Here is a 461,373-nt window from a genome sequence, read left to right as displayed (position 1 = left end):
ACCGCCGACGGCGCTGCGCAGTCGGTGGCCACGCGCAAAGCGTCGCAGTTGACCATCGAGGCACTGGCGGCGGCCTTGCCTGAGCTGCTTGGCGGTTCGGCTGACCTGACCGGTTCGAATCTGACCGATTGGCCTGCCTCGGTGGCAGTACGTGTCGACGAGCGTGGTATGCACGGCGGCAACTATCTGCATTTCGGCGTGCGTGAGTTCGGCATGAGCGCGCTGATGAATGGCGTGGCGCTGCATCGCGGTTATCTGCCGTTCGGCGGTACCTTCCTCACGTTCTCCGACTACGCGCGCAACGCGCTGCGTATGGCGGCGTTGATGAAGACACGTGCGATCTTCGTGTTCACGCATGATTCGATTGGTCTCGGCGAAGACGGGCCGACGCATCAGGCAGTCGAACACGCCGCGAGCTTACGGCTCGTGCCGGGGCTCGACGTCTGGCGGCCTTGCGATACGGTCGAGACCGCGCAGGCGTGGGTCAGCGCGGTCGAGCGGCAAGGGCCGTCGTGTTTGCTATTGAGCCGTCAGACGCTGCCGTTCGTCACGCGCAGCGAGGCGCAGCTCGATGCCGTCTCACGCGGCGGGTATGTGCTGCGCGATTGGGACGATAGCGGTGACGACAGCAATGCGAGCGATTCAGACAAGCGTGTGGTGCTGATCGCAACCGGCTCCGAAGTGGCGCTTGCATTGGCCGCACTCGAGCCGCTCGCGCAAAAGGGTATTCGGGCGCGCGTGGTTTCGATGCCGTGCACGAACGCGTTCGACCGGCAGCCGCTCGCTTGGCGAGACGCGGTGCTGCCGCCCGGCGTGCCGCGTGTGGCCGTCGAAGCCGGTGTGACGGCGATTTGGCGGCAGTACGTCGGGCTCGAAGGCGCGGTGGTCGGCATCGATACATTCGGCGAATCCGCCCCGGCGCCGGCGCTGTTCGCGCATTTCAACTTGACGGCGCAAGCCGTCGTTGATGCGGCTAGCCGCGTCGCGCGCGTCGAGCATTAGTTGCTGCGCCCATCATTTTCGATCGATAAGGAGGCCGTCATGGCATTCATCGCATTGCGCCAGTTGCTGGACCACGCGGCCGAGCACGGCTACGGCGTTCCCGCATTCAACGTCAACAACATGGAGCAGATTCACGCGATCATGCAGGCAGCCGAGGCCACGCAAAGCCCGGTGATCCTGCAGGCGTCGGCCGGTGCGCGCAAGTATGCGGGCGAGCCGTATCTGCGGCATCTCGTGCTCGCGGCCTTGGAGGCGCATCCTGACATCCCGGTCGTACTGCATCAGGACCATGGAGCGAGCCCCGCGGTATGCCAGCAGGCGATTCGCTCGGGGTTCACTTCGGTGATGATGGACGGCTCGCTGATGCCCGATCAGAAGACGCCCGCCAGTTATGCCTACAACGTCGAGGTGAGCCGGCGCGTGGTGGATGCGGCGCATGCGGTGGGCGTGTCGGTGGAAGGCGAGCTCGGCTGCCTTGGCTCGCTCGAAACCGGGCAGGCGGGCGACGAGGACGGCGTAGGCGCCGAAGGCACCTTGTCGCACGACGAGTTGCTGACCGACCCCGACGAGGCGCGGGCGTTTGTCGAAGCCACCGGCGTCGATGCATTGGCGATTGCCATCGGCACGTCCCACGGAGCGTACAAGTTCACGCGCGAGCCGACCGGCGATATCCTCGCCATCGATCGTATCGCCGCGATCCACGAGTGCGTGCCGAACACGCATCTGGTCATGCATGGTTCGTCGTCGGTGCCGCAGCAGTGGCTTGACATCATTCGCGAATATGGCGGCGATATGCCGACGACGTTCGGCGTGCCTGTCGAAGAAATCCGCCGTGGGATTGCGCACGGCGTGCGCAAGATCAACATCGATACGGACATCCGGCTCGCGATGACAGGCGCGATGCGCAAATCGTTCGCGCTTTCGCGTTCGGAATTCGATCCGCGTGCGGCGTTGAAAGCGGCGACGGCCGCGGCAAAGAGCGTGTGCATCGAGCGTTTTGAGGCGTTTGGCTGCGCAGGGCATGCTGCGCGCATCAAGCCGATGTCGCTCGACGCGATGGCTGTGCGCTATCACTGACTGCCTGCCGCGGCGCAAGGTTTGCCGTTTTCGGCGTCGGGCGGCCCGAATACGCGGACTGCCGCGGCGGCAGCCCTACGGGGCTGCCAATTTACTTGTGTGGTTGCGCTTCGCGCGCGGGTCATGGGGATGTTCGGCTGCGACTGTGGCTGCGGTTGCGCCGCCGTCGTTCGATGACCCACGCGGCGAATGCGGATGCCGCCAAGGAGATCAGAAAGCTGGCGAGCAGCAGCATTGCAAACAACACGCTCTCGTCCTGTTCACCGCCTACCGAGCCCAGCGTGCGGAAAATTGGTGAGAAGACATCCCAACCCGAGCCGTGTTCGAACCAGGCAGCGAGCCATGGGGTGGCGGTGATGCCGAGGTAGAGGAGGAATGTCAGGACCAGTGCGGCGCCGAAGACGATCAGCTTTCTCATTGCACTGTCACCGTTCCGTAATAGTCGGTTGCCGTGCCGGGAATTCGGTTCTTCGCCTGTTTGCGAAGATAGGTGGCCAGCTTGTTGAACTGGTCGACGTTTAGCAGCGTAATACATCCGTCGCTGCGGCCGAACCGGCCAACCGGATGAAGCCGGAAACTTCCGCGTTGAATGCCGTTTATTAAAATGTAGTCGTCGATTACATCGTCATTGCGATATAAGGCAAACCATGATCACTTTGCTCCGTGCCTCCGAGCTCGCGTGACGGCGCCGAACACGAACCATGTAAGCGCGAACGACAGAACGAACGACACGACCAACAACGCATTGACGACGACATCGCCTTCGCCCTCGACACCGATCACGCCAAAGAAGTTGAGCAGCGGATCGAACGCATCCCATCCGTGACCGTTCGCCATCCAATGCCCGAACCACGGACTGCGGCCGATCGCGATGGCTATGGGAAACGCGAGCACGAGCGCCGCGATCAACGAGACGAGAAATCGTTTCATTCGACGACCACCTTTCCGTAATAGAGAAGCTCCGTACCCGGGATTTTCTCCGTCTTCTGCGAGTGCAGGAAGGCTCGCAATTGCTCAAACTGCGTCGGATGCGTGAGGGTGATGCAGCCGTCGCTTTCGCCAAACCGGCCGACCGGGTGAATACGGAAATTCCCGCGAATTACGCCCTTCACGTTCATGTAGTCGCCGATTGGCGGGGTCGTGCTGTATAGCGAAAACCACTCGCGCCGATGCGTGTTCGTGACGAGGTCGTGAATCGCATCCTCGATCTCGGGGTAACGTCCGCCGGTCTGGCGATCGATGATGTAGTAGGTGCCGGCCGGGATTGGGCCTTTCTTCGCGACTGCCGTCGCGGCCGGGTCGTTCACGTATTGGTCTTTTCCGGAAAACGCCGGAATGCTGCCCAGTCCAGGGCATTGTAGAAACGAGTTTTGTTTCTTGTTGAGCGTGTAGAGGCAGGTGATCGGCATTTTTATTCCATGCTTTGATTTACCGGGACTGCGGCGACCGGCCTGTCGCCAGCGCCGATCATAACCGATACACCTCTGTCGGCGCTTCACCTCTTTGCAGCGCGCTTACATCGACCAGATCTCTCATGCTGCCATCTGATGCTCATAGTACGGCCGCTCTCGCGAATCGAGAGTCGCGTATTGCGGGTCGAGTTCGCCGGCGTCCGGATTCAACTAAGCGCCGATTTGTGCAGGTTGGATCGGAATGATGCAGCGATTTCGATGAGCCATCGCCCGCGGCTGTCGATATACCGACGATGAATTGGTTGGCGTATGTGCGTCTCCCGATTACGCGCTTTAGATCGAATTCGAAGGATCGAAAACGAAAGGGTGTGCCAGCGACCGGCGAGCGATGCAAGGCAAATTACCCAGATGTCCAAGCCAAACCGAGACATGAGCGGCCGACCACACTACCAGCTGAACCTTCTCAGCAATGCATACCCGACTTGCCGATCTTCTGCGCGCAATGTCGCAACTGCCCCGCGAAATGCTTGGTCAGCTTCAATGCGATGGCTCGGGGGCAAGCGCTCGAAATTCGCGACGATCCGATCGAGCGCTTGCGACTGTTCGGTTTCCCGTAATTCGTGTACCTCGTGAATCAGCGCATACAGGAGACTACCCGCGCTGTCGTCAGGCAACTGACCCACCCAACCGATTACTCTATCAAATGCCGCAGACCGTGCATCTGGAAGGAGATTTCGAATCGAGCCACATAAGCCGTCTAACGGCCGCGGCCAACCAGCTTCCTCTCCAGTCAGCAGCCTGGTTGCATCAAACAGGCAGTCAAAGGCATCGCCACGCGCTACGTCCGGCAGGTACTTTATTTTGAAGCTAAGTCTCCATAGTAAGTGCCTCGTGGCAAGGCCGATCATCGGATCGGCGAGCGTTCTGAAAGCCGCCAATCGTTCGCCTGGAGGAAGGTACTCCAGCCTGCGTTCCAGAGCGGAGATCGGCGCGCGGCGCTCCGAAGCAGACAATTGCGCGACCTTATGAACCACGCGGCCGAAGACTTCCGATCTCTTGCTTTCGGGTACCGTCGAGAGATTTGTAGCGACGGTGGCCAATACGCGAGACGCGAGCGTGCCGGGCAGCCCGTTTGTCATTTCGATAATGCTTACTGTTGCCGCCAGGCGGTCCGATCTCAGCAGCTTCGGCAGCCGTACGGCAAGCTCAACCGCAACCTCCGCACGATGTTCGGGAGGAAGCGCCGCAACTGCGGGGCGCAAACATTGAAAGACGGCCGACGCATATTTGGGTGGCTTGTCGCATTGACGAGCTAGCGCGATCAGCACTTGAGCCTTTTGATCGCCCGACAACTGCTCGGCTTGGCCAATCACGCTTTCGACAGCCAGCACGCGTTCGTCTTGCTCGAGCTTGCCCACCTGTTCGGCCAGCGCCTCGAGCGTCCCGATCCGGTCAGTTGGGCTCAGCTCCGCCACGGCGCGAGACACGCTTTCGAAAGAAGCTTTCCGCGTGCCGATCGGCAACTTCTGGATTTGTCTCACCAAGCCCTCTAGTAACGGTGCACCCTGCAGAGCAGGGAGCCGCCGAATTTCAGCGAGAAGTTCATTGAACGCTGCAGTTCGCGTGTTCTCGCGCAAAGCACCGACTTGCGGGACCAAGCGTTCGAGCGGCTGTGGACGCAGTTCTGCATTTAGTTGCCGGATCCCGTCGAGCACTCCGTCGAATTCGATCGACGCACGTTCTTTAGTCTGTCGACCGAGATTGTTGGCATGCATCTTCAACCGCGTGGCCTGCTGAGCGGCGGACAACTGCCTTGGGTCCTCGCTGCCGGCGCGAAACTGATGTGATCGGGCCCTGACCGTCCGGGCACGTTGAAGCGAGTCGAGCACGGCCGAGGCGTCAGCTTGCTTTGGCGCGCGATGGACTACCTGCTCGGCGGGAGTATCGACGCTCTGTGCTCTAGATGTGGAATCGGCTGGCCTCTGGCTGCCAATTGGTGACGAAGAAGACATGGTGGACTCGCTGATCGACACGACCGGGGAATGAGCTCATCGTAAAGGAGCACACAAACAACGAAATCCCGTAAACGAAAGCACCGACGAGCCCGGGAACTGCTGAGTCTGCCGCCGGAGCGTTACAAGACGGCCCAGCGTTCCATGACCCTCAGCGCGGTCACCGCTGCTTTGGGGAACGTCCGTCTTGGGCCACACGCGGAACGTAACGCGCTCCGCCGAGCCAATTGCGCCAGTCGCGTCGGAGAAAAATAGTTAACACCGCCATGTGGTTGACGGCGAAGGGGTTATGCAGTTCTAACGGTTAGCACGGTTCCCAAAGCGTTGTAGGTGCCCGGAGATTTCCGGTCGTAGAATGCCGGCTTGCCGGTGGGCCGACACTGGTAGTGCATCGGCTTGACGATGCGTTCGCCGTCTTCCATGACCAGCACCGGCGCATAGTGCCCCGGGAAAATTCGCCCGTCGCGCGCTTTTGGCTCGGTGCGCCGAAGATCGTCCAAACGCCGCAGACGGGCATCAACCTTGTCCGTCGCGATGCGCTTGCTTTCGGCTGCGGCCAACCAGCCTCGCTTGGCATCGAGGTCTCGGTGAACAGCGTCCAGAGAACGGGGGCAAGGTGGGCTGATGGCCAATCGAACTCAGGCCCTGATCAGCCCGGAAAATCGCTGCCCGCAGAGATGGAATTGTTGGGCGCCGAACGTAACGCGACTTCAATGTCGTGCGAAACGAAAATCTCCCCAGTAACATCCCTCGTGTGCTGAGGTGAAGTTCCTGCAGACACGTGAAGCGGTGCAAAGACGATACAAGGCAACGCTAGCGTTTTCGACGTGCAACGTGGCATCTGTACTCCGCGTTAGACAAGGAGGAGAGTCCAACCGATATTCTCAATTTTGAGACCTTGCGGGTAGTTACTGCCTTTCCGACTCTGTTGCCCATCATCTGTTCGATGACATTGCGCGCACGACGTTTCGATGCCGGCCGGGCGTTGATCGTCGCCCTGAGCATCAAAAAATGAAGAAAATATCCCTCGCACTTATTTTGGCTCCGCTTTTTTTTGTATCGCTCGCCGTTTGCTCAGCGAGCATGGAGGGTGACAGAGTCGCCCTCGTTAGTGATTTCGCGCTCGAGGAGAGTTCTTACACAGATCCATTGTTTATTAGATCTACGAACACCGGAGAATTTGTAGTAGGAGGTCGCCTCAATGATGGTGGATTCGCTTGGGCAACGCGTTTGAAAGGGTCCGGTGCAGTTCAATGGCGATACACCATGACCGCTGCGGACCCGGCGTATAGGGCGCAATTTCCATACTTTACGGGAGCGGTGCCGCTGGCGGATGCGGCCACTTTGCTTTGCGGAATGATCGACTCAGGCAGGAACGGCAGTCGTGATGTCAAAGGGTTGATTGTGCGACTAGACCGCAATGGTAAGCAGCTAAGTGAGCAATATATTTCGCCCAATCTTCCAGAATATGAATTTGCGCACACCATATATTTAGATCAATGCATTAATTGGAATGGTGGTGTGGCATTGATTGGGCGATTCTCAACTACAGATTACCATGGGATTCGTGCGAATTTTCATTGGATTGTAAGAATGTCGTCAAGTGGGGATGTTCGATGGAATAAGCTAATTCCTATGAGCGATGATGTGGAGCGCAGCCAAGCACGCACGACGATAAATGGAAGACTGCTAATATTTACGGGAGAGGTGATCTCGATCGATCCGCAAGGCGAGTTGAAGGCGCGATCTGTACCCGTTGGTCGCTTACGGCTTGTCCGGCCAACTGATGAGCGATCAAACATCCAACTCCTTAATTGCTATGGTGGCGATAATCGAGGCCGGCTAGTTGAGCTTAATGATGATCTACGCATAGAAACGGATCGCAGACTCCAGTTTCCAGATGGCTACGTATGCGGGCCGCCCCAATATTCCAGCCAGACATACGGCTTGCCAGACGGCTCTATCGTCGTTTTCGGCTATCGCTACGAAAACCGACGCCGAGTTCCCGGTATTGTGAAATGGACGCTCCCGGAGAACAATCCACAGGCGCAGATTTTTCCGCTGCGGAATTCACCTTGGTTTTCCGCTGCGTCATCAACTAATGAGCCCGGTATTTATATTACTGTGCGTGTGGCAGGAGCACCTACGATGTTTCCGTTTCACCCGGAGAGGTCTGTGCATGTGACGCTGTTCGATGTGAACAACCATTAATACTTGACGGAAGAGAAGATGGACGAGTTCTTTTCGTCATTTCCTCGTTTCCCTTTCCAGCATTGCGGCGCGCGATACATCGGAACGGATCACTTCTTCATCGTCGTTCCCGGCGCGCAATAGGCGCCCAAATCAGCTTCCTCGCGCTCGACGGCGTAGCCCCAATCGAGCTGCTGATCCTGATTGAACCCTTGCCGAGCTGCCATGCAATTTCAGCGCGCGCTAACTGAACACCCATATAAAACGCGTGCCCGGCATAGTCACCGAATGCGAGGTGCGGATAGAGCGCAAACGGATCGGCATTGCGCCAATGTCCGTCGCGGTTGTTTTCTCATCGTACGGTGCAGAGATGGCACCGGGCGAGATCAAACGCCGGTCCCCTCCGCCTCCGGCCAAAGCCGCGGGAAAAGCCACCGAAAAAGCGATAACGGTATCGCCAGTGCCACTGGCCCACGGGGACTGGGCGAGTTCAAGACGCCGATCTTGAAGAGATCGGCGAGCACTCTATCAGCTGTGCGCGCCGCGAGCCCTGTCATCGCCTTGAAACGCGACCGGTCGAGCGAGTCGACTGTAGCAAGATAGGAGAGTGGCATGGCTGCTTCTATCCGCAAAAACCGGGTGTCCTCGTCCTGGCCGAGCGCTGCAAGCATTTGTGTTAGACGCGTTTCGAACGCATGGAGATCGAGCATGCTGCCCATGAACCGGATTTGATCGAGGCAAATTCCAAGGAAGTATTCGATGAACTCGATCAAGCCGCGCTCAGTCAGGTTGCCGCGGCCATCGAGGTCACCGTGACGCGGCTGATCCGCCGCAATCAGTCGCTCATAGTATTGCGACTGCGACCGAGCCAGCCCACGCATAGGTGACCACAGCCCGTGAGTCAGCCCGAGTGCGCTGAGTCCAATATGTGTGTGCAACCGTGCGCTGCGACCGTTTCCGTCAAGGAACGGGTGAATCCAGGCGAGACGGTGATGTGCCGCGGCAAGTGCGATAAGCGCCGTTTCGCCGGCGTGGGCATATCGATATCCTTCATGCCACTTCTGCATGAACTCCGGAATGCTGGCGGGATCGGGAGGGACGTGACGGTGCACACGTCCACCGCGGGTGCGCCATTCGCCGGGCGTTACCACCGCAGTCTCGCCATCTTCCCCCTGCTGTGCCAGATCTTCGGGCAGAAGTTGGGCGTGCAGATGTCGGTGAATTTCTCGCACCGTTTCCGGCGTAAAAAAGCGCGCGGAATCGAACGACGTCCAGACCGTCTCGCTCCAGCGCTCAGTGTCGATATGCGCGATGGCGATGCGCTGGCGGCGTGCTTCGTCCGGACTGCCCGAAAAGTCTTGCCGCATAGCCCGCTCGATCAGTAGCGGCTCGGTATGTTGGCCCTCGATCTTGTTCGTGTAGTAGGAATTCATCGGCCGAAGTGCTTCGCGCAGCAGTGCGCGCAACCGTGGCATGCCGTGGGCCGCCAGGCCGCCAGCGCCAGCAATGACTTCGGCCGCGAGTAACCGCAGGTCGTCGAGCTTGTGTTCGCCATGGCACCATGGGCAGCATCTGATGCGGGCTGTCGTAATGGTATGAACCGGCGGTTTCACTCATGAGCACGATGGGCTGGACACGATGTGGCGAGTCCTGTGGCGACTATTTTGGCGAGAATGGAAGCCAATTGTACAACAAAAAATCCTTTGTTTTCAGCGGAGTGTGAAATTCGATAGAGGATTGTGGCGAGTCTAGTGGCGACTAACCTGGCATGATTCCTTGCTCCAAACCCCTCACTTCTTCATCGTTGCCCCGGGCGCACACCACACGCCGAAATCCTCCGCAGCCCGCTCCACCGCGCAGCCCCAATCGAGCGCCTCATCCTGGTTGAACCGCTTGCCCAACTGCCAAGCAATCTCCGCGCGCGCCAGCTGCACGCCCATATAAAACGCATGGCCGGCATCCGTCCCAAAATCGAGCTCAGGATAAAGCGCGAACGGATCGACACCGCGCCAATGACCGGCGCGGTTATAAACATGTAAGCCGTCCTCGGCCACCTGCACGCGGAAGTTGGGATCCCGCACGCCTTGTGCGAGTTCGTCGATCTCGGTAGCGCTATACGGAAAAGGACGCTTCTCATGAACCGTCGCCAGTTCGCCGCCCATCCCCTTTGGCAATACCTGCGCCTCGCGCGCCGCATACATGACACGCCGGGCAACATCGGCTTCACACACTGCGCGGCGCGCATGACGGCTCACCGAGGTCGTCAGAATCGCCGACACATGTAGCTCCGCAGCCATGCCAAGCAACACCGCATTGATCCCGCTCGTATCGGCTTCCGTCAATTCGGTCACATTGCCGACACCCATCATCATCGATACATCGGGATAACGCTCGCGCAAGCCGACATAACGCGCGATCGAAGTAGCCAGCCCGAACGGAAGAGGATCGAGAATCGGATCGGCGAGAAACGCCCGCCCGCGTGCGCGCATCGCATCGATGGCCGTGTCGAGCGATGCCATGTCGCCTGGCTCGCGTGCGACGATGATCGGTGTCGATGCCACCTGATCGGCGACCCAAAGCGTATCGATGTTCAGGCTCATCAGATAATCGGCACCCGCACGTCCCCCGCGCAAGAGCTCCTCGGTCCGCATTGAATCGACGCTGACGCGAAACCCTTCGTGCTTCAATGCGAGAACCGCGTCTTCGAGATGAGGGAACGCCGTTTCGGGCAGGCAGCCGACATCGATGACATCGGCGCCTTGCGCGGCATACTCGCGCGCCCGCGCGACAATACCCTCGATGTCGAGCCGCGGCGCATCCACGATTTCCGCAAAGATGTCCGTGTCGTAGCGCGACAGATCGACCGGCTTGGCCTCGCGTCCGAAGAACTGCGGCAGGTCCTTGACTTCCTCGGGCCCGCGCTCGACCGGCACGCCGTAATGCGCCGACAACGCATCGAGGTCGCCACGGCAACGCCCCGGCACGATCACGCGCTGCGCGGCGACAGGCGAGGGCAGTCGCCGCCGAATCATATCGGCCGTCATCAGCGCGGCGACTTGCAAGCCGAGCTCGCGAATCTCCCACGAAAACGCGGTGGGCGCCATGCCTTGCAGCACGCGCAGCAAGCTGGGTTCAGCGAGACGGCCGGTCAGGAAGAGGATGTGGTCCATGCGAGGTCGAGCGTCGCCAGTCGGTCGTCGAGTGCCGCCTTGAGATCGTCGAGCGACGAAACGAGCGTCGTGTGCTCGAAGCGCGCAAGGCGAGCCACGTTCTCGAGCTCGATTGCGCGCGGCCGCAACTCGACCCATTCGTCCGGGCTTTGCGTGATCACCGTGGGCTCGGTGTCGCACGCAAAGACGATGCCGGGGATGCATTGCTTGCCCGCCTGCGCATACATGTTGGTCGGCAGGGTATCGGAAATGCCGAACGCGCATTTGGCGACGGTGTTACTCGTGGCCGGTGCGATGACGACGGTGTGATACATGCCGTGATACAGCATGCCGACCGGCACGCCGCTCGCACTGTTGTCGCGAATCACGCGAAAGTGTTCGCGCAGGCGCGCGAGCGGCCAACCATAAAGCGGCAGCACTTCTTCGCCGGCGCGGGACAACAATAGATCGGTGCGCGGCAGTTGCAGCGCAAGCGCGATCGACTCCTCGATCAGATGGCCGGAGCCGGTCACGCACCAGGCGAAGCGCGCATCAGGCTTGAAATCGGTGAGTTGGCGGGCGGGCTCGACACTCATGCGTCAAGCGCAATCGGGGCGCCGTCATGCGACAAGCGAATATGCAGACGATGCATCTTTCGATACAGCGTGTTGCGGCTGATGCCAAGCGCCTTCGCGACGTTGCTCACGTTCCAGCGATGCTCGTCGAGCATCGACAGCACGGTTTCGCGTTCGTTGAGCTGAATCGCGTTGAGCGATGCGATGTCGGCGTCATCCGTTAAATGCGGCAACTCGGGCGACACTGCGGCACGCGTGGCCGCTGAGGCTGAGGCTGAGGCCGGCGCCGCGGCACTTGTGCTCGGGGCGCTCGCCGGCTGACCTTGCAACACTTCCGAGGGCAGATGCGCGCACTGGATCGGCTGGCCGTCCGACAGCGCAAGCGCCATTTGCAGCACGTGACGCAACTGGCGGATGTTACCGGGCCACGTGTAGTTCAGCAGCACACGCTGCGCGTCGACGGTGAGCTCGGGCGGATCGTCGGTCTCCGTTTCGAGCAGGTGATGAATGAGCGGCAGTTTGTCGATGCGCTCCGCGAGCGACGGCAAGTTGATTTCGATGCCTTTGAGCCGGTAGTAAAGATCTTCGCGAAACTGCCCGCTTTGCACGAGCTCGAGCAAATTCCGGTGGCTCGCACTGATCAACTGGAAATCGACCTTGACGATGGTTTCGGCGCCCAGCGGCGTCACCTCGTGTTCTTCGATCACGCGCAGCAGACGCGCTTGCAACGCGAGCGGCATGTCGCCGATCTCGTCGAGAAACAGCGTGCCGCCGTTGGCCTGCACGATCTTGCCGCGTCGGCCTTCACGCTGAGCGCCGGTGAACGCGCCGGCACGATAGCCGAACAGTTCGCTTTCGATCAGGTTCTCCGGCAGCGACGCACAGTTCACCGGCACGAACGGGCCGGTGGCAAGCGGGCTGATGCTGTGCAGCGCCTGTGCGAACACCTCTTTGCCGGAGCCGGTTTGGCCGCGCACCACAATCGGGATCTTGCGCTGGATCACGCGGGCGGCCAGTTGAATTTGCGAGGCCATACGCGGGTCGCCGAATTCGAGATGCGAAAGCTTGTCGAGGCGGCTCGGCGCGGGGGCCGTGTCGCGTGCTGCCGGCCGGCGCGTAGCGGGTTCGGGCGCGAGGACGCTGGTGCCGCTGCCGGTACTGCTGCGCGCGGTGCTGCTGCTTTGCGGCGTTTGCGCGACGAGGAAAAAGCGGTTCGTGCCGCTCGCGCTGTAAACGGTGATCGGGTGAAACGAGCCGCGGATGCTGCGCGCGATCATGTCGTCGATCGACGCGTTAAAGGCCTCGTCGATGCGCTTGCCGCGCAACTCGTCGAATGTGCGGCAGCCGAGCTGGAACGCGGCACTGCGGTTCGCGGCGAGAATCATTCCCGCGTCGTCGACGGCGAGCTTGCCGCCATGCAATGTGCCGACGAATTCGGGCCTGCTGTGAAACTGGATCATATTCACATGGCGAAAGCGCGCACTCAGCAACCGGTTTTCAATCATCTGCCGGGACATGCCCACCAGCACGAGCGAATGCTGCTGCAATAGCCGCGAGCGGCTCGTGACATCGAGCACGCCGGCAATCTCGCCGCGATCGTCAAAGATCGGCGCGGCGGAGCAGGTGAGCGACGTATAGCGCGCATAGAAATGTTCGTGCTGGCAGACGGCGATGCAGTCGCGTTCCGCGATACAGGTGCCCATGCCGTTGGTGCCGGCTTCGCGCTCGCTCCAGACCGCGCCGATGCGAAAGCCGTCCGCGGCCACCGTTTCCGCGAATGGCACCGACGATACTTGATGAACGATAACGCCATCCGAATCGACGAGCACGACGGCCAGTTCGGGGTCCGCGAGTTGCTGATACAGCGTGGTCATCTCGAGCTTGGCGCAGGCAATCAAATCACCCACTGCCTCGCGCCGCGTCGTGAGCTCGTAATCGGTCAGTATCGGCGGCGTGACGAAGCGGCCCGGGTCGAGTTTGAAGTCGTTGACGCAGCGCGTCCACGATTGAGCCACGGATTCGCTCGTCGGCCGGGACGGCAGATGATGATTGACGACGTTTAACACTTCACGGACATGCGAGCTGCTGTCAGCGAGCAATGACATGGGGTTTGTCTCCATGGCGTGCAGGTCGCGCGACGTGCTGGCCGCTGCGATTGCCGCTCTAATTAACGTTGCCCCTTTCACGCCGCGAATTCTTGCGTTCACGTGCGCTGCGGCTAATTCACCGGTTGGACCATTTTGGTCACCGCACCATCGATGTGGGAAAACTCTACCCTTGATGGCGCTTGCGTTCAATAAGGAGTCGCATTATGTAGGTATATCTGTGCGCGGTTCTTGCTTTACTTTCGGAAAGTGCCAAACGTCAGCGCCGCCCGCGCTCATTGCTGCGGCCCTGGTACAGCTTGTTGCGTGCGAGTGTGCACTGCCCTCGCTTTCTTTCTCTTCGGGCCGCATGGCGGCGGAGTTCATCATGGATCGTATCGACACCATCAGCCTTGCCCCGCTTCGCGCCGAACCCAGCGTCTTCGGGGAGGCTGCAAGTGCGCGGCCGGCTGTCGGGGAAGCGCTCGATATCGTTTTCATCGAAGATTTCGTTGGCGAAACGGTGATCGGTATCGACAGCAGCGAGCAGCATGTTCCGCAGCCGTTGCGTATGAATTTGACGATCGGTGTGCCCGCGTTGCGGGCTTGCACCACCGATCGAATCGAAGATACGATCAACTACGCCGCGGTGCGTGCGGCGCTTCACGCGCTACTGGCTTCGCACGGCGTCAGGCTGCTGGAGGCACTCGCGGAGACAGTCGCGCAACTGCTGATTCGCGATTTCGGCGCCTATTGGGTGCGCGTGTCGATCGCGAAGCCGGGCAAATTCGACGACGTGAAAGCGGTGGGTGTCGTCATCGAGCGGCGCCGCGGCGCATATCGCAGCGCAGAGCCCACATGGGCATCGCTCGGTGCCGGGTTGATTCCGATTCCACGTTAAGCACCGACGGCGGATGCTGCGATTACTTCTTTGTCGTGGTCGTATCGCTTGTCAAGCCGCATGTGCGATAGGCGTTCGTCTGCAACGTTCGAAACGACTTCGTCTGCTGCTTGGCGTGATCCACTCTGAACTCCGCACCGCCTTGTCCGCCGAGCGATGCGTACTTGGCGAAGGTCGATTGATCGACGAATTCGTCGTAGGGAAGCACGGCGGCCATTTTGTCGACTACGCATGAGCATTTGTAGACGTTCGCGAAATCGTGACCGTTATCGTCCATGCAGCTCAACACGTATTCGACGCGCCCCTGCGTGGGGTAGTCATAACCACCACCACTATCACCGGACGCGGATCCTGCGCCGCCCGCCGCCCACACCTCGCTCGCCAATGCCGGCGCCAGCGCAAGTGCGGCGCCGGCAAGCATCATGCGACATCTCGTTGTCATGCTGGTCGCCTCTCTTCAAACGTCTGCTGGCGTCAAACGATACACGCTTCGGCACGCTTCGCGCACCTATTGTCGACAAATACCGCGCGCGGTCCTGATACGAGGCCCGTGCGCGGCACAGGCACTATCCTCAGTTCGGTGCGAACGGATGGGCGGCCGTGGCCTTTTTCTCCACGACTTCGGCCGCGCTCGGCCAGCCGGCTACCGCGCGCTGAATGGCTTCCCGGGTGGCCTTGTAGTTGAATTCCTGAATCTTCTTGTCGTCGTCGGCTTCCCAGTGAATGAAGACGCCCACGCAGACGAACAGATCATCGGCTTCGTCTTTCGGAATGGTGCCGTCTTCGACGCTATCGGCCACCGCGAGCGCAACGCCGTGCTGCGCCGGCCCGAACATCTGCACAGCCTGTTTCGCGCCCTTGATCGTGACCTTGTTGAACATCACCGTGTTCGGTTTTGTCGCGAGGTTCGGTGCAACGACGGCAAGCAGTGACGTGAAGCCGTCCTTGTTGTTGGTGAGCGCATTGCAAAATGCGGTCTCGGCGGCGGAGCCTCGCGGCCCCATGAGCAAATCGATATGCGCGACCTCGTTGCCGTCTCCGACAAGCGATTCTCCTACCAGGACGCGATTAATCTTGGCCATGCTGTTCCTCCGATGGGTGGATATGGACTTTCTGATGGGCGCCCTCATGAGAAGCGTGCGGCGCGCCATTCACGCGAGGGCGCATGCTGGGCGCGCGGTGGGTAACCGATGCACGGTGGCCCTACCTAACAGGTTTCATGCCAGTTGGCCGCGGGTTGGCTCAGCGGGGGCGGTGCTTGCCATCGAGGCTAAGCGCGACGAAGAGCGTGGCAACCGTCAGGTCCGCGCTGGTACCGGGGTTCAGTCCGTCGCGCTTGAGCCGTGCGTCCCATTGCGCGAGCGTGGCGTGGGACTCGTCGGGTGAAGTCGTCATGCAATCGCGCCAGGCGGCGTGCGTTTGGCGTGCCGCGGCAGTGACACTCTGCGCCAGCGCAGCGCCGTGTTTGCGCACAATGTGCGAATCGAGCCAGCCCGTTAAAAACGCGAAATACACCTCGAGCGTGGCGATCTCGCGTCCGCGCGGCGATGTCGTGGCTGCGGCGGCGGTAAGGCCGGCTTCGAAGATGTCGGCAAACCCTGTCGCGTATTGGCGCGCAATGCTGTCGCGCTCGGCTGCCAGCTGCATCGCCGCACGCAGGCCCATCGTTGGCGGCGCGTGAACCGACTGTTCGGGCGCGTCGCCGAGCCCACCCGGGTTCGCGAGCGCAATGGCGCGAAAGGCTGAGCGGGCGTCGTCGATGTCGAGCGTTGCCAACACCTGCTCGGTGGCTGCGCGCCACGTGCTTGCATCCGGTGCGGCGCCGCAATGCTCTAATGCGGCAGCAAGTGGCGCGACAAGCAGCACGATGCCGAGATTCGTGTTGCAGTCCACGGCGGCCCGCGTTGCTGTCACGGCGTCGAAGATTCGCGTGCCGACGCGCGCGCCGTGCCTGAAAAGCGGCGCGGCGGCCGCCTCGGCGCTCGCCACGAATTGCGCGGCCACCATGCCGTGTCCGGCACTGGCGATACTGACATTGCCCGGTTTGGCCACCTCGATATCGAGCCGGCAGGCGGTGATAAACGCGTTGCGCGCGTCGGCAATCCGCGCGTCGACGGCGTTCGTCGCGTTCTCACGCATGGCGTTTGGGCAGCGCGACGACGCTCGCGCCATCGTGCGCATTGTCGGCGTGCGCCGCGGCCAGCTTGCGATCGAGCAAATCGTCGGCGAGCGCGGCGGCGATGTCGATTGCCGTGACGGACTGCAGCCCCCGCCACGCCGCCACGCCGTTCACTTCGAGCACGAGCGGGCGGCTTGCGTCGTCGGGGTTGGGAATCAGATCGACGCCGGCATAGTCGAGTTCGAGCGCCTGCGTGGCGCGCACGGCGGTTTGCGCGAGCGATGCACCGAGTTCGGCATCTTCGCAGCGAGCGCCTTGCGCAAAGTTGTGAATCCACCCTTTGCCGCCGACGCGCCGCATCGCCGCCACGGCGCGCCCGCCGATCACGAGCACGCGCCAGTCGAACCCGGGCCGACCGCCTTCGATATAGCGCTGCAAGTAGGCGACTTGACGATAAGCCGCGAGCGGCGGCAAAGCGGCGTGGCCCGGCGCGCCGGTAGCGCGTCGTGCGGCGCCAAGCCGCTTGAGTCCGTGGCCTTGCGAGCCAAAGAGCGGCTTGAGCACGAGTGCGCGCTGGGCCGCCGTTTCCCGCATCAGAAGGCGCTGGGCGAAAGCCGTCGATTCGGTGGCCCAGGTGGGCGGCGTCTGCACCCCATGCCGGTGCAGCAGAAAGCTCGTCATCGACTTGTCGACGCTGCGCTCGATGGCGCGCGCGTCGTTATAGACGGGCACGCCGAGCGAGCGCAGCGCATGCAGAATGCCGAGGCGCAGCGTCACCTGCTCGAAGGTGCCCCCGGCGATGCCGCGCACGAACACCGCGTCGGGCAGCCCGTGCCCGAAACCCGGAATGGCGAGCCCGTGCGGCATCCAGGTGGTATCGATGCGGCAATCGGCAAGGTCTACGCAGCGCGCCTCGGCGCCGCGCGCACGAAACGCTTTCTTGAGCCGGCCGGTATGCCAGCCTATCTCGTCGGTCATGATCGCGATCCGCACGCCGTGGTGAGTGGCGCGCTGGGCGGGAAGGGCTGCGCGCTCGCTCGTCATGTTCGACCGGCCGTGCCGCTCCACTGTTGGTTGAGCAGAGCGGCATTGACGCCGCCGCCATGCCAGGTGGCGCCGCTTTCGAGGCTGCTGACCCAGACTTCGGCTGGGGCGAACAGCGCGGGATCGATTTGATAGAAGTCGTAATTGAATGATGTGAAGATGTCGGCGAACGGGCGTCCATAATCGCGCGAGTTCGACGCCGGCAACTCGGCGGCGAGCCGTTTGGCCACGTCGTCATGCCGGACCGTGAGGTGAACGCGCCCGCCATAAAGAATCGCGTCGTTGGTGCGGCCCATTGCCTGAATGCCGTCGGGCGCGGGCGGCGGCAGCGGGGCGCAGCCGGTGCCTTCCACCACTTCGTCTAGTTCCACGCCGAGCACGTGGGTCTTGTGCAGCGCCACTTCAACGACGCGCGCGACAACCTGCACCGTACCGGCCAGCGCATGTGTCGGCGTGACGACGATGGTCAATTGCTCGGGGGCGAGCGCGCAGTCGTTGAGTACCTTGTCGATGACGACTTGCGGCGGCAGCCGATCCACTTCGAGCACGAGTACGCCGCGCGTGTGCCGATCGCGATAGCCCAATTCGGCGAAGAGCGGCTCCTTGCCGGCGAGCGCGCGGGCCGGCCCCGAGCCGAGCGAGAAAAAGCGCTTGCCGCCCGTTTGCTCCTTGGTCGCGGACAAGCTCCAGCCCGCGTATTGGCTGGCCAGGCAAGCTAGCACGGGCGCCGAAGTCTGCACGTCGATCATCGTCGGCCAAAGCGGCGCGGCCTCGAAGTTCGAGCGCACGGCAACGCGGCCGAGCCCGCCCATGCAAATGCGCGCGACGAGCGCGCCCGCTTCGATGCTGCCGGGCGCGACGACGCCGGCATCGACGAGCACTGTGCCGCCTTCGGTGCGCGTGACGTCGACGGCGAATTGCGCGGCATCGTCGACGAGCCGTGTGACGAGGCGCTCGCTCAGGGCGTTGACGCTGAGCTGCCGGGGGACCGGCTCAGGCGTGGTAAGCGGTTCGGACATAGTCGAGGCCACGATAGAGGGTTTCGATTCGTTCGACGAGACGCTCGCGTTGGCGATCGAGCGCACGGCGCACGGCGTGAGGCGTCGGCGCGGTGGCGACGACGGTGCATAGCGGCTGCCCAGCAGCAATATGCACGCCCGGCATCGGCACATCGCGGCAGCCCGGGTCAGCATGGCAGGCGTCGCTGAACGCGCTCGAACAAACGAACGCGTGCGGCGCAAATACGACTTGCTGCCCTGCACAGCTGGCGCTGGCGCTGGCGCTTGGTGTGCGTGTGCTGGGCATGCGCTCGCGTGTGCAGGCGTCGATATGGCAGGCGAGCAATCCGAGCGGCCAATGCTGTGGCTGCGCGGCCTCGTAAAGCGCCATCGTGGCCGAAGGCCTTGCGTTGATCTCGAGCAGTGAGAACGCGTCGCCATCGAGCAGGAAATCGCAGCTATTGATCCCGGTCAACCCGGCATTCCGGCTGATTGCGCAGATGGCCTCGTGCAGGCGCGCGACAACGCCGGCAGGCGGCGCGATGGGCCCAATGGCGCCGGTATGCACGAACCGATGCGTGCCGATCGCAGTACGCGTTTGCTCGGCAAAACCGACGATTGCGACCGCGTGCGGCGAGGCCACGAAGAGCGCCGAGCACGAACGGCCGCCCGCTTCGCGTTGAAAATAGCCACGGGCGATGTCGTGCGCACCGGCCGCGTCGGCGGCCACGATATGCGTGCCGCCGCAGCCGTCAGCGCGCTTGAAGAGCCACCCGGCGAGACTCGACGGACGCACGAACGAAACATCCGGATGAGCGATGCCGAGTGCATCGAGCAGCGCGAAAAAGCGGCGTGGCTCGCGCACGGCCGAGCACGCCTGCGCACCGTTGCCGATCAGCGGCGGTAGCCCGCGTGTTTCGCTCAATTCGTCGATAAGCGGTTCCGTGCCGCTGCCGGCAACCCAGCCGATCACGCGCGGCAGCCGCGCGATGCGACGCAACGCGTCGACGACTCGCGCGCGGTCGATGGCGAGTCCCGCGCCGGCCACGTCGAACCAAAGCGCGGACGCCGCTCGCGTGTCGCGATCGCCGAAGATATCGAGCGCTGCCACGCGCAGCCCGGCCCGGTTGGCCGACTGTGCGAGCATGCGTGCCGACAGGCCGACAACGGCGACGAGCGGCGCGGAGCAAACAGGCGAAAGCGAAGCCATGACGCTGCGTTCAGCCGAGTCCGGCGGCCACGGCGCGGGCTTCGTCGAACGCTTGCGGAAAGCCGAGATAGACAGGCTTGCTGCTTGTGCGCATCTGGACGAACAGGCGATGCTCGACTTGATACTTGACGTTGCCGATCGCGAGCGCGCCGATGCCAAGCGGGCTTGCGTCGCCGTTCGGGCCGATCGGCTTGCCGTCGTTCATCACGTTGACGCCGGCGATGCCTTCGGGCGGCACCGCGTTGACGTCGGCCGCGATCAGCAGCCGCCGCGCGTGGGCCAGGTCAATGGCGCTCGCCACCTGCACGCCGGCCGTGGCGCAGGCCATCAGAATCTCGGTATCGGCGAGCGCCGCCCGCAGTGCATCCGGCGAGGCCGTGCTGACAGCCGTCGTGGCGATGCCGAAACGCTGGTTGACTTCGTGGCTGACCTCTTGAGCGCGCGCCAACGTGCCGTGGCTTGCAATCGTGACATCGGCGCCCAGCGAGGCCGCCATCGCAGCGGCGATCCGGCCCACGGCGCCTGTGCCGCCGAGGATCAACACGCGCTTGCCGCCGAGCTCCATTTCGTGCGTGCGCTTCAAATGCCGCTCGACAAGCGCGACGAGTGCAGCCGCCGTCGTATAAGAGCCGCTCGGGTCAGCAAACACAGACACCTCGAACGGCGGCACCATCGCTTTGCGCGCCGTCTCGAGCATGTCGGCGGCGAGCATCACATCGCGCCCGCCGATGAAGATGCCCGTGCGCGAGACGCCTTTCGGCCCGCGCGAAAAGATCGCATCCTGCGTGAGGTTCGTGACCATGCCGGCATCCACGCCGCAATACGGAACGATGATCTGGTAGCCCGCATCGGCCGCCATATTGACGTCGAACGGGCTCATTTGCGGCGTGGCCGTGAGCATATGCAGGATATACGGCCTTTCAGTGGCTTCTGACATGGCAGGCGACTCGTATCGTGGGCAAAGTTAGGCGCGGCATGCGTGCGCTCGGTGTTTGGGGGGCTTACGCGGCATCGATGCGCGTCTCGTGCGCACCGGCTAGACGAATGACCGCGCCGCGATTGCGCGAGCTGACGATCGTGCATTCGATATGGGGTTTGCCGGCTGCGGCGGCGCGCGCCACCGCGAGAGCCTCGTGTGCGTCGCGCTCGCTGGGCAGGAACGCAAAGCCGGTCGGCCCCCACGACGTCTGTCCGATGCCGGCGAGCCGTTGTGCCGCCACTGCGCACAACGCGGCTTCGACATCGGCGCTGGCGAATACGCCGCCTTGCACCGGCGCGAAATACTCGCCGATGGTTTGCTGCATGTCGGTGATGCCGCGGGCGAACGTGTCGAACTCGCCGTCGGCGGCGCCGGGCAGAATTCTCATCAAGGCTAGATGGCACAGATGCGCGGCGAGCGCCTGCGGAAAGGGTTCGAGCGCGGCAAGACCGCGCCGTTCGGCGTCGCCCGAAAGCCCTTCGCGTGACGTGTCGGATACGAGCAGCACGCGCCAGGCATCGGGAAACGACTGCCGCGCGATTAGCGGCGGTGCACCACGCGTCGCCGTATGCCGGCTCGCGCCGCAATCGAGCAGCAGCCCGCCTGAATCGAAGCCGAGCATGCCGATGCCCGAGCGGCCGCCGCGTCCGAGCAGCACCGCCAGTTCCGCCGTCGACGCGGCCTTGCCGGCGAGCCGCACATAGGCCGTGCCGATCGCCAGCGCGAGCTGGGTGCCCGAGCCGAGCCCGCTATGCGCACGCGGCGTGCGTAATACGTCGAGCTTGATGCGCGTCGGACCATAAGCGGCATGAAGGCGCACCAGATAGTCGGCCGCGCGTGCACGGTCGCTATCGCTCAACGCCCCTTCGATCGAATCGGTGTCGGCCACGCGTGCTTCGAGTTGCGTTTCGGCACCGTCGATCACGAGCCCGAGACTGCCGAACGCGCGTCCCAGCGATGCACTCGGATCGAGAAAGCCGAGATGGAGCCGGGCGGGCGCGTCGACGGTCACCGTACTGCGCGGGGAAGAGCGGCGAAAGTGCAGCGGCATCGCTAGAGTCCTCGTATGGGCGAGCTGGCCGGGCCTCGATGGGCCGGGGCCTCGATTGGCCGGGCCTCGATGCGAACGCAACGCGAACGTTCAGCGGCGTGTGCTGTCAATCCGCGTGCATCGGGCTCGGCGATGCCAAGCAGGACGCGTACCAAGGGCCTTCCGCCTTGGCGCAGCAAGCGAAGACGGGCGCCGCCCGCGTGTACCGCAAGTCAGGCCGCGGCGCAGTTTTTCAGCGCTTTGTGCCGCGCGAGACGCACTGTGTCACAACTCGCGGTGCGTCTTGCGCCGGCCTGACGGGCTCCCGGCTGCACCGCCTGGCTGCCTCGCGGCCTCACCCCTTCGCCGCGTCGTACTTGATGTAGCGAAAGCGCTGGTCGTCGGACGGCGTGCCTTCGAGCGGCCCGCCCTCGCGCGCGGGTTGCCACTGAATGACTTCCTCGATCTTCGTCGCCAGTGCGAAATCTTTGTCGGAGATGCCTTTGGCGCTATGCGTCATCAGTTTCACGATCACGAATGCATACGAGACGGTGAGGTCGGGGTGATGCCATGCGGCCTCGGCGAGGTGCCCGATCGTGTTGACGACCATCAGCGTGCCTTTCCAGCTTTCGGTTTTATATTTGCGGCGCAGCCAGCCGTCTTCGAGATACCAGTGTTCGAGCGGGCCAACGAGACGGGCGCGGACCTCGTCGTCCGAATAGACCTTCTCGGCTTGAGTCATGGTGGTTGTCTCCGGTCTGCAAACAGGAATGAACGCACAGCTGCAATCGCTGTGCACTGTGAACAGCCCCTAGCCTATCGCGGAATTGACACAGTATGTCTCGCGCCACGCGCAGCGTCCCGCACGAATCGTTGCGCGGCCGCGGGCAAGCCGATGCCGAACGGCTGGCAGCGGCTATCCGCCACCGTGCTTACATGTGCGTTGAAAGGTTACCCCAAAGGGCTGAGCGGCTGATTGGCGTGTTTGCCGAGAAGCCCGATGTTGGCGTCGGCATAGATTATGCGTTCCCCCTCGCACGCCTTGAAGCCCGCCGTCGAGCGGGATAAGAGCGTAGATCGTTACCCGCATTCGAGATGGCGCGCCCGGTGCGATGAGGTAGCGTGGGTCATTCGTGAGTTGAACGGCAAGACAATTCTGGAGGAGACATGAACTTACGCACCATGGTTCTTGGGCTCGCGATCCTCGCATCTGCGGGCTTTACGACACTCGCGGCGCAAGCGGATTCCGGGCTTGATTCGGCAATGAAAAACAATGCGAATTGGGCTTCGCAAGCAGGGGACTACGCGAATCACCGTTACAGTACGCTCAAGCAGATCAATGCGAGTAACGTCGGCAAACTGCAGGTGGCATGGACGATGTCCACCGGCGTGCTGCGCGGTCACGAAGGCTCGCCGCTCGTCATCGGCGACACGATGTACATGCATACGCCGTTCCCCAACAATGTGACGGCCATCAGTCTCAAGGATCAGACTTTCCTCTGGCAGTATCAGCCGAAGCAAGAAGATCAGGTCGTGTCGGTGATGTGTTGCGACACGGTCAATCGGGGCCTCGCTTATGGCGACGGCAAGATTTTTCTGCAGCAAGCTGATACCACGCTCGTGGCACTCGATGCCAAAAAAGGCGATGTCGTCTGGACCGCGAAAAATGGCGATCCGAAAAAGGGCGAGACTAATACGAACGCGCCTCACGTATTCGGCGACAAGGTGCTGACCGGCATCTCGGGCGGCGAGTTCGGTGTGCGCGGGCGCATCATCGCGTATGACATCAAGACGGGCAAGCCTGCGTGGACGGCGTTCAGTGTGGGTCCCGACAACGAAATTCTGTTTAACCCGGACAAGACGATGACGTGGACCGACGGCAAGATGATGCCCGTTGGCAAAGATTCGTCGATCAAGACTTGGAAGGGCGACCAATGGAAGCTCGGCGGCGGCACCACGTGGGGCTGGTACGCGTGGGACCCGAAGCTCAACCTTGTCTACTATGGCTCGGGTAACCCCGGCACATGGAACCCGACGCAACGTCCGGGCGACAACAAATGGTCGATGACGATCTTCGCGCGCGATCTGAACACGGGTGAAGCGAAGTGGGTCTATCAGATGACGCCGCATGACGAGTGGGACTACGACGGCGTGAATGAAATGATCCTGTCGGATCTGAACATCAACGGCAAGAAAGTGCCGACGGTCGTGCACTTCGACCGCAACGGCTTCGCCTATACGCTCAATCGTGCCACTGGCGAGCTGCTCGTCGCGCAGAAGTACGATCCGGCCGTCAACTGGGCTGATCGCGTCGATATGAAGAGCGGCCTGCCGATTCGCAATGTGGCTTACTCCACGCAAGCCGCAGGTGCGGATCACAACGTGAAGAGCATTTGCCCGTCGGCACTCGGCTCGAAAGACGAACAACCGGCCTCGTTCGATCCGACCTCCGGTCTCTTCCTCGTCCCGACCAACCACGTTTGCATGGACTACGAGCCGTTCGAAGTCGACTACACGGCCGGTCAGCCGTATGTCGGCGCCACGTTGTCGATGTATCCCGGCCCGAAGGCCCCGGGCGTCGGCGGCGCGAATGGCGGCAAGATGGTTGAGAACGCGATGGGTAACTTCATCGCGTGGGACGCGGCGAAAGGCAAGATCGCCTGGTCGAAGCCGGAGAAGTTCTCGGTGTGGTCCGGCGCATTGGCCACGGCCGGCAACATCGCTTTCTACGGCACGCTCGAAGGCTACCTGAAGGCCGTCGACATCAAGACGGGCAAGGAGCTTTGGAAGTTCAAGACCCCTTCCGGCATCATCGGCAACGTGTTTACCTATCAGTACAACGGCAAGCAATACGTCGGCGTGTACTCGGGTATCGGCGGCTGGGCTGGTATTGGCCTCGCTGCGGGCTTGAAGAAGTCGACTGAAGGCCTGGGCGCGGTGGGCGGTTATCGCGAGCTTGCCAAGTACACGGCACTCGGCGGCACGCTGTTCATCTTCGCATTGCCGAGCTGAGGTGCGGCAAGTAATTAGTTAGGAGTCCGTAATAAGCCGCGTGCCACCGATCAGCGCCGCAAGCGGGCGACGGGACACGCGGCGACTTGATGCAAACACGTAATACGTATCGATTTTCACTCGCCCGCGACAAGGGCACGCCAACGCAGCGTGCCCGGGGCATCACTATGTCGAAGGAGACGTTGTATGAAAGGCCGCTCTATCTTGTTGCTGACGACAATCACCGCCGTGGTCCTCGCATTGCCTGTCGTCTATGCGCAGAACAAGCCCGCGCTGGCGCAGCAAGTGGCGTACAAGGTGGTCGACGGCAACAAGGTCGACGACAACACGCTGCAAGGCTGGAAAACGTGGCGTGCGCTCGACTGCGAACGTTGTCACGGCGCGCAGCAGCAGGGGCTCGTCGGCCCGTCGCTCGTCGATGCGCTCAAACAGATCGACAAAGACGAATTCAAGCGGACCGTGTTTGGCGGCCGGATCGGCAAGGGTATGCCGGACTTCAGCGCGAGCCCGAGAATGCAGAAGCATTGGGAGGATTTGTACGCTTACCTGAAAGGGCGTTCGGACGGCAATATCAAGCCGGGCGATCTGAGCCCGATGGCCGGAAATTGAATTGACCCGTACGCCGCGAGTTTCCCGGAGGTCATCGATGCGTGATAGCAAACGGTTGTCCGCGCATATTGCGCTTTCACTTATTGCATGTTGCTGCGCGGCGCTCGCAAGCGCCGCGGTGCATGCGGACGGTGCCGCGCTTCCCAATAACGACGGAGCGGACGGCGTGCTCAGAGTCTGTGCCGATCCGCACAACATGCCGCTGTCGAACGACAAGGGCGAAGGCTACGAGAACAAGATCGCCGAGCAAATGGCGCACGATTTCGGCTACAAGGTCGAGTACACCTATTTTCCGCAGCGCATCGGTTTCGTGCGTCACACGCTGCGCGAGAAAGAGGCCAGCAGCGAGCGCTTTAAATGCGATTTGATCGTAGGCGTGCCGAAGGGATACGACCTGACTTCGACCACCCATGCGTATCTGCACTCGACCTATGCGATGGTGCTGCCGAACAAACCCGAGTTCGCCACTGTCAAGACGCCCGATGATTTGTTGAAGCTGCCGCCCGCCGAACTGAAGAAGCTGCGCTTCGGCATCTTTGCGCAAACACCGGCAGTCGATTGGCTGCTTGCACACGGTCTGATCGACCAGGCCATGTCGTATCAGGTGCAAAGCGGCGATCCGCAAGCGTACCCTGGAGAAATGATCGAACACGATCTTGCCAGCGGCAATGTCGATGTCGCATTCGTCTGGGGGCCGATTGCGGGGTATTTCGCGAAACGCTCGGGCGATGCGGTGAAGATCGTACCGTTCCCGCCGCAAAAGGGCATTCGGTTCGACTACCAGATTTCGATGGGCGTGCGCCACGGCGAGAAAGCCTGGCATGACAAAGTCGACCAGTGGATCTCGACGAACCAGGACAAGATCGATCAGATTCTGACGAGCTACAGCGTGCCGTTGCTCAAGCCAGTCGATGCCGAGGTGCCTAAGCAGACGGGTAGCGCGCAATGAGTCGAATGCGCGCTATGCGCCATATGGCGTTGCATGCTGGTGCGCTCGTTTGCTCATGCAGCCTTGGTCTTGGTATCGGTGTCGGCCTCGCGCTAAGCGTATCAACCGGTGCGCACGCCGCGTCGGCGGCCAGTACCGCAGGCGCTGCCGGGGCGGCCGAGCCCAAGCCCTCGAGCGAGATCACGCCGGCCGAGCACCTGATTTTTACCTCGGAGCATTTGCATGGCGTTGCTGCGCAGACCGAGCTCGACTATGCGATGACTGCCGCGGGCGAGAAGGCCGCGGCCCCCGATATCGTGCGCGTGCTCGTCACGAGCCAGGGCAATGCGAACGGCGATGCGCGCGTGTCCGATCACAGCGGGGAGGTCACGTTGCCGCCGACGGGCCTGCCGTGCAATCCGGCGATCATCTATTTTCTGGAACGCGATATTGCGGAGATGGAGGCACTGACCGGCGGCCAGCGGCGCTATTTCCAAAAGCGCGTGCGATTGGCGCTGGCGCAAGGGCCGAGCATCGTATCGACCACGGTACAGATTGGCGGCAAACCGGTTGCCGTGCGGCAGATCGTCATTCAGCCGTACTTGCACGACCCGAACGCCGAGCGCTTCACGCGCTATATCGGCAAGCGTTATACGTTCGACGTCGCCGATACCTTGCCGGGCAAAGTCGCGCTGATTCGCACGGAAATACCCGGATCGAACAACGATTTTACCCATCCGGTGGCGTCCGTTACGCTGACTTTCCAGGCCGCGGTGCACACGTTGCCGCAGCCCGGACCCACCCATCCTGCGAAGCCCTCCGACGCACCACGCGCCAGCCGTTAGCGCGCAGCGGTGCGGTGGGATGACGCTGAACGACCAAGCCGCTACCGTGAATTTCATTCGCTCGCTGACGTTGCGTCAGTTGCAAATCTTCATCGTCGCGAGCCGCCATGCAAGCTTTGCGCGTGCGGCCGAGGAGCTGCACTTGACGCAGCCCGCGATCTCGATGCAAATCCGCCAACTCGAAGATGCGATCGGCTTGGCGCTGTTCGAGCGCGTCGCGCGCCGGCTCGCGCTAACGGAAGCGGGCGAGCGCCTCACGCATCACGCGAGCCGCATTCTCGGCGAAATCAAGGACGCCGAGGATGCCATGATGTCGCTGCAATTGGCGGACAGCGGCTCGATTACCGTGGGCATCGTCAGTTCGGCGACGTATTTCGCACCGAAACTGCTGGCACTTTACTCGCATCAGTATCCGAAGGTCGACGTGCATTTTTCGGTGGGCAACCGCGAGTCGCTGCTGCGCTTGTTGCAGGATAACGCGATCGATCTCGCGTTGATGGGCCGGCCTCCAGCCGAACTCGATACCACGATCGAGCCGCTCGCCTATCATCCGCAGGTTGTGATCGCGCCGGTTACGCATCCGCTCGTTGGCGCGCGGCGCATCGATTTGCACGAACTGCGTGGCGAAACGTTCTTGCTGCGCGAAGCAGGCTCCGGCACCCGCACGGCGGCCGAGGAAATGTTCAAGCAGCATCTGTTCAAGCCGGCGAAGGTGGTCACGCTTGGCAGTAACGAGACCATCAAGCAGGCTGTGATCGCCGGCATGGGCGTGAGCCTGATTTCGCTGCACACGCTGCACCTCGAACTGCGCGCCGGCGAGCTTGCGCTGCTCGACGTGAATGGCACGCCGATCGAGCGGACTTGGCAGATCGTTCATATGCGGACCAAGCAGCTCTCGCCGACTTGCGCGCTGTTCCGGCGTTTTTTGCTCGAACATACCGCGCCTCATCTCGATCGCGAGTACAGCCAATACATCGCCACGGGAAAACGCGAAGACCTCGCTGCGCGCTGAGGGCTGAACGCTGCTTCGCGTGACAAAGCGCGTCTCGCTCGCGCTGCGCTAGACTGTGCACCTCGTCACCTCCGTCAGCGTTTTTCCCGCGTGCGCCATGGACCAGCCGAACCAGCCGATACTGCCGATCACGTACGACCAAATCGATCAATGGATTGCCTCGCTGCAGCCCGTGCTGGCGCGCGAGGGTTTTGCTTGCGTAGTGGGTATTTTGCGCGGCGGCACGCTGCCCGCCACGCTGGTTTCGCATGCCACCGGCGTCGTGCCCGCGTTCTTGCGCTATCAGCGTGCGACACGCACGGTTAGTTGGGACGCGTCGATTCCGTTGCCGGCCAAGGGCAGCAAAGTGCTGCTCTGCGAGGACTTCGCGGGCAGCGGCCACACGTTGGCCGACTGCGTTGCGTATTTGCGCGAGCATGGCCTGGTCGTCAAGACGTTGACGGTGGTTTTCGACGATCTGAGCCGTAGCCGCCCCGATTACGGCATCGACTGCTGCGGCTATCGTCCGTTGCTGCCGTGGGAGCGGCATGTCCATACGCAAGAGCACCAGGCTCGATGGCGCTCCACTCAGGCGGGCTCGCTTGGCCCCGTCGGCGAAGATCACGAGTTCGCCGTGTATGCGATCGATCTCGACGGCATATTGCTGCCCGATGTGCCGCCGCACCGCTACGAGGCGGACCTCGAAGCCGCGCTCAAGGAGCGCGACTTGCTCGCGCCGTATCAGCATCTGCCCGATGTCGACTTTGCGCGCACGAAGGCGATCGTCACAGGCCGGCCGGAAATCGACCGTCCTCGCACGAGCGATTGGCTGCGCCGCCACGGCTACGGCGGCCTGTGCCTGATGATGCGCGACCCCGCCACGCATGGCGAGCTACCCGAGCAGGTCGCGGCGCACAAGGCGCAAGCCGCCGTTACGCTGGCCTGCACGCATTTCATCGAGAGCGACCCTGTGCAGGCGATTTTCATCGCGCAACACGCGCCGCAGCTGCGCGTCGTCTGGTGGGATGCCGCGCGCCGTGCGGGCAAGCTCATTGCCTCGCACGCATGGCAGACGCTCAGCACTGACCAGCACTAAGGGCTGAGCGGCCCCCGGTGCGGCCGGCTATTCCTTCTTGCGCGCCGGCCCGGTGCGCACGGCGACCGTCAAGCGGCGATTGAGGTCACCCGGCGTCGGCTTTATCTGCTGCCACAAATTGGCGCGATTTACGCCTCTGCGGTTGAATGCGCTAGCGAGTACCTCGGTGATGAAGTACTCCTTCGGCGTGTGCAGCGTGGTAAAGGCCACCGTCGGGACAGGCTGAAACTCGATTTCTTTGATGTCATATTGGGCGATCGCTGCGGCGATCATCTCCGACCATATCCCCACACTATTCAGATCGGGCGGGTTCGTGATGTCGACGACGACCGCACGCTTGTTCGTCATGTCGACGTCCACGGTCATCGAAGAATACAGAGGCTTTCGCGTCTTGACCTTGATCTCGTGAGCGGTGCCGGTCGTATCGGATTTCGGTTCGACGCTTGCAACAACGCCGCGCGTGAGCCGTGGCGCCACCTTGCCGGAAAGCGGTCGCAAACGTGGCTGCTTTGGGTGCGGCTCCAGCGGATTGACGCGAAGCCGGTCCCATTGAGTCGGCTTTTCGAGCGTCCATGCGTTACCGGGAATGATCTCCTTCGGGTCGCCTGCGCTGCGAGCGCCGGCGGCCTTCTGAAAGAAGGTGCTGATGATGAGGCGTAACGCGCTTTCGTTGTCGGTCGACTCGAAACGACCCGTCCCGCGTTCATTGGCTGCCCGGACGGTGACGACCTGTCTGCCGTTCGCGCGCAATTGCTCAGCGGCGGGTGCAATGGCGTTGATTTGCTGATTATTGCCGGCCACGAGCAGCGGCCCCTGGTAAGCGAGATCGTCCGCGTCGCGCAGTACCGGCTCGTCACGTTGGGCGACGACGGCCGCTGCGATCGCATCGTCGGGGTGCGCCGCGAGCAGGTCCATGACGAGCGGGCCACCGGCCACCATCATGCGTGTGCCGTCGAGGAGCCGGATCGGGTCATCATCTCGGGCGCTCGGCGTGCGCAGCGCCTCGATGTGTCGGTGCAACTGCGCTACGGCGTCTTCCCGGCGCTGCCGTGTCGACGTCGAGTCGTCGCCCTCGCCAGCACCATCGAGATGCGGGACAAGCACCGCCACACCACAGCGTTCGACGAGGCGCTGCATCCAGCCGGGATGGAAGGTCGCACCCCTGCCGTCGAGCCAGACGAGCACTGGTAGCGGCCCGGTCATGGTCTTACGCGCCTTCGCCGATGGCAGCAGAAGCCGGCCGATGTCCGGGCCAGCGAAGGCCACTCGGCCGTCAGGATCCGGATAGCTGACGCGCCAGGTTTCGACCGCAGTCTCGTCGGTGGGCTGCAGGAGTTCGTACGTGCTGCTCGTTTTTTGCGTCTTTACCACCCGCTCGACGTCTACCCGTGCCACCGAGGGGCCGCGCGATGGCGATACGATCGGGAGCACGAACGTATCGCCGAGGGAAACGGGCCGGCCCAGATGAGTGGGGTCGCCATAGCCTCGAAAACTATTTGACGCATAGGGTCCCGCGTACGGGTTATTAAGCCGGATGGACTTGCCGCCGGTAATCAGTGACGGTATGCCCGTCGCAGGAACGAGGAGCGTCGAGCCGTCGTCGCGCGTCACACGACCGACAGTCGTGCTTTGGTATTGAAGCAGGAGTTTCGCCGGTTCCGGTGTCTCGTCGTTGCTCGCCGGCACGAACCATGAAGCATGCGCTTGCCGTTCGCCGGGCAACAAAACGGACAGACCAAAGCCCGGCTGTTCCGGCGACGCATAGAGCTGATCGATGCGCAGCAATGCGTCCGGGTCGAGCGGTTCATAGCGGGCGTCAGGGGCGGGCGCATCGGGGGTGTTCCGGTCGTCGTCGGGGTACTGGTTCCAACGCAAACGCGCGTGCGCCACATCAGGCCCGACGAGGCAACGGCGCTCACCCGTGCTCGGATCGATTTCCCATATTTCGTCGGATTGACCTTCGCGTCTACGCACAGCGAGCAGCGACCCCTGCTCGGTCCAAAGCAAGGACCGGCCTCGCTGGGCACCTTCAAGGCTTGGAATGAACGTGCCGTCGCCATGATTGGTCGTCTGTGTCCAGTCCGCATCGTTTTCGCGCACCAGCAGCCGTGGCTGATCGGGATGGTCCACATCGACGACGTAGATCTCCGTCACGGGCAGGTCGGTGTCTTCGTCGACGCTCCTCGACGTGACGATAAAGTGCTTTCCATCGGGCGACCAGGGTCCGAGTTGACGATCACCTTTCTGACTGAACGGCTCGATCGCGATTTCGTCGCCGACGAAGAAATCGTGGAGCGTAACGACGCCGCGGTGGTCCACAGTGCTGCCCCATCCGCTGCCGCTCGGCTCGCATTCGGCATGAACGACGCTTGACGGACGTATGGTGACCGGGGTGGCGTCGGTGGGATCGAGATGGCCAGCGTAGTTCTCGAACGCATGCACCTGACGCAGGCCGTACTTGTCGCGCATCAGCGCCAGCAGCGTCGGCGGCCCGTCCTCCGATACACATACCGAACCGATCGGGATGATTGCATTGTTCGCCATCTCGTCCCGCGTTTGGGCGAAGGCTCTCGGCGGTGCCATGCCTTCGAGGTTGATCGAGTCGGGCAGCGAGAGCAGATCGACCAGCTGTTGACGGATTTCCGGCAAGCGTTTTTCGAAGTCGGCCGATTTCTGCAAGACCGACATCACGACGACGGCGGGTACATGATCGTCGGTCGTGGAGGTGTCGAGCGCGAGAGATTCAAGCTCCGCATTGGGATCGAGAATGCGCATGATCGCGCGCATCAGATGCGGTGGCACGTTTGCGCCAGGCAACGCCGCGCCATAGCCTTTCCAAAAACCCGTTACTGCCTCGTTCACGCCGATTAGTACTCCGCCGGGCTTGAGCATGCGCATTTTTGTGATCAACGTCGCGGCGAAGCGCGTCGCGCTATCGGTATACGAGCAGCTCCCGTAGAAATCGGTCGCGATATCGAGCGATTCGAAGAGTTCCTCCGGTGGAGCGAAGACGTCGAGCGGCTTCCACTCGATCGGGGCCGGCTGGCCGTTCACGCCGGCTTGATCGATATCGGTCAACTCCACGCCGAGGATCTTTGCGTAGAGCAAGCTGCGGTCCTTTTTGGCTTGCTCCTTTTCGAGCGCCAGCAGCTTCGTTTTGTCGCCTGCGAGCAGCGCCTCACGGATCGCCCGCGCTCGCGCGCCGCGCGGGAAAGCGGCGTAGATATACCGCAGCGCGGGGACGCATCGCGGGAGGGGAGCGAACCGGTCAACTGGAAAACGTAAATGCAGTAGACGGGCGCTCGCAGCCGGTCCGATCAAATGAGGTCTTTCAGCCGATGCCATGCCATCGCAAGCACCAGCATCGGTGTTCTGAGCAGCGTTCCGCCGGGGAAGTCGCGGTGGGAGACGCGAGCGAACAGATCGAGGCGAGTCCCTTGACCGTTGATCGCTTCCGCAATCAGGGCTCCCGCCAGCGCCGTCGTGTTCAGCCCGTGGCCGGAAAAGCCTTGCGCAAAGTAAACGGTATTGCCGAGCCTGCCGAAATGCGGTGCCCGGCTCATGGTGATATCGACGAAGCCGCCCCATGCATAGTCGATCTTCGCATCGGCGAGTTGCGGGAACGTGATCAACATGTCGCGGCGCATGGCTTGTGCGAGATTGCGGGGCATGCGCGTCGAATAGCTGACTTTGCCGCCCCATAGCAGCCGACTGTCGACCGATGGGCGGAAGTAGTCGAGCACGAAGCGGCTGTCGCACACGGCGGCAAGCGCTGGCATCAGCGCTTGCACGCGTGCTTCGCCTAGCGGCTCCGTTGCAACGATGTAGGTGCCGACCGACATGATCTTGCGAGCGAGCGCAGGCGCCAGTTCACCGATGTAAGCATTGCACGCGAGCACGACGAACGAGGCGCGCACGCCGCCGCGGGCGGTCGATACATAGTGCCGCTTGCTGCCTGTACTTGTGGCCGTGCGCGTGATGGCGGTGGCGCAACTGTCCTCGAAAATGCGCACACCGGTTTCGCAAGCCGCACGCGCGAGACCCAATGTGTAATTAAGCGGATGCAGATGACCACTGTCACGGTCGTAGAGTCCACCAAGGTAGCGCGACGATTGAAGAAAACGCGGCAGCTCGCTGGCATCGACATAGCTGAGTCGCGCACCGTCCGAGCGGGCAGCGGCCTCGTCGCGCAGCCGTTGCAGTGCGTCGGCGTGGCGCGGCCGGTTCGCCACGGTGAGATAGCCGGGCCGGTAATCGCAATCGATGCGATGTTTGTCGATACGCTGCTTTACCAGCTCAAGAGCTTGATGTCCCATGCTGGTGACTCGTCGCACGTCGTCAGCGCCGAGCGACTTGTCGAACGTGTCGACGCCGCAGGCGAAGCCGCTGATCAATTGGCCGCCGTTGCGGCCACTCGCGGCCCAGCCGACCCTCGACGCCTCGAGCACCGCTACCGACCATCCGCGCTCGGCGAGTTCAAGCGCGGCCGTCAGGCCCGTGAGCCCCGCGCCGATCACACAGACGTCGGCGTCGAGCGTCTCGTCGAGCGAAGGATGGCGCGTATTGTCGTTTGCGGTGGCGGCGTAATACGACGTGGCATGAGGTTGATTCGAACAGGTTTGCGTGGAACGATTTTGATTCATCAGCGTGCGCTTAGCCCTTATACAAGCCGGAGCGCGCGCGCGGTCGCGTCGAGGGCTGTTTTCGCTTTGTCGATGATCTCGTCGATCTCCTGCCGCGTGATGACAAGCGGGGGCGACAGCAGCATTCGGTCGCCGCTTGCCCGCATGATCAGATTGGCGTTGAAGCAGAAGTCCCTACACAGCGCGCCGACGTCCGCACCGTTGGCAAAGCGTTTGCGCGAGGCGGGTTCTTCGGCTAATTGCAACGCGGCGACGAGCCCCGCGCCATCGACCTCGCCGATGATCGGATGGTTGCCGAACGTCTCGCGCAGGCACGCTTGAAAGTAAGGGCCGGTATCGTGCTTGACGCGCTCCACGATTTTCTCATCGCGAAGCAGCGCCAGATTTGCGACGGCGACGGCCGCGGCAACCGGATGGCCGGAGTAGGTGAGGCCATGATTGAACTCGCCGTGATCGATGATTGCCCGTGCTATCCGGTCATGCAGCGCCACGGCGCCCATCGGCACATAGCCGCTCGTCAGCCCTTTAGCGAGCGTCATCAGATCGGGTTCGAAGCCGAAGTGCTGATGCGCGAACCATTCGCCTGTGCGGCCGAACCCGCCGATGACTTCATCGGCAACGAGCAGAACGTCGTATTTGCGGCAGATGCGCTGGATTTCGGGCCAGTAGGTCGACGGTGGAAAGATCACGCCGCCGGCCCCTTGAAACGGCTCGCCGATGAAAGCGGCCACGTTGTGCGCGCCGAGTTCGAGAATTTTTGCTTCGAGCTGCTGCGCACGCGCGAGGCCAAAGGCTTCCGGCGAAAGCGTGCCTTCGCCATAAAAATACGGTTGATCGATATGCACGATATGCTCGACGTGCGAGGGCATCTGCGCATGCATGTAGTCCATGCCGCCCAACGTAGCGCCTGCAATCGTCGACCCGTGATAGCTGTTTTTACGCGAGATCACATACTTCTTCTGTGGCTGGCCTTGCGTAGCCCAATAGTGATAGACGATGCGCAATACCGTATCGTTGCCTTCCGAGCCGCTGTTGCAATAGAAAAAGTGATTGAACGGCGCAGGCGCGAGTTTGGCGAGCAGGGCCGACAGCTCGACCACCGGCGGATGCGTCGTTTTGAAGAAAGTATTGTAGTAGGGCAGTTCTAACATTTGCCGGTACGCTGCATCGGCGAGTTCGCGGCGTCCGTAGCCGACGTTGACGCACCATAAGCCCGCCATGCCGTCGATGATTTGATGGCCGTCGGAGTCCCATAGATAAACGCCTTTCGCTTTGACGATGACGCGGCTGCCCATGCGGTTGAGGGTGCCCATATCCGAGAACGGATGCAGATGATGCGCCGCATCGAGCGCTCGGTATTCGGCGGTGCTGCGGTGGCTCATATCGCCTCCAATCAGGTTACTCGCTAGCGGGAACGTGCGTGAATTCGCGGCACACATGTCACTTGTTTCACACATGCAGCAGCAAATGCCGGCGTTCCCATGAACTGATGACGCGAAAGAACGCGTCGTATTCGGTTTCCTTCAGCGCGAGGTACGCCTTGACGAACGCCTCGCCGAACATGCCGCCGAGCGGCTCGCAGGCGCCCATCAGCGTGAGCCCTTCTTCCAGATTGCGCGGCAGTTGATAGGGCAGTTGATAGCCGTCGCTTGCGAGCGGCTCGGTCGGGCTCAACTCTTGGGCCATGCCGAGATAGCCGGCCGCGAGCGTCGCGGCGATGGCGAGATACGGGTTGCAGTCCACGCCGGGAATGCGGTTTTCGATGCGACGTGCGGCGGGCGACGAGTGCGGAATACGAAATCCGACGGTGCGGTTGTCATAGCCCCATTGCACGTTGATCGGCGCGGCCATGAAGCGCGAGAGGCGCCGATACGAATTGATGTACGGTGCAAAAATCGGCATCAACGCGGGCGTATATTTTTGTAGGCCCGCAAGGTAGCTATAAAACCGCGCGGTCGGTTCGCCGTCGCTGCCGGTGAAGAGATTGCGTCCGGTCTCCTCATCGAGGATGCTTTGATGCACGTGCATGGCCGAGCCCGGCTCGCCTTCCATCGGCTTGGCCATGAAAGTGGCATACATGTGATGACGCAACGCGGCCTCGCGCACCGTGCGTTTGAACAGAAAAACGCGGTCGGCCAAATTAAGCGGATCGCCATGCAGAAAATTGATTTCCATTTGCGCGGCGCCGACTTCATGGATCAACGTATCGACTTCGAGCTCTTGAATGTCGCAATATTCGTAGATGTCTTCGAATAGCGGATCGAATTCGTTGACCGCTTCGATCGAATACGCCTGCCGTCCCGTTTCGGCACGCCCCGTGCGCCCGACAGGCGGGCGCAGCGGCAAGTCCGGGTCTTTATTCATGTCGACAAGATAAAACTCGAGCTCGGGCGCGACAACGGGCTTCCAGCCCTTGGCCGCGTACAACTCGAGCACGCGCCGCAATACACGTCGCGGCGAGATCTCCACCGGCGTGCCGTCGAAGTGCACACAATCGTGGATGACCTGAGCGGTCGGGTCGACGGCCCAAGGGATGATGCGGATCGTCGATGGGTCGGGCACGCAGACCATGTCGGGATCGGTCACACCGGTGAGGCCGCCTTCGGGGTACTCACCCGTGACCGTCTGGATCATGACCGCTTGCGGCAAGCGCATGTTTTCGCCCGCTTCGAACTTGCTGCGCGGAATGATCTTCCCGCGCGCGATGCCGGCCATGTCAGGGATGATGGCTTCGATCTCGGTGATGCGATGCTTTCTGAGGAATTCGTCGATGACTTGCATGATCGTTCTCTGTTGTGTTCGGCGGTGCTCTGTAATCTCGGGTCTTGCGGTAGTCGGTGTGGGTTGAACTCAGCCGCATGCAGCGGCGCTTGCACCCGCATGCATATGTGCGCGGCAGGCTGCGCCGAAGGCCTGGAAAATAGCGCTTGAAAGCGGGTCGGCGGCATGTTTCCATTCGGGGTGCCACTGCACACCGAGTGCGAACGCACTTGCATCGGCTACCCGCGCCGCCTCGATCAGGCCGTCGGGCGCATAAGCTTCGGCTATCAGTCCCGCGCCGAGCTGCGCCACACCTTGTGCATGCAGCGAATTCACGCGCGCTTCATGCGCACCGTTCGCCAGCTGTTCGAGCAGCCCGCCCGACACGAGCCGAACGCAGTGCGACGGCCCGTACTGCGCATCGAGCGGTGCGTCTTCGTTCTCGCGGTGATCGTCATAGCCTGCGACCGCGTGCACGTTCTGATGCAGCGTGCCGCCGAAGACGACGTTCATTTCCTGAAAGCCGCGGCAGATGCCGAGCACCGGCAGGCCTGCGTCGATCGCGGCGCGCATCAGCGGCAACGTCGTTGCATCGCGAGCTGGGTCGTGTTGCGTGCCCGGCACGCTCGCCGCGCCGCGGTAGCGATGCGGTTCGATATTCGAATAGCTGCCGGTAAACACGAGGCCATCGACGCACTCGACGAGCGCCTCGTTGATCTGCCGCGCACCGAGCGCCGGCACGATGACGACGAGCGCATCGCATCCGTCGATCACAGCGCCGAGATATTTGTCGATGGTCGCATGAGCCGGATGCCGGCCTATCATGATCGAGTCGGCTGTCACGCCAACCAATGGTTTGTCTCTGATAGTTTTCGTCATCTTCGAAAAGCAAACGATAGAAACGAACAAAATTTAGAAGGGCAGACTGTCAGGCCGTTATCAGTAACCGGTGCCGCGTGTGGCGAAAAGCCAGACGCTTGGCGCATTGGCGGGCGCAACGAGGCCCGCCGCGTGCGAATGCACGCGAACGTCGGACGATGGGCGCAGCGGTGAATAGCGGGTCGGTGAGAGGTGCTACGGCAGCAGCGACGCGGCGTCGTCGGTGTGGACGGCGATGAATGCGCGCGCGGAGGTGGCGTTGTGACGCCGAACGCAACGGCACGAAATAGTCGTGAAGACGGACAGGAAACGGCTGAACGCAAGCTTGCCGTTGCTGCCGTCGGCGGTGGGGCACGCAGCGCGGAGATACCTCGCAAGCTGAGCACGATCCCATCTAACCAAAGGGCCTCGGACTCTCACGATGACACTCGATTGGGCGACGTTAGGGGCATTGAGCGCATTGCTTCATCGAATGTCGCCGCGTTCAACGAAGCGAAGCGAAGTCTCGGCCTGTGTCGATTGCAGCGAGGGCTACATTGCCGCAATACGCGGCTTAAAACACGCTATAAAAGTATGCTTAAGCAAAATATTGGCAAAGACCTTTGATCAGCATATACGACCCACAGTCGCCGTCAAGCGATTGCTATATCTAATAGCTTGCACTGCACAAAATTCCTTTCGGGAACGACGATGACAGAAATGATGCTGAACGATTGGCAAAACGAAGCGGCGAAGCTAGTCATTGAACAAGTGCGCGGCAATCCTCCCCGTTCCAGGGGGAGGAAGGATGGCGCGGACGGCCCTAGCCGTCCTTCCAGGGCGCTCAGTGCGGCGTTCGCTGTTGCTCGATGTACTGGCGTATCACTGAGATAGGCGCCCCGCCGCAGCTACCGGCGAAATAGGACGGGGACCAAAGCGCACCGCCCCATTGTTTTTTGCGAATGCTCGGGTAGTTCTTCTTGCAGATCATGGGACTGGAGACGCCCTTTAGGCTATTCACAAGTGCCGAAACCGCGACTTTGGGCGGATAGTTCACCAGAAGGTGTACGTGGTCGTCCTCGCCGTCGAACTCCACCAGTTCAGCCTCGAAGTCGGCACACACGCTGGCGAACACGACGTGCAGATCGTCGATGATCTCTTTTGTGAACACGCCACGCCGGTACTTGGTTACGAAGACCAAATGTGCGTGGATCAAGAAAACGCAGTGGCGCCCGCGTCGAATGTCGTTGTCGATGGTCATAGACCAAAGTATACTCTGACCTATGGAACGACTCCAAGCCTTCAAATTCGTACTCATGCCGACCGGCGAACAAGCGCGTAAGATGCGCCAGTTCGCGGGCGCATGCCGGTTCGTCTATAACAAGGCGCTGGCGTTGCAGAAGGAAAACCACGCGGCGGGCGGGAAGTTCGTCGGAAAGTTCGCGATTGGCAAGCACCTGACGGCGTGGCGCAACAGCGCTGATACGCCGTGGCTCGCTGAAGCGCCGCGCCATGCGCTTATGATGGCGACGCAGGATTGCGATCGCGCATTCCAAAACTTCTTTGCCAAGCGTGCAGAGTTCCCGCGTTTCAAGCGCAAGGGCGAGCACGACGGCTTCCAATTCCCCGACAAGAATCAGATTGCGCTCGATAGCGGCAATGGCCGCATCAAGGTTCCGAAACTCGGCTGGCTGCGTTACCGACATAGCCGCGATGTACTCGGCGAAGTGCGCAGCGCGAGCGTATCGCTGCGCGCGGGCAAGTGGTACGTCTCGATCCTGACGAAGCGCGAAGTCGAGCAACCGGTTCCGCACGGCCCGGCGGTTGGTATCGACGTCGGCGTGACCCGCCTCGCAACGCTGAGCGACGGCACGTATATCGTGCCGCTGGCGAGCTTCAAAAAGCACGAACAGCGCCCCGCGAAGTATCAGCGGCGCATGGCCCGCAAGGTCAAAGGTTCGTCGAACTGGAAAAAGTCGAAGGCCCGCGTTCAGCGCATCCATGCGCACATCGCGAACGCGCGCAACGACTTCCTGCACAAAGCATCGAACACGATCAGCAAAAACCACGCAATGATCGCCGTCGAGGATTTGCAGGTGCGCAATATGAGCAAATCGGCAGCCGGTGCGGCCGACGCGCAGGGGTGCAATGTCCGCGCGAAGTCCGGGCTCAATAAGTCGATTCTCGACCAAGGCTGGTTCGAGTTTCGCCGCCAGTTGGAGTACAAGACGGCGTGGCGCGGCGGCTTTTTCGTCGCCGTCCCGCCGCAGAACACAAGCCGCACGTGCCCGTCATGCGGCCATATTTCAGCGGAAAACCGCAAGACACAAGCGCTTTTTGCGTGCGTGCGCTGCGGCCACGAAGCAAACGCCGATCACGTCGGCGCGATCAATGTTTTAGAGCGCGGACAGCGCTTGTTAGCCTGTGGAGAGACGGTGCAGTCAGGCCGCTCGAAGAAGCAGGAACCCGCCGATGTGACTCAGGCCATCGCGGCCTAAGCGCAGTAGGAATCCGCGTCCCTCAGGGCGGGGAGGATGTCAAAAGTACACGGAACTCAAATCGACGCTCGTGCGGCTGCGTTAATCCCGCCGATTCGCGGGTGAAAATGTGGGCCATAACTACCAAAAGGAGCAAGGCTATGAAGCCGTCTCTCGCGCTCGCGAGCCACCGGGAAGCGATTCGGCGAGTGGTCGCATCTCATCTGCAGCTAATGTCCGCGTATTTGGCTGAGTTGTTCATGGCGGCGACTCCGAGGATAGCGATCTCGACATTCTGATTGACCCGACGCGGAAACGACACTGCTCGACATCGGTGCAATCCGGCACGAGTTGCTTCAGCTACTGGGTGTGCCGGTGGATGTGCTTACGCCGAATGCGCTGCCGGAAAAATTTCGCGCTGCCGTACTTGCCGAAGCGGTGCCGGGATGAGTAGTGACCAAGAGCGATTGTAAGGACTGCTAACGATAGCGAGCATGGGCTCGCGGCAATGCCGTGGACTTCGAATCTCACGACGGCGCATCAAGTCGCCCGCAGGCTCCGCGCTCATGCGGCTGCGTTAGCCCGAGTTAACCGGCTTTTTTCAACTGAAAGATTCGCACCGCATCGGCGAGCGTTTGCGATTGCTCCTGCAACGAGCCGGCCGCAGCGGATGCCTGCTCCACGAGCGCCGCATTTTGCTGCGTTGCGTTGTCGATGTGGGCGATCTCGACGTGAATCTGCTCGATGCCGCTGTGTTGTGCGGCACTAGCTGTGCTGATCTCGCCCATGATCGTCGCTGCTTGCTTTACGCTCGTCACGATTTCCTGCATCGTGCGGCCGGCCACGTCGACGAGCCGAACGCCGGCTTCGATTCGCTCGACCGATTTGCTGATCAGCTCGTTGATTTCCTTGGCCGCCGTCGCGCTGCGCTGTGCGAGCGCACGCACTTCGGTTGCCACCACCGCGAACCCGCGGCCTTGTTCGCCGGCGCGCGCCGCCTCGACGGCGGCATTCAATGCAAGGATGTTGGTCTGAAACGCGATGCTGTCGATGACGCTGATGATGTCGCCGATCTTCGTGGCGCTCGCGTTGATGTCGCTCATCGTCGCGACGACTTCGTTCATCGTGCGTCCGCCTTCCGTTGCAACGGTGCTTGCTTGCGCCACGAACTCGTTGGCCTGCTTCGCGTGCTCGGCGTTGTCCTTCACTGCGCTTGTCAGTGCCGCGACCGAATGCGCGGTGCGTTGCAGGCTCAATGCCTGCTGCTCGGTACGCGAGCTGAGGTCGTTGTTGCCGGCGGCGATTTCATATGATGCCTGCGCGACCGCTTCTGCCGACTGGCGAACCTCGGCGATGGTCGTCTGCAACTTCTTGCGCATCTGATTGAGCTCGTAATTGAGCCAGGAGATTTCATCGCGCCCGGGCGATTCGATCTTGGTGGCGAGGTCGCCGCCCGCGATGCGCCCAACCGTTGCCACCACCTTTTCGACCGGTACGCGAATGCTGCGGCGAATGCCCCAGCCGAGCAGCATGCCGACGGCGACGGCTACCGCTGTTGCCGTCGCTACGATCGGCACGAATGTCCGCGCAGCACCGCCCGCGTCGGCCGACGCGGTCTGAATGGCCCAGATTGTGGTGCCGCTGATGCACAACACGAGTGCGATCATCAGCGTGAAGCCTGCCGCGATACGAGTCGTCAGGCGGTAATTCGATAGTTTGATCATCGTTGCCTCGATGCATTGGCACGGTTGCCGTTGCTCGTATTTACGGCCGGTGGGGGGAGGGCGGCGTACGGGGGTTTACGCTTGGCAAGCAACAGAGTTGCTGCGATTTTCGACGCCGGGGATAAGCAATCGTTTAGGTATCCTGATCAATCCGCTGCCGCCGTCATTTTTGTCCGGTGCACAATGCCACGGGCGGCTCGCGCGTCGCGCTGTCCGTATCAGCCGTTCCAGCCAGTCATTTCCTGTTCGATTTCCGCTCGCTTGTCGCGTCAGGCTGGGCTCGGATGACCAGGGCTTTGTCAGACCCGATAGTGCCGGGCGTCAACCCATAAGGGGGGAGCCATGTCCAGTTCGCCTTCGACGCCAGACGCCGTGCCGCACCCCGCTGTTGCGCCGGCCACGCAGGACGACAGCCGTCTTTACAACGACGATCTCGCACCCGTGCCGCACGACAAGCGCACATGGACGGGCTACAGCATCTTCGCCATGTGGATGTCGGATGTCCACAGTGTGGGTGGTTACACGTTTGCGGCCAGTCTTTTCCTGCTCGGCATCTCTGGGTGGCAGGTATTGGCGTCGCTTACCGTTGGCATTTTGGCGGTGTACGTGCTGATGAATTGGGTCGGAAAGCCGAGCTACGTGCATGGCATTCCGTTTCCAGTCGCCGCGCGCGTCAGCATGGGCGTCATGGGGGCGAACCTTGCCGCCGTTATTCGCGGCGTGGTCGGCATCGTTTGGTATGGCGTGCAGACCTATTTCGCCTCGAAAGCCGTCGCGACGCTGCTCCTGCTTGCCGTGCCGTCCGCAGCCGCGTTGCAGCAGACAAGCTTTTTGCATCTCGACGGCCTTGGGTGGGTCTCGTTTCTCTTCATGTGGCTGTTCCAGCTCGTCATCTTTCAGCGAGGCATGGAGGCCATCCGCAAATTCATCGATTTTTGCGGGCCGGCAGTGTATGTGGTGATGTTTGCGCTGACGGCATGGATCGTTTCGCAAACCGGTCTGTCCAGCCTAAGCCTGACGTTGGGCGATAAGCCGCTATCGGGTGCGGCGCAGTTTATCGGTATGGGCAATGCGGTATTGCTCGTCGTAAGCTACTTCGCCGCATTGCTGCTCAATTTCGGTGACTTTTCGCGCTTCGCCAAAAGCGAGCGGCAGATGCGGGTGGGCAATTTCCTCGGGTTGCCGGTCAACTTCATTGTCTTTGCCATCGTGACCGTTATCGTGACGTCGGGAAGCGCGAAGGTGTTCGGGCAGATGATCATGGACCCGGTGGCTATCGTGGCGCGGCTCGACAATAAGGTCGCCGTGGTAATCGGCAGTCTTACGTTCATCGTCGCAACGATGGGCATTAATATCGTCGCCAACTTTGTCTCGCCGGCTTACGACATCGCCAATCTTTTTCCGAAGCATGTCGATTTCAAACGAGGCGGACTGATTGCGTCGATTCTCGCCGTGCTTGTATGCCCGTGGATCTTCGTCGACAGCCCGAAAGCGATCACGATTTTTGTCAGCGTGTTCGGCGCGGTACTGGCGCCGCTTTACGGTGTGATGATGGCCGACTTCTATTTGATCAAGAAGCAGCAAGTCGATGCCGCGCAGCTTTACACGATGTCACCGACTGGGCAGTTTCACTATGACGGCGGATGGAACCGGGTTGGACTGACAGCACTGGGCCTCGCCGGTGCGATCTCGATCGGCTGGGAAATCTGTACGCAGCTGTTGCACGTGCTGCCCGAGAACAACCTGGGCTGGGTCATCGGCGCGCTCGCGGGTTGCGTGCTCTATGTTGCGATGATGCGGGCGGCGCATCGCCGGTAATACCCGAATGCGGCACCAATGGCTTTAGCAATTAACGGCCGGCAATAACAGAAGATATTGCCGGCTGTTTTTCGTTGGCGACATCAAGAAGCTTCAGCAAGCAGATGCTGCGCCTGCGTATCGGTCAACTGACCATACGCCCGCGCGTCGTTCACTGCTTTGGTGAATGCATCGATGACATTGGACACATAGACGGCATCGTTCTGATTGGACGCGTTTGTCAGTGCCTGCGGTCCGGTGAGGCCATCGTCTGTGCGCGCCTCAAGTAACGCGAACAGTTCGTCGTTCGTCAGCGCACCGGCCGCGTGTTGGTTCCGGAACATCTGACAAAGTGCAGCCACCGTCTTGGCTTCGCCGCCGAGTAGTGCCGCATGCAGCGCGGGTTTGCCAACAGATCTGGGCCCCTCCATCAGCGTGAACACCTGCTCGTTCGTCAGTGCGCCGAGTGACCAGAGGCGTCCGATCAACGCGTCATAACGATGGACCGATGCTGCGCTAACGTGACTGATAACGTTGACGACACTCGATTGTCGTTCAGCCTTCGGCGCGAGAAATATATCGAAAACCTGCTGATTCGTCAGGCCGCCCGCGGTAACTGCTCCGAAGATGATGTCGCCCATTGCTTCAGTCCAATCCGGCCCTTCCGTTAATGTCGTGTGCACCAGCGAAAATTCATCGTAGCCCGCGGCTAGCTTTTTTACGAGCTGGTCCGCTGTGAGTCGTCCCGCCGCCCTCGCACGCAGCACCATTTCGCCGAGCAACTGAAACGCATCGAGCTTCCCGAACAAACGCGCCGCTTTGAATCCCGAGCCCATGGATTTCGCGCGTGCATCGAGCAGGTCGTCGGTCTGCTCACTGGTGAGTGCACCGACCGCATAGAGGCGATCGAACATTTCGCCGAAGGCGCGGACAACGTCCGTATCGGCACGCCGAATCGCCATCGCGAACGCCGACTCGGCATTCGTGCGGCCTGCACCGGCGATTTCGAAGACCTGTTTATCGGTCAAGTCGCCCGCCGTGAACGTTTCGGCGAGCACTTCGCCGAGTGCACGGATCGCATTCGCATCATTGACGTGGACCGCCCACCGCAGACCGGGCCACGCACGAGTTTGCCGGCCCAACAACACGCTGGCCTTTTGCTGCCGGGTACGGCAAGCGGCAAGTCTTGCGCGCAGCGCTGCTGCCGTCACATGGCCCGACCTGAACAACAGACCGGTGGAGTCGGCGCTGGCAAGCTCCGCGTCAGACAGGAACTCGCGCAATACACGCGAGGCGGGCTTGTGTTCGAACACGCGTTCCGACATCGGCCGCGTGTAAAAGTCCGCCGGCACGGTCACAAACTGCGAGATCTGTCGCCTACTGGATGCACCGAAATAGAGTGAGACATTGGAGTCGGTCAGGAATGTGCCTGCGCTCCAGCGCTCGACTTCGTTGAGGCTGTCCTCGACGATGCGTGCCCGGTTCAATGTGTTGTTCGGGTCATAGAGCGTCGCCGTATAGCGCTTTCCACGGGCGTCTCGGGTCACCAGCAGTTCGACTGCCATTGCGTGGGTTTTCGTGACCAAAATGCATTGCTTGCGTGCCCCGACTTTCAGACGATCGAATTCATCGCGAAAAAACTTGCCCCACTGCTCGAGTCCGACGTGCGCCTCCTCAGGGCTATGACGCAATATTTCGTCAAAGCGCTGATCGGTGTGCACGCTGACCGACTGCTCGATTTTCGCCTCGTCCGAACGCTGTTGTGCCCACCAGTCGACAAAGCGCTCGGTCGTGCGCCGAGCCCGATGAGCCTGTATCTTATGCACCCAATCTGTCGCTAGGTGGCGGCACACGATCTCGTCGCCGGTTCCGTCGAACCTTGCCTTCGCGTTCAGCATCTTTCGATAATTGATTGAGCCGTTGACTCCGGCCGCGAAATAAAGATGACCGACACCAGCCCCTTCGCGTATCACGTGGCTCGTGCTCAAGTCGCGATACCGGACACTCAGCGCATGCGTACCCCTGCCATACACACGAGCCGTGTGCGGAACGTCCGCTATGGCGACCGCCTTTCCGCTTACGTGCAGTTCCTCGAGCGTCGGATTACTCACCTTCACTACCACGCCTCGAAAATTAGGCACATCTAGACGTTTCAAGTTCGGCAATGTCGAGACCCATTGAGGAATCGACCATAGGTCGGACGGCAAACGCACCGCCGTGATGTCGTCACGCGTCGCGCTGGTGACGTCGGGGGGCGTGGCGTTCGAGCGTGCAAAGTAATGCGTCAAGTCGAGTATGCGTCCGTCCGCGCTGAGATGCGACGGTGCCGGACCGGGGTCGCGCCGCGGCGGCGGCAGCCTAAGCGCCAGCGCTACCATGTCGGTGGTCCTATCGAAATCCGTGAGCGACAGGAGTTTGTCGATCTGGCCTGCGAGCGCCGACAGGCCGCCCGGCGGCAGGTCGGATATGCCTGGCGTCTTATCGGGCACAGGCGGCTCGATGGGACTTTCGGCGTTTGGTTCGTCGCTGCGGCGTGTGCGCGGACGAAGCGAACCGCTGGGAGCGGGAGCAGGGCCACTTGGCGAATCGGCCGGTGTCGTCTGTCCTGCCGATTTCGCGTCGGCATGCTCGTCGTCGGCGCCTGCCCGCGTCGCCCGAGGCGTGAGCCCTGCGAGCGGCCCGCGCGTAGTGTTGCGCGCGGTGGAATGAGCGGCTTCCGCGGCAGTGGCTGAGGGACCTTTCGCGGCCGGTGGCGTCGCCGACTCCGGCCGACCGAATTGGGGGCCGTGGACAGGTGGTAGCGGCATGACGCTCCGATTCCCCGCTGAGATTAACCGGACGACAATACGCCAGGCAAACCATCAGCGCCCTGTTGCACGCGAGCACCGAGCCGGCAAAACGAACGTGCTCGCGATAAGAATCGCCCGCTCTCGATCGTTACCATTTGCTCCTCGGTAAGCCGGCTCCTCCCCGTGACTTCGATTGCTCCGTTGAAAGGCAGAGCAGGTTGCAGCTACTCAGCGCAAAAAAGCAATCTGCGCGGCGCGATTGCCTTTTCCGACGAAGCGAGCCGCCAAGCCCATTTGCGGGGCCCCGTCGCGCAAGCCCCGATCGCAAACCCTGCCAAGCAAAGCCACATAAACAACGTTGACGCCATCAAGAAGCTTCAGCAAGCAGATGCTGCACCTGCGCATCGGTCAACTGGCTTTGCACCCGCGCGCCGTTCACTGCTTTGGTGAATGCATCGATGACATCAGACACATTGACGGCATCGTTCTGATTGGACGCGTTTTTCAATTCCTGCAGCCCGGTGAGGCCATCGTCCGTACGCGCCTCAAGTAACGCGAACAGCTCGTCGTTCGTGAGCGCGCCCGCCGCGTGATGGTGACGAAACATCTGACAAAGCGCAGCCACCGCATCGGCTTCGCCGCCGAGCAGCGCCACATGCAGCGCGGATCTGCCAATAGATCTGGGCCCCTCCATCAGCATGAACACCTGCTTGTTCGTCAGTGCGCCGAGTGACCAGAGGCGTCCAATCAGCACGTCATAACGATGGACCGATGCTGCGTCGACGTAACGGATTTCGTCGGCGATACTCGATTGGCTTTCATCCGTCGGCGCGAGAAATACATCGAGAACCTGTTGGTTTGTCAGCCCGCCCGCAGCGGCTGCACCGACAATGATGTTGCCCACTGCTTCAGTCCAATCCGGCTCAAGACTCAACGCCGCGTGCACCAGCGATGCCCCACAGTCGGGCGAGGCCAGCTTTTTTGCGAGCTGCTCCGCGGTGAGTCGTCCCGCCGCCCTCGCACGCAGCACCATTTCGCCGAGCAACCGGAACACATCGAGCCTGCCGTACAAAAGCGCCCCGCTGAATCCCGAGCCCATGGATTTTGTGCGTGCCTCAAGCAAGTCGTCGGTCTGCTCACGGGTTAGCGCGCCGACCGCATAGAGGCGATCGAACATTTCGCCGTAGGCGCGAACAACGTCCGCGTCGGCATAACAAATCGCCGTCGCGAACGCCGATTCGCCATTCGTTCGGCGTGCAGCGGCGATTTCGAAAACCTGTGTATCGGTCAAGTCGCCCGCTGTAAACGCTTCGGCGAGCACTTCGCCGAGTGCACGGATCGCATTCGCATCATTGAAGCGGACCGCCCACCGCAGACCCTGCCACCCACCAGTTTGCCGGCCCGACAATACGCTGGCCTTTTGCTGCCGAGTACGGCAAGCGGCAAGTCTTGCGCGGAGCGCTGCTGCCGTCACATGACCCGACTCGAACAACAGACTGGTCGAGTCGGCGCTGGCAAGCTCCGCGTCAGATAAGAACTCGCGCAATACGCGCGAGGCGGGCTCGTGTTCGAACACGCGTTCCGACATCGGCCGCGTGTGAAAATCCGCCGGCACGGTCACAAACTGCGAGATCTTGCGCCTGCTGGACGCGCCGAAATAGGCTGAGACATTGGAATCCGTCAGGAACGTACGTGCGCTCCAACGCTCGATTTCGTCGAGACTGTCTTCGACGATGCGTGCCCGGTTCAATGTGTTGTTCGGGTCATAGAACGTCACGGTATAGCGCTTTCCAACGGCGTCACGCGTCACCAGCAGTTCGATTGCCATCACGTGGGTTTTGGTGACCACCATGCACTGCTTGCGTGTCCCGACTTTCAGACGATCGAATTCATCGCGAAGAAACTTGCCCCACTGTTCGAGTCCGACGTGCGCCTCCTCAGGGCTATGACGCAATATTTCGTCAAAGCGCTGATCGGTGTGCACGCTTACCGACTGCTCGATTTTCGCCTCGTCCGAACGTTGTTGTGCCCACCAGTCGGCAAAACGCTCGGTCGTGCGCCGAGCCCGATGAGCCTGTATCTTGTGCACCCAATCTGTCGATAGATGGCGGCACACAATCTTCTTGCCGGTTCCATCGAACCTTGCTTTCGCGTTCAGCCTCTTTTGATAATTGATTGGGCTGTTGACTCTGCCCGCGAAATAAAGATGGCCGATGCCGGCCCCTTCGCGCATCACGCGGCCTGTGCTCAAATCGCGATACAAGACCCTTAAGTCGTACGCACCGCGGCCATACACGCGAACCGTGTGTGGAACATCCACTGTGGCGACTGCCTTTCCGCTTACGTGCAGTTCCTCGAGCGCCGGATTGCTTACCTTCGCCACCACGCCTCGAAAATCAGGCACATCGAGACGTTTCAAGTTTGGCAATGTCGAGAGCCATTGAGGAATCGACAACAGGTTGGGCGGCAAACGCACCGCCGTGATGCCGTCGAGCGTCGCTCTGGTGATGTCGCGGGGCGTGACGTTCGAGAGTGCAAAGTAATGCGTCAAGTCGAGCGTGCGTCCGTCTGCACCTCTGAGCGCCGACAGGTTGCCCGGGGGCAGGTCGGATATGCCTGGCGTTTTATCGAGCGCAGGCGGCTCGCTGGGACTTTCGGCGCTCGATTCGTCGCTGCGGCGTGCGCGTGTGCGTGGACGAAACGAGCCGATGGGCGCGACACCACTTCGTGAATCGACCGTTGTCGTCTGTCCTGCCGATTTCGCGTCGGCATGCTTGTCGGGTGCACTCGTCCGCGTCGCCCGAGGCGTGAGCCCTGCGAGCGGCCCGCGCGTAGTGTTGGGTGTGGTGGAATGAGCGGGTTCCGCGGCAGTGGCTGAAGGACCTGTCAGGGCCGGCGGCATCGCCGACTCTGGTTGACCGAATTGTGGTCCGTCGACAGGTGGTAGCGGCATGACGTTCCGATTCCCGCTGAGAATGACCGGACGACAATACGCCGGGGCAAACGATCATCTCACTGCTGCACGCGAGCATTTAGCCGGTAAAACGAACGTGCTCGCGATGAGAATCATCCGCTCTCGATCGTGACCATCGGTCACTCGAGTACCTTCGGGATCTATGCGGAGCGCGCGCAGTGCATCTATTGCGGACGACGGACACAAGCGTCGACCGGATCGCCGAAATGGTCGGATACTCAGATGGCGCAACGTTACGCACGCATTTACGCAAGCGCCTGGGCGCCGGCGTGAAGGCCTTACGCGGCTAGATGCGCCCATCGGAAAGTCATGACGCGCTACGATAGCGAAACCATCGATCGGCTGACCACCTGCCCAAAGGAGGAAACATGGCAATCATGCGAGAGTGGCGCGCGGAAATTCGCCGCGCCTTAAAGCACGACTACGTCGAGTACGTCACCGCAACCGGGCTAGCCGGATACAGGCGCGCAGAAGGAAATTTGGGGGCGGCGATAGCGGTGCGGGATTTGGACGCCGATCGATCGGAGATCGTCACGCTCAGTTGGTGGACAGATGAAGCTTCCATCAAAGCCTTTGCGGGCGAGGATATTTCGCGCGCGCGGTATTACCCGGAAGACGATCAGTACTTGCTCACTCGTCCGGAAACCGTCCAGCACTACGAGTCGACGGACCCATGCCAGCGGTCCGAGAACCCGTAGTTTATAAGGGCCGGCTGCGAGTTCCTATATGCGAGGGATGGCGGTACGCTAGCCCCGCAAAAACCCCACCACCGCGTCGACGAATTCTCGCGGCAGCTCGACATTCGATAGATGCACGGTTGGCAGTACCACGAGCTGCGCATTCGGAATAGTCGCGGCAATTTGTTCGCTGTGGCTCGCTGCCGTAACGGTATCGTCGCGTCCCGCAATGACAAGCGTCGGGCGCTCGATCAGCGCAATGGTCCTGCGCAAGTCGGCATCGCGCACGGCAGCATACGCACCCGCGAGGCCCTGCCGATCCATCCCAAGCAGCATCGCACGAAACGTGTCGACCACCGGCACGCGGTCGCGCAACATCGCCTCCGGAAACCAGTTGCGCAGAAACATCTCGGCCGTCTCGGACATATCGGTCGCTTGCAGCACCGCTTGAATACGCTGGTCGAAGTCCTTGGCCGGGCCGAGATATGCCGACGTGTTGCTCAGAATCAGCCGATCAATGTGTTCAGGCGCGTGAATGCCGAGCCATTGACCGACGAAGCCGCCCAGCGAAAGCCCGAGAAAATGCGCTTGCTCGATGCCGAGTGCATCGAGCAACTCGACAACGTCCCTACCGAGCCGAGCGATCGAATAAGCGCCGGGCGGCGCATCCGACGCGCCGTGCCCGCGCATGTCATAGCGCAGCACTCGAAAGTGTTTGGCAAGTTCCGGCACCTCACCGTCCCACATTTCGAGTGTCGTGCCGATCGAATTGGACAGCACGAGCGTGGGCAAGTGTGCCGCGCCGTCGAAACGGTAGGCGACGCGTGCGCCATCTCCCAGCATCAGAAAGGAACGTTCTTGCATGATCTTCGGCCTCGCAGATTAACGCGGCAAAGCGCCGCAGAAAAAATCGTAGTTGCCACCGATCTAAAAAGATATTACAAAGTTTGGACTATCTTTGTAATGTCAAAAACGCCGTGCTTGAATGCATCCAAAAAAATGAACGACTTCACGCTGCATGACCTGCAATGCTTCGACGCGGTAGTTCGCGCCGGGGGCTTTCAAGCAGCCGCCGCCGAGCTTCATCGCTCCCATCCTGCCGTGTTTGCCGCCGTTGCCCGGCTCGAACGTCAGCTAGGCTTGTACCTGCTCGACCGCAGCGGGTACCGCGTCCGCCTGACGCCGGAAGGACGTGCGTTGCTTCGTCGTTCGCAGCCGCTGCTGAGGGAGTCTGAAGCACTGCGCGCGCATGCGGCGCAACTCGCGATGGGCGAGGAGAGTGAACTCGATGTGGTGATCGGCGATATCTGCCCGCGAGAGCAAACGCTTGCCCTGCTGAGCCGCTTTTTTGCGACCTGCCCGGGTACGCGGCTGAATCTGCATTTCGAAACCGTTGGCGGCCCTGTCGAACGGCTGCTGGATGGCGAGGCGGATCTGATATTTCATCGCGTCGACAAAACAGACGCGCGCCTCGACTGGATCGACTTGTGCAAGGTGAAATTCGTGCCCGTCGCCGCACCGGGCCTCATCGAGGAGCCTGTATCGCGAACGCTTCGGCCCGAGCAACTACGGGATCTGACGCAATGCGTGATGCGCGATACCGCGCGACATACCCCTATGCTGGATTACTTCGTGATCGATGGTGCACGCCAGTGCACCGTTGCCGATCAATCAATGAAAAAGGAAATCATCTTGCAAGGCCTCGGCTGGGGGCATCTGCCAACGTTTCTGATCGAAACGGAGTTGCGTGACGGCCGGCTGCGCTCGATTGCCGGCCGCTATTTACCGGGCAGCATCGAGGACATGGTGGCAGCGCGCCGGCAGGATCGACCGCATGGCCCGGTCGCGCAACGCTTGTGGCGCTATTTGCGCGAACAGGCAGGGCCTTGGCGGAAAACCCTCGCGGCGACGAAACGGCGGCCTTTACGAAAGCGATTGTAGTGCCGGCGCATCGGGCAAAAACGCCGCGATGTTTCGCATCGCCCGGGCTACGTATTCCTCTTTTTCGCCTACCGGCGCGACGTAATGGAGTGCGCTTTGGGCCGCCTCGATACCTTCCAAACGCGCGATGATCCACGCCGCAAGATAGTGTGATGCAAGGCATCCGCCCGCGGTGGCGATATTGCCGTTGGCAAAAAACGGCTGATTCAAGACCTCTACACCGGCTTCCTGCACCCACGGCTTCGTCGTCAGATCGGTACATGCCGGCACGCCATCGAGCAGACCGAGCTTTGCCAGAACGAGCGTGCCGGAGCATTGAGCCGCCAGCAACTGCCTCGACGGGTCTAGCTGCAGTTGCGCCATCAACGCCGGGTCGGCGACGACCTCGCGCGTTTGCATGCCGCTGCCCACGATGACCGCGTCGGCAGCGCTTGCTTCGCGCAGGGATATTTGCGATTCGAGCACGAGGCCGTTCATCGAGCGGACTCGCTCAATCGGGCTTGCGATCGACACGCGCCAGTTCGGCTTCTTGATCCGATTGAGGATGCCGAATGCGATCAGCGAGTCAAGTTCGTTAAAGCCTTCAAAAGTGAGGATGGCGATATGCATGGCGAGGCCCGCTTTCTGTGTAAATTCGGTAAAAAGTACTCGGCCCGCGCTACGGCATTACGGAGTTACGCCGTTGCGCCGTGTCCGGGCCGCATCAGTACTTTAATCGAATCCAGCGAGTTGGCTACTTTGATTGCTTCCTCCCATTCCTCGAGTGCGAAGCCATGCGTCACGATGCCTTTCGACGTTACGAGCCCACGCGCGAGCAGATCGATGGCGATGGGGTAGCAATACGGCCCGAGATGCGCGCCGCGAACATCGAGTTCCTTACGATCGCCGATGATCGACCAATCGACACTCGCCTGAGCACCGAACACCGAGAATTCGACGAAGCGCCCGAGCTTGCGGATCAAATCAAGCCCTTGCGTAACGCCCGAAGGCGAACCGGTCGTTTCGATGTAAACATCGCACCCATATTGATCGGTGAGCGAGCGAATGACGGCGAGCGCATCGTCCTGCTTCGGATTGATCGTGACATCGGCGCCGTATTCACGCGCGAGTGCCAAGCGCTCTTCGACAAGATCGATGACGACGAGTTTTTTCGGCGTTTTCAGATGGGCAACTTGCGTCATCATCAACCCAAGCGGCCCGGCTCCTGCGATGACGACCACATCGTCGAGTTGAATGTCGCCGCGGTTCACGGTGTGGATCGCGCAGGCAAGCGGCTCGATGATCGCTGCATCCTCGATCGAAATGCCGTCGGGAATCTTGTGCACGATGGCGGTTGGCGGGATGCGCATGTATTCGGCCATGCCGCCGTCCGCCACCTCACGCTGAAAGCCGAAGATGTTATGCACCTCGCACATCCAGTATTGGCCCGACTTGCAGTAGCGGCACTTGCCGCACGGCACGATTTGTTCGGCGATGACCCGTTCGCCTACGCGCACACCAAAATGCTCCGCGGCGCCGTCACCGAGTTCCTCCACATAGCCAAAGAATTCGTGCCCGGGAATGACGGGGGCCTTGACCCAAGGGCTTGGCCCTCCCCAAAACATTTTCGCGCCCGTATAGCACTTGCAGTCACTCGCGCATACACCGCATGCGGCAATGCGGATGACGAGTTCATTGCGGCCGGCCTTTGGCCGCGCGACGCGTTCGACGCGATAATCAAGCGGCGCATGACAGACGATGGCTGTCATCGCAGCGGTTTCGTTGGGTGCGCTCATGGTGTTCTCGCTGATGGCAACGTTGATTAGGTTAGGGCTGAAATGATTAGGAGTCCGAAGCAAGTCGAGACGGCAGGCAGGAATGAATACCTACTCGAGGACGATCTGCACTTTCACATCGGTCGGCTTGCCGCTCGCCGCTTCCTCGAACGCCTTGACGCCTTCGGCGAACGCGAACGAGCGCGAGATGAAAGGCTTGACGTCGAGGCGCCCCGAGGCAATCAGTTGGATCGCGCGCGGGAACATGTTCGCGTATCGAAATACCGATTCGATCCGCGCTTCCTTGATTTGCAGCGCGACCACATCGAGCGGCACCGCTTTTTGCGGCATGCCGACAAGGACGAGTGTGCCGCCGGGGCAGAGCAGGTCGACTGCGCCCTCGAACGCTTTTTCGCTGCCGCTCGCTTCGAACACGATGTTCGCCCCCCAGCCTTCGGTCAACTCCGCGACGACGTCCTGCACGCGCGTGGTGCGAATGTCGACGCAGGTCACGCCCGTCGTCGCGCGGATCAGCGCGAGCTTTTCCGGTACGAGATCGCAAACGATCGCGCGGCTGCAGCCGCTTGCGAGTGCCGCGAGCGCGCACATCATTCCGATCGTGCCGGCGCCCAGTACGACGGCGACGTCGCCGGGCTTGATCGCGGCTTTTTTCGCGGCCTGCAGCCCAATCGACAGCGGCTCGACAATCGCACCCTCGGCGAAGCTGACGTTATCAGGCAGCTTGTGCGTGAATGCGGCAGGATGCACGACGTAGGGCGTCAGGCATCCATGCACGGGCGGCGTCGCCCAAAACCGCACCGATGGGTCGAGGTTGTAGATACCCTCGCGCGTTGCGCGCGATTGCATATCCGGCACGCCCGGCTCCATCGCAACGCGGTCGCCGATATGCAGATGCCGCACCGCTTCGCCGACTTCGACGATCGTGCCCGAAGCCTCATGCCCGAGCACCATCGGCTCGTTGACCACGAATGGGCCAATCCGCCCGTGCTGGTAGTAGTGGATGTCGCTGCCGCAGATGCCGACCGTATGAATCCGAATGCGCACGTCATGGGCCCCGAGCGTTTGCGGCAGCGTGAACGGGCGCAGGCGGATGCGGCCCGCTTCCTCGAGAACAAGTGCTTCCATGGTCGTCCCTTCCATCATGTTTTGGTCACGCTGATCGAATCGGCGGTGAATCGGGTTATCCGGCAAGAAACCCGCCGTCGACGGCGAGGCTCGCGCCGGTGATCATTGCCGAATCAGCACCCAACAAATAGGCGATCGTTCGCGCGACTTCCTCGGGCTGCACGAATCGATTGAGCGGAATACGTGCGAGCATCGGTCTTGCTTTGGACGGGTCGCTCCACGCTTTTTCTGCCATCGGTGTGAGTGTGACCACCGGGTTGACCGCGTTCGCACGAATGCCGTGCGCGCCGAGCTCGACGGCCATCACGCGCGTCAAGCCGTCCAGCGCGGCCTTCGACGCACAATACGAAGCGTGCAGCGGCAAGCCGATTGCAGCGGAGATGCTCGACACATTGACGATCGCGCCCGCCACGCCGCGCTCGATCATGCTGCGGGCCGAAACCTGCGCGACGATCATGGCCGCGCGCACGTTGACGGCCATCGTCGTATCGAATGCTTCGACTGTTGTGTCGAGAAACGGCTGCAATTGCACGATGCCTGCGTTGTTCACGAGCAGATCGACCGGCTGAGCAGCCTCTGCCATCTTGCGGGTCGCATGCGGATCGGCAAGATCGACGCACAACGTCTCACAGCCGATTTCCTCCGCGAGCATATCGAGATCGCGCTGCGTGCGGCTTGCGGCAATCACACGTGCACCGCGCGCAGCCATCACGCGCGCCGTCGCGTGGCCGATACCTTTGCCGGCACCGGTGATCAGCACCGTCTTGCCGGCGAATTCGCCGTGCCCAGCCAACGTATTCGACGCTGTCATTGCGATGTCCTCAAGGCTCGTCACACAGCCGGCGTGCGGTGTCTTCGTCCGTCACGAGCACGGAAACATAGCCGCCGCGCAGCGCTGCGCGCGTGACGAAAAATTTCTTCGCTCCACCCGAGACAAGCACGACGCGCTTGATCTGATGCAGATCGTCGAGTGCAACAGCGACAGTACGGCGATTGAGCGGGTGATCGATCAGCTTGCCGTCTTCGTCCATGAAATGGCCGAGCATGTCGCCGACGGCGCCCGCTTTGCGCAGTGTGCGCAGATCGTCGGGGTTGTTGATGCCGTATGTAATGACGAGCGATTCCGTTAAATCGCCGGCGGTCAACAGTGCGAGATCGGCGCTGCGGGCCAACTCATACGTCTCGCGCACGGTCCCCTCTTGCAAGATCACGTCGCGTGCTTTCTGGCTGCTGACGTAGATCGGTGCGGCGAACAAGTAGCCGTCCGCATGACAGAGGTTGGCGAAGTCGGAGACGATGTCGAACGTGTTGATGCTTGGGCAATGTGAAAGGCCGCCTTGCAGCGAAACTGCGGAGATCGCACCATACGAGCGCTGCGGCAACGCACGCAGCACCGCGCGGATCGTGCGCCCCCAGCCCAGCCCGACCGTGTAGCCGGGCTCGATCTGTTTCGAAAAATACGCAGCGGCGCCGATGCCGAGGGCCGCCATGTTTGCCTCGGGCGTGACGCCTGCCGGCACGACGACGGCCTCGGACAAGCCGAAACGCGCGGTTAGCGCTTCTTCGAGCGCGATGCATGGCGCGATGCGGCTGTTGATCGTGATCTGAACGAGCCCGGACTCGCGGCTTGCCGCGAGCAGCCGGTTCACGCGGACCCGATTGCTGCCGATGCGCTGTGCGATTTCCTGCTGAGTCAGGTTGCCGACGTAGTAGTGCCATGCGACGCGTGCTTGCAGCTCCTCTTCGGCATCGATCGACTCGTCTTGTTCGACCGAAGGCGTGCTGCTCGCGCTCACTTGACGGCTCCCATCGTAAGACCTTGCACGAGCCGGCCCGACACGAGCAGCGCGAACACCACCATCGGCAGCACGATCAACGTGCCGGTCGCCATGATTTCTCCCCACGGCAACTCATAGCCGCTCATGTAGCTCGTGGCCGCAACGGGCGAGGTGATCGCATCAGACCGTGTCAGCACGAGCGCATAGAGCAAATCGTTCCACGAAAAGATGAATGCGAAGATGGCCGACACCACGATGCCGGGCATCGCGAGCGGCAGGTTGATTCGCCAGAAGACGCGCCATGGCGACGCGCCGTCGAGCCGCGCCGCTTCATCGAGCTCAACGGGGATGTTGCGAAACTGGTCGGTGCAAATCCAGACGACGATCGGCAGCGAGAACGTCAGATAAAGAAGGATCAGCACGATATGCGTATCGACGAGATCGAGCTTCGTTGCGATCAGGAAGAACGGCACCGCCAACACGACCGGGCTCACCATTCGGTTCGAGATGAACCAGAACCAGAGGTCTTCCTTGCCGCGGAACTCATAGCGCGCAAGCGCATAGGCTGCGGGCGTGCCGAGCAAAATGGCGAGCGCCGTGGTACTGCTCGCGATGATCAGCGAGTTGACGAGACTGCCTGCCACGTCGTGCTGAAAGAGCGCGTCGATGTAGTGCGACAGCGTGGGGGTGAAGAGCCAGCGCGGCGGGTACGCGAGCGCGTCGGCTTGGCTCTTCAAGCTCGTCGTCACCATCCAGTAGAACGGAAACACCGACGATACGAAAACGATTAGCAGACCTAAGCAATGGGCGAGCGTAGCGCGCTGCCGTGCGACGCGGGCGCGGCGCGAACGTAATGTTGTGCCGCCGGCCGCGAGCGTCGTCGATGATGTCGATGTGTTCATGCGGCTTCCCGATAAACGAAACGGATATACAGACGCGACAAGACGATTGTCAGTATCAGCAGCAAGACGGCCTGTGCCGATGCCATGCCCTGATCGAAGAGCCGAAAGCCGATGCGCTGGATATAGACGCTGATGAATTCCGTCGCCGAGCCTGGGCCGCCGCGCGTCATCGTGAAGACGGCATCGAACATCTTCAGCATGTCGGCCGAGCGCAGGATCATGATGGCCGTGAGGCCAGGCAGCAGGTACGGGCGCTGAAGATGCCAGAGGATCATCATCCACTTGGGCGTTTCGAGCCGCGCCGCTTCCTCGGCCTCCTTCGGCACCATCGCGAGCCCGGCAAGGAAGATGAGGGCGCAAAACGGTGTCCATTGCCACACATCCATGATCATCACGGAGACGTAAGCAAGCGTCGGATCGGCGAGCCAGTCGAGTGGCGCGATGCCGACAAGGCCAAGCAGATAGTTGGCGACACCGAACTGGCGGTTGAACACGAGGCGTCCGATCAGACCGACTACCGCGTATGTCGTCGCCATCGGAATGACGAGGCTCACACGCGCGGCGGCCCGCATCCATGCCAGCCCGGTGCGATGCAACATCAGCGCGGCGAAAAGACCGAGCGCAACTTCGATCGGCAGCGTGAGGCAAAGAAACAGCACGGTGCGGCCCAATGCTTGCCAGAACGACGGGTCGGCAAGCGTTGCCAGATAGTTGTCGAACCCGACGAACGGCGTGCCGGATTCGACATCGGCTAGCTTGACCTGATGAAACGAGTTGTAAAACGCGACCAATAACGGATAAACGCCAATGACGGCAAGCGCGAAGATCGCGGGAAACAAAAACCAAAATGCGGGCGCGCGCAGTAACAGACCCGCGCGCGCCGTCACGCGCGCGAGCCCGGGCCTCGCGCCTGCCGCTGGTGGCATCGAGCTATTCATCGTTGCGCGTCTCCAGTTTCCGATTGCTTCACTTGAGCAAAGCCTTCTTGCCGTCGTAATAGCCCGCCTTGCTCAGGATGGCTTCGGTTTTATCGCCGATGGTCTTCGCTCCGTCCTTGACCGACACTTGGCCCAACATCATCTTGGTGCCCCATTCGGCGATGATCTCGGAGATGGCAGGCCACTCAGGAAAGCGCGGGCGATAGTCGGGCACGCCGCCTTGCCATGATTCCACCATCGGTTTCACGAACGGGTATTTGGCCTGCACGGCGGCGTCTTGATAGACGGCTGTACGAGCGGGCACGCCGCCCGCTTCCAAATACGGTTTGGCCATTTGCTCGGACGTGATCCATTGAATAAACAGCCACGCAGCCGCTTGTTTCTTTGCATTCGATTTCGCGTTGACGGCAAGCGAGAACCCGCCCAGCGCAGGCTTGAGACCTGCCGAGCCACGCGGCTCCGTTGAAATTGCAAGACAGTTGCCGATCTTCGACTTCGATGGGTCGGTCAGCGTCGGATAGAACGCCGACCATTCGGTAATCATCGCAACTTGCCCTTGCGCGAGCGCGTTGACCGCCTCGGCGTGATCGAAATCGACGATGCCAGGCGGCATGTACTTCATCAACGCTTGCCTGTATTCGAGCCCTGCTTGCGATTGTGGCGACATCAAATTGGACTTGAACTTCGCATCGAGCAGCGAGCCGCCGTTTGGCCAGAGCACGCGCATGAAGCTGTCGGCGGACTGCGTTTCACCGCGGCGCGACTGCAGCGCGAACGCGTATTGATTCTTCTCTTTGTTCGTCAGCTTCGGCGCATAGACTTTGAGCAGATCGTCCCAAGTCTTGGGCGGCTCGTTGAAGCCCGCATCTTTGAGCATGCACTTGTTGTAGAACATCAGGCCCGAGTAGTTATCGAACGGCAGGCCGTAGGTCACCTTGTCCCAAGTGCCGAACGAATCGAGCAGAATCGGGAAGAAGCCCTTGAGGTTCAGGTTCGGATCGGCAAGCTTCGGATCGTCCGTGAATTTCTTGATCGGCACGAGCCACTTGTTGCTCGCGAATTCGCCGATCCACACCACGTCGACGAGCACCACGTCTTGCGCACCGCCGCTGGCGAAATTCAGCACCTCGCGTTCGCGCGTGCTTTCGTACGGGATCGTATCGAACTTGATCTTGATGCCGGTTTCTTTTTCGAACTGCGGAATCAATTTGGCCGCGGCCTTGTAGCCGGGACGGTCGAGAAAGATCGCATTGATCGTCGTACCCGAGTACGGCGCGGCCGCCTCCTTCAACGTCCATGCGTAGGTGTTAGCCGCGGCGAAGAGCGATGCGGTTGCCATCAACAACGTCAAAGCCTTCGGCTGAAGGAAGCGTTTTTTCATTGCCTGTCTCCTATGTAGAGCGGTTTGTTTTTGATCGACCGTACCCTGGGGAAGAGGGTTTTCACGGTTTCCGTTTCACTTGTAATTTCAGTTTTACAAATGTATATTGGGCCCCACGCTGCTTGTCAAGCGGAAATTGATTAGGAGTCCTTGATGCACTGCGGCGATGCCGCGGTGCGGCCGATCACAGCATGCAGCAGACATGCAGGAGACATGCATGAGCGCAGTACATTTGCAGCAGATCCGCAAGACCTTCGCCGGCACCGAAGTACTCAAGGGTGTGGACATCGGCGTAGCGGATCACGAATTCCTCGTTTTTGTCGGCCCGTCGGGTTGTGGCAAGTCAACGCTGCTACGCACCATCGCGGGACTGGAGCGTGTCGATTCCGGTCGCGTACAGATCGGCGATGAAGACGTGACCGACCTCGAGCCTTCACAGCGCGGCGTCGCGATGGTGTTTCAGTCCTATGCGCTTTATCCGCATATGTCGGTGCACGAGAACATCGCGTTCGGGCTGCGCATGCTGAAACTGCCGAATGATGAGATCGAACGCCGTGTGCGCCGTGCGGCCGATATCCTGCAGATCGGCCAGTTGCTCGAGCGGCGCCCGCGCGCGTTATCGGGCGGGCAGCGGCAGCGTGTGGCCATTGGTCGCGCCATCGTGCGCGAGCCGAAGGTGTTCCTGTTCGACGAGCCGCTATCGAATCTCGATGCGGCGCTGCGCGTGCAGATGCGGCTCGAATTGATCAAACTGCACAAGCAGTTGAATGCGACGATGATCTACGTGACGCACGACCAGACCGAAGCGATGACGATGGCCGATCGAATCGTCGTGCTCAATCATGGCAAGGTCGAGCAGATCGGCTCGCCGCTCGAACTCTATCGCCAGCCGTGTAACCGTTTTGTCGCGGGCTTTATCGGTTCGCCGAAGATGAACTTCATCGATGTGCCGGTGCTGAGCGTCGACGCGCGCAGCCTGAGCGTCGAGCTTCCGGGCGGCGCGTCGCTTGCGTTGCCGTTCGATGCGCGCGCGATCACAGCGGGAGGCACGCTTACGCTTGGCATTCGTCCGGAGCACCTGATGGAAGAGGGCGGAGCTGAAGCCGAGGGCGCATTGATCGGCGAGGTGATGGTCATCGAGCACCTGGGCGGCGAAACGCTGTTGCATCTGCGTTTGCCGGACGACCGGACGGTTCAGCTCAAAGGCTCGGGCGAGTCGAAGGCGGCGGAAGGCCAGCGTATCGCGGCCGGCTTTAACGTCAGGCATGTGCATTTGTTTGCCGACGATGGCCGCGCATTGCAAAGCACGCGGCCGGTCGCCGAAACGGCCGCGGCATAAACGGCTGCCGGCGGCGACACCGGCGTTCGATCACTATGCTTCCTACGTTAGTTCATATAGTTAGGACTCCTTATCTAAAAGACCGCGTTGTGCCCCAAGCTTCAGCAATATTGATGCGGTGAATGCGGCGCATTCACGTTCCTATGTCGACGGGGGCGCGCGACGCGGTTAGTTTCCTTCCATAACGAAGGCCACACAGGCCGACATGAAAGGAGACACGTCAATGCAGCAATCCCCGGTATCCGTTATCGACGTCCGAGCCTGGCTCGACGAGCGCCCGTTCTCGTTGTTTCAATGGCGAATCCTTTTCCTGTGCTTTTGCATCGTCGCCGTGGATGGTTTCGATACGGCGTGCGTGGGGTTCATTGCCCCCGTTCTCATGCGTGACTGGCACGTCGGCCCGCAGATTCTCGGCGTGTTGTTCGGTGCTGGACTCGGCGGCTTGATGATCGGCGCGTTGCTGCTCGGGCCCCTCGCTGACCGCATCGGGCGTAGAAAGACGCTGATCATCACGGTCGGCTTCTTCGGCATAGCCAGCCTTGCCACCGCTTTCGCTCCGAGCGTGTCGGTGCTCGTTGCGCTGCGCTTTGCCACCGGGCTTGGGCTCGGCGCCGCGATGCCGAACGCTATCGCGCTGACGTCAGAATACTGTCCCGAGCGCCGCCGGGCATTTTTGACGACCGTCATGTTTTGCGGATTTACGATCGGCTCGGGGTTGGGTGGTATGGCCGCAGCGCAGCTGATTCCTGACTACGGGTGGCGCGGCGTGTTCGTCTTTGGCGGCGTGGCACCGCTCGCTGTCGTAGCCGCGATGGTGGCATGGCTGCCCGAATCGGTCCGCTACCTGGTCGTCAGCGGCGCAGATCCGAAAAAAGTCCGCGCGTTGCTCAATCGTATTGCTCCGCTGCCGATTGAAGCGGACACACGCTTCGTGCTGCACGAGGTAAAGACCGCAGGATCACCCGTAAAGCAGCTATTCGCCGAGCCTTTTCGTGCCGGAACGCTGCTCTTGTGGTGCGTCTTCTTCATGAGCCTTCTCATCGTCTACCTGATGACCAACTGGCTGCCGATGCTCATTCATGCGTCGGGCCTGTCTCTGGTCGCCGCATCCAGAATCGCCGTTCTCTATCAGGTCGGCGGCACCCTTGGCGCACTGGTTATTGGCCGGCTCATGGATAGATTTTCCGCCACTGTGGTGCTCGCCTTCGCCTATGCATTCGGCGCCGTCTTTCTAGGGTTCACAGGCTTTGCGCACGGCGCCGCGCTCGGCCTGGCGATAACCGGTATCGGCTTTTGCATTAGCGGTTCGCAAATCGGCGCGAACGCATTCGCCGCGCGTTACTACCCCACAGGCAGTCGCGTAACCGGCCTCAGTTGGGCACTGGGCATCGGCCGCCTCGGCTCCGTATGCGGTGCGTTCTTCGGCGGCGCATTACTCGCGGCCAATATCCGCCTGCCGGCGCTGTTCCTGATCGTTGCCGCCCCGGCGGCCATCGCGGCGGCCGCCATCTACCTGTGCGGTCTGCAAGCGCGGCGCCGCGCGGCACGGATAGCCCCTGCGGCACTGGTCCCCGTCGATGTGTCGTGAGGGCCGCGCCGTCGGCGCTTGGCCTTCATCCACACCATACGCATTCCCAAGAGAAACGGCCGAGCGGTTTGCAATTCATCGTGCGTCGCAGACCGCCATCGGCCGCCAACCCTAAGCAGTCCTAACGAAATTGCGGAGACACTTGATGAAGAAGCAACTCGCCGCTTGCGGCCTCGCAGTCGCGGCCACCGCCTCGCACGCCCAGAGCAGCGTGACGCTCTACGGCATCATCGATATCGGACTGACATACACGAACAACGCACAAACGGGGGTGACGGGCGGTGCGCCGCGCGGAGGTTCACAGTTCGCGATTTCCGATGCGCATACGACGGGGCTCTCGGGAAGCCGATGGGGATTGCGGGGCGCAGAGGATCTCGGTGGCGGTCTCCGCGCCATCTTCGTCCTCGAAAACGGATTTATGACGAATAGCGGCGCCTTCGCGCAAGGCGGCGCTGAGTTCGGCAGGCAGGCATACGTGGGCCTGGTGTCAACGAATGTCGGCACTGTCACGCTCGGGCGCCAATACGATCCCTTGGTCGAATCGGTACAGCCATTCGGCGCCTCGGGTGCGTGGGGCGGCTACATGTCGTCGCACCTGAACGACGTCGACAATCTCAGCAACACGAATCGGATCAATAACTCGATCAAGTTCACTACGCCGACTTTTCATGGGCTCCGCGCGGGCGCCCTGTATAGCTTCGGCGGCGTCGCGGGCAACCAGAGCCAGAACCAGATCTGGTCGGTGGGCGCGAGCTACAGCAGTGACACGTTTGCGACCGGCATCGGCTATCTGAACGCGCGCAATCCGAACGTCTCGTTCTACGGCAACACGCCGAACAAGGGCCTGGCGTCGGCAAACAACTTGGGATCGTTCGGATCAGCGACGACGCCCGAGTCGTCACCGGCGATTGCGGGATACGCATCCGCCCATACGACGGAGATATTTGGCGGCGGCGCGTCCTATACGCTCGGCGCGGCAACGGTGTCGGCTGTCGTGACGAACACGCGGTTCGACTCGCTGGGCTCTTCCTCGGGTCCGAATCCGCGCGGCTACACAGGCCGCGCAGCCTTCACGAGCGCTGAACTGGGCGTGCGATATCGATGGACGCCCTCGTTGCTGACCGGCGTTGCCTTCGACTACACGAGGCGCAATTCTGTCAACGGAGACGGCGGCGCAAAGTATCTGCAACTCGATCTCGGCGCTATCTATAGCCTTTCGAAGCGAACGGATCTTTACGCGCTCGCCGTGCTCCAGCGTGCCACGGGACGCGATTCGCTGGGGCAGCCCGCTGTGGCTAACGTCAGCGGCTTCACGCCTTCTTCGACTGACAAGCAGATCGGCATGCGTATCGGCATACGCCATAAATTCTAAGGTTCCAAGCGACGCGAATTGCCCGCCTGCCGAACCGGCCGCGGGCGATCCAACTGTCAAAGCGCCGGTAGAACTCGATCGTTATGCTCCGACGAAATCGGGCTGCCGGTTCGGTTGTGCGGCGTCGAACGCCGGATGCGCCATGGCATGGCGATAGACGGCAAGACTCAACGGATAGTGACCTAGCTCGCACCCCATCCGCTGCGCGTTCGCCATTTGCGGCACGAGGCAGCAATCGGCGAGCGTCGGCGTGTCGCCAAAGCACCATGGCCCGTCGCGGTGTTTCGCCAGCATCCGTTCGACGGCGCTCATCCCCTCGGCGATCCAATGCTTGTACCAGGTGCCCTTTTGGTCGGGCGTAACGTGGAGCACCGTGTCGAGGTACTTGAGAATGCGCAAATTGTTGACCGGATGGATGTCGCACGCGATCAAATATGACAACTCGAGGACGCGCGCGCGCCGCGTTGTCTCGACCGGGATCAGGCGAGGCTCGGGGTAACGCGCATCGAGATAGTCGAGGATATCCAGCGATTGGCCGAGGGCGAGTTCGCCGTCGACCAGTGCGGGGACGCTCGCCGACGCACTGATTCGCTCGACGTATTCCGCCTCGCGATGCTCGCCGTTGCGAATGTTCACGGAAACGTAATCGAAAGGCACCCCTTTGAGTGCGAGCGCAATTCTTACCCGATACGAGGCCGAGCTATTGAAGAAGCTATGAAGATCCATGCGGACTCCGGCTCAGACGACGCGCACGTTCAGCTTGCCAAGACGTTCGACGCCGACGGTCATCAAATCTCCTTTGACCACTGCACCTACGCCTTCCGGTGTTCCCGTATAGATAAGATCGCCAGGCTCGAGACGGAAGAACTTCGAGAGATCGGCGACCGTCTCGGCAACGGACCAGATCAAGTGCGAGACGTCACTTTTCTGCTTCGGAATGTCGTTCACGTCCAGCCACAATTCACCGCGCTCGAAATGCCCGACCTCGCTCGCGACGTGAATCGGACCGATCGGCGCCGAACGATCGAAGGCCTTGCCGATTTCCCACGGCCGTCCCATTTCGCGCATCTTCATTTGCAGGTCGCGGCGCGTCATGTCGAGTCCCACGGCATAACCCCAGACATGATCGAGCGCATCGGCAGGCGCGATATCCGAGCCGCCCTTGCCGATCGCGGCTACCAGCTCGGCTTCGAAGTGATAGTTGATTGTCTGCGCGGGATACGGCAACTCGAGCGTGTCCTCATAGGCGACGGGTACCACCGCATCGGCGGGCTTGCAAAAAAAGAACGGCGGCTCGCGATCGGGATCAAAGCCCATCTCGCGTGCGTGAGCAGCGTAGTTTCGACCCACACAGTAAACGCGCCGGACGGCGAACTTGTCCTGAGTGCCGACGACGGGGACGGCGACGACCGGTTCGGGAGGAAAGACGAATGACATAACGGTAGGTCTCGATGTTTGAGTGAGGAGATTGGGATGGCTGACGCTATATGCGTTCTTCACGTAGCAGGTTGAGCGCGGACAACACGGGCCGGTCCGAGTAACTGAACAGCACGCAGTCCGTGGAAGCGGCGAGACTAACTGGCCGCCATGCAGGAACGACGAACACGTCGTGCGGTTCGAACGCGAACGACGTGTCGCCGATCAAAGCACTGCCATGCCCTTGCACGACACAGAAAACGGTCGCATCCGTGCTGCGATACGTTCTGCCGGAGAAGCCGGTGGGCAAAAACTGCATGAAGGCAGCGATGGTGGGCATTGGCCATCCGCCCGTCGCCGGATTGACGTAGCGCAGCTTCACGCCGTCCCATTCGTCGAGCTCGCCGTTCCTGTAAAGCACGTCGAGCGCTTCCCGGCTTCGTTCGTAGGGATAGCTGAAGATCGGAGAAGTCGGATCGGTGACTCGATGACGAACCGGCAACATGTTGTGGCCGAAACGCGCGAAGCTGTTGCCCTCTGGGCGCGAGATCGGTTGAGTCGACTCCGGATAATTTTCCGCGAACCCCGCGTTGAGGCTCGCAATCAACGGAATATCGAGTCCATCGAGCCAGATGACGGGTTCCCCGCCCTCGTCCAGCGAAGGGTTACCGTGATCGTGCCAGGTCCAAGTTGGCGTGATGATGAAATCGCCCGGGCGCATGGTGGTGCGCTCGCCGTTGACAGCGGTCCATGCACCGCTGCCTTCCACGATGAATCGCAGCGCGGATTGCGTGTGCCGGTGGCTCGGCGCAATCTCTCCCGGCAAGATGAGCTGCAGACCGGCGTAAAGCGTCGACGTGATGCTCGCTTTTCCGGGCAACCCAGGGTTTTCCAGAACGAGCACGCGCCGGACCGCTTCTTCGGCGCTGATCACGGCGCCCGCCTCGATGACAAGGTCGCGAATCTGCGAATATTTCCAGATCGCCGCGACGGCTTGCGGCTGAGGCACCCGCGGCACGAGGTGGTGCAGCGATTCCCACAGCGCAGAGAGCCGCTGCGCTCGAAGTTTGTCGTAGTAGGTCGAGCGTGCTTCGCGCGTCGAATCCATCGTCATCGGCGTCTCCTTTGGTTCATCAATGCTCAGATCTCGACGTACACGCTTCCATCTTCAATCTTGATGGGATAGGTGCGGATATCGGCAGCGAGGGGCTCACACAGCGCCTTTCCGCTACGAACGTCGAAGCGGCCCTGGTGCAAAGGACATTCGATTTCGTGCCCCTCGAGGAATCCGTCGCACAGCCGCGCGTGACCATGCGTGCAAAGGTTGTCAGTTGCATACACTTCTCCGTCCACGCCATAGAGGGCGAGTTCGCGCCCGGCGGCTTCGACGGCCACCACATCGGCGCTCGGCACCGCCGCCCAATCGATGACCTTTGTCCACTGCTTTGACATGATTGACCTCAAATCGGGTAAATGAGCGAGTTAGCGATCATCTCGCTGTCGAACACGCACAGACGCGACTCGAACTTCAAGCCGTCTTTCGTGCGGCGAATCGTATCGATGTATCGGCCGACGTTGAAGACCGTCGACATCTCATCGGGCTTGGTACGGAACACGGCATAGTTCGCCTGCGCCTCGATGCGCTCGTCATCGGCGTGGTGAATGCGCGGCACGCCCACGACATGCCGTTGGTAGTAGGGGTCGTGGAAGATCGTCTCGGTCATGCCGTAGACGCGGTCCTTCAACATGCCCTTGCTTTCGAACGAAAGCGTCGCGAGGGGAAGTCCGCGATCGTAGTTCTCGCGCGGCTGGACCTTGTAGACGCACTGGTCGGTAAAGAATTCGGGCCACTTGTCCCACTCGTTGTTATTCACGACAGCCGCGTAGTCCGCATAGAGCGCGAGGAGTTGCTGGTAGGTATCGAAATCGAGCATGTCAGATCTCCATGACGCGTCGCCAGTAGTCGTACATTCCGCGAATCAGTGTCTCGGTCACCATGTGATCGGTGTCGCCAATCTCGCGCCCTCCAAGTTCCGCGATCGTTTGATGAAACGGCTTTTGCTCGAACCCTTCCTGAGAGAATTCGATGACTTCGCCGTCGTCCGCGGAGACGAAGCCCGCAGGCCCGAACAAGTTCGCTTGGCGCAACCGGCGGCGCGTCATGTCCTCGTTGTCTTCTTCGAAGCCGAAGTGCGTCCAGACGAAATCGAACGAGCCCTCTCCATTGGGCTGAATGTGCCGCGTCGACACGGAATTCACCTGTTGCTGGATGATGACGCTCGGGAAGACGGTCATCATGACCGCCGTGGGCGTACCCCACCAGGGCTCATGGGCCACATCGAGAAAGCGGTTGTCGTTCAGCGTCATCTGATCCTTGAAGCTCGATACGCCGCTCGTTACTTCTCCCTTGCCGCCGGAGCCGCGCGTGGAAATCATCGCGGCATGCCTAAAATGCTCGTCCATCCTCAACTCGGACTTGTTGTCGGCACGCCAAAGGCCGAACGTGACGAACCACGTATGGAGCAGGCCCGGATGGTACGGATCCTTGATGTTTTCCTGCATCAGCTTCCAGTTGCCGGGAATACGCTGACGGTTGTACCCGAGGATCGTCAGCTTGCGCCCGTCGAATACGCGGTCGAAGTAGCGCAGTATGGTCGGGCCGAGGAACGCTTCGAGTGACGGAAGATCATGATCGAACGACGCGAAGATGACGCCGTTTCGCGTCGCCACATTGAGCTTCGTGAGCCCGTTCTCCTTCGGGTCGAAATCCGCGGGCATGCCGCCGTTGATCTTGCCGTCGAGCTTGACGCCGCGCCGGAACGGAACGCCGACGAGGTTGCCATTCAGGTCGTAATTCCATTGATGGTAGGGGCAGGTGAAGTCCTTACGGTTGCCGAACTTCTCCCTGCAAAAGCGAACGCCGCGATGCGCGCAGACATTTTCGACGACGCTGATGTCGCCGTCCTGCGTGCGCGCAACGATGATGGAGCGCTCGCCAACGGCCGTCCGCTTGAAGTCCCCCGCATTTGGAATCTCGGCTTCGAGGCCGACATAGCACCAATGGCCCGAATAAAAGAAGCGCTCGAGCTCGCGACGGTAGATGTCGGCATCGGTATATGCCCAAAACGGAATTCGACTTGAGCCTGCTCGCTTCCATTGCGGCGTTGTAAAAGCAATCGGAGCGTCGTTCATGCGCTGTCTCCTGAGTGTGCGGTAGCTGTTTCGAAAAGCTCGGGGATACGGTCAAACGCCGCTCGCATAAAACGCATCGGCGTAGATGTGCTCGTTGACGACGCCTTTTTGCCGAAGCAGGATCGAAGCGGCGTCTACCATGACCGGCGCGCCGGCTAGATAGGCCCTCCAGCCCTTGAGATTCGACCAGTCCGCGCCGACGGCCTCCGTCACCACACCCCTGCGGTACTTTTCTGACGTGTCCCACGAAGCCACGACGACGTGCGCGGTCAAGTGCGGAAGCCGCTCCTGCAGTTCGTCGAGCCAATGCGTGCCGTAGACGTCGAGCGGCGAGCGCACGCCGAAATACACATGCACGGGAGTGGCCATGCCTGCTTCGGCCATGCCGCGCAAAATCGAAAGGATGGGCGCCAAGCCAGTCCCGCCGGCAATGCATACGACCGGATCGGTCGTCTTGCGACGCAGGTAAGCGGTGCCGAGCGGGCCGCTTAGACGTACGGCGTCGCCCAACTTGAGGTGATTCGCCACATAAGAGGTCACACGCCCGTCCGGCACCAGGCGGATATGAAACTCCACTTCGTTCGGATTCTGGGTGACGGCCATTGAATACGGCCGGATATGCTGCGGCGTGAACTGCAACGTCGCATACTGGCCCGGCGAAAATTCAAACGGCTTCGACAATGCGAGACGAACGCGCTTGATGTCATGCGTCACGTCTTCGATGCCTATGACGGTCGTCTTGATGATCTTCGCAGGATGCACGACGATCTCGTCGACTTCGGGGAGTTCGATCGTGCAGTCCTCGACGATCGTCGTCTGACAGGCCAGCACCGATTGGCCCGTCGCCGCCGGAGCGTTTGTCTCGGGAGACCCCGTCACGAGCACGTTGCCGGAAACAACGCGGCAACGGCAGGTGCCGCAGCGGCCGGCCATGCAACTGTATGAAACGGGGATCTCGTGCGTGCGCAGCACGTCGAGCAGGTTTTCGCCGGCGCGCGCATTGAGCGTGCGCTGCAACGGCAAAATCGAAACATCCATGGCGCCAGTGTCTCCGAGGCTGGTCAATTCACGACGTCATGATGCCGCCGGCTGCACTATTGATAAATAGAAACTGCTTGATAATCCACATCATCGATAGTGATAATGCGGGCACAGAAACGCGAAGCTCGCGAGGCCGGCCAGGAGGAAGACAAGGAAATGGAGCTTCAGGACATCGATCTGAATCTGCTCGTGGTATTCAACGAGCTGCTTCGCCAGCGGCGCGTGTCGACCGTTGCCACTACGCTAGGCATCTCGCAGCCGGCGATCAGCAACGCGCTGAACCGATTGCGCAAGTTGCTCGGGGATGAGCTTTTTCTTCGGACATCCAAGGGCATGATGCCGACGCCGTTTGCCGAATCGCTTGCCGAGCCGATCGGCTACGCGCTAGGCGCGATTTACAACACGCTCAATGCGACGTCGAGTTTCGAGCCGGCCGTGAGCAATCGGTCGTTTACGGTTGCCATGACCGATATCGGCGAGATCTACTTTTTGCCGGCTCTCATGAAACGGCTGGCCGAGGCTTCACCCGGGGTCACGATCAGCACGGTGCGCAATCAGGCCGATGCGCTGTGCGATGCCATGGAGACAGGCCAGGTCGATCTCGCCATCGGCTTTTTGCCGGACCTGAAGACTGGCTTCTTCCAGCGCCGATTGTTCAAACAGAGATACGTGTGTTTGTTTCGCAAGGGGCACCCGCTCGCGAAGGGGGGGATGACCATGAAGGCGTTTCTCGAAGCGGAGCACGTTTCGATCGTCGCCGAGGGGACGGGGCACGGGATGGTCGATACCGCGATCCAGCGCGCCGGCGTGCCGCGTCGCGTTCGTCTGCGGGTGCCGCACTTCGTCGCCGTCGGCCATATTCTTCAGACGACCGATCTGATCGCGGTGGTTCCCCAGGCCTACGCTGAGCGCACGCTTACGCCCTTCGATCTCGATAGCGCATCGTGCCCGGTCAAGATCCCCGATATCACGATCAATGTGCTCTGGCACGCGAGGAATCATCGCGAGCCCAGCAATCAATGGCTCAGGCAACTGGTGTTCGAGGAGTTTTCGCAGTGACGGACTGTTGTGACACAGTAAGGATAGTTCGGTGTCCTTAAGGTAAGCGCGCCTTGATGACCTCGACGCCGCGCAAGCCCCAATAGACGCGGTGTGCACGGATCAATCCATCGACGACTTCCATCGTTTCGACGAAATCCATTTGATCGCCATCGGGCGTGGCGCGCGGATATTCCCACATCAGCAAGGTGCCGTTAGTGAAGTAGCCGATGCGGTGGAACGTGCGCTTGCGGGGTTTGCGCGGCGCCGCTTTTTCCAGCACTTCACGAATTGCCTCGCGTCCTTTCGCGACGCCGTTCTTTGTACCCAGAATGTATGGAACGAGCGGACTTTCCAGCACGGCGTCTGGTGCGTAAAGCTCGATCATCGCGTCGAGCTCGTCATTCGACCAGGTACGGTCCCACTCCCGATAAATGCGTTCGACTGCCCGAGCCTCGTCCGGCGTGACAGGTTGAGCGCTCAGGTTCTCACTCATCGCCATCAAATTTCTCCTTCGGCATGCTTTCAACATGCATTCAGCCGGCCGCGGCCGCCCACCTCGACGCCCGATGCACGGGCATGAGCGTGATGCAGCAAGGTGCATACCTTGCGCCTGGTCGCGGTAGATGGACTGCGCGCAAATGCGGTGCGAATGATCGGTACCGCGCTTAACAGCCTGCACAAGCGCGGTAGCCTGGACCTCTTGCGCGAAAACGCCGCGGGGTGCGGTGCGCTTTTCACTGATGGATCAGACATGAACCTATTCGATCAGCGGCTGATCGAAGCGATGAGTCGCACCGCCATTCACGCGCCGTCGGTAACACATGCCGTCGAAGCGGTTTCGAGGATGTACCTGTTCAAGGGAACGATACTGGTCGCCTTGTTGTGGGTCATCTGGTTTCGGCACGAATTCGGGGAGGCGTTCGGACACAAACCGGGCCGTCTCGATCCGGCGAGCGCCGAGCTCGCGGCCATACGAAGGCGCGAGCGCGAACTCGTCGTCGTTGCAATTGTCGGCGGGTTCATTGCGTTCGCAGCGGGGCGATTGTTGGCGCACTATCTGCCGTTTCGCCTGCGGCCGGTCTATGAGCCGCAATTAAAGGGCATTTATCCGACGACGGCCGTCGACGGGTTGTTGCCGCGCACCTGGAGCGCGTTTCCAAGCGATCATGCGATGCTCTGGGGCGCCATCGCGATGACGATCTTTTTCGCTTCGCGATGGCTCGGCATCTACGCATTGATTCACACAGTCGTGCTGATCGGCTTGCCGCGCATTTATCTCGGGTTGCATTATCCGAGCGACGTGTTGGCGGGCGGTGTGCTCGGTATCGCCATTGCTTGCGTGATGTGTATAGATCCGATTCGAGTGCGTGTGGCGAAACCGGTGTTGTTCGTCGCAGAGCGATGGCCAGGACCTTTTTACGGGGTGTCGTTCGTCTTGAGCTTTGCGCTTGCCTCGCAGTTCGATGAATTTCGCATCTTGGCGCATAGCGCGGCCGTGGCGATGTAGGACGATCAACGGCGCGAACATTCAACGCATACCGAACTCATACCCAACCGGCTTTCTTCAGCTTTCGATAAAGCAGCACGCACCCGGCGACGGTTAGCGCGAGCGTCGCTGGATAACCCCATGCCCATTTCAATTCGGGCATGCTCTGAAAATTCATGCCGTACAGGCTGAACACGACGGTCGGCACAGCGAGCACCGCACCCCAGCCGGCCAGTTGCTTGACGATCTCGTTTTGCCGAACCGAGACGAGAGCGAGATTCACGTGCATCGCATTCGTCAGCATTTCGCGCAGGTCGTCCGACGCCTCGATGATGCGATGTGCATGGTCCTGCACGTCCCGCAGGTAAGCGCGCAACTCTTTCGGAACGACATCTTCATGAAACCGGATCAGTTGATTGCTGATATCGCTCACCGGCTCCGCGGCATTTCTGAGCGCCATCAGATCGCGGCGAAGCGCGTACGATTCGGCGAGGGCGGCTTCATCGAAATCGGCTTTGAACATTTGTGCCTCGATACGATCGAACTGCGCTTCGTAGCTGCTCATGATCGGCTGGTAATTGTCGACGATGAAATCGAGCACCGCGTAGAGCGCGAACCCGGGCCCTTTCGCGAGCAATGCGGGACTGCTTTCCACGCGCGTGCGCACTTCCGTATAGCTCGACGAGGCGCCATGGCGAACCGTCACCAGGAAGTTTCGCCCGACGAACAGATGGGTCTCGCCGTAATGCACTTCGCCGTCGATCAACTGCGCGGTCTTCACGACGATGAACATCGAATCGCCATAGACTTCGAGCTTTGGCCGTTGATGGGCCTTGAGCGCATCTTCGATCGCGAGGTCGTGCAAATGAAATTTCTGCTGAATCTTGCGCAGTAAGGCTTCATCGGGCTGGCGCACGCCAACCCAAACAAAGGTATCGGGCTCCTGAGCGGCTTCGTGGATGTCTTCGACGTTCACGTCGCGCAGGTACTTGCCGGCTCGGTAAGCCACGCTCTTGACGATCATCTCCATGCTGTTCTCCGTTGCAAAGCCGAATCGGATCAGATCGGACTTGATGAAAGAAGATACAACAATGCAGACAAGAGCGAACGGAACGAACGCGCGAGGCGTTCAGCTTAATGAAGTCTGATGCTGGCCTTGAGCGTGTCGGATGGCCGCATACCGAAGAGCCGTCGATAGTCGGTCGCGAATTGACTCAAATGCCAGAACCCCCAGGCTGCGGCGATGTCCTGTACCGTTCGCACGCCCCGCACTTCGACTGGTTCGCGCGCCGCGTTCGACAGCGAGCGTCGGACGCCATTGAGCCGAATCATCCGCAAGTACGCGGCCGGCGACATGCCAAGCGCGTCCTGAAAGCAGTATTGAAGTGTGCGGCGGCTCACATGCAGCCGTTCGCACAGTTCGGGCACCGAGACGGGCCGCTCCCGGTTCGCGAGCACGTAATCGCGCGCTTGCGAGACCACAGCCTGGCGGCGGCAGGGGGTGCCCGTTGCGTTCGCTCGCTGCGGATGGTCTACCGCGCACAGGTCGAAGAGCCCCGCAAGTATTGAGGACTCCAAATGATTGCGAGCGGCGCCGGAAAGGACGATGCGCGTGACGCAATCGCATTCATGATCGAGAAGCGGACGTAGCAGCGCAGATAAACGGGCTTTGCGCGCAGCGCCGGTATCGATCACTTCGGTAGCGGGCGCGCGTTCGGTCAACTCCAGATGTTCGACGCGCACCGCATACTCGCGCAAGACATCGCCTTTGACCACAATGCCAAAAAACTCGTAGCACGCCGGCGTCAACAACTCGAATTCGAGTGAGCCGGGTCGGAAGGCGACTGCATCGCGACCGATCGTTTGCCCATCGATCCGTCCGACACCATCACAGCGCTGCGGCACACCGAACCAGTAAGCATCCGAATCGATCTCGCATGTTTGCCGCAAGGCGTGGCTCGTAACCTCTCGAAACACGGTCATGTGATCGAGAAACAGTTCGGCGAGGGTTCCGGTAAATCGGCCTGCGCCGAGTTGGTCGTAGCTCTGCCGCCAGCCATGCAGGTTGCGCGCCTGCTCATCAGCGTCATGTGCGATGGCCACGCGAACGTCGGGTTGCTCAGGCAGGGCTTCGCCGAAAGGGGCAGGGCGGGAAGATTCGTTCGTCATGGCCAGCTCGGCAGAAAAGGGCGCGCTCGGAAGTTCGCGATGCGTTGACGCAATTACTGTGCCGGTTGCGGCGACGCACGGCGGCGAAGGCCTATTTCATCGGCATCATCAGCGCTTTGACGGCGCATGGCAAGCAGGAGCCGCTGCGCTTACGAGAACGTGACGCGTCGATCTATGCGCCGAAGCCGTGCGGCACGCACCGTGACGTATCACGCGTCGTCTGCGGCCGCGAGTCTGGGGGCACTGTCGTCTTTTAGCGCGACGCCGGTGAGGCCCAGGCGGCGCGCCTGCGTGAGCAGATAAAGAAGCTTATGCGCGGCGTGCGCATAAGCGAGCCCCTCGGGCCGTACGTTAGAGATGCAGTTGCGCTGCGCATCGCTTCTGCCGATGCGCGGCTCAAACGTCAGATAAATACCGAGACTGTCGGGCGAGCTGAGCCCCGGACGCTCGCCGATTAGCATCGCCACAAAACGCGCGCCGAGCGCTTGGCCGATTTCGTCGCCGAGCGCCACCCGGGCTTGCCGCGCGACGACCACCGGGCCCACGTTCCATTGCGCAAGCTGTGGCCGCAGCGCGAGCAGCAATGGAACGGCTTGTTTGGCTGCGGCGAAGGCCGATAATCCGTCGGCAATCACGAAGACGATATCAGGGCTCTGTGCATCGATGCTCGCAAGCGCGCTGCGGCTCTCATCCGACAGCCGGCGTCCGAGATCCGGCCGGCGCAGATACTGTGCGCGGTCGGACGCGGCGCTATGAACATCGATCGACGCAAAGCCTTGCGCGCGTAACTGCTGATGCAATGCATCAGCGTCGAGCGGTTGATGCACGGCGTCGCGCGCTTGCGCGTGAGCGAGCTTGAACGCCAGCAACGGCTCGGTCGGTACGCTGTTACCAGCGCGGCCGAGCGCGATGCGCGCCTGCGTGAAGCGGCGCAACGCTTGCCACGGATTGTCGTCGATGAACTCGCGCATCAGTTGTTCATCCATTCGCGGGCGCCCTCGAGCAGCGGCTGCCGCATCGTGGCCGGGAGCAGAGCACCGCGTGCGTCGACGATCTGCATCGACTGCAGCCATGCTTCGAACTCGGGGGCGCGGCGCAGGCCCAGCACTTCGCGTACGTAGAGTGCGTCGTGAAACGACGTGCTTTGATAGTTGAGCATGACGTCGTCAGCGCCGGGAATGCCCATGATGAAATTGACGCCGGCGACCCCGAGCAGCGTGAGCAGGTTGTCCATGTCGTCCTGATCGGCTTCTGCGTGGTTGGTGTAGCAGATATCGCAACCCATCGGCACGCCGAGCAGCTTGCCGCAAAAGTGATCTTCGAGGCCCGCGCGCGTGATCTGCTTGCCGTCGTAAAGATACTCGGGGCCGATGAAGCCGACGACCGTATTCGTCAAGAGCGGCTCGAAGCGGCGTGCCACCGCGTAGGCTCGCGCCTCGCAGGTCTGCTGGTCGATGCCATGATGTGCGTTCGCCGAGAGCGCGCTGCCTTGACCCGTTTCGAAGTACATCACATTGTTGCCTACGGTGCCACGCTGCAACGAAAGCGCCGCTTGATGCGCTTCGTCGAGCAGCGCAAGCGAAACGCCGAAACTCGTGTTGGCCTTTTCCGTACCCGCGATCGACTGAAACACCAAGTCGACCGGCGCGCCTTTTTCGATCGCGGCAATGGTATTCGTGACGTGCGTCAGCACACACGATTGCGTTGGCACGTCATAGCGGACGCGAAATTCGTCGATCATCGAGAGCAGCGTGACGATGGCTTGCAAATTGTCAGTCGCGGGATTGATGCCGATTACGGCGTCGCCGCAGCCGTAGAGCAGCCCGTCCAGCATCGATGCGGCGATGCCTTTGACGTCGTCGGTTGGATGATTCGGCTGGAGCCGCACCGACATGCGTCCCGGCAACCCGATGGTATTGCGAAAGCGCGTGACGACAGGACGCTTGCGGGCTACGGCGATCAGGTCTTGGTTGCGCATCAGCTTCGACACCGCGGCGACCATCTCGGGCGTGAGGCCCGCGGTAATGCGCGTGAGCGCGTCGCTATGTGCGGCGTGCGAGAGCAGCCAATTGCGGAAGTCGCCGACGCTCAGATGAGCAATTTCGGCGAACGCGTCCGCGTCATGGCTGTCGATGATCAGCCGCGTGACTTCATCGCTTTCATACGGAATGACCGCTTCGTCGAGAAACGTGCGTAGCGGCAGGCGAGCGAGCGTCATTTGGGCGGCTACCCGCTCTTGCTCGCTCGATGCCGCAATGCCCGCGAGTTGATCGCCCGCGCGCAGCGGGCTCGCCTTGGCCAGCAGCGTCGCGAGATCGGCGAAGCGGTAGGTGCTAACGCCGATTGTCTCCGCGTAGTTCATTCGTTTACCTCCACTGCATCGCATTCACTCTTCGAGCAACGCATCGGATGGGGCCAGTTCGCGCTGGTGGCCTGTCATCAGAAAGTAGATATAGCCCAAACCGACGAATACTGCGAATACCGCGGCCACCTCCCGGTTGAAATAAATCATTGTCGCAAGGCAAACGAATGCGGAAACGAGCGCGAACGCGGGAAAGTACGGAAAGAGCGGTGCACGAAACGGGCGTTCCATCTGCGGCTCGGTACGGCGCAGCTTGAACAGCGCCAGCATGCTGATGATGTACATCAGAATCGCGCCGAAGACCGACATCGTCACGATATTCGCGGTCAGGGTTTGGCCGGCGAACTGAACCAGTTCGTCGCTGTAGATGGCGGCAATGCCGATTACCCCGCCAGCGAGGATGGCACGATGCGGTGTTTTGAAGCGGGGATGAACCTTGGCGAGCCATTCGGGCAGATACCCTGCGCGAGCAAGCGCGAAGATTTGACGAGAATATCCCAGGATAATCCCATGGAACGACGCGACGAGCCCGAACAGCCCGAGCCATACGAGCATATGCATCCAGCCGCTATGTTCGCCCACGATGTATTTCATTGCTTGCGGTAATGGGTCGTTGATGTTCGCGAGCTTCGTCCAGTCGCCGGCGCCGCCTGCGAATACCATCACGCCGATGGCGAGCGCAACGAGCGTCAGGATGCCGGTCACGTAGGCGATTGGCACAGACCGCTTCGGGTTCTTTGCCTCTTCGGCGGCCATGGCTACGCCTTCGATTGCGAGGAAGAACCAGATCGCGAATGGAATGGCCGTAAAGATGCCGTGAACCGAGCCGAGCGTGAAATGATCGGCACCGGACCAGCCGCCTTTGGCGAAGTTCGACCATTGAAAGCCGGGCGACACGACGCCCATGAAAACAAGCAGTTCAAAAATCGCCAGTAGTGTGACGAACAATTCGAATGCCGCGGCGATCTGCACACCTGCGATGTTCAGCGCCATGAACAGCAGATACGCGCCCATGGCCGCGTGTTTCGGTTCGAGCCCGGGGAATTGCACATGCAAATAGGCGCCGATGGCGAGTGCGATGGCGGGCGGTGCAAAAACGAATTCGACCAGCGTTGCAACGCCGGCCAGGTAGCCGCCTACCGGGCCGAATGCATGACGTGCGTAGGCGAACGGGCCGCCTGCATGCGGAATCGATGTCGTGAGTTCGGTGAAGCTGAAGATAAACGTCGTGTACATCGCAGCGATGAAGATTGCGGTGACCACGAAGCCGAGTGTGCCGGCGCTGGCCCAGCCATAGCTCCAGCCGAAATATTCGCCGGAGATCACGAGTCCGACCGCGATGCCCCAGAGCTGCCACGTTCCCAGTGTTTGCTTCAATTCGTGGTGCGTGACCGAGCCTGTCGCCGCTGCTTGCCGGTTGTTCGTTGTGCTATCCATCGGAATCTCCGTGGTTTCGTCGCGCGCCGCCGCCCGAACGGGAATGTCGCTCGATGGTAGTGGGCCATAAACCAGGGCGTTATCGAAAATCGGCAAAAGTCGCCGGCGTGGCAGCTTTTTCGCCCGTGCAGGCGGTGCTTCGTGCCAGAGGCGTTGCGGCAGGCTTCGCCTTGGTAAAAGCTCAGTTCTCAATTGCTCATTCGATTAGCCATGTCCATGAATACTCCGGCGGTTGGTGGTAGCAGCGGTTCCGTTCCGTCCAATCAACCGCCGACGCCGCCCGAGCCGGGGATGCCAACGCCCGCTGGCACGCCGAGCGGGTCCGCGGCGCATCCCCAAATTGGTGGCTTGTCAGCGCGTGCGGCTGGCGCGGCCCCGACTCGCCGCGCGCCGGTGGTGTTTGCGAGCGCGAAAAGCCGCATCGCTGCTGCCAATAGACTGATACCCGTCGAGGGGCTGTCGGAACAACTCGATTGGGATGAGACCGAACCGTCGGGCTGGCTGATGCCCGTGTCCGCCCGACAACTTCGCGTGCGGGCGCCGGAGGGTTACAACAGTGTGGTGGGTAAAACAACGGACATGGGCCGCCTGCTGGATGCGCGTGGCAAAGTCCTGTCAGTACCCGAAGCAATTTTGCTGTCGTTCCTGCCTGGTGAGGAGTCCATACCTTTTTATCTCGCTATCGAAGGCGCTGAGCGCGGTGGGTCCGACTCTGTTGGCCAGCAATGGGCTACGTTATCGGGATGCGAGGTGCTCGTGCAGCCCATGGTGCGCCGAAGCGACGACGACCCGACTCTCCTGCACGGACGCGGCCCGATCTATCGGTTCACGCCGGGTGAGCTGCCGGAAATGCCCGCAGGGCTCGAAATGCAAGACGGTAAGCTAGTTTTAATCGACGACCGTGATTGCGCGCGCTTAGTGCCGCCTTCGCGGTACCTGCAGTACCTGCGGGAACGCGTCACCACGCAAGCGGATGGCACCGCTTTCGATCTGGCCGGGAAGTGGACCGCGAAGATTTATTTCCCGGGTGTCGATGCTGAGAGCCAGATCGAGCATGGCTCGACCGTGCTTGCGCGTCTGGAGCGTGAAGGCTTTCCTGTCGTGCAACACTTTGGCGAGCCGATCCTTACGCCGGTAGGGATGGTCATGCAGTGTTTCGATCAGTTCGTGGTCAGCGACCACGACATATTGACCCGGACCAGTTTGGAGCGCGAGGCGCAAGGCTGGCTTCCACTAAATGGGTATTTCACGATAAACCACGCGCGTGCGTGGATGTTCAACGAGAAAACAATCGAGGATCTCGACGCGATTCAGTCACTGCTCGTGAAGCGGCGCCCGTTTCATAAGGACCGCGGTTTCTACAATCCCAAGATCGTGTTCGACCGCGATGGCCGCGCACGTTTTGCACCTCCTGCGGAAGATTTCTTTCTCGATCTCAAGATGCCGACGCCCTCGCAATGGCATGCACAAACGAAGCAGGTCGTGAAAGAACTGAGGAAAATTGCAGCCACCAATGTGGCGGCGCAACGCTCGTCGGCGCAGGCGTCGAGGCCCGGTAAAAATGCTTAATAGTCCTAACCATCAGCACACGCCAAGCGAGGTGGCTGCGCCGGAGTGAGCGATGTCGATGCTTGCGCACAACGCATGGATTAACGTTGCAAGCGTGCTTGCATGCTTGCGCGCGCCGCCGCACACGCCGCGAGACGTCAGATCGTCGCGCACGGCAGGGCCGCTTTTTCGCCCGCACATGCCGTGCTTCGCGCCGGATGCGGCGCGAAGGGCTCCGCCTTGGTAAAAGCTCAGTTCCCAATTGCTCATTCGATTTGCCATGCCCATGAATACTCCGCCGGTGGGTGGTAGCAGCGGTTCCGTTCCGCCCAATCAACATCCGGTGCCGCAGGAGCCGGGGACGTCGACGCCCCCTGGCGCACCGAGCGGGTTCGCGGCGCATCCTCGATTTGGTGGCTTGCCCGAACGTGCTGCCGGCGCGGAGCCGACTCGCCGCCCGCCAGCGTCGGCGGTCTTTGCGAGCTCCAAAGGCCGCACGGCTGCTGCCAATAGACCGATACCCGTCGAGGGTCTGCCAGACCAACGCGAATGGGATGAGGTCGAACCGTCGGGCTGGCTGATGCCCGTCCCCGTCCAACAATCGCGCGTGGTGGCGCCGCCGGGTTACACCAGTGTGGTGGGCGAAACGACCGACACAGGCCATCTGCTGGATGCGCGTGGCAAGCCCCTGTCAGTACCCGAAGCAATTTTGCTGTCCCTCGCACCTGGTGATGAGTCCTTACCTTTTTATCTCGCCGTCGAAGGCGCTGAGCGCGGTGGGTCTGCATCTGTCGGCCAGCAATGGGCTACGTTAGCGGGGTGCGAGGTGCTCGTGCAGCAGCCCTTTGTGAAGCGAAGCGACGTTGACCGGACCCTCGTGCACGGAAGCGGCCAGATCTATCGTTTTACGCCGGGTGAGCTGCCGGAACTGCCCGCAGGGCTCGAGATGCAAGACGGTAAGCTCGTTTTAATTGACGACCGTAATCGCGTGCGCGTAGTGCCGCCATTGCGGTACCTGCGGGAACGCGTCACCACCCAATCGAATGGCGTTGCTTTCGACCTCGCAGGGAAGTGGACCGCCAAGATTTATTTCCCAGAATTCAATGTGGATAGCCAGATCGCGCATGGCAAGACCGTGCTCGCGCTTCTCGAGAGTGAGGGCTTTCCCGTCGTGCAACACCTTGGGGAGGCGATCCTTACGCCGGCGGGGCTGGTCATGCAGTGTTTCGATCAGTTCGTGGTTAGCGATACCGACATATTGACCCGGACCCTTTCGGAGAGCGAGGCACAAGGCAGGCTTCCAATAGATGGGCTTTTCACGATCCGCCACGAGCGTGCGTGGATGTTCAACGAGAAAACAATCGAGGATCTCGACCGGATTCACTCACTGCTCATGGAGCAGCGCCCGTTTCATAGGGACCACAATTTCTACGGTCCAGAGATCGTGTTCGACCGTGATGGCCGCTTGCGTTTTGCACCTCCTGCGGAAGACGTCGCTTCCGATCTTGAGAGGCCGACGCCCCCGGAATGGCATGCACAAACGAAGAAGGTCTTGAAAGAACTGAGGAAAATTGCAGTCACCAATGTGGCTGCGCAACACTTGTCGCCTCAGGCGTCGGGGCCGGATAAAAATGCTGAGTAGTCCTAATCACAGTAGCTATCATGCCTACACCTGTTTCAGGCCCGGGCGAGCCGATTGAGCCGCAGGCGAACGAGTCAGCGCAGCCAACGGAGCGAGACTCGGCGCCGCCGCCTGCTGCGTCGACTCCCTCTGTGCCCCATCCAACGCTCGCCGGACTCCGAAAGCTTCCGGCGGGTCAAGCGAATGCCGCGATCGCAAGACTTCGGGATGCGCTCGCGAAGCTTCCGGCCAAGCCACAAGGGGCGTCGGTACAGCGATTCGTGCGGGAGCACGAGCCTGCAATGCGAGCAAGCGATAGGCCCTACGACCCCCCTTATGCGAATCCGAGTCCCGGGCACTACACCATCATCGATTCGGCGCGCGGCGTGAATATCCAGCTAGCCGTCGGCAATCCGGACCCTGCGGCGACGGAGCAGGACAGCATTACGGTGACTGAGATCTTTCGCGACGAAGGAATGGAAAAGGGCAGCGGCGTCGCGCTGGTCCTCTCGTTGCTCGATCGTTTCGGCGTTCAGTTGCGCCCCGGTGGTGTCTTGGTACTCGAGAATATCCAGACGACGCACACACTTGAAGTGTTCGCAAGCGATGTCGCCGCCGGTAACATCTCAGGCATCACGGATGCGACGCGCGCACTCGAGACCCTGCACGGCAAAGTGGGTGCTGCGATTGTGCGTGGTCAGCACCTCGAGGTAGAGCGATTCGAGTGGCACATGCCCGCCAACACCGGCCGTGTCAGCATGCACGTCGTTACGCGTGCCGCCGAACCTCCTGCGTCTTACGAACAGCAATCGTAACGTTCAAGTCAAATAAACCCGGCGCCGCCGTTGACCGCAAGCGTCTGCCCGGTGATGAACGCGTTGCAAACCACCATTAGCACCACGTCCGCCACTTCTTTCGCTTCGCCCAATCGGCCGACCGGTAGCCGCGCCGCAACGTTCGATTGCTTGAGCGGCCCGGCCATTTCGGTATCGATCGGGCCCGGCGCAACCGCGTTGACTGTAATGCCTTCGCGCGCCAGCCGCGCGGCATATCCACGCGTCAACCCTTCGAGCCCGGCTTTCGACGCGTTGTAATGCACCCCAACGAGCCCGGGGCCGCGTGCGGCAACCGACGAGATGTTGACGATGCGGCCCCAATGCTTGGCGCGCATAGCGGGAATGACGGCTTGCGTGCATAGAAACGCGGACTTCAGATTGATGGTCAGCGTGCGATCGAATTCTTCCTCGGTCAGCGCATCGATATCGACAATCGTCGCTGTGCCCGCATTGTTGACGAGCACGTCGATGGCACCGAGACGCGTTTGAACTTCGGCAACGAGCGCTTGAACATCGGCCTGCTTCGACACGTCTGCGCGCACCGAAATTGCACGACCGCCGGCGCGTTCGATTTGGTCCACCACCTGCGCCGCATCCTCTTCGCGTTGTCGGTAGTTGACAGCTACCGCAGCGCCCGCTGTGGCCAGCGCGAGCGCAATCGCGCGGCCGATTCCACGCGAGCCGCCGGTGACCAGCGCAACGCGCTGCTTCAGTTCGATTTCGTGTGTGGACATGACGGGTCCTTTCAGCGTTCGGTTCAGCGAGTTTATGCCGTCACGCGGCATGCTGTTACGCGGCGGGCGCGCAACGAATGTGCCAGCGGGCAGGTCGCGGCAGGCTGCTATCATTTGCGCCGCACGATGAAAAAACGCCTGCATGAACGAACCTCGATCCCGACATCTCTCCCCCCGCTATCGTCCCGACATTGACGGATTACGCGCCGTAGCCGTGTTCGGCGTCATGCTTGCGCATGCCGGTTTCTCTGCCTTTGCAGGCGGTTTTACCGGTGTGGACGTGTTCTTTACCATTTCGGGTTTTGTTGTTGCCACGTCGATTCTTGGCGACCTGCGCACTAACACTTTCTCATTCCGCGGGTTTTATGCACGACGAGCAAAGCGGCTTGCGCCAGCGCTTTACGTGGTGCTCGCTGCAACGTTCGTCTTTAGCTTACTTTTTTCGTTTCCGGACGACTCGTTTCATTTGGCGAAGAACATCCTTGCTGTCGCCACGATGACATCGAATATTTATTTGTCGAAGCAAACCGGATACTTCGATGTGAAGGCGGTCGATCAACCTTTATTGCACACGTGGTCGTTGTCGGTCGAGGAGCAATTCTATGTCGTCTTGCCGTTGTTGCTGTTCTGGCTGCATCGGAAGGCGCAACGCTGGATGCTGCCGGCGCTGACGCTGTTGGCAGCCGCGTCTTTCCTGTGGGCAATCGGCGCTGCAGTCCACGCGACGCCGGGCGCCTATTACTTCGCGCAGTACCGCGCGTTCGAGTTTGTCGTCGGGACGCTGCTCGCGATTCAGGAGTATAAGAAGGAGCCTGGCAAGTCCCCGATATTCGACCTCGTGTTCGTCACAGGCATCGCCCTGGTTTTATTCGGAATGTCCGGGTTCAGCGCTACCGCGCAATTTCCTGGCGTCGGCGCCATCGTGCCTTGTGGCGGCGCGCTGTTGATCATTTATGCTGGCCGCCGTTCTGTGACGCTCGATCGCGTCCTTTCAAACAACGGAGCAGTGTTTATCGGCCGGATTTCCTACCCGCTGTATCTTTGGCATTGGCCCGTCTATTTCGCGCTGCGCAGGTTTGAGCTTGCGTCGGCAACCGGGTATGCCGTCGCAATAGTGTTCACGTTGGCGCTGTCTATCGTGACGTTTGCCTACATTGAGCGTCCAGCACGGCGAGTGGGCGGCAAGCGCGCACTGCTCGGTTTTCTGATGCTGCCGCTGGTTGCGTCCGGGGCGCTTGCGGGCACCGGAAAACTGACGAACGGGTTCCTGTTCGCGTATCCGACAAAGATACAGGGCGATGTGCGTTGGTCGGGCGAGGCGCTGTTCGACATGCCGCGCGGAAAGAAGTGCTGGTCGCAAGTTGGGGTGACCGATGAAGCGACGTGCACGCTCGGCGACGTAACCGCGAAAGATAAAGCCATCTTGTGGGGCGATTCGCATGCGTACCACCTCATTTACTTTTTCGATCAGTTGGGTCGGGCAAAACGCGTTGCGATTCATGACGTCGCGCTGACCCTGTGCCCGCCCATCGAGAACGAGCCAGCGAAGCCCGGAGAGATGTCTTATCTGGCGGACCACCTGAAGTGCGTCGAACACGACAAGGCTGTCACGCGCTACGTGATGTCGCGACCAGACATCAAGACGGTCTTTATGGCCGCTGCATGGCAAAACTATTTGAACCTTTCAACGGACTTGAACGCCGGCCCGAGCGGTCATGGGTTTCTACCCGGTCAGTTCGAACGCGAACTGCGGGACACTATCGTCAAACTGACAGCCGTCGGTAAGCACGTTGTCCTGATCGACGATGTGCCGATGATTCCGAAGGATCTGATCAATTGCAACTTCAATAACGATCTTTTTTTCGTTATTAATCAGCACGTTTGTCAGTTCGACGCCTCGATAGCGCGCGAACAGCATGCGCCGATCAAGGCGATACTGCAGCGTCTGCAAGACGATAATCGTGGGGTGAGTGTCATGCATACATATGACGTACCTTGCACGGCGTCGGTTTGTTCTCTCGATTTCAATGGCCTACCGATCTACCGCTTTGACGATTATCATCATCTGAGTGTTGCCGGCAGCTCGCTGTTATTTCCGAAATATCTGCAGCGACATCCTCGAGAATTGGACGCTATCCTGACTCGATAAATGCGGGCAAAAGGAGGGGCTATGGGAGAAGGCGAGATGCGGCTCGACGGTGTGCATCACGTCGCCATCATTTGCTCGGACTACGACCGCTCGCGCCGGTTTTATACCGAAACGCTCGGGCTGCCTGTCATTCGCGAGACGTGGCGCGCAGAGCGTCGCTCGTGGAAGCTCGATTTGGCGGTTGGCGCGCACTGTCAAATCGAGTTGTTTTCATTTCCCGATGCACCACCGAGGCCTTCGTACCCGGAAGCACAAGGTCTGCGGCACCTCGCATTCGCCACGGGGGCGTTGGAGCAATGTATCGCTGCCTTGCGCCGATCGGGCGTGAGGGTCGAACCGGTGCGGCTCGATGCACTCACCGGCAAACGGTTCGTATTTTTTAGCGATCCCGACGGTTTGCCGCTCGAACTCTACGAGGAAACGGACGCGCGTTGAGGCTTGCGAGGCCGGGTGCTCTTTTAGATGCTCAACTCGAAACGCCGCTTGGCTGCGTCGGGGGCGCGGGGTTCGGACTTGGCTCGTCGGCGGGTTGCGGCTCGGGCGTGCCGATATCGGGCACGTCCTCGGGCTTGCCGGGGCTCGGCGCGTCAGGGATGACAGGCTGATCGGGAATCGGTGGGTGCGATAACGTATAGGACATGAGCGACGCCTCCTGCACTCAGCGCGGCGCGGTTGTGCCGCTTGCTCAACGACCGTATCAGCATTGCGCGTTCCTGCTTTGTCGAAGACCGCATTTGCGCTGCACCACGGCGCCGCCTGCTATCAGTCCGTTTGGAACTGCCTGATCCACCTTCTGGCAACGTCAGCCTGGCGTGTCGGCATGGCCGCGGCAACGTTGCTTAGCGCAATCACCGCGTTTCCGCGATCTTCCTCGTCGTCCGACAGATGAGCGAGATAGGGTTCAACCCGATCGAAGGCAGCGGGCGCTGCGTCCTTAGGTAAAGCCATTGTGATCGGCACAAGCAGCGCCGACGCCACCCGAGCGGCATCGGGTGGGGACAGTTGGTCCAGGTGCTCAGCGATCTTGTCGAACTTTTGCTGCGCGAGCGCTCCCTTAAAAGATGGGATCGCTTTGCTCAGTTCGAAGGATGCGTCGGCCAAGTCGTCAGGATGCCAACGCGTGACGGTGGTCAGTGCCTTGTCGAACGCTGCTGCTCGCACGCCGAGCGGCATATACCGGACCTTTGCCGTCAGTTCCACGAGCGCATCGCCGTCGGAGGCGGGCATATCGGCAATGGCCTGAAACGCTAGCCACTGTTGCCGTTCGCTAACTGACAACAGGTATTCCGCGAGCACAGTCAATGGTTCCGGCCGATGCTGTTCCTGCAATTTGACGACGAGTTCACATACGGTGAAAAAAGTGGCGTCGCTCGCTTCGCTTTGGCCAAGCCACCGCCGGGCTTGAGCGAGAAAATCAATCAACTTTGGAATCGCGTTGCCGTCCATCTGGGCGCATTGATCTGTCAGCCGCTTAAACAACGCGAGCCGCTGCGGCTCAAGTGACTGGTCCTCCCCGAGGTACGCCATCTGCTGGGCGACGGCCTCAAGCACGGCGACACGGTACGAAACGGGGAGATGAGTCGCCTGCGTCACGACACGGTCGAGAACGGCGAACGCTGTTTTTTCCTCATCAGCGCTGCCACACTGCAGCGCTATCTTTGTCAGCAATGCGGCATTGTGCGCTGGCGGGAGGTCGTGGGCCTGCCCCAGGAGGTCGTCCAGGTCGCTCAGGAGTTGCGCTTGCGGCAAATCCCAAAGCGGAGTAACGGCGTCCATCAGGCCTCCATACTTGGGCTCGGGCGATGGAGCGCGACCGATCTGAGGAGGCTTGCCGAACGGCACCTGTCGGGTTAATGCGTCAGCGGCACCATAGCGCGCCGCGGGTTGTATGATGGCGCGGCGAGGCGCCCGTGACCCCTGCAACCCCTCGAGCGCTGCTCCGGCTGCTGGAGCTTGCGTCGGCTCTACGGTGGCCTCTTCCGCTTCGCGGGTGGGATCGGCCGGTGGTGTCGCGTCGTTCGGCGTGCCACGCCTGCCGATAGGGGACGACGAAGAAGTAGACATTGTCGTGTTCTCGCAAAGAGGTCGAATGCGCGCAAGGTTAACGCCTTGCAGGCTTTCGATCTGGGGCGAGGCCGAATTGATGCGCAATGGAGCGAATAAACGTCAGGCGCCGCTAGCGGCGCCGACACTCGATACGACCCACCACTCGCGAGGGCGTTTTTCATGCGGCATATCAACGAAATATGACCGCCGTGTCCGAATGTCCAATGTCCCATTCGCGCAACGACGAAAGCGCGGTACTACGACGACGATAAATAAACGTTAGGAGGAATGGCACTTACTTAAGCCCGTGGCGCGTGCCCATATTTTCGGACGTGCTCGCGTGCGATGTGACGAGGCTGTTTCAGCCATGGGTAAGACTTCGCGTGCAGGAGCGTTGTTGTGATCACGCGCACGGCGCCTCATCCAGCGCATCCCGTGAAGCGCTAGAAGAAGCGGCGAAAGAGCCGCTCTGTAAGCTGTTGAACTTCGTCGGGAGGTGGGTGAAGCTGCGCCGCCGTCGGTCTTGAAGCGGCGGCCTGCGCGCTATTGTCGCGGTCGGCTGCGGTGAATCACCGTTGTATCGGCTCGATAAGCATCGACCACAGATACTCAGCCGCCCCAGTGTCAGACAGCTTCTCGGAAACTCCTCTGGCCATGCTCATCATCGGCTTCAGATAAAGTGTCTGTCTATCTTCTGTGAGCGTGAGCGCCTCGTTGTAGCTGTTCGCGTGCGAGGAAATCTGGTTCGAATACGTTATCTCGCGACTGCTGTGTCCGCCGAAGGCGCCGCCGTGCGTAACGGTGCACTGCGACACGCTCTTTCCGTCCTTATAGATGCTCGCGGTGAAGCGGCGCGCATCGATGCGCGAAAAGCGTCCTTGGAACTGGCCGTGCCGCTTCTCCAGCTCCTGGAGCGAACCCTCGAAGAAGCGGGCGATGAAGTCGAATGTCTCCGAAACGAACGTGTCCTTGTCGAGGTCCGAGAACTCATGCTTGACGCGAAGGTTGCTCGACCGCGGCAGTTGCATGACCGCGGAAGGCTCGACTGCTGCGGGCCGGGGCACCGAGTTCCTCGCTGCCGATGCCGCGCCCCCCTTGGGTGCGGCCGACGAGGCTGTCGCAGCCACGGCTTTACGAATCGACTTCGCAATGTCGGCGAACGCCTCGTCCTGGTTGGACCAGGACGTTACCGGCCGACCGTCCGTCGGGACCGCATTCAGTTTGCCGAACGGAGCACTGTGCCAGTCACATGCCCGCAGGATGACGGGGATGACGCGCGCCTCGCCAGCTTTATGCCGCTCCAAGGCACGCGTCATCTCGGTCGCAAAGCAATATTCTGACGCGATGAAGTTTGCGCTGACCAGCAGCAAGATGATGTCGGCCTTCTCGAGTTGCTCATCGATACTGTCGTCGAGGTTGTCGCCCGCGACGATGCGCCTATCGTGCCACGCCGAAATCAGGCCCTCGCGTTTCATAAGCGACAGGTGGATTTCGAGCTGGTCGCGCAGCGACTCGTCTACATGCGTGTATGAAAAGAAAACCGATGCCATCTCGTGTCCGGCCGAAGAATTCAGGTCATTTGTTGCAGCCGCAAAAGCCACTGTCACGATAGCACCGGGCGTGGCGTCCGCGCGACCGCGTGTAGCCGAATGAGGTGTCTGTCAGCACGACCATCATCAGTAGCTGACTAGGTCAAGTTCCCGGATGCGAATCGCCATTGCTGTCGGTGACATACCGAACTCTTCCACGAGCGATTTAAAGTAGTTGCCGATACCGAATTTCCGCGCGTTTGCCACTGCACGCGGGAACTCGAGTGAGCCGGTTTTCGACCGTAGAGGTCCTGAGCGCCATTGCCTGCGATAGCGAACGCAACGCGGTCGTCGAGATGAAGAATCTCGCAGCCGAATCGTTCTTGAAACGCGCGTCTGACCAACTTTTCTGGAGCGAGGACGCACGCGGCAAAGTGATTGGCTTCCCGCTCACGGCGGTCTGAAACAGGACCGTCGCCAAGGAGAGGGCGGTCACGATAAAGCGAGAGACCCGGGTGGAGCACGATATGTCCCAGTTCATGTGCCCCAGTGAAACGCTGAACCTCATAAGGAAGGTTGCCGGCGATACGAATTGATGAACGTTGGACATCGACTAAGCCTGCGACTTGATACTGTGCTTCGCCAACGCCATGCACGCCCAGCGAACCTGCCGCAACTTCGTATTCGACTCCATGGACCGTTGCCGCATGGTCCGGCCGGAAAAGCTGGAGCAGATGGGGGATAGTGTTGTGGGTGGTCCCAGCACGCTGCCAGATTTCATACTGGAAGCGTCGAACTTCAGCCGCGATGGCCATTTTGTCGACTTCTTGCATGTGGGACCTCGAGCGAGTATTTCGTTTTTGCACTAAATGTAGCGCATCAATTCACAATATATGCAATAGATTGTGCCGTTGCTAAAATTTTTAATCGCCAACGTTCCCTATATATTCGACCATTTTGTCGCGGTTTGCGGTTTGCGGTTTGCGGTTTGCGGTTTGCGGTTTGCGGTTTGCGGTTTGCGGTTTGCGGTTTGCGGTTTGCGGTTTGCGGCTTGCGGCATTTGGGATTTAGCGCCGACCGAATCACAGACGGAGGTGTCACGGAGTTAACGCCGCGTGACGATTGTGAGTCGCGGCGACGCATGGAGGTTTCTGCAATGCGCCGACCGGCACAATAGGCCAAATGCCGCTATCCGAACGAGCGAATGCAGTCTCCCTCAGCATGCATCTGTGTGGCATCCACGACCAGTCCCAGTTGAGCGCCCGAGCGGCTCAGCCGGCATCGCCTCATATGCCGTGCTGGATGCCAGGGAGCGACCTTCTATGAACACCGACGAGCAGCTTGGAGTATGTCCCGAATACGTTGAGGAATACCTTTTCAGCGCTTCGCAATCGTTTGCGTTTTGCTTCTATTCCGTATTTCTGAGCTCGTCTAACTGAACCGATTCGTTTTACCGACTGTCATGTGGATGAGCAAACGGGGTTTTTTCGGTATACGCCATAGCTAGTGTCTCCACCCACATGAGATTATGCTATGGGGCGCGCATCCCGCCGGAGGAGTGTTACTCGATTCCATAAAAAGCCCATATTCTGTATGTCTGTTCGGCATATGGGGCGCGACGGGGCGACGGCATAATCAAATTGAGAGAAGACGTACAAGCGGAAAGCTTTGGGGGCCAGATGGATGAGACTATTGTTGAGCCGGCAGAAACGCCGGAGGAGCCACGTTGCGTGCAGATTAGAGCCACGCTCGCTGGCAAAATAAATCTGGCCGATTTCCAGAATGCCATTCCGGTTGTCCACGAACTCTCGCTTGCCAACGAGACCACCGATGACATCAAGGAGTTGAGGCTTACCGCGTCCTCCGAGCCGTCATTTTTCAAGCCGAAGACATGGCACTTTGACCATGTCGCTCCTGGAAAAGGTGTGCGTATCAGCGACCTCGACCTCTCGCTGGATGGAGCGCTTCTCGGCCGGCTGACCGAGTCGGAAAAGGCACACATCACTTTCAAGCTGACCGCGGGGTCGGAAAGTCCTGTCGAGCTTGCTTCGTTTGAGACAACCGTCGAATTATTGCCACGTAACCAGTGGGGCGGCCTATCGGCTCTCCCCGATATGGTCGCGGCATTCGTTCAGCCGAACGAACAGGCGGTGGAGCGGGTCTTGAAGAAGGCCGCGGACGTCCTTCACAAAGCAGGCAAGTCAGGCGCTATCAACGGGTATCACGAAGGTGCAAAGCGAGCTTGGGAATTGGCATCCGCTATCTGGAATGCCATCGGCTCGATGGGCATTGACTATGCGGTGCCGCCGGCAAGCTTCGAACACTCTGGCCAGAAGGTGCGTAGCCCCAGCCAGATAGCCGACTCAGGCCTTGGGACCTGTCTCGACCTCGCTTTGTTTGTGTGTGCCGCGCTCGAACAGGCCGGTCTCAACGCTGTGCTCATTTTCACGGATGGACACGCATTCCCAGGCGTCTGGCTGAAACCCGAAGAATTCTCGACGTCCGTTATCGACGATGTTACGGCGCTCCGGAAACGCGTGAAATTGAAGGAGATGGTGCTGTTTGAGTCGACGATGCTCACGCATCGCCCCCATCCGGCATTCAGCTTTGCTATTGCGAACGGCGAGGGGCAGATTTCCGAAGAGACGGGGCGAAAATTCCATTTGGCTATCGACATCCGCCGCGCGCGAATGCAGCGTATCAAGCCGCTTGCCAGCGAGCAGGCGATTGAACGTGGGACTGTCGGGACGGAAGAAGTCAATCTCGAAAGAGGGTTCGAGGTCGCTCCGGAACTGCCAGAAGAACTGGAACGCTCCTTGGAAGACAAGGCTGTCGAGCGCCCGGAGGACCGGCTGACTCGTTGGCAACGGAAGCTGCTTGACCTGTCACTTCGCAATAATCTGCTCAGTTTCAAGGCCGGCAAGAAATCTCTGAAGCTAGAAGCGCCAGACCCCGGCCAACTGGAAGATATTCTGGCAGCGGGGCACGCCATCAAGCTGCTCACGCGTCCCGACCTGATGGACGGCAACGACCCACGTAGCCAGCCAATCCATGAAGCTCGGGAGCGCGAAAACATTCGTCGTTCCCATGCGATTGACGCATTGAAGCGAAAAGAAGTTTTCGTCGGGCTCTCGCAAGACGAGATGGATACTCGTCTGGTCGAGCTCTTTCGGACCTCACGCACAAACTTGCAGGAGGGTGGTTCCAACACCTTGTATCTGGCGCTGGGCTTTCTTTCCTGGACACGTGAAGCGAAGGACGACAAGAAGTATCGCGCGCCACTCATTCTTGTTCCTGTGTCGCTTGAGCGGCGAAGCGCGCGCTCAGGGTTCAGCCTGACTTTGCACGATGACGAACCGCGCTTCAATCCGACGCTGATTGAAATGCTTCGCCAGGATTTTGAACTAGAGCTGGGTATCCAGGACACCGAGCTGCCGAAGGATGATTCGGGCTTGGATGTCGCGGGAATCTGGAAAGCCGTATCGAGTGCAGTCAAGGACATCAAGGGTTGGGAGGTAGTCGAAGAAGTCGTTCTCGCGACGTTCTCGTTCGCGAAGTATTTGATGTGGAAGGACTTGACCGAGCGAACCGAGCAGCTCAAACAGAACGTGGTCGTACGGCACCTCATTGAAACGCCGCGCGATTCCTACGAGAGCACGATCGAGTTTCCTGACGCCAGAAGGCTCGACGCAGAACTGCCGGTGAAGAACACCTTCTGCCCGTTGCCTGCCGATTCGTCGCAGCTTTCCGCGGTCGTGGCGGGAAGCAAAGGAAAAGACTTCGTCTTAATTGGGCCTCCGGGAACCGGGAAGAGCCAAACCATCTCGAATCTGATTGCGCAGTGTCTGGCGGAAAGAAAGCGTGTGCTATTCGTCTCAGAGAAGATGGCGGCGCTTGATGTCGTGTACCGGCGCCTCGCCGATGTTGGTCTCGGCAACTTCTGCCTCGAATTGCATTCCAGCAAGGCACGTAAGACGGAAGTGCTCGAGCAGCTACATACTTCGTGGGATTCCGCTGCGGCCATGGAACCCGATGAATGGCATGCAGAAGCCGCTCGACTGGAGGGATTGCGCAATCAGTTGAATGGGTATGTTGAACGTCTGCATTTGAGATACCCGAACGGGCTCAGCGTATATGAGGCAATCGGCCGCGTTGTCGCCGGGCATGACTTGCCCGTCCTGCAGCTGTCATGGCCGTCCGCTCGGGTTCACGGTTCAGTCGCTATGCGAACGCTGCGCGAGACGGCCGAGCTTCTGGATGTTCACGCGAAAGTGATCGGAGAAGGGCAACTGACGTCCAGCCCGCTCGCCCACGTGGTTCAAACCGAATGGTCGCCGCTGTGGCAAGCCGCGTTGCTCGATTCGGCCCGCGCTATTGGCCCAGTGGTAGCCCGTTTTGAAGCGACAACTGAGCAACTGCGTGCGGCCGTCGGTCTGCCGTCATCTGTTTCCGACACGCGTGTTAGGGAAGGCCTGCGTCTCCTGGCTGCGACTTTGCCGTCTGCGTCTGGGCACGATTGGCAGTTCGTTCTGCGTCCGGATGCAAAAACAATTGCAGATAACCTGCGCGCCGCGAAACCATTAGTCGAACGACACCGCGAGCTGCACGCTTTGCTTTCAGCGCCGCGGGGCAACCAGGTCTTGGAGGATGTGCGACAAGGTATCGTTCAGCTCACTCGTTATCACGAACTTCATTCGCAGCTTTCCCAACCATGGAACGAACCGCTAAGGTCTCGGCTTTCCGCTGGCATTGAGCTGCTGCGAAAGCGCCAGAACCTGGTTAACCAACTGTCGCTCAAATACAAGCACGGTATTTCGACGGCAACGGTTCAGCAACTCCAGCTCGATTGGCGGGCGCTGCAAGATTCGTTTTGGCCGATGAGCATGATGCGCCGCCGCTCGCTTTCGAAGAAGCTCGTGGAGCTGTCGACCGACGGAGGCGAGCCAGACATTGGCGGTGACATCGAACGTCTCAAGCAGATTGAATCACTTCAGGAGGAAATCAAAGCGCTCGACGACCTATCGTTGCCGACATCGAACGCGTGGCTGGGATTGAAGACGGAGCTTGATGTCGCGCGGGCTTTCCTTGGTTTCCAAACCGCCCTCGAACAGGCTCGCGAACGGGCGGTTTGGGAAGATGTTGGACTTGACCCGGTTAGCCGGGGGCAGTGTGGCGAGACGGCGCGTGAAGACCTCGCGCGCATCAGAGAACTTCGTCAGATTGACCAGGTTATCAATCGCCTTTCCGGACTCGAAGAAGAGACAGACGCCGTATGGGTTGGATATAAAACGGATTTGGCTGTCGCGAAGACATACGTCGTCTTTCAGGGTGCGCTGGCAGCAGCAGTGGCTGGCAGCTATTGGCAGGACGGGGGTTTCAGCGTTATCGAGCGTGGCAGCGCGGGAGCCGTCGCGTCGGCGGACCTCAAGAAGATGCGCGAACTGGTTGCGCTTTGTGGTCGTCTAAAGGAATTCGACGACCTCCCCGCGAAGACCGGCGGACTCTGGAACGGTTTGCAGACAAAACTGGAGGCAATCGAACCAGCGCTTGATTTCTTCGAGGCGCTGTCGGGCGCGCTCGCATTGATGGCAAATTCGCCTGAGGCGCTGGCGGCAGTAAAGGGCCCGATTGCTTTGCTGCTGGGCGATAGCAATGTTTTGCTTGAGCCGACGGGCGCGATTGCGGGTTCCGGGCGTATGTATGCCGAGGCACTACAGGCATTTAATCAGGCAGTGACGCAATTCACGGTCGCGAGCGGCTTGCCGAGCTCTGATGTCGCGACTCTGGGTGCACTTCTCCCCGCCGCACTGGCCGCACGTGCAAGCGACGTCCTGGCTAGCTCGAATCGGTTGAATGCCTGGTGTGCGTGGCGCAAGACCCGCGCGGCGGCTCTTGCGTTGGGGCTTGCTCCCGTCGTCGTTGGCGTTGAGCAGGGCGCAATTCGGCTCGGACGCGTAAAAGAAGCGTTCGAGACCGACTACTGTCGCTGGTGGTTGAATGCAGTTGTCGATGTGGACGACGTGTTGCGCACCTTTGTTTCCGCAGAGCACGAGAAACGCATTCGAGATTTCCGGGAGCTTGACGAACGGTTCATCGGCTTGACACAAGCCTGGGTGCGCGCGCAGCTTTCGGCCGGGCACCCCTCGCCTGACCGTGTCTCACGAGGCTCTGAATGGGGCCTGCTGCGATACGAAATGCAAAAAAAGAATCGCCATCTGCCTCTTCGCAAGTTGATGTCTCAAGCTTCGAGCGCCGTGATGCGCCTGACGCCGTGCCTTCTGATGAGCCCGCTGTCGATTGCACAATATCTGCCGGCCGAGACGGAGAACTTTGATGTCGTCATCTTCGACGAGGCATCACAGATTCCAGTGTGGGACGCCATTGGCGCAATGGCGCGTGCGAAACAGGTCATCATGGTTGGTGACCCGAAACAGTTGCCACCGACAAGTTTCTTTGACCGCGCGGAATCGGACATTGATGACACTGATGTTGAGACTGAGCTCGAGAGCATTCTAGAGGAGTGTATCGGCGCGAACCTGCCGACGATGAAGCTATCGTGGCACTATCGTAGCCGCCATGAAAGCCTGATTGCATTTTCGAATCATCGCTACTACGACGGGGACCTGGTGACGTTCCCAAGTCCTGTCACGAACGACCGTGCCGTCAGCTTTAATCACGTTGCGAATGGCCAATACGAGCGCGGTGGGGCGCGAACAAATAAGCCAGAAGCGAAAGCGCTGGTAGCCGACCTGGTCGGCAAAATGAAAACGCCCGGCTTCCGCGAAAGTGGGTTGACCATTGGCGTGGTGACGTTCAACTCTGAACAGCAATCCCTCATCGAAGACTTGCTCGACGAAGAACGCCGTAAAGACCCATCCATTGAGCACTTTTTCCTGGAAACGCAGCTTGAACCCGTGTTTGTAAAGAACCTGGAGAGCGTGCAGGGTGATGAGCGGGACATCATGTATTTTTCAACCACCTATGGCCCGGGGGTTGACGGCACCATGCCGATGAATTTCGGCCCGATGAACCAGCAGGGTGGGGAGCGTCGTCTGAATGTTGCCATTACCCGTGCGAGGCAGGAGCTTCGAGTCTTCGGTAGCTTCCGTCCAGAGCAGATGGACTTGGCGAGAACTCAGGCGCTTGGAGTGCGTGACTTGAAGCACTTCCTGGAGTTTGCGGACCGCGGCGCACGCGCGCTTGGCGAGGCGGTTACAGGTAGCGTCGGAGACTTCGAGAGCCCGTTTGAAAAAGCCGCATCGAACGCGCTCGCCGAGAGAGGCTGGACTTTGCATCCGCAGGTCGGTGTGTCGGCTTTCCGCATTGACCTCGGTGTAGTCGACCCGGACGCACCTGGACGTTACCTTGCCGGCGTTGAATGTGATGGCGCGACCTATCATCGTTCTGCAACAGCCCGCGACCGCGACAAGTTGCGTGAGCAGGTCTTGCGCGGCCTCGGTTGGGACATCCTGCGCATCTGGTCAACCGATTGGTGGATTGACATGCACGGGACCGTCGAGAACATTCACCGTCAGCTTGAGGAGTTGCTCGCCGAACGGCGGGCGAAGCGAGCGCAGACGGAGCGGGAGGCGACAGACCTTGCGGAGCAGGCTATCGCGGACGTAATGGCGATGCCGGATGAGCAGTTGGGCCAGTCGGTAGATACGACAACCGACCCGTCGAGCGAGGTGAAAGTGGTGGCGGACACTACCACGCTTCCCGTTACCTACGCTCGGAACGCCGCCGTTGCTCATTCTAGCGACCAAGTGGAGGGACGCTTTACGGAGGTCGATTTGACGGTTGAGGGATACGCGGTCGATGCCAATTCGTTCTTCGACGTCGTCTATAACCCAACACTTCTTCGATTGATTGAGCACGTCGTACGTGTGGAAGGACCGGTTCGGGACGAAGTGCTGGCGCGTCGTATTGCGCGGGCGCATGGCTGGGTTCGGACAGGCGCAAAAATCCAGGACCGGGTCGTACGGCTGGCGTCGGAACACTTCAGCGGTGACCCAGAGGATGTGGGTACGTTTTTCCGAGCTAAAGGTGAATCTGCTGATATGCAGATTCAATTCCGGCGGCCCATTGATGGCACTGCACGGTCAGTCGATGAAATCTCTCTTGCCGAACTCCGAGCACTCGCGTTCGCCATGATGCAGGCAGGGCATGACGAAGCGTCTGGGGTGCCGGCGATGGCCCGTGAAGTGGGTCTTCGCAAACTCAACGCAGGCAGCAGAACGCGTCTTGAAATGGCTTGGTCGGATGCGACGAAGACCGCTTTTCGGAAAGTTGACAGCAAAGACTGAAACAGTGCGACGGTCGGCACGACAGGCGTCGGCCGTCTGCACAACTGGCAACATTTTTCCTTGCCGTACAGGCGACATTAGTTCGCTGGCGAAGGTATTGGGAGGACAGCATGGGTTTGAGCTTCAGGAAAAGCATAAAAATTGCGCCCGGTATCCGAATAAATCTCAGCAAGAGCGGAATCAGCACATCCATTGGTGGAAAGGGCTTCACGTACAACACCCGTGGCCACATCACCACAAGCATTCGGGGGACCGGAATCAGATATACGAACAATTTGAAGGGCAGGGACTCGATCCGTCGGGACAGTCACGGCACGTCTGAGAGCACCGGTACTGAACATATGAATACTGAGAACCTATCAAAGAGAGAGCAGGCAACGCAGGACTTCGTCTACAAGGTGCAGTCACGCACAACGAATGCCCTACGACAGTATTTTATCTCCCATGGTGTTTATGTCGAAGATGATGACATCAGCGAAGCGGTCAAGCTCGAAGCGTTTCAACCGTTTCTCAATACGCTCGCGCACGACCTGGCGCTCACAACGAAAGCTATCAAGTTAGCCGTAGATATCGGTACGGTCTCGCTCGCAGAAAAAGAAAAGGCGATGCTGGCGGTCTACGAGATGGAGCACAAGTGTGCTTCGGCGCAAGGACCCCGCGGTGAGCTGCAGACAGCCGCGAGCGCTCTAATGGCTAAGGTGCGGGCTTGGCCGAGTGTTCCTGGATTTGTTGGTCCTCTGTTTGCTGCGCTGTTGGGTTGTTTCCTCATGGCTGTGCTTAGCGTGCCCGTGGGGCTGGCTTTAACTGGATTCGCGCTCGCCTACGGTGGATACAAGACCTTCAGTTTCATGCGTAAGAAGGCCGTTTCGTCCCAAGCCATCAAGGAGGCGAACGAGTGGTTTCAGTCCAAACTAACTGTGGAGGTCACGCCGCGTCCAACCATCCGTTCGAGTAATGACTATGTTGCCCTCAAGGCGGCGGCATCCGCAACGGTCACTGCGGCGGCGGTCATCTACACCATCATCATCTATCCTCACCACGCCGCGTCGAATGGCAATGGTGCACAGGCGACGCTTCAATCCGACACAACCGCAGTCGGTTCGAATGGCGCTGTGCCGGCTGCGGCTACTGCCACGACACTGAATACAGTTCATCCGGTTCCGGACTTTAGCTGGCTAGCGGGTAAGTACCCGTCTGATGTCGTGAATGACAAACGATTCCATTCTGCTTTCAACGGCGTCTCGCGAGCGGACTGGAAAAAAATCTCGGAGCGGCTTGCTATGGTCAACTCTTCCGGGATTCAGATGCAAGACGGTTATCTGGTCGCGCAAGGGTGCAAAGAACATGAGTGCAGTACGGAGCAAGCCGCGTTTGCCGTCAATGCAACATCCGGCAAAGGCGTGATGCTCGTCAAGCAAACCTCAAACCCTTCGGGGAACGCCTCGATAAAGATATTCCAGTGGTCTGACTTGCCCGTCGGTGCGACACCACTATCAAGCTGGGCGCAGGAGGCTGCAGGTACAGACGCCGCGCCTTCGGCTCAAACGGCTTCATTTCAGCAGACCAGCTTTGATTGTTCGAAGGCTCATTCCGACGCAGAGCACATCATTTGTAGCGACGCTGAACTGGCCTTAGATGACGTTCAATTGGCTGCAATCTACGCCAAGGCCAAGGCCGTTGCAGATGACCCAGTAGCATTCAAAGAGCGGACTCGGGTTCAATGGAATTACCGCGAGCAGCAATGCCATGAGCGCGAATGCCTTATCCGGTGGTATGCCGACCAGAATGTTGCGCTTGCAGCGATAGCCGCGACCGGTAAGGTTGCTCAACAGTAAAGGAGCTCGACAAAGTCATGACGTTTCACCAAACGAGTATTCGTAGGCATGCGTCGATTGCTAGGCGCTGGTCCAAGCGGGAACGAGTAGGTTCTAGCGGTCAATTTTGGAAAACCGATGCTTCGTCGGTCCGTTCGAAAGGGTAAGTCTCCTCATCGTGTTGACAGTCTCAAAAACGTTTTGTGTCGCCTGCAGTTGCCTCACTACCTGAGCATTTGCGGGGGAAATTGGGTCGTCCTGCAGTTCCCATGTCAGAATCAACTGGAGAGCAAACATGAAGCAGCCCGGACTCGATGGTCGCCATCGCGACAAGGACGGAAAGATTGACCAGAAGCACGGCAATACGATGAACAAGAATCTGCCGAAGCCCATCGAAGGCTTCGGGCCAAATACGACTCTGAAGACTATGCGCGATAAGCTTGGTGCTGTCAGCGAGAAAGACCTTCGAGCTGCGGTAGCGAAGAAGCGAGAGCGATAATTTTTTGCAGATGCCGTTCGACCGCTTTCTAGGGGGAATGGCACTTACTTAAGCCAGCATGGAGGAGAAGACGCGGGTAATTACTTGAAGAGAAACGGAGAGGCTGATCCAGGGATTGATAGGATGGTTGTTACCAGGCAAACACCCGTCTCTTTCCAAAGAACAGCCCCCATGAATCGTAATGCACGAAGTCATCACAGGCAAACACGAAACAGCGTTCAAAGCCGGGAGCGCAGAGCCCAGGCGGTTGACTACTTCAACATACGACGAGCCCTGGGCTGTTGGACATAACGGAAGCGCATTTGCCAGCACATCGGGAACGGCTGTATCCGCCGACGGTGACGCTGTCGATGTTCATGCGCCAGGCGCCGGAAGAGGACGCCTCCTGTCAGAAGGCGGTCAACGGGTGGGCCGCGCAGCGAGCTGCCGACGGGCTGCGGCCCATGAGTGTGCGTACAGGAGGCTACTGCCGCGCTCGCCAGAGGCTGCCGCTGACGATGGTGCGGGAGTTGACGCGCGAGATAGGACGTCAACTGCACGAGCGGGCCATGCCGGCCTGGAAGTGGCGCGGGCGCCCGGTCAAGCTGGTTGACGGCACCGGGGATCTCGATGCCCGATACGCCGTCGAACCAGGCCCGCTTCCCGCAGCCCAGTTCTAAGGCCGAAGGGGGGCGTTGCGAATCCCTCCGATGTTTGTTATATCTTGCGTGCTGCGACCTCCTACAGTGTGCAAGCGATGCCGATTTCGTGCCAATTCATATTGAATAACGACCGATTCTCAACGCTTTCCTGTTTGGGCGTCGGTACGTTCACTGCTTTTTCCGGCAACGGGACGGGGCGCGACAATCCAGCCGCTGTGGATAAGCCCGACGTTGGTCCACTCCCACCCGGTAGGTATTACGTCGTCGATCGCGAATCGGGGGGGCTGATGGGCAGCATTCGTGATTTCGCACTTAAGCATCTCTATGGCACCGACCGGACTACCTGGTTCGCGTTGTACCGTAACGATGGCGTGATTGATGACTGGACGAGCATAAATGGCATACGTCGGGGCAACTTCAGGCTTCATCCCATCGGGCCGCGCCGGCTGAGCGATGGTTGTATTGCGCTTGTCGATCCACGCCAGTTCAACATGTTGCACGATCGTTTCAAATCAGCTTCAACGATTTCAGTTCCCGGAACAGCGATGCGCGCATACGGCACGGTGGATGTTCGATGAAACGCCTTTCACGTATCGCGGTTAATGGCATAGCGACAGTCGTTATTGCGCTCGGCATCGCGCGCATTCTCGGCGCTATTCCATTTGGGCCATCGGCGACGGACGCATTGATCCGCTTTGCCGCATGGTTCGGTGCGTACGGCGATGAACAAATCGATGACGTCTACATGGTCGCTAGTCTGCTCGCTGCTTTAGTAATAGCCGCGCTTCTCGTCTGGGTCGCCAATAGGCTGCTGGCGCGGCGCCGCGCTTAGCCCCCGCATACCTCGCGCTCAGCGCCCCTTTGCGGCTACTTCGCGCTCCTGTGTATCGAGCAGCACACCGCCCGCGGCCGCGAAGAGAACGATCATGATCGTGCCGATCACCCAGGAAAAATACCAGGCGCCATAGTTGCCAATGACAACACCAATGACGATCGCCACCATAGCAGCAATCAGCAACATTACGAAATGCAAAAACGTCTTCATTGCTCGCTCCACCAACTAATCAACCGTCAATCCATCATTCAATAAGCATGCGGATCGGATTCAACCCGCTTAGCTTTCACCGTACCGCGCATCACATAAAACGCCCAACTCGTGTAGGCGACAATGGCGGGCATAAAGATGGCCGTCCAGCCCGTCATCCAGATCAGCGTCGCGCGGCTCGACGTCGAATTCCATAAAGTCAGGCTGTGCGAAGGATGGCTCGACGACGGCATCAGGAACGGAAAGAGACTGACGCCAGCCGTACCGATCACGCCGATCCAGGCGAGCGCCCCGAGCCACCAAGCCACCGTCGAGCAGCGCGCTCGCACGGCGACACAGCCGAGCACCATGCCGACGTAACCGAGCGCGGGCACCAGCCACAATGCAGGCCACGCGCGATAGTTGTCGAACCACGCGCCTTCACCGAGCGTCACTACCTGCTGTAACGGCGTTTGAGCAAGGCCCGGCGCCGGCGCAGACAACAGACGATAGCCAGGCAGATGGCTGACACATAGACCACCGACCGTAAACAGCGCGACCGCAACCAGCACGCCGACGGTGGCGGCCCGGCGCGCGCGCTGTTGCAGCGGCCCGGACTCGACGCGGCCCATCAGCATTACGCCGCCCATATAAATTGCAAGCGAAAGTGCCAGCAAGCCGCACAACAGCGCGAATGGATTGAACAGGCTCAGGAAGCTGCCGGTGTAATACGAGCGCAAGTCCCATTCGAAATGAAACGGCACGCCGAGCAGCAAGTTACCGATGCCCGCGCCGTAGATGATCATCGGCACGGCACCGCTGATGACGAGTGCCCAGTCCCACGCGCCCCGCCATGCAGACGAGGCCACCTTGCTGCGATATTCGAAACCGAGCGGCCGCAAGATCATCGTCCATAAGAGCAGCAGCATGACGATGTACAGCCCCGAAAACGCAGTGGCATAAAGCAGTGGGAACGCCGCGAAAATTGCGCCGCCGCCCAGGACGAACCAAACTTGATTGCCGTCCCAGTGCGGCGCAATTGTATTGAGCGCCACACGGCGCTCGGTATCGGTGCGGCCCACGAAGCGCAGCAACGCGCCAACGCCCATGTCCATTCCGACCATAATGGCAAGACCCATCAGCAAGACGCCAAGCAATATCCACCAGAGCACTTTGAATACAAGATAGAGTTCCATTTCACCGTTCCTTGCGCATCGTCAGCGCGGCCACCGCAAGATCGCCCGCCAACACAGGTGCCGGCTTTTCATGCATCGGCGTATCGCCGCCGTGACTCTCGTCCGGCCCTTTGCGGATGAACTTGACCATCAGAAAAATTTCGACGGCAATGAACAGCGAATAGAGCACGACGAACCCGGCGAGCGAAAACACCATATACGCGACGCTGTGGGTCGACGCGGACATCCAGGTCGGCAACACGCCGAACACCGACCAAGGCTGGCGGCCGACCTCCGCCGTGATCCAGCCCGTCTCGCACGCGATGAACGGCACCGGAATCATCCACGGTGCGAATCTCAGGAACCTGCGCCGAAGATGCACATCGCCACGCAGCGAGAGAATGACCGAAATCACGAAGTAGGCGAGCATCAACAAGCCGCATGCCACCATCACTCGAAATACCCAGAACATCAGAAAAACGTTCGGGATCGTATCCTTCGACGCCTTAACGATATCGGCTTCGGTTGCCTTTTCGACGTCCTGATCGGCCGCGTAGCGCTTGACGAGGAAGCCGTAGCCGAGATCGGCCCGATGGGCTTCGAACTGCGCGAGTGCAGACGCGTTCGTCGGCTCGGCACTCAATATCTTCAGCGCAGCAACGGCTGGAATGCCGTTGCGGATTCGTTTGAGCGCATCGGCTTCGATTTGGTCGACGCCCGGCACGGTCGTATCGAGCGTATGCGTGAGCAGCGGCGTCAGCACGTACGGGATCTGAATACTCCATGCATTGCGATGTTCGCTTTGAATCGGCCATGTGGCAAGGTTGAACGGCGCGGGGGCCCGCTCGGTTTGCCACATCGCCTCCATGGCGGCAAGCTTGGACGGCTGCGCGTGTCCGCCGACGAAGCCGAGCGCATCGCCGAGCGTAATGACGCCGGCCACCGATAACACGCCGAACAGGCTCGCCATTCGAAACGAGCGCTTGGCAAGCTCCATATGACGGCCGCGCAACATGTAGTAGGCGCTGATGCCGGTGACGAACACGGCGGCCGTCACATAGCCCGCGATGCTCGTATGAACGAACTTCGTTTGCGCATCGTCGCTAAAGATCAGCGCACCGAGGCTGGTTAATTCCATGCGCATCGTGACGGGGTTGAACGCCGCGCCCTGCGGGTTTTGCATGAACCCGTTGGCAACGAGAATCCACAGCGCCGACAGGTTCGAGCCGAGTGCCACGAGATAGGTGACAAGCAGATGCTTGGTTTTGGAGAGTCGGCCCCAGCCGAACGCCATCAGGCCAACGAATGTCGATTCCATGAAGAACGCCATCAAGCCCTCGATGGCCAGCGGCGCACCGAAGATGTCGCCGACAAACCCTGAATAGAACGACCAATTTGTGCCGAACTCGAATTCCATCGTGAGCCCGGTCGCGACGCCGAGCGCAAAGTTGATCAAAAAGAGCTTGCCCCAGAATTGCGTGATATCGCGATAGATTGTTTTGCCGGTGATGACGTAGACCGTTTCCATCACGGCCAGCAGGAATGACAGCCCCAATGTCAGCGGGACGAAGAGAAAGTGGTAGAGCGCGGTGGCGGCAAATTGAAGCCGCGACAACTCGACCACGGTATCGCTAATCATTTGGTGACTCCAGTCAAAGCAAATTTCTTTAATGCCTGCATGAACAGCGTTGCGCCGATCCTGAATTTTAGTGAAGTGCGATGCGTTTCCTTTGCGGCATACCGTCGCAAGACCCCTAAAAGCAGGGCTTAAATACGGTCTCGGCTGTTAAGGTGTGAATCTTCCTTTCGACATTTGATATTTGGTGTTTCGTCGGTCGTATCAAGCATGAATCCCGATCCGCAACTCAAGAAGACGCTCGACGCATGGCTTTCGAAACGCGCGAGCACCATTCGCTCGCCGCTCAGGATGGCGGTGGCAATCGGCTTGCTCGGCGGTGTGGCGACCATTGTTCAGGCTGCGCTGCTCGCGTGGATCATCGACGCCGTGGTAATGAAAGGCGCGACACTCGCGGGCGTTGCGCCCGCACTTGCGGCAATGTTGCCGCTGATTGCGCTGCGCGCCGTGCTGGTGCGCGCGTCGGAGCATTACGCGTTCATCGGTGCCGCTGCCGTTCGCACGATGCTGCGAGCGGAGCTCGTGCGCAAGGTTCAGGCGCTCGGCCCAGCGTGGCTTCAGCGCGAGTCGAGCGGTGCGCTATCGAGTCATCTTGTCGCAGGGGTGGACGCGCTAGAGGGCTATTACTCACGGTGGCTGCCTAATCGTGCGCTGAGTGCACTTTTGCCGTTCGCGATTCTCGTCGTCGTGTTTCCGGTCGATTGGATATCGGCGCTCGTGCTCGTGCTGACGGCCCCGCTCATTCCTGTTTTCATGATCTTGCTCGGCAAGGATGCGCTCGAGGCGAATCAACGCCAATGGCAGGGGCTCGCACGGCTGAGCGCGCGCTTTCTCGATGCGCTAGCGGGTCTGACGACGCTCAAGCTGTTTAATGCGAGCCGACGCGAGGCACACATGGTCGCGCAGATATCGGACGCTTATCGGCAAAGCACGATGCAGGTGCTGCGCATCGCGTTTTTATCGTCGGTTGCGCTCGAGTTTCTGTCGACGATCAGCATTGCGATCGTAGCGGTGCTGATCGGTTTCAATCTGCTGTATGCAAAGATGCAATTTCAGCCGGCCTTCTTCGTGTTGCTGCTGGCGCCTGAATTTTATTTGCCGCTACGCACGCTCGGCGCGCATTATCACGCGCGTATGGAGGCAATCGGTGCGGCCGAACGCATTGCCGAAATTCTCGCTACGCCGCTGCCGCCGCGCACGACGCCGACGGTGATGCTAAGCGAGCGCGGGGCCTACGACATTCGCTTCGATCGCGTCGCGTTCAGCTATGAAGCCGGCCGCGTCGCGCTCGACGCGCTGAGTTTTACGGCGCGCGCAGGCACTGTGACGGCGCTCGTCGGGCCGAGTGGAGCAGGCAAGAGCACGGTGCTGAACTTGCTGCTTGGTTTTGCGGCCGAGCAGGGCGGCACGATTTCTGTCGGCGATCAGGCGCTTGCTTCGATCGATGAGCGGAGCTGGCTTGCCAACGTAGCGTGGGTGCCGCAACGCGCGCATCTGTTCGTCGGCACGATACTGGACAATCTGCGTTTGGCGCGACCCGATGCCACACTCGATCAAGTTCGCGAAGCTGCCGAATTGGCCGGTGCGCATGAATTTATCGCTAGGCTGCCGGGCAGCTACCACACGCCGGTCGGCGAGCGCGGTGTGGGCCTGTCGGGGGGACAGATTCAACGGCTAGCGCTTGCGCGCGCGTTTTTGAAGGACGCCCCCGTTGTCTTGCTCGATGAACCGACGGCGCATCTCGACGCAATGAATCAGGCACGCGTTCATGCGGTGTTGCGTCGGCTTGCCGTGGGCCGGACGGTGCTTGTCGTCGCACACCGGCCGGCCACGGCTCGGCTTGCCGATCATATCGTCGTGCTCCAACGCGGACGGGCTGTTGAAAGCGGCACGCACGATACGCTGATGGCGCGCGATGGGCTCTATCGGCGTCTAGTTCGTACACATGAACATGTGGCTGATGTAGTCGATGCATCTTCGTTGCGATCGAGTACCGTATGAAGCCGCTACGCACGCTGTTGCCTCGTTCAAACCCGGCAGTGCGCCAGGCGTATGCTGATCTGATTCGCCTGTTAGCGCTCTTTCGCCCATATTGGCGGTGGATGGCGCTAGGTGCCGGCGTCTCGCTCGCGACTTTGCTCGCGAACGTCGCGTTGATGGCGATTGCTGGCTGGTTTATCGCGTCGATGGCGCTTGCCGGCGTCACACGCGCTGCGTTCGATTACTTCACGCCTGCGGCGACGATCCGCGCCTGCGCGATCGTGCGTACGTTGGGGCGTTATGTCGAGCGCCTCGTCACGCACGAAGCTACGCTGCGTCTGCTCGCGCAATTGCGCGTCGCGTTTTACACCAGCATCGAACCGCTTGCACCCGCAGGACTGGTTGACTCGCGCAGCGCCGATCTGCTCGGCCGTATTCAGGCCGACATCGACAGTCTCAATCATGTTTATTTGCGCGTTTTCGTGCCTGTCGTCGTTGGTTTGGTGGGGGCGCTGGTCATCGTCGTCGCAACCGCCGCGTTCAGTGTGCCCGCCGCGGCGGTGCTGCTTGTGTTCCTGCTTGCAGCCGGTCTCGCATTGCCGGCATGGTTGCTGGCACGCGCGAATGCACCGACGCGCGCCGGTGTCGCGTTGCGTGCCCGCATGCGCGAGACGATCGTCGATAGCATGCAGGGCCTCGCCGAGCTGCATGTCTACGATGCTAAGGAGTCCTATGCAACACGTATCGACTCAGTCAGCCGCGAACTGATAGAGACGCAGTCGGCAGTAAGCCGGTTAAGCGGGGTTGCTCAGGCGACGTTGCTCGCATTGGCGTCGCTTGCGGTGTGGGCAACGTTGATCGTTTCGATTCCGCGTGTCGGCATCGCCACTCTGTCGCCGGCTGACGTCGCGATGCTGGCGCTACTGGTGCTGGCAAGCTTCGAGGCGGTGCTGCCGCTGCCGCTTGCAATGCAGATGTTGGGCGAAAGCCTTGCTGCGGCGCGCCGCATTTTTACGCTTGTCGATGCGGCGCCGGCAGTGGTCGATCCTGCGGCGCCGCTCGTTGCTTCCGGTAATTCGCTCTCGTTGCGGCATGTTTCGATGCGCTATCGCGACGACGCGCGATGGGCGCTGCAAGATGTGTCATTCGATTTGCATGCGAGCGCGAGCATTGCCGTGATCGGTGCAAGCGGTGCGGGCAAGAGCAGCCTTGCAAATGTGTTGCTGCGCTTTTGGGACTATCAGCGGGGCAGCATTCGTCTCGGCGGCGCGGAGTTGCGCGCCTGTGCGGGTGAGGCCATCCGTGCGCGCATCGCGGTGGTTTCGCAAGACACCTATCTGTTCAATGCGACGATTCGCGACAATCTGTTGATCGCGCGGCCGGACGCCGATCAGGCAGTGATCGAGACAGCATGCCGCCATGCGCAGTTACACGATTTTATCGATGGCTTGCCGCACGGCTACGACACCGAAATCGGGGAGGCGGGCATTGGCTTGTCCGGTGGACAGGCGCGACGTCTGGCCATTGCCCGCGCGCTGTTGCTCGATGCGCCGATTCTGCTGCTCGATGAGCCGACGGAAGGGCTCGACGCAATCACCGAACACGCGCTGCTGGAAGCGATCATGCGTTTGATGCAAGGGCGCAGCGTCTTGCTGATTACGCACCGGCTTTCCGCACTGACCGAGCTCGTCGACGAGGTGCTCGTGATGAACGAGGGGCGTATCGTGCAGCGCGGCACGCCCACGGCATTGGTGGCGATAGACGATCCGTTTTTCGATTTTCAGCGTGGTGATTAACGTCACACATTGAACAGGTCAGATTGCCAGCATGAATTGAAGTGCCACTTGCGTGCTCATGCCTGCCGCGATGACGATGTTCGGATCGATGCGCCGAAGTACACCATGGTTGACGAGGTGCGGTTGCGTGATGTCGTCGGGCTTCGTCTCTGCCCCCCGCAACGGCGGGCGAATCGCTGGAACGAACCCGCGACGCACGAACGGACCGCGGCCGCGATTCGCGCCAGATGTATCTTCGTAGGCATGCCAAAAGCCGCGCAAAAACGTCGCGTCGGCTGCGACCATACCTGCTTGCATCGCGGCTGCCCCCACGTCGCCAGTCATGATAGAATGCCAGGCAGCTAGCGCATTGGCCGCTGCGAACGGTGCCGATGCGATTGTCGCGCCGAGCATCTGGAATTCGGGCAGGCGCTGGTGGAACGGCCGCTTATACATTCTTCCGTCATCGGGACGCAGACGCGAGTAGGTGAACAAATCTCCTAGCGCTGCACGCGCGAAGCGCGGCAGCCGTTCGGTGCCCGGTAGAAAGTTGGGCAGCTTGTCGCCGGGTGCGGGTACGCTCGGGTCCAGGTGGTGTTTCTTCGCACTGACGTCGAGCGAACGTGCGAGCCGTTGGCCTCCATTGCCGCTCAAGTGCACCGGCACGAACATCAGCGTGGCGAGGTTCGCGAGCCACAGCGCCGTGCCTTCGACCGAATCCAGGCCGCTCAGCATGACTTGCGGCGCAAGCCAGATACCTGCCGCAGCGATGTCGCTCGGCGCATAGCTCGCACCCCAAAACACGCGTCGCGCGCGTTCGATCGGCGTGTCCGCCGAGAAAAGCTTCTCGTTGACCAAGCTGTCGAGCTGGCGGTACGCGTCGACGTCGCCGGGGCTGATGCGCAGTGTCTCGGCGAGTAGCGCAGCCTCGGCGCGATCGTGTCGCGCGAAGCCGCGCATGATGCCGCGCAGACCCATCGTGCGGCGCTCGAGCGTGTCGAGCGCCGGGAGATCGAAGCGCTCGGCGGCCTGGCCGCCGCCCAGCAGGTCGACCTGGTCCGAGTATGCCTCGCGTTGCGCGCCGAGCGCATCCGAAAGCTGTGCGATGCGAATGCCCGTGATGCTCTTTGCCGCATTCAGTCCTGCACGTGCGGCAAACATCGCTCGTCCACCTTCGAGCATGATTTCCATCGCCGTTTCAGTTGGCACTTCGAGACCATAACGAAGTCCGAAGTAAGCGCTCGTGGCCGTCACGCCGATTTTGCCCAGCGCGAGCGCCGCGGCTGCACGCATGCGCTTTTTCGGCATGCCATGCACGGGTGGTGGGCCGTACGGCTCGCCGGGTGTTGGGCGGTAGCGGGCCGCTGTGTTGGCAACGGTCGTCTGATATAGCGTGCCTTGAGCATCGAGCACCATTGCGGCGCGGCCAACCAGCGCTTTATCGAGGCGATTGCGCCTCAGACCTGCGTGAAGTTCGCGTGCCGGGCCGTCGAGCCGGTAGATCGCAACGTTGCTGTCAGGATTTTGTGCGATCAGGCGAGCGGCACGTTCTCTCGCACTGTCGAGGCTTGAAAATGGCCGCGTATGGGCGTCAAGCGTCAGATCGTCGCCGTTTTTGCCGATAACCTGATCCGGCATCTGATCGGTTGAAAGCACGTATAGCACCGAATCGCGCCTAGGTCCGGCGATGAAGCGGTCTCCGTCGCGTCGTGCACTGGGCGTTAGCGCACGCATTCGCGCGGCCAAGGACATGCGCGCCGTCCCATGCTCCGCCGGCGCTTCACGCCAATTCAGGGACTCCTGTTGCAAGATGTAGGGCTCGGGGTCGTGTTTCGATCGCAGGTTCGGCTTGAGCGTGCGCAGCCGCGTTTTCAACGGGACGTGTGCGTCGACATGCCGCGGCGGTGCTTTGAATGCGTTCAATCCTTCCCGCTCGTGCTCGGTCATCTGATAGGGTTGCGGGCCCTCGCCACGCCGTGCGCGCAGCACGCGCTGCGGCAACGTCGCGAGCCATGCGTCGGTCTGCGGGCCGACGTGATCGGTAAACGTCGTGGCCGGCAGGAGCGCGACACCTTCGGCGCGACGTCCCTCTGACGATGCGTGGGGCGGAATCTGCGGTTCGTGGATCTTGACATTGGACAGGCGTGCGGGCGCTTCCGAACTTGCGGCCTTGGCCGCGAGCGCCGCTGTTATATCGGACGGCAACGGTGTGTTCAACAATACGTTGAAAAATTGGATGATGCGTTCATCGGTGCCGGGTGCCGCTTCCAGTCGTTCGAAGAGTACCTCGGCGTCCCACTGCAGCTTGCGGCCCGGTGGCTGCTCGCATGCCGGCAATGATTCGTCTTGCGCGGAGGATGCCCCGTCGTGGTGCTGACCAAACCACTTGGCCAGGAACGCGCGAATCATTACGCGTTCTTCGTCGGTGTAGTGGCTCGTGATTTCACGCTCGGCTTCGATGGGGCGCAGATGCCGCTGCTCGTACCAGCCCGATTCGATGGCTGACAGGTGAACCGGAATCGCGTGTTGTTGATCGGGTGGCGTGTTTGCCCGCATCCGCTCAAGTGCGGTTTGCAGCAAGGTCGCACTTTCCCGATGCGCGGCATGGACCACCTCTTCGTCTCGGAGGCTCAATACGGATGCCGGCTTTACCCTCGCGATGACCTCGGTGATGAACTCGACGATGTGCGGACGATTCCAATCGGCGATCTCGCTGTACCGGACGCTGCGCTCGGCCGGCGCGTTATAGGGGCTGCGGTCTGGATAGCGGAGTACGTCGACGCTCAGCAGATCCGGATTCAACGCAATGTCGGCGAGAAGGCCAAGCGATTGAGCAATGCGCAGCTTGCCATACAACTCCGAGAACAAAGCTTCCTTTCCGGTCGCCGCGAACGTGGGCCGTTGAATGCCCGATTCGCTTGTATAAGCGGTGCCGCCGTTCGACTGCGTGACGTAGCCAACATGCACTTGAACGCCCATCGCCAGCAGTATCAAGATGATTTTGATCATCATTGATTCGTCGTCGGGATGAGCGAGGAAAACGAACACGCTGCCCAGTTTCCATCCCGGAACGAAGCGATCGAGCAGTTCACGCAAGGCGGGGTGAATTGTGTCCGCGCGCACAGGTCCGTCAGCCGAGGCCGGCTTTTCGGCTGATTCATGTTCTGCCGCGTTGATACCCGGCGCTTTCGTCGGCAGGCGCGGGCTTGCGTTCGCGACGGGCGGCGTGGCGCCGGCATCGGGCGACTGCGCTGCCGTTGACTGGGCTGCGTCTGCAGCGGGCTTGCCGGTATCTCGACGGTTGGATCTTCCAGCGCCAAACGGGCCGCGCCGCATGCGCTTGGCCGGCGCCGCAACGTTGCTCGAGGGGTCGCTTTGTTGGAGTGGCGCGAGCCCCCCAAGCTGCGGTTGCGCGCGGTTGGCAATAGGCTGCTCATGCAACGCGTTGTGATGCGACGCGTTGCTGCCAGGGTATTGATGCGCGGCCGTTGCGGCGTTTGCGGAGGTTTTGCGATGCAGCACGTGTGAGCCTGTCGAGAACAACCTCATCAGCGAAAGCTGAGCGGTTAGATACGTTTTCGTCCGAACGAATCGCCGGATGACGGTTTGCATTGTGCGGGAGACCTGAGCTATGCGAATTGCACTCGTTCGTGCCAATGCAATGCACTTCGTTTCATGTGTCCGTTCGTGAAAAGCAAATGACAGCGCGGCGGCATTGCCCATCAAAAGCTTCGCATTCGATGTCGAGGTTTCGTATTGGTGTGGTGCCTGCTCGGCCACGGCGGCAGCTTGGCAAGCTCAACTACAGAATTCTGTAGTCATGTTTGGCGCGTGGAACGCGCTCTACGCATGTGCGGTCCCCGCCAGCCACGGCCGCCCACTAACCTAACGCAAGCGAAGCTAAGGAGAACTAAGCAATTGACACCGTACTGCTGCAATGGAACAGGAATCGGTCGATGAGTGATGCGCTACCTGAAAGCGATACATGCCCACGCCTCGCGGTGCGGGTGATCTCGTCTATCGATGCCGTTGACCGCGAGCAGTGGGATGCGCTTGTCGGAGAAACCGGTTTTTTTCACTCGCACCGTTGGTTGAGCGCATTGGACGACGCACTCGGTGAAGGGGAATACCTCGTGGTGGATGGGCCGGCTGGCCTGATGGGTGGTGTCGCGTTATGGGACCCGGCGAGCGACGTGGATCTGTTTCACGCGCCGACACTTTTTGCGCAGTTGCCTGGGCCGTGGTCCGATCCGTTGCTGTGGCTCGGTGCGCGCCGCGCCACACACAACGAAATGCCCAGTGTGCAAGGAGGCGATCGGCCCGCCGTCCATGCAAGCCTGCTCGATGCCGCATTGGAACTGGCGCGCGAACGCGCTTGCGTGGGCGTCGTGTTCCCGTACGTACCGCTCGCGCACGCGATGGAAATCGCGTCGGCGCATGCGGGCGCACACGTGTTGCTGCATTCGGCGCAAGCGTCTCTCGCGGTGCCGCCAGGCGGGCTTTGCGCCGTACTCGCGCGCTGGCGCGCACCTGCAAGGCGGCGGGCGTTGGCCGAACTCGCGGCGTTCGAGCGGTTCGGCAATCGTCTCGAATGGCATCCGTTCGACGAAGCGCTCGAACAAGAGGCAGCAAGGTTGGTTGCGCTCAACCGCGGCAAGTACGGCAACGCACAAGGGCAGGCGTGGATGAAGCGGATGTTCGCCGCGCAACGGCGCTCGGGTGTCGCCGGGCAAGCGGTAGCCGCGCTCGCCAGGAGGCCGAATGGCATATCGGCAATGGCGATCTACTATCGGTTCGGGCGTGTGTTGTACGGTCGATATTTTGGTTCGGACTACGAAATATCCGACAACGATTTCCGCTATTTCGTGTTGTCGTACTACGCCCCGCTCGACTACGCGGCGACGGCGGGCATCACGCACTGTCAGTTGTCGATATCGGCGCTCGAAGCGAAAGCGCGTCGTGGCGCCACGATCGATGCGCTCGCCGCCGTGGTTGCTTTTCCGGAGCGCCGATTATTGGATCGCAACGCCGTGGCGCGCCACAATGGCGCATTCGCGAGCACGATGCGTGCGCGTTTCGGCCCACGGCTTGGCAACGAGTGGTCATTAATCGGTCATTGAATCGATGAGGAGGCAATCGTGCTGCATCTCGTTTATGTGCTACGCCCGAGCGCGCATGCGCGCGGCGATTTACGCGCGTTCTGGGAATGGATAAGGTGCCGACAAACGTGGTTTTACGAAGGGCTCGATATGGTCAAGGACTTGCGCTGGTTCGTCCGAACGATCGGTGTGGACGTCCACGCGCTCGAGCATTTCGTCACGTTCGACGATGAAGCCGCGTGGGGCGCGTACCGGCGTGCGCTGGCGGCGCGCGCGCAAGACCCTGCATGGGAACAGCGTCGCGTCGAGCAAGATCTGTGGTTCGATATCCTTGAAGCGCGGATTTTGACCGATCCGCCGTTCGCGTAGTGGATCTCTGCGAATTCGTTCGAGCGAATCAGAGTTCGCGTTTTTGAAGACGGATCGGCTTTGGCGCGGCATGGTTATGTGCATCACAACCTGTCAATGCGCGAGCCGCATAGGAACTATGTTTCCGCCTTCCAACGTTGGGCGCCCGGACGACCGGCGCGGGCTTTCACATGAAGCGGTGCCTGAGCATGGCGGCAACGTTCCTGCTTTGCCGCCGCCTCAGCAACAACCGCGGCCGTCAGGGCTGCTTGGCGGCTTAAGTGCTGCGGGGGCGCCGCGCACGCCGGACGCAACTACAGCCAGCGGTGGTCGCGCAATGCGTCCGTTAGCGGCGCCTGCTGATGACGAAATCGTTGATCAGCTTTACCATCTCAACGTCCGATTGCATCAGGTACGTCGGGCTTCCGATGTAGTCCCATCGCTGTTTACACAATTCGAAGTGCCACCACGGGTGGCCAGGGGATTTCAGCTGGCATATGACCTGGAGCGGTACCCCGACCGCGGTGCCTGCCCCGAATACAGGACGATCGAGGAGATTGCGCAGGAAAGCGGAATCAATGATCACCTCGGCTTTCGATACGGAGTCCTAAATATCTGCCTGGAGTTCGAAGATGCGCCAAATGCTTACTTACACCAGTGCAGCCAATCGCTCTCGCATCAATCCGAATTTTTAATCAACGAGCGCGGCAACAAGGCGCATCAGACCTTGTATCAGATTGCGACAGACATGAGCACCGACAATCTGAACGAGGTTGTTGACCGTACCGTCTCGATCGTCAGGCAGACGGGCATGTGCCAATTCGAAACGCGTGGCGTTCGTCATGGGATCAACGATGAGGGCATGGCCGAGATCTTCTACGACGGGCGCCCCGCATGGCTGAGTTGCGCCAATCCGATCATCGTGGGACTGCGCGAGTATGCACAGATGCCGCTGACGACGCCGCCTGGCGCAATCATCAACGACGCGTTCATACAGAAGCAAATGGACGCGGGCAATCCCGATATCTTGATCAATTTATCGTTCGCTGGCTTCGCGGAAATCCCCGGCGCACACGAGGGCGGTATCGGCATGCTGTTGCGAAGCGGCAGCCGGTTCAACGCGCATTCCACCTACGGCAAACTCTGGCCAACGTTGCTGCATGAGCGGCATCGCACCGCAGCGCTGCGCGCCATGCGGCCTGCAAGCGAAGGCGGTGGCCGGCTCAAATACGCATCGGTCTACAAAATGGGACCTAACGGGACAGTGGTGGGTGAGCCGCTCGCGCGGATCGAACTGGCGTCGGCGAATTGAGCGAGTGCGCTTGGCAACCGGTTACAAGCTCGCTTGAGCATCGGCGGACTTGTCCGATGGCGCACTCAAGCGCGCCATCACACGATCGCGCCCCGCCAGCTTTGCCCCGTACAGCATTTGGTCGGCTTCTTTGAGCAACTGTGCGAGATCGGGCGTACCCTCGGGCGAGAACGCGACGCCGAAGCTCGCTGTGATCCGGCAGAGCGCTCCGGAATCGGCGTGTACCGTCGATGCCGCAATATCTTGTCGCATCCGTTCGGCAAGCGCGTGCGCGGCCTCAATGCTGTCCACGCGCGTCATGATCGCGAATTCTTCGCCGCCGATGCGCGCGATGATATCGGTGCGCGTGCAGTGGGTCTGGCACAGCCGCGCCACCATTCGCAACGCGTCGTCGCCGACGGCATGGCCGTAAGTGTCGTTGACGCGCTTGAAAAAGTCGATATCGAGCATGATCAACGCGATGCGCGACGATTGTGCTTCGGCCTGTTGACACCAACTGCGTGCGCGGCTTTCGAATGCGCGCCGGTTCAAAAGACGAGTGAGCGAGTCCGTCTCTGCCATGGTTTCGAGCTCTTCGATCAGGCGCGCCCGTTCGGTCTCGAGTTGCGCGCGCGCCACGCTGTTCGCCTTCAAAATACGCAGCGCGTCGAACATGGCGCGTATCTCTGGCCGCGCGAACGACGCGGGAATCTCGCGGGCAAGATCGCCTGCTGCGATCGCTTGGATCGCTTCGGTCGCTTGCACAAGGGGACGCAACACGCCACGCTTGAAGCCGAGAATGATCAGTATCAATGCGACTAACAGCAGTAGCTCACCGAGCGCCGTAATCGCCGCCGCGATGAAAGTGGTCTTGCGGTTCAGTTGCAATTCCGCTTGCGCCTGATCGAGCACGGTATTGCGAAAGCTGATGATCGGCGTCATCAAAGGGACATACTGCTCCGCAAATTGACCGGTCGAAATGTGCGCGCCGCCCGGTTCGCTGGCCAGCGTTTCGATCGTTTGCACATATCGCATGCCGTCGCCGAAGTAGATCGTATTGACGGCGGCAAACGTTTCCGTGCTCCGCATCGGATGGTCGAACATGCGCGCATTAATGAACTCGCGTAGCTGATCGATGCGGCCTCGGGTGCGCGCGATCATCATTTTTTCGTCGAGCGTCAAAGGCCGTTGCATGGCGAGTGCGCTCGTGAAGCGCGATCCAAGCCTGCCGGCATGTTCGCGAAGGTCGGCCGCGAGGCGGGCGATGACGAGGCAACGGAAGGTGCTCGGGTCGCCGCGCGCGACCATCGTCGTTTGCGAGACCGCGATCGGACCGAACCCGGTCACGACCGCGAACATGTGATCGAGGGCGTCATGTAGCGCACGATCGCCGCGTTGCGCGCGCGGTGTTGCGGCCAGCTTATCGATTTGCGCGCGGCTCGCGGCAAGATCTCGCTGCAACTTCTTGGCGATCGCATAGTCGTTCGCGCATGCGGGACATCGCTCGGGGTTCAGCGCGGCGAAAAGCTGTGCAAGCCGTTCGTCGCTTGCGATGCGCGCGCGCCTCAGCATCACGGAGCGGGCCGCAGGAGCGGGCGATTCCTCGCCGAGGACCCCGTTCGTCGGTCCGCGCTCGGCCGAAATCTTCTCCATCGCGATCAGCGTGGATTGAAACGCGTGGAACCTTTGCAATGCGTCGTCGGCTTTTCGAAAGGTGGCCCATTCGTGCGTCAACAGAAAGTACGACAACACGAGCACCGGCGCGAGCGCGCATGCTACGCCGATATTGAAGCGTCGGCCCATCGGCATTCGAAGCAGCAGGTTGTCGATCATGACGCGTCGGGTGCGCGCTTTTTAAAGCGGGCTAGGTGAGTCCGCCCTCTTGGCCACGGCGGGTGGTCGCGAGCCGCGCTTCAGCCGGCGCGCAGGTGCTTGCGGAAATCATTGTTGGCTGATTAACGGCAGATTCAATTGAAATCTTTATAGCGACAATGCGAACGGGTCGCGTTTGAACCCCGCCGCGCCGGCGGCGGGTCGGGCGGGCTCAGTGCAGTTTGCCGAAAACGACGCCGGCGCCTTCGGCGGGCGTAAGGCCAAAATGAAAGTAGTCCTCGAGGCGCTCGGCCATTTCGTTATCGAGCTCGTACGGTGGCTCGATATAGCCATGTAGCACCGCGGCCTGATACCACGCGGTGATCCATTTGCGCAGTGCGGCTTCCTCGGACGGCAATTCCCGTGCGTCGTGGCTGCTGACGTAGGACGTGTTCATGTCGCGGCTCCTCGTTTGATTTGGCGGGTAGTGCGGCGCACGCCTTGTGGCACGCGCGCGGCGGGAAATGCAAACCCGCCGCTCAAGAACCATGCTACTCGCGCCGGTTCGCTTCTTCGATAGGCCGGAGCGGATTGTTGAGTAGGGTTAGGTTAGCTGTTTTGTAGGGATTTACTGTCAGATGGTTGCCGATCTGCTGACGCGGGCCGTATGCTGGGAATGGTTTGGAGGCATTCGGGGGTAGTGACGATGCTTCGCGCCCAACCCGCTTCCCAGGGAGGCTGCATGCTACTTTGCGCTCATATTCATCTTGTTCCAGGAGGTCTCTTTATGGCAAGCATTGAGCGTGGCTTCGACGCAGCAAATAGGGTAAATAGCGCTTGTCAGAAACGAATACGCTAAACTCGACGACGGCTTCATTCCTGACGCCGAGGCCGCACAGCGATACGCGGATGCCGTCAACGAAATCCGGGTTCAACTAGTACGGCCGGCTCTTCGTCGCTTCGCCAGAAGGCCGCCCGTTCGAACGACTACAGCCGGGCATGCCCCCATCGCGGCCACGCTGAACCAATTGCTTCGGACCAAGTCGGTGCGGTTCTCTTGAGCCAACGATTAGGCCTCCTAAGCATCGCACGCATTGACGATCCGCGCGTCGAGATTCGCTCTCCATCCAAACGAGGCACGGCCCTTGCGACACCCCTTAGAGTGAAACCATCCGAAGGGGAGGCCACCATGCCCGAAAAAAAGACCGTATCCCGCGCGCGCGCCGATAAGCGCGCCGGCAAGGCGCCGACCACGCAGGCCGGCGAGTTCGTCAAGGAAGCAATCGACCACGTCCGTAGTGGCAAGCACGGCGTAAAGTCCGCGAAGCAGGCGGTGGCGATCGGCTTGTCCAAGGCGCGCCGCAGCGGCGTCGATCTGAAAGCGCCCAAAAAGGGCGCAGTGAGCGAGTCGACGCGCAAGAAAGCCGAGAAAGATCGCGAGGCCGGCCAGCACACGTCAACCGCCCGCAAGTCGGCCAGCACGGAGACGAAGGCGAAGCGTTCCCGGACTACACGCTCGGTGCTCGAGCGCGAAGGCGGACAAGGCGCGTCGGGCGGTGCCCTTTCGAAGCAGGCGAAGTCGGCGGCCGCCAAGCGGCCCGCGGCCAGCCGCTCGGCAGCCGCTAAACAAGCCTCGCATACGATGAGCGCAAGCACTCGTTCGAATGCGGCGAAGAAGGCCGCCGCGACCAAGGGTGCTCAGGGGCGTTCGGCCGCGGCAAAGAAGGCAGCGCATACCCGAGCGGCGCGCGCCCATCATTAGCATGCAACGTGCACGTGTGGATGGCGAGTGCATCAGGCACAATCGCGGTTCCACTTGATCGTGCAAATGTATCGGAGTGCGAACTATCAGGAGTCCTGATGAACCACGTCGCCACCTATTCGAAGAGCGCACCGACCCGCGAGGAGGTCGATGCGCTGATTGGGCCCTCCATCCTCGAATTCGGCACCGATTGGTGCGGTTATTGTCAGCGTGCGCAAGCGGCGATCACGCAGTCGCTCGCACGGTTGCCTCAGATTCGTCATCTGAAGATCGAGGACGGCCAAGGCCGGCCGCTCGGACGCTCGTTCAAGGTCAAGCTGTGGCCGACGCTGGTCTTTTTACGTGATGGGGTCGAGGTCGCGCGCGTCGTGCGCCCGGCCAATCCGACCGTGATCGATGAGGCGGCGGCAGCGCTCGCATGAGCGCCGCCAGAAAGCCGGCTTATGCATAGACCTCGATAGCGTGTCGCGCGCCGTGGCGAAGCACTGATAGCGCGTCGATCAGCGCGCGGCGAAACACCGCACTGCCGGCAAGTGCCACAGGGAAGATCTCGCGTATCGGCAGCAGTGTGTCGACGAGGGCGTCGGCGGTGCCGGCCGTCGCTGCGCACGCGCTCAGTCTGGCGGCAAGCGGGTCGTTGATCTCGAAGCGCGTGCCGTCGTCGGCTTGCCCGCGCAGGAACTGCATCCATGCTGCGACCGCGAGCGCGAGACGTGCGAACGGCTGCTGAGCGGCAAGACGCTCGGCGATCGGGGCGAGCAGGCGTTGCGGTATTTTCTGGCTGCCGTCCATCGCGATCTGCGCGCAGCGGTGCTTGAGCGCCGGATTCGCGTAGCGGTGCAGCAGCGCATCACGATAGGCAAAGACGTCGAACGAGTCGGGCACGCTCAGCGTCGGTGCGATTTCCTCGGTCATCATCGCGTGAATGAGGGCGCGCATCGATGGTTCGCCGATCGCCGCATCGACGGTCTCGATTCCACCGAGCATGGCGAGATAAGCCATCGTCGAGTGCGTGCCGTTCAGCATCCGCAGCTTCGCCAACTCGAACGGCGTCACGTCGTCGACCATCTGGGCGCCGGCCGCTTCCCACGCGGGTCGCCCCGCCGGGAAGCAGTCTTCGATCACCCACTGCCGAAACGGTTCGCAGGGCACAGGCATCGTGTCTTCACAACGCAAGGCGGCCAGTGCGGTGGCACGATCAGCGTCGGTCGTGGCAGGCACGATCCGGTCGACCATCGTTGAAGGAAATGGCACGTGCTCCGCGATCCAATCGGCAAGCGACGCATCGAGCGCTCGGGCATAACTGCAGACGACTCGACGAAGCACCTCGCCGTTGTGCGAGAGGTTGTCGCATGAGAGCACGGCGAACGGATTGTTGCGGCGTTGACGCAGCGCCGCCACGAGGATGCCCGGCACGGTGCGAGGCGTATCGGGGTGCACGAGATCACGAGCGATGCCGGGATGCGCGAAGTCGACCTCTGCCGTTGCGGTGTCCCGGCAGTATCCCTTTTCGGTCACGGTTAGCGACACGATGCGCACGCGCGCGTCGGCGAGCCGGTGAAACAACCGGGCACCATCGCCAGGCATGGCGAGCACCTTGCGCAGCACACGCGGCACGATGACGCGCGCGCCCGCCGGGCCGCGCTCGACAACGCTATAGAGCCCCTGCTGCGCGGCCAATGCGTCGCGCTTGCTCGTATCCGCTTGCAGCGTCACGCCGCAAATGCCCCATTCGCCACCGGCCGCAACGATGGCTTCCTCTGTATAGAGCGCCTGATGTGCACGATGAAAGTTGCCGATGCCGAGGTGCACGATGCCGATTGCCGGGTCGCGCCATTCGGGCGACAGCAGATGCGCGTGCAACTCGGGCAATGCATGACGGGTAAGGCGAGGCGATGAGGAGCGAGTCATGGTCGGGTAATCCCTGGCATCTATCAAAACATACTTGTATGGTAGCATGGGCGAACCGTTGACGATGTCGTAAGGATGACTATGAAAATCGTTCGTGCCGATGTAATCGTCACGTGTCCGGGCCGTAACTTCGTGACATTGAAAATCGTCACCGACGAAGGCGTGTACGGCATTGGCGACGCCACGCTGAACGGCCGCGAACTCGCTGTCGCGTCGTACCTGCGAGATCACGTTTGCCCAATGTTGATCGGGCGCGATCCCGGTCGCATCGAAGATACTTGGCAGCTGCTTTATCGCGGTGCGTACTGGCGGCGCGGGCCGGTCACGATGACGGCTATCGCGGCTGTGGATATGGCGCTGTGGGATATTCTCGGCAAGGTGGCGGGTCTGCCGCTTTATCGGCTGCTTGGCGGCGCTTCGCGTGACGCGGTAATGGTCTATGGACATGCGACGGGGCGCGATCTTGGCGAGGCGCTCGAGCGCTACGCCGAGCATATCGAGGCCGGGTACCAGGCGATTCGCGTGCAATGCGGCATTCCCAACATGCGCTCGGTTTACGGCGTGGCCAAAAGCGGTGGCAGTTACGAGCCGGCAACCAAGGGCGCCGTCGAGGAACAGCGCTGGTCCACCGAAAAGTATCTGGATTTCGTGCCGACGCTTTTTGCAGCGGTGCGCGAGAAATTCGGCTTCGACACACATTTGCTGCATGACGTCCATCATCGACTCACGCCGATCGAAGCCGCTCGCCTTGGCAAAGCGGTGGAGCCGTATCGGCTCTTCTGGCTCGAAGATCCGACACCTGCGGAGAATCAAGCCGGTTTTCGGTTGATTCGCGAGCACACCGTGACACCGATTGCCGTCGGCGAAGTGTTCAATAGCATCTGGGACTGCAAGCAGCTTATCGAAGAGCAATTGATCGACTACATTCGCGCCACGCTCACGCATGCCGGCGGCATCACGCACTTAAAGCGTGTGGCGGAATTTGCCTCGCTCTACCAGGTTCGCACCGGGTGTCATGGCGCATCCGATCTCTCGCCGGTTTGTATGGGCGCCGCGTTGCATTTCGATTTGTGGGCGCCGAATTTCGGCGTGCAGGAATACATGGGCTTTCCCGAGCCCGCGCTCGAAGTGTTTCCGCATGCGTGGCGTTTCGAACGCGGCACGATGCACCCTGGCGAGGCCCCGGGCCACGGCGTCGATATCGACGAAGCGCTGGCCGCCTGCTATCCCTACGAAAGCGCTTATCTCCCGGTCGCGCGGCTGGAAGACGGCACGCTTTGGAATTGGTAAGGAGTCCTACATGTTCGCAGCCGTTCTTCACGAGCCCAAGCTTATCCGGATCGACGACGTCGAGTTGCCCACGCCAGGGCCGAACGAGGTGCGCGTGCGTGTACGCGCAGGCGGCATCTGCGGCTCCGATCTGTCGTATTACTTCAAGGGCAAAAGCGGTGATTTCACCGTGCGCGAGCCGTTCATCCTCGGGCATGAGGTGGCGGGTGAGATCGATTCGCTTGGCGCCGGCGTGTCGGAGCTGGCGGTCGGCCAGCACGTCGCGGTCAATCCGAGCCGCGCTTGCGGCACGTGCCGCTATTGCGTGGCCGGCATGCGCAATCATTGCCTGAACATGCGGTTCATGGGCAGCGCATCGACGTTTCCGCACAGCCAGGGTATGTTCCGGCAGTACATCGTTGTGACGCAAGAGCAGTGCGTGCCTGTACCCGATGTGCTCGAGTTCGCACAGGCGTCGATGGCCGAGCCGCTCGCGGTGGCGCTGCATGCCGTGAAGCGCGCGGGCTCGCTCGTCGGCGCCCAGGTGCTTGTCGTGGGATGCGGACCGATCGGCTGCCTGCTCGTTGCGACGGCCAGGCGCGCCGGTGCCCATCGCCTCGTGGCAGCAGACCTGTCAGACAACGCATTGGCGATCGCCCGCGAATTGGGCGCCGACGAAACCGCGAACGTGGCCGACGCCGAGCGTGTTTCGCACTGGGCACAAGCACGAGGCACGTTCGATGTGGTGATCGAGGCATCGGGCAGCCCCGCGGGGCTCGATACCGCGCTGCGAGCGGTGAGGGCGGGCGGCACCGTGGTACAGGTCGGCAACCTGCCGGCAGGGCAGTCGCCCGTCGCCGCCAATCTCGTGATGGCGAAGGAAATCCGCTATATCGGGTCGTTTCGTTTTGCGGACGAATATGCACTGGCGGCGAACGAGATCGCCGCGGGCAAGGTCGATTTGCTTGCGCTGATGACGCATTCCTTTGCGCTGGCGCAAGCGAACCGCGCGTTCGAAGTAGCGCTCGATCGCTCGCAGTCGATGAAGGTGCACTTGAACTTCGAGTGAATCGATTCGTTTTTTTTTGCTTTCGACAAGCCCGTCAAGAGGCGACAAAACAAATCAGGAGACATCCCTCATGTTCAAGAGTCAACGGTGGTTCGTCGTCGCATTGTTCTTTCTGGCCGGCGTCGTCAATTACCTGGATCGGGCGGCGCTGTCGATTGCCGCACCGCTGATCCAACAAGATCTTCACTTCACGCACGCCGAACTCGGCGTGGTGTTCAGCAGTTTTTTCATCGGATACGCGATCTTCAACTTCGTGGGCGGCGTGTTGTCGGACCGATACGGTGCCAAGCGCGTATTCGGTGTTGCGATGGCGGTATGGTCGGTCTTTTGCGGCGCCACGGCGCTCGCTGGCGGCATTGTCTCGTTGATCATCCTACGCGTGCTGTTCGGCATGGGCGAAGGGCCATTCAGTTCGTCGAACAGCAAGATGGTCAACAACTGGTTCCCGAAACGCGAGGTGGCAAGCGCAATCGGCGTGATCAGCTCGGGCACGCCGCTTGGAGGCGCACTCGCCGGGCCGGTCGTCGGTTATCTCGCCGTGCAGTTCGGTTGGCGCTGGGCATTCGTTGGCATCATGCTGCTTGGCCTGCTATGGCTCGTCGCGTGGGTGACGACGACAACCGACGAGCCGCGCGACCATCCGCGCATTACGCGCGCCGAACTCGAATTGATCACCAATGGCCAGCGCGACATGCATCGCAACGCGCATGGCGGCGAATATCAAAACGGAGCCGATGCGGAACACGCCCCGTTGCTGCACTTTTTGCGGCAGCCCCTCGTTCTTGCTACGGCGGGTGCGTTTTTCGCCTACAACTACGTGCTCTTTTTCTTCCTGTCGTGGTTCCCGACCTATCTGACCGAAGCGCACCATCTGAGCCTGCGCGACATGAGCTTCGCCACCGTCATTCCGTGGGTCCTTGGTAGCATTGGCCTTGCGTTGGGGGGCTTCGTGTCGGATGCGATCTTGAAAGCAACCGGCAAGGCGCTGCTTTCGCGCAAGATTGTGCTCGGTGTTTGCCTTGGCATTTCGGCGCTATGCGTGGGCTTCGCCGGCCGCGTGGCAAGCGCGCCGGGTGCTGTCGCGCTGATGTCCGTGGCAATCTTTTTTCTCTACATGACGGGCTCGGTCTATTGGGCCGTGATTCAGGATACGGTGCCGCGTCGACATGTCGGCGGTGTGGGCGGCTTCGTGCACTTTCTCGCCAACCTTGCGGGCGTGATCGGGCCTGCCGCAACGGGGTTCATTGTGCAGGCCGCCCACGGCTCGTATAAGAGCGCGTTCGTATTGGCCGGTGCGATTGCGATCGGTGGTGCGATTTGTTCTGTCATCGGCATCCGCGAGCCACGTTCACAAGCGGTTTCGATCGGGCGTGCATGGTAGTATGGCGCAGCGTTTGTTCTGATCGATCAACATGAAGACTTTGCTTCGTTCCTCCACACCGGTGAGGCGGCGCACCGCGGCGAAAACTGCGGTGGCGCCGCGCGGCGCTTTACCCGATCTCGCCGCGCTCGTCTCGATCGATTCCCACGAGCCAATCGGCAGCCAGATTTTTCGGGTGCTGCGCCAGGCGATTTTCGTTGGGCAGATGTCGCCGGGCACGCCGCTGTCGGAGAAGGAAGTCTCTGAAATATTTCACGTGTCGCGGCAACCGGTGCGCGAGGCGTTCATCAAATTGGCCGAGGCTGGCGTGCTCCAGGTGCTGCCGCAGCGCGGCACCTTCGTGCGCAAGATCTCGCCGCGCAAGGTGCGCGAAGGACGCTTTATTCGCGAGGCAATCGAAACGGCTGTCGCGCGCAAGGCCGCCGTTTCGATCACGGACGATCAACTGCGTTTGCTCAGCGAAAACATTCGCGACCAAAAGCTCGCGGCCAAGGCGAACGATACGGCCGCGTTTCTCGCGCTCGACGAGGCCTTTCATTATTCGATTGCCCAGTCGATCGACTGTATTGCCGCATGGGAAACGATTCAGGACATCAAGGCGCAGATGGATCGCGTGCGCTATTTGAGCTTGCCGGACGTGTCGCCGCTCGATTTGCTGATTCGCCAGCATACGAAGATCGTCGCCGCATTACGCGCCCACGATCCGGCAGCGGCCGAGCAGGCGATGCGTGCGCATTTGCGCGAAATTCTTGTTTCGCTGGGCCCGGTCGCCGCACGCAATCCCGATTGGTTCGATCCGGACGAACCGGAGCGCGTTCCGCTTTCCACATGAATTCGCGCAAACGAAGCGGCGCGCTTACGCTGCGTTATCGGCGAGCTTGAATGTGGATACCGCGCCGTCGAGGCTGCTCGCTTGCGTCTCGAGCGCGCGCGCAATCTCGGCCGCCTGTTCGACCAATGTCGCGTTTTGCTGTGTCACTGCGCCGATGTGGGTAATCGCAATGTTGACCTGCTCGATGCCTGCTGATTGTTGGCGTGACGCGACCGCGATATCGGCGATGATCGTTCGCACTTCGTCGACCCGCGCGACGATCCCCCGCATCGTGGAGCTTGCCTGTTCCGCCGTTCGGTAGCCGCCTTGTACGGCAGACGTCGATTCGGCAATCACCGCTGCAATTTCCTTGGCTGCAGCCGCGCTGCGTTGCGCGAGTGCGCGCACTTCGGAGGCGACGACCGCGAAGCCTTTGCCGTGCTCGCCGGCGCGAGCGGCTTCGACGGCCGCATTCAACGCGAGGATGTTGGTCTGAAATGCGATGCCTTCGATAACGCTCGTGATATCCGCGATCTTCTGTGACGACCCATTGATATCGTTCATCGTCGATACGACTTGCTCGACCGCGCGTCCGCCGTCGACTGCCGCGTCGGCCGCGCTGCCCACGACGGCATGGGCGCGCGCCGTGTGATCGGCGTTTTGCTGCACCGTCGAGGTGATCTCTTCCATGCTGGCGGCGGTTTGCTCGACGCTCGAGGCTTGCGTCGCGATACGTGAGGCGATGTCGCCGCTGCTCGCGCTAATGCGCGTAGTGCCGTCGGTTACGCCGGCGGATGCTTCGCGAACTTGCGCCACGATGTGGGCCAGCCCTTCGCCGATGCCGTCGATGGCACGGCGCAGCCTGCCGATCTCGTCATCGCGCACGGGAGCGCGTACGCCGGCCTTCGCGCTATGGCTCAGGCGTACGGTCAGGTCGCCCGCGGCGAGACGCACAGCCGCGACGGTGACTTCATCGAGCGGGCGCGTGACGAGGCGCCGCACGACGATCAGAAAGAGCACTGCAAACGCGAGCAGCAGCGCAGCGGCGATTGCCGCAAAGCGGTTGCGTGTTGCGTTGACTTCGGCCATGACCTCGTCGTTAATGGCGATGCCGCCGATCAACCAATGCCATGTCGGCGCGGTGACGAACGAAACTGTCTTGTCGCGCGCAGTGGTCTCGCCAAGCGACGCATCAGCCGATGTGTAGTCGAGGCGACCTTCCTTCGCTTCGAGCATGCGGCTGTACGGCGCGTTCTTGTCGTCGGCAGCGAGCCTTGCCGTCGCAGGGTGCACGATGAACTTGCCGCGGTTGGGACCATTCGACGCGTCGATAACGAAGTAATGGCCGGTTTCGCCGATCTTCAAGTTGTGGATCTGGTCTTGTAACGCCCGAATTTGCCCTCCGACATCGACGCCGACAAAAAGCGCACCGATGACGCGTTTCGATGCGTCGGTGACGGGGCGATATTGTGTGATGTATTGCTTGCCAAAAAGCGAAGCGAGTCCGGTGTAGGTTTGGCCCGCGAGCACCAGGGCATAGGCCGGGCCTTTGCGGTCGAGCAAGGTGCCGATCGCGCGCGAGCCGTCTTGCTTCTTTAACGAAGTCGTGACGCGTACGAAGTCGTCGCCGTTACGCGCGAACACCGTGGCGATCGCGCCGCTGCGATCGAGGAATTGATCGGGGATCGAGAAGTCGAGGTTGAGTACGCGCTCGCCCGCTTTGAACGTCGGCGTGGCTGTGCCGTTGATGTCGACCTTTTGCGTATCGTCGATGGTGAACCCGCCGGGCAGGAAGCTTCCAAAGAGCGCCATCGAACGGCCCACTTCGGCTGATAAGGCCTCATCGAACAACGAGATCATTTCGGCAATCGATCGATCTTTTTCGTCGATGCGTTTGAGAACTTGTTCGCGCACCTGTGCACCCGCTGCTTGCGTGAGCGCCCATGAAAAGGCAACGAAGATCAGCGTCACCAGCACGCACGAGAAGGCGGCAAGCCGGGCGCCGATGCTCAAGCTGCGCATACGTGAAACGGTCATCGAATCACTCCGGATGTTGGGGATGAATAATAAAAATGCAGCAGACCATCACTCGTATACGGCAATTGCATATCGAACTTGAGTGGTGGATTCATGTTTTCTTGCGTCGCGGCGCACTCGCGGCCAACGACGAACCGGTACCAGCCGGTCGTCAATCCATTGAGCATCGTGCCTTTGCGGATCTGCCGCCGTCGCTTCGCAGCGATGTCTTTCCCGCAGCAAGCGGCGCGATAAAAACGGCGTCCCGATTCCTTGTGCGCATTCATGCGGCAATGAGTCGATCATCCTGACCGGAGAACAATCAATGATTCGAAACGAAGGTCTATCAAACCTAACGGGCTCATCGGACTCGCGACTTATACCCGTCGCGCAGCACGTATTGAGTGCCGGCGAATCGGCCACCCCGAATCGCCAAAGCAACGCAGGACCGCTGAGCTTACTCAAACCCATCTCACGCGTCACCACTGACACGGTAGTGGGCCAGCCCAAAAACGCGTCATCCGCTTCACTGCGCGCGACAACGCAGTTTCGTACGAAGGAGATCGATCGCCCCGAGCAAGAGGAAGTTCAGCGCCCACCCGAATTGACATTCGACGTGAGGCACAACGTTGCCGTGGAAGGCCGTGACTTTATGGTGGCTTCGGCCAACGCGCATGCCACGTCCGTCGGCTATCGCGTGCTCGAAGCGGGCGGCACGGCAATCGACGCGCTCATTGCGGTTCAAGCCATGTTGACGCTGACGGAGCCGCAGTCTTCGTCGCTGATTGGTGGGGGAGCCGCTATCACGTACTTCGATCATAAGATCGGCCAAGCGGTGGTGATCGACGGCAGGGAGACGGCGCCGATGGCCGCCCAGCCCGATCGTTTCCTAGGCCCCGATGGTCGGCCGGTCACCTTCGACGATGCCGTTCATGGCGGTCGTGCAGTGGGCGTGCCGGGCAATCTCGCTGCGCTTGCCGTAGCGCACCAGATCAACGGCAAGCTGCCTTGGAGCGCGTTGCTCGAGCCGACGATAGCACTCGCAAAACGGGGCTTCGAAATCTCGCCGCGTTTGGCCGCGATGATCGCGTACGACCCGATCCTGCGCGCGGAGCCGAGTTCGACTGTGATGAAGCAATACTTTTATGGTGACGGCGGACGAGGCGAGCCGTTGCCGGCGGGCTTCGTGCTCAAGAACCCGCAGCTCGCCGAGGCATTGGAGATGATTGGCGAAGTGGGTCCCAGAAGAGCCTTTTATGAAGGCCCGATCGGCAAGGATTTTGTCGAGACCGCGCGAGCGGCCCACAGGCATCCGAGCGACATCACAGAAGAAGACTTGCACGTTTACCAAGCGAAGCTGCGAATGCCGGTGTCATACCGGTTTCATGGCCCGGACGGAACGAAGTATGAACTCTGCAGCATGCCGCCTCCGGGGGGCGGCACTTCCCTGATCGAAGTCGTGGGGGTGCTGGACCACATCGGTGTCTCGACGTTGCTGCCCAACTGGTCGAAACAGCAGCAGTGGACGGCCGATTTCGTGCATGTCGTCGCGCAAGCTCAGGAGCTGGCGCTGGCCGATAAGACGCACTATCTGCATGATCCGGCATTTCGGAGGCCGCGAAAATTTCTGACCGAGCGCAGCTATTTGCGTCAACGTGCCGATTTGATTCGACTCGATCGCACGATGGACAAAGTGCTGCCCGGCGGCGCGGCGGCTCGGCACGATGCGCGCGGCTTGCCGCCGGAATTCCCGTCCACGACGCATATCACTATCGTCGATAAATATGGCAACGCTGCCTCTTGCACTTCGTCGATAGAAGACATGAACGGATCGAGATTGATGTCGGCCGCGTTCGGATACACGCTCAACAATCACATGAGCGACTTCAAGCTCGACCCTCTCGAGAACGGTCGGCTCGTTGCGGGTCACGTGCAGCCGGGCGCGAGGCCGCCTTCGTCGATGGCACCGACGATCGTCCTGACGCGCGGTGCGCGGAGCGTGCGTCAGTTCTATGCCGGGCTGGGTTCGCCGGGCGGACCGTCTATTCCTGCGTACGCGTTCAAAACGATCACCGGCCTGTTGTTGGGGCTCGATCCTGCCGAAGCAGCTGCCATGCCGAATTTTCGCGGGCTGCCAGGTGGGCTAATCGAGCTTGAGGAAGACACGCCGGTAGTGGAATTGGCACCGGAATTGGAGCGCCGTGGCCATCGGGTAAGCATCGCCAACATGAATAGCGGCATTCATGCCGTCGTGCGAACGCGCGATGGTAGGTTAATCGGTGGAGCGGACGGCAGACGGGAGGGAACCGTCGAGGGGCGCTGAGCCGAAAGCGCAGCCGCCGCGTCCGAGCGTCAGCTCGCGCGGCGGTTTTTTCGTCCACACTCGGTCGGTGATATTAGGCCACGCACTAGCGCGACTTCACGCCCTCGAACGCCACGCCGCCGGCCGACGGATCCGAATGCACCGGGTAAAACGGCGTTTCCACCAAAAATGCGACACGCGTTGACACATTCTCGAAACCGCATGCGCTCAGAACATCGACGATTGGCCCACGTGGAACGAGCGCTCGTCGGGTCGACACCGTAATCTGGCCGCGCGTGCGCAGCACACGTGCGGCATCGCGGCCGAGCTGTTCCCAATCGACGTAACGCCAATCGTCGAGCTTGATGCGCACCGCATCGAACGAAGCGTCAGCAAACTGATGCACGTCATCAAGATGGGCCGCGTGTACCGAACCGTTGAGCGTCGTGTCGCCCTTGCCCGAGACCGCGAATCGCGCGCCGCCTACGACAAGTTCGCGCTTGCGGACAATGATGCTGGTATCGCGATCGCCATCGGTTGCAGCCGCTATCACAGGCAAACGCGCGCCCGTCGTCTCCACCGTGCCCGTTTTATTCGGATGCATGCGCCTGCTGCGTGCCGCATCGACCGAGTCGCGGGCGATATAGACCGACAGGCGATCGCCTTCCTGCTTGATAGCCGAATGTCTAAGACCGAGTTCGGCGAGCGCGTCCGTCACCGCGTTGAGTGGGTTATCGGCTTCCACGTTCTTATAGATGACGATCTTTTGCGTCGGCAGCACCTGATACGCCTTTAGCAAGCGTGCCAGCAGTGCGCCTTCGGAACGCCTGACGAGGTCGCCGCGTGCGAGGCTCGTCACTTCTATCACATCGCGTTCGACGGGCGTATCGCCCACCTCGTCAGGCTCCGACAGCTCGACTTTGACATGAGCATCGCGATCGCCCGGAATCTCGTCTCCAATGCCGTTCGAATCTTTATAAAATCCTGGCCGCGCACGGTAAGCGATGAGCCCGTAGGCGCGCATCGCGTCGCAATATAAACGCATGCGCTCGACATGGGTCGCGGCGCCGAGTTGCTTGCCGCCGGCGATGACGGGTTGCAGGTCTATCGGTAAGCCGCTTTGCATCAAAGTGATGTCGAACACGACGCGCGAGCGCCTCATATGCTCGTCCGAGGTCACGAGTCGCATGACGTTGATGTCCGGATGCGCGCGCAGCAGCGATACCGCTCTTAACGCGTTCGCTGTCGTGACGGTCGAAAGGCGATCGAGCAGCAGGCGGCTACGCGAAACACCGCGGGCAACGAGCCAGTCCGCCATGACATCGCATTCGGCGATCTGCGTCACGGTTGGCGCACCACTCACGATGATCGGTGCATCGGGGTGTCGTTTAACGATATCGAGGGCGGTTTGCATCCGCTCGAGCAACGCTTCGTCCATCGAGCCATCGGCGGTGAGTTCTTTTCCCGGGACGACTATCGCTGGGCGCTCATCTGGTTTGGTGTTTCCGCTTTCGAATGAGGATGCGGCAAGCGTTTGTTCGATCAGATCGTGAACATGCAGCAGATCCCGGGTGGCCTCGGCAGAAATGTTCTGCATGGCGGACATCGAATCGCGGTCGATCTTGCCGGCGCTCCAAGCGATGAACGCCCGGCATGCATGTGCCCGGAAGTCCCCGGGAACCTGTCGCACGATATCGTCGAGCAGTGCGCTGGCTTCGGTGAAGTCGCCCGTGAAACGGTTGCGGATCAATGCATCGGATGCGCGCGTGTAAAGCCGCTCGATCGTTTCCGACGGATGCTCGCGATGGTGGGAATGATCGAACTGGCGGCGCGTGTCTTTTGTTGTGGGATCGGCATCGCGGCCCTTCGGTGCACGGGAGAGCGGCGCCAATGTCAGCGGGACCGAAGTGTGCTTATCGGCCGAGGGTCCGACCGATAGCGGTGCCTGGCCGTCGCGCGGGGAGAAATGTCGGCCGGATCGACTAGCGGCGTCACCGATTCTGCGAGGCATGCATCGTCATGCGGGAGTTAGCATGCGTCGCATTTTATGATGCCCGTTTGCGGACATCGAATGGGCCACGAAGCAATGGGCGCGCGGACGAAGCGGGCGCTATGCTGATCCGCCTTCTGCGTCCTTGTCCGCGGCGAAACGGCTTTGCACGGCAACGAGCTGCTCGTCGGTGGTGGCGACCAGCCATAAACGCGCTTGTTCGACGATCAGACGGTTGTGGTCTTTCAACGGCCCCAAAGACGACACCGCTTTCCAGGCCACGGGGCCGACTCGGCTTTTTCTTCCGGATGCAGCGCCTACGAGCAGGCAGTATGGTCCGAGCGGAAGCGATACGAATGGAAGCGCGGGACTCGTGCGCACACGCCAGTCGATGAACGGTGCGTCGCTGATGGCTAGCGGTTGAGGCAAACCATAAAGCACACTGAAATCATAGAGCGCCAATTGCTCCCGCCCGCCAGCGTAAAGCCGCCGAACATCATCGACGACGGCCGCGCGAATTTCGTCGTCGAACATCGGCTCTAATGCGTATCGAGCCAAGGCCGCACGGGCCTCGCGCTGATAGGCGCTGAAAAGGCCGAGTTCGAGGCAGTCAGCCACCGCGCGCTGCACTTCCGAAGCGGAGCCCGCCTCTTCGGGCTTGCCCAATTGTGCGGCTCTCAGGAACCGGGCAAGCCCGGCCTCGTGAATGGCTGGCCCTTCTGTGGCCGCACTATTGGCGATATCGACATCGTTGCCGAGTGGAACGTAGATGTATTCCTCGGACGCGAAATGCGATTTTTTTCCATCGTCAAACTTGATCTGGCCGTCGACGCAATCCAAATAACGCGTACCAATTCGGCCATGCTCCCAAACCCAATTTTTTAGAAACGGACGCAGCGGATGCAACTTGTCATGATCGGCCATTGAAACCTCCAAGGGCCAAGTATAGTTTCAAACGCTCGCCACCTTGCGCCATACACTGGCAAGCCACGGCTGTTGTTCGCGCGGCAGGCCGGCGGGGCGGTAATAGTGCTCGAGTTCGGCGAAGCCCGCGGCCGTCATATATCGACGCCATGCTTCGAGGTCGTGGAACACGCCGTAGCGACCTTGACTCCAGCCTTCTTGATTCGCGCCGCGCGGATTCGAGCTGAACAGCACGCCGCCAGGCTTGAGCGTTGCGTGCAGTTGCCGCAAGACCGTTGGCAGGGCCTGATTCGGCACATGAAAGAGGCTGGCGTTCGCGAAAACGCCATCGAACCGAGCTGCCGGCAGGTCGAGTTGCAAGAAGTCCTGCTGCCAGACATCGCAGCCGGTCTCTTCACGTGCCATCGACACGAAGCACTCGGCTCCGTCTAGCCCCACGGCTTGATGGCCCAGTGCGGTGAAGACCTTGAGATCGCGTCCCGGTCCGCAGCCAAAATCGAGAATCGTAAAAGGGGGCTCGACGTCGATATGACGCAGTAGCGCTGCGATGTTCTGCGCGACGTCGTGCTCGCGCGTGCCTTCGCGAAACGACACCGCATGGACGTTGTAGTGCTGCAAGGTGACGGCGCTGATTTTTTCGAGGTCGGCAGCGGTGAGTTTCATAGGGCTTTGGCGAAAGAGATTTTTATTCGCTAGCTCAAGCTGTTCGCATCACTTGCAGCCGCACGAATTACGGATGATGAAGCTCGGATTGAGTCGGACAATCCGCGGTGCTTCGCTTGCAAGCTCGATGCGGCTCTTGAGGAGCGTCGCGGCGGCTTTGCCAATCGAATGATACGACTGCGCCATCGAGGTGAGGGGAGGCTCGAACGCGCTACCGGCAGCCCACGCTCGCGCAAGCTGTCGCGAAAGCCTTCTGCCCGCTCGACGGCAGTCGTGACCATCATGCCGATCGACGCGCATTCTTCTTCGATCGCGTTGATTGCATCGGCAAAGTAGCCGTTCTTTATCAACGAGATGGCAAGGCCGACCGTATTGGTAGTCGAGCGGGCCATTGCCAGCGCTGCGCTACGACAGGACGACCGTTTGCCGATCATGAATGAGCACGCGATCTTCCAAGTGGTAGCGCAGCCCACGGAGCAGCACGTTTCGCTCGACGCCTTGCCCGAGGCGGATGAAATCATCAAGCTGATCGGCGTGATTGATGCGAACGACATCCTGGTCGATGATCGGGCCGTCATCGAGTTCGCTGGTTACGTAATGACAGGTTGCGCCGATCAGCTTGACGCCGCGCGCAAACGCTTGGTGATAGGGCTTCGCGCCCGGGAAACTCGGCAACAGCGAATGGTGCACATTGAGAATGCCGCCCGCATAGGCGTTGCAGATCTCAGCGGGTAATACCTGCATATACCGCGCGAGCACCAGCACCTCTGCGCGCGCGTCGTCGAACAAGCGGAGCAGCCGTTCGTTTGTTTTCTCTTTGCGTTCTTGATGCGTGGGGACGTAGTGAAACGGAATCCCATGTTGTTCGACCCGCTGGCGGCCGACCTCATGGTTGGATATGACACAACCGATATTGACGGCCAGGCGGCCCGTGTTCCATTGATCGAGTAATTCATTCAGACAATGGAGAACGCGCGAGACGAGAATGACCACGCGTTTCTTTCTTGCTTGATCGGTAATTGACCACTCCATGCCGAAGTCCCGCGCTACCGGTGCGAAATGGTCGCGAAACGATTCGACGCGGCCAAGCGGGGCGTCGGGCACGACTTCGTAGCGGGCAAAGAAGCGTTTGCGGCCGCGGTCGATGTAGCAAATGGAAGCGACTATTTCACAATGATGGCGCGCCAGGAATTCGCCTATTGTGGCGGCAATTCCAATCTTGTCGGGGCCTGACAGTTTGAGCGTGAAAGGGCGGGATAGAGCGTCCACGTATGCGCCTCCGAACAGTCCGCGATCGGGTGTTGCAGGAGCGTCGGTTCGTGAATTAAGGACTACTAAGCATTTCCGTAGGCCGAACGCTTTCCACAACGCAGTTGTATTGTGGAATGCCAGGCGCGGTCATTGGTCGATTTCTTCGTAGTTTTGACGGTGCGATTCGATGACGCACGCCGAAACGGCCGGGAAGCCATTGCGAAGTGCTTGGTGGGTGCCTCGGCGCCGTACCAATGGTAGAATCGCGTCCGCCCTGCCCGGGTGATGAAATTGGTAAACATAGCGGACTTAAGTCATTGAGTGCCCGGTTGGAAACGGTCGGTGCAGAACCCTTCAAATTCGGTGAAACCCCTGGCGCAATACGTTCAATACGTGCCGAGGCAACGCCGAGCCAAGCCCGACGAGAAGTGCACGACACGTTGCATCACGCGTCGCGGAAGGTGTAGAGACTAGACGGGGGGCGCCTAATGCAACACTGCATGCGAGTGAGTGTGCGGTTGCGATGGCGAAGGCATAGTCCAGCGCACGAACGGCGATGCATCGCTGGCATCGAAAGATGTAGTGTGACGAAAATCCGCCGCCTAACGGCTTGCCGGTTCGAGTCCGGTCCCGGGCACCAAAAGATGTTCCGGCTTATGCCGATGTGTTCCTAAGCACCCCGCTAGATCAAGGTCTTGCGGGGCGACTCGAGCACAAACCGGAAGCGATCGAGCATCAGCTCGCGCACGCGGTTCCTGACAAACTCGGATCGGTCTACAAACAGACGAAGTTCATCCGGGAGCGGCACGCCATGAGCTGGACCCGCGCGAAGCAAAGACCGGTATTCGCGGTCATATCAGGCGATCTGGACCGGCCCGTCAGAGCGTTGTTCCTAGAAATGCCAATGCCGCCGGCTTGAACACGCTGAACGCTTCAACAAACGTTGGTCGTGTGTGCCCGTAAATCAGCGGCATCAGTACTTCCTGATATTCCTGGTGCGTCTTCTCTTCGGATTCTGCGACTGTCAATGCAGCCATCAAGCATCGTTTCGGGTCTTCGACGAATGTCTGATGAAGGCGGAATTCCTTCCGGTCAAAATCGACGAGATCGCTGAAATGGAGAGCGGCTCGGTCAACCAACCCAGGATCCGATCGAACCATGCAGTAAGTGTCGTAGATATGGCGAACGAGGGCGCTATCCCACTTTTCTCGCACGCCGGCCCGGTGTTCGGCATGCGACGTAGGAAGGACAACGCCTTTTCCGCCAGCGTTTCTTCGATTGCAATACACGCCATCTCAAACGATCCACCTCGCTGCCGATTGGCGAACTAATCGATCAGATAACCGATAGGCTTCTGCTCGGTCGCGAAACGCGTGGATCGCACCGTAAACTCGAGACTCAAATGCGGGCGCAAGCTGTTGTGCGTGGCGTATCGCGTCTCGTAGAGCCACCCTGATGCGAAATAGCGATTTTCGTTCAGCGCCCGCCTCTCTTCCTCGACGACAGCGAAGCCCAACGCAATCATTACACCGACGACGGCGTCTTTCAGCTTGCCAAGATGCGTTCTCAAACCATTCTTCGACAATCCATGGTCCGCATCTAGCACCACCTTCAGGTCGATGTCTTCTGACATCCGCTCGATCAGCCCGTACGCCTTCGAAAGGCTCGTTCCTCCGCAGAACACGAATGTGATGTTCGGATGCCGCAGTTTAGCCAGTGCACGTAACGCGTCAGTAACGTGAACATCCTTCTCAAGGATAGCCGCAGAGACGCTTCCGGCAAGCCCCTCTGCAACGAGAGCATCAACAAGCTCTTTCTGCTCGCTTGAGATTGTTTTCATATTGAATAGTGTTCTTACCGAAACCTAGTTTCCTGCCGATGCGGCGATTCCCTGTGTTGATCACTACTCCCGCCGGCCGTTGGGTCGTCCTGCCGGAGTTATACCGTTCCGCCTGCCTGGACGGGTAGATCGTCACCCCCATCCTCGTCAGTGCTTGCTCGGCCAGGACTTCCACCGGTTGCGTAGGAATGGGCTGACCGGACAAGGCGCTACGCTTTGCTTTCGCGTACACGCCCACCCCAAGCCTCACGATAACGCCACCCTCAACGAGTTTGCGCAACGCGCGACTAACCTGGGCTTCGCTGCCAAAGCGCGCGAAGTCTGTCCGCAAGAACACGTCGGCCATCCGTTTGGCGATCGATATCTTGAGCCGGTCTTCCAGGTACATGACAATCTCCGGTCATCGAGTTCGGCATCATTCCAATCTAACGTATTGATTTTGAGCAGAATATGCCATCAAGTCACGATCATCATGTAGCGAAGCAGTACTGCACATCCCAATCCTTGAGCCGGGAGAATCCTGGCAAAGCTTGGCGGCGCCGCCTGAACTCCCGTCTTACAGTGCGACTAGCCGAACGTACGTTGAAAGCTGCCCTATATGTCGCGCTGGATTGACCGGCCGCAGTGGGTCGATCGGCGACACCTGCCGCCGGGGATCAGCCCGCTTGCACACCGACTCTGGGGCTTTGAGTCGCCGAGGCGTACCCCCCGCTCTGTCGGGCCTGAGGTTTGCCATATCTCGGTATGGCGCTGCTAACACGCCCGGTACCAGGACCCGGGGGGACACCCCCAATCGACTTCAAGCAGAAGTCAACGCAACTTGCTCCCGCAGCCGCGTGGCTTGCAGCTCAGTTTCGATCAATTTTCCGCGCAAATCCCGATAGCGCTTGGGCGCGTCTTTCATCCAATAGGTGGCAAGGTCGTGCCGACTCGCGTCGAGAGAGCGAATGCGGGCATGCGGGTCATACGTTTCGCCTTTTTGCAAAGTCACGAATCGGTCGATTGCCGTTGACCACCCGGATTCGGCGATCAGTGCTCCCGAACGGGAGAGTTCAGCGATAGCGCCCAGGTTGGCTCGAACTGCAATGGCCTGCGCGTAGCGCAAATGGTCGTGTTCCAGGTCCTTGTCAAGCGCGACCAGAATTTTCTTCATCTTCATGCCGTCGGGCGCGTCGAGCACATTGGCGTTGGATCCGACATGCTGCCTCGAACCGTGCGAAACAAAATGGCCATAAGCAGCGGTTTTGGCGTCGAGCTTGGCTTCCATGTAGCCGAGCTGCGTATCCAACACGGCGGTCATCATATCGATCTGCGCGGAGATGTTCCCTGGGTTGGCGAGCCACGATTTCAAGCTCGCGCGCGTCAAATAGTCCCGCGAATCATTCCAAGCGCTTCGAGCGGCCTGCCTGGCCGTTGCAGTTCCGTGCATTCGCATCGTGTGGCCCGCATAGTGCATCGCAGCGCGCAGCCGCCCCCGCGTGTCGCCAACTGCGCGTTTCGCTACGTCCCTTGCCCGTTGCGCTCCGGTTCTCCGGGGGCCGCGCCTCTCCTGAATGAAGTCGGGATCTGCGGGATACGTGTGTCGGTCCGCGTAGCGCTTGCCGAGATCGTCCGACACGCTTTGTAGCAGCGTCTGCCGCTCGTCTTCGCACATCAACATCTGCCATAGGAACGCCGATCGAAGCTCGAGCCCGGCAAGCGGATCGGAATCGGCTCCATTAGCCAAGAGCAGATCGAGCGACGCGAGAAATTCACGATCCAGTTCGGGATCATCGTCGATGTAGTACCCCTGATACCGATGCAAACGTCCATGGCCCGTGAGGAACTGATGCGATGACGCACCCATCACGACACCCCCAGCGGTACCCAACGCCAGCAGCGTTGCCAGCGTGGCCGGATGGGCCACGGGGGTCGCGCCTGCCGCCACGGCGCTGACCGTCGCGACTTTCGCCAGCACGCTGCCGCCATACAGCGTGCTTCCGGCCAGGAAACGCTTGTTCCACTTCGTGTAATAACCAAGGAAGGCATCGTGCTGGCCGAGTTCTTGCGTCAGGAATTCACGGTACGCAGTGATTGCCGGTGTCGAATCGGCTTTCCCGAGCAAATCTGCGATGTGTTGTTCGGTCGCATTTTTGTCGAGCCGAAAGGCGTCGCGTTTTTGGTCCGACTTCCGAACCATATAGGTACCCAGCCCGATAGCGCCCGCCGCGGCTGCCGGCCCCAAGACGAATGTTCCCGCGACACCGGCTGCACCGGCTGCCGAAAGCGCTGCGGGATGAGCGCCGGTGGCGACAAAAGCTGTCTTGGTTACGACGTCGGTTGCGGCTTTCGTGGCGATCGACACGCCTGCACCGGCCGAGAAAAGCCCGATCCGTCCATCCGCTTTGTTTTGGTCGAGTAAGAACGTCAATGCGCGCTCGCGCTCCTCGCTGGCGGCCCGCAATGAGCTCAACAGCCCGCGCGCATTCGCGGGTAGGCCCGCTCCCGTTGCATGCTGGGCTGATGCGGTAAGCAGCCGGTCGATGCCTCGGATGTCGCGTTCGATCAGCGTGAGTTTTGCGCTTATTTCCTTGCGCGTATGAGCCGCCCCTCGCATTTCTTCCACGCCTGCCTTCATTGCCAGAAAAGCGAGCGGCAGTAGTGCGGCCGCCACGCTGATCGCGATGCTGGAATCAGCGACCCCACGCGGCACGCCCGTGTCCTTGACCCAGCCGATCGGTGAATGGATGAGTAGCTGGGCATTGTCGGAAAATTCCTTCGTGATGCTGCCGCCGCCTTTCAGGGCCTGCACCAGATACGCGATGGATGCGTAGACGCCATGTACCGCCTCATCCAGGTCAACGACGACCGCACCACCGCCGCGATCGTGATGGTCTTCGGCCTCGTCGGCCGGTGTCCTCGGGAGGCAGTTTTCCCACTCTTCTATCGCCGCTGCGAGTTTCTCGCATCCTTCGATCAGTCCCGGCGGCAAACCAGCGCTCGACACTTCGCCGAGCTCGCCCAGGCGAGAGAAGAGGGAATTCACCACGCGCGAAAACCCGAGAACGGATGCTTCGTCCGTCGCCAATTCGACGTTGCCGGCTGGCCAGCTCGCACTCGATGCAGACTTGACATCATCGAGGATCCGCTTCATTTCACGATAAGTGCCCTGGCGAGCATCGAATTGTTCTTTCCAGGCGCTGAGCAACGCCGGAAGCAAGGTCGGTGTGCACGAACTCCGGGACGTCGAAGCCGAAATCGAGGTGCGATCCGGTAGGCCCTCCAAGACAGGGTGGCATTCTGTTCGGGCGACGATATCGCGCAGCGGAGTCACACTCCGCTCGCGGATTTTGTCATCCAACGTTTTTTCCAAGTGAGACGAGCTGGGCCAGCCAAGGGGAAATGACACGGGTTATCTATCCTCTTATCCAGATTGGGGCATGGCGTGTTTGCGCAGGTTGTCCCCGCGGTTTGCACGGTCGCTGTATCGAATCTTTTATGCGAATGAGAAGCATTCGCGTTTATAAAGATACCGCAATGCATCATCCCAAGCAGGGCTGAGGCGAATTCACGTGCGAACGTCCGAACTTCGAAGAATGCGCGATGGATTTCGCGCTCATCTCGAACTGCGCACCACCAATGCGATTGAATCGACGTTCGCGACGGTGCGCGACGCACGCGTAACAGCGTGTCGCGGCCGACCTTCCTTCAAGCTGATCGAGGAAGCCGAGAAAACTTGGCGCCGTATCAACGTCCCGGAAAAGATAAAGCTGTCGCACAGCAGCAGATTGCATCCCTCACGCGAGGCGCTGTTTTTGTTTAGGCACCGGTGTCGTCGTCTTGCTGTGACGATTTGGCCAGGGCCGCGCGGAGACCTGCTTCTACGTCAACCGGCATGTAGTCCAACATACGCTGGTAGCGCGACCTAAGCGGATCATCCAAGTCGGAATTGTTTCCGCCCTCGTCGGACTGTCCAGGTTTAGACAAACGCGGAAGCCCTCCCAAAAACGCATTGGTTGGAAGCGCGGACGTTGACTGCTTTGCAGATTCCGATGTAGTGCGGCTATCCGAATGCTCGGAAGCGGCAGGGATTGCTGCGCCACCGTTGACAGAGAGATCGCTCATGATGTTACCCCACGAAAATAACCAAGTTCGGCATTGTTGATCACCGTGGGGAATCGGTGCGCCACTCTATGCGAAGCCATCGGCGGTTCCGCGACATTGTTGCCTGGACATCGCGTTGTTCGACAGCGTAGGCGTCCATTTGGTTGCGGACGCGACTATCCGTTATTAACTCCCCTTTACAAGGTCGCGGCTGCAGTGGCTACAGTAAGTGAGCGTCCCCGCCAAACCCACCGCGCCGCTGCGTTGTCGTCCCTTGCTCGCCATGATGTTTGCCGGCATATTTCAGTAAATCAGCCGCCTCGTAGGATATGAATTGCGCGTTTCGGCAATGCGCTTCGATCCACGAGCGCATCGTTTCCTCTCTGGCTTTCGGTGCCGCTATTGCAACGACGTTCTCGAGTGGAACCGCAGGCCCGATCAAGACCTCGTCACCCTTATCGGTGTGCACGCGGTCCAAGCCTTGAGCGCGATTGTATTCGCGCTGTGCTTTTTCACTGATTCCGAAGGTGACCGGCGCTTCGTCGAACCAGCGCTGGGTCGTATATCGTCGCGAATTCATGCCGTCTCTCGCGGTATACACATGCCGATCTCTGCGCCTGTCCACGCGCGACGCCTCAGATTGCTGGGAGGGGGAATACGCGTATTCCCCCGTCACCAGCTTGTCGCCATGTTGGATCGCTATCGCGGCTGACCAAATAGCACCATTCTTTGCGAAGTTCTGCATCGCAGCCGAACCGGTACCGTGGACTAGCAGGTTCTCGTATTTCGCCAAACCTTCACCGGCCCACCGCTGAGCCTCTTCAATCACACTCAGATTCACCCAGGCCGCTTCAAATTGCAGCCTTACCCAGTTTCCCGGATCAGCATAAGCCGGCATGGCCGCATCACCACCCCTAAGGCGCAAGTCCGGTCGATACAACTCCATGGGCAGCACGCAAATTTGAACGAACGATGTTACACAGTCAACCAATCTTCGCTTCGAATCCAGGTCTGCCTGAGGACAAAAGTGGTCGACGAACGAATCAAAATTTCGCATATGGCCAAGCCAGGCCGACGACTCAGCATTGCCGACAAGCACGAACAAGTTGTAGAGCTTATCGACCAAGCTCTGATATTCGACTGAATTGATCGACGCACCGGTTCCAACTCTTTCGCAGAACGCGCTCATCTCGCTCCGAATGTAACCCTCCAATTCTTCGACGGATACACCGCTATCACGGGCAATCGTTTCGAGCGATTTCAGATGCGTAATGGGGCGGCCCGGCATCGAAGATACGACTGGGCCACGAGCAAGCTCATCAAGGAATTCGAGCAGCTTTTCATCGCGCGGCTTTTCCCGAAAGGTAGCTCGCGTCGATGTCGGTCTCGTCACATCGGAGGGCTCTCGCGTGGGCAAATCCAATCCGAAGCTCGCGCGCGAACTGCCGGGTGCAGTATCGGCTGGCATCGTGGAATCGGACGGCGGCTGCTCGCCTTCAGGCAACCTCTCGGCGGAAGATCTATCTGGATTGGAACCGGCAGGATTGATACTCATTCGCTTTGCGATCAAGGAGGGAAACCGGCCATCGTACCCGTCCGATCGCCTTTTCATCTATGCCAACCGAATAATCGCCTATCAAAACGAACGTTAAGAGCGCGGAAAACCCGACCGGTTGTTCGCCCGAATGTTGCCGCCTTCGGCGCGCGTTCTACCCCGTCCCACGCATCGGCCTATCTTCTCCTCCTCCTATCGTTTCAGAATTATCGGAGGGTTTATCTTGAAGGTGACGGCACATGGCGAACCCCATCAATCTCAGTCTTGCACATGAACGACCCTATTCGACCGCGCGACGACGTTTCGCAACATGCTTATGCGGATGCATCGGATAAACCTGTAGGGCAGAAAGAGAATCCACCCGACCCGTCTACGCAACCTCTCAATCCCAAGTTCGACGCTCTGCGACGAGATGCTGAAATATCGACCGCGTTGCCTGAATCTTTCCGGCAACGGCGCGCTCCGCTTCCGACGCGGGAATCGTCGGCAGCGGAGGTTTGGCGATTGTTCAAGCTCGCTCAGTTGGTTGACATTACGGATCCGGTCTTTACTCAGATCGAGGAAGGAAGGATAAAAGGGCGGGCGGCTTTGAATTGGATTGCGGCGCAACGTCCCTCGGGAATGCGGACGATTAACCCAGAAATTCTCTACCATGGAACAGACCAGTCCGGATTGACGGAACTCGAGATCCGCCAGCCGCATCTTAGAGCGAACGGGAAAGCCTTTAAATATGGCTTCCCGGCGATATCGGCGACACACGATACCGCTCATGCGGTGATCTGGGGGCTCAAGCGCAGCGCATACAACCACAAGAATCCGGGACACCGCCTCTGGGTATCTGCGACACCGATGGCAGAGAATCGATTTGCTGTGACCGAGTCGCTATGGCAGGCCATGGCTCACGTAACGGCAAAAGTTTACGTGCTACATCCAGACGGATTTGAAGCGTTCGCCCGCGATTCGACCACGCTTCCGAAGGGCTGGCCCAATCCGCCCAGATTCAGTTCGCTCGAGTGGCGAGCGAGAAAAAATCAGATGCCGTTGATGGAAATCGAGGTTTCGGCCGACGATGTTCCGCGTGATCAATTGAAGGTGGTGCCCGACAATGATGACTTGTCGTGGAACGTACCGAAGGTTCCGGATCTCGGGCGTTACGGATAACCTAGCTGAGGGTATGTCGTTATACACAAACGTCTGCCCAGCATCCACTCAGCATAACGCCGCTTCGCCGCAACGGCGGTGTCGAGCCTGTCTTCACGGCCGTACGAACACGCGTCGACGAGGTGGGCGAAGAAAGGCGGATCAATGCGAAAAATTTCTTATTCGTGTTGTCCCGCTACGATGCGCTCCGCACGAATGATGCTCGAGATCGCCTTGATATAGTTGTTTCAGTGAATTCAAGTGCGCCGAAAAGCCGCGTGCGGCGACGACGAACCGGCAGTGCAATCAGCTGACGCAGTAGGTGTCGTAATGACGTCGCCGGGTAATCGGAACGCGCATTGATTCATGCCTCGCCCCAGTTTCCAGCAACTGCGCTGTCGAATAGCCGCGCATGCCGTTTCGGCTGTTGCGCGCCTTCCTATTGGATGCGGTGACTACTGTGCATGCAGTGCCTGCTGCAATGACTGAATATGAACGATTCGATCGAGAACATGGCCTGGCTTCAATCCGGTCCTGGCTGAAATCGCTGGTGGCCGAACTCGTGGCCGATCCCGGCACCGCGCTCGTCGAGCTCGATGCGGCAACGCCATTCGGCGAACTCGGACTTGATTCGTTCCGCATTTTAAAGCTGATCAAGCAACTCGAAGCCAATTTCGGCCGGCTACCCAAGACGTTGGTGTTCGAGTATTTCAATATCGATTTGTTGGCCAGCTATTTCGTGGACCGGCATCGCGAGGCAGTGAGCACGAAGTTCGGTGCAGTGCATCGCATCCAACCTGGCATTCAACCCATAGCGGTCGACGCGCCGCGCGTGGTGGTCAGCTCGGATCCTGCGCCGTTGGCGATCGAGGCAAGCCCGGCAAGCATCCTCATGCTCGAAAAGGATCTGCCCGCATTTCCCGAACTGCACGCTCAGATCGATGCATTATGCGCGGCTCATCGCAATGAAGGCAGCGTGTCGCGCGGCACACGCAGTATCGCGCCGAACCTCTTTATCGGCGGTGCGCGCCGCGGCTATTTTCACTACGGCCGCAGCAAAAACGTCGTCATCGCCTATGCGTACACAGGGCCAGCCGATTATTTTTCCGAGGCGGCGGCGGAGTTTCATCGCTACTGCGACGCGCGGCAGTATCAGCTCAACATCCTGACGGACGAAGTCATCGGGCAGATCGGTGACGTGAAGTTCTCGTCGACGCCATTCGGTGTCGTGCAACGAGTGCGCAATCTCCAAGCGTTCTCGCTCGAAGGCGGCGCGATGCGTCGGCTGCGCTATCAGGTGTCAAAATTCGAGAAGGCCGGAATATGCCGAACCGTTGAATATCGATGCGGCAGCGTACCCGACGTGGACCGGGATATCGCTCGCCTGATCGATCGTTGGTGCGACACGAAATCGATGGTCAATCCATTGATTCATATCGTTCGCGACGAGATTTTGACCGGTCGGATCGACAAGCAACATCGGCTCTTTTTGACCTATGTCGACGACGTATTGCAAAACGCGATCCTGATCTCGCGTATGACCGCAGCGGGATACGACGGCTACCTGATGGATCTCGAGTTCTATCCGCCTGAGATGCCGTCGGGTGGGCTGGAGTACGCGATCGTCAATATCATCAGCGTGCTTGCGAGCGAAGGCTGCGATCTGTTGAGCCTCGGCGGCACATATGGTTGTCGTCTCGACGCCGGAGAGGGGCCGGACGCGGATCATGACGTGGAGCGCATGCTCGACGAACTTCGTGCACAGAAGCTCTTCAACGACGACGGCAATCTCCAATTCAAGAACAAATTCAGGCCGGAGAATCGCACGATCTATTTGTGCCGGCCGGCGGGCAGCGGCTGTGCCGATAATGTGATCGACATCATTCTGATGATCGCCGATCCCGCGCGGATGCAAACGCCCGACAATGAGAACCATACGCTCGCGGCAGGCCGGGAGCCGACCGATGCGAGCCGGGACCCGGCTGGCCCGCAAACCTGGATCGATGGCGACACGCGTTCGCGCACGCTCGCCGCGCACGGCTTCAATCCGCTCAATCTGCCTGCCGAGCAGATCGACTTCGATCTGAAAACGGACTCTTGGGCGCAACTCGATACGGACTACGTACGGCGCGCGATGAGCCGAGTGCACGCGCAACTCGATGCGCCGGTCGATGTCGACGCGACGCTGCGACGCGCGTTCGGGTTCGCTCACCATCTATTGACCGACACCGGGCGCACAGCCGAGGCGCTCCTGTGCAGCGTATGGCCGAAGCGCGGACGCGTGCCTCAGAACCTGCTATTTCCGTCCGGACTGTATGCGCAGATCGACGCGGGCTTCACGCCGTGCGAGCTGCCGCATCGCGATGCGCTGCGCGTGGCCGGGCGCACGCCGTATAAGGCCGACCTCGACTGGGACGCGCTCACCGATGAGGTGAATCGTCACGCGGATAACATCGCGTGCGTCTGGGTCGAGTTGTGCAACAACGCCACTGGTGGCCACCCGGTTTCGCTCGACCATCTGCGTGCGATCAAGGCGTTGTTGACGCCGCACCGGATCGCGCTCGTGATCGACGCCACGCGGGTACTCGAAAACGCGCACTACCTGATCGAGCACGACGCTGCTCACGCCGGAAAGACGCTCTGGGCGATGGCGCATGAGCTCCTCGCGTGCGCGGATGTCGTGACGGGGTCGCTGGCCAAAGACTTCGGTGTCGATCGCGGCGGTGTAATCGCGACCAACGACCATACGCTCATCAGTGCGTTGAAAGAGCGGCAGCAGTGCGACGGTGGCGGCCTCGACGCGATCGGCCGCACGCTTGTCGGTCAGGCACTTGCAGCGCGCGAGCGCATTGCTGAGCGGGTTGCGCGCCGTGTGCAGGCGGCCGCGCGCACGTGGGACGCGCTGCAAGCGGTGGGCGTGCCACTCGTCGCGCCGGCAGGCGCCCATTGCATCCTGATCGACGTCAAGCAGTTGCCAGACTTCGCGGGCTTCGCGTATCCGGTGCCGTCGTTTCTGGCGTGGCTCTATGCGCGCACCGGCATCCGCGGCGGCGCGCACAGCACCGGTATGCATAAGGACGGACCGCTCGGCGGCATGGTCCGGCTTGCTGTTCCGACCGGCCTCAAGACCGCCGAAGTCGACGAGCTGATCGCGCGTTTGACCTGCGCGTTCGACACGCGATGCAATATCCCTGAGGTCGTGCCAGCGGGCGGCGCGAACGACGTGATCGGCAATCCGCATGCGGCGTATCGGCTGGTTCGGTATCACCGCCTGGCGTCAAATGCACTCGTGACCGGGGACGCCAGCGCTGCGGCCGCCAGCGCGTCTGCCGTCCCGACGATGGATGGATCGACGGCGCCGTCGATATGCGTACCCGGTCAGGCTGACCGCGCCATTGCGGTCGTCGGCATGGCGGGGCGTTACCCGATGGCGGACTCGCTTGCGCAGTTCTGGGACAACCTGTGCGCCGGTCGCGACTGCGTGACCGAAATGCCGGCCGAGCGGCTCGCGCTGCGCGCGCATACCGCGTTCTCGCGAGCGTACCGCGGCGGCTTCATCGATGGCATCGACCGCTTCGACTCGCTGTTCTTCAACATCTCGCCACGTGAGGCCGAACTACTCGATCCGCAGGAACGCTTGTTTCTCGAGGTCGCCTGGGAGGCGCTCGAGGACGCCGGCTACTATCCCGAACTCCTCGGCGCCAACGGCGCGGCGGGCGATGTGGGGGTGTTTGTCGGCGCCGTCTGGGCCATGTACCAGATGGCGGGCGTGGAGGCCAAATTCGCTGGTGATGACGCGAACCCGAATTCTTTTCTGTGGAGCATCGCGAACCGGGTGTCGTACTGGATGAATCTCGGCGGGCCGAGCCTGAGCGTCGATACCGCCTGTTCGTCGAGTCTCACGGCGCTTTATCTCGCTTGCGAGGCGATTCGTCGCGGTGACTGCGCGAGCGCGATCGTCGGCGGCGTCAATCTCGATTCGCATCAGCATAAGTTCGACGTCAACCGGGCCGGTGGTGCGTTGTCGGATGACGGGGTGTGCCGTGCGTTCGGTGCGGGCGCCAACGGCTATGTGGCGGGCGAGGGCGTTGGCGCGCTGTTCATCAAGCCGCTCGACGATGCGTTGCGAGACCGGGATCACGTGTACGGCATTATCAAGGGCGTCGCGCTCAATCATGGTGGGCGCACCGCGGGCTACACGGTGCCGAGCCCGCAAGCACAGGGTGAGCTGATTGCGGCATCCCTTACGCGCGCTGGCGTGACCCCCGACATGATCGGCTATGTCGAAGCACACGGCACCGGCACCGAGCTAGGCGATCCGATCGAAATTGCCGGACTGTGCAACGCATTCGCTTCGGCGCAACTGCCGGCGCAATCGTGTGCGATCGGTTCGGTCAAAACCAATATCGGGCATCTCGAAGCTGCGGCCGGCATCGTCGGGGTCATGAAAGTGCTGTTGCAGATGCGACACGGCGAACTGGTGCCGTCGCTGCATGCGCAGCGGCCCAACGCGCATATCGATTTCGCGGACACGCCGTTTCGTGTCCAGCAAGCGCGCACGCCGTGGCGGTCCCGGCGCACCGGAGAGCCGCTGTACGCCGGTGTCAGTTCATTCGGCGCAGGCGGCGCCAATGCGCATGTCGTGCTCGCGCAGTATCTGCCGGAGGCGGAGCCGAACGCGGGACTGAACGGCGCCCAGGGCGACGGTGACGGTGAGGGCGCCCAACGTGAGTTGGCTTTCCCGCTGTCGGCGCGCAACGCGGCGCAGCTACGCGAGATGGCGGCACGGCTGAGCGCACACCTGCGACGCGGGGGCGTTGCCCCGCGCCTGGCCGATGTCGCGTATACGTTGCAAAACGGCCGCAAACCGTTCGATCATCGGCTCGTCGTCGTTGCGAGTGACCTGACCCAGTTGGCGGACAGGCTCACGGCCTTCGCCGAGGGGCGGATCGACGCAAACACGTTGAGCGGCCAGGCGGCCGATGCCGGGTCGCTGACGAAACTGTTGAGCCGCACCGAGGCGGAGCAGTTCGTCGCGTTGATCTCGCGCAGCGGCGACGTGCGCAAGCTCGCTCAGTTGTGGGTGAGCGGGCTGCTCTGTGATGGCCGGGCCTTCGTGCAAAGCGGACGGCGTACGCCGCTGCCGACCTATCCGTTCGCCGACCGGCGTCATTGGATCGGGCGGGCGATCAATACGTCCCTTACAGCCTTGGCGCAGCGCCAATCCGCAGTGGTGCTGCATCCACTGCTCGACAGCAACGAGTCGACGTTCGAGCGCCAGCTCTTCAAGAAAACGTTCCATTCGCGCGAGTGCTTCGTACGCGACCATGTCGTCTCCGGGTTGCCGACGCTTCCGGGTACCGCGTATCTCGAACTGGCCCGCAAAGCGGGCGAGCTGGCGGCGGCGAGGCCGGTGCGCAGCCTTCGCAACATCACGTGGGTCAGTCCGCTGACCGTCGAGAGCGATGGCATGACCGACGCCTATATCGAGCTCACGCCAAACGGCGAGACGGCGTCGTTCGAAGTGTTCAGCAACGATGCAGCCGGCGAGCGACGGCTTCATGCACAAGGCCGGCTCGTGTATGGCAATGCCGGAGGTGGTTCGCAGGATGCATCGCACGACGACGACGGCGAGCGCGTCGACTTGGCGGCAGTGCGAGTACGCTGCAAGCCGTTGCCCGATGCGTTTGCGGCATCGATCTATCCGCACTTCGACACGGCTGGCATGCGTTACGGCGCGTGTTTCCAGGCGTTGCGCGAGGTCCACTCGGGAGAGGGGGAAGTGCTCGGCCGCATCGAGTTGCCGCTGACTGGCGACGCACCGCAGGAGCATTTCGTGTTGCATCCGATGCTGCTCGATGCGGCGATGCAAGCCGGCATTGCCGCGCAGCTTTGCAGCGGCGCGCGTGAAATGAAAGTGCCGTATTCGCTTGGCGAGGTGGAAATCCTGCATCCGCTCACACAGCGTTGCTACAGCTATGTAACGACGCGCGCCAGTGCGCGCGGAGCGGTGTCGCATGAGGACGTTGCGATCGTCGACGAGACGGGCAAGGTCCTTGTGCGCATTCGCGATGCGCTCGGTGTGCCGCTCGCCAGCCTGCATCGGCAACTCGCGCCACCGCGGGTGAGCGGCGATGCGCGCGGGATGCTGTATTACGCGCCCGCATGGCAGCCAGCCCCACTCGAAATGGCCACGGAGGGCGGCGCACTGGTGCTGTTCGACGTCGATGCACAACTGCGCGACGCCTGCGTTCGGCAAGGTCGGACAACCGCACTGGTGCAGCCAGGCCCGCGTTTCGAGGCGCAAGGCGGCGGCGTCTACTCGATCGACGCGGCCAATCCAGACGACTACGCCCGCGTGTTCGCCGCGCTACGGGCAGACGGTTGGCCGCTCGAGCGGATCTGCTATGCGTGGGGCAAAAACGATGCGCCCGATGCGGCGCTTGCACTCGAACAGGCGTTCGAGCGCGGCGTATACGGGTTTTTGTCGCTCTGTCAGGCATGCGTTGCCATAGGTGCGCCGGACGGCGCGCAACTGGTGTACCTCTACGGCAATGCGTCGGCCGGTCCGCAACCGCATCACGATGCGATCAATGGTTTCGCCCGCACGCTCGAGCTCGAACATCCACGGCTCGCTTGCAAGGTGCTGGAGATCCGCTCCCGCGTGCTGGATGCCGATGTGACCGCCCGCGCGCTGCTTACCGAACTCGACGCGGGCGCGCAGGCGGCGCGCACGATCCGTCGCGACGCCACCACGCGCGAGATTCGTACGCTGCAGCAGTTGCCCGGGCTCGAGGGCTTGGGCACAGACGGGGTCCCGCTGCGGCACGGCGGCGTCTATCTGATCACCGGGGGCGCGGGCGGGCTGGGCCTGCTGTTCGCGGAGCATCTCGCGCGTAGTTGCCGCGCGAACCTGGTGCTGACGGGCCGTTCCGTGTTGTCGCGCGACCAAGAGGCGAAGCTCGTCGCATTGCGCTCGCACGCCGCGGATGTGTTGTATGTGCAAGCGGATATCGCGTATAGCGACGATGCGCGCCGCGTCGTGGACACCTGCCGTGAGCACTTCGGTCGGATAGACGGCGTGCTGCATGGCGCCGGCGTGCTGTGTGATTCCTTGCTGCGTAACAAAACGCGCGCCGACATCAGCGCGGTGTGCGCACCGAAGATCTTCGGTGCGCATCACCTTGACGTACTGACCGCCGAGGCCGACTTGGACTTCTTCGCGCTGTTTTCGTCGCTGGCAGCGGTGGGCGGCAACATCGGCCAGTGCGACTACGCGTACGCGAATCACTATCTCGACAGCTTCGCTGTGCGTCGCGAGGCGCAGCGCGCAGCCGGCGCACGTCGTGGCCGGAGCGTCAGCTTCAACTGGTCGCTATGGGCCGACGGCGGCATGAAGCTGGATGCGCCGACTGAGCGATTCTTCCGGGATACCCTCGGCATCGAGCCGTTGTCGCGCGACGCAGGGCTGGCGGCGTTCGACGCTGGCCTCTTGGCAGCGCCGCCGCAACTGGCGGTGCTAAACGGCACGCGGGCGTTGGTCGAGCGGGCATTGGGCCTCACGGTGCCGTCGGCCGTGCGCGCTGCGGCGCCGTCCGGCGCGCGCGCGCCGGACACGTTGCTGCAGGCCGTTGCTGACCAGCTGGGACGGACGGTCGTCGATCTGTTGAAGCTCGAAGCCGACGATTTATCGCGCGACAGCATTCTGCTCGATCTGGGCTTCGATTCGCTTGGCCTCACGAGCTTTGCCAACGCGCTGAACGCGACTTACAAGCTGGAGCTGAACCCAGCGCTGTTCTTCGAATATCCGTCGATCAACGCGATTGCCGATCTGCTCGTGCGCGAGCATGGCGCGGCCATGCTCGCGGTGCATGGCGCGGGGTCGGCAACGTCGCAGCCGAAGCCGGCCACCGTGCCGTTGCCTCAGGTGGGCGCCACAGGTGCTCGCAAGCCCGTGGTGGCACGGGGGCGACGCGACGACGAGCCGATTGCCATTGTCGGCATGGCCGGCATCATGCCGCAGTCCGACGACATGCACGAGTATTGGCGAAATCTGCGCGACGGGCGCGACCTGGTGACGGAAATTCCGCGCGAGCGCTGGATCTGGGAGGCGGTGCACGGCGACCCGGTCAAGGACGTGAACCGGTCGTACTCGCGCTGGGGCGGCTTCATGAGGGAAGTCGACAAGTTCGACCCGCTGCTCTTCGGCATCACGCCACGCGAGGCGGCAATGATGGACCCGCAGCAGCGTTTGTTCATCGAAACTGTCTGGTCCGCGATCGAGGACTCGGGGCAGCGCGTGTCAGACCTCGCAGGCACGCGCACGGGGCTCTTCGTCGGTGTGTCGTCGCAGGATTACGTCGACGTTCTGGCCGAACACCGCTGCGCGCTCGACGGCTATTCGGCCGCCGGCAACGCGCACTCGATTCTCGCTAATCGAATTTCGTTCCTGTTCAATCTGCGCGGCCCGAGCGCGCCGCTCGACACGGCCTGTTCGAGTTCGCTCGTCGCACTGCATCGCGCGGTCGAATCGATTCATAGCGGCAGCAGCGACATGGCAATCGTCGGCGGCGTGCACGTGATGCTGACGCCGGCCGGGCACATCTCGCTCAGCGCGGCTGGCATGCTGAGCCGCGACGGAAAGTGCAAGACCTTTGCGCAGGATGCGGACGGCTATGTGCGCGGCGAAGGGGTCGGTGCGATTTTCATCAAGCGGCTGTCGGACGCGCAGGCGGACGGTAATCCGATTTGCGCGGTGATTCGGGCCACCGCGGAGAATCACGGCGGACGCGTGACGAACCTGACCGCGCCAAACCCGGCGGCACAGGCCGAGCTGCTGATCGAAGCATACGAGCGCGCGCAAATCGATCCGGCGACGGTCGGCTATATCGAATGCCATGGGACAGGCACCCGCCTTGGCGATCCGATCGAGATCGAAGCGCTGAAAAAAGCGTTCGCGGAACTCTACACGCGCCACGGCAAGCCGATGCCGAGCACGCCTCATTGCGGGCTTGGCTCGGTGAAGACCAACATCGGGCACCTCGAGCCAGCTGCCGGCATCGCGGGTCTGCTCAAAGTGCTGCTCGCGATTCGGCATCGACAGATTCCGGCGACGCTGCATTGCGACTCACCCAATCCACACATCGATCTTGCCGGCTCACCGTTTTATCTCACCGCGCGCACGGCGCGGTGGGAGGCGTCACGCGGCCCGGGCGGTGTGACGCTGCCTCGCCGCGCGGGCGTCAGTGCGTTCGGCTGGGGCGGCGCCAATGCGCATGCAGTGATCGAGGAATACGTCGCGCCGGGCGTGACATCCGGCGTTGAGGGTGAGCAGATCGTCGTGCTGTCAGCGCGCGACGGCGAACGTCTGCGCGCCTATGCGTTTGCGCTTGCTGCATATCTTCGCGCGCAAGAGGACGATGTTGAGGAGCCGTGCGACGTCCGGGACCTCGGCGATCTCGCGTATACGTTGCAGGTCGGTCGCGACGAAATGGACGAGCGGCTTGCGATTGTTACGCATTCGCGCGAGGACCTGATTGCCCGGCTCGACGCATTCATCGCCGGCGAGGCGAGCGACAGCCGCTGGTGGTGCGCGCGCGTCGAACGCGGGCGAACCGTTGATAGCGATGCAGCGAGGCCGACCGCTGGCGATGCATTTGCGCTCGATGAGCTCGCGCGCCGCTGGGTGACGGGCCAGCGAATCGATTGGAGGCAGCTGCATTCAATGCCGCGACGCCGGCTCAGCGTGCCGACCTATCCGTTCGCACGCCAGCGTTATTGGGTCAGCGACGCGCAGCTGTCCGCGCCCGCCGCGCCAGCTACGCCTGCGGCGACGGTCACGGTGCTGCACGGCGCCGCGGTCGGCAGCGTGCTCGCCGCGCCAGTCTGGGAGGACGCTGCTGCTGCAATGCGACTCGCGCCGCTGCAGCGTGCGGCGGGTGCGCACGAGGTCGTGCTTTGCGGGCTACCTCATCTCGACGCGGTGCGCGTGCGTGCGCAGTTGCGAGCCTTTCTACCGGGTCTGTCCGATGTCGATGTTGTGCAAGCGCGCGCGCCAGACGGCTCGGACCCGGCCGAACAGTATCGCGTCGCAGCGCTGATGTCGTTCGAGCGGCTTCGACAGCGCATGAGGGCGGGGCAGGATGAATCGGCTGTGTTCCAGATCGTAGCCGCACATAGCGGCGCGAATGCGCTGTTCGCTGGCCTCGCGGGGCTGGTGCGCAGTGCGCGGATCGAACAGCCGAAGCTCGTCGTGCAACTCGTATTGGTGGACGACTCATGCGACGAAGCGACTCTTGCCCAGCGGCTGCGCGAGTGTCGTGCCGCGCCACGCGAAGCGGTATTTCGCTACGAAGGGGTGCGCGCGAGCGTCGCGCGGTGGCGGGAGACGCATGCGGATGCGTCCTCCGACACGCCGCTGGCATTGCGCGAACGCGGCGTCTACCTGATTACCGGTGGTCTCGGCGCGCTCGGACAGCTATTCGCCGCCGACATCTTGCGCCAGGTGCCGCGCGCGCAACTCGTGTTGACGGGGCGTGCCCAGTGGGCCGAGCTGAGCGACGAACAGCGGGATCGGCTGCGCAGCCTTGTGTCAACGCTGTCAGTCGAGCCCAGCCAGCTCACGTACCGTGCGCTCGACCTTGAACGGCGCGACGCCGTGCGCGACGCCGTCGCGGCGGTTGTTGCCCGCTACGGCGCATTGCACGGGCTGCTGCATGGCGCGGGCACGACGAGCGATAGCCTGATCGTCAACAAGGAGACCGAAACGTTCGAGCGCGTGCTGGGGCCGAAGGTGACGGGAACGTTCAACCTCGACATCGCGACGCGCGAGATCGACCTCGATTTCTTTGTGATGTTTTCGTCGGTCAGCGCGGCGCTTGGCAACATCGGGCAAGCCGACTACGCGACGGCGAACGGCTTCATGGATGCCTACGCGCACATGCGCAACGCACTCGCCCGCGCCGGCGAGCGGCGCGGTCACGCGCTCTCGTTCAATTGGCCGTTATGGGAGGAAGGCGGAATGCGGCTCGATGCGAACGCGCGCGCACGGCTGCTCGCCCGCACCGGGTTGCTGCCGATGCGTACGCCCACCGGTCTTTTTGCCTGGCGCCAGGGACTCACGACCCAGCACAGCCAGTTGCTCGTGATGGAAGGCCAGACCGAGCGGCTGCGGCACATGCTGTCAGGCGGCGGGGCTGGGGCTGCCGGGTCGCAGCCCGCCAAGCGTGCCGCGATGGGACAGGTCGGGCCGCCTGCCGATCCGGTCGCTGCCCGATTGCGGCAACGTGTGCTGGAGGACCTGCATGCGTTTCAGATGGGGAGGGGCTGAGATGTCGAACGGCATGCAGATGGAAGTGCTCGACCGACTGACCGGCATCGTCGCGGCGACGCTCGGGCTGCCGCCAGGCAACGTGGACGTCGATGCGGACATGCCCGGGCTCGGCATCGATTCGATCATCGCGATGGAGCTGATCGAATCGATCGAACGTGCGTTCGCGGTGAGCGTCGCGCCCGCGCAGTTCGCCGCTGCCACGACGCTGCGCGAGCTCGCGAGTGTGCTGGTCGTGCCGGCCCCGCAGCTGGCTGCGGGCGCCGCCGCGATACCGCTCGATGCGCTGCGCGAGTTCGTGCGCCGCACATATTCGCTGGAGCTGTCGGGCGACCGATTCGATTCGATCGACGAAGTGGCCGATGCACTAATGGCCGACCACGCGGGTGACTTGGCCCGTCACTATGGCCTGGCGCTGCAGGCGGGCGAAGTTGAAAGCGAAGGCGGGCGCGAGTGGGGGGGCGCCGGCGCGGATGGGATCGCGATCATTGGCCTGAGCTGCCGGCTGCCCGACGCGCCCGACGCTCGCACGTTCTGGTCGAACTTGCTGGCTGGTAGAAACAGCGTGCGCGAGATTCCCGCATCGCGCTGGCGCTGGGAAGATCACTACGCCAACACGCCAACGCCGGGCAAGACGGTATCGAAGTGGGGCGCGCTGCTCGACGGCGTCGACTGCTTCGACGCGCCGTTGTTCGGCGTGACGCCGGTCGAAGCTGACGCGATGGACCCACAAATGCGTCTGCTGCTCGAGCAGACCTGGCATGCGTTCGAAGACGCGGGCCTCGACCCGCGTTCGCTTGCGGGCTCGCGCACGGGGGTGTTCGTTGGCTATCAGTATGCGGAGTATGAGCAGTATCTGCGTCGTTTCGATTTTCAGCGGCTCGCGGATGGCCCGCTTTTCAGCTCGTCGAGCCCGACCTACTATCTTGCCAACCGCATCTCGTTCGCGTTCGACTTGCGCGGGCCGAGCGAGGCCATCAACGTGAACTGCGCGTCGTCGGCAGTCGCGATCAACCGGGCCTGGCAAGCGCTGGCGAACGGCGAGTGCGACATTGCGCTCGCCGCGGGTGTGTCGCTGAACCTGTTCGCGCAGGACTACATCGCCTCATCGCAGTATGGGCTGCTGTCGCCGGACGGCACGAGCGGCGTATTCGACGATGCGGCGTGCGGTTTCACGCGCGGCGAGGGTGTCGGTGTGCTCGTGATGATGCGCACAGCGAACGCGCAGCGCGAACGCCGCCGTATCTATGCGCTGATCAAAGGCTGTTGCCAGAACTACCGGGGCACGGCGCGCAGCCTGTCCGAAGTGCGCCACGAGCCGATCGCCGACGTCCTTGCGAGTTGCTATCGCAGCGCGTCGGTCGCGGCGGAGTCAGTGCGCTATATCGAGGTCGACGGCTATGCGACCAAATGGGCCGACGCATTCGAGTTCGAAGGCGTGAAGGGTGCGCTGGGTGCGCCGTCGCAGCGCGTGCCCGGCGCGAAGCGCTGCGCGCTCGGCAGCGTCAAGGGCAATATCGGCAATGTCGAAGCGGCGAGCGGCGTAGTCAATGTCATCAAGGTCGCGTTGTCGCTACACCATCAGCGCTTTCCGGCGACGCTGTCGACGCGCTCGATCAGCCGCTTCATCGATATCGACAGCGACACGCATCCGCTCTACGTCGCGGCTCGCGCGATCGGGTTCGACGAGATCCGCGAGGCCGGTATGCCGGTGCGCGCCGGCGTCAATTCGTTTGCGGACAGCGGCACCAACGTGCATATCCTGCTCGAAGAGCATGGAGCGGTGCGCTCGCAGCCACACGCGGCCGCGCCAGCCGAGCGGCTTTTCGTGCTGTCGGCACGGGAGCCCGCGCGTCTTGCCGACTACGTGCAGCGCTATCTGGACTTCCTGTCCAGCGACGATGCGCCAGTGATCTTCGACGATCTGATCTACACGGCGCAGACCGGCCGCGCGCTGTTCGATGCGCGGCTCGCGGTCGTGGCCGCGTCGCGTGAGGTGTTGCGTGACAAGCTTGCGCAGGTCCTCTCGATGGGCCTGCGCGAGCCGCTCGGGCTCGATGCGCTTGGTGTCTTTTACGGCTCGTCGGGCGCAGCGCGCGCCAACCTGCTCGCCGGGGTAATCGGCCCGGACATCGCGCGCGTGCAGTTGGAGCAAGCGGCGCTCACAGGCCAGTGGGACGCCGTCGCACGATTATGGGTGAACGGCGTGGCCATACCGTGGGACACGCTCTGGACCGCATCGCCCGCGCAGCCGGTCACGCTGCCCGGTTATCCATTCGAGCGGCAGCGGTACTGGATCGGCGCGCATGACGTGGCCAGCGCGATGCCGGACGCGCCCGATGACTCGGTTGATCGCAATGACGCCACGCGCGGCCCGCATGCGTCAGGCGACGGCGTTCGCCCGGAGCAAACGCCGATTCATGCGATTGCGCACCTGTTGCAGCGGGAGGTCGCGCGCCACGTCGGGCGGGCGGCCGATGCGGTGCCGACCGATCAGGAATTCATCGAACTTGGCATGAATTCGATGGCGATTGCGCGGCTGATCGAGCGCATCGATGTGCTGCTCGGCGTGAGCGTCGCGCCCAGTACGATTTTCCGGCATCCGCGCATCGACGCATTGGCCGCGCATCTGGCCGAGCTTGCGACCATTGCCGCGCCCGCTGTCGAACCGACTGCCCCATTGGCAGCCGAAACAACCAACACGACCAACACGGCCGCTGCCGCGCCGCCAGTCCGCACGCCGGCGAGCGCCAGCTTGCTGGTCCCCGTGCAGACCGATGGCGACGTTGCGCCGATCTTTGCACTGCCGGGCGCGGGCGGCAGTGCGCTGTCGCTGCACCAGCTCAGTCACGCGCTCGGTGCCCGCCAGCCGTTTTACTGTATCGAGGCGGTCGGCTTTGACGGCAAGGAGCCGCCGATGACGCTGATTGAAGCGATCGCCGGGCTGAATGTGGCGCTGCTGCGCGCGATGCGGCCGTTCGGGCCGTATCGGCTGCTTGGCTATTCGAATGGCGGCGTGGTCGCGTTCGAGATGGCGCGGCAACTGGCGGTGTTCGGCACCCCGGTGTCGTCGCTGGTGCTGCTCGATACGCTTTGCCCGATGCTGCGCGACGACGATATCAGCGAGCCGACGGCGGCGGTATTCCGACGCTTCGCGAGCTTGCTCGGCGCAAGCGTCGAGCTCGACGCGCGCGAGTTGCGGCAAGTGCCCGAGCATGCTCGCAGCAGCTATCTGTACGAACGGATCGCCGCACGCGGGGTGGCCATTTCTCGCGCACAATTCACGGCCCGCTTCGATGCTGCGACCGCCAGCGAGCGCGCTTGCCGCGCCTATGCGCCGCAGGCGCTGCCGTTCGGCACCGCAGTGCTGCTGGTGCGCGCGCGCAACGGCTTTGCCGGTGCGCCGCAGGACTACGGGTGGAGTGCGTTCGTCGGCGGTGCGCTGCAAATCCGCGAGATCGACGCCGATCATTTCACGATGCTCGATGCGGGGCCGGCAGCACAGATCGCAAAGCTGGTGGGCACGAGTGGAAGCGGGCCGGGTGGGCACCTCGCGTCCGAGGGCGAACGGGCGGTGAACATATGAAACACCTGACCCACGCTAGCGCAGACCCGGGCCGCGAGGTGCGCGAATTCGACGCGATTGTCGTCGGCTCCGGCACCTGTGGCGCGACTATCGCGCGCGAGCTAAGCCGCGCCGGAAAGCGCGTGCTGCTGCTCGAGCGCGGTGGCAATGCGCCGCTCAAGGAAACGTTGGGCGGCATCGTTGCGATTGCCGACACGGTCAAGCTCGGCGCGGGCGGGCTCTCGACCGTTCGTGCGCTGACAGCCGGTGGCTCGACCGCACTGTATTTCGGCGTGGCCACCGAGCCTCCGCTCGATCTGTTCCGCACGCACGGCATCGAGCTTGCCGACGAACTCGCAGCCGTGCGAGCCGAGTTGCCGATGGGGCAGCTGCCCGATACGCTGCTCAGCCCGCAGGCGTGCCGTCTGCGCGAAGGCGCAGTGGCGCTCGGCCACGACTGGCGAAAACACGAGATGCTCGTCGATGTTTCGCGCTGCGCCTCGGGCTACGCGTACGAGGCGAAATGGAAGGCGCGACGCTATGTTGAGGACGCCGTTCACGACGGCGCGACGCTCGTGACGCATGCCACGGTCGAGCGAATTGTGGTCGACGGCACGCGCGCGGTGGGTGTCGTGTATCGCGAGCGACGCTCGCCGATTCAGCGCGTCGTGCGCGAAGCGCGCGCGCGCAAGGTCGTGCTTGCGGCCGGCGAACTCGCGTCGCCGCAAATGGTGCGCGAGTGCGGCATCCGCGATGTCGGTGCGCGCGGCTTTTACTGCCACCCTGGTTACGCGCTTTATGGGGTTGTGCCGGGTATGCGGGGCACGGACGGCTTTGTCGGCAGCATGGGCTGTGTGCTTGGCGAGTCGGGTGACGGCATCGAACTCGGCGACGCCAACGTCGCGCGCGCGCTGCACCGGCCGATGATGCTCGGCGGCCTGCATTGGCGGCATCTGCGTGCATTTCCGGAGACGCTCGGCATCGGCGTGAAAGTCAGCGACGCGCCAGGTGGCCAGCTGCGCGCTGACGGACATTTTCACAAGCGCTTTGGCCGCGACGACCAACTCAAACTCGACAAAGGCAGGCAAGCGGCCGTCGCGGTGCTGAGAGCGGCCGGCGCGAAACATATCGTCGATTTCGGCCTGACCTCGGCGGGTCGGGTTGGTGGGCTGCTGCGCATTGGCGAGCACGTCGATGCGCGGCTCGAGACCCGGCTGCGCGATCTGCACGTGTGCGACGGCTCGGTGCTGCCCGACGAGATGCGTGGCACGCCGACCCTCACGCTGGTCTGCCTGGCCCGATATGCGGCCCGGCATCTGCTGGCGGCGCTTTGAGCCGCTGTTGTGTGCCTTTGACCATCGGAATGATCCGAACTACATGGATACTCGAATATGACGCCTGAAACAGAGATCAACATCGCTGCCAAGCCGTCGGTGCCGGGTGGACTGCGCCGGAAAATCCGCATGTTGCTGTTTGGCGGGCTGTTCGCGGCCGTGCTCGCGGTCGTCGCATATTGGGCGTGGGCGGGCTTCGCAGGCTCGAATCAGTGGAGGCTAGTGAGGGACGAGAACGGCGTGCAGGTCTGGACGCTGAAGACGCCGGGCTCAGGTCTTGTGCAGGTGAAGGCGCACACGCGGATCAAGTCGAGTCTCGCGGGCATGGTGAAACTGCTCGAAGACCCGAGCAGTTGCGTCGATGCGCACTGCTACGGCGGCGCGATGATCGAGTCGTTGCCGACGGTGCCAAACCGCTATGCCGCGTATGTGTCGTTCAAGTTCGATATCGCCGGTCTTCGGACCCGCGAATACGTGCTGTTTCAGCAGCACTATCAGGATCCGCATACCGGGCAGCTCGTCATTCATATGCTCGCGGCACCCGATCGGGTGCCGCGGGACCCTTGTTGCGTGCGCATCGCGCACCTCGACAACACATGGCGCCTGACGCCGCTGCCCGACGGCGTACTCGATATCGAGTTCACGCAAGACACCGACCTCGGTGGATTGCCGAGCGTGCTGGCCGATCTTGCGCTGGCTGAGGGCACGTACCGGATTCTGGACGGCATGCAGGGCTTGATGAACCTGCCCCGATACCGTGACGCCAAGATCGATTCCATCTGGCAACCGGCTGCGAGTCGAACACAGAACTGACCGAACGAGACCACACGTGAACACTTCCGGAACGAACCCGAGCCAGGACGCCATCGCCGTGGCGCAAACCCTGCAATCCTTCCAAACCAAACGCCGCGCGCGGCTAGGGCGGCTTGCCCGCGGCATCGCGCTCACGGTGCCCGTACTGGTGACGCTGGTCGTGATCGCGAACTGGCTGTGGCTGATTGGCGGCTCCGGCAAATGGGTGCCGAAAGTCGACCGGGACGGCGTGCGGATTTACACGATGAAAACGCCCGGCTCGCCTGTGCTGAAGGTGCGCGGCGTGGCGCGCTTCAAGCAATTCAGCCTGAGCAACCATATCGCACCGTTGCTCGACGAGAGCATTCAGAATCCGGCCGACTGCGCGAAGTGGGTCACGGGCTGCCTTGGCTACCGAATACTTGAACACTGGAGTGCGCGCACGCAGCGCAATACGACGATGTGGACCGTCTCGCTGTTTGCGCCGTTTTCTCCACGCGAAATGCTGCTGCAGGGACAGGTGCGCCAGGACCCTAAGACGCGCGTCGTCACGCTCGAGAACTTCGCCGCGCCCAATGCGCTGCCGCCCAACCCGTGCTGTGTGCGGCTCGAACATTTGGACAACCTGTGGCGCTATACGCCGCTGCCCGATGGCTCGATCGAGGTCGACGTGCTGTACGACCTCGATATGGGCGGTGCATTTCCGCAATTGCTGCAAAACCTGCATGCGCCCGACATCGTGTTCGGGTTGCTGTCGAAAGACATTCCGAAGCTATTAAACCAGCCGAGGTATCGCAACGCGCATCTGACGTTTCTTGACGAAGGTGGGCGTGGCGCAGCCGAGGCGAGTCGTACGAACTGACTGAATAAGGACGGACATGGGAGCACACAGATGAACACATTAAACGCGAACCCGCAGACGCCGCCCGCCGCCGCGACAGCTGCGCGTGAGACGAAGCGGGCGCGGCTCGTGCGATGGCTGAAACGTTTTACGGTTGCGGTTTGCGTCCTGGTCACGCTCGCCGCTGCCGCGAACTGGCTATGGCTGATCAGCGGCTCCGACAAGTGGGTGCTCAAGATCAACCGCGATGGCACACAGGTCTACACGATGAAGACCCCGGGCTCGGCGGCGCTCAAAGTGCGCGTGGTCTCGCGCTCGAATGCGTTTCGCCTGAGCACGCTCATCGCCCCCGTACTCGACGAAAGCATCCAGCAAGACTGCGCGAAGTGGGTGACGGGGTGTTTGCACTACCGGATTGTGCAACCGTGGGACGCGCGTACGCAGAGCAACGTCGCGATGTGGACGTTGTCGTTGTTTGCACCGTTCGCACCACGCGAGCTGCTGATCCAGAACCAAGTCACGCAGGACCCGCGCACGAAGGTCGTCACGCTCGAAAGCTTTGCGGTGCCGAACCGGCTGCCGCCGGACAGGTGCTGCGTGCGTGTCGAGCATCTGCACAACATCTGGCGTTACACGCCGCTGCCCAATGGCGTTATCCAGCAGGACGTGCTGTACGACCTCGACATGGGCGGCGCGTTTCCGCAATTGCTGCTCAACATCGGCGCACCCGAGCAGTTGTTCACCGAAGTGACGCAAAGCAATCCGGCCAAGCTGCGCGCCGAGCGATATCGCGACGCACATCTGGATTTTCTCGACGAGCGCGGCGTCGATACGCAATGAGCGCAATGAGCGCAATCAGCGCATGGGCGATTGGTTCGGGCACACGGGGAGACAAACGCAATGGGCTGGATCGTTGAACGGCTGGCGTCGTTTGGAGCGCGGCAGGCTGTCGCCGGCCGGCTGGGCGACAGCGCGGAAGCGGGCGACATGACCTATGCGGCGCTGGTCGGGCGGATCGCTCGCTGGCGCGCTGCGCTCGAGGCTTGGGGCATCGCGCCCGGCGAACGCGTCGGCCTCGTGACCGGCCGTTGCGACCATCACGTCGATGCGCTGGCATTGTTGATGGCGCTGGTCGACGCCGGTTGCATCGTCGTGCCGCTTGCCGATGAGGATCGAGGGTGTTTCGATGAACGGCTCGCGACCGGCTGCGCGAGCCGGCTTATCACCGTTGCCGCCAGCGAAGCGGTGACGCCGGAGACGACGCAGTGCACGATACTGCCCGTGAGCGGGACGCCGCATGCGTTACTCGCGCCGCTCGTCGAGCAAGGCCGCGCGGGCTTCGTGATTTTCACGTCCGGCAGCACCGGCAGCAGCAAGGCTGTGCTGCTCGACTTCGAACGGATGACCCGCAGGCATCGCAGCGGCGAGCGCGCACGCGGCGGCTGCCGCACGCTGTTGTTCTTGAAGCTCGATCACATCGGCGGCCTGAACACGCTCTTTTCGGTGCTGTTCAATGGCGGCACGATCGTCACCTGCGCCGCGCGCGACGTGCGTGCGATCTGCGCATGCATCGAAGCACACGCGGTGGAGCTGCTGCCCACCACGCCGTCGTTCCTGACGATGTTGCTGATGTCGCGTGCCGCCGGCGAGTACGACTTGTCGTCGCTCAAGACGGTTACTTACGGCACGGAAGTGATGCCGGCGTCGACGCTCGCGAGTCTGCACCGGGCGCTTCCCAGCGTGACGCTGAAGCAAACCTACGGGCTTTCCGAACTGGGCATTTTGTCGACGCAATCGAAGGATTCATCGTCGACATGGATGAAGATCGGCGGTGCGGGCGTCGAGCTTGCCGTGCGCGAAGGCGTGCTGTGGGTTCGCACCGACACCGCGATGCTCGGGTACCTGAATGCGCCGAGCCCTTTCGACGCACAGGGCTGGTACAACACCGGGGACCGCGTCGAAGTCGAGGGCGACTACTACCGGATACTCGGCCGTGCATCAGAAGTGATCAACGTGGCCGGCGAAAAAGTCTTTCCGGGCGAAATCGAGAGCTTCTTGCTGACGCTCGATAACGTGAAGGACGTGGTGGTCCGGCAAAAGCGCAGCCCCGTCGTCGGCCAGATGGTATGGGCCGAATTTGTACTCGAACACGACGAAGACCCCGCCGAATTGAGACGGCGCGTGATCGAGCAGTGTGAAGCCCATCTAAGCCCGTTCAAGGTGCCGGGCCACATCACGATCGCGTCACGCGACAGCCTCGTCGGATCGCGTTTCAAGAAAATCCGCGGCAGCAGCGGCGATGCAGACACCGTCGCGCCGCTTTCCCGCACTGCGACGCGGACTTCATCGTGAACGAATCGCGCGAAGCGAGCGAACCAGGCGCGCGCGTGGCCGTCGTCAGCGGCGGCAGCCGGGGCCTTGGCTTGGCCATCTGCGAAGCACTCGTGGCCGACGGCTACCGCGTCGCGACGTTCAGCCGCCGGTCCAGCGCCGAGCTCGAGCAAGCGCGCGCCGCGCATGACGGCACGCTCTATTGGGAGCCGCTCGACCTTGCCGACGACACACAGCTCGCGGGCTATTTGCAGCGCGTGCGTGCGCGCGTCGGCCGCATCGGCTACCTCGTGAACAGCGCGGGCGTGGCGCACGAGGGGCTCCTGACACTGATGAAGGGCGACGACATCTCGCGCATGCTCGCGGTCAACCTCGGTGGCGCGATTCGCGTCGCGCAGCAATGCGTGAAGCAGATGATGGTCGGCGGGTGCGGGGCGATCGTCAACGTGTCGTCGGTGGTCGGCGTGCGCGGCTACGAGGGCGTTGGCGCGTACAGCGCGACCAAGGCCGCGCTCGACGGTCTGACGCGCAGTCTCTCGAAGGAGCTCGGGCCGCTCGGCATACGCGTGAATTCGGTCGCGCCGGGTTTCATGGAAACGGCGATGGCCGCAGGCCTCACCGAGGTGCAGCGCGGCCGGCTCGCGCGGCTTACGCCGCTCGGGCGGCTCGGCACCGTCGACGATGTTTCCTCGGTCGTGGCGTTCCTGCTTTCCGATGCCGCGCGTTTCATCACTGGCCAGACCGTCGTGGTCGACGGCGGGCTGACGGCTTGATGGCCGGCGACCTGATGGCATGAACGAGCCCACTCAACCAACCGATCCCCCGAGGTCACCCGTGAACGACGCTGTACAGGACACCATCGTGAAAACCATCCGCGCCGTCGCGGCTCAGCGCGGCCTGAATCTGCCGCCATTGACGGGCTCGACGGAGATCGTCGACGAAATGGGCTTCACGTCGCTGAGCGTCGCCGCATTGATCGCGAGCCTGGAGGAGGCCTTTGGCTTCGACCCGTTTCAGCGCGACGATGTAACGATCGCCGATATTCGCACGCTCGCGGACCTGTGTGGTGTCTATGCGCGCGTCGCTTAAACCTCGCCGTCGCGCCGCGGGTGGCGCAATGGCTGAACTGGAGGAGACCGGGCCGATGACGATCGAGGACCGCGATATCGCCATCATCGGCATGGCGGGGAAAGTGCCGGGCGCTGATAACGTGTCTGAATTCTGGGCCAACCTGTGCGCGGGGCGCGACGGGTTGCGCGCGTTGTCCGACGACGAACTACGGCGCGTCGGCGTGCGCGATGACGTGCTCGCGGACGCACGCTACGTGAAGGTCGCCGCGCCGCTCAACGGCGTCGATCGCTTCGATCCGGCCTTTTTCCGAATTTCACCGCAAGAAGCCGAGTTGATGGACCCGCAGATCCGGTTGCTGCTGCAATGCGCGTGGGAGACGCTCGAAGACGCCGGCTACGCGGGCAAGGGGCCGCAGCGCATCGGCGTGTTCGCCGGGGCGGGCGGTGTGACGACCAGCTATTTCGCGAACTTTGTCAATCTGCACGAGCGCTTCGAGAAGACCACCGCAGGCGCGGTCCAACTCGGCAACGACAAAGATTTCCTCGCCACTTGCATCTCGTACCGGCTGAACCTCACGGGCCCCAGCATGACGGTTCAGACCGCGTGCTCGACGTCGCTCGTCGCCGTGCACCAGGCGCGCATGAGCGTGCTGAACGGCGAATGCGAAATGGCGCTCGCGGGTGGCGTGAGCGTTCGCGTGCCGCACGAACACGGCTATCACTACCGGGAAGGCTACATCTTCTCGCGCAGTGGCCGCGTCCGGCCATTCGACGCGCAAGCCGACGGCATCGTGTTCGGCAGCGGCCTCGGCCTCGTGCTGTTAAAGCGCCTCGCCGATGCGGTGCGCGACGGTGACGCCATCCATGCGGTCATCAAGGGCTCCGCGCTTGGCAACGATGGCAAGGGCAAGATGAGCTACGCGGCAAGCAGCGCGAAAGGACAGGTTGCGTGCATCCGCGCGGCACTCGATAACGCGGGGGTCGATGCGGGCTCGATCGGCTTCGTCGAGGCGCATGGCACGGGCACCGCGATGGGCGATCCGGAAGAGGTCAAGGCGCTGTCTGCCGCGTTTCGCGCCGACACCGACCGCACCGGTTATTGCGTATTGGGCGCGGTGAAAGCCAACGTCGGCCATCTTGAAGCCGCGGCGGGCATCGTGGGTCTCATCAAGGCGGTGCTCGTACTCAAGCATGGCGTGATCCCGCCTGCGCTGCACTACGCGACGCCCAATCCGCGTATTCGCTTCGAGGCCACTCCGTTTCGGATCGATGCCGCGCCGACGTCATGGCAGACGGGCAAAGCGCTGCGCCGTGCGGGCGTCAACAGCCTCGGTGTCGGCGGCACGAATGCATTTGTCGTGCTCGAGCAGTATGCGCGAGGGCGGGCGCGACGCTCGCGCGCCCAGCCGTCGGGACAGGGACAACCCGGCCAGCCGGTTGCCGTGCCGCTTTCGGCGCGTACGCAGGCGAGCCTGCACGCCTATGCGGCGCGGCTCGCAGCGTTTCTCGAACGCGATGAACGGAATGAACGCGGCGGCGGCACCGAACTCGAGCTTGCCGACATCGCGTACACGCTGCAAACCGGCCGCGATGCGATGGCATGCCGCGCGGTATTCGTCGTCGCGTCGATCGACGCGCTGCACGCGGCATTGCGCGCTTACGTCGAGCGCGGTGAAATCGCGATCGGCGACGGCGAAGCGGGTGCGCTCGCTTCTGCGTGGATGGCAGGCGACGCAATCGACTGGCTCGCCCGCTATCGCGGCACACGGCCGCGGCGCGTGAACTTGCCGACCTACGTGTTTGCCAGCGAGCGTTGCTGGATCGATGCCGCGCCGCTGCCGGTCCCGCGCACGCTGTTACATCCGCTGCTGCATGCGAACACGTCCGATCTGCACGAACTCCGCTATAGCTCGCTTTTTTGCGGCAGCGAGTGTTTCTTGAAGGATCATCAACTCTGTACCCCGGATGACGGGCAGGATACCGACGCCGTACGCAGCATCCTGCCGGGCGCCGCTTACCTGGAAATGGCGCGTGCCGCGTTCGAACGCGCCGGCCACCCGCATGGGGACGAGTGCGTCGTGGTGCTAGGCGATGTCGTCTGGGTACGGCCGATCGAGGTCGAAGCGCCCACGCAGGTCGACATCGCTTTGCTTGCCGAACACGATGGCGTGGCCTTCGAAGTTTTCGGTGCCGATCAGACCGTGCACTGCCAGGGGCACGCGCGGTGGCGCGAAGCCCCGCGTGCGACGGCGTCGTCCGGCCCCCCGCCGCGCGGGCCGGGATGGGACGCGGCGCGTGTCTACGAGGCGTTCGCGTCGATGGGGCTGCGCTACGGCGCGGCGCACCGGGCCATTCGCACGCTATGGGTCGATGGCGGTGAAGCACGTGCGCAGCTCGTGCTGCCGGCTTCGGCGCAAGACGGCGCGCAGGACTTCGCGCTGCATCCGAGCCTGCTGGACGGCGCGCTGCAAGCGGCCACGGCGTTGCTCGTCAATCTTGCCGATCCGCCATGCGAGCCAGTTGTGCCGTTTGCGCTGGACGCCGTGTATGTGCTGCATGCGCTGTCCGCTTGTCCTGCGGAGTTCGACGTGCATGCGCGCCTTGCCACGCCGCAGCGCGCGCACGCGGACTTTGCGAAAGTCGATATCGATTTATACGACCGCGACGGCAAGCTATGCGTCCAATTGCGCGGGTTCACGGCCCGCGCGCTCAACGGTGCGCCGCGCGCTGCGCTGCTGGCATCCGAAATGTGGGAACCGGCGGCCGCGCGCGCTTTGGGTGCCCGACACGAGATGGCCCGCACGCAGGTTCGTCATGTTGTGCTGTGCGGGCTGCCGGCCGTCGAACCGGTCAAATTCGGCGAACTGAGCCGGCTTGGCGGCACGGTCTCGAGCGTATCGTTCGAAAGCGGCGATGTCGCGCGCCGCTATACGCAGTTCGCGCTCGAATGCTTTGGCATCGTGCAGTCGCTGCTGCGCTCGACACCCGTTACGCAGGTGCTGATTCAGTTCGTCGTGCCCGACGCACAAGACAACCGGCTGTTCGCCGGATTGTCCGGACTGTTGAAGACGGCTGCGCTCGAAAATCCGCAACTCGCGGCGCAACTGATCTTCATAGAGGCGGATGTCGGCGAGGCAACGCTCGCTGTGTGGCTCGACGAAGATGCGCGCGAGCCGCAGCAGACGCTGATCGACCGGACGGGCAGGACGCGACGTATCGCACAGTGGGTCGTGCGGGACGCGACTTTCGACGCCACGCGCCGCGGGGGCGCTCGGGACGCTCGAGCGGATGGCGCCATGGCCGCCGCCTGCGGCTTCGGTCCGTGCTCCGGCAGCCCCTACCGAGCGGGCGGGGTCTATCTGATTACCGGGGGCCTGGGCGGGCTCGGCGCGCTGTTCGCGCGTGACATCGCCCGCCGCGCGACGGGCGCGCGCGTGGTGATGACAGGCCGCGCGAGCGCCGACGACGCAGCCGCCGCCGGACGCCTCGATGCGTTGTGCGACGATCTGCGCACGCTGGGCGCGGTAGCCGAGTATCAGCAGCTGCAGCTGGACGATGCGCATCAAGTGCAGCGCGTCGTGACCAGTGTGGTGCAAGCACACGGACGGCTCGACGGCATTTTTCATTGTGCGGGGATGACCGCGGATGCGTTCTTGCTCAAACAGTCCGCCGAAGCGTTTCTCGCGGTGCTGGCACCCAAGGTCGCAGGGACGCTGTATCTGCACGAAGCAGTGCGCGATATCGATCTGGACTTCTTTGTCCTGTTTTCGTCGCTCACCGCGGCGCTCGGCAACCCGGGCCAGGGAGACTACGCCGCGGCCAACGGTTTCATGGATCGGTTCGCCAGCTACCGCAATGCGCTCGTGGCGATGGGCCAATGCCGCGGCCGCACGCTCTCGATCCGCTGGCCGCTCTGGCGCGACGGCGGCATGCAGCCGTCCGCCGCGGACCAAACGCAGCTCGCGCGGTCCATCGGCATCCGGCCGATGCGCCGCGCGACCGGGCTGCGGATGTTCGACCACAGCCTCGCCGACGGCGCTGATCAGACGCTGGTGATGGAGGGTGATCCGCTTGCGATGCGGCGCGCGCTCGGCGTGGCCGAGCACGGACAGTCCCACCAGATATTGGCGGCACAGGCAACATCCGCAGCCTCGGCCGCGTCTGCCGCATCTGCGAAAGGCGTGGCGACGTCGGCCCATGCGGCGTACGCCGAGGACTACCTGTGCGGGCAGCTGGCCGCGCGGCTCAAGCTGCCGGCCGAGCGGATCGATCCGCGCGCTCCGCTCGAAAACTATGGCATCGACTCGATCGTCGCGCTCGATCTGACGCGCATGCTGGAGCAGGCGTTCGGTCCATTGCCGAAGACGCTGTTTTTCGAGTATCTGAACCTGCGCGATCTGGCCGGCTATTTCGTCGAGGCGCACGCCGCGACACTGGCGTCGCTGGTCGCTTCGACGGCATCGGCATCGGCGTCGGCACCGGCATCGAGTTCAGCGCCGTCCTCGCCCGTCGGGCCCGCGGCCGCCGAACCGGTCGCGAGTCTGCGCATGCATCGTGTGCATCGTGTTCGCGCAGTGCCAGCGCGCAGCGACGCTTGCGAGCCGATCGCGATCATCGGGCTTGCCGGCCGCTATCCCGGAGCGCGCTCGGTCGACGCATTCTGGGATGTCCTGCGCGACGGCCGCGATTGCATCGAGGAAGTACCGAAATCGCGTTGGGACTGGCGCGAGTATTACAGCGAGGACCGCACGCAGCCAGGCCGGCACTACAGCCGCTGGGGCGGCTTCATCGACGGCGTCGACGAATTCGATGCGCGCTTTTTCAATATTTCGCCGCGCGAAGCGCAGACGCTCGACCCGCAGGAACGGCTGTTTCTCGAGCAGGCGTGGCTTGCCATCGAAGATGCCGGCTACACGCGCGAACGTTTGCGCCTGCCGGATGGAACGGCACTCGGGGGGCCAGTCGGCGTGTATGCCGGCGTGATGTACAACGAGTACCAACTGTTCGGCGCACAAGCCAGCCTGCATGGCCGGCCCACCGGCTTCGCGAGTAATCCGGCGAGCATCGCGAACCGCGTCTCGTACTTTCTCGATCTGCACGGGCCGAGCATGGTCGTCGATACGATGTGCTCGTCGTCGCTGAGCGCGATCCATCTGGCGTGCCAGGATCTGCGGCTCAAGCGCACCGCGCTCGCGCTCGCGGGCGGCGTGAACGTGACGATCCACCCGAACAAGTACCTGATGCTGAGCGCAGGTCAGTTCATTTCCGGCGACGGCCGTTGCCAAAGCTTCGGCGTGGGCGGCGATGGCTACATTCCGGGCGAGGGGGTTGGCGTTGTCGTGCTCAAACGGCTTGCCGACGCCATGCGCGATGGCGACCGCATCTACGCGACGATTCGCGGTAGCGGCCTGAGCCACGGCGGCAAGACCAACGGCTACACGGTGCCGAACCCTCACGCGCAGGCGAGCGCGATTCGCGACGCACTCGAGGACGCGAGGGTCGAGCCGCGTCACATCAGCTATGTCGAGGCGCATGGCACCGGCACGAAGCTCGGCGATCCGATCGAGATCGCCGCGCTGAGCAGCGTGTTTCGTGCACACACTGCCGATGCGGGCTTTTGCGCGATCGGCTCGGCGAAATCGAACATCGGCCACTGCGAGGCGGCGGCCGGCATTGCTGGGCTGACCAAGGTGCTGCTGCAGATGCGGCACCGGGCAATCGCGCCTTCGTTGCATTCGGCCGTACTCAATCCGCACATCGATTTCGCTGCGACGCCGTTTGTCGTCAATCAGACGCTACGTGCTTGGGAGACGCCCATCGTCGACGCGCGCGCACTGCCGCGCATCGCGGGCATTTCGTCGTTCGGCGCGGGCGGGTCGAACGCCCATTTGATCGTCGAGGAATACGTCGCACCCGAGCGGGCAGCGGTGTCCGATGCGCTGTCGATCGTGCCGCTGTCGGCGCGCACGCCCGAGCAATTGCAGCAAAAGGCGTGTGATCTGTTGGCGATGCTGAACGCGACGCCAACCGAGCCGCGCGCGACGTTGGCGTCGATTGCGTACACGCTGCAAGTGGGCAGGGAGGCGATGCCGGAGCGCGTCGGCGTGCTTGCGGATTCGCTCGAGTGTCTGTGCAAACGGCTGCAAGCGTTCGTCGATGGCAACACGCATACCGCGTTCGTTTATCGCGGCCGCGTGTCGGAGCGGATACCGGATGAGCGTGCGGCGGCGGCACCGGAGATGGCGCCCGGGATGGACGCCGATGCGCTTGCACGGGTGCTCGAACAATGGGTTGCGGGCGTCGAGCTGAATTGGCGCCGGCTGCATCGGAGCGCGCCGCCACTCGTCAGTCTGCCGGCCTACCCGTTTGCGAGGCAACGCCATTGGGTCGATGTCGATATCGACATTGATCCTTTGCCGCTGCCGCGGCTAGACACGGCGCATGCCGATCTGCCTGGGCCGCATCCGCTGTTACAGCGCAACACGTCCGACTTCGACGAGCAGCGATTTACGTCGCGCTTCGACGGCGCCGAATTCTTTCTGACTGGCACGCCCGGCGCGCGAAGCTTGTCCGCTGCCGCCACGCTGGAGATGGCACGCGCAGCATTCGATGCGTCGCTACCCGGTAGGCGGACTGCAGGCGTGCTCGCGCTGACCGATATCGAATGGGCACAGCCCGGCGTGGTCGCGGATGGGCACTCGCTCGCGATCGCGCTGTTCGACCGGCAACGCGACGCAGCGCGCTTCGAAATCTATCGCGCCGACGATGATGACGATGATGAGGCCGTCCACTGCCAGGGACGGGTGGCGCACCTCGACCTGCCAGCGCCGCCGCGGCTCGATCTTGCGGCGCTTCACGCTCAAGCAGGGGAGCGGCTCGCAGAACTGCGGCTGCCAGCCGGGCTCGCAGACCACCACGCCGATTACGTGCTGCATCCTGCGCTCGTCGCCGACGCGTTGCAGGTCGCGGCGGAGCTTGCCGGCGCGCTCGCGCAGCCGGTCGCGCTCGACGCGATTCATATCGTGTTGCCGGTGCTGCCGGGTGCACAGCCAGCGTTCGCATGGGTGCGGCCGGCATCCGCGGCATCCGGCAGGCGTTCGCCAGAGTATGCCGCTTTCGATATCGATCTTTGCGAGCGCGATGGAAACCCGTACGCGCAGCTACGTGGGCTTCGCTTTCCGACGCAGGCACTCACCGTCGTAGCGGCTGGCCGGACGCAGGCCGAGCCACAGGCGCCGCGTCGCGTACCGATCGTCGAGCCTGCACGCGCTCGATCGGCCTTAGTCGCAGCTCACGCGCGGCCGGCGGCAATCGCGCTATCCACGCCATCGTCGTACTCGACGTATGCAGAGGCGCTTGGCCAACGGCAGGACCGGCCGCTCGTCACACTGACCTGTGCCGATGCCGCGAGCCAGCAGGACAGCGATGGCATGCATCAGGCGACGGCGCTTCAACCGTGCGAGGACGATGCGCAGGTGATGCTGTTCGATCACGGTGACGGCATCTACGCGATCCGGATTGATACTCCCGAGCTCGCGCCGCGCACGATCGAAGCGCTGTTAGGCGCGCTGCGCGCGGCCGAGGCCGCGCCCGATCTCAAGGTGCTGGTGCTGACAGGCGGCGAGGTGTTTTTGCGTGGCGCGTGCGCCGCGCATGCTGGCGCGCTTGCACAAGGGTTATATCGCGCGATTGCCGCGTTCCCGTACCCGACCATTGCGTCGCTGCGCGGCGACGCGCGCGGGCCGGGCTTGCTCGTCGCGGCGCTGTGCGACTTGATGGTTTGCAGCGAAACGGCGTGCTATGGCTTTACGATCCCCGCCGAGCAACTGTTTCCGGCCGGCCTGCGCGCGCTGTTCGATGCGCGCTTCGGCCGCGCCTGCGCGACGGCTCTGCTCTATCTGAGGCCGCTCGCGACCGGTGCGCAACTGCGTCAGATGGGCTGGCGTGGCCTGCTGCAGGGCGCTGGCGGCGTCGATGACTGCGCGTTTGCGCTGGCCGCCGACCTCGCGAGCAAGCCGCGACACGCACTGCAACTCCTCAAGCGCGAGCTTGCTCGAACGATGCTCGATGCGCTCGAGGCACTGGACGACGCAGCGTGCGAGCCGGGCGCCGTTACGGCGCCGGCGTCGATGCGAGGCGCGGAGCTGGCGCTCGATGCGATGGCGTTCGCACAGATGCAGGTGCGGCGCGATGAGTCCGGCGTGCTCGTCGTTACGCTGCATGCGGGCGTCAACGTCAGCGCTTTCGACGCGCAGACGCTGGTTGCGGAGTTGGAGGCGCTACGCGCCAATCTCGCGGCGCAATCTGCTGAATCAGCGCCGCGTTGCGTGGTGCTGGCAAGCGAACACCCGGGCTTTTTCCCGCTCGACCCCGCGTGCGACCGTGCAGCCGCTGCTATTGCGCTGCACGACGTGCTGCGGCGCTTCGAAGCACCGCTTGTCGCGGTGCTCGACAACGATGCGCGAGGGCTCGCCTGGTTCGCCGCGCTTGGCGCGTCTGTGTGCGTGTATGCGGCGCAAGGTGGTTATTCGGCCGACGAGCTGCTTGTCGACGCGCAGCTTGCCGACGGCGCGGCTATGGCATTCGCGCGTCATTTCGATGCCGGCGCCGCGAAGCGTCTCATGGCGGGCGGCGAGCACAGCGGCGCTGCACTAATGCAATCATTCGGCGCGCCTTTGGTGGTGGACCGCGCGCAGGCGCACGCGGAGGGGATGCGACTCGCCGTCGCGCTCGCCGCATGGCCACGCGGCGCGCTCGCCGCGCTTAGGCATGTCGAGCCTGAGGCGAACACGAACGCGGACGCGTACGCGTACGCGGACCAAGCGGTGCCGGTGAGCACGGACCCGCGGGCCGGTGCACAGCCGCCGGCGGCGCTAGGGCCGCTCAAGCTCGACTCGGATGTCGTTACCGCATTCGTCCATCCAGATGGCGTGCTCGAAATCGGGATGGCCGATCGCGATGCGAAGAACATGTTCTCCGACGCGCTTTCGTACGGGCTCGCGCAGGCATTCGAACACGTCGCGGCGAGCCGGGGGTACAAGGTCGTCGTGCTGACCGGCTATGACATGTATTTCTCGTCGGGCGCCACGCGCGAGACACTAACCGCGATTCACGCGGGCCGCGCGCGCTTCATCGACAACCCGCTGTTCCGATTGCCGCTCGATTGCACGATACCGGTGATCGCGGGGATGCAGGGGCACGCCATGGGCGCCGGCTGGGCGCTCGGCATGTTCGCGGACATTGCGCTCGTCGGTGATGCAAGCCGGTTTCGCAGCCCATATTTGGACTACGGTTTTACGCCCGGCGCGGGGGCGACGCTGATTTTTCCGCACGTCGTCGGTCTCGATCTCGCGCGCGAATCGCTGCTGAGTGCGCGCGAGTATAGCGGTGTCGATCTTGCAGCGCGCGGCTTGCGGCATGCGGTGCTGGCGCGCGATGATGTTCGCGCTGCGGCGCTGGCACTGGCCGGCACGCTAGCACGCGCCGACCGTGCGGTGCTCGTCGCGCTCAAGCGGCGCTGGGCGTTCGATCTGCGGCGACAACTCGAGACGGCGCTCGAACGCGAGTTGGCGATGCACGCGCAGACCTTCGTCGGACAGCGAGACACACTCGCGCGTATCGAACACAGCTTCGGCGCGGTGCCCGCGCCGGCGCCGCATCCCGGGCTGGTCGGTGCCGCGCCGGCAAACGCACGCTCGTTGGCGGCACATCTGCGCAAGCTGCTCGCGCAAGAACTGCGGATGAACGAAGCCGACATCGCAGACGATACGCCGTTCGTCGAACTCGGCCTCGATTCGGTCATCGGCGTCACGTGGGTGCGCAAGATCAACGAGACCTGCGGGACCTCGATCGAAGCGGTCAAGGTCTACAGCTATCCGACTCTGAGCACGCTCGCCGGCTTCGTCGCGGACCAAGTCCGTGCCCAGACCGCTGACGCTGCGGCGCCCACGCAGCGCGTTGCGAACCAGAACAACGAACGCAACGAACGCAACGAACGTAACGCACAGAACGATAGCCATGCCGTGCCCGCGCCGCAGGCGCCGACCGTGCTGTCGTCACGACGCAGGCGCGGCGCCGATAGCACCGCCGCGAAAGACGGTCCAGCCGCCCGCGCCGCACGCGCGAACCTCTTCACAACCGAGGCAATCGCGGTGGTCGGCATGGCCGGCCGCTTTGCCCATGCGAACACGCTCGACGCGTTCTGGCGCAACCTCGCAGCGGGGCGCGACTGCATCGACGAAGTGCCGCGCGGCCGCTGGGACGTTGCGCGTTATTACCAGCCAGGCGACCCGGCACCGGGCAAGACTTGCAGCAAATGGCTGGGCGTGCTCGAGGGTCACGACCGCTTCGATGCGGCGTTCTTCCGCATCCCGCCGCGCGAGGCGCGCGCGATGGACCCGCAACAGCGCGTCTTCCTCGAGGTCTGCTGGCATGCGATCGAACATGCCGGGTACGATCCGATGTCGCTCGCGGGCCGCCAATGCGGCGTGTTCGTCGGCTGCGCGGCAAGCGACTATCACCGGCTGTCGCCGCACGAGCAGTTGAGCGGCCCCGGCTTCACCGGCGCGGCACCGTCGATACTGGCCGCGCGCATCGCCTATCTGCTCGATTTGGCGGGGCCGAGTGTCGCGATCGATACGGCCTGCTCGTCGTCGCTCGTGGCGATCGCGAGCGCCTGCGACAGCCTCGCGACCGGAGCGAGCGACCTCGCACTGGCGGGCGGCGTGAACGTGCTATCGGGGCCGGCCATGCACATCATGACGTCGCAGATGGGCATGCTGTCGCCCCATGGCCGGTGCTACACGTTCGATGACCGCGCGGATGGCATCGCGCTTGGCGAGGGCGCGGGCGTCGTCGTGCTCAAACGCCTGGCTGATGCCGAGCGCGACGGCGACTGCATCTATGGCGTCGTGGAAGGCTGGGGCGTCAATCAAGACGGCAAAACCAACGGCATTACCGCACCGAACGCCAACGCGCAGGCGCGCTTGCAGCAGCAGGTGTATGAGCGCTTCGGCATCGATCCAGCCGCAATCGGCCTCGTCGAAACACACGGCACGGGCACAGCGCTCGGCGATCCGATCGAGGTCGCGGCGTTAAAAACATCGTTCACGCATTACACGCAGCGCACACATTTCTGCGCGCTCGGCTCGGTTAAAAGCAACATTGGTCATTGCCTCGCTGCGGCGGGCGTGTCCGGGTTCATCAAGGCGTTGCTTGCGATCGGACATGGACAACTGCCGCCGAGTGCGCAATTGCGCAGCCTCAACCGACACATCGTGCTGCAAGGCTCGCCGTTCTTCATCAACGACACCCTGCAAGCATGGCCGCGTGACGGTGCCGCGCCGCGTCGCGCGGCCATCAACGCATTTGGCTTTGGCGGCACCAACGCGCATGCGGTCGTTGCCGAATACACGGGCCGAAGCCGTGCGGCTGCGGGGCCGATGCAACGGCGAGCGACACTCGACGAACAGGGGCGCGCCGTGCTCGTCCCGTTGTCCGCGCGCACGCACGAGCAGCTTGCGCAGCAGGCGCGCGCGCTGCTGGCCTTCTTGGGCGAGCACTTGCATACGTCGGCAGCGCCGGATCTGCTCGCCCGGACGGCTTATACGCTTCAGGTCGGACGCCATGCGATGAGTGAGCGCGTCGCGTTCGTTGCAGCATCGCTCGACGATCTGCAAACAAAACTGTTGTCGTTCGTCGAATGTGAGCACGGTGCTGCCTCGATGCCCGACGGTGTTTATCGTGCTGACGTTGCGACGAACCGCGAAACGTTGCAAACGCTCGGCGACGATGCGGACTTCCGGCAAATGATCGACAAGTGGATCGCGCAACGTGCGCTGCCCAAGCTGGCCGATCTGTGGACGAAAGGGCTCGTGCTCGACTGGACGCGTTTTTATCCGGACGGCACACCGCAGCGCATCGGCCTGCCGCTTTATCCGTTCGCGGGCGAACGCTATTGGCTCAGCGGCGACGTCGCTGTGCAGCACGGCGCGGCCCGCATCGCGCACCCGTTGCTGCATGCGAATACGTCAAATCTGAGCCGCCAGCGGTATCGCACGGAGTTCAACGGCGACGAGGCCTTCTTGCGCGACGCAAGCGCGGACGGTGGCGCGGGTCGTGTGTCGCTGGCACTTTGCCTGGAGATGGCACGCGCGGCCATCGATGATGCGCGTGCCGACGACGAACACGGGCGGCTCAATGCGGGCCACGAGCGCCAGCCATTCGTGCTGCGCGATATCGAATGGCGCGCGGTAGACGGGGTTGGGCAGCTAACCACTGAGCTTGCACCGTTGCATGACGGCCAGATCGAATTCGAGATTCATGCGGAGCAAGCGGATCGTGCGGTGCTGTGTCGTGGCACGGCCGAACCCGCTCCAGTGCCCGGGCGGCGTGTCGTGCACGATCTGGAGCAGCGGCGCCGGGAACTGGCGCCCGGCAACGGCGAGGCGCTGCTGTTGCTGGACTGGGCCGATAGCGAAGACGGCATCAGCGATGCTTTCGTGCTGCCGCCGCACTGCGTGGACAGCGCGATCCGCAGCGCGTTGCAGTGCGTTGGCGGTTTCGATGGCGACGCGCTGCGGGAAGTGACCTGCGAGGCGTTGAGCGTCTTCGCGCGCGGTGGACACCGCGCGTTCGCATGGGTGCGCGCGGCTGCGAGCGGAGTTGGCATCGACATCGATATCTGCGACGCGGATGGGACGGTCTGCGTGGCGATGGTGGGTCTCGTGCATGGCGGGACGGATCAGAATGCTGCGCTCGCCTCTCGTATTCCGGCGAGTGCAACGGCTGAGGCAACGGAGGCTGTGGCAACATCGGCGCGTGCGGCTGAGCCATCCACATCGCTCGCTACATTGCGTATGCAGTTGCGAGCGAGTCTTGCGCAGGCGCTGCTGATCGAGCCTGGCGACATCGATATCGGTCGGTCGTTCGTCGAACTCGGTCTCGATTCTATTTTGGCCGTCGAGTGGGTGAATGCGCTCAACCGGCAGTACGAGCTTGCGCTTAACGCGACGCGCATTTACGACCACCCGAACCTTGAGCGGCTTGCCACGTTCATCGCCGCGCAGCGTTCGGCCGAGCCTGAGCCGCACGGCTCGGCGAGCGACGCCGCACCGATGCAGCGGCAGGTGCCGCCGCAGCCAGCACCGGCGAGACGCGCCACCGGCCGCTTCGCCTCGCGTGCAACGGCCGGCGCCGCGTTTTCGTTCGCACCGAGGCATGTCAGTCCCAATTGCGATCTGTACTTCTACAGCCCGCACTGCGAAGGCGATTTCGAGTCCGACGGCCAATGCACGGTGCGCTTCGTGATTGGGCCGCAGCGCAACGTCTGCCTGCGCGAGCACGTCGTGGCCGGCCATCATCTCCTGCCGACGGACGCGTTCGTCGAACTCGTGAACAGCGCGTTTCGCACCTATTTCGAGGCGGGCGCCGTCAGCATCGAACGTATCGCCCTCGCCAGTCCGCTGTTCGGCACGCCGGGCCGCGACTGCCACGTCACCGTCGAATTCCGGCGCAGCGGCGACATGTTGCAATTCTTTGTGCGCTCGAGCATCGCGCCCGATGGCGCCGGCGAGCGGCTGCACATGCAAGGCTTCATCGCAGCCGCGCCGGATCAGTTGTCGCAACCGGCACTCCTACCCGCGTTCGATGTCGAACATACGCTCGCGCGCGCCGATATTCCGACCAACACCGGCACTTGTTATGCGCCGTTGGAGTCGCTCGCGTTCGGCGCGTCGTATGCAACAGCGGAAATCCGGCCAGCGTCGCATTCGTTCGGCTTTACGATCGGCCCGTTCGCGCTCTACGGCGGCCTGTGCACCGTAATCAACTATGCGACGTGGCTCGTCGAACGACAGTACGGCGCGTGCGACGACGCATTTTTGCCGCATCGGATCGGCGCGCTTGCTGCGCGGCACGTGCTTGATGGCCGTGCTTACCGGGTTCACGCGCGCATGCGTGCGCTCGAGCGCGACGTGGCCGAGTTCGATTTCGACATCGTCGACGAGACCGGTGCGCTCGCACTATCGGTCGAGAGGATCAGCCTGCGCCGGGTCAGCGCTCAGGCGTTGTCTGCGCAAGCGACACTGGCCCGCTGGCCGCAGCGCGAGCGCGAAAGCGGCAAAGCGGCTGAAAAAGTCGCCGTGATCGGCATGGCGTGCCGCTATCCGCAAAGCCCTGATGTCGAGGCGTTCTGGCGCAATCTTGCGCAGGGGGTCGATTGCGTGGTCGAGGTCCCTGCGGACCGCTGGCCGGACGACGACTGGTTCCATGCCGACCCCCGCCATCGCGGCACCTCGTATTCGAAATGGGCGGGCCTGCTCGAACGCATCGACACGTTCGACCCACTGTTCTTTGGAATTTCGCCCGCCGAAGCCGAGTTGATGGACCCGCAGCAGCGCATCTTTCTCGAGGAGTGTTGGAAAGCCATCGAGCACGCCGGATACGCGCCGAGTGCGCTATCGACAAGCACCTGCGGTGTGTATGTCGGCTGTTCGACGGGCGACTACGGCCGCGTCTTGCAGCGCGCAGGCGAAGATACCGCGGGCCCGGCATTCATGGGTACGTCGAATGCGATCCTCGCCGCGCGTATTTCGTATCTGTTGAACCTGAAAGGGCCAGCGGTTGCGATCGATACCGCCTGTTCGTCGTCGCTGGTCGCGGTGCATCTTGCCTGCGAGAGTATTCGCAGCGGCGAGAACGACGTTGCGCTGGCGGGCGGCGTCAATGTGCTCGCAACGCCGATTGGTCATATTCTGACCTCGCAGGTCGGCATGCCGTCGCCCGACGGCCGCTGCGCCGCGTTCGACGCGAGCGCGAACGGCATCGTATTCGCCGAGGGCTGCGGCGTGCTCGTGCTGAAAGCGTTGTCGAAGGCGCTGGCCGATAACGACGAAATTCTCGGTGTGATCGATGCGTCCGGCACGAACCAGGATGGCAGGACCAACGGCATCACCGCGCCCAGTACAACGGCGCAGGAGCAACTGCTGCGGCAAGTCTATCGCCGCTTCGGCATCGATCCGGGATGCATCGGCTATGTCGAGGCACATGGCACCGGCACGCCGCTTGGCGACCCGATCGAGGTCGCAGCACTTGGTTCTGCGTTCGGCGCCGCCGCGCAACCGTGCGCGCTGGGCTCGGTGAAGAGCAACATCGGCCATACCGGTTTTGCCGCGGGCGTCGCCGGGCTCATCAAGGTGCTGTTGTGCTTGCGGCATCGCAAGCTCGCGCCGTCGCTGCACTATCGCAAGCCGAATCCGCATATTGATTTCGCGTCGTCCCCGTTTTTCGTCAATACCGCGTATGGCGACTGGGCCAGCGACACCACGCGCGTCGCAGCGGTCAGCGCGTTCGGTTTCAGCGGTACGAATGCGCATGTGGTGGTTTCGGAGTATGTGCACGCGGACGATGCTCCGGTATTACCTGCGCTTGCACCTGTGCCTGCGTCCGCGTCGCGCGCCGCAGCGCCATGCCGCTATGCCGTGCCGCTGTCGGCGCGCAGCGAGTCGCAGTTACGCGAGCAGGCGGCTCGGCTGCTCGCCTACTTGAGTGCCGCAGCGCAGCCGGTCGACTTGCGGCGCATCGCGTACACGCTGCAGGTCGGCCGCGACGCAATGGCGCACCGGGTCGGTTTCATCGCGGCGTCGGCCGCTCAACTCGAGGACCAGCTGCGCGCGTACCTCGATGGCAGGTCGCGTGAGTTCGAGGTCTATTGTGGTCCGCCCACGCCGGACGCGCACACGCAGGGACTGTTCGCGGATGATGGGCTACGGCGCCTGCTCGACGAATGGCTTGCGCAGCGCAACTTGCCGAAGGTGCTGAACTTGTGGGTGCGCGGCGTCGACCTCGACTGGCGGGCGCTTTATGGGCGCACTCGGCCGCGACCGCTTGCGCTGCCCACCTATCCGTTTGCGCCGGAACGGTACTGGGCGGGCAGCGCTGGCAACGCGCCGCGCAGTTCGCCGGCACGCGCCGATGCAGCCGATTCGGCGCTGCACCCGCTGCTGCATCGGAACACGTCCAATCTCGACGGGCAGCGCTACACCAGCCGCTTTACCGGCCGCGAGCGCCTACTGGCCGAGCATCGCGTGAACGGTCAGCCGGTGCTGCCCGCCGCGGCCTATCTCGAGATGGTGCGCGCGGCGCTGGCCGACGCGCTGCCCGGCGGGCTCGAAGGCCGGTGCGCGCAACTGCGTGACGTCGTATGGACGAGGCCGTTCGTTGCGATAGGCGAAGGCTGCATCACGGTCTCGTTATACGAAGCGGGCGGCGACGACGGTTGGATCGACTTCGAATTCGCAAGCGTCGCGCCCGACAGCGGCATGACGCTGCATTGCCGTGGACGATGCCGTGTGCACAGCTTGCCGAGTGCGCAGCCGCTCGATCTCGCACGGCTCGGCCAGCGCATGAACGCGGGACGGCTCGACCCGGCCGAGCTGTATCCGCGCTTTGCGGCGCTGGGTCTCGAATACGGTCCTGCATACCGGGGCGTGGTCGCGCTTCATCAAGGCGACGGCGAAGCGCTCGTCGAGCTGAGCGTGCCGATGGCGGCGAACGACGAACTGTGCGCTTGTGTGCTGCACCCGCTCGTGCTGGACAGCGCGCTGCAGGGCACGATCGGGCTCGTCACAGCCGTCGACGGCCGACCTGCGTTGCCGTTCGCATTGGAGGCGCTCGACGTGATGTCGCCCTGTACGGCGCAGATGCGCGCATGGGTGCGCTATACGAATGAGCGCGCGGATGAGCACGTGGATCGCGGCGCGGCGCGGCGCAGGGTCGACATCGATCTGTGCGATCGCGACGGTGTGCTCTGTGCGCGGCTGCGCGGCTTTGCTTCGCGTCCGATGGACGGCACCACGGCACAAGAAGACGCTGACCTCGAACTCCAGCAGATTCTCGAGCGTGTGCTCAACCACGACCTTTCCTCGAGCGAAGCAGCAGAACTGACCAGGCTAAAGCTATGAAACAAGAGCTGGAGGAAATCTATCGGGCGCTGGCCGACGGACGTATTTCGAAAGAAGCGGCGTTGCAGCGGATCAGCGCGCTGCGGGGTGCGGCGCGAGCCGATACGCTGCTCGCGTCGGCTGAATGGGAGCCGGAGGGGATCGTTCGCGATGCGTCGACCGCGGGCGAAACGCGGCACGTGTTGCTATGCGGATTCCGGGCCTGCGACGCCGAGGCCGTGGCGGCGCATATATTGGCGCACCCCGCGGCGCACACGTGCGCCGTGCTGCGGTCAACGGCGGGCGACGATGTCGGCACTGCGTACCGACAGCTTGCGCTGGCACTTTTCGGAACGGTGCAGCGGTTGCTTGCCGCGAAGCCGCGCATGCCGATGCTCGTGCAATTGGTCGTAGCCGGCGACGACGAGGCGCATTGGTGCGCCGGGCTCGCCGGCCTGATGGAAACGGCGCGGGTTGAAAACCCATTGCTGCTTGGGCAAATCCTGTTCGTCGGCAGCCTAGCGCAGCCCGCCGACATCGCGCAGCGCATCCGCGACGAGTGGCATACGTCGCGCGACACGGTGGTGCGTTACGCAGACGGCGGGCGCTTCGTGCGGCGCTGGCAGGTGATTGACGCAGTGCCGGCTGCATCAGCGGACGCCGGCTTAGGCCTTGCCGAACAGCCGCACCGCACCGACGTGCCCATACCGTTAAAAGAGCGCGGCGTTTATCTGATCGTAGGCGGCGCTGGCGGCCTCGGGCGCCTGTTCGCGCAACAGATGCTTGCCGATGACGCAGGCGCGCGCGTGATCCTTGCCAGCCGTCGCACGCCCGACGAAGCCTCGCTTGCAGCCTTGCGTGCGCTGGGTCACGTTGAATGTTGCGCGCTCGACGTCACGGATTTCGCGCAGGTCGATGCGCTCGTGAGGACGGTGCTGCGTGAGCACGGTCAACTGAACGGTGTCGTGCACAGCGCCGGGCTGCTGCGCGACGACTTCATCGTTAGGAAGCAAGCGGACGCGTTCGCTGAGGTGCTCGCACCGAAGGTCGCCGGCACTGTCAATCTCGATCGGGCCACGCAGACGCTGGACCTCGATTTCATGTTGCTGTTTTCGTCGGTTGCCGCCTGGGCGGGTAACGTCGGACAGGCGGATTATGCGGCCGCGAATGGCTTCGTCGAGCAGTTTGCCGGCTACCGGAGCCGGCTTGTTGCGGCGGGCGAGCGGCGCGGACAAACGCTCGCGATTGCATGGCCGCACTGGCTCGATGGCGGGATGCAGATCGACGCCGCCAGCATGGAAGCGTTGCACCGGCGCACCGGCTTGCGCTCGCTGCCGACCGAAACCGGGATGCGGGCGAGCCGCCGCGTGATGGTGGGCGATCGGGCACAGTGGATGGTGATGCACGGCGAGCGCGCTGCGCTCGAACGCGCATTGCTGCCGGTGCTTGACGCACGCCCCGGCACAGTCCCGCAGATCACAACCGCTGCCTCGCGCGATGATCTGCACGATCTGCACGTGCTGACCCGCGTCTTTTTGCGCGACGAACTCGCGCCGGTGCTGAAACTTCCCGCTGAACGCATCGATCCACGCGCGCCGCTCGAACAGTACGGGATCGATTCGATCGTCGCAATGAGTTTGACGAGCCGGCTTGAAGCGACGTTCGGCACGCTTGCGAAGACGCTCTTTTTCGAATATCAAACGCTCGACGAGCTAACCGGCTACTTCGTGCAGGCGCACGCGGCGACGCTCGCCGAACATTTTGCAGCCGCGGCTGCTCCCACTGCTTCGCAGCACGATGGCACGCCGTCTGCCGAGCCGGCGGCGCCGCTCGCCACACCGAACGCACGCCGGGCGCGGCGGCGCATGCCGGCCAAGCCGCTGCGCGGCGAGCCCCGTCCATACGATGAACCGATTGAAGCGATAGAGGCGATAGAGCCGATTGCGATCGTCGGTCTGAGCGGCCGTTATCCGCAGGCGCCGGATCTGAACGCCTACTGGCGCAATCTAACCGAAGGGCGGGATTGTATCGTCGAGATTCCGCGCGAGCGCTGGGACTGGCGCGAGTACTACCAGGCGCCACGCCCGCGCGACGGCGCACATCACAGCCGTTGGGGCGGTTTCATCGACGGCGTTGATGAATTCGATCCGCGCTTTTTCAACATCGCGCCGCGCGACGCAGCTGCCATCGACCCACAGGAGCGCCTCTTCCTTCAGCACGCATGGATGGCGATCGAAGACGCCGGCTACACGCGCGCGAGCCTGCAGATTCCGCACGCTTTCGATCTTCCGGGCCAGGTGGGTGTCTATGCGGGCGTCATGTACGGCGAGTACAACCTGTCGGGCAGCCTCGCCGGTATCGCGAACCGGGTATCGTATTTTTTGAATCTGCACGGTCCGAGTCTGACGCTCGATTCGATGTGCTCGTCGTCGCTCACCGCGCTGCATCTGGCGAGCCAGGATCTGCGCAGCGGCCGCACGAGCCTCGCGATCGCGGGCGGCGTGAATGTCAGCATCCACCCGAACAAGTACACGGCGCTGAGCGCGGGCCAGTTTCTTTCCGGCGACGGCCATTGCCAAAGCTTCGGAGAGGGCGGCGACGGCTACATTCCCGGCGAAGGGGTCGGCGTGGCGGTATTGAAGCGCTTGGCCGACGCTGAGCGCGACGGCAATCACATCTATGGCGTGATTCGCGGCAGCGCGTTGAACCACGGCGGCAAGACCAACGGCTATACGGTGCCGAACCCGCGCGCGCAGGCGGACGTGATCCGTACGGCGATGGCGCAAGCGGGCGTCGATCCGCGTCACGTCAGCTACGTCGAGGCGCATGGCACGGGCACCAGGCTTGGCGACCCAATCGAGATTGCGGCCCTTGCGAAGGCGTTTGAGAATGCGGCGGCACGGCGCATCGGCGTTTGCCGGATCGGGTCAGCGAAATCGAACATCGGCCATTGCGAGTCTGCGGCCGGGATCGCGGGTGTGACGAAGGTGCTGCTGCAGATGAAGCATCGCGTGATCGTTCCGTCGCTGCATTCGCGCCGGCTCAATCCGCATATCGATTTCGACGCGACGCCGTTCGTCGTCAATCAGACACTGACCGAATGGACGCAGCTCGTCGACGATGGGCGGCGCGTGCCGCGTATGGCAGGGGTGTCGTCGTTCGGCGCGGGTGGGTCGAATGCGCACCTGATCATCGAGGAATATGACGCACCGATGCGGCCACTTCCGGTGGCCCGCGGGGTGTCCGATCAACTGTCCCATGAACCGATCATCGTGCCGCTGTCGGCGCGCACCGCCGAGCAGTTGCTCCAACGCGCTCGCGATCTGCTTGTCTTTCTCGAAGGTCATGCGGATGTGGACCCCGTTGCGTTCGCATACACGCTGCAGGTCGGCCGCGAAGCGATGGACGAACGCATCGCTTTCGTGAGCGATACGCTTGGCGGGCTACGGGCCCAACTGCACGCGTTCGCTGCGGGCGGCGAGCTGCCTGGGCAAAGCTATCGCGGACAACCGCACCAGTACGACGGGCCCGCAGACAGCGCGCGCGTTGCCGACGTCGAGCGTGAGCTCGCCGCGCGCGCGTTGCCGGCGCTCGCTCGAAGCTGGGCCGCCGGGGCGGCCGTGGATTGGGGGCGTCTGTACGCGCCCGACAGCCGGCCGGGGTTGATCAGCCTGCCGACTTATCCGTTCGCGCGCGAGCGGCACTGGATCGCCCCCGTGCGGGCTGCGCAGACGCCGGCCACGCTGCACCCGCTGGTGCACACGAACACGTCGGATCTGCACGCGCAGCGGTACACGTCGCGCTTTACCGGTGGCGAAGCGTTCATCGATGCCGATGCCGGTGCCGAGATGCCCGCACTGTTGGTGCTGGAGCAGATGCGCTTCGCGCTTGCATCGGCGGCGCATGCTGATGGCCCCGGCTGGGACATCATTGACTTGCGATGGGGTGAGGCGGTCATCGCAGCGCAAGAGCGCACGTTGCATACGGTGCTGTTCGCACGCGAGGGCGACAGGATCGATATCGAAATCTACAGTGTCGACGACGCGGGCCGCGAGCACGTTCATGCGCAGGCGCATGCACGCGCGGCACGCATACCGGTGGCGATTGATTCCGCGCATCTGCGTGTGGATCACCGCTCGCCATACGCGGGTGCCCTGCCGGAGGGGGTCACGCGTGCCTGCTACCGCGACGGCGATGGGCATTGGCTGCTCGCCGAGCTCGCCGCGCGCCCGCGGCCGCGGCCCGGTGAGGAGGCCGCGCGCTGGGGGCTACACCCGGATCTGATGAAGCAGTTGAACGCGTTGCTCGTGATGTCGATCGGCGCGCCGGTTGCGCCCGTGGCGCTCGACAGCGTCTACATCGCGCGCGAGGGCGAGGGCGAGGGCGAGGGCGACCGCGACCGCGACCGCGCGAGCGCTGCGATGATCCGGCTACGCACGGACATGGACTCGCGCTTCGATGTCGATGTATCCGACATTCACGGCAACGTTTGCCTGCAGTTGCGCGGGTTGTGCTTGCAGATAGCCGAACGGCAGGCCGCCGCGGCGGTGCCTGATGACGATCGCGTATCGCTCGGCGATGAGGCGTCCGTTACGGTGGCCGAAACCGGAAGTACGGCTGCGCCGCGCGAGCTGAGGTTCGAACCGTCGCACGTGCCTGCCAAGCCGGTGTTCCGTGGCAAACCCGTCGATGTCGTGCTGGCGCCGGCTGCGGCTGCCGCAGTGACAGTGGCCGAACCGACAACGATAACGCCTGCCAAGATTGCTTTGACGCCGGCCGATCCTGCGTCAGCTAACCCGGAGCCGACGGCGGTCGCGCTATTCGATCTCGGTGGCGGCGTCTTTCGCATCGATATCCGAACGGCCGCGCTCTCCACCAGTGTCGGGTCGTTGGCGCGTGCGCTCGATTTCGTGCAACGCGAGGCATCGCTGCGCACGCTGCTGCTCGCCGATGCGTCGGGGCAGGGGTGGTACGGCGCACGAGCCGTCTGCGACGCGCTTGTCGAACAACGTGTGCTGGCCGCGCTCTGCGCGTTTGCCTGCCCGGTTGTCGTGCTCGCGCCGTTCGGCGCAGCCGGGGCGGGCTGGCTGCTGAGCCTGGTCGGCGATTTCATGGTGCTCGGCGACGAATCCAGCTATGGCTATACGGATGCCGCGTCCGGCCTGATACCGGAACTCGCCGAGGACCAGCTGTTTCGCGCACGGCTGGGCGACGTGCTGGCGGACGATTGCCTGTACCGGGCCGGCACGCTCCGCGGCCGGCAACTGCGCGAACGGGGCTGGACCTGCCGGGTCGCGCCGTCCGGCGAGGCACCGCAAGACGCGATGCAGCTTGCGCGCCTGCTCGCACGCAAGGCGCCGCTCGCCGCGCGGCTCCTCGCCGGACATCTTCGGCGCAACGTGACGGCTGCTGTGGCTGCGTTGGCGCCCGCTGCGGCAAGCTTTGATGCGATTGCGATGCCGATTGCGGGGCCGATAGCCGAAGCGGCAGCTCCCGTCGTCCTCACAAACGATGCCATCGATGCAAGCGCGCTTGCGCACGGCGCATGGGTAGTCGAACTGGGCGCAGGCTCGCTTGCATACGATATCGCCACGCTGAACGTCGAACTGAAGACTGCGTTCGAGCATGCTCGCGGGTTGCCGGACTGTCGCTCGATTGTGTTGACGAGTGTGGACGTGGACCGCTTGAACACGGCTGCCCGTGCGTCTGATGAAGCCTCGGTCCGCGCACTGCTGGACACATTGCTCAGTTGCCCGCTGCCGCTGGTGGCGGCGTTCGAGGCCGGCGCTGAGGGCATCGCCTGGGTGCTGTCACTGGCGTGCGACACGACTGTCTATCGCGCGGATGCGTGCTACGGGGTAGCAGGACTCGACGCGTGGCCGCTACTCGCGCAGGACGCCGCCGCCCTCGGCGTAATGCGCATCGGCGCCGAATTGAGCCGGCAGCTGAGCTTTGCGGCCGAGCGCTGGTCGGGTGGCGAACTGCATGCGCGCAATCACGCCCTGCCAGTGGCCGCATCTGGAGAAGTCCTCCCGTGTGCGTTGATGCTTGCCGATTGCTGGCGCCAGTGGCCCGCGGCGCGCGTGCGCGCATGGAAGGCAGGGCAGGCCGCTCGTCTGCGCGCGCTGCTGGATGCAGCACGTGCTGCTGCGCGCTCGACGACCCAGTCGGCCGATGCGGATCTTGCCGCGCTCACCGATGCCGCCGTGCAAGTGCAGGTGCCGCTTCGCTCGACCGTAGTCTCGGCGAGCGAGCACGCGGATGGCGTAATCCTCGTCACGATGCACGAGCGCGACGCGAAGAATCTGTTCACGACGGCGCTTGTCGATGGACTGCACGAGGCGTTCGCCTATGCTGGCGCGCATCCGGCATGCAAAGCAGTCGTGTTGACCGGCTTCGACAGCTATTTCGCCACTGGCGGCACGCGCGACACACTCATTGCGCTTCACGCGGGCGACGCACGCTTTACCGACGAGCGCGTGTTTCAGTTGCCGATGGATTGCCCCGTACCGGTGATCACTGCCATGCAAGGGCACGCGATCGGCGCGGGCTGGTCGTTCGGCATGTTTGGCGACTTGGCGATACTGAGCGAAGAAAGCCAGTACGTCAGCCCGTACATCGACTACGGCTTCACGCCCGGTGCTGGTTCGACGTTGGTGTTTCCCGATCGCATAGGGCTGGATCTCGCGCGCGAGACATTGCTTGCCGGGGTGGGGCTATCCGGTGCGGCGCTGCGCGCACGCGGCGTCGCGTTGCCGATATTGCCGAGTCGCGACGTGCTCGCGTTCGCATTCGAACTCGCGCATCGGATCGCGCGGCAGCCGCGCGTGCGGCTGGTGCAGCTCAAGCGTCTGTTCACGCATGCGTTGCGGCACGCGCGCGATGGCGCTTACGCGCGCGAATTGGAGATGCACGAGGCTACCTTCGTACGCAATCCGGAAGTTCTCGCGCGGATCGACGAACGCTTCGCACCCGGCAGCGGGCCTGCGCAAAAGTCCTCCGCGGCGGCCAATGCGCCGGCGCCGGCCGCCGATGCAACGGCAAGCAACGGCAACACAACCGAGACAACCGCTGCCGACGTCGTTACCACGTTGCGCATGTTGCTCGCGCGGGAGCTTCATTTGGAACCCGGGGAAATCGGCGAGCGCACGTCGTTCGTCAGTCTCGGGCTCGACTCGGTGAGCGGTGTGACTTGGGTGCGCAGGATCAACGAGCACTACAGCATCAATATCGAGGCAACCCGCATCTACAGTCATCCGACGCTTGCCGAGATCGCCGAAGCCGTCATGCAGGCCGCACTCGCTGCGGGCGCGTTGCGTACCGCGCCGCGCGCTACGCCGAGCATGGTGCCGAGTACGCCACCTGCCGCCGCGTCCAAAACCGCCTTTGCGCCGCCGCCCCACGCCCGTACGGCATTGAGCTCATGGCGCCGTGCCGCCGCGCGCGAGCCGGGCCGCACTGGCTTGCTCGAGCCGGTCGCGGTAATCGGAATGGCAGGCCAGTTCCCGAAGGCCCCCGATGTCGAGACATTCTGGCGCAACGTCGCGGCGGGCCTCGATTGCATCGAAGAGGTACCAAACGCGCGCTGGCGCGTGCGCGACTATTTCCAACCGGGTGCGCCGACGCCTGGCAAGACCTATAGCCGCTGGCTCGGCGCGCTCGATGGGTACGACTGCTTCGATCCGCTTTTCTTCAATCTTTCGCCGGCCGAAGCCGAGTGCATGGAGCCGCAGCAGCGCTTGTTCATGCAATGCGTGTGGCATTGCATCGAAAACGCGGGCTACGCCGCGCAGCGGTTATCCGGTAGCGCGTGCGGTGTGTTCGTCGGATGCGCAACGAGTGACTACCATCAGGGCGCTGACGAAGCACGTCTGAGTGCGCAAGGCTTCACCGGCGCGGCGACGTCGATCTTGGCCGCTCGTATTGCGTATTTCCTCGATCTGCACGGACCGAGTCTGGCCATCGATACCGCGTGCTCGTCGTCGCTCGTTGCGCTCGCTCACGCATGCGACAGCCTCAACGCAGGCCACTGCGACGTGGCGCTCGCAGGCGGCGTCTATGTCATGGCGGGCCCGTCGATGCATGTGATGACCTCGCAGGCCGGCATGTTGTCGCCCGACGGCCGCTGCTACAGTTTCGACAGTCGCGCAAACGGCTTCGTACCTGGCGAGGCAGTCGGCGTGCTGATGCTCAAGCGCCTAGCCGATGCCGAGCGCGACGCAGATCGCATCCTGGCGGTACTGCACGGCTGGGGCGTGAATCAGGACGGCAAAACCAACGGCATTACCGCACCGAACGAGCAGGCGCAGAGCCAATTGCTGCAGTCGGTGTATCGGCGCTTTGGCATCGATCCGGACGGCATCGAGTTGATCGAAGCGCACGGCACTGGCACGAAGCTCGGTGATCCGATCGAGGTCGCGGGTTTGAAGACCGCGTTCGAGCCGTTCACGCAGCGTGCCGGATACTGTGCGCTGGGCTCGGTCAAGAGCAATATTGGCCACTGCCTGACGGCGGCGGGTGCGGCGGGCATCATCAAGTTGGTGCAGGCGTTGCGACACCGCCAATTGCCGCCGACGCTTCACTATCGCGTGTGCAACGAGCACATCCGGCTCGATGGCAGCCCGTTTTACGTGAACGATCGGCTCCGGCCATGGGGCGTCGATGCGGGCCGCGAGCGGCGCGCGGCGATCAGCGCGTTCGGGTTTAGCGGAACGAACGCACACATCGTGCTTGGCGAATATATCGAGCGCGACGGCGCTCGCGCACGCACGCACCGGCCCGATGTCGTGCTTGATCGCGCGGGGCGGATGGCGATCCCGCTGTCGGCGCGTAGCGGCGCGCAATTGCGACATAAAGCGCGCGACTTGCTGGCCTTTGTGCGCGCCGGCCAGGACGAGCGCAATGCGTATCCCCAGCACGAAACACCGGGTCTGGCCGAGATCGCCTACACGCTGCAAGTGGGCCGCGATGCGATGGAGGAGCGCGTAGCGTTTCTCGCAGCGTCGACGGACGAACTCGCTGAACGGCTCGATGCCTATTTGGCCGCCGCCGATGCGCACGGAGCACTGCCTGACGGCGTGCACGGCCTTCACCGCATCTACGCGGGGCAACTGCGGGCGCATCGCGACAGCATCAGATTGTTGAGCGACGATGCCGAGGTTGGCCAGACGCTGATCGGCAAATGGTTGGAACAGGGGCGGCTCGACAGGCTGTTGGATCTGTGGGTGAAGGGTTTCGATTTCGACTGGAACCTGCTGTATGGCGACGCGAAGCCGCGCTCCGTCGCGCTGCCGAATTACCCGTTCGCTACCGAGCGTTACTGGCTGCCGCGCGCGCCCGTGCAACGTGGGGTGTTGCATCCGCTCGTGCATCGCAACGTCTCGGTGTTGAGCCGCCAGCGCTATCAGTCGTGTTTCCACGGCGACGAGTTTTGCTGCGATCTGCGCTTGGCCGATGCTGTCGTACTCGCGCCGGGGGCGTTGCTCGAAATGGTGCGCTGTGCGGTTGCCAACGCGACGGCGGACCTTGGCCCGCATCATGCCCTGACGCTGCGCGACGTGCGTTGGATGCAGGCTGCGCGCTGCACGGTGCCGGCGGGCGGCAGTCTCGAAATCACGCTTGATCTTGCGGCACGCGATGACGGCGGTATCCGCTTCGATCTGCTCGATACGGACGGCGGCGGAGCCGCTGCGCCACCACTGGCGCACGGCGCGGCGTGGCTTCGCGACGATGATCAAACACCGCAACAGTTCACGCCCGCGACACTGCGCGCGCGATGCCCGCGTGAGCCACTTTCCGCTGGCGGAGCGGACGGCATCTATGCGCGTCTCGCGCGCGCCGGGCTTGCAGTCGGCCCCGCGCTGCGCGTGCTTGATACGCTCTCTTTCGGCGAGGGCGAATGCTTTGCGTCGTTCGACACGCGCATGGACGAGCAAGACGCCGCACGCGGTTGCATACTGCAGCCGGGCATCGTCGACGCCGCGTGGCAGGCAGGCTGGCTCGCTGCGCTGGACGACGGCGCGGCGTTAGGGCTCATGCTGCCGGACCAACTCGGGATACTGACGCTCCCCGTAGCCGAGCGCGCACCCATCCGCTACGCCTGGGTGCGTCGCCAAACAGGTGCCGCGCTCGCGCTCGATATCGACCTGCTCGACGCGCAAGGCGTTGTCGTCGTGGCACTGCGCGGCCTGACGTTGACGCCGGCGACGGCCGCGGAGGCCGAGATCGCGCCTGCCGAAACCGCTGCGACGCCAGACACCGCCCTCGCACTCGCGGCGCCGGTTTGGGATGAGCTGCCGGCCGCGCCCGCGGCGAGCCGCGACGTCAACTCCGATGCCGGCGCACGCGTGCTGGTACTCGGCGCGAGCGCCCAGCATGCGGCAGCCTTGTCGCGGTGCCTGCCACAGGCGGTTTTCGCAGATGTTGACATGCAAGCCCCGGTTGCCGAGCTTTTGGCGCGCACGACATTCGATCGGCTCGTCTGGGTCGTGAGCGCGGACGAGGGGCAGGATGGGCTCAGGTTTGACCTGACGGGCGAGGCAATCATCGCGGCTCAGTCGCGCGGCGTGATGTTCGCGCTGCGCATCGCGCAGGCGCTTGTCGAAGCCGGCTTCGAGAATCGTCCGTTGGCATGGGATTGGATTACGTTCGGCTCAATCGCGGTTCGCCGCGGGGAGGTTGCCGATCCGACCCACGCAGGCTTGCACGGGCTGTGCGGCAGCCTTGCGCAGACCTATCCTCACTGGGCGTTGCGGCTTTGCGATCTGCCCGCGGTGCCGGACGCAGCGCTCGCCGTGCTCGGCACACCGCCCGCGGCAGCGAACGGCGCCTGCTACGCCTGGCGCGATGGCGAATGGTTCGGCCAGCGGCTCGTCGGCGTTTGTGCGCCGGTAGCCGACGTGCGAGCGCTGTCGCCGTACCGGACGCGTGGCGTCTATGTCGTGATCGGCGGCGCCGGCGGCCTAGGCGGCGTCTGGACCCGGCACGTGCTGGCGACATGTCATGCGCATGTGGTGTGGATTGGCCGCCGGCCGCTCGACGCAGCCGTGAGCGCGCAACTCGACCGGGCGTCGGTGCTGGGCCGGCGGCCCGAGTATCTGCAGGCGGATGCCTCCGAGCGCGCGGCGCTCGAGCATGCATATCAGCAGATCAAGCGTTGCCACGGCGCGATTCACGGCATCGTCCACGCGGCGGTGGGCGCGTTTGACCAAAGCCTGAAAACGGTCTGCGAAGCGGACTTTCGTGCGGTGCTTGCCGCGAAGCTCGACGTGAGCGTGCGGCTCGCTCAGGTGTTTGCGCCCGAGATGCTCGATTTCGCGTTGTTCTTCTCGTCGAACGCGTCGTTCGTGCGCGGTGCCGGAATGGCTGCGTATTCGGCCGGCTGCGCGTTCAAGGACGCGTTTGCGCTGCAGCTTGACCGCGTATGGCGTGGGGCCGCCAAAGTCGTGAATTGGGGCTACTGGAACGTCGGTGCGGGCGATGCGATTTCGGACGCGATGAAGCGGTTCTTCGATGTCAGCGGTTACCGGCCGATCGAGCCGGAGGAGGGCATGCGCGCGCTGGATGCGTTGCTCGCAAGCCCGTTGCGGCAACTGTCGATTTCGCGGCTCGCACCCGGTGCGGCGGGGCGCCTTGCCGACGGTAGCGAGTGGTTGAGCGTGCAGGCCTCGCGCAGTGCGGCCGCCGGCCGGCCGCCGCCGCTGGCGGCGCTCGCGCGCTTGCCGGTGCCGGCCGCGTTCGATGCGCTGCGCGGCCGAGCCGGTCAGCCGATGGAGCCGCTGCTCGCGCGCTTGCTCGGCGCTCTGGTGGCGACGACGGACCGGCCGGCGCCAGCGTTCGCGCGCTGGCTGGCCGAGAGCCGCCGAATCATCGCCATGCACGCCGATGCAGGCACGCCTGACGATATGACCGATCTCGACGCCGCGTGGCGCGCCTGGGACGCCGCGCTGCCGGAGTGGCTGCGAGACAGCGGGCAATGCGCGCTTGTGCGGCTCGTCGATCGCTGCGTGCGCGCATTGCCCGATATCCTGCGCGGCGCGTGCAAGGCTACCGATGTGATCTTCCCGGATGCTTCGCTCGAACAGGTCGAGCAGGTCTACAAGACCGATGCGCATTCGCTCGCATTCAACGCCGCCTTGCAGCAGGCGTTGGTTGCCGCGCTACGCGCGCGCATCGAGGCGAACCCGGGCGCGCGGCTGCGCCTGATCGAAATCGGCGCGGGCACGGGGGCTACGACGGCTGGCATCCTCGCGAGACTCGACGCGTATCGCGCCCATATCGACGAGTATTGCTACACCGATATCTCGAAGGCGTTTTTGTTCCACGCCGAACAAGCTTACGCACCGCGGGCGCCGTTCTTGCGCACGCAGCTGTTCGACGTCGAGCAGCCGCTCGCTGCGCAGCGCATCGACGTGGGCGGCTACGATTTCGTGATCGCGGCCAACGTGCTGCACGCCACACGCGACGTTCGTCATGCGCTGCGTAATGCCAAGGCGTTGCTGTGTCGCGGCGGGATGCTGCTGATGAACGAGATCAGTTGCCATTCGGTCTGTGCCCACGTGACGTTCGGCTTGCTCGAAGGCTGGTGGCGCAACGAGGACGAAGCGCTGCGCATCCCCGGGTCGCCAGGGCTCGAGCCCGACGTATGGCGTCGCGTGCTCGACGCGGAGGGTTTCTCGCCGGTGTTGATGTTGCACCCGGATACCCATGCTGCCGGCCAGCAAATCGTCGTTGCGATCAGCGACGGCATTGTGCGGCAGCGCGCAGCTTCGGCGCGTTCGCCTGTTGCGACAACGGTCGAGGCCTCGCCACCCGTAGATCGCCGCGAACAGCCGATGGCCTCCCCCGATGAAATCGACGACACGCGGCTGCGCGACGTGGCAGTGCGCTTGTGCGCGCAGCTATTTGCTCGAGCCATGAAGCTCGACGCCGATCAAGTCGACCCGTTCGAGCCGCTCGAGCGATACGGCTTCGATTCGATTGTCGTGAGTCTCGTCAATCAGCAGTTGCGGCAGTATTTTGTCGATATCGACAGCACGCTGTTATTCGAGTGCCGCACGATCGACGCGTTGGCCGGGCATTTGCTGAGGACGCAGCGCGGCACGTTGGTGCGCATTGCCGGCGCCGCGTCGCAGCAGCCGTCGCCGGCCATATCGGCCGAGCGCGAGCGTGCGGCGAGCGCGTCGGCTTCTGTGCCACGCATCGTGCCGGTGACCGCGCGTGCGTCATTGTCGGCAACGTCCGCCGTACGCCGCGGCGCGCTGCGCGAACCGATCGCGATCATCGGCATCAGTGGTGTCTATCCAGACGCGCCCGATCTCGACGCGTTCTGGCACAACCTCCAAGCGGGCCGCGATTCGATCCGCGAGGTTCCGGCGCGGCGCTGGCCGCTCGACGGTTTTTACGAAGCGGACGAACAGCGTGCCGTCGACGAGGGTCTTAGCTACTGCAAGTGGGGCGGCTTCGTCGATTCGTTTGCCGAGTTCGATTGCTTGTTCTTCGGCATCCCGCCACGCGAGGCGCTGAACATGGATCCGCAGGAGCGGCTTTTCCTTCAGGCCGCATGGCACGCACTCGAAGACGCCGGCTACACACGCGCCGCGTTGCGCGACGCCTGCGCGCGGCGTGTCGGCATATTCGCCGGCATTACCCGCGCTGGCTATCAACTGCACCGCCCGCCCGCTGGCGACGCCGCAAAGTTCCGCCCGCGCATGTCGTTCGCTTCGGTCGCGAATCGGCTGTCGTACTTCCTCGACGTGACCGGCCCGAGCCTGCCTGTCGATACGATGTGCTCGTCGTCCCTCACCGCGATCCATGAAGCGTGCGAGCACATCCACCACGGCGAGTGCGATCTTGCGCTCGCAGGCGGCGTCAATTTGCATCTGCATCCGAGCGGCTATGTCGACATGTCGTCGCAGCACATGCTCGCGCCCGACGGCCGCTGCAAGAGCTTCGGTGTTGGCGCCAACGGCTTCGTGCCAGGCGAGGGCGTGGGCGTCGTGCTGCTCAGGCCGCTGGCCAGCGCGCTCGAACACGGTGATCCGATCCACGGCGTGATTCTCGCCACTCAGCTGAACCATGGCGGCAGGACGAACGGCTATACCGTGCCGAACCCGGTCGCGCAAGCGGAACTGGTGCGCGCGGCGCTCGACAAGGCCGGCATCGATGCGCGCGACGTCAGCTACATCGAGGCGCACGGTACCGGCACCGAGCTCGGCGATCCGATCGAAATCGCAGGTCTTAAGCAGGCCTTTTCGCACGACACGGAGGACACCGGCTTTTGCGCGATTGGCTCGGTGAAATCGAATATCGGGCACCTCGAAGCGGCGGCTGGCATCGCGGCCCTGACCAAGGTGTTATTGCAGTTTCGGCATGGGCAGATTGCGCCGTCGCTGCACGCCGAAGCCGTCAATCCGCACATCCGCTTCGACGAGACGCCTTTTCGTGTCAACCAGACGCTGTGCGAGTGGACGCCGCCAATTGTCGACGGTGCGGTGCGTCCGCGGATTGCCGGCATCTCATCGTTCGGCGCGGGCGGTGCAAACGCGCATGTGATCGTAGCGGAGCATCGGGGCGCCCATCCGCCGAGCGTGTGCCCAGACAGTGGCCCGGTCATCGTGCCGCTGTCGGCGCGCACCGCCGGGCAGTTGCGGCGCAGGGCAGCTGATTTGCTCGCCTACTTGCGGGCGCATCGCGGCGAGGCCGATTTGATCGCGCTCGCATACACGTTGCAGGTGGGCCGTGAAGCGATGGAGGAACGACTCGGCTGCGTCGCGGCGGGTGCCGATGCATTGGCCGCGCAGCTTGCCGCCTATGCAAACGATGAACGTCTGGCGCAGGGCGTGTTTCGCGGTTGCGCGCGGCACGCAGGCGCGGCGCTCGGGGCCGAGCCGCAGGCGTTTGCGCCAGAGCAGTACGAGCAGCTGGCCGAGCAGTGGGTGCAGGGCACCGACATCGATTGGCGGTGGCTCTATCGCAGCGGTGTACGGCCGCGGCGCATCGGGCTGCCGGGGTATCCGTTCGCGAAGGACGAATACTGGCCCGAGGCCGCGTCCGCATCGCCCGCCGCTGCGTATGCGTCGGCGTCAACGACAGCGACCGCGACCGCGACCGCGACAGCAGCGGCGCTCGATCTCGCGCAACTCGAAGCGGTGCTCACGCAGATCGACCGCGCCGAAATCGACGTGGGCGACGCGGCTCGTCGAATAAGGCGTCTGGTTTGAATGGGTGTGCCGTACGCCCAACCGGGCGCCTGGCACAGCAGTGGATCGTGGGTGTATGCGGCGGTAAGCCTCATGCAAAACAGAGCGATTAATGATGGATTTCATCGAATACGTTGTAGCGGAGTTTCAGCGTAGACGGCTGTCGAAGGCCGATGCACTCGATCTACTCGGGCAGTTTTCGCACCAGGCACCGGCCATTGCGCACAACCACCCGCAAATAGGGCATCCGCTGCTGCATCGGAATGAGTCCGACCTGTCTCGACAGTGCTATCGATCGATCTTCGACGGGACCGAATTTTTTCTCGACGATCATCAGATCGCGACGGGTGGTGAGCCTCCGGTCAGGATGCTTCCGGCGGTCGTCTATCTGGAAATGGCGCGGGCCGCGCTCGTCGATGCGCTGCCTGGCCTCGACGCCGATGCGCCGGTGCAGCTCGATGACGTCGTCTGGTCAAGGCCGGTCATCGCAGCGCCTCGAGCGGACGTGCGTATCGCGCTTTCCGTCGATGCCGGGGCCGACGCTGACGAAGCCGACGATCCAGTGGTCCGCTTCGAAGTGCTCGGCGCAGCGGCCGACGCCGACGTGCATTGTTGCGGCATCGCACGCGTCGCGCGCGCGCCGCGGCCCGCGCGTCTCGATATCGCTTCGCTCGAAGCCAGGATGCGTGGGACGCGGCTCGACGCGGCAGCGATCTATGCGGCTTACCGAACGATGGGCATGCGTTTCGGTCCCGCGCACCAGGCGATCGAATGCGTGTTGCGCGCGCCGCGCGAAGCACTTGCCCGGCTTGCATTGCCTGCGCACGCGGGTGCGAGGCAGGCGCACGACATGGCCGGTGCCGCGCACCGGTCGCTCGGCGCGTTCCGGCTGCATCCGAGCATGTTGGATGGTGCGCTGCAAGCGTCGATCGGTCTGCTCGATGCGCTCGACACGCTGCCGCGCGAGCTGTCGCTGCCGTTCTCGCTTGATTCGCTGCGGGTGTTCGCCGAGTGTACGCCTCGTATGTACGCGTGGATTCGCTATGCCGACGACGAAACGGCCGACCGGTTCGATATTGATCTGTGCGACGAAGCGGGCGACGTCTGCGCGACGCTGCGTGGCTTTGCGACGCGCACGCTCGCGAAGACGGGCGGCACGACCACGGCTGGTAATGGCGTCGTTATTGCACGACCGGTATGGCATGCCGCGCCGCGCCAAGCGCGCGGGGAGGCGCCGCACGATATGCGGCATCTCGTGCTGGCGGGGGCTCGGTTGCCTGTGCCGCTCGACGCGCTGCAAGCCGCGCTTCCCGGTGCCGTATGCCAGGCGTTGCCAGCCGAGGGTCAGTCCGTCGCCGAGCGCTACGCCGCGGCGGCGCTCGCCTGCTTCGATGCACTGCGCGCGGTGATCGACGCCCGGGCCGAGCGTACGACGTTCGTGCACCTCGTTATCGCCGATACGGCCGACGAGCGGCTGCTGGCCGGGCTGTCCGGTCTGCTGCGCTCGGCGGTACGCGAAGCACCCGGGCGTCTCGCTGCGCAGGTGATGCTCGTTTGCGCCGAGCTCGACGCCGAGCGGTTGGCCGCGCAACTCAGCGCCAGCGCTTGGCCCGATGCGCCACCCGTCGTGCGTTGTCTGCGCGACACCTGCGAGACGCGCAGTTGGGCACCGCTTGCCGACGATCCGGAGTCCGACTTCGAATCCGGCGACCGGTTGCCCGCGTTCGCCGAGCACGGCACGTATCTGATCACGGGCGGCCTCGGCGGGCTAGGCACGTTGTTCGCCTGCGAGATCCTCGCGCGGACCCATGCGGCGCGCGTCGTGCTGACCGGCCGCGCTCAACCGTCCGCTCAAATCGATGCGAAGCTGGATGCGCTTGCCCCGGACGCGGCAATGCGCGCACGCGTCGCATACCGGAGCATGAACTTGCTCGACGCGGACGACGTGCGGCGAACGATCGACGAAACGCTAGCGCAGTACGGCCGATTGCATGGTGTGCTGCATGCTGCCGGCATGATTTGCGACGGATTGCTTACGCATAAATCGGTGCGGACATTCGAAGATGTGCTCGCGCCTAAGGTGCACGGCACGATGAACCTCGATCAGGCGACCGCGCATACGGAACTCGACTTCTTCGTGCTTTTTTCGTCCGCGGTATCGGTGGCCGGCAACGCCGGACAGGGGGACTACGCTGCGGCGAATGGCTTTCTCGACGAGTTCGCCAGCTACCGCGAAGATCTTGTCGCCTCGGGCGCACGGCACGGTAAGACGCTCGCAATCGACTGGGCGCTGTGGGCGGATGGCGGCATGCGCATGCCGTCGCGAACCGCGGCGGCACTGCGCGAGGTAAGCGGCATGGTCCCGCTGCAAACCCGCTCTGGGATGACGGCTTTCGCGCGCAGCCTGGCGTCACCGCATGCGCGCACCGTTGTCATCGAAGGCGAGCTCGCACGCATGCGCCGAGCGCTTTTCGGCACGACTACCGCTGACGCATTGCATGCTCCGTTCGTGCCATCCGATGCGCGCCACGTCACCGACGCTCCCGCGCTGGCCGACGCGACGCGCGACTACCTGCGCAAGCGGTTTGCGGAACAATTCGGCATGCCGTATCACCAGATCGATGCGCACGCGCCGCTCGAACAGTACGGAATCGACTCGATTGTTGCGGTGGATCTGACCAGGCAGCTCGAAAAGACATTCGGGCCGCTTTCGAAGACGCTGTTTTTCGAGCATCAGAGTATCGACGAGCTGACCCAGTACTTCTTGCGCGCTCACAGCACGACGCTGGAGGCGCTTTTTGCACTGCCGCGGCGGACTCAGGCCATCGCCCCCATGGCTGCCGTGGCTCCCGTCGTCGCGGGTGCCAGTCGTGCCGTGCATGTCCGCCGCGGCGCGCGCCGTTCGCCGGCCGCGGATCTTCCAGGCCACGAAGCGTTCGAAGCGGCCGAAGCAGCCGAAGCAGCCGAACCGATCGCGATCGTCGGCCTCAGCGGCCGTTATCCACAAGCGCCGGACCTCGACGCGTATTGGCGCAATCTGAGCGAGGGGCGGGACTGCATCGTCGAGATTCCGCGCGAGCGCTGGGATTGGCGCGAATACTACAGCGCCGAGCGCACCCGCGTCGGCGCGCACTATAGCCGCTGGGGCGGTTTCATCGATGGCGTCGACGAATTCGATCCACTGTTCTTTCATATCCCTCCGGTCGATGCCGAGCGGATCGACCCGCAAGAGCGCCTCTTCCTTCAGCACGCGTGGATGGCGATCGAAGACGCCGGCTACACGCGCGCGAGCCTCCAGATTCCGCATGCGTTCGATTTGCCAGGGCAGGTTGGCGTGTACGTTGGCGTGATGTATGGCGAGTACCAGTTGTTCGGTGTCGAGGCGGGCGCGGCGGATCGCCGCATTGCGGTGCCGGTCAGCTACGCAAGCATCGCGAACCGCGTGTCGTATTTTCTGAACCTGCACGGTCCGAGTTTGACGCTCGACTCGATGTGCTCGTCGTCGCTCACCGCCATGCACCTCGCGTGCGAGGATCTCCGGTCGGGCCGCACCTCGCTCGCGCTCGCGGGCGGGGTCAACGTCACGATTCACCCGAACAAGTATCTGATCCTGAGCGCGGGCCAATACATCTCGAGCGACGGACATTGTCAAAGTTTCGGCGAGGGCAGCGACGGCTATATCCCCGGCGAAGGTGTCGGCGTCGCCGTGCTCAAGCGTCTCGCCGATGCCGAGCGTGACGGCAACCCGATCTACGGTCTGATCCGCGGCAGCGCGGTGAACCATGGCGGCAAGACCAACGGCTACTCGGTGCCGAACCCCAAGGCGCAGACGAGCGTCGTGCGCGCGGCACTGCGGCGTGCCGGCGTCGATCCGCGCCGCGTCAGCTACATCGAGGCGCACGGCACCGGCACGAAGCTCGGCGATCCGATCGAAATCGCCGCACTCGCCGAGGTATTTCGCGACGTCGCCGATGCGCGCACAGCGTGTGCGATTGGCTCGGTGAAATCGAATATCGGTCATTGCGAGTCGGCCGCGGGCATTGCCGGACTGACGAAGGTCCTGCTCCAGATGCGGCATCGGCAGATCGCGCCATCGCTGCATTCGGCGGTGCTCAATCCGCACATCGACTTCGCTACGACGCCGTTCGTCGTGAACCAGACGCTGGCCGAATGGGCCGCGCCGTTGGTCGACGGGCGCGCTTTGCCGCGAGTCGCGGGGGTATCGTCGTTCGGCGCGGGCGGCTCGAACGCTCACGTCATCGTCGAGGAATACGTGCCTGCCCGACCGGAGCCGGCTGCAGTCCACGCCGGGCGCCGCGAGGTGATCGTGCCGCTATCCGCGCGCACCCATGCGCAACTGTTGCACAAGGCGCGCGACCTGCTGGCGTTTCTCGAACGGGCGTCCGCGTCTGCTGACGCGGGCGTGGACCTTTCGGCATTGGCTTACACGCTGCAGGTCGGCCGCGAAGGGATGGACGCGCGCGTTGCGTTCCTCGTCGATTCGCGCGACACGCTGCTTGAGAAGTTGCGCGCGTATTGCAATGGAAAGCACGGCATCGATGGCTGCTTCGACGCCTCCGATGCGCGCGCGCAAGACGAGTTTGCCGCGCTCAGTCACGACGAGGACATGCTGTCGACGGTCGAGCGCTGGATCGCGCGAGGAAAACTTGAGCGGCTCGCCCGGTTGTGGGTGAACGGCTTCACGTTCGACTGGCGCGGATTTTACGGCGCGCACGTGCCGCGGTTGCTGTCACTGCCGGCCTATCCGTTCGCGAAGGAGCGCTACTGGATTGCTCGCAACGCGGCAGATAGACGGCGTACAACGGACGCCGTGCACCTGCATCCGCTGCTGCACGCAAACGCATCGGATCTATTCCAGCAGCGTTACACGGCATGTTTCACCGGCGACGAAGCGTTCCTTGCCGATCATCGAGTCGATGTCGGCGCAGCTGGCGCGCATAAAGTGTTGCCGGCGGCCGCGTATCTGGAAATGGCGCGCGCGGCGGTCGAATTTGCGCTGCCTGCGGACATGAGGCCGGTGGCGTGGGATATCCGCGACGTCGCATGGGTGCGGCCGCTCGTCGTCGATGCGCCGGTGCACGTTGCGATCGAGTTGACGGCCGGCGCTAACAGTCGCATCGATTTCGCCGTGTACAGCAACGACGGCGACGCGCGGATCGAGCATTGCCAGGGGCATGCACTGCCGCTCGCCGGCGCAGGCGCCGGCGAGCCGGCGTCCGCGTCCGCAGTCGATCTTGCCGCGCTGCGTGGGCGGATCACGGCTCGCGCATGCAGCGCTGATGAAGTCTATGGCGCGTTCGCGGCGATGGGCATCCATTATGGGTCGTCGTTTCGCACCGTCCGCACGCTCGCTTGCGGGGTCGATGAGGTGCTTGCGGAACTCGCGCTCGCCGATGTGCCCGAACGCGCTTTGCCGTTGCCTCCGGGCTTGCTCGACGGCGCGCTACAGGCGTCGCTCGGCCTCGTGGCAGACTGGGCTCGCCTGCCGGATACGCCCGCGATGCCGTTTGCGCTCGATTCGCTAGTGGTGCTCGGCGAGTGCGCGCCGCGCATGTTCGCATGGGTGCGCCATGCGGCTGGCGCGCAGAGTGGTCACGGTCACGGCCAACCTGTGACGAGGCTCGACATCGATCTATGCGATGCCGACGGCCGGGTCCGGGTACGCGCGAGCGGCCTTGCGTTGCGCGCGTGGCGTGCCGCCGCCGCGCAGCCTGCGTTGATCGCGCAGCCCGTATGGGAGTCGATCACCCTCGATGAAACAACGGCGTCGCCGGGGGGCCTGGCGGATTGGCAGGTGGTGCTGTGCGACTTGCCGAACGTCGACGCTGGGCAGCTCGCCGGGCAGCTAGGGCAGGCCAATAGCATCGTCGCTGCGCCGCTCGCGTTGCCGGCTCAAGTGTTCGACGCCGAACGCTACCGCGCCGCCGCGCTCGCTTGCGTCGCGCACTTGCGCACGCTGGCCGCCCATGCTGCTGACGCCGACGCTGCGGGTACGCTGCTGCTTTATCAACTGGTGATCGGCGGCCGCGACGACGCGTTGCTCGCGGGGCTGTCGGGTCTGATCGACACGGCATGCAGCGAGCTGCCGCACGTGCGCGCGCAGCTTGTGCTGACCGACGACGCTGTCGACACTTCGACGCTTGCCGCCCAACTTTCAGATGCGCGCCGTTGCGCCGGCGAACGGCTGCTGCGCTTTGGCTCGCCCACCGAGGGCGCGGTCCCCTACGTGCGGCGTTGGCGCGCACAACGAATCGACGGCGCGCCATCGCATGCTTTTCGCGACGGCGGCGTCTATCTGATCACAGGCGGCCTGGGCGGTCTTGGCCAATGCTTCGCTCGCGAGATCCTGAGCCGCACCATGCATGCCACCGTCATCCTGACCGGCCGCGCGGAACTGGACGACCCCCGCCGCACACGGATGCGTGTCTGGACTGACGCGTGGTCGGTCGATGCACGGCGGCTCGTCTACCGGCGCGTCGATCTCGCAAGCGCAACCGAAGTCGATGCGCTCGTTGCCGACATTGTCGAAGCATATGGCACGCTTGACGGCGTGCTGCATAGCGCGGGCACGCTGAACGACAGCCTGATCGTCAACAAGACCGACGCGGCTTTTGCCGACGTGCTTGAGCCGAAGGTGTGCGGCACTGTCCATCTCGATCGCGCGACGCGCGAGTTCGATCTCGCGTTTTTCGTGCTGTTTTCGTCGATTGCGGCATCGTTTGGCAATGTCGGTCAGGCTGACTATGCTGCCGCCAACGGCTTTATGGATCGTTTCGCGGCGCAGCGCAACGCGCTCGTCGCGGCGGGCGAGCGGCGTGGTCGCACGCGATCGATCGGCTGGCCGTTATGGCAGGAGGGGGGTATGCGCATCGATGCTGATGCGGCGGTGCGGCTTGCCAGCGTCTCGGGGATGGAGCCGATGCAAACCGCGACCGGCATGCATGCGTTCGCCGCGGCGTTGGCGGGTGACGCGGCCCATATCGTCGTCGCAGCGGGGGATGTCGAGCGGCTGCTGCGCGTGCTGGACACCCATGGCGCCGCCGCACCGGTCGAACCCGTCTTCGAACCCGATCGCACCATCGAACCCGATCCCGCCGGTGACGCATTGCGCGAGCAGGCAGCGCGCTTCGTCGCCGACGAGTTCGCCGCGCTGCTCAGACTGCGGCCGGACGACATCGATCGCCACGCGCCGCTCGAGCGATACGGCATCGATTCGGTGCTTGCGATGCAGTTCATACAGCGCCTCGAGCAGCGCTTCGGCACGCTATCGAAAACGCTGCTGTTCGAATATCAAACGCTCGCCGCGCTCGCACACTATCTTGCCGACGCGTTCCCGCAGCACGTCCGCGTGCGAGCGGGCAGCGCGCCTGCCTCGGCGCCGCAAAACGCATCGCAAAACGCATCGCAAAACGAATCCCACCTCGCGCTGCAACGGGCCGGCCGATGGCCGCTGCCACCACCGCGCCCAGGGTTGCCAGCGCCGCGCGCGGCGCAAGGCGACGCCGTGGCGATCGTCGGCGTGGCCGGTCGCTATCCCGAGGCCGACGACTTGCAGTCGTTCTGGCGCAACCTGCGCGATGGGCGCGACTGTATCTCCGAGGTGCCGCCGCAGCGTTGGGACCATGCGCGTATCTTCGATCCGCAGCGCAATCGGCCGGGCAAGACCTACAGCCGCTGGGGCGGCTTTCTGAACGGCGTCGATCTATTCGATCCGCTATTGTTCGGCATCTCGCCACGGGAGGCCGAGCTGATGGACCCACAAGAACGTCTCTTCCTCGAAGTCGCATGGGAGACGCTCGAAGACGCGGGCCACAGCAAAGCCAGCTTCGCCGGACAGCGCGTGGGCGTTTATGTCGGCGCGATGTGGGGGCAGTACGAACTGTACGGCGCGCAGCCTGGGCAGACGTCCATACCGAGTTCGTCGTTTGCGTCGATTGCGAACCGCGTATCTTATTTCTTCGATTTTCACGGCCCGAGCTTGGCGCTCGACTCGATGTGTTCGTCGTCGCTAAGCGCGTTGCACTTGGCGATCGAGGCCGTGCGCAACGGCACGCTCGACGCCGCGCTCGCCGGCGGCGTCAACGTGACGGTGCATCCGGACAAATATCTGCTGCTGAGCCAGGGCGGTTTCGTCTCGAGCGACGGCCGCTGCCGCAGCTTCGGCGCAGGCGGCGACGGATATGTGCCGGGCGAAGGCGTGGGTGCAGTGCTGCTCAAGCCGCTTTCGCGCGCGCTAGCCGATGGCGATCAGATTTACGCCGTCGTCAAAGCGAGCGCGCTCAATCACGGCGGCAAAACGAACGGCTACACCGTGCCGAACCCTGTCGCGCAGGCAGAACTGATTCGCGACACCCTCGCCCAGGCGGGCGTCGCACCGCACGACATCGACTATGTCGAGACGCACGGAACCGGCACGTCGCTTGGCGATCCGATCGAAATCGCCGGCCTCACCCGCGCGTTCGTGCAAGCAGCGGGGGCTACGCCGCTACCGCCTGCGGCGTGCGCGATCGGCTCGGTGAAATCGAACATCGGTCATCTCGAATCGGCGGCCGGTATAGCAGCGGTGACGAAAGTGCTGCTTCAGTTTCGGCACCGGCAATTCGCGCCTTCGCTGCATGCCGAGGTGCTTAATCCGCACATCGACTTCGGCGCGACGCCGTTTCGCGTTCAAACCTCGCTCGCCGACTGGCCACAGCATGCCGGCCGGCCGCCGCGCGCCTGTGTCAGTTCGTTCGGCGCGGGCGGGGCCAACGCGCATCTGATCCTGGAGGCATTTGACGACGCGCGCATGTCGTCGCACGAGCCACGCCCCGAGGTGTTCCTGCTGTCGGCGCGTGATCGCACATCGTTGCGCGCATACGCGTATAAGCTGCTCGCGTTCGTCGAGCAAGGGGGCGGCGCGTTGCAATTGGCCGATATTGCCTACACGTTGCAGGTCGGACGCACGTCGCTGGACGAACGCGTCGCGATGATTGCCGCCGACGCCGATGCATTGCGCGACAAGCTTGCGCAATGGCTTGACCACACGGGCAGCGGCGCTGCGGCGCCGCACGACGTCCACGTGGGCAGCGCGCGCGATGGGCGCAGCGGCGCGAGCGCGCTGATCGAAGGCGAGGCGGGCGCGGCGTTGGTGCGCGTCGCGCTGCAGCAGCGCGACCTGACGAAGCTTGCGAAGCTGTGGGTTGCGGGTGTCGAGATCGATTGGGCTCGGCTGCATGCGGCCGGCACGGTGCGCCGCGTGTCGTTGCCGACCTATCCGTTTGCGAAAGAACGTTATTGGATCACGCCGGCTGGGATGTCCTCCGTCTCGCCGGTAGGCACTCCCGCACCGCAACTGACGCACTACGCCCCGGCGTGGCGCATAGCGGAATTGCCCCCGCTTGCCACCTCGGTAGGCGGTGCGCCGGCGCTCCCCGGCGTGGTGCTGCTTGTCGATGCGACCGATGCGTTCGCGGCTGCGTTTGCGCGCGCAGCGCCTGTGCCCATCGTCGTCGCTGCGAGCGGCGACGCATATCGCGAGTTGAACGTCGATCGATTCACGTTCGATCCCATGAACGAGGCCGACGTGGACCGCCTGCTGGACACGTTGCGGCAGCGTTCACAGATTCCGCAAGCGATCGTTCATTGCATACGCGCAGACGGCGACACCGAACAACAGCTCGAACGTGGAATCTTCACGCTGCATGCATTGTGTCGTGCGCTGTTGCGCAATAGCGCGCGCGATGGTGTTCGTATCGTGTCCTTGCGCATCAGCGACGCGCATGCGCCGCTGCACGACGCGACGAGCGGCTACCTGCGCAGTCTCGCGCTGGAAACGCCGCGCTTGGCCGGCAAGACGCTGGCGCTTTCGTCATCGATGACGCACGACGTGGCGGCGCGGCACGTAGCTGCGGAACTGGACGATGCGGCGTGGCGCGACGGCGAAGTCCGCTACACCGCGTCTGACGATGCGAGCGCCGCTGCGATCACGCGGCGCGAAGTCCGGCGCATCGAGCCGGCGGCGGCCTCATCGATAGCAGCCATCAGCGCCGATGCCGGCGCCGCGATCCGTCACGGCGGCGTCTACCTGATAACGGGCGGACTCGGCGGCGTCGGATATGCATTGAGCGAGCATTTGGCGAAAACCTGCCGGGCGTGCCTCGTGCTGAGCGGGCGCTCGGCACTCGATGCGACGCGCGAGCGCAGGCTCGCACAACTGCGCGAGCATGGCGGCGACGCCATCTACGTGCAGGCCGACGTAGCGGATTCCATGCAAGCCGAAGCGCTCGTCGCTGCTGCGAAGCAGCGATTTGCGCGGCTCGACGGTGTGATTCATTGCGCGGGTGTGCACCGCGATTCGCTGGCACGGAACAAGACGCGTGCCGAGATGAAGGCGGTATTCGCAGCAAAGATCGCCGGTACGATCCACCTCGATCTCGCGACGCGCGACGAGCCGCTCGATCTGTTCGTGTTGTTCTCGTCGGTTGCGGGCATCGCAGGCAGCGTAGGGCAGACGGACTACGCGTATGCAAACCGCTTTGTCGACGCGTACGCCGACGAACGCGTTGCTCGCGCGCGCGCCGGCACGCGTCGCGGCAAGACGTTGTCGATCGGCTGGCCGTTTTGGGAAGCGGGCGGCATGTCTATCGCGACGGACGAAATCGAACGGATGCGCGCGCGTACCGGCCTCCATCCGTTGCCGACAGCGCTTGGCCTCCTGAGCTGGGAGCAGTGCATCAGCAGTGCCGCCACGCAGGTCATCCCGCTATACGGCGAGCCTGCACGCATCGAAGCGTTCCTCGCGACACCGCCTGAAAGGGAGGCATCTGCAAGCCCGGACGATATCGCAGGCACCGCGCCGCTACCCTCCGATGCGGCGCTCGAATGTGCCGTCGCGCAATACTTGAAACGGCTGCTGTCCGAACAGATCAAACTGCCGGCCGAACGGATCGATACGCACGCGCATTTCGATACGTTCGGCGTGGATTCGATCATTGCAAGCCAGCTCAATGCAGCATTGGAACAAGACATCGGCGCGCTGCCGAAAACGCTGCTCTATGAGTATCCGTCGATCGGCGAGCTGGCAGCTCATCTGCTCGATCGCGCGCGTCCCGCGCTGCGGCGCCTGCTCGCACCGAGTGCGGGTGCGGTGGCCGACGCGCCAAAAGACGCTGACGGCCATGCGGCGCACCGTGCAGCAAACCTGAACGCACCGCCCATCCGAGTTGACGAGAAGATCGCGATTATCGGCATCCACACTCGGTTGCCCGGCTCAGCGCATCTCGATGCGCTCTGGGACAACCTGCGCGCCGGCCGCGACTTGATCCGGGACGTGCCTGCCGACCGCTGGGACGCATCGGCATCGTTCGACCCGGACCCGGACCACGCCGAGCACGGCTGCCTCTACCACCGCTGGGGTGGCTTTCTCGACGACATCGACGCGTTCGACGCAGCGTTCTTCGGCATCGCGCCTGACGATGCCGCGCTGATCGACCCGCAAGAGCGCCTGTTCCTGCAGTCGGTATGGCACGCGTTCGAGGACGCCGGCTACACGCGCGACACGCTCAAGCGCCGCTACCCGAAGGAACGTAGCGCGGACGTAGGCGTGTTCTGCGGTGTAACGACGCACTCGTACCAAATGCTTGCGCAGGAAGAATGGCAACGCGGCAACATGGCCGCGCCGGCGTCGATGCCGTGGTCGATTGCCAACCGCGTGTCTTATGTGTTCGACTTTCAAGGGCCGAGCATGCCTGTCGATACCGCGTGTTCGTCATCGCTCGTTGCGATCCATCTCGCGGCTGAAAGCCTCAGACGCGGCGAGTGCCAAGTCGCGGTGGCCGGCGGCGTGAATCTTTATCTGCATCCGTCGAAGTATTACTCGCTGTGCCGTCGACGCATGCTTGCGCGCGGGCCGCAGTGCCGCAGCTATGGTGCGGGCGACGACGGTTTCGTGCCGGGCGAGGGGGTCGGCTCAGTCGTGCTCAAGCCGCTGTCGCGCGCGCTTGCCGACGGCGACTGCATTCACGGCGTCATCGCCGCCAGCGCGTACGAGCATGGCGGTCGTGCAAATGGCTATGCGGCACCGAACCCGAATGCCCAGGCAAGGTTGATCGCACGCGCGCTGAACGCGGCCGGTTTGCCGCCCGATGCGATTGGCTACGTCGAAGGCCACGGCACAGGCACCCAGCTCGGCGACTGCCTGGAAGTGGCGGCGTTGACGAATGCATTCAGCGGCGCCGCGAACTCGAAGCTAACCCCAAGCCCAACCCGAAGACGGTTTTGCGCGCTCGGGTCGGTGAAGTCGAACGTCGGCCACGCCGAGTCGGCAGCCGGCATGGCCAGCCTCGCGAAGGTGCTGCTCCAGTTCCGGCATGGCCAGTTCGTGCCGACGCTTCATGCGCGTGATCCGAATCCGGACCTCGATCTCGAGGCGTCGCCGTTTTATCTCCAGCACGATCTCGCCGCGTGGCCCGCACCGGACGGCGCACCGCGCCGCGCGCTGATCAACGCGTTCGGCGCGGGCGGCGTCAACGCATGCCTGATCGTCGAGGAACATGTGCCGGCGCACGACACGCGGGTCTGCTCCGGCACGCCGCAATTGATCGTGCTATCCGCGCGTAGCGACGCGCAGTTGCGCGAATATGCCGGGCGCCTTCACGATTCGCTGGTCGCCGCGCCGGATGTATCGCTCGACGCGCTCGCCTACACGCTGCAAACCGGTCGCGAGGCGTTGGACGAGCGACTGGCAATCATCGCGGCTGATCGTGCTGCGTTGGCGCAAGAGCTTGCGCTTGCGCGTGCCGGCACGGCATCGGCTCGCGCACTGCGTGGCCGAACCGACCCGCGTGATGGCACAACGGAATTGCCGCCACACGAGCGTGAGCGTTTGCGAGCGCAGTATGCGAGCGGCGAACTGCAACTGCTTGCTCGGTACTGGATCGAAGGCGCGGCGCTCAATTGGGACGATTTCGTCGCTAACCCCAAGCCCACGCGTGTATCGCTGCCGGGTTACCCGTTCGAGAATACGCGCTACCGGCTCTCCGATAATGCGCCGCGCACGCCCGCCGCGTCGCAGCCGGCACGGCTGCATCCGCTGGTTGCCGGAAATGTGTCGACGTTGAGAGAGGTATCGTTCGCGTCGCGCCTCAGTGCCGGTGCATGGTACGCGCTCGACCATCGCATCGGCGGCGTGCCGCTCTTTCCTGGCGCGGGCTTTGTCGAAATTGCATGCGCGGCCGGAACGCTGGCCGGCGAGCGGACCGTCGGTGCGCTCGAAGACGTCGTCTGGCACCGTCCGCTGCCGCTGACCGCGGGCGAGCATCTGGTCAAGACGATTTTCAAGGCGAGCGACGACGGCGCGGATTTCGTGACGGTATCGTTCGACGATGATAACGAGCGCGTCGTGCATGCGGAGGGGCGCGTGGTGTACGCGGCGTCTGGCGCGCACACGCGGCGCGGCGCGCTCCCCCAGCCGGTCGTGCTGATCGACGCACTACGCGCACAGACCGTGACGACGCTGACAGGCGAGCAGTGCTACGAGGCGCTCGCACGCGCTGGCTTCGCCTATGGGCCAAGCCTGCGGACCATCCGGAACCTCTATATCGGCGACGGCTTCGCGCTATCGGCGTTGCGCATCGCTGATGCGAGCATTGCAACGTTCGGGCAGTACTTGCTGCATCCAGCGCTGATCGACGGTGCGCTGCAAACCGTGCTGGGTATCGCGAGCGCAGGCGAGGCGGCGGTGCTGCAAGCGCTTCGTTCGCCGCAGGTGCCGCTGGTGCCGATGGCGCCGCTGGTGCCATTCGCGCTCGGCAGTATCGAACGCATGCAGCCGCTCAAGCCTGCCTGCTATGCATACGTGCGCCTGTGCGATGCGACAGCGGGGGCATCCGACACCGTCCATCAATTCGACATCCAACTGCTCGGCCCGCACGGCGATGTACTGGTCTCGCTCGAGCGCCTGTACATGCGTGCGCTGGTGCCCGACGCAGCGCAAGCGGGGCATTCGGCCGCGGGCGACGAGCGCTTTGCGCAGACGAGCTTGGCGAAGCGGAGTGAAGCATGAACTGGAACACGAGTGCGAGCGCCGCAGCGCAGGTCGAGCCGGACGTCACCCTACTGCGTGTTGCCCACCTGACGATGAAGAACAACAACTATCTGGTGGTCGATCCGCTCACGCGTGACGCGTTGCTGATCGATCCTGCGTGGCAAGCCGATGTGATCGAAGCAGCGCTCGCCGACGCGGACGCACGGCTATGCGGCATCTTGCTCACGCACGCGCATTTCGATCACGTGCATCTCGCGCAGCCGCTCTCCGGCCGCCATCGCTGCCCGGTCTGGATGTCGGCGCAGGAGATCGCCGCATCGGGCTTTCATGCGGAGCGGCTCGTCGCATTCGACCCGTTCGACGGCGCGTCCTGGCAGATGGGCCGTTTGCGGATCGAGCCGTTTTTCACGCCGGGGCACACGCCTGGCTGCGTGTGCTACCGGATCGGCTCGCATCTCTTTAGCGGGGATGTGCTGTTCAACGAAGGTTGCGGCCTGTGTCCGGACCTTGCTGGCGCGCACGCGATGTACGACAGCCTGGCGCTGCTGAAGGCACGCATTGCGCCTAACACGCGCATCTATCCCGGGCATACCTATCACGCGCCGCCTGGCCAGACGTTCGAAGCGGTGCTCTCGGGCAACATCTATTTGCAGTTCCGCGACCGTCACAGTTTTGCTGCGTACCGTCTGCGCAAAGGGCAGGACATGCGCAAGCTATTCGATTTTCGTTAGTCGTCGCGGGTCGCTTTCACGCTTTACAGTTTGCATCGCGTATCACTCTTGGGGGGAACGACGTGAGCATGGTGGGCATGGTGGGAATAGAAGCGATGAACGTATTTGCAGGCACGGCGTATGTCGACGTGACCGCGCTGGCGATGCATCGCGGTCTCGATATGAGCCGGTTCGAGAACCTGATGATGAAGGAGAAGTCGGTTGCGCTGCCGTATGAGGACCCGGTCAGCTTCGCCGTCAATGCAGCCAAGCCGATCGTCGATGCGATGACACCCGAGGACCGAGACCGCATCGAGATGGTGATCACCTGCACGGAGTCCGCGTTCGACTTCGGCAAATCGATGAGTACCTACTGCCACGATCTGCTCGGGCTGAACCGCAACTGCCGGCTGTTCGAGCTCAAGAGCGCATGCTACTCGGGCGTCGCCGGTTTGCAGATGGCAGTCAATTTCGTGCTGTCGCAGACCTCGCCGGGCGGCAAGGCACTGGTGCTCGCGTCCGACGTTTCACGCTTCATGATCGAGGAGGGCGGCGATGCGCTGTCCGCCGACTGGTCGTTCGCCGAGCCAAGCGGCGGATCGGGCGCGGTCGCAATGCTCATCAGCGACCGGCCGCACGTGTTTCGCATCGACGCGGGGGCAAACGGCTACTACGGCTACGAGGTGATGGACACGTGCCGTCCGTCGCCGGACACCGACGCCGGCAATACCGACTTGTCGTTGATCGCCTACCTGGAGTGCTGCGAGCACGCGTACCTCGAATATGGCAAGCGCGTTGCGGGCGCCGATTTCGCACAAACGTTCGCGTACCTTGCCTATCACACGCCGTTCGGCGGCATGGTGAAAGGCGCTCACCGGCACATGATGCGCCGGTTGGCGCAGGCCAGCCCGAGCGACATCGAGGCTGACTTTACGCGGCGCGTGACGCCCGGGCTCGCACATTGCCAGCGGGTGGGCAACATCATGGGCGCGACGGCCGCGCTGTCGCTCGCGAGCACGATTGAACACGGTGTATTCGACACGCCGCAGCGCATTGGTGTCTTCTCATACGGCTCGGGTTGTTGCTCCGAGTTCTTTAGCGGTGTTGCGAGCCGCGAGAGTCGCGAACGGCTGCGCGCGATGAATATCGGCGGGCGGCTCGACCTGCGTCATCAACTGACGATGGCGCAATACGACACGCTGCTCGAACGCAGCCGCCAACTCAAGTTCGGCACGCGCAACCTGGTCGTCGACACCGACTTCATGTCCGAGGTGCGGGGTGCACTCGGCACACCAACGTTGTTCCTCAAGCAGATCACCGAGTTTCATCGGGAGTACGAATGGATTGGCTAAACCGTTTTTACGCGACGCTGCGCGTGCGCTTCGACGAAGCGGTCTGCTTCGTCCAGATCTACCGTCCAGATGCTGCGAACGCTATTGATGCGCGTCTGATCGAAGAGCTTGGCGCCGTGCTGCGTGAGTGCGAGGCCGATGCGAAGGTGGTCGTGCTCGAAGGGTTGCCCGACGTGTTTTGCAGCGGCGCCGATTTCCGCGAACTTCAAGCGCACGCAGACGGCGGCCTCGCGCCCGACACCCGGCATCCGGGTCCGCTTTACGAGCTATGGCTGCGTTTGGCGCACGGGCCGTACGTAACGATTGCACACGTGCGCGGCCGGGCGAACGCGGGCGGGGTTGGCTTTGTCGCCGCGTGCGACCTCGTTGTGTGTGACGAAGGCGCGACTTTCAGCTTGTCGGAGCTGCTGTTCGGCGTGATGCCGGCTTGCGTGCAGCCGTTCCTTGTGCGGCGCATCGGGGTTGCAAAAGCGAACTATATGACGTTGACCACACAACCGATCTCCGCCATGCAAGCAACGGCTTGGGGGCTCGCCGACGTATGCGATGCCAACAGCGAGAGCGTGTTGCGTATGCATCTGCTGCGGCTGCGCCGGCTCGAGCCTGTTGCGATCGCCCGCTACAAGCGTTATGCCGCTGTGCTTGATCGCTCGCTTGCACAAGCGAAGCCGCATGCGCTAGCCGCCAATGTCGAAGTGTTTTCAGACCCGCACAATTTGAGCAACATCGTCCGCTTCGTGACCACGGGCCGGTTTCCGTGGGAGGCAGCATGAGCATAAGCCCCCACGCTCACATTCGTTCGCTGCCCCCCGAGGGGGCTGCTGCCCCCTTTGGGGCGGCCCGGCAGGAGGCAGCATGAGCCCTATCGTCACCGTCACAGAACCCGCTGCGGGAATCGCGCTCGTCACGATGCAAGACCGAGTGCACAAGAACGCGTTCACGGATGCGTTGATCGACGACCTGACCGGTACGTTCGCCTCGCTCGGCGCACGTGCTGACCTCAAGGCGGTGGTGCTCACCGGCTACGACAACTACTTCTCGAGCGGCGGCACGCAAGACGGCCTGCGCGACCTGTTCGATGGCAAGTTCACATTCGTCGATCGCGACCTCTACTCCCTTGCGCTGAATTGTCCTATCCCAGTGGTCGCGGCGATGCAGGGGCACAGCATCGGCGGCGGCTTTGTGATGGGCTTGTTCGCGGACCTGGTCGTGCTGTCGCGCGAAAGTGTCTATACCGCGAATTTCATGAAATACGGTTTCACGCCCGGCATGGGGTCGACGCTCATCTTGCCGGAGAAGCTCGGTACAGCGCTCGCGCACGAAATGATGCTGAGCGCCGCCACCTACCGCGGCGAGGAACTGCAGCGCCGTGGCGTCCCGTTCCCTGTGCTGCCGCGCGCGCAGGTCGTGCCCCATGCGCTGGCGCTGGCCCGAGACCTGGCTGGTCGGCCGCGCGCCTCGTTGGCCGCGCTCAAGCGCCATCTCATCGCGCCGCTCAAGCAGCGGTTGCCCGAAGTGATCGAGCAGGAAGTGGCGCTGCATGGGCTGACGTTTCGGCAGCCAGGAGTAAAAGAACGGATCGAAACCCGGTTTGGGTCGTAGCGAATGTAGCTACCACCACGCCTCCCACCGTACCCGAGGAAACACCATCATGAGTCAAGACGAAGTGTTCGACCTGGTTGTCCGAAATATCCGCCAGGTACTGCCCAGTCTGCATGCCCACGTGTTCGCGCCGACCGATTCGCTGCGTACGCTGGGCGCCAATTCGCTCGACCGCGTCGACATCATCATGATGACGCTGGACTCCTTGTCGCTGAACATCCCGCTGACCGAGCTCGCGAAAGCGCAAAACGTCGGCGAGCTGGTCGGGATCATCCATGCGCGATCCTGAGCGCAACGGGCCCCTCATCGTCAGCGGCATCGGCGTGCTGTCGGCGATTGGCCAGGGGCAGGCCGCGTTCACGGCTGCCTTGCTCGAAGGCCGGCACCGTTTCGGCGTGATGCAGCGGCCAGGCCGCCAGCGGCCGGGCTACGGCGATGCAGCGCGGATGGACAGCCCGCCCCATGAACCGTTCATTGGCGCCGAACTCGCCGCGATGGCGCTGCCTGAGACCGCGACCGTCTCGCCGTCGCTGCTGCGCACGGCGACGCTGTCGGGTCAGGCGGCGCTCGCGGTCCTGGACGAAGCATGGCGCGACGCGCACCTGGCCGATGTCGATCCGGCGCGCATCGGTCTCGTCATCGGCGGCTCGAACTTCCAGCAGCGGGAGCTGGCGCTGATCCACGACGCTTATCGCAGCCGGGTGCCGTTTTTACGCCCCAGCTATGCGCTGTCGTTCATGGACAGCGATGTCTGTGGCCTGTGCACCGAAGCGTTCGGCATTCGAGGCTTCGCATGCACGGTCGGTGGGGCGTCGGCGAGCGGACAAGTCGCGGTGCTGGAGGCGATCGAGGCAGTGCGAAGCGGGCGCGTCGACGCCTGCATTGCGCTCGGCGCGCTGATGGACCTGAGCTACTGGGAGTGCCAGGGCTTTCGTTCGCTCGGCGCGATGGGTACCGATCGCCATACGCGGCATCCCGAACGCGCCTGCCGCCCATTCGACAGCGAGCGGGACGGTTTCATCTTCGGCGAAGCGTGCGGTGCGCTCGTCGTCGAGCGCACGAATGGGCGGCCGCGCGCGGGCGTTTGCCCCTATGCGCGGCTCGCTGGCTGGGCGATCGGGGTCGATGGAAACCGCCAGCCGAACCCGTCTGTCGCCGGCGAAATGTCGGCGATTCGCGGTGCGCTCGATCGAGCCGGCCTGCGCCCGGCGCAGATCGACTACGTGAACCCGCACGGCAGCGGCTCCGTGCTGGGCGACGCCACTGAGCTACAGGCGCTGCACGAGTGCGGCCTGAGCGGTGTGCGCATGAACGCGACAAAGTCCATCACCGGACATGGGCTGAGCGCCGCGGGCGCACTCGAACTGATCGCGGTACTGGTGCAGATGCGAGTCGGGCGATTGCACCCGAGCCGCAATCTCGATGAGCCGATCGACACCGGATTCGATTGGGTGCGTGACGGTGAGTGCTCAGCCCCAATCGAACACGCGTTGAACGTGAGCATCGGTTTTGGCGGGCTCAATACAGCCGTATGCGTAAGCCAATACTAATCGTACTGATGACTGACATGGAGGTGCGGCGATGAAGGTATTCATGTTTCCGGGGCAGGGTTCGCAGGCAAAAGGCATGGGCGAGTCGTTGTTCGAGCGGTTCAAAAAACTGACCGATGAAGCTGACGAGGTGCTCGGCTACTCGATCCGGCAATTGTGCGTGGAAGATCCGCGTAACGAACTGAACCAAACGCGCTTCACACAGCCTGCGCTTTTCGTGGTCAATGCGTTGACCGGCTATGCGAGGCTCGAAGATACCGGCGAGCGTCCGGACTTCCTCGTCGGACATAGCCTCGGCGAATTCAATGCGTTGCTGGCGGCTGGCTGCTTTGATTTCGCAACGGGCGTCAAGCTCGTGAAAAAACGCGGCGAATTGATGGGGCAGATGGAAAGCGGCGCGATGGCGGCCATTACCAATGCGAACCGCGAACAGGTAGAGAAAATGCTTGCCGAGCATGAGCTGACCCATATCGACGTGGCGAATTACAACACGCCGACGCAGATCGTCATCTCCGGCCTCGCCGACGAAATCGAAAAAGCGCAACCGCTGTTTCAATTTGGCACGATGCGCTTTTATCCGCTCAATACGAGTGGTGCATTTCATTCGCGCTTCATGCAGCCGGCGAGAGAAGCGTTTACAAAGTTTCTCAAGTCGTTCAAGTTCGCGGATCCGACCATTCCGGTGATCTCGAACGTTTCGGCGAAACCATACGGAAACAGAAAAATCGCCGACGGCCTCGCGAAACAGATCACGGGCGCCGTGCATTGGTGCGAGAGTATTCAGTACCTGCTCGAGCTTGCAGCGCAACGCGGCGAGGAGATCACGTTCGACGAACTGGGCCCGGACGATGTGCTGACCCGGCTCGTTCAAGCGATCCGTGTACAGACGCCCGGGGCCGCCGTCGATAAAGCGGCCTCCGAAACGGCGCAACCATACGATACAAAGACGCACAGTGCGCAGCCGACCGATGCGGCGGCCCGGGTGGCCGAGTGGAACCGACGCTATGCCGTTGGCACGAGAGTGAAGTCGCTCGTATTCGACTACGCCGATCTCGAGACCCGCACTGAAGCGATGGTGCTGTTTGGCCATCGGGCCGCGGTCTACCTTAAGGGTTACAACGGCTACTTCGATCTCGGTGAGCTGGTGGCAACGTAGCGCTCAACAGCGGCCGACAGCGAGGCCGCGGTGCGAACCGGTGCGCAGACCTGTTTGCACACGGCCTCGCTTTAGGCGAGCGAATTGTCAAGGCATAGCAGGCTGCACGATATCAACGCTACTCCGAAAGACATGCGCGGCATGCGTGGCACGCGAACCATGGCGAATGGAGGCGAACATTGAACAGTTCGCGCGCGACATAGAGGGTTCGCTCGAACGGCGGGAAACGGATAAACCGACGCTATATTGAATGGGTGTTTGACGAAGTCGCAGGAGGCATTGATGCAGGAACGGGTTGAGCCGCCGCACGAGCACCGCGCGTTCTCACGGACGCGAAGCGCATGAAAAAAATCTGCATTGTCGGCGCTTCCGGGAAACTCGGACGATACATGGTGGAACATGCGTTAAAGCGCGGCTATCAGATTGTCGCGGTGTGCCGCGAGCGTAGCGTGACAAAGCTTGATGCTTTCAAGGATCGCATAACAATTGTTCCGGGCGAGACCAATGACCGTGACGTCATCAAACGAGCGGTTGCCGGATGTGATGGCGTGCTGACCGTATTGGTGCCGTGGGGCATGAATCATTATTCGTCGGGTACCGCCCAGGCCGTGCTCGACTATGCGCCCGAAAGCGCGCGTCTCATCTTTTCGTGCGGATGGCACATCACGCGTGACGGCAAGGACGTTTATCCGCTGTCGATCAAACTGGCGGTTCACTTCGGTGGCTGGGTCGCGCGATTGTTGCGCATCGGCGACGTCGACGATCAAATCGAGGCCTGCCGCCGCGTCTTCGCGAGTCACACACTTTGGACGGTAGTGCGAGGTAGCCGTATCAAGGAGGGCGAAAGCGAGGGCCTGCCGGTTTGGAGCGAGCATGTCGGCGATGCGAAGCTGAGCAGCAACCTCACGCATCGCATCGATTTTGCGCTGTTCATGGTTGAGGCGCTCGAGAACGACGCATTGATTCAAAAGGCGCCTGCGATTGTCGGGTGCCGTACACCATCCGCGCTGGCGGCGCTCAACACCAATCAGGCGACATGAAGGCGGCCGGTACTGGATTTAATGCGGCCCGAATAATTTGAAACGCGGCTCACGAATGATTTGACCGATTCTTAAAATCGGCGGAGGAGGCATCTTTGCTTTTAAAAAAGTGCGTAATAAAACGCATAAGCGGCCCGTAGTTTTGGTTTTTATCAGTAGGCTTCTTGTAATGGTGTGAGAGCGGCGGATGATCGTGATTACAAATTCATGAAAATTCCGTTATTTTTAAATCCTTGCTGAATGGAGTTCGACATGGGTTCGAAAGTGCTTGGAAACAACAAGCTGTCCGCAACTGCGATCACGGCGTCCGCCAGCGCATTCGCCGGCGGCCTCGGAATTGACGGCCCGCGCACGGGCGTGGATCCTCAGGGGAGTGTGACTTATCGCGGCCTTTTTGGTGAACCGAACATATTAACGCTCAGTATCCTTTCCGACGCATCGGGCGGTTCTGGCGCATCAGCCGCCCTTTCTGGAACCGTCCAATCCGTCTCGACCAGTGTGCTCAGCCTCATGCCGGATGTTTCGCACCCCGGCCAAGATGGGGACCCTCCTTATCTGCTGTATGTACAGGCAACACTTGCGCCGTCGACCCCTCTGACAGACTCCGGTAAGCTGCGGGACGTGACTAAGCCCGACGCTCTGGGCCTTACTGACTATATCTATGCCAGCACCACAGGCGCGCCGACGTGGTACTGGTTTGCTGCCATCCAGGACCTGAGTGAGCTCCAGGCGCTCGGGGATCCGGTCGCGTTGGTCAAGAAGAAAGCCGGCGGCGCTCTGGAGCAATTCGGGAAGATGCTCACGCATATTTCGTCCGCGCTGATGTTCAAGACGCAGTGATGCAGTTCGCTTGAGTACTACGAAAAGACGGAGGCTGCGACTGGCGGCTCCCGTCTTTTTTTGTGTGCCTCGCATGGTGCACGTTTGCAGGCGCACGTCTCGCGAAAAGCACGTCACGCCGAATGAAGTGAAGTTTTAACATATTATTGTTTGCATTTTCAGGCACATGAAGACACTTTCGCTGCGTTTTATGCGTTTTGTAGATTGAGAAAGGAGAACTCGCGTTTATGTAGCTATTAAGATTGTCATTGCCACGATTTTCAAATGAACTATTATTCGTCAGCTGACCGATGAATCGTTGGTCACTGGGTGTGACTTGAGAAAAAACGACGGACACAAGGCGTGATCGCTGAGAAATGGCTGTCCGGGGTATGTCGTCATTTCATTTTGTAGTTATTCAGGGTCGCCGAATTCCCATGTTCTGTGATTTCTACTTTCCGCTGGTTGCGTTTCTTGCTTCTCCGTCAAAGCCGCCTGGCATGTGGCCGAAAATTCGGGACGCGAAAATCCTGTCGGCGTCGATGGACCTCGCGCGTCTCGTGCAGAATTACGGCAGCAAAAGCGGGACAGCGCACTGGGTGCAGTTGCATGCTGATCTGCAGCTTGTGATGGGATTGGAATGCAATGCCGAGGAGTCGTATCTGCAGGCGCATAAGATCAGTCAGGCGTCGAAAGACGGAATTCGCGTGCAGTCAGCGCGCAATACTGGCTGGCAGGCCCTCTACCGCAGACGCTTTGGCACAGCGATGGCATGCTTCCAGCGCGTGGCGAACGAGCCAGGTGTCGAGCCGCAGCGTCGCATCGAAGCGCTGTTTGGCACAATGAGCGTGCGCTTCGAGCTCGGTTATCTGAGCGAAGCCGGCGACGTGCTCGATGAAATCGAACTCGCGGTCGACAAACTACTGGCGCAAGACGAAGAGACAAGCGAGTGGCGTGAGATCGTGCAGACCATGCGCGCAGACCTTTCGCTCCAGCGCGTGTTGCGCTTTTCGCCGCACCTGTCCGATCACGTTTACTGGCACTCCGGAAATCTGAGTAACCTCGCGGCACTGCAGACGAAGCCGGAGCTTGGCGCCGAGCATCAGGTGTGCGAACAAAATATCCGTCTGGGCGTGCTGCGTGGCCGGCACAAATGCCAGGAATCGCTGAGGCAACTGGTGCGGGGGCAACGAGAGGCAATCAACCCGTTGCTCGCGCATTTGGATTGGGCAGATGCGAACGGCTTGACGATCTACCAGAGCAGTGTGCGCCAGGAGGTCGCGCTGGCGAGTCTGGTCGCCGATATGCCGCAACTGGCCGACATGGTGCTGGGACCGCTCGTGAACGAGCTTCATATCGGATTGGACCACCGGCATCTGGAGATCCTCTATTGCATGGCGAAGATCAACCAGGCGCAAGGGCGCAGTCATCATTCGCGACAGTTTTACAGCCGGTATGCGATGGCTGCCATTCGCTGCGCACGCGAAGGCACGAGCGAGTTGGCGCATAACGGCCACAAGCGGCGCGGCGCGCCTGCTGCTGACGATGTCGCCGCGCGCCTGCCCGCCAAATACCGGCGCGCCTATCAGTACCTGCTGAACAACCTTGGGCGGAGCGACCTGTCGATCCATGAAATCGCGACTGAGATCGGCGTAACAGTGCGCGCGCTACAGAATATGTTCAAGTCGCATCTTGGGGCGACGCCGTCCGAGATCATTCGACAGCAGCGCATGGAGCGGATTCGGCTCGAATTGGAGAGCGACCAGGACGGGCCGGGGCAGCGGGTGCTCGACGCGGGCAACCGCTGGGGCGTGCCGAACCGTTCGACGCTATTGAACGCGTATAAACGGCAGTTCAACGAAGCGCCGTCCGACACGCTGGAGCGCTAGCCCACGACTCGCTCAGGGTCGAGCAGCGACATCCGCCTCCAGCCGCAACACCTGGTTGACATCAATCGCCCGAAGCAAACTCGCGATAACGCGTCGGCTCTCTCCGAGGTGACGCAGCTTGGCGTCAAGCTTTTCGACTTCGCGCCGCAACGCCGAACGGGCTTCGGCGCATGGATGAAAGACTGGCTTAGTGCCGAGCACACACGGTAGCAATATGCGGATGCTACTGATTTTCAATCCCGCCGCGCTAAGCAAGCGAATATGGCGCGCCGTGTCTATTTCCTCGGGGCCGTAATCGCGATAGCCTGAATCGGTCCTCCTCGGCTTGAGCAAACCTTCCTGTTCGTAATACCGCAGCATCCGCTCGCTCACGCCGGTGTGGCGAGCCAGTTCTCCGATACGCATGACGTCTCCTGACCGATACGCTTGACCTTGACACCGCTGTCACAGTTTAGCCTTCTTCGACCGGCGGAATGTCCCGCCGCACCATTCGTGAGGAGACTTGCTGATGATGTCTTTGAATGACACCTTTGACGGAACGTTTCCGTTTGCACCGCACTTTAGCGATGCCGCCGGCTTTCGCATGCATTACGCCGATGAAGGGCCCACTTCCGGGGAGGTCATCCTGTGTCTTCATGGAGAACCGACCTGGAGCTATCTGTTTCGCGAGCTGATCTTGGCACTGTCGCGAAACTACCGCGTGATAGCGCCGGACCACATGGGGTTCGGCAAAAGCGAAACGCCGGGACATCGCACGTACTGGTTGCAAGATCATATCGACAACATCGAGCAATTTGTGCTCGCTTTGGATTTGAGCGACATTACGCTCGTCATGCACGACTTCGGCGGCCCGGTCGGTATGGGACTCGCAGCGCGGCATCCCGGCCGCATTCGTCGAATCATAGCCACGAATGGCCCGACTCCTTTCGGTCAGAGGACGTTATTCGACCGGATAAACGCGAATGCCGCAATCTCGCCATGGTTCCAGTGGATCATTCACGCAGAATCGCACGGCCGTCTCGAGCCCGTGCTGAGCGAACTCGGCTTCAATATCCTGAGTACGCTGAAGCTCAATGGCTTCGAAAACCATACACGTATCAACGATACGTGGTTGCGTGCCTATGGTTCACGCTTCGCTGGGCCCGCCGATAGCGCGGGTGCGATCGGCTGGGCCAAAGGTTTCGCGATCGGGGCGCATCGCTTCGAAGTTCCTGATGCCGCTGCGCTCGCGGCGATCCGGTCGACGCCGGCACTTGCAATTTGGGGCGACGCCGACCGCACACTGGCCGCAGAACACTTCCTGCCGCTATTCAGCGAACTGTTTCCGCAGGCACCGATTCACAGGCTTGTGGGAGTAGGCCATTACAGCCTTGAAGACGCGCCCGAAGAAATCGCCGAACTAATCGCGACATTCCTGAAGTCCTCTTGATGTGCAATCGCGCCGGTGAGGACGTGCTCATCGATTTCTTGCGGCGTCCGCCTTGCGATGTATAGTGCGCTTTTGGCCGCAGCCCCGGCGGATTTGCGGCGCGCCGACCAACGGTTTGTATGTCGCGACCACGCCATAGCTTCATATGACTAGGTATCGATCTTTAAAACTTATCCATGCATAGTCTCTTATTCTTCGCACTGATCACGATGGCCATTTTGCTCACGCCAGGCCCGACCAATACCTTGCTGGCTACGGGCGGTGCGATGACCGGAATGTATCGCGCATGGCCGTTGATGCTGGCCGAGTTACTGGGGTATTGCATCTCTATCACTGCTATCGGCGTGGTCCTCAGACCGCTTGCGTTACAAGTGCCGGCTGTAGCCATCGGCGTGCGACTGATCGCAGCCGCGTACCTTGTTTATTTGGCTTGGCATTTGTTTCATTGGAGATGGGCGATGCCGTCAGCGGGTGGTGCGGTGACGTGGCGGCGCGTGTTTCTCACTACGTTGCTGAATCCCAAGGCTTTGATCTTCGCCCTTGCGCTCATTCCGTTCGGAACAGCTGATGCGGGACGCTATATGCTGCTGTTCGCGTGTCTCGTTGTGCCTATATCGGCGCTGTGGATCGCATTGGGAACAGTGCTCGGCAACATGGCGCGCCGGGCGCGGCGCGATCACCTCGTTTCGCGCATTGCCGCAGGCATCCTCGGCATCTTTGCGTTCGCGCTCGCACTCTCCGCTATTCCTCGTTAAAACACATCGTTCACGAGCCGGGCCTGGCGCCCCGCGCTACAATGGCAGGCCGAAAAACACGACCTGCCGATGAAGACCATTCGATTCGCACCGATCACCGGTTCGCTCTTTGCCGCCTTCGCGATGTCCGGCTGCGCCCTTTATCAGAACCCCAGCGCTTGCGAGACGCAGATGCGCAGCGAACTTGCCGGTGCATTGCCGGCCGATCGCTTGTCGATTGACCACATGGGCGTTGGAATCGGGGGCGCGCGCGTGGTGGTGGAAGGCACGCTGAAGCGCCCGGCTGCCGCGTCGCGCCGCGCGGCCTCGGCAACGCATGCCACGCCGAAGCTGACCAGCCGCCCGGCAGCACTCGAATGCACGTTCGACGGCGACAAGCTGATTGCGCATCATTGGTTGAAACCCGCCGAAATGACCGAAGACGCCGACGTCGCTGCGCAAAGCGGCTCGCTGCACGAGTAGGCGCGTGCGGATGTAAGCTGTGAGTGCGCGAGAAAGGAGGCTGAAATGGACGGATTCGTGACGCATCGGATAGAGGGCGTGCCGGTCGATATCGAAGTGGTTGCGGTGGCGTCGCATGCGTTCACCGCGCGTTTCAGGGTCTTCGGCGATGCGGGCGATGCACCGGGTTGGCATGTCGTTCATGTGACTGATGGCCCGTTCGACACCGAGCAGCAAGCCGAGGAAGCAGCGAAATCGGCCGCGCTTGCGCAGATTCTCGCGCGGGGTGAACGCCGGGACGCCTCGGCCTGAAGACATCGTTGAACACCTCATAAGAGGCGGCGGGTCGGCGCGGAGTACCCGGTTTTACACACAGCGGTCCGGGACCGGTAAAATGCGCGGTTGATCCACGGAAATATTGCCGTGGCGAAAGCGCAAGGATTCCCCGAACATGACTGATCTTCGTTTTACTTCGCGGTTCGCAGCTCTCGTTTTGGCCGGCGGCCTTATCGCCGGTTGCAGTTCGCCGTCGCCGACGCAGATCGATTACAAAAGCGATTCGAAGTCCAAGCAGGCGTCGCTTGCCGTTCCGCCGAACTTGCTCGAGGAAGCGCCTGATCAGCGCTCGCTGCCCCCGCAAGGCGGACAGGCTTCGCTTTCAACGCTGCAGCAGGTACAACAGGCCGCCCCGCCCGAAAACGCGGTGATCCCTCGCGTCGAGGGCATGCACATTCAGCGCGACGGCACGGCCAGTTGGCTCGTTATCGATCGCAAGACGCCTGACGAAGTCTGGGCGCAAGTGAGGCGGTTCTGGCAGCAACAGGGTTTCCTGCTCGTACTCGATCAGCGCGACAAGCGTGTGATGGAGACCGACTGGAATGAGACACGCCCGCAAGTGAACCAAGGTCTTATTCGCAACACGCTGTCCAAGGCGATGGGCAATTCCTACGTGGCGGCCGAGCGCAACAAATATCGCACGCGTCTGGAGAGCGCACCGAACGGCGGCACCTATGTGTTCGTGAGCCAAAAGGGCATGCGCGAGGCGCTCTCGGGTGTGCATAACGAGACGACCACCTGGGAGCCGAAGCCGAACGATCCGGCGCTGGAAACCGAATACCTGAAGCGGCTGATGGCGACGCTTGCGCTCGCCGAATCGCGCGGTGCGGCAGGTGCGCCGCAAGCAGGTGAGGAGCCGGCAGATGACGTGGATGCTGCCAAAGCGGACAAGACCGCGAAAACGGATGCCGCAGCGATTGCCGCGCGCAATGCCGCAATGACAACGCAATCGGATAAGGCATCGAGCGCACCGGCCTCGCAGTCAGCCGCTCCCGAGGTGACGCTGAACGAGTCTTACGACGATGCGTGGAACCATGTCGGCATGGCGCTCGATCGCGGCAATTTCACGGTGGACGAGAAGGACCGTTCGCAAGGGCTCTACTTCATCCGCTATGTCGACCCGAACGACCTGAGCGCGGACCAGCAAGGCTTCTGGAGTCAGGTCTTCCACGGCAAGAAGGACAAAGTGGTTAAGCAGTACCGACTCAACGTGCGCGCAATGACGCCAAGCGAGACACGCGTCGCGGTCGTGAACGACAAAGGCGACGTCGATGCGACGGGGCCGGCGAAACAGATCATGGCACTCGTGGCATCACAGTTGCACTGAGCGGTCCCCAAGCTCGATGTATACGAAACCCGCCGCGAGGCGGGTTTTTTCTGATGGCGCGCCGCGGATGCGTTTAGCGGACCGGACCGCACCGCGGCCAGGTGCATCAATGCGTGGTATCGGGCACGTCGAGAATGAGAATGATGGTCCAGTCGGCGTCACCGTCGTGGTGATACTGACGCTCGGCCACGATGAACGGATGCTGCTTGCCGGCCGGGCCGAGAAAGAGGACGTCCCCTTCCATTGGCATGCATTCGACGGGAGGCAGGGCCATAAATGCCTCTTGCGAGCCGCGCGGCATCAACTTTTCGATTTTGCGCGACGCCGCCTCGGTCCATTCGATATCGAGCTGGATATTGCTCATGCTTTTCTCCGCACGAAGTGCGCACAGATTAGATGGAAGGAATTTCGGAGCGCGACTTTAGCATAACGGCGGGCCGCTTCCGCAACAAAAAAGCCGAAGCCGGCTTGACCGGATTCGGCTCGATAGTCGCAGCTCGCGCGAGTTCCTCGCGCGCACCAAGTGGCTACTCGCTGGCTGCTGTCGGGGCGGCTGCGGACTTCTTCTTGTGCTTCATCGCTTTGCCGTGATGCATCGGCATATGCTCTTTCGCCGGCATCTGCGGCTGCATTTCCTGCTGTGCCTGCAGCGCTTGAGCCCGCTGCTCGATTTCGGCAGCCTTCGCCGGATCGGTGCTCATGTTTACGCTGCCCTCGGTTTGCGCGTAGGCAGCGCCGGCCAGCATGGAAAGAGAGACCAAGACAGATAGGGACGCTTTCTTCATTATTGCCTCCGTGCGAAAAAGTTGGATAGGTAATGGCCCAAGATGTTGCCCGTCTTGCAGACATCGCATTCTAACGGGCAGATTCCTGCATCAGCCCTTTTTGTGAAGCAAAAGCGACGCGTCGTTACGTCTCGTTACATTCGATGTGGTCCGCATCCATTCTAGATCGGTTCTCAAAACCATCCTAATGCTCGGTAGACATGGAATTGCGCAATGCCGATTAGCTCATGCAAGGCGATATTTGCCGCGACCAGATTCGACCAGTTCGGCAGCAGACCACGTGCGGCCTCGCGCGTATTGGCCACCGCTGATTGCGGCGATAACCCAAAGCGGTTGAAATCGAGCAGCGAGCGCGGCACGTGATAAGCCGATGTCACGACTATTAGCGAATCATAGTGTCGATCGCGCAGTATCCGTGCCACATGTTTGGCGTTCTCATAAGTCGTGCGACTCGTGTTTTCGAGGATGAGATCGCGGCTTGGGACATCAAGCCGTAATAGATAGGGCGCATAAGTATCGGCTTCACTCGCGGGGTGTCGCTGCGGATTACCGCCGCTGACGATGACTGTGCATTCGGCCGGCGGTTGCTGGCGCCTGCATGCGGCGTAAATCGACGCTGCCTTGACGATGCGCGCGAGCCCGTCCTTTTTCGGCACCAGGCCGCCGTTGGCGCGATACTCGGTGCCACTGCCGAGCACGACGATCACCGTCCGAGGTGCGATGCGAACGGGGGATGTGGTGCGCGCCCCGCGTTGCACCCAATCGACGAGCGGCGCGGCCAGCCATCCAGCCGCAAGTGACCACAGCAGCAGGGCTGCCGACAAGCCGACAGCGAGGCGGGCGCGGCGCCACAGTAGGAAAACTGCCAAAAAAAGCGCGAATAAAGTGAATATGATCAATTCGAATGCGGTAACGTATCGGTTCGGGATCTACGAGCGAGTCGGCCCACAAGCTGGCTGCGGCGCATCGAGCACGGTCGATGAAATGGGGCGCCGGCCCGTCGAGGGGCTCGGAATCACGCAGAGTATCGATGATACGGCGACGCCGGATGTTTCGGACCATCGCCCCCGAATCGGCAGTTGGCGCTGCAGGTGCCAACCGCCGTGCGGCACAAGCCAAGGGCGAACCGCGCGATGGCCGGATTTGAAAAAGAGTCGAGATGACCACGTTTTCGAATGAAGCTGTGCTCGAAGCGCTGAGGCGGGTCCAATACCGTCAGGTGCCGTGGGCTAGACGCCCAGGCGTTTTCGAGTATTTGCGAGGGCTCGGCATGATGGAGACAGTGCGGCAGCGTACTGTCGCGCCCGGTGCCGGTTTTCATGCGCCGGTCGACATCGCCGTCCTCACCGACAAAGGGCGTGCCGAATTCAATCGCCTCGCGCGCGAGGAGCGTTCGCTTGATTGGGCTGAGCGGCGCATGGACGACTACGCGCTAAAGGCTGTGGGCGCGGCCGTCGATGTAGAACGGTAGAAGGTCGACGGTCGAGAGCGGCAAACACGAGCCTTTTGAATGCCCGCAGCACTGGCGCTGACCCGTCAGCGGTCCGCTATTTTCTCGCAGCTTTCCCGCAGCGTTCCCCACATCCACAACCCGATTGCGCCGCTCGCAAAAAAAGCCCGTATCGCGAGGATACGGGCTACCGGATGTACTTCTGCTGCCACGCTGTGTTCATGGCACTGATGAGACCGCCCGCGCGTCTCTCGGTTCCCGAGCGACGCGCATTTGACAAGCAGACCTGCATATGGGGCGTGCGGCATATTCCTGCTGGCGCTATCGCTCGGACCGGCTGTTTCTCGGGCGCGGCCCCGGCGGCGCTTTGCTTGGCTCGGGACGCGTATAGGTGTTGCGGACGATGTCGCTGCGTAAGTCGCCACGCGGGATCGCCACGACCGGGGTCGGTTGCGGGGCGCGTACGGCAGCTTGGCTGCGTACCTGCGTGGGTAGGTTGGCCCGCGGGTCACCGCCTCGGGCCGGCTGCACGACCGCCGCAATGATGAACGAAACGATCGCGCCGCCGATCAGCAAGGGGGCTCGCTTGAGGATGGCGCTTGCGGGCAGGGCGCACAATTGGCTTGTCTGCATACCTTCGAAGGTACGCGGCGCGGCGAAAGGGCGCTGTAAATATTAGTAAATGGATGTTTCGTGCCGCCAAGGCGTGACAGCTACGGCAATCTTCGCGCGATTCGGCTCGACGCCGCTGTCACGTGCAACACGCATGCAGTTTGCAGCTTGTAGCCAGGCCTTGCGGAGATCGGCGCAGGCGGCTTTCATCGCCGCCTGGCCCGCGACGCACTAAGCCATCTTCACGGGCGCGCGCCACGATTCGGGGTTGGTCCAGAACGCGCCCCGCAGGCGGTCCCGGCTCTGCGGAGTGGGCGGCTTCGCTGCCGATGCGCCGATGCGTCCGCGCAACGAAATCTGGCGGCCGCAGGTCGAAAGGCGTTTGACGATTTCGGCGAGTGTGCCGTCGGCCTGCCATTCATCGAAGCGACGCCGGCATGTCGGCGGGGACGGATAGCGGCCCGGCAACTTCGACCACCCTTCGCCCGTCGACAATACCCAGAGTACGGCGTTGACGACTGCGCGGGCTTCCACCCGAGGGCGCCCGCGCCGTTCGCTCCGCGCTGGCTCCGCGCAGAACAACGTCTCGACCAGCGCCCATTCGTTATCTCTCAAATCGTCGAACAGCATCATGTCCTCACCTCAGCAAAACTGACCCCGGTGCGCTGCCCCGCGCCGCGCACTCTCGAAACACTCGGGAAACGAATGCCGAGTACGCCGGTGTGGGCCGCGAGCGATAGCCAAGCTATCAGGCGCGGGCCCCACCAACCTCGGCGGCCCAGCAACGCATGAAACGTGCCACCCGGGTCGCGACATACAGAAGCCGCGCCACGGCGGGCTTACCGGGAGGTCAGCCAGGGGCGTATAAGACGCCAAAACCGTGGGCGGGAAAATCGGGACAATCACCAATCTTGTGCAGTCGGGCTCGCCGGCAGTGCGCTTACGCTCGATTATTGCAACGCCGCAACCGTCTGCTGGCGCATTGCATCAACATGCAAGGTGGGCCGCTGCGCGGGCTTTGCAGTTGCAGCATCCGGAACCTAGGTCGGCGGTTCGATAGGCTCGCGCAATATGTCTGCTTTACGGAGAACGGACGAAGTTTTGTCGTATCCGCCCCAACGTCCGCGCGAATATCGGATTGCATTCGTCCTGGTTTGCTTACCTGTGTTTACGCATTCGGTGTTTTTGCGTAAGATGGCGTTCAGTCACGCGGCGTCTTCCTGGAAGGCCGCCGCTTCGTCCGGCTGGGCTTGGCTCGATAGCTGTCCGATTCGCCACCCCCCGGTTCGTGCTCCCATCAATATGACCGATCAAAATCGGGCGAGCGCGTCTTCTGTTCCATATCGTCTGGTTGATCCGGTTCGTTGACCACACAGGGTCTGGTCTAGCTGCATGAATACCCAAGAGGCGAAGATCGTCCTCGAGACTGCTTTGATTTGCGCACAAGAACCGCTGAAAACCGGTGATTTGCGTAAGCTTTTCGCCGATGGCGTGTCGGCGGATACAGTCCGCGCGTTACTTGAGGATTTGAGAAGCGACTGGTCCGGTCGCGGTGTCGAGCTCGTTGCGTTGGCGACGGGCTGGCGCTTCCAAAGCAAGCCGGCCATGCGCAATTACCTGGATCGCTTGAATCCCGAAAAGCCGCCGAAGTATTCGCGCGCGGTTCTGGAGACGCTCGCGATCATTGCCTATCGGCAGCCGGTCACGCGCGGCGACATCGAAGAGATTCGCGGCGTCACCGTCAACACACAGGTGGTGAAGCAACTCGAGGATCGCAATTGGATCGAGGTCATTGGCCATCGCGACGTGCCGGGGCGGCCTGCGCTCTATGCGACGACGAAGCAGTTTCTCGACGATCTCTCGCTGAAAGCGCTCGACGAGCTGCCGCCCCTGGAAGACCCAGCAGCGCAATTGGAGGCGAGCCCGCTCGCTCAGCATGCGATCGAATTTTCGGATAACGGCAATGGCGATGGCGGCGGCGCCGAGCACGTTTCGTGCGACGCCGATTCCACCCCTGCTGCCGGGCAAGCCGAAATTGGAGCTGAAGTTGGTTCTGACATCGTTTCAGCGCAGGGCGGTGCTGATGCGGCACCATCTGCCGACGGAATCGATCAAGCTGATCCAACGGATCAAGCTGACGACGCGAGCGACGACAACGGGCAGCAGTCCGATATGCTGCCTTCGGGTGCTGCGCGGCAGACGCTGCATGCGATCGAGCCGGTAGCTGGAAACACGAAACAGAAAGATTGCCCGGATGCGTTTGACGACGACGCATTCTCCGACGATGAGGCGGCATCACGCCGCGCCTGACGTAACCGAACTTTGCCGCACTCACGACGGGTGCGAGCCATCTGACATTCGAGGTTGTTTTGACAGATACCCACGACAACGATTTGTCCGCATCCGGGCATGCCATAGAGGCCGCTGGCCGCGACGAGGTGCCCCACGCGCGACAAACACCGGCCGACGGTGAGCCGCAGCGGCAAGCGCAGACCCAGGACGCAGAAGCGGGGGACCAGGAACGTCCTCGCCGCGGACTGCGACGCGGGCCGCGCAGTTTGATCGCGCGGCGCCGGGCCGCGGCCAAGACGAAGGGCGAACCCGGCTCCGCAGCGGAGCCGGCCGCACCGGGGCAAGAGGTGCCGGCCGAAGGCGGTGACGCCGCGCCGGCAGCCCGACCTCCGAAAAAAGCGGCTGCCGGCAAAGGCCCGCGCAAGCCCGCAGGCGGGCCGCGGCGCGAACGCTCGGCCGGTGACGACAAGCGTGCTGGCGAAACGCCGGCCGCCGCTCAGGAGGACTTGTTCTCCTACGTGAGTTCGCCAGCCTTCGATGCCGACAACAGCACGACCGGCGGGGTACGCGCACCGATGCTTCGTCGCGGCGGCCCGCCGCAGCAAAAGCGCGTGCTGTCGCCCGACGACGACGCGCCCAAGCTGCATAAAGTGCTCGCCGAGGCCGGCATGGGCTCCCGTCGCGAGATGGAGGAATTGATCGTTGCCGGCCGGGTATCGGTCAACGGCGAGCCGGCGCATATCGGCCAGCGCATCATGCCGACCGATCAGGTCCGCATCAACGGCAAGCCGGTCAAGCGCCGTGTGCAAACAAAGCCGCCGCGTGTGCTCGTCTATCACAAGCCGGCTGGCGAAATCGTCAGCCATGCTGATCCGGAAGGGCGCCCGTCGGTGTTCGACAAACTGCCGCCGATGAAGACGGCCAAGTGGCTCGCAGTCGGCCGTCTGGATTTCAATACCGAAGGTCTGCTGTTGCTGACCACCTCGGGCGATCTGGCGAATCGGTTCATGCATCCGCGCTATAGCGTCGAGCGCGAATATGCGGTACGTGTCGTCGGCGAGCTCAGCGAAAGTTCGCGGCAAAAGCTGCTGCAAGGTGTGGAGCTGGAAGACGGTTCCGCCAACTTTTTGCGTATTCGCGACGGTGGCGGTGAGGGAACGAATCATTGGTACCACGTCGCCTTGGCCGAAGGGCGTAACCGCGAAGTGCGCCGAATGTTCGAGGCCGTTGGGCTCATGGTGAGTCGGCTCATTCGCACGCGCCACGGCCCGATTTTGTTGCCGCGCGGCTTGCGTCGCGGGCGATGGGAAGAGCTCGAAGACAACCAGGTGCGCGCTCTGATGAGCGCTGTGGGCCTTAAGGCTCCGTCCGATGAAAAAGGCGGACAACGGGCAACGCCCGAGCGTCGCCAACCCGATCCGATGCAGACGTCGATGGGCTTCATTAGTCGCGAGCCTGTGCTGACGGCGCACGGCCGTTTCGAGCAGCAAGGCCGTGGCCCTGGCGCTGGCCGGCGCGGGCCGGGTGGCGGCTTCCGCGGTACGGGCACCGGCGGCGGCTTCGGCGATGCTCTCGGCGGCGGCATGGGTGGAATGGGCGGACGCGGCGGGCCCAATCGTGGCGGCAAAAAGGGGCAGGCGCCTCGCGGCGATGTCGACGGCAATCGCGCCGCACCGGCGGCCGGTGCCAAGCGCGGTTTTTCCGGCAGCAATGCCAATGCGGGAGGCAATCGCACGCCGAACGGCAATCGCGCGCCGGGTGGTGGCAATCGCACCGGTGGCGGCCCTGGCGCGCCGCGCGGCGTGTCGCGTAACCGGCCGCGAGGACGCTGAAAACGGCCGTTTTACACGACGCCGGGCAAGGCGCTTCTTTGCAAGCGTCTTTTAAAAATGCTAAACTCCAAAAGTCGCTGGGCGTGCGGCTTTATCAGTGCAGCCCAGGTGCGACCACCGGTAGTAAGAAGATGGGCGTTTAGCCCATTTTTTTTTGGGTCCGCGGCGTTGGGCCTTGCGCATCCGGGGTTTCGCATCTGGGTTCGGCATCTCGGGTAGCACTGACCCTTCGTGCGCTGGCAAGGCGTGCGGCCCGCAAGGCGTTTGCGTCGCGCGCGAACACCTTAGAGGGCATTGTGCAACTGACGGAACTGATAGAAACCACGGTCTCGGGCATGGGCTACGAACTGGTCGACTTAGAGCGTACCGGTCGCGGCATGCTTTGTGTCTATATCGACCAGCCGGCCGGCATAGCAATAGAAGACTGCGAAAAGGTCACGCGTCAGCTCCAGCACGTTTTGACAGTTGAAAACATCGACTACGAACGGCTCGAGGTTTCGTCGCCGGGGCTCGACCGTCCGCTCAAGAAATTGACGGACTTCGCGCGCTTTGCTGGCAGCGAAGTGACCGTTACATTGAAAAAGCCGTTGAATGGGCGCAAATCGTACCGCGGCATTATTCATGCACCGCAGGGCGAAACGATCGGTTTGGAATTTGAAGGGAAAGAAGGCGCGGCGATGTTGGATTTCACGCTCGCGGATATGGACCGTGCACGCCTCATCCCGAAAGTAGACTTTAGGAGCCGCAAACAATGAGTCGCGAAGTATTGATGCTGGTGGATGCGCTGGCGCGCGAGAAGAACGTCAACAAGGATGTCGTGTTCGCTGCGCTCGAAGCCGCTCTTGCTTCGGCCACCAAGAAACTCTTCGAAGAAGACGTCGATATTCGCGTGCACATCGACCGTGAATCGGGCGAGCATGAAACCTATCGCCGCTGGCACGTCGTGCCCGACGAAGCCGGCCTGCAAGAGCCGGACCAGGAAATTCTGCTGTTCGAAGCCCGCGAACAGGACCCGGAGATTCAGCTCGACGAGTACATCGAAGAGCCGATTCCCTCGATCGAGTTCGGGCGCATCGGCGCACAAGCGGCCAAGCAAGTCATTTTGCAAAAAGTGCGCGATGCAGAGCGCGAGCAGATCCTGAACGATTTTCTCGAGCGCGGCGAAAAGATCATGACCGGCGCGGTGAAGCGGCTCGACAAGGGCAACTTCATTGTCGAATCAGGGCGCGTCGAAGCGCTGCTGCGCCGTGACCAGCTCATTCCGAAGGAAAACCTGCGCGTGGGCGACCGAGTGCGGGCCTACATCGCAAAGGTCGACCGTACCGCGCGCGGCCCGCAGATCGAACTCTCGCGCACGGCGCCCGAGTTCCTGATGAAGCTGTTCGAAATGGAAGTCCCGGAAATCGAGCAGGGTCTGCTCGAGATCAAGGCGGCGGCGCGCGACCCGGGCGTGCGCGCCAAAATTGGCGTGATCGCTTACGACAAGCGCATCGATCCGATCGGTACCTGCGTCGGCATTCGCGGCTCGCGCGTGCAGGCGGTGCGCAATGAGCTCGGTGGCGAGAACGTCGACATCGTGCTATGGTCGGAAGATCCCGCTCAGTTCGTGATCGGCGCGCTCGCGCCGGCCGCAGTTCAGTCGATCGTCGTCGATGAAGAAAAGCACTCGATGGACGTCGTTGTGGACGAGAACGAGCTAGCGGTTGCCATCGGCCGTAGCGGCCAGAATGTGCGTCTTGCCAGTGAACTGACCGGTTGGCAGATCAACATCATGACGCCGGACGAATCTGCGCAAAAGCAGAATCAGGAGCGTGGGGTTCTGCGCGATCTGTTCATGGCCCGACTCGATGTCGACGAGGAAGTCGCCGACATCCTGATCGACGAAGGCTTTACCAGCCTTGAAGAGATCGCCTATGTGCCGCTCAACGAGATGCTCGAGATCGAAGCGTTCGACGAAGACACCGTTCACGAGCTGCGTAACCGCTCCCGTGATGCGCTGTTGACGATGGCGATCGCTAACGAGGAAAAAGTCGAAAACGCCGCGCTCGATTTAAAGAGTGTCGAAGGCGTGGACGCCGATCTGCTCGCGAAGCTAGCCGCTCACAAGATCCAGACACGTGACGAGCTGGCGGAGTTGGCTGTCGATGAATTGGTCGAATTGACCGGAGTGGAAGAGGAAGCCGCGAAAGCGTTGATTATGAAAGCACGTGAACATTGGTTCCAGTGAGTGAACGACCATGGCGCACTGAAACGAACGCGGCCGACTGGCCGCATGACCCGATGCTAACCGCAAGGAATTGGTCCTTGCATTAAGAGGAATGAATGGCGAGTAACAACGTAGCCCAATTTGCCGCGGAATTGAAAATGCCTGCTGGAGTACTGCTCGAGCAGCTCCAGGCAGCGGGTGTCCAGAAAGCGAATGAGGACGACGCCTTGTCTGAATCGGACAAGGCGCGTCTGCTCGATCACTTGCGCAAAGCCCACGGCTCGGCCGACGCTGACAAGCGCAAGATCACGCTCACCCGCCGGCACACGTCGGAGATCAAGCAGTCCGACGCGACGGGCAAGGCTCGAACCATTCAGGTCGAAGTGCGCAAAAAGCGCGTCTTCGTGAAACGCGATGAAGCGAGCGAAGCGGCCACCGAAACGGCGAACGAGGCATCGTCGGCCGAGAGCGCAGAGTTGCAGCGCCGCGAAGAAGAAGCGCGTCGCGAGGCTGAACTGCTCGAGCGGCAGGCGCAGGAGCTGAAGGCGCGTCAGGAGCAACTCGAACGCGAAGAGGCCGAGCGGCAGGCACGCGAACAGGCGGCTGAAGCCGAGCGCCGTCGTGCCGAGGCAGAAGCTGCGAACAAGCATGCCGAGGTGGCTGCGCGGGTGCAGGCCGAGCGTGATGCCTCGGACGACGAGCGCGCCGCTGCCGAACGCGCTGCGCAGCGCGAAGCGGCCAAACGGGCCGAGGACGCCGCGCGAGCGGCTTCCGAAAAAGCGCGCGCCGAGCAGGAAGAGATCGCCAAGCGCCGCCAAGCGGCCGAGGCCGAAGCGCGTGCGATTCGCGAAATGATGAACACGCCGCGCAAGGCACAGGTGAAGGCGCCCGAGCCGGCGCCCGCCGCAGCCAAGCCTGTTGTCGAAGCGGCGAAGGCGGCCGAGGCGAAGGGCACGCTGCACAAGCCGGCTCGCCCGCCGGGCGAGGCACCGCGGCCGGCAGTTGCGCGCAAGGCCACGCCGGCAGCAACGCCGAGCACGACGCCTGCGCCGTCGGCCGACAAGAAGAAGCCCGGCAAGGGCGGCTGGCAAGACGATGCAGCAAAGCGTCGTGGCATCAAGACGCGCGGGGACTCCAGCGGTGGTGTCGATCGCGGCTGGCGTGGCGGCCCCAAGGGGCGCGGCAAGCATCAGGACGCAGCTGCGAACTTCCAGGCGCCGATCGAGCCGATCGTGCGTGAAGTGCACGTGCCGGAAACCATTACGGTTGCTGATCTCGCGCACAAGATGTCGGTGAAGGCTTCGGAAGTCATCAAGGTGATGATGAAGCTCGGCCAGATGGTGACGATCAACCAAATGCTCGACCAGGAAACGGCGATGATCATCGTCGAGGAACTCGGGCATCGGGCCGTCGCGGCCAAGTTGGACGATCCAGAAGCGCTGCTGGTCGAAGGCGAGTCGAGCGATGCCGAGCAACTGCCGCGTCCGCCTGTCGTCACGGTCATGGGTCACGTTGATCACGGCAAGACGTCGTTGCTCGACTACATCCGTCGTGCGAAGGTCGCGGCCGGCGAAGCGGGCGGTATCACGCAGCATATCGGCGCGTATCACGTCGAAACGCCGCGTGGCGTTATCACGTTCCTTGATACGCCGGGTCACGAGGCGTTCACGGCCATGCGTGCACGCGGTGCGAAAGCAACCGACATCGTTATTCTCGTGGTGGCAGCCGACGACGGCGTGATGCCGCAAACGAAGGAAGCGATTGCGCATGCAAAGGCGGGCGGCGTGCCGATCGTCGTTGCAATCAACAAGATCGACAAGCCGGACGCGAACCCCGAGCGCGTGAAGCAGGAACTCGTTGCGGAAGGCGTCGTGCCCGAAGAGTACGGCGGCGATTCGCCGTTCGTCTCGGTGTCCGCGAAGACGGGTGCGGGTATCGACGATTTGCTCGAGAACGTATTGCTGCAGGCCGAAGTGCTCGAATTGACGGCGCCGGTGGAAGCGCCTGCGAAGGGTCTCGTGATCGAAGCCAAGCTCGACAAGGGTAAGGGTCCGGTTGCCACGATTCTCGTGCAGTCGGGCACGCTCTCGCGCGGCGACGTCGTGCTGGCTGGCAGCGCCTATGGCCGCGTACGGGCAATGCTCGACGAGACCAGCAAGGCGACGAAGTCGGCGGGGCCATCGATTCCGGTCGAAATCCAGGGCTTGTCCGAGGTGCCGGCGGCGGGCGAGGAAGTCATGGTGCTGCAAGACGAGCGCAAGGCGCGCGAAATCGCGCTCTTCCGCCAGGGCAAGTTCCGTGACGTAAAGCTTGCAAAGCAGCAGGCGGCGAAGCTCGAAAGCATGCTGGAGCAGATGGGCGAGGGCGAAGTCAAGAACCTGCCGCTTATCGTCAAGGCCGATGTGCAGGGCTCGCAGGAAGCGCTGGTTCAAGCACTGCAAAAGCTGTCGACCGACGAAGTGCGCGTGCAGATCGTGCACGGTGCGGTGGGTGGCATCAGCGAATCGGACGTCAACCTCGCCACGGCGTCGAAGGCCGTCATCATTGGCTTCAACACACGTGCCGATGCGCAAGCGCGCCGCCTTGCCGAGACGAACGGCATCGATATTCGCTACTACAACATCATCTACGACGCAGTGGATGAGGTGAAGGCGGCGATGTCGGGCATGCTCTCGCCGGAGAAGCGCGAGGTGATCACCGGGATGGTCGAGGTGCGCCAAGTATTCCGTGTGCCGAAGGTTGGCGCGGTTGCCGGCTGTATGGTGACGGAAGGTATCGTCAAGCGCTCGTCGTCGGTGCGCGTGCTGCGCAACAACGTGGTGATTCACACCGGTGAACTCGATTCGCTCAAGCGCTTCAAGGACGATGTCAAGGAAGTGAAGCAGGGCTTCGAGTGCGGTATGTCGGTGAAGAACTTCAACGATATCGTCGAAGGCGATCAGTTCGAAGTCTTCGAAGTCACCGAAGTCGCGCGTACGCTCTAAACACCGCGCGTACGACACGGGGCGGGACGGGCGGGCAGCCTGTCCCGCCCGTTGTTTTTGTGGCGACCTACGCCCGGGCGCTGTGCGCAACTATTGCATCAGGAATTCGCCATGCCGAAGAAACGCAGTTCCCCGAACCGCAACGTACAGATCGCCGATCAGATCCAGCGCGATCTGTCCGAGCTCATCATGCGCGAGGTGAAAGACCCGCGCATCGGGCTCGTGACGATCCAGAGCGTCGAACTGACGCCCGACTATGCGCACGCGAAGGTTTTTTTCACGACGTTGACGGGTGATGCGCAAGCAACGCAGCATGCGCTCAATCATGCCGCGGGCCATTTGCATAATCTGCTGTTCAAGCGGCTGCACATCCACACTGTGCCGACGCTGCATTTCCACTACGACAAGACGATCGAGCGAGCGGTAGAGATGTCACGTCTGATCGACGAGGCGAACGCGACTCGCGCAAAGGACGATTGAACTCGTTTTCGGACTTGGCATTTACCCACGCAGATGATTCAGACACAACGGCCACGCGTGCCGCGCCGCGCACTCGATGGTGTACTGCTGCTCGACAAGCCCCTTGGCTTGTCGAGTAACGACGCACTGATTTGCGCGAAACGCCTTTATCTCGCGAAAAAGGCGGGGCACACGGGGACGCTCGACCCGCTGGCGTCGGGGCTTTTGCCGCTTTGCTTTGGCGAGGCCACGAAGTTTTCGCAAGACTTGCTCGATGCGGACAAGACCTATGAGGCCACCCTGCGCCTCGGCATTCGCACGGCAACGGGCGATGCCGAAGGCGAGGCGCTCGAAACACGTTGCGTGAATGTCGATGATGCGGCGATCCGTGCGGTATGCCAGCGTTTTATCGGCGAGATCGAACAGGTGCCGCCGATGTATTCGGCGCTCAAGCGCGACGGCAAACCGTTATACGAATACGCGCGCGCGGGCGAGGTCGTTGAGCGGGAGAGCCGCACCGTCATCATCCGCGCACTCGAGGTGCTCGACGTCGCGTTACCTGACGTCACGTTTCGCGTGACTTGCACCAAGGGCACCTATGTGCGGACGCTGGCCGAAGATATCGGCGCGGCGCTGGATTGTGGCGCGCACCTCGTGATGCTGCGGCGCACGGGCGTCGGTGCGTTGACGCTCGAACATGCGGTGACGCTCGACGCGCTTTCATCACTCGACATCGACGCGCGCGACAAGCTGCTGCAACCCGTCGATGCGCTGCTTTCGACGTTCGCATCTGTGCATCTCGCGGGCGACGCGGCGCGTCGGTTCCAGCATGGGCAACGCTTGCGATTGGCCGAGCCGGTGACGCAGAGCACGGCGGCTGCCGATAGCACCGAAGGGGTTCGCGTACGCGTGTACCGCGAAGAAGACGGCACATTACTTGGCGTCGCTCGTCTGACCGATGGCTTGTTGGCTCCCGAGCGGCTCATTGTAAGCAGCGTAGCGGCTTGAGCCGCTACGCCGATCATCGCATCAATGCGCGGCCGAGGCCGCAGCGCCGGCATCGCCGCCCGCGCGTTCCGGCCGGGTAATCCAGATCAACGCGATCAGCAGCACGAAGATGATCGACGACACGTAAAAGAGGTCGTTGACGCCGAGTTGCGCCGCCTGCTGCGTCACCAGCCGATCGAAGAGCCCATACTGCTGAGATGCGTTGAGCCCGGTGTTTGCGCCCATTTGTGCCATCGATTGCGTGAAGGTCGGATCGAAAGCACTGGCGCGTTCGGTCAGTTGTGCATGATGGAACGTCGTGCGGTGATCCCACGCGGTCGTGAAAATCGAGGTGCCGATGCCGCCGCACATGATCCGTACAAAATTCGACAGCCCCGACGCTGCGGCAATCCGATTGCCCGGCAGCCCCGAAAGCGTGATCGACACGAGCGGAATAAAAAAGCCGGCCATTGCGATGCCTTGCACTAGTGTGGGCAAAGCAAGCGACCAGGTATCGACACCGGTTGTGTAGCGCGAGCGCATCCAAAAGCAAAGGGCGAACACGAGAAAGGCGGCCGTGGCGATTTTCCGTGGATCGGTGCGCGGCAAGAATTTGCCCGTCACGGGCGAGAGCAAGATGGCGAACACGCCGACGGGCGCCATCACGAGGCCGGCATCCGTTGCTGTATAGCCGATGTCGGTCTGGAGCCAAAGCGGCAGCAAGACGAGATTGCCGAAATAAAGTCCATAGCCGATCGAAAGCGCGACGGTCCCTCCGGTGAAATTGCGCTTCTTGAATAGCGAGAGATCGACGACCGGATGTTCGGCCGTCAATTCCCAGATGACAAAAAACGCAAACCCGATCAGCGCGACGAGGGCGAGGATGACGATCGTCGTGGACGAGAACCAGTCGAGATCTTTGCCCTTGTCCAGCATCACCTGTAGCGAACCCACCCAGATCATCAGCAATGCCAGGCCGACCGTGTCGATGGGCGCTTTCTTGATGGTCGAGTCCCGCGTGCGGAAGATCGCCCAGGTGGCCGCCGCGGCGGCGATGCCGACCGGGATGTTGACGTAGAAGATCCACGGCCATGAAATGTTGTCCGAGATCCAACCGCCGAGAATCGGCCCCGCCACCGGCGCGATCAGTGTGGTCATCGACCACATGGCGAGCGCCACCGGCGCCTTCGCACGCGGGTAGCTCGCCAGCAGCAACGTTTGCGAAAGCGGAATCATCGGCCCCGCGACGGCGCCTTGGATCACGCGCGAAAGAAGCAGAAGCGGCAACGTCGGCGAGAGCCCGCACATCCACGACGATAGAACGAAGAGCACGATCGACGCCAGGAACAGGCGGACTTGCCCGATGCGATCGGTGAGCCAGCCCGTGAGCGGCACCGAGATTGCATTGGCGACGGCGAACGACGTGATGACCCAGGTGCCCTGGTCGGACGAGACGCCGAGGTCACCGGAGATGGTCGGGATCGACACGTTTGCAATGGACGTGTCGAGCACGTTCATGAACACAGCGAGCGATACGGCGATTGTGCCGATCACAAGCGACGCGCCCGTGAGCGGCGCGTGCGGAGCTGCTTGGGATTGAGCCATTACGCGAAAACCTCGGAGTGTCGTGATAGAGGGCTACATGCTTGCTGCTTCGCGCTTACATCAGCTTGGCTGCATTGCTCGCGACTTTCGCGCCGTGCGCGGCGCGCGGCATCGCCGGCTTCGATCGAGCGGCACTGGCGACAGCCGCATTCCCGCTCGGCCCGGCGTTCGCGGCGATGATCCGCGCAATTTCCGCATCGGCTTCGTCACCATATTTGTCGAACACGTTCGTTTGATAGACGGTGTTTTTCGCATTCGCGAGCTGCGTGCCGTTCTCGTTCTTGATGTCGACGTTGGCTTGCATCGACAGGCCGATACGCAGCGGATGCGCGTGCAGTTCTTGCGGATCGAGTTCGATGCGAACGGGCAGGCGCTGCACGACCTTGATCCAGTTGCCCGTGGCGTTTTGCGCGGGCAGCAGCGAGAACGCGGAACCGGTGCCGGCCGAGAAACCGACGACCTTGCCGTGATAGACCACCGACGAGCCATAGACGTCGGCAGTCAACTCGACGGGCTGGCCGATACGCATATGCCTCAACTGCACTTCCTTGAAGTTGGCATCGACCCATACCGATTCCAGCGGCACGATCGCCATCAACGGGTTGCCGGGCGACACGCGCTGGCCGACCTGGACCGAACGCCGTGCCACATAGCCCGTCACAGGTGCGGGCAACGTATTGCGCGCGTTGTTCAGATACGCGTCGCGCACTTTCGCCGCGACGGCGATCACGTTCGGGTGCGTCGAAATCGTCGTGTTCGAGGTCAAGGCCCGGCTGGAAGCAAGCTGTTGCTCGGCTGCGTCCAACGCGGCCTGTGCGGCCTTGACGGCGTCGCGCGAATGGGAGATTTCTTCCTGCGATACGGCACCTGTTTGCGCCACCGTCATGCGCCGGCGCAAATCGTCTTGCGCACGCGAGAGGTCGGATTGCCGCTGCGCGATTTGTGCGAGGTACTGATCGTTGTTGACGAAGAGGCCTCGGACTTGACGAACCGTTTGAGCGAGATTCGCTTCGGCTTGCTGCAAGGCGACCCGGGCGTCGGCGCCGTCGAGCACGACGAGCGGGTCTCCGGCCTTGACCGTTTGCGTGTCATCGGCGTTCACCGCGATGACCGTCCCCGTCACTTGGGGGGTGATCTGAACGACATTACCGTTGACGTACGCGTCGTCGGTGTCCTCGTGAAAGCGCGCTACGAGGAAGTAGTAAAGACCGTACCCGACGGCCGCGATCAGGATCACGACGCCGAGCAGCGTCATCAGCAGCTTGCGTTTTCCGTTGGTCCGCGTCTGTGTATTCGCGGCAGATTGTTGAGTGTCGCTCATGGAAATACTCTCCGGTTCTCGATTCTGTAGCTTTGAAACTTCCGTTGCGTAAGCGTCGTTATGCGTTATTCGTCAGCTGCGTTCCTGCGCATCAGCTCGATGGGGCTGTGGCCGCTGCATCCGTCTGCGCCGGCGCGTCGGGCATGCCGATTCCAGCCGTGTTCGCATCGAATCCGCCGCCGAGTGCCTTGATGAGCGCGAATTGCAAATCGCGCCGACGCATCTTGAGGTTCGTCAGGGTTTGCTCGGCCGATAACCGGTTGATATCGGCTGTCAACACTTGCAACTGGGGCGAGAGGCCCGCCTTATAGCGAATAACGGCAAGCCGGTAGGCTTCGCTCGACGCGTCGAGCGCACGCTGCGCATCGGCCATTTCCCGATCGATCGCTCGAATCGACGTCACTTGCGTGGCGACATCGGACAGCGCGCCGATCAATGCCTGGTTGTAGTTCGCGACATCGAGATCGAAATCGGCATAGCGGCCTTTGAGTTGCGCGCGTAGCGCGCCCGCATCGAAAATCGGCAGATGAACGGCCGGCCCTGCCTGCAACTGGCGGCTGCTCGCTCGCAAAAAGCGGCTCCATCCGAACGCGTCGAAGCCCGCCGCCGCCGCCAGATTGATATCGGGGAAGAACTCGGCCTTCGCTTCTTTCACGTCGTGCAACGCAGCTTCGATCTGCCAACGCGCCGCGACGAGGTCGGGGCGGCGCGCCACGAGATCGGCTGGCAAGTTATCGGGCAATGTCACTGCGCCGCTCGGCGCGAGCACCGGCTCGGCGATTTGCAGCCCGCGATCCGGGCCCTTGCCGAGCAACGCGGCCAACTGATATCGCACGGCCGTGATCTGACCGTCGAGATCGGAAAGTGTGGTTTGCGTCGCGGCGATGTTGCCGAGTGCCGTTTGTTTTTCGACGCTGGTGTCGAGCCCCGCGACGACGCGGCCATTCGTAATTGAGCTGACTTCCCGACGATTGGCGACTTCACGCGCGGCGATATCGCGCATCGCGTAAAGCTGCGCCAGCTGGTTATAGGTTCGCGCCACCGACGATGCCAGCGCGAGCCGCGTTTGCTGCATCTCGGCTTGCGCGCCCCGCTGTTGCGAGACAGCGGACGCGAGGCGAGCTCGGTTTTTGCCCCAAAGGTCGAGTTCCCACGACGCGCTGGCAAGCGCATTGTGCTCGGTGAACCAGTTGCCGCCGAAGGGAGGCGGATAAAGGCCGTTGCCCGAGAATCGCTCGCGCGTGATGGTGTAGCTTCCCGTGACTTTGGGCAACAGATTCGAATGCGTGCTTTCGATGTACGACTGCGCCTTGGCAAGCCGCGCCTGCGCTTGTGCGACGGACGGATTGCCCTCGAGCGCCTCCGCGACGAGCTTCGGCAGTTGCGGGTCGCCGAACTGGCTTGCCCACTCGAGCGTCGGCCACTGTCCGCCCTCGGCCTGCAGGCTTTGCGCCGTATCGAGGTTCGCGACGCGCTCGGGCGCCTTGTCGCTCTTGATTCCGGCGTAGTTTGCACAACCGGCGAGCACGAACGCGGCGATTGTCATGGCGGCGGCGCTTTTCGGCCCGAACGCGCGGCGTGGCGCTGAAAGAGATGTCATTGCACGGCCTTTCGACTCAAGTTTGATAGTGGACATTGCAACTTGTTTTTCTTGAAAGTTTTGCTTGAAGCGCTGGGAAACTGAAACGACTCCTCTCGCTACCGCCGAGGCGAACCGTCGATAGGCTCGCCGGTATTCGCGAGAATGCGCCGCAACATGCTTTTCAGGAAGCCGACTTCCTCGGGCGTGAACCCGGCCAACGCTTCGTCTCCGACCCCGCAGAAAATCTCCGGCAGCCGCGCAGCGATCGCATAGCCGTCCGATGTCAACTCCAGATGAACGGCCCGCCGGTCTTCGCTGCTGCGAACGCGAGAAAGCAACTGCCGCTTTTCGAGCCGATCTACGAGGCGCGTCACCGCGCTGGCGTCGATGCCGTAATGACGCGCCAGATCGGCGGCGAGCTGGCAGCGGCCCGAACCGATCATGAACAGCATGCTGGCTTGCGTGCTCGTAATGCCGAGTTCGCTGAGCGTGCGCTGCGTGACCAGGTTCGATAAGCTCGATTTGGCTCGCCCGATCAAGTAGCCCACCGCTTCGTCGAGTTGGAAGTCACGGATTTGCGGGGGCGGCATGTCGGACGGGTGGCTCATGGCGTTATTTCATGACTCTACAATAGTTGACTAGGCATGATTTTAGTTTGCAAAGATTGTCATGGCAAGTATCTTCGGGCGATGGCGGTGCACGATGCCGCACCAATTCTGACCGGTTCCCGGCGAACGTGCAGCGAGCCGAGATATGAGGCAGCGGGAGCTTTTGTCAAGCGCACGTGATATACTCTTTGGCTACTCAAAGTGCGTCTTTTTGCGCCGCTTGCGGGGAGCATTGCCGATGCGGGCAATGTATCCGGCACGGTGTGCGGCGTACGCAACCGTCCAGAACTATGACTCGCGCCCTTCGCAACATTGCCATCATTGCCCACGTCGACCACGGCAAGACGACGCTCGTCGATCAACTGCTCCGTCAGTCGGGCACGTTCCGCGAGAACCAGCAGATCGCCGAACGCGTGATGGATTCGAACGATATCGAGCGCGAGCGCGGTATCACGATTCTGGCGAAGAACTGCGCCGTCGAATACGAAGGCACGCACATCAACATCGTCGACACGCCGGGCCACGCCGACTTCGGCGGCGAAGTGGAGCGCGTGCTGTCGATGGTCGATTCCGTGCTGCTGCTCGTCGATGCCGTCGAAGGTCCGATGCCGCAAACGCGCTTCGTGACGAAAAAGGCGCTTGCGCTCGGGCTCAAGCCGATCGTCGTCGTCAACAAGGTGGACCGCCCCGGCGCGCGTATCGACTGGGTCATCAATCAAACGTTCGACTTGTTCGACAAGCTCGGTGCAACCGAAGAACAGCTCGATTTCCCGATCGTCTATGCATCGGGCCTGAATGGCTACGCGTCGCTCGACGCGGCTGCGCGCGAAGGCGATATGCGGCCGCTGTTCGAGGCCATTCTCCAGCACGTGCCGGTCCGCCCGGCCGATCCCGATGCCCCGCTGCAATTGCAGATCACTTCGCTCGATTACTCGACGTATGTCGGCCGTATCGGCGTGGGCCGTATCACGCGCGGGCGCATTCGGCCCGGCCAGCCCGTCGCGGTGCGCTTCGGTCCCGACAGCGAGATCCTGAACCGCAAGATCAATCAAGTGCTGTCGTTTCACGGCCTCGAGCGTGTGCAGGTCGAAGAGGCGCAAGCCGGCGATATCGTGCTGATCAACGGCATCGAAGATATTGGCATCGGCGCCACGATCTGCTCGCCCGATACGCCCGAGGCACTGCCGATGATCACGGTGGACGAGCCGACGCTCACGATGAACTTCCTCGTGAATTCGTCGCCGCTCGCGGGCAAAGAGGGTAAATTCGTCACGAGCCGCCAGATTCGCGACCGCCTGATGAAAGAGCTCAACCATAACGTGGCGTTGCGCGTGCGCGACACTGGCGACGAAACCGTGTTCGAAGTCTCCGGGCGTGGCGAACTGCACCTGACGATTTTGGTCGAGAACATGCGTCGCGAAGGCTACGAACTTGCGGTCTCGCGTCCGCGCGTCGTGATGCACGAAGTCGATGGCGTCAAGCATGAGCCCTACGAGCTGCTGACGGTCGATCTGGAAGATTCGCACCAGGGCGGCGTGATGGAAGAGTTGGGCCGCCGCAAGGGCGAGTTGCTCGATATGGCGTCGGACGGCCGCGGCCGCACGCGCCTCGAGTACCGCATTCCGGCGCGCGGGCTGATCGGCTTCCAAGGCGAATTTATGACGCTTACGCGCGGCACGGGCCTGATGAGCCACGTGTTCGACGAATACGCGCCGGTTAAAGACGGCTCGCTCGGCGAGCGGCGCAACGGCGTGCTGATCTCGCAGGACGACGGCGCAGCCGTTGCTTACGCGTTGTGGAAACTGCAGGATCGGGGCCGCATGTTCGTGAAACCGGGCGATGCGCTTTATGAGGGCATGGTCATCGGCATTCATAGCCGCGACAACGATCTCGTCGTCAACCCGATCAAGGGCAAGCAGCTTACCAACGTGCGCGCGTCGGGCACAGATGAAGCCGTTCGCCTCGTTCCGCCGATCCAAATGTCGCTCGAGTACGCGGTCGAGTTTATCGACGACGACGAGCTCGTCGAAGTGACGCCGCAGTCGATTCGCCTGCGCAAACGCTATCTGAAAGAGCACGAGCGTCGCCGCGCGAGCCGCGAAACCTCGGTCGATTAAATCGCGCGTCGGTTTTGCTCTTTAGTTGCGCAAATTGGCGCAAATCCGCTAATGAAAAAAAGAAGCCGCCCCTAAAAAAGGCGGCTTTTTCGTTAAGCGGAGGCCGATTCCCAGCAATCTCGAATATTCGTTCTGTGATATGCTCCCGTTGCTAGTTTTAGGTCCTTCCAAGCAAGACTTGATTCGCGCAATCCGCTAAACGGTCAGGCCGTGTCGCGGAAGGTTTCGTAACCCGCTATTTCTCGAGAAACTCGAAGAAAGGTGAGCGTAAATATGATGAAGCAATTCCAGCTGAACTCGTACCTGTTCGGCGGCAATGCTCCGTACGTCGAAGAACTGTACGAGCAATATCTCGACAACCCGGCGTCGGTTCCCGACAACTGGCGCGAGTATTTCGACGCATTGCAAAATGTTCCCGCCTCGGACGGCACGAGCGCGAACGATGTCGCCCACGGTCCGATCGTCGAATCGTTCGCCCAGCGCGCGAAAGCCAATGCTTTCATCCCACGCGGAGCCGGCGAGAATCTCTCTACCGCACGCAAGCAGGTTCACGTTCAGTCGCTGATCAGCGCCTATCGTTTCCTCGGCTCGCAATGGGCGAATCTCGATCCGCTCAAGCGCCGCGAGCGTCCTTCCATTCCTGAGCTCGAGCCTGGTTTTTACGACTTCACCGAAGCCGATATGGACCAGACGTTCAGTGCCGGCAATCTGTATTTCGGATTCGAACAGGCATCGCTGCGCGACATCGTGAAAGCGCTGCGCGATACCTACTGCGGCACGATCGGCGCCGAGTTCATGTATGTGAGCGACCCCGAGCAGAAGCGCTGGTGGCAAGAGCGCCTCGAATCGACTCGCGCGACACCCAACTTCACGGCTGAGAAGAAAAAACACATTCTGAACCGGCTCACGGCCGGGGAAGGCCTCGAGCGTTATCTGCATACCCGCTATGTCGGCCAAAAGCGCTTTTCGCTCGAAGGCGGCGAGAGCTTCATCGCAGCCATGGATGAAGTCGTGCGCCACGGCGGTGCGAACGGCGTGCAGGAAATCGTGATCGGCATGGCGCACCGCGGCCGTCTAAACGTGCTGGTCAACACGCTCGGGAAGATGCCGTCGGATCTCTTTGCCGAATTCGAAGGCAAGCACGTCGACGACCTGCCCGCGGGCGATGTCAAGTATCACAAGGGCTTCTCGTCGGATGTGTCGACCGAGGGCGGCCCCGTGCACCTCTCGCTCGCGTTCAACCCGTCGCACCTCGAAATCGTCAATCCGGTGGTAGAGGGTTCGGCGAAGGCACGTATGGACCGCCGCGGCGACGACAACGGCCTGCAAGTGTTGCCGGTGCAAATTCACGGCGACGCGGCTTTTGCCGGCCAAGGCGTCGTGATGGAAACGTTGAACCTCGCGCAAACGCGCGGTTACGGCACGCACGGCACGCTGCACATCGTCATCAACAACCAGATCGGCTTCACGACCTCCGACCCGCGCGACGCGCGCTCGACGCTTTATTGCTCGGACGTCGTCAAGATGATCGAGGCGCCGGTGCTGCACGTGAATGGCGACGATCCCGAAGCGGTCGTGCTCGCGACGCAACTGGCAATCGACTTCCGTACGCAGTTCCACAAGGATGTCGTGATCGACATCGTTTGTTTCCGCAAGCTCGGTCACAATGAGCAGGACACGCCGGCGGTCACACAGCCGTTGATGTACAAGAAGATCGCTCAGCATCCGGGCACGCGCGCGCTGTATGCGGAAAAGCTCGTGCAGCAGGGCGTGATCGGCCCGCAAGACGCCGATGCGTTCGTCAAGGCCTACCGTGAAGCGATGGACGCGGGCCACCATACGGTCGACCCGGTGCTCTCAAACTACAAGAGCAAGTATGCGGTCGATTGGGTGCCGTTCCTGAACCGCAAGTGGACTGATGCGGCCGATACGGCCGTCCCGCTCGCGGAACTCAAGCGGCTCGGCGAGCGCATCACGACCGTTCCGCAGAACTTCAAGCTGCATCCGCTCGTCGAGCGCGTCGTGAATGACCGCCGCGCGATGGCCCGTGGCGATGCGGCGCTCGATTGGGGTATGGGCGAGCATCTTGCCTATGCGTCGCTCGTGGCATCGGGTTATGCGGTGCGGTTGACCGGTCAGGACTCGGGCCGCGGCACGTTCACGCACCGCCATGCGGTGTTGCACGATCAAAACCGCGAGCGCTGGAACGACGGCACGTACATCCCGCTGCAAAACGTCGCCGAAGGGCAAGCATCGTTCAAGGTAATCGACTCGGTGCTGTCGGAAGAGGCCGTGCTCGGCTTCGAATATGGCTATTCAACTGCCGAACCGAACACGCTGGTGGCCTGGGAAGCGCAATTCGGCGATTTCGCCAATGGTGCGCAAGTGGTCATCGATCAATTCATCTCGTCTGGCGAAGTGAAGTGGGGCCGCGTCTCCGGTCTGACGATGCTGCTGCCGCACGGGTACGAAGGGCAGGGCCCGGAGCACTCGTCGGCGCGTATCGAGCGCTATTTGCAACTGTGCGCCGAGCACAACATGCAAGTGGTGCAGCCGACCACGCCCGCGCAGATCTTCCATCTGCTGCGCCGCCAGATGATTCGCCTGTTCCGCAAGCCGCTCATCGTCTTCACGCCGAAGTCGCTGCTGCGCCACAAGGAAGCCATCTCGGATCTATCGGAACTTGCGAGCGGCGCATTCCAGCCAGTGATCGGCGAAGTCGATGCCGCCATCGATGCGAAAAAGGTCAAGCGTGTGGTGATCTGTTCGGGGCGCGTCTACTACGACCTCATCGCGCATCGTCGCGAGGCGAAGGTGACCGACGTGGCGATTCTTCGGATTGAGCAGATCTATCCGTTCGCGCACAAGCAGTTCGAAGCGGAAATGAAGAAGTTCGACCGTGCGACCGAAGTGGTCTGGGTGCAGGACGAGCCGCAAAACCAAGGGCCTTGGTTCTATGTCGAGCACCATCTGAAGGAAGGCCTGCGCGAAGGGCAGAAGCTGGCTTACAGCGGACGTCCTGCGTCGGCCTCGCCCGCGGTTGGCTACTACGCGAAGCACTATGAACAGCAAAAGGCCCTCATCGAAGGTGCTTTCGGCCGTCTCAAGAGCGCGTCGATCGCAAAATAACCAGATGACAGCGGACCGGGAAAGCGCAACGACGCTTTCCCGTGCGGTTCGCGCTCCACACCAGAATAGAGTTCAGGAAAAATCAAATGGCTATTGTTGAAGTCAAGGTTCCGCAGTTTTCCGAGTCGGTTTCGGAAGGCACGATGCTGAATTGGAAGAAAAAGCCCGGTGAAGCGGTCTCGCGCGACGAAACGCTCGTTGAGATCGAAACCGATAAGGTTGTGCTCGAAGTGCCGGCCCCCGAATCGGGCGTGCTGGCCGATGTGCTCGTGGGCGATGGCGAGACGGTTGAGTCCGAGCAACTGCTTGCGAAGATCGATACGGAAGGCAAAGCCGCAGCGGGCGCCGCAGCGGCGCCGGTTGCCGCGCCCGCCGCGGCACAAGCACCGGCACCGGCACCAGCACCTGCACCTGCACCTGCACCTGCACCTGCTGCAACGTCGAGTGGCCCTGCATCGCCGAGTGCCGGCAAGCTGATGGCCGAGAAAAACCTCTCGGCCGATCAGGTCCAGGGCACAGGGCGCGATGGCCGCATCACCAAGGGCGACGTGCTGACCGCCGGCGCACCGGCGCCAGCCGCCGCGGCGAAGGCACCGGCCGCCGCACCGGCTCGCGCCGCGAAGCCTGCGCTGCCGGGCGTGAAGGCGCCGGCTTCGGCTGAAACGTGGCTCAACGACCGCCCCGAGCAGCGGGTGCCGATGTCGCGCCTGCGCCAGCGTATTGCCGAGCGCTTGCTCGAATCGCAGCAGACCAACGCTATTCTCACGACGTTCAACGAAGTGAACATGGCGCCCGTCATGGAGCTGCGCAACAAGTACAAGGACAAGTTCGAGAAGGAACATGGCGTGAAGCTCGGCTTCATGTCGTTCTTCGTGAAGGCTGCCGTTCATGCGCTCAAGAAGTTCCCGCTGGTGAACGCATCGATCGACGGGACCGATGTCGTCTATCACGGCTATTTCGATATCGGTATTGCGGTCGGTTCGCCGCGCGGTCTCGTCGTGCCGATCCTGCGCAATGCGGATCAACTGAGCCTCGCCGAGATTGAAAAGAAAATCGCCGAGTTTGGCCAGAAGGCGAAGGACGGCAAGCTTTCGATCGAAGAAATGACGGGTGGCACGTTTTCGATTTCGAACGGCGGCGTGTTTGGTTCGATGCTTTCGACGCCGATCATCAACCCGCCACAGTCGGCCATCCTCGGTGTGCACGCGACGAAGGAACGCGCGGTGGTTGAAAACGGCCAGATCGTCATCCGGCCGATGAACTACCTGGCGTTGTCGTATGACCACCGCATCATCGATGGCCGGGAAGCCGTCCTGTCGCTCGTCGCGATGAAAGATGCGCTCGAGGACCCGGCGCGCTTGCTGCTCGACCTGTAATTCGCTGCGCTTCGTTGCGAACGCACGCGGCGTACGGCCGCGTGCGTTCGCGTCATAGAAAGGATTTGTAATGTCTCAAGAATTTGACGTCGTTGTGATCGGCGCAGGGCCTGGCGGTTATATCGCCGCCATCCGCGCCGCGCAGCTCGGTAAAAGCGTCGCCTGCATCGAGAAATGGACGAACCCGGCCGGAGTGCTCAAGCTCGGCGGCACGTGTCTGAACGTTGGCTGCATTCCGTCGAAGGCGCTGCTCGCGTCGTCGGAGGAATTCGAGAACGCCTCGCATCACTTGGCAGAGCACGGCATCGTTGCCGGCGATGTGAAGATCGACATCACGAAGATGCTGGCGCGCAAGGACGGCATTGTCGAGAAAATGACGAGCGGCATCGAGTTTCTCTTCAAGAAGAACAAGATCACGTGGCTCAAAGGCCATGGCAAGTTCGTCGGCAAGAGCGACGCCGGCGTGCAGATCGAAGTAAGCGGTGAGGGCGCGAACGAAGTCGTGCTGGCGAAGAATGTGATCATCGCCACGGGCTCGAAGGCTCGTCACTTGCCGAACGTACCGGTGGACAACAAAATCGTCGCCGACAACGAAGGCGCGCTGGCCTTCGACACGGTGCCGGCCAAGCTTGCTGTAATCGGTGCTGGCGTGATCGGGCTCGAACTTGGTTCGGTATGGCGCCGGCTCGGTGCGCAAGTGACCGTGCTCGAGGCGCTGCCGCAATTTCTCGGCGCGGCCGACGAATCGCTCGCGAAAGAGGCAGCCAAACTCTTCAAGAAGCAGGGCCTCGATATCCATCTCGGCGTGAGCATCGGCGAAATCAAGGCGACCGACAAGGGCGTCACGATCGCCTATAAGGACAAGGACGGCAAGGATCAAACGCTCGAAACCGATCGGCTGATCGTCTCGGTCGGCCGCGTGCCTAACACCGATAACCTCGGCCTCGAAGCGATTGGTCTCAAGGCGAACGAGCGCGGTTTTATCGATGTCGACGATCATTGCCGCACGTCGGTGCCGAACGTCTACGCAATCGGCGACGTGGTGCGCGGCCCGATGCTCGCGCACAAAGCCGAAGACGAAGGCTCGCTCGTGGCCGAGGTCATCGATGGGCAGAAGCCGCACATCGATTACAACTGCATCCCGTGGGTGATCTACACGGAGCCGGAAATTGCGTGGGTCGGCAAGACCGAGCAGCAACTGAAAGCGGAAGGGCGCGAAGTGAAGACGGGGCAGTTCCCGTTTTCGATCAATGGCCGCGCGCTCGGCATAGCCAAGCCGGATGGCTTTGTGAAGATGATTGCCGATGCAAAGACGGATGAGTTGCTCGGCGTGCACGTGATTTCGGCGAACGCCTCCGACTTGATCGCCGAAGCGGTGGTCGCGATGGAATTCAAGGCGGCCTCCGAAGACATCGGCCGCATTTGCCATCCGCATCCCTCGTTATCGGAAGTCATGCGCGAAGCGGCGCTCGCCGTCGACAAGCGCTCGCTCAACAAGTAGGGCGCCGTCGCGGTTTGGGTGCTCACGTCGGGCACGGATCGGATCTCACTGATCTTGCTGCGACGAAAGCGGGCGGGGCTGCACCCCCCCGCTTTTTTTGTCTTTCACGATGAACGTCATCGAATATTACGAACACGAGCTTCGCACACGCGGCTACCTATCCGATGATGCGCAGCTCCTGGCGGTGAACCGTTTGCAACATTGCTATGCGGAGTGGGTCGATTACAAGGCCCGGCGCTCCAATGCATGGCGAAAGCTGCTCGTTCATCCCGATCTGCCGCGCGGCGTTTACCTGTGGGGCGGTGTCGGGCGCGGCAAGAGCTTCCTGATGGATAGCTTTTATGCGGTCGTGCCGGTGCAGCGAAAAACGCGTTTGCATTTTCACGAGTTCATGCGCGAGGTGCATCGCCAACTCGATGAACTCAAGGGGCAGGCGGACCCGCTCGACGAGCTTGCGCGCCGTGTGGCCAAACGGTATCGGCTGATTTGCTTCGATGAGTTCCACGTCTCCGACATTGCTGACGCGATGATTCTTCATCGCCTGCTTTCCCGGCTTTTCGACAACGGGGTGCAGTTCGTGATGACGTCGAACTACGATCCCGACACGCTGTACCCGGATGGCTTGCATCGCGACCGTGTGCTGCCGGCGATCGAACTTATCAAGGCACGGCTCGATATCCTGAATGTCGACGCGGGGGTCGACTATCGCCGGCGCACGCTTGCGCAAGTGGCGGTTTATCACACTCCGCTTGGCGCGCAGGCAAACAGCGAATTGCGTGCCGCGTTCGTTCAACTGGCCGCCGTGCCGGACGAAAGCCCGCTGCTGCACATCGAGAAACGGGAACTGCGCGCGTTGCGGCGTGCCGATGGCGTCGTATGGTTCGATTTCGCCACGCTATGCGGCGGGCCGCGCTCGCAAAACGACTATCTCGAATTGGCGTCGCGCTTTCACACGGTGATTGTCTCGGACGTTCCGCAGATGACACTGCGCATGGCGTCCGAGGCGCGCCGCTTCACGTGGCTTGTGGACGTGTTCTATGACCACAAGGTCAAGCTGCTGATGTCGGCGGCCGTGGCGCCCGAGGCGCTCTATCTGGAAGGGCCGATGGCTAACGAATTCAGCCGAACGGTGTCACGTCTGGTCGAGATGCAATCGAAAGAGTACCTCGAGGCGCCGCGCAGATTGGTCGATACGTCGCTGACCTGAAAGTAGCACGCAATATTCGGATTAATCTGATGTTCGCCCGCGCGTTCGGGGCCTATTGTGCATCCATTCTCACGAAGGAGCCGCACATGACCCCTTATCGCGAAATAACTGACCAGCAATGGCACCGCGTGGTCACGCTGTTTCCTGAACTGCAAGTAAGCGAGCCCATGCGTGGTCGCCCGCTCACGGATACGCGTGCCGTTCTCAACGGCGTACTGTGGGTGATTTACAGCGGGGCGGCGTGGTCGTCGATGCCGCGTCGCTACCCGTCGTATCAAACCTGTCATCGGCGCTTCAAGATGTGGTACGACGCGGGTGTGTTCAAATGCGTGCTTGAGGCGCTTTATGGTGACGCCGCGAAGGAGCTTTGCGAGTCGATCAAAGCGCGCATGCGGGCTACGCACAAGCCGCGAAAGATGGCTATTCCGGTTTTCGCAAGCGTGGACGCGCCGACCCTGGCTTACCTGGCGGCGTTGAGGCGCGCTGCGTGAGAGCTGGCGCATTGCCATCTCCGCCATGCGGGAAGCGCTGCGGGCTGAAGGTTGAATGCGAGAGGTGAGCGGGCGCATATCACATGCTTGCTCGCCTCTCGTTATGCGCACTCGCCGTTCAGTTTTGTGCTTGTGCAGAAGCGGCGTTCGCTTGGCGTACCCATGTTTGTGAACGGCCGAGCAACGAGATGCCGATATAGCCGCGAACGAGCAGCTTCTGGCCACCGTCCTCGACCTTCATCTTGCATTTGTAAACTTTGCCGTTCTCGGGGTCGAGAATGTTGCCGCCATCCCATCCTTCGCCGTCTTGCTTCATGTCGCGAATGATGGTCATGCCGAGGATCTTCTGGTCCTTGCGGTCGTCCGTGCATTCGGTGCATCGGCGCTCCGGCGAATCAGCAGGGTTGAGCCCCTTGATGACCTTGCCGCTTAGTGTGCCATCCGAATTTTGCGTGATTTGCACGAGCGCTTTCGGTTGACGGGTATGGTCATCCACCGTTTGCCATACTCCGACTGGCGTGTCTGCGTTCTGCGCAAACGCTCCAGCGGCGCTCGCCAGCAGAACACTCGCCAATAGCGCTCGTTTTGTCGCTCGTCCTGCTAGTTCGCCGCCAGTGCGCAGGGCGGTTATTGCGGCGTTGCGCGAGAAGTGCGTCATGTCGTCCTCCTTGAGTTAATCGTCTATCGCTTGCTCGCGGAGCGGCGTTGTCGTGGCACGCGCTGCGCTTTATAGGAATGTGCGCAGGTTACGCGCGAAAAAAACCGCCCCGTTGATAGTGGACCCTCTAGTCAGGCGCGCCCGGCTGCGCAATCTGCGGCAGCGTGCACATTGTGTCGACGGAAAGTGTTGCGAGAAACGATGCGTAACCACCAAATATTTGATCAAAGGCCCGAAATCCGAAAAAGTAGGCAATAATGACGCGCCTGAGTCAGTGGGTCAGGCCGCTCCAAAAAAATAGAACTACTCGCGCAGGAATTGACAATGAGGCACTTTTCGCATTTGCGGGGGACGGCGCTGGCGGCGCTCGTCGTAGTCGGGGGAATGGGCATGTTCGGCTGTGCAGGGGCGCAATCGAACGGTGGCATGGCGGCGCCCGCGCCAACAGTCTCGGCGTTGACCCAGACGCCGGCGTCAGATGTCGCGCCCGCGAACGCCGCTGCCGCGCCCGCGCTCAGTGCGCAAGAACAGCAACCGGCCGCTGTCCAGGCAGCCGGTGACGCGAAGCAAGCGCAGGGAAACGTGGCCGAATTGCAGCGCCTCGTGCAAGATAACGAACTCGCGGAATTGCGTACCAGCTACAACGGCACCTACGGCGCGAGCCTGTTGCTGCACAGCCAGGAACTGACCTATTACGTCGCGCTTTTTCAGCAAAAGAACTTCTGGCGCGTGATCAAGACGCAGGACGAGGCGCGAGCGGAGGCTATCTATACAGAATTTGTGCGCAAAAGCGCGCAGTTCGCGGACGTCGAATTGCGTCGCACGAAGCTCACCGCCCAAAAGGCGTACACGGAACATTTAATCGCGCTTGCGCAGGCCCGGGCTGACCGGCTCCAGGCCGATATCGATGTTGCAAGCCAGCAACAGGCGCTCGTTGCGGGCCGCCAGAAGCAGGCGCGTGACGAGACGCTTGCACTCGATGCACAAAAGCATAACGCTCAAGAGCAGTTGCGTGCGATGCGGCGTCAGGTGCAAGTGCTGCAACGTCAAGCGGATCAAGGCTTGCCGCGGCGCGTCCACTGATCGCGCCGCAACGTTGCTCGCCGTGGTGCACATATGCAGCCGCTCCTTCCCGACCTTCCTGACGCATTCGAAACCGAGCGTTTGATCGTCCGCTGCCCGCAAGCGGGCGATGGCGGGCGTGTTTATGAAGCGGTGCGGGAATCGCTCGACGGCCTACGGCAATTTCCCGCGTCTTTACCGTGGGCGCTCGATGTGCCTTCGGTCGAGCGCTCTGAACGCTTCTGTCGCGAGGGCCTTGACGCGTTCGTCAGCCGACGCGATTTCCGTTTTCTGATCATGTTGCGTAGTGACAATTCGGTCGCTGGTTGCTGCGGCTTGCATGACCCGGAGTGGTCGGTGCCCGCATTTTTCGCCGGCTGGTGGGGCCGCACATCGTTACTCGGTCGAGGGCTCGTGACCGAAGCGGTGCAAGGGTTGATCGACTTCGCGACAATCCACATGCGCGCGCGCCGGATTGCCGCGTTTGTCGACGAATACAATCACAGGAGCGCTCGTGTCTGCGAGCGCGTAGGGATGCAACTCGAAGGTGTGTTGCGAGCCGAACGAGCCGACCCCGACGGCAAGCTGCGCAACACGCGTCTTTACGCAAAGGTCACGACTAACCACGAATAATCGCGCGTGAAAAAGGGCAATGCGGGCAATGCGGCTCGCGTCGTCAGCGCGGCACGGGCGTTTGCATCGCCACCTGTTGCGCAATCCGCTTGGCCGACGCCAAATGCGCGAGCGTCGCTGCGCGCGCAAGCCTTGCGTTGCGCTCGCGGCAAGCTTTGAGAATCTCGGCATGCTCGTGTTGGAAGGCGGGCGTGTCGGCGAGCAGCGTCGTTTGCAGGCGTTCGTAACGCTCCACTTGCGCGCGCAACCCCCAGATTGCCTCGATCAGTCGCGCATTGTTGCATGGTGCGTAAAGCAACGCGTGAAATTCGCGATTGAGCTCGCCCTGCTTGGCGTGCGTACGGGCCTTGCCGAGCAGACGATGAACGAGCGTTGCGCGGCCGAGCGTCTCGTCGTCCATGCGCTTGACGGCCCGAAAAATGGCGTTGCCCTCGAGCAGCATCCGCAAGTCATAGATCTCTTGGATATCGCGCGGCGTGAGCGTACATACTGTGGCGCCGCGGTTTCTGTGGATCTCCACTAGACCGTCGGCCTCCAGCTTCTTCAATGCTTCGCGCAACGGAACACGGCTGACCGCGAAGCGTTCGGCCAGATCGCGCTCGACCAGGCGCATACCGTCCGCCAGTTCACCGCTCGCGATCAGCTCGCGCAATGATTCGGCGATCGCTTCGCCTGTCGAGTCCACTCGTGTTTGCATATCTGACAAATCCATGGTTTTTTGGAACAATGGTATACCATTTGACCAGCCTATCGAGGGGAATAGCATGCCAATTGCCGACACTAAAGTCACGCCATATTACGCTGTCATTTTCACATCGACGCGAACCGAGGGAGATAACGGCTACGGGGAAATGGCACAAACCATGGCAGCGCTAGCCGCGCAGCAGCCGGGTTTTCTCGGCGTCGAGTCGGCGCGCGAAGAGCTTGGCATTACGGTGTCGTATTGGGAGAGCCTCGATGCGATCGCGGCCTGGAAGCGCAACAGCGAACATTTGATCGCACAAAAGCTCGGGCGCTCGCAGTGGTATGCGTCGTACAAGACGCGCATTTGCAAGGTCGAACGCGATTACGACTTTTCGGCGGTGTAAGCGGCCTTGCCGAACCTTCCATCTGATGATTCGGCGGGCGGGAAGGCCGCCTGCCGACAATCATGCACAAACTGCAGCGGCGATGTAATCGTTGCCAGTCAGAACCTATTCGTCCGAAGCGAAAACGACGCGCCCCATCCGTCCCGGTAGCGCCGTCCGCCATGCGCTTAGCGTTTTTCCGCTCAAAGCTGGCATCCATCTTGCCACTTCATCGCTGAATTCTTTGAACGGAACAGCAATGACTACAGAGCAAATCGAGCAAATTGAGCACATCGAGGCGATAGAGCAGACGGAACGAAGCCCCCGAACGTATGCGCTTCATTTGGTCGATGCGGACCTCGATCATCTGGAGCGGGCAATACGCGAGCCCGAGAACCGCATGCTCACTGTCGAGTATTGGCAGCGGCGCGTATTGACCATGCGGCGCCAGTTCGAACTGACGCGCGAGCAGCGTGCGCGTTCCGAGGCGTTGCTCGATCGGCTCGCACAACGTGAGAACGGCTGCTCACGAGCCGAGTTGCGTGCCGGGCAATCCAGATCCACGCTTGATGCCTGACCCGAGCGGACTCTCGCGCGGGCTTATTTACTCGCTATCGTTGCTGCCTTCGTCGCCGCTATTGTTGCCGTTGCCGTTGCTGTGCCCCGGTTCGTTATGAGGCCCGGTGCTAAAGGGCCTGCGCCGGCGCGTGACGACAACGGGGCCGTCACTCGAGCGCTCCGACGTTCCGGGTGTGACGTGCGTGCTGTGATTGCTGTGCGCTTCACGCGGCTCGCGCGGTTCGCGCGACTCACGAGGCCCACCTGAACCGTGGCGCTCGCCGTACCCGCCGGTACGCGGGCCGCGCGGCCCCGGACGCGTGCCGGTATCGAGTTGAATGGTGGAAATGGCGCGCTTATAAATGCCTTGCAGCCCGACGGGCGTGCGCAGCATGACCAAATATTGGTCGAACGACTCGATGCATCCCGTCAGACGAATGCCATTAACGAGATAGATCTCGACGCGCTTGCGTTCTTTGCGAGCGGCGTTCATGAAGTCATTCTGCGGGTGCGATTCTGCGGGATTCGGCATTGCAAGGATGGCAGCTCAGGCTGCTCCAGGTTGGTTAGTGATGCGCGACGGTGCGCGCGCGATTCTTGGCTGGCGGGGATTTTACCCCGTGCGCGCCGGCGTGGGTTCGTTCGAACCCGCATTGGACATATCCGCGCGTAACGAAATGTTCCATAGAGGCGCATAACCGATTCGAGTTCCGCGAATTTTCCAATTAAGCTCGCGTGGCATCCATGGTGCCCGCGCAATACAGGGTGGCGTCACGCAATGCGGCCAGGTCATGGGACAATGCCGGCTCATTGGGACATACCTTACGCCGCATTCCGGGGAGCGCCAATTGAAATTAAAAACGAACCCGTTTTTGCGCGGAGCGCGCTGAGCATGCTGCCGCCCAATCTTTCTTATGCCCAATTTCGCAATGCATTGCGCGAGCTTGCATCGATCGTCGGCGAGTCTAATGTCATCAGTTCGGACAACGAACTGAATGACTACGCCGACCCTTTCGGGCCGGGCCCGCAAAGCGGCCCTCGAGCCCAACGATTCAGCGCGAGTGCGGCGATATTGCCGGCTTCCGTCGACCACATTCGGGAAATTTTGCGCGTTGCCCGTCGCTATCACTTGCCGTTATGGCCGGTTTCGACCGGACGAAACTTCGCGTACGGTGGTGCGGCCCCGCGTTTGTCGGGCTCGATCGTGGTCGATCTCAAGCGGATGAATCGCGTGCTGGAGGTGGATGAGACGCTTGCGTACGCGCTCGTCGAGCCCGGCGTGACTTATTTCGACCTATACCAACATTTGCGGGAACACGGGATCAAGCTGTGGATCGATCCGCCCGCGGCGGGCTGGGGCAGCGTCGTCGGCAATACGCTCGAGCGCGGCTTTGGCTATACGCCTTATGGCGATCACGCCGCGATGCAGTGCGGCATGGAAGTCGTGCTGGCAAGTGGCGATGTGGTGCGCACAGGCATGGGCGGCATCGAGATCGGCAAATCGTGGCAGCTCTACAAGCCTGGTTTCGGTCCGTCGTACGATGCGATGTTCATGCAGTCGAATTTCGGCATTGTCACGAAGCTTGGCATTGCACTGATGCCGCGCCCGCAGGCGTACCGGCTCGCCCATCTGCGGTTTCGCGAAGAGGCGGACCTCGCAGCGATCATCGACACCTTGCGGCCTTTGAAGCTCGACGAGACGATACGTAATCATGCTGTCGTGGAGGGGGCGGTTCGCTTCGCCGCGGGCGTTTCGTCGCGCGCGCAATGGTATGAAGGCGAGGGGGCGATGCCCGAGTCGGCGATTGCCGCGATGGTGAAGCGGCTCGATATCGGGCGCTGGAACCTGCGTTTCGGGCTCTATGGGGCAGAGGAAATCGTCGATGCGCAGTTCGCGATCACCAAGCGCGCTTTTTCTGGCGTGAAAGGCATGCGGATCGAAGCGGTACGCTATGCGGGCGGCGAAGTGCCCGAGGGCGGCGCCGATCGCAACATGGCGGGCGTGCCGGCGATGAGCGCATTTCGAATGCTCGACTGGCGCGGCGGTGCGGGAGCACACGTGGATTTTTCGCCGATCTGCCCGTTCACGGGGAGTGACGCCATGCGGCAATACTCAGTTGCCAAGGCACGCATGGCGGAATACGGTTTCGATTATTACGGTGGCTTCACGGCCGGCACACGTCATTTGCATCACATCGTGGCGATGATCTTCGATCGCGGCAACCCGCAGCAGACCGAGGCGGCCTACGATCTTTTACGTGTGCTCATCAGCGACGCGCGCGCGGCGGGCTATGGCGAATACCGCACGCATCTGGCCTACATGGACCTCGCAGCGGCGCAGTACGATTTCAACGACGGCGCACTGCTGCGTTTTTCGGAAGCGATCAAGGATGCGCTCGATCCGGACGGTGTATTGGCGCCCGGCAAATCCGGTATCTGGCCGCGTGTGTGGCGCTCGCGACGCGGCTATACGTAAGACGAGCAATCGACGACATGAATAGGCGCACCTTCATCAAAATCGCAGGGAGCGCGGCAGCGCTGCCGAGCGCCGCGGTAGCCATCGGCAATTCGCCTATGCGGGCGCATTGCTCGACGAATGCGGTGCGGGTGGTGGTGGATGCGGCGCTCGAAGAGAGCGTGGCGCTTGCACGCAAGGCGATACTGGCGGGTGCGCATGCAGTCGAACTGCGATGCGATATTGCCGCGCTTTGGTATACCGAATTGGCCAGCGAGCCCGCAATGATCTTGGGTGTGCTTCGCCCATCGGATGCGTTTGTATTGAAGCGGCTCGTGAAAGGCGCCGGCCGCAGTGTGATCGAAACGATCAGCAATGAACGCGCGGTCGCATTGACGATTGTCGATGCGCGTGTGCATGCGCGAGCGCCGCGCTAACGAAGATCGGGCGCGAAGTCGTCCACGGCGATGAATTGCTTGCCGTACCGCGCGTAGGCATCGAGTGTGGCCTGCTCGTTCGGCTCGAGATGGCGTTCGGCTCGCAAGTGTGCCGCCCACGCGGAGATCTCGGGCAGGCTTTGCGGCATCGGCGCGATCCGCCCGGCGTCGATGGCATCGCGCAGCTTGTCTTCGATGGCGGCAACGCTCGGAATCAGCGCAAAGAGCCGCTCCCCGCATCCGAGCGCGTCGCTTTCATCGAGCGAGAGGTACGAATCGGCTAGCAGCCTCTCGCGCGCAAGCGACGGTGTTTGCAAAAGCGTTGCGACGGCACTGGCGAGCGCGTCGGCGGGTTTGCGTCGGCGCAAGCCCCATGGAAACGCCACGAGGCGCATAAAGACCGCGATAAAGCGATTGGGATGATTGGCGAAGAGACCATCGAGCGCATCGCTTGCCGCATCGAGCGCATCTTCGACGCCCCACTGCACGAGCGGCAGATCTTCAGCAAGACGTCCCTCGTCCTCGAAGCGCTTGAGCGTGGCCGAAATCAACACGAGCTGCGCGAGGACGTCGCCGAGCCGTGCCGATAACCGCTCGCGGCGTTTGAGTGCGCTGCCCAGCGAGAGCAGGGATACCTCGGCCACGAATGAAAAGGCGATGCAAAGACGCGTCGTTGCGCGGTAGTACCGGTGCAGTGCCGGGCTCGCGCGACGCGGACGGGCAATGAAAAAGCCGGCGCTCAAACCATGCAAGAAACTGCGCAATGCATTCGACGCGGCGAACGCGGCATGACGAAACACCGTGTCGTCGAAAGCGACGAGCGCCGCGTTCGAATCGGGCTCGCGTGCCGCGGCCATTTCCCTCAGCAGATACGGATGACAGCGAATCGCGCCTTGGCCAAAGATGATCAACGAACGCGTGAGGATGTTCGCGCCTTCCACGGTGATCGAGATTGGCAACTGCTGATAAATGCGCGCGAGAAAATTCGACGGACCGAGACAGATACCTTTGCCGCCAAGGATATCCATGCCGTCGTTGACGACGCGTCGCCCGCGCTCGGTCACGTGATATTTCGCGATGGCTGACAGCACAGCGGGCTTCTCGCCGAGATCGACCGCTTGTGCGCATAGCCGCCGCATCGCATCCATCACGTAGAGATTCCCGCCCATGCGCGCGAGCGGTTCGTGAATGCCTTCGAATTTGCCGATCGGCATCTTGAACTGCCGGCGCGCGGCCGCATAGGCGCTCGCGCCTCGCACGGCGGTCTTCGCGAAGCCGACGCTGGCCGATGGCAGGGAAATGGCGCGTCCGGCCGCGAGACATTCCATCAGCATGCGCCAGCCATTACCGATTTCCGCCCGGCCGCCGATGACCCAATCGATCGGAATAAAGACGTCGCGCCCGGCGTTCGGGCCGTTTTGAAAGGCCGCATTGAGCGGCCAATGGCGCCGCCCGATCTCGACGCCCGCGTGCGTGACCGGGATCAACGCGCAGGTGATACCGGGCTCCGTGTTCGGTCCCAGCAGGTGATCAGGGTCGCGCGCGCGAAACGCCAGGCCCAGCACCGTCGCAATCGGGCCGAGCGTGATGTAGCGTTTTTCCCAGGTGATGCGAAAGCCGAGCGTCTCGCGTTGTTCGAACATGCCCTTGCATATGATGCCGATATCGGGAATGGCGGCCGCATCCGAGCCCGCGTAGGGGCTCGTCAAAGCGAAGCACGGAATATCGTCGCCGCATGCGAGCCGCGGCAGGTAATGCGCTTTTTGTTCCGGCGTGCCGTAATGGAGCAGCAACTCGGCCGGGCCAAGGGAATTTGGGACCATGACCGACACTGCCGCCGTCGACGAGCGCGATGCAAGCTTCATGATCACCTGCGAATGCGCATAGGCGCTGAATGCGCGACCGCCGTCGTCCTTGCCGATGATCATGCCAAGAAAGCCCTGCGTTTTGATGTACTGCCACGCGGGCTGAGAGAGATCCTGCAAGACAGTGGTGATCTCCCAATCGTCGACGAGCTCGGCAAGTCGTTCGCACTCCTTATCAATGAAGCTTCGCTCTTCATCGCTGAGCATCGGCGGCCCGAGCGCGAGCAACGTGTCCCAGCGCGGACGGCCGCAGAAGAGTTCGGCTTCCCACCAGACGGTGCCGGCTTCGATGGCATCGCGCTCGGTCGGCGACATCCGCGGCAGCGCGCGGCGCATGACGGCGAGCACGGGCGCGGACAGCACGCGCCGGCGTAGCGGCTTGATCGAGAGCAGACAGGCCGGACCCAGCAGCAGTAACGCGAGCACGGCCACGGTGGCCGAATGCCAGGAAAGGGCGCTCGCGGCGGCGGCGAGCCAGAGCGCGCATATGGCTAACCACACGCGCGCGGAGGCTTGATACACGAGCAATACAGCGCCCGCCACAACGGCGAGCGCTACGAAGAGCCAGACCATGACCGGTTCTCCTTGGGCTGCAGGTGGCGGGTACGCTGCCTCAGCTCAAAGCACTTGGCGCGCCACGTCCGGCGCTCAAGTGTTCTGCGGCGCCAAGCGGATGCGAAGAGGGGGCGGCAGCGATCGACGACATATCGTCTTGCGCGCTCTTTGGCGCATGGCCGACACCGACCGTTTCCGCGTGACGATCGAGCGAGCCGCAGGCGCTGATTCCGTCGGTGGCGTCGGTGCCGTCGGCAGCGTCGCCAAGCACGGCGGCGAAAGCCGCCAATTGCGTCGCATCCGGTAGCGGTGCCTTCAGCGCTGCGACCATCAACGATGCTAACCGCGCAATCAATTGAAGGTCGCTCATCGATTGTCCTTGCGAGAACTCGGCGATCAGATTGTCGGTGTCTCCTCCGGCGAGCACTCCGGACAGCGCGCCGATTGCGAAGTGCAGCCGCCAACCCAACTCCTCGCGCGGCAGATGCGGTAGCGCGCGCTGAAACGCATCGAAGAAACGCTCGGCCACCGAGGCGTAATGCCCGTTGAGGAAGTTGTGAATGAATGTCGACGGGTCCGTATAGGCGCGACCGAGCAGCTTGAGGAATGCGCGCCCGCCTGCGCGCGGATCGCGTGATAGCCGCAGCGCAGGGATGAACATCGCGCCGAGTACGTGTTCGCACGTGAGCCGCTCGCCCAGCTGCGTATCGAAGCGCTCAAGCAGCTTGAGCCGCTCCTCGTTAAGGCGGTCGAGACGCCGCGATAGCATCGCGTGAATCAGCGCTTCCTTGCTGCCGAAGTGATAGTTGACGGCGGCAAGATTAACGTCGGCTCGTGACGTGATTTGCCGCAGCGACATCGCTTCGAAGCCGTATTCGATAAAGATGTCTTCGGCTGCATCGAGGATGCGCGCCTTGGTATCGCCGGTTGCCCGGTTCGGTGTGCGAACTGCCATGTGCGCCTCCCATGCCGGTCGCCCGGCCGCGAACAAGCGATTCAAGTCTGCGATTGAAATTTGTTATTTTTGCAACGATAAAAACGGATCGATTCGGCAGCAAGCATTGTTTGTGGGGAGACTCCTCTAGTCGGGGCCGGCCCTTGCGTCGTCTCTGTGGTGCAAAGGCCGGCGAACCGTCACGTCAATGTCAAGCCTACTCCCCGACGCGTTGAGCAGAACTCAGCATATCGATGCCGCGCCGCTCGCGGCCAAAGAGGATCAGCACGGCGATCACAACGGAAGCGGCACCCGCGACAACCGCGAGCGCGAGCGCGTAGTTGTTGTTGTGGCTGACCGCGAACGAGGCCTGCAGGGTCGCGTTCACGGAGGCAATCAAATTACCGAGCTGATAAACGAAGCCCGGAAACGTTGCGCGTATTTCGTCAGGAGAGATTTCATTCAGATAGGCCGGCACCACACCCCATGCACCTTGCACCGAAATCTGCATCAGAAAGGCACCGATTGCGAGCGCCAATGCGCCATTTGAGAAGGCCCACAGCGGCAGCACAGGTATTGCGATCAATGCTGCAATGCAGATCGCGCGGCGACGGCCGATTCTTTCCGACATTGAACCGAAGAAAAGGCCGCCGATGATCGCACCGACATTCAGCACGATGGCAATGCGCGAGACCATATGCGGATCGAACGCATGTTGTTCGCGCAAGAAGGTCGGGTAAAGATCCTGGGTGCCATGCGAGAAGAAATTGAACGCTGTCATGAGAACGATTGCATAGACAGAAAGGACCCAATTCTTCTTCAATGTGTCGATGAGACCGGGACGCTCGTGCGTTTCCATGACGCGCCACGCCGGCGATTCCGGCACGCTCTTGCGGATATACAGCACGAGCAGGGCCGGGACCACGCCCACGAAAAACATGCCGCGCCAGCCGACATGCTCGTAAAGCAGCCCGAATACAACCGACGCCAGCAGATAGCCGCTCGGATAACCCGCTTGGAGCAGTCCCGAGACTGCGCCGCGCGAGCGCGCCGGAATGGTCTCCATCGTCAACGCGGAGCCCACACCCCATTCGCCGCCCATCGCAATGCCGAACAGCGCACGCAATACGATCAAGGTGGTGAGATTGGGCGAAAAGCCTGACAGCAGTTCGAGCAATGAGTAACACGCGATGTTGACCATCAGCGTCGGGCGTCGGCCGAACCGGTCGGCGAGCCGGCCGAAAATCAGCGCGCCGATGGGTCGCATGGCCAGCGTCAGCGTAATCGCCACGGCGACAGCCGGGATTTTGGTATTGAATTCCGCTGCAATATCTTTCAGGATGAAAACCATCAAGAAAAAATCGAATGCGTCGAGCGTCCAACCTAAATAGGCCGCAATCGTTACGTTTCGTTGTTCGCGAGTCCATGCCATTGCTTGTTCTCCTTTAGGCTCCATATCGTTCCGCATCGCGGATCACGCAGGTGCGGGCAGCGCGTATTGGCACGAGGAGTGTACGCGCACCTTTAAGCGGTTGCATGGTAGGCGACGTGCGCATTGGTATTAATCCCTACCGTGTGTATGCAAATACTCATGGTAGTAAATAAAGTGTCATAAAAGCGAAAGTTGTTTGATATGCCACAGTCAATTGCGATATTGCCTCCGCTCGATACGCCCCGCCTTCTGATTCGGCAGCGCACGCTTGCGGATGTCGACGCATGTCTTGCGATGGATCGCGACCCGGAGGTCACCCGCTATATCGCTGGACCTTGGCATGATCCTGTCGCGCATCGGCAATTCGTCGAGTTGCGCACGACGCGACCGTATCCGCCGGGTCTCGGCTATTGGTCGATTCGCGAACGCGCTTTGCCCGATCGGTTCGTCGGCTGGGTGCTGCTGATTCCCGATCATGGCGTGGGCCCCGATGTAGAAATCGGCTGGCGGCTCGTGCGCGATGCATGGAGGCGCGGCATAGCGACGGAGGCCGCGCGCGCCCTCGTCGCCCATGCGTTCGGCACCGTTCGGTTGCCTCGTGTGATCGCTGATATCGCGCCGAACAATTTGAGCTCGCAGCGCGTGGCGACGAAGCTTGGCATGCGGCGAGTGCGGGAGGACGACCGCGATGGCGTCAGCTATGTGCGGTTTCGCTTGGAGCGGGATGATCTGGATTTCGGGCGATGATTTGCGGTGGAGAGCGTGCGCGCATTTCCGAGTATTCGTTCCAGATGCTGCGGTTTCGCGTAGGGCTGTCGGCATGAGCTTCATCCGCGCTAGCGTGCGCCATCCCGCTGCGTACCATTACGTAACCGGCCTTTGGAGTTCGTTGGTGACAACTTCTAGCATAAATGCATTGCGCTCGTTCGGGCCGATCAAGTTCGATCAAGCCGGTGAAAACGAAACAGTCAGCGCGTTGAAAGGCGCTCCAGTGCCGGCCACCAATGTTCTGCTCGCCGGACTTCGTGTTGACAACAAATTACAATCGCGCGGCGCTTTCAAAGCTGCTGCGCTCGCCGTTAAGCTCGATGTCGATGGGTCGAGCAGGAGCGGACGACGCTCGCGCCAAGACCTGCCGCCCGGTGGAAGATTGCGTTCGCACGGGCCGGGCCCGGGAGTGGGTAGCTCTGAACCGCCTATCGTGCCGCCGACATCCGCAGCCGGCACGACGCGGGACCCTGACGATACGCCGGGGCTGATTCAGCGAGCACGCGCGCTGCTTGACGAGACACCTGTGAACGATCGAGATCGATTGATGCTCGAAAACTATGTGAAGTACCTCAATGCTGTCGAGAGGGGCGACATCTCGCAGGAGGGCGATCAGTTTTTGAACTATGCGCAGGCACGTAGCGACTTGCGCACGCTGCTTCAAACCTGGCACGACGTGAAGCATGCACAAGAAGCCTATAGCCATTTGCCCGACGAGCAACGGCGCGGACGTGAAAGCCCTCGCGAAGCGAACTGGCAGGCGCTGACAACCCGAGCATCATGGGCGGGGTTCATGACAGGCGCGTAATAGCGTATCGCTGTGGGACCCGATCCTCGGCTATTGAATTCGTTCTTCGCTAGGCGCGTTTCGTTCCGAACCGATGTGCAAGCCAAGCGGCGAACGCATAGGTCGCGAACGTGACGGTGCCGACTATCCACAACGATGCCGCGAGATTGGATGACAGCATTGTCGCCGCACCGGCGAAGGCAACGCCGAGCAGGCTGCCTGCTTGCCGCAGCGCGTTGAGCAGGCCCGACGCCACGCCGGCGAGTTCACCGGGCACTTGCTCGAGCACGGTCGAGATCATCGGCGGCACCGACAGTGCCGTCCCCCCGCCAAATGCGATCATCGCGGCATCGGCGAGCACACGCGGCGCGTGCCAAGTCAGCAGCGCCGCGACCAAGGGTGCCGCGACGGCGGCCGTGGCTAGCCCGAGCGCCATGAGCCGGGCGCCGCTCACGCGCGCATGCAGCCGGCCCGCAATCATGTTGCCGAACGGCAGGCTCGCGGCCAACGGCAGCAGTGCGAGACCGGTTGCGCGCGCATCCATGCCGAGTGCGCCATGCAGGTAAAGGCTCAAAATAAAGAGGAGTCCGAAATATCCTACGTACACGAGGCTACCTGCCGCGTTCATCGCAACGAAGACGCGGTTGCGCAACCATGCGAGCGGCACCATCGGTTCGTGCGCGCGCCTTTCATGAGCCACGAGCATGATCATGGCTGCCGCCGCGAAGAGCAGGGCAGCGACGACTTCAATCGAGCGGATGCCGCGCGCCGGCACTTCGATGGCCGCAAAACATAGCGCGGCGAGCGCGGCCGTGCTCGACAGTTGTCCGATCCAATCAAACGAGCGTGTACCGGTTCGTGCTGTTTGGCGCACGACGATAGCGGCCCCGACGAAGGCGGCTGTGCCCGTTGGAACGTTGATCAAAAATGCGCTGCGCCAGCCAAAACTGTCAATGAGCAGTCCGCCCACGACCGGGCCGATCGCAGCGGCAGCCGATGCAAGCAGCGCCCACGTGGCAATCGCACGTGCGCGCGCTGTGGGGTCATCGAATGTGGCGCGCACGATCGCCAACGAGGCGGGCAGGAAAAGCGCCGCGCCGGCGCCTTGCGCCAAGCGTGCAACGATCAGCGCGCCTACCGACGTAGCCAAACCGCAGGCCGCGGACGCTGCGACAAACGATGCGAGGCCGGCGAGATAAACGGTCTTGGCGCCGAAGCGATCCGATGCCACGCCGCCGGCGAGAATCAACGCGGCGAATGCAAGCGTATAAGCGTCGACGATCCACGCAAGGCCGCCGACTGTTGCGCCGAGGTGCGCGCGCAAGGCCGGCAGCGCGACGTTGACGATCGTCGTATCGAGCACTGCCATAAACATGCCGCCCGCAACAAACGCGAGCGTCAGTTGTTTGCGGGCAGCACTGCCGCGGCGTGCCGGTGCCGCGACGATGCGAGCAACCATATCGGTCATCATGAACTCCGCGTGAACTGGTTAGCTCAAAGTCTACAAACGCAAGGCGCTGCAATAAAGCAGTAATATCGCATCGGCATGATGCAAATTTGCATCATGCGCGGGCACCGCCAGCTTTGAGGCTTTGAACACGACCATGACCAATTGGGACAATGCACGCTTTTTTCTGGCGGTGGCCAGAACGGGAACGCTGCGCGGCGCGGCGGCGCAACTGTTGGTCGATCAGGCCACGGTGGGCCGGCGGATCGCGGCGCTTGAAGATGCGCTGGCTGCGCGCCTTTTTCTGCGCACGCCGACGATGTATGTGTTGACGCCTGCCGGCGAGGCGCTGGTTACACCTGCCGAAGCCATGGAGCAGGCCGCGTTGCAAATCGAGCGGCGCGTGGCGGGCCTCGACGATCAGTTGTGCGGCACGATCCGCGTTGCCACGACCGATTCGCTCGGCAAGCGCTTCGTCATTCCGGCGATCGCCAAACTGCGCGCACGGCACAGCGGCATCGACATCGTCTGCGTGACGTCGGCGGGCCTTGCGAACCTTACGCGGCGCGAAGCCGATCTCGCGATTCGGACGGTGCGGCCGGACGCGCCCGATCTCATTGTTCGGCGGCTCGGCCAGCTTGAAGCGGGTATTTACGCTTCGCGCGCCTATCTTGCGGCGCGCGGCGAGCCACGCGAAGGCGAGGCCTTCAAAGACCACGATCTCGTGATGTATCAGCAGCCCGTCGTGCCGTCGATGTGGGATGCGCTATGCGGCGAGCCGACTTCGCGCGGCCGGGTGGTGTTTCAAACGTCATCGACGATGATGCTTATCGAGGCCACGATCGCGGGCCTCGGCATCGCGGAGTTGCCGTGCTTTCGCGCCGATGACGAGCCCGAGTTGAGACGGGTCATGCGAGGGCGCCGAGATCGTTTCGACGTCTGGCTGGTGGCGCACGCGGATCTTTATAAAACGGCGCGGGTGCAAGCGTTGATCGCTGCGGTGGCGCAGGAGTTCGTGGGCTCCGAGTGAGTGGCGCTTAAACGTTACCCCCCGTTACACAAGCGACAACGCCGTTTCACCTGCCGCTTGCCGTCCGCACTAGCATCCAATTTGTCTTTCGGCGCTGTTTATCGATACGACAGGCAATATGAACAGGGAGAATCAATCTTGATCGTCATGAAGCGCGCCATCATCTTGCCGGCCGTCGCGCTGGTTGCCATTTGCGCGGCCAGTAGCGCGTCGGCTCACGCGGATATCGGTGTCTTCGTGGGCATTCCGGGGCCGGTCGTCGAGGCGGCGCCTGCCGTCGTCTATGACGCACCGCCCCCCGTGTATGCACCTCCGGTTGTCTATGGCTACCCTTACCGTGATGGTGATTGGGATCGTCATCGTTGGCATCACAAACATTGGAAGCATCATCACGACGATGACGATGACGATTAAACGTAACGATCGAGATCAAACGTAGCGATGTCACGCCGCCGGGGGGCTCGGCTCAGCGCGGGCAGCATCAGCGCGGTGACGAGCAGCAGGCCGGTACTCGTAAGCGCATGGGCGAACGAACCCGCGGTGTCGGCGATGCGCGCGGCCAAGAGCGGGGCGGCAAGGCCAGCGCATCCCCATGCGGTCAGCAGCACACCGTAATTCGAGCCCATATGCGCGGTGCCGAAGTAGCGCGTGTTGAACGACGGCATCACGCCGAAGCCGCCTCCGAAGCACAACAAAATGATCGCAACGCCAACTGCGAGCCATTGCACGTTGTGGATACTGCTCATCGCGATAAAAGTGGCTGCCTGTATGCCGAAGAGCGCAGCGTAAGTGCGATTGTGTCCGATGCGATCGGAGACCGCGCCCCAGAAGCAGCGTCCGAACGCATTGGCCAGTGCCGCGGCAGCATATGCCTTAGCTGCCAATGGCGCGCCGACGTGTGTCAATTCCTCGATGATCGGCACCGCGTTTGCAATCACAAGCATGCCGCCGCAGATATTTGCGAAGAACATCGACCACAGCAAAAAGAATTGAGGAGTCCTAAGCATTTCGGCTGTGGTGAACGACGTGCTACGCAAAACGGATCGAGACGCGGACGCGACTGGTGCTGGCGCTTTTTTCAGAAAACATGCGCAGACCAGACCCAGCACGACGAACACCGCGCCGGAGTACATCAGTGCGGCCAGTGCGGCGCGGGCCTGTTCTTGCGGTGGGTTGCCGGCACGATGTCCGGCAAGCGATGCAAGCACCGGTAGGACGATGCCGAGGGCGAGGTTGTAGACGATCGAGCCGACGCCGAAGCCCATCGCCACGATTCCGCCAGCAAGCCCGGGGCGATCGGGGAACCATTTAATTGCGATAGCGACGGTGCTCGTATAGCCGAGCCCGACGCCGAAGCCGCCGATCACGCCGTAGGTCGAATATAGCCAAAGCGCGCCCAAGCTGCTCGTGCCGACGCCGGCCAGCACGTTGGCCATCCCCCACAGTACGACACCGGTCAGCGCAACGACGCGGGGGCCGGCGCGATCTTGCCAGCGGCCGCCGACCAGTGCGCCGACACCGACGAAGAATACCGCCCATGCGAACGCCTGGGTCGCTTGCGTATGCGACCACTTGAGGCCAGCCGCGAGGGCGTCGCCGACGACGCTCCACGAATAAAGTGCGCCGAGTATCGCCATCAAAAACGTTCCAGCGCAGAGCACGAGCCAGCGATTGCGCACAGCGACCTCCGTGTCGACGAGGATGCTTGGGCGACGGCGCTTGCCGTGCCGCGTGAAATCGATTATCTGCCGCGCGAGCTGTCGCACACGCGCGGGTATTCGTAGCCAACCGGCGTTTCGATAACGCAGACCTGCGAAATGCAAAAGGAATCGAAACGGCCAACGCCCTTCGTTTTTGTGCAACGTTGATCGTGTTGGCCCCATGGTCAGCTGGCGAGCCGGCGTAAAAGGGCATTGCCTTCAGTTCGCTGCCGCACTCACGCTTTTGTTGCGACCCGCATTCTTATGTTTTTGCTCCTATCGATTAGATAGATAACAGTAGAGACTACAAGCGCTACCTCCATACGGACCGTCAACTCGATGCCGATTCGGCGTTTTGCGCGAGGCGCCGGAGGGTGAACGCTCGGTGCTGCATGTGATCGATTTGGACGGCCCGACACCGTTGTCGCTGAAGGTCGATAATCCGCGTGCCGGGAACATCGAATGGATCGACAATCGACGCTTCCTGGTCGCGCAGCAGCCGTCAACGATCAACACGACGGTTGACAAACGTTGTTCGCAAGAATGGGGCGAAGGGGGGCACCGTTCTTACGGTTTGGCGCATACGGAGCGCCGTCCATCCCTCGGCTTCCGACCCGCGCAGAACTGGAGGCTCTCGTGCTCAAGCGAAACGTGACACTGGCCTACGGCTATATTGCAGGCGGTTCCGGTAAAGGTCGGAGCTGGCACGAGGCCGGTGTGAGAGACCAGCGGCCGACGGGGACAGCGCACATGGCTGCGGTCGGCAAAGCGCTTGTGACGAAAGGGCTTGCCCGCCCAGGTGCCGTGACGGCGCGGTCATTTAGTATGGGTGGGCTTCACGCGGGGATGGCATCGGTGCGTTATTCGGACGTCTTTGCTGGCGTAGTCGTCCATATGGGCATCGCTGATCCAACCGTTAGCGCGGACCGCTTCATGCGGCGCTCGCGCTGCGGCAGGGTGCTGCGCCCGTCGCGCCCACCTACGTTTTGACGGGCCGTAGGGATGTCCGAGTACCCCCCGAAGGGCAACGTCGTTTCGCAGCCGCACTCGGAAATGCTGCCGCTCGATACGCGCTAGTCAGCGCGCAACCTGCTCCACCCGTTATTTATGTCGAAACCGCGGGTGGCCATCGGCAACGGACGGACCGCCTCGAGGAGGCCACTGCGTTTCTCTTGCAGTGCGCAGAACAAGGAAGGCTCAAAAGTTAGCAGACCTAAACAAAATACTTAGTCCTACTAAACATCTCGGGGCGAGGCGCTCGGCATCGCGCTATGTTGTTGCAGTTGTTGCGCGGCACGATGGTGATGCGCTTTGAGCGAGGTATGCGTATTCGTACGTGCGTGCGTCGATCCAACGCCGAGATTTGCATTGGGCGATGCGCGATCAGCGGCACGAGCGAGCCCCTTGTCGCGATCGCCTGACTCGAAGCCATTGGTGTTCGTCATGCCGCGAGTACTCATATGGCTCGCCGAGACGCCGCCCGCACCGCCGAGCGAGCCCTGGCCGCCCATGGAACCATGTCCGCCACCACCACTACCGCCGGCGCCTCCGCCGCCTCCGCCGCCATTCCCGCCGCCGCCCGCAGCTGCAAATGCGGCAGACGACAGCATCATGCCGAGGCTCGTCGTGGCGATCAACATCAATCGATTCGTTTTCATTTGAATTCTCCGACTGCCTAATTGAGATTGAGCGCCTCGATTTTACGGCCGGTTGCTCGACGAATTGATTGGATTTTGTTAGCAGTTGTACCGAGGTGCATCATGTGTCAGCCCGGCGCGCCCAGAAGCGCTGCAACAAATGATCGAGTGACAGTGCGCCGGCGCCGCGACAAAGCAACACGAGCAGCATCGCAAACCATTGAATGTGAGTCGGCCACGCTTGCGGATATACGAAAATTTCGATGACCGCGGTCATGCCGAGCAGCGCGAGCGCAGCGGGCCGGGTGGCGAGGCCGAGCACCAGCAGCACCGGAGCACAGAGTTCAATCGACGTTCCGAGGTAGGCGGCCACCTCGGGCGGCACGAACGGCAGCTTGTAGTCGGTTTGAAAAAGATAAAGCGCGGCGTCCCAGTTGGCGAGTTTGGCCGTAGCGGATGCCCAGAACACGGTTGCAATCGCGAGCCGCAGCGGGATGGCGAGCAACCAGTAAGGGACGCGCTCGAGCTGCTGTATTAACCGCAAGAAAATGCGCGCAGGGGTGGCGGGCACGCTATGGTCCGATGTTCGTAAAAAGTGAGTCATGGCTGGATATCTCCTTCGTCTTTTCTCGTCGCTTTCGATCAGATCACTGCCCTTGAACCTCTAAAGGGGAGCCCTTAACAAAACATCCGCGCGCGAGATACGCCGCGAAAAGTGCATAGCCGTCGGCGTCGGGCGCAAGCGCGAGCGCTGGGCGCAGCGGTTCGCCGGCAAAAAGCGCCTCGCTGATCAACCATTCGCCGTCGGAAAGCCGCAGCAGATCCACGCCTGCGTTCGTACGCTGCACGAGCAGCCTCACCGGGCCCTCGTCGAGCGAAATCGCAGCGAGCGCGGCGTCGTCTTCCTCGAGTACCGCACGCCAGATCGCGTCGGACGCAAACGTGCAGCGCTGAAGGCGCGCAGCCGGGTGAGCCGCAAGACGCAAGCTGCCGAGTGCGTCTTCGGTAAGACCAGCAAGCATCGAGAGATCGAGCGGGTCGACATCGCTCGCGTGCAGCACGACGTTCACTTGCCACTCGAGTCTCGCCACGTCGGCCAGGTACGGCACCGATGCAGCTTGCGGCAGCGTCTCGAGAAACGCGGGGAAGGCTGCTCCATACGCGTCGAGCCACGCGGTCGTCGGCAATACCTGCTCCGAAAAGAGCCGTGCGGCACCCTCGAGAAAATCCGCTCCTACGAGTCGCTTGACCGCGGGAAACGCGAGGCATAACGCCGTGGCGAGCACGCTCGTCGCTGTATTGCGGTAGACGTTCAGACGCGCGCTTGGCGCAAGGCCGTCGGCCAGTACCCAGGCCGTTGCGTCGGCGTTCTCACCGCCTAAGTCGCCCGCTGTTGCGGACGGAAAGAGGCTCCGGCAGAACGCCTGTTGCAGCTCAGCGAGCGAAGGTGACTGCAGATTCATGGCGAATCGTCTCCAGTGCTGTGTCGGCAAGGGCAGCCTCTTCCATCAGCGTCTCGATTGGCGGCACGTCGGTATCCCATTCGATCAACGTCGGGACCGGGCCGAAGTGTGCGAGCGCGTCGCGATAGAGCGCCCATACTTCAGTGCTGACGCGCGAACCGTGGTCGTCGATTCGCAGAATCTGCCCGCCGTCGAGATGTCGCACGCTATGGCCCGCCAGATGGATTTCGCCGATGGCCGCTGGCGGCAAAGTTTCGAGATAGGTGGCGGCGTCCCAGCCGTGATTACAGGCACTGACATAGAGATTGTTGACGTCGCAGAGGATTCCGCAGCCGCTGCGACGGGCAAGCTCCGCGAGGAATTCCCATTCGGGAATCGTCGAGTGTGCGAAGCGCAGGTATGTCGATGGGTTTTCGACAAGAATGCGCCGTCCGAGCGTGGTCTGAACTTCATCGACGTGACGACAGACGATGCCAAGCGCTTCTTCTGTCATAGGCAACGGAAGGAGGTCGCCGAGATAGGAGCCGCCGATCGCGCTCCACGACAAGTGCTCGGAGACGAGGCCTGGCTCCACGCGTTTGATCACCGCGGCGATACGCGCAAGATGTGCGGCATCGAGGCCGTCGGCGCTGCCGAGCGAGAGCCCCACGCCGTGGAGCGAGAGCGGATAATCGCACCGGATACGGTCGAGATAGTCGGGTGCCGCGCCGCCGCCCATGTAGTTCTCGGTATGCACCTCGAACCAGGCGACGGCGGGATGTGTTTCGAGCGCCTCGCGATGATGACGAAAGCGCAGCCCGACACCCGCTCGCGGGGGAATGGCGCCGCACGCATCGTATGCATCACGCGTAGCGGCGGCGATGCCGGGCAAGGGTGTCAAGGCTGCGGCGCTCATCGTCGCGACCTTTAGCTCGCGCTGGCTTTGCCGCCGGCGATCTTGCTGCAATCGCCGGCGGGCAGCAGCACGAACGACTTCGCGTCGCGTGCCTGCGTCGCTTGGCCGGCGCATGAGTGCGCACCTTCGGCGCAGTCGTTTTTCGCTGCGGCGTTGATGCCGTAGCATTTCTCGAGATGGTTTTTCGCCATTTTTTCCATGTTTTCTTTGACGATCGGGGGCGCGTTATCCATCTTGCCCATCCCTTGAGCCTGTGCGAGCCCGCCTTGCATGGCGAGTGCGATGCCGACGGCGGCGGACAGCGATGCGACGCTCAGAGCTTGTGTGGCCATTTGATTTCTCCTTAAAGGAACGGTTATCACGGTTTCGATCGCACAAGACACGATCTGAAAAGGTAATTCGTTTGGAGATGGCCGATGGTTACAGGGGTGTAGACGATTATTCGATTGTGGGGACTTGCGGTGGGCAACGCTCCTTATCGTGCTGACAAGTCAAATAGCATATGAAACGGTCAGCGGGTAAGCTAGCCCCCACACGGCCTATTCCACACGCCAAGCTGCACCCGCACCGGCTCTCGATCGCCGCCACACGCCTTGTCGAACGGCAGCATAGCCGTGTACCCGAGGCTCATCGACTGCGGTTCGAGCACCGGCGAGGGCATCAGCGCTGGCTGCACATGCATATGCAGCACTGCTTGCGCTTCATAGCCCAGATACAATCGCAACATTTGCACGACATCCTGATACATCGGCTGCCCAGGCATCAAGCCGCGAACAGACGAAGGCGTAATCGGCGCGATCACAATCTTCACGCAGTTGCCGCGGTCGAAAAAACCTCCGCCCAGCACGTAGTGTTCGCCCAGCGGCATCGGCTCGGTAGCGGCGACGGCCACCCAAACCGGATGAAATTCCTCCACCGTGATCGTCGCGTCCGGCACCGCGTGTCGCAGCACACCGGCAACACCTTCCGCCGTGCGCGTTTTCTGGCCCATCAACGCAAGCATCGACAGCAGCTTGCGTGTGCCGACCGATGTTTCGATATCGGGTGCACCCAGCCCTAAACCGGCGAAGCTCAGCAGATATGTCGATACGGCATCGCGCCCGCCGCGCTGAAAGCCCACCGGATACCGATACTTGCGCCAAATGCGGTAATACTGCGTGACCACGCGGTGATGGAACAGATCCAGAAACGCCGCCAGCGGCTCGGCGCCCTCATGGTTCTGCGCGATCTGATCAAAGAAGTACGACGGCATTCGCGCATCGACGCCGTACAAGCCGAGGAACGTGGTTCGCACGGTCGGCGGCAGTGCGGTTTGACCGGGCTCGCATTCCACTGCGTCGATTTCACGACTGGGAAAGCTCAGTCGGGCTTTCGAACGAAAGCGGATCGGATCGTCTGCCGGTGACTCGGTGGCCCCCAACAGCGGACGCTCCGGCGCACTGCGTTCCAGCAGTTCGCAGAACCGGAAAAAGTGCATTTCGGTCGCGTGCGAGAAGAGTTCCCGCCACAAAGGCGGTGTATCGATATCGAGCATGCGATGCGCTTCGGTCGCGTTCAAAACGGCGCCCCTTCGCCTTTGGTATCGGGCCAGACGAGGCGCTGCCCGGTCGGTTGCGCGATGATGATGAGCCGCGTGTACAAATTCAGCGTGGCATACAGCCCGAGAAAGCGGTTGAGCATGGCGCCGAACAGTTCGATATCGCCATCGCCAGCGAACTGATGGCTATCGAGCGTGACCTCGATCTCCACGCCGCGCAGCAGTCCACCTTTGACGAGCTTCTGTACTGGCCGATGCCGCACCTCGACGATTGCTTCGATCCTGCGACGATTGAGTTCCCCGTCGGTCCAGTCGTACAAGGCCAACGCGCCGCGCAGCAGCTGTGCGTCGAGCAGCGAAAGATAATTGGGCGTCAGGTGCGACAACACACGCCAGTGGAAGCGATCCCCGTTGGGTGGGTGGACGGGCAAGGTCGGTGCGATCAGATTGCGCACGGCGGCCACGTCGGTGAACCCAGCGCGCATGCGCATGATTCCGGCTTCGCGCAGGCCCTTGCGCGGCAGCATGCCGTTTGTCCCGGTCACCGACAGCGACAGTGTTTCACGCGGCAACGTCGTCGCGCGTTCCCATGCATGGCCGCCAAGCACGACCCACGTGTCGAAGCGTCCGGAAGGGCCGCGCCGCACGCGAGTGTGGAAGTAACGTTCGGGCATCTCGTGGCGCAGCATGCCCCCGCGGTGGCGGAATGCCGCGAAGGGCGCGTATTCGAAGCGCGTGCCCGCGCCGATCTCGAAGCCCTGCACGGCGTCCACTGAATAGACGTCCACGTGTACGCCATGCCGTTCGTTGGCCAACACACGGTAGTCGGTGTCAAACTGAGCCGTAGTGATCGGATCGGCTTCCAGGTCGAATAAATTGATGATCGGCGTGCAATAGAGCCGCAAGTTGTCGGCAGAAAAACGCATGTCGTGGGGATACGGCTTTTGCAGTACCACCTCGACATCGAAGAACGTCACGTCGTTCGGAATCGCCTGGATATCGAACCCCAGCATATCCACGAACATGAACTTCTCGGGAAACGTGAAATATTCGAGCAGAAGCTGATATCCGCCGAAAGCGTTGTCTGCCTTGGGCCAGAGCCGTTCATCGGGGGCAAAGCCGGCCGCTTCGAGGCGCAAGCCGGGCATGGCTTGCGGCGCTCCCAGATGATCTTGTGGATGCCCCGGTATGCGCGTCTGCATCGCCAAGGGTTTTGCCGTCAATGCCGCGTACAGAGCGAGTGCCACAGGCCGGTCGGCATGCAGGTATAGCCGCAGGCGCGGCACATCGAGTTGCGCGCGTTGTGCCTGCGGCTCGATCGAGAAACGCAAGCGCAGTACCGAACGTCCGTCGTCCCGTGTGGTGGCCTGCGCTTCGGTCAGGCGCAACGGATAAAGATCGACGGGTTGGGTAGTGCGATAGACACATTCAACAGCGGCCCGGTCACTGGCGCCAGTGTCGAGCACAATCGGATTGGACACCGCTTCGAGACCTGATTCAAGCCGTTGATGCCGTTGCAGCGTTCCGCTGTCTGGCTGCAATTCGAGAATCGATAGTGATGGAATCATGCGCAGGTAGTGCGGCCAGAGCATGCTGACGAGACCTTCGGTCAGTTCTGGCAACTCGTCGTCCAGCTTATGGCGTAAGCGGCCCATCAGGAAGGCGAAGCCTTCGAACAAGCGCTCGACATGTGGATCGCGTTCGCCGAGGCCATCAAGCCCGAGGGCTCGGGCGCGGTCGGGGAAGGCTTGAGCGAATTCCTTGCCGCCCTCGCGCAGGTAGCGCATTTCCGCGTCGTAGTAGCGAAGAATATCGTTGTCTTTGGTCGGACTGGTCATAAGGGCTGCGACTGGAAATAAAGGTGCATATGCGCTACGGACTTGAGTTGGTTGGCAGTCATTTACGGCGCTAATTCGAGCCGGTTGCCGATGACACTGATGCGTACAGGATCGGCTTTTTTCCATTGCGCTTTCGGAATCGTCAGTTGCCATTCGGCGTTTTCTCTATCGCGGAAGAACGCTGCGATGCCGATGTACTGGGCGTCGTCGGCCATCGGCGCGTTCAACGCGACAGCCGAGTCCGGGCCTAGGACGATGTCTGTTCGGCTCACTGCTTCAGCCTTGAGTACGCTGCCCGCATCGGTCAGTAGTTGCGCGTAGGTCGCCATTCCGAAGGCTTTGGCGTCTTTCAATTGGTAGACCTGCATCGCGACCGGCAGTGAAACTCCGGTGTCGTCGCGATTCAGTTCCGTGCGGCTTTCGAAGATGAGATTCATCTGCTTGACCTTGGTGGCGAAGATCGCGCGAGCCGCGCCCGAAGATGTTTCTTTAACGGATTGCCACGTCCCGCAGCCGGTCATTAGCAAGATGGTTAGCAGGACGGCCGCGCCGGTGCGCAGCGTTAAAGCGCTCGCTTTCGTCATGATGGGATCAGCTCGGGCGGCAGCGGCGGCATGACGTGGGCGATGTCGCCTTTGCCGATGATAAAAATTCGCTCCGGTAGCTTGAAGCCGCGCAGCATCAACAGATCGAGGGGCCCCGCGCCGATTTGCGAGCGCAGCACATAACGCAGCGTTTGCGCATGCGGTTGCTGCCAGGCGAGTTGGTAACGCGTGCTATCGAGCGGCTTGATCTCGGCGATGGCAAGCAAACGCAGAAATGCCCAATCGCCTGTTGCATCGAACGCTTGCCGCAGGCCCGCATCGAGCGTGTGCCACGTCAGCGCGGCGTGGCCGTGTAGCCCGTCGCCGGGCCAAATGATCGGAGTCCAGGTCTCCTGTTGGTTGAAGTACACGATCCGCTGTTTGTCGATCGCGAGTTCCGAGCGCGTGACGGTGGGCGTGGGCTGCGCCATCAGCTCGAAGCGATAGCCCGCATCGCCTTGTGCATAAAGGCGTGCGCCCAGCACGGAGATTTGCTGAATCGCCTTGAGGAACGCCGGGTCGAACGCGAGCGTTTGCGGTGCCAAGCCGTTGGGCGCCCATTGGTCGCCTTGTCGGCTCAGCACGCCGGCGAGTTCCGATTCGAGGAAGTGCGTAATCAACCCGCTGGTTGGGCGCATGTAACGTCCGAGTTCCGCGAAAGAGGCATCCGCGTGAGTGTCGTGGAACGGGTAGCGGCCATCGAATGCGCTGTTGAAAGGCACTGCGATGCTGGTGCGCCAGATGTCATTGATGCTGGCCGCAGCTGGTTGGACAATCGTCTGCCATGCACCGTCGAGCGGGCGAGCGAAGAGTGCATCGCCGAAGCCAGCCCAGGCGGCGCCCAGGCTGGCGGCGGTCAGCGCCGCTTGCTCGCGCACCTGCGCCAAGTCCGATAGCTTGCCTTGGAAGACGGCTTGCGCGAGCGAGCGCGCCATAGCTTGCGCGTCAGGGCTGCCGCTGATTTGCTGGAGCTTGAGGCGCATCGTGGTGGCGGCAGTCAGGTAGCTTTGCAGACTGACGCCGTTTAGCGTGGCGGGAGCATTGCCGTTCATCGCGTGGTTCGCGCCGCTGTTTACCGTTGCCCCACTGTCGCCTATCAGGGCGAGCAGGGGGCCAAACGATTGATCGAGCGGATTCACCGGCCGACCACTGGCTTTGTCGTCGCGGCCGAGCAGGTCTTGCGCGCGACGCACCAGTGTGTCAGCGAGCGCTTGAGATGGACGGCCCGCCTGTGCCTGAGCCTGTACCGATTTGACCAGCGCGATCAGCGGGGAGGTCTGCGCGTCGGTCAAGCGCGTGAGTTGGTCGATGGCTGTGTTGAGGTTGGCGGCTGGCTGCCATTGGAGGCTATTGAGCATGTGCTGCCACGCTGCGGTGTATTCGGCGAAATAGCGGGCGGTGAGCCGTTGCTTTAGTGCGGTAGCGCCGGTGGCGGTCATGCTGTTCGCAGCTGTGGTGTCGATGGTTTGCGCGGCGTTGTCGCCGAGCACCCAATCGCCTTCGACGCGCCGTTCGCCAGCGGCCTTGTCGATGGCGTCGGCGATTACGCTATCCCACGCGGCACGCGTGTACACGCCGGGCACGGTCGCAGACGTGGCGAAGAGGCCTTGCGCGCTGGTGCCGTTGAGCAGCGCGGGCAGCGACATATCGGCATACTTGCCGCGTACGCCGACGAGGATCGATTGATACACCGTGTCATCCGCGTTCGCGAGACCGATTTGATTGATCAAGGTCGCGCGTGCTGCGGCAATGAGCGGCTCCGAGGGCTCGATGCGCCACGCGGGACGGGCCTTTAGATGATTCGAGAAGAAGCTCGCTAGACGTTGTGAAGTGTCGTGCCATTCGCCGGACGGCATGCTCGCCGCCATCGGCCACACGGACGCGATCTGCGTGGCCAGGAATTCGGCGTCGATATGCGGCGGGTCCGCCAGCATGAGATAGGTCTTGAGCAGGTTGTAATTGCGGCGCTGTGCATCGTGGTCTTGCAGCGTATCGGCGCGCAGTTTCCCGAGGTCCGCGAGCGCGCTTTCGAGCGTGAGTTGCACGGGTGCGCCGAGCAGCCCGCGGCTGGCTGCAGCGTAACGAGCCCACAGCGCATCGAGCGTTGCACGGTCGCGATTGAGGCCGAAGCTGCGCGTACCCGGCATGCGATGTTGCAAGCGTTGCTCGTACATTTCGATGCGTTGCTGCAAGGCGAGCAGTGAGCGTACGCGTGCGGCGTCATCGCCGTTGTCGAGTGCGTGCATCACCGCTTGTGATTGATGGATTGCGGTGGCATTGGCGAATGCGGAGATCAACATTCCGATGGACCACACGCTGACCAGCGCGAGCGCGGCGACAGTGGATACGGTGATCGGGTGGCGCCCTGTGCGTCTGCCGCGTGTACGGCGGGCGAGCTCGCTTACATGCGACAAGGTTGGTGTGAGCGTGGTGGCAGCGATGGGCGTGTCATCGGCGAATGCGGCGGGGAATGGCGTGAAGAAAATGCCTCGCACCGGTAGCCGGCGTGCGCGGAGGGTGGCGATCCATGCAGCAGCGGGTGTCGCTCGTTCGTCCAGCCGTTCGGATAGTCGGGCGGTGTAAATGTCACGCGGCTCGGTGCAGAGGCGTTGCACGCCGAGCCGGGCGAGTTGATCGCGCAGCGCTAGCAGCTTCGAATCGATGGGCTCATTGCTATCGTTGCGAGAGGAGAATTCGCATCCCGCGACGGTCGTGTGGCCGTCTCTGAATTCGTCGACCTGCGCGACGTCGAGCACATAGACAGGCGCGGACCAGCGCAACATCTGCGTGATGCGGGCGAGGTTGATGTTCGGGCCGAATGAGCTGCGTGTTGGGGCGAGTTTGTCCTCGTCGCCGTCGACGACGAGGACGATGCCGTCTACCGGTCGACGACGAAGGTTATAGAGCTGCTTGAGCCAAGCATCGTCAGGGTGTCCGCTGGCATCGCTGGCGCGCCACAACAGTATCGCTTCGTCGGTGATCAGGTAGCCGTGATCGACCAAGTCGGGCAGGAGCCGCGCGATGGTTTTGTCATTGCCTGTTAGGAGCAGCCGGGGTTGGTGGGAGCTCCAGCCTTGGCGTTGCACCAGTTCACGGCGAAACGCATTGAGCCCGTTTGTCGGCAGCGATTGCTTATCAGAAGATGTTGATAACCAAGCCTGGGTGGCGCCGGCGATTGCGGCGCTCTGAGAGTGCAGCCGCTGTCGCAAGACACGTGCAGCATCAGACCACCGGCCGAGGCGATCAAAGGACGCGACGAGCGCAAGTAGCAGCGCACAGAACGCGAGCGCAACAAGCCAGTGGCCTTGCTGCTGCGGTGTCTCGATACCGATATGGTCACTCCAAAGGACGATAGCGCTAGCCGCGAGTATCGCCAGCATAAGGATAGAGAGCAGGTCGGGGCGTACTTTTTTCATGCCTTTACTTTTTGCATATCAACGCTCGCATCTCGCGCGGCAACGTTGCGATCGACTAGACGTCCACATATGAAGCGTATTGGGACGGCACAAGGCGGGGGCTCGGGTGACAATGACAGATGCACAGATCGCCGCTCAGCGCCGCTTCGCGTCCGTCCGGCCCCTTGGTCGTAAGTCGAGTGCCCGCGCAGCCGATTTTGCCCATCGTCTTGCAGATCGGGCACCAGACTTGATCGTTCTCATATGCCTGCTCACGTCCGTTGGACTTATCGTTGGTCGCGCCACCTTCGACCTTGCCACCAGCCGTCGTGTAGTCGCCTTTGAAGATGTCGTAGCGTTTGGTCATCACATGCTCGTTTTCGAGAAATAAAGAGCTTCTAGGCGGTTTTCATGGCTTGGTGTTCATAATGCAATCGGAACCGCAGCTCGTGCCTGTGTCGGCGTTTCTTCCAGACATCGGACGATGCAGCAGTCGACGTTCTTGCCATTGCCAACGAAAACGGCTTGAGGCGTAACAACGTTTGATAACGTTGCATTCGCGCAAGCTAAAGCGAGCCAGGGAGCCGCGACGCCAGCGTCGCCAACGGCATCGTCCAGGTTCGTGGACGATGCATAAAATTGTGCGGATGCGCTGGAATCTTTCAACAGCGTCGTCACGTCGGCGGGGAGGCCTGTCTGCCATAGGTGCTGAACCGCACGCGCCTCAGTAGCGGCCCATAGGAGCGCAGACGGAACAGCATCACCGAGCGAGTGCAGCTCACACCGGACCGGGCGGAAGAGATGCCGGCAGTGCGGCCCACCGGTTTGCAGTGCGATCGATGGTGGCGCGAGCAATACGGCGGCGCCCGTTTCGGCGCTGCCTGTTGGCGGCGAATTGTACAAAAGAGGATGCAATTGAACAGCGATGATCAATCGCGAGTCATGGCGTCTTTCCCCGATAATCTCATCGAGCCACGTGTCCAATGCGTACAGATCGAAGTTTGATGGCAGTTCCATTAGGGGCGCCGAAGGCAGTGAACGGCGCTCCCAGCATGTTCGCCATATGCTCTCGTTGTCAGAGCGAGGAAGCTGGTTCGATACCAACAGACAAACGCGAAGATTCAGGCGGCTCGGAACTGCTTTGATTTTGGTACCGAGGTCGTTTAGTAGCTCATCGAACAACCAAGCGGTGGCTTTTCGGTGCCGTTCCATATCATCTGCTTTTTCGCCCGGCGTCAGAGCGGAGCCGGGTACGTCTAGCCACCGCACTTTCGCGGGTTCATGGTCGGGAACGATCAGTTCCCGCGTCTTCAGAACCGTGGTGCCACTGCGCAAATCCGCGGCGTCGTTGTCCTCCGCGGAGGCGGAAAACCGGTAGGCTGCTCCCAGCAAGATCAGGGGACGGCTCGCCGCCTCAAAAACGCGCTCGCGGTAATGGCGCACGGCTTCGTTGCGCATTTCGACGTCGAGCCTGTAGCCCTCATAGTGACTCCAGTGACGCAGAATCAGTAGAGCAGGGATGCCCGCAGGGACCAGAACGAGCGTCGCCCAAAACTTCCACGTGTGCGCAGACAGGCTCGTAGGCCATAGCCACAGCACGATGAGGCTCAGCCCCAGTGCCATAAGGACGAATACGACGGACCAAAGGAAGTGGGACGGGCCGTGGTCCGCGAGCGGTTCCTCATCAGGTAAAAGTGAGAAGTTGACGGCCATGTGTCAGCGCTTAGCGTTATCGGTTATCGACATAAAATATCCAGTCATATGTTTCTCGCTCCCTCTAGTGGGATATTCTGTAGTCTTTGATGTTGCATCGACTTGACCGAATTTTGAGGGTTAACGTTCTTGCGTAGTCTCCGAATTTCCCACAATGGCTTATCATTGCGCCAGACAGATCGAGCGTGAAGCTGTCGTTTAACGTTGTAATCGAAGCCATATCAGAATAACCATATTCCGACAATTGGAATGTCGTCTTATTTCCGTCGATTCGTGATGGAAATTTATAAAGATTCGTCGAAAACGAACAGGTCGATGATTCATCGTTGGCATCTTTTCCTACTGTCGAGGTAAAATAATCAAAGCCGGCGATTTTGTCGTCTCGCAAGTACAGCGTAAACTCATTTTTGATTCCTAGTTTTGTTGAAGTGCATTCCCATCCCTGTTCGCTGGCCTTTGAACTCGCCGATACAAGTGCAAATATAATGACGCAAATAGTGCTCTTACACGGGCAGATCATGAGCGTTGCTTCCGCAGTGATGATGTGATCTCAAGCAGCGTTCGACCCGGAGACATGGAGCTAGGGTCGCATGAGAACAATTGTGGTTTAATGTTGATTTCTACAAAATCGTTTAGCCAGTTGCGATGAGCGGCTACATACGATCCGTGTTCGTTTACGATTATTTCGGCTCTAACTTTGCCGATTTGCGTGATTAACAAACGTTCGGCCCGCTCTTCGGGTAGATTTTGCTGAATGAATAGCAGTACATCCTTGAGCCCAAGATGATGACTTGCATACATTACCTTGGCGCGCTCTGTCGAATTCAATGACTGGAGGGCATACCCTGATCGTTCAATCGATTTTGCATTTCCATTTGCATAGTCGACCGCTGTATGAATTGCGCATTCCGGATCATTTCGAAGATCCAGTAGTGCCTGGATATTTGCATCGTTCGCCTGGGTGCGGGCGACGACGTTCTTCATCAACCGGACTGCATTCAGGGGGATTGGTTTTTTATCTGCCAGGACGAACAGGAATTTATTTTCCGGGCTAGTGATGATCCAGTTTTCTGATTTGGCTCGTTCGTTTAGGAACGCTCCGTCAGTTGCGGCCATGGTTATCCACGTTCCGTCGAGAAACTGAGTTAGCCCGCGAGCGGACGAAGTGTTTGCGGCCGATGTTGGATCCCATTCTCCGGTGCTTACCAGCCTCTTGACGGTTTTTGGCGTACCGTCTTTGTTCTTCAGCGGCTTTCCATTAGCGTAGACCTGCTTGGTTTGCGGCACGCGTATCTTTCCGGCCTCGGCATTGATTATGGCGGCAACCGCTTGAGGCTCTATGCCTGCCCGTTTGGCGGCATCAATAATACATTTGCGGTATTTGTCGTTAGGCCCCAAGCGCAAGTTGTCCTTGTTTGGGCATTCCACTCCGACATTCACAACGGGATTGCCACCGAGGTCACGATTGTGACTCACCTGGCCATGCTCCAATTTCAAAGGCTTGTGCGTATTGAGATCGGGCAGTCCATGGTGGCGCCTCATGGCGAACTCAAGCTTTTGTTTGGGGCTGCGCAAGGTGACCTGGTGCGTTCCCGGAGGCAGCCGTAAGCTGGCAACTTCCTTTTCGCCGCCCTCGATCTTTTGAACGAACACGCGCGGTTGGTCGTCTTTACCCGCGGTCTGAACGGGTGGAAGCAGCCCGAGTTCGTCCGTGGTGAATCGATACTCGCCCAGCGCCGAAGCGACTCGCGTCCCCAGGTTTGCGATGGGATTGCCGATGGCATCCACAAACCGAAGCCAGAGCTCACTGTAGAACGAGTCGCCTTGCTCGCGCTGTGTCGGCTTATGTGGAATCTTGATGCGTTGGCCGACGTAAATGAAGTTGGGTTCACGGATTTGGTTGAGCGAAGCCAACTCATCCGCGTTCACGTCGTGCTGCTGTGCGATCTTGCTGAGCGTATCGCCGCGAGCGACTTGATAGATGTCGTATTCCCTCATGCGTTCTCCGGCTCGTCGTCAGTATCCATTGCGATTTCGAAACTGCGAAGGATCGGATCGCGGTCGATATCAAGCTCATTGAGCACGGCCCATTGGCCATGACCGAACAGCGCGGTCATTGCGGTACACGTGTTCTGATCTTCGGCGCGAGCTGAGCCGCTAGCGACGCTGACTGCGCGTTGGGCGACGCGAACTTCTCCGGCAGCTTCGCCCTCCGTGAATAACTTGTATTGAACGTCCTTCAGCGACACACCGTTGTTGATGTCGCGAAAGCTGAGTTTTTGACTGAAGGGGCCAAGCTGAGAGTGGGGGAGGTCTGGTATGGAAGCGTAGACGGTGTTGGGGCCCTGCCGTCCAAAGGACGCTGCCTTGAACTCTCGTTCGCCGCGTGTGCCGTCCTCGATGCCGGTACTGGTCAAACGCAGGTAAGACCCACCGCACATCAGCAGCAGTTCATTCTTGGCAGCGATGTGTACCTTGCCGTTGGCGCTGGTGATTGTGAGATCCTTGTCGGCTGCAAGGGCCATGGCATCGCTTTGCGCCTGAACTTCGATTTTTCCGCGAGCCGCGAACAGCTTCATCCCAAGCTTCTGCGCGAAAAGGCTGATCCTCTCACCTGCCGCGACGGTGAATTTACGCGTCACGCCGACGTCGGCGTTCTCGCCGGCGGTGAAGGTAAGGCTGCGGCCCGCGTTATGTTGGATCGCGTCGGGCGTGGTGAATGCGATGGACGCACGGGCGGACAGTAGCATGACCTGTTGTTGCAGGTCCACGAGTTGATTTTGCAAGATGTCATTTATCGCCTTGACGTCGGCGGCGTCCGCTTGTGCTTGCGCGGCGGCTGCGGCCAGACTATCCAGCCTAGCGTGCGAGGCACCAAGTTGATCGATGGCTTCCTGCATGTCGAGTTGCATGCCTTTGGCACCAGGGCGGTCATACGTCGTCATGAACAACCCGCCCCCCGCCCTAACAGCCCCCTTACCCGAAGTCCGCAACTCGAACCCCTCGCCACGTTTCTGGCGCTGCCCGTCGACCATATGCCCGAGCGTGAGCTGGCTCTTACCGGAATGCTCCGTCGACAGCTTGACGTGCTCCTGACCTTCCCAGTCCTCCATCTCGAGCTTGTTGTCACTTTGCGTGCGGATCACGTTGCGCGACATCCACCGATCTTGATTCGTAATCAGATCGGTGGCTTGACTATGATGATGAAACGCCGCGATGTACGGCTTATTCGGATCGCCGTCACGGAATTCGATAACGGCTTCGTCACCATCGAGCGCCGGAAAATGCATACCGGTCTGCAGCTTCCCTGCGAACGGTTTGGCTAGCCGCAACGGCACGCTTTCTCCACCCGGGTTCCACGCGTCGAAGTCCAAATCGAAGCGCACGACATAGAACCCAGCCTTCGTCACATAGGCGTATTTGTACTTGCTAGGCGAGGTCACCCGCGCGGACAGCGTCCCATGGATGCGAGGCCAAGACGTCTCATTGATCGGTAGACGAAACCGCCGGTCAGCCGGAATCGCCTTGAAGGCATTGCGATACCCCTTGTCACGTGCTCCAGTGTGAATGACCTCCACAATCACCATGCCGTTCGGCGCGTCGGGCAAATCGTCGTCGGTATGCACGATGCGCGCGCAGCGCAGGTCGGCATGCGTGCTCTCGCCGTCGTACACAACCTGCCAGCAGATGGCGGCTTCATGCCGCAGTTGCGCTTCCCACTTCGCCTGCGTTTGATCCAGATGACCGGTGCCGTACACATACGGCTGTCCATACGTCGTCTCATCCTTGCTCGCGACGTTTGCGTCGGCCTTCACGCGCTCCCACGCCTGATCAGGGTTGTAGTCCGCGACGACGAACGACTGCGCCACCGTCGTCGCATGCGTATGCAAAGAAAGGATCGCGTCGTCGCTGGTTTCCAAGCCAGCCGGCTCGCGATAGGGCAGCGTGAGCGTGGGCTGATAGAGGTAATGATCGATGTCATCGGCGAATACCAGGATGTCGCCATGCTCGGCCGGCATGAAATAGCAGTAAATGCCTTCCTGCTCCATCAGAACGCGCAGGTAATCCCAATCGCTAAGCGCGTATTGCAGACGAAAGGCGTGTTCGGGATACACGCGACGCAGCTTAAACGCGAACTGATGCCCTTTGAACTCGTGCCGGCGCAATATCGCCTCGATGATCTGCGGCGCGCTTTGATGCTGGAAGATGCGGCTGGCGCTCGTCAGGCGAAGGCGTGAGGCATGCGCTTCGATGACGAAGCGGTAGGTACTGAGATCCTTCGTTGTCCTAAGTTTGCTAAAGGCCGTGATGCAGCCATGAAACGCGCGCGGCTCATTGCGCTCGGGAATAAGTGCGAAAGTGGCGTGCTTGCCGAGATAGTCCGCACGCAATAGCGCATCAGGATGCGTAAGCTCTGCAGTAATACGCCATGGCTCACCGATGCGCTCAACAATGCGAAACGATACGGCCGACAACTCATCGGCGCTTTCCACGCCCGGGACATCAACAAAGTACGACTGCCGTCCCGGAATGCATCTCGAGGCGACGATGTCGTCGAAGTAGGTAGACATGCGTTTATCCCTTGTTTTGGGTGGCGAGACGACGTTGACGACGTATGACAACACGCATCATCAAACGAATCAGCACCGCAGCGAGGGATCGAACATAAACGCTTTTCACGCGAACGTGAAGCCGTTCTAAATGAGATAAGACATCTCAAATTAATTTTTAATATCGAGATATCAATTCGGAATAGTCCGATACGCCCAGCGCGAAAAGCGTGGTACTACTCGCACGAACGCATACCTCCTTACGCAGCACACGTCCGGCCCACCGCCTTATAGAGGCAACTCAACGAGACACCATGAAAATCACAAGACCACTGTGGACGAAAGGCATCTTCATGTCGCCGCAGCATTTCCAGCAGCAGGGGCTATGGAGCAGTTTTTGCGACGAGCAGGTCGCGCGGATCGCAAGCCCCGATCCGTGGGGCGTGCAACGTGTCGGCTTCGATAAGCAGGGGCTTTCAGCCGAGCGTTTGCAGGTCGATGCATTGACCATCCGCTTGCCGGATGGAACATGGGTGGATACCGACGTCGTCGATAGGTTGCCCCCCGCGCGCAGCCTCAACGATGTACCAAAACACGTCAGTGCCGTGACAGTACTGGTTGGCTTGCCGCTGATGGACCCGCAGGGCGCCAACTATGCCGACGATGGACACAAGCCGGCTCGTCCGCGTCGCTTCCTACGCGAATATGTTCACGTGGCCGATCTTCATGGCGACACGAACGAAGAGCTCAGCGTCGAGCGACATGCGCTCGCACTGCTGTTCGACTTTGAGCAGCACGACGACTACGTGACTTGTGCGATCGGACGATTCGTCCGAAATACCTCGGGATGCTTCGAGCCTGACGCTGCGTTTGTCCCGCCATGCTTGCTGTTATCGGCAAGCCCCCATTTGATAGCGCGCATGCAGCGCCTTCTCGAGATTCTCGCCGCTAAGAGCGCGAGTCTCGCGCATCGTCGCAAGGAGCGCTCCGATCAGATCGCCGATTACGCGGTGGCCGACGTATCGTTGTTCTGGTTGCTGCACAGCGTGAACGCGACGTGGCCAGAGTTGGCCCGATTGTGCCAGGCGCCAAATCAGCACCCGGAGCGGCTATACGCGGTGCTCGCGCGACTGGCCGGCTCGCTGCTGACGTTCTCGATGACCGAGACGCTGCACTCGATTCCCCCATACGACCATCGCGCACCGGAGCCTGTCTTCGCCGCACTCGAGGCGCTGATTCGCACGTTGCTCGATACAGTGATTCCTTCGAGTGTGGTGCCGATCACGCTCGATCATCCGCGCGCAACGCTGTGGTCGGGCCAGTTCAACGACTCTCGATTGATCGAGAATACCGACTATTACCTCGCGGTGCGTGCAGCCATGCCGGCGCATGATTTGTTGGAGCAGTTTCCGCGCTTGTGCAAGATCGGTGCGCCTGACGACGTGCAACACATCGTCAGCGCGGCGTTGCCTGGCATTCCATTGCGGGCGGCATCGCGCTTGCCAGCAGCCATTCCGGTCCGCATCGAAAATCACTATTTCGCGCTCGATGGAGCCCACCCGGCGTTCAAGCGGATGACCGCTGCGCATGGCTGTCAGATCTATGTGCCCACTTCCATCCCCGAGGTATCCGTTGAACTTTACGCGGTGCTGCCCGCATGACGCTTACTACATCGCTGAGTATCAACGCGTTGCCAGTCGCCTTTCGCGATACGGCATTGATGGTTGCCGAGCTGGGCTGGCATAAAGCCCACTTATCGTTCGAGACGATGCGCCAACGCTGTCACGAGCAGGTGGATCGTCTGCGAGCGGATTTGAAGGCGAGTGGCCAAGCGAACGATGTGATTCAGGACGCGGTCTACGCACAGTGCGCGTTGTTGGACGAGGCCGCGCTGAGCTATCTAGAGCCGCACGACAGGGAGGCCTGGGAACGCGAACCGCTGCAAGTCTCTGAATTCGGCTCGCACGACGCGGGCGAGGCGCTAATCACACGCATGCGACTGCGCTTACATCAATCAGAAGCGGAGCCGATGTTGTTGGCGATTTTCCATGCGGTACTCGCCCTAGGATTCGAGGGCCGATTTGCACTCGAAGGTCAGAATGTGCGAGCGCTGATGATTCAAGCACTCGGTGAACGGCTGGGCGTGCCCGATGCGCCGAAGAACGGCATGGTCTTGCCTCCTGGCGTGCAGCGGCGTTGGTTCGCGCATTTATCTCTGCCGGTGTGCACGCTGCTGGCGATCGTCACGGCTGGCGCTCTATGGGCACTGCTTGACCAATGGCTGGGCGCGTTGGTGGGGCGTGCAGTATGAGCCGGGCCGGGCCGGGGTTGTTCGAGAAGGTGACGGGTCACTTTGCAAATGGTGCCTCGACGGATGACTTCGATGCGGCCACGCAGGCGTTTCTCTCCGTGCAGGACAACATTCAGCGCATCCTTAATAGTCGTCGTAACGGGTTGCTGCATTTGCCCGATTACGGTCTCGACGATCTCACCGAAATCTACCGTGACCTGCCGGCCTCGACGCTGCGTCTGAAGCGCGTGATGGAGCACACGTTGTTGAAATACGAGCCGCGGTTAAAAGCCATCGACATCGAGATCGACGACACGCAACCGGGCATGCTCCTGAGTTTCACCATGACATGCCATCTCCATCAGACTGGCCTTGTGCGCTTCGGCACACATTTCCAGCCGGATGGAAAGACCCGGTTGATGCTCCTGAGAGGCGAGCGGGATCGGTACTGATGCGGATGCTGGGATTCACAATACACCGGATAAATTTCGCATATCATCCGCAGGCGCTTCTTCGCACGCCGTATCAATGTATGGAGGACCTCACGCAAACACACATACGCCCCCCACCACGAACATCTGTAGTACTCCTAACTAATCGACCACAGTAGACGGCTGTATGACGTTCTCTTATCTCATGATCAAGGAATGGACATGAAGGCTATCAATCATTGGATACGCGATATACGGAATACGATGTCTGTATTTATATCTGCGCTGCTTATCGTTATACCTGGTGCGTACGCAAAAGCCGATCCTATCGTTCTTAAGGACCACGGCAGCTTTTACGTCGGAGGGCGCACCGTAACATCCGCAGCCGTTACGGGCAGCGCGGCAGGCCTCGCTGGTTCTTCGAACCAAGGCGATATCACCGTCGATCAGATGTACGTCAGATATCAGATTCCGGTGGGGCCGGCCCGCTTGCCTGTCGTCATGGTTCACGGCTGTTGCCTGAGCTCGAAGACGTGGGAAACGACGCCTGACGGCCGGACAGGCTGGGACGACTACTTTACTCGACACAGCCGCCCCGTCTACCTTGCTGAGCAGGTTTCCCGCGCTCGTTCGGGCTTCGACGCCACCTCCATTAACGAGGTGAAGCTCGGCATGCTGCCACCCGATGCACTCCCGTACATCATCATGGGAAGTCACGAATTTGCGTGGGTTGGCTTCCGGTTTGGCGCGAAGCCTAATCAAGCGTTTGCCGACGAACAATTCCCGATTGCGGCCGTCGACGACCTTTATAAACAGATGATTCCCGATCTGAACGGACTGCTACCGGCCGATGCGAACCCAACGTTGAATCATCTCGCTACGTTGTCCAAGCAGATCGGCGGCGCCGTCGTCATGGGGCACTCGGAGTCGGGATTTTTTCCGGAGCAAGCCGCGCTTGTCGATCCGACTGGAATCAAAGCGATAATCTCGCTCGAACCCGCGCAGACGTGCTCGACGTCGTTGAGCCAGCAGCAACTTCAAACGCTCGCAAAAATTCCAATCCTGATCGTATTCGGCGATCATTTAACCGACGCTTTCGCTTCGTTCTGGATACCCGCACTATCGCAATGCCAAACGTTTGCCGCGAGTGTAAGGGCGCTAGGCGGCGATGCAACGGTGCTTCAATTGCCCGATGCCGGTCTCAAGGGCAACAGCCACATGATGATGCAAGACCGGAATAACGACAAAGTGGCGGATGTGCTGTTGCGATGGATCGACGGCCACGTTCACCGGTAATCACAGTCGCGCTTACGCCCTAGCCGGCATGCAATCGTAGATAGTCGCCGGCTAGACAACGCCCGATCGTGTTGCCTGATGCTTACGGAAATCCGTAGCAATGAGCGCAATGCAAAGCACGCCAAAAATCTCGTTGAGCCAAGCGGAATAAAACCGTCGGTGCCGTGTTTTAAAGAGCATGGAACGACGTTGAAATCTGAGCCGCGTTGCGTTCAGGCATCGAGACGTCGCTTATCGGAAGGAGGTTGCCGCGTGAACACTCTCGAGATGGCCCGTGCAGCGGGTTTCGTGATTTTGCTTGACGGAAAGATCGGCCAGGAGGCCTATCACTCAGTAACGGGATCGCTTCGCGCGCTCGAACGATTCGAAGCGTTATGCCGCGAGACAAGATGCAAAACGTCGCACGCTAATGAGGGAAGGGCACCAGACGGCTCGGCCGATGCCCGCTTGCCATTGGAAGAGGCGTGTCGGTCATGAGCATCTTGGCCGAAGATCTGATCGCGCTGTTAGGGCTGCCGGCGCCGCGCGGGACGCTTACCGAACACCTTCTGCGTGAAATCGCTGGGCTTCTGATCGCGCGAGGCGTGGACGGTGCAGATGAATTCGGTCACGAACGTTGCGCGCAAGAAACGCGCGATGCGTTCGTGTCAATTTAAGTAGTTTTTATCTTTCAAGGAGATCAATCCTCATGAATCGGAGACTCGTAAAGCTTCTTTTCAGTCTGACGATCTGCACAGTCTTGGCTGCGGGTTGGCGGCCCGCGCAGGCGGCTGCGGGCGTCAGTTTCATCGAGCCTGCCGACGGTTCCACCGTAACCAACCCCGTGCACCTCAAGTTTGCCGTGAGCGACATGAAGGTCGCCCCCGCGGGGAATTTGATTGACGGAACGGGACATCACCACATTCTGATCGACGCCAAGCCGCTTCCGAAAGGCGAGGTCGTGCCGGCGAATGACCACGCGATTCACTATGGCAAGGGCCAAACCGAAGCCGACGTGACGCTTCCGTCGGGCGACCATACCCTTACGCTGCAGTTCGCCGACGGCGCACATCGGTCATATGGCCCCGATTGGAGCCAGACCGTCAAGGTTCATGTCAAGTGAAGCCCGCTTGCCGCCGCTCGCAACCTGTTAATTCTGACTCCTAACGAGTCCTGAGCGGCTACCGGCTTGCACTCGAAACCGATTGCTCGGCCTTGTCAGAATGATGTGCCGCCTGCGGTGCGCGTGTTCGCATAAACACGCCTGCCAGCACTGCCGCGATCGTAGCGGCGATCGCACCGAGCAGGAACGCAAGATGATATCCGCCATTGAGGGCAGCATTGAGTGTCGCGCCCGTCGAGGCAAGCCGATCGGTGCGCGCTGCTGCCAAGCTCGCGAGAATCGCCAAGCCCAGCGCGCCGCCCATCATGAACGAGGTATTGACCACGCCCGACGCGAGGCCCGATTCATCGGGCGCGACATCGCTCATGGCGGCCAGCAGGACCGGGTTGAACGCCACGCCGGCGCCAAGGCCAAGCAACAGCATGCCTGGCAGCACATGCATCGCGAAACTGCCATCGACGGGGGCGCGCACAAACGATGCAAGCCCCAGCGCTGCGATCAAAAGGCCGACCGACAGCGGCGCACGAATGCCGAAACGCATGACGAGCTTCGCCGATAACCCGAGCGAGAACACGGCCATGATGATGTTGGCTGGCAAGAACGCCAAGCCCACTTTCATCGCGCTATAGTTCAGCACGCGCTGCAGATAAAGTGCAGAAATGAAGAACCATGCGAACATCGCAGCCGCCCACAACACGCCCACCACATTGGCGGTCGCGACGTTGCGCAGCGCGAACATGCGCAGCGGCATCAGCGGATGTGCCACCCGCGATTCGACGACCAGAAAAGCGAGCATCAACGCAATCGCTATGCCAAGCTGAGAAAGCGTCTGTGGCGACGTCCAGCCCGCTTCGTTGCCGTGCACGATTGCATAGACCGCCAGCATCAGCGACGCCGTGACGCTGAAGGCGCCGGCCACATCGAGCTTGGTGCGCTGAGCCAGTGGCCGTCCGGCCGGTAAAAGCGCGAGGCAAGCCACATACACGCCGATTCCAATCGGCACATTCACGAGAAAGATCCAGTGCCAGCTAAGCGTGCTGGTCAACAAGCCGCCAAGCAGCACGCCGATGCTGCCGCCGCTCGCGCATACGAAACCGTAGACGCCCATCGCCTTGGCGCGCTCGGCCGGCGAGGTGAACAGATTCATGATCAGAGACAGCGATACAGCGGACACCACGGCACCGGCAAGCCCCTGTATTGCACGCGCGACAATCAGCAATGCTTGCGAATTTGCCAGCCCGCAAGCGGCGGATGCCATTGTAAAAAGCGTGATGCCCAGCAGAAATAGTTTCCTATGCCCGAACAGATCCCCAAGCCGCCCGCCCAGCAGCAAGAAGCCACCGAACGTCAGCATGTAGGCGTTGACCACCCATACGAGCGACGTTTCAGTAAAGCGGAGATCGGCGCGAATGGACGGCAGCGCGACGTTCACGATGGTCGTGTCGAGCACGATCATCAGGACTCCGAAACAAAGCAGAGTAAGAGCAAGCCAGCGCTTGCGTTCATCGATGCCATGTGTCATGAACCACTCCTGCTATATCCGTGATTGTTCTAGGGGCGTGCGACATGCAACCCGCTGCCGCAGCACAATTTGTCGCGAACGATGATAAAGGTTTGGCGCATTCTTCGGCGCCAAGTCGAACGTAGCCGATATACGCGCGCGGGGCCGCGCGCTACGCGCACCGGCGATCGGGGCACTACGTTTTAGCTATTATGAAAATCGCTCGTTGGCGGCCAGCAGCATCACGGGCGGACACGTTATACGCCACACCGAGCCGCGGGTTGCCGCGATAGGCGAGTTCAATCGTCATCTGGGCCGTTCACGCCAATCCCGGCTCGGCGAAGCAGCTCTGACACCGCTGTCATATAGCGCTTGAGTTTTGTCGGCGGGATATCGAATAAGGCTTCGATCGCATCGTAGGCCTGCTCGTCCGACTTACCGTCGGTCGTCTGGAGGTCATACCATTCGGCAAGAATTCGAACGATGAGATCGACCTCCTCCGGACTGTACTTTTGACAGAGCGTTTCGCGCACGGAGGTGGCCACCACCTGCTGCAATGCGAGTTCTTCCGGCCCCGGGTTGCTGTCAACAGGCTCAATCCCGGCATGGTGGTGGACATCCGTAGTCCAGGCGCGGCTGACAGCGGAAACGGTATTGTGGCCACCTTTGCCCGACAAGCCCAACATCGTGGGCTGTCCACACTCGAGCCTTATCTCGACATCGTGCACAGACCCATCGTTTTGAGTCACCGAAAATTCCCATTTGGAAATACGTACGCGTTTCAATCCGATGTCGGAGTGGTAGCCCGCGATGCGCCCAGTGAAGTCCAGCAAACGACCTGGAAAGCGCCCGATGAACCAGTCGGCAAGATTGCCGGAAGGATCGATCGCTACCTGGTAAATCACGCCATCGATCGATGGTATGAGGGGGCGCCCAGCATGCTCCGCTTCGTTAATCTGTCGGATAAGCTCCGTTTCGACCGCTCGAGCGTTCGACAGCGAACCACGTAATCTGCACCAGCCAAGTGCTCTCAGCGAGGCCGGCCGTCCTGCAGCGAAAATCAGGCTGACATTTTTGCCTATGATCGCTGTCTCCCGCACCGCCTCGCTTGCAAACCGTATCTGTCCTGAGCTGTATCGATATCTGCCGTCGTTTCGTGTCTCCCCGGTCATGTCGGAAGGCGGCGATTGAAGCAATCGATCGATTCTGTTCGAGATGTCGTCGAACGCAGCGAGCTCCGATTCGTCAGGAAGGCCCTTTGCGCTATAAACATGAGCGAATGACGCAAGCGCCTTTTCATCCCAGTCCCGTCCGTCGTGGAAGCGGTTCTTGATTACTTCGAGTGCTCGTCTGTCGGGCGTCCCCTTGCGTGAATACACGCTTGCGATGGACGACAGCACTTGAATGTTCCAGTGCGATTGCTCGTCGGTGCAATATTGTGCGACCACATCGACATCGCTCATTTCGGGCAGTCCTCTTCCGCTTTGCATCGAGGAAAACGAGCGAAATACTCTCTTGCTTACCGAACCGTCGATTTTGCAGTACGTCAAGAATTGCCCCATTCGAGCATAAATATCGAAGTCAGGCGCTCGACGACGCAGCCACGCATGAGTGAAAAATCGTTCAAACATACTCGAAAAAGAGCTTGGTTCAATGCCGTGGCGATAGAGCAGCATTAACGTTGCGGCGATATCGTTGATGAGGTCTGCATCGGCGGACAGCATCTTGGCTCCGCTCATGGAGTTGCTACCGGCGATCAAATCTACAAAGTTATCGCCGACCTCGGGGGCAGATATCCCTTCTGACGCCGATAGAAGATCGAGACGTGCGCGGATCAACTCGGTCGCCTGGAGATACGCCAACCTATGGGGCGAAATCCTGCCCGATACCCATTCGGCGATACCGGCTTCGCCAGGAATGCCAGCCTTTTGATGCGCTTTGGAGAATTTGTCGAGTTGTGCGTAATCCCATTTACCGCTCTGGCTGAAATGCACTGTGAGCCGATCGAGACCTGCTTGTTCGGGTAAGCCTCTGCGGCTGTGCAGCCTTGCAATGGGCTTCAGCAGACCAAGGTCCCAATGCCCGTCGACATTGGTGCACCACGCTCTGAGCGCATCCAAGCGGTCCATCGGCGGCAGCCCTTTACCGCTAAGCATGCTCGCGAGGTGCCGGAAGACGGTTGGCGAAAATGCCTCGTCATTCCAGCAACGCTGCAACAACCCCTCCATCTGTTTACGTATCGGTCCCATTCTCCGCAGTCGTTCGATTCCAGCAAGCGTAAATGCTTGCTCGAACATGCTGGAAAACGAACCAGGCGCGATGCCATGTCGGTGCAAGAGCATCAGCGATTCGCCAATATCGGCCAACAACGAGGCGTTCTCTACGATATATGTTGCGGACGAGTCGGAACGGTTCGAAGAGAGTCGCCGGAAAAAATTGTCTGGAATGCCAGAGGGCTCAATGTTTTCGCCACGTGCCAGCTCGCTCAATTGTTCCCGGATGGCGTTCGTCGCACGAGTACACGGATCTACCTGCATGCCCGACACGAGTTGCGGCAGCGTCGCTTTATGGGAAGTAAGCGGAGCGTCGCCTGATCTTTGCGGCTCATGAATGCCACCGGTGCGCAGTTGTGCACGCCGTCGCTGGGGTGCGCCGGCGAGTTCCGAAGGCAGGCCTTGCTCTGCAGACGGAACGGGAGATCGATTCGAGTTCTGCTGTTGCGAGTGCGCGGTGTGTTGCCTCTCGTCGCCATCGTCATCAGCCATGCCGAACAGTTTGTTATCGATTCGCAAGGCGATTGTCTCGGAGCGAAATGCGTTCAGGCGTCAAGCCGGGAGTTCCTGATCCGATCAAGATAACCAGAGTTCGGGAATAAGAGGATTCGGGGAACGGAAACCACATCGTCACAACGCGAATGCATGAGACAGCATCGCAACGGCAATCGTCGTTCTGCTGGTGGCGTAGACGTGAGACGAGTGGACGGCTTCGCGATTTATTCAGGCCCACTAAATATCGTAGTGAAGAGCACGGCCGAGTTAAGATATCGACGACATGCTTTCTGGGCTGCCACATGGACAAACTGCCTGTCCGATTGACACGGTTTATTGGAAGGCGCGGGGATCTCGAACGGCTATCGAGCCTGATTAGAGTCAACCGCCTGTTGACGTTGACCGGTGCCGGTGGCTGCGGCAAGACGCGACTGGCATTGCAGTTCGCGCGTGACATCGAATCCCAATCATCCGATGAAATCGGGGACCTCCGCTGGGTCGATCTGGCGCAATCCTCTTCGGGGCGCTCCGTGGCTGCGGCCGTGGCTGACATTTTCGGCCTGTCATGCACCCGGACCTTCGACCCGCTCTATGCGCTGAGGAAACACCTGTCAGCGCGGGCAGCGTTCGTGGTATTCGACAATTGCGAGCATGTTCTTGCAGACTGTGCAGATACGCTGCATCAATTGCTGATCGACTGTCCGAAGTTGCGCGTGCTCGCGACGAGTCGCGAGCCGATCGGTGTCGACGGCGAGACGGTCTGGCGCGTTCCGTCGTTGCCAGTTCCGCAGCGCCAGGAGTACTCGGACTTTGCCTCATGTGCGCGTTACGAATCGGTTCAATTGTTTGCCGATCGTGCCGCCTACGCCCAGCCGACCTTCAAACTCGATGTCGAAAACGTTGCAGCGGTCGCCAGGATCTGCCGCCAGCTCGACGGCATTCCGCTCGCGATCGAACTTGCGGCGGGGTTGATCGGTGCGCTGAGTCCCGCCGAAATTGCCGGGACGCTTCATTCGGGCCTCGCTGTTTCCGATACGCGCGATCAATCGCGGTTGCCGCGACATCGAACGTTGCGCGCGTCGATGGATTGGAGCTATGCGCTGCTGAGCGATGCCGAGCGGACGTTGTTGAGGCGCCTCGCAGTATTCGTCGGTGGATTCACGCGCGAGGCGGCGCAGGAAGTCTGCGCGAAAGGCGCGTTCCGTGAGGTCGATGTGCTGACCGCGCTCGTTCGACTGGTGAACAAGTCGCTCGTTATGGTGGAGCCGTTCGGCACGGGTTACCGCTATCGGTTGTTGGAAATCGTACGCCAATACGCGCACGAGCAATTGATGGCGTCGGGCGAAGCGGTGTGGCTGTGTGATCGGCATTTGTTCTACTTCACGACGTCTCTGAATGAACTGTCCCAACGTCTGGAATGCGCCAACCAGCCACTGCTGCTCGATGTGTTCGACATCGAGCGGGCGAATGCCCGCACAGCGATGGACTGGGCGATCGAGCATTGGCATGGAGGAAAGGAGGTGTTGCGCCTGGCCGCGGCGCTGACTTTCTACTTCAATATCCGAGTCGATGTCAGCGAAGGTCAGCGGTGGTTCGACGACGCGCTGCGCGTCGGCAGCGCCGAGTGTTCGATCGAACGCGCGCGCGTTTTGTGGGCCGCTGGATACCAGGCGTTTACGGCTGGGATGAGATCCGAAAATGTGCAGCTCGCGCTCGACATGGCGCGTGAAGTCGGTGACGTGCAAACGCAATGTCGTGCGTTCTGCACGCTTGGCAGCATAGATGCGGTTCGCCATCCGCAGCGCTCGCGCGTCCTGCTTGAAAAAAGCATCGATCTCGCGAAAACGGTGGGAGATCAATGGTGCATCACGAATGCACTCGGATTCATCGCTGCTTCGTGGAAGCTGCAAAGCAATATTCCCGGGTTGCGCAAGTGGTCTGCGCTCGCACACGATGCGATGCAGATCCGCTCCAATCCGAGCCTCGAGGCATGGCATTGGGTGCGTGTCTCCACGCTCGAGTTTTTGTGCGGCAATCTGTCGGCCGCGGTCAATGCGGCACGTCGTGGGCGCGTGATTGCGAAAGAAATCGGCAATCCATTGTGCATCGGCTGCTGTGCGATGTGGCAAGCGACGGCGCAATGCTGGCGAGGCCATGCTGAGGAATCGTTGCGCGACATCGAGACATTGGAAGCGCGCGAATGGGTGTCGGCGCGTTCGCCGGTGGCTGCGCTTTTCATCGATACGTCCCGCGGCATGTGTGCGCTGGCTACCGGCCGGCTTGATCTGGCCGAGACGCATTTGCGACGCGCCGAACGGTTCTCGACGGAGGCTGATTACGTGCCGGTGCTGGTGGTCTGTCTCGTCGAGCTTGCCGAGGTGGTATGGCTGCTGGGGCGAAAAGCGGAGGCCGAAACGATTCTGGAGCGTGCGATGCAATGTGCGCAGGCGCTCGAAGATATGCGACATATCTCCGTCATTCACGCGCAACGGGCTCGCCTAAGCGTGGGTATAGACAACGAGCGAGCCGTGCAGCTGAGTCGTGAAGCGCTTACGCTCCAGCGCGATCACGGTTACGTGCTCGAACAGACGCGCACACTCAGCCTGACGATCGGGCTGATGATCGAGCTTGGCCGTCATGCCGTTGCGTGTGAGTTGATGGGTCTCAGGAACGCGACGTGGAAGCGGATGGGAGTGAAGGCACGGTATGCGGAGGCGCAGGCCGACCGGCTCAACCTGCAGCGTTTGAGGGAGACCTTCGATGACAAGAAGCAGCACCAGGCGATGGACCGCGGCTCGGCGATGTCGATCGATGATGCGATCGCCTTGCTCGTATGGACGCCGGGAAAGCGTCAGCGATCGTTGATCGGATGGAGCAGCCTGACGCCGTCCGAACTCGTGATCGCAGAGTTGATCGCGAAAGGAATGACCACGCGCGAGATTGCCGCGCATCTCGCCGTTTCAGCCGGTACGGTGAAGACGCATCTCGCCCATATTTTCAGCAAGCTAGGTGTGGCCCGGCGCTCGGAACTCGCTGCGGAGGCAGTGCGGCAGTTCCCGAAACACCACGCGACCGCCAACGTCTTGCGCTGAATGGCGGGCGCTTACGCTGCGCGCTTCTGCGCCCGTGCGCTTTGCGTGTGAAGATCGGCCGCGGCGCAGGTCATGATCTAAGCAGGATGTGAACCCACCGATGCTTGCAATACGAGTACACCGGCCAGAACCAGTGCCACGCCGGCGACAAGAGAAAGCGTCACGGGCTGGTGATAAAAGAACCTGCCGATCAGCGCAATGCAGACAGCGCCGACACCCGACCATACCGAGTAAGCGATCGCGAGCGGGATGGTTTCCAGCGCACGCGACAGCAGGTAATAGGACGAAAGATATCCGATCAGGACGATCGCGGTCGGCGCCGCACGGGTGAAACCCGCGGCGGCCTTCAACGAGGACGTTGCGATCACCTCCGACAGAATCGCGAACACCAGAAAGAGCCAATGCATGGAGCCTGTCTCCGAGCCGTTCGACGAATACGTTGCCTTAGTCCCTTATGTTCGACTGGCTCGCAAATGCCGAAAGCTCGACGTGAGGCTGAGGTTGCCAGCCTGCTCGTCGATGCTCGGCCACGACGTTGGTAAAGACGCCGCCGCGCACATAGAACTTTGCGGTCAGACGCATAAATCGAGGGTCGGTTGCCTTCACGAGGTCGCCGAGGATTTTATTGGTCACTGCTTCGTGAAAAGCCCCTTCATTTCGATAAGACCACATATAGAGTTTCAGGCTTTTCAATTCCACGCACTTTCGATCGGCAATGTAATCGAGCACGATGGTTGCAAAGTCCGGCTGCCCGGTCTTCGGACAAAGACACGTAAACTCGGGTACTTCCATATGGATATGGAAGTCGCGCTCCGGCGCCGGGTTGTCGAAGGTTTCGAGTTCACGCGAAGGCAACGTGGTCATTCTGAGATCTCCTGAGTAGACCGTTTATGGATCGGTCAGCGAATCATGACGTACTTGTGGGTTTGCAACGAAAGACGGTATCCATACTGCTTGCACCACTCAATGCACCGCTGCGTCGCCAGCGGGTGCTGGGACAGAGGTTGCAGCCAGATGTCCGTGCCCGGTGCGTGCCAGCCGCGGGCAAGCAACGCCTGAAGCTGCTTCAAGTGACGCTCCGTCGACGTCGGATGCTTGATTTCGTTGGCGCGTGCAACCGGTTGTTCAATAACCTCGCGCCCGCCGGGCATATCGATTTTGGGCGATACGGTCACCCACGCGGTGTCACTTGCCCGAATGGGTGCGGTTCCGCTGGTTTCGATTTGAACCGAGCGTCCGTCGCGTTCCAGGACGGCGCATAAGCCGCGCAGGTCATAGTCGGCAGGCTCGCCGCCGGTCAGGACAATGTGACGCACGGTTGGCCATTGGTCCCGTATCGTTTGTCCGATGTCTTCAGGCAGCATCGACGCATAGCGCTCGTTATCGGCGTCTTTTTGAAGCATCGCCCACAAGGCGACTTCGTTCTCCTGCTCGACGCGCCAAGTATGTTTGGTATCGCAGAACGGGCAGCCGACATTGCAGCCCTGCAACCTGACGAACACGGCTGGCGTACCTGCCCACCGCGCTTCGCCTTGCAGCGTGTAGAACATTTCGTTGACCGGCAACGGATCATTCGTTCTCATGGCCTGTGCTCACAGGTCGCAACTGGCTGCGCACTTGCGCGTTTCTTCGACCGTGCAGCGCACCAGCACCACACTCGTACCTTCCAATTGCTGAGGGCCGATATGGTGAACGAGGTGGCCTGCCATGTTTTCCGCGGTCGGATTGAAGGGGACGAGCACCACCGAATCATCCAACGCGCAGAGTCTGTCAGCCATCGGATCCTGTTCCCAGAGGATGAAACGATGATCCCAGTTGTCTTCGAGCCACATGCAGAGCTTCGATTTGATCACGGAAAAATCGATCACTCGGCCAATGTCGTCCAATTCCGCTTCGCAAGTAAAGTGCACGCGATAGTTATGACCATGCAGATGCCGGCATTTGCTCTCATGCCCGGCAACACGATGACCGCAACTAATGTCGTGATAGCGTTGTGCGGCGTATCGCATTTAGAACCCCTGCGCGGAAATGATTTTCATGAATTCGTCCCGGGCTGCGACGTTGTCCAAAAATGCGCCGCGCAATACGGAATTGATCATCGAGGTACTCTCCTCGCGCACGCCACGCCAACTCATGCACATGTGTTGTGCCCGCATCATGACGGCAAGCCCGCGCGGAGCGAGGCGCTTTTCGAGCTCGTCGGCCAGGATGAGGACCGACTCCTCCTGAATGTGAGGCCGGCAGAGCACCCAGTTGGCGAGCCGCGAAAACTTGGATATGCCCATGATCCGTTCCGCGGGAAGCACCCCGATCCACAGCTTGCCGACGATCGGCACCAGATGATGCGAACACGCCGACCGCACTGAAATGGGGCCCAGCGTATAGATTTCCTCCAACTGCCGGGTGTTGGGGAATTCGGTGCATGCGGGCGCCGGCTGATATCGCCCGGAAAACACTTCCTTGACGTACATCTTGGCTATCCGCCGCGCGGTTTCGCGTGTGTTGTGATCGCGTTTCGTGTCGATGACGAGGGCATCGAGTAACTTTTCGGCCGCTTTTTCCACGCCGTCAACCAGAAGTGCGAGTTCGCTTTCGTCCTTGATCGCCGAGGCGATATTGTCGTTAGCCATATAAGGCGTGCCCGACGCTTCGAGGCGCCGCCTGATAGTGGATGCAATATCGATATCGATGTCAGGACTTGCCGGTAGTTCTGTGGCGCAAAGCGCGGCCACGGTGTCTGCCATTTCCATCGGAGGTCACTCCATGTACGGGGAATAGAATTCGAAGTCAGCAACAACGACGGGTCGGGGAACGTCCGGTGTAATGCGAAATACTTTTCCTTGATCGACAGGCTTGTTTGCCGGTCCATACGACACACTGCTGAAAACGAAGCGCGAGCGGTCTGATTCGGCCCAGAAGAGCGTGCTCATCACACGCCACAAGTAGAGTGCCGCTTCCCGCTTGTGCCAAAGCCAGCAGGCTTGTTGCCCGTCCAGCGAGGCTGCCGTGCCGGCGATGGCATCGGGAACGCTTGATCCGCTGCGCAGTGCGCGGTCGATGCCATGCACGAGCGCCATCGAATCGACAGGGTTACCGCTATACGCCATCGATGGAGCGATGTTGTCGGCGTTGAGCAAAATGCCGTTATGGGCGAGGAGAAACTCAGGGGTTTCGAATGGGTGCGTGCTTTGCAGGCCGTCTTCTCCGCCGGTGGGGGCGCGAACGTGCCCGAGTATGACCGGTGCCGGCTCGAGGTGGTCGTGTTGCCAAGGGCCGATGTGCCGTATCACCTCGCAGTGCATGGGCGACCAGCGTACGATGCCAAATCCGCGATTACCTCGAACTGTGTTGGCCTTCGCTAATTCGTCGACGAGCTTATCGCGCTCCACGTACGACGCGAGGCTACCGAAGAGACCACACATCATCATGTTTCCTAGTGGTTATAGACGAGAGGGTCGCTCAGCCCGACTTCCTTGAATGCGGCAAGACGCTCAGCGCAGGTGGGGCACACGCCGCATGCGCGCTCGCCCCCGGCATAGCAACTCCAGGTCTCGTCATAGTCGACACCCAGCGCCAGCCCGCGCTTGAGAACTTCAGATTTGCTTAGATGCATGAACGGCGCGACGATGCGGACGGGTTGCTTGCGATTCAGTCCATATACCGCATTGAGGCGCGCGATAAATTCCGGTGTGGTGTCCCAGTAGCCGTAGAGATCATGTTTCTGGGCGCCGTAATAGACGGTATCCCGATTGGTTGTTTCGGCCAATGCGACGGCGATGGCCAAAAAAAGCATATTGCGGTTCGGTACATAAGTCGGCGGCTGTGGATCACCCATCGCTTCTGATATCTTCGGGATTGCGCGCTGCTCATCGGTTAGTGCAGAGTCGGCGAGCGCTGGCGCCAGCGCAGCGAGATCGAGAATACGGTGATCACAGCCAAGCCTGCGTGTCTGTGTGCTCGCGCACTGCAATTCGCGCTGATGCCGTTGTCCATACGCGAACGAGAGAGCAAGCACCGGCTGCGACGCATCTCGGACGACTTCATGAAGAAGCGTCACGCTATCCATGCCGCCACTGACAATCACTACGCACATTGGCTGGCTCCTTCGATGGGTGCCTAACGTGATCGGATATGCTGAACGTATCTTTGCGTAATGCCCCCCCCTCGATCGCTACACGGACGCGAATGTGACTCACAGATTGCGAAGTGATCGGGTAAACACGGCGCTCGTCAAAAACGTACGGTCGATAAGGGGTGAAATTGGGAGATGGCGCGCAACGTATCAGCGGGATTCACTGATGCCTGCGCTGCGTTCCTGCTCCGGTGCGCGAAGCAAAAAGCGCCCCACTTCGATTCGAGCCTGGGCGAGCCGGAGTTCGAGCGTTTGAACGGATATCCCGAGGATTGCTGCCGCCTGTTCGCAAGTGAACCCCTCGACCAACACGAGCAATACGACAACCCGATGGCGGTCGGGCAGCGCATGAGTGGCTTCGAACGCCTGATCCAAAGGTGTCGTCGCCGGATGGTTCGTGCTACGGGGTGGGGGCGATCGCCTTGCTGTCGCTTCGCGCAGGCGATGCTTCGGGGCGGAATGGCTGTGCCATTGCTGGCACACGATCGCGAACATTTCGCACAATGCTTGCTCGCTGCCGCCATGCATCGTCAAACCTTCATGGCGGGCCTTGACGCAGCTTCGGTAAACGAGGGCTTCCGCTTGCGCCTCTTCGTGCACGAGCCATAACGCGAAGCGCCAGATTCTCGGCAGCATCGGCTCAGCCACCGCGGGCGGGCGTGACGCTGTGCCTGTATCAAACATGCCACGTTCCTCCTGGGAAGCGAAGCGTCGTGACGTACCCGCGCATGTGGTGCTTCAGCGCGGCTGAAGCGGGCTGACGGGGGTTCGGTGTCGCTGTCTTTTTTACGCATTGCTGCAGCGAAGTATCGGATGCGAAAAATTGGTTCGCATCTGCCAAATGGGAGATGCGAACCAATTTGCCGGAAAGCACACTGGCTTCGAACCGCACACCGAACTTTAATGGTCGCGTTTCGACAATGCGGCGCGCCCGGACCAAGTCAGTTGGCTCGATCCGCAAGCGCGCTCATTTGGTGAGGACTTCACGACAGGAGGGGATATGGATTGGCTCGATCTCGACACGCGCATAAAAGCTGCTGGCAACGAATTCGCCGGTGGACAGTCTGCTGATGCTGCTGGGCGCCGGCATTTGATGAAATGGATGGGGGCGGGCATGGCGCTCGCCTTGACCGGTTTGACGAAAAGCGCGCAAGCGCAGAGCACTACGACGTCTGCGACGTCTAACGTAAGCAGCGCGATGGCGCCTTGCGGGTCATGGTATATACACGTGCATTTTCTCGCCGGGCCTCGAGCAGGTGCCAACGAGTTCACGTTGGCGTGTTTTGCACCCGGCGGAATCATGGTGGAATCTGATGCGACTGGACCACAGGCGCGCTTTGGCGTCTGGCAGCCAACGTCGCGCGGCTCGTTTGTTTATCACATGGTTGAATTTAACTACGATCCGACGACGCAAATGATTTCGCAGGTCGTCGTGCCAAATGTCGAGTTCGCCATGAGCGGCGCGGATCAGTTTCAGTCCACGAGTACGCTGACGACCCTTTACTTATATGACCCGAGCGGCGCGTTAGCGCAAACCGTGCCGATTCCTAACGTCGCCCAAGTAACCGGACAGCGGATCACAAGCACGTGGGCGCCGCCGTCGCAGTTTTAGCTCCCCGTTACGACTGCCCCCGCAATTGTGACGACCTCATAGCTGCGTGGCCGGCTTCCAATGCTGCGTAATTCGATCCCCGGTGACGAGCGATACATTGGGGATCGCAAGCGTATCGATGAGCGCGCCGGTCGAGACGTCATATTGGTAAATCGTCGTTAGTGTCGCCACGGAGACAATCCTGTCATTATCAGCGTCTACTGTGAATTCGATGTGTGGCACAACGACCTGCGCGAGCTTCTGCGATGCGCTGTCGTAGTTGAATTCGACGAGATGGTAGACGAAGCTACCTTCTTCCTTTCGCGTCCAATGTCCAAAGTGTGCGGTAGGACCGGTGCCGTCCGACTCGACGACGATACCGCCCGGCGCGAAACACAGCAGCGTATGCTCCGTCTTGCCTTGGTTCGGGCCCGCGAGAAATGCTACCTGCACATGCCACGATCCATAGATTCGGTGCGCCTTGGCATCGTGGTCATGGCCGTCGTGCTCCGATGCGCGCGCGGCGCCTGCGGAGGCGGCCAGCGCGGCAATCAGACCGCCTCCCATCCATTTGAGCGCGCCGCGGCGCTCGAATGCCGGCCGGGCGGGACCCGCATCGTCGTTGGCGTTGTCGTAGTCATTGGGTAACAAGGCAGTCTCCTTCGAGCGTCTTTTGCGACGTTTTCGATATGAGTGTCGGCGATAGCGATCGGTATTGACCGCCAATCGCTATGCGGCGACCGTTGGACCTTCCGAAATCGGCTGCTTGATCATCGACGTCGGGATATGGATAAAGCTGACCCGGGAGTCGGCAGGCACGGTGCGGTCGTTATAGATGCCGTTCCCGCCGAGAACCGAGTTGTTCATCTCACGGATCACGTATGACCCGTCTTTGTTGACTTTCACGACATAAGCGACATGCCCGTACTTGCTACTTGCGCCTTCCACGTTGTCCGGGAAGACGGCGATGCTTTGCGGCGACGGTGTTTTATCGACAGTCCAACCGGCCTGCTTGGCCTGATCGGCCCATTGATCTGCATTGCCCGACACGTTCAGATACGACCCCGTTGCCTGATTGAAAAGGTTTTGCGCACCCCATGTGCATTGACCGGAAGGGAAATAATTGGCGTTGATGGTGGCGCCGTTACGCCATGTGTCGCTACCCTGGTTTTGACTGGTGGTGGTCTGATTGGTCGTCGTGGACGAGCTTTGATGATGGTGTTTGCCGCGATGGTGACGGTGATGCCCGGTTGTCTGTTGATTTCCGTTGTTCTCATCGAATTTCGTCGAATCCGCCATCGAATTTTGCATCGACTCCAGCATCTGCTCGAGCGTATCCAACAGCACTGCTTGCATGTCGCCGAAATCATTGTCGGCCGTTGTGTTCGACCCGTTCAACCCGTCCTGGCCGCCTGTTTGATAGGTTCGCACGTGATGGTGCTTGGGTTTCCCGTTAGGGCTTTGCCACTGAATCTTCACGTCCGAGCCGTCCCGGAAGTGAAGATCCATGTCGACAGATGAAAGGTCATTCTGCGTCAAGGTCATGCTGCTCATGGAAGTTCCTCCACTACATACCGATCAGATTTTGTTGAATGCCGGCCAGCGGATGCTGGTCGGCGCTACTTCATGCGGCTTTCGTGACGCTGCCGTGATGCGAGTGTTTGTGATGATGCTTGCCAGTACTCGCGGTGCTGGTAGATTGCCCATTACCCTGACTGGATTGATTAGCGAAGTACTGCTGAAGCATCGCCATCAGATTCTTCAACTCCTTGAGCAATTCCTGCTCGTTCTGCCCGGTCTGCGCTGACTCCTGCTTCTTGCTCTTGCCGGATTCGCTCGTGTGATGCGTCTCGGCTGTGTGGTGGTTTGAGGTTTTGTAATCGCTCATGATCGAACTCCTCAGGTAATGGCATTGCTTGTGGTTGAGACGAGCTTCTGTTCCGGACCGGGGCCGAAATCGTGGTGAAAAAGCGCAATTGCGCGGAGTAGGGGACAAGCCTTTCAGAGCCGGCGGATTCGGCCTCGCATTCGGCCGTCGGCGCATGTCCGCCTTGAGTGTCGATGCTCTGAATCGATGAGACCTTGCCCAGCTTGCCGTGTCGAGATGCGCGTAGCGTCGTAAATCGCGTCCATGGCAACGCCGCGGCGTTTTCGTATACCTCGGTATCTGTTTCGCCGATCACCCAGCTGCCGTCGAAGAGCTGCCAGCCGGGTCCGGGAAACGCGACGCCGGTTTCCTGTCCGTGCTCGTCGTAAAGCCGACCTTCTGGACCGCGAGCGACCCAGGAGTACGAACCATCGTGAGCGCGTCGGCATTCGTAAAGCTCGTCGCCGTGTGCGCGAAGCGTCAGAACAAGCGTTTCGTTCGAATTGGCGCGAACGATATCAGGCACTTCGCTTACAACCGGCGGCGCGGTTGTACACGCCGCGAGGCATGTGATGCCGATCACCAAAGTCGCTAGGGCTGTCACCTTCATCACACTGTCCAGATCGAGGTGAGAAACGGGCGCTCGCAGGCGGAACATCAATATCGATTCCTGATGTCCGACTGCTATTTGCTCCGGAACTTTGTGATTCAAGATACCTGCTTCATGTGGAATGCGTGGCTTGCTTGCGAAGTGATGCGTTCGATGGGCGAATAGAGAGGGATGGCGGACCAGGCACAGCCTTGACCATGTCAATTTGATCAGACTAGCGCCGGTGGCGCCTAATGCCGTGTGATTCGCTCACCGGCGAATTGCGAGCCCCGAGCTGCGCGAACCCGCGGTCTAGCTTCGCAATCCTGTCAGTAACGATGATGCGAAAGAGATAAGAATTATCAACTGTGCGGTTACCCCCGATTCACGCGAGTAAAGCGGCATGCCGAGGATGCAAGATGTCAGTCTCTAAAACTTCTTTCAATGGTGGCTTATCTGCCGATAACACGTCGGCTTGCGATGCTGCGGAATCGGTGTCGACTCCCGTTGTACGAGGTACAGCCAAAGACCGTGGCGGGCCGGCCGTTGCACGTGAACTTGCAGGGCTGAACCCGTTATCGTTGCGGTTGCGACCGTCACTTGTCCCGTCTACGCTGAGCCGAGGTGTGGCGGATTCGCGTATTTCGTCGCGTTCTGCCGCATGGACGTCGCCTGACGTCGAGCCTGTGGGCGCGCCGTCTCCAGCGGAGACGATAACGAATAAAGCCGGCAAGCGCGTCCCGTCCTGGCGGATTGCCTTCGCGTCGGGAGAGCAAAACATTGGGCAGTACGGCAATTTGCCGACCTACGACATTCCGATTCAAGACTGGGGCGATTCATTGCAAGGGCCCGCCGCCGCACTCTTCAAAAAAGCGTACGTTTATGCGCCTCGGCCTGATTTGGCGATCGTTATGTTGGGGCCGCAGTTTCAGCACGATCTGCTTTACCGGGAGCTGCGGCGGTACAGTCTGATCGCTAGCCATAATCTGCCGGTACTCAACATCTATGGCATCGTGCATTCCAACAATCAGATTGGCATGCTTTGCGAGCGTTTTGCCGAGGGGTCGAAGGATATCTTGCTGCGGCATAAACGTCGTGTGTAACCCACCAGTCAATATCTGAACGACTTGAGCGTTATGGATATTAAATACGTTATAAAAACAATGAAGGTCGAAAAATTGAGAATTAAAGACTTGCAGATTGGTGTCAGGTTCGACGGTTCTGTGCTCATTTTCGACCCGGGTGAAGTGGCTGAGAATGCACGTCCGGAACGAAAAGAATTGGAGAAACTCTATGGCCTTATCAATATTGCCGAATATCGGAGGTGAGCGCTATGGCCGAAGTGACGGCGCGCCGGCTTGCCATCGCGCGATGTCTTCGGTCCGGCTGACACGGACATACGAATGTGCTTCGGCTTTAATCAGCCAGCTCCATCCGACCGGCTCGCCGAGCGGCTTCGAGGTTGTCCGTAGGTAGATTCCATCGAAGGTCCAGCTTTCCGGGCTACGCATCAATCGATCGATCTCGTCAGGCAGCGCTTTCAGCAACTTGGCACGCTCGAGGTCGGCCGTCGGGCTTGGCGGCGAAAGCGCCACTTGCAACGCGCGCAGTGCATCGATACGCGCTGCGACATCGGCTCGCATGCTTTGCCGCAAGCCGTAGACAGCCCCTTTTTGCTGCGCTCGACCAAGTTCGTCGGCCAGTTCTTGGGACGGTGGAATGCTGGCATCGCCGCTTTGCTTCCTCAGGCGCTCGATTTCTCTCAATAGTGCATCCACATGGTTGCATTCCACCTCGCGCGCGCAGCGCCGCGCCTCGATGCGGTCGCCTCGCATGGCGATGCGCGTTCTTGTATGATCGGTCGCGGTCATCCAAGTCGAGCTTGCGTTTATACGATCGAAGGGTGGGTGGTCTGGCAACTGTGCCCCGGAAAACGAAAGACCCTGGAATTCGTCGGTAAACCAGGCGATGGGAGCGGGCGCGCCGGGCAACTCGGGTATTGGAATGGATGGCGCCCAGACCTTCGGCGCGACAGAGGCTGTCAAGTCGCTCTCTCGGCGACGCACGGTCTCCGTCATGCGCGTTGCCCCGTTGCGCTCGGTACGATTGAGATTTCCACCGCTCGTCGAGCCGCCGATTTCTAAAGCCGGTCCCGCTTTCCAGCGAGCGAGGGCATTCGGTACTGGCGCAAATGGATCGATTCGAAACGTAGCGCCTAAGCGAGAGTCGACAGTATTGCTGTTCCCTGCTTCTTCTGCCCAAGCCAGCGAAACACCGGGTACCGCGAACATCTGCGACGCGATCGTTCTCCACAGTGCGGGCGGAGCTATGTCCGGATTGGCCGATACGCGTTGCGCCATGGCATTGATGAGGTTCGACAGCTTGTTCCGCGCGGAACCCGCCTCGTCGGAGCGAGTCCGGATCGTAACGTCGCTCGATCGGTGCTTGCCATGACCGCCGCTAATCCGCAACGAGCCGTAGATCTGAAAGATCAGTGGCGTCCAAATGAGAAAACCCGTCGCCTCGGCCGTCCATGCATCGTTCGCGCGCATCTGCACCGAAAGCTCGCTTTCAACATCATCGTTCGAGTGACGCATTTCTACCGATGCACCGCGTTCGCGTTTCGGACGAAACGCGGGAGCAATCGCGCCATTAGGCTGCCATGGCGAATCAGGAGGAAGGTGCGGAAAAAGAATTAACTTGTGGCGCGTCGTTAACTTCTGATAGGTATCGAGGAGTACAAATGTCCCGACATCGCTTAACTCAAAAGACGAACCGGGTGGAGAGGCGATGGCCGCCGCATCCAGCGCCTTCAAAGTCTGATGCGCCTCGCTCAAGCGCAGCTGTGCCGTAAGTGCCCGAGCGTCCGGTGTCGTCGTCAAGTTCTCTTCGGTCGCCCATGTCTGCAGTTCCTCGGGGCCGACCCGGCAAAGTTGCCTGAGCCGCGAGCCCCTTATATGAGGGTTGCCGACATCGACACCCAGCATGTTGGCTGCCATTGCGGCAATCTGCTCCCGCGCACGATCGTTGATTAGCACATGAACGTTGTCACCCGGCTCAGCGAGCTTCGCTCGCCAATATTGCAGAGCCGCGGCACGTATCGCACGCCGTGCGTTTACTGCACGGTCAGGACTTCCCTCCCGGTCCGTCAAGCGAATGAGATGCTTGATGCCGTCGATTGCGGTATCGATCGCTTCGGTCGCCTGCTCATCGGTCGGCGACGCCATCAGCTTGCCCGCGTGAGCGGGGGATTGCAGCACGGAAAGCGGCGACTGGCTATCGCTGCCGAACACACGTTCACGCCAGTGTGACAGGCGTTTCAGAGGTTTGTGCTCGACTCGTATGGAGCGTTTCGCATATACGACTAGTTTGTGCAGACCCTCTTGCATACGCTCGAGATCTGAACCCGGGCCCGAGTCGATCAATCCGCTGCGCGCGGCGAAATACGCCGAGCGCAGCTCGTCATGCGGCTGTGCATGCGGGTTTGCTATCAGCATGCGCGCACAGACCAGCGCCGGCACGATCACCCGGAGTTCCTGTGGAACAGACGACGATTCCGCGGGATTGTGCGCGATCGATTGCGCCAGCTCGTCAAGCCACTCGATCGCCTCATATTCGGAAATCGGGCACGCTTCCCGCCTTGCTGCGGACTGCAGCCGTTCGACTCCTTCGTTGACCAACAAGAGAGATTGACGCATGGCCTCGTCATGGATGGCTGTTTCGAGCGGTCCCGCTTGCGGTCCGGTGAATGGCGCATGCAATGCCATCAGCGCTTCAAATCCCGGCCCGGATTTCGCGAGGCGGCGCGCGAAAGTGAACGCATCGAATTTAGCCTGAACGCCGGAAGGCCAGCCTTGCAAGCGAGCTAGTACTGCGGACGCCCTACGTGGATCCGCCCCGCAAGTGTCCTGCAGCGCTTGTTTGACGAGTAGCGGTTTTTCAGCCGGTAGCGGATCCTTCGAACCGATCGCAATCAGGGTGTCGACGACTGTTTTGTATGCGATGGCATCCTCAGCATTCCCGGCGCTTGCCTTATATAGCTGCTCGATCTGCATTCGTGCGCTTGCCGGATCGTCGAACATCGTCGCAAGCCGTTGAATCGCTCGAGGCCTCCTTGGCGGTATGAAGCGAATTCTTTCTGCCGCATACGCGGCGTCGCCCGCGGCACGACCGTTAGGCGTGCGTACGTGTGTTGACGTTGGTGTTGCAGCAGCAGGTTGCCCGTGCGATGCGGGCGGATGTGCAGCTTCAGGCTCCGCCTGTTCCGGTTTCACAAGGCGGATGGCGCGTAAGTTCATTGCGTTTGCCTCGGTTGAAGTGCTCGGAGGGTTGCGGGTCTATTGAGCAGTTCTTCCGTGACAGTAACGTGTCATCCAATGCGTCCGAGCGAATTCGGACAAAGCAGATTCGCTTTCCGTATCAACTGATTCGCAAACAGTGCGCGTTTTTCGCACGTCAGGCGAAGCGGATCTGCAGTCGGCTCGTAGGATGCGCAGTCGGGTAGTATCGAATTCCCTTGTCGATATTCCCGACAATCTGCGGCCGCAATCCTGCCTTGCGCAGCGTAAGCGCGACCGCTACGGAGAATTGCACCAACTCCATCCAGACGAGGTGGTAGCCGATGCAGACATGCGGACCGGCGCCGAACTGCAGCATATCCGGCGGACGAATCGGCTCTTTCCGTCCAAGCCAGCGCTCCGGCAGGAATTCATCGCTGCGCTCGTAAATTTGGGCGTGACGCGACAAATGGATGATAGGTATGCATAGACGCGTGTTCGCAGCGATTGCGCGGCCTGCCAATTCGAAGTCGGCCAATGCCTTTCTCGGAGTCATGGTGGTCGCGGGATGGTAACGCAGTGTTTCCCGGAACAACGCTTCAGCGATCGGGTACGAACCAAGTTCGGATGGCGTCGTCGGCACGGCGCCCATCCGCAACGCCTCTTCAGTGAGCGCGGCCCATATCGCTGGGCGTCGCGCCAGCTCTATCAGGATCCAGGCCATCGTTGATGCAGTCGTATCGTGGCCCGCCAATATCAACAATCTGAGGTTCGCGATCAGATTCGCGTCGGCTAGCGGATCGTCGCTCTCGTCGAACGATCGGACGAGCAGGCTCAGGAGGCCACGAGAGTCGGCCTGCGCGCGTGCGTCGCTTATGAATCCGCGTAGCTGCGTGTCAATCCATGCGCGCGCTCGGCGTCCGCGCCACAACGGCGTGCCGGGCCATGCGATGCGTGGCGCAATGATCAACTGCAGGAACGTGCCGTATTTTTTGCGCCATTGCGGCACGTCCGACGCGTCAATCCCCATCAGTCGAAATACGAGCGACAGCATCAGGTCTCGCGTTTCTTCCAGCAGAGGTATCGAACGTCGTGCCACCCATTGCGCGACTCTTTTTTCGATGATCGAGGCGAAAAGCGGGCCGATTTCCGCCGCAGCCAGGCCCTTGGGAATAAAGGCGCCGTTCATCGCCGAACGCACTTGCCGGTGAAGATCTCCGTCCTGAGCGACGAGCGAACCCATCATGATCTCTGGCGCGACTTCCTCTATCAACTGAGACGTGGTGACTTTATTCTTGAACAGCGTGAAGGCGTCGGGGTGTACACAGGTGAGAGCAAGCCCTCCCGGGCCGAAGTCTAGCCAGAAATGATCGCCGACCTCCCGTTCGGCGCATCTAAGCAAGTGTGGCAGTGCCGTCACGATCGCGGGCAGGTGGCCAATCAGCGGAAACCCACCTGGCAGAACAGGGAAGCCGTCGTGTTGGCGCAAGCGGCCATTCAATGGATTGAGCAGCATGTTGTCTTACCCGTATTCGCGATGATGCAGGGTCAACTTTGCGCGGCAGTTTGACTGCCGCGTACCAGCGTGCCTCTGAAGCGGCGCATATCTTCAGCGAATAACTCGGGTTGCTCCATCGCCGGAAAGTGTCCGCCGCGCGGCGCCTCATACCAGTGCACGATGCGATATCGCGCCTGTGCCCATGCTTTCGGCGATCGGAGTATTTCGGCGGGGTAGCAAGCGACACCAGCGGGCGTCTTGATAGTAGGGGCCACTTCTCCGTTTTTCGTCGCAATGTCGTGCTCCCGGTAGAGTCGCAGCGACGATCCGATGCTGCCGGTCAGCCAATAGAGCGAAACATTGGCTAGCAGTCTGTCCCACGAGACCGCGTGGCGGATGTCGCGCTGTCCCTGACGTTCGCAATCGCACCATGCAAGGAATTTCTCAGTGACCCATGCGCACCAGCCGACCGGCGAGTCATGCAGGGCGTAAGCGAGCGTCCGAGGCCTCGTGCGCTGCTGTTCCCGATAGCCGCATCCCTCTTGCGCGTAGTCGCGAGCGGCGGCCAGATATCCGCGTTCGTGCGCCTGCACGAGCGCAAGCGGATCGGCGACGCCGTTCGGCGCAACTGGCGCCAGCAAATTGAAATGGACGCCGACGCAGTGCCCTGGGTCCAATGCAGCCGTCCAATGCGTGATGAGGCTTCCCCAGTCTCCGCCCTGAGCGATGTAATGCCTGTACCCGAGTGCGGCCATCAACCTGGCGTGCCGGCTTGCCATCGCGCGCGTGGTCATCCCTGAGTGACCCGCGGGGGGGGAAGCGCCAACGCCCTGAAGCGACGGTGCAACTACGTGGAACGCGTCGCGCGAATTGCCGCCGAAGCGTTCGGGATCAGTCAAATGCGCGATAGCGTCCAGGAATTCGATGATCGAGCCGGGCCAGCCATGGGTGATCAGCAGTGGCATCGCATCGGGATTTCGCGCGCGCACGTGAACAAAGTGGAGGTCGAGGCCATCGATCGTGGCGACGAATTGCTCATGGACATTGATCGATTCCTGCGCGGCGTACCAGTCAAACCGGTTTTGCCAGTAGTGGGTCAGCGCACGCAGAAAATTGGCGGGCACGCCATCGTCACGCGCGTCGCCGTCGATGTCGTCTGGCCATCTCGCATGGGCGATCCGATACCGCATATCGTCGACGATAGACGGCGCAATGTCGAGGCGATAGGGCCGAATGGCGATGTCATCGCCGCTCTGTCGATCCTTATCGGACGCGGAACTCATGGCAACGTCTCCTGATCGCCGTAAAGCGCCTCAACGTGTGCGACGAATGCGTGCAGGCCGGACGGCGGGGCGTCTCGTCGTGGGTGGTAAGAGGGGAGAAAAATGCGCAGGATCCGCGGTGCGAGGTGCCACAACATTTTCCAACGGCAAACGAACTCACGCCGGCGAGAGGCGGCGCGCTGTGCGTCGTTCATCCGTTCCCGATCGACATCGATCATGTATCGGCCGACCCGATCGCCCCATCGCTTCAGATGCCGCAGCACTGTGACGAGCCCAACCAGCCTCCATACGTATCGCTCGATGAAGCGCTTACCGAATAACACCGAATAGACACGAAAGCACACTTCGCGATGCTCGAATTCTTCGGCGAGGTGCCACTTCCATAATAAGACTGGCAATTCGTCAGCGCCCTCCAGCAAGCCACCGAAGCCTTCAAAGTAGCAGTAGCCAATGGCAGGGCCCAGCGACTCGAATCCTACGCAGTACGCGCAATTGAATCGTAGCGAGCGGCTATGAAGAAATTGCGCGTAATCGTTTGCTAATTGACGCTCGAATTCTGCCAGCCTGGGATACCCAGCGGCGCGCAGCGCCTCGTTGAAGCGTTGATGCTGGACATAGTGCTGGGTTTCCTGGCGAATCAGCGTATCGATATCGCGTAAAAGATCGCTGTGCTCAGCGCAAAGGCGGCCGCGCGCTTCCTTCATGACCTTGATCAGGAACGGTTCGACATGGGCAGGCATTAATGACGAGGCATTCTGTGTCTGGGCGAACTCCAGATTCGGCGCCCAGTGCGCACGCGCGGCCGAGAAGTCCAGACGCAATTGACGAGCTTTCATGCGGGTTCCTTAGGCGTCCTGCGATGACCGGCGATATCGCTGAACTGACTTTTCGTAATACGACTCGCGAATCGAGCGCAGGATGGTAACGAGTGGCTGCCACGTTTCATCGAGCGGTTGGGTCGCCAGATGACGGTCGAGCAACCGGCCATGCCCGGCCAATTCTTGCTCGACGAATGCGACGGGGAACGCGCTTGTCATTCGAGCGACCACCGATGCGGCGTTTGCAACCAACGGCCCGACGCATTCCTCAGCTGCCGTGTGCAGGTCGTTCTGAAGCCTGCCGATAATGCAGACGCGCCTCAACGTTGCACGGAACGCCGTGCTTCTCATCTGTTCGGGCATACCGAGTCCCCATAGCAGCGAAAGGCACCCAAGAACGTTGTGATAGCCGATCGATGCAATACCGTTTTCGAGGTACTCGCTATATGAGCAGTTGTCCGCGCTCCGCTCACGCTCGGTGGCGAGTGCATGAGCGTACGCTGCCGTATGCTCGAGCAGATTCTGATATTCGGCGGCGCTGGCCGCGTACTCCGCCAGTGTTTGGCGGATGACCTCGCATCCCTTCAAGTGCGCGGGGGCCGCGTGCTCACGCCCCGTGAGAACCGCTACCGCTAGTGCAAGCTCGTCGTCGGCAAGCAGCGCAAGATCGTAACAATCGTCGAGCCAGAAAAGGAGTGCCATCTCGGCGACGAACGCGAAGGCGGCATCCTGTGTACTGCAGCGGGCAGGCATGTGAGCCCAGTCACCGCCTTTGCCCCGCAGTCCCTGCAAAATGAGCTTTCCGCCTTGAATGGCTTCGATCGCGTGTTCGTGCCGAAAGCCCTTGATCGTTTGCCCCCATGCGCTTACGCGCTCGAGGATGATTTCGTCGTCTATCATGCTCATCACCCCTCGCGTGAAGCACCGCGGCCGGCGGGCCACCGGATGGCAAGAAGAATCGCAGCGAGTTCCGCGGCGCGCACGACACGTGACGGGCAATAGAGTTCCTTGCCAATCCAGAGCGCCCTGTCCGATTCGCGCGCGGTGGTTTGCTGATCGAGCAGCCACCGCAATGCAGCGGAGACCGCATGGGTGATCGATTGCGCCGCGGTCTTCGTCGCTCCGTCTGCCAGCAAGCGCAGCCCGAACAACGCATACGCCGTCTCTTCGCGCGATGCCGTCGAGCCGCAGCCCCAGCCGCCGCAGGCGTGCTGCGCATCGAGCAATGTCGCGAGCGCACGTTCGTCGTGCCATCGTGCGTCGCCCTCTGCCAGTGCCAATAACGCGTGCGATGTTGGATAAAGCCACGATGCGTGCCATTTCTCGTGGCGCCAAACACCGCTGACATCACGGCTCGAATCAATATAGGCGCGCGCCTGCGGAGCCGCCTTTTCCAGCAAACGCATCGCATGAAAGGCGTGGATGGTCGTCGATAGGGCGGGATTGCGTTCTCCGGGGAACGTCACGAAGAGATTGCCTCGCTGAAAGCGCTCGAGCGGATCGAAGTCGAAGCGATGACCGGTCATCGCCAGCACAGCCAATGCAACGCCAGTGTCGTCGGCATCGGCTGCAAATCCGACCGCCGGACCCAGGCCGTGCTCCGTCATTTGCGCAGCGAGTGTATTGGCGATCGGCAACACCAGATCGCTCAGTGCGGGGTGATCGATGAGCCCAGCCGCGGCGAGGCAATGCAGCACCCAGCATGGCTCGAACACATCGATCGGCCAGACGTTAGGCACCACGCCGGCGACGCCGGTCCCCGTCGCACGTGCGGCGTTCTCCAAATAGGCCAGGGCCGCTTTCTGCCTTTCCTCGCCGACCCCGATACGACGTGCGTGATGCAGCCATGCAGCAGTGGCTGACGGACTGATGCCGACACTGCCGTATCGATCGAGTTCCACGGTGTCGGGCGCCGCGCCCCAGCTTTCCCAGGAGTGCAGCGCCGGGTGACCGACTGGCAGCGGCGTCATCGAGGTCAACGCAGCGAGGCGCGATTCGGCTAGCCGTTCGAGCGCGTGAAACGCGTCGGGAGCGAGCGTCAGGCCCGCCGCGGCCGCATCGCGGCAAAGCCGGGGCAGAATCAACTCGATGCCGATGGGAGCTTCGTCGGGCACGCTATCGCGATAGCGTGCCGGTTCGCAGGCGAAGAATTCAAGCCCTGCCGCGATAGCAGCATCGCGAGAGGCGCTGCGCAAGGGGATGCCGTGCAGCGCCAGTATCGCCGCGGCAGTGGACATCGTCCGAAAGAGCGGATGGTCCGGGTGTCCCCAACCGCCGTCTGGCTGTTGCTGCTCGATGAGCCACAGGTAAGCATCGTCACGATTGCTACCGGCAGCCGAATGACGCAGCAGCTGTGCCGTGTCATACACTGACGCGCTGACTCTACCGCCATCGCCAATTTCCGTGAGCAGACTGCGGAGCTGGGTAACGATCAGGTCTTCGAATTGAATCAATTGGCTTTCCGTCAGGTTTGGTGAGAATGCGCTGCCATCGTGTCCCGGAACTGCGCCGGCACACGAAAGACCAGCGTTTCCTCGATGCCGGGCATCGTTTCGATACTCACTTGGGTCAGGCCACGAAGTGCGCTTATCACGTCATCGACCATCGCTTCGGGCGCCGACGCGCTCGCGGTCATGCCCAATATCTGCACGCCGTGTAGCCATTCCGCGCGCAACCCGCTGCCGTTTTCCACGAGGTAGCTCGGCACGCCGGACTGCTCGGCAATCTCGCGCAGGCGCAACGAGTTCGAGCTATTAGGCGCGCCGACGACGATGACCGCATCGACACGCTTACACAAGTTGCGGACGGCGGCTTGGCGGTTCTGGGTGGCGTAACAGATGTCGCTCGTGTCCGGTCCGATGATTTGGGGAAATCGGCGGCGTAAAGCCTCGATGATTGACCGCGTATCGTCGACGCTCAGCGTCGTTTGCGTGACGTAGGCCACGCGCGCATCGGGCGCGAGCGGCAGCTTGTCAATGTCGTCCACGGTTTGCACGAGTAGCACGGAACCGTCGATTTGCCCCATCGTTCCGATTACCTCGGGATGTCCTGCATGACCAATCAGGATCAACGCATAGCCGCGCGCGACGTATTGCCGCCCTTGACTATGAACCTTCGTAACGAGTGGGCAAGTTCCGTCCAACACTCGCAGTCCGCGCGCATTGGCCTCGGCCTCTACGTTCCGTCCCACCCCATGAGCGCTGAAGATCGTCACCGCGCCAGTGGGCACGTCAGTCAGTTCGTCAACGAACACGGCGCCTTTTGCTCTGAGTTCGCCCACGACGTGCTGGTTATGCACAATCTCATGCCGCACATAGACTGGCGCGCCGTGGATCGCCAGTGCCCGTTCGACGATTTCGATCGCACGGACCACACCAGCGCAAAAACCGCGAGGTCGAGCCAGAATGACTTGCATTATTCTCTCCGTGCATAGGGCACTCATGCAGCTTGCGCGCTCAGTTCGTGGGTATCGGAACGCGTGCCGATCAACAGGGCAGCGAACCGATCGGTTATCGCGCGAGCGATCCCGTCGCCGTCAAGACCGCATTGGGCGAGCAACGCCGCGCAATCGCCGTGTGGAACAAACGCATCAGGCAGACCAAGCTGAAGCAGTGGAACGGACAGCCCTTGCGCGGCCAATACTTCGGCGGCTGCGGATCCCGCGCCACCCATCACAACGCCTTCCTCGACCGTAACCAGCGCATCGTGCGTGCGCGCTGTTTCCGTGATGAGCTGTGTATCGATTGGCTTCACGAATCGCATATTGACAACCGTCGCATTCAGTTTTTCCGCGGCTTGCAGACTAGGCGCGACCATCGAGCCAAACGCGAGCAGCGCGATGCGTCGCCCCTTGGGTGAGGTGGTTTGCCGACGAATCTCTCCTTTGCCCACCGGCAGCATGTCGAGTCGCCTTTCGACGGTTGCGCCGGGGCCGCTGCCGCGCGGATAACGAACGGCACACGGGCCATCGATTTGCAGCCCCGTATGCAACATTTGCCTGCATTCGTTTTCGTCTGAAGCGGCCATGATCGTCATATTCGGAATGCACCGCAGAAATGCGATGTCATAAGCTCCCGCGTGTGTAGGGCCGTCTGCACCTACTAGGCCGGCGCGATCGAGTGCGAAAAGCACGGGAAGGTTTTGGAGCGCAATGTCGTGAATCAGTTGGTCATATGCGCGTTGAAGGAACGTCGAGTAGATGGCGACGACGGGTTTTAGCCCCTCGGAAGCCAGCCCACCCGCAAATGTCAACGCATGCTGCTCGGCGATGCCGACATCGAAGTAGCGGTCCGGAAAACGCCGCTCGAATTCGACCAGGCCGGAGCCTTCGCGCATCGCCGGCGTAATGCCCACCACCCGGTGATCGAGCATCGCCGCATCGCATAGCCATTCGCCGAATACCTGTGTATAAGTCGCTTTCGCTCCAGCACCTGATTTGATTCCCTCGCCCGGATCGAACTTGCCGGGACCATGGTAGAGAACCGGATCATCTTCCGCGAGTTTGTATCCATGACCTTTCTCCGTCACGACATGAATTAATTGCGGGCGTTGCTGCTGCTTTAAGCGTTCGAGTGCTGGGACGAGTGTGGCGAGATCATGTCCGTCTATCGGACCTGCGTAGTAGAAGCCAAATTCCTCGAAAACGGTCGCCGTGGATCGTATCGCTTTGGCATGGGCTTCGGGGTTATGCGCCCCCTCCCGTACTCGCTTCGACGGAATGCCGCGGGCGCGTCTTTCTTCGCTCGCATAGAATTGCCCGTCCATCAGCTTGGTCAAATATCGATGAAGTGCGCCGACGGGTGGCGATATGGACATCTCATTGTCGTTGAGTATGACGATGAGGGGAAGGTCGTCATGCACGCCGACGTTGTTTAATGCCTCGAACGCTTCGCCAGCCGATATCGCGCCGTCGCCGATAACCGCGACTGACGCGCGACGTTCACGCTTTAACCGGCTGGCGATGGCCATGCCAAGCGCAGCGGAAATGGAAGTACTTGAATGCGCCGTGCCGAAGGTGTCGTATTCGGACTCGCAGCGACGAGGAAAACCTGAGAGGCCCCCGGACTGGCGTAGCGCTTTCATGCCCTCGCGTCGCCCCGTCAGAATTTTGTGTGCATAGCTCTGGTGTCCCACGTCCCAGACGAGCCGATCGTGTGGGGTTTCGAAGACGTAATGCAGCGCGATCGTGAGTTCGACAGAGCCGAGGTTCGAAGATAGATGTCCGCCGGTACGGGACACGGTTTCGAGAAGGAAGGCGCGCAGCTCGGCTGCCAGAATCGGAAGCTCCCTGATATCGAGTTGCCTCAGCGTATACGGATCGTCGATGGTTTTCAGCAGGTCATACATGGACGTCTCCGAGCGCGAGTTTCGCTGTCGATGAATGTTGAACGCATCTGAAATTTAACGTACGCGATGTATGGCGAACTCGGCAATTTGGGAGAGGCGGGCAGCGCGTGCGCCCAGCGGTTCGAGCGCCGCCTCCGCGTCTTGATACAGCTTGAGTGCAAAGCGTCGCGATGCTTCGACGCCCAGAATCGATACGCTCGTTGGCTTACCTGCTACCGTGTCTTTTCCTGCCGTCTTTCCGAGCGTCATTGAATTGGATGTGACGTCGATAATGTCGTCGACGACCTGGAATGCCAGGCCAACTGAAAAACCGTATTCATCGAGAGCCTGAAAAAGCATCGAATGCTCGGATTCGTCAGGCACGGCGCACAATGCCCCCATGCGTACCGCGGCCCGTATGAGCGCACCGGTCTTCAGTCGATGCATCTCGATCAGTTGTGCGAGCGTCATCTGACCACCGACGCAGGCGAGATCGATTGCCTGGCCGCCCGCGGCGCCTTCCGTGCCGATTGCACGAGCAAGCTCGCGAACCAGCGCAATCCGGCGAGAGTTCGGCAGGTTCATTCCCGCCAGCGTCAAGAATGCTTGAGTCTGCAGCACGTCGCCGATCAGAATGGCGTTTGCCTCTCCGAATCTGACGTGAGCGGTCGGCTTGCCGCGGCGCATGACGTCGTTGTCCATTGCCGGCAGGTCGTCGTGAACGAGCGTGCATGCATGGATCATTTCGATGGCGGCAGCCGCTTCGTCGAGCGTTTCGAGGGGGGCCGAATTGAGCTCGCCTGCGGCGTGGCAGAGCATTGCCCGGAGTCGCTTGCCGCCTCCGAGCGTGACGTATCGCATGCCGTCAACAAGCGGATGAGCGTCGGATACGTGGTGCGGCAGACAACCCAGTAAAGCGCGCTCGGTTCGCGCCACCACCTCGGACGCCCAATCGTGAATTTGAGCGCTGCTCGCTGGCGTCGTCCGAGGTGCAGATATCGGCGTCAGTTCGCCGAATGAAGCGACACTATTCATCCCGACTCACCTATAAAAGGCGACTGCATTAGGATGCGAAGGCAAGCCGACGCGGTGCTTGTTGCTCTGTAACGTTAGTTCGAAGAATGAATGGTTACGAGGATATCCAGCGCGGGAGTCGATGGTTGCAAATTTGCGAAGGCGTACGGTTGTCGTGCGAAGGAATAGAACTGGTCAAGTCGCGAACGCCTACGGATTCATTTTCATCGAGCCGCCGCTGGAAACTTGCCACTCGGGCAGGCTGTGCACGCTCTCCAACCAGCGTTGCAGACGAGGATAACGTGTGAAGTCGATTCGCGCGTGGGGCGCATAGATCGGGACCGCGGCGAGATGAAGGTCGGCGATGGAAACCTGGTCTCCACATACAAACGCGGAACGCGACAACTGTTGTTCCAAGATTGACGTCGTCTTATCCAAGGTCGACTGAGACCGTTCGAGCAGAGCTTCGTCAGGTGCTTTGCTTCCTTGCATGCGCTTGTTGATCAGTCGCTCCATGACAAACGGCCGCAGCGAAGGGTTCCAATGCGCTACACCCCACGCAAGCCATCGAGATATGTCGGCGCGTTGCTTCGGAGCAGATGGCAGTAAGCGCGCTTCAGGGTCGAGTGCTGCGATGTACTGCAGGATGGCGATTGTTTCCCACAGGACGAAATCGCCGTCTCGCAACACGGGCACGAGACCGTTCGGATTCACTGCGAGGAATGACGGACGGTACTGCTCGCCCGCGAACAGATCGACGTGTTCGACATTGAGCGGTTGTTGCACGATTCGAGCCGCGGCGAGCACGGCTATACAGTTTGGCGATGCGGGGTGGATGAACAAGTCCATGGCGGTGATGTTACCGAGGGATGGTTGATCGAGGAATGCCAGCGGCTGTGAGGATGCGTGCGCCTTGCGTCCGCAGGCGGTGGTAATTGAGCAGGGTATGTGCATTCATCGGGAATGTCGTGCCAAAGAGCGAACCGATGCGAGCGGGCAGCGAACGCCGCTGCGGAATGCGGTGTCGGGCACGTCATCCATTCATCTACGCGCGCGCTCATTGCTTTTGACGCCGGCTCGTAGGCGAAGCTGGGCTGATCTTCGGCGGAGCTGCATTGGACGTTGCATTGCTTAGCTGTTGGTCCGGCATCGGATGCGACGCCCATTGGTGTCGCACTGCCGACGGTGGAGTCCCGTATCGCGCATTCACGCCCTGACTTCAACCCTGTGGCAGATCGGCATAAACGTTGGCCACCTTTCCCGAGGCAATCTCCCGGGCCAGGCTATCCACATCGATCTGGGAATTGGGCGTCAACAGGACATAGGCGAGATGATCGCGTCGCCAAGTAGCGGCCTGCATGCCGTCGATTGTTTGCACACGCACGCCTTCGTCCGGCTTGGCTTCCTTGAGCATGCACAAGGCGACAGGCTTGCCTGTCTGCGGCAAATAGACAAGTTGCACGAGCGGTTGGCCCCGGAAATCGAGCTGTTGTAATCGCTTGAATAACAGACCCTGTGGAAGGAGGTTCGGCACGTTAAGCTTGGGGTCCATCGTTCGGCGCAACTTGGAGAGCGCGTTTTCTGTCGCACTGGAGTCTTCCTGGAGTGCCGCGATCGTTTCGCGCGCATACAGACTTTGATATCCTGCGACGGCCTTGACCCATGGCTCCACTGTCGATGAAATGGGCCAAGTGCTGGGAACGAGGCTGAGTGTCACGGCGCAAAGCACGATGCCTGCCGCGAGCGCGGCAAACATCAGATAAGGCGATTTCCGTCCGGCTCGCTCGAGCGGATGACGGCTAACGCTGACCAGCTCGTCCACCCGATCGGCGAGCGATGCGGGCAGTGGCGCCTGCTGCACGTGCTCGAAGGCCGCCCGATAGGGCAGGCACGATGCTCGCAACGCTGCCACGCGCTCGGCGACTTCCCTCGATGCGGCGACGGCGGCTTCGGTTGCCACGCGCTCATCGGGAGAGAGTTCACCGTCGACGTACGACATCAGAAGGCGGTCGTCCACATCCATCTCGGTTCGGTCCTTTTCCGGTTCGAAGCGAGTGCGTCGCATCGGCCGCGATCCACTGATCGGCGGCACTGGCGCGCGCACGCGTAATCGTGTCACGTGCAGTCAGGCCCTCTATCATCCCGCCCGTCGTGATTCCCAGGAGGGACCCGGCAAAGCTGTGGGTCCCCTCATGCAATAACAGCTGAGCTCGCGCTTTATTCCCGTTATTTTTTGTCGTTGCAGGCGCGGAATAAATCGATGTCTACGGATGTTGTGGGGGTGAAAGCATCGCGAAGTTATGACGCAAAAAACGCGTTGCTACGTCGCAATGTTCGTGATTTCGCTGCAAATTGTTAGCACTGAGGGAGGGCTTATGCTGTCCAGACGTTTTTCGAAGGAGATGCCGGGCTGGCAACTTGCAGCCGCCTCGTCGCGGGACGCGTCATTTTGTGTCGGTTCATCGTTGAAGCTGGCTGTCCTCACTGGTAATGAGGACCTGTATCGACGTATCGAAGCGTGCTTTGCCGGTGATGGTATCGCCTGCCGGCGGATCGATCCGGAAAGAGAGTCCGTCATTCGCGACCTGCAGCGCGACACATATAGTGCGGTGCTTTACGACATCGGGCATTCATTCGATCCGGCCGATGCTCTGTTCGAATGGCGGGCATGCCATGCCGATCGATCGTTGCCGCTTGTCGTCATGGTGCGGCTTCGTGCGCGGGACATTCAGCAGATTTTTCGGGCGGGCGCGGACGATGTAGTGCTGCACCCGTTCGACCTCAGCGAACTGCACGCCCGCACGCACGCGCTGTTATGGCGCTCGGGCGCGCTCGGACACCACCGCCGACAGATTCAACTCGGGCAGTGCGTGTTGGACAAAGCCACGCGTGCCGGGTCGCTGAATGGCGAACCCGTCAGACTCACCTGCAACGAATTTACGATGGCTTGGCTCTTGTTTTCCAAGGTCGGTGAATGTCTGAGTAGAAAGCAGATTGCGGGTGCGGTTTGGGGCTGCGCGGAAGACATCGTTGCGCGGCCGCTCGAACAGCACATTTATCGATTGCGCAAGAAGCTGCTGCTCGATGGTGGGGCGGGGCTCAGGTTGCGGACTGTATATGCGCGCGGGTACGTGCTCGATGTGCGTGAAGAACATCGGGTATCGCCGCCTGCCGTTCCACTGGCTTTGCCGTTGGCGGACGGACTGGCACCGCTCAGTGCGCAAGAGCCGGAAATCGAATTGAGTCCCCTGGGGTGAACGCTATGAATGCTGAAATGGGAATCCGACTGTGGCGCTGCGACGAGCGAATCAGAATGGCTTCTCGCGGCATGTCACCGCTTTTCGCCTTTACGCGTTACTCAAAGATGCGGGCGCCGCTACGATGGATGCGTAACCGCCGCGTGTATGCGCTCAGTGCAAGTGTCGTGCGAGAGAGTTCGACCGTGGTGGCCCCCGAGCCTGTAGCAAAGGAAAATAAATGAAGGTCAATCAGACTGGTGAAGCGGACTATACGCAGAACGTCCTGGACTCGCAAAGCGAGGGCGGTAGCGTCACGGACAAAGCCGAGGGTGATCAAGAAGCGCACCGTGCAAGGGCGACCGTCGATGAGAACGTGCATTGGTTGCAGGACGCGGTCGGGGAAAGCCCTGCAAAGAAACGTCTGTTGCGTCATGCGGCGAACGTCGGCGGTGGGATCGGCGCGATGGGCCGCGCTGCGACATCGGGCGATATAAGCGCATTCGTCAACGAAACTGCTGACACGATTCACTCTGTGATCGACGCCTTCAAAGACGCGGAAGCACTAGGTACGGCCCCTGAGATGGCGAAGGATGTTTGCGCACATCTTGGCAAGATCGCGAATGGTTTGAAAGCGGCTTGGATGGGTGGTCAAACCGACGGATCGGCTCCCGAGAATGTTGGCAAATTCGTTGGGCATGCGGCGAAAGCTATAGGGCTAGCGGCTGCGGGGCAGCCATTGGCTGCGTGGCCGGATGCGGCAAAGGCGGTCGAGGTTCTGGTGAAGATGATGTGGGATCCCGACCAACGAGCGCAGTTGGGAGGCGTAAACAAAGAGATCGAAGATTTCGCGAGCCATGTCGAGGCGCGATATCGGAAGAATAACGCCGGACGGGCACCGCAAGCGGCGGCGCATGGCCACCCGCTCGGTGTATGAATTTCGAATGCGCGTTGTGATAATTCGCCATTGCAGCGGGATATGAATGAACGTCGATCCGCTGCCGAAAAATCCGGTTGACATGTCCGACGGTTGCACGACGCCCACCGAAGTCGATTCGAGCCCGAGCACGAAACCGCCAGCTTGAATGCGGAGGCGACTGCTACGCGCGAGACTCCCATCCCTGGCTTGGAGTCTCGACATAGTACAGGTGCGGGCGCCCAGGAAGCATATGTTTGCTCGATAACTGGAAAGTTTCTGAGGGGATCAAAAGGGGTGCGGAAGCGAATCAGGCGTTCGCCGGTGCACTCTCCGAGCCCTCAGCGGCAGCGCCGGTTTATATCTCGTGCATCGTCTGGGCAGTGGTCTCGATCAAACGCCTATTGATCTTTCTCCGCACGATTTCCTCCGCGCTTGTCGATCCGGTGACGCCGATTCTCGACGGCTCGGCTGACAATCGCATTCGTGTAGCCTTCGAGCAGCGCGAAGCCGCCATTGCTGCTTCGGTACTTTTCGCGAAGTTCGTGATCGTCGGGGAGATCTCGCAGCGCCTCTTCGATCGATCCCATTCCACCCGACCTCGCGCCGTTCTCTTCAATCGCCGGAAACTTGATTCGCTTTCCGCCAGGCGGCGAATCAGCCTCCTTTGCAAGGGTGACGATAAAATCAATTCCGACGAACGCGGTCATATCCTCACCATTCTTCGCGACGCCAGCCCTGTCACTGGCATCGACTGTGCTGTTGACAATGGCCAAACTCCGTTGCGCCAGGGAGTTCTCGAGCGAGAGAAGCTCCGCTGTCAACGCGGGATTATCTTGGCCAAGTTGTTCCGTGAGCAATTGAATCACCTGCTCGATGGGCATCGCCTTTGCGCCTTGGGATAAATTGGTGCGTTTCCAACGATCGGCGATGCGGGCAAAACAACCGGAAAAGGACGTTTTACCATTGGCATCGCGGGCCACATACGCGCGTACGTCCCAACCCTTCACTTCACCGTCTATGATCAGCGGAATACTTTCCACCATGGCCTGAAGCACCCCGCTGCGGTTTTCTGATAACAGCTCCCACGCCTGCGTTGCAATCTGCTTGGGCGTCTCTTCGGTTCGAGGAAGTTTCTCGACGGTGGGGCTTGCGTCAGGTGCATCGACACGCTGCATCCAGACTCCCTTTCCTCCTAATTCGTCAGTGGGCTTGAAGACGAAATGCGTAATGCCAAACCGTTGCATGAACTGCGTGATTTCCTTGACGCCCTTTGCTCGCGACAGGCCATCGAGCTGCAGTGAAGAAAATTTGCCGGTCGAGCCGTTAGTGGAAGCGGTAACAAGCTCGCTGCGAAAATTGCGCGCACCGTCTTGCAGCGATTCCCGCGCCGTCCACAGCCATAACGTCGGGGGAATGACGTCTTCATCGATTGAACTCAGGTCGCGCGCGATTTGCCCAAGCGCGAGCCCCTTGTTGACGACGATATCCGACGATGCCATATGCGGGATCGCCAGCAGCCCCATTTCCGGCAAGGGCGGATCAAGCGCTTCGGCCCGAGACGTACGGTGTTGCGGACTGCTTGGCAGGGGATTGATGACGTAATCGAACGCTATCGAACGATCGATGAAAGCGGTCAAGTGCCATTTCCAGTCGCGCAGAACATATCCCGCCGGCGCTGTAAGCTCTGGTTGCCCATCGATTTCTTCGCTTGCGATATCGGATATCGGCGGCTGAACCAGAATGAAGTTCGCTCGCGCATCAAGTGAGCCTTCAGCAAAAAGCATTGGCGATGGCCATAAAGGCGTATCCAAGGAGGCGAAATCGTCAGCCATCAGAACGTTGGGAGCCTCCTTGTCTACCACCTGCCAAGGCATCGAGAGCACAAGCTTTTCGCCTCCGCTGCCGGACCACGATGGCATCTTTGCTCGCAATTGATTCCTCAGGGCGATTTCGAGTAATGGCCCATTAAGAAAATTGTCCGAAGCGAGGAATTGCCGCCATTCGGGAGTCATCTCGAAGTTCTTTACGAGATATGCGCCGAACCTTGCGTTAAAGGCGAAGGCGGTCTTCGATGACTGAGTCGCTCGATATCGTTGCTTGAGATCATCGACCGATAATCCCAATGGAGCCGCGCTCGGTAAGACATCGCGATACCAGAGTCCTGTCTCCCATTCCTCGGCCGCAAGTTCGCCTGCGGATATTCGCATGGCGTGCTGTTGCGCCAGCTTTCCATAAGCAGCCCGACGTGCCTTGTCGTTCCTTATCGCGATGAGCGATGTAATCTTTCTGCTCCGTGCGCTTGGACGAGCGCCGGGGAGTGAGGTGCTTGCCGGAGCAGGCGGATCCGTCACCCAGTCTGTGCGATCCGGCACCTGGTTGACGATCCGTGTAAGGGATCGTCCCAATGCGGCGATCTGATGGTCCTCCACCTCATTGCTCAGCCCAGCGAGAAACTCCGCCGGCACTTCAAGCGCTATGTCGGCGCAGGTCCTGCAAAGCGACGTCAAATTATTGGCCGCAGTCTGAAACGACAGCGCGTCTTTCCATCGATAAAGCAGCGTACGGATGGACGACCAATCTAGGCCATCGCCGATGCGTGCTTGCGCGGCATAGACGGAGAAAATAGCGTCGATCGCCTCTGGACGAACGTCGGGAAAGGATAGCTGGCGCATCAGCGGCTTGAAGTCGGGTTTTTGGCGGGTGGTTGAAGCGGTCTCGGATAAACTCTGGCCGAGGGCGAGTAGTGCCGCGGCTCGCATGTTCAGCGATCCACCAATCGTTATCGCTTCAAGCGTCTCGGCGGTCATCAAATGATCGGGGTGCCGAAACAATGCTATATAGACCAGGGACAGGTCTTCGGGCGTTCCATGATTCGCCATGGCTTCCAAGCGATGCGTTCTGCCAAACAGCGTTTTTTCCTGCTCAGCCAGCTTGCGCGCTACGTTTTGCGCTTGCGCGCTTTTTCGTTCGTACGAAGCAACGTCGAACAAACCGGCCGAGGGCGCCGTGTCAGGGCCGGAAAGTTCTGCCTCATCGCTTGCGAAGGCGAGGCGCAGCGATTCTAGAAAAGCGCTACCGCCTCGGTCAGACGGAGGCTCGAAGAGTCGACCATCGATGTCGCCGGACTGATAGAGCGTCCGTGTCTCGAGGGGCGCCGTTCGTTGCCGGCTTCGCAACTCATCGCCCGGCAGATGGGTGAAATTCCTGATAAACGGCTTGACCTTCTTCTCGATCAACGCCGCCAACTGCCCGGAGGCGAAGCCTAGGGATTGCTGCGAATGATCGGCGTTTTCTTTCCGCTGGGCCGGCGTTGGCTCGTTGCTCGCGGTCGAAGACGCGGGGAGATCGCTTTCATATCCGGCCGGTAGCGCGCGATCGTCAGGTAGGCGATTAGTGTCCATGCTCGTACGTCGTTCGATGCGCGCTTTCTCGCTCTTGTAAGCGTTGGCGCGAAATGCACACAGGGTGTCAGAGAGCGTAAGCGCAAACAGTGCCGCGATAAACCGGAACGGCGAATGGATATGCGTATCGCGCGAATACTGATGCGATGCGCATGATTCCGGAGACAAGTCACGTTTTGTCGATAGATTTCCGATGAAGTATTCGCCCGCTGTAACAACGGGTTCGCTCGCATGGGAAGAAATCGGACAAATGGGCCGGTAGCCTCGCCTCATAGGGACCAGGGCAGGCGCATTCCGGCGTCGTCCCCAGACCCATGACAAGGAGGGAGACAACGATGATGCCTGGACGTATCAATCTTGTGCGCGTCGAGACGCCTGACGTAGCAGCAGACGAGACGGCAAACGCGAAAACGCGAGCGGCAGGCGGCAAAACTACAGGCCGTGCCTACGAACAGCCCGGTCAATTGAGCGCGCTGGAGAATCGCACCTCTGTCCCGGGCGCGCGACGCACGCTGGCGTCTGAACTCGCGTGCGAACTCAACCAGCAGGTCGCCAAACAGTTCACCGCGCCGCCGGAGATAGCCCAAACCGCCTCGAGGATATTTTCGACGACGGGCGTTTATGAAAATGAGGCAAGCGCAGCCCGATTTATCGCGTCACTATTTACGAGCACTCGGCTAGACTCGCCCGATTCTCAGCGCTTCGCTGAGCGGCTCCTGAATATCCGTCCGGACGGCGGGCCGCGCTGCGGACATGCGATCCTCCTGGCTCAGGCGCTGGCCAGCGCGACTAACCACGATGCGGATCTCGCCATCGAAGTGCTGGACAACTGGCATAAGCCGCAACGAGGGTCGAGGGATGTTCGGCATGCTGTCTTGATGGCCCATTGCGCTTTGGCTGGCAGCGATCTCGGTTTTGAGGTGCTGGATGCCCTTGCGCCGTCTGCCTTCGTGCGCAGGTCCGATTCCACGGAAAGGCGGGAATATACACGCATAGCTCTCGCGGCCGCCGCGTACCTCCTGCCACATAACGCAAGTGTGCAAGCTGGTATTGTTCGGCCGACCACACTTGAAGAAGTCAGCTTGCTTGCTGGCGTTACGCGGTTGTTGCCACGGTGGATCGATCTGAACGATTCGCGCATGCAAACAGCCGCGAATGCGTTTCTTGGCGTGTGCAAAGCCATGCCGAGTGTGCTGCCAGGTGGTCCGTCCCGAGCCGAGCGAGAAGCAACGCTGACCGGTGACGAGCGTGAAGCGATGGGTGCATTCAGCCCCGATCCGCTGGATGCCGAGGTCGTGGCCGCGTCCCGCACGGCGCATCTTGTGATGCCGGCCGGAAATCCCGATGGCGATGTATTTCGCGAGTTCTCGATCGATACGCGCAAGCTCGATCAAAAGACGCGCTCCTCGTTCGAAAAAGCGGGAGGGCATGACGGTCATCCGGTGACCCGACGTCAGTATCTGCGTCCCGCAGCCGCCGAGCGGGTTCGGCATTGCTTGGCGATGCTGAGTGCCATCGAGACAGCAGGTGCAAACCTCACGCGTTACGATCAACAGGGTCGCGAAACGTTGCGAGCGGCGATAGGCCATATTCTCGCCGACGATGCTAACTGGGGGCGCCTCGAGGCGCCGAACTCCCATTCCTCCATCGAGGTGGGAGCAGGTCGACAAACACGCCGAAACCGCCTATGGGGAGGGCGTTTCACCGAGGCCACGCAAACGCCCGGCGCCAACCGACGGCAACGCGAACGCAACACTCCCGTTCGTTTTGCGCAGGCCGCCCCTGACTTTAAGGGCTCTCCGACCCAACAAATCCTGGTGCAGATGTTCGACGAAATGCCTGACAACTGGATTGTCGAGCCTGTCGTCATGCCTTCGCACGCGCAACGCTTCGGCACGTTGTTCATGTTCGTGCAACTGCGCGGCACGATATTTCCCGAAGGCAATGAGATAGGGGAACGCCTGACCGCGTTTTTCGGTGGCGCCGACAGCAAAGCGTTTGTCGATTGTCGGCCAAAAAGACCCCCCGAAGAAATCATGAAGGCTTTCGAAGCCAAGCTTGCGGCGTACCACCAGCAAAAGGCTTTGCGATTGCAGGGACGAGCGACCGGCAATGCGACCCCGTACCAAATGTGGGCGGGTTTCGACCTCGCCTCGTTTATCGAAGAGAACTTCGAGCGGCCAGACAGGCCGGGCGGAGAATGGACGATCGAGCCGTATCCGCAAAAGACGCTGGCGGAGCACATCCACTATAAGCGGGTGGAAAACACGCTGGACATGAGTCATCCGCCCGCCGGTTCCTCGTTGATTGCGGTGCCTAAAGAGCAAGCGATTCCTTCAAATCGCTTTGCCGAAGGGTACTGCTGGGACATGCTGCCGAGCGTGATGGGCGAACTGGCTGCGGGCAACGTGGAGTTGGCGCTCAATACGCTTGAAAATATGGCACATCAGATCCGCGTGACCGGAAGGGTCAGCAACGGAAACCGAGACTACTACACGCGTACTCAGGTGGCGACGTTCGCGATATTGTGCAATAGGGTCGCGGACTACACGGGCAACGAAGACATCCTCGTTCAATACCTTCCAGAGCTGATGGCGGAATGGCGCAACTATATGTTCGGCGCCGATACGGTCGGGCCTGGGCAGATCTTCGGTAGTGTGGCGATGCTGCCCGACGGTCAGATGCTGAACGTCTATCACGACTTCGCGACGGGACCGCGCCCGGAAGGGTGGGCTGAAGAAGTCGAGGTGGCCAACGAGGAGCTCAAAGAGCGCTCAGCGGACGCGCCGGTCAATCCTGCCAATGTTTACGAGGTGAAACGCCAGGGCGCTCGATCGGGCATTGATTTCAGCAAAGCGCAGGTCAACCCCGAAACCGGTCGCGGCGAACTCAATTTCTCGATTCCATTGCAGGAGAACGCGCACCTCGTGATGGCAGAGCAGGCCCTTGTTCGCGCGCTCAGGGCGGGAGGGTATGCCGAGATGGCAGACCAGATGGATGCGGTGCGGGAGCGGCGTACAGCGAGCATTCAGTCGACATTCTTCAAGAAGAAGCCCGATGGTACCTGGGAAATCGGTGCCCACTACCGCACGCGCGAAGGCAAGCTCCATCCGCTCGTCACCTCCGAAATCGCCAATGCGCTGTGGGCCGGCACCGTACCTCCAGACGCCGTCGACGCTGTCGTCAAGATGATCATGGAGGAACTGCTGACCGAGTGGGGGCTTGCCGCCTCGGCGGCGTGGGACAGCAAGGAGCAATGGGACGGCGAGCGTTTCTGGGCGCTCCCGACCATGAAGGCGGTAGAGGGACTGCGACGGTACGGCAAAAACGAGGAAGCCAAAAAAGTCGCGATCGCATTTGCCGAAAACGCGTGGCAGACCTATGTCAATACAGGTCATACGTTCGAGAAATTCGGCCGCAACGGTCAGCCCGCGAGCGGCGGTGAATATCGCGTCGAAGCGGACATGACCATGACCAACGAGACGTTGCAGTGGCTGGCATCGATTTATCCCGAAGTCGCCGACATTCTCGATCGCCCCATGCCGCCCAGGCCCGTGCCGGAAAAGCCGCTCGCGGCCTGATCTCTTCCGGTGTGAGCGGCTTAGACGGTTGCGCGCGTTACGCGCGCAACCAGATAAACATGCCTGAGGCGATACCGTCGAACATTTCGTCGGCCGACTCGATGATGTTCTTGCGCCAATAGCGGCCGTGATCGGCGTAATGTTCCAGCAGATCGGCCAGCCAATCGCCATCGATGTCGTAGTCCATCACGACGCGCACGATCAAGACGATGCCACCCGTATTGCTATCGAGGCCGAGCTGAGCCTGCTCCTGGGCATAGATAAGCAAATTCGCCTCGAGCATCAGGCGAAATACCGTGAGCGTGCGTCCCGCCGTCACCGTGCCGAAATGGAAGTTCATGTACATCGCGTCGTTGTCTGCCTCGAGATGGGCAAGACGGACTTCGAAATCCTCTATTTCGAGCGCGCCTGAATCCAGTACATGCCGCGGGTTGTGAAACCCGAGCACGTCGCATAGTTGCGTGACAAGCTGTTCGTAGAGTTGAGCGCTCATAGCAAAAAAGGGCCGTCCCGCATACGACTTGTCGGGACGGTCCCTTCAATATGGTGCCTGGTACGAGCCTGGAATCAGCGTACCTTGTTCAAGAGGTCGTTGCCGGATTGCATCATTGAATAAATCAAGCCAGTCCTCGCATTCTCGTTGATCTGATTCTGCGCGAACCCGCTCAATGCCCGCGTTCCTGCATCGTATCCACCGCCTTCAGCGCCGGCCGCCCCCATATCTTTCCCGTTTTGCAAAAGAGAAAAACCGCTGCTTAAGAGTCCCATAACAGCCTCCATAAAAAGATAAGAAAAATACCCACTGCCAGAGTCGGAGAGGCACTCTGACTTCGGAGTGAGTTGGTTATGCCAACAAGCGTGGTCTACTCGTCCACGTTGTCGTGCAGTCCTTCCACCAGCCGGTGCGCAGCGCGGAAGCCTTGGCTGAGTGTCTTGAGGTTCGCGATGTCGATCTCGGACGCGGCACGGGGGATCTCGTCTTCCATTACCGCCGCTGTGTCGGCGAGCGCCGCGCACACGGCTTGAACCCGGTCCTTGTGTCCTATTGGCGAATCCGGTGATTTAAACTTCATGTCCGCGGCAACACGTTTGAGTGCTTCATACATGATCCATCTCCTGACTAGGTAGATTCAGGTCTCGACAATACCCTGGTAGGCGACGACTACTTTGCAAGGTAAAGGTGCTTAGTGCCGTCGGGCGATTGCAGGAATCTGACATTGCCGTTCGAAATAATTTCGGAATAAGGTGTGGGCTGTGCTGCTTCAGCCGATTGCGTCAACTGGTTGTCGATGCGTCGAACATTGCTGTCGAAGCTCGGTCCCAGTCGGGTCAGCGCATCGCGCGCACGGGTGAGGTCGTCCACCGTTCCCGTCACCCTGAAAACGCCCTTGCCGACATACTCCGCGTGCGCGCCGCGCATGCCCGGGCCCTCCTCGATGTCCTGCACGATCGTGGTGGCGACGTCGTAATGCTGCTCGATCACGCCGCGGCGTTTTGAGAGCCGCTTGATGATCGAGCGTGCGATCGCGTCGTCTCCCGTCGTGCGTACCATGCCGGTGATCACGACGACGGGGCCGCGCGCACTCGTCTGCAACTCGGTTAAACCTGCCGACACGAGCGCCGTGGCCGCTTTTTGTGCAAGCGCCCGGCTGTCGCGAACTTGCGCAGCTTCGCCGCTGCCGCTGCTGAGGAGCAGCATGAGCATCGATGAACCCAAGAGAAGAAGAACGCTGCACACCGCGTATGCCATAACCTTTCGTCGCCGTGAAATGGGCTGCTGGGGATTGGTCTTGTTTCGACCTGCGGAAAACAGGGTATTGAGCAACTCGATATCGGCAGGCCATTTGGCCGCTTCATCGCCAACGCAGATCACAATCTCACCAAGCTTGAACGGGACAAAGTCGGGAAGAAGAACCGGTACGGGTGCGGGGGCGGCCTCCGCTTCCTTGCTTTGTCCTGCGCCATGCGGGCTGTCAGTTGCGTCTACTGACACCGCACCCGGCGGAACATCCCGATTCTCATCATCCCGCGTGGCCAGTTCGACGAGAGAGACAATGCCGCGAGCGTCGACGATAAGCATTGCACTGGCATCACCGCTGTCGCTTACGCGAATATCTGCGTCATGCGTCGCGCCTAGCCGATGCGATGTCGCCGCCTCCAACTTCAGTTGCGCGCCTGCATGGACACCCGTGAGAATTCGAAGGATTTTCATTATCAGCTCTCGGCTTTGCAATTGTTCAATGCCTAGCTCTTTAACACGTGACTACGCGACTTTATTCGCATGCATGGCGATGGCACGCGTTCTTGGTTCCAACATGCGCTTGTGATCCCGCGACTGAGGCCCGAGCGATGAAAGCATGAGTAGCGCAGCCAACAGATTCAGTGTCTTTTCCAGCTCCGGTAATGGGTCGCTGCCCTCGAGGTGCGGTATCGTAGGGAGCCGTGCCATGGCTTCCTCGATCTCGTCGAGCCCCGCGCCACGCCGGGTTGGCACGTGTTCATTGCGAGCCGCGCGCGCAACGAGATGAAACTGTTGAAATGCCGCGCGTGCGTTGATTGTCGGATGCGTGCGGAGATAATCGTACATGGCGACCATGCATCGGATCAGTGTTTCCGTCGATGGCCCCGATTGCGGGTCCGCGCTCGCCACGGCATCGCGGAGCGGTGCCAAAAAGGGAGCTAACGCCGGATCGATCGGTGCCACTGGTGAGCCCGCTTTCACATCGAGCGAAGACAGGCGTGGATTCGCTAAGCCGTTGCCACGGCGCGATTGCCCGTCGGAGTTTCCATGCTGGCCTGAGCCCCCGTCCTCATGCTTTTCACGTACCTGTTTGCGGGCGATCGACGGGGAGTTAGGTGTTACCGCGTCATCGGCCTCCACCGCATCCTCCTCGGCGCACAAGCGTGACCTGAGCGAGGAAAGCCCGCGCAGTCCCTTTTTGCCGCTGCCCCCGCTATTCGCACGCGAGTTCTGAGGGCGAGTGCGATAGACATATCTGCCGTAAGCCGTTTGGCGCGTCACTTCGCCGGAATCGGAGCCTTCACCAAGGCTATCTTCATCGTCCTGTTCTTCATCGACGTCATTCGCCGGATCGAGCTCGGAAGCATATCGGTCAGTGGAGGAATCGACGCGTGTTGCACTCATGATGGGATCGCCGTCGTAATAACTTCCCGCATGAATCGCACCAGCGCTGCCGAGGCCCAAGGGGCCGCGATCGCAAGTGCCACGACCACGGCCAGAAGCTTGACGCCATGGGGAATGCTCGCGTCCTGTATCGACGTGATCGCCTGGAGAAAGGAAACAACGAGGCCGACAGCCGCGGCCACGAGCACGACGGGCAGCGAGATATACATGCACAGCAGCAATGCCTGTGTGGTCATGCGGGTGAGCATCTGAACATCCATGTTCCGCTCGCTATTTATAGGTCAATACAAGGCCGTGAATCAGCATCGACCAGCCGTCCGTCGCAACGAACAACAGCAACTTGAACGGAATGGCGACGTTGGTCGGATTGACCTGGTTCAGGCCCATCGCCATCAGCACGTTGGCAATGACGATGTCCACGATGATGAATGCGATGTAAAGCAAAAAACCGATCTTGAATGCGTCATTCAGTTCGGTCAGCGTGAATGAAGGCGCCAGTATGATGAGATCGTCCGATTTAACGGCACTGGCGACTTCCTTGGGCCAGAGTGCGCTTGCGGAGCGCACGAAGAACGCTCTTTCGCGCTCGTGCGTGTGCTTGATCAGAAACTGCCGGAACGGCTCACGCGCCGCGTCCGCCGCTTGGAGCATGGCGGTGACGCCCTGCGCGGAGTTGTCGCCGTTACGCATGTTCTGCATTGCCGCTTGGCCGACAGGCAGAAGAACGTAGCAAGAAACGATGATAGCAATGCCGTTGAGTACCATGTTGGGCGGCACCTGCTGCACGCCAAGCGCATTGCGTACGAGGCCAAGCACAACGACGATCTTCGTATACGACGTCACCACCATCGCGACGAACGGCAAAATGCTGATCGCGATGACAACGACGAGTAAGCCGGTAATGTCAGTGGGTTGCATCGGGAGAAGCTCCCATTTGGATGATGCGAAGACCGAGATGCTCTCCGACCGCCACGAGTTCTCCGTGACCGATGGTTTGGCCATATGCGACCAGCCGAACACGCGATTCGGCGAGGGGTACCGGCAGTTCCATCACATAGCCGGCAGACAGTGTCGAGATCTGGCCGAGTGTCAGATGGACCGTTTCCACTTCGAGGTGAACGGGGAGCTCGAAGTCGGACATGTCGATAAAGTCTTCCGCGGTCATCGTATTGATGTCGGTGTCTTGCGTATCGTTGCGCATGTTGGGTCCCTCCTTGATCGAAAGTGTGGTGTGAACAAGCGTGCCGATTGCGGCAACGCGCGATGAGCCGGCGCCGCCCCAGGCGAGCTCGAGCGAGAGAGGGGCGCGCGTGCTATCGAGGCACGCGCGGTAATGCGCAGGTACCCCGCCGAGCAGGACGTCGCCAGTTCGCAATGTGTTGAGCGTGGATGTCTTGATCCGTTGCGTACCTAACCGTGCGCTGCCGGGCAAGTTGAGATCGGCCAGCGTCGGCGGCAGTGGGGCACGTAGCGGCGAATCCGCCCGCAAGTAAACGTCGAGGGGCGAGAGAAACTGGTCGCTTGCCGTGACGACATCGAACTCGATGGTCTGGCCGCCGGTGTGGAGTGCCACGCTCGCAAGGGGTGGCAGCGACCGGACTTGCTTCGTCGGTTCGATGTGCTGAAGCGACATGATTCTCAGACCACTGAATCCAAGCGTGTTCAATTGCCTGAGCAATGGAGCGAGCAACAAGGCAGAGACCGCCTCACGCAACGCCATCGAAGATGGAGCGCTCGCCGGCTTGGCGACGATCGCAACCGCTGCATGTCGTGAGAGATCGAAAGCGATGCGTGCGGTTCCGCAATCGTGTGCGATTTCGGCGGTTCCAGATCTCACGATCTGCGCGCGTGGCGGCGTGACTGACATCGCGTTCACGCACGCATTGCGCGTCAGCGCGTCGATAAACGCGGTAGAGCCGGCAAGTCGTGAGAGTGCGGCACCACAGCGGGATACGCGTGCCAGGCATTCGCTCAGTGGGCGATGCTCGGCTTGCTGCTGAGAGTCCAAGAAGATTTGCTCCATGAAATCACGCGTGAATCTGTTGATCGCATATCCGGGGCCATGCAACGACTTGAATTGACAGACCGTTTAATCGATTTCGATATTGATATCTCTCAAAGCGCCGTTTGCACTCATTGCTTTTTCAAGACGGGTCTTCAACGCGTACACGTGATCGGAGATTAGTTGTTTGGCATGCGGATCGCGCACAAGAAAGCGAATCCGAACCACAAACGGCGAAAGATGCAATAGCAATGTGGTGTTGCGCAGCACGGCAGGATCGAGATCGAGTTCGATATCCCATTGCCCGGCGTCCGCGACTGCGGGATCCATGCAGAATCGCTCGATCGTATGAGCAATCTCAGCGACGATGCGATCGCCCCCGATGGCGCGGCTGACGATCGCTTTAAGGAGCCCGTGGACCATCGATGGCAGTCGGTCTACGAGCTCGCGCTCGTCGGCAGTGTAGGTCGCATCTGCGCTTCGATGTTCGTCATCGCTTTCGCCTTGCTCGCGGGTTGACCGATGTGAAATGGAAGGGCGCTGTTCGGTGCCGTCGTGGGAGCCCTCCCGGCCGAATGTGATTCGATCGCGCGAACGGCCACGGCGAATCAGGGCGGCATAGTCGACCGATGTACTTCGCGTGCGTGCGCGCCGATCCTGGTCTTGATCGCCGGACGCGAGAATGCGTACTGGGCTGTTATCGATGCGAGCCATGATTCGAGATCATCAATCGCGCTACAGCGTGACCTTACCGAGCGGCTGAAGCTCGATCAGGTTGCCGAGCTCCTGATACGAGTACACGGGCAGCCAGCGCAGGTCGCTCTCGATCATGCGACGGACGTAGCGGCGGATGTCCATGGACGTGACGACCGCTCGATCCTCGCGTGGTGTGCTACCCGCGATCTGAGCAATTTTTGCGATGAAGGAGGCAGATTGATCGGGCGAAAGCGCGAGGTAGTTGCCTGTCGGCGTCTGTTTGATCAATTGGCGCAAATGCTGCTCCACGGCGATATCGAACAGCACGACGGGTAATTTGCTCGAACCCCGCGCTGCGCGGTATGCCATGAAGCGGCTCAGATCGCCGCGCACATATTCGGTCAATAGCAGCGTGTCTTTTTCCTTGGGCCCCCAATGGATCAGACTTTCCATGATGTTACGTGCATTTCGAATGGAGACGTATTCCTCGAGCAGGCGTCTCAATACTTCCGCAATGCGCTGAGCGGGGACAACTTTTTGCACCTCGGTCACGAGACCCGGATATTCGTCATTCAGCTTGTCGAGCACCCATTGCGTTTCCTGAATGCCGATAAATAGCGATGCATGATCGCGCATGACGTCCATCGTATGTGCGGCGATCGCTGCTTCGGGGCAATCGGCAGCGGAGCCGTCGATCAGCGTCGGCTTGTCGGCAGCGAGCTCGCGCTTCGCGTAGGGCACATCGTGGATGAGGATTTCGTAAGCGCATGGCTCGAGTGAGTCGGCGCTCCACATGGTGATACCCGGAAACGGCAACCCGAGTTCTTCGGTGAGCGCGGCACGGCGTGTATCGAAAGCCTTGTGCAGACTATCGGCCGCGAGCAGCGAGGCGAGATCGTGTCCGAGGCGTACGCCGATCGGGCAGGTCAGCTCCGGCGCGCGCGAGAGGATAGCAGGAGCGGAGCGTTTCGATCCCGCGCGCTGCAGCGCTGTGACAGCGTCGTCGAGCAGCGGCTTAGCTGAAGTGGTTTCCGGTTTTTTTTCGCGCTTGGTCAGCTTGTATGCGCCGAGCGCAAGACAGGCAGCGATCGCGAGAAACAGCACGGTCGGAAATCCTGGCACCAGTGCAAAGCCGACAAGCAAGACCGCCGAGAGATACAGCGCACGCCCATTGGCGCTTAATTGCCGCCCGATTTCGTCGCCGAGCGATTCGTTTCCCCTCGGGTTCATATCGTCGGCTACACGGGTAATGATGACGCCCGCGGAGACCGAAATCAGCAGGGACGGGATTTGCGACACCATCGCGTCGCCGATCGAGAGAATCGAAAACCGATTGGCTGCTTCTCCCGAGCTCATTCCGTGATACATCATGCCAACCGCGATGCCCGCAACAATATTGATCAGTGTGATGAGTAACCCGGCGATGGCGTCGCCCTTTACGAACTTCATCGCGCCATCCATGCCGCCATGCAGCTTGCTTTCCATGCCCAGCGCGCCGCGCCGTTTGCGCGCTTCGTCCGCTGTAATGGCATTGGCCCGCAGATCCGCATCGATGCTCATTTGCTTGCCCGGCAACGCATCGAGCGTGAAGCGCGCTCCGACCTCCGCCACGCGTTCCGATCCTTTGGCGATGACGATGAATTGAACGGTGGTGATGATGGCGAATACCACGAGGCCGACCACCAGGTTGCCCCCGACGACGAGCTCGCCGAAGCTCTCGATGATGGTGCCCGCATCGGCATGCAGCAGGATCGACTTCGTCGAGGCGATGTTGAGCGAGAGCCGGTAGAGCGTGGTGAATAGCAACAGCGACGGAAATGACGACAAATGCACGATATCGGAGACGTAGATCGTCACCATCAGAAGCGTCACGCTGATCGTGATATTGAATGCGAGCAGGGCGTCGATGACCTCAGTGGGCAGCGGCAGGATCATCAACGAGATGATCGTGACGACGAGCAAGGCGATGCCGATCTCGCCGGCCGCTGGTAGTTTTGACATGCGTGGCATCATGCTGCGCTCCAACAATAAGAAACGATGGCGCCCGCCTATGACGGCGGCGCCGAAACATCGGCGGCAGCCAGTTTTCGTGCGCCGATGTCGTCGACCCAGCGCAAGATCGCGGCGACCGCCTCGAACAACGGTTCGGGTATGGGCTGATAGAGCTCGGTTTTGAAGAGTGCGCGTGCAACGGGCGGGTTGCCGACGATCGGAATGCCCGCTTCGTGCGCCATCCGGCGCAGCCGTGCTGCGAGCTCGTCCGTGCCTTTTGCGATAACGACGGGCAGAGGATTTTCGGCGGGTACGTAGCGGATTGCGACGGCATAGTGCGTCGGATTCACCACCAGCACATTGGCTTTCTTGACCGCTTTTCCGCCGTCGGAGGAAAACGCGATTTCTTTGGCCAGCTTTTTACGCTTCTGCTTGATATGCGGGTCGCCCTCGCTTTCCTTATGCTCGCGCTTAACCTCATCCTTACTCATGCGATGTTCGCGTATGAAATTCCAGCGCTGGAACTGAAAATCGGCAAATCCGATTAAAAGGAAGATGCCGACCGCGATGCCGACGACACGGATAAGGGCGGTCCATGAAACCTGCGTAATCGTATCGAGCGGTTGCCCAATCGCGTTCACCACGAGAGGCAGCAGCAGCACGACCGCCTTGTAGAGCGTTATGCCGATGATGATGGCCTTGACGATCGTTCGGCCGAGATCGAAGCAGGATTTCAAGGAAAAGATTCGTTTGAATCCCTTGTCGGGGCTGATAGCGTCAAGCTTCGGCGCGACCGGTTCAAATGAAATCGTGAAGCCTACCTGCGGCAGCGATGCCAGGATCGCTGCAACGACCGCCACGAGCGCAAACGGGGCGACGACACGAAGTGCATCGAATCCGAGCGTCAACAGCGCACTCGTCAGCGACGCCATGCTTCGATCGGTATCGAGGAAGGCCAGCGAATCACGCACAAGGGACTGGAGCGCCTGGACAAGGGGGCCGCGCATGCCTGCGAGCACGCCGAACGACGCGCACAACACGACGGCGCCGACCAGATCGACGCTTTGCGCGACTTCGCCCTCTTCGCGGCTGTCGCGCAGTCGCTTGTCGGTCGGTTCTTCAGTTTTTTCGTCGCTCATGGCAAATCCAATCGCTGCTGGCAGCACGTCCAGGTGAGCGCAACGATAGCGGCGGTGGTAAGCGTGCACAAGACAGTTATTGCCTGGCATTCGCCGTTTCGCGATGTGCGTTCGCGTCCGTGTGATCTTGCGGGCGGCGCAAGGCCTATTGTTTGATGATCGGCGGACCGGATGCGATCCGGTTTTCATGCTAACGAACATCAGTGGTGGGATTGCGATGAACTACATGGATTGCGACGCGGAACTAGTGGATGGACTGATCGACCTTGTCACTACCGCGCAAGTGGCCTGTTCGATTTCGTTCGACGCGAACGACGAGTTGTGCGCAGTGGTGCCTCCCGGTGTCGCACTGGGCGACATCGAATCGGTTATCGATGCATTGCATGTCCTGCGGCCCAGGGTGATCGAGCTGTCGATTTTCGATGCGCTGATGCATATCGTCCGAGGCCAGTGGCGAGAGGCCACGCAAACGCTCTACGAAGCTGTGACATTGCGGCCGGACTTTCAATACGGTAAGGCCATGCTCGCATTCTGCCTTTCCCAGCAAAACGATTCGGCGTGGCGTCCCGTTGCGCAGGAAGTATTGGCGAGCGGAGACTCCCCCGATGCGGTGCGCTTTGTTCGCGCATTCGACGAGTACATCAGTGTTCGAGATGGCGTCCCGCCGCTGGCGGCTTCGGTGGGTGCGGTGGGGCAGGGTTTGGGCGCGGACGCGCAAGCGGTCGACGCGGCGCCTGACGCTTTGGTTTCAAGCGCTGGTTTATCGGGCGTCATGCGGGCATGAGTGCGGCACGATGCCGGTAACGGTTATTTCGAGCACATGATGCAAGGGGGGAGGCGATATGGATCCGACGTTGGCGACGCTGCAGACACAAATGCCGATGGGCACCGCAAATGAGGCGCACGCAGAAGTACCGATCATCGAGCAGCCTGGCGCGCAGCCGGACGCTGCGCTTGCGGCCAAATTTCAGGCGCTGATGAGTGGCGCGGACGGGGCCGGTGTGCCGACCGCGCCGGTCGAGTCATCGGGGGCCATCGCAGGCTCTCCGGTGGCACGGATCATCGAGTCGCAGGACTCGATCATGAAAAACGCGTTTGAGGACGTTTTGCAGTTGCGGGAATCCGCGCCCTTCATGAGCGTCATGGAAAATATGAACGCAACGACGCAGGTGGCAACCGAGGTAGCTGTCGCCAACTTTCAGATGACGGTCAATGTCAACGTGGCCAACGGCGTGAAGTCGTCTGTCGAGACGTTGATGAAGAATCAATAGTCGAGTGGACGATGAGTAATCCTCGGTTTTTCGGACCCCGTACGGCCACCTTGGTGGTTCTGGCGTCGCTGTGCCTGACGCTCACGGCTTGCAAGAAGGAGCTCTACAGCAACGTCGACGAGCGTCAGGCGAACGAAATGGTCGCGGCCTTGATGGAAGGTGGCGTCGAAGCTGACAAGACAACGGCGGACGGCGGCAAGAGCTGGGGCGTTATGGTGGACAGCGGCAAGGTCGTACGCGCAACCGAGCTTTTACGCGCACGCGGGCTGCCCGAGGAAAAGTTCGCTTCGCTCGGTGAAATGTTCAAAAGCGATGGGCTGGTTTCGACGCCGACGGAAGAGCGCGTGCGGTTCATCTATGGCATGTCGCAAGAGCTCTCAAGAACCTTATCGCGGATCGACGGTGTTGTTTCGGCCCGCGTGCAGATCGTGCTGCCGAACAACGATCCGCTTGCTCAAACGGTCAAGCCATCGTCGGCTTCGGTCTTCATCAAGTACCGGCCCGATGTCAACGTCGCCGGGCTAGTTCCACAGATCAAAAATTTAGTTGTCCATAGCGTTGAAGGATTGATCTATGACCAGGTGAGCGTCATCACCGTACCAGCCGATTCGATCGATGTGGGCGCGCTTACGCAGGCGAGCCCCGACTATGGCTCGTGGCTAATGGCTGCGCTGGTCCCAATCTTTTTGGTGGGGGCCGCGCTGGCGTATTTGCGCGCGAGCCAAGGGTTCGCCGCGACGCTGAAAGATGAGATGTCGCGCTGGACGGGCCGGGCGCGTGCAGGCATTCAAAGCGTCATCACGCAAGTGCGGAAATATGCTGGATCGATGCGTTCACGGACCTGACCGAAGCGCGGCGGGAGGAGGGGCTATTGCGGTGCTCAGGCTGGAGAGGCTGCTGCGTGGCTACGCGGCCAATTGTGCCGTGCTTGCGCGATTCGCCCATGCGTCCTGGTGGAAAGACCTTGCCGCCATCGCGCCGCTTGTCGCGCAGTCGCCGGAAAACGATGTGCGCCTGTGCTCGCACGCGTTGATGTCGGAAAGCGGAATCGGATGGCCGGATCTCGACGATTTCTCTGCCCGTGCCAGTTCGATAGCGGCGCTTCCGCTCGTGGATGGACAGCACATTCTGCGCATGCGCGGGCTCATTGCGCGTCGCATGATGGTCCGTCGCTGTGTCGACAAAGAGCGCCGGATGAAGTTGATCGAATGGGTTGGGGCCGATGCCCTCGAAGCGATCATGACGCTGGCTGATGCGCCGCAGTGGGATCGATTGCAAGGCGTGAGCGTACCGGAGCTCGAGTCGCTTTCCGATCATGACGTCGCGTGGGAGGGGCTGAATCTGTTGCGCCGCGACGGCGAGTGGCAATCGCGCGGGCCGCTTGCGTTGATGCGACTGATTTTTCCGCGAGGGCAGCGCACGCCGAAATGGATTGCGAAGACCATCGATCCGAAGACCGGCGTCGATCCGCGGTTCGATCAGCGAGGAAGCGACGCGCTTTTCACGCTTTTGCCCCGACTGTATCCGGAGTGGCCATGGTGATCTGGTTGAGAAGGCAGTCCTCAGCGTTGACCGAGCAAGGGGGTGCAGGAGCCGCGAGCGAGGTGGTGCGGCGAGAGGACGTGGGCAGGCTCGTTTCGCTCGATGAAGGATTTCTCGAGCTGGAACGTGAGCGGGAAAATATTATCGATGAAGCGCGTTCGCAAGCGCAGCAGATGGTAGAGGAAGCCCGCAAGGCAGCAGAGGGCATCGAGGCGGAGGCCGAGCGCGTCCGAGCCGGTGCGCACGACGAGGGATTTCGCGCCGGCATGGCAAAGGCGCTCGCCGAGTGGCACGCCCGCGCGATGCATACCGACGCGGAATATCAACGCGTGCGGCAACGCATGCGCGAGCGACTCGCGGAGCTTGTCACACAGGCAGTCGAGCAAATCGTCGTCAGCGAGAACGCCCGGACTTTGTTCAAGCGCGCCCTGGCTTCGGTGGACCGCATTACGGAGAAGGCGAGCTACTTGACCGTTTCGGTTTGTCCTGACGATTACAAGCAAGCGTCGGACGTGTTCGGTCAATTCGTCGAGGAATGGGGTGGCAGAGGCCGCACGATCAAGTTGACCGTCACGGCCGACAAGCGTCTCGCCGCAGGCAGCTGCGTGTGCGAAACCGACGTTGGCCTCGTCGATGCGAGCCTCGAGACTCAGATACGCGCTTTGAAAGCGGCGACTGAACGTGCACTGGCGGGCGTGGGCCCAGGTGAGCCGGCCGGGGATGAGAGGCGAGGTATCGATCGCGACCCGCTGCCGGACAACACCGATGACGTCGATGATGTCGATGGCGTCCATGAAGAGATGGAGTCACTCACGTTGTCCGACTTCGACGAAGCGCGGGGCGATCATGCGATCTGACCCGTCGGAAGCGGAGCCCGTCGCGCTGTCCACGATCGACCTCACTGGCCTGGCCGATTCGATCGCACACGAATTGGGCGCGAATCCGCTGGCTCATCAGGCGGGAAAGGTCGTCGAAGTGACCGGAACGCTCATTCGCGCCGCGGGACTCGAAGTCAAGATGGGCGAGCTTTGCGAGCTCCGCGATGCGCAAGGGGGGCTGATTCAGCAAGCCGAGGTGGTCGGGCTTTCTCAGAGTACGGCGCTGCTGTCGCCGTTCGGCAGTATTGCGAACGTCTCTCGTGCCACTCGCGTCGTCGGGCTGCGCCGTCCGTTGTGCGTTCCGGTTGGCGACGCCTTGCTCGGCAGGGTGATCGACGCACTGGGTACGCCGATCGACGAGGGAGGGCCACTCGATTGTGGTACGTCGCGTCCGATCTTCAACGATCCGCCGAGCCCCATGAGCCGCTCGCTGATCGATGCGCCGTTCTACACGGGGGTGCGCGCGGTTGACGCACTGACCACGTTGGGTGAAGGGCAGCGCATGGGAATCTTTGCGCCCGCCGGTGTCGGGAAAAGCACCTTGATGGGAATGTTTGCACGGGGTGCGCAATCGGACATCAATGTGATTGCATTGATCGGCGAGCGCGGCCGCGAAGTGCGCGAGTTTATAGAGCTTACGCTCGGTGACGAAGGCATGGCGCGTTCGGTTGTGGTCTGTGCTACGTCCGATCGCTGCTCGATCGAGCGGGCAAAAGCGGCGTATGTCGCAACCACGATTGCCGAGTATTTTCGCGATCGCGGCTCGCGTGTACTGCTGATGATGGATTCGGTGACGCGCTTCGCACGCGCGCAACGGGAGATTGGATTGTCCGCCGGCGAGCCGCCGACGCGACGGGGCTTCCCGCCATCGGTGTTCGCCGAGCTGCCGCGGCTGCTCGAGCGTGCCGGTCCGGCTCGCACAGGATCGATCACGGCCTTCTACACCATATTGGCCGAAGACGAATCGTCGGGCGACCCTATCGCAGAGGAGGTCCGCAGCATCCTGGACGGCCATCTGATCCTCTCGCGCGAGGTCGCCGCGCGCAATCAATATCCCGCGATCGACGTGCTTGGCAGCCTGTCGCGCGTGATGCAGCTCGTCACCGACGAAGGGCATCGCCGCGCGGCAGGGCATGTCAGACGCCTGCTTGCGAAGTATCGCGATGTCGAGACGCTGCTTCAGGTCGGTGAGTATCAACGCGGACAGGAGCCGATCGCCGACGAGGCAATCGAAAAATATGAGCAGATCTGTGCGCTGCTGGGTCAACGCGTCGATGAGTTGAGCCAGCCGAGCGAGGTCATCGAGCAACTGCTATGGCTGGCCGGCGACCACTGAAGCGCCGCTCGGCGCGAACGCGGAGCGTCCGGTGAAAAACGCTCGAATGCGCGCATTTCGTGCGCTGTTGACTCGTCGGGGCCGGCTGGCCGAAAAGCTACAGACGCAGCTCCGCGCGCAGCGTGAGCAACATGCACGGCTCCTTGCAGAAATGGAAACGGCGCAAGGCGAGGCAGATCGCGCGCTTGCCGATCAGCGAGCATGCGACGCCCGGATCGATGAAATGACGCGCTCAGACTCGATACGGCTGCCCGAGATCAATGCGCAGCGTCAATACCGCGAAACGCTCGAAGCTCGACGTGCGCAGTTGGCGCGGCAGCTGCGCGAGCGGCATGACGCGGTTTTAAAAATGGAATCTGAAATGGCTCAAACGCGGCAAAACATCTTACGCAACGAGCGCTCGATGGACGTCTATCGGGATCGGCTCGATGCGATGGCCAAGGAGGCAGAAACACGCATCGACGAGGCGGCAGAGGAGGAAGCCGAAGAATCCCGGGCTGGGCGCATGTTTATCAGATCGCGGACGCAGCAGCAATCCTCAGGTGTTGAAGATGAATAGCGACGCGCTGCTCTCACTCGGCCAATTGGGCTCGTCGTCGATTGAATTGATGACGACGTATGCGATCTGCAGCATACGGATCATGGCCGTGTTTCTGATCATCCCGCCGATGAGCGACGACGTTCTGCAAGGGGTGATACGCAATGGCGTGGTATTGCTGTTCGGCAGCTTCGTCGCAATCGGCCAGGCAAGTGTACTCAACGGAATGGGTGCTTCCATGCTGGTAGCCATCGCAGGCAAGGAGCTGTTGATCGGTATCGCGCTGGGATTTCTCGCGGGGACGGTCTTCTGGGTGGCGGAAAACGTGGGTCTGATGATCGACGACCTTTCCGGCTACAACAACGTCCAGGTGAGCAATCCTCAGCGCAGCGACTCCAGCACGCTGACTTCCTCGCTGCTCAGTCAGTTGGTGATCGCGTCGTTCTGGGTCTTGGGGGGAATGACGTTCCTGCTGGGCACCCTATACCAATCGTTTGTCTGGATGCCGCTTGCGAGCTTCTCGCCCGTGCCCGGAAATATTTTGGAGTCGTTTGTATTGCACCAGACCGATACGCTCATGCAAACGTCCGTGAAGATCGCCACGCCGATGATGCTCATTCTGGTGTTGATCGATCTGGCGTTCGGATTCGGTGCCAAGGGCGCGGAAAAGCTCGAGCCGATGGAGCTGAGTCAGCCGGTCAAGGGCGTGGTAACGGTCTTGATGCTCGCGGTGTTTGCCGGTGTTTTCGTCGACAGCGTGCGCAGCGAGTTATCGCTTTCCGATCTCACGGCCCGGTTCCATGCGTTCGCGCAAGGTTCGACGCCGCAGGCAACTCCGCATAAGCGATGAATCATGCATCGATCGATGGAACAAATCGGCGGTGTCGCGTGTTCTGTTTTGTGCAGCCGAAGGAATCGGGACAACAAACATAAGCATTGAAGAATGGTCCAGATTTCCAGCGTCTACGTGTCGAATCAACCCGTGGTGGGCTCAATATGAACTTGGCTGGTGTTGCACGTCTTCTCGTTCCTGCCTTCGTCGCGTGCACGACGATCCATGTGGCACACGCCAAGCCCATTCCCTGGGGGACATCGCGTGTTCATATCGCGGTGGAAGGTAAGCCGATCAAGGAAGTGTTGCATGATTTCGCTTCGAGCGAAGGGATTCCCGCGATGATTGCGCAGGACGTCGACGGCAAAGTGTCGGGCACATTCGATATGAGTCCGCAGGCGTTTCTCGACTCGCTCGCGTCTTCATTTGGATTCACCTGGTATTTTGACGGCTCAACGCTGGAAGTTACCGGCTCGGCCAATGTGAGAACCAGCACGCTCAAGTTGGCCCATGCGAGCCCCGATCAGCTGCGCGATGCGTTGGACAGGCTTGGTGTGACGGATCGACGCTTTCCGATCCAGTTCGACGATGCGGCGCGCACGGCCGTCGTGAGCGGTACGCCGCACTATATCCAGCTCGTCTCGAGCGTCGCTCAGCATCTCGACGATCGGGCCGCGTTGTCAGTGGGCACTCAAATTAAGCTTTTCAAGCTTCATCACGCCTGGGCTGCGGACCACGACGTCAACATCGGCGACAAAACGGTGACGATCCCGGGCGTCGCGAACGTGCTGCGCAGCATGTACTCTCAGCAGGAGGGCAGCTCGCCGTCGCAGACGCTCGTTTCACCTGATCTGTCGAAGGTCGCGCCGATGAAAGACGTGGCGGGTTCGACCAACGGAGGCAGCCCGCTGATGCCGCCCTTGCCGGGTTATTCGCAAGGTGTCTATTCGGGCCCGGGCGCCGCAGGGCTGATGCCCACATCCGCACGCTCGCCGGACCCGTTACGCACGCTGCTCGGCGGCGGGGCGAACGATGGAGCTACGCGAAACCCGGCGCCATCCATGCTGACCGATTCTCCAATGAGTTCGGGAGCCGGCACGGAGATTCAGCCGGTCATTCGCGCCGACGCACGCACGAATTCAGTGCTGATTCGCGATGTGCCGGAGCGGATGGCGCAGTATGCCGACATCATCGAGCAGCTCGACGTCAAGCCGCGGCTGATCGAGATCGAGGCGCACATCATCGAAATCGACGATACGGCGCTCGAGCAGCTCGGGGTCGACTGGCGGCTGCATAACAGTCATTTCGATCTGCAGACCGGCACCGGAACGACCGGACAGAATGGCTATACGGGCACGCTTAACCCCACGTTCGGTACGACCAACATCGGCACGAACAGCACGGCGGTTGCCGCGACGCCAGCCGGGTTGGCCATGACGGCGGTTCTGGGCGATGCGGGCCGCTATCTGCTTTCGCGGATCAACGCGCTTGCCCAGACGAATCAGGCAAAAATCGACGCGAGCCCGAAAGTGACGACACTCGACAACATCCAGGCCGTGATGGACGCCAAACAGCAAGTATTCGTGCGCGTCCAGGGCTATACGGCTGGCGATCTTTACAGCATTTCGACGGGTGTGTCGTTGCGGGTCTTGCCGATGGTGGTCGAAGAAAACGGCCAGACCCAGATCAAGCTCGAAGTGTCGATCGAAAACGGCGCGTTTTCGGCGACGCAGACGGTCGATGCCATTCCGGTCGTGCAAACGAGCCAGATCAACACGCAGGCGTTCGTACCCGAGGGACAAAGCCTATTGATCGCCGGCTATCGGAGCGATCAAAATTCGTTCGGCGTTTCAGGGATTCCCGTTTTGTCCAAGATTCCTTTGATTGGCGGGCTTTTCCGAACGCATGACAAAAACAGGTCTCATATGGAGCAGTTGTTTCTGTTGTCGCCGCGCATCGTGGACCTGCAGTGAGCGTGTAGTTGCCCTGTAGCGAGAATGTTATGGTCGAGGCGAAAGGGGACGGGTGACGGGTGACGGGCGCGAGCTTCGATTGCACTTCGTTTTTTCGATGCGCCGTTTCGCAATCGTGGAGCGTTTTTCGCATTGAGCCGTGCAACACTGATTGCGATGGCAAACGTGGCGGCCGCAGTACTTCGATAGGGCGGTCACGGGGCCGATCGTTGGGTCAAGAGCCCATGGATCAGACGGGTGGAAGGCAACACAACCATACCTGCGGATGGCACGTAATCGATGAACCACGGTGAAGATTTAGCGGAAACCTTACCTAGCTTGTTGCCGAGGCTATGGCGCTTCGGGTTGCGTCTTGCCCGCAACAAGGAGGACGCCGAGGATCTCGTGCAGCGCGCCTGCGTGCGTGCGCTCGAGCGCCGTCATCAGCTTCAGCCCGGTACCTCGGCTTTGAGTTGGACGTTCTCGATCATGCACTCTGTGTGGTTGAACGAGGTACGCGCGCGGCAGATTCGCAGCCGCGCAAGCATCGAATGGCACGACGAACTGGCTGAGACCATCGCATCCCCCGATGGCGCGAATCCCGAATCGAGTGCGCTTTACGCTGAAGTGCTTGCTGCCGTCGACGAATTGCCCGACGCGCAGCGCGTGGTGATGCTGCTGATTGCCGGCGAGGGGCTCAGCTACCAGGAAGCGGCGGATACGCTCGGTATTCCGATCGGCACCATCATGAGCCGCCTCGCGCGAGCTCGCTTGACGATCGGCCAGCGGTTCAATGACGTTCGCCGCCGCACGGCACGGGGTGCCAGGCGAATAGCAAGCGGTCAAATTCCTGACGCGGGAGCGAGGTAAATGGAAACATTGGCCTCTTTCGGGGGACAGGCCTGAGGAGCTGCCGCTGTGGACAGTTGCGATTCCGATCGACAGTGCTATTCTGGAATACGCCAGCGTGAGAGCCTGACTGGCTGGGTGAACGTGATATGCAAGATTTTAGGGAAGGAATGCCAATCATGACCGTCGATGACGTGATGTTGATGGAATACGTCGACGGTACGGCCGATCCCGACGTAAGCGCGTTGGTCGAGCGCGCGGCGGCGCAGTCGTCGGAGGTGGCGGAGCGGCTTGCGGCCATGAAGGCTTCTGCACTGCCGTTCGGCGATCTGTTCGATCGACAAGTTGTGCCGGCGATCCCCGAGCGATTGGCGGCGCGCGTTACCACCATGACGCTGCAACCCGCGCGACGGCGCATTCCGACGCCGTGGCTGGCGGCAGCTTTTTTTGCGGGTGTATTGAGCACCGGTTTTGCTTTCAAATTCTTTTCATTGATCGGCGACGATAGTCAGCCGGCTTTCTCGCGAGTGGCCGCGCTGGTTTCTCCATCGGAGGGCATGCCGCGTTGGGCGCGAGCCGTTGTCGACTATCAGGATCTCTATTCCCGCGATACGGTGGCCGGCTTGACCGAGAACCGTGAAGCGACGGCTCGCGTCGTGAACGATATCCGCCGGGTGGATGGGATGTCGATTCGTGTGCCCGACCTGCGCAACGCGGGCCTGACGTTCAAGCGCGTACAACGGCTGAATTACAAAGGGCACCCGATCGTGCAGATCGTGTACCTAGCTGATCGCGGCGCGCCCGTCGCGCTGTGCGCGATCGTCGACGCAGGGCCCGATGCGTCGCTGCACGCGCAGCAAGTCGGGGACATGAAAACGATCGTATGGCGCAAGGCGAATATCGGGTATGTGCTCGTATCGAAAGACGCGCCCGTTGACCTGCCGGGAATTGGCGCACGTATCGCGAAAGGTGAAGCGTCAACGCTTTACGGCAGCGCTTTCGAGCACAACTTGACGCATTCGGTAATTGCGCTCGGCTGACCGGATTTCACAGAACACCCGATGACGAAGATTCCGCCAACGAATCCAGGGTCGGACGAGGATTCGTGGTTCGATAACGGCACGGAGCCGTCTATCGATGACAAGTTGTCTACCGATGCCGCGTTGTCTCCCGATGCCGCTACCGACGCGGAGCGGATCGGTAAGACGGTGCGGCGCAACCGTCCCGCTCGGCGGAATACCGGACACAGGTCGCGTCAAGCGGCCATTTCACCCGTGGGACCGCCCGGCGGGCCGCCGGGCAGGCCGCCGGGCGAAACGACGGCAACTGGCGCATCTGATTCCTGCGGTGACGAACCCGATGCCGAAGCGATCAATGCGTTGTTGGCCGAAGCACACGCTTTGATCGAAAGCATCGATGCCGAGCCGGGAGGAAAGACAGATCCCGATCGGCAGATGGTCGACGCCTATGTCTGGTATATCGAGAACCGTGCTCGCGTACCGTTGCATGTATCGAAGCGGGTGTCGCTGACGCAAGCTTTCACAAACCTGAAGCAAGTTCTCGCAACATGGCACATGGTGCGAGCCGAGCAGGCCGAGTACGGGCGCCGGCTTGGGGAAGGCGAACCGCGGCCGGCATTCAGCCCGCGCGAGCATCACTGGCAAAAGCTGATCGACCTTGCATCGGTATGCGAAATGTCCAGGGACGACTGAGACTCGCAAAGCGCCTGGCGGATATCAGTTGCAATAGAGCCCGCTCGCAACGTGTTTTCGCCAATTGCGCTGGGCCGAGGGTATTCAGCGGATGCTGTCGACTCTTCGCGTAACACGCACTATAGTTCGCTCCTGCGACGGGATGCAGCATGCAGCGCCGCTATGCTTCGCGCATCGATGGTGCTTGCAGGGATAAGATTCATGCTCCCGGAAATGATTGTGTACGTATTGCTCTACGGCTGTTTTGCAGTGGGCTACCTGCTTGCCCGTCGTTCAAAACAGCATATGTGGCTTGCGCCTGGGGCGTTCGTATCGCAAGTCCTGCTGTTTCTGTGGGTCGCAATGCGAGTCACACTCTTTCCCGAAACGGCGCATCACGTTGCCGGACGGTACTTTGCCTTCCAGGTGGTCCATGATTTAGCGGGCACCCTGGGGATTCTGACCGGGATTTTTCAATGCTTCAGTGGTGCGCTGAAATTGCGCCCGCCAGTTCCCGCATGGGTGATACGTGCCCACGGGGCGTGCGGACGCGCCACTTTCCTGCTACTCACGGTCAGCTTTGTGATGTCGGCGATCAACTTTGTCGCATCGGAGGCGATCTCATTGAGGATGGCTTCTTAGCAACATCAGGCGTGTGTTTCCGGCAACAGTCCTGCCGGCAGATAGAGAGGCTTTGACCGATCCTTGAAAAAAACGATGGCCGGTTGATTACCAAATTCAGGGGCACCCATAAATGGACCGGGGAGCAAATCCGGGTCGGTTTCAATGTCAGGGAGTTTGCCAAGCCATCGATCTTGCATCTCATCGTCGATGACGAGATCCTGCCAGTACTTCTCCGGCACCGTGTAATCGATGTCGCTTCTTCCTCCTTCGTCTTTGTGGATTGGGGCCCGAGGCGTGTCAAGGCCACGGCGTTCGCCGCGCGCCGCGGAACCGACCACGGCCAGTCCGCATGCCCATCCGCTTGCGTTCGCGTCGACATACTTCTGAATTTTCTTTACTTCGTTAGGACGCAAATCGCCTGGTGGATATCGGTCGAGATCGAGTCGGCTTGCAATTTCTTCGAGTGCTCTGCGCTCCATTCGGTATGCCGCCGCTTTTCGGGTGGCAAGAAACGCCTCATCCTCCTTCGTGAGCGGCTGCAAACGGAGCGCCGCTGGGTCGGGACGCTCCCATGATCCGCCCGCGGTGCGCCGTCGGTCGGACCGCCGGCCTCCGCCGCCCGATCCGGCGAGGTCTATCGATGGCAGTTCGGGTGGCTCATGGAGGTTCGTGACCGCTTTCTTCCGTGCGCGAGTCTTGCGCTCTTCGTCTCCACCGCGGGAACTGTTTTGAACTTGCGTTGTGCCGGTGTGGCTCGGGCGTTCCTTCAACTGTAAGAGCATGGCGTTGCCGCTTCCGCTCTCAGCCGACGTCGTGCGCATCTTGCGTTCGATGCGCGAAGGTGAACTGGCGGAGCAGTCAGTGTTTTCATAGGGACTGTCCGCGACGGATTGCTCTTCCGAATCCGGCGGGAACTGACAAACGCCGCCAGAAAGTCGATCAAACGATGTCATTACTTTCTTCCGAAAGTGACGCATTGCATATGCGCGATCGACGTCGAAGGTAACGTCGGCTCGCCAGCAGCGAATACCGATGATGCGTGCGCGATGCGTTTGGGGCTAGGTTCGACCAAGATAACGTGCTCCCCGGAATAGAGGGAATCGCGTAAAGCGAATCTTTTTTCTGAAGTCCGCTGGGGAATATCGTGTGCAAAACCCGCATCGATGCCGTCTTTTATCGCCATTCGCCTTTGCGGTAAGAAGGTTCGCGATGTCGCGAACCTTCTTGTGGTTGTGACTGATATAAGTAAGTCTTCTTTAATCATCAGATCATTATCTCCTTACGGTCCGCCATCGGGAAATTTCTAAAACATTTATGAGATCGACATTTCGCTTTTACAGTCCACCGAACGATATGGCGGGAGGTCCCGAGCCGGTCGAAGGTGACGAGCAGCACGATCAACATTCGTCCGTACCGGAGAGCGGCGTATTGGGCGATATCCCCGAGCGCCCCGAAAGGCTACGTGCATCCGGGGGCCTTGGCTCCAGACGGCCACTTCCAACTTTCCCGGATCGACTCGATAAACCCGACGAAATTTCGGATGCCTCGGTTCGCCAACCGTCGGCAGACAGAAGCGCTCTTATTCAGCAAATGGCTGCGTCGGTCGTACTTCGTCCCGACGGAACGTTCGACGTTCCGGTCAAGCTCACGTATGCGGGAGCACAAGGGGCGCGGGAATGGATTGCAGCTGCCCAAGACCCGGACTACGTATTGCGCGAGGCGGAACTGCATCTTGTTGAAGGGTTCTTCAGCGAACTGCGGGCGGACGTGGATGAAATCATCGAGTTCGGCCCGGGAGACGGGTACAAGGCAGCACAAATTGTGGGTCGCCTCGCACAGCATGATTTGCGATATACGGCATTCGATTCGAGCAATGAGTTGCTCGACGCCGCGCGGCTTACGCTTAGTGAGGTAAGAGACAAGAAGGGCGAGTTGAACCTTCAGTTGGAGTTCCTCACGCTCGACCTGGAGGACCCCACCGCAATCGCATCGACCAAAAGGCCATCTCGGGGCGATGGTGAGACCGTGGGAATGTTGCTTGGGCAAACGCTCGGGAACCCGACCAACGAGGGTCGCGTCAATATGTTGCGAAATATACATGCAAGATTGCCGGAGAACGGACAACTGCTCATTGGCGTTGCCCTCGTACCCGACGATCAAAAGACAATTGAGCAGACACTCACGGCGTATCGCGCGGAGAGCCAGCAGAGACAGAGTCTCATTGCCTTAGAGCACCTGGGCGTAGCGGATGCGGGCAAGCTTGATATCGTCTGGGACGATGCGAGCAACACCGTTGTAGGTCACTTTACGTTTGATCAAGACGTGACGGTCGCCGGAACCGCCCTCTCGTTCAGGCGAGGGCAGAAAGCGCAGGTGCTCAATTCGCACCGGTTTACCGAGACCGAGCTTGTGCAGTTGCTGAACGATACGGGGTTTCATGACGTGAAAGTGATGAAGTCCGCGTCATTTCCGTACGCTCTTGCCTCTGCCCGCGTTGTTGAGAAGGAGAACGCTTCCTGATGTATGCGTGGCGGCTGTCGAGCATGGCGTAACATACGGGGCATTGCGACGATGCCCCGTGTTAATGACGCCAGTCACGCCTGTATCGGCACGCACTCAATCACCGAAAATGGCGAATCCGTCTGCACCACACGCTCAATGCGGAACCCACTTTTGTTGATGAGCGTCCGATACTCGTTTGCCGATCGTTCGGCCGCACCATGTAAGACCAACATCTCGATATCGGAAAGAAAACTGTTGGGGTGCGTTGTGCCGCCGTTTGATTCGAAAAATCTTTCGATGACGAGCAATACTGAATCGCTTCGCGCTGCCTCGCGGCACTTTCGCAATATTTTTAATGCGGACGTGTCATCCCAGTCGTGGACGATCTGCGAAAGCACGTAAGCGTCGGCGCCGCGAGGCACGTGATCGAAGAAGTCGCATGCGACGATTTCGCAACGCTCGGCGCGGGCCAGTTCGACGATCTCGCGTGTCGCATGTTCGACCACGCTTTCCCGATCGCAAAGAATTCCGCGGCTTGCCGGACATGCGGCGAGGATCATGGCGAGCTGCATGCCGTTTCCCCCGCCAATATCGACGATCTGTTCAAACCGCGCGAAGTCATATGCACGAGCCACGGCGCGATGACGGTCGTCGGGGCTCGCCGACATGAATTGCTGAAAGCTCGACCGATCCTCCGCGTTCTCTTCGAGGTAGTCGAAGAGGCTTTGATGGAAGGTTCTTTCAAACGCGCATTCGCCCGTGCGTACGGCATCTTCCAGCTCTCCCCATGCCGCCCACGCGGCGGGCATCGCCCAAAATCTGGCAGCCGCGTGCAGCGATGGAGACGAACTGCGCATGAGAAGGCGTGATGCAGCAGTTTGTTCGACAAGGCCGTCGTACCCGACCGTGAAAATGTCGAACGCTGCCAGCGCGCATAGGGCGCGACGCAGTGGGCCCGCATCAGCCAGTAGCTCGTGAGCAAGATCGTCGAGATGACGGCCGTTGCCAATTCGATCTGCGAGGTCCCACCGGACCGCCAGATGGATGAGCGCTGCGAGTTGATGTCCGCGAATCCTGGAGAGCAGGGTATCGAATATTGCTTGATCGCTCATAGATGTTCTCCGTCAAATCATTGTTCGGTTATTGCGCGAGGATTGCGCGGTTTTTGGATTCTTCTCACCGTGGCGGTCTATCTTTTGACACGCTTGGACAACCGCTGAACATCAGCGCGCGCTTGGCAAATCCGCGAAGTTTTTTGGGAGCGGGTTGTTCAGAGTGACGAGAGGAACTTGCCAGACTGGGAGCCGAGCCAACCAGCTTCTGGCATACCCAACGATGAGCGCAGTAGGCATCGTTGAGAGCACGCCAGTATTCGTCACGGGAATTGACCGCTTCCGGCCAATCGCGCTCGAGCAATCCGTTCAAGGTCTTGGTCATGCGGAGCAATTGCCGATGATCCGCATTGAACAGCCCGGAGAACGCTTCGGGGACATGCGGCGGCGCCATCGCCCGACGTATGTCATCGTAGTCCTGAGCCGCCATGTCTCCCGTCAGGCGCATCGCTGCTCCGCTGGCCAAAAACAAGCGGCTCGCGCCGCGCAGCGATTCGCCAAGCGCGTCAGCGTCCTTGCGCTCGATCGAAGCGATCGCACGCGCATGCGAAAGAATCAAACCATCTGTCAGTGCGACAAACATCAGGTGCCCGTTTCGCCAACGATCGATTGCACAGGGGGATGGAAGGCCGCCTCCGTCGGCATTAGCCGGCACAACCCCGTCCTCGCTTGTCGTCGGGAGCGGGAATGCTTCCGCCAATAGATAAAAGCCCGATACCAGGGCCGCAAGCTCCGTGGGCGTTAGTGAGTGCGGTCGGCCCACTTCATAGAGCATCGCCAACAAGCCCCACACAATGCCGAGTGCGAATGCATCATGCGACGTACTCCGGGAAATGCCAAAAAAGTGATCGAAACACGCTTCGTCGTCCGTCAGCATCGATGCGCATTCAATGGAGGACGTGCCAGCTCCGCTGAGTGCGATGCATTGCGCCGCGAGCGCGCTCAGTTTGGCATCGCCGATCGAGTAGAAAGGCGAGGACGGCGCGAAAGGCTGACAAAGCGCCAAGGCGCGCGCGAGAAGGTGCCGGACCTCGTTTGACGCTCGCTGGGGATGAACCGCCGATATGGTGCACGGAAAAGCGAACGTGGCAACGCCCAGCGCATGCTCCCCCACGAGCGGCGATGTTTCGGTTGCTTTTCTGATGTCGCTTTGCGCTTGCATCGGGATTGTCGGGATCTAACGGACGCGATCCTGGAGATCCCATCGCCACTTTGCTAGCGATTGTTGGATCACTCCGTTTGACATGGCCGCGAGCACGTTTTCGATCATGGGTTGTATGAACGAATCGAGATCGTCATAGAGCAGCGGCCTGTCAGCGTTTGGCTCCCCACCCGCGGCGCGGCGCACGCTCAAGTACAACTCACGCGTCGACGGCGAGAGCAATTCGCGGGGGTCGTAGGTGCCTGCGGTATCCATCGCTCTCAGCTCGAGCGCTTGAGTCGCGAGCACCAATGCGTTCGCGAGGTAGTGCTCCAGCAAGTCCAACGATTCGCGCGCGAGGTTTGCCGCATTCATCGCCTGACTGTTGATGTTCTGATTGAATTGCTCCGCATGGGTCGGAAAACGGTCGACGATAGGCTGACCGTAAAAGGTGATCAGCGGCATCAGCGCATTGCAGACGATCTGCAACGATTTGAATCCGACGTTGATTCCCGCATCAGGGTTACCAGTGAGCGATGGAGCCAAGCCATGGCTGAACTCGGGACTCATCAACAACGCGATTTGAGCGTCGAGATGCTTGGCGATTAAACCAATGTGGTGCCGAGCCTGATCCATCGCGACACCCACATATTGCGCGAGGAAGTTGCCGTTGTGATAGATCTCGCCGGTGTCGGGGTCGATCAGCGGATTATCTGTCGCCGAGTTTGCCTCGATTTCGATTTGCTTTGCCGCATGCGTCAGTGCATCGACGATCGGTCCCACATACTGCGGCAAACATCGCAGCGAGTAGCGGTCTTGGATCAGCTGACCGTTTCGATGCGAGCGGTTGCCGGCTGCTTCGACGCGAATCAGGCGGGAGCCTTGGAGCAAGGCAGTCATCGTCTGCGCGCTCCAGATCTGTCCGGCGTGCGGTTTCTGGCGATGGATAAACGGGTGAAACGACTGATTCGTCGCACAGAGCGCCTGTGCGAGCAACGCATGAACGCCGAGGCTTAATGTCGCCAGGTCGAAGGCTCGATGAATGCAGACTGCCGCAACGCCGGTGCAGGCAGCGGTGCCGTTGTTGAGCGCGAGGCCCTCCTTGGGCTCCAGGGTGATGGGTGCGAGGTTGAGCCGGGCCAGTGCGCGGTGGGAATCGAGTGTCTCGCCGTCGATATCGACCTTGAACGCAGGATCGAGCCCGGTCACGGCCCCGGCGATGTACGACAGCGGGACGAGGTCGCCACTGGCGCCGATGGAACCGTGCTGATAGACATGGGGACTGGCACCGCCGTTCAGGAATGTGACATAACGTTGGACGATCTCCAGCCGGATACCCGAAACCCCTTTCATGAGCGAGTTCGCTCGCAGCAGCATTGCTGCACGGACCTCGGTCTTAGGCAAACGGCGACCGGTCGTGCTCTTGTGCTGCCAGATCGCGACTTTCTGGAGCGTGGCGAGTTGCCCGGCTGGCACCTGTTGACTGGCCATGCCACCGAATAGCGTGGTTACACCATAGATCTGCTGGCCTGCTTCAACAGCATCTCGAACGATCTGGCGAGCGCGAGACATGCGATCGAGCACTGGTCTTTCACGGGTTATTTGAACCTTTTCACCCTGGGCCACAGCCGCGATATCAGCGATGGTCAGATCGGCTCCGCCGATAGTCACCATTTGCATTGCCTCATTCTGAAGATGGCGGATTGAGATTCGATATAAAACGCACCGTAATGCAGGGCGAGTGCCGATTTTCTGATGGCAATCGAGTGTTGCAAGCGTACTTTGCACAATCTTTAACGTAATCGGAGGCGCGAATGTGTTTGGTCGATTTGCGAATGTGTTGCGGCATCAGTTAAAAATCGATTGCTCCGCTGGCGCGTTGAACATGAGCGCGTATTAAATTCGCGGCACCAACGGTGAATTTCGCTTTCGGCAATTTGCATCGTATGAATATGACTAGACTCATAAAATGCCGCGCGATCTTTGCGCGATTTCGACGTCAAAAAAGGTTTTACAGTGCTTATGAAATTCAGTATCGGTAACAACACAGGCCAAGCGCTCGATGAGCTATCATTTCTGAACCATAACGATTCGGATACGAAGCAGACAGCAGAGTCCGAGCAAGAGGCTATTCCTGATTTAGGGTCTGCACTCGTGTTGGGGCTGCCGGCATCGGAACAGCCGCGGCGGACTGGTGAGATCGGTCGCCGAGCGCTGCTCAAAAGAATGGGCAGTCTGGCGTGCGGAGCCGGGGCAGCGACTTTGCTCGCAGCATGTGGAGACGAGGAATCGGCATCGGGACCGTCTCCCATAGCGGCAACTGCAACGGCCGATGCCAATATCACTCAGGCCGCTGCTGTTCTCAAGAGTACTTGCTTAGAAGAAACAAAACTCATTTTGGCTCAGCCTGCGCCATCCGATCCACGAGTGAAACGCGCATACGAAAATCTTGCGAAGGCCCGGCATGAAGGCACGACGCTTGGCATGCTGGCTTTGCTGCTCGAGCGCTATCGCGACGCTGTTCGAGATGCAAAGTTGACGGAGCCGAAATCGATTCACGATGCCAGGCTCGCAAGAGCAAACGCCCAAATCAACTTCTTGATCGCGTCTTCGTCACCGTCCAACGTTATAGCGGTTGCGCGGAGAGACCTTGAAATTGATGAGGCCATGTTGACCTCGGGCACATAGGTGGCGAAACAATGAGCGGACTGATTGTTGAGCACGGTCGGTCCGAACGCGCGAGCAGATTGTGATGGATCTCGACGATGCCGACCGGTTCCGGCGGCGCGTGCGGGGCGCTCGTCGCAAAGATATAGCGAAATTTGTTCCTCAGTGCTCGAACGTATGCGAAGTCAGGTTTGCGGCATATATGTCTTTTGCCACTTCGCCTCGATCGATCCACGAGTTCGACGTCGAGTCGTACTCGTACCATTCGATTTGCTCGATTCATTCAAGCTCGGGGCATTCGATACCTTCACCCGACAACGCGCCAAGCGAGCGTGGCGCAAACGGCGACGGTGACAGTTCGCATATCGTTCGTACCGGTGCGCATAGCTTTGATGATTGCATCAATCGCCTTGACGATACCGAGAAAAGACCTCCGTTGCGCGTGGGTCTTGCTGCCACTTTCCCTCGACTACCGCGTTCGAATAGACCTCGGCTTGATCGAAATCGTAGATGTGAATCGCGTCAACGTGCATGTGGCGCTCCATTTCGGCAACACTCGTTGCCAGCCCTTCGGACGCCTGCTCGTGATAGCGATCGGAGATCAGACGGCCGAAGCCATGACGGGTGTTTTGCTCTTCGAATCGCCGCTTGCTCCGCGCTTTGCTCATTTCGATCGGCACCGAGGCGACGTGAAATTCAACTCGATAGCCAGCCTCATGCAATTGCCGGACGAGCTCGGATAACTTGTGTACATCCCATGCCGCTCTGTCTATCAGCAGGTTTCGCCTTGCCTGGAGCGATGCTTCGACCAATTCGTCGGCCCATTGAGCGGAATCGGGGTGAACGATGTCGGCCGCGTGCTCGTTATAGTGGTATAGCAGGTGCCGATAGTCAGGATGCAGTGCGCGGATCGGATCGGGGTCGATCTTGACAAAGCGCTCCTCCGCCGGAAATCTGGGCGCGAGCTTTCGTGCGAGAGTTGACTTACCTGATCCGGGCTGCCCTCCGAGCACGATTGCAAGCGGCAGGGCAGCCGGTACTGTACTGTCGAGCAGGAGAGACATCGTCGATCGAAAAACGAGATCGTGTTCGGCCGGATCGAGCTTGTGAGCGGCTTGCTGAAACTCGAGCGATTCTTGTGTCCAAGGCTCGGCGGAGTCGATGCGCGCAATTCGCCCGAGCGAAGGCCGATGTCTGTTCGACAATGTCGGCAGATGTCGTTCGAGCGCTTCGATGTCGAGCATGCCGGTCACACGGCGTGTGCCCTCGAGAAACACCCGGTGCCCTGCGCCGCCCTTCGCGAGGTGCTCCGATGTGGTGACCCGGTATGTTGCATCCGGATCCAACGTGTGTCCGTGCAGCTTGACCGAGCTGCGAACCACCCGCCTGGGCAAGGACGGGTCCCACCGATAGCTCAGTTCGTCTGATATCTGGAGAATTTTGGGCACCGCGTGCTCGAGCCATTGGTCTTCGAGCAGCCGGAAGACCTGCTCTCCCGTCAGATCCATAGACACCACACGGCCGCGGTTGGGAAGCATATCGACGAGGTCACCATACGTGAGCGCGCCAGCCGGCAAGCCCGCGCGCATTGCCCCGAGATTAATGAATGCCATGTCGGCATCGGTGGCTTGGCAAAGCGCGTCGGCGAACACGTTGCCGATCAGCGTTTCGCCGCTGACCGGCCTGCCTTCCATGATCGCGGCTTCAATGTCGGCTTTGTTTTGCCATCGGATCGGAAAGCGGAGGTGGACGTCGACGATCGGGCGCGACAATACCGACGACAGGAGCGTCTGGCTTTCCGAAATGATGGCTCTTTGGCGCGGGTCCGGATCGAAGCGGCTGCGATCGATGGCAATTGCTCTTGCGAACCGGAAGGCGGTTTCTCCCGATTGCTGATCGAGGATGCGTGTGAGTTGAATCACATACTGCCCATAGGCGCCCGCCTGCGTGAAAAGCCGGCCGTCGGCGAGGAGCATATGCACGAGATGGGTATGGCCGCACAGTACGTCGCGAATGGACGGCGCCAGTTTGTCATGTATTTCGCCGAGCCGGCCCGTCAGTTTTCCGCTGGCCTGCATTTCATCGACATCGCGCGGGTGCGCCCCTTCATGCAGCAGGACGATGACCGTGCGCACGCCTGAGGCTTCGAGCTCCGGAAGGTATTGCCCGATGGCCTGGGCCTCGTCGAGCACTTCGAGTCCCGCCAGATGATCAGGTGTTACGAGCAGCGGCAGTGTCTTGGTGACTGCCCCGACATAGGCAATTTTGACGCCCTCGAACTCAAAGATCGCGTAGGGCTGCAACAGCGGTTTTCCGGAGGCGATCTCATGCACGTTCGCCGCCACGTAAGGAAATTGCGCACCCACAAAGTCCTTTCGGCCGGGTAACGAATCGGATGGACGAGGCCCCCCATGCTGTATTCGAAGGAATGCGTCCGTTCCCTTGTCCCATTCATGGTTACCTGGGACCGCAATGTCGACCGGTACGGCGTTTAGCGCATATATCGTCGGCTCTTCATCCAGTTCGGCCGACTCGCTCTGACTGCTGCCGGTCTGATCGCCGACGCCGGCCACTACTAAATTGCGATATTTGCGCTTCGCCTGACGGACCATCGAGGTGAGGTATTCGACACCGCCCGACGGCGTGGCTAATGTTTTTTCGGCCGTGACATCGCGGCATGTGATCGACAGCCCGGGGCCAGGTCTCAGTCGTCCATGGAAATCGTTGAACGAAAGTGTCGTTTGCTCGACGACGCGATTGGCATGGGTGCTGACGTCGGGATCGGGCTCGCGTTGCCCCAGCTCCCTGGCGGCGACTTCGCCTCTCAATGACGTCCGTCTTGGTCGCGATGTCACGACTCGCGGCGTGAAAGCGTTGGCTTTCGTTTGTTCAAGCTTGAGAACCAGCATTTGTGCGAAAGCCGCTTCGTTCTCATTGAGCAGTGGTTCATCTGCACAAAGCGGGTCGTTCAGGATTCTCAACGCACGGTCGAGCGGAATATCGAAGAACCGAGTGGTGTCTCCGTCATCCGAATCGATTTCCACCACGCAAGGCAGCGACGGCGAGAACGCGGCGGCTGAAGAGGATCGGTAGTCTGTTGCCGTGGACCATTTCACTCTGACAACTTCGTTTAACGGCGTCGAGTGCCCACCAACGTCCCCATCGTCCGTTGCAGTTGCGAAGCGAAGTAGGGTGACGTGCGGATTGCCTTTGCGCATCGATCTCATCGCTCGCAGGTAACGGGCACGCGTTAATGCCGGCGGAAAATCGCCGGGCATCGCGTCGCGGGCAGTCGGTGCCGGTGCGATCGTACGCGTGACGGATGTGTGTCCATCCATAGTGCGAGACGGAGCGGATTCGAGTTCGGGCTGGGGGTTCGCCGGCGTCTCGACTGCAATTGCTCTGCGGCGGAATCAGGCTGTCCATAGCGATGGCTAAGCGTTAAAGGCACATACCTTAGTGCCGCACGCCGCCCTCGACTATCTGTGAGTCGCGAAGTGTTGGTGTCGTCACACGAATGCTGTTTCTGCGCAGCGGCCAGAGATGATTCGACGCTGTTGCAGGAATGCCCGCTTACAAGACGCCGCTGCGGCTGGAGAGTTTCTGCTTCAGGTCCTTTTCCACCATGCTATAAACGGTGATGCAATCGACGCACTCCTGCCAGTAGATTTCACGCCGGGTCCGCTCGAGCATCGCAGGAGGCCTCGGAGGCGGAGCATGCTTTGGTTCTTTGCCTTTCACGTCGTCCCAAGTATGGATGACATAGTTCAGATAAGTTACCGCTTTGCCGAGGGGCAGCAGCTCGGGGTCTTCGATCTCGACACGGGTCGTCTCATCGATGGAGTCCCAGTGTTTGATGAGCGCGATGTATCGCTTGACCATCATGCGATCTGGGTCCGCGTCGTAGTCATCCGGCTCGGGTCTGCCCGGAGCTTGCCCGCCGGAGCGTCGGCGCGCTTCGCTCGGGTCTTCTGTGCGCGCGAGCAGCGCTACCGCATCGGTCAGTGCGCGTTGGATCGTAGCTTGATCAGGGGTTGAACCATCCCATTCGAACGGTACATCAGCGGGTAGTAGCGGGCTCAGGTGCTGGGTTCGCGCGTCAACCGATGCTTCCGGCTGAACCGGAGCATGGAATTCCATCTGAGCCGGCCGCGCAGTAACGACTTGCGATTGCAAGTGGACCGGTTCAGGCAGAGCGCGGTTTTGCACGACGCGCTCAGCACGGGGTACTACCCGGAGCTTTACAGTTGAATCGAGTTTCACCAGCCGCATGGCGCGTGGCGGTTTCGAAACGCAGGCCGCCACGCTTATGTCAGCATGCGAGTCGATGCGCCTTCGCTGCGCGAGTGCTTCCAGCAGTGCCGGCTTCGATTCGATTGCGGTCTGCTTCGCTATCTGACGCTGGATGATGGGGGTTTTAACGGTGTCATCGTCGTCGGCCTCAGATGTTTTGCAAGGCAGGTAAAGGACGCCAAGTTGTTTGAGGAACGAATCAATCGGCATGTTTTCAACCTATCAGAGAGTGTGTCGCAAGGCGACTGCCTACACGCAACACATAATGCATAACAGTTCGGCGGCCAGGATATTCCACGGTGCACGTCATCGGCACCCGAGGAAAAATCTGCGGCCGGCGATGGCCGACCTGAATTTCCCGTGGCCGACTTCCGCCGTGCATGCAGCTAATCGAAAAAGTAGCGAAAATTCGTCGCATAGTCGCGCAACATCGAACCGGGGGTAAAGATGGCCTCCCAAAACGGTTCAATCTGCTCACGCTTGGGTGGCAGCTCCGCCTGGAAGCGCGCGTGTAACGTGGCGTCGATAAAGGTCTCGACGATCGATGGCGTTCCGCGCCGGAATGGCTGCGCATGCATCAACAGGTAATGCGCTTCTCCGAGACGCAGCATCGCATCCTCTTCGCTCAAGGCGGGGTTCGTGAGAACTTGTGAGAAGAGCTCATATGCGCGATTGACCAGAGGAAGCGCTTCGCGACCATTCGGATGAATGATTCGCACCGTGCGTCCATAGAATTCGATCGGAAAAGCCAGTGGCACAACATGCTGTGCACTTCCTATGACGACGTCTATGTACTGCTTTGGGGTCTTCCCGGTCGTCCGTTGGTGGTCCATATTCGTGCGGGCCCACTGTATGGCACGTGCAAAATGCACAAAATGCCGGTCTGTCGGTTTGTTGGTAACCAAGTCCTCTGTCCACTCGTCCGGCCTGACAATTCGACCGTAGTCGCTCACGCCGTCCTCGTGAGGCGTCAGCGCGAATGCGATGGCACGCCGTTCATCTCCGAGCTTGCGTAGTGCTTCCTGTACAGTCGCCGGAGTCGCGCTTTCGCGTGCAATGAGGTCGCTTAAAGCTCCCGCCGTGCGCTCTCCGGCCGCAGCCATCTGCCGGATGAACTCCGGCTTCGGCTCATAGTTCTGCAACCGAGGGACGAGGAACGCGCCGGTCGTCGGCCCGTTCGCTTGCGCAAGCGCGCGGTATGGATGGGATGCGAAAAGAACGGGAGAAATGATATTGCTCGGGGGAGCGCAGGATATGTCCGGCGCGCCGGCAGATGACACGACTTGTCCCGGGTCTGCGGCTGGCTGTTTTGCGGTACGGGGTTGTTTTCGCTCCGGAAGATCATACGGGAAGCTGGATCGCAGCACGTCCTCCTGTAACGGCTGCTTCAACGATTCATCTTCGTCGGGCCGCTTGGGATCCGGCGTGCTTCCATTCCCGGCAGGATCGATTCTCACTGTGTCACCGATGTTTCTTGAGTGATCTTGTTTATCGCTGAGGCAAAGTGACCGCCCGAAGAAAATCGGCACGATCCGCTTCGTCATGAATCGATTTTGCGAGCCTCTCGTGAAATTCCGTGGAATTGATTGCCACGGCAGCTTCGCGACGGGCGATTACGCGGGCAACGGGACCGACATAGCGAGCCAATTGCGTCGCCGCCGCGTCGACGTTCTCCGTCGAGCAGTGTTCGATGCTGTCGTCGTTTGGCACGGAGGCAGGGTCCCGACGCATCGATGAAGCGCCTGTATCGGAGACCGCGGTGTTGTGGTCAGCGCTACTCATGATAGCTGCCAGAGCGCGTGAGAATTTTTTGCGATCTTTCGGTAACGGAATATGCTGCACCAGCAAGGTTCCCAACACAGACGCATCTGCAGCTTGCTTCGCGTACTTCGTTAGCAGGAAGCGCGCTACGGGCCCAACGTGCGCGGCAAACATGGCTTCTATCGCTGCGAGCATGGTGGACGACAACACGGCGTGGATCGAAGGTGTCGATGCTGGTGCTTCACTTGCGCTCAGCCCTTCCGCTTCCGCTTGGACGTCGACGGTTTCGAGATCGGCAGCGGCCGGGTGCTGTCGATCGTCATCGCAATTTACGAGTGCTCGATCCTCACCCGAGTCAACCGTGTCAAGGGTGCTGCGTGGGGGGATACCGGGAATGTCGAATATATCGTCGCCCTCCGCCGAATCGGGCGCCTCGCTGGAGCACGGAGGGTCGGTTTGGCATTCGGCCGCACCTTCGCTGTTCCATCCGAAAGACGACGGCGAATCCGTCAAGCGGTCGAATGTGTTCGATTCGCCGTCTGATGGCGCTGATTCGGGAGGTGCGGCGGGACAACTATCGGGTGACCAGATCCTGACTCGAAGGTTTCGACGCAACATGCTTCACTCCTCAAGATCTTCGCGTTGGAGATTCCTTATGGCTATTGCGTCATGGTTGGCGGGATTGTTCGGCATCCAACATCTTGAATGCCTCGACAAGACTTGTTTTCATGCGGCCGAACGATACAGCCAGCAAGGCGATCTCGTCTCCGCCGCGTTCCACGAATTGTGTGCCGTCGAGCTTGCCCAGGCTAATTTCGTCCGCAACATGTGCCAATGCGCAGATACGACGTGTGACGAGTCGATGAACCAGGACGTTCAGTGCGAGCAGAGCGACGCCGAATACGCCGATAAGCGAAAGCGTAAACATCTTGAACAGTGCTTCCCCGCGGGCGATTGGAACGGCCATCGGCACCGAGACAATGTCTGCGCCGATTACATCGTGTTTAGGCCAGTTGAATCCGTTGTTCGGTCCATATTTGTCGGTCAACGTTTTAGGCGCTTGCGACGCTGAGCCGTGACATGCCATGCAGGCTGCGTCGTCAATCCGTATCGGGTGCGCAACGGAAAGACTGGGGCCGTTACTTGTATTTCGAACTTCGATCAACTCCTCCAGCTCTGGTTTGTCGTGCAATTTCCGGATTGCCGCGGCTTCCCATTCCGTTGGGCGATCGCGTGGGTTGGTCGGGTCAAGCACGGTTGATCGGAAAGAGTAGCCGGGAAGCCGCTCTTCAAGCGACGTCAACATCTCGATGGCAGAGAACGCGGGAACGGACTGGGGAACGAAGCTGTACTTCATCTGGGTTTGCAATAGAGGGGTAATCTGAGTTGCGGTATAGTTTTGCGCGGCATTTGCCGATGCCATCAGTTCCCGGGCGTTCTGCAACGTTTCTTCAACGGCCGTTTTTTGTAGAAGCTCATGTGCGAGCCAGCTGAGAGAGGCAAAGCCGACCGCAAAGATGGTGATAAAAGTCAGGTTGAATTTGACACTTAAAGAGATTCTCATATGCTGTCCTCGGCCGGGGGTGTCGAAGATGGCCGCTGCGGCTCTGGTAAATGCGGTGGGTAAAGCACCTTTCGCCATTCCGGTAGTGCTTTCAGTTCGCTTCTAACCAGGGAACGGAACGGTTCCCGCCGCGCCAGCACCTGAAACCGCGATACGAATGTCCGCCGTATCGGCAAACGGGTGGTCAACCAATCTGCGACATCTCCATACGTCGTCTGGTGCGCTTCGGTTGCGCCCGGCTCGTGCGTAGGCGCTCGTTTTGGCAAAACGCCGAGGGGATCCCGAAACGTCAGTGGCAGTTGACGGATGAATTCGGCATCGGGTCGCGACGGTTCATGCATGGCCTGCCCCAGTGTGCGTCGCAAGAAGGCATTGTTATCGACGATCATCGGCTGGGTGCTGCCATCTGGCGGGCGCGTCGATGCGTGGCCCGTTTCGACGAACAACGCCGTTTCATTGCTGCTCGCGTGGATGACAACCGCGCCGTCTTCCGTCCTGACGAGCAAGGCGGGAGTGTCTACGCCGATTGTATTGATTGACTTGGTGTCGTCATGAGAGACCTTTAACCAGCCCGAGAGTAGCGCTAACGATTCGGGATCGGGTTTGCCATGTCGACGCGGGCGTGGCCAAGGATTGACGGCAAGACGTGTTTGAGGCCCCAACGCTGCTACCGTACCCGCACTGTCTTCCAGTCGTGCGCCGCCTGCCGTTAAGGCGGTTGAAATCAAATCACCGGGGTGTAGGGAGAGCGGTGCTTCGACAACAAACGTGGAAGTCCCTCGAACCAGTGTCACCGGCGCCTCCGGTATCAACGTCAGCGTCACCGTCGGTACCTCTGCACGAACTCCGGGCATCAGCGCGAAGCTGACTGCACTGCCCGCGGCAAGAAGACGGGCTGCAACCGAACGGACATGCTTATGAAGCCAAATGATCATGGCTGCCGTTCCTTTACCAAGGTACAAGTCAACTGTCTCATGCACTTGCTCGAGTCGGATCGACCGACCCGATAGATCCGTATGTGAGTCACTCCACAACCATCACTATGGTGAACAGCTTGGCGTGCCAAGTTATTCCCTAAGCGATGCCTTCGAACGAAGGTTGCGTGAAAAAAATTAAAAGTGTTACCGATTGGTATTTGGCGATTCGCCTTTTAGCAATGAATGTTCGCGATTTAATGCGCGGCACTTCGAGTGTGACTGATATAAGTAATATTCTTTTTACACATCAGATGAATGCCGGGCGAATGTCCAGCGAATGCGAAGGGAGAAACGCGATGGTGAACGAAGTCGGCCGGAACGAGGCGAGCCCGGATGCCGAGTGGCAAGACGATGCGTCGTTGGAAGCCCGTCTTGGGCAGTCGGCCGAGCCTGCGAGTACAGCCCACCGGGCCATGGCTGCATCGTCCGATGTCGTATCCGGTGGCCTTCATGAGTTAATTGGCTCGTCGCAAACATGGAACAGCATCGCGAATCGAAAGCGAGCCCGAAAGGAGGCCGCCAGACTCGGGGCGAAGGAATCCGCATCGCAACAGGCGGCTGCGGTTCAGCGACCACCGGAGTTGACCTTTGACGTTAAGCAGAACGTTGCCGTGGAAAGCGACCACTTCATGGTTGCATCCGCCAATCCACATGCGACGCGCGCGGGGTACCGGGTACTCGAACGCGGGGGCAGCGCGATCGACGCGCTTATCGCCGTGCAGGCCATGCTCACCTTGACCGAACCTCAGTCATCGTCGCTGATCGGCGGAGGTGCGGCAATCACCTATTTTGACCGGAACTCTGGCAAGACGATCGTGATCGATGGGCGGGAGACCGCTCCCATGGCAGCGAAACCAGATCGCTTCCTGGATGCCAACGGCAACGCCGCGGATTTTGACGACGCGGTGCGCGGAGGTCGGGCCGTCGGGGTGCCGGGATGTTTGGCCGCCTTGGAGCTTGCTCATCAGCGTTTTGGCAAATTGCCGTGGGGTACATTATTGCAAGATACTGTCGAGCTGGCCGAGGAGGGCTTCGAGGTATCGCCGCGCCTGGCAGCGACCATCGCGCACGACCCCATCCTCAAAAGCGAGCCTGCGTCGAGCGTGATGAGGCGATACTTCTATGGGCCGACCGGCGAACCGCTGCCAGCGGGTTTCAAACTCAAGAACGCTGCACTCGCGAAGGCCTTGCGAATGATCGGTGCGGATGGTCCTCGGCGGGCGTTCTACGAAGGGCCGATCGGGCTCGACTTGGTATCGACCGCGCGCGCTTCGACGCCATATCCGAGTGACGTCACCAAAGAGGACCTTCTGGTATATCGCGCACAAGTGCGCGAGCCCGTTTCATACACGTTCCACGGCGACGATGGGAACGAGTACGAACTCTACAGCATGCCCCCGCCGGGCGGCGGGACATCGTTGATCGAGGTCGTGGGCGTACTCGATCACATTGGTTTGCAGACCCTGCTGCCAAACTGGTCGAAGGAGCAGGCGTGGTCTGCGGAGTTCGTGCATGCGGTTGCTCAGGCTCAGGAACTGGCGTTGGCCGACAAGGCCTACTATTTGAATGACCCGTCATTCCGCGAGCAGCCGTCTTTCCTGACCAACCCCGCATATTTGCGCGAACGGGCGGCGCTCGTGAAGGGCGATCGGGTGATGGACAAAGCGCTTCCAGGGCGAGTGCGCGGTGATGAGTTACCCGGCGCATCGGCACCCGAATTTCCCTCCACGACGCACATCACCGTCGTCGACGCTCAAGGGAACGTCGCGTCGTGCACCTCATCAATCGAGGACATGAACGGTTCGCGACTGCAGTCTGCCGAGTACGGGTACGTGCTCAACAATCACATGACTGACTTCAAGCTGCAGGCCTTCGAGCAAGATCGGCTGGTGGCCGGGCATGTGCAGGGTGGGGCGCGACCGCCATCGTCGATGGCCCCAACGATCGTGATGAGGCGTGATCGTCGCCGTGGCAACGAAGCGTTTTACGCGGCGCTCGGCTCGCCGGGGGGGCCGTCAATCCCGGCCTACACGTTCAAGACCCTCGCCGGAATCTGGATGGGACTCGATCCTGCGGAAGCAATCGGCAAGCCCAATTTTCGGGGCCTTCCGGGCGGCGTCATCGAGCTTGAAAAGGAGACGCCGATTGTTGAATTGGCACCCGAGCTGAAACGGAAAGGGTACCGCGTCAGTGTCACCGACAAGAACAGCGGCGTCCACGCGATCGTGCGTGAGCAAAACGGAAAGCTCATTGGCGGCGCTGACGGCCGGCGCGAGGGTACCGTCATGGGCGGTTGATCTCATCACGAAGTTCATTCTGGCAAATGCGAATGTCAGCGGCTTGGCGGCTCGGATGCTCCGCAGGTGTTCACCAATGGAGCTCTCCTTTTTTGCTCAGGTCGATCATCTGGGCTGCCCCCGCTCGAACCTCATTGACGTGGGATGTCGGCCCGACACGCTTATAACCCACGTGCAAGCCGAAACCTGACTGGCCCGCCTTTTTGGGCGTTTCGATATCCGAGAGCCTGAGGGTGGCGGTCAACTGAACACTCTCTGTATAGTCGGTGATGGCACGCCGCACCTCACTGAGCAGCTCCCGGAGTCGTTCCTCGGAAAGGCCTGTGACGGTGAGACCGAATTCATCGCCGGCAATGCGAAAGGGCACGATTTCCTTGGCGTGGGGCGAAAGGACATCCAGCAGAATCGAACAAACTCGGCGAACGTGGACGTTCGCCTGCGGCTGATCGTCCTTGAAGTGTTTATTCAAACCACCAAGATTGATTACATCGAACTCGATATACCAGACCGCTTCATCCTGACTACGCACGAGTTGGCTTGCCGCCGAAACGATGCCGTCCAGCACGTCATCGATGCGTGCGTCGTAGAACGCCGTTACGCTGTCGCGTGCAGCTCGGCCCCACTCCTGCTCGCTCGCCTCGGTCAAGTCGGGCAGGCTTTTGCCGAGATTGCGTTTCGCAAATTTACGCGCCCTCTCTTTTGCGGCCTCGTCGAGGTCGAGGACTAACCGGCCCGTGGAATGGGGGGGTACCGCATTGGGCGATATCCGAGTGAACCAGTCTTTGAACGTTTCGATGGCGGCGGACCCGCCATGGTCCGTTACGCCAAGTTCTGTCCACGCCATCTCGTAAGCGTCGCCGAAGGACATTTGTAATAGCTGCGCGAGGCTGTAACGCTTGGAGGATAGTCGCGTCGACAGGTGGGACAAATGTGCGATTCGCCGCAACGCGGCCGGATTGGGGATGTCCACGATAGCCTTTGCCAACCGCTCGAGCGCTTCGGGACCAGGTGTTGCTGGAAACTTGTGACGCAGGTAGCTTGCGACCATTAGTTGATCGTCGGGAGGTGCCGAGCCACGGAAATGTGTATAGGCCGATCGAAATACGCGCAGTGTCTCGTCCAACGTTTCCTTGCTCGATGTCATGAACCTTGGGAGTTCGTCGATGTAGGTGCTCATATCGTCCAGGAGCGCCATTTCCGCACGTACCCGCTTGGGGTAAGAAAAATACCGCGCAAACGACGTGCCGTGCGCCGCCAGCATCCGCGCCACTTGTCTGGCGGAGAGCACATGTTGAACCGGTGCATCGGTCCGCAACCGGGACAACGTGTCGAGATGATCCGGTTTTAGCAGAGTAGCGTTGGCGCCGAGAAGCATATTCGCGTAAGTCTCGATGATCTTTCGATCGTCGCCGAAATCGCCTGCGACCCTTCCCACTGAGTCAGGTGGGCCAATCCCATCGGGGGCGTGGGTCGAGTTTAACCTCGTTGATTCGATCGCATCGGTAGACGAGGATGCTGGATGCTGTTGACCTACCTTCGATCGTCGGGGGGTGCGTCTCAGGTCTTCGATACCACGAAGCACGGCTGGCCATAGCGGGGGCGACGACGCAGACAATCCGCTTTGCGTTGGACCAGATGGAGCAGCCGCATCCACCGGACATTCGATATCTGCGTCAATTCCTTTGACATCGGAGGCGCGCTCGGGTGAATGCGTGATCGTAGACATCGAGTGGCAGTTTGCGAGTGCGGTGAATAGATTCGCCTACCGTTTCTGGCAGGCAGCCGGTGGCATCGGACAAGAGGGTAAGGTCTGTCCGTTCGTACACGGTCGTCAAACGCGAAATTCTGTTCGCTGCGGGCGAATGCCCGAGAGCGCTCCCGGGATTCGATTGCGTCACGGTTGCGAGACAGCGTGTGTTCGCGATCGCTCAGCGAGATTGAGCAATTCGGCTCGTTGATGGCGAAGCTGGCTTAAAGCGCGCCAAGTTGTCGAGGGCCGGGGAGGAATTGGACCGACCCTCCGTCGATCGTTTAACGGCGTGCTGGCTTATTGTTATCGTTGCATTGCCGTAAAGCTTTTCTCAGACCGTCAGCACATCGGAGGGCTTGCCCCGATGCTGGCGGCGGTACCAGTTTGCCAGTTTCGACCGATTGGGCACGCCCCATTTCCGGGCAACCTCCAGGATCGAAAGATTGGTTCGCTGATCCGCGCTCAACTCGCTATCGATGCGGTCGAGGCGCTTTTTCTGCAAGACGTCTTTCGGAGATACGCCGACATATGCTTTGAACGCGATTTGCAGGGAACGCTGCGTCACGCCGATATGCGCTGCGATTTCGCGTACCGAGAGATTGGGGTTGCCGAGGTTGTCGAGCATATAGGCGTATGCACGCCGGTAACGCGGTGGCAACAATACGCCTATATCGTCGAGCACATTGCTTCCGTCGGCGCTCGCAACGCTCGAATGCTGCGCGGCAGGCAGCACTTCGACTCGTATGCATTGCATGGCGCAGAGGGCATATTGTTCGAACTGAAGCATCGATTCATGTGCGCGACCTAACTGCTTGTGTAATTTGGCGAGGCAATAGAGGTACTCGAACTCCCAGCGGCCCGGCGCTGAACTACTGCCCAGGTGGTCGCCTTTGGCTCGCCGTGCGTCGAGCAGTGCATCGGCAAAGGAGGTTTGACCCGAGGCGAGTGCTGCAAGGGCGGCTTCGACTTTGAAGAAGCGTTGATGTCCGGGTAGTGCCGTTGCGGACCAATCCAGATAGCGTTTGATGTTGCCGATCGAAAGGGCATCGCCTTCGGACAACGCGCGCACTTGCTGCAGATAGTGAAGGCGCTTCGCTACTAGCGGTGCGAGTCCGTCGATTGTGGCGTCGCCGTCCCATTGCCATCCTCGCGAGAGGAACGTCGCAGCGGTCCAGAAGATGTGATCGCCCAGTTGTGGAGAGCGACGAATCTCGGCCTGCAGTGTGAGATCGGCGCGGATCGCTTGCGCGAGACGTAGCCAGGACGCGTCCGGCATTGTCACCGACAACGCGTTCATTTCGTCGAGCTTGCGAATGGCATCATCGAAATAGCCGAGCTGATGGAGCGCAAAGCATTCGCCCGCGAGCGACTCGAGACGCCGCTCCGGTGCGACGGCGTCGTCAGCAAGGATGCTCGAAAAGCACTTTAGCGCCGTGCTGATACGCCCGCGTGAAAGCGCTTGCCATGCGCCATTACGGCTGGCGTGCAAGCGGACCTGGCCGATCGTTCCTTTGACCAGGCTTTGTGACTTGCGCAGGCTTTCTTCCGCTTCCTCGTTAGCGCCGATCGCCAGATGAAGGTCACCATTCAAAGCGAGCACGGCTATCCTATCGCTGCCTTGGGCTTGCTCTGCGAGCGTGCATGCGCGCGCCGCCGCTTCTCTGATGTTTCCTTCGCGCACGAGCGCGCTTATTCCGCAGCCTCCGTCATCGGTGACCATAGTCGAAATCAGAGGAAGATAGACTGCCCAGAACATTTGCATCTCCTTGCCATTCGAGCTTTTTACAGATGACGATGTGAAGCTGTGTAACCTGAGCTGATGGTAAAGCAGCGTATTGGGGCGAATTTCAACAAAGCTCCCGACCTTACATGGCTTTCAGTAAAAACAAGTGGTAATGCTTACGCTCGCCTCCGCACCATGCTCGGCCACACTGAGCGGAGATCCCCGGGGAGGAAAGGCGATAACCGGGATTTACTCGAGTTTTATCGTCGTCGTTGCGCCGTGGTTGTGCTTGCTTATTCGCGCCGTATTTGTCAAATCCTGCTGTGAATTATTTTTTAATGTGGGATTTATATGTGGGATCGATTTGGCGCCGGTAAATCGTTGGTCGCTGGGATCGCCGCCTGATTGTTTCGCGGGCTGCGGGCGTTGGTTCGCCCTTCCGGGGACCGGCCCATATCAGGGAACGTATGCTGTCTATCCATTGGCCGACTGCACTGGAGGAAATTGTGGACCAACTTCGGAGAACGGGAAGTGAGCCGACCACCCATGCAAGCGAGGCATCTGAGGCGCAAGCGCCCGCCAACGCGTTGACTCCCGTGCCCACTGAAATGGCGCCGACGGGCGATCCGGTCGTTGGGGGTTTTCCGACACGCGCGCCGCACCTCCGGCAGCCGCGCACCGCCAAAGCGTTGTTGCCGCGCCAGACAGGCCTACCACCCGCAGCAACCGAGTCGGGCTTGTCTTTGCCCCGCGCGGAGCGCGGATCTGATGACGAGTTTCTGAAAAGGCTCTTCAAACAATCTGGCGGACCGGGTGAATATGGATCCCGGGACGGTCTCGATTTCACTCTTCGCGGAGATGGAGCAGGAGATCTTCCGCCGGGGGGACGGAGACCGACTGCCAAGATGCCGGGCGATGGCGGCCCGCCGCTGAATCCAGAATTGGCCGCCGCGCTGGGAGCCCTGCGAAGCCTCTCATACGACGCTCCCGCCGAAACCTGGGTCCCGAATTTGATGGACCTTCAGCGGCTCATTGAGAAGCAGCCCGAACTGAGCGAGGCGGAGATTCTCGCCATCGCCGACAGAACGCCCGACAGTTACCTCTTCTCAAAAGAGGTGCGGGTGGCCATGGACAAGGCCGTGTCCACGGTCTGGCTAGCGCTGGCACCGCACATCGGCCGCGCGTCCCAACTCAGCGAGCATGCGATCAGCGCCATCACACAAGGCACATGGAAGTGGGACAACGCCGGGATCAACGCGGCGCGCAGGGAATTGGCGCTTCATGTTGAAGCAATCCCGCAACTCGGCCTTGATACCGTCCGGATGGTCGTGGCGCGGGTCGGTTTCGTGGGCCGACCGGGCATCGGTACTGACGAATTGCTTCGCGCGCTGGCACGCCACGTCGATACTGCCGAACTGCCGGCGGATCCTTCCCAGGCACGCTCCAAACTCTTCACACTCGTCGACTGGGTTGAGAAAACAGTGCCCTGTGAGGGGGCAGCCCGCGTAGCGGACTCGGTCGGGCAACGGATCCTGACCCTCCCGCACGCGGAAACGGTACATGGACTGGCCGGCTTCTTTCTTTTCAGCATTCCTCGACTGCTGAGAAATCTGCCGCCAAGCGATGCGACCGAGCACTTGCTCGCCACGATGGCAGCTATTGTCGAGCGCGGGCCCTTTATCGGAGGCTGGCAGCCAACGAGTGTTGTCGTCAACGCGCTGCGCCGACAGGGCCACAGCGACGGTGCCGAGCTGGTTCTACAGGCGCTCCAGGGGCGCTTGGATCCAGACGGGGACGGGTACGAAACCATCACCTTCCCAATTCTGAACAGAGTGTTTGAGGGAGTAGCCTCTCTGCGTCCCACGCCTGGCGGCCGGTCACTGCTTGAAGTGCTGAACGGCGGCATTGTGGCGGCAATCTCATCTCGGGCAAGACAGCTGATGTCGGATAAGCGTCCAGGAGGAACTGCTGATTCGTTCAGCGAGCTAAGGCCGGCGAACATCGCGGAAAGAAAAGTCATACTCGGGCGGGCGATCACATCGCTCCAAGACAGCTTTGAATTGCCTGTTGCCCAGGAACTCATTGCGAATCTCCGGCAATGGCTGCTCCCCCTTGCGGACTCTGGCGAAGCACGCACATTAAGCGTGCTCCCGCTGCTGAGCGACGAATCGCTGCGGCACGCGCTGGAGGACGTGCTTGACTCGGTTGACGGCGGGCACATGCGGTCTCGGCGTGCCGCCTCTCACAACGCCATTGAAACGCTTCGTCACAAAATTGGCCTGGAGCCCGATCGAATGGATGACGCTGGTTACCGCGCAACCCTGCAATGGGCACTGCAACTGTCGCGTCTTGAGCCTTCAAGACTCGGGGACAAGGCGTATCGCGACGGGATCTTGAATGACTTCCACCGGGTGCGGTCGTTGCGTGACGGCGAATAGCGGGCCGGCCAGCGTGCGTGCTTAGCCTGCTGGGGCGATATTCGTTTGCGGTACCGAATGTCGTCGCTCGCGGCGAACTACGATCGCTCCGGCGCCCAAATGACGCTTAAGTCGGTTGGCTGTTCCATTGCTCTCCGGCGCTCGATAACGAACAACCGAGGGTCTCGCTCGCTAACCTTTTTTACATCGGTTGCGCGGCATCGAACGAAGCGTCTCCAATCGCTTGGCGTACAGCCGTTCTCGCGCGCAAACGCATGCGTGAAATGGCTCTGGTTAGCGAATCCGACCTCACCCGCTATTTCCGTCAAGGATTTATCCGACTCGCGCAACATGCCCTTGGCCATTTCGATGCGTCTGAGCATGAGCCAGCGATGTGGCGGCATACCCACTGTGGCCTTGAAGGCGCGCACGAAATGCGATGGCGACAAGCCGCACTGATTCGCCATATCGATGAGTGAGCATTTTCCGCCGAGGTTGGCGTCGATAAACTCTTTTGCTCGGTTCTCCTGCCACGAGGCCAGGGCCGCTTTCGCAGAACATGAGGGCTTCAAGCCGCTTCCGTAGTTGAGCGCCAGATGAACGATAAGCGCCTGGAGGACCGATTCCGCGAACAGCGTATTCGCTCGTTGATCCTTACTGAGTGCGCCGGACAGGCAATGACTCAGCTGCTCAATGATCGGGTCGCGCGCCCCCAAAGCAGGGCAGCACAAATGTCCAGCCGCTCCTTTCAGACCTTCCGCCGCTGCCCATTCTGATATTGCCAAGTGTGGTACGTAGGTGCAGAGGATATCGAACGGACTGCCGAAATCGACCTGTGCTTCGAGTTCCATGTGGTGGAACCATAGCGCGCCCGCGTCGAGGGGGCGGGATTCGGCGTACCGCCCCTTCAACCAGATCTCATAAGCGTCCAAGCGCTGCATATGGACGCCGACGAGGTACCCGTCGAGTTGCGCGTAAGGAGCGTTTTGACCATGACCGAATTTCTGGGTGCGCGTTCGACTGACTGCGCAGAACGAACCCTCCACGGGCTGCAGCGTCATCATCGGCGTGTCGGGTATCCGTACCACTTCACCCATGCGAGGAAAGTCGAGGCCGCTGCTCATTTCTCCGTCTCCGGTGCGTGACTGTGCAAGTTATCTGGCCATGTCCGAGAGCCTCCCTGAAATATGCATGCGCTGTCAATTCGGTGTCGCCCTCGGCGCGGTGCCGAAATGTGGAAATGCCTCACTGTGGTTGATCGAGAAAAAAGGGCGGATATGCGCATTTGCGCAATGAGCGGCGAGCCCTTCACGCGACGAAACCGCGAAATCTGTTAGCAAATAGCGAATGCTTTGGAAGATTTTCGGGATGGCAAAGATGTGCATCCGCGAAAGGCATGAGAAGGATTTAACATCAATTAGTCATACGAAACTTGTTTATTCCGTCATTTCCATTCGTCATTCGCGTTCTATTCAATCATTTCGCCTATGCGCTGCGCCACGCAATTTGGCACCTTATAGATAACACCATGCAGTAGCCACTCGAGTTAGCCGAAAGTCATCGATTCCGGTGAGCTTCTCCGGATAGGAGTGTCGCGATGAAGATGGCAGACCATGAAGCACTGATGGTGCAAGAGGTACATACGCGGGCATCGGCCCACGTTTCCGATATCGTGCCAATGAATGCGGATATTTGCACGCTGGTGCAACCGGTGGTTTTCGCGGGCGGAGCAGGTACCCGATTGTGGCCGCTATCGCGCGAGCGCTACCCGAAACAGCTGTTGGATCTTTTCGGCACAGGTACGCTGCTGCAGACGACCGTTAGTCGCCTTGACGGTCTGGCCGGGTTCGTATCGGGATCGCAAGCGCTTCGTATGGCCGACCATACTTTGGTTGTATGCGGCGAGTCGCATCGATCGATGATGCAGGAACAATTGCGCGAAGCGCGGTATCGCGCGCGTTTCATTGTCGAGCCGGTCGGACGCAACACCGCACCGGCGATGACGGTGGCGGCGCTTGCTGCACGCACATCGGGTCCAGGCGAGGACGATCCGATTCTGGTGGCGATGCCGGCCGATCACGTGATCGGAGATTCTGCCGCCTTTCATGCAAGCATCGCATGTGCGATCGACCACGCAAGGCGCGGAGCCATTGCTACGCTGGGCATCGTTCCGGCGCGCGCCGAAACGGCCTTCGGCTATATGGCGATGGGCGAACGGGAGCCATGCGAAGGGGGGGCGCCGGGCGACGCGTTTGCGATCGACGGATTCGTCGAAAAACCCGATAGGGAACGAGCACATCAGTACGTTGCGTCGGGCCGATACCTGTGGAACAGCGGCATCTTTATTGTGCGTGCTTCCGTGTGGATCGCCGCCATTCAGACCTATGCCCCGGATATTTATAGCGCAGCGGTGGCGGCGGTTGGTGCTCGCAGTTTTGTAGGCGCTGCGCTCGAACTCGATGTCGGCCGATTCGCAGACTGCCGCTCCGATTCCATCGACTACGCTGTCATGGAGCGGATCGGCACGCGTCACATCGATGCAGGCGCCGGTGCGCCTGCCGCGTTTCGCGCGGTTGTGGTGCAATTGGATGCCGGTTGGTCCGATGTCGGATCGTGGAGCGAGCTTTGCGATCTGGCCGATAAGGACAACGAAGGAAATTCTGGGCGCGGACGAGCCGTGTTCGAGCGCTGCAGCAATACGTTCGTTCGCGCAGATCATCGGCTCGTGGCGTGTGTCGGCACCGAAGACCTCGTGGTGGTGGAAACGCCCGACGCGGTGCTCGTTGCGACCCGATCTCATGCTCAGAGCGTCAAGCAACTCGTGAATCGCCTCAAGGCAGGAAATGCGCAAGAGGCATCCGAACACCGCAAAGTCTTCAGGCCGTGGGGATACTTCGATTCTTTGGACAGGGGTGAGCGTTTTCACGTCAAGCGCATCGTGGTGATGCCGGGCGAGCGTCTGTCATTGCAATTTCATCACCATCGCGCTGAACATTGGATCGTGGTGGCCGGCACCGCGCGTGTCACAAGGGGCAACGACGTCTCGCTGCTGACAGAAGGGGAAACCGTCCACCTGCCCGTCGGGACGCCGCATCGCCTCGAAAACCCCGGCATGGTGCCGCTCCAAGTCATCGAGATTCAATCGGGATCCTATCTTGGCGAGGACGACATCGTGAGACTCGAGGACGCCTATGGGCGTGTGGACAAGCATCCGTCGGCGCCCAGCGTTGCTTCACGCGCTTTGGGAGAGATCCAACAATGAGACTTATGCTCGCGGCGGATGGATCTCAGTTCTTTCTTTCCAAGTACTTGCATCACGTCTGGGCTGCACTCCGTGCAATGGGCCACGAGCCACTGATATTGGCGCCCGCCGTTGCTGGCCTGGACGACCGGATGAGTGAGAACGTCATAGCGGACGAATGCTTTGCCGATCTTTGCCGTTCCCGCTCGACACAACGCTTTGCGCGAATGCTGGAAATTTCAAGGCAATCGAGAGCGGAGCGGGTACATCTTTGCTTCGTCGACGATGTGTCCGCGCTTGCCGCCGGCATCGGCGACCTGCGGGAGGACTCACCTCCTCGTCTGTCGATATCGGTATTCGGCCTGGGCGCATTTCGCAACGACGCGTATGAAGCGGCATATAACGAGCTTGTCTTTCGCGGTGCGGTTGCACTCACGCTCATGCATTCGAACCATCCCGACGTGGCATGTTCGAGCGCTCGCGCCATGGGAGTGTTGAACAACGGAGCGGTCCGCTATCTGCACGACCCAATCTATGACAGTCCCGATCTGTTCTCACATGAGAAGTATGCTGCGCGGATGTCGCTTGGTATCGGCGCGGAAGAAAAGATCGTCTTGTATTTCGGAACCTTTCCGCGCAAAAAAGGCGCCGACTTGCTTATTCGGGCGGCTCACCATTGCAAGACTCGCGAGGTTCGCTTCTTGTTTGCCGGCAGCCTGGCGACAGCCGAAAGCGGCTATCTCGGGCGCGCCGATTTCGATTGGCCCAACGTGAGGCTTGACGACCGCATCGTCGACGAAGAGGACGCGGGCCTCTACTTTCGAAGCGCAGACTGGATTGTGCTGCCCTACCGGCGCTTTTACGAATGCGACACGAGCGGGGTATTCGTTCAGTCATGCCTCGCCCATCGGCCGATGATCGTGCCGAATTTCGCACCGTTTCGGGAGACGGTCGAACAGTACGGGCTCGGGGTCTCGTTTCGTTGTAACGACGAATGGGACCTCGCGCGAACCATCGACAAAGCGATCGGAGACCCGACTACGCGCGCGGGCGGCCGCTTCGACGCCTATCTGGCAAGTCATTCAACCTGGGACGACTTCGCGCGCGCGCTGGTCGATGCTTGAGCTTCTTACGGAGGAAATATGTTCAATTGGTCAGAGAAAGCGGTGCTCGTCACTGGAGGTGCTTCATTCATCGGCTCCCATCTGGTTGACCTTCTGGTCGAGCGAGGGGTGAAGCGATTGCTGGTCGTAGACGATTTGAGCACCGGCCGCAGAGAAAACATTGAAAAGCATTTATCGGAAAACACGGTCGAGTTGGTGCAGGCGGACCTGCTTTGCGCCGGCGTTGCCCGCTCTGCGATGGAGGATATCGACATCGTCTTTCATCTCGCCGCGATACATGGCGGACGCGGCTACATCGATTCCTATCAGGCGCAATGTTCGCGCAATTTCACGCTGGACGGAATGGTGATCGATGCGGCGCACCGCGCCAACATCGAGAAAATCGTCTTTACCTCTTCGGGGTGCGTCTACCCCGTCAGCCTTCAATCGGACACGACCCGGCCGGTTTACCTCCGTGAGGATATGGTGGGGCCTCCTTACGAATCCGATGGAATATATGGTTGGGCAAAGTTGATGGCGGAGCTGACGTTGCGCAGCTATTACCTTGAATACGGACTCCGTTCGGTATCGTGCCGACTCTTTACGGCATACGGCGAGCGCTGCCTAGAATCCCATGCCGTCATTGCAATGATCGGGCGGGCATTTCTCCAGCACCAGCCCGTCGAGGTGTGGGGCGACGGTATGCAAATTCGGAATTGGACGTACGTGGGCGACATCGTCAGGGGCCTTGTCGCGGCCGCGGAGAAGATCTCTGACGCAACCGCGATCAATCTGGGCACCGAGGAACCCATTCGCGTTAAAGATGCGATGCAGATGATTCTCGATCACACGGGGCATCTTGCATCGATCAAGCTGCGTCCTGATATGCCGACCGGTCCCCTCAATCGAGTCGCAAGTCACGAGCTCGCGACGGAGCTGACCGGTTGGCGCCCGCAGGTAACGTTCAAAGATGGCCTAGCCAGGACGATCGACTGGTACTTCAAGGAACACGAAAGCCAGCGCGACGAACTGGGCCGCAAGTTCGACGAACTTCTGATGAAGAGGACCGCATGATGATTGCGTTGATTGTTAGGCTTACGGCTAAACCGGGCAAGCCGGACGAACTCGAGCAGGCGCTCGTTACGCTCGCTCGGGACTCCCGCGAGGAGTCCGGGTGCGAGACGTTTGTCGCGCTTCGTGAAGTTCACGCGCCTGAGCGATTTGTGCTCTTTGAGCAATGGAGTGATGAGTCGGCGTTCGCAGCGCACCAGAGCGGCGCCGCGGTTCGTCATGTGCGTGGCTTGCTGCCTGATCTCGTTCAAGGCGATCCGAACGTCTCTCAACTGGAGACGCTTTCGCATCCTGTATCGCAGCATGAATAGCGGACAGCTGGTTGCCGATGTGAGCTACGCTGCTCGCGAATCAGAGTCGCCGCCTTGGCGCAATTGGGCGGGCAACGTTGTGGCGAATCCTGTGGCAACAATCGTGGCCGCCTGCGAAGAGGACATTGTCTCGGCGGTGGACAGCGCTCGGCGGCGGGCGCTGCGCATCAAGGCGGTTGGAAGCGGGCATTCCTACAACCCGATCGCGGATGCGACGGGAGCCATCCATCTGTCTCTCGCCGCGAGCCGAGGTATAGAAAGCATTGATCGCGAGACGAATCATGTCACCGTATGGGCGGGGATGCGGCTCGATGATTTTTGCAGGGCGCTTGAGGAAGCGGGGCTGGCATTGCCGGTGCTCGGCGCCATTCAGGATCAGACCATTGCGGGATTGATCAGTACCGCTACGCACGGGACCGGTCTGCGGGTGCACAGCTTGTCCGATGCGGTAACGGCAATGCGCCTCGTCGATGGCAGCGGCTGCGTGGTCGAGCTTTCGACGGAACGAGACCCGGCTTTGCTCAACGCGGCGCGCGTCGGGCTCGGTAGCCTGGGCGTTCTTTCCTCGGTGACGTTCGCCTGTGTACAGAGCTTCGACCTTGCCCTTGTCACCGAACCTATCACGTTGAGTGAGGCGGTCAGAAGATTGCCCGAGCTTCATAAGGCTCATTACTTCGGCTTCTGGTGGTTTCCCCAAACACGTTGGGCCGTACTGAGAAGGGCGTGGCGTGAGCCGCGAAGTGCGAGGACAACGCCGCCCTCGACGAAAGGTAAGCGCGCCGCTTTGCGAGACACGCTGCGTGAAGCCGCACTTTGGTTTGCTGGTCATCGAAGTCGAGCCACACCATGGCTCAACGCGGCAGAGCGCGCGGTTTGCTTTGGGCATCGACGTTTGCGGCGGGGTCCGTGGTACGAAGTGTTTTCATGTCCCACCCCGATTCGACAGATGGCGATGGAGTACGCGGTTCCGTTGAGTGCGATCACATTCGTTCTCGACGAGCTGAAGGACGTTTTTTCGCGGCACGTGGTTCACGCCCCGATAGACGTGCGGTTCGGCGCCGCCGACGAAGCATGGTTGAGCCCGTCTTTCGGGCGGCAGACATGCTATATCGGAGTCGCGGTGGCCCAACCGTTCAATCGTGCCATTTCATACGAGTCGTTATTCGCCGAACTCGAAGCCGTATTTGCACGTCACGCCGGACGGCCGCACTGGGGGAAAATCCATTCGCTCGAAGCGCAGACATTGCGCGTGCGCTATCCGAAATGGGATCAATTCATCGCAGTCCGAAACATTTTTGATCGGGACCGCTTGTTTGCGAATCCGCATCTATGCTCGGTGCTGGGCGACTGAGCGGGCGTCTCATACAAGGGGAGACGGGATCATGACATTTCGATCGTTCATCACGTTGCTGGTCGGGTCGGCATGTCTGGCATTGACGTGCCCGGCGCACGCATTCGATGTGGCGCCACTCAAGCCCGGTGACCATGTCGACACCGACGCCGCCAGGAAACTTATCGAACGCTATGATGGCAGGCCGCAGCAGCGATGGATGATGCCGCGACCCGATGAGATTCCGCCCGGTGCGCGCGGCGATGCGATTCGCTACGGCATGGAAATTCTTCGAGATACGTCGAGTCACATCGGTCCCAATGCGCCTGATCCAGCACATCGTTATTCCGGAAACAATCTGAATTGCGTCAACTGCCACGAAGCCGGCGCGAGCGGCATGCCCGGCACCAAGGCGTTCGCATTGCCGTTCGTGAATGTTGTCAACGACTACCCTAAGCTTGATGTGAAATCGATGCGGATCATTTCGCTCGAAGACCGCATCGCACAGATGTGCGGCCACGGAGCCGTTCCGTTTGCCCGTGATTCGAAAGAGATGAAATCGATAGTTGCCTACATGACCTGGCTTGGCAGTAAGGCGACGCCCGGCATGAGCATGAGGGGGATCGGACTAGAGGCTGTGCCAATGCCTGCGCGCGCCGCCGATGCACATATCGGCGGGCAGTTATTCGATGCGAAATGTGCTGCATGCCATTCGTCGTCCGGCACCGGCATACGCAAACCCGACTTTGCAAACGGGGGCGGCTACGTGTTCCCTCCGCTTGCGGGCGATGACACCTACGATGACGGCGGCCATATGTACATGGTGCCGCTGCTGACTCGCTTTATTCACGCCAACATGCCGTTCGGGTCCTCCGCTGCGGCACCCGTGCTCAGCGTGGATGAAGCGTACGACATCGCTGCCTATGTCAACAGCGCGTTGCCGCGCAGGCACTCGATGACTCGCACCGCATCGTATCCCGATCCGCTCTTCAGGCCGGAGGGATTTGCCGTCCCGGAATTATTCGGTGGCGATACAGCAGCGTATCGGGCCGCCCGTTTCGGCCCGTACAAGACGCCTAACCCTTGAGACGAGCCGATGCTGTTCTCCGATCCACGGGTGTGCATCGTCGCGGCTGGCGCCGTGTTGCTGGCCGGCATTTCCAAGGGCGGTTTCGGCGCGGGGCTCGGTGCGCTGGGCGTGCCGCTGATGGCGCTCATCATGTCGCCCATTCAGGCGGCCGCCGTCATGCTTCCGGTTCTTTGCATGATGGATCTCGTTGGTTTTCGAGCCTATTTTGGCAAATGGGATAAAGGTAATCTGCGCGTGATGCTACCGGGGGCGGTCGTGGGCATAGCGGCGGGCGCGATAGGTGCCGGTTGCTTTGGCGATAGATGGATTCGGCTCGTCATCGGCACGTTGTCGATCTGTTTTGTACTCGTGGATGCTTGTTCGCTCGTCAAAGCGGTCCAGCCCAAATCCTGTTCCGCGAAGAGCGGATTCGTGTGGTCCTGTATGTCGGGCTTTGCAAGTTTCGTTGCTCACGCCGGAGGACCGCCGGCGATGATCCATCTTTTGCCGCAGCGTTTGGACAAGGATGTGATGATCGGAACGACCAACGCATTTTTTCTGATCGTGAATGCAATCAAGCTGGTGCCGTATGCGTGGATGGGACAGTTTCAACCAGCCAATCTCCGCATGAGCCTGCTTCTCGCACCACTTGTTCCGATTGGAGTATGGAGTGGGATCTGGCTGCAGCGGCACGTCAGCGTACGGATGTTTTACCTTATCAGCCAAGGCTGCCTTTTTATCGCCGGTGTGCACTTGATCGTACAAGCTTTGGCTGCGGCATAAAGGTGCTTGGTACGATCGGCAGGCCTATCGATACGCGAAACTCTTCGTTCGAAAAGCGAATGCGCCGCGTCGGTCCTGTCAGATCATGCAGGTGCATTTCCCCACATTCCCGTGCAAAGTTTTTGGCGTATGGAGGACTGTCGTTGCGGAGGCGCCGGATGAAAGCAACAAACCAGCATGGCAGGCAACCGGGCAACGGTGCTCCGTGTCGCCTTGAGCCTGTGATCCGTGCGATGGCGCAGTGTCCGTCGGAGCAGCGGGCCTGTATGTTGTGGGCTTTGGCCACTCGGCTCGGCGTAGTGCCAGACGACGAGCGGACATCGGCGTTTGTCTGCCTCTTGAAGGCCGTCCAGCAGCTTCCATGCGTCGAACAGGTGGAACCGCTGAATGAACTGGCCGTGAAGGTCGCCGATTTACCTGTGGCGGATCAAGCCTGCGCGCTTCGCATTTTCGTTGCCGCGGTGGAGGGTATGCCCTTCGAACTTCAGGTTGGGCCGCTTGTCGATCTCGCCTGCCGCATGCTCGAGCGTGCTTATTCGCCGGTTCACGTTCGGCCTGACGGCTCGCCATTGCTTCATTGATCGCATGGTGAGGCGGGTGCGGAGGCGTTCGTACTCCGAGGTTATGTCACTGGGGTAGGCCGCCGGCTCAGGAGGAAGGGACGGCAACGACTTCTCTTTTTCCATGCAAGACCGCATCGATCCATTCAGGTGCGGTCGCCGGAATCCATTCCTGGTTGTGATTGACGAACGGCCTGATCAGCTTGCCCGCGGCCTCCCATTTCTGCATTTTTGCGATGAAAGCTGCAGGGTAGTCTTGCGCAAGGCACGCGATGTTTGCCCAAGGATCGCAGATGGTTGCGTTGGATGGCCACGATGCAAAATCTGTTTCGAGCTCCGGCAAGACATCATCCGCGAGAAGAACGACTCCATGGAGGTAGCCGGTTCCCTGAGGACCGAAGCGCAACCTGCGAACTTCGATATCCAAGGTGTTCGCCAGATAATCGGCCGCCAACGCTGCCAACTCTCCGCAATTGTGTGCCTGCGATCGTTTGAATGCCTCAATCCCAAGACCCTTCGCGAAAGCCTGCCGCGCTGTGGAAACTTCAGTGGAGGCCGAGACAATCCTTCGTATCTCTGACGATGGCTCCGCGAATGAATGTAGCTTATTCGTCGATTTCAAGCTGGCGCTCGTATAGTAGCTATTGCGCACGTGGCGCAACGCGTCTCTGGCGCAAAGAAGTCTGTAGAGTGCAACCTTGTCGCTGTTCCGAGAAGGCTTCTTCACGAAAAGCCTCAGTTCCGCGAGAATAGCGGGATTTTCCGTGAATTTCTGGTCCGAGCCTGACGCCGATTGGCTCTCATCGGGAAGCGTCACGTGTGCCTCCGGTCCAAACTCATCCGGTGAACGCAGCGGTTCGGTGCCATTTGAATTTCCGTCAATCGTTGGCATGTTCAAGGTCCGTTACGGCGTCGTTTCTGGAATCGGTGAGACCATCTCGCCAGTGTCCGGCTAGCCTGTTTTTCAGCGAGAAGTGGTCGGCCTCAATATACCCGCGGATCAATGCGCTATGCAGACCGGTGTTCGCTGCTTGTGACATTGATTCGTCATCGGCGCCGCGAAGGGAGGCTCGGCTGAAATGGCCTTGATCCGAGAAGCCGCACATCAGCGCAATGTCCGAGAGCGGATGATCGGTGGTGCGCATCAGCGCTTTCGCGGCTTCGATTCATGAAAGGGTGAACTTGAACGCAAAACGTAATGAGGCGAGTAAGGACGTAGGGGTGCAGGTCAGAAGTGTTTTTTCCACGCTGTGTGTGCGCTACCTTGCAGTGCTGGGTCGACACATCGAGCAAACCTACCAGGGCAGGGGGACATTCACTTTGTCTCGATTGTCGCCGAGATACAGCGCTGGAAGGAACCGGGAGAGGAACGTGAACTCGTTGTAGCAATGCATTAGCAGAGCGCGCCCGAATTCGTCCGAAAACATCGCGATGATCTCGTCTGGCTTTTTCCCTGTGGCGGGAAGGTCCTGGCCGAGGTAGAAGTGGCTACGTAAGACCAGGCCGCCGGGTGTGTCTCTGCCGATGTGAAGCAGACGGCTTCCCGAAATATGGCCGCCACGTACGGACTCCGGATCGTGTCCCATGGCAACGCATGCGCATACGGCGGCTGTGACGCGTTTTTCAGACCGCGCGGTGCGGTACCTGTCTGAATTGAAGAACTCGGTGGCATCGCGAAAATGAATCGCGAGCCTTGCAGCAGGTAAATCTGTAAACCGTTCTTCCACGAGATGAACGGAGCCGACGTGGGTTTGCGTTTCTCCTCCGGCCCATTCACTGCTCACGTGGTCTACTGGATGCCACCATCGATATTGTTGTGTGTTCGGGCGCGAGCGAAACCACCATTCGAACATTTCGCCGGTGCAGCCCTGCATATGCGTGCGGCATCCAACGTGCAATACCCCACTCGAAAGGCGCTCGTAGCCCGTTTCCAGCTGCAGCGGCGCTGCGTCGAGTAACAGATCCACTTCATCGAGTTTCATTTTCTGCTCCGTTCGCCGGTCCAAACCGGATCGATCAAAAAGACGTGGTTACGCCCAGTCGCAGGAGTGTCTGCGAGCCGGTGCTCGAAGCAGCCGTCGGACCGAAAACGCCGTTGATCCAGGCGCCGGTGGTCGGGCCATCGCCGCAGGCGTGCTGGTAGGCACCCTCGAGATATATTGCAGTCCGCTTGGACAGCCAATGCATCAAGGCCGCCGTCACCTGATGTGCCTTGTTGTGCTGCAAGACGGCATTGCCTCGCATGTATTCGTAATTTGCTCCGAGCGTCCAGGCGGGCGTGATGATCCAGTTAGCGCCGATCTGTCCGACATCGATTCGTGCATCGGTCAGCGTGTTCTTCGTGTTGGTGTAGAGCACCGTTGTTTGCACCGTTCCGAATGTATAGTGCGCACCTGCCCCGAAGTTGCGTATGCCGTCGTGGCCGTTGTTCATTTGCGGATACTTCACTTCCGTGTAGGCGGCGCCTATCCCGAAAGTACCGATCGAATAATTTGCTCCAAAACTTACGGTGTTGCCTGACGCAAAATCACCGGCCACGCCGCCGAAGCCGTAAAGCACACCGAACGTGAAACCGCTGATGTCGGGCGTTTTGTACTTCACAGAATTGGTCACGCGGCTCGACCCGGCGACACGATCGAAATCGAAGGAGCCCGTCGGATTGTTCGGAATTCCGAGGGCGGAGAACGGACCCTGGCGGAAGTTATATAAGCCCCCATACGCGAGGGCGCCGTCGAATCCGCCATTTTGGTCGTGCAAGCCGCCGAACAGCAAAGACTCCCACATGAAGTCCTGCTGATTGCCGAACGTCAAGTTTCCGAGATGGTCGTTGGCAAGCCCGACCCAGGCTTGCCGCCCGAATATCGCCCCCTCGTTTGGAATCGTTGTGCCATTCGACAGGTCGAATTGGCCCTCGAGCATGAATATGGCCTTCGTGCCCCCACCGATATCTTCGACGCCTCTCAATCCGAATACATTGGGTGCCCAGACACCCGTGTCAAGAAAGGTATTGCCGTGCCCTCCCTCATTGCTGACATACGTTACACCCGCATCGAGGAATCCGAAGAGCGTTACGTTGCTTTGAGCTTGGGCGAGGGGCACAACAACGAAAAGGGTAAGACCACAAACGATATTTTTCACTTAGGACTCCTAATCATGCGATACAAAGGCGAATACTTCATCTGCATGAGCTATGGGCGAGTCAATCGGCGGCAATATAGAGGCGTCGCAGTAGTGGGCTATCTTTCACCACCATCGCGGGCCCAGAAAGCGCAAATCTTCCGCGTTCCATGACGTAAGTTCGATCGGCGAGGTCGATCACCCGTTGGACGTCCTGTTCGACAATGAACATGGTCATCCCCGTATGCTTTAGTTCGCCCAATGTTTGATACAACCGATCCATCGTTAGCGGTGACAGGCCGAGGCTGATTTCGTCGAATATGATCACGCGCGGCCGCGCCATGACGGCCCGACCGATCGCCAGCATTTGTTGTTGACCGCCCGACAACGCAGTTCCGAAGTTGGCTCGACGTTCCCGCAAGTCCGGAAAGATGTCGTAGACATGCTTGAGTCGACTTGACATCTCAGCGCGCCCGACTCCGCGAGCGGCAAGCATAAGGTTCTCTTGAACGGTGAGTGAACCGAAAATGCGCCGACCTTCCATGCAATGCGCTACGCCGAGCCGGGCAATCTGATGTGGTGACGTTGGGGTTACCAATTGTCCGTTGATCCGAATGGTTCCTTCGCTCGGTCGAAGGCCGCCGCAGATTACGTTTGCAAGCGTCGTTTTACCTGCGCCATTGGTTCCCAGTATCGCTAAAACCTCGCCCTGATATATCTTCATGTCGATACCGTTCAAGACGCGCGCTTGACCGTAGCCGGCGTGAACGCCGGCGAGCTCTAGCAACGGAATTGGATCGACAGGATGCGGCGCTCTGGACGGCTTCACGGCCGCGACATCTACACGCGTCGGGGCGGCGATGCCGATTGGCGCAGATCGTATGCGTGCGGTGCCGAGGTAGATGGTGGCGACTTCATCACTCGCCAACACCGTGGACGTGGGGCCTTCCGCGAACGGCTTGCCGAAGTTCATCACGATTAATCGTTCGCATGTTTCACGAACTACACGTAGGACATGCTCGATAATCACGATCCCTTGCACGTCGACGCGCAGAGATCGAATCAACGTGACCAACTCTGAGATTTCGCTATCGACGAGGCCCGCACCCACCTCATCGAGCAATAGGAGAACCGGATCGAGTGCCAGTGCTCTCGCCAACTCGAGCCGCTTGCGCCGCAATAGTGGCAAATGCCGAGCGCGAGTATCAGCGGCGTCAAGCAATCCTGTGCGATCGAGAAGTCGATCGCAGACACCTTCGGCCGTCTTCTTTGGCGAAAAAGGATGGCGACTATAGCGTGCAGCGAGCAGGTTCTCGCGTACTGTCATGTGGAGAAAAGGGCGCGGAATCTGGCAAGTGCGCCCAATGCCGAGCCGCGCACGCTGACTCGCGTTCAGGCTGCTCACGTCGCGTCCATCGAAGTGGATTTTGCCCGAGTCGGGCTTGATCGCACCTCCGATCAGACCTACCAGGGTCGATTTGCCAGCTCCATTAGGTCCGATGACACCTAACACCTCGCCGCGTCTCAGCGTCAATGACATATGATCGGCGGCAACGATGCCGCCGTAGCGTTTTGAAAGACGCTCTGTCTCGAGCAGTGCAGCGGTGTTGCTCACGAGCTGTCTCCCTGCTCGAAACGTTGCTTCCATAGTCCCGCTAACCCGTCAGGAGCGAAGCGGAGGACCATAACGAGAACGGCACCGGTAATCATTAGATGCAATGCGGGCCAGTTGGCGAGTAACTCCCCAAGTAAGGTGACGAACAAGGCTCCCAGTAGTGGGCCAGTGCGCGTACCTTTTCCGCCAATCATTACAATCGACAGGGTGCCGAAGGTCCATGGCAGTCCGAACGATCCGTAGGGCTCGACCGCACCGACTTTCACTGCTTGCAGTGCCCCTGCAATGCTTGTCACGAAGCTCGCTATGAGAAAGGTTACGAGTTTGACCAGGAATGTCCGGACGCCGATTTGAGCGGCGGCGTCTTCATCATCGCGAACTGCGCGCAAAAAAATTGAAAAGCGTGAGCGGGTAGCCACCGATATGATGAGCGTGGTTATAGCCAACAACTCGAGTGCCAGCGTGAAAAGCGCATGCGGTCCCGGAGGATCCTTGGAAAGAAACAGGCCTGTTGCGCCGCCGAAGCCGCTGTAGTTGACCATGAAGAGCCGAAGCGCTTCGCTGAATGCCAGCGTGGCTACGGCGAAATACAAACCCCGCAGTCGGAATACCGCGCCGGCCAACAGTAATGCGATAACCGCACCGACGATACCGGCAAGTGGAAGTGCAAGGAGGAGCGGTGCGTTTGCCCGGTTGGTCAACACGGTAAACGCATATGCGCCAATGCCAAAAAACGCCGCGGTCCCGAGCGACACCATACCACCGTATCCCGCCATCAAGTTCCAGGCTTCGGCCAGCGCGATGGCCAGCAATAGCTGAAACCCAACCTCCAGGATATAGTCATTGGCGACGATGCTTGCCGTTGCTATTGTCGCGAAAACAACCAGTCCGAGGACTGCCCGCATGAACGGGGTTGAGCGGAAACAGGAAGTTCTTCGATACGGTTTTTCGGCAGTTGGCGACTGTGGCGACAGTGGGGGCAACGGTCGGTTGATCAACGGCGGCATTATGATGCTCCCGCTGCGGCAAAGCCGCGTGGTCGCAAAGTCAGGAAGACGAGTAGAAGAATGAGCCCGGCGAAATCGCGGTAGCCGTCACCAAACGTCAGTGCTGCAGTGCTTTGTACAAGACCCAGAACCATGCCGGCAAGGAGCGTTCCGAAGACGTTGCCAATGCCGCCCATTGCAACGACGGTGAAGCTACTCAGCAAATATGACGTACCGCTACTCGGGGAGAACGCAAACGCGGTGCCAATGAGTACGCCTCCCATAGCCGCACATGCAGCACCCAGCGCGAATGTCAGTGCGCGTACACGGTCGACGTCGACGCCGACTACCGCGGCCGCAAAAGGGTCGCTCGAGGCGGCCCGCAGGTCACGACCGAACGCCGTGCGCATGATGAGTTGATGGACGGCTGATATTGAAATGACAGAGAGGCCAAAGCCGATGACATAAATTTTTGCGACAGTGATCGATCCCCAGTGCACCGATTGTGCGGCGTATGCCGTGTCAATTGCCCGTGTGTCGGCGTGGAAAGCGAGCACATAGAAATTTTGGAGAATGATGGAAACGCCGAGCATCGTCATCATCGTTGCATCGGCCCCTTTGCTTGATAACGGCCGGATGAGTACTCGATGCAGCAGCAACGCGAGCCCTGCAGTGGCGCCACCGACTACCGGCAACGAAAGTAGCGGGTCGCATCCTGTCAGAAGCAACAAAAAATATTCAAGATAGGCGCCCGCGATCAGCAGTTCTCCGTGGGCGAGATTGAGCAACCGCATGACGCCCAATATGATGGACAGACCTAGAGCGATCAGCGCCAGCATGCTGCCCAGCAGCAGGCCTGACACCATGCTGTTGACTATGACAGTACTGTTTGCAAACTCAAGCGCAAGCATTGCCGCATCTCACCGGGTGTCACGGGTTGGCGGGAAAGGAAAAAGCAGCTTTCCCTTCGCCAGATTCCTCGGCCATACCGGTACGGCAACCCCGTTTTGCCATTGCATCATCGCGATGGGAATGCGTGAGGTGTGCTCGGAATCGAACTTTACCGGACCGACAACGTAGGTCTTGTTCGTGCTGCCGATTGCTGCATTGATCTTTTCGCGATCAAGGCTGCCGGCGCTCGCGATGGCATCGAGGAGGACTTGTGCCGCGGCGTACGAATCGGCGATGTGCTGGCTTTGCGTCTGCCTGGTTTCTGATTCAAAACGCTCGGCTAGTTGTGCCGCGCCGGGATAGGGAAAAGTGGGATCCCAATATCCCCCTACCAGGACGCCGTCTGCCAACTTCCCTAGAGCGCGAGCGAACTGCTCCGGTTCGGCGCCTTTTTCGATGTCGAGGATTTTGGGATAATACTCGGCCGACGCGATCTGCTTGCGCATCGCGATAGCCTGCGGAGGAATGGCATCTACCAGCACGATCTGCGCGTCAGCGGCTTTCGCTTCCTCGATCATTGACGTGAACTGCTGGCTGTCGACAGGGAAGCCGCTCGACTGAGAGATTGTGTATCCGCCGGTGCTGGAGGCCTCGGCCCAGATATGTTGCCGCAATTGCTGGCCATCGGGACCATTGTCCGAGAAGACAGCCACCTTTTTATTCGTAACGAGTCCATAGTCGGACATCATTCGAAATGTCGCGGTGCCCAGATCGCGTTCGTCGAAGAAGATGTCCCATGCATACGTCCATTTTCGAACCGATTTAAAATTCTCAAGCGGATCGCAACCCGTTACGAGAGGCACCTTTCTACGCTCTGCTGCCAGGGCGCCTGCATTCACCAGCGCCGGTGTACACGATCCGAGCATTGCGACGACGCCGTCCCGGGAGATCAACGTTTCCGTGTTACTTGCCGTAGCGTTGGGGTCTGTTTTATCGTCGCGAATGATGAGTTTGACTTTGTACTTGCGGCCGTCGACATTGAGTCCACCGTTCTTGTTGATGTCGAGAACCGCCGTTTCGTAGCCCCATTTCTGATACGCGCCGAAGCCGGCCAGTGGTCCCGATAGAGGCAGGGATGCCCCTATGGTCACTTCGTCAGCGGCAAGCGCGGGACCACTCAGTATCAAAGCCGTCAGTGTGGCGCAGAGACGCCTATTGTGTGAATAATCGCGCATGCGTGCGTCCTCGGAGATCGAGTGCGTTCGTGAGTGACGGCGAGATACCGACGATGTGGCCGAATCTCGGCAGCACCGTTTCGCCTCAGCGTTGTGAGGCGAAACGGTGCTGTGTGTATATTCGCGCGTCACTAAAACAAAATCTCGACGCGTGCGCGAAAGTCGTCATTCAGAAAGCGAATGTTGAAGTTGCCCCGCTTCGACGGACAAATCTGCGGTAGCGATCGATGTGCGATTTAACCGACGGTCGTATTGATGGCTATCGATTCTTTGAACGATGAGCCCACGGCTTCAGCCCATCGGTGCGGTTCGCTAATGTCCAGCAGCGCGCCGACGACGTTTTCGGCATTCGATCGGCTTATCCATGAACGAACGAAGGCGATCTGGCTCTCATGCGAACGATGCGCCGTCATGGCTGACGCGATGGCGGTCTCGACGTCCGCATCGGATGGGTGTTCACTTGGCAATCCCTCTAGTCTCGCGATGATCTCAAGATCGAGCTTGAGATGATTGGGCAACTTGCCTTCGTACGCGAGACGCCGGTATGCCTGGGGCGAACATCCAGACCGAGTAGAACCCGGCGGCAGCCGAAACTGTTAGCGCCGGTTCTTCAACTGCCCGATGTGAGCCTCGAAGGTAATAGCCACAGATGATGCAGGATCTGAACAACGAGAAAGTAGCGGATGTGTTGCTATCGTGGGTTCGCACTCACGTTCGCCATCAATGAGTTTCGATGACTGAGCCAATGGCTCTTGGCCACCTCGAGGGTACGGGGTGACCGCGGCCTGACATCGAGATCAAAAGCGCGTTCGTATTCCCGACGTCAACTCAATCTGGTTCTTTGCACCGAAAGTCGAGGCAACGGTATATCCGCCATGCAATCGCATATAGTCGCCAGCCAGATAAAGTTCCGTGCGTTTTGACAAGTGATAGAAGACCGAGCCGTAGAGCGTTTCTTTAAAACCGTCATGCAGTCCTGTTGAGCTGTTGAACTCACTGCCGAGGTTCGCGTTCGGAACGTTCCCGTCGATGCCATAGGCAGCGTGGTGCACGCGCATCTGTTGGTACCCCAGCTCATAGTCCAGTGATCCTCTCGGAGAGAGCTTGAATGAAACCGTCCATGCGTCATCGTGTCGCTTTCCAAGCGTGCCCTGACCGCCGGTGTAGTGAAAGTAGCCGGCGTTCATGCGAACGACATCAATGGAGTAGTTCCCGCCGAAGGAGAATGTCTGATTGGCCAAGCCTGCGTTGTTCACGTGACTATAGAATCCCGCGAGGTTGAATGCGCCACCGTTGTATCCGAGCGCGACCTGAGAGGTGCTACCCGATGCAAACGATGTCGAGTTACTGAATGCGTAGCCAGCGCTCGCGTAAAGACCGCTGCCGAACAACTTCTTCCACGCGATCCCATTGTCGTACCGCGTTCCGGTCGCGCTCCCGGCGTAGAAGATCATCTGTTTGAAGTTGTTCGAGTTCGTCCAACCTCCCTCTTCGGTGCCCAGCGCGGCGCTTCCGTACGGATCGCCATAAATGGCAGCTGCGTCGCGAGCGATGGTGTTCTGGAAGCCCGCCGTCAGCTTGCCGAGCACATCGTTTTGGATTCCCACCCATGCATCGCGATCGAAGATCTGGCCAGGGTCGTCCATCGTGCCGTTGGCTACGACGTATTCGCTTTCCAGCCGGAAGATGATCCTTGATCCGCCGCCAATATCTTCCTCTCCTTTCAAGCCCCAGCGGCTGCCGCTGAACCAGGGCTCTCCATGGAAGCCCACGCCAATCACATGACCGCCGTTGGCTGCGGCATGCGATTGATAACTTGGAAAGCTCAAATCCAGCAGGCCGTAAAGCTGCACGCTTGATTGTGCATTAGCGTTGCCCGCAGCCATAGCGCCAGTCAGTACGGCTAGTACGCCGCATGCTTTTCTCACGATCATGCCCCCATCGCCATATCCGTCGGCCACCCAGGCAGACGTACCGTTACCTGCAAGCCGACTCGCTCTGGACCTGAGGCCAACGTGACCGATCCACCATGAGCTTCCGCAACGCGACGAACGATTGCTAGACCCAGGCCTGTACCTTCCGCGGAGGATCTACCGCGATAGAAGAGATCGAAGACGCGCGGGCGCTCCTCAGCCGCGATTCCGGGGCCGTTGTCCTCCACCTCGAAAATGACTTCTTTAGCATCGAGGCGACAAGAGGCTGTTACGCGCCCACCTTCCTGGATATGGCGAATCGCATTCTCGATGACATTCTTCACGAGTGCCATAAGCAGGTTAGCGCTGCCGGATACGAAAAGCTCTCCCGCGAGTTCGGCTCCCAAATCGACATTGCGATGTTGTGCGGCTGTTGCAAGCTCCTCGATTGCTGTCGTGACAATGCCTTTCATGTCCACAGCCGCTCGCGCGGCGGGTGGAATCGTCTCGTCAGCTTGCGCAAGCAGCAACAACTGGTTGACGATGCCGGTCATTTTCCTGCCGGTGCAGCGAATACCGGCAATCGCCTCGCGGATCTCCGGGTCATCGTGTTCGCATCGAAAGGCGCATTGAACCTGGAGTTCAAGCAATGCAAGCGGGGTACGTAGTTGATGCGCAGCATCGGCAATGAATTCGCGTCGGCGGGTTACATCGAGCCTCAGACGCGCAGCGCACTGATTGAGCGCATCAGCGATAGGACGCAGCTCCGAATGGAGGTCCTCGAAGCGAATGGGCTCGAGCTGCGTCGGCTTGCGCTCGGCAATGTAATCCTTCATCCGGAGCAGCGGGCGAAGCTCGCTTGTCAAGATGAGGAATGCAAGGGCGGCCGTGAAGGTGAACATCACGCCCTGGATGGCCAACCGACAATACCAAGGCGCTGCCGCTATTTGAAACGCGATCGCGTTTTCGGCGAGCGCAAGTAGAGCAAACAGCAGCGTCATGCGCCAGAAGATGCGTGCACCCAAGCTATCGGTCGTCATGGTGTCTCCGCTTTCACGCCGATACGCCGGCGATCATGAGCGCGGCGAAGGCCGAGATACCGAGCTTGAGCAGCAACGTGCCAATGCGTTCGGGAATTATTTTCATCAAGCTGCCTCCCACATACGAACCGAGCGCTGATGTCAGGGTCATTGCCAATGCAACCTTCCAGTAGTGATAGAAGGAAAATCCGCTTATGACGAAGGCCGCGACCTTTGCTGAATGGAGCACGGTCATTTGCATGGCGTGGGTCACGATTACACGGTCTTTCGGCAGCCCTTGCTTGATGAGGACCGGTTGAGAGATCGTCCCAACGCTTGCAACGAAGAGCGACAGGAATGCCTGAATGCATCCGAGGATCATGAAGTTTCCAATGAATTTCCCTACGCAGCGCAGAACCGAGGTCCACGTGTAGAGGAGGATGAAAACGCCGAGCAGCTTCGAGAGGTTGGCATTCGGCACATTTCCGAGCAGCAGGCAGCCGACGCCCGCACCCAGCAGGACGCCCGCTGCGTAGGCGGGGAGTAATCGTGTTTCGGCAAGTTCGCGGTTCAAGTAGAACCGGCTTCCGTTGCTTACAAGCTGAATGAGTCCGTGAACAGGAACTACAGCGGCAAAAGGCAGGAAGGAGCACATGACGGCCAGCAGACCTATCCCGCCTCCGATGCCTACTGCTGCCGTAAACACGGAGGTTGTGAAGCTCGCGCCTGACAGAACGATAAGGGACGTGACAGGAGACACGGGTACCACCTTGCCGAAAGTGATGCATCGATTGAGGTATTGGACGATCTGGCAGCCCCGTATTTTCTTCTTGGCCTTAATGACGACATTTAAAATAGATGTAACGTTTTTTGTGAAATTTAATGTGGCAATTTTAAATTTTATGGTGCCATTTGAATATATCTAAGACGGTAATTTCCCAAATGTAAAGCTGTGCCGCAATATGGATATGCGAAGCCGATGTGCTGTGTTGCGAACTTGATCTTCAAAGGTCTGGTGTGAGCGTCGCCGTTGCTGCTCCCTGTTGTCACGGAGCGCAATGGGTTTGTCTTAGGGCGTGGTTTTTGCGATGCAGGTCCAAATCGGCCTGTCTCGATTCGTCGACGTCAATTGCAGTACGTTGTCGAGTGGCCCGAGCAACACCGCTCGCGTGTCGCGATACCGGATGGCGCATTCGTTTGCGTGCCAACAGAGCGTCGCAGTTCGCGATATAAAACCGGGGAGGCAGTGGATTCTGGTGATGCGACACGCGTGAATGGAAGGTGTCACGAATTTTGTGTGCTGAGATCGGTTAAAAAGTCTCAGCTGATGGCGGCGGTGAATCGCTCGCCGAATAGAATGGCGAACTGATTGACTGCTTGCCACCAAGTGATAGGCGGCATCTTCCAATCCTTTTCGATGTTGCGCAAGGCCAAGTACAGCAATTTGCTGGCGCCTTCGTCGCTGGGGAAATGACCGCGGTTCTTGACGATCTTACGCAACTGCATGTGCATGCTCTCGATCGCGTTGGTCGTGTATATGATCTTTCGTACTTCCGGCCTTGCTCTCATTGGCGCTGCCACATCGCCGCCTCGGCTGCTTCGGCGATAGCGGCCTGATAGATCGGCTTGAGCGCTGGTGCCAACGGCTTTCGTTCCTTCAAGCTCGCCAGATTCAGCGAATTGCGGATCAGGTGCACGATGCACATCTGGATCTGCGCGGCCGGATACACCGCTTCGATCGCCTCGGGGAAACCGCGCAAACCATCGACGACGGCGATCAGGATGTCGTGCAAGCCGCGGTTCTTCAGTTCGTTGAAGACCTTTAGCCAGAACTTCGCACCCGCGGTTTGCTCGATCCACAGACCTAGCACTTCCTTACGGCCGTCGGCCGAATGCCCATCGCGAGGTACACCGCCTTGTTCTTGACCGTACCTTCGTCGCGAATCTTCAGCCGCGGCGCGTCGAAATACACGATCGGATACATCGCCTCCAATGGGCGTTGTTGCCACTGTTCGACTTCGGCCAGCACCTCATCGGCGACGGTCGAAATCAGGTCGGGCTACACCTACAAGCCATACAACTCCAGCAAATGGCCTTGGATCTCGCGCACGCTCATGCCGCGCGCATACATGCTGATGACGTGATCGTCGAAGCCCAGTAGACGGCGCTGATATTTGCCCACCAACTGCGGCTCGAACGCGCCTGCCGGTCGCGCGGAATGTCCAGATTCAGCTTGCCGTTGGGCGTGATGACCGTCTTGCGGCTGGCGCCGTTACGGTGGTTGCCGGCCTTGCCTTGCTCAGCCTCGCTCTCCAGATGGTGTGTCAGCTCCGCCGCCAGCATGCGTTCAGCCAGTTGCTTCTTCAATTGCCCGGCTAAGCCCGACTTGCCCAGAACCGACTCGGCATCCTTGTTCTGCACCTGCGCGAGCAGTTGATCGATTAGATCATCGGGGAACAGCTTCGGCGCCTTCGGGATCTTGCTCTTCTTCGTCACAGTTGCTTCGGTCATAGGACGTAATTTCCGTTATCGTCTCATGACCTCGGCACACAGAAAATATGACAGGCTCCGCGTGCCCGTTCGATCCGAGTGCATCGAACGGAGACGCCACGCCGATTCGTCTCCGGTTTTAACTTCGAAACCTAGCGTTCAGCGAAGAGAGAAGTGTAGGGCGCTTTCTCAATGTCCGTGTCCACCGCCACAACCGCTGCCGTTTCCTCCACTGCTGCCCTGACCACCGTATCCACCGTGGCCTCCGCTTCCTCCATGGCCTTGACCACCGCCATGTCCCTCGCCACCGCCATGACCTTCGCCGCCGCCGTGTCCCGCGCCACCGCCGTGACCTTCGCCACCGCCATGGCCTTCGCCGCCGCCGTGTCCCGCGCCACCGCCGTGACCTTCGCCACCGCCATGGCCTTCGCCGCCGCCGTGTCCCGCGCCACCGCCATGACCTTCGCCACCGCCATGGCCTTCGCCGCCGCCGTGTCCCGCGCCACCGCCATGACCTTCGCCACCGCCATGACCTTCGCCACCGCCATGACCTTCGCCGCCGCCGTGACCTTCGCCACCGCCATGGCCTTCGCCGCCGCCATGGCCTTCGCCGCCGCCGTGTCCCGCGCCACCGCCGTGACCTTCGCCACCGCCGTGACCTTCGCCACCGCCATGACCTTCGCCACCGCCATGACCTTCGCCACCGCCGTGACCTTCGCCACCGCCATGGCCTTCGCCACCGCCATGGCCTTCGCCACCGCCGTGACCTTCACCACCGCCGTGACCTTCACCACCGCCGTGACCTTCACCACCGCCATGACCTTCGCCACCGCCGTGACCTTCGCCACCGCCGTGACCTTCGCCACCGCCATGACCTTCGCCGCCGCCATGACCTTCGCCACCGCCGTGCCCTTCACCACCGCCATGGCCTTCGGCCCCACCACCTCGCGTACCACCGCTTTGGCTGGTATTTCCGGAGCTGCTGCCCGTTGCACCGGAACTTTTCGCACCGACGTTTCCCGAACCGGATAGCGCTGCGACACCGCCTACTGCTGCGATCGCCCCTACCGCCGGACCTCTTTTTCCGGCAGAGGAACTTCGAGCGTTGCCGTCCGCCGTGCTAGCTCCATCGCGTGCCGCCGGTGCAAACTGTTCGCACTGTCCCTGTCGCTCGAAGTCGCATACACGGTCGTCATCGGCGGAAGAGGATAGAGAGCCCGCATTGGCCAACAGCGGCCAAGCTGTGCTTGCAGCTAACGTGAGACTGGCGCAGGTCTGGATCGCCAGAAAAATTTTATTCGTCTTCACTTTTGCCTCGTTAATCCATGAATTGATATGTTGATATTGCGTAGCTTTAATCGGCACAGGTGGATCTATCAGGATTCCAGGTGCGGTTCCGGTCGTCGGACAAATAGCTAATTTCAGTGGATGGCCACCATTAAAGTGAACGCATGAATGGAAAAATAATTGGTGGTTTTTGCGTCGAGGGAATGTTATGGAATGACGCTGCAATATGCGTTTCAGCTAGCGAAAAACTGCGTCGGCGGAACGAACCAGAGACGCGCTGAGTGGTAAGCGGCCTGCGCACGCATGCAGCTCTGTGCACGCGCACCCGTGTGATGCACCAGAAGATCCATAGGTGCGCCGCACCACGCTATGGGCGATAAGGATGAGCGGCGATAGCACAAGTCTGCCGATCGCGTGCGAAGTCGCCGCGGAATAAAGCCACCGTCGGCCGTGTTTTACGAATATGAAGTGAGCTTGAGAATCCGGGTTGCGGCGACGCTCAGACATGAGCGTGCCGTTTGCCGGTGGGAGGTTGCCGCATGAACACGCTTGAGATGGCCCGCGCAGCAGGATTCGTGATCCTGCTCGACGGAAAGATTGGCCGGGAGACCTATCATTCCGTCATAGGATCGCTTTCTACCCTTGAGCGATTCCAGGCGCTATGTCGCGAGGGCAGATGCGAGACCATCGGAGCTGGCGGAGCGGCGGTGACTTCCGATGATGCGACAGACATTCTGCCGCCCGGGAAAGAAGGTCGCGGATCATGAGCACACTAGCCGAAAATCTCATCACGTTGTTGGCACTTCCAACGCCGCACGGCACCCTTACAGAGCATCTGTTGCGCGAAATAGCTCGCCTTCTGATTGCCCGAGGCGTTGAGTAGATACCGCCAGTGTATGATTCAAGACGCTTATTCGAAATGAGAAATGGCCTCTCCAATTAGACCGGGGTGCCGTCGAAGACGGACGGCGGCAGAAAAAATCTTGATCCGTTCGCACTAATTTACGTAGTTTTTATCATTCCAGGAGCTCAATCCACATGATTCGACGATTCGCAAAACCTCTTTTCAGTTTGGCGATCTGCGCGGGCTTGTCTGCCAGTTGGATGCCAGCACACGCGGCTGCCGGCGTCAGTTTTATCGAGCCTACCGATGGCGCGACGGTAACCAATCCTGTGCACCTCAAATTTGCGGTGAGCGGTATGAGCGTTAAGCCGGCGGGCGACTTGATCGATGGAGCAGGGCATCACCATATCCTGATCGACGGTAAGCCGCTTCCGAAAGGGGAGGTCGTGCCGGCAAACGATCACGCCATCCATTATGGCAAGGGCCAAACGGAGGCCGACGTGACGCTGCCTCCGGGTGACCATACGCTCACGTTGCAGTTCGCCGACGGCGCACATCGCTCATATGGACCGGAGTGGAGCCAGACGATCAAAGTTCACGCCAAGTGAATTCACGCGGCTTCGAGCGCGGTACGAGCACCGAGCCGAGGCCCCGTTTTCCATCGCGTGCATGGGCGGAACATCGCAAGTTTTCGAGTGCGCATACGATGGGACGCGACTAGAACCATGCTGCAGGCGGCGTGCCGTGATCACTGCAATGGTCGGTACGACGGCTACCTCATTACCAAAGCGAACCTTTTCGAAAGCGTCGAGATAGTCGAATCTCAGGACGCTGTAATCCGGCGCGAGAAGGGCTTTCCGATCGAAATGCTTCTACCGCCAGAAGTAGCGCTTGTTCGTTCCAGCCGAATCCCCGGGCGACGTGCCTGCGTCCGTGGAGCCAGGGTTGTTAATTTCTCGTAGTTCCGCGAGCGAATTCTTTTCGCATCGTAGGCCGCCAGTTTCGCGTTGTTGTGCCGACCGACTGGATTAATCGGATACGCTTCCATTACTGATGGGAGGGGCAAGTGGGTATCGATAGGGCAGGCGAAAACGGCAAACCCGGTTTTCCCGAAGAGACCGGATCGGAATTGCTCCCGCAAGCAGCCTCCAACCTTCCCACTTCCGGTGCCGCCAGCAGCAACGCCACGCCGACTGGTCCGCTGAACGACATGCCACAGCGGATGGCACAAAGCGGACAACCAACGGAACGCCGTGTGCCGCGCCGGTTCGCGCTGAACTGCCTGCGGGGCGCAGTCGCAACCGCGATAGGCGTGAATGCATTCACGGGCAGCGACGCCGCCAAGCCCCCAGCGATCCGGTCGAAAAAGTCCCTTGCATTGAGTCGGCCTTCGCAACCCGAATCTATCCGTGATCTGGCTCCATTAGGTCCTCGCGACATCGGTCCCGGGGAGCGGCGATTGTTTGCGCAGCTTGCCCGGCGCGCTCACGCGATCGATCAATCCGGCTACTACGCCCCCGAGCGGTCGACTCGTGTCAACGGCCCGGCAGATGCGCTGCAAGTGGTTCGCTGCTATCAGGAGGGAATTGACCGACAGTCGCGCAAGTATGGAGTTCCCCAGGCTCTGCTTGAGGGCTTGCTCGCTTCAGAGGTCAACTTTGATACTCGATGGAGAGTTCACGATTCATTTGTCCAGGGCTGGTTTCACCTTGGGCGCGGCGTAGGCGCCTTCCGATTGCATTCTGAAACGCTATTTGCCTCCTGCGAATATTTGCGCGACGTGGTCGTGCCAACGGACCTGCTGGATGTCGGTCAGACGTCGCGGATCGACTTTTCCGTATTGACGGACTACGTAACCAACCCTCAAACGAACGGTTACAACCTCGACGATTTCGCCACGTACCATGAGACGGAGGCCGCAGCGATCATATCGCTATCGCTCGCGCATCAGATGTGGTCGGCAGGATGGAAGCAGCCCGATACGAAAACACCGTTTCGGTTTTCCGAGTTTATGAGTAGTAGCCTGTCGCCGACGCGGATGAGTACGCTCTTTGAAGCCTATCGCGCCGGTTCGAATGCGTTGGACGGGTTCAACGGCTACGACGACAGGCTGGGCGTGCACCGCATCATGTACGGCGCCGATGATTTTGCCAAGGCTGTTCACGACCCGCGTGCCGTCATGGGATACAACGCTTGGCAAGCAGAACCGTATTTCGAATACTTTGCCGCCCGAAAGTAACGTGTAACCTGCTGAGTCTAAAAGACCTCAAAAAATCAGCGATATGCAGAGCAGAATCGGTGTGGTTCGAAACCCGGTTTTTTTTGAGTTATGCGAGTTGCCTGCTCAAGGATGTCGTCTGTACATGGAAGCCCCCAAGGCAGCCATCGAATCGATCTGCGACTGTATCCAGCTACTGCAGCGTTTGCGCGTCTTCGGATCGACACGGATGTCCGGGCGCGGCCGTCCGGGATGCGCGGCATTTCGATGCATTTGGGCCGACGCAGGCGTGTGGCCGGGGCGCATCATGTTAATGCCGATCAGTTGCTCGGGATAGGGCAATATTCGCAGGGCGGTGCCGACGCTTTGTCTGTCAAATGCCCGACTATTCGCTGCGGCCAGATATTGATCGATGATTAACGCATTTGCATCGGCACGGGTCGGACCGATTTGTTGTTCCCGTGTGGGTACCCTGTTGAAGTGAATGAATTTCCGCAGATCGCGCACAGCTGTTTCTACGGTTCGTATGTCGAGATTCAATGTTCGGGCGATGTGCGGCACTAGCTCGTGAGCGGCCCATGGCGATATGGAAGCGAGCTCTTGCAGCGTGCCATGGCCCGCCGGAACCTTTCGTGCGATGAGCCCCAGGACGACCGAGTTGGTGAAGGTGTCGCGGTCGACGTGCTCGAGCGCCCGCGCGAGGGGCAGAACTTGTTCAAAGGTACCCGCCGCCAGCACATTCTTCGTGATTGACGTGGCGAGATGATCCGCTTTGCTCAATGGCTTGCCCATCACCTGCGGCATTGGAGTGGCTTTTATAGGCGATGCGGAAACGTGTCGAGCTTGGGCCTTGGGCGGGGCGACGGCGACCGCCTGAAGCTGTACTGCGATGTCACGGAACTTTTGCGGCTGCTGCGCCCGAGCCAGAGAGTGCGCGAGTAACCCGATGTCAGTGACGCTAAGCTGCTTCGGTGCACAGTCGCGAATGCGATTCGTGACCGTCTCCCACAACTGCTGATCCAATTGATCCGATTTCTGGGGGTCACTTTCCGGAACCCGAAGCACCTCTTGTTTTGCCCATCTATCAATGTCGATGGCAGCTTGAATGGATGCGGGACTCATTTGACAAAGTATTCGTGGAAGTTCGGCGAACGTATCGGGGTCGCGCAAACTTCCATCCGGCGCCGGGCCGAGTGCTACTCTCAGACCCTCAACCAGTTCAGGCGGCCATTGTTTCATTTGCCCGCTGACATTGCCCTGTACGCTTCCATTCGACGAGTGGGATTGTTTTTGATTGGGATTCGGCCGGCCCGGCGCCGCATTCAGACCATCGATGGGACTGCTCGGTGGCGTGGAGGGCTTCGCCTTTGCCTGTACGTTTTGCGACTGCGGCGAAAAAAACTGCGCCAGCAGTTCCTCGGTTGTTGGGTCAGACCTTAGATAGGCCAGTAGATTTACGCCCAAACCCATAATCGATGCTCCCGACAGACATGGCCGAAGTGCTCTGCTTCGAGCCAAAGCCAATATGAACAAGCGGGCTGCTGCACGAACTGTCGAGCAGGCAGCGTACTGCGATGTTTAATCAATTGAAACGGAATGTTGCTTTTACCGGCGAGATTAAACGCCCAGGCCAAAAGTTATCTTCGCAAATGCGAAATATGGATGGCATATGGCGAACGATTGGCGCGTGCAATTCGGCGAAGATTTGCATGAATTCATATATATCACGGATTTATACAATGATGATTACATTGAAAGGGACAAATTCGCCATGTGTTGTGCAATTTCGCATATGAATTTTAATCAGCTACATAGCGTGCGATTCTTGTAGTGATATCGGGAGGCGATGGGGCCGGTTGTTGGCATCGCACGATACGACTCTGACTGAACAGCACGGAGGAAAAAATGGGCAACATCCAGGGATTTGGTGAACGGTCGGAAAGCGAGCCGATTGGGAACAGCCCAACTGACAATCCCGCGGTAGTCGATCTTTCGGCTAACGTACGCCCACAAAATAGAGCGCCAGGGACTCCACTTTTCAACGGTGCTCAGATCCACAAAGGGCCTCATCTCAACGCTCTCGAACAGAAGAGTGCTCTACTGCCGTCGCGCTCGTCGATTCCGCCAATCGAATCCAACATCCCGGATCAGCCAACGCAGAAACTGCCGCGGGTCGAATCGATGCGAGTTGCTGTAACACCGGATTCACAGGCTCAGCAGCCGGTGACACCACGTCGTCCGCTACAGAGCGAGCGCAAAATCGCACAGCGACTGATGGCGACGATTGAGGAGCAACGCCAAGTTCTGACTGCTCAGGCTGCGAAAAGCACGTCGCCGATAACGGGCAGAACGGTTAGCAGTACAGCGCCAACCCCCGACATAGCATTTACCGATAATCCAGACCTCGTCCGTACGATCGTCGCTAATCGGTTCAACGGGACCGTAGCGGATCAGGAGCAACTGACCCGGGAAATATTGCGCGTGGCTCCGCCCGATTCAATCGCGCCCGGGCAAGGTGCGGCGGCCATCCTGGTCGAGGCGTTGGCGTCAGAGTGCAATGGCAATCTCCGTGGAGCGGCGCTGGTGTTGCGAGCAATGTTCCAGCCGCCTCCTACCGACCGCATTGCTGCCACTGCATTCAAAGTCAAGTGTCGACTCGCGCACACGGAAATCGGCCGCAACATGCTTGGTGTGCCGCCGGCGGCCGCCACGAGCGACCCACGGCAACGCGAAGCGCACGTTGTCGCATACATGGCGGCGGGTGAGTTGATAGCGGCACTGCCTCAGAATACCCGAGCACCCACCAGCCGCACCACGGCACTTGCGTTAGCTCAAACGATGGTGGGCCCGGACGATGCCGGCATGGCGGCGTATGCGCTCGTTTGCGCGCATAAGATCCTCGACTCACAGAACGTGAGCGCTGAGGAGGCCAATGCATACCTGCTTTACCGCAGCGGTGTGACGAGCGCGGCGACCGCATCGGCGATCCGGACACGTACCAACCGGTGTCTGCCGGCCAATACGGACGACGAAATCGAGGTCCTGTCGTTCAAGGAGCGTATGAAGTCGGACGGCGGCGAGGGGGCTGTCCTTACGAAGGGCACAGTCGAGCAGTGGGAGATGATGCGGAGCATCTCTGCGGCGCTGCCTGCTCTGAGCCGGAATCTGAGCGATCTGCGCAACCGCTTTCGCGAACCTGAGCGGCTCGCGAAGAACCCCAAAGCGGTGGAAGTTGCCGTACGCATCGCGACACTAATCGCAGCTCAAAAGAAAATTGGGCAATGGACCGAGGGCGGGATGGACTTCAAGCTCGACGAGGCGAACAGCATCGCAGAAGATGCCGCAAAGCTGCTTGGGATGAAACGACGCTTTCTCTTCAGCGCGGGGACACGGCTCAAGCTCGACAATCCGGGATGGGCTGCGACAACAGCCGACCTCACAGCTAAATCGCTCCGGGTGTGGGTGAACGATGCCAGCGAACCGATGCGCGACAACTCGGTTGGCGAGTTGGAAAAGGGCATGATCGATGCGCGCGAGGCGCTTTCGAATCGACTCGACCTCTTGCGAATTCATCTTCCCCCGCGAACATTTGAGCACATCGCGCAAAGCCAGGATGCGGTCGAAGCAGCAATCATGTGCGCGAAGTTGTCAGTCGAACTCGACATGATCGAATCAGCGACGAACAAAGGCAAGCGTAGCGAATTACTGCAGTTCGTTCCTGGCGGCCTGACGGGCTCCAAGGCCAATCGAATCGCACGACTCGCAGCAGGACTATTGGGCATGCGTCGCCCTGGCGCAAAGCAGGAGATCATGCAGAATTCGGCGTGGCTTCCGATTACTTCGCAAGACCTTACAATCGACGCCGCTGGCTTGCAGAGCGATCAAAGCGAGGTAGACGTATCCGTTACCTACGGAAGCGCTGACGATTGGCGTAGATGGGCCGCTGAGACGCCGCTCGATCTGACGGCAATCGCACGCACGCATCGCACATCACGTTTTCTGGCACGGCTTCGCAAACTCGAACCACCGGACGAGCCGTTATCGCACGACGTGCGCACGATCGAAGATTCACCGATCGATCCTTATCTTCCGAAACCGTCGCTGTTGCCGGAGGATACTGCTGCGTCGCTCGAGGATCTGACACGCATGCTGTCGTCGATTGAGCCCGGTGGCCAACTCCTGGTGTCAGCGCATGCGATCAACGGCCCCGACGGGACGGCGGCGATTAATTCCCCTGCGGTGCCGGTGCTTGGCGTTTCGGCTACGATTTTGCCAACCTATACTAACGTTCGCGACCGCGAAATGATGATCCTGCTGGAGGTCGACGACGGAGCCAAGGGAGCAGCGGTGAAGATTCGCTTGGGCACGGCGGATGGATCGATCAAAGGCAAGGGTATTGGGGCGGCAATTTCTGCGCAACCACTGGCGGGCCCGTGGGTGGCGCGCGGTGCCGCTGAGTTTCACTTGCGCAAGATCGCGAGGACATTCGAGGGCGTCGAGATTACGATCGATTGCGGCGATGTCGAGCAATCGAAAGCGAAGGCGATCGAATTGCTTGGTCGAATTCAGCGCTCGGGCATGGCTGATCAATGGGCCGCCATTCCCCAAGCGTATTACGCGGACCCAAGCGTTACTGTTCGCGACGTGCATCGCGAGGAGAACGGAAAAATCAGACCCCTGGTGCTGACGGCAACGGCAGGCATTGCCACCGTCTTCCAGCACCTGCCAACCGGATACAACGCCTGGAACGGTCCGCTTACGCGCCAGGCTGTATTCGAGTTTCTCAACAGCGTGGGTTCTCAGGAGAACATCGGTGGACAAACCACGGTGTCCCAGAGACGGGCCGAGGCAAGCGGAACGAACAAACTCGGCCTGCTCGGCTGGCTCCCTGGCATTCCGGGTTCGTGGTTCGGCGTCGGCACGTTTCTCGACTCGGTGGGCATGGCATCCACCGGCATTCCGGGAAGCGCGAGCTCGGCACCGCGGCTGCCGGTCACGACGCTTGTCCATCTCGGCGGGCCTGACGACGCCGATAACGCGTTCTACCGAACCCACGTTTTCGACCTGAAGGGGTTCAATGCTTGGCAAAAGGAGGCGTTGCCGGCCGACCAGCGCATATCGCTCGATGAACTCGATTCGAATCGACCTTCCGCTGAGAATGCGGCGGCGAGTGGGCAACGTGAGGTTCGCGTCGAGACACCGTTGACGCCAGAGGCGGCGGCAGAGGTGCGTACGATTCAACAGGCCATTCAGACGCTTACCGCCACACGCCGTGCCGGACAATCGAACGGGGATATTGAAACCCGCATTGGCGAATATCAAGCCGCGCTATTTGAAGTGCTCAATTACGCGGGCAGTTGGGATCGCGGCAAGACCGTCGTCTACGTGCAGGATAGCGCGCTTGCGGAGCGCGTCACGACGCCACCTGTCCCCGTCATTCCGTACTTCCAGAGACGTCACGCCGACAGGGTTGAGGCCACCCAGAGAACTGCTGTTGCCCGAGGAGGCCGCGACAGCCTCAACTGAACGGCATTCCTTCAATCTTGCGACGGCGGCTTCCACGCAACTATGGAGCGAGCGGACTAACTGCCGGATCCGTAGAGCCGCCACTTATTCAGCGAGGGTCCACATTGCCGGAGCACGTGCGTAACGAAAAGACTCTCGGCACCCCCAATACGACAGGGGGCCGAGATCTGCATCAGACAAGCAAGCGCTACAACCGGCCAATCCGGACGCAACTGCCTATGCTGCGCAGCTGACATCAACACCGGGAGGAGTCGTCCGCATAGCTGCGGATGGGCGATTGCTTATGCACCCGCTTGTCTACTTTTCATTGCGTCGTCAGCACGCTCCCGGGGTTGCTCCACATGCCGCACCCACAAGCGGAACAATGTTGCCGCTCGTGAAGGGCGAGGCCCCCTCTTGCTTGACGGACGCATCGGAATACCCCCAGCTCGTGACGCCGACCACGACATTGCGACCCGCTGCGTTGCCAAAGCTTATACCCGACAAGCCAGGCGCGATTCCGAGATTGACAAGCCACGGGCCACCGCTCGACCCCCCGGTCATCAACGAGCCGATGATGGTGTTGTTCGAGAACGAAGAGGCGACATAGCCTTGCGAATCGTTGCGCTGCATGAGCAGGCCGCCATCTAACGCCACCGGGTATCCGAGTTGATCGACCAAGGCCTGCGCCGAGCCATTGAAGCCATAGCCGTTCCACCCGTATCCGTACCAGCCCGCACTGTTACCGGCATAGGTGCCGCCTTGCGGCCGCAGTGTCAGAACTGCAACGTCATCCTGGCAAACGATGCCGCGTACAGCGCACGAGTCGGTTCCGTTGTAGTAGGAGGTCATGACTGTTGCGGATGCGGCTGACCAGACACCGTAGGGCGCAGTGCCATTGCTATAGGCCGGAACGAACATCCAGTTCGAATAGAACTGACTTTGACCGAAATTCGCAACGCAGTGAGCCGCGGTGGCAACCACGCCCGGTTTGATCAAAGAGGCGGAACATACATACGTGTTCGAACCGATATTGAAAAACAACTTCCCTGCGGGGCGGAAAGCGTAATAAAACTGCGTGTTGTTGCCTTGCGCATCCACTCGATTAGTCGTGAATGGTTGACCAGAGGAACCAAACTCTTCCGGCGTGACCGCATCCTTGGATTCGATGGTTGCCGGCATTGCCAGCCGGACCGCATGCTGCTTGCCATCACCCATGCCGCCGGACACACTGCCCGGTGCCCCGAGAACCGGAGTGCGTAACAAGGCGTCCGATGGAGTGGGTGGGCTCACCGCCGGAGTGGGCACAGGCAGAGCGTGCGCGTTTGCGAAGTCGATGCCGCTCGTCTGCGAACTTTGTGCGGGCGCCTCGAGATGAGTTACCGAGCCTAACGTTCGTATCTGCTGCGCTTGTGCCGTAGTTACCATTGTGGCGCTGATCAGAACAGGCAATAAACGCTTTGTAATGCTAATCATTTTGCATCTCCTGAAATTCCGAACCGCCTTCGATAAAAATGTACAGGCTTTCGAGCTAGGCTCGATCGCCGTCCCAGATCAATGCAGCCTTATCACGACCGCATTGGTTAACCTGCCAAGTCCGCATGCGAACTCGGCAGAGTCAAACTTTTTCTTGACGAGAAATATCGAATTCGTAGCTCACCGTTATAGGCGAGCCAAGAATCATGATTGCTGCTGAATTGAGGGGCTAATCTGGAAAATTCGGGGCGAAATTATATTAAAGAATTAATCGTTTGCTCCATTTTTTTGTCTCCGTCACATCAAATTATCTCGTTGATTGATCATAGGAATTACCAATCGCAAGCGTCAATACCGTTCGAGTGCGAATTTATCGCCACTTCGCAATCCGAGTGCCGAATTTCGTATTTGTGAAATAGGAGACCGTCTGATGCGTCTGATGGAGTCATGCTCGTATGCAAATGGCATGAGTACTGTGCAGCCATAGCGTTTCTATCCTGGATGGGAGCTCTGGAGTTGAAAGGGGGAATGACTGAAAAGCGACGTAGTGATTTTCAATCTTGTTAGCTGAAACTTAATATTATATGAAGACTTAATAAATTATCACAAAACTAACTGTTCAGTAGGGCATATCGCTGGCTCCCCGCTGTTTTCCTTTGTATAGCCGTGCGTCGGAATTCGTGTCGCGGCGAAGGGCTGACGTAAAGGATATGGCGATGGTGGAAAGCGCTAACACATTTCGAGGATTGGGCGACCGGTTCTCAGAGCCGGAAGTTCCCGATGGCGCATCAGGTGCGTGCGCGTCTCGAGACGCAATCGGTCCAGAAGACGCGACGCTCGTAACGGACGATTTTCCCGACGGGGACGCAGTGCTGCGGGGGCTGAACAGGCTCACGCTGAAGGTCGATCGCAATCACAGAAACCATTGGCTAAGTGGCATGCGGCGATCTGGTTTACCAACTGAACCGCGTGGTACAGGCGAAGATGGTGGTGACAAACCGATCGTCATTGCAGGAAGACTCTATAAGCTGACGCTGCCGATGCGTGAGATCGGCGCTATCGCCGCCGCCGAAAGATCGCACAATGCGCCTGCGTCCTGCAGCGCGAATTTACCCGCCGAAAAGTGGGCGGTCACAGCGGCCGTGGGAGACTTCCTTCGCAATAAGGAAATCGGGTTGCTCGATTTCACACGATGCGACCCGGAAAGTGAGGTTCTCCATAATCTTTTCGGAACGGAAATAAGCGAAGCGTGCCCTTATGTGTCCGGCCCCATCAAGGAATTCGCGAAATGCGTGAAGTTTCCTCATGGAATGAAGAGCGTGCCGACATGGATTGAATTATTATTTGAAATCGAAGACATAACGCTGGAAGGTTACCAGGGTGAGTGCATCGTCATTAATAACAGATACCTCCGTCAATTGAACGCCAGCGGTCCTCGGCTACGGGAAATACATGTTTCGGAAACAACGCAGGTTCGGTGTCGCGAGCGCGGAGTCAGCGTCCATCGGAAGCCGAGGCGTTGATTGCCTTTGCATCCGCATTCGATAGATAGCCGGCGTGCTGAGCCATCTTGACGATTGCTTCGTGTGCCTCCTCCGTTGCCTGAGTGGTAAGCGAGAGAGGCATGCCCATAAAAGCGTAGCGGTTCTTCCGCATTAGCAGCCGCTTAAGTTGATCGTTGTCTATCGCGCCACGTTGGCGCGCGGCAAGAATGATTTTGCCGTAGGTGCGCACCCGTTCACCGGAGCCGCTTTCCATCAGCCTCGCCAATACTGTTTGGCCGCGATCGTCGACGGCCTCGAGGAACGCCGTCAACTGATCTGCGGTCAACGCGCCTGCGGACCGCGCCGCGAACGCGAGGTCCGCGAGCGCCCAAATGGTCTTCTTCCGCTGAAAGGACGCCGCCCGTCCGAAGACGGATTCAGAGAATTCTCGCGTTTGGTTGAGCAATCCCATGACCTGATTGTTGTTCAACCGGCAGGCCGCGAACAGTTTAAGCATGCCGTGCTTCCAGGCGCCAATCGCATCCGCCTGATCTTTCGAGACCGCAACCGCAACGCCCTGGTCGGTGATTCTGAAGCGCTGCCGGGAGGCCGAAATCAGACGTTCGACTTGTTCGTTCGACAAGTCTGCTGCTTTAGGATGCGTCAGCAAATAGTTGAAAAATTGATCGATGCGTGTGACGTGTCCCTCCTGCATCGCGACGAAAAGCCCGCTGCAGCCTTCGGTGCTCGCCTGAAATACGCGGAAGACTTCATCGGCGGATTGGCATCGTTCGAGCGCCGTTTCGATCACATCGATCGGCAAGCCGGTGGCGAGTAAGTGGAAGAGCGCGTTGGGGCTACCCATATTTCCGCTGGCTGCGTAGTGAGCGACTCTGCGTGCCGTATTGGCGGTTTCTCGCCAGCGATGGCCAGGGGCCGAGGTAAGTCCTTTCGAAGGGACGAGTTGAAAGAGAGATGCGGTCTGAGCGGTTTGTCGTTGGCCCGGGTTGTAATAGGCGGAGCGTTGCTGCTCCAAAAGCACGAAGGTCGAAAGGGTCCAAGCTGCTACCGCGTCGAGCCTGTCCTCAACGATTCGCGCATGCGTGTGCGACAAGTTGGGGTCGAAGAACTTTGCGACGTAATGCGTTTGGCCATCTTCTGTTGTCTTCACCTCGAGGGTCAGCAACATGGCATGTCCGGCAGACGATACGGTCCAATACTCTGTTTCACCAGCAGTCATCGAGGCAAAGCGTTCGGCGCAAAAGCCGCCCCACAGTGGATGTTCGACGACAGCGTTTTCTTCTGCCGCATAGTATTGCAACTCATTCCAACGCAGTTCGAGATCGGTGCGTGCCAAGTAGCTCAAGGCACCGGCGGTTGGAATGCGTTGGATACGCCGTTGTACCAGCCGCTCATTCAGGGACCCACGGCGCTGCTTATCGCGTCGATATCGATGCTGTCGGAGTGCTTCATCGAGGATGAGATGTCGACAAAAGAGAAGGTGTGGCTTGCGTGACTTGGAGGTCGCCATGCCGTTCAGATTGGCGGCATCAATGTGACCGTCTATTTCCGTAAGATAGGCATGACCGAGTGCCGTGCCGCTCGAGAGCAGCAGAGCGCCGCTCGCGGTGTAAAGATGTACATGGATTTTCCGGTAGTGCTCAGTATTGCGGCAGTAGACCGTCGTGCCATCTTCGACATGGACGTGGCGTAGAGAGGGACCGTCGATACAAAGCGTTGCAGAAAGCGAGCGCTCTGCGCGTTCGATGCGACAGTAAAAGGGCGGTGCGTTCGAGCGTCGCGGTGGCCACGAATCCGCTCCTTTCGGGAGAAGGATCGACTGGACGAACGGCGGTATCGCGATGGTGAGATCGGCCGGGAGCACGCATAGCTGAGAAACATCGCATTGAGATAAATCGATGCAGCCCGTTTCGCGCGCGGTGAGGCGAATCGAGTCCAGCGGCAAGGTGATTGATTCGGGCTCATCTATCGGCCGTTGCGCCGATCCCGCCTCGAGCGGTTTATCACCATGATTGCCGTCGCGTTGTTGCTTGATTGACGCGAGATCGACGTTTTCGGCGTATGCACGTCCGCGTTCGCTGCGACGCGCTTTGAACCCGCCTAGGCGGGCTAGATGCGGTGACGGTGACGTGCCAGCGAACGCTTGATGGTCGAGGACGGCATCGCATTGAGCAACGCTACCGGTGTCCGGGTTCGGCATGATGCCTGGCGAGAGCGGGTATCCGTCATCCGATTCTTCTGGTGGGTCGATGGTAGTGACGCGGCTCAAGTTCCGGTGCGTGTCATTCACGATACATCCTTCGATGGGGCTAGGCTAGGGTCTTGCCTGACTTTCGAGTGGCCATGCTTTCACCGCCATGAGTTTGTGAACGGTGCGGCATCGAATGCAACGCGGAGCCACGAATTCATATCGGTGTGCCGCGAAGCAGGCTCCGCGACACCGCGGGCAAAACGGCACAGCATTTTCGGTGGTTTTAGTTCGCGTGTTTGAGCAGGAATTTCGGTCTTATCGGTGGAGGAGCTGGGCTCGAATATACACAATCGCAGAACGTTATTGTTTCCAATAGAAAGATGAACCGATGCGCGAGCAACTGCACGACGAAACTCATCGAGGTTGATGCGGAAAGCCACACTTTTCAGGAAGTCGAACTGGCTGGCGAGCATGAGCCTCATCTTTCCCATTCAACCGTGGTCGTTGGGCTGCCGCGTCTGGCAGAAAGGCAAGGTTCGCCTAAGCAACGGAATAAGCGGCAGCCGAGGCGCGATCATCGAAGCACTGAACGCAAGCCCAATGATGCGGCGGCGTCATCGGACATCGGCACATCTTCGATACCGGCACAGGCGAATCGGGAGCAACATCCCGACATCGTGAAAGCAGTTGTGGTTGCGATCGGCGATCCCGAAGGACACCTGCGACCCTCGATCGCCGATTTTCCCCCGCCGACAGGGCAGCCCGCCAGGTTGATGGGTGGAGCGGCGCAGCTCGCGACGGTGGTCGAGGAACTGACGCACGAAGAAGCGCACTCGCTCGTCATCAGCTCCGGCGACAATTGGGGGACCAAGGATCCGCCGTCCGTCAGCGTGCTTGACAGCCGACCGGCCATCGAGTCATTGAGGGCGCTGGGCCTGAAGCTTTCGGCTTTGGGGAACCACGATGCCGCGTATGGAATCGCGAAACTGGCTGCGGGAGTCGGCCTGGAGGGCATAGAGTACCTCGTTTCCAATGTGGTGACCGCGGACGGACGCCGCGTATTCGAGCGGTATCGTGTGGTCGACTTTGGCGGTATTCCGGTCGGCTTCGTGGGCGCGACAACGAAGGCGTTGCCGCGCATGGTACGCGCGTCACTGCTCGCGGGGCTGACGGTGCTTGACGAGGCTCAGAGCATCAATGCAGCTGTCGAGGAAATGAAAGCCCGTGGCGTGAAAACGTTCGTCGCGCTGTTGCATGATGGCAGCCGGCTTCTCAACGATGTATCGCATCCGGTTCCGGGCGAGTTGGAGGAGCCGATTGCATCGCTGATTCGGAGCCTGGACAAGGACGTGGTGATCGTTCATACCGGACACACGCACCCGCCTTATCTCTACCTGTTCGACGGGCGGATCGTCGGGAGTGCGGGTGCGCACTTCAGCCACACGATTGCTTATCGACTGGCATTCGATCGCGTTTCGCATGAACGCGTTGCAGTCGATGCGCAAATGTACCCGATCTATCCCGAGGAGCACGTCGCAAACGAGGTGCAGACAGCGATTATCGAGCGTGCGGAAAAGGACGCGGAAGTCATACTGAAAGAGATAGTTTGCGAAGCAGCCCCGGTGCTGAAGAGGCACGTGAATCGCGATGGACAATCCCGTCTCGGCTGCTTCATGGCCGATGCGATTTTGGAGGAGGCCATGCGCCTCGGGCAACCAGCCGACCTCGCGTTCTTCAATCGCGGGGGCTTGCGTGCCGATCTCAACGCCGATGGCGACAAGCCATTACGGTTCGGCGATCTGCTTGCTGTCATGCCGGTGTCGAACGAGCTGGTTCGGATGTCACTGACCGGCGCCCAGCTGAAGCAAGCGCTGGAGCAGCAGTGGCCGCACGACGAGTATGAAAGCCGTAGTGAAAAAAGTCTGCTGCGCTATGTGCTTCAGCCATCCAATGGTCTGCGCCACCGCTGGGACCCGCGCCAGCCGAAAGGGCAGCGCATCGAGAAGGGATCGTTGACACTTCACGGCGTACCGATCGAGGATGACCAGGTATTGAACATCGTGGTTTCGGAATTTTTGGCGGGCGGCGGCGACGGTTTTTCTGTACTGAAAGAAGGCACGGGGCAAGCGTCGTTTTCCAGCGATCGGGACGCGGCGCGGCATTATTTGTGCGCTAAGGCACAGCACGACGTTGACGAGACTCGCATTCAACGCAGTGGCTCGGGCGTGGGTGGCCCCGATCGTCCGAACGTTACTTAAGCCAGCATGGGGGAGAAGAGGCGGGTAAGTACTTGAAGAGAAACGGAGGAGGCTCCGCGATCGCAATGGATCTGATTGAGCAAGCTAAATCGAGTTTTGCCGGAGGGAATAATGATGGATGGAGTGCACGGTACCGGGAACTTGCCTTTACCGGAACCTGATGATCAAGATGAAGTGCCGCCGCAACGGCTAGGTGGCGATTCTGCCAACTCCCTTTGCACGGGCAACGCTCAAATTGACGGATTGAAGTCGATTCGGTGCTCGAATACGAAGAAGCAGGTAGTTGACACAGATATGCCGGCTTCGGCTCAAGCCGGGCCTGACGCACAGGTCGACAGCAGTCGGACTCACGAGGAGAACGCCGTAGCCATTGGGCGCGAAACCATGCACGCCGACATAAGGCCCGAGGGCAGCGCACTTTCCGCAGACCTCCAGGAGAAAATTCAAGGTATCGCGCAACAACTGGCGGTCGGGGCAGTCGTCGTTCCAGAGGCCGGCGAGCCGTGGGCCCCAGTGCCGAGCGTCTGGCGAGACTTGCAGGCGATCGAATCGATTCGTAACACGGGACTCAGCGCCACGCAACTTGCGGCGGTCGAGCACGATCTTCGTGCGGCGATCAGCACGTCTAAACACTCTCCCGCCGATATGAATCTGCTGCTCGATGTGGTGGCCGAGATCACCCTTCCCCAGGGGCGCAATCTGGGAAGCTTCATGGCGGACAAGGTATATACCGGGCTGTGCCTGCCCAATCTCCAGATGGTAGAGCGCGGCGAAGCGGAACCCAATTCCCGCACGTTTAATAGCATCTTGCCGAACCTCGCCGAGAGCGCGTACGACTACAATCCATTTGGCCGCACCTTGGTGTGGGAAGGCGCCTGTGTCCTTTTCGCCGGTCCGAGGCAGGCGGACCGGCGAGATAGACTCCGTAAAGTGGTGTTTGGTTTGTCGAATGTACCGGGCGAGGGAGAATCGAAGCTGGAAACGCCTTGGGACTTCATTATCGCCGTAGATGAGCTCCAGGTGGATGAGGACGTTGATCTGGACGCTCTGAGGAAGAAGTCGTAGAGGAGACACATCACATTCGTGGCAACGGCGTTCAGATACCTGCCGATGCGCGGTTTCCATACCGTAGGTTCGATAGCCTCGCACCACTCGTTGTCGTTCGATCTCACATCAGTGCCGTGCCACCGCACACGCGATCAACTGCAGAGCATAAAGTACAACCATCAGATCGCCAATCTCGTGATCTTCCATAACTGCCACACGATCATGCTTGCACTTAAGGAACTGGAAATCAAGGCACAAACGATTACAGGAACCTATGCGGTGAACTCTGATTGCACTGGCACGCTGACGGTCACATCTACGACCGCGTCTGGTACGCAGGTGGAGCATCAGGACATTGTGGTTGACCTTCAGGGTCTTCAGGTCCGCGGAATCGCGACCGATCCGGGATGGATTGCGACGAGTTTATTTCAGAGGCAATGATGTCGAAGCTGGTGTCGAAGGACGCACCAATCGATTTGCCGCAAATCGGTGAGCGGATTGCAAAAGACGAGGTGCCGGCGCTTTATGGCAGTGCTTCGCCGCGAGACGTTACGCGTTTGGTGCGCACGTTAGGTTGAGTAGATGGCACCGTCAACCCGGCCGACGGAATTCATTTTCCACCCAAGCCTCGGCGCTCGCCTTATTCAGCTTGAAGCTGGCTGCTACCTTCACCTGAGCAAGTTGTTCGCCGAGGGAATCCAATGCGGTTAGCAGCGCGTATGGATCATCTTCGTCGGGAATGATATCCAGCGTGATATCCAATTCTCCATCGCCCGTCGGCGCTTCGACTGTCACGCTCTTATGCAACTGCGCACGTAGTTGCTGCTCGTGCCGGCGCAGTACTTCCGACGCTGTTTTCACGAGCGTATTGAATGCCGACGTATCGAGCGGCTTCGGGTCCTTCTTGTTGCGGCCCATCGTCCAAGGTCCGACGAGCGCGGGTTCCGCCTCGCCGTCCTTGATCATCTCGACGGCCCAGCCGTCGTCGTCCTCGTTCTTGATCACGCGTGCGGTCCAACCATCATCGCGCCATAGGCGGTCTTCGTGCAGTGTTTCGGGGGTCTCGGGCGATGAGAAAGCGGTATCGGTCATTGCAGTTTGATTGACGTTCGTGGGGCACATTCAGCACAAGCATCGGATTCTACCTGTCCGGCAACCAGTGGACACAGCCCTATGACGAACGGGCTACACCGCGAATGCGCAGGCTGGTTAAAACGCCGTTGATAACGTAAGAACATCAATCATTCCAAAAATTGCACTTATCGTTTCGAGTTGCTCGGGCCAATATTCGCCAAACACCGGTCCGCCGTACATCGGAAATCAAAATTTCCAGGAGACAACTCGATGCATCCTTCGACAGGCACCCACCCGCCCGGGCAGTCCAAGATGTCCGCGGTACTGCGCGTGACAGCAGGTAATTTCCTGGAACAGTTCGACTTCTTTTTGTTCGGCTTTTATGCGACGCAGATCGCCGCTGTTTTTTTTCCGGCGGCAAACGAGTTTGCTTCACTGATGATGACGTTCACCGTCTTCGGCGCAGGCTTTCTGATGCGGCCGCTCGGCGCGATCATTCTCGGCGCGTATATCGATGATGTCGGCCGCCGCAAAGGCCTGATCGTCACACTGTCGATCATGGCGAGCGGCACCATCCTGATCGCGTTCGTACCGGGCTATGCGACGATCGGGCTTTTCGCTCCGGCCCTGGTGCTTATTGGCCGCCTGCTGCAAGGCTTCTCCGCAGGCGCGGAACTGGGCGGCGTATCGGTCTATCTCGCCGAGATGGCGACACCCGGCCGCAAAGGTTTCTTCACGAGCTGGCAGTCCGCCAGCCAGCAGGTGGCGATCGTAGTGGCAGCGGCACTCGGCTTCGCGCTGAATCAATGGCTCGATACGGCCGCAATCGCCGCGTGGGGATGGCGGGCGCCATTTTTTGTCGGCTGCATGATCGTGCCTTTCATTTTCATGCTTCGGCGTAATCTGCAAGAAACGCGGGAATTCAAGCAGCGCCAACATCGTCCGAGCATGAGGGAGGTATTTGCCACGCTCGTGCAGAACTGGACTGTCGTAATCGCGGGCGTGCTGCTGGTCGCGATGACCACCACGAGCTTTTATCTGATCACGGTCTATGCACCGACCTTCGGCAAGACGGTCCTTCATCTGAGCACCGCCGACAGCCTTCTTGTCACGCTGTGCGTCGGTATCTCCAACTTCATCTGGCTGCCGATCGGTGGCGCGCTGTCGGATCGCGTCGGACGCCGTCCGCTCTTGCTCACGATGACAATCCTGGCGATTGCGACCGCCTACCCCGCGCTGTCGCTGCTCGCCCATGCCCCGAGCTTCGTCAACATGCTGCTCGTGCTGTTATGGCTTTCATTCATGTACGGCATGTACAACGGCGCGATGATCGTCGCGCTCACGGAGGTGATGCCAGTCGAGGTCCGCGTCGCCGGATTCTCGCTGGCCTACAGCCTCGCGACGGCAGTCTTCGGCGGCTTCACACCCGTCATCTCGACCGCACTTATTCACGTGACCGGCGACAAGGCCGCGCCAGGCTACTGGATGAGCTTCGCCGCCGTGTGCGGGCTTGGTGCCACGCTCGCACTGTATCGGCGACGCGGCGTTTCGTTGGCTGCTGCTTCCTGAACGCGTGCTGCGCACCGCGACCTTTCGACTGATATTTCTTTGATCATGAGATCCTTTTTTCTGAAACTCTGCACTGCGACGCTGCTCGGCATCGCCGCAGCAGCGAACGTGCAGGCCGCCGATCTGCATGTGATGAGCTCGGGTGGATTCACCGCAGCGTACAAGCTGCTCGGCCCGAAGTTCACGGCGTCGACCGGCAATACGCTCGATACCGCATTAGGCCCGTCGATGGGTAAATCGCCCGAGGCCATTCCGAACCGGCTCCAGCGTGGGGAGCCTGCGGACGTGGTGATCATGGTCGGCTATGCACTCGACGATCTGATCAAACAGGGGAAGGTGATTCCCGATTCTCGCGTCGAGTTGGCAGATTCACGCATCGGCATGGTTGTGCGCGACGGTGCGCCGAAGCCCGATATCGCGTCCGTGGCGGCACTAAAGGAAACGTTGGTGCATGCCCGGTCGATCGCCTACTCGGACAGCGCGAGCGGCGTCTATATCGAGCGCGAGTTGTTCAAGCGGCTTGGCATCGAGGAACAGGTGAAGAGCAAGGCGAAGATGATCCCGAGGATTCCCGTTGCGTCCGTGGTGGCGACCGGCGACTACGAAGTCGGATTTCAGCAGGTGAGCGAGTTGCTTCCCGTGAAAGGCGCGGCGTACGTCGGCAAGATTCCCGAGTCGATGCAGTCCGTCACGCGCTATGCAGCCGGTATACCTGTCGGCGCGCAGCATCCGAAGGAGGCGAAGGCGCTGCTCGATTATCTTGCGTCGCCTGCCGTGCAGCCGGAGGTCACATCGACCGGGCTCGACTCCGTGGTCGGCCACTGAGGCCAAGATAAGATAACGCCTTATTTCGGGGTCTTCTTCGCTGCACCGCGCGTCCCACCGCGCTTGGTCTCGAGGATCATCTGATAAAACTGCTGCGCGGCTGGTGCGAGCGGACGCCCTCGGCGCCTGACGATACCTACGCGTCTTGTCACAACCGGTTCGACGAGCGGAACGCTTGTCAGAACAGGATGATCACGCAACGGCATCGCCATTGAAGGCACGGCGGCCACACCGAGCCCGGCTTCGACCAGGCCGAGCATGGTGGTGACATGGCGCGTCTCGCAGACGCTGGGCATACCCGGCGCGATAGCGGTCAACGCCTGGTCGAGCAGCAGGCGGTTTCCGGATGTTTTGTCGACCGAAACGTACTCGTGTCTATAAAGCTCATCCCAGGACACGCGCGTCTTTCGGGCGAGCGGATGATCGCGGCGGCAGGCAGCGACGAACCGCTCCTGCAGCAAGACCTTGAATTCGATCTCTGTCTCCTGGCTTCCGATGAAGCTCACGCCGAAATCGGCCTCGCCGCTGATGACCGAACCAAGCACCTCGTTGGCGCTCGAGTCGAGCAGCTTGACTCGAATTCGCGGATAGCGGCTGTGATAGGCGGCAATGACGTTCGGCAGGAAATAGTAGGCCACCGACGGCACGCACGCGATGGTCACATGACCCAGACGGCTGGTGGACACATCGCGGATACCGAGCAAGGCGACATCGAGATCGTCGAGAAGTTGTTCCGCGCTTGGGGCGAACACGCGGCCGATGGTGGTGAGCGTCACGCTGCGGGTGGTCCGCTCGAAAAGCCGAACGCCGAGTGCCGTTTCGAGTTTCTCGATACGCCGGCTTAACGCCGGTTGCGAAATATTGACTGCCTCCGCCGCTTTGCGGAAGCTGCCTAATTCGACGACGGCTCGAAATGCCTGCAAATCGTTCAGGTCGAAGTTCACACCCATGAGCGGTCCTCAATATTTCGCAATCGGAAAACACCGATGGCGAGCGACTATACGCGATACAAGCGTTAGGCCATGCAAGCGTGATATCGCCGTATCGAAATCAGACAGGCTACCCCTTCAGCACGAGAGACCCTTCCGGAAATTGATGGCAGATGAATTCGACAAAAGCGCGAACCTTCGGCGAAGGCAGACGCCGCGAGGTGTGCAAGACCCATAGCGCCGGTTCAACGCCCGAGACCGTTCCCCACCGGACCAACTGTCCCTGACTAAGCTGGTTCCACGCGATGGACTGTGGAAGCAGGGCCGCGCCTGCGCCCGCGACAGCAGCATCGCGGATCATCAGGAACGAGGAAAAACTGAGCCTTGGGACGGGTTGCAGAACCAAGTGTCCGTCGTCGACGATCCAGTTGGTCGGTTCAAAATTTGAAGACACGACAGCGGGAACTGTTCTAGCCATGCCTGAATCCGGGATGGCTATCGAGGGCGCGGCCACGACAATGAGCCGGTCTCTGGCGAAGCACCGACCCACCAGACTGCTATCCGGGCTCGGATTGATTCGGATAGCGACATCGAACTGCTCTTCGACGAGGTCGACGATGCGATCTTCGGCCACCGCTTCGATCGTGACCTCCGGGTAGATCGCGCAAAACCGGGCGCAAAGCTGCCCCATCGCGAGTTGCGAGAACAGCACGGGCGACGCGACACGCAAGCGTCCGCGCGGCACCGACAACCCCTCCCTGACCGAGGTCAGGGCTTCGGCCACCTCGTGCATCGGCCCTTCTGTCCGGGCCATCAGCATTTCGCCCGCTTCCGTGAGTTTCAGTCCGCGGGCACCGCGTTCGATGAGCCGCACGCCGAGTTCCTCTTCCAGGTCGGAAATCCGCCGTGACAGCGTCGCCTTCGACTTGCCACTTGCGCGGCTTGCCTTGCCCAGTCCTCCATATGTTGCAACGAGCGCGAAATCAGCCAGCGCGTTCATATCCATGGTGTTCCACTTTTGAAACGAGGTGTCTCTATCTTCACGTCTTCGTTTTAGAAGTGCAATAGCTTATCTTCTCCTCACGGCAACTTCTGGAGATTCACATGAGCATTCTCGTTACCGGTGCGAATGGCACCATTGGTTCACTCATCGTTCAACGCCTTGCCGACGCGGGCGCCGAGGTCAAGGCGCTCGTTCGCCAGCAGGGCAAGCGGAACTTCCCCGCTGGCGTCATAGAGGTAGTCGGTGATCTGACGGACGTGCCCTCGATGCGCGCTGCGCTGTCGTCGGTGCGAACGCTATTCCTGCTGAACGCCGTCACGCCCGACGAGTTGACACAAGGCCTTATCGCGCTGAACCTGGCTCGCGAGGCCGGCATCGAGCGCATCGTGTACCTGTCGGTGATCCATGCGGACAAGTACACGAACGTGCCGCACTTCACGAGCAAGCATACGGTCGAGCGGATGATCGAGAGTCTCGACATTCCGGCGACGATCCTGCGTCCCGCCTATTTCATGCAGAACGAACAGATGGTCCAGCAGGTGATCGAGAACTATGGCATCTACCCGATGCCGATCGGCTCGGCTGGTGTCGCGATGGTCGATACGCGAGACATCGCGGACATCGCCGCCGCTGAACTCTTGCGCCGTGACCGGGCTCCCGCGCCGCTCCTGCAAACCATGTTGGAGCTGGTCGGTCCGGATGCGCTGACGGGGTTATCAGCGGCGAAGATCTGGGGTTCCGCGCTAGGACGCAAAGTGGCCTATGGGGGCGATGACGTGGCAGCGTTCGAGGCGCAGATGGCCTCGTTGGGGCCTGCCTGGCTGGCGTACGACATGCGCTTGATGATGAGCGGCATCCAGAAGTTCGGCATGCATGGGGGGCAAGGCGCTGTGGATCGCTTGCAGGCCATTCTCGGGCGACCTTTGCGCAAGTACGCCGATTTTGTCAGGGAGGCCACTGCCAAGTCCTAAGACGACGACGTAATTCAGTGCGTGCGCGCGCATAGGGCCTGGCGTGTTGGGCGCTGTGGCGGCGGTACTCGATGTGGTGGGATGCATTCGCCACACGGTCCGCCGCGGACCCAATACGCATCTGCGATCGTTTTGGCATTTATGAAGTCATTCTCTCGATGCTATTCACGAATGGCCGTATAAACTGCGGAGCACTAAGTTCGACCGATGGCTGAAACCGGGCAGTTTGCGGGCCGATCTCGAACCGAAGACAACGCCTTCTAAAAAGGAGAGCAAGAGATGAGACGACTGCCTCGTGACACGGGGAGGTTTGATTTTGTCGAAGGCACTAGGGGCGTCGCCGCGATGATGGTTTTTCTGACTCACTATTGCTCGGCTTTTCTACCCGTGCTCGCTCGCGTCCAAGGAGCGACTCAACATTTCGGCTGGGAGTCCATCCTCACTCGCACACCGGTATTTGCGGCAATAAACGGCGGCGTTGCCGTCTTTATTTTCTACATTATGAGCGGCTTCGTACTGGCCGGCTCGTTTATCAATTCCGATCTTGGCATTGTGTTCAAGGTTATGAAGCGCCTGATAAGGCTAATCGTACCGGTAGCTGCCTCCGTAGTTATTGCGAGCGTCCTACTATCGGCAATGCCGGTGAGCCACGAATCGGCCGCGAAGATCTCCAGCTCCTCCTGGCTTGCAATTTTATCCGCTAGCCCGCTAACGATTTATTCGATTCTGAAGGAGTCCCTTCTGGACTCTATGATCCTTGGCTACAGTGGTGCGTCGATCTTCGATCATGCTTTTATCGGTTCTTACGCCGTCCCGCTTCTTCCGGTACCACAAGCGGCAAATATTCCGCTGTGGTCATTACACGGAGAATTTTGGGGGTCGATGCTCGTCATTGCGCTGTCCGCCAGCTACCGTAAGTTGCCACGCAAAGCATTTTGGTGTGTATACGCCATCGTTTTTGCCTTAAGCGGAACAAGCCAGTTTTCTCTTTTTCTTGTTGGGTTCGCAGCTTATATAGCCCGAAACCGCGTATTGACACGGATAGGGATCATATGGGTGATCGGAGGTGTTCTCGCGATGACATCAGGCATTTACCTATGCTATGCATCGGGCTCATCTTCGTTCGCTGCGATCGCCGCGTTTCTGCGAAAAGGCACGTGGCTCAGCGCGTTAAACGGCGGGCAGCTCCAAGGAGAAATCGCCGCAATATTGCTGCTTTTTGCGATCGTGACGATCCCTTGGGTACGCAGCATGTTGGAGAAACCCTTCGCGCTTTTGCTTGGCAAGATTTCGTTTAGCCTATATCTGATTCACTTCCCGATTTTATTCACGGTCGGGTGCAGCCTCTTCGTCGCGCTCGCTGCGCGTGTTTCCTATGGCGTAGCTGTTCTTTTGACCACTGTAGTTACCGGCGCGCTCACATTCATAGTGGCGAGTTTGTTCGAGATCTTCGTGGACCGACGAGCGGTGGCGCTTTCCAAGCAACTTGCTAATCGAGGGAGAATGTCCGCGCGGGCGGGTGTCGCATAGGCTGTCAGGTCTCGGCAGAGTTCGAAGGGGCCGGCCAACTTTCGGAGCGTATTCATGTACGCGCCGAACGAGAAGAAAGATGGCATTCAGCTCGTTCCCGTGTCGGATGTCGCGGCAAAGGACGACTTCTTCAACATCAAAATGACTTTGCCCCCGTTTGGCGTATAGGTCGCCGACGATCTGAGACCCGCGCATCCATTTTTACGCCGTGTTCAGGGGCCGTGAACGCGCAGCGGATCTGAGCGTGTGCCTTGGGGTGTTCAATTTTTGTGATCGTTCACGGATCGTGTACACTACATAAAATTGAACGGAGTTGCAGATGCGCGTATCAGTCGCCGCCCCCGATCCACTCGTCACATCCGCGACGCAGGCATTCAGCGTCAGCGCGGGCGTTGCGACGTCGGTCATACCGATGCCGCGAGGTACCGGCTACGACAGCACGGTCGAGTTCGAGCTAGACCCACCGGTGCGCCGCATGGCCGTCGTAGTACCTTCAATCGACCGCCAGGAGCGGCTCTCCGCTCTTGCTGCCACCACCGGCCTGAATGACGCCCAGCATGTTCTTCTCGTGACATCGTATCTTTCACCCGCCCTTATTAACACCTGCCGCAGCCTCGGCGTGAACGCGATCGACGAGGCTGGCAACGCATTCGTGAAAGACGGTAATACGCTGGTCCTGATTTCCGGTCGTCCGCGCACCACCGAACTCCGTCGACCCAGCCTCTGGTCCAAGCGATCACTTCAGGTCATCCTCGCGCTGCTCGTTAGGCCAGCGCTGCTCCACGAAAGCAGACGCACGATCGCAATGTTCGCCGGCGTGAGCACCGGCACCGCACACACCACCGTGCAAACGCTACTGCAGCGTAAGGACCTGATCGAGCGCGGGGACGGGCTGGCTTTCACCAACTTCGACCGGTTGCTCGATGAATGGGTCACCCTGTATCCCTCGCTCCTAAGGGAGTCACTGAAACTCGGGCGATATCGCGCGACGGAGCCGAACTGGTGGACCGACATGCTGGCGCCGAACGAAGAATGGATGTTGGGTGGTGAGTCGGCCGCTGCGCTCATCACGAATTATCTGAAGCCGGCGATCGTGACGGTGTACTGCACCAACGGGATTCCCACTCAAATGATCAGTCGCGGGCGGCTGCGGCCGGACCCTACGGGAAATGTCGAGTTTCTCAAGGCGCCCTTCGAGTTGAACCGCACCCCGGGGTTGGTCGACAGCGTCGTCTCTCCCGTGCTCGTGTACGCCGATCTCGTTGCGAGCGGCGACTCGCGCAACATCGAAACCGCGCAGATGATTCGTGAGCAGTACATCCAACATGGCAATTAAGCTGCATGCAGCCCATCCTTTCCCCGAGATGTCCGTCGCCGTCCTGCGTGACGTCTCGATCGCGGCGAATCAAGCTGGCGCAGCATGGTTTGTGGGCGGGGCGACGGCCCGCGATATTCTGACCACACACCGTTTCGGATTAGAGCAGTTGCGGGCGACCGCCGACGTCGACATTGGTGTGTGCATCGAAAGCTGGCAAGGGGACCGGGAACTGCGCGACGCGCTCATTGGGACAGGAAGGTTTGAGCCCAGTGGGGAGGCTCAGCGGCTCCATTACACCGCGCCCGGTTCAGGTGAAAGGATGTGGCTAGATATCGTTCCCTTCGGTGGACTCGAGCGCGAGGGCGACCGCGAGATTGAATGGCCAGGTGGCGCATTTCGGATGAACGTCGCAGGCTTTGGCGAAGCGCTGAAAGCGGCTGTCGCGGTTGAGCTGGCAGACGACCTCGTTGTTCTCGTTGCGTCCCTTTCGGCGCTGGCGATGCTCAAGATCCTCGCGTGGCGAGACAGGCACACCGCGCATGCAAGGGACGCGACAGATCTGCGGTTCTTGATGTCGAGATATGCAGACGCTGGTAACCACCATCGCCTCTACGACGGCGACGGTCTGGACCTTCTGGAAGCCCACGGATTCGATCCGGACGTCGCTGGGGCTGCACTGCTTGCGCGGGACATGGCTGCTCTCGTCGCACCAGCAATCCGGCCGCTGATTCTGCAGGCGTTGGCACCTGGAGAAGCCTACCCACTATTGCTTAACCAAATGCTGGGAGGCGGACACCGTATGCTACACCTCGAAGGGGAAGGAACCGGTGTGATCGAGGGCTTGTTCAATGCATTTCGAACGACGCTCGAGCGAGTGTTCACGGCCGCAATCTGAGTGGATGCGATGTTCGAATGCCGTATGAAAGCCTGAGCCATCGGCCGCTCCTGGCTGACTGCAGTCATAGCGTCAGCGTGATTTCCATGCTGTCTGGCCGACAATTGGCGTGTGATCGGCTCTTCGTTGCTATGACTTTGCCGATGGGCTTGCCGAGAAAATTTCCCACGCATCTACTGGCGTTACGCCAGATTTACGCCAAACAAAAAGCCCAGCCTTGCGGGCTGGGCTTTTCATTTGAATCATTGGTGCCCAGGAGAGGACTCGAACCTCCACGATGTTGCCACCGCTAGGACCTGAACCTAGTGCGTCTACCAATTCCGCCACCTGGGCAGGTGTGCGTACAACTAAGACCGCCATTATATCGGTCCGATTGCCGCTGTCAACTGCTTTGTCGGCCACTTCGCCGGCCGCTTGCCACTCATATCGACGGGCCGCAGGCTGGCCCCGGGTGGCCGGGCGCGAGTGTTAGAATCGCCGACATTGCCGTGTCTAATGATTAATGTCCTGAAACAAAAACAATCCATCGACAAGCGCCCCTTGAGCAAATATTCGTATCCGATCCCAAGCCGCGAAGAAATTCTCGGCGTGCTGCGTACAAGCGAAACCCCGCTCAGCGCGAACGACATCGCCGAGACCCTGTCGATCAAGCGCCAAGAGCGCGAAGGCTACTTCAAGCGCCTCGGCGCGATGGAGCGCGATGGCCAGATCCGCTTGGACAAACGCGGCTACTACCAATTGGCTCACCCGTCGAATTTCGTTGCGGGCCGCGTACAAGGGCATCGCGATGGCTACGGCTTCGTGCTGCGCGATGACGGCCAAGACGATCTATTCCTGCCCAATGCCGAGATGCAAAAGGTCATGCACGCCGACCGCGTGCTCGCGCGCGTGGTCGGCTACGATCGGCGCGGCCGGCCCGAGGGCCATATCGTCGAGGTGACAGAGCGCGCGAATAAACGCGTGATCGGCCGGCTGCTGAGTGAAAACGGCGCGCTGATCGTCGCGCCGGAAGACAAGCGCATCGGCCACGACATCCTGATCACGCAGAACACGAAGAAGGCCAAGCCAGGGCAGGTCGTTGTCGTCGACTTGACCGACTTCCCGAGCCGCCATTCGCAACCGCTCGGACGCGTCGCCGAAGTCCTCGGTGACATCGACGATCCGGGCATGGAAATCGAAATCGCCGTGCGCAAGTACGGTGTGCCGCACGAATTCAGTCCTGACGCCCTTGCCGAAGCCGCGAAGCTGCCCGACGAGGTCCGGCCCGTGGATATCCGCCACCGTGTCGATCTGCGCGACGTGCCGCTCGTTACCATCGACGGCGAAGACGCGCGCGATTTCGACGACGCTGTCTATTGCGAGCCAATGCAGGTGGGCCGTGGCGATGGCTTCCGGCTCATCGTCGCAATCGCCGATGTTTCGCACTACGTGCAATCGGAAACCGCGCTCGACGCCGACGCGCTGGGGCGCAGCACCTCGGTGTATTTCCCTCGCCGGGTCATTCCGATGCTGCCCGAGAAGCTCTCGAACGGGCTGTGCTCGCTCAATCCCGATGTCGACCGATGTGTGCTCGTATGCGACATGGTCATCACGACCCGCGGTGAAATCAAGGGCTATCAGTTCTACCCCGGTGTCATGCATTCGGCGGCGCGTCTGACCTATACCGAAGTCGCGGCGGTGCTCACCAATACGAAGGGCCCCGAGGCTGCGCGGCGTGCGGCGCTCGTGCCGCAATTGCAGAATCTGCACGGTGTTTTCAAGGCCCTTTTCACCGCGCGCCAAAAGCGTGGCGCCATCGACTTCGATACGACCGAGACCTATATCGTCTGCAACGCGCAGGGCAAAATCGAACAGATTCTGCCGCGCCAGCGCAACGAGGCGCATAAGCTGATCGAGGAATGCATGCTGGCCGCCAACGTCTGCGCGGCCGATTTCCTCAAGCGCAACAAGCACCCGGGGCTCTACCGCGTGCACGCGGGGCCGACTGCGGAAAAGCTCGAAAACCTGCGGACGTTCCTGCGCGGCATGGGGCTTTCGCTCGGTGGCGGAGAAACGCCACATGCGAGCGATTACGCGGCCATCATGGCGCAAATCCGCGACCGGCCCGATGCGCAGATGCTGCAAACGATGTTGCTCCGTTCGATGCAGCAGGCTGTCTATAGCCCAGACAATATCGGTCACTTCGGTCTCGCCTACGACGCCTATGCGCACTTCACGAGCCCAATCCGCCGCTATCCGGATTTGCTGACGCATCGCGCGATCTATGCGATTTTGGCCGGGCGCAAATATCGGCCGCAGCCGCCGCTCGGCGTGGTACTGAACACCGCGCTTTCCGCGCGCGCTCGTGCGTTGCAGCAAGCCGATGAGTCGAGCCCGCGCGCAACCGGTGGCCCCAATACGGCGATCTGGGAAGAACTCGGCCTGCATTGCTCATCGAATGAGCGCCGCGCAGATGAAGCATCGCGCGATGTCGAAACCTGGCTCAAGTGCTATTTCATGCGCGACAAGCTTGGCGAGGAATACGGCGGAATGGTGAGCGGCGTGACGTCGTTCGGCATTTTCGTCCAGCTCGACGCGCTTTTCATCGAGGGGCTCGTGCATGTGACGGAACTCGGCGCAGATTATTTCCAATACGACGAGATCAAAAACGAGTTGCGTGGCGAGCGCACCGGTATTCGCTATCGGTTGTCGGACCGCGTGCGTGTGCAGGTGAGCCGCGTCGATCTCGATGCACGCAAGATCGATTTTCGGCTCGTGCGCGATACGCCAGCGAAGACGGTCACCGCACAGCGACCGTCGCCAGTAGAGCATTCGGCAAGTGAACCGAAGGCCGGCCCGCGCGTGCGGGTACTTCCGAACGACGAGGGGGCGGCGCGCAAACGGTCTGCGCCTGGCAAGACCGCGGCAGTCAAGGAAGCGCGCGCCGCTCACGGGCAGACTGACAAGAAGCATGGCGCGGCATCGAAGCCGGCTGCCAAGACGCGCTTGCGTAAGAAGTAAGACCAACCCATGCAAACGGGCGCGGGCCTTCGATGGCTCGCGCACCGTCCCGGCTGAAAGGCCGTCGACCGCCGCCGTACTTCACTGGCCGCGCGGGCGATTTTGCATATTCACGGATTTTTTCTATTCAGCTATGGCACGTCTCAAAGTTCTTTACGGGTTTCATGCCGTGACCGCGCGTTTGCGTCACGATGCGTCGACGGTCGAAGAAGTGTTTTACGACGCGACGCGGCGTGACCGCCGCATGCAGGACTTTCTGCATACGGCGAAGGAAGCAGGCGTGCGCTTGATCGCGGCCGACGAGACGCGACTGTGGGGCTTGGCGCATACCGAGCGCCATCAAGGCGTGGTTGCTCGCGCCGGCGATGTACCGCTCGCGCAGAACCTCGCCGAATTGCTCGACGGCATTCAGGGGCCCGCACTGCTGCTCGTGCTCGATGGCGTGACGGACCCGCACAACCTCGGTGCGTGCCTGCGCGTGGCTGATGCGGCCGGTGCACATGCGGTCATCGCACCGCGTGATCGTGCCGTTGGGCTCAACGCCACCGCTGCGAAGGTCGCGAGCGGGGCTGCGGAGACGGTGCCTTACATCACGGTGACCAACCTCGCGCGCGCATTGCGTGAACTTAAGGATGCGGGGGTATGGATCGTCGGGACAGCGGGCGATGCTGCCGCGAGTCTTTACCAAACGAAGCTCGATGGCCCCGTCGCATTGGTGATGGGCGCGGAAGGAGAGGGCATGCGCCGCCTGACACGCGATACCTGCGACGAGGTCATGCAGATCCCGATGGCCGGAACGATCGAGAGCCTCAATGTTTCAGTGGCAAGCGGCGTGTGTCTGTTCGAAGCGGTTAGACAGCGATCGGCCAAGCGCTAATGAACGGGTGCATCAGCACCCATCCCATACGTCGGCGCTCACTGCTTATCGCTCGATCTGCTGATTCCAACGCTTGTCCCATTCAGCGCGATGCGCGTTGATCGTTTCCCAATCGACGACAGTGGCCTTGCTCAGGAGCCCCTCGACATTGCCGAGGCTCTTTTGCATCGATGCGGGCATCGCTGCCAGCCGGTTCGTCGGAATCTGCTTGCCCGCTACGGCTGCTTTTTCCTGCGCGGGTTTTGACAGCAGGAATTGCGCGAGCTTTTGCGCAAGCTGCGGATCGGGGTTGTTTTTGACGACGCATACGTCGACGAGCAACAACACCGGACCTTCCTTCGGCGAAGCATAGGCGACGGGCATACCCTTGTCCTGCAAGTCGGCGACGGCGGTCGGCGTCAATGGAAAGAGGCCGGCTTCGCCCGTTTGCACCATCTCCGAAATCTTCGCCGAATTGGGCACGTATTCAACGACATTGGGGCCGACTGTATTAGGCCATTTGCTAAAACCGGGCTCGACATTTTTCTCGCTACCGCCCCAGAGACGGTTGAGGGCAAGGAAGCCATGCAGGCCGAAGGTGCTGCTCGATTCCGACTGGAAGACGACTTTGCCTTTGTATTTCGGATCGGCAAAATCGAGCCATGAGGTCGGTGCGGCCCATCCCTTTTGCGTAAAGAGCTTCGTGTTGTAGGCAATGCCCGTCATGCCGAGCTGCACGCCTGCGCCGATGTCGTCTTTCATGCGGGCGAACGGATAAAGCTCTTTGAGTGTCGGCGAATCATCGAGCTTTTGGCAAATACCCATGCTGAGCGCGCGTGCCATCACGCCATCGTCGAGAAACACCACGTGAATTTGCGGCTTGTCGCGGTTCGCGAGCAGCTTCGCAAGAATGTCGGACGACGTGCCCGGGACGACCACGACCTTCACGTTGTTGGCTTGCTCGAACATCGGCAAGACTTGGCTTGTATAGGCTTTTTCCATCGGCCCGCCGTTCATGCCGATATAGATCGTTTTGGATTGCGCATGAGCGGGCGATACGGCAACCGCCGCGCACGAGGCAACAAGCGCGGCGGCCGACAGCAAGCGGAACGATTTCATGACGGGTCTCCTCAGGATGAAATGGAAGTGGTTGACCGATTACTTAGTAGTGCGAAACGATCGATGTCGAATGCGGCGAGCGGTATATTCGTCGCGCCTTTGGTGACGAGTTCGGCAAGTACCTCTCCGACGCCGGGCGCGAGCAAAAATCCCCCGCCCGAAAAGCCGAATGCATGCAACAGACGCGGCACACGGCGGCTCGCTCCGATGATCGGATTGTGATCGGGCGTGCATCCCTCGACGCCGCTCCAGGTGCGAATCAGCAGTGCGTCGCGCAGCATCGGCAACAGTGCGCAAGCATCGCGCATGACGGCGCGCGTGGTGTCGGAAGAGGGTTGCGCATATTCGCCGTCACCGTGTCCGCGCCCGCCGCCAATGATGCAATTGCCGCGCGACACTTGCCGGGCATAGATGCCGCCGCCATAGACACCGAGGTTATGCGTGACGAAAAGCGGCAATGGCTCGGTGACCCACATGTTCGGATAGATCGGCTGCATCGGCACTCCTTCGCCGAAACGTTCGGCGATGGTATTGGCCCACGCGCCCGCGGCGTTAATGAGCCAGTCGGCGCTGAACGCCTGTTCGCCCGCACGCAGGCGAAAGCGTGTGCCATCGTGGTCGATCGCTGTCAGCGGCGTGAGCTCGCGCACATCAGCGCCCGCGCGGCGCGCGGCGCGAGCGAAGGCAGGCGAGACGAGCCGAGGGTTGGCGTGGCCGTCGCTCGCGCACAGCGACCCGCCAAGCGCCGCCGCGCCGAGCCACGGATAGCGTTCGCGAAACACGCGGCCGGCGACGAGTTGCAACGCGAGCCCATGCTCGGCGGCCATAGCCGCATAGTGTTCGAGCGCTGCAAGATCGGCCTCGCTGCGTGCCAGCCGTAAATGACCCGAGACGACGAATTCGCCGTCGCTGCCAATCAAGTCTGGCAAGCGGCCCCACACCTGCCGCGCACGCATCGCGAGCGGCAGTTGCTCGGCGGGGCGACCCTGGCAACGCACGCCGCCGTAGTTGACGCCGCTGGCCTGCGCACCGCAATACCGGCGCTCGAAAAGGCCGACCCGCAACCCCGAACTTGCCAATGCAAGCGCAGCCGACGCGCCGACCAGCCCACCGCCTGCAATCGCGACATCATAGTGATGCAGCTCACTCATCGCGGGCATCCTCGGGAACGGCGCACACGGCGTCATCGTCTAGCGAATGCGCGAGCGGAATCGGCTTGACCGGCGCCTGAGCGCGTAAGCGGCCCAGGCTTTCGAGCGAACGGCCTGTCTCCGCAGCACAAAGCGCGAGCGCCGCGTCGGCGCACATGCGGCCTTGGCAGCGGCCCATGCCGACGCGAGTGAGCGCCTTGAGACGATTGATCTCCGTCGCTGCCCCCGAGCGAATGCAATCTCGCAACGCCCCTGCATCGACCTCCTCGCAGCGACAGACCGTCATCGCATCAGGCCAGGCATTCGCCGCTCCGGCAGGCGCTGCGAACGCGGCTTCGAGACCTTCACGAAAGATCGAGATGCGCCGTAATGTACGTTCGAGTGCGAACGCTTGGCGCGTGTGCGCGGACGGCATGGCTTTCGCGCTCAGGTCTTCGATGACCGCTAACGCGGCGCGGCGCCCGGCGCATTCCGCTGCATCAGCGCCCGCTATGCCGGCACCGTCGCCAGCGACATAGATGCCCGCCACCGAGGTGCGACCGGCCGCATCCCGCTCGGGCAGCCACGAGCCGTGCGTGGCATCGAAACGGAAACGGCAGCCGGCCAGATCCGCCAGTTGCGTTTCGGGACGCAAGCCGAAACCTAGCCCGATCGCGTTGCATTCGGTGACTTCAAGGCCGGTATACGCATCCGTTGATTCGCCGCCGCGGCGCCACGCGATGCCCGTGACGCAGCGCTCGCCGCGCACATCGATCAGGCTTACGCCGCGCTCGATTCGCACGCCGTGCGCTTGCAGCCATCCCACGTAATAGAGCCCCTTGGCCAATGCGGAAGGCACGCGTGCGAGTTTTGGCAGTGCGCGCGTTTGCATGGCGAGCGAACTCGTGTCGAGCACCGTGGCGATCCGCGCACCGGCTTTCGCATATTGATAGGCGACGAGATAGAGCAGCGGACCCGTCCCCGCGAGTACGACGCGAGATCCGATGGCGCAACCTTGCGCTTTGAGCGCTGTTTGCGCGCCGCCCAGCGTATAGACACCCGGCAGTGTCCATCCCGGAATCGGCAATATGCGGTCGGTCGCGCCCGGTGCGAGGACGAGATGTGTGAATGGAACGCTTTTTTCCCGGCCGCCTTGCAGGGTGGCGAGTGTGCCGATGGGCCGTTCGGCATCGGGTCGGCTCGCTTGCATGTCGCAGGCCCAGACGAGCGTGTCGGGGCGATAGTCGATATCCGTCAGTAACGACGCCATCGTCGAATGCAATGCATGGGCCTTGCCAGCTTCGAAGCCATAGAGCGCACGTTTGCTCCGAGCGAAGCCCGCTTGCGCGGGAGGTTGCCGATAAATCTGCCCACCGCAGCGCGGGTTTTCGTCGAGCACGACGGGATGGTGGCCTGCGGCAACAAGCGTTTGTGCCGCGCGTATGCCCGCAGGCCCCGCACCGACAACCACGATTCGAGCGCTCACTGTCATGACGCCGCGCTCGCTGTATCGGCACGTGCGCGCGTGACGATCTTCATGCCACGCGCGATCGGCGTGGTGCAGGCGCGAATGCGCGTGCCGTCTTCTGTGTGTACCCAGCAGTCCTGGCATGCCCCGATCAGACAAAAGCCGGCTCGCGGCTCACCGCTGAATTCGCTTAGGCGTACGAAACGTTGATGCGAGAGAATGGCGCTCAGCACGGTGTCACCTTCGAGCGCGCATGCTTCGCGGCCGTCGAGGGTGAATGTGACAGACGCGCGGCCCGTGTCGGCCAGTCGCACGAATTGTGGGTCGCAAAGGTGCGGGGCCACAGCGAATCGTTTAGGTGTACTAATCATCAATGATTGCCGATCAGTATGCGGTTCAGTCCGTAGATGCGATCGAGCAACAGCATTGCGCCCGCCGTCACGGCAATCACCAATGTGGAAACGGACGCCATCATCGGGTCGATCGATTCCGTCGCGTACATGTACATGCGTACCGGTAGCGTGACCGTCTGCGGTGAAGTGACGAAGATCGACATGGTCAGTTCGTCGAAGCTGTTGATGAACGCGAGTAACCAGCCGCCCGTGATGCCGGGCAGGATCAGCGGCAGCGTGACACGCCGGAAGGTCGTCCAGGCGCTGGCGCCCAACGATTGCGCGGCGTGTTCGACGCTGCGCTCGAGCCCGGTTGTGGCGGCCAGCACAAGGCGCAGCACGAATGGCGTGACGATGACCATATGCGCGACGACGAGCCAGGCAAATGAACCTGTGGCGCCGATCACAGCGAAAAAGCGCAAGAACGCGATGCCGAGCACGAGCCCTGGAATGACGAGCGGCGACAACATCAACGCATTGAGCAGATCGCGTCCGGGAAAGCGGGCGCGTCCGATCGCCAAGCCGGCTGGCAGTGCGATCGCGAGCGACAGTGTGGCCGATAGAACGGCCAGCTTGAGGCTGTTGACGAAGGCCGCGATGAAGTCGGGATAGGCGAGGATGGCGCGAAACCAGCGCACAGAGAGTCCGTGCGTCGGCAGTGTCAGCGTCTCGTCGGGTGTGAAAGCAACCAGCACCACGACAGCAAGCGGCGCGAGCACGAACAGCATCACGATGGCATGGAATGCAAGCGCGAGCGGGCCATTTTTTCTCATGATGTTCCCTTAGCCCATGCTGCGCGCATAGCGACGCTCAAGCACGCGGTAGTACGTGAGCATGACAATGAAGTTGGCTATGAGCAGCAGTACGGCGATGGTGGCGCCGAGCGGCCAATCGAGCGAGCTCAGGAATTGATCGTAGACCGCAGTTGCCGCGACCTTCAGGCGGCGCCCGCCGAGCAGGCCGGGAATCGCGAATGCGCTTGCAGACAGCCCGAACACCATCAGGCTGCCCGACAAGATGCCCGGCATCAGCTGCGGCAACACGATCCGATAAAGCGTAGTGGCAGGTGACGCCATCAGCGAAAGCGCGGCCTGCTCGGTTTGTGGATCGAGTTTTTGCAACGCAGTCCAGACCGGGATCACCATGAAAGGCAGCATGACGTGCACGAGCGCAATGACGATGGCAAACGTCGTGTATTCGAGTTTGTATGGGCCGCCGAGGCCCAGCGCGCCAAGCGCCTGATTAATGAGCCCGTTCGTGTTGAGCAGCATGCTCCAGCCGAACGCGCGCACGACGACCGAAACGAGCAGCGGCGCGAGGATCACAAGCAGGAAGAGCGAACGCCATGGGTCGCGCATGCGCGAGAGAACATAGGCTTCCGGCGCACCGATCGCGGCGCACAGCACGGTGGTCAGCAAGGCGATGCCGAACGTGCGCAGGAAGATAATCTGATAGTAAGGAGAACTAACTACCTCGACATAGTTGCCGAACTGGAATGCGGCGATGGACCCGCTTTCGGGTGAGAAGCGATAGAACGTCAATACGAGCGTCATAGTCAGCGGCACGAGCATCAGCGTCGCAAAGAGCGCGAACGCGGGCGCGCTCAGCAGCCACAACGGCAAATAGGCTCGCCAGTGGGCGCGAGCCGGTGCGGCCTGCACGCGCGGCATCGAAGCTTCATCGAGTGAGCGCGGCGTAGGCTTGGAGGCAATGCTCGTCATGCTGCGCGCTCCATTTCGACAAGGCGAATGGCGTCGTTTGCCCAGTCCACGCCGACCGCTTGCCCTTCGGCGACGGGTTCGTCACCTTCGTTCTGACAGCAGACGAGCACGTCGCCGAGGCTGCATTGCACACGGTAGAGCCACTGACTGCCGAGGAAGAAACGGCTCGTCACCGTGGCGGGCAGGCGTCCATTGCCCGATACGCACAGCTTGAGCTTTTCAGGGCGGATGCAGATCGTGACGGCGTCGCCGATGTTGAGCGCGCGCTGTCCGGCCGCCCGTTGCGCTAGCCGCCCCGTCGTGACGATATCGTGGCCGAGGTCGACGCGAATTTCGCCGAGCGCGTCCTCGTAGGCAAGCACCTTGCCCTCCAGCAGGTTGGCTTTACCGATGAATTGCGACACGAAGCGGTTTTCGGGGCGTTCATAGGCGCGATAGGGCGTATCGATTTGTGTGATGCGCCCGGCCTCCATGACGACGACCCGGTCGCTGATGGACAGCGCCTCCGACTGGTCGTGCGTCACCATGATCGTCGTGGTGCCGATACGGCGCTGAATCGCACGCAGCTCGAACTGCATTTCCTCACGTAGTTTCGCGTCGAGGTTGGACATTGGTTCGTCCAGCAAGAGCACCGGTGGCGCGATGACGATTGCGCGGGCCAGCGCCACACGCTGACGCTGCCCGCCGGAGAGCTCGCGCGGAAAGCGGTGTGCAAAAGCGTCGAGCCGCACGAGCGAGAGTGCTTCGCGTACGCGTTGGTCGCCCGACTCGCGTTTGATGCCGCGCATTTCGAGGCCGAAGCGCACGTTCTGGGCGACGCTCATGTGCGGAAAAAGCGCGTAGCTCTGAAATACGACCCCGAGCCCGCGCCGGTTCGGCCGCAAATGCGTGATATCGCGCCCATCCAGCGCAATCTGCCCGCTCGTTGCTTCGACGAAGCCGGCGATCATCTGCAGCGTCGTGGTCTTGCCGCATCCTGACGGCCCGAGCAGCGAGACGAATTCGCCTTGTTCGACAGACAGATTCAGATTGCGCACCGCGGGCAGATCGCCGAACGATTTCGACAGATCAGTAAGGGTGAGAAACGACATGATGGCTCCTCGTTGGCTTGGGCGTTGCGACAGCTTCGAATCAGAAGACGGCGAGCAGGCATGACGGCATGGCGGATTCTGTCCAGCCAGATTTGAAGCGTCAATTTGCAATTCCGCTCTTCGAGATGAAAAGAGAAAATATTCCATTCAATGGAAGAAAACACAAAATCGATCAGCGATTTGTTTCGTTGTCCGAATTCAGGGTTTGCCCTGTAGAAGCAGGCCGAATTGCATAGGAGTCCTAAAAACTGCGATACTGCGGCGGCGAACGATGCGTCATGGGTAATTCCATTGAACGGAATGACGGGCTGGTAAATGGGTAAATCGGGTAAGCCGAGCACATCGAGTACATCGAGTACATCGAGTACATCGGACGGTACGCACGCTCTGGCGAGTGCATCAGGCGAAGAAACCGCGGACACGGCTGGCAGCGGCATGTTGCCTCGGGCATTCGCTTTGATTCGCGCGCTTGCTGCGGCGCGAGCGGAAGGCGCGCGTGTCACACAACTCGCCCGCGCAGTGGGCCTCACACAGGGCACGACGCATCGCATCTTGCATGCGCTGATTGCGCAAGGGGTGGTCGAGCAGGAGGAGCGTTCGAAGCGCTATCGGCTCGGCCTCGATTTCTTTGCGCTGGCCGCGCAGGCAGGCAACCCGGGCGGGTTGCGCGCGCTCAGCCGTCCTTCGTTGTTGAGGCTCTGCGCGAGCCTCGGCGAGACGGTCTTTTTGCTCGCCAAAAGCGGCTTCGATGCCGTTTGCCTCGACATCTGCGAAGGCCCCTTTCCAATTCGCTCCTTTACGAACGATATCGGCGGGCGTATCGCGCTCGGCGTCGGTCAGGGCAGCCTTGCGATTCTCGCATTTTTGCCCGAGGCCGAACGCGAAGAAATCATTCGCTTCAACGTGCCGCGCATTCGCGGCTATGGCGTACTCGATGAGGTCTATTTGCGCACGGAAATCGAACGGGTGCGCCAGTTGGGCTATGCGGGTCGCAATAGCGGCGTGCTCGACGGCATGGCCGGCGTGGCCGTGCCTATCCTCGATCGCACCGGCACGGCCGTCGCGGCACTGAGCGTGGGCACGCTCGCATCGCGGCTCGACAACGAACGGCTGCCGATGGTGGTCGAGCTGCTCAAGCGTCAGGCCAGTGCCGTTGGGCCGCTCGCCAATCCGTTCGATGTCGCGCTGCGACGCCGCCCGACGCATGACTTGGCCGAACTCGCGGCGCATCCGCGCGCGCTATGACGCGTTGCAACTCCGGTAAAATCGCGCCTTTCACATTCGCTTTCCCTTTCTCTTTCCTCCCGATGACCCAAGACGAACTCAAGCGCCTGGTCGGCCAGGCCGCCGCCGATTATGTGAACACGCATGTCCCGGACGGTGCCGTGCTCGGCGTCGGCACCGGTTCGACGGTGAACTGTTTCATCGATGCACTGGCCCCGCACAAGTCGCGCTTTCGCGGCGCTGTATCGAGCTCCGTTGCGACAACGGCGCGCCTCGAGCAACACGGCATTCGCGTATTCGATCTGAACGAAATCGAGTCGCTGCCCGTCTACGTCGACGGTGCCGACGAGATCGATGCGAGCGGGGCGATGATCAAAGGTGGCGGAGGCGCGCTGACGCGTGAAAAGATCGTTGCTTCGGTGTCCGAAGTATTTGTCTGCATTGCGGATCGGTCCAAACGCGTCGACGTGCTCGGCACGTTCCCGCTGCCGATCGAGGTCGTGCCGATGGCGCGTACCGCAATCGGACGTCAGGTCATGGCGCTTTCCGGCGTGCCGGTGTTGCGCGTGCGCAATGATGGCTCGCCCTATGTCACCGATAACGGCAACGAGATTATCGACGTAAAAGGGCTGCACATCGACGATCCGCGCGGGCTCGAAGCCCTTATCAATGCGTGGCCGGGCGTCGTGACGGTGGGGCTCTTCGCGAGTCGCGGCGCTGATTTATGCCTGCTTGGCTCGGATCAGGGTGTCGAGATGGTTTCGTACGACGTGTAACCGCCGCGATAAAGGGTGAAGTGCCGGGGGAGAAAAAACTGGAATAATGAGCGGAGCGGTGTTTGCGTGCCCTTCTTCAAGCGCCATAAACGAGCAATTAAACGCCGTGTCTGCGCGAAACGCCCTGGGGTGGGCGCGAAGAATGTGGTGCAATAGGCACAAACGCCCGGCACGCCGGGAGAGACCATCAGATAAGCGAAGGATGCAATCATGCAACGCGAACTACGGTGCGCACTCGATACCGCGTACGCGCGACTGCGGGATGACGAAGCGTCGCCAACGACGTTTGCAGGCAATTACGCACTCGGGCTTGGCATCGTCGTGGGCGGGCAGACGTGCGGCGGCATGACGGAAGTCGAGGCAGCTTACGAGCGAGCACGGCTTGCCATGCTCGCGGCGCTTTACGAAGCGCGCGCCCGCGTGCGCAGCGATCTCAGCGCGCAATAATTGCGGCCGGTCGTATGCGTCGCGCGCTTCGTCTGTTTCTCGCGTCGCCGCATACCGCTTAGCTCACCGCATTCGTCTGATGAAGGTTCGGCAGCAGCCGATCGAACTCACGCTTCACGAGCCCGTAGCACTCGCACGCGCGCGATTCCAGCCCGCTGCGGTCGAGCACCTTGATATGTCCGCGGCTGTGATGAATGAGGCCTTGGTCATGCAGCTTGCCGGCCGCCTCCGTAATGCCTTCGCGGCGTACCCCCAGCATGTCGGCGATCATCTGCTGCGTGACGGCCAGCTCGTTCGTCGCAGCCCGATCTATCTCGATCAAGAGCCAGCGGCAAAGTTGTTTGCTCAGCGAATGATGGCGATTGCAGGCGGCAGTCTGTGCAACCTGCGTGAGCAGCGCTTGCATGTAGAGCAGCATCAGCCGGCGCAGCAAATCAGATCGACTGATCTCCAGTTTCAACTGTTGCGCGCTCATGCGATAGGCGAAGCCGGCGCATTGCACCTGCACGCGGCTCGGCATGGTCTCGCCGCCGGTCAGCACCTGAACGCCGGTCATGCCTTCGCGGCCCACGGCGGCTAGTTCGACTGAACCGCCGTCTTCCATCATCGACAACATCGAGATGATGGCCGTGGTCGGGAAATAGACATGGTGAATCTTGTGCCCGCAATCGCAAAGCAGTTGCTCGGTACGCAGATGGACCAATTCGAGATGCGGCGTCAGTGCTTGCCACTCATGCGAGGGCAGTGCTCCCAGCAGATGATTGCCGTGTAGATCGGATTGCAATGTCAACATGATCGGTCCTCGAATAAAAGCCACGTCATGCGCGGAGCGCATTTGCTTGTGCGGCTCTTTGTTACTTTGGGCCGGTTAAGGCAGCATTGCGTAGGAGTCCAAACTATCTATCCTTCGCACCACTTCCGTTCCGGCATCGTTGGCCTTTCTCCCTGGCCGTGCCACCGTCTGTGCGGCAGCGCTCAGTTGCGAGCCTGGTTCAGCGAAGATCGTGCCATGCGCTTGCCGGCCCTATCGCACGGTACTCGCTACTTGCTGCGACGCGGCGCCGGCGCGCCGCCAAGCCAATTTGTTTCAAATCTGCACGATCGCGCGGCGTTTCGGCGCTCCTCATAACCCGCTTCGCGTTCATCGGCTAACGCTTTGATCGCGCGGGTTTTCGATGCGAATAGCCGAATAGCGGACGCTAACCGGCGGGCGTTCGAGGGTCCATGCAGACGACAGCGGTCGAGGCGGAATTTGATTCACTTATGTTGCATGGACCGCATTGATTGTTGCGTCGCATACGTTGCGCGGAACAGATGCAAGCCCTGCGGGCAAAGGGTTGCGGCACGCACTCAACGTTCGGGAAGATCGGTTGTCTGCATGCCCGATTGACAGCGAATGCCTCGTTGGTCCCAACGGTGCCGTGCCGTCCTTGTAAAAACGTGTGTGGTGTCGCGAATGACTCAATGTTGAGACATGTGTGTGCGATGCAATCTCCCGCGGGCTTTCCCGTACACCATGCAAACTCCGCCAGGTGAGTGCGATTGCGAACGGAACGCCGCTTGTATGAGAAGTACCGTGCAGCATGGCAATTCGTCTTACCTGCGCGTTGCAGCGAAACGGCAAGCGAACTACGCAGTTGTCCTAACTAATTTTTTTTAACAGCCGTGCGGCTCGCTTAAGGCTCCAGCACAAGCGGCTTTGAATCGTCAGAGGGATAACCCTGTTCAGGCGTTTCCCAATAGCGTGCCTAATTTGATCAAAGCAACGTGTCGTTTGCCTATGAAGCGCGATGCGTGGGTGGCAGCGGAACAGCAATAGATCGGCGTCGATGGGCGCATCGGGGGGGGTATGGAGCAGGGCAAGGACCGTTCACTGGTCAGCAAAGTAATGGATGGGCTCGTCACAGGCATCGTCGAGGAAAAATACGGCGCGATTCTGCCGCCGCAGGATGTCCTGTCGAAGGAGTTCGACGTCAGTCGCACAGTCATGCGCGAAGCGCTGTCGATGTTGCTCGCGCGACACATGCTCGATGTGCGGCCGAAGGTGGGCACGCGTATTCGCGCTATGCGGGATTGGCGAATGATCGATGAGGACGTGGTGAACTGGCGTTTTCGGGCCAAACCCGATCCGCTGTTCATGCGCGACGTCATCGAATTTCGCATGCTGATCGAACCGCGCGCGGCCGCGCAGGCAGCGGCAAGAGCAAGCGTGGCGGAGGTGGCGGCCATACGCGAAGCGTTTGACGTGTTCAAGACACTGGCGCCCAGCGACACCGGCTATGCGGCAGCGAACGAAGCGTTGCATACGCGCATCGTTTCCGCGAGCGGCAATCAATTTTTTATGCAGATGGCCGCCATCATTCGAGGCGCACTCGCTGCCACCCAGCCGATGTTGGTCGGGAAAGCCGGCGGCTGGGAAATCTCGGTGAGTACGCACGAACGTCTCGTGGACGCGATCGAACGGCGTGATCCAAAGGAGGCGGAAGCCGCGGCGTTAGCGCTGATCGAGTTCGCTGCCGACGAGGTCAGCCGCGAGTTCGCAGTCGAAATGCCAAGCCGTCGATGATGACACGCCCGGGCGGGCGGCGGCTGTCTGCGTCGGCTGCCGGGCGGGGGGTCACCGCTGCTTGGCGGCTGAGCTATTTCCTCGTCCAGAACCTGCTCTGAGCAAGTCGATATCGCGCGCGCGCTTTACGCCGAACCTGGCGATGACCTCGTTAGCCGTGGCGCCTGCCTGCATTGCTTTCATCGCACGTCCCAGCGCTCGAGCGGCGCCCCTCCCGGCCGTCAGCCACGCGATGTCTTGCGCATCGGAAATACCGTGCTTTGCGGCAGCGTCCGTGGCCGACGTTCCGTCCATCATGTCGAAATAGGCGAGTTCCGTCCTGATGAAACGGGTATTCATGGCGGCACCGGGGGCGCGGCCAGGCGTCTCGGAGGACGGTCTCTGCGGCCGTTCGATACGAGGACGTCGAAGCCCTGCGAACACCTCCGGACCCGGCGTTCGCGGGGGCGCGTTCGAGGATGATGTGGCAGCGCGTGGGGGCTCGCCCGTGTCTGGATGAGAGAACGTCGGGTCAAGAGACCCTCCGCCGCCGATTGGTGGTGTCGACATTCTGGCGCTCCGCGTCGCAGGAAAAGCGCCGATTTAACAGGCCTTCACTCGGCTTCGCTGCTGTAAAGCGAACCGACCGCTTGACGAGCGAATTTCGATCGCGCCGACGTGCCGGTGTCGCGCGCGGCACTTCCGCGTTTTCAATGGCGAGTCGGCAGTGCGAGCCGCCGCTCGTACCAGTGCTGCAGCCATTCGAGCACCTGGCACAACACCCAATACACGGCTGCGGCTGCGAGATACAGCGGCAGCGGCTGATAGGTGGACGCGATGATTTCCTGCGCACTACGCAGCAACTCGGTGACCGTGATCACCGACACCAGTGACGTGTCTTTGATCAGGCTGATCAGGCTGTTCGACAGGCTCGGCACGGCGATGCGCAACGCCTGCGGCGCGATCACATAGCGCAGCGTCTGGCGCTTCGACAGGCCGAGGCTATAAGCAGCCAGCCACTGGCCGCTGTGAATGCCGTTGATCGCGCCGCGCATGCTTTCGGACAAGTACGCGGCGACATTGGCCGACAGCGCAATAACGCCGGCTGGAGTCGGCTCGAGCGAAATGCCGATACTTGGCAGTCCGTAATAAACCACGAAGATCTGCACGAGCAGCGGCGTGCCGCGCATCAGACTCACATAGATGCGCGCGATCCGGTTCAGCGCTCTGCTGTGGCTGATGCTCATCAATGCCAATACGACAGCCACGACGAGCCCGAAGACCATCGACAGCACGGCGAACTTAACCGTCAGAACCGCGCCTTGCGCGAGCACCGGCATGGATTGAGCAAGCAGGGACGTGGTGGACATGACCGGAGATAGTGAGGGGTACTAAGTAATTCGGTTCGGATTGGCTCGAACGCGAAAACGCGTGCGAGCGCACATGATATACGCACGAAAAGCAAAGGGCGGCATCGCGACGATGCCGCCCCTCGGGTATTGCGCAAGGCTGGAGCCTGCGTTTATTTCTTGATCGGCTTCGTCACATCGATGCCAAACCACTTCTCGGAAATCTTCGTCAGCGTGCCGTCGGCTTCGAGTTGCGTCATCGCGTCGTCGATTGCCTTGGCGAACTTCGGATTGCCCTGCTTGAACGGGATGGCAGAAGGCGTACCGCCCTCGAGCGTGGCACCTTGGCGCAGCGGCAGTTTCGAATTCTTGAGCAGATATGCGAGCATCAGCCGATCGTTGAGCGCCGCATCGAGCCGCTTCGATGCCAGGTCGTTAAGATATTCAGGTGCGCCCGGATAGGTTTTCACATCGATGCCGGGCACCGACTTCGCCATCGTCTCGTAGTTGGAACCCAGGCCGACGCCCAGCTTCTTGCCTTTCAATTCGGCGAGCGACTTGAACTCGCGCGTATCGTCGTTGCGCTGAATCAGTTGAGCCGCCGAGTAGGTGTAGGCCGGCGAAAAGTCGAGGACCTTCTTGCGCGCGTCGGTGGCACCGACCTGATTGACGATCACGTCGAACTTGCCTGCCTGCAAGCCGGCGATGATGCCGCTCCATTCCGTCGTGATGAACTCCGGCTTCAGTCCCAGCTTGGCGGCAACGGCCTTCGCCACATCGACGTCGAAACCGACGAGCTCGCCCTTGTCATTTTTCGAATCGAACGGCGGGAACGTCCCTTCCAGGCCGATGCGCAACGTGCCGCGCGCTTTCGCTTCATCGAGCAAGTCAGCGGCGTGTGCGGCCGTCGCGACGCACGTTACCCCAATCAGGCCGGCCATTAGGATCTTTTTGAACATCGCAAATTTCATTTTTGTACTCTCCTTGCCGCGCGGGCGTTGACGTGTCGCCATGATAGCGAAAAGTTAATCGACCTCGAAATATCGTTTGTTTATGTCTATATGAAAGCGCCGCCTGATGCGTGCGCAATGGCGTCGACGCATTCGCCGACCAGTGCGGGCCCTCGATAGACGAACCCAGTGTAAAGCTGCACGAGCGATGCACCGGCAGCGAGCTTGGCCAGCGCATCCGCTCCCGACGCGATCCCGCCGACGCCAATGATGGCCACCGCGTCACCGAGCTCGGTGCGCAGTTTGGCAATCACGGCGTTCGATGCTTCGAATACGGGTTTGCCCGAGAGGCCGCCTGCTTCGTCAGCATGTGGCAGGCCTGCCACGGCGGCGCGCGACAGCGTCGTATTCGTCGCGATGACGCCTTCGACGCGATGCCGCAGCAGCGTATCGGCGATTGCCTTGATCTGCTCGTCGTCGAGATCGGGGGCGATCTTCAATGCGAGCGGCACGAGCTTGCCATGCAGATCCGCAAGACGCTGTTGCTTGTCCTTCAACGCGCCGATCAGTGCATCGAGTTCGTTCGCGCCTTGCAACTGGCGCAGGTTCTTCGTGTTGGGCGACGAAATGTTGATGGTCACATAGCTCGCGAACGGATAGACACGCTCCAGGCAGTAGAGGTAGTCGTCGGCCGCGCGCTCGATCGGCGTATCGGCGTTCTTGCCGATATTCAAACCGAGCGGGCCGCGATAGCGCGCGGCCTGAACGTTTCGAACGAATTGATCGACGCCGCCATTGTTAAAGCCCATCCGATTGACGAGCGCCTCAGCCTGCGGAAGCCGGAACATGCGCGGGCGCGGGTTGCCCGGTTGCGCCCGCGGCGTCACGGTGCCGATTTCGATGAAGCCGAAGCCGAGCGCGGCGAGCCCATCGATGCAGGCGCCGTCCTTGTCGAGCCCGGCGGCGAGCCCCACCGGGTTACGAAATGCAATGCCCATGACGGTGCGCGGCAAATCGGGAACGTGCCGCGCGAGCAGCTTCGCGAGCCCGGCGCGGCCGGCGACACTGAGCGCGCGCAGCGTCAGATGATGGGCGTCTTCCGCATCCATGCGAAAGAGCTGGGCGCGGGCGAGCGGGTAAAGGGAACTGAGCACGTAGGAGTGGGCTTGCAGTATGGAAGAGCTGGCTATTTTACCGGCATTGGCAGGTGCCGCCGGGGTTCGACCGTCGTAGGTTCGAGCAATCCCCACTGGCCGTCGACGAGCCCTTCGAGCGGCCGGAAATTCGATTTATAAGCCATTTTGGCGCTTTGGCGAATCCAATAGCCGAGATAGACGTAGGGCAACCCGAGGCTTCGCGCCTGCTCGATCTGCCAGAGGATGTTGTAGGTGCCATAGCTGACGCCCTGCATCTCGGGTTCGAAGAACGTATAGACCGACGAAAGGCCGTCGCCGAGGATGTCGATCATGCTGACCATGCGCAATATGCCGTTCGCGCCGCCCTGCGGTTGGGGCCCTTCGCAAAGCGGCGCGGGCTCGCGGAATTCGACGAGGCGAGAGTTGATCCGACTGTGCAGCAGGAACTGCTCGTACTGGTCGCGGCTATCGCGGTCCATGCCGCCGCCTGCATGCCGCGCCGTCTGATAGCGCATATAGAGCGCATAGTGTTCTTCGTCGTAATGCAGCGGCGCGACGGAGGCGGTGAGGGCGGCATGACGTTTCCAGACGCGGCGCTGCGTCCGGTTGGGCGCAAAGGCAACGACTGGTACGCGCACTGGCACACACGCACGGCATCCCTCGCAATAAGGACGATACGTGAAGACGCCGGAGCGGCGAAAGCCCGCTTTCACGAGTTCGGTATAGACGTCGGAATTGATCAGATGGCTTGGCGTTGCCACTTGCGAGCGCGCGATGCGCCCTTCCAGATAGCTGCAAGGATAGGGGGCCGTTGCATAGAATTGCAGCGCGGAAAGCGGTGAAAGCGGCAGCTCATTCTGGTGAGTCATCGGCGGCTCTCGAAGCATCGTCTGTCGTTCTCGCAAGCCGCCGCCGATGCCAGGTCAGCGCGCTTGCTCGCTCGGCAACCCGTTCGGCAGGACATCGAGCAGGGCTTGTTTATCGAACTGCCACGGAACCGGCGCTTGAACGGTGGCCGTGCGAATGTGGGTAATAAAAGCCTTGCGTGCGATCTCTCGGCCGCCGAGGGACGCCAGGTGCGACGTATTCTGCTGGCAGTCTATCATTTCTACCTCGTGGTGGCGCAGGTGTCCGATCAGGCCGGCGAGTGCGATTTTCGATGCATCGGTCACGTCGGCGAACATCGATTCGCCGAAGAACATCCGCCCAAGCGATACACCGTAAAGGCCGCCCGCACGCTTTCCCTCGAACCAGGTCTCGACGCTGTGCGCTTCGCCCGCTCGATGCAGTACCGAGTAGGCGTCGATGATTTCGGCCGTGATCCACGTTCCGCGCTGGCCGCGCCGCGGCGCTTGCGCGCAGGCGCGCATGACGCCGGGAAAATCGGCATCGACGCGAATTTCCCAACGTTCGTCGCGCAGCACGCGCTTGAGTGTTTTTCTGAACGACGGCGACACTTTGAATTCGTCCGGCTTCAGAATCATGCGCGGATCGGGACTCCACCAGAGTACCGGCTGTCCGTCGGAATACCACGGAAAGATGCCGCGCCGATAAGCATCGACGAGCCGCCATGGCAGCAGGTCGGAGCTTGCCGCAAGCAGGCCCGGCGCGCCGCTCGTGATACCTAGCGCATGCTCGACGGGTGGAAACGGATCGTCAGGACCCAGCCAGGGAACCATCGGCGGCCCGCCGTTCAGCCTTCGCGCAACGAGCGGAACACGTCGCCCGTATGCAGGCCGTAGCTGCCGGCCGAACGATCGGCAAAGAAAAAGCGCAACGTCTGACCGACGGTCGGAAACGCGATGTCGTCCCAAGGGATCTCGCCCTCGTCAAACAGGCGCACCTCGATGCTTTCCTCGCCGGCTTCGATGTCGATATCGAGCAGCCGCGCGAGATAGAAAAGATGCACTTGGTGCACATGCGGAACATTCAACAGCGAGAAAAGATGCTGGACCTCGACGCGCGCCCCGGCTTCTTCAAGCGTTTCGCGTGCGGCGGCTTCGGCGGTCGTCTCGCCCATCTCCATGAAGCCGGCGGGCAGCGTCCAATAACCGTAGCGCGGCTCGATCGCACGGCGGCACAGCAATACTTTGTCCTCCCAAACGGGCACGGTGCCGACTACATTGCGCGGGTTCTGATAGTGCACGGCCCCACAGCTTTCGCAAACGAAACGCTCGCGATTGTCCCCGGGCGGGATACGCAAGCTAACGGATTGGCCGCAGGTCGAGCAGAATTTCATAGCCAGGCGAGAAGGTTGGGGGCACGAAGTGATGCGAGTTTATCACCGGCTACCTCCCACGCCGCGCGCCGTACGCCATACAACGAAAAAGCCGGGCGTTTGGCCCGGCTTGTCTGGTGCGCGATGCTCGCTTCGTCAGCTAAGGAACATCTGATCTATTCGAGCCGTTAAGATTGAGCCATTGCCACTTACCTCCGAGCCATGAAACAAACCACGTTCGCCTCGCTGGCGTTTGATGGAAAGAAGAAACAGACGCGCCGGGAGCGTTTCCTGACGGAAATGGAAGCGGTGGTGCCGTGGACGGCGTTGCTGGCGGTGATCGAGCCGCATTATCCGAAGTCGGGCCGGCGGGGCCGACCGCCGATGCCGTTGGCCACGATGCTGCGGATTTACTTCATGCAGCAGTGGTACGCGTTGTCGGACCCGGCGATGGAAGACGCGCTCTACGAGATCGAATCGATGCGCCGGTTCGCGCAGCTTGAACTGTCGGACGATGCGCTGCCCGATGAGACGACGATCCTCAAGTTCCGACATCTGCTGGAGCAGCACGGGTTGACCTCGAAGATGATGAACGTCATCAACGAGACGCTGGAAGCACGGGGCATGCTGCTCAAGGGCGGCACGATGGTAGACGCGACGATCATCCATGCGCCGCCGTCGACGAAGAACGAGGGCAAGCAGCGCGACCCGGAGATGCATCAGACGAAGAAGGGGAACCAGTGGTTCTTTGGCATGAAGATCCACGTTGGGGCGGACGTCGATAGCGGCCTGGTGCATACGGTATCGGTGACGCCGGCCAACACGGCGGACGTGAGCGAGTTGCCGGTGCTGCTGCGAGAGAGCGATCGGGCGGTGTTCGGCGACAAGGGCTACGTGAACAACGCGTTCAAGCGTCTGGCGCGTGAAGCCGGTGTGTTCTGGGGTGTTGCGCTCAAGGGCAGCAAGCCGTATCCGCTGACGAGCGCAAACAAGCGCTTCAATCACCGGATGTCCTCGATCCGGGCCCGGGTCGAGCACGTGTTTCGGGTGATCAAGCGGCAATTTGGCTACGCGAAGGTGCGCTACAAAGGGCTGGCGAAGAACGCGGCGCAGGTGTTCTCGCTGATCGGGCTGACGAATCTTTATCTGGCGAGGCGAAAGCTGATGGCTTGATGGGAAAAATCCGTCCGCTGCCTCGGAAAATCGGCGCTCTGGGCCGATATGGCCTCGATTGGTAGCGTGAAAGGCGGAGAAATCGATCATCGAAGCTCGCAGAAAATTGCTGGCATGAACGTCAACGTTCAAAACGTCAATAGATCAGATGTTCCCTAAAGAGCTTCATCGCCTGGCGCAGCGTGTTGACGACGCCCCAAGCGAGGGGAATCAGCACATACGCCCAAAAAAGTGCGAGGCCCACGCGGCTCACTTGCGGGACGGTGGATGTTGTCGACTGGCTCATGGCGGACTCCTTACTGTTCGTTGGCGAGTTGGGCGTCGCTCATGTGATGCTTTTCGTTCACGCGCGAGACGAGCAGGTTGCAGACGAACCCGACGACGAGCAGGACCGCCATGATATGCACCGTCATCGTATAGGCGTCGGCTTTCGCCACGCCGTGCGCGACCTCATAGGCGCGGATGTAGTTCACGAGCACCGGGCCCGCGACGCCTGCCGCAGCCCATGCGGTCAGTAGCCGGCCGTGGATGCCGCCGACGAAAGCGGTACCGAACATGTCAGCCAGATACGCCGGAACGGTCGAGAATCCGCCACCGTACATCGACAGAATCACGCAGTAGGCGAGCACGAACAGCGCGATGTTGCCAGTGGTCGCAAAGCCGGGTACGAGGTAGTAGAGTACGGCGCCCAACACGAAGAAGATGAAGTAGGTGACCTTGCGGCCGAGCCAGTCCGACGCCGATGCCCAGACGAATCGCCCGCCCATGTTGAAAAGCGATAGCAAGCCGACGAAGCCCGCGGCGGCAGCGGGTGTCACCGTGTTCTTGAAGCTCTCTTGAATCATCACCGACGCTTGGCCGAGGATGCCGATGCCGGCCGTCACGTTCAAAAACAGGACGAGCCAGATCAGGTAGAACTGGGGCGTCTTCTGCGCCTCGTCGATATCGACGTGATTGCGCGTGATCAGCTTGTGCGACGTGTCGGGCGGCGTCCAGCCGGCCGGCTTCCAGTCCGCGGGCGGCACGCGGATGGCGAGCGCCCCGATCGACATCGAAATGAAATAAGCGATGCCCAGCACGACGAATGTTTCGGCGACGCCGATGCTGGTCGCGCTCTTGAAGTGATTCATTAGCGCGACCGACAGCGGCGCCGCGATCATCGCGCCTCCACCGAAGCCCATGATCGCCATACCTGTCGCCATGCCGCGGCGGTCGGGAAACCACCGGATCAGCGTCGACACGGGCGACACATAGCCAAGCCCGAGACCGATGCCGCCAATGACCCCATAGCCCAGATAGAGCAGCGCGATCTGATGCAGCCAGACACCTACCGCCGATACGAGAAAGCCACCGCCGAAGCAGCACGCAGCAGTAAACATGGTTCGGCGCGGGCCGACATGCTCGAGCCACTTGCCCGCGAACGCGGCGGACAGGCCAAGAAACACGATGGCGATGGAAAAGATCCAGCCGAGCGTCGTGAGCGACCAATCATCGGGCGCGGATTGGGTAATCCCGATCACCTTGGTGAGCGGGCCGTTGAATACTGAAAACGCGTAGGCTTGCCCGATGCACAAATGGACGGCTAACGCGGCCGGTGGCACCATCCAGCGTGAAAATCTCGCCTGTGCGACGGTTGCCTGCTTTGAAAAAAACGGGGGCGAGCCGGTGCCGCCCCGCGCCGGGTGAGTGCTGCTCATATTTTTTAGGTCTCCAGGCACGTCATCAAGATGACGGTTTCGCGCAAGGTGTTTCTGGTTATCCGCGACCGATCGTTCGTGTTGCGCCGACAACGATAGGGGGCCGTCAAATAATGCGCAATAGGAGGGAGCACTACATAAAGTCGTGTAGGACTAAGTTGAATTGGTGTGCCAAATAGTGGTACATCGCGCGAAATGAAAAGCGCAATAAAAAAGCCTGGTCTTGGACCAGGCTTTTTAGGAAATTCGAGGAAATCAGAATGCGGACCGTGGCAACCAATGCTCGATCGTTGCGTTGCTGGTTGCGGGGGTAGGATTTGAACCTACGACCTTCGGGTTATGAGCCCGACGAGCTGCCAGACTGCTCCACCCCGCGTCCGTCGAAAAAACGATTATAGGGAAAACGCGAGGCTCGTGCAAGGAAAGATTCGCGTTTGGTTATAGGTGAGCCGAGCGGGCAACCGTTGTCGCGACGTTAGCGTCGCCGCCGGCGCCATTCGGGCGTGCGCTAAAATCGTGACGCGGTAGCGTACGCTGGATGCCCGATGCGGCATCTCCCCTTCGCCCTCATTTCGCACCGGCTTATCCAATGGATATCGAGCATGATTTGCACATGATCGCCGCACAAGAGCAGGCGCTCGTTTTTCCTCGTTTCGACGCGGCCCGCGCCTGGAAGCTCGGCGTCCATCTTCACGAAGTGGCGACGGCGCGCTCGCTTGCGCTCGCAATCGACATTTGCACATTTGGTCAGCCTCTTTTCTTTAACGCGCTCGATGGCGCAACGCCCGACCATGTCAACTGGGTCCGCCGCAAGCGCAACGTCGTTGCGCACTTTCGGCGCAGTTCCTACGCGGTCGGCTTGAGCATGCAGCGCGCCGGCACTACGCTCGCCGACAAACACGGCTTGCCCATCGCCGAATATGCGCCGCATGGCGGGGCCTTCCCCATTACGCTGGCGGGCGCCGGGGTGATCGGCTCGCTCACCGTCTCGGGGTTGGCGCAGCGCGCCGATCACGAACTCGCCGTCGAGGCGCTATGCGCCGAACTCGGCCACGACTACGCCAAGCTCGCGCTTGCCAAGGGCTGACGACATGCGTGGCTCCAGTTACCTTTGGCTTGCCGTCGCGATCGTTGCGGAGGTGATCGGCACGTCGGCGTTGCGCGCGTCCGCGGGATTCACGCGCCTCGTGCCAACACTAGTCGTCGTGGCGGGCTATGGCGTGGCGTTTTACTGCCTGTCCCTGACGCTCAAGACGATGCCCGTCGGCATCGTCTATGCGATTTGGTCCGGCGTCGGGATCGTGCTGATTACGCTCGTCGCCATCGTTCTTTACCGGCAAGTGCCCGATCTGCCGGCGGTCGCCGGTCTCTCGCTGATTGTCGCCGGCGTCGTCGTCCTTAACTTGTTTTCACGAATGCAGGCGCATTGACCCGGCACTGTAACGTTGTGTGCGGACGCACTCGCTGTCAGAGCGAGCCCGTGCTACCGTTGATGAATATCAAATTGCCGTTTCGACACCTTCATGGCTACTACTGAATCGGTCTCGGTCGCTGCCTCCGACGAGGTGCGCGCTTATGTCGACAATCGGATTGGTTTCATCGAGCTGAACCGCCCCAAGGCGCTGAACGCGCTTTCGCTGGCGATGATTCGCACGATGCATGCGCGGCTCGACGAATGGCGCACCGACGCGGGGGTGTTGGCGGTCGTCGTCTACAGCCCGCACGAGCGGGCGTTCTGCGCGGGCGGCGACGTGCGCTATTTCTATGAGGTTTCGCAACGAAACGACCTCGCCGCGCGCGACCGGTTCTTCATCGAGGAATATTCGCTCGATCATGCGATTTTCGTCTACCCGAAGCCCTATATTGCCTTGATGGACGGCATCGTGATGGGCGGCGGGATGGGCATTTCGCAAGGCGCGCATCGCACCGGCGGTTTGCGCGTGGTGACGGACGCCACGCAGATGGCCATGCCCGAGACACGCATCGGGCTGTTCCCCGATGTCGGCTCGGGTTGGTTTCTCGCGCGTACGCCCGGCGCCATCGGGCGCTATTTGGCCGTGACGGGCGCGACGATCGGAGCCACTGACGCGTTGTATGCCGGGCTCGCTGACGTCGGCATTCGTGCCAACGCTATCCCAGCGCTGCTCGACGCATTGCATCGTGAGTCGTTTGCGACGGGGGCCGATGTTGCGGCCTGTGTGAAGCGTGTCGCGCTGTTGGCGCCTTGCGTGCCCGCTGACGAATGTGCCGACACGTCGCTTGCCGCCACGCGCGGCTGGATCGACAAGCATTTCGGCCAGTCCGATGTGGCGCGCATCGTCGCTTCGCTTCAGATGGAAGAGGAGGACGGCGCGCGCGACTGGGCGGAAGACACCATCGGCATGATGCGCGCGCGCTCGCCGCTATCGATGGCGGTCGCGCTCGAAGCGGTCGCGCGTGGCGAAGGCTCGATGAGCCAATGTCTGCGCCGCGATCTGGACCTGACGCGCTCGATGTTCGAGTTCGGCGATGTGATGGAAGGCGTGCGGGCGCACATCGTCGACAAAGACAACCGTCCGGTTTGGCGCATCGCCCATATCGAGGACGTCTCGCGTGAGGACGTCGAACGGATGTTCGTGAGCCCGTGGTCGGCCGACGATCATCCGCTGCGGGGCCTGCACGGCTGAAGAGCTGAACGATTGAACGGTTACACGGTTGAACGACGCCGCGCGGGTGGTTAGTCTTCGTCGGCGGTTTCTGCCATGAACGCTCGCATGAACACGAGCGCACCCCAGCCCCACATCGCGTTTGCGGCAAACCCGAGCGCGAGGCGCGGCAGCATGTTGCCGCTCGGCCAAAGCCCTCGTATCGGATCGACGACGAACACGCGTGCTGCTGTCAGAACGATGCCGCCGAAGACGAATGCATGCACCCAAGGGGCCACGCGCTCGGGTGAGACGCGCAGCAGCCATGCCATCAGGACGGCCCACGCCGCGCACCATAGCGCGTTGGCCACGAATTCGGGAATGCCGAGCGGCGCGAACGGGGCGGTCGAAAACCCTGCTGTATCGATGAGTCCGGCCGCATGCAACAGCGCAAGCGTCGACTCATGGAAGAACAGCGCGGCTAAAAAACCCGAAACAAACGGCAGGATGATTTTTTGCATGTAGCGCTTCGCAGGCGGCGGCAAAAAAAAGGGGGGGGGCGCCGCCCACTTTCGGCAGGCGCGCTTCGGACGAAACGAGCGTCATTATAGGGTCACCGCAGGGGCGGGCGCTGCACCACGAAAGTGCTACGATGGGTAGATGCTGTTTGGGAGAAATGATATGAACGCCTCCCACCCGTGAGAGGTGGAAGCGAAGAAGGAGGGTGGACCCTCACGGGCCGACGGCATCGAAGTGCCCAAGGTGGAAGATCATCAAGGTCTTCACAGGCAAACCGGAGGGTCCGAAATGAAGCTTACGACAGTTGGTGTGGACATTGCAAAGAACGTGATCCAGCTCCATTACATCGACGCTGAGACAGGCGAGATTGTGAACAAACCGATAAAGCGGGCGGCGTTTCTCGAGCATTTTGCGAACCTGCCGCCGTGCCTGGTCGGGATGGAGGCGTGTGGCGGTTCGCAGCACTGGGCCCGCAAGCTCACGGCGATGGGCCACCAGGTGAAGCTGATGCCGGCGAAGTTCGTCAAGGCGTTCGTGATGGGTAACAAGAATGATGCGGCTGATGCGCGAGCGATCTGGATGGCCGCGCAGCAACCGGGCAAGTCAGTTGCGGTGAAGACCGAGACGCAGCAGGCAGTGCTGGGGCTGCACCGGATGCGCGAACAGCTGGTGAAGTTTCGCACGATGCAGATCAACAGTCTGCGCGGCCTGCTGACCGAATACGGTGAAGTGATGGGCAAGGGTCGAGCTGCGCTGGACAAGGCGATACCAGATGTATTGGCGCGACTGGTGGACCGTCTGCCGACGATTCTGATCGACACGCTGCGCGAGCAATGGAACGGCTTGACGGATCTGGACCGGCAGATTGCCGAAATCGAACGGCGCCTGCAGACATGGCTGAAAGAGGACAAGGCGTGCAAGGCAATCGTTGCGATACCGGGTGTCGGTCTGCTGACGGCGACTGCGGCGATCGCGACGATGGGGGACGCGAAGACGTTCAGATCCGGGCGTGAGTTCGCAGCCTGGATTGGGCTGGTCCCGAGGCAAACGGGGTCGGGCGGCAAGGTTCAGTTGCTGGGCATCAGCAAGCGAGGCGATACATATCTGCGCAAGCTGCTGATCCACGGTGCGCGCAGCGTGCTCTTCCACTCGAAGGAGCCGGGGCCGTGGCTTGAGCAGATCAGGACACGCAGGCCGATGAATGTAGTGGTCGTGGCGCAGGCCAACAAGATGGCCCGCACGATCTGGGCAATCCTGGCACATGACCGGCCATATGAAAAAGGTTACGTGAGCGTGAAGCCGATTTGAATGGCGAACGACGCGCAGAAAGATCAACTTTTACAGGATGACACGTCGAAAGGTTGCGCTGGCAATCGTATGTAATGACAAGACAGGTCGGACCGGGACTCGCTAAACCTGAATCATCGCTCGAGCTTCAAGCTCGCCGGAGAAATGAGGTGCGGGTCAGCGGATTTCATGGTGGGCCGCAGCGCATCGGGCTGCAACAAGCCCGGATATAAAGCTGCAACCCATCCTGTCGTAGTCGCAACACACGAAAAACCTTCGCAAACGGGAGGCGTTCATATAAGCGACGATGAAACCGATAGGCATCGATATGGGCGACTACGAGGAAGATTATCGGGGGTTCAAGCTCGAAGTCGCGGTTGAGCAGGTGTTGACCGGCGTGAAATCCCACTTTCGCGTGCGCAAGGACGGCACGGTGGTGCACGACTGGCAGCTCGTCCATATCGACAAGCTATGGACGACCGAGCGGGACGCGGCGCGCGCCGCGCTCGATGCGGCGCGCACGCTCATCGACGGGAATCTCGACGGCTGAACGGTGAGCACTTCCCGCTTGCTGCTTTGAGCTGCGCGCAATCACTCACCTTCGCCCGTCAGTGTGGCGCTCGGGCCTGGCCATCCGTCTTGGGCGTCTTGCGGCGGATCGCGTGTTTCGGGCAACGCCGCCCATACAAGCACGACGGCAAGCGCGCCAGCCGCGGCCAGGCCAAAGAAGCTGATCGTGTTGCCAAAATGGTCTGAAATGAACCCGGCGAGCAGTGTCGAAAGCGTCGCCCCAATGCCGGCTGTGAGACCGAAGAAACCGATGCAAAGATTGTAGTGCCCCTTCTCGCCCGCCACGTCGGCCGCAATCAGCGGCAGCATGACGCCGAACACAGCGGCACTGATTCCATCGAGCATTTGCACCGGTACAAGCAGGTAAGGGCTCGATACTCCCGCGAATAGCAGCGCGCGCAGCGGCAGTGCGGCAAAGCCGAAAAGCAGCAGCGGGCGCCGGCCCCAACGCTCGGCCGAGCGTCCCACCCATGGCGACAGCGCGGCTACCACGGCTTGCGGAACGATGATGCACGCGGCAATAACCAGTTGCACGTTATCGCTCATATGCGTGGTGACTTCGCCGGCCGCGAGATTGAGCATCGCCGCATTCGACAGGTGAAAGAGCGCAATACACGCTGCGAATATGAGGACGCGCTTGTCGTGCAGCAGCTCGCTCATGCTGCCGCGCTTGTGCGCAACGGGCGGCGCGCCCGGCGGCGGCGCGATGCGTCCCGTGTTTTCGATCATCGACAGTGCGAGCAGAGCCGGCACCGAGAGCGCCGCCGTCAGCCAGAACACCGAGCGCGCCGAGAAATATTCCCCGAATGCGCCCATCGCCGCAGCGGCCACCGCACTGCCGATCGAAGCAAAGCGGGCGTTGCGGCCGAGCCGGTCGCCGAGTCCGTGGCGCCCGACGAGCGCGAACGAAATCGCAGCGATGGCCGGTGTCAGCATGCAGCTCGCGAAGCCGTGAAAGATCTCGGCGGTCAGCACGGGCAGTAGCGTTGGGCTGGCGGCGAGCAGCAGAGCACAGGCGGCGATCGAGATGATGGCGACGACGGCTGCGCCCTTTTTGTTGCGCAACGCGTCGATCAACGCGCCGGCCGGCACCTGACTCAACATCGCGGTCGCGGTTCCGACGCTCAGCGCAACGCCGATTTCCCCCTGCGTCCATTTATGCGAGGTCAGATACGATGCAATGAACGGACCGAAGCCCGTCTGGACGTTGGCAAGGAAGAAGTTCAGCCAGTCGAGCGCGCGAAGACTTCGTGAGTTGACCATCTGCGCGTGCGTCACCGTGAAGGGCTGGAGCCCGGTTCCGTAGGCCGTGCTTCGGCTGTCGGCTTGGCCACCGGCGCCGGAGAAACGGCGCGGATAGGGCGATCGAGTTCGTAATTTGGCGCCGCGTCGAGTTGCTTGTCGGTGAGCTCGGCCTCGACCTCGAGCGCGCCGTCCTTGCGGACGAAATGGAGCGCCGACCAATCGGCCGCGATGCTGCGTCGATCATGCATCAGCCGTCCGACGTCGAGAATGGCGGCTTGCGGCGCCGCGTGGTTATCGATCAACACGTCGATGACGCGGCCCACGCGCGAGCCGTTGCTGCGCTCGACCGTCGCATCGATGATGTGCAGCAGGCCGGGATCATCGGTGTTGCCGCTTGGCGCCGCGGCCGGTTTCTTGAGCGCCTCCGAAGCGGGGGGCTGTCCCTGCGGCACGGCGAGTGTGACCGCCATCTTTTTAGCGGCCATGTTGAACATGAACGCGCTCCACGGAAAGCGGACCTTGCGATCGCCAATGCCCATGAAGCCTGACAGATTGACGAGCAATGCCTGCGGCTTACCGTTTTTATCGACGAACATGTCGATGGCACGGCCGACGGTCTTCCCGTCTGGACGCTGCACGCGCGCGTCGAGCAGGCCGCGGGTGTCGTTCGACGACAGAAGACGTGTCGAGATGACCGGCACGGGTACGACCGGCGCGGGCGGCGGCGGCTCGGTCGGCGTGGGGCGGGGTGGGGCAGGGTGTCGATGTACCGGTCTTGGCGGCGCCTTTTTGACTTCGGCTACGGCTGGTGCGGAAGCGGCGACCGGCGCGGAAGCCTCGGGTTCAGGTTGTGCGGGCGGCTCGGGTTCCGGTTCGGGCGCGGGCGCCGGCTGCTCCGCGACCGGGGGCGGCTTCGGGCCGAAAAGCGCGCTGCACCCCGCCAGCATCGTTAGCAGCACCCATATGAAGACGTACCGGCTCAAGCCGCGAGGGGAAAAACCGCCGCTCATCGATCAACACTCCTTTGATGCGGGACCGTTACGCGAAAGGCGGCTGCCTGCCCGCGTGCGGGCTCCATTCTAGCGGGCGAATTGCGTGCGGCCGACACCCGGTGAAGGCATTACGGTAAAATTACGGTCTTCTCGCCGATTGCTCCGCCATGTCGTTACTAACCGTTGCCAGTCCACGCCGCGTTTCGGTCGCGCCGATGATGGACTGGACTGATCGCCATTGTCGCTATTTTCATCGCCTCATTTCTCGCCATACATGGCTTTATACGGAAATGGTGACGACAGGTGCACTGCTTTTCGGCGATGTGGCGCGCCACCTGGCTTTTACGGCTCAGGAGGCGCCCGTCGCGCTGCAGTTGGGCGGCAGCGAGCCGGGTGACCTGGCGCGTGCGGCCAAGCTCGGCGAGCAATGGGGCTATGACGAAATCAATCTGAATTGCGGCTGTCCGTCCGAGCGCGTGCAGCGTGGGG

The 461,373-nt window shown here is 60.9% G+C and carries 354 protein-coding genes, 2 tRNA genes and 10 pseudogenes (2 of these 366 cut by a window edge); 166 read left to right on the top strand and 200 right to left on the bottom strand.

Annotated elements, in window-relative coordinates:
* Both tkt and fba read left to right on the top strand, forming a co-directional pair.
* Positions 1 to 1,002 carry the final stretch of a transketolase gene (gene tkt / locus ACSQ20_RS12215; RefSeq protein WP_436020252.1) on the top strand. Its footprint begins 1,068 nt before the window's first position, so 1,002 of the gene's 2,070 nt are visible here — the last part of the coding sequence; its start codon lies beyond the left edge, outside the window; the stop codon is at positions 1,000 to 1,002.
* 39 nt (positions 1,003 to 1,041) lie between these two features.
* Positions 1,042 to 2,079, top strand: coding sequence for a class II fructose-bisphosphate aldolase (fba, locus tag ACSQ20_RS12210; protein ID WP_436020250.1), 1,038 nt, complete (start codon positions 1,042 to 1,044; stop codon positions 2,077 to 2,079).
* Between the two features lie 121 nt (positions 2,080 to 2,200).
* Here fba and ACSQ20_RS12205 read toward each other — a convergent pair whose 3' ends face one another.
* The 6 genes and pseudogenes from ACSQ20_RS12205 to ACSQ20_RS12180 form a co-directional block, all read right to left on the bottom strand.
* Positions 2,201 to 2,497 (bottom strand): hypothetical protein, encoded by a 297-nt coding sequence (locus ACSQ20_RS12205; protein ID WP_436020248.1) that lies wholly within the window; start codon positions 2,495 to 2,497, stop codon positions 2,201 to 2,203.
* Positions 2,494 to 2,718 (bottom strand): annotated as a pseudogene (locus ACSQ20_RS12200) (tlde1 domain-containing protein); the annotation flags it as partial. The gene ACSQ20_RS12205 and the pseudogene ACSQ20_RS12200, both read right to left, overlap by 4 nt.
* 12 nt (positions 2,719 to 2,730) lie before the next feature.
* Complete coding sequence (locus tag ACSQ20_RS12195) at positions 2,731 to 3,009, bottom strand: hypothetical protein (protein WP_436020246.1); 279 nt, start codon at positions 3,007 to 3,009, stop codon at positions 2,731 to 2,733.
* Positions 3,006 to 3,488: a DUF2778 domain-containing protein gene (locus ACSQ20_RS12190; protein ID WP_436020244.1), complete on the bottom strand. Its 483-nt coding sequence runs from the start codon at positions 3,486 to 3,488 to the stop codon at positions 3,006 to 3,008. The genes ACSQ20_RS12195 and ACSQ20_RS12190 overlap by 4 nt, the downstream gene beginning before the upstream one ends.
* Positions 3,489 to 3,937: 449 nt before the next feature.
* The gene (locus ACSQ20_RS12185; RefSeq protein WP_436020242.1) at positions 3,938 to 5,266 is read right to left on the bottom strand and encodes a hypothetical protein; all 1,329 of its coding nucleotides are present in this window, start codon (positions 5,264 to 5,266) and stop codon (positions 3,938 to 3,940) included.
* A gap of 557 nt (positions 5,267 to 5,823) precedes the next feature.
* Positions 5,824 to 6,060: pseudogene (locus ACSQ20_RS12180) on the bottom strand (SOS response-associated peptidase family protein); the annotation flags it as partial.
* Positions 6,061 to 6,514: 454 nt separating this feature from the next.
* Between ACSQ20_RS12180 and ACSQ20_RS12175 the strand changes: the two are divergent.
* The gene (locus ACSQ20_RS12175; protein WP_436020240.1) at positions 6,515 to 7,714 is read left to right on the top strand and encodes a hypothetical protein; all 1,200 of its coding nucleotides are present in this window, start codon (positions 6,515 to 6,517) and stop codon (positions 7,712 to 7,714) included.
* Positions 7,715 to 7,803: 89 nt separating this feature from the next.
* Here the strand turns inward: ACSQ20_RS12175 and ACSQ20_RS12170 are convergent.
* From ACSQ20_RS12170 to ACSQ20_RS12150, 5 genes and pseudogenes are all read right to left on the bottom strand, one after another.
* A pseudogene (locus ACSQ20_RS12170) lies at positions 7,804 to 8,039 on the bottom strand (DUF6513 domain-containing protein); the annotation flags it as partial.
* Between the two features lie 40 nt (positions 8,040 to 8,079).
* Positions 8,080 to 9,306, bottom strand: coding sequence for a Fic family protein (locus ACSQ20_RS12165; RefSeq protein WP_436020238.1), 1,227 nt, complete (start codon positions 9,304 to 9,306; stop codon positions 8,080 to 8,082).
* 177 nt (positions 9,307 to 9,483) lie between these two features.
* Positions 9,484 to 10,863, bottom strand: coding sequence for a DUF6513 domain-containing protein (locus ACSQ20_RS12160; protein WP_436020236.1), 1,380 nt, complete (start codon positions 10,861 to 10,863; stop codon positions 9,484 to 9,486).
* The gene (locus ACSQ20_RS12155) at positions 10,842 to 11,438 is read right to left on the bottom strand and encodes a flavoprotein (RefSeq protein WP_436020234.1); all 597 of its coding nucleotides are present in this window, start codon (positions 11,436 to 11,438) and stop codon (positions 10,842 to 10,844) included. Before ACSQ20_RS12155 ends, ACSQ20_RS12160 begins: the two co-directional genes overlap by 22 nt.
* The gene (locus ACSQ20_RS12150; protein ID WP_436020232.1) at positions 11,435 to 13,522 is read right to left on the bottom strand and encodes a sigma-54-dependent Fis family transcriptional regulator; all 2,088 of its coding nucleotides are present in this window, start codon (positions 13,520 to 13,522) and stop codon (positions 11,435 to 11,437) included. Before ACSQ20_RS12150 ends, ACSQ20_RS12155 begins: the two co-directional genes overlap by 4 nt.
* A 367-nt stretch (positions 13,523 to 13,889) precedes the next feature.
* Here ACSQ20_RS12150 and ACSQ20_RS12145 point away from each other — a divergent pair, with 367 nt between their 5' ends.
* Positions 13,890 to 14,402, top strand: coding sequence for a dihydroneopterin aldolase (locus ACSQ20_RS12145; protein WP_436020230.1), 513 nt, complete (start codon positions 13,890 to 13,892; stop codon positions 14,400 to 14,402).
* A gap of 22 nt (positions 14,403 to 14,424) precedes the next feature.
* Here the strand turns inward: ACSQ20_RS12145 and ACSQ20_RS12140 are convergent, their stop codons facing one another.
* The 9 genes from ACSQ20_RS12140 to ACSQ20_RS12100 all read right to left on the bottom strand — a co-directional run bounded on the left by ACSQ20_RS12140 (position 14,425) and on the right by ACSQ20_RS12100 (position 22,524).
* A complete protein-coding gene (locus ACSQ20_RS12140; protein ID WP_436020228.1) occupies positions 14,425 to 14,844 on the bottom strand; it encodes a hypothetical protein in 420 nt (139 codons plus the stop codon).
* Between the two features lie 130 nt (positions 14,845 to 14,974).
* Positions 14,975 to 15,484 (bottom strand): formaldehyde-activating enzyme, encoded by a 510-nt coding sequence (fae, locus tag ACSQ20_RS12135; RefSeq protein WP_436020226.1) that lies wholly within the window; start codon positions 15,482 to 15,484, stop codon positions 14,975 to 14,977.
* Positions 15,485 to 15,644: 160 nt separating this feature from the next.
* Positions 15,645 to 16,541 (bottom strand): triphosphoribosyl-dephospho-CoA synthase, encoded by an 897-nt coding sequence (locus tag ACSQ20_RS12130; protein WP_436020224.1) that lies wholly within the window; start codon positions 16,539 to 16,541, stop codon positions 15,645 to 15,647.
* Entirely contained in the window at positions 16,534 to 17,565 is a 1,032-nt protein-coding gene (locus tag ACSQ20_RS12125) for an ATP-grasp domain-containing protein (RefSeq protein WP_436020222.1), read from the bottom strand. Before ACSQ20_RS12125 ends, ACSQ20_RS12130 begins: the two co-directional genes overlap by 8 nt.
* A complete protein-coding gene (gene mch / locus ACSQ20_RS12120) occupies positions 17,562 to 18,584 on the bottom strand; it encodes a methenyltetrahydromethanopterin cyclohydrolase (protein WP_436020220.1) in 1,023 nt (340 codons plus the stop codon). The genes ACSQ20_RS12125 and mch overlap by 4 nt, the downstream gene beginning before the upstream one ends.
* Positions 18,559 to 19,773 carry an ATP-grasp domain-containing protein gene (locus tag ACSQ20_RS12115; RefSeq protein ID WP_436020218.1) on the bottom strand — a complete coding sequence of 405 codons (1,215 nt, stop codon included), beginning with the start codon at positions 19,771 to 19,773 and terminating at the stop codon, positions 18,559 to 18,561. Before ACSQ20_RS12115 ends, mch begins: the two co-directional genes overlap by 26 nt.
* 10 nt (positions 19,774 to 19,783) lie before the next feature.
* Complete coding sequence (locus ACSQ20_RS12110) at positions 19,784 to 20,710, bottom strand: NAD(P)-dependent methylenetetrahydromethanopterin dehydrogenase (protein ID WP_436020216.1); 927 nt, start codon at positions 20,708 to 20,710, stop codon at positions 19,784 to 19,786.
* 64 nt (positions 20,711 to 20,774) lie between these two features.
* A complete protein-coding gene (locus tag ACSQ20_RS12105; RefSeq protein WP_436020214.1) occupies positions 20,775 to 21,803 on the bottom strand; it encodes a beta-ribofuranosylaminobenzene 5'-phosphate synthase family protein in 1,029 nt (342 codons plus the stop codon).
* Between the two features lie 334 nt (positions 21,804 to 22,137).
* Positions 22,138 to 22,524: a 4a-hydroxytetrahydrobiopterin dehydratase gene (locus ACSQ20_RS12100; protein WP_436020212.1), complete on the bottom strand. Its 387-nt coding sequence runs from the start codon at positions 22,522 to 22,524 to the stop codon at positions 22,138 to 22,140.
* Between the two features lie 425 nt (positions 22,525 to 22,949).
* On the opposite strand from ACSQ20_RS12100, the gene ACSQ20_RS12095 reads away from it, so the two are divergent.
* The 6 genes from ACSQ20_RS12095 (at position 22,950) to ACSQ20_RS12070 (ending at position 29,263) form a co-directional block, all read left to right on the top strand.
* Entirely contained in the window at positions 22,950 to 24,794 is a 1,845-nt protein-coding gene (locus ACSQ20_RS12095) for a methanol/ethanol family PQQ-dependent dehydrogenase (RefSeq protein WP_436020210.1), read from the top strand.
* 186 nt (positions 24,795 to 24,980) lie between these two features.
* Positions 24,981 to 25,403, top strand: coding sequence for a c-type cytochrome (locus ACSQ20_RS12090; protein WP_436020208.1), 423 nt, complete (start codon positions 24,981 to 24,983; stop codon positions 25,401 to 25,403).
* A 37-nt stretch (positions 25,404 to 25,440) separates the two neighbouring features.
* Positions 25,441 to 26,352, top strand: a complete 912-nt coding sequence (locus ACSQ20_RS12085; protein ID WP_436020206.1) for a substrate-binding domain-containing protein — start codon at positions 25,441 to 25,443, stop codon at positions 26,350 to 26,352.
* A 5-nt stretch (positions 26,353 to 26,357) separates the two neighbouring features.
* On the top strand, positions 26,358 to 27,176 hold the full coding sequence (locus tag ACSQ20_RS12080; protein WP_436023064.1) for a hypothetical protein: 819 nt from the start codon (positions 26,358 to 26,360) through the stop codon (positions 27,174 to 27,176).
* Between the two features lie 46 nt (positions 27,177 to 27,222).
* Entirely contained in the window at positions 27,223 to 28,188 is a 966-nt protein-coding gene (locus tag ACSQ20_RS12075) for a LysR substrate-binding domain-containing protein (RefSeq protein WP_436023062.1), read from the top strand.
* A gap of 97 nt (positions 28,189 to 28,285) precedes the next feature.
* Complete coding sequence (locus tag ACSQ20_RS12070; RefSeq protein ID WP_436020204.1) at positions 28,286 to 29,263, top strand: phosphoribosyltransferase family protein; 978 nt, start codon at positions 28,286 to 28,288, stop codon at positions 29,261 to 29,263.
* 27 nt (positions 29,264 to 29,290) lie between these two features.
* Here ACSQ20_RS12070 and ACSQ20_RS12065 read toward each other — a convergent pair whose 3' ends face one another.
* The 7 genes from ACSQ20_RS12065 to tnpA all read right to left on the bottom strand — a co-directional run bounded on the left by ACSQ20_RS12065 (position 29,291) and on the right by tnpA (position 38,785).
* Entirely contained in the window at positions 29,291 to 32,608 is a 3,318-nt protein-coding gene (locus ACSQ20_RS12065; protein ID WP_436020202.1) for a hypothetical protein, read from the bottom strand.
* Positions 32,581 to 33,906 carry an NAD(P)/FAD-dependent oxidoreductase gene (locus tag ACSQ20_RS12060; RefSeq protein WP_436020200.1) on the bottom strand — a complete coding sequence of 442 codons (1,326 nt, stop codon included), beginning with the start codon at positions 33,904 to 33,906 and terminating at the stop codon, positions 32,581 to 32,583. Before ACSQ20_RS12060 ends, ACSQ20_RS12065 begins: the two co-directional genes overlap by 28 nt.
* A gap of 17 nt (positions 33,907 to 33,923) precedes the next feature.
* Positions 33,924 to 35,288 (bottom strand): aspartate aminotransferase family protein, encoded by a 1,365-nt coding sequence (locus ACSQ20_RS12055; RefSeq protein WP_436020198.1) that lies wholly within the window; start codon positions 35,286 to 35,288, stop codon positions 33,924 to 33,926.
* Positions 35,289 to 35,355: 67 nt separating this feature from the next.
* A complete protein-coding gene (locus ACSQ20_RS12050) occupies positions 35,356 to 36,687 on the bottom strand; it encodes a glutamine synthetase family protein (protein ID WP_436020196.1) in 1,332 nt (443 codons plus the stop codon).
* 69 nt (positions 36,688 to 36,756) lie between these two features.
* Positions 36,757 to 37,533 carry a gamma-glutamyl-gamma-aminobutyrate hydrolase family protein gene (locus ACSQ20_RS12045; protein ID WP_436023060.1) on the bottom strand — a complete coding sequence of 259 codons (777 nt, stop codon included), beginning with the start codon at positions 37,531 to 37,533 and terminating at the stop codon, positions 36,757 to 36,759.
* A 207-nt stretch (positions 37,534 to 37,740) separates the two neighbouring features.
* Positions 37,741 to 37,947 carry a hypothetical protein gene (locus ACSQ20_RS12040; RefSeq protein WP_436020194.1) on the bottom strand — a complete coding sequence of 69 codons (207 nt, stop codon included), beginning with the start codon at positions 37,945 to 37,947 and terminating at the stop codon, positions 37,741 to 37,743.
* A gap of 421 nt (positions 37,948 to 38,368) precedes the next feature.
* Complete coding sequence (tnpA, locus tag ACSQ20_RS12035; protein ID WP_436020192.1) at positions 38,369 to 38,785, bottom strand: IS200/IS605 family transposase; 417 nt, start codon at positions 38,783 to 38,785, stop codon at positions 38,369 to 38,371.
* Between the two features lie 22 nt (positions 38,786 to 38,807).
* Between tnpA and ACSQ20_RS12030 the strand changes: the two genes are divergently transcribed.
* The 3 genes and pseudogenes from ACSQ20_RS12030 to ACSQ20_RS12020 all read left to right on the top strand — a co-directional run.
* Positions 38,808 to 40,022, top strand: a complete 1,215-nt coding sequence (locus tag ACSQ20_RS12030) for an RNA-guided endonuclease InsQ/TnpB family protein (protein WP_436020190.1) — start codon at positions 38,808 to 38,810, stop codon at positions 40,020 to 40,022.
* Between the two features lie 140 nt (positions 40,023 to 40,162).
* Positions 40,163 to 40,451 (top strand): annotated as a pseudogene (locus tag ACSQ20_RS12025) (nucleotidyltransferase family protein).
* A 19-nt stretch (positions 40,452 to 40,470) separates the two neighbouring features.
* Positions 40,471 to 40,566: pseudogene (locus ACSQ20_RS12020) on the top strand (aldehyde dehydrogenase family protein); the annotation flags it as partial.
* Positions 40,567 to 40,588: 22 nt separating this feature from the next.
* Here ACSQ20_RS12020 and ACSQ20_RS12015 read toward each other — a convergent pair.
* Positions 40,589 to 41,725, bottom strand: coding sequence for a methyl-accepting chemotaxis protein (locus ACSQ20_RS12015; protein ID WP_436020188.1), 1,137 nt, complete (start codon positions 41,723 to 41,725; stop codon positions 40,589 to 40,591).
* A 342-nt stretch (positions 41,726 to 42,067) separates the two neighbouring features.
* On the opposite strand from ACSQ20_RS12015, the gene ACSQ20_RS12010 reads away from it, so the two are divergent.
* Positions 42,068 to 43,543 (top strand): NCS1 family nucleobase:cation symporter-1, encoded by a 1,476-nt coding sequence (locus ACSQ20_RS12010; protein ID WP_436020186.1) that lies wholly within the window; start codon positions 42,068 to 42,070, stop codon positions 43,541 to 43,543.
* Between the two features lie 83 nt (positions 43,544 to 43,626).
* On the opposite strand, the gene ACSQ20_RS12005 is transcribed toward ACSQ20_RS12010, so the two are convergent.
* Positions 43,627 to 46,329 carry a ShET2/EspL2 family type III secretion system effector toxin gene (locus ACSQ20_RS12005; protein WP_436020184.1) on the bottom strand — a complete coding sequence of 901 codons (2,703 nt, stop codon included), beginning with the start codon at positions 46,327 to 46,329 and terminating at the stop codon, positions 43,627 to 43,629.
* A 349-nt stretch (positions 46,330 to 46,678) separates the two neighbouring features.
* Positions 46,679 to 49,264: a ShET2/EspL2 family type III secretion system effector toxin gene (locus ACSQ20_RS12000; protein ID WP_436020182.1), complete on the bottom strand. Its 2,586-nt coding sequence runs from the start codon at positions 49,262 to 49,264 to the stop codon at positions 46,679 to 46,681.
* Between the two features lie 389 nt (positions 49,265 to 49,653).
* Between ACSQ20_RS12000 and ACSQ20_RS11995 the strand changes: the two genes are divergently transcribed.
* Complete coding sequence (locus ACSQ20_RS11995) at positions 49,654 to 49,983, top strand: hypothetical protein (protein ID WP_436020180.1); 330 nt, start codon at positions 49,654 to 49,656, stop codon at positions 49,981 to 49,983.
* A gap of 48 nt (positions 49,984 to 50,031) precedes the next feature.
* Here the strand turns inward: ACSQ20_RS11995 and ACSQ20_RS11990 are convergent, their stop codons facing one another.
* The gene (locus tag ACSQ20_RS11990) at positions 50,032 to 50,826 is read right to left on the bottom strand and encodes an alpha/beta fold hydrolase (RefSeq protein WP_436020178.1); all 795 of its coding nucleotides are present in this window, start codon (positions 50,824 to 50,826) and stop codon (positions 50,032 to 50,034) included.
* A 135-nt stretch (positions 50,827 to 50,961) separates the two neighbouring features.
* Here ACSQ20_RS11990 and ACSQ20_RS11985 point away from each other — a divergent pair, with 135 nt between their 5' ends.
* Positions 50,962 to 51,903 (top strand): LysR family transcriptional regulator, encoded by a 942-nt coding sequence (locus ACSQ20_RS11985; RefSeq protein WP_436020176.1) that lies wholly within the window; start codon positions 50,962 to 50,964, stop codon positions 51,901 to 51,903.
* Here the strand turns inward: ACSQ20_RS11985 and ACSQ20_RS11980 are convergent.
* From ACSQ20_RS11980 to ACSQ20_RS11945, 8 genes are all read right to left on the bottom strand, one after another.
* Positions 51,886 to 52,512, bottom strand: coding sequence for a DJ-1/PfpI family protein (locus ACSQ20_RS11980; protein WP_436020174.1), 627 nt, complete (start codon positions 52,510 to 52,512; stop codon positions 51,886 to 51,888). The two genes, ACSQ20_RS11985 and ACSQ20_RS11980, sit on opposite strands and share 18 nt — an antisense overlap.
* 65 nt (positions 52,513 to 52,577) lie before the next feature.
* Complete coding sequence (locus ACSQ20_RS11975; protein WP_436020172.1) at positions 52,578 to 53,678, bottom strand: alcohol dehydrogenase catalytic domain-containing protein; 1,101 nt, start codon at positions 53,676 to 53,678, stop codon at positions 52,578 to 52,580.
* 90 nt (positions 53,679 to 53,768) lie between these two features.
* Positions 53,769 to 54,803: an NAD(P)-dependent alcohol dehydrogenase gene (locus ACSQ20_RS11970; protein WP_436020170.1), complete on the bottom strand. Its 1,035-nt coding sequence runs from the start codon at positions 54,801 to 54,803 to the stop codon at positions 53,769 to 53,771.
* 55 nt (positions 54,804 to 54,858) lie between these two features.
* Positions 54,859 to 55,614 (bottom strand): SDR family oxidoreductase, encoded by a 756-nt coding sequence (locus ACSQ20_RS11965; protein ID WP_436020168.1) that lies wholly within the window; start codon positions 55,612 to 55,614, stop codon positions 54,859 to 54,861.
* Positions 55,615 to 55,624: 10 nt separating this feature from the next.
* A complete protein-coding gene (locus ACSQ20_RS11960; protein WP_436020166.1) occupies positions 55,625 to 56,599 on the bottom strand; it encodes a sugar-binding transcriptional regulator in 975 nt (324 codons plus the stop codon).
* Positions 56,596 to 57,483, bottom strand: coding sequence for a carbohydrate ABC transporter permease (locus ACSQ20_RS11955; RefSeq protein WP_436020164.1), 888 nt, complete (start codon positions 57,481 to 57,483; stop codon positions 56,596 to 56,598). The genes ACSQ20_RS11960 and ACSQ20_RS11955 overlap by 4 nt, the downstream gene beginning before the upstream one ends.
* Positions 57,480 to 58,421, bottom strand: a complete 942-nt coding sequence (locus ACSQ20_RS11950) for a carbohydrate ABC transporter permease (protein WP_436020162.1) — start codon at positions 58,419 to 58,421, stop codon at positions 57,480 to 57,482. The genes ACSQ20_RS11955 and ACSQ20_RS11950 overlap by 4 nt, the downstream gene beginning before the upstream one ends.
* A gap of 28 nt (positions 58,422 to 58,449) precedes the next feature.
* Positions 58,450 to 59,802, bottom strand: coding sequence for an ABC transporter substrate-binding protein (locus ACSQ20_RS11945; RefSeq protein WP_436020160.1), 1,353 nt, complete (start codon positions 59,800 to 59,802; stop codon positions 58,450 to 58,452).
* 217 nt (positions 59,803 to 60,019) lie between these two features.
* Here ACSQ20_RS11945 and ACSQ20_RS11940 point away from each other — a divergent pair, with 217 nt between their 5' ends.
* From ACSQ20_RS11940 to ACSQ20_RS11930, 3 genes are all read left to right on the top strand, one after another.
* Positions 60,020 to 61,141, top strand: coding sequence for an ABC transporter ATP-binding protein (locus tag ACSQ20_RS11940; protein ID WP_436020158.1), 1,122 nt, complete (start codon positions 60,020 to 60,022; stop codon positions 61,139 to 61,141).
* A 223-nt stretch (positions 61,142 to 61,364) separates the two neighbouring features.
* Positions 61,365 to 62,729, top strand: coding sequence for an MFS transporter (locus ACSQ20_RS11935; RefSeq protein WP_436020156.1), 1,365 nt, complete (start codon positions 61,365 to 61,367; stop codon positions 62,727 to 62,729).
* Positions 62,730 to 62,874: 145 nt separating this feature from the next.
* Positions 62,875 to 64,101, top strand: coding sequence for a porin (locus tag ACSQ20_RS11930; protein WP_436020154.1), 1,227 nt, complete (start codon positions 62,875 to 62,877; stop codon positions 64,099 to 64,101).
* An 81-nt stretch (positions 64,102 to 64,182) separates the two neighbouring features.
* Here the strand turns inward: ACSQ20_RS11930 and maiA are convergent, their stop codons facing one another.
* From maiA to ACSQ20_RS11895, 7 genes are read right to left on the bottom strand one after another with little or no spacing between them, the layout of a single operon-like run.
* Positions 64,183 to 64,827 carry a maleylacetoacetate isomerase gene (gene maiA / locus ACSQ20_RS11925; protein WP_436020152.1) on the bottom strand — a complete coding sequence of 215 codons (645 nt, stop codon included), beginning with the start codon at positions 64,825 to 64,827 and terminating at the stop codon, positions 64,183 to 64,185.
* 12 nt (positions 64,828 to 64,839) lie between these two features.
* A complete protein-coding gene (locus tag ACSQ20_RS11920) occupies positions 64,840 to 65,538 on the bottom strand; it encodes a fumarylacetoacetate hydrolase family protein (protein ID WP_436020150.1) in 699 nt (232 codons plus the stop codon).
* Positions 65,539 to 65,584: 46 nt separating this feature from the next.
* The gene (gene gtdA / locus ACSQ20_RS11915; RefSeq protein ID WP_436023058.1) at positions 65,585 to 66,625 is read right to left on the bottom strand and encodes a gentisate 1,2-dioxygenase; all 1,041 of its coding nucleotides are present in this window, start codon (positions 66,623 to 66,625) and stop codon (positions 65,585 to 65,587) included.
* A 32-nt stretch (positions 66,626 to 66,657) separates the two neighbouring features.
* Positions 66,658 to 66,969, bottom strand: coding sequence for a non-heme iron oxygenase ferredoxin subunit (locus tag ACSQ20_RS11910; RefSeq protein ID WP_436020149.1), 312 nt, complete (start codon positions 66,967 to 66,969; stop codon positions 66,658 to 66,660).
* 8 nt (positions 66,970 to 66,977) lie between these two features.
* On the bottom strand, positions 66,978 to 67,451 hold the full coding sequence (locus ACSQ20_RS11905; RefSeq protein ID WP_436020147.1) for an aromatic-ring-hydroxylating dioxygenase subunit beta: 474 nt from the start codon (positions 67,449 to 67,451) through the stop codon (positions 66,978 to 66,980).
* A 1-nt stretch (position 67,452) separates the two neighbouring features.
* Positions 67,453 to 68,709 (bottom strand): aromatic ring-hydroxylating dioxygenase subunit alpha, encoded by a 1,257-nt coding sequence (locus ACSQ20_RS11900; protein WP_436020145.1) that lies wholly within the window; start codon positions 68,707 to 68,709, stop codon positions 67,453 to 67,455.
* A gap of 51 nt (positions 68,710 to 68,760) precedes the next feature.
* Positions 68,761 to 69,747 (bottom strand): 2Fe-2S iron-sulfur cluster-binding protein, encoded by a 987-nt coding sequence (locus ACSQ20_RS11895; protein WP_436020143.1) that lies wholly within the window; start codon positions 69,745 to 69,747, stop codon positions 68,761 to 68,763.
* Between the two features lie 159 nt (positions 69,748 to 69,906).
* Between ACSQ20_RS11895 and ACSQ20_RS11890 the strand changes: the two genes are divergently transcribed.
* Complete coding sequence (locus tag ACSQ20_RS11890) at positions 69,907 to 70,809, top strand: LysR family transcriptional regulator (RefSeq protein ID WP_436023056.1); 903 nt, start codon at positions 69,907 to 69,909, stop codon at positions 70,807 to 70,809.
* Between the two features lie 37 nt (positions 70,810 to 70,846).
* Here the strand turns inward: ACSQ20_RS11890 and ACSQ20_RS11885 are convergent, their stop codons facing one another.
* Positions 70,847 to 71,290 (bottom strand): nuclear transport factor 2 family protein, encoded by a 444-nt coding sequence (locus tag ACSQ20_RS11885; RefSeq protein WP_436020141.1) that lies wholly within the window; start codon positions 71,288 to 71,290, stop codon positions 70,847 to 70,849.
* Between the two features lie 252 nt (positions 71,291 to 71,542).
* Here ACSQ20_RS11885 and ACSQ20_RS11880 point away from each other — a divergent pair, with 252 nt between their 5' ends.
* A complete protein-coding gene (locus ACSQ20_RS11880; RefSeq protein WP_436020139.1) occupies positions 71,543 to 72,298 on the top strand; it encodes a phosphatase PAP2 family protein in 756 nt (251 codons plus the stop codon).
* A gap of 37 nt (positions 72,299 to 72,335) precedes the next feature.
* Here ACSQ20_RS11880 and corA read toward each other — a convergent pair whose 3' ends face one another.
* The 5 genes from corA to eat all read right to left on the bottom strand — a co-directional run bounded on the left by corA (position 72,336) and on the right by eat (position 78,245).
* Positions 72,336 to 73,307: a magnesium/cobalt transporter CorA gene (gene corA / locus ACSQ20_RS11875; protein ID WP_436020137.1), complete on the bottom strand. Its 972-nt coding sequence runs from the start codon at positions 73,305 to 73,307 to the stop codon at positions 72,336 to 72,338.
* A gap of 104 nt (positions 73,308 to 73,411) precedes the next feature.
* Positions 73,412 to 74,446, bottom strand: a complete 1,035-nt coding sequence (locus ACSQ20_RS11870; protein WP_436020135.1) for a helix-turn-helix domain-containing protein — start codon at positions 74,444 to 74,446, stop codon at positions 73,412 to 73,414.
* Positions 74,447 to 74,655: 209 nt separating this feature from the next.
* Positions 74,656 to 75,417, bottom strand: coding sequence for an ethanolamine ammonia-lyase subunit EutC (gene eutC, locus ACSQ20_RS11865; protein ID WP_436023054.1), 762 nt, complete (start codon positions 75,415 to 75,417; stop codon positions 74,656 to 74,658).
* A complete protein-coding gene (locus ACSQ20_RS11860) occupies positions 75,417 to 76,808 on the bottom strand; it encodes an ethanolamine ammonia-lyase subunit EutB (RefSeq protein WP_436020133.1) in 1,392 nt (463 codons plus the stop codon). The genes eutC and ACSQ20_RS11860 overlap by 1 nt, the downstream gene beginning before the upstream one ends.
* 24 nt (positions 76,809 to 76,832) lie before the next feature.
* A complete protein-coding gene (gene eat / locus ACSQ20_RS11855; protein ID WP_436020131.1) occupies positions 76,833 to 78,245 on the bottom strand; it encodes an ethanolamine permease in 1,413 nt (470 codons plus the stop codon).
* Positions 78,246 to 78,455: 210 nt separating this feature from the next.
* On the opposite strand from eat, the gene ACSQ20_RS11850 reads away from it, so the two are divergent.
* The gene (locus tag ACSQ20_RS11850) at positions 78,456 to 79,814 is read left to right on the top strand and encodes a hypothetical protein (RefSeq protein WP_436020129.1); all 1,359 of its coding nucleotides are present in this window, start codon (positions 78,456 to 78,458) and stop codon (positions 79,812 to 79,814) included.
* A 12-nt stretch (positions 79,815 to 79,826) separates the two neighbouring features.
* Here ACSQ20_RS11850 and ACSQ20_RS11845 read toward each other — a convergent pair whose 3' ends face one another.
* A complete protein-coding gene (locus tag ACSQ20_RS11845) occupies positions 79,827 to 80,063 on the bottom strand; it encodes a hypothetical protein (protein WP_436020127.1) in 237 nt (78 codons plus the stop codon).
* A gap of 310 nt (positions 80,064 to 80,373) precedes the next feature.
* On the opposite strand from ACSQ20_RS11845, the gene ACSQ20_RS11840 reads away from it, so the two are divergent.
* The gene (locus ACSQ20_RS11840) at positions 80,374 to 81,435 is read left to right on the top strand and encodes a hypothetical protein (protein WP_436020125.1); all 1,062 of its coding nucleotides are present in this window, start codon (positions 80,374 to 80,376) and stop codon (positions 81,433 to 81,435) included.
* 281 nt (positions 81,436 to 81,716) lie between these two features.
* On the top strand, positions 81,717 to 82,229 hold the full coding sequence (locus ACSQ20_RS11835) for a hypothetical protein (protein ID WP_436020123.1): 513 nt from the start codon (positions 81,717 to 81,719) through the stop codon (positions 82,227 to 82,229).
* 8 nt (positions 82,230 to 82,237) lie between these two features.
* On the opposite strand, the gene ACSQ20_RS11830 is transcribed toward ACSQ20_RS11835, so the two are convergent.
* The gene (locus tag ACSQ20_RS11830; RefSeq protein WP_436020121.1) at positions 82,238 to 82,984 is read right to left on the bottom strand and encodes an SDR family NAD(P)-dependent oxidoreductase; all 747 of its coding nucleotides are present in this window, start codon (positions 82,982 to 82,984) and stop codon (positions 82,238 to 82,240) included.
* A 142-nt stretch (positions 82,985 to 83,126) separates the two neighbouring features.
* On the opposite strand from ACSQ20_RS11830, the gene ACSQ20_RS11825 reads away from it, so the two are divergent.
* Together ACSQ20_RS11825 and gloA2 are read left to right on the top strand one after the other, a co-directional pair.
* Positions 83,127 to 85,133, top strand: coding sequence for an acyltransferase family protein (locus tag ACSQ20_RS11825; protein ID WP_436020119.1), 2,007 nt, complete (start codon positions 83,127 to 83,129; stop codon positions 85,131 to 85,133).
* 21 nt (positions 85,134 to 85,154) lie between these two features.
* The gene (gene gloA2, locus ACSQ20_RS11820) at positions 85,155 to 85,568 is read left to right on the top strand and encodes an SMU1112c/YaeR family gloxylase I-like metalloprotein (RefSeq protein WP_436020117.1); all 414 of its coding nucleotides are present in this window, start codon (positions 85,155 to 85,157) and stop codon (positions 85,566 to 85,568) included.
* 31 nt (positions 85,569 to 85,599) lie between these two features.
* Here the strand turns inward: gloA2 and ACSQ20_RS11815 are convergent, their stop codons facing one another.
* The 4 genes from ACSQ20_RS11815 to ACSQ20_RS11800 form a co-directional block, all read right to left on the bottom strand.
* Complete coding sequence (locus tag ACSQ20_RS11815; RefSeq protein WP_436020115.1) at positions 85,600 to 85,773, bottom strand: hypothetical protein; 174 nt, start codon at positions 85,771 to 85,773, stop codon at positions 85,600 to 85,602.
* A gap of 122 nt (positions 85,774 to 85,895) precedes the next feature.
* The gene (locus ACSQ20_RS11810) at positions 85,896 to 86,909 is read right to left on the bottom strand and encodes a hypothetical protein (protein WP_436020113.1); all 1,014 of its coding nucleotides are present in this window, start codon (positions 86,907 to 86,909) and stop codon (positions 85,896 to 85,898) included.
* Between the two features lie 839 nt (positions 86,910 to 87,748).
* Positions 87,749 to 88,729, bottom strand: a complete 981-nt coding sequence (locus ACSQ20_RS11805; RefSeq protein ID WP_436020111.1) for a toll/interleukin-1 receptor domain-containing protein — start codon at positions 88,727 to 88,729, stop codon at positions 87,749 to 87,751.
* Positions 88,730 to 88,866: 137 nt separating this feature from the next.
* Entirely contained in the window at positions 88,867 to 89,541 is a 675-nt protein-coding gene (locus tag ACSQ20_RS11800; RefSeq protein WP_436020109.1) for an ImmA/IrrE family metallo-endopeptidase, read from the bottom strand.
* Between the two features lie 846 nt (positions 89,542 to 90,387).
* On the opposite strand from ACSQ20_RS11800, the gene ACSQ20_RS11795 reads away from it, so the two are divergent.
* The 6 genes and pseudogenes from ACSQ20_RS11795 to ACSQ20_RS11770 all read left to right on the top strand — a co-directional run bounded on the left by ACSQ20_RS11795 (position 90,388) and on the right by ACSQ20_RS11770 (position 100,800).
* On the top strand, positions 90,388 to 97,014 hold the full coding sequence (locus tag ACSQ20_RS11795; protein WP_436020107.1) for a DUF3320 domain-containing protein: 6,627 nt from the start codon (positions 90,388 to 90,390) through the stop codon (positions 97,012 to 97,014).
* Positions 97,015 to 97,124: 110 nt separating this feature from the next.
* Entirely contained in the window at positions 97,125 to 98,849 is a 1,725-nt protein-coding gene (locus tag ACSQ20_RS11790) for a DUF4236 domain-containing protein (protein WP_436020105.1), read from the top strand.
* Between the two features lie 274 nt (positions 98,850 to 99,123).
* Positions 99,124 to 99,327 carry a hypothetical protein gene (locus ACSQ20_RS11785; RefSeq protein WP_436020103.1) on the top strand — a complete coding sequence of 68 codons (204 nt, stop codon included), beginning with the start codon at positions 99,124 to 99,126 and terminating at the stop codon, positions 99,325 to 99,327.
* A gap of 171 nt (positions 99,328 to 99,498) precedes the next feature.
* Positions 99,499 to 99,996: pseudogene (locus ACSQ20_RS11780) on the top strand (IS4 family transposase); the annotation flags it as partial.
* 67 nt (positions 99,997 to 100,063) lie between these two features.
* A complete protein-coding gene (locus ACSQ20_RS11775) occupies positions 100,064 to 100,546 on the top strand; it encodes a DUF2778 domain-containing protein (protein ID WP_436020101.1) in 483 nt (160 codons plus the stop codon).
* Positions 100,543 to 100,800 carry a non-ribosomal peptide synthetase gene (locus ACSQ20_RS11770; RefSeq protein ID WP_436020099.1) on the top strand — a complete coding sequence of 86 codons (258 nt, stop codon included), beginning with the start codon at positions 100,543 to 100,545 and terminating at the stop codon, positions 100,798 to 100,800. Before ACSQ20_RS11775 ends, ACSQ20_RS11770 begins: the two co-directional genes overlap by 4 nt.
* Positions 100,801 to 100,818: 18 nt before the next feature.
* Here ACSQ20_RS11770 and ACSQ20_RS11765 read toward each other — a convergent pair whose 3' ends face one another.
* Genes ACSQ20_RS11765 through ACSQ20_RS11755 form a run of 3 tightly spaced genes read right to left on the bottom strand, consistent with a single transcriptional unit; the run spans position 100,819 to position 103,806 of the window.
* A complete protein-coding gene (locus ACSQ20_RS11765) occupies positions 100,819 to 101,013 on the bottom strand; it encodes a hypothetical protein (protein WP_436020097.1) in 195 nt (64 codons plus the stop codon).
* Between the two features lie 38 nt (positions 101,014 to 101,051).
* Positions 101,052 to 102,188: a cytochrome d ubiquinol oxidase subunit II gene (gene cydB, locus ACSQ20_RS11760; protein ID WP_436020095.1), complete on the bottom strand. Its 1,137-nt coding sequence runs from the start codon at positions 102,186 to 102,188 to the stop codon at positions 101,052 to 101,054.
* Between the two features lies 1 nt (position 102,189).
* Positions 102,190 to 103,806 (bottom strand): cytochrome ubiquinol oxidase subunit I, encoded by a 1,617-nt coding sequence (locus ACSQ20_RS11755; RefSeq protein ID WP_436020093.1) that lies wholly within the window; start codon positions 103,804 to 103,806, stop codon positions 102,190 to 102,192.
* Positions 103,807 to 104,013: 207 nt separating this feature from the next.
* On the opposite strand from ACSQ20_RS11755, the gene cydD reads away from it, so the two are divergent.
* A complete protein-coding gene (gene cydD / locus ACSQ20_RS11750; protein ID WP_436020091.1) occupies positions 104,014 to 105,804 on the top strand; it encodes a thiol reductant ABC exporter subunit CydD in 1,791 nt (596 codons plus the stop codon).
* Positions 105,801 to 107,579: a thiol reductant ABC exporter subunit CydC gene (gene cydC, locus ACSQ20_RS11745; RefSeq protein ID WP_436020089.1), complete on the top strand. Its 1,779-nt coding sequence runs from the start codon at positions 105,801 to 105,803 to the stop codon at positions 107,577 to 107,579. The genes cydD and cydC overlap by 4 nt, the downstream gene beginning before the upstream one ends.
* A gap of 18 nt (positions 107,580 to 107,597) precedes the next feature.
* Here the strand turns inward: cydC and ACSQ20_RS11740 are convergent, their stop codons facing one another.
* Entirely contained in the window at positions 107,598 to 111,080 is a 3,483-nt protein-coding gene (locus ACSQ20_RS11740) for a PIG-L family deacetylase (protein WP_436020087.1), read from the bottom strand.
* A gap of 434 nt (positions 111,081 to 111,514) precedes the next feature.
* Between ACSQ20_RS11740 and ACSQ20_RS11735 the strand changes: the two genes are divergently transcribed.
* From ACSQ20_RS11735 to ACSQ20_RS11725, 3 genes are all read left to right on the top strand, one after another.
* Complete coding sequence (locus ACSQ20_RS11735) at positions 111,515 to 112,678, top strand: peptidogalycan biosysnthesis protein (RefSeq protein WP_436020085.1); 1,164 nt, start codon at positions 111,515 to 111,517, stop codon at positions 112,676 to 112,678.
* 18 nt (positions 112,679 to 112,696) lie between these two features.
* Positions 112,697 to 113,026 carry a hypothetical protein gene (locus ACSQ20_RS11730; protein ID WP_436020083.1) on the top strand — a complete coding sequence of 110 codons (330 nt, stop codon included), beginning with the start codon at positions 112,697 to 112,699 and terminating at the stop codon, positions 113,024 to 113,026.
* Between the two features lie 727 nt (positions 113,027 to 113,753).
* Entirely contained in the window at positions 113,754 to 114,317 is a 564-nt protein-coding gene (locus ACSQ20_RS11725; RefSeq protein WP_436020081.1) for a hypothetical protein, read from the top strand.
* 21 nt (positions 114,318 to 114,338) lie between these two features.
* Here the strand turns inward: ACSQ20_RS11725 and ACSQ20_RS11720 are convergent, their stop codons facing one another.
* Positions 114,339 to 116,129, bottom strand: coding sequence for a GGDEF domain-containing protein (locus ACSQ20_RS11720; RefSeq protein ID WP_436020079.1), 1,791 nt, complete (start codon positions 116,127 to 116,129; stop codon positions 114,339 to 114,341).
* 211 nt (positions 116,130 to 116,340) lie between these two features.
* The gene (locus ACSQ20_RS11715) at positions 116,341 to 116,565 is read right to left on the bottom strand and encodes a hypothetical protein (RefSeq protein WP_436020077.1); all 225 of its coding nucleotides are present in this window, start codon (positions 116,563 to 116,565) and stop codon (positions 116,341 to 116,343) included.
* Positions 116,566 to 117,297: 732 nt separating this feature from the next.
* Here ACSQ20_RS11715 and ACSQ20_RS11710 point away from each other — a divergent pair.
* Both ACSQ20_RS11710 and ACSQ20_RS11705 read left to right on the top strand, forming a co-directional pair.
* Complete coding sequence (locus ACSQ20_RS11710; RefSeq protein ID WP_436020075.1) at positions 117,298 to 117,870, top strand: DUF6496 domain-containing protein; 573 nt, start codon at positions 117,298 to 117,300, stop codon at positions 117,868 to 117,870.
* A 98-nt stretch (positions 117,871 to 117,968) separates the two neighbouring features.
* Complete coding sequence (locus tag ACSQ20_RS11705; protein ID WP_436020073.1) at positions 117,969 to 118,292, top strand: thioredoxin family protein; 324 nt, start codon at positions 117,969 to 117,971, stop codon at positions 118,290 to 118,292.
* Between the two features lie 19 nt (positions 118,293 to 118,311).
* On the opposite strand, the gene ACSQ20_RS11700 is transcribed toward ACSQ20_RS11705, so the two are convergent.
* Positions 118,312 to 119,781 carry a mannitol dehydrogenase family protein gene (locus ACSQ20_RS11700; protein ID WP_436020071.1) on the bottom strand — a complete coding sequence of 490 codons (1,470 nt, stop codon included), beginning with the start codon at positions 119,779 to 119,781 and terminating at the stop codon, positions 118,312 to 118,314.
* Between the two features lie 81 nt (positions 119,782 to 119,862).
* Here ACSQ20_RS11700 and manD point away from each other — a divergent pair, with 81 nt between their 5' ends.
* The 4 genes from manD to ACSQ20_RS11680 all read left to right on the top strand — a co-directional run bounded on the left by manD (position 119,863) and on the right by ACSQ20_RS11680 (position 124,332).
* Positions 119,863 to 121,071 (top strand): D-mannonate dehydratase ManD, encoded by a 1,209-nt coding sequence (gene manD / locus ACSQ20_RS11695; RefSeq protein WP_436020069.1) that lies wholly within the window; start codon positions 119,863 to 119,865, stop codon positions 121,069 to 121,071.
* Positions 121,072 to 121,081: 10 nt separating this feature from the next.
* Positions 121,082 to 122,119, top strand: coding sequence for an L-idonate 5-dehydrogenase (locus ACSQ20_RS11690; RefSeq protein ID WP_436020067.1), 1,038 nt, complete (start codon positions 121,082 to 121,084; stop codon positions 122,117 to 122,119).
* 70 nt (positions 122,120 to 122,189) lie between these two features.
* Positions 122,190 to 123,500 (top strand): MFS transporter, encoded by a 1,311-nt coding sequence (locus tag ACSQ20_RS11685; protein WP_436020065.1) that lies wholly within the window; start codon positions 122,190 to 122,192, stop codon positions 123,498 to 123,500.
* Positions 123,501 to 123,531: 31 nt separating this feature from the next.
* A complete protein-coding gene (locus ACSQ20_RS11680; protein ID WP_436020063.1) occupies positions 123,532 to 124,332 on the top strand; it encodes a GntR family transcriptional regulator in 801 nt (266 codons plus the stop codon).
* A 24-nt stretch (positions 124,333 to 124,356) separates the two neighbouring features.
* On the opposite strand, the gene ACSQ20_RS11675 is transcribed toward ACSQ20_RS11680, so the two are convergent.
* Positions 124,357 to 126,348 carry a methyl-accepting chemotaxis protein gene (locus ACSQ20_RS11675; RefSeq protein WP_436020061.1) on the bottom strand — a complete coding sequence of 664 codons (1,992 nt, stop codon included), beginning with the start codon at positions 126,346 to 126,348 and terminating at the stop codon, positions 124,357 to 124,359.
* Positions 126,349 to 126,383: 35 nt separating this feature from the next.
* Between ACSQ20_RS11675 and ACSQ20_RS11670 the strand changes: the two genes are divergently transcribed.
* Together ACSQ20_RS11670 and ACSQ20_RS11665 are read left to right on the top strand one after the other, a co-directional pair.
* Positions 126,384 to 126,638, top strand: coding sequence for a hypothetical protein (locus ACSQ20_RS11670; protein ID WP_436020059.1), 255 nt, complete (start codon positions 126,384 to 126,386; stop codon positions 126,636 to 126,638).
* A 185-nt stretch (positions 126,639 to 126,823) separates the two neighbouring features.
* Positions 126,824 to 128,650 carry a gamma-glutamyltransferase family protein gene (locus tag ACSQ20_RS11665; protein WP_436020057.1) on the top strand — a complete coding sequence of 609 codons (1,827 nt, stop codon included), beginning with the start codon at positions 126,824 to 126,826 and terminating at the stop codon, positions 128,648 to 128,650.
* Positions 128,651 to 128,735: 85 nt separating this feature from the next.
* Here ACSQ20_RS11665 and ACSQ20_RS11660 read toward each other — a convergent pair whose 3' ends face one another.
* The 9 genes from ACSQ20_RS11660 to ACSQ20_RS11620 all read right to left on the bottom strand — a co-directional run bounded on the left by ACSQ20_RS11660 (position 128,736) and on the right by ACSQ20_RS11620 (position 138,430).
* Positions 128,736 to 130,640, bottom strand: a complete 1,905-nt coding sequence (locus ACSQ20_RS11660; protein WP_436020055.1) for a YdcF family protein — start codon at positions 130,638 to 130,640, stop codon at positions 128,736 to 128,738.
* Positions 130,641 to 130,739: 99 nt separating this feature from the next.
* Positions 130,740 to 131,543, bottom strand: a complete 804-nt coding sequence (locus ACSQ20_RS11655) for a hypothetical protein (protein WP_436020053.1) — start codon at positions 131,541 to 131,543, stop codon at positions 130,740 to 130,742.
* A gap of 27 nt (positions 131,544 to 131,570) precedes the next feature.
* Positions 131,571 to 132,206 (bottom strand): class I SAM-dependent methyltransferase, encoded by a 636-nt coding sequence (locus ACSQ20_RS11650; RefSeq protein ID WP_436020051.1) that lies wholly within the window; start codon positions 132,204 to 132,206, stop codon positions 131,571 to 131,573.
* 29 nt (positions 132,207 to 132,235) lie between these two features.
* Positions 132,236 to 132,640 carry a hypothetical protein gene (locus ACSQ20_RS11645; RefSeq protein WP_436020049.1) on the bottom strand — a complete coding sequence of 135 codons (405 nt, stop codon included), beginning with the start codon at positions 132,638 to 132,640 and terminating at the stop codon, positions 132,236 to 132,238.
* Positions 132,612 to 133,574 carry a formyltetrahydrofolate deformylase gene (gene purU / locus ACSQ20_RS11640; RefSeq protein ID WP_436020047.1) on the bottom strand — a complete coding sequence of 321 codons (963 nt, stop codon included), beginning with the start codon at positions 133,572 to 133,574 and terminating at the stop codon, positions 132,612 to 132,614. Before purU ends, ACSQ20_RS11645 begins: the two co-directional genes overlap by 29 nt.
* Before the next feature lie 761 nt (positions 133,575 to 134,335).
* Positions 134,336 to 134,596, bottom strand: a complete 261-nt coding sequence (locus ACSQ20_RS11635; protein ID WP_436020045.1) for a hypothetical protein — start codon at positions 134,594 to 134,596, stop codon at positions 134,336 to 134,338.
* Between the two features lie 188 nt (positions 134,597 to 134,784).
* Positions 134,785 to 135,297 carry a nucleotidyl transferase AbiEii/AbiGii toxin family protein gene (locus ACSQ20_RS11630; protein ID WP_436020043.1) on the bottom strand — a complete coding sequence of 171 codons (513 nt, stop codon included), beginning with the start codon at positions 135,295 to 135,297 and terminating at the stop codon, positions 134,785 to 134,787.
* Complete coding sequence (locus ACSQ20_RS11625; RefSeq protein WP_436020041.1) at positions 135,260 to 135,685, bottom strand: DUF6088 family protein; 426 nt, start codon at positions 135,683 to 135,685, stop codon at positions 135,260 to 135,262. Before ACSQ20_RS11625 ends, ACSQ20_RS11630 begins: the two co-directional genes overlap by 38 nt.
* A gap of 411 nt (positions 135,686 to 136,096) precedes the next feature.
* Positions 136,097 to 138,430, bottom strand: coding sequence for a hypothetical protein (locus tag ACSQ20_RS11620; RefSeq protein ID WP_436020039.1), 2,334 nt, complete (start codon positions 138,428 to 138,430; stop codon positions 136,097 to 136,099).
* Between the two features lie 466 nt (positions 138,431 to 138,896).
* Here ACSQ20_RS11620 and ACSQ20_RS11615 point away from each other — a divergent pair.
* A pseudogene (locus ACSQ20_RS11615) lies at positions 138,897 to 139,043 on the top strand (IS256 family transposase); the annotation flags it as partial.
* Positions 139,044 to 139,600: 557 nt separating this feature from the next.
* Here ACSQ20_RS11615 and ACSQ20_RS11610 read toward each other — a convergent pair.
* A complete protein-coding gene (locus tag ACSQ20_RS11610; RefSeq protein ID WP_436020037.1) occupies positions 139,601 to 140,935 on the bottom strand; it encodes a hypothetical protein in 1,335 nt (444 codons plus the stop codon).
* A gap of 270 nt (positions 140,936 to 141,205) precedes the next feature.
* Here ACSQ20_RS11610 and ACSQ20_RS11605 point away from each other — a divergent pair, with 270 nt between their 5' ends.
* From ACSQ20_RS11605 to ACSQ20_RS11495, 23 genes are all read left to right on the top strand, one after another.
* Positions 141,206 to 142,096: a hypothetical protein gene (locus tag ACSQ20_RS11605; RefSeq protein WP_436020035.1), complete on the top strand. Its 891-nt coding sequence runs from the start codon at positions 141,206 to 141,208 to the stop codon at positions 142,094 to 142,096.
* Between the two features lie 460 nt (positions 142,097 to 142,556).
* Positions 142,557 to 153,404 (top strand): SDR family NAD(P)-dependent oxidoreductase, encoded by a 10,848-nt coding sequence (locus ACSQ20_RS11600; RefSeq protein ID WP_436020033.1) that lies wholly within the window; start codon positions 142,557 to 142,559, stop codon positions 153,402 to 153,404.
* A complete protein-coding gene (locus ACSQ20_RS11595) occupies positions 153,379 to 156,990 on the top strand; it encodes a beta-ketoacyl synthase N-terminal-like domain-containing protein (protein ID WP_436020031.1) in 3,612 nt (1,203 codons plus the stop codon). Before ACSQ20_RS11600 ends, ACSQ20_RS11595 begins: the two co-directional genes overlap by 26 nt.
* Entirely contained in the window at positions 156,987 to 158,303 is a 1,317-nt protein-coding gene (locus tag ACSQ20_RS11590) for an FAD-dependent oxidoreductase (protein WP_436020029.1), read from the top strand. The genes ACSQ20_RS11595 and ACSQ20_RS11590 overlap by 4 nt, the downstream gene beginning before the upstream one ends.
* A 57-nt stretch (positions 158,304 to 158,360) precedes the next feature.
* Positions 158,361 to 159,116, top strand: a complete 756-nt coding sequence (locus ACSQ20_RS11585) for a hypothetical protein (RefSeq protein WP_436020027.1) — start codon at positions 158,361 to 158,363, stop codon at positions 159,114 to 159,116.
* A gap of 16 nt (positions 159,117 to 159,132) precedes the next feature.
* Positions 159,133 to 159,957, top strand: coding sequence for a hypothetical protein (locus tag ACSQ20_RS11580; protein ID WP_436020025.1), 825 nt, complete (start codon positions 159,133 to 159,135; stop codon positions 159,955 to 159,957).
* Positions 159,958 to 159,987: 30 nt separating this feature from the next.
* On the top strand, positions 159,988 to 160,776 hold the full coding sequence (locus tag ACSQ20_RS11575; RefSeq protein WP_436020023.1) for an START domain-containing protein: 789 nt from the start codon (positions 159,988 to 159,990) through the stop codon (positions 160,774 to 160,776).
* Between the two features lie 60 nt (positions 160,777 to 160,836).
* On the top strand, positions 160,837 to 162,288 hold the full coding sequence (locus tag ACSQ20_RS11570; RefSeq protein WP_436020021.1) for a class I adenylate-forming enzyme family protein: 1,452 nt from the start codon (positions 160,837 to 160,839) through the stop codon (positions 162,286 to 162,288).
* Positions 162,285 to 163,040, top strand: a complete 756-nt coding sequence (locus tag ACSQ20_RS11565; RefSeq protein ID WP_436020019.1) for an SDR family NAD(P)-dependent oxidoreductase — start codon at positions 162,285 to 162,287, stop codon at positions 163,038 to 163,040. The genes ACSQ20_RS11570 and ACSQ20_RS11565 overlap by 4 nt, the downstream gene beginning before the upstream one ends.
* A gap of 61 nt (positions 163,041 to 163,101) precedes the next feature.
* Positions 163,102 to 163,356 carry an acyl carrier protein gene (locus tag ACSQ20_RS11560; protein WP_436020017.1) on the top strand — a complete coding sequence of 85 codons (255 nt, stop codon included), beginning with the start codon at positions 163,102 to 163,104 and terminating at the stop codon, positions 163,354 to 163,356.
* A gap of 28 nt (positions 163,357 to 163,384) precedes the next feature.
* Positions 163,385 to 180,298 (top strand): SDR family NAD(P)-dependent oxidoreductase, encoded by a 16,914-nt coding sequence (locus tag ACSQ20_RS11555; protein WP_436020015.1) that lies wholly within the window; start codon positions 163,385 to 163,387, stop codon positions 180,296 to 180,298.
* Positions 180,295 to 195,498 carry an SDR family NAD(P)-dependent oxidoreductase gene (locus ACSQ20_RS11550; protein ID WP_436020013.1) on the top strand — a complete coding sequence of 5,068 codons (15,204 nt, stop codon included), beginning with the start codon at positions 180,295 to 180,297 and terminating at the stop codon, positions 195,496 to 195,498. The genes ACSQ20_RS11555 and ACSQ20_RS11550 overlap by 4 nt, the downstream gene beginning before the upstream one ends.
* A gap of 91 nt (positions 195,499 to 195,589) precedes the next feature.
* Entirely contained in the window at positions 195,590 to 209,542 is a 13,953-nt protein-coding gene (locus ACSQ20_RS11545; protein ID WP_436020011.1) for an SDR family NAD(P)-dependent oxidoreductase, read from the top strand.
* Entirely contained in the window at positions 209,539 to 210,255 is a 717-nt protein-coding gene (locus tag ACSQ20_RS11540) for an MBL fold metallo-hydrolase (RefSeq protein WP_436020009.1), read from the top strand. The genes ACSQ20_RS11545 and ACSQ20_RS11540 overlap by 4 nt, the downstream gene beginning before the upstream one ends.
* Positions 210,256 to 210,332: 77 nt before the next feature.
* Positions 210,333 to 211,586, top strand: coding sequence for a hydroxymethylglutaryl-CoA synthase family protein (locus ACSQ20_RS11535; protein ID WP_436023052.1), 1,254 nt, complete (start codon positions 210,333 to 210,335; stop codon positions 211,584 to 211,586).
* Positions 211,574 to 212,359, top strand: a complete 786-nt coding sequence (locus ACSQ20_RS11530) for an enoyl-CoA hydratase/isomerase (protein WP_436020007.1) — start codon at positions 211,574 to 211,576, stop codon at positions 212,357 to 212,359. Before ACSQ20_RS11535 ends, ACSQ20_RS11530 begins: the two co-directional genes overlap by 13 nt.
* 82 nt (positions 212,360 to 212,441) lie before the next feature.
* Positions 212,442 to 213,188, top strand: a complete 747-nt coding sequence (locus ACSQ20_RS11525; RefSeq protein WP_436020005.1) for a polyketide synthase — start codon at positions 212,442 to 212,444, stop codon at positions 213,186 to 213,188.
* A gap of 49 nt (positions 213,189 to 213,237) precedes the next feature.
* Entirely contained in the window at positions 213,238 to 213,477 is a 240-nt protein-coding gene (locus ACSQ20_RS11520) for an acyl carrier protein (protein ID WP_436020003.1), read from the top strand.
* Complete coding sequence (locus ACSQ20_RS11515; protein ID WP_436020001.1) at positions 213,464 to 214,738, top strand: beta-ketoacyl synthase N-terminal-like domain-containing protein; 1,275 nt, start codon at positions 213,464 to 213,466, stop codon at positions 214,736 to 214,738. The genes ACSQ20_RS11520 and ACSQ20_RS11515 overlap by 14 nt, the downstream gene beginning before the upstream one ends.
* Positions 214,739 to 214,769: 31 nt before the next feature.
* On the top strand, positions 214,770 to 215,894 hold the full coding sequence (gene fabD / locus ACSQ20_RS11510; protein WP_436019999.1) for an ACP S-malonyltransferase: 1,125 nt from the start codon (positions 214,770 to 214,772) through the stop codon (positions 215,892 to 215,894).
* A 341-nt stretch (positions 215,895 to 216,235) separates the two neighbouring features.
* Positions 216,236 to 216,934 (top strand): NAD(P)-dependent oxidoreductase, encoded by a 699-nt coding sequence (locus ACSQ20_RS11505; protein WP_436019997.1) that lies wholly within the window; start codon positions 216,236 to 216,238, stop codon positions 216,932 to 216,934.
* Between the two features lie 252 nt (positions 216,935 to 217,186).
* Positions 217,187 to 217,774, top strand: coding sequence for a hypothetical protein (locus ACSQ20_RS11500; protein WP_436019995.1), 588 nt, complete (start codon positions 217,187 to 217,189; stop codon positions 217,772 to 217,774).
* A 416-nt stretch (positions 217,775 to 218,190) separates the two neighbouring features.
* Complete coding sequence (locus ACSQ20_RS11495) at positions 218,191 to 219,642, top strand: helix-turn-helix transcriptional regulator (protein WP_436019993.1); 1,452 nt, start codon at positions 218,191 to 218,193, stop codon at positions 219,640 to 219,642.
* Positions 219,643 to 219,654: 12 nt separating this feature from the next.
* Here the strand turns inward: ACSQ20_RS11495 and ACSQ20_RS11490 are convergent, their stop codons facing one another.
* The gene (locus ACSQ20_RS11490; protein ID WP_436019991.1) at positions 219,655 to 220,047 is read right to left on the bottom strand and encodes a MerR family transcriptional regulator; all 393 of its coding nucleotides are present in this window, start codon (positions 220,045 to 220,047) and stop codon (positions 219,655 to 219,657) included.
* 103 nt (positions 220,048 to 220,150) lie between these two features.
* Between ACSQ20_RS11490 and ACSQ20_RS11485 the strand changes: the two genes are divergently transcribed.
* The 5 genes from ACSQ20_RS11485 (at position 220,151) to bamC (ending at position 223,930) form a co-directional block, all read left to right on the top strand.
* A complete protein-coding gene (locus tag ACSQ20_RS11485; protein ID WP_436019989.1) occupies positions 220,151 to 221,071 on the top strand; it encodes an alpha/beta fold hydrolase in 921 nt (306 codons plus the stop codon).
* A 176-nt stretch (positions 221,072 to 221,247) separates the two neighbouring features.
* The gene (locus ACSQ20_RS11480; RefSeq protein ID WP_436019987.1) at positions 221,248 to 221,826 is read left to right on the top strand and encodes a LysE family translocator; all 579 of its coding nucleotides are present in this window, start codon (positions 221,248 to 221,250) and stop codon (positions 221,824 to 221,826) included.
* Between the two features lie 69 nt (positions 221,827 to 221,895).
* On the top strand, positions 221,896 to 222,288 hold the full coding sequence (locus ACSQ20_RS11475; protein WP_436019985.1) for a hypothetical protein: 393 nt from the start codon (positions 221,896 to 221,898) through the stop codon (positions 222,286 to 222,288).
* A 45-nt stretch (positions 222,289 to 222,333) separates the two neighbouring features.
* Positions 222,334 to 222,579, top strand: a complete 246-nt coding sequence (locus tag ACSQ20_RS11470; protein WP_436019983.1) for a hypothetical protein — start codon at positions 222,334 to 222,336, stop codon at positions 222,577 to 222,579.
* 139 nt (positions 222,580 to 222,718) lie between these two features.
* Positions 222,719 to 223,930 (top strand): outer membrane protein assembly factor BamC, encoded by a 1,212-nt coding sequence (bamC, locus tag ACSQ20_RS11465; RefSeq protein WP_436019981.1) that lies wholly within the window; start codon positions 222,719 to 222,721, stop codon positions 223,928 to 223,930.
* Between the two features lie 106 nt (positions 223,931 to 224,036).
* Here bamC and ACSQ20_RS11460 read toward each other — a convergent pair whose 3' ends face one another.
* The 3 genes from ACSQ20_RS11460 to ACSQ20_RS11450 all read right to left on the bottom strand — a co-directional run bounded on the left by ACSQ20_RS11460 (position 224,037) and on the right by ACSQ20_RS11450 (position 225,584).
* A complete protein-coding gene (locus ACSQ20_RS11460; RefSeq protein ID WP_436019979.1) occupies positions 224,037 to 224,294 on the bottom strand; it encodes a DNA-binding protein in 258 nt (85 codons plus the stop codon).
* Positions 224,295 to 224,457: 163 nt separating this feature from the next.
* On the bottom strand, positions 224,458 to 224,715 hold the full coding sequence (locus ACSQ20_RS11455) for a hypothetical protein (RefSeq protein WP_436019977.1): 258 nt from the start codon (positions 224,713 to 224,715) through the stop codon (positions 224,458 to 224,460).
* 173 nt (positions 224,716 to 224,888) lie between these two features.
* Entirely contained in the window at positions 224,889 to 225,584 is a 696-nt protein-coding gene (locus ACSQ20_RS11450) for a YdcF family protein (protein WP_436019975.1), read from the bottom strand.
* A 290-nt stretch (positions 225,585 to 225,874) separates the two neighbouring features.
* Between ACSQ20_RS11450 and ACSQ20_RS11445 the strand changes: the two genes are divergently transcribed.
* Complete coding sequence (locus ACSQ20_RS11445) at positions 225,875 to 226,186, top strand: hypothetical protein (protein WP_436019973.1); 312 nt, start codon at positions 225,875 to 225,877, stop codon at positions 226,184 to 226,186.
* A gap of 300 nt (positions 226,187 to 226,486) precedes the next feature.
* Here the strand turns inward: ACSQ20_RS11445 and ACSQ20_RS11440 are convergent, their stop codons facing one another.
* Both ACSQ20_RS11440 and ACSQ20_RS11435 read right to left on the bottom strand, forming a co-directional pair.
* Positions 226,487 to 226,798 carry a hypothetical protein gene (locus tag ACSQ20_RS11440; protein ID WP_436019971.1) on the bottom strand — a complete coding sequence of 104 codons (312 nt, stop codon included), beginning with the start codon at positions 226,796 to 226,798 and terminating at the stop codon, positions 226,487 to 226,489.
* A 213-nt stretch (positions 226,799 to 227,011) separates the two neighbouring features.
* Positions 227,012 to 227,407: pseudogene (locus tag ACSQ20_RS11435) on the bottom strand (transposase); the annotation flags it as partial.
* A gap of 762 nt (positions 227,408 to 228,169) precedes the next feature.
* Between ACSQ20_RS11435 and scpB the strand changes: the two are divergent.
* The 7 genes from scpB to truB all read left to right on the top strand — a co-directional run bounded on the left by scpB (position 228,170) and on the right by truB (position 237,558).
* Positions 228,170 to 229,087 (top strand): SMC-Scp complex subunit ScpB, encoded by a 918-nt coding sequence (scpB, locus tag ACSQ20_RS11430; protein WP_436019969.1) that lies wholly within the window; start codon positions 228,170 to 228,172, stop codon positions 229,085 to 229,087.
* 59 nt (positions 229,088 to 229,146) lie between these two features.
* A complete protein-coding gene (gene rluB / locus ACSQ20_RS11425; protein ID WP_436019967.1) occupies positions 229,147 to 230,901 on the top strand; it encodes a 23S rRNA pseudouridine(2605) synthase RluB in 1,755 nt (584 codons plus the stop codon).
* Between the two features lie 296 nt (positions 230,902 to 231,197).
* Positions 231,198 to 231,656 (top strand): ribosome maturation factor RimP, encoded by a 459-nt coding sequence (rimP, locus tag ACSQ20_RS11420; protein ID WP_436019965.1) that lies wholly within the window; start codon positions 231,198 to 231,200, stop codon positions 231,654 to 231,656.
* Positions 231,653 to 233,128 carry a transcription termination factor NusA gene (gene nusA, locus ACSQ20_RS11415; RefSeq protein WP_436019963.1) on the top strand — a complete coding sequence of 492 codons (1,476 nt, stop codon included), beginning with the start codon at positions 231,653 to 231,655 and terminating at the stop codon, positions 233,126 to 233,128. The genes rimP and nusA overlap by 4 nt, the downstream gene beginning before the upstream one ends.
* Positions 233,129 to 233,223: 95 nt before the next feature.
* Positions 233,224 to 236,091 (top strand): translation initiation factor IF-2, encoded by a 2,868-nt coding sequence (gene infB / locus ACSQ20_RS11410; protein WP_436019961.1) that lies wholly within the window; start codon positions 233,224 to 233,226, stop codon positions 236,089 to 236,091.
* Positions 236,092 to 236,202: 111 nt separating this feature from the next.
* Complete coding sequence (gene rbfA / locus ACSQ20_RS11405) at positions 236,203 to 236,571, top strand: 30S ribosome-binding factor RbfA (protein WP_436019959.1); 369 nt, start codon at positions 236,203 to 236,205, stop codon at positions 236,569 to 236,571.
* A gap of 33 nt (positions 236,572 to 236,604) precedes the next feature.
* Positions 236,605 to 237,558, top strand: a complete 954-nt coding sequence (gene truB, locus ACSQ20_RS11400) for a tRNA pseudouridine(55) synthase TruB (protein ID WP_436019957.1) — start codon at positions 236,605 to 236,607, stop codon at positions 237,556 to 237,558.
* Between the two features lie 21 nt (positions 237,559 to 237,579).
* Here truB and ACSQ20_RS11395 read toward each other — a convergent pair whose 3' ends face one another.
* From ACSQ20_RS11395 to ACSQ20_RS11380, 4 genes are all read right to left on the bottom strand, one after another.
* Positions 237,580 to 239,142, bottom strand: coding sequence for a DHA2 family efflux MFS transporter permease subunit (locus tag ACSQ20_RS11395; RefSeq protein WP_436019955.1), 1,563 nt, complete (start codon positions 239,140 to 239,142; stop codon positions 237,580 to 237,582).
* A gap of 55 nt (positions 239,143 to 239,197) precedes the next feature.
* Positions 239,198 to 240,463 (bottom strand): HlyD family secretion protein, encoded by a 1,266-nt coding sequence (locus tag ACSQ20_RS11390; RefSeq protein ID WP_436019953.1) that lies wholly within the window; start codon positions 240,461 to 240,463, stop codon positions 239,198 to 239,200.
* 91 nt (positions 240,464 to 240,554) lie between these two features.
* Positions 240,555 to 242,063, bottom strand: coding sequence for an efflux transporter outer membrane subunit (locus ACSQ20_RS11385; protein WP_436019951.1), 1,509 nt, complete (start codon positions 242,061 to 242,063; stop codon positions 240,555 to 240,557).
* A gap of 98 nt (positions 242,064 to 242,161) precedes the next feature.
* Complete coding sequence (locus ACSQ20_RS11380; protein ID WP_436019949.1) at positions 242,162 to 242,653, bottom strand: MarR family winged helix-turn-helix transcriptional regulator; 492 nt, start codon at positions 242,651 to 242,653, stop codon at positions 242,162 to 242,164.
* A 290-nt stretch (positions 242,654 to 242,943) separates the two neighbouring features.
* On the opposite strand from ACSQ20_RS11380, the gene typA reads away from it, so the two are divergent.
* From typA to ACSQ20_RS11350, 6 genes are all read left to right on the top strand, one after another.
* Positions 242,944 to 244,770 carry a translational GTPase TypA gene (gene typA / locus ACSQ20_RS11375; protein ID WP_436019947.1) on the top strand — a complete coding sequence of 609 codons (1,827 nt, stop codon included), beginning with the start codon at positions 242,944 to 242,946 and terminating at the stop codon, positions 244,768 to 244,770.
* A gap of 273 nt (positions 244,771 to 245,043) precedes the next feature.
* A complete protein-coding gene (locus ACSQ20_RS11370; RefSeq protein ID WP_436019945.1) occupies positions 245,044 to 247,899 on the top strand; it encodes a 2-oxoglutarate dehydrogenase E1 component in 2,856 nt (951 codons plus the stop codon).
* Between the two features lie 86 nt (positions 247,900 to 247,985).
* Positions 247,986 to 249,275 (top strand): 2-oxoglutarate dehydrogenase complex dihydrolipoyllysine-residue succinyltransferase, encoded by a 1,290-nt coding sequence (gene odhB, locus ACSQ20_RS11365; protein WP_436019943.1) that lies wholly within the window; start codon positions 247,986 to 247,988, stop codon positions 249,273 to 249,275.
* Positions 249,276 to 249,345: 70 nt separating this feature from the next.
* Entirely contained in the window at positions 249,346 to 250,776 is a 1,431-nt protein-coding gene (gene lpdA / locus ACSQ20_RS11360) for a dihydrolipoyl dehydrogenase (RefSeq protein ID WP_436019941.1), read from the top strand.
* A gap of 109 nt (positions 250,777 to 250,885) precedes the next feature.
* Positions 250,886 to 251,983, top strand: a complete 1,098-nt coding sequence (gene zapE, locus ACSQ20_RS11355) for a cell division protein ZapE (protein ID WP_436019939.1) — start codon at positions 250,886 to 250,888, stop codon at positions 251,981 to 251,983.
* An 86-nt stretch (positions 251,984 to 252,069) separates the two neighbouring features.
* Positions 252,070 to 252,474, top strand: a complete 405-nt coding sequence (locus ACSQ20_RS11350; RefSeq protein WP_436019937.1) for a transposase — start codon at positions 252,070 to 252,072, stop codon at positions 252,472 to 252,474.
* A 118-nt stretch (positions 252,475 to 252,592) separates the two neighbouring features.
* Here the strand turns inward: ACSQ20_RS11350 and ACSQ20_RS11345 are convergent, their stop codons facing one another.
* Positions 252,593 to 253,132: a DUF2147 domain-containing protein gene (locus ACSQ20_RS11345; RefSeq protein WP_436019935.1), complete on the bottom strand. Its 540-nt coding sequence runs from the start codon at positions 253,130 to 253,132 to the stop codon at positions 252,593 to 252,595.
* Positions 253,133 to 253,456: 324 nt separating this feature from the next.
* Between ACSQ20_RS11345 and ACSQ20_RS11340 the strand changes: the two genes are divergently transcribed.
* Together ACSQ20_RS11340 and ACSQ20_RS11335 are read left to right on the top strand one after the other, a co-directional pair.
* Positions 253,457 to 254,215 (top strand): DUF2968 domain-containing protein, encoded by a 759-nt coding sequence (locus tag ACSQ20_RS11340; protein ID WP_436019933.1) that lies wholly within the window; start codon positions 253,457 to 253,459, stop codon positions 254,213 to 254,215.
* A gap of 33 nt (positions 254,216 to 254,248) precedes the next feature.
* A complete protein-coding gene (locus ACSQ20_RS11335) occupies positions 254,249 to 254,827 on the top strand; it encodes a GNAT family N-acetyltransferase (protein ID WP_436019931.1) in 579 nt (192 codons plus the stop codon).
* A gap of 43 nt (positions 254,828 to 254,870) precedes the next feature.
* Here the strand turns inward: ACSQ20_RS11335 and ACSQ20_RS11330 are convergent, their stop codons facing one another.
* Positions 254,871 to 255,524, bottom strand: coding sequence for a GntR family transcriptional regulator (locus tag ACSQ20_RS11330; protein WP_436019929.1), 654 nt, complete (start codon positions 255,522 to 255,524; stop codon positions 254,871 to 254,873).
* Between the two features lie 67 nt (positions 255,525 to 255,591).
* Between ACSQ20_RS11330 and ACSQ20_RS11325 the strand changes: the two genes are divergently transcribed.
* A complete protein-coding gene (locus ACSQ20_RS11325; protein ID WP_436019927.1) occupies positions 255,592 to 255,915 on the top strand; it encodes an antibiotic biosynthesis monooxygenase family protein in 324 nt (107 codons plus the stop codon).
* A gap of 238 nt (positions 255,916 to 256,153) precedes the next feature.
* Entirely contained in the window at positions 256,154 to 256,471 is a 318-nt protein-coding gene (locus ACSQ20_RS11320; RefSeq protein WP_436019925.1) for a hypothetical protein, read from the top strand.
* 27 nt (positions 256,472 to 256,498) lie between these two features.
* On the opposite strand, the gene hfq is transcribed toward ACSQ20_RS11320, so the two are convergent.
* The gene (gene hfq, locus ACSQ20_RS11315; RefSeq protein WP_436019923.1) at positions 256,499 to 256,984 is read right to left on the bottom strand and encodes an RNA chaperone Hfq; all 486 of its coding nucleotides are present in this window, start codon (positions 256,982 to 256,984) and stop codon (positions 256,499 to 256,501) included.
* Between the two features lie 360 nt (positions 256,985 to 257,344).
* On the opposite strand from hfq, the gene ACSQ20_RS11310 reads away from it, so the two are divergent.
* A complete protein-coding gene (locus ACSQ20_RS11310) occupies positions 257,345 to 258,928 on the top strand; it encodes an FAD-binding oxidoreductase (protein ID WP_436019921.1) in 1,584 nt (527 codons plus the stop codon).
* 17 nt (positions 258,929 to 258,945) lie between these two features.
* Positions 258,946 to 259,344, top strand: a complete 399-nt coding sequence (locus ACSQ20_RS11305) for a hypothetical protein (RefSeq protein ID WP_436019919.1) — start codon at positions 258,946 to 258,948, stop codon at positions 259,342 to 259,344.
* Here the strand turns inward: ACSQ20_RS11305 and ACSQ20_RS11300 are convergent.
* The 3 genes from ACSQ20_RS11300 to ACSQ20_RS11290 all read right to left on the bottom strand — a co-directional run bounded on the left by ACSQ20_RS11300 (position 259,341) and on the right by ACSQ20_RS11290 (position 264,130).
* A complete protein-coding gene (locus ACSQ20_RS11300; protein ID WP_436019917.1) occupies positions 259,341 to 261,782 on the bottom strand; it encodes an acyl-CoA dehydrogenase in 2,442 nt (813 codons plus the stop codon). The genes ACSQ20_RS11305 and ACSQ20_RS11300 overlap by 4 nt on opposite strands.
* Positions 261,783 to 261,822: 40 nt before the next feature.
* The gene (locus ACSQ20_RS11295) at positions 261,823 to 262,719 is read right to left on the bottom strand and encodes a TetR/AcrR family transcriptional regulator (protein WP_436019915.1); all 897 of its coding nucleotides are present in this window, start codon (positions 262,717 to 262,719) and stop codon (positions 261,823 to 261,825) included.
* Between the two features lie 196 nt (positions 262,720 to 262,915).
* On the bottom strand, positions 262,916 to 264,130 hold the full coding sequence (locus ACSQ20_RS11290; protein WP_436019913.1) for an MFS transporter: 1,215 nt from the start codon (positions 264,128 to 264,130) through the stop codon (positions 262,916 to 262,918).
* Positions 264,131 to 264,331: 201 nt separating this feature from the next.
* Between ACSQ20_RS11290 and ACSQ20_RS11285 the strand changes: the two genes are divergently transcribed.
* Complete coding sequence (locus ACSQ20_RS11285; RefSeq protein ID WP_436019911.1) at positions 264,332 to 264,877, top strand: GNAT family N-acetyltransferase; 546 nt, start codon at positions 264,332 to 264,334, stop codon at positions 264,875 to 264,877.
* 145 nt (positions 264,878 to 265,022) lie between these two features.
* Positions 265,023 to 265,706 carry a hypothetical protein gene (locus tag ACSQ20_RS11280; RefSeq protein ID WP_436019909.1) on the top strand — a complete coding sequence of 228 codons (684 nt, stop codon included), beginning with the start codon at positions 265,023 to 265,025 and terminating at the stop codon, positions 265,704 to 265,706.
* A gap of 49 nt (positions 265,707 to 265,755) precedes the next feature.
* Here ACSQ20_RS11280 and ACSQ20_RS11275 read toward each other — a convergent pair whose 3' ends face one another.
* Entirely contained in the window at positions 265,756 to 267,156 is a 1,401-nt protein-coding gene (locus ACSQ20_RS11275; protein ID WP_436019907.1) for an MFS transporter, read from the bottom strand.
* Between the two features lie 133 nt (positions 267,157 to 267,289).
* Between ACSQ20_RS11275 and ACSQ20_RS11270 the strand changes: the two genes are divergently transcribed.
* Positions 267,290 to 268,162: a LysR family transcriptional regulator gene (locus ACSQ20_RS11270; protein WP_436019905.1), complete on the top strand. Its 873-nt coding sequence runs from the start codon at positions 267,290 to 267,292 to the stop codon at positions 268,160 to 268,162.
* Positions 268,163 to 268,309: 147 nt separating this feature from the next.
* Positions 268,310 to 268,576, top strand: a complete 267-nt coding sequence (locus ACSQ20_RS11265; protein WP_436023050.1) for a hypothetical protein — start codon at positions 268,310 to 268,312, stop codon at positions 268,574 to 268,576.
* On the opposite strand, the gene ACSQ20_RS11260 is transcribed toward ACSQ20_RS11265, so the two are convergent.
* Positions 268,573 to 269,928: an OFA family MFS transporter gene (locus ACSQ20_RS11260; RefSeq protein ID WP_436019903.1), complete on the bottom strand. Its 1,356-nt coding sequence runs from the start codon at positions 269,926 to 269,928 to the stop codon at positions 268,573 to 268,575. The genes ACSQ20_RS11265 and ACSQ20_RS11260 overlap by 4 nt on opposite strands.
* 570 nt (positions 269,929 to 270,498) lie before the next feature.
* On the opposite strand from ACSQ20_RS11260, the gene ACSQ20_RS11255 reads away from it, so the two are divergent.
* Positions 270,499 to 270,852, top strand: a complete 354-nt coding sequence (locus tag ACSQ20_RS11255; RefSeq protein ID WP_436019901.1) for a prolyl oligopeptidase family serine peptidase — start codon at positions 270,499 to 270,501, stop codon at positions 270,850 to 270,852.
* 245 nt (positions 270,853 to 271,097) lie between these two features.
* On the opposite strand, the gene ACSQ20_RS11250 is transcribed toward ACSQ20_RS11255, so the two are convergent.
* The 13 genes from ACSQ20_RS11250 to ACSQ20_RS11190 form a co-directional block, all read right to left on the bottom strand.
* Positions 271,098 to 271,520: a hypothetical protein gene (locus ACSQ20_RS11250; protein ID WP_436019899.1), complete on the bottom strand. Its 423-nt coding sequence runs from the start codon at positions 271,518 to 271,520 to the stop codon at positions 271,098 to 271,100.
* Positions 271,521 to 271,620: 100 nt separating this feature from the next.
* Positions 271,621 to 272,103, bottom strand: a complete 483-nt coding sequence (locus ACSQ20_RS11245; protein WP_436019897.1) for a DoxX family protein — start codon at positions 272,101 to 272,103, stop codon at positions 271,621 to 271,623.
* A gap of 43 nt (positions 272,104 to 272,146) precedes the next feature.
* Positions 272,147 to 272,962: an HvfC/BufC family peptide modification chaperone gene (locus tag ACSQ20_RS11240; RefSeq protein ID WP_436019895.1), complete on the bottom strand. Its 816-nt coding sequence runs from the start codon at positions 272,960 to 272,962 to the stop codon at positions 272,147 to 272,149.
* A complete protein-coding gene (bufB, locus tag ACSQ20_RS11235; protein ID WP_436019893.1) occupies positions 272,934 to 273,857 on the bottom strand; it encodes an MNIO family bufferin maturase in 924 nt (307 codons plus the stop codon). Before bufB ends, ACSQ20_RS11240 begins: the two co-directional genes overlap by 29 nt.
* A gap of 11 nt (positions 273,858 to 273,868) precedes the next feature.
* On the bottom strand, positions 273,869 to 274,189 hold the full coding sequence (locus ACSQ20_RS11230; RefSeq protein WP_436019891.1) for a BufA1 family periplasmic bufferin-type metallophore: 321 nt from the start codon (positions 274,187 to 274,189) through the stop codon (positions 273,869 to 273,871).
* Positions 274,190 to 274,380: 191 nt separating this feature from the next.
* Positions 274,381 to 275,415 carry a type VI secretion system baseplate subunit TssG gene (gene tssG, locus ACSQ20_RS11225; RefSeq protein WP_436019888.1) on the bottom strand — a complete coding sequence of 345 codons (1,035 nt, stop codon included), beginning with the start codon at positions 275,413 to 275,415 and terminating at the stop codon, positions 274,381 to 274,383.
* Complete coding sequence (gene tssF / locus ACSQ20_RS11220) at positions 275,412 to 277,232, bottom strand: type VI secretion system baseplate subunit TssF (RefSeq protein ID WP_436019886.1); 1,821 nt, start codon at positions 277,230 to 277,232, stop codon at positions 275,412 to 275,414. The genes tssG and tssF overlap by 4 nt, the downstream gene beginning before the upstream one ends.
* A 62-nt stretch (positions 277,233 to 277,294) precedes the next feature.
* On the bottom strand, positions 277,295 to 277,816 hold the full coding sequence (gene tssJ, locus ACSQ20_RS11215) for a type VI secretion system lipoprotein TssJ (protein ID WP_436019884.1): 522 nt from the start codon (positions 277,814 to 277,816) through the stop codon (positions 277,295 to 277,297).
* Positions 277,813 to 281,232: an ImcF-related family protein gene (locus tag ACSQ20_RS11210; RefSeq protein WP_436019882.1), complete on the bottom strand. Its 3,420-nt coding sequence runs from the start codon at positions 281,230 to 281,232 to the stop codon at positions 277,813 to 277,815. The genes tssJ and ACSQ20_RS11210 overlap by 4 nt, the downstream gene beginning before the upstream one ends.
* Before the next feature lie 55 nt (positions 281,233 to 281,287).
* A complete protein-coding gene (locus ACSQ20_RS11205; RefSeq protein ID WP_436019880.1) occupies positions 281,288 to 281,578 on the bottom strand; it encodes a PAAR domain-containing protein in 291 nt (96 codons plus the stop codon).
* Positions 281,579 to 281,634: 56 nt separating this feature from the next.
* Positions 281,635 to 282,924 carry a hypothetical protein gene (locus tag ACSQ20_RS11200; RefSeq protein WP_436019878.1) on the bottom strand — a complete coding sequence of 430 codons (1,290 nt, stop codon included), beginning with the start codon at positions 282,922 to 282,924 and terminating at the stop codon, positions 281,635 to 281,637.
* A 516-nt stretch (positions 282,925 to 283,440) separates the two neighbouring features.
* Positions 283,441 to 284,922, bottom strand: a complete 1,482-nt coding sequence (locus tag ACSQ20_RS11195) for a LysM peptidoglycan-binding domain-containing protein (protein ID WP_436019876.1) — start codon at positions 284,920 to 284,922, stop codon at positions 283,441 to 283,443.
* Positions 284,919 to 287,495: a type VI secretion system Vgr family protein gene (locus ACSQ20_RS11190; RefSeq protein ID WP_436019874.1), complete on the bottom strand. Its 2,577-nt coding sequence runs from the start codon at positions 287,493 to 287,495 to the stop codon at positions 284,919 to 284,921. The genes ACSQ20_RS11195 and ACSQ20_RS11190 overlap by 4 nt, the downstream gene beginning before the upstream one ends.
* Positions 287,496 to 287,788: 293 nt before the next feature.
* On the opposite strand from ACSQ20_RS11190, the gene tssK reads away from it, so the two are divergent.
* The 6 genes from tssK to ACSQ20_RS11160 all read left to right on the top strand — a co-directional run bounded on the left by tssK (position 287,789) and on the right by ACSQ20_RS11160 (position 292,593).
* Positions 287,789 to 289,135, top strand: a complete 1,347-nt coding sequence (gene tssK, locus ACSQ20_RS11185; protein ID WP_436019872.1) for a type VI secretion system baseplate subunit TssK — start codon at positions 287,789 to 287,791, stop codon at positions 289,133 to 289,135.
* Positions 289,132 to 289,785 carry a DotU/TssL family secretion system protein gene (locus tag ACSQ20_RS11180; protein WP_436019870.1) on the top strand — a complete coding sequence of 218 codons (654 nt, stop codon included), beginning with the start codon at positions 289,132 to 289,134 and terminating at the stop codon, positions 289,783 to 289,785. The genes tssK and ACSQ20_RS11180 overlap by 4 nt, the downstream gene beginning before the upstream one ends.
* The gene (gene tssE, locus ACSQ20_RS11175; RefSeq protein WP_436019868.1) at positions 289,782 to 290,216 is read left to right on the top strand and encodes a type VI secretion system baseplate subunit TssE; all 435 of its coding nucleotides are present in this window, start codon (positions 289,782 to 289,784) and stop codon (positions 290,214 to 290,216) included. The genes ACSQ20_RS11180 and tssE overlap by 4 nt, the downstream gene beginning before the upstream one ends.
* A 243-nt stretch (positions 290,217 to 290,459) precedes the next feature.
* Positions 290,460 to 291,491, top strand: coding sequence for a hypothetical protein (locus ACSQ20_RS11170; RefSeq protein WP_436019866.1), 1,032 nt, complete (start codon positions 290,460 to 290,462; stop codon positions 291,489 to 291,491).
* Positions 291,492 to 291,964: 473 nt separating this feature from the next.
* Positions 291,965 to 292,147, top strand: a complete 183-nt coding sequence (locus ACSQ20_RS11165) for a hypothetical protein (protein WP_436019864.1) — start codon at positions 291,965 to 291,967, stop codon at positions 292,145 to 292,147.
* Between the two features lie 32 nt (positions 292,148 to 292,179).
* Entirely contained in the window at positions 292,180 to 292,593 is a 414-nt protein-coding gene (locus ACSQ20_RS11160; RefSeq protein ID WP_436019862.1) for a DUF4399 domain-containing protein, read from the top strand.
* Between the two features lie 58 nt (positions 292,594 to 292,651).
* On the opposite strand, the gene ACSQ20_RS11155 is transcribed toward ACSQ20_RS11160, so the two are convergent.
* On the bottom strand, positions 292,652 to 294,115 hold the full coding sequence (locus tag ACSQ20_RS11155; RefSeq protein WP_436019860.1) for a DHA2 family efflux MFS transporter permease subunit: 1,464 nt from the start codon (positions 294,113 to 294,115) through the stop codon (positions 292,652 to 292,654).
* A 278-nt stretch (positions 294,116 to 294,393) separates the two neighbouring features.
* Positions 294,394 to 296,886, bottom strand: a complete 2,493-nt coding sequence (locus ACSQ20_RS11150; protein WP_436019858.1) for a hypothetical protein — start codon at positions 296,884 to 296,886, stop codon at positions 294,394 to 294,396.
* A gap of 278 nt (positions 296,887 to 297,164) precedes the next feature.
* On the opposite strand from ACSQ20_RS11150, the gene ACSQ20_RS11145 reads away from it, so the two are divergent.
* Positions 297,165 to 299,954, top strand: coding sequence for a LuxR C-terminal-related transcriptional regulator (locus ACSQ20_RS11145; protein ID WP_436019856.1), 2,790 nt, complete (start codon positions 297,165 to 297,167; stop codon positions 299,952 to 299,954).
* Positions 299,955 to 300,031: 77 nt separating this feature from the next.
* Here ACSQ20_RS11145 and ACSQ20_RS11140 read toward each other — a convergent pair whose 3' ends face one another.
* The 8 genes from ACSQ20_RS11140 to ACSQ20_RS11105 all read right to left on the bottom strand — a co-directional run bounded on the left by ACSQ20_RS11140 (position 300,032) and on the right by ACSQ20_RS11105 (position 304,770).
* On the bottom strand, positions 300,032 to 300,361 hold the full coding sequence (locus tag ACSQ20_RS11140) for a DMT family transporter (protein WP_436019854.1): 330 nt from the start codon (positions 300,359 to 300,361) through the stop codon (positions 300,032 to 300,034).
* A gap of 37 nt (positions 300,362 to 300,398) precedes the next feature.
* Positions 300,399 to 300,818, bottom strand: coding sequence for a preQ(1) synthase (gene queF / locus ACSQ20_RS11135; RefSeq protein ID WP_436019852.1), 420 nt, complete (start codon positions 300,816 to 300,818; stop codon positions 300,399 to 300,401).
* A 35-nt stretch (positions 300,819 to 300,853) separates the two neighbouring features.
* On the bottom strand, positions 300,854 to 301,537 hold the full coding sequence (queE, locus tag ACSQ20_RS11130) for a 7-carboxy-7-deazaguanine synthase QueE (RefSeq protein ID WP_436019850.1): 684 nt from the start codon (positions 301,535 to 301,537) through the stop codon (positions 300,854 to 300,856).
* 9 nt (positions 301,538 to 301,546) lie between these two features.
* Positions 301,547 to 301,963 carry a 6-pyruvoyl trahydropterin synthase family protein gene (locus tag ACSQ20_RS11125; RefSeq protein WP_436019848.1) on the bottom strand — a complete coding sequence of 139 codons (417 nt, stop codon included), beginning with the start codon at positions 301,961 to 301,963 and terminating at the stop codon, positions 301,547 to 301,549.
* Positions 301,964 to 302,704: a GTP cyclohydrolase I gene (folE, locus tag ACSQ20_RS11120; protein WP_436019846.1), complete on the bottom strand. Its 741-nt coding sequence runs from the start codon at positions 302,702 to 302,704 to the stop codon at positions 301,964 to 301,966.
* 6 nt (positions 302,705 to 302,710) lie between these two features.
* Positions 302,711 to 303,382 carry a class II glutamine amidotransferase gene (locus ACSQ20_RS11115; RefSeq protein ID WP_436019844.1) on the bottom strand — a complete coding sequence of 224 codons (672 nt, stop codon included), beginning with the start codon at positions 303,380 to 303,382 and terminating at the stop codon, positions 302,711 to 302,713.
* Positions 303,383 to 303,387: 5 nt separating this feature from the next.
* The gene (gene queC / locus ACSQ20_RS11110; protein ID WP_436019842.1) at positions 303,388 to 304,047 is read right to left on the bottom strand and encodes a 7-cyano-7-deazaguanine synthase QueC; all 660 of its coding nucleotides are present in this window, start codon (positions 304,045 to 304,047) and stop codon (positions 303,388 to 303,390) included.
* A 189-nt stretch (positions 304,048 to 304,236) separates the two neighbouring features.
* Positions 304,237 to 304,770 carry an RNA polymerase sigma factor gene (locus ACSQ20_RS11105; protein WP_436019840.1) on the bottom strand — a complete coding sequence of 178 codons (534 nt, stop codon included), beginning with the start codon at positions 304,768 to 304,770 and terminating at the stop codon, positions 304,237 to 304,239.
* A gap of 616 nt (positions 304,771 to 305,386) precedes the next feature.
* Between ACSQ20_RS11105 and ACSQ20_RS11100 the strand changes: the two genes are divergently transcribed.
* The gene (locus ACSQ20_RS11100; protein ID WP_436019838.1) at positions 305,387 to 305,698 is read left to right on the top strand and encodes a hypothetical protein; all 312 of its coding nucleotides are present in this window, start codon (positions 305,387 to 305,389) and stop codon (positions 305,696 to 305,698) included.
* Between the two features lie 36 nt (positions 305,699 to 305,734).
* Here ACSQ20_RS11100 and ACSQ20_RS11095 read toward each other — a convergent pair whose 3' ends face one another.
* The 3 genes from ACSQ20_RS11095 to ACSQ20_RS11085 form a co-directional block, all read right to left on the bottom strand.
* The gene (locus ACSQ20_RS11095; protein ID WP_436019836.1) at positions 305,735 to 306,328 is read right to left on the bottom strand and encodes a hypothetical protein; all 594 of its coding nucleotides are present in this window, start codon (positions 306,326 to 306,328) and stop codon (positions 305,735 to 305,737) included.
* 78 nt (positions 306,329 to 306,406) lie between these two features.
* Positions 306,407 to 307,231 carry a CHAP domain-containing protein gene (locus ACSQ20_RS11090; RefSeq protein WP_436019834.1) on the bottom strand — a complete coding sequence of 275 codons (825 nt, stop codon included), beginning with the start codon at positions 307,229 to 307,231 and terminating at the stop codon, positions 306,407 to 306,409.
* Between the two features lie 170 nt (positions 307,232 to 307,401).
* On the bottom strand, positions 307,402 to 308,256 hold the full coding sequence (locus ACSQ20_RS11085; protein WP_436019832.1) for a DUF3455 domain-containing protein: 855 nt from the start codon (positions 308,254 to 308,256) through the stop codon (positions 307,402 to 307,404).
* A gap of 503 nt (positions 308,257 to 308,759) precedes the next feature.
* Between ACSQ20_RS11085 and ACSQ20_RS11080 the strand changes: the two genes are divergently transcribed.
* Positions 308,760 to 309,236 carry a hypothetical protein gene (locus tag ACSQ20_RS11080; protein ID WP_436019830.1) on the top strand — a complete coding sequence of 159 codons (477 nt, stop codon included), beginning with the start codon at positions 308,760 to 308,762 and terminating at the stop codon, positions 309,234 to 309,236.
* Between the two features lie 33 nt (positions 309,237 to 309,269).
* Positions 309,270 to 309,461 (top strand): hypothetical protein, encoded by a 192-nt coding sequence (locus ACSQ20_RS11075; RefSeq protein ID WP_436019828.1) that lies wholly within the window; start codon positions 309,270 to 309,272, stop codon positions 309,459 to 309,461.
* A gap of 3 nt (positions 309,462 to 309,464) precedes the next feature.
* On the opposite strand, the gene ACSQ20_RS11070 is transcribed toward ACSQ20_RS11075, so the two are convergent.
* The 11 genes from ACSQ20_RS11070 to ACSQ20_RS11020 form a co-directional block, all read right to left on the bottom strand.
* Entirely contained in the window at positions 309,465 to 312,215 is a 2,751-nt protein-coding gene (locus ACSQ20_RS11070; protein ID WP_436019826.1) for a hypothetical protein, read from the bottom strand.
* 373 nt (positions 312,216 to 312,588) lie between these two features.
* Positions 312,589 to 313,926 carry a cytochrome P450 gene (locus ACSQ20_RS11065; RefSeq protein WP_436019824.1) on the bottom strand — a complete coding sequence of 446 codons (1,338 nt, stop codon included), beginning with the start codon at positions 313,924 to 313,926 and terminating at the stop codon, positions 312,589 to 312,591.
* A 32-nt stretch (positions 313,927 to 313,958) separates the two neighbouring features.
* Positions 313,959 to 315,191 (bottom strand): epoxide hydrolase family protein, encoded by a 1,233-nt coding sequence (locus ACSQ20_RS11060; protein ID WP_436019822.1) that lies wholly within the window; start codon positions 315,189 to 315,191, stop codon positions 313,959 to 313,961.
* The gene (locus ACSQ20_RS11055) at positions 315,188 to 316,027 is read right to left on the bottom strand and encodes a metal-dependent hydrolase (protein WP_436019820.1); all 840 of its coding nucleotides are present in this window, start codon (positions 316,025 to 316,027) and stop codon (positions 315,188 to 315,190) included. The genes ACSQ20_RS11060 and ACSQ20_RS11055 overlap by 4 nt, the downstream gene beginning before the upstream one ends.
* A gap of 9 nt (positions 316,028 to 316,036) precedes the next feature.
* The gene (locus ACSQ20_RS11050; RefSeq protein ID WP_436019818.1) at positions 316,037 to 316,915 is read right to left on the bottom strand and encodes a terpene synthase family protein; all 879 of its coding nucleotides are present in this window, start codon (positions 316,913 to 316,915) and stop codon (positions 316,037 to 316,039) included.
* The gene (locus tag ACSQ20_RS11045) at positions 316,915 to 318,462 is read right to left on the bottom strand and encodes a hypothetical protein (protein WP_436019816.1); all 1,548 of its coding nucleotides are present in this window, start codon (positions 318,460 to 318,462) and stop codon (positions 316,915 to 316,917) included. The genes ACSQ20_RS11050 and ACSQ20_RS11045 overlap by 1 nt, the downstream gene beginning before the upstream one ends.
* Before the next feature lie 11 nt (positions 318,463 to 318,473).
* The gene (gene ispH, locus ACSQ20_RS11040) at positions 318,474 to 319,424 is read right to left on the bottom strand and encodes a 4-hydroxy-3-methylbut-2-enyl diphosphate reductase (RefSeq protein ID WP_436019814.1); all 951 of its coding nucleotides are present in this window, start codon (positions 319,422 to 319,424) and stop codon (positions 318,474 to 318,476) included.
* A gap of 23 nt (positions 319,425 to 319,447) precedes the next feature.
* Positions 319,448 to 321,355, bottom strand: a complete 1,908-nt coding sequence (gene dxs, locus ACSQ20_RS11035) for a 1-deoxy-D-xylulose-5-phosphate synthase (RefSeq protein WP_436019812.1) — start codon at positions 321,353 to 321,355, stop codon at positions 319,448 to 319,450.
* 54 nt (positions 321,356 to 321,409) lie between these two features.
* The gene (locus ACSQ20_RS11030) at positions 321,410 to 322,273 is read right to left on the bottom strand and encodes a polyprenyl synthetase family protein (RefSeq protein WP_436023048.1); all 864 of its coding nucleotides are present in this window, start codon (positions 322,271 to 322,273) and stop codon (positions 321,410 to 321,412) included.
* A gap of 285 nt (positions 322,274 to 322,558) precedes the next feature.
* Complete coding sequence (locus tag ACSQ20_RS11025; protein WP_436019810.1) at positions 322,559 to 323,197, bottom strand: glutathione S-transferase family protein; 639 nt, start codon at positions 323,195 to 323,197, stop codon at positions 322,559 to 322,561.
* 370 nt (positions 323,198 to 323,567) lie between these two features.
* Positions 323,568 to 324,413, bottom strand: a complete 846-nt coding sequence (locus tag ACSQ20_RS11020) for an anti-sigma factor family protein (RefSeq protein WP_436019808.1) — start codon at positions 324,411 to 324,413, stop codon at positions 323,568 to 323,570.
* Positions 324,414 to 324,723: 310 nt separating this feature from the next.
* Between ACSQ20_RS11020 and ACSQ20_RS11015 the strand changes: the two genes are divergently transcribed.
* Positions 324,724 to 325,605, top strand: coding sequence for a response regulator transcription factor (locus ACSQ20_RS11015; RefSeq protein WP_436019806.1), 882 nt, complete (start codon positions 324,724 to 324,726; stop codon positions 325,603 to 325,605).
* A 220-nt stretch (positions 325,606 to 325,825) separates the two neighbouring features.
* Positions 325,826 to 326,521: a hypothetical protein gene (locus ACSQ20_RS11010; RefSeq protein WP_436019804.1), complete on the top strand. Its 696-nt coding sequence runs from the start codon at positions 325,826 to 325,828 to the stop codon at positions 326,519 to 326,521.
* A gap of 380 nt (positions 326,522 to 326,901) precedes the next feature.
* Here ACSQ20_RS11010 and ACSQ20_RS11005 read toward each other — a convergent pair whose 3' ends face one another.
* Positions 326,902 to 329,904 carry a hypothetical protein gene (locus tag ACSQ20_RS11005; RefSeq protein ID WP_436019802.1) on the bottom strand — a complete coding sequence of 1,001 codons (3,003 nt, stop codon included), beginning with the start codon at positions 329,902 to 329,904 and terminating at the stop codon, positions 326,902 to 326,904.
* A gap of 677 nt (positions 329,905 to 330,581) precedes the next feature.
* A complete protein-coding gene (locus ACSQ20_RS11000) occupies positions 330,582 to 331,397 on the bottom strand; it encodes a hypothetical protein (protein WP_436019800.1) in 816 nt (271 codons plus the stop codon).
* Between the two features lie 417 nt (positions 331,398 to 331,814).
* On the opposite strand from ACSQ20_RS11000, the gene ACSQ20_RS10995 reads away from it, so the two are divergent.
* Positions 331,815 to 333,485: a trehalase family glycosidase gene (locus ACSQ20_RS10995; protein ID WP_436019798.1), complete on the top strand. Its 1,671-nt coding sequence runs from the start codon at positions 331,815 to 331,817 to the stop codon at positions 333,483 to 333,485.
* 37 nt (positions 333,486 to 333,522) lie between these two features.
* On the opposite strand, the gene ACSQ20_RS10990 is transcribed toward ACSQ20_RS10995, so the two are convergent.
* The 11 genes from ACSQ20_RS10990 to sctU all read right to left on the bottom strand — a co-directional run bounded on the left by ACSQ20_RS10990 (position 333,523) and on the right by sctU (position 342,459).
* Positions 333,523 to 333,978 (bottom strand): CesT family type III secretion system chaperone, encoded by a 456-nt coding sequence (locus tag ACSQ20_RS10990; protein ID WP_436019796.1) that lies wholly within the window; start codon positions 333,976 to 333,978, stop codon positions 333,523 to 333,525.
* Positions 333,979 to 334,052: 74 nt separating this feature from the next.
* Complete coding sequence (locus ACSQ20_RS10985; protein WP_436019794.1) at positions 334,053 to 334,253, bottom strand: hypothetical protein; 201 nt, start codon at positions 334,251 to 334,253, stop codon at positions 334,053 to 334,055.
* A 95-nt stretch (positions 334,254 to 334,348) separates the two neighbouring features.
* Positions 334,349 to 334,591, bottom strand: coding sequence for a hypothetical protein (locus tag ACSQ20_RS10980; RefSeq protein WP_436019792.1), 243 nt, complete (start codon positions 334,589 to 334,591; stop codon positions 334,349 to 334,351).
* 56 nt (positions 334,592 to 334,647) lie between these two features.
* A complete protein-coding gene (locus ACSQ20_RS10975) occupies positions 334,648 to 335,697 on the bottom strand; it encodes a hypothetical protein (RefSeq protein ID WP_436019790.1) in 1,050 nt (349 codons plus the stop codon).
* A gap of 51 nt (positions 335,698 to 335,748) precedes the next feature.
* On the bottom strand, positions 335,749 to 336,630 hold the full coding sequence (locus tag ACSQ20_RS10970) for a hypothetical protein (RefSeq protein WP_436019788.1): 882 nt from the start codon (positions 336,628 to 336,630) through the stop codon (positions 335,749 to 335,751).
* The gene (gene sctS / locus ACSQ20_RS10965; protein ID WP_436019786.1) at positions 336,627 to 336,890 is read right to left on the bottom strand and encodes a type III secretion system export apparatus subunit SctS; all 264 of its coding nucleotides are present in this window, start codon (positions 336,888 to 336,890) and stop codon (positions 336,627 to 336,629) included. The genes ACSQ20_RS10970 and sctS overlap by 4 nt, the downstream gene beginning before the upstream one ends.
* A 10-nt stretch (positions 336,891 to 336,900) precedes the next feature.
* Complete coding sequence (gene sctR, locus ACSQ20_RS10960; RefSeq protein ID WP_436019784.1) at positions 336,901 to 337,548, bottom strand: type III secretion system export apparatus subunit SctR; 648 nt, start codon at positions 337,546 to 337,548, stop codon at positions 336,901 to 336,903.
* Positions 337,535 to 338,653 (bottom strand): type III secretion system cytoplasmic ring protein SctQ, encoded by a 1,119-nt coding sequence (gene sctQ / locus ACSQ20_RS10955; protein ID WP_436019782.1) that lies wholly within the window; start codon positions 338,651 to 338,653, stop codon positions 337,535 to 337,537. The genes sctR and sctQ overlap by 14 nt, the downstream gene beginning before the upstream one ends.
* A 66-nt stretch (positions 338,654 to 338,719) precedes the next feature.
* Positions 338,720 to 339,346 (bottom strand): type III secretion system protein SctP, encoded by a 627-nt coding sequence (gene sctP, locus ACSQ20_RS10950; RefSeq protein ID WP_436019780.1) that lies wholly within the window; start codon positions 339,344 to 339,346, stop codon positions 338,720 to 338,722.
* Positions 339,347 to 339,367: 21 nt separating this feature from the next.
* Entirely contained in the window at positions 339,368 to 341,341 is a 1,974-nt protein-coding gene (locus ACSQ20_RS10945) for an FHIPEP family type III secretion protein (RefSeq protein ID WP_436019778.1), read from the bottom strand.
* Between the two features lie 35 nt (positions 341,342 to 341,376).
* The gene (gene sctU, locus ACSQ20_RS10940; protein ID WP_436019776.1) at positions 341,377 to 342,459 is read right to left on the bottom strand and encodes a type III secretion system export apparatus subunit SctU; all 1,083 of its coding nucleotides are present in this window, start codon (positions 342,457 to 342,459) and stop codon (positions 341,377 to 341,379) included.
* Between the two features lie 187 nt (positions 342,460 to 342,646).
* Here sctU and ACSQ20_RS10935 point away from each other — a divergent pair, with 187 nt between their 5' ends.
* The 13 genes from ACSQ20_RS10935 to ACSQ20_RS10875 all read left to right on the top strand — a co-directional run bounded on the left by ACSQ20_RS10935 (position 342,647) and on the right by ACSQ20_RS10875 (position 353,990).
* Positions 342,647 to 343,243, top strand: a complete 597-nt coding sequence (locus tag ACSQ20_RS10935; RefSeq protein WP_436019774.1) for an HrpB1 family type III secretion system apparatus protein — start codon at positions 342,647 to 342,649, stop codon at positions 343,241 to 343,243.
* Between the two features lie 58 nt (positions 343,244 to 343,301).
* Positions 343,302 to 343,730, top strand: a complete 429-nt coding sequence (locus ACSQ20_RS10930) for a hypothetical protein (RefSeq protein WP_436019772.1) — start codon at positions 343,302 to 343,304, stop codon at positions 343,728 to 343,730.
* 11 nt (positions 343,731 to 343,741) lie between these two features.
* Positions 343,742 to 344,575: a type III secretion system inner membrane ring lipoprotein SctJ gene (sctJ, locus tag ACSQ20_RS10925; RefSeq protein ID WP_436019770.1), complete on the top strand. Its 834-nt coding sequence runs from the start codon at positions 343,742 to 343,744 to the stop codon at positions 344,573 to 344,575.
* A 31-nt stretch (positions 344,576 to 344,606) separates the two neighbouring features.
* The gene (locus ACSQ20_RS10920) at positions 344,607 to 345,272 is read left to right on the top strand and encodes a type III secretion protein HrpB4 (protein ID WP_436019768.1); all 666 of its coding nucleotides are present in this window, start codon (positions 344,607 to 344,609) and stop codon (positions 345,270 to 345,272) included.
* On the top strand, positions 345,266 to 346,129 hold the full coding sequence (gene sctL, locus ACSQ20_RS10915; protein ID WP_436019766.1) for a type III secretion system stator protein SctL: 864 nt from the start codon (positions 345,266 to 345,268) through the stop codon (positions 346,127 to 346,129). Before ACSQ20_RS10920 ends, sctL begins: the two co-directional genes overlap by 7 nt.
* Positions 346,119 to 347,486, top strand: coding sequence for a type III secretion system ATPase SctN (gene sctN, locus ACSQ20_RS10910; protein ID WP_436019764.1), 1,368 nt, complete (start codon positions 346,119 to 346,121; stop codon positions 347,484 to 347,486). The genes sctL and sctN overlap by 11 nt, the downstream gene beginning before the upstream one ends.
* A gap of 31 nt (positions 347,487 to 347,517) precedes the next feature.
* The gene (locus ACSQ20_RS10905) at positions 347,518 to 348,045 is read left to right on the top strand and encodes a hypothetical protein (RefSeq protein ID WP_436019762.1); all 528 of its coding nucleotides are present in this window, start codon (positions 347,518 to 347,520) and stop codon (positions 348,043 to 348,045) included.
* Positions 348,038 to 348,874, top strand: coding sequence for a type III secretion system export apparatus subunit SctT (sctT, locus tag ACSQ20_RS10900; RefSeq protein ID WP_436019760.1), 837 nt, complete (start codon positions 348,038 to 348,040; stop codon positions 348,872 to 348,874). The genes ACSQ20_RS10905 and sctT overlap by 8 nt, the downstream gene beginning before the upstream one ends.
* A 146-nt stretch (positions 348,875 to 349,020) precedes the next feature.
* Complete coding sequence (sctC, locus tag ACSQ20_RS10895; protein ID WP_436019758.1) at positions 349,021 to 350,829, top strand: type III secretion system outer membrane ring subunit SctC; 1,809 nt, start codon at positions 349,021 to 349,023, stop codon at positions 350,827 to 350,829.
* Positions 350,830 to 351,108: 279 nt separating this feature from the next.
* Entirely contained in the window at positions 351,109 to 351,678 is a 570-nt protein-coding gene (locus ACSQ20_RS10890; protein ID WP_436019756.1) for an RNA polymerase sigma factor, read from the top strand.
* A gap of 158 nt (positions 351,679 to 351,836) precedes the next feature.
* Positions 351,837 to 352,697, top strand: a complete 861-nt coding sequence (locus tag ACSQ20_RS10885) for an anti-sigma factor family protein (protein ID WP_436019754.1) — start codon at positions 351,837 to 351,839, stop codon at positions 352,695 to 352,697.
* Between the two features lie 21 nt (positions 352,698 to 352,718).
* Positions 352,719 to 353,369: a hypothetical protein gene (locus ACSQ20_RS10880; RefSeq protein WP_436019752.1), complete on the top strand. Its 651-nt coding sequence runs from the start codon at positions 352,719 to 352,721 to the stop codon at positions 353,367 to 353,369.
* 201 nt (positions 353,370 to 353,570) lie between these two features.
* Positions 353,571 to 353,990, top strand: coding sequence for a hypothetical protein (locus tag ACSQ20_RS10875; RefSeq protein ID WP_436019750.1), 420 nt, complete (start codon positions 353,571 to 353,573; stop codon positions 353,988 to 353,990).
* Positions 353,991 to 353,995: 5 nt separating this feature from the next.
* Here ACSQ20_RS10875 and ACSQ20_RS10870 read toward each other — a convergent pair whose 3' ends face one another.
* Positions 353,996 to 354,925, bottom strand: a complete 930-nt coding sequence (locus ACSQ20_RS10870) for a hypothetical protein (protein ID WP_436019748.1) — start codon at positions 354,923 to 354,925, stop codon at positions 353,996 to 353,998.
* 400 nt (positions 354,926 to 355,325) lie between these two features.
* Here ACSQ20_RS10870 and ACSQ20_RS10865 point away from each other — a divergent pair, with 400 nt between their 5' ends.
* A complete protein-coding gene (locus tag ACSQ20_RS10865; RefSeq protein WP_436019746.1) occupies positions 355,326 to 356,492 on the top strand; it encodes an L-histidine N(alpha)-methyltransferase in 1,167 nt (388 codons plus the stop codon).
* 74 nt (positions 356,493 to 356,566) lie between these two features.
* Here the strand turns inward: ACSQ20_RS10865 and ACSQ20_RS10860 are convergent, their stop codons facing one another.
* From ACSQ20_RS10860 to ACSQ20_RS10850, 3 genes are all read right to left on the bottom strand, one after another.
* Positions 356,567 to 357,586, bottom strand: coding sequence for a methyltransferase (locus ACSQ20_RS10860; protein WP_436019744.1), 1,020 nt, complete (start codon positions 357,584 to 357,586; stop codon positions 356,567 to 356,569).
* Positions 357,587 to 357,650: 64 nt separating this feature from the next.
* Complete coding sequence (locus ACSQ20_RS10855) at positions 357,651 to 358,169, bottom strand: hypothetical protein (protein ID WP_436019742.1); 519 nt, start codon at positions 358,167 to 358,169, stop codon at positions 357,651 to 357,653.
* A gap of 594 nt (positions 358,170 to 358,763) precedes the next feature.
* A complete protein-coding gene (locus tag ACSQ20_RS10850; protein WP_436023046.1) occupies positions 358,764 to 360,401 on the bottom strand; it encodes an HAL/PAL/TAL family ammonia-lyase in 1,638 nt (545 codons plus the stop codon).
* Between the two features lie 309 nt (positions 360,402 to 360,710).
* Here ACSQ20_RS10850 and ACSQ20_RS10845 point away from each other — a divergent pair, with 309 nt between their 5' ends.
* Positions 360,711 to 361,415 (top strand): hypothetical protein, encoded by a 705-nt coding sequence (locus tag ACSQ20_RS10845; RefSeq protein ID WP_436019740.1) that lies wholly within the window; start codon positions 360,711 to 360,713, stop codon positions 361,413 to 361,415.
* A gap of 380 nt (positions 361,416 to 361,795) precedes the next feature.
* Here ACSQ20_RS10845 and ACSQ20_RS10840 read toward each other — a convergent pair whose 3' ends face one another.
* The 6 genes from ACSQ20_RS10840 to ACSQ20_RS10815 form a co-directional block, all read right to left on the bottom strand.
* Positions 361,796 to 364,510: a zeta toxin family protein gene (locus tag ACSQ20_RS10840; protein ID WP_436019738.1), complete on the bottom strand. Its 2,715-nt coding sequence runs from the start codon at positions 364,508 to 364,510 to the stop codon at positions 361,796 to 361,798.
* A 457-nt stretch (positions 364,511 to 364,967) separates the two neighbouring features.
* The gene (locus ACSQ20_RS10835; RefSeq protein WP_436019736.1) at positions 364,968 to 365,897 is read right to left on the bottom strand and encodes a hypothetical protein; all 930 of its coding nucleotides are present in this window, start codon (positions 365,895 to 365,897) and stop codon (positions 364,968 to 364,970) included.
* 176 nt (positions 365,898 to 366,073) lie between these two features.
* Positions 366,074 to 367,231 carry a hypothetical protein gene (locus ACSQ20_RS10830; protein WP_436019735.1) on the bottom strand — a complete coding sequence of 386 codons (1,158 nt, stop codon included), beginning with the start codon at positions 367,229 to 367,231 and terminating at the stop codon, positions 366,074 to 366,076.
* Positions 367,176 to 367,622, bottom strand: coding sequence for a hypothetical protein (locus tag ACSQ20_RS10825; protein WP_436019733.1), 447 nt, complete (start codon positions 367,620 to 367,622; stop codon positions 367,176 to 367,178). The genes ACSQ20_RS10830 and ACSQ20_RS10825 overlap by 56 nt, the downstream gene beginning before the upstream one ends.
* A 493-nt stretch (positions 367,623 to 368,115) precedes the next feature.
* Positions 368,116 to 369,012 (bottom strand): c-type heme family protein, encoded by an 897-nt coding sequence (locus ACSQ20_RS10820; protein ID WP_436019731.1) that lies wholly within the window; start codon positions 369,010 to 369,012, stop codon positions 368,116 to 368,118.
* Positions 369,009 to 369,974, bottom strand: a complete 966-nt coding sequence (locus tag ACSQ20_RS10815) for a hypothetical protein (protein WP_436019729.1) — start codon at positions 369,972 to 369,974, stop codon at positions 369,009 to 369,011. The genes ACSQ20_RS10820 and ACSQ20_RS10815 overlap by 4 nt, the downstream gene beginning before the upstream one ends.
* A gap of 119 nt (positions 369,975 to 370,093) precedes the next feature.
* Between ACSQ20_RS10815 and ACSQ20_RS10810 the strand changes: the two genes are divergently transcribed.
* Positions 370,094 to 372,286 carry a gamma-glutamyltransferase family protein gene (locus tag ACSQ20_RS10810; protein ID WP_436019727.1) on the top strand — a complete coding sequence of 731 codons (2,193 nt, stop codon included), beginning with the start codon at positions 370,094 to 370,096 and terminating at the stop codon, positions 372,284 to 372,286.
* Positions 372,287 to 372,356: 70 nt separating this feature from the next.
* Here the strand turns inward: ACSQ20_RS10810 and ACSQ20_RS10805 are convergent, their stop codons facing one another.
* Together ACSQ20_RS10805 and ACSQ20_RS10800 are read right to left on the bottom strand one after the other, a co-directional pair.
* The gene (locus ACSQ20_RS10805) at positions 372,357 to 373,661 is read right to left on the bottom strand and encodes a hypothetical protein (protein WP_436019725.1); all 1,305 of its coding nucleotides are present in this window, start codon (positions 373,659 to 373,661) and stop codon (positions 372,357 to 372,359) included.
* 706 nt (positions 373,662 to 374,367) lie between these two features.
* On the bottom strand, positions 374,368 to 375,792 hold the full coding sequence (locus ACSQ20_RS10800; RefSeq protein ID WP_436019723.1) for a helix-turn-helix transcriptional regulator: 1,425 nt from the start codon (positions 375,790 to 375,792) through the stop codon (positions 374,368 to 374,370).
* A gap of 872 nt (positions 375,793 to 376,664) precedes the next feature.
* Between ACSQ20_RS10800 and ACSQ20_RS10795 the strand changes: the two genes are divergently transcribed.
* The gene (locus tag ACSQ20_RS10795; RefSeq protein ID WP_436019721.1) at positions 376,665 to 378,197 is read left to right on the top strand and encodes a hypothetical protein; all 1,533 of its coding nucleotides are present in this window, start codon (positions 376,665 to 376,667) and stop codon (positions 378,195 to 378,197) included.
* Between the two features lie 77 nt (positions 378,198 to 378,274).
* Here the strand turns inward: ACSQ20_RS10795 and ACSQ20_RS10790 are convergent, their stop codons facing one another.
* Complete coding sequence (locus tag ACSQ20_RS10790; RefSeq protein WP_436019719.1) at positions 378,275 to 379,300, bottom strand: helix-turn-helix domain-containing protein; 1,026 nt, start codon at positions 379,298 to 379,300, stop codon at positions 378,275 to 378,277.
* Positions 379,301 to 379,854: 554 nt separating this feature from the next.
* Between ACSQ20_RS10790 and ACSQ20_RS10785 the strand changes: the two genes are divergently transcribed.
* The 8 genes from ACSQ20_RS10785 (at position 379,855) to ACSQ20_RS10750 (ending at position 387,665) form a co-directional block, all read left to right on the top strand.
* The gene (locus ACSQ20_RS10785; RefSeq protein ID WP_436023044.1) at positions 379,855 to 381,438 is read left to right on the top strand and encodes a mannose-1-phosphate guanylyltransferase/mannose-6-phosphate isomerase; all 1,584 of its coding nucleotides are present in this window, start codon (positions 379,855 to 379,857) and stop codon (positions 381,436 to 381,438) included.
* Positions 381,435 to 382,541: a glycosyltransferase gene (locus ACSQ20_RS10780; protein ID WP_436019717.1), complete on the top strand. Its 1,107-nt coding sequence runs from the start codon at positions 381,435 to 381,437 to the stop codon at positions 382,539 to 382,541. The genes ACSQ20_RS10785 and ACSQ20_RS10780 overlap by 4 nt, the downstream gene beginning before the upstream one ends.
* Before the next feature lie 18 nt (positions 382,542 to 382,559).
* On the top strand, positions 382,560 to 383,594 hold the full coding sequence (locus tag ACSQ20_RS10775) for an NAD-dependent epimerase/dehydratase family protein (RefSeq protein WP_436019715.1): 1,035 nt from the start codon (positions 382,560 to 382,562) through the stop codon (positions 383,592 to 383,594).
* The gene (locus ACSQ20_RS10770; protein ID WP_436019713.1) at positions 383,591 to 383,902 is read left to right on the top strand and encodes a putative quinol monooxygenase; all 312 of its coding nucleotides are present in this window, start codon (positions 383,591 to 383,593) and stop codon (positions 383,900 to 383,902) included. Before ACSQ20_RS10775 ends, ACSQ20_RS10770 begins: the two co-directional genes overlap by 4 nt.
* Positions 383,895 to 385,253, top strand: a complete 1,359-nt coding sequence (locus tag ACSQ20_RS10765) for a D-arabinono-1,4-lactone oxidase (RefSeq protein ID WP_436019711.1) — start codon at positions 383,895 to 383,897, stop codon at positions 385,251 to 385,253. The genes ACSQ20_RS10770 and ACSQ20_RS10765 overlap by 8 nt, the downstream gene beginning before the upstream one ends.
* 31 nt (positions 385,254 to 385,284) lie before the next feature.
* Complete coding sequence (locus tag ACSQ20_RS10760; RefSeq protein WP_436019709.1) at positions 385,285 to 386,319, top strand: c-type cytochrome; 1,035 nt, start codon at positions 385,285 to 385,287, stop codon at positions 386,317 to 386,319.
* A 54-nt stretch (positions 386,320 to 386,373) separates the two neighbouring features.
* Entirely contained in the window at positions 386,374 to 387,084 is a 711-nt protein-coding gene (locus ACSQ20_RS10755; RefSeq protein ID WP_436023042.1) for a sulfite exporter TauE/SafE family protein, read from the top strand.
* A 158-nt stretch (positions 387,085 to 387,242) separates the two neighbouring features.
* Positions 387,243 to 387,665: a hypothetical protein gene (locus ACSQ20_RS10750; RefSeq protein ID WP_436019707.1), complete on the top strand. Its 423-nt coding sequence runs from the start codon at positions 387,243 to 387,245 to the stop codon at positions 387,663 to 387,665.
* A gap of 67 nt (positions 387,666 to 387,732) precedes the next feature.
* Here ACSQ20_RS10750 and ACSQ20_RS10745 read toward each other — a convergent pair whose 3' ends face one another.
* The 13 genes and pseudogenes from ACSQ20_RS10745 to ACSQ20_RS10685 form a co-directional block, all read right to left on the bottom strand.
* Positions 387,733 to 388,536, bottom strand: a complete 804-nt coding sequence (locus tag ACSQ20_RS10745) for a hypothetical protein (protein ID WP_436019705.1) — start codon at positions 388,534 to 388,536, stop codon at positions 387,733 to 387,735.
* Positions 388,523 to 388,789, bottom strand: coding sequence for a hypothetical protein (locus ACSQ20_RS10740; protein ID WP_436019703.1), 267 nt, complete (start codon positions 388,787 to 388,789; stop codon positions 388,523 to 388,525). Before ACSQ20_RS10740 ends, ACSQ20_RS10745 begins: the two co-directional genes overlap by 14 nt.
* Before the next feature lie 150 nt (positions 388,790 to 388,939).
* Positions 388,940 to 389,626 carry a DAPG hydrolase family protein gene (locus tag ACSQ20_RS10735; RefSeq protein WP_436019701.1) on the bottom strand — a complete coding sequence of 229 codons (687 nt, stop codon included), beginning with the start codon at positions 389,624 to 389,626 and terminating at the stop codon, positions 388,940 to 388,942.
* Between the two features lie 34 nt (positions 389,627 to 389,660).
* On the bottom strand, positions 389,661 to 390,782 hold the full coding sequence (locus tag ACSQ20_RS10730; protein WP_436019699.1) for a porin: 1,122 nt from the start codon (positions 390,780 to 390,782) through the stop codon (positions 389,661 to 389,663).
* Between the two features lie 61 nt (positions 390,783 to 390,843).
* Complete coding sequence (locus ACSQ20_RS10725; protein ID WP_436023040.1) at positions 390,844 to 392,301, bottom strand: ATP-binding cassette domain-containing protein; 1,458 nt, start codon at positions 392,299 to 392,301, stop codon at positions 390,844 to 390,846.
* A 71-nt stretch (positions 392,302 to 392,372) separates the two neighbouring features.
* Complete coding sequence (locus ACSQ20_RS10720) at positions 392,373 to 393,383, bottom strand: branched-chain amino acid ABC transporter permease (protein WP_436019697.1); 1,011 nt, start codon at positions 393,381 to 393,383, stop codon at positions 392,373 to 392,375.
* Entirely contained in the window at positions 393,383 to 394,273 is an 891-nt protein-coding gene (locus ACSQ20_RS10715; RefSeq protein WP_436019695.1) for a branched-chain amino acid ABC transporter permease, read from the bottom strand. Before ACSQ20_RS10715 ends, ACSQ20_RS10720 begins: the two co-directional genes overlap by 1 nt.
* Positions 394,274 to 394,282: 9 nt before the next feature.
* Positions 394,283 to 395,488: an amino acid ABC transporter substrate-binding protein gene (locus ACSQ20_RS10710; RefSeq protein WP_436019693.1), complete on the bottom strand. Its 1,206-nt coding sequence runs from the start codon at positions 395,486 to 395,488 to the stop codon at positions 394,283 to 394,285.
* A 236-nt stretch (positions 395,489 to 395,724) separates the two neighbouring features.
* Positions 395,725 to 396,006, bottom strand: a complete 282-nt coding sequence (locus ACSQ20_RS10705; RefSeq protein WP_436019691.1) for a hypothetical protein — start codon at positions 396,004 to 396,006, stop codon at positions 395,725 to 395,727.
* 279 nt (positions 396,007 to 396,285) lie between these two features.
* Positions 396,286 to 397,422, bottom strand: coding sequence for a porin (locus ACSQ20_RS10700; protein WP_436019689.1), 1,137 nt, complete (start codon positions 397,420 to 397,422; stop codon positions 396,286 to 396,288).
* Positions 397,419 to 398,441, bottom strand: a complete 1,023-nt coding sequence (locus ACSQ20_RS10695) for a sensor histidine kinase (protein ID WP_436019687.1) — start codon at positions 398,439 to 398,441, stop codon at positions 397,419 to 397,421. Before ACSQ20_RS10695 ends, ACSQ20_RS10700 begins: the two co-directional genes overlap by 4 nt.
* 13 nt (positions 398,442 to 398,454) lie before the next feature.
* Positions 398,455 to 399,180, bottom strand: coding sequence for a TSUP family transporter (locus ACSQ20_RS10690; protein ID WP_436019685.1), 726 nt, complete (start codon positions 399,178 to 399,180; stop codon positions 398,455 to 398,457).
* A 560-nt stretch (positions 399,181 to 399,740) separates the two neighbouring features.
* Positions 399,741 to 400,931 (bottom strand): annotated as a pseudogene (locus tag ACSQ20_RS10685) (IS256 family transposase).
* Between the two features lie 171 nt (positions 400,932 to 401,102).
* On the opposite strand from ACSQ20_RS10685, the gene ACSQ20_RS10680 reads away from it, so the two are divergent.
* From ACSQ20_RS10680 to ACSQ20_RS10665, 4 genes are all read left to right on the top strand, one after another.
* Positions 401,103 to 401,942, top strand: coding sequence for a hypothetical protein (locus tag ACSQ20_RS10680; RefSeq protein ID WP_436019683.1), 840 nt, complete (start codon positions 401,103 to 401,105; stop codon positions 401,940 to 401,942).
* A 794-nt stretch (positions 401,943 to 402,736) separates the two neighbouring features.
* The gene (locus tag ACSQ20_RS10675) at positions 402,737 to 402,964 is read left to right on the top strand and encodes a hypothetical protein (RefSeq protein ID WP_436019681.1); all 228 of its coding nucleotides are present in this window, start codon (positions 402,737 to 402,739) and stop codon (positions 402,962 to 402,964) included.
* Between the two features lie 271 nt (positions 402,965 to 403,235).
* Complete coding sequence (locus ACSQ20_RS10670; protein ID WP_436019679.1) at positions 403,236 to 403,649, top strand: DUF4399 domain-containing protein; 414 nt, start codon at positions 403,236 to 403,238, stop codon at positions 403,647 to 403,649.
* A 458-nt stretch (positions 403,650 to 404,107) separates the two neighbouring features.
* The gene (locus tag ACSQ20_RS10665; RefSeq protein ID WP_436019677.1) at positions 404,108 to 405,280 is read left to right on the top strand and encodes a hypothetical protein; all 1,173 of its coding nucleotides are present in this window, start codon (positions 404,108 to 404,110) and stop codon (positions 405,278 to 405,280) included.
* 105 nt (positions 405,281 to 405,385) lie between these two features.
* Here the strand turns inward: ACSQ20_RS10665 and ACSQ20_RS10660 are convergent, their stop codons facing one another.
* Positions 405,386 to 406,729 carry a hypothetical protein gene (locus ACSQ20_RS10660; RefSeq protein ID WP_436019675.1) on the bottom strand — a complete coding sequence of 448 codons (1,344 nt, stop codon included), beginning with the start codon at positions 406,727 to 406,729 and terminating at the stop codon, positions 405,386 to 405,388.
* Between the two features lie 1,011 nt (positions 406,730 to 407,740).
* Here ACSQ20_RS10660 and ACSQ20_RS10655 point away from each other — a divergent pair.
* A complete protein-coding gene (locus ACSQ20_RS10655; protein WP_436019673.1) occupies positions 407,741 to 410,785 on the top strand; it encodes a hypothetical protein in 3,045 nt (1,014 codons plus the stop codon).
* A gap of 315 nt (positions 410,786 to 411,100) precedes the next feature.
* On the opposite strand, the gene ACSQ20_RS10650 is transcribed toward ACSQ20_RS10655, so the two are convergent.
* Positions 411,101 to 411,994, bottom strand: coding sequence for a trypsin-like serine peptidase (locus ACSQ20_RS10650; protein ID WP_436019671.1), 894 nt, complete (start codon positions 411,992 to 411,994; stop codon positions 411,101 to 411,103).
* Positions 411,995 to 412,956: 962 nt separating this feature from the next.
* On the opposite strand from ACSQ20_RS10650, the gene ACSQ20_RS10645 reads away from it, so the two are divergent.
* Positions 412,957 to 413,763, top strand: a complete 807-nt coding sequence (locus ACSQ20_RS10645) for a hypothetical protein (protein WP_436019669.1) — start codon at positions 412,957 to 412,959, stop codon at positions 413,761 to 413,763.
* Here ACSQ20_RS10645 and ACSQ20_RS10640 read toward each other — a convergent pair.
* Together ACSQ20_RS10640 and ACSQ20_RS10635 are read right to left on the bottom strand one after the other, a co-directional pair.
* Positions 413,735 to 416,035 carry a ShET2/EspL2 family type III secretion system effector toxin gene (locus ACSQ20_RS10640; RefSeq protein WP_436019667.1) on the bottom strand — a complete coding sequence of 767 codons (2,301 nt, stop codon included), beginning with the start codon at positions 416,033 to 416,035 and terminating at the stop codon, positions 413,735 to 413,737. The genes ACSQ20_RS10645 and ACSQ20_RS10640 overlap by 29 nt on opposite strands.
* 59 nt (positions 416,036 to 416,094) lie before the next feature.
* Positions 416,095 to 416,409, bottom strand: a complete 315-nt coding sequence (locus tag ACSQ20_RS10635) for a hypothetical protein (RefSeq protein WP_436019665.1) — start codon at positions 416,407 to 416,409, stop codon at positions 416,095 to 416,097.
* A gap of 204 nt (positions 416,410 to 416,613) precedes the next feature.
* Between ACSQ20_RS10635 and ACSQ20_RS10630 the strand changes: the two genes are divergently transcribed.
* The 3 genes from ACSQ20_RS10630 to ACSQ20_RS10620 all read left to right on the top strand — a co-directional run bounded on the left by ACSQ20_RS10630 (position 416,614) and on the right by ACSQ20_RS10620 (position 419,682).
* Positions 416,614 to 418,194, top strand: coding sequence for a bifunctional metallophosphatase/5'-nucleotidase (locus ACSQ20_RS10630; protein ID WP_436019663.1), 1,581 nt, complete (start codon positions 416,614 to 416,616; stop codon positions 418,192 to 418,194).
* Positions 418,195 to 418,305: 111 nt separating this feature from the next.
* Positions 418,306 to 419,259 carry a type III effector protein gene (locus ACSQ20_RS10625; protein ID WP_436019661.1) on the top strand — a complete coding sequence of 318 codons (954 nt, stop codon included), beginning with the start codon at positions 418,306 to 418,308 and terminating at the stop codon, positions 419,257 to 419,259.
* Positions 419,260 to 419,277: 18 nt separating this feature from the next.
* Positions 419,278 to 419,682 carry a hypothetical protein gene (locus tag ACSQ20_RS10620; RefSeq protein WP_436019659.1) on the top strand — a complete coding sequence of 135 codons (405 nt, stop codon included), beginning with the start codon at positions 419,278 to 419,280 and terminating at the stop codon, positions 419,680 to 419,682.
* Positions 419,683 to 419,832: 150 nt separating this feature from the next.
* Here the strand turns inward: ACSQ20_RS10620 and ACSQ20_RS10615 are convergent, their stop codons facing one another.
* Positions 419,833 to 420,333, bottom strand: coding sequence for a hypothetical protein (locus ACSQ20_RS10615; protein ID WP_436019657.1), 501 nt, complete (start codon positions 420,331 to 420,333; stop codon positions 419,833 to 419,835).
* Between the two features lie 252 nt (positions 420,334 to 420,585).
* Here ACSQ20_RS10615 and ACSQ20_RS10610 point away from each other — a divergent pair, with 252 nt between their 5' ends.
* Both ACSQ20_RS10610 and ACSQ20_RS10605 read left to right on the top strand, forming a co-directional pair.
* Positions 420,586 to 421,884 carry an MFS transporter gene (locus tag ACSQ20_RS10610; protein ID WP_436019655.1) on the top strand — a complete coding sequence of 433 codons (1,299 nt, stop codon included), beginning with the start codon at positions 420,586 to 420,588 and terminating at the stop codon, positions 421,882 to 421,884.
* A gap of 45 nt (positions 421,885 to 421,929) precedes the next feature.
* Complete coding sequence (locus tag ACSQ20_RS10605; protein WP_436019653.1) at positions 421,930 to 422,709, top strand: substrate-binding domain-containing protein; 780 nt, start codon at positions 421,930 to 421,932, stop codon at positions 422,707 to 422,709.
* Between the two features lie 20 nt (positions 422,710 to 422,729).
* On the opposite strand, the gene ACSQ20_RS10600 is transcribed toward ACSQ20_RS10605, so the two are convergent.
* Together ACSQ20_RS10600 and ACSQ20_RS10595 are read right to left on the bottom strand one after the other, a co-directional pair.
* On the bottom strand, positions 422,730 to 423,659 hold the full coding sequence (locus tag ACSQ20_RS10600; RefSeq protein WP_436019651.1) for a LysR family transcriptional regulator: 930 nt from the start codon (positions 423,657 to 423,659) through the stop codon (positions 422,730 to 422,732).
* A gap of 109 nt (positions 423,660 to 423,768) precedes the next feature.
* Positions 423,769 to 424,644, bottom strand: coding sequence for a LysR family transcriptional regulator (locus tag ACSQ20_RS10595; RefSeq protein ID WP_436019649.1), 876 nt, complete (start codon positions 424,642 to 424,644; stop codon positions 423,769 to 423,771).
* 98 nt (positions 424,645 to 424,742) lie between these two features.
* On the opposite strand from ACSQ20_RS10595, the gene ACSQ20_RS10590 reads away from it, so the two are divergent.
* The 5 genes and pseudogenes from ACSQ20_RS10590 (at position 424,743) to ACSQ20_RS10570 (ending at position 429,355) form a co-directional block, all read left to right on the top strand.
* Positions 424,743 to 425,612, top strand: a complete 870-nt coding sequence (locus tag ACSQ20_RS10590; protein ID WP_436019647.1) for an NmrA/HSCARG family protein — start codon at positions 424,743 to 424,745, stop codon at positions 425,610 to 425,612.
* A gap of 279 nt (positions 425,613 to 425,891) precedes the next feature.
* Positions 425,892 to 427,142 (top strand): acyltransferase family protein, encoded by a 1,251-nt coding sequence (locus ACSQ20_RS10585; protein ID WP_436019645.1) that lies wholly within the window; start codon positions 425,892 to 425,894, stop codon positions 427,140 to 427,142.
* A gap of 15 nt (positions 427,143 to 427,157) precedes the next feature.
* Positions 427,158 to 427,283, top strand: a pseudogene (locus tag ACSQ20_RS10580) (phage portal protein); the annotation flags it as partial.
* A gap of 178 nt (positions 427,284 to 427,461) precedes the next feature.
* A complete protein-coding gene (locus ACSQ20_RS10575; protein WP_436023038.1) occupies positions 427,462 to 428,478 on the top strand; it encodes a type IV toxin-antitoxin system AbiEi family antitoxin in 1,017 nt (338 codons plus the stop codon).
* Positions 428,468 to 429,355 (top strand): nucleotidyl transferase AbiEii/AbiGii toxin family protein, encoded by an 888-nt coding sequence (locus tag ACSQ20_RS10570; protein ID WP_436019643.1) that lies wholly within the window; start codon positions 428,468 to 428,470, stop codon positions 429,353 to 429,355. Before ACSQ20_RS10575 ends, ACSQ20_RS10570 begins: the two co-directional genes overlap by 11 nt.
* 246 nt (positions 429,356 to 429,601) lie before the next feature.
* Here the strand turns inward: ACSQ20_RS10570 and ACSQ20_RS10565 are convergent.
* Positions 429,602 to 429,688 (bottom strand) — tRNA-Leu (locus ACSQ20_RS10565).
* 162 nt (positions 429,689 to 429,850) lie between these two features.
* On the opposite strand from ACSQ20_RS10565, the gene rnr reads away from it, so the two are divergent.
* Positions 429,851 to 432,355 (top strand): ribonuclease R, encoded by a 2,505-nt coding sequence (gene rnr, locus ACSQ20_RS10560; RefSeq protein ID WP_436019641.1) that lies wholly within the window; start codon positions 429,851 to 429,853, stop codon positions 432,353 to 432,355.
* A 133-nt stretch (positions 432,356 to 432,488) separates the two neighbouring features.
* On the top strand, positions 432,489 to 433,232 hold the full coding sequence (gene rlmB, locus ACSQ20_RS10555) for a 23S rRNA (guanosine(2251)-2'-O)-methyltransferase RlmB (protein ID WP_436019639.1): 744 nt from the start codon (positions 432,489 to 432,491) through the stop codon (positions 433,230 to 433,232).
* A gap of 45 nt (positions 433,233 to 433,277) precedes the next feature.
* On the opposite strand, the gene ACSQ20_RS10550 is transcribed toward rlmB, so the two are convergent.
* Genes ACSQ20_RS10550 through ACSQ20_RS10515 form a run of 8 tightly spaced genes read right to left on the bottom strand, consistent with a single transcriptional unit; the run spans position 433,278 to position 440,569 of the window.
* Complete coding sequence (locus ACSQ20_RS10550) at positions 433,278 to 434,330, bottom strand: ABC transporter substrate-binding protein (RefSeq protein ID WP_436019637.1); 1,053 nt, start codon at positions 434,328 to 434,330, stop codon at positions 433,278 to 433,280.
* Positions 434,331 to 434,341: 11 nt separating this feature from the next.
* Complete coding sequence (locus ACSQ20_RS10545) at positions 434,342 to 435,481, bottom strand: NAD(P)/FAD-dependent oxidoreductase (protein WP_436019635.1); 1,140 nt, start codon at positions 435,479 to 435,481, stop codon at positions 434,342 to 434,344.
* Positions 435,474 to 436,952, bottom strand: coding sequence for an FAD-dependent oxidoreductase (locus tag ACSQ20_RS10540; protein WP_436019633.1), 1,479 nt, complete (start codon positions 436,950 to 436,952; stop codon positions 435,474 to 435,476). Before ACSQ20_RS10540 ends, ACSQ20_RS10545 begins: the two co-directional genes overlap by 8 nt.
* Positions 436,949 to 437,272 (bottom strand): (2Fe-2S)-binding protein, encoded by a 324-nt coding sequence (locus ACSQ20_RS10535; RefSeq protein ID WP_436019631.1) that lies wholly within the window; start codon positions 437,270 to 437,272, stop codon positions 436,949 to 436,951. The genes ACSQ20_RS10540 and ACSQ20_RS10535 overlap by 4 nt, the downstream gene beginning before the upstream one ends.
* Before the next feature lie 26 nt (positions 437,273 to 437,298).
* Positions 437,299 to 438,093, bottom strand: a complete 795-nt coding sequence (locus ACSQ20_RS10530; RefSeq protein WP_436019629.1) for an ABC transporter permease — start codon at positions 438,091 to 438,093, stop codon at positions 437,299 to 437,301.
* 9 nt (positions 438,094 to 438,102) lie between these two features.
* Complete coding sequence (locus tag ACSQ20_RS10525; protein WP_436023036.1) at positions 438,103 to 438,990, bottom strand: ABC transporter permease; 888 nt, start codon at positions 438,988 to 438,990, stop codon at positions 438,103 to 438,105.
* Positions 438,991 to 439,037: 47 nt separating this feature from the next.
* Positions 439,038 to 440,132 carry an ABC transporter ATP-binding protein gene (locus ACSQ20_RS10520; protein WP_436019627.1) on the bottom strand — a complete coding sequence of 365 codons (1,095 nt, stop codon included), beginning with the start codon at positions 440,130 to 440,132 and terminating at the stop codon, positions 439,038 to 439,040.
* Positions 440,066 to 440,569 carry a hypothetical protein gene (locus ACSQ20_RS10515; RefSeq protein ID WP_436019625.1) on the bottom strand — a complete coding sequence of 168 codons (504 nt, stop codon included), beginning with the start codon at positions 440,567 to 440,569 and terminating at the stop codon, positions 440,066 to 440,068. The genes ACSQ20_RS10520 and ACSQ20_RS10515 overlap by 67 nt, the downstream gene beginning before the upstream one ends.
* Between ACSQ20_RS10515 and ACSQ20_RS10510 the strand changes: the two genes are divergently transcribed.
* The 3 genes from ACSQ20_RS10510 (at position 440,568) to ACSQ20_RS10500 (ending at position 442,579) form a co-directional block, all read left to right on the top strand.
* Positions 440,568 to 441,377, top strand: coding sequence for an IclR family transcriptional regulator (locus ACSQ20_RS10510; RefSeq protein WP_436019623.1), 810 nt, complete (start codon positions 440,568 to 440,570; stop codon positions 441,375 to 441,377). The genes ACSQ20_RS10515 and ACSQ20_RS10510 overlap by 2 nt on opposite strands.
* A gap of 62 nt (positions 441,378 to 441,439) precedes the next feature.
* Positions 441,440 to 442,132, top strand: a complete 693-nt coding sequence (rpiA, locus tag ACSQ20_RS10505) for a ribose-5-phosphate isomerase RpiA (RefSeq protein ID WP_436019621.1) — start codon at positions 441,440 to 441,442, stop codon at positions 442,130 to 442,132.
* Positions 442,133 to 442,342: 210 nt separating this feature from the next.
* Positions 442,343 to 442,579 (top strand): hypothetical protein, encoded by a 237-nt coding sequence (locus ACSQ20_RS10500; protein ID WP_436019619.1) that lies wholly within the window; start codon positions 442,343 to 442,345, stop codon positions 442,577 to 442,579.
* Positions 442,580 to 442,637: 58 nt separating this feature from the next.
* On the opposite strand, the gene ACSQ20_RS10495 is transcribed toward ACSQ20_RS10500, so the two are convergent.
* Positions 442,638 to 443,372: a Crp/Fnr family transcriptional regulator gene (locus ACSQ20_RS10495; protein WP_436019617.1), complete on the bottom strand. Its 735-nt coding sequence runs from the start codon at positions 443,370 to 443,372 to the stop codon at positions 442,638 to 442,640.
* Between the two features lie 1,056 nt (positions 443,373 to 444,428).
* Between ACSQ20_RS10495 and ACSQ20_RS10490 the strand changes: the two genes are divergently transcribed.
* On the top strand, positions 444,429 to 445,145 hold the full coding sequence (locus ACSQ20_RS10490) for a FadR/GntR family transcriptional regulator (protein ID WP_436019615.1): 717 nt from the start codon (positions 444,429 to 444,431) through the stop codon (positions 445,143 to 445,145).
* Between the two features lie 51 nt (positions 445,146 to 445,196).
* On the opposite strand, the gene ACSQ20_RS10485 is transcribed toward ACSQ20_RS10490, so the two are convergent.
* The 7 genes from ACSQ20_RS10485 to ACSQ20_RS10455 all read right to left on the bottom strand — a co-directional run bounded on the left by ACSQ20_RS10485 (position 445,197) and on the right by ACSQ20_RS10455 (position 450,798).
* Positions 445,197 to 445,484: a hypothetical protein gene (locus ACSQ20_RS10485; RefSeq protein WP_436019613.1), complete on the bottom strand. Its 288-nt coding sequence runs from the start codon at positions 445,482 to 445,484 to the stop codon at positions 445,197 to 445,199.
* A gap of 350 nt (positions 445,485 to 445,834) precedes the next feature.
* On the bottom strand, positions 445,835 to 446,494 hold the full coding sequence (locus ACSQ20_RS10480; protein ID WP_436019611.1) for an amino acid ABC transporter permease: 660 nt from the start codon (positions 446,492 to 446,494) through the stop codon (positions 445,835 to 445,837).
* A gap of 152 nt (positions 446,495 to 446,646) precedes the next feature.
* Entirely contained in the window at positions 446,647 to 447,444 is a 798-nt protein-coding gene (locus ACSQ20_RS10475; RefSeq protein ID WP_436019610.1) for a transporter substrate-binding domain-containing protein, read from the bottom strand.
* A gap of 86 nt (positions 447,445 to 447,530) precedes the next feature.
* Entirely contained in the window at positions 447,531 to 448,577 is a 1,047-nt protein-coding gene (locus tag ACSQ20_RS10470) for a quinone-dependent dihydroorotate dehydrogenase (protein WP_436019608.1), read from the bottom strand.
* Positions 448,578 to 448,609: 32 nt separating this feature from the next.
* On the bottom strand, positions 448,610 to 449,428 hold the full coding sequence (locus ACSQ20_RS10465) for an arginyltransferase (protein WP_436019606.1): 819 nt from the start codon (positions 449,426 to 449,428) through the stop codon (positions 448,610 to 448,612).
* A gap of 54 nt (positions 449,429 to 449,482) precedes the next feature.
* Positions 449,483 to 450,238, bottom strand: coding sequence for a leucyl/phenylalanyl-tRNA--protein transferase (aat, locus tag ACSQ20_RS10460; protein ID WP_436019604.1), 756 nt, complete (start codon positions 450,236 to 450,238; stop codon positions 449,483 to 449,485).
* Positions 450,239 to 450,252: 14 nt separating this feature from the next.
* Complete coding sequence (locus ACSQ20_RS10455) at positions 450,253 to 450,798, bottom strand: NUDIX hydrolase (RefSeq protein WP_436019602.1); 546 nt, start codon at positions 450,796 to 450,798, stop codon at positions 450,253 to 450,255.
* Positions 450,799 to 450,999: 201 nt separating this feature from the next.
* Here ACSQ20_RS10455 and ACSQ20_RS10450 point away from each other — a divergent pair, with 201 nt between their 5' ends.
* Entirely contained in the window at positions 451,000 to 451,950 is a 951-nt protein-coding gene (locus ACSQ20_RS10450) for an IS5 family transposase (RefSeq protein WP_436018149.1), read from the top strand.
* Between the two features lie 136 nt (positions 451,951 to 452,086).
* Here the strand turns inward: ACSQ20_RS10450 and ACSQ20_RS10445 are convergent, their stop codons facing one another.
* The 3 genes from ACSQ20_RS10445 to ACSQ20_RS10435 form a co-directional block, all read right to left on the bottom strand.
* Entirely contained in the window at positions 452,087 to 452,236 is a 150-nt protein-coding gene (locus tag ACSQ20_RS10445) for an MFS transporter small subunit (protein ID WP_436019600.1), read from the bottom strand.
* A gap of 10 nt (positions 452,237 to 452,246) precedes the next feature.
* Positions 452,247 to 453,647 carry an L-lactate MFS transporter gene (locus ACSQ20_RS10440; RefSeq protein WP_436019598.1) on the bottom strand — a complete coding sequence of 467 codons (1,401 nt, stop codon included), beginning with the start codon at positions 453,645 to 453,647 and terminating at the stop codon, positions 452,247 to 452,249.
* 299 nt (positions 453,648 to 453,946) lie between these two features.
* A tRNA-Met gene (locus tag ACSQ20_RS10435) sits at positions 453,947 to 454,023 on the bottom strand.
* Between the two features lie 213 nt (positions 454,024 to 454,236).
* Here ACSQ20_RS10435 and ACSQ20_RS10430 point away from each other — a divergent pair.
* From ACSQ20_RS10430 to ACSQ20_RS10420, 3 genes are all read left to right on the top strand, one after another.
* Entirely contained in the window at positions 454,237 to 454,734 is a 498-nt protein-coding gene (locus ACSQ20_RS10430; protein ID WP_436019596.1) for a heme-degrading domain-containing protein, read from the top strand.
* Positions 454,735 to 454,738: 4 nt separating this feature from the next.
* Positions 454,739 to 455,077: a DMT family transporter gene (locus tag ACSQ20_RS10425; RefSeq protein WP_436019594.1), complete on the top strand. Its 339-nt coding sequence runs from the start codon at positions 454,739 to 454,741 to the stop codon at positions 455,075 to 455,077.
* 93 nt (positions 455,078 to 455,170) lie between these two features.
* On the top strand, positions 455,171 to 456,313 hold the full coding sequence (locus ACSQ20_RS10420; protein WP_436019592.1) for an enoyl-CoA hydratase/isomerase family protein: 1,143 nt from the start codon (positions 455,171 to 455,173) through the stop codon (positions 456,311 to 456,313).
* A 50-nt stretch (positions 456,314 to 456,363) separates the two neighbouring features.
* Here ACSQ20_RS10420 and ACSQ20_RS10415 read toward each other — a convergent pair whose 3' ends face one another.
* Positions 456,364 to 456,792, bottom strand: a complete 429-nt coding sequence (locus tag ACSQ20_RS10415) for a hypothetical protein (protein WP_436019590.1) — start codon at positions 456,790 to 456,792, stop codon at positions 456,364 to 456,366.
* Between the two features lie 286 nt (positions 456,793 to 457,078).
* Here ACSQ20_RS10415 and ACSQ20_RS10410 point away from each other — a divergent pair, with 286 nt between their 5' ends.
* Both ACSQ20_RS10410 and ACSQ20_RS10405 read left to right on the top strand, forming a co-directional pair.
* Positions 457,079 to 458,098, top strand: coding sequence for an IS110 family transposase (locus tag ACSQ20_RS10410; RefSeq protein WP_436018354.1), 1,020 nt, complete (start codon positions 457,079 to 457,081; stop codon positions 458,096 to 458,098).
* A gap of 286 nt (positions 458,099 to 458,384) precedes the next feature.
* Positions 458,385 to 458,627 (top strand): DUF6566 family protein, encoded by a 243-nt coding sequence (locus ACSQ20_RS10405; protein WP_436019588.1) that lies wholly within the window; start codon positions 458,385 to 458,387, stop codon positions 458,625 to 458,627.
* 41 nt (positions 458,628 to 458,668) lie between these two features.
* Here ACSQ20_RS10405 and ACSQ20_RS10400 read toward each other — a convergent pair whose 3' ends face one another.
* Positions 458,669 to 459,910, bottom strand: a complete 1,242-nt coding sequence (locus ACSQ20_RS10400; RefSeq protein WP_436019586.1) for an MFS transporter — start codon at positions 459,908 to 459,910, stop codon at positions 458,669 to 458,671.
* Positions 459,911 to 459,921: 11 nt separating this feature from the next.
* A complete protein-coding gene (locus tag ACSQ20_RS10395; RefSeq protein ID WP_436019584.1) occupies positions 459,922 to 460,902 on the bottom strand; it encodes a PRC-barrel domain-containing protein in 981 nt (326 codons plus the stop codon).
* A gap of 149 nt (positions 460,903 to 461,051) precedes the next feature.
* Here ACSQ20_RS10395 and dusA point away from each other — a divergent pair, with 149 nt between their 5' ends.
* A protein-coding gene (dusA, locus tag ACSQ20_RS10390) for a tRNA dihydrouridine(20/20a) synthase DusA (RefSeq protein WP_436019582.1) crosses the window boundary here: on the top strand, positions 461,052 to 461,373 show its 5' portion. It continues 680 nt past the right edge of the window; the window shows 322 of its 1,002 coding nt (coding positions 1–322); it begins with the start codon at positions 461,052 to 461,054; its stop codon lies off the right edge, out of view.

It is taken from the genome of Trinickia sp. LjRoot230, from assembly GCF_964253315.1.
In the GTDB taxonomy this organism is placed as follows: Bacteria; Pseudomonadota; Gammaproteobacteria; order Burkholderiales; family Burkholderiaceae; genus Trinickia.
Note: the sequence above shows the minus strand (reverse complement) of the source record. Positions and strands in the feature narration are given on the sequence as shown.

Bases quoted from the DNA above. Each gene is read 5' to 3' on its own strand.
- ACSQ20_RS11180 (WP_436019870.1), top strand. From the start codon at position 289,132: ATGACGCTTACTACATCGCTGAGTATCAACGCGTTGCCAGTCGCCTTT.
- folE (WP_436019846.1), bottom strand. From the start codon at position 302,704: ATGGAAATGGCAGACACCGTGGCCGCGCTTTGCGCCACAGAACTACCG.
- infB (WP_436019961.1), top strand. From the start codon at position 233,224: ATGGCGAGTAACAACGTAGCCCAATTTGCCGCGGAATTGAAAATGCCT.
- ACSQ20_RS11390 (WP_436019953.1), bottom strand. From the start codon at position 240,463: ATGAGCGACACTCAACAATCTGCCGCGAATACACAGACGCGGACCAAC.
- ACSQ20_RS11900 (WP_436020145.1), bottom strand. From the start codon at position 68,709: ATGAACGACGCTCCGATTGCTTTTACAACGCCGCAATGGAAGCGAGCA.
- ACSQ20_RS12195 (WP_436020246.1), bottom strand. From the start codon at position 3,009: ATGAAACGATTTCTCGTCTCGTTGATCGCGGCGCTCGTGCTCGCGTTT.
- scpB (WP_436019969.1), top strand. From the start codon at position 228,170: ATGAATACCCAAGAGGCGAAGATCGTCCTCGAGACTGCTTTGATTTGC.
- ACSQ20_RS11990 (WP_436020178.1), bottom strand. From the start codon at position 50,826: ATGCAAGAACGTTCCTTTCTGATGCTGGGAGATGGCGCACGCGTCGCC.
- zapE (WP_436019939.1), top strand. From the start codon at position 250,886: ATGAACGTCATCGAATATTACGAACACGAGCTTCGCACACGCGGCTAC.
- ACSQ20_RS10445 (WP_436019600.1), bottom strand. From the start codon at position 452,236: ATGAGCCAGTCGACAACATCCACCGTCCCGCAAGTGAGCCGCGTGGGC.
- ACSQ20_RS12095 (WP_436020210.1), top strand. From the start codon at position 22,950: ATGAACTTACGCACCATGGTTCTTGGGCTCGCGATCCTCGCATCTGCG.
- ACSQ20_RS10710 (WP_436019693.1), bottom strand. From the start codon at position 395,488: ATGCGCGATTATTCACACAATAGGCGTCTCTGCGCCACACTGACGGCT.
- ACSQ20_RS11735 (WP_436020085.1), top strand. From the start codon at position 111,515: ATGAGTGATGCGCTACCTGAAAGCGATACATGCCCACGCCTCGCGGTG.
- ACSQ20_RS10935 (WP_436019774.1), top strand. From the start codon at position 342,647: ATGCTAACGAACATCAGTGGTGGGATTGCGATGAACTACATGGATTGC.
- ACSQ20_RS10515 (WP_436019625.1), bottom strand. From the start codon at position 440,569: ATGCCGCTGCCAGCCGTGTCCGCGGTTTCTTCGCCTGATGCACTCGCC.
- ACSQ20_RS10695 (WP_436019687.1), bottom strand. From the start codon at position 398,441: ATGACGACCGATAGCTTGGGTGCACGCATCTTCTGGCGCATGACGCTG.
- ACSQ20_RS11505 (WP_436019997.1), top strand. From the start codon at position 216,236: ATGAAAAAAATCTGCATTGTCGGCGCTTCCGGGAAACTCGGACGATAC.
- ACSQ20_RS11300 (WP_436019917.1), bottom strand. From the start codon at position 261,782: ATGGTCTGGCTCTTCGTAGCGCTCGCCGTTGTGGCGGGCGCTGTATTG.
- ACSQ20_RS10420 (WP_436019592.1), top strand. From the start codon at position 455,171: ATGGCTACTACTGAATCGGTCTCGGTCGCTGCCTCCGACGAGGTGCGC.
- ACSQ20_RS12070 (WP_436020204.1), top strand. From the start codon at position 28,286: ATGGACCAGCCGAACCAGCCGATACTGCCGATCACGTACGACCAAATC.
- ACSQ20_RS11585 (WP_436020027.1), top strand. From the start codon at position 158,361: ATGACGCCTGAAACAGAGATCAACATCGCTGCCAAGCCGTCGGTGCCG.
- ACSQ20_RS12140 (WP_436020228.1), bottom strand. From the start codon at position 14,844: ATGACAACGAGATGTCGCATGATGCTTGCCGGCGCCGCACTTGCGCTG.
- ACSQ20_RS12130 (WP_436020224.1), bottom strand. From the start codon at position 16,541: ATGCGTGAGAACGCGACGAACGCCGTCGACGCGCGGATTGCCGACGCG.
- dxs (WP_436019812.1), bottom strand. From the start codon at position 321,355: ATGTATGACCTGCTGAAAACCATCGACGATCCGTATACGCTGAGGCAA.
- ACSQ20_RS12010 (WP_436020186.1), top strand. From the start codon at position 42,068: ATGTCCAGTTCGCCTTCGACGCCAGACGCCGTGCCGCACCCCGCTGTT.
- tssK (WP_436019872.1), top strand. From the start codon at position 287,789: ATGAAAATCACAAGACCACTGTGGACGAAAGGCATCTTCATGTCGCCG.
- gtdA (WP_436023058.1), bottom strand. From the start codon at position 66,625: ATGGATTCGACGCGCGAAGCACGCTCGACCTACTACGACAAACTTCGA.
- ACSQ20_RS11520 (WP_436020003.1), top strand. From the start codon at position 213,238: ATGAGTCAAGACGAAGTGTTCGACCTGGTTGTCCGAAATATCCGCCAG.
- ACSQ20_RS11920 (WP_436020150.1), bottom strand. From the start codon at position 65,538: ATGTCATTCGTCTTTCCTCCCGAACCGGTCGTCGCCGTCCCCGTCGTC.
- ACSQ20_RS12115 (WP_436020218.1), bottom strand. From the start codon at position 19,773: ATGGCTTCGCTTTCGCCTGTTTGCTCCGCGCCGCTCGTCGCCGTTGTC.
- ACSQ20_RS10790 (WP_436019719.1), bottom strand. From the start codon at position 379,300: ATGAGCAGCGGCCTCGACTTTCCTCGCATGGGTGAAGTGGTACGGATA.
- ACSQ20_RS12015 (WP_436020188.1), bottom strand. From the start codon at position 41,725: ATGATCAAACTATCGAATTACCGCCTGACGACTCGTATCGCGGCAGGC.
- queE (WP_436019850.1), bottom strand. From the start codon at position 301,537: ATGAGAACGAATGATCCGTTGCCGGTCAACGAAATGTTCTACACGCTG.
- ACSQ20_RS10760 (WP_436019709.1), top strand. From the start codon at position 385,285: ATGACATTTCGATCGTTCATCACGTTGCTGGTCGGGTCGGCATGTCTG.
- ACSQ20_RS11555 (WP_436020015.1), top strand. From the start codon at position 163,385: ATGGCTGAACTGGAGGAGACCGGGCCGATGACGATCGAGGACCGCGAT.
- ACSQ20_RS10615 (WP_436019657.1), bottom strand. From the start codon at position 420,333: ATGACCGATACCGCTTTCTCATCGCCCGAGACCCCCGAAACACTGCAC.
- odhB (WP_436019943.1), top strand. From the start codon at position 247,986: ATGGCTATTGTTGAAGTCAAGGTTCCGCAGTTTTCCGAGTCGGTTTCG.
- ACSQ20_RS10680 (WP_436019683.1), top strand. From the start codon at position 401,103: ATGTCCGTGTCCACCGCCACAACCGCTGCCGTTTCCTCCACTGCTGCC.
- ACSQ20_RS11755 (WP_436020093.1), bottom strand. From the start codon at position 103,806: ATGATTAGCGATACCGTGGTCGAGTTGTCGCGGCTTCAATTTGCCGCC.
- rbfA (WP_436019959.1), top strand. From the start codon at position 236,203: ATGCCGAAGAAACGCAGTTCCCCGAACCGCAACGTACAGATCGCCGAT.
- ACSQ20_RS11285 (WP_436019911.1), top strand. From the start codon at position 264,332: ATGCCACAGTCAATTGCGATATTGCCTCCGCTCGATACGCCCCGCCTT.
- ACSQ20_RS11445 (WP_436019973.1), top strand. From the start codon at position 225,875: ATGACCACGTTTTCGAATGAAGCTGTGCTCGAAGCGCTGAGGCGGGTC.
- ACSQ20_RS11690 (WP_436020067.1), top strand. From the start codon at position 121,082: ATGTTCGCAGCCGTTCTTCACGAGCCCAAGCTTATCCGGATCGACGAC.
- ACSQ20_RS10425 (WP_436019594.1), top strand. From the start codon at position 454,739: ATGCGTGGCTCCAGTTACCTTTGGCTTGCCGTCGCGATCGTTGCGGAG.
- bamC (WP_436019981.1), top strand. From the start codon at position 222,719: ATGACTGATCTTCGTTTTACTTCGCGGTTCGCAGCTCTCGTTTTGGCC.
- ACSQ20_RS11895 (WP_436020143.1), bottom strand. From the start codon at position 69,747: ATGGATGTTTCGATTTTGCCGTTGCAGCGCACGCTCAATGCGCGCGCC.
- ACSQ20_RS10660 (WP_436019675.1), bottom strand. From the start codon at position 406,729: ATGGGTTTGGGCGTAAATCTACTGGCCTATCTAAGGTCTGACCCAACA.
- fae (WP_436020226.1), bottom strand. From the start codon at position 15,484: ATGGCCAAGATTAATCGCGTCCTGGTAGGAGAATCGCTTGTCGGAGAC.
- ACSQ20_RS10590 (WP_436019647.1), top strand. From the start codon at position 424,743: ATGAGCATTCTCGTTACCGGTGCGAATGGCACCATTGGTTCACTCATC.
- ACSQ20_RS10575 (WP_436023038.1), top strand. From the start codon at position 427,462: ATGCGCGTATCAGTCGCCGCCCCCGATCCACTCGTCACATCCGCGACG.
- ACSQ20_RS12145 (WP_436020230.1), top strand. From the start codon at position 13,890: ATGGATCGTATCGACACCATCAGCCTTGCCCCGCTTCGCGCCGAACCC.
- ACSQ20_RS10860 (WP_436019744.1), bottom strand. From the start codon at position 357,586: ATGAGCGATCAAGCAATATTCGATACCCTGCTCTCCAGGATTCGCGGA.
- ACSQ20_RS11540 (WP_436020009.1), top strand. From the start codon at position 209,539: ATGAACTGGAACACGAGTGCGAGCGCCGCAGCGCAGGTCGAGCCGGAC.
- ACSQ20_RS10525 (WP_436023036.1), bottom strand. From the start codon at position 438,990: ATGCCGCGCGTGCAGGCCGCACCGGCTCGCGCCCACTGGCGAGCCTAT.
- ACSQ20_RS12205 (WP_436020248.1), bottom strand. From the start codon at position 2,497: ATGAGAAAGCTGATCGTCTTCGGCGCCGCACTGGTCCTGACATTCCTC.
- ACSQ20_RS11965 (WP_436020168.1), bottom strand. From the start codon at position 55,614: ATGACAGCGTCGAATACGTTGGCTGGGCACGGCGAATTCGCCGGCAAG.
- ACSQ20_RS10985 (WP_436019794.1), bottom strand. From the start codon at position 334,253: ATGGGACTCTTAAGCAGCGGTTTTTCTCTTTTGCAAAACGGGAAAGAT.
- ACSQ20_RS11995 (WP_436020180.1), top strand. From the start codon at position 49,654: ATGGCAATCATGCGAGAGTGGCGCGCGGAAATTCGCCGCGCCTTAAAG.
- ACSQ20_RS10700 (WP_436019689.1), bottom strand. From the start codon at position 397,422: ATGATCGTGAGAAAAGCATGCGGCGTACTAGCCGTACTGACTGGCGCT.
- ACSQ20_RS10725 (WP_436023040.1), bottom strand. From the start codon at position 392,301: ATGTCATTGACGCTGAGACGCGGCGAGGTGTTAGGTGTCATCGGACCT.
- ACSQ20_RS10450 (WP_436018149.1), top strand. From the start codon at position 451,000: ATGAAACAAACCACGTTCGCCTCGCTGGCGTTTGATGGAAAGAAGAAA.
- ACSQ20_RS11725 (WP_436020081.1), top strand. From the start codon at position 113,754: ATGAGCACCGACAATCTGAACGAGGTTGTTGACCGTACCGTCTCGATC.
- queC (WP_436019842.1), bottom strand. From the start codon at position 304,047: ATGTGCGTAGTGATTGTCAGTGGCGGCATGGATAGCGTGACGCTTCTT.
- tnpA (WP_436020192.1), bottom strand. From the start codon at position 38,785: ATGACCATCGACAACGACATTCGACGCGGGCGCCACTGCGTTTTCTTG.
- ACSQ20_RS12065 (WP_436020202.1), bottom strand. From the start codon at position 32,608: ATGGCATCGGCTGAAAGACCTCATTTGATCGGACCGGCTGCGAGCGCC.
- ACSQ20_RS11685 (WP_436020065.1), top strand. From the start codon at position 122,190: ATGTTCAAGAGTCAACGGTGGTTCGTCGTCGCATTGTTCTTTCTGGCC.
- ACSQ20_RS11890 (WP_436023056.1), top strand. From the start codon at position 69,907: ATGGAGCTTCAGGACATCGATCTGAATCTGCTCGTGGTATTCAACGAG.
- fba (WP_436020250.1), top strand. From the start codon at position 1,042: ATGGCATTCATCGCATTGCGCCAGTTGCTGGACCACGCGGCCGAGCAC.
- ACSQ20_RS11455 (WP_436019977.1), bottom strand. From the start codon at position 224,715: ATGAAGAAAGCGTCCCTATCTGTCTTGGTCTCTCTTTCCATGCTGGCC.
- ACSQ20_RS11955 (WP_436020164.1), bottom strand. From the start codon at position 57,483: ATGAACACATCGACATCATCGACGACGCTCGCGGCCGGCGGCACAACA.
- ACSQ20_RS10550 (WP_436019637.1), bottom strand. From the start codon at position 434,330: ATGAAATCGTTCCGCTTGCTGTCGGCCGCCGCGCTTGTTGCCTCGTGC.
- ACSQ20_RS11930 (WP_436020154.1), top strand. From the start codon at position 62,875: ATGAAGAAGCAACTCGCCGCTTGCGGCCTCGCAGTCGCGGCCACCGCC.
- ACSQ20_RS11500 (WP_436019995.1), top strand. From the start codon at position 217,187: ATGGGTTCGAAAGTGCTTGGAAACAACAAGCTGTCCGCAACTGCGATC.
- ACSQ20_RS11700 (WP_436020071.1), bottom strand. From the start codon at position 119,781: ATGACTCGCTCCTCATCGCCTCGCCTTACCCGTCATGCATTGCCCGAG.
- ACSQ20_RS11775 (WP_436020101.1), top strand. From the start codon at position 100,064: ATGCCGATTTCGTGCCAATTCATATTGAATAACGACCGATTCTCAACG.
- ACSQ20_RS11940 (WP_436020158.1), top strand. From the start codon at position 60,020: ATGAGCGCAGTACATTTGCAGCAGATCCGCAAGACCTTCGCCGGCACC.
- ACSQ20_RS11515 (WP_436020001.1), top strand. From the start codon at position 213,464: ATGCGCGATCCTGAGCGCAACGGGCCCCTCATCGTCAGCGGCATCGGC.
- ACSQ20_RS11320 (WP_436019925.1), top strand. From the start codon at position 256,154: ATGACTACAGAGCAAATCGAGCAAATTGAGCACATCGAGGCGATAGAG.
- ACSQ20_RS10865 (WP_436019746.1), top strand. From the start codon at position 355,326: ATGGCGGGAGGTCCCGAGCCGGTCGAAGGTGACGAGCAGCACGATCAA.
- ACSQ20_RS12085 (WP_436020206.1), top strand. From the start codon at position 25,441: ATGCGTGATAGCAAACGGTTGTCCGCGCATATTGCGCTTTCACTTATT.
- ACSQ20_RS10400 (WP_436019586.1), bottom strand. From the start codon at position 459,910: ATGGTCAACTCACGAAGTCTTCGCGCGCTCGACTGGCTGAACTTCTTC.
- ACSQ20_RS11970 (WP_436020170.1), bottom strand. From the start codon at position 54,803: ATGGAAGCACTTGTTCTCGAGGAAGCGGGCCGCATCCGCCTGCGCCCG.
- ACSQ20_RS11910 (WP_436020149.1), bottom strand. From the start codon at position 66,969: ATGTCAAAGCAGTGGACAAAGGTCATCGATTGGGCGGCGGTGCCGAGC.
- tssE (WP_436019868.1), top strand. From the start codon at position 289,782: ATGAGCCGGGCCGGGCCGGGGTTGTTCGAGAAGGTGACGGGTCACTTT.
- cydB (WP_436020095.1), bottom strand. From the start codon at position 102,188: ATGGAACTCTATCTTGTATTCAAAGTGCTCTGGTGGATATTGCTTGGC.
- ACSQ20_RS11460 (WP_436019979.1), bottom strand. From the start codon at position 224,294: ATGAGCAATATCCAGCTCGATATCGAATGGACCGAGGCGGCGTCGCGC.
- ACSQ20_RS11480 (WP_436019987.1), top strand. From the start codon at position 221,248: ATGCATAGTCTCTTATTCTTCGCACTGATCACGATGGCCATTTTGCTC.
- ACSQ20_RS11020 (WP_436019808.1), bottom strand. From the start codon at position 324,413: ATGCGACGCACTCGCTTCGAACCGGAAAAGGACCGAACCGAGATGGAT.
- ACSQ20_RS12150 (WP_436020232.1), bottom strand. From the start codon at position 13,522: ATGTCATTGCTCGCTGACAGCAGCTCGCATGTCCGTGAAGTGTTAAAC.
- ACSQ20_RS12155 (WP_436020234.1), bottom strand. From the start codon at position 11,438: ATGAGTGTCGAGCCCGCCCGCCAACTCACCGATTTCAAGCCTGATGCG.
- ACSQ20_RS11195 (WP_436019876.1), bottom strand. From the start codon at position 284,922: ATGAGGGAATACGACATCTATCAAGTCGCTCGCGGCGATACGCTCAGC.
- ACSQ20_RS11710 (WP_436020075.1), top strand. From the start codon at position 117,298: ATGCCCGAAAAAAAGACCGTATCCCGCGCGCGCGCCGATAAGCGCGCC.
- ACSQ20_RS11475 (WP_436019985.1), top strand. From the start codon at position 221,896: ATGAAGACCATTCGATTCGCACCGATCACCGGTTCGCTCTTTGCCGCC.
- ACSQ20_RS10570 (WP_436019643.1), top strand. From the start codon at position 428,468: ATGGCAATTAAGCTGCATGCAGCCCATCCTTTCCCCGAGATGTCCGTC.
- ACSQ20_RS10670 (WP_436019679.1), top strand. From the start codon at position 403,236: ATGATTCGACGATTCGCAAAACCTCTTTTCAGTTTGGCGATCTGCGCG.
- ACSQ20_RS10880 (WP_436019752.1), top strand. From the start codon at position 352,719: ATGACGAAGATTCCGCCAACGAATCCAGGGTCGGACGAGGATTCGTGG.
- ACSQ20_RS11600 (WP_436020033.1), top strand. From the start codon at position 142,557: ATGACTGAATATGAACGATTCGATCGAGAACATGGCCTGGCTTCAATC.
- ACSQ20_RS11790 (WP_436020105.1), top strand. From the start codon at position 97,125: ATGGGTTTGAGCTTCAGGAAAAGCATAAAAATTGCGCCCGGTATCCGA.
- ACSQ20_RS11190 (WP_436019874.1), bottom strand. From the start codon at position 287,495: ATGTCTACCTACTTCGACGACATCGTCGCCTCGAGATGCATTCCGGGA.
- ispH (WP_436019814.1), bottom strand. From the start codon at position 319,424: ATGCAAGTCATTCTGGCTCGACCTCGCGGTTTTTGCGCTGGTGTGGTC.
- ACSQ20_RS11155 (WP_436019860.1), bottom strand. From the start codon at position 294,115: ATGACACATGGCATCGATGAACGCAAGCGCTGGCTTGCTCTTACTCTG.
- ACSQ20_RS11145 (WP_436019856.1), top strand. From the start codon at position 297,165: ATGGACAAACTGCCTGTCCGATTGACACGGTTTATTGGAAGGCGCGGG.
- ACSQ20_RS11785 (WP_436020103.1), top strand. From the start codon at position 99,124: ATGAAGCAGCCCGGACTCGATGGTCGCCATCGCGACAAGGACGGAAAG.
- ACSQ20_RS11595 (WP_436020031.1), top strand. From the start codon at position 153,379: ATGCGTTTCAGATGGGGAGGGGCTGAGATGTCGAACGGCATGCAGATG.
- ACSQ20_RS10835 (WP_436019736.1), bottom strand. From the start codon at position 365,897: ATGCCGATTGATTCGTTCCTCAAACAACTTGGCGTCCTTTACCTGCCT.
- ACSQ20_RS10585 (WP_436019645.1), top strand. From the start codon at position 425,892: ATGAGACGACTGCCTCGTGACACGGGGAGGTTTGATTTTGTCGAAGGC.
- ACSQ20_RS10455 (WP_436019602.1), bottom strand. From the start codon at position 450,798: ATGAAATTCTGCTCGACCTGCGGCCAATCCGTTAGCTTGCGTATCCCG.
- eutC (WP_436023054.1), bottom strand. From the start codon at position 75,417: ATGCGCGAGTTCATCGACGACAATCCGTGGCAAGCGTTGCGCCGCTTC.
- ACSQ20_RS10740 (WP_436019703.1), bottom strand. From the start codon at position 388,789: ATGCGCACCACCGATCATCCGCTCTCGGACATTGCGCTGATGTGCGGC.
- ACSQ20_RS11885 (WP_436020141.1), bottom strand. From the start codon at position 71,290: ATGGCGATGAGTGAGAACCTGAGCGCTCAACCTGTCACGCCGGACGAG.
- ACSQ20_RS11845 (WP_436020127.1), bottom strand. From the start codon at position 80,063: ATGAGCAATTGGGAACTGAGCTTTTACCAAGGCGGAGCCCTTCGCGCC.
- ACSQ20_RS11630 (WP_436020043.1), bottom strand. From the start codon at position 135,297: ATGAAAACAATCTCAAGCGAGCAGAAAGAGCTTGTTGATGCTCTCGTT.
- ACSQ20_RS11090 (WP_436019834.1), bottom strand. From the start codon at position 307,231: ATGAGCAGCATGACCTTGACGCAGAATGACCTTTCATCTGTCGACATG.
- tssJ (WP_436019884.1), bottom strand. From the start codon at position 277,816: ATGACGAAAGCGAGCGCTTTAACGCTGCGCACCGGCGCGGCCGTCCTG.
- eat (WP_436020131.1), bottom strand. From the start codon at position 78,245: ATGGATAGCACAACGAACAACCGGCAAGCAGCGGCGACAGGCTCGGTC.
- ACSQ20_RS11590 (WP_436020029.1), top strand. From the start codon at position 156,987: ATGAAACACCTGACCCACGCTAGCGCAGACCCGGGCCGCGAGGTGCGC.
- ACSQ20_RS12190 (WP_436020244.1), bottom strand. From the start codon at position 3,488: ATGCCGATCACCTGCCTCTACACGCTCAACAAGAAACAAAACTCGTTT.
- sctS (WP_436019786.1), bottom strand. From the start codon at position 336,890: ATGGATGTTCAGATGCTCACCCGCATGACCACACAGGCATTGCTGCTG.
- ACSQ20_RS11670 (WP_436020059.1), top strand. From the start codon at position 126,384: ATGCAGCAGACCATCACTCGTATACGGCAATTGCATATCGAACTTGAG.
- ACSQ20_RS11170 (WP_436019866.1), top strand. From the start codon at position 290,460: ATGTCTGTATTTATATCTGCGCTGCTTATCGTTATACCTGGTGCGTAC.
- ACSQ20_RS11025 (WP_436019810.1), bottom strand. From the start codon at position 323,197: ATGGACTTGTTCATCCACCCCGCATCGCCAAACTGTATAGCCGTGCTC.
- ACSQ20_RS10795 (WP_436019721.1), top strand. From the start codon at position 376,665: ATGCCGGGCGATGGCGGCCCGCCGCTGAATCCAGAATTGGCCGCCGCG.
- ACSQ20_RS11200 (WP_436019878.1), bottom strand. From the start codon at position 282,924: ATGGCCGTCAACTTCTCACTTTTACCTGATGAGGAACCGCTCGCGGAC.
- ACSQ20_RS11345 (WP_436019935.1), bottom strand. From the start codon at position 253,132: ATGACGCACTTCTCGCGCAACGCCGCAATAACCGCCCTGCGCACTGGC.
- maiA (WP_436020152.1), bottom strand. From the start codon at position 64,827: ATGGATCTTCATAGCTTCTTCAATAGCTCGGCCTCGTATCGGGTAAGA.
- ACSQ20_RS11495 (WP_436019993.1), top strand. From the start codon at position 218,191: ATGTTCTGTGATTTCTACTTTCCGCTGGTTGCGTTTCTTGCTTCTCCG.
- nusA (WP_436019963.1), top strand. From the start codon at position 231,653: ATGAGTCGCGAAGTATTGATGCTGGTGGATGCGCTGGCGCGCGAGAAG.
- ACSQ20_RS11825 (WP_436020119.1), top strand. From the start codon at position 83,127: ATGAACGAACCTCGATCCCGACATCTCTCCCCCCGCTATCGTCCCGAC.
- ACSQ20_RS11105 (WP_436019840.1), bottom strand. From the start codon at position 304,770: ATGTTTGATACAGGCACAGCGTCACGCCCGCCCGCGGTGGCTGAGCCG.
- manD (WP_436020069.1), top strand. From the start codon at position 119,863: ATGAAAATCGTTCGTGCCGATGTAATCGTCACGTGTCCGGGCCGTAAC.
- ACSQ20_RS10970 (WP_436019788.1), bottom strand. From the start codon at position 336,630: ATGAGTGCAACACGCGTCGATTCCTCCACTGACCGATATGCTTCCGAG.
- ACSQ20_RS10520 (WP_436019627.1), bottom strand. From the start codon at position 440,132: ATGTCGTTTCTCACCCTTACTGATCTGTCGAAATCGTTCGGCGATCTG.
- ACSQ20_RS11765 (WP_436020097.1), bottom strand. From the start codon at position 101,013: ATGAAGACGTTTTTGCATTTCGTAATGTTGCTGATTGCTGCTATGGTG.
- mch (WP_436020220.1), bottom strand. From the start codon at position 18,584: ATGTCCGAACCGCTTACCACGCCTGAGCCGGTCCCCCGGCAGCTCAGC.
- ACSQ20_RS11655 (WP_436020053.1), bottom strand. From the start codon at position 131,543: ATGGCCGATCATGACAAGTTGCATCCGCTGCGTCCGTTTCTAAAAAAT.
- ACSQ20_RS11860 (WP_436020133.1), bottom strand. From the start codon at position 76,808: ATGAACTACGCGGAGACAATCGGCGTTAGCACCTACCGCTTCGCCGAT.
- ACSQ20_RS11975 (WP_436020172.1), bottom strand. From the start codon at position 53,678: ATGAGCGCACCCAACGAAACCGCTGCGATGACAGCCATCGTCTGTCAT.
- ACSQ20_RS11935 (WP_436020156.1), top strand. From the start codon at position 61,365: ATGCAGCAATCCCCGGTATCCGTTATCGACGTCCGAGCCTGGCTCGAC.
- ACSQ20_RS11620 (WP_436020039.1), bottom strand. From the start codon at position 138,430: ATGAAGCGGATCCTCGATGATGTCAAGTCTGCATCGAGTGCGAGCTGG.
- ACSQ20_RS11240 (WP_436019895.1), bottom strand. From the start codon at position 272,962: ATGAATCTGCAGTCACCTTCGCTCGCTGAGCTGCAACAGGCGTTCTGC.
- ACSQ20_RS11660 (WP_436020055.1), bottom strand. From the start codon at position 130,640: ATGCCTCGCAGAATCGGTGACGCCGCTAGTCGATCCGGCCGACATTTC.
- ACSQ20_RS11015 (WP_436019806.1), top strand. From the start codon at position 324,724: ATGCTGTCCAGACGTTTTTCGAAGGAGATGCCGGGCTGGCAACTTGCA.
- ACSQ20_RS10610 (WP_436019655.1), top strand. From the start codon at position 420,586: ATGCATCCTTCGACAGGCACCCACCCGCCCGGGCAGTCCAAGATGTCC.
- ACSQ20_RS10530 (WP_436019629.1), bottom strand. From the start codon at position 438,093: ATGAGAAAAAATGGCCCGCTCGCGCTTGCATTCCATGCCATCGTGATG.
- ACSQ20_RS10490 (WP_436019615.1), top strand. From the start codon at position 444,429: ATGGAGCAGGGCAAGGACCGTTCACTGGTCAGCAAAGTAATGGATGGG.
- ACSQ20_RS10540 (WP_436019633.1), bottom strand. From the start codon at position 436,952: ATGACAGTGAGCGCTCGAATCGTGGTTGTCGGTGCGGGGCCTGCGGGC.
- sctN (WP_436019764.1), top strand. From the start codon at position 346,119: ATGCGATCTGACCCGTCGGAAGCGGAGCCCGTCGCGCTGTCCACGATC.
- ACSQ20_RS11680 (WP_436020063.1), top strand. From the start codon at position 123,532: ATGAAGACTTTGCTTCGTTCCTCCACACCGGTGAGGCGGCGCACCGCG.
- ACSQ20_RS10410 (WP_436018354.1), top strand. From the start codon at position 457,079: ATGAAGCTTACGACAGTTGGTGTGGACATTGCAAAGAACGTGATCCAG.
- ACSQ20_RS11250 (WP_436019899.1), bottom strand. From the start codon at position 271,520: ATGAAAACGAATCGATTGATGTTGATCGCCACGACGAGCCTCGGCATG.
- ACSQ20_RS11270 (WP_436019905.1), top strand. From the start codon at position 267,290: ATGACCAATTGGGACAATGCACGCTTTTTTCTGGCGGTGGCCAGAACG.
- ACSQ20_RS11440 (WP_436019971.1), bottom strand. From the start codon at position 226,798: ATGCAGACAAGCCAATTGTGCGCCCTGCCCGCAAGCGCCATCCTCAAG.
- fabD (WP_436019999.1), top strand. From the start codon at position 214,770: ATGAAGGTATTCATGTTTCCGGGGCAGGGTTCGCAGGCAAAAGGCATG.
- sctC (WP_436019758.1), top strand. From the start codon at position 349,021: ATGAACTTGGCTGGTGTTGCACGTCTTCTCGTTCCTGCCTTCGTCGCG.
- ACSQ20_RS11985 (WP_436020176.1), top strand. From the start codon at position 50,962: ATGAACGACTTCACGCTGCATGACCTGCAATGCTTCGACGCGGTAGTT.
- ACSQ20_RS10625 (WP_436019661.1), top strand. From the start codon at position 418,306: ATGATGGATGGAGTGCACGGTACCGGGAACTTGCCTTTACCGGAACCT.
- ACSQ20_RS10890 (WP_436019756.1), top strand. From the start codon at position 351,109: ATGAACCACGGTGAAGATTTAGCGGAAACCTTACCTAGCTTGTTGCCG.
- ACSQ20_RS11575 (WP_436020023.1), top strand. From the start codon at position 159,988: ATGAACACATTAAACGCGAACCCGCAGACGCCGCCCGCCGCCGCGACA.
- ACSQ20_RS11210 (WP_436019882.1), bottom strand. From the start codon at position 281,232: ATGAAAAAAGTACGCCCCGACCTGCTCTCTATCCTTATGCTGGCGATA.
- rpiA (WP_436019621.1), top strand. From the start codon at position 441,440: ATGACCCAAGACGAACTCAAGCGCCTGGTCGGCCAGGCCGCCGCCGAT.
- ACSQ20_RS10480 (WP_436019611.1), bottom strand. From the start codon at position 446,494: ATGTCCACCACGTCCCTGCTTGCTCAATCCATGCCGGTGCTCGCGCAA.
- ACSQ20_RS10765 (WP_436019711.1), top strand. From the start codon at position 383,895: ATGAATAGCGGACAGCTGGTTGCCGATGTGAGCTACGCTGCTCGCGAA.
- ACSQ20_RS11115 (WP_436019844.1), bottom strand. From the start codon at position 303,382: ATGATGATGTGTGGTCTCTTCGGTAGCCTCGCGTCGTACGTGGAGCGC.
- ACSQ20_RS10675 (WP_436019681.1), top strand. From the start codon at position 402,737: ATGAACACGCTTGAGATGGCCCGCGCAGCAGGATTCGTGATCCTGCTC.
- ACSQ20_RS11830 (WP_436020121.1), bottom strand. From the start codon at position 82,984: ATGTCCACACACGAAATCGAACTGAAGCAGCGCGTTGCGCTGGTCACC.
- ACSQ20_RS10930 (WP_436019772.1), top strand. From the start codon at position 343,302: ATGGATCCGACGTTGGCGACGCTGCAGACACAAATGCCGATGGGCACC.
- ACSQ20_RS11205 (WP_436019880.1), bottom strand. From the start codon at position 281,578: ATGACCAAACGCTACGACATCTTCAAAGGCGACTACACGACGGCTGGT.
- ACSQ20_RS11905 (WP_436020147.1), bottom strand. From the start codon at position 67,451: ATGCTCGATTTCGATACCTACCAGCAACTCCTCGCGCTCTATGCGGAC.
- ACSQ20_RS12110 (WP_436020216.1), bottom strand. From the start codon at position 20,710: ATGTCAGAAGCCACTGAAAGGCCGTATATCCTGCATATGCTCACGGCC.
- ACSQ20_RS11470 (WP_436019983.1), top strand. From the start codon at position 222,334: ATGGACGGATTCGTGACGCATCGGATAGAGGGCGTGCCGGTCGATATC.
- ACSQ20_RS11530 (WP_436020007.1), top strand. From the start codon at position 211,574: ATGGATTGGCTAAACCGTTTTTACGCGACGCTGCGCGTGCGCTTCGAC.
- sctL (WP_436019766.1), top strand. From the start codon at position 345,266: ATGGTGATCTGGTTGAGAAGGCAGTCCTCAGCGTTGACCGAGCAAGGG.
- queF (WP_436019852.1), bottom strand. From the start codon at position 300,818: ATGACCACGTTGCCTTCGCGTGAACTCGAAACCTTCGACAACCCGGCG.
- ACSQ20_RS10545 (WP_436019635.1), bottom strand. From the start codon at position 435,481: ATGAGTGAGCTGCATCACTATGATGTCGCGATTGCAGGCGGTGGGCTG.
- ACSQ20_RS11850 (WP_436020129.1), top strand. From the start codon at position 78,456: ATGTCCATGAATACTCCGGCGGTTGGTGGTAGCAGCGGTTCCGTTCCG.
- ACSQ20_RS11625 (WP_436020041.1), bottom strand. From the start codon at position 135,685: ATGTACCTGGAAGACCGGCTCAAGATATCGATCGCCAAACGGATGGCC.
- ACSQ20_RS10825 (WP_436019733.1), bottom strand. From the start codon at position 367,622: ATGTTTGCCGCGCACGTTGGGCCCGTAGCGCGCTTCCTGCTAACGAAG.
- ACSQ20_RS11160 (WP_436019862.1), top strand. From the start codon at position 292,180: ATGAATCGGAGACTCGTAAAGCTTCTTTTCAGTCTGACGATCTGCACA.
- ACSQ20_RS11835 (WP_436020123.1), top strand. From the start codon at position 81,717: ATGCGAGCAAGCGATAGGCCCTACGACCCCCCTTATGCGAATCCGAGT.
- ACSQ20_RS12080 (WP_436023064.1), top strand. From the start codon at position 26,358: ATGCGCGCTATGCGCCATATGGCGTTGCATGCTGGTGCGCTCGTTTGC.
- ACSQ20_RS10440 (WP_436019598.1), bottom strand. From the start codon at position 453,647: ATGAGCAGCACTCACCCGGCGCGGGGCGGCACCGGCTCGCCCCCGTTT.
- ACSQ20_RS11350 (WP_436019937.1), top strand. From the start codon at position 252,070: ATGACCCCTTATCGCGAAATAACTGACCAGCAATGGCACCGCGTGGTC.
- ACSQ20_RS11485 (WP_436019989.1), top strand. From the start codon at position 220,151: ATGATGTCTTTGAATGACACCTTTGACGGAACGTTTCCGTTTGCACCG.
- ACSQ20_RS11535 (WP_436023052.1), top strand. From the start codon at position 210,333: ATGGTGGGAATAGAAGCGATGAACGTATTTGCAGGCACGGCGTATGTC.
- ACSQ20_RS11795 (WP_436020107.1), top strand. From the start codon at position 90,388: ATGGATGAGACTATTGTTGAGCCGGCAGAAACGCCGGAGGAGCCACGT.
- ACSQ20_RS11805 (WP_436020111.1), bottom strand. From the start codon at position 88,729: ATGGCATCGGTTTTCTTTTCATACACGCATGTAGACGAGTCGCTGCGC.
- gloA2 (WP_436020117.1), top strand. From the start codon at position 85,155: ATGGGAGAAGGCGAGATGCGGCTCGACGGTGTGCATCACGTCGCCATC.
- ACSQ20_RS10805 (WP_436019725.1), bottom strand. From the start codon at position 373,661: ATGCTTCTCGGCGCCAACGCTACTCTGCTAAAACCGGATCATCTCGAC.
- ACSQ20_RS10745 (WP_436019705.1), bottom strand. From the start codon at position 388,536: ATGCCAACGATTGACGGAAATTCAAATGGCACCGAACCGCTGCGTTCA.
- ACSQ20_RS10415 (WP_436019590.1), bottom strand. From the start codon at position 456,792: ATGCAAAAAATCATCCTGCCGTTTGTTTCGGGTTTTTTAGCCGCGCTG.
- ACSQ20_RS11275 (WP_436019907.1), bottom strand. From the start codon at position 267,156: ATGATGACCGATATGGTTGCTCGCATCGTCGCGGCACCGGCACGCCGC.
- ACSQ20_RS11705 (WP_436020073.1), top strand. From the start codon at position 117,969: ATGAACCACGTCGCCACCTATTCGAAGAGCGCACCGACCCGCGAGGAG.
- sctR (WP_436019784.1), bottom strand. From the start codon at position 337,548: ATGCAACCCACTGACATTACCGGCTTACTCGTCGTTGTCATCGCGATC.
- truB (WP_436019957.1), top strand. From the start codon at position 236,605: ATGATTCAGACACAACGGCCACGCGTGCCGCGCCGCGCACTCGATGGT.
- ACSQ20_RS10810 (WP_436019727.1), top strand. From the start codon at position 370,094: ATGCCTTCGAACGAAGGTTGCGTGAAAAAAATTAAAAGTGTTACCGAT.
- ACSQ20_RS11650 (WP_436020051.1), bottom strand. From the start codon at position 132,206: ATGAAACTCACCGCTGCCGACCTCGAAAAAATCAGCGCCGTCACCTTG.
- ACSQ20_RS11605 (WP_436020035.1), top strand. From the start codon at position 141,206: ATGAACGACCCTATTCGACCGCGCGACGACGTTTCGCAACATGCTTAT.
- ACSQ20_RS11010 (WP_436019804.1), top strand. From the start codon at position 325,826: ATGAAGGTCAATCAGACTGGTGAAGCGGACTATACGCAGAACGTCCTG.
- ACSQ20_RS10775 (WP_436019715.1), top strand. From the start codon at position 382,560: ATGTTCAATTGGTCAGAGAAAGCGGTGCTCGTCACTGGAGGTGCTTCA.
- ACSQ20_RS10945 (WP_436019778.1), bottom strand. From the start codon at position 341,341: ATGATGCCACGCATGTCAAAACTACCAGCGGCCGGCGAGATCGGCATC.
- ACSQ20_RS12060 (WP_436020200.1), bottom strand. From the start codon at position 33,906: ATGAATCAAAATCGTTCCACGCAAACCTGTTCGAATCAACCTCATGCC.
- ACSQ20_RS12090 (WP_436020208.1), top strand. From the start codon at position 24,981: ATGAAAGGCCGCTCTATCTTGTTGCTGACGACAATCACCGCCGTGGTC.
- ACSQ20_RS11005 (WP_436019802.1), bottom strand. From the start codon at position 329,904: ATGGACACTAATCGCCTACCTGACGATCGCGCGCTACCGGCCGGATAT.
- aat (WP_436019604.1), bottom strand. From the start codon at position 450,238: ATGGTTCCCTGGCTGGGTCCTGACGATCCGTTTCCACCCGTCGAGCAT.
- ACSQ20_RS11075 (WP_436019828.1), top strand. From the start codon at position 309,270: ATGGATATTAAATACGTTATAAAAACAATGAAGGTCGAAAAATTGAGA.
- ACSQ20_RS10875 (WP_436019750.1), top strand. From the start codon at position 353,571: ATGCTCCCGGAAATGATTGTGTACGTATTGCTCTACGGCTGTTTTGCA.
- ACSQ20_RS10885 (WP_436019754.1), top strand. From the start codon at position 351,837: ATGACCGTCGATGACGTGATGTTGATGGAATACGTCGACGGTACGGCC.
- ACSQ20_RS12030 (WP_436020190.1), top strand. From the start codon at position 38,808: ATGGAACGACTCCAAGCCTTCAAATTCGTACTCATGCCGACCGGCGAA.
- ACSQ20_RS12105 (WP_436020214.1), bottom strand. From the start codon at position 21,803: ATGCCGCTGCACTTTCGCCGCTCTTCCCCGCGCAGTACGGTGACCGTC.
- ACSQ20_RS11230 (WP_436019891.1), bottom strand. From the start codon at position 274,189: ATGGCCACACAAGCTCTGAGCGTCGCATCGCTGTCCGCCGCCGTCGGC.
- ACSQ20_RS11945 (WP_436020160.1), bottom strand. From the start codon at position 59,802: ATGAAAAAACGCTTCCTTCAGCCGAAGGCTTTGACGTTGTTGATGGCA.
- ACSQ20_RS12175 (WP_436020240.1), top strand. From the start codon at position 6,515: ATGAAGAAAATATCCCTCGCACTTATTTTGGCTCCGCTTTTTTTTGTA.
- ACSQ20_RS11060 (WP_436019822.1), bottom strand. From the start codon at position 315,191: ATGAGTTCCGCGTCCGATAAGGATCGACAGAGCGGCGATGACATCGCC.
- ACSQ20_RS10595 (WP_436019649.1), bottom strand. From the start codon at position 424,644: ATGGATATGAACGCGCTGGCTGATTTCGCGCTCGTTGCAACATATGGA.
- ACSQ20_RS10975 (WP_436019790.1), bottom strand. From the start codon at position 335,697: ATGAAAATCCTTCGAATTCTCACGGGTGTCCATGCAGGCGCGCAACTG.
- ACSQ20_RS11840 (WP_436020125.1), top strand. From the start codon at position 80,374: ATGCCCGTCCCCGTCCAACAATCGCGCGTGGTGGCGCCGCCGGGTTAC.
- rnr (WP_436019641.1), top strand. From the start codon at position 429,851: ATGATTAATGTCCTGAAACAAAAACAATCCATCGACAAGCGCCCCTTG.
- ACSQ20_RS12185 (WP_436020242.1), bottom strand. From the start codon at position 5,266: ATGCATGCCAACAATCTCGGTCGACAGACTAAAGAACGTGCGTCGATC.
- ACSQ20_RS11050 (WP_436019818.1), bottom strand. From the start codon at position 316,915: ATGAGCATGATAGACGACGAAATCATCCTCGAGCGCGTAAGCGCATGG.
- ACSQ20_RS11800 (WP_436020109.1), bottom strand. From the start codon at position 89,541: ATGCAAGAAGTCGACAAAATGGCCATCGCGGCTGAAGTTCGACGCTTC.
- ACSQ20_RS10475 (WP_436019610.1), bottom strand. From the start codon at position 447,444: ATGAAATTTGCGATGTTCAAAAAGATCCTAATGGCCGGCCTGATTGGG.
- ACSQ20_RS11070 (WP_436019826.1), bottom strand. From the start codon at position 312,215: ATGTTCGACGATCCGGCAAGCGCACGAATGCAGATCGAGCAGCTATAT.
- ACSQ20_RS11980 (WP_436020174.1), bottom strand. From the start codon at position 52,512: ATGCATATCGCCATCCTCACTTTTGAAGGCTTTAACGAACTTGACTCG.
- ACSQ20_RS11385 (WP_436019951.1), bottom strand. From the start codon at position 242,063: ATGACATCTCTTTCAGCGCCACGCCGCGCGTTCGGGCCGAAAAGCGCC.
- ACSQ20_RS11125 (WP_436019848.1), bottom strand. From the start codon at position 301,963: ATGCGATACGCCGCACAACGCTATCACGACATTAGTTGCGGTCATCGT.
- ACSQ20_RS10510 (WP_436019623.1), top strand. From the start codon at position 440,568: ATGTTGCCTCGGGCATTCGCTTTGATTCGCGCGCTTGCTGCGGCGCGA.
- lpdA (WP_436019941.1), top strand. From the start codon at position 249,346: ATGTCTCAAGAATTTGACGTCGTTGTGATCGGCGCAGGGCCTGGCGGT.
- sctQ (WP_436019782.1), bottom strand. From the start codon at position 338,653: ATGGAGCAAATCTTCTTGGACTCTCAGCAGCAAGCCGAGCATCGCCCA.
- ACSQ20_RS10605 (WP_436019653.1), top strand. From the start codon at position 421,930: ATGAGATCCTTTTTTCTGAAACTCTGCACTGCGACGCTGCTCGGCATC.
- ACSQ20_RS10430 (WP_436019596.1), top strand. From the start codon at position 454,237: ATGGATATCGAGCATGATTTGCACATGATCGCCGCACAAGAGCAGGCG.
- ACSQ20_RS10850 (WP_436023046.1), bottom strand. From the start codon at position 360,401: ATGGTGACTATCGGCGGAGCCGATCTGACCATCGCTGATATCGCGGCT.
- ACSQ20_RS11065 (WP_436019824.1), bottom strand. From the start codon at position 313,926: ATGCTGCTCAATCCATTGAATGGCCGCTTGCGCCAACACGACGGCTTC.
- ACSQ20_RS11810 (WP_436020113.1), bottom strand. From the start codon at position 86,909: ATGGACGCCGTTACTCCGCTTTGGGATTTGCCGCAAGCGCAACTCCTG.
- ACSQ20_RS11395 (WP_436019955.1), bottom strand. From the start codon at position 239,142: ATGGCTCAATCCCAAGCAGCTCCGCACGCGCCGCTCACGGGCGCGTCG.
- ACSQ20_RS11370 (WP_436019945.1), top strand. From the start codon at position 245,044: ATGATGAAGCAATTCCAGCTGAACTCGTACCTGTTCGGCGGCAATGCT.
- ACSQ20_RS11815 (WP_436020115.1), bottom strand. From the start codon at position 85,773: ATGTCCTATACGTTATCGCACCCACCGATTCCCGATCAGCCTGTCATC.
- rlmB (WP_436019639.1), top strand. From the start codon at position 432,489: ATGGCACGTCTCAAAGTTCTTTACGGGTTTCATGCCGTGACCGCGCGT.
- ACSQ20_RS11165 (WP_436019864.1), top strand. From the start codon at position 291,965: ATGAGCATCTTGGCCGAAGATCTGATCGCGCTGTTAGGGCTGCCGGCG.
- ACSQ20_RS11770 (WP_436020099.1), top strand. From the start codon at position 100,543: ATGAAACGCCTTTCACGTATCGCGGTTAATGGCATAGCGACAGTCGTT.
- ACSQ20_RS11325 (WP_436019927.1), top strand. From the start codon at position 255,592: ATGCCAATTGCCGACACTAAAGTCACGCCATATTACGCTGTCATTTTC.
- ACSQ20_RS10870 (WP_436019748.1), bottom strand. From the start codon at position 354,925: ATGACATCGTTTGATCGACTTTCTGGCGGCGTTTGTCAGTTCCCGCCG.
- cydD (WP_436020091.1), top strand. From the start codon at position 104,014: ATGAATCCCGATCCGCAACTCAAGAAGACGCTCGACGCATGGCTTTCG.
- corA (WP_436020137.1), bottom strand. From the start codon at position 73,307: ATGGAGATGATCGTCAAGAGCGTGGCTTACCGAGCCGGCAAGTACCTG.
- ACSQ20_RS11290 (WP_436019913.1), bottom strand. From the start codon at position 264,130: ATGGCATGGACTCGCGAACAACGAAACGTAACGATTGCGGCCTATTTA.
- ACSQ20_RS10980 (WP_436019792.1), bottom strand. From the start codon at position 334,591: ATGTATGAAGCACTCAAACGTGTTGCCGCGGACATGAAGTTTAAATCA.
- ACSQ20_RS10750 (WP_436019707.1), top strand. From the start codon at position 387,243: ATGAAAGCAACAAACCAGCATGGCAGGCAACCGGGCAACGGTGCTCCG.
- ACSQ20_RS11265 (WP_436023050.1), top strand. From the start codon at position 268,310: ATGAAGCGCGCCATCATCTTGCCGGCCGTCGCGCTGGTTGCCATTTGC.
- ACSQ20_RS12005 (WP_436020184.1), bottom strand. From the start codon at position 46,329: ATGCCGCTACCACCTGTCCACGGCCCCCAATTCGGTCGGCCGGAGTCG.
- cydC (WP_436020089.1), top strand. From the start codon at position 105,801: ATGAAGCCGCTACGCACGCTGTTGCCTCGTTCAAACCCGGCAGTGCGC.
- tssF (WP_436019886.1), bottom strand. From the start codon at position 277,232: ATGACCAGTCCGACCAAAGACAACGATATTCTTCGCTACTACGACGCG.
- sctT (WP_436019760.1), top strand. From the start codon at position 348,038: ATGAATAGCGACGCGCTGCTCTCACTCGGCCAATTGGGCTCGTCGTCG.
- ACSQ20_RS11545 (WP_436020011.1), top strand. From the start codon at position 195,590: ATGATGGATTTCATCGAATACGTTGTAGCGGAGTTTCAGCGTAGACGG.
- ACSQ20_RS10600 (WP_436019651.1), bottom strand. From the start codon at position 423,659: ATGGGTGTGAACTTCGACCTGAACGATTTGCAGGCATTTCGAGCCGTC.
- ACSQ20_RS10715 (WP_436019695.1), bottom strand. From the start codon at position 394,273: ATGCTTGCGCTTGAGTTTGCAAACAGTACTGTCATAGTCAACAGCATG.
- ACSQ20_RS10855 (WP_436019742.1), bottom strand. From the start codon at position 358,169: ATGTTTGTCGCACTGACAGATGGTTTGATTCTTTCGCATGCGCGTGCG.
- hfq (WP_436019923.1), bottom strand. From the start codon at position 256,984: ATGCCGAATCCCGCAGAATCGCACCCGCAGAATGACTTCATGAACGCC.
- ACSQ20_RS11305 (WP_436019919.1), top strand. From the start codon at position 258,946: ATGAATAGGCGCACCTTCATCAAAATCGCAGGGAGCGCGGCAGCGCTG.
- ACSQ20_RS11380 (WP_436019949.1), bottom strand. From the start codon at position 242,653: ATGAGCCACCCGTCCGACATGCCGCCCCCGCAAATCCGTGACTTCCAA.
- ACSQ20_RS12100 (WP_436020212.1), bottom strand. From the start codon at position 22,524: ATGACTCAAGCCGAGAAGGTCTATTCGGACGACGAGGTCCGCGCCCGT.
- ACSQ20_RS10645 (WP_436019669.1), top strand. From the start codon at position 412,957: ATGGTGGAAAGCGCTAACACATTTCGAGGATTGGGCGACCGGTTCTCA.
- ACSQ20_RS10780 (WP_436019717.1), top strand. From the start codon at position 381,435: ATGAGACTTATGCTCGCGGCGGATGGATCTCAGTTCTTTCTTTCCAAG.
- ACSQ20_RS11610 (WP_436020037.1), bottom strand. From the start codon at position 140,935: ATGAGTATCAATCCTGCCGGTTCCAATCCAGATAGATCTTCCGCCGAG.
- ACSQ20_RS12055 (WP_436020198.1), bottom strand. From the start codon at position 35,288: ATGAGCCACCGCAGCACCGCCGAATACCGAGCGCTCGATGCGGCGCAT.
- sctU (WP_436019776.1), bottom strand. From the start codon at position 342,459: ATGAGCGACGAAAAAACTGAAGAACCGACCGACAAGCGACTGCGCGAC.
- ACSQ20_RS10635 (WP_436019665.1), bottom strand. From the start codon at position 416,409: ATGCTCGCCAGCCAGTTCGACTTCCTGAAAAGTGTGGCTTTCCGCATC.
- sctP (WP_436019780.1), bottom strand. From the start codon at position 339,346: ATGGCTCGCATCGATAACAGCCCAGTACGCATTCTCGCGTCCGGCGAT.
- ACSQ20_RS11340 (WP_436019933.1), top strand. From the start codon at position 253,457: ATGAGGCACTTTTCGCATTTGCGGGGGACGGCGCTGGCGGCGCTCGTC.
- ACSQ20_RS10800 (WP_436019723.1), bottom strand. From the start codon at position 375,792: ATGTTCTGGGCAGTCTATCTTCCTCTGATTTCGACTATGGTCACCGAT.
- ACSQ20_RS11310 (WP_436019921.1), top strand. From the start codon at position 257,345: ATGCTGCCGCCCAATCTTTCTTATGCCCAATTTCGCAATGCATTGCGC.
- ACSQ20_RS11245 (WP_436019897.1), bottom strand. From the start codon at position 272,103: ATGACTCACTTTTTACGAACATCGGACCATAGCGTGCCCGCCACCCCT.
- ACSQ20_RS10770 (WP_436019713.1), top strand. From the start codon at position 383,591: ATGATGATTGCGTTGATTGTTAGGCTTACGGCTAAACCGGGCAAGCCG.
- ACSQ20_RS10735 (WP_436019701.1), bottom strand. From the start codon at position 389,626: ATGAAACTCGATGAAGTGGATCTGTTACTCGACGCAGCGCCGCTGCAG.
- ACSQ20_RS10820 (WP_436019731.1), bottom strand. From the start codon at position 369,012: ATGAGAATCTCTTTAAGTGTCAAATTCAACCTGACTTTTATCACCATC.
- ACSQ20_RS11570 (WP_436020021.1), top strand. From the start codon at position 160,837: ATGGGCTGGATCGTTGAACGGCTGGCGTCGTTTGGAGCGCGGCAGGCT.
- ACSQ20_RS12125 (WP_436020222.1), bottom strand. From the start codon at position 17,565: ATGACGAGCGAGCGCGCAGCCCTTCCCGCCCAGCGCGCCACTCACCAC.
- ACSQ20_RS11870 (WP_436020135.1), bottom strand. From the start codon at position 74,446: ATGACGAACGAATCTTCCCGCCCTGCCCCTTTCGGCGAAGCCCTGCCT.
- bufB (WP_436019893.1), bottom strand. From the start codon at position 273,857: ATGAGCGCCGCAGCCTTGACACCCTTGCCCGGCATCGCCGCCGCTACG.
- ACSQ20_RS11715 (WP_436020077.1), bottom strand. From the start codon at position 116,565: ATGAACACGTCCTACGTCAGCAGCCACGACGCACGGGAATTGCCGTCC.
- ACSQ20_RS11330 (WP_436019929.1), bottom strand. From the start codon at position 255,524: ATGCAAACACGAGTGGACTCGACAGGCGAAGCGATCGCCGAATCATTG.
- sctJ (WP_436019770.1), top strand. From the start codon at position 343,742: ATGAGTAATCCTCGGTTTTTCGGACCCCGTACGGCCACCTTGGTGGTT.
- ACSQ20_RS11675 (WP_436020061.1), bottom strand. From the start codon at position 126,348: ATGACCGTTTCACGTATGCGCAGCTTGAGCATCGGCGCCCGGCTTGCC.
- ACSQ20_RS12000 (WP_436020182.1), bottom strand. From the start codon at position 49,264: ATGCCGCTACCACCTGTCGACGGACCACAATTCGGTCAACCAGAGTCG.
- ACSQ20_RS10720 (WP_436019697.1), bottom strand. From the start codon at position 393,383: ATGCCGCCGTTGATCAACCGACCGTTGCCCCCACTGTCGCCACAGTCG.
- ACSQ20_RS10990 (WP_436019796.1), bottom strand. From the start codon at position 333,978: ATGAGCGCTCAACTCTACGAACAGCTTGTCACGCAACTATGCGACGTG.
- ACSQ20_RS10395 (WP_436019584.1), bottom strand. From the start codon at position 460,902: ATGAGCGGCGGTTTTTCCCCTCGCGGCTTGAGCCGGTACGTCTTCATA.
- ACSQ20_RS12160 (WP_436020236.1), bottom strand. From the start codon at position 10,863: ATGGACCACATCCTCTTCCTGACCGGCCGTCTCGCTGAACCCAGCTTG.
- ACSQ20_RS10405 (WP_436019588.1), top strand. From the start codon at position 458,385: ATGAAACCGATAGGCATCGATATGGGCGACTACGAGGAAGATTATCGG.
- ACSQ20_RS11880 (WP_436020139.1), top strand. From the start codon at position 71,543: ATGAACCTATTCGATCAGCGGCTGATCGAAGCGATGAGTCGCACCGCC.
- ACSQ20_RS11140 (WP_436019854.1), bottom strand. From the start codon at position 300,361: ATGCATTGGCTCTTTCTGGTGTTCGCGATTCTGTCGGAGGTGATCGCA.
- ACSQ20_RS11645 (WP_436020049.1), bottom strand. From the start codon at position 132,640: ATGATCGGCAAACGGTCGTCCTGTCGTAGCGCAGCGCTGGCAATGGCC.
- ACSQ20_RS10485 (WP_436019613.1), bottom strand. From the start codon at position 445,484: ATGAATACCCGTTTCATCAGGACGGAACTCGCCTATTTCGACATGATG.
- ACSQ20_RS10465 (WP_436019606.1), bottom strand. From the start codon at position 449,428: ATGACTCACCAGAATGAGCTGCCGCTTTCACCGCTTTCCGCGCTGCAA.
- ACSQ20_RS11720 (WP_436020079.1), bottom strand. From the start codon at position 116,129: ATGATCGACAACCTGCTGCTTCGAATGCCGATGGGCCGACGCTTCAAT.
- ACSQ20_RS11525 (WP_436020005.1), top strand. From the start codon at position 212,442: ATGAGCCCTATCGTCACCGTCACAGAACCCGCTGCGGGAATCGCGCTC.
- ACSQ20_RS11055 (WP_436019820.1), bottom strand. From the start codon at position 316,027: ATGAAAGCTCGTCAATTGCGTCTGGACTTCTCGGCCGCGCGTGCGCAC.
- ACSQ20_RS11950 (WP_436020162.1), bottom strand. From the start codon at position 58,421: ATGAATAGCTCGATGCCACCAGCGGCAGGCGCGAGGCCCGGGCTCGCG.
- ACSQ20_RS11335 (WP_436019931.1), top strand. From the start codon at position 254,249: ATGCAGCCGCTCCTTCCCGACCTTCCTGACGCATTCGAAACCGAGCGT.
- ACSQ20_RS10495 (WP_436019617.1), bottom strand. From the start codon at position 443,372: ATGTTGACATTGCAATCCGATCTACACGGCAATCATCTGCTGGGAGCA.
- ACSQ20_RS12050 (WP_436020196.1), bottom strand. From the start codon at position 36,687: ATGCAAGTCATCGACGAATTCCTCAGAAAGCATCGCATCACCGAGATC.
- typA (WP_436019947.1), top strand. From the start codon at position 242,944: ATGACTCGCGCCCTTCGCAACATTGCCATCATTGCCCACGTCGACCAC.
- ACSQ20_RS11295 (WP_436019915.1), bottom strand. From the start codon at position 262,719: ATGGCAGTTCGCACACCGAACCGGGCAACCGGCGATACCAAGGCGCGC.
- ACSQ20_RS11000 (WP_436019800.1), bottom strand. From the start codon at position 331,397: ATGCCGAACCCGCTCGGCGGCTGCGGGACGCAGATACTGACGTCGGGT.
- ACSQ20_RS11550 (WP_436020013.1), top strand. From the start codon at position 180,295: ATGAAACAAGAGCTGGAGGAAATCTATCGGGCGCTGGCCGACGGACGT.
- ACSQ20_RS10830 (WP_436019735.1), bottom strand. From the start codon at position 367,231: ATGACGAAGCGGATCGTGCCGATTTTCTTCGGGCGGTCACTTTGCCTC.
- ACSQ20_RS11100 (WP_436019838.1), top strand. From the start codon at position 305,387: ATGGTGGAATCTGATGCGACTGGACCACAGGCGCGCTTTGGCGTCTGG.
- ACSQ20_RS10785 (WP_436023044.1), top strand. From the start codon at position 379,855: ATGAATGCGGATATTTGCACGCTGGTGCAACCGGTGGTTTTCGCGGGC.
- ACSQ20_RS10500 (WP_436019619.1), top strand. From the start codon at position 442,343: ATGCAACGCGAACTACGGTGCGCACTCGATACCGCGTACGCGCGACTG.
- ACSQ20_RS11490 (WP_436019991.1), bottom strand. From the start codon at position 220,047: ATGCGTATCGGAGAACTGGCTCGCCACACCGGCGTGAGCGAGCGGATG.